The 455,676-nt window shown below is 58.8% G+C and carries 418 protein-coding genes, 3 tRNA genes and 1 riboswitch (2 of these 422 running past the window's edge); of the genes, 239 read left to right on the top strand and 182 right to left on the bottom strand.

All coding sequences use genetic code 11. The annotated features are described in order from the left end of the window. The 5 genes from pabB to BOSE62_RS09050 all read left to right on the top strand — a co-directional run. Nucleotides 1-39 carry the 3' portion of an aminodeoxychorismate synthase component I gene (gene pabB / locus BOSE62_RS09070; protein ID WP_201295648.1) on the top strand. It extends 1,782 nt beyond the left edge of the window, so 39 of the gene's 1,821 nt are visible here — the last part of the coding sequence; the start codon falls outside the window, past its left edge; it ends in the stop codon at nucleotides 37-39. Nucleotides 40-144: 105 nt separating this feature from the next. Next, a complete protein-coding gene (locus BOSE62_RS09065; RefSeq protein WP_159645119.1) occupies nucleotides 145-975 on the top strand; it encodes a DNA adenine methylase in 831 nt (276 codons plus the stop codon). Further along, nucleotides 976-3,327, top strand: a complete 2,352-nt coding sequence (locus BOSE62_RS09060) for a DGQHR domain-containing protein (RefSeq protein WP_159645107.1) — start codon at nucleotides 976-978, stop codon at nucleotides 3,325-3,327. 290 nt (nucleotides 3,328-3,617) lie between these two features. Next, nucleotides 3,618-4,571 carry a sulfite exporter TauE/SafE family protein gene (locus tag BOSE62_RS09055; protein ID WP_159645083.1) on the top strand — a complete coding sequence of 318 codons (954 nt, stop codon included), beginning with the start codon at nucleotides 3,618-3,620 and terminating at the stop codon, nucleotides 4,569-4,571. 71 nt (nucleotides 4,572-4,642) lie between these two features. Further along, nucleotides 4,643-5,650 (top strand): DNA topoisomerase IB, encoded by a 1,008-nt coding sequence (locus BOSE62_RS09050; protein WP_159645064.1) that lies wholly within the window; start codon nucleotides 4,643-4,645, stop codon nucleotides 5,648-5,650. Nucleotides 5,651-5,740: 90 nt separating this feature from the next. Here BOSE62_RS09050 and BOSE62_RS09045 read toward each other — a convergent pair whose 3' ends face one another. Together BOSE62_RS09045 and BOSE62_RS09040 are read right to left on the bottom strand one after the other, a co-directional pair. Continuing rightward, complete coding sequence (locus BOSE62_RS09045) at nucleotides 5,741-6,283, bottom strand: GNAT family N-acetyltransferase (protein ID WP_159645058.1); 543 nt, start codon at nucleotides 6,281-6,283, stop codon at nucleotides 5,741-5,743. A gap of 43 nt (nucleotides 6,284-6,326) precedes the next feature. Continuing rightward, entirely contained in the window at nucleotides 6,327-6,968 is a 642-nt protein-coding gene (locus BOSE62_RS09040) for a twin-arginine translocation pathway signal protein (protein WP_236553952.1), read from the bottom strand. A 312-nt stretch (nucleotides 6,969-7,280) separates the two neighbouring features. Between BOSE62_RS09040 and BOSE62_RS09035 the strand changes: the two genes are divergently transcribed. After that, a complete protein-coding gene (locus BOSE62_RS09035; protein ID WP_236553950.1) occupies nucleotides 7,281-7,649 on the top strand; it encodes a PRC-barrel domain-containing protein in 369 nt (122 codons plus the stop codon). Between the two features lie 94 nt (nucleotides 7,650-7,743). Here the strand turns inward: BOSE62_RS09035 and BOSE62_RS09030 are convergent, their stop codons facing one another. From BOSE62_RS09030 to BOSE62_RS09020, 3 genes are all read right to left on the bottom strand, one after another. Continuing rightward, on the bottom strand, nucleotides 7,744-7,935 hold the full coding sequence (locus tag BOSE62_RS09030) for a DUF3008 family protein (RefSeq protein WP_159645045.1): 192 nt from the start codon (nucleotides 7,933-7,935) through the stop codon (nucleotides 7,744-7,746). Between the two features lie 49 nt (nucleotides 7,936-7,984). Continuing rightward, nucleotides 7,985-8,470: an MgtC/SapB family protein gene (locus tag BOSE62_RS09025; protein WP_159645042.1), complete on the bottom strand. Its 486-nt coding sequence runs from the start codon at nucleotides 8,468-8,470 to the stop codon at nucleotides 7,985-7,987. Nucleotides 8,471-8,630: 160 nt separating this feature from the next. After that, complete coding sequence (locus BOSE62_RS09020) at nucleotides 8,631-9,125, bottom strand: pyridoxamine 5'-phosphate oxidase family protein (RefSeq protein ID WP_236553949.1); 495 nt, start codon at nucleotides 9,123-9,125, stop codon at nucleotides 8,631-8,633. 196 nt (nucleotides 9,126-9,321) lie between these two features. On the opposite strand from BOSE62_RS09020, the gene BOSE62_RS09015 reads away from it, so the two are divergent. From BOSE62_RS09015 to msrA, 5 genes are all read left to right on the top strand, one after another. Beyond that, nucleotides 9,322-10,611, top strand: coding sequence for an O-acetylhomoserine aminocarboxypropyltransferase (locus BOSE62_RS09015; RefSeq protein WP_159645039.1), 1,290 nt, complete (start codon nucleotides 9,322-9,324; stop codon nucleotides 10,609-10,611). Then, nucleotides 10,611-10,913, top strand: a complete 303-nt coding sequence (locus tag BOSE62_RS09010; protein WP_159645036.1) for an alkylphosphonate utilization protein — start codon at nucleotides 10,611-10,613, stop codon at nucleotides 10,911-10,913. The genes BOSE62_RS09015 and BOSE62_RS09010 overlap by 1 nt, the downstream gene beginning before the upstream one ends. A gap of 73 nt (nucleotides 10,914-10,986) precedes the next feature. Further along, a complete protein-coding gene (locus BOSE62_RS09005) occupies nucleotides 10,987-12,189 on the top strand; it encodes a pyridoxal phosphate-dependent aminotransferase (RefSeq protein ID WP_159645033.1) in 1,203 nt (400 codons plus the stop codon). 380 nt (nucleotides 12,190-12,569) lie between these two features. After that, nucleotides 12,570-12,728 (top strand): hypothetical protein, encoded by a 159-nt coding sequence (locus tag BOSE62_RS09000; protein ID WP_159645008.1) that lies wholly within the window; start codon nucleotides 12,570-12,572, stop codon nucleotides 12,726-12,728. 5 nt (nucleotides 12,729-12,733) lie between these two features. Further along, nucleotides 12,734-13,471, top strand: coding sequence for a peptide-methionine (S)-S-oxide reductase MsrA (gene msrA / locus BOSE62_RS08995; protein ID WP_159645003.1), 738 nt, complete (start codon nucleotides 12,734-12,736; stop codon nucleotides 13,469-13,471). Nucleotides 13,472-13,633: 162 nt separating this feature from the next. Here msrA and BOSE62_RS08990 read toward each other — a convergent pair whose 3' ends face one another. Then, the gene (locus BOSE62_RS08990) at nucleotides 13,634-15,604 is read right to left on the bottom strand and encodes a hypothetical protein (RefSeq protein WP_159644992.1); all 1,971 of its coding nucleotides are present in this window, start codon (nucleotides 15,602-15,604) and stop codon (nucleotides 13,634-13,636) included. Nucleotides 15,605-15,717: 113 nt separating this feature from the next. Beyond that, nucleotides 15,718-16,134, bottom strand: coding sequence for a helix-turn-helix transcriptional regulator (locus BOSE62_RS08985; protein WP_159644981.1), 417 nt, complete (start codon nucleotides 16,132-16,134; stop codon nucleotides 15,718-15,720). A 48-nt stretch (nucleotides 16,135-16,182) separates the two neighbouring features. Between BOSE62_RS08985 and BOSE62_RS08980 the strand changes: the two genes are divergently transcribed. Then, entirely contained in the window at nucleotides 16,183-17,271 is a 1,089-nt protein-coding gene (locus tag BOSE62_RS08980; protein ID WP_159644970.1) for an alpha/beta hydrolase fold domain-containing protein, read from the top strand. 16 nt (nucleotides 17,272-17,287) lie between these two features. Here the strand turns inward: BOSE62_RS08980 and infC are convergent, their stop codons facing one another. After that, entirely contained in the window at nucleotides 17,288-17,803 is a 516-nt protein-coding gene (gene infC / locus BOSE62_RS08975) for a translation initiation factor IF-3 (protein ID WP_159644947.1), read from the bottom strand. A 166-nt stretch (nucleotides 17,804-17,969) separates the two neighbouring features. After that, nucleotides 17,970-19,970 carry a threonine--tRNA ligase gene (gene thrS, locus BOSE62_RS08970; RefSeq protein WP_159644937.1) on the bottom strand — a complete coding sequence of 667 codons (2,001 nt, stop codon included), beginning with the start codon at nucleotides 19,968-19,970 and terminating at the stop codon, nucleotides 17,970-17,972. Between the two features lie 483 nt (nucleotides 19,971-20,453). Between thrS and BOSE62_RS08965 the strand changes: the two genes are divergently transcribed. From BOSE62_RS08965 to BOSE62_RS08945, 5 genes are all read left to right on the top strand, one after another. After that, entirely contained in the window at nucleotides 20,454-20,885 is a 432-nt protein-coding gene (locus BOSE62_RS08965) for a hypothetical protein (protein ID WP_159644911.1), read from the top strand. Continuing rightward, entirely contained in the window at nucleotides 20,882-21,073 is a 192-nt protein-coding gene (locus BOSE62_RS08960) for a helix-turn-helix transcriptional regulator (protein ID WP_159644902.1), read from the top strand. Before BOSE62_RS08965 ends, BOSE62_RS08960 begins: the two co-directional genes overlap by 4 nt. Before the next feature lie 53 nt (nucleotides 21,074-21,126). Then, nucleotides 21,127-21,474, top strand: coding sequence for a hypothetical protein (locus BOSE62_RS08955; RefSeq protein WP_159644872.1), 348 nt, complete (start codon nucleotides 21,127-21,129; stop codon nucleotides 21,472-21,474). Nucleotides 21,475-21,635: 161 nt separating this feature from the next. Continuing rightward, complete coding sequence (locus BOSE62_RS08950; protein ID WP_159644864.1) at nucleotides 21,636-22,382, top strand: alpha/beta hydrolase; 747 nt, start codon at nucleotides 21,636-21,638, stop codon at nucleotides 22,380-22,382. Between the two features lie 41 nt (nucleotides 22,383-22,423). Beyond that, complete coding sequence (locus BOSE62_RS08945; RefSeq protein WP_159644861.1) at nucleotides 22,424-23,254, top strand: tetratricopeptide repeat protein; 831 nt, start codon at nucleotides 22,424-22,426, stop codon at nucleotides 23,252-23,254. A 44-nt stretch (nucleotides 23,255-23,298) separates the two neighbouring features. Here the strand turns inward: BOSE62_RS08945 and BOSE62_RS08940 are convergent, their stop codons facing one another. Further along, the gene (locus BOSE62_RS08940; protein ID WP_159644858.1) at nucleotides 23,299-24,018 is read right to left on the bottom strand and encodes an SIMPL domain-containing protein; all 720 of its coding nucleotides are present in this window, start codon (nucleotides 24,016-24,018) and stop codon (nucleotides 23,299-23,301) included. A gap of 132 nt (nucleotides 24,019-24,150) precedes the next feature. On the opposite strand from BOSE62_RS08940, the gene BOSE62_RS08935 reads away from it, so the two are divergent. Further along, on the top strand, nucleotides 24,151-24,570 hold the full coding sequence (locus tag BOSE62_RS08935; protein WP_236554166.1) for a VOC family protein: 420 nt from the start codon (nucleotides 24,151-24,153) through the stop codon (nucleotides 24,568-24,570). 9 nt (nucleotides 24,571-24,579) lie between these two features. On the opposite strand, the gene BOSE62_RS08930 is transcribed toward BOSE62_RS08935, so the two are convergent. Next, nucleotides 24,580-26,304 carry a sensor domain-containing diguanylate cyclase gene (locus BOSE62_RS08930; protein WP_159644818.1) on the bottom strand — a complete coding sequence of 575 codons (1,725 nt, stop codon included), beginning with the start codon at nucleotides 26,302-26,304 and terminating at the stop codon, nucleotides 24,580-24,582. Between the two features lie 109 nt (nucleotides 26,305-26,413). On the opposite strand from BOSE62_RS08930, the gene gloB reads away from it, so the two are divergent. Together gloB and BOSE62_RS08920 are read left to right on the top strand one after the other, a co-directional pair. Then, entirely contained in the window at nucleotides 26,414-27,136 is a 723-nt protein-coding gene (gene gloB / locus BOSE62_RS08925; RefSeq protein WP_159644793.1) for a hydroxyacylglutathione hydrolase, read from the top strand. A gap of 81 nt (nucleotides 27,137-27,217) precedes the next feature. Further along, a complete protein-coding gene (locus tag BOSE62_RS08920) occupies nucleotides 27,218-27,640 on the top strand; it encodes a hypothetical protein (RefSeq protein WP_159644766.1) in 423 nt (140 codons plus the stop codon). Nucleotides 27,641-27,734: 94 nt separating this feature from the next. On the opposite strand, the gene BOSE62_RS08915 is transcribed toward BOSE62_RS08920, so the two are convergent. The 6 genes from BOSE62_RS08915 to BOSE62_RS08890 all read right to left on the bottom strand — a co-directional run bounded on the left by BOSE62_RS08915 (nucleotide 27,735) and on the right by BOSE62_RS08890 (nucleotide 33,481). Continuing rightward, a complete protein-coding gene (locus tag BOSE62_RS08915; protein WP_159644758.1) occupies nucleotides 27,735-28,355 on the bottom strand; it encodes a hypothetical protein in 621 nt (206 codons plus the stop codon). A 67-nt stretch (nucleotides 28,356-28,422) separates the two neighbouring features. Continuing rightward, nucleotides 28,423-28,773 (bottom strand): antibiotic biosynthesis monooxygenase family protein, encoded by a 351-nt coding sequence (locus BOSE62_RS08910; protein WP_159644755.1) that lies wholly within the window; start codon nucleotides 28,771-28,773, stop codon nucleotides 28,423-28,425. Nucleotides 28,774-28,802: 29 nt separating this feature from the next. After that, entirely contained in the window at nucleotides 28,803-29,669 is an 867-nt protein-coding gene (locus BOSE62_RS08905) for an extensin-like domain-containing protein (protein ID WP_236553947.1), read from the bottom strand. Nucleotides 29,670-29,843: 174 nt separating this feature from the next. After that, nucleotides 29,844-30,875: a sensor histidine kinase gene (locus BOSE62_RS08900; protein ID WP_159644747.1), complete on the bottom strand. Its 1,032-nt coding sequence runs from the start codon at nucleotides 30,873-30,875 to the stop codon at nucleotides 29,844-29,846. Between the two features lie 2 nt (nucleotides 30,876-30,877). After that, a complete protein-coding gene (locus tag BOSE62_RS08895) occupies nucleotides 30,878-31,570 on the bottom strand; it encodes a hypothetical protein (protein WP_159644744.1) in 693 nt (230 codons plus the stop codon). A 153-nt stretch (nucleotides 31,571-31,723) separates the two neighbouring features. Further along, nucleotides 31,724-33,481: an AMP-dependent synthetase/ligase gene (locus tag BOSE62_RS08890; RefSeq protein ID WP_159647982.1), complete on the bottom strand. Its 1,758-nt coding sequence runs from the start codon at nucleotides 33,479-33,481 to the stop codon at nucleotides 31,724-31,726. Nucleotides 33,482-33,726: 245 nt separating this feature from the next. Here BOSE62_RS08890 and ggt point away from each other — a divergent pair, with 245 nt between their 5' ends. Beyond that, the gene (ggt, locus tag BOSE62_RS08885) at nucleotides 33,727-35,463 is read left to right on the top strand and encodes a gamma-glutamyltransferase (protein ID WP_159647981.1); all 1,737 of its coding nucleotides are present in this window, start codon (nucleotides 33,727-33,729) and stop codon (nucleotides 35,461-35,463) included. Nucleotides 35,464-35,477: 14 nt separating this feature from the next. Here ggt and BOSE62_RS08880 read toward each other — a convergent pair whose 3' ends face one another. Further along, nucleotides 35,478-36,515 (bottom strand): quinone-dependent dihydroorotate dehydrogenase, encoded by a 1,038-nt coding sequence (locus tag BOSE62_RS08880; RefSeq protein ID WP_159644741.1) that lies wholly within the window; start codon nucleotides 36,513-36,515, stop codon nucleotides 35,478-35,480. Nucleotides 36,516-36,711: 196 nt separating this feature from the next. Here BOSE62_RS08880 and BOSE62_RS08875 point away from each other — a divergent pair, with 196 nt between their 5' ends. Beyond that, a complete protein-coding gene (locus tag BOSE62_RS08875) occupies nucleotides 36,712-37,875 on the top strand; it encodes an isovaleryl-CoA dehydrogenase (protein ID WP_159644736.1) in 1,164 nt (387 codons plus the stop codon). Here BOSE62_RS08875 and BOSE62_RS08870 read toward each other — a convergent pair. Continuing rightward, nucleotides 37,872-39,281, bottom strand: coding sequence for an alkaline phosphatase PhoX (locus BOSE62_RS08870; protein ID WP_159644726.1), 1,410 nt, complete (start codon nucleotides 39,279-39,281; stop codon nucleotides 37,872-37,874). The genes BOSE62_RS08875 and BOSE62_RS08870 overlap by 4 nt on opposite strands. A gap of 80 nt (nucleotides 39,282-39,361) precedes the next feature. Here BOSE62_RS08870 and BOSE62_RS08865 point away from each other — a divergent pair, with 80 nt between their 5' ends. The 4 genes from BOSE62_RS08865 (at nucleotide 39,362) to BOSE62_RS08850 (ending at nucleotide 43,800) form a co-directional block, all read left to right on the top strand. Continuing rightward, nucleotides 39,362-40,045: a glutathione S-transferase family protein gene (locus BOSE62_RS08865; protein WP_159644717.1), complete on the top strand. Its 684-nt coding sequence runs from the start codon at nucleotides 39,362-39,364 to the stop codon at nucleotides 40,043-40,045. 369 nt (nucleotides 40,046-40,414) lie between these two features. Continuing rightward, nucleotides 40,415-41,902 carry a SulP family inorganic anion transporter gene (locus BOSE62_RS08860; protein ID WP_159644704.1) on the top strand — a complete coding sequence of 496 codons (1,488 nt, stop codon included), beginning with the start codon at nucleotides 40,415-40,417 and terminating at the stop codon, nucleotides 41,900-41,902. Between the two features lie 395 nt (nucleotides 41,903-42,297). Beyond that, nucleotides 42,298-42,930 carry a glutathione S-transferase family protein gene (locus BOSE62_RS08855; RefSeq protein WP_159644686.1) on the top strand — a complete coding sequence of 211 codons (633 nt, stop codon included), beginning with the start codon at nucleotides 42,298-42,300 and terminating at the stop codon, nucleotides 42,928-42,930. 3 nt (nucleotides 42,931-42,933) lie between these two features. Further along, the gene (locus BOSE62_RS08850; protein WP_159644677.1) at nucleotides 42,934-43,800 is read left to right on the top strand and encodes a DMT family transporter; all 867 of its coding nucleotides are present in this window, start codon (nucleotides 42,934-42,936) and stop codon (nucleotides 43,798-43,800) included. Here BOSE62_RS08850 and BOSE62_RS08845 read toward each other — a convergent pair. Beyond that, entirely contained in the window at nucleotides 43,797-44,312 is a 516-nt protein-coding gene (locus BOSE62_RS08845) for a sterol desaturase family protein (RefSeq protein ID WP_159644666.1), read from the bottom strand. The genes BOSE62_RS08850 and BOSE62_RS08845 overlap by 4 nt on opposite strands. Nucleotides 44,313-44,414: 102 nt before the next feature. Between BOSE62_RS08845 and leuC the strand changes: the two genes are divergently transcribed. The 15 genes from leuC (at nucleotide 44,415) to BOSE62_RS08770 (ending at nucleotide 56,568) form a co-directional block, all read left to right on the top strand. Further along, nucleotides 44,415-45,845: a 3-isopropylmalate dehydratase large subunit gene (gene leuC, locus BOSE62_RS08840; RefSeq protein ID WP_159644654.1), complete on the top strand. Its 1,431-nt coding sequence runs from the start codon at nucleotides 44,415-44,417 to the stop codon at nucleotides 45,843-45,845. 9 nt (nucleotides 45,846-45,854) lie between these two features. Next, nucleotides 45,855-46,127 (top strand): hypothetical protein, encoded by a 273-nt coding sequence (locus tag BOSE62_RS08835; RefSeq protein WP_159644647.1) that lies wholly within the window; start codon nucleotides 45,855-45,857, stop codon nucleotides 46,125-46,127. Nucleotides 46,128-46,129: 2 nt separating this feature from the next. Then, complete coding sequence (gene leuD / locus BOSE62_RS08830) at nucleotides 46,130-46,723, top strand: 3-isopropylmalate dehydratase small subunit (RefSeq protein ID WP_159644644.1); 594 nt, start codon at nucleotides 46,130-46,132, stop codon at nucleotides 46,721-46,723. Nucleotides 46,724-46,755: 32 nt separating this feature from the next. Continuing rightward, the gene (locus BOSE62_RS08825) at nucleotides 46,756-47,757 is read left to right on the top strand and encodes an NADPH:quinone oxidoreductase family protein (RefSeq protein WP_201295647.1); all 1,002 of its coding nucleotides are present in this window, start codon (nucleotides 46,756-46,758) and stop codon (nucleotides 47,755-47,757) included. Between the two features lie 70 nt (nucleotides 47,758-47,827). Then, the gene (locus BOSE62_RS08820) at nucleotides 47,828-48,154 is read left to right on the top strand and encodes a DUF1476 domain-containing protein (RefSeq protein ID WP_159644639.1); all 327 of its coding nucleotides are present in this window, start codon (nucleotides 47,828-47,830) and stop codon (nucleotides 48,152-48,154) included. Nucleotides 48,155-48,159: 5 nt separating this feature from the next. After that, on the top strand, nucleotides 48,160-48,393 hold the full coding sequence (locus BOSE62_RS08815; RefSeq protein WP_159644610.1) for a BolA/IbaG family iron-sulfur metabolism protein: 234 nt from the start codon (nucleotides 48,160-48,162) through the stop codon (nucleotides 48,391-48,393). 10 nt (nucleotides 48,394-48,403) lie between these two features. After that, the gene (gene grxD / locus BOSE62_RS08810; protein ID WP_159644597.1) at nucleotides 48,404-48,736 is read left to right on the top strand and encodes a Grx4 family monothiol glutaredoxin; all 333 of its coding nucleotides are present in this window, start codon (nucleotides 48,404-48,406) and stop codon (nucleotides 48,734-48,736) included. 442 nt (nucleotides 48,737-49,178) lie between these two features. Continuing rightward, entirely contained in the window at nucleotides 49,179-49,547 is a 369-nt protein-coding gene (locus tag BOSE62_RS08805; RefSeq protein ID WP_159644584.1) for a BlaI/MecI/CopY family transcriptional regulator, read from the top strand. Continuing rightward, nucleotides 49,544-51,337, top strand: coding sequence for a M56 family metallopeptidase (locus tag BOSE62_RS08800; RefSeq protein ID WP_159644580.1), 1,794 nt, complete (start codon nucleotides 49,544-49,546; stop codon nucleotides 51,335-51,337). The genes BOSE62_RS08805 and BOSE62_RS08800 overlap by 4 nt, the downstream gene beginning before the upstream one ends. A gap of 98 nt (nucleotides 51,338-51,435) precedes the next feature. After that, entirely contained in the window at nucleotides 51,436-52,308 is an 873-nt protein-coding gene (locus tag BOSE62_RS08795; protein WP_159644576.1) for an MBL fold metallo-hydrolase, read from the top strand. Beyond that, nucleotides 52,305-53,021: a DUF4230 domain-containing protein gene (locus tag BOSE62_RS08790; RefSeq protein ID WP_159644561.1), complete on the top strand. Its 717-nt coding sequence runs from the start codon at nucleotides 52,305-52,307 to the stop codon at nucleotides 53,019-53,021. Before BOSE62_RS08795 ends, BOSE62_RS08790 begins: the two co-directional genes overlap by 4 nt. 44 nt (nucleotides 53,022-53,065) lie before the next feature. After that, nucleotides 53,066-54,097, top strand: a complete 1,032-nt coding sequence (locus BOSE62_RS08785; protein WP_159644559.1) for a Kelch repeat-containing protein — start codon at nucleotides 53,066-53,068, stop codon at nucleotides 54,095-54,097. 106 nt (nucleotides 54,098-54,203) lie between these two features. Beyond that, entirely contained in the window at nucleotides 54,204-54,950 is a 747-nt protein-coding gene (locus BOSE62_RS08780) for an adenylate cyclase (RefSeq protein WP_236553945.1), read from the top strand. Between the two features lie 132 nt (nucleotides 54,951-55,082). Beyond that, nucleotides 55,083-56,096, top strand: a complete 1,014-nt coding sequence (gene nadA, locus BOSE62_RS08775; protein ID WP_159644553.1) for a quinolinate synthase NadA — start codon at nucleotides 55,083-55,085, stop codon at nucleotides 56,094-56,096. Between the two features lies 1 nt (nucleotide 56,097). Next, nucleotides 56,098-56,568: a hypothetical protein gene (locus BOSE62_RS08770; protein ID WP_159644550.1), complete on the top strand. Its 471-nt coding sequence runs from the start codon at nucleotides 56,098-56,100 to the stop codon at nucleotides 56,566-56,568. A gap of 384 nt (nucleotides 56,569-56,952) precedes the next feature. On the opposite strand, the gene BOSE62_RS08765 is transcribed toward BOSE62_RS08770, so the two are convergent. Together BOSE62_RS08765 and BOSE62_RS08760 are read right to left on the bottom strand one after the other, a co-directional pair. Beyond that, nucleotides 56,953-57,243 carry a helix-turn-helix domain-containing protein gene (locus BOSE62_RS08765; RefSeq protein ID WP_159644548.1) on the bottom strand — a complete coding sequence of 97 codons (291 nt, stop codon included), beginning with the start codon at nucleotides 57,241-57,243 and terminating at the stop codon, nucleotides 56,953-56,955. Then, the gene (locus BOSE62_RS08760; RefSeq protein WP_159644546.1) at nucleotides 57,203-57,478 is read right to left on the bottom strand and encodes a BrnT family toxin; all 276 of its coding nucleotides are present in this window, start codon (nucleotides 57,476-57,478) and stop codon (nucleotides 57,203-57,205) included. The genes BOSE62_RS08765 and BOSE62_RS08760 overlap by 41 nt, the downstream gene beginning before the upstream one ends. A gap of 115 nt (nucleotides 57,479-57,593) precedes the next feature. Between BOSE62_RS08760 and nadC the strand changes: the two genes are divergently transcribed. Continuing rightward, the gene (gene nadC / locus BOSE62_RS08755; RefSeq protein WP_159644544.1) at nucleotides 57,594-58,454 is read left to right on the top strand and encodes a carboxylating nicotinate-nucleotide diphosphorylase; all 861 of its coding nucleotides are present in this window, start codon (nucleotides 57,594-57,596) and stop codon (nucleotides 58,452-58,454) included. Nucleotides 58,455-58,545: 91 nt separating this feature from the next. Further along, nucleotides 58,546-59,241, top strand: coding sequence for a ribonuclease T2 (locus BOSE62_RS08750; protein ID WP_236553944.1), 696 nt, complete (start codon nucleotides 58,546-58,548; stop codon nucleotides 59,239-59,241). An 89-nt stretch (nucleotides 59,242-59,330) separates the two neighbouring features. On the opposite strand, the gene BOSE62_RS08745 is transcribed toward BOSE62_RS08750, so the two are convergent. The 3 genes from BOSE62_RS08745 to BOSE62_RS08735 are packed head-to-tail and all read right to left on the bottom strand — an operon-like array spanning nucleotide 59,331 to nucleotide 62,810. Further along, nucleotides 59,331-59,753: a DUF4112 domain-containing protein gene (locus tag BOSE62_RS08745; protein ID WP_159644532.1), complete on the bottom strand. Its 423-nt coding sequence runs from the start codon at nucleotides 59,751-59,753 to the stop codon at nucleotides 59,331-59,333. Nucleotides 59,754-59,784: 31 nt separating this feature from the next. After that, complete coding sequence (locus BOSE62_RS08740; protein ID WP_159644527.1) at nucleotides 59,785-61,272, bottom strand: ABC transporter substrate-binding protein; 1,488 nt, start codon at nucleotides 61,270-61,272, stop codon at nucleotides 59,785-59,787. Continuing rightward, on the bottom strand, nucleotides 61,269-62,810 hold the full coding sequence (locus tag BOSE62_RS08735) for a peptide ABC transporter substrate-binding protein (protein ID WP_236553943.1): 1,542 nt from the start codon (nucleotides 62,808-62,810) through the stop codon (nucleotides 61,269-61,271). The genes BOSE62_RS08740 and BOSE62_RS08735 overlap by 4 nt, the downstream gene beginning before the upstream one ends. 79 nt (nucleotides 62,811-62,889) lie before the next feature. Here BOSE62_RS08735 and BOSE62_RS08730 point away from each other — a divergent pair, with 79 nt between their 5' ends. Beyond that, on the top strand, nucleotides 62,890-64,071 hold the full coding sequence (locus BOSE62_RS08730; RefSeq protein WP_159644517.1) for an acyl-CoA dehydrogenase family protein: 1,182 nt from the start codon (nucleotides 62,890-62,892) through the stop codon (nucleotides 64,069-64,071). Nucleotides 64,072-64,135: 64 nt separating this feature from the next. On the opposite strand, the gene BOSE62_RS08725 is transcribed toward BOSE62_RS08730, so the two are convergent. The 6 genes from BOSE62_RS08725 to aroA form a co-directional block, all read right to left on the bottom strand. Beyond that, nucleotides 64,136-64,222: transfer RNA gene (locus BOSE62_RS08725), tRNA-Leu, on the bottom strand. A gap of 97 nt (nucleotides 64,223-64,319) precedes the next feature. After that, a complete protein-coding gene (locus tag BOSE62_RS08720) occupies nucleotides 64,320-64,601 on the bottom strand; it encodes an integration host factor subunit beta (RefSeq protein WP_159644513.1) in 282 nt (93 codons plus the stop codon). 231 nt (nucleotides 64,602-64,832) lie between these two features. After that, entirely contained in the window at nucleotides 64,833-66,536 is a 1,704-nt protein-coding gene (rpsA, locus tag BOSE62_RS08715) for a 30S ribosomal protein S1 (RefSeq protein ID WP_159644511.1), read from the bottom strand. A gap of 207 nt (nucleotides 66,537-66,743) precedes the next feature. Next, nucleotides 66,744-67,388 (bottom strand): (d)CMP kinase, encoded by a 645-nt coding sequence (gene cmk, locus BOSE62_RS08710; RefSeq protein ID WP_159644507.1) that lies wholly within the window; start codon nucleotides 67,386-67,388, stop codon nucleotides 66,744-66,746. Next, nucleotides 67,385-67,645: a CBU_0592 family membrane protein gene (locus tag BOSE62_RS08705; protein WP_159644502.1), complete on the bottom strand. Its 261-nt coding sequence runs from the start codon at nucleotides 67,643-67,645 to the stop codon at nucleotides 67,385-67,387. Before BOSE62_RS08705 ends, cmk begins: the two co-directional genes overlap by 4 nt. Further along, nucleotides 67,645-68,991, bottom strand: coding sequence for a 3-phosphoshikimate 1-carboxyvinyltransferase (aroA, locus tag BOSE62_RS08700; protein WP_159644497.1), 1,347 nt, complete (start codon nucleotides 68,989-68,991; stop codon nucleotides 67,645-67,647). The genes BOSE62_RS08705 and aroA overlap by 1 nt, the downstream gene beginning before the upstream one ends. A 183-nt stretch (nucleotides 68,992-69,174) precedes the next feature. Here aroA and BOSE62_RS08695 point away from each other — a divergent pair, with 183 nt between their 5' ends. After that, nucleotides 69,175-69,498: a TIGR02300 family protein gene (locus tag BOSE62_RS08695; RefSeq protein WP_100094012.1), complete on the top strand. Its 324-nt coding sequence runs from the start codon at nucleotides 69,175-69,177 to the stop codon at nucleotides 69,496-69,498. A 50-nt stretch (nucleotides 69,499-69,548) separates the two neighbouring features. Further along, nucleotides 69,549-69,624, top strand: a tRNA-Ala gene (locus BOSE62_RS08690). Nucleotides 69,625-69,722: 98 nt separating this feature from the next. On the opposite strand, the gene BOSE62_RS08685 is transcribed toward BOSE62_RS08690, so the two are convergent. After that, nucleotides 69,723-70,778 carry an AI-2E family transporter gene (locus BOSE62_RS08685; RefSeq protein WP_159644494.1) on the bottom strand — a complete coding sequence of 352 codons (1,056 nt, stop codon included), beginning with the start codon at nucleotides 70,776-70,778 and terminating at the stop codon, nucleotides 69,723-69,725. A gap of 103 nt (nucleotides 70,779-70,881) precedes the next feature. Beyond that, nucleotides 70,882-71,121, bottom strand: a complete 240-nt coding sequence (locus tag BOSE62_RS08680; protein ID WP_159644482.1) for a hypothetical protein — start codon at nucleotides 71,119-71,121, stop codon at nucleotides 70,882-70,884. A 317-nt stretch (nucleotides 71,122-71,438) separates the two neighbouring features. Between BOSE62_RS08680 and BOSE62_RS08675 the strand changes: the two genes are divergently transcribed. The 3 genes from BOSE62_RS08675 to BOSE62_RS08665 all read left to right on the top strand — a co-directional run bounded on the left by BOSE62_RS08675 (nucleotide 71,439) and on the right by BOSE62_RS08665 (nucleotide 75,172). Continuing rightward, nucleotides 71,439-72,623, top strand: a complete 1,185-nt coding sequence (locus BOSE62_RS08675) for an NAD(P)/FAD-dependent oxidoreductase (protein WP_159644480.1) — start codon at nucleotides 71,439-71,441, stop codon at nucleotides 72,621-72,623. Nucleotides 72,624-72,722: 99 nt separating this feature from the next. Then, complete coding sequence (locus BOSE62_RS08670; RefSeq protein ID WP_159644468.1) at nucleotides 72,723-74,696, top strand: DEAD/DEAH box helicase; 1,974 nt, start codon at nucleotides 72,723-72,725, stop codon at nucleotides 74,694-74,696. Between the two features lie 20 nt (nucleotides 74,697-74,716). After that, nucleotides 74,717-75,172, top strand: a complete 456-nt coding sequence (locus tag BOSE62_RS08665; RefSeq protein ID WP_159647977.1) for a YaiI/YqxD family protein — start codon at nucleotides 74,717-74,719, stop codon at nucleotides 75,170-75,172. Here the strand turns inward: BOSE62_RS08665 and BOSE62_RS08660 are convergent. Together BOSE62_RS08660 and BOSE62_RS08655 are read right to left on the bottom strand one after the other, a co-directional pair. Beyond that, nucleotides 75,169-77,112: a proprotein convertase P-domain-containing protein gene (locus BOSE62_RS08660; RefSeq protein WP_159644457.1), complete on the bottom strand. Its 1,944-nt coding sequence runs from the start codon at nucleotides 77,110-77,112 to the stop codon at nucleotides 75,169-75,171. The genes BOSE62_RS08665 and BOSE62_RS08660 overlap by 4 nt on opposite strands. 114 nt (nucleotides 77,113-77,226) lie before the next feature. Next, on the bottom strand, nucleotides 77,227-77,991 hold the full coding sequence (locus tag BOSE62_RS08655) for a 16S rRNA (uracil(1498)-N(3))-methyltransferase (protein WP_159647976.1): 765 nt from the start codon (nucleotides 77,989-77,991) through the stop codon (nucleotides 77,227-77,229). A gap of 141 nt (nucleotides 77,992-78,132) precedes the next feature. Here BOSE62_RS08655 and ubiA point away from each other — a divergent pair, with 141 nt between their 5' ends. The 4 genes from ubiA to BOSE62_RS08635 all read left to right on the top strand — a co-directional run bounded on the left by ubiA (nucleotide 78,133) and on the right by BOSE62_RS08635 (nucleotide 82,285). Then, entirely contained in the window at nucleotides 78,133-79,050 is a 918-nt protein-coding gene (ubiA, locus tag BOSE62_RS08650; RefSeq protein ID WP_159644454.1) for a 4-hydroxybenzoate octaprenyltransferase, read from the top strand. Between the two features lie 95 nt (nucleotides 79,051-79,145). Continuing rightward, the gene (locus BOSE62_RS08645) at nucleotides 79,146-80,162 is read left to right on the top strand and encodes an aldo/keto reductase (protein WP_159644449.1); all 1,017 of its coding nucleotides are present in this window, start codon (nucleotides 79,146-79,148) and stop codon (nucleotides 80,160-80,162) included. Between the two features lie 29 nt (nucleotides 80,163-80,191). Then, nucleotides 80,192-81,127, top strand: a complete 936-nt coding sequence (locus BOSE62_RS08640) for an NAD(P)H-dependent flavin oxidoreductase (protein ID WP_159644443.1) — start codon at nucleotides 80,192-80,194, stop codon at nucleotides 81,125-81,127. 24 nt (nucleotides 81,128-81,151) lie between these two features. Further along, nucleotides 81,152-82,285 carry an NADH oxidase gene (locus tag BOSE62_RS08635; RefSeq protein ID WP_159644440.1) on the top strand — a complete coding sequence of 378 codons (1,134 nt, stop codon included), beginning with the start codon at nucleotides 81,152-81,154 and terminating at the stop codon, nucleotides 82,283-82,285. 120 nt (nucleotides 82,286-82,405) lie between these two features. Here the strand turns inward: BOSE62_RS08635 and BOSE62_RS08630 are convergent, their stop codons facing one another. After that, on the bottom strand, nucleotides 82,406-82,786 hold the full coding sequence (locus BOSE62_RS08630) for a VOC family protein (RefSeq protein WP_159644438.1): 381 nt from the start codon (nucleotides 82,784-82,786) through the stop codon (nucleotides 82,406-82,408). Further along, complete coding sequence (locus BOSE62_RS08625) at nucleotides 82,783-83,184, bottom strand: VOC family protein (RefSeq protein ID WP_159644436.1); 402 nt, start codon at nucleotides 83,182-83,184, stop codon at nucleotides 82,783-82,785. Before BOSE62_RS08625 ends, BOSE62_RS08630 begins: the two co-directional genes overlap by 4 nt. Before the next feature lie 309 nt (nucleotides 83,185-83,493). Here BOSE62_RS08625 and soxR point away from each other — a divergent pair, with 309 nt between their 5' ends. From soxR to BOSE62_RS08610, 3 genes are all read left to right on the top strand, one after another. Further along, nucleotides 83,494-83,937, top strand: a complete 444-nt coding sequence (soxR, locus tag BOSE62_RS08620; protein ID WP_159644433.1) for a redox-sensitive transcriptional activator SoxR — start codon at nucleotides 83,494-83,496, stop codon at nucleotides 83,935-83,937. Between the two features lie 70 nt (nucleotides 83,938-84,007). Next, nucleotides 84,008-84,712 (top strand): guanitoxin biosynthesis heme-dependent pre-guanitoxin N-hydroxylase GntA, encoded by a 705-nt coding sequence (gntA, locus tag BOSE62_RS08615; protein ID WP_159644430.1) that lies wholly within the window; start codon nucleotides 84,008-84,010, stop codon nucleotides 84,710-84,712. After that, nucleotides 84,709-85,320, top strand: coding sequence for a DUF1989 domain-containing protein (locus BOSE62_RS08610; protein WP_159644427.1), 612 nt, complete (start codon nucleotides 84,709-84,711; stop codon nucleotides 85,318-85,320). The genes gntA and BOSE62_RS08610 overlap by 4 nt, the downstream gene beginning before the upstream one ends. 181 nt (nucleotides 85,321-85,501) lie before the next feature. Here BOSE62_RS08610 and smc read toward each other — a convergent pair whose 3' ends face one another. The 4 genes from smc to BOSE62_RS08590 all read right to left on the bottom strand — a co-directional run bounded on the left by smc (nucleotide 85,502) and on the right by BOSE62_RS08590 (nucleotide 91,159). Further along, a complete protein-coding gene (smc, locus tag BOSE62_RS08605; RefSeq protein ID WP_159644425.1) occupies nucleotides 85,502-88,939 on the bottom strand; it encodes a chromosome segregation protein SMC in 3,438 nt (1,145 codons plus the stop codon). Between the two features lie 70 nt (nucleotides 88,940-89,009). Next, nucleotides 89,010-89,753, bottom strand: coding sequence for a thioredoxin domain-containing protein (locus tag BOSE62_RS08600; protein ID WP_159644411.1), 744 nt, complete (start codon nucleotides 89,751-89,753; stop codon nucleotides 89,010-89,012). Nucleotides 89,754-89,786: 33 nt separating this feature from the next. Then, a complete protein-coding gene (locus tag BOSE62_RS08595) occupies nucleotides 89,787-90,479 on the bottom strand; it encodes a DsbA family protein (protein WP_159644408.1) in 693 nt (230 codons plus the stop codon). Further along, nucleotides 90,476-91,159 carry a DUF721 domain-containing protein gene (locus tag BOSE62_RS08590; RefSeq protein WP_159644403.1) on the bottom strand — a complete coding sequence of 228 codons (684 nt, stop codon included), beginning with the start codon at nucleotides 91,157-91,159 and terminating at the stop codon, nucleotides 90,476-90,478. Before BOSE62_RS08590 ends, BOSE62_RS08595 begins: the two co-directional genes overlap by 4 nt. Before the next feature lie 27 nt (nucleotides 91,160-91,186). On the opposite strand from BOSE62_RS08590, the gene BOSE62_RS08585 reads away from it, so the two are divergent. The 3 genes from BOSE62_RS08585 to nudC all read left to right on the top strand — a co-directional run bounded on the left by BOSE62_RS08585 (nucleotide 91,187) and on the right by nudC (nucleotide 94,567). Continuing rightward, nucleotides 91,187-92,254, top strand: a complete 1,068-nt coding sequence (locus BOSE62_RS08585; RefSeq protein WP_159644390.1) for an A/G-specific adenine glycosylase — start codon at nucleotides 91,187-91,189, stop codon at nucleotides 92,252-92,254. Beyond that, nucleotides 92,251-93,594: a serine hydrolase domain-containing protein gene (locus tag BOSE62_RS08580; RefSeq protein WP_159644388.1), complete on the top strand. Its 1,344-nt coding sequence runs from the start codon at nucleotides 92,251-92,253 to the stop codon at nucleotides 93,592-93,594. The genes BOSE62_RS08585 and BOSE62_RS08580 overlap by 4 nt, the downstream gene beginning before the upstream one ends. Nucleotides 93,595-93,661: 67 nt before the next feature. Then, the gene (gene nudC / locus BOSE62_RS08575; RefSeq protein WP_159644383.1) at nucleotides 93,662-94,567 is read left to right on the top strand and encodes an NAD(+) diphosphatase; all 906 of its coding nucleotides are present in this window, start codon (nucleotides 93,662-93,664) and stop codon (nucleotides 94,565-94,567) included. A 7-nt stretch (nucleotides 94,568-94,574) separates the two neighbouring features. Here the strand turns inward: nudC and BOSE62_RS08570 are convergent, their stop codons facing one another. Beyond that, complete coding sequence (locus BOSE62_RS08570) at nucleotides 94,575-94,988, bottom strand: DUF1489 family protein (protein ID WP_159644378.1); 414 nt, start codon at nucleotides 94,986-94,988, stop codon at nucleotides 94,575-94,577. 157 nt (nucleotides 94,989-95,145) lie between these two features. On the opposite strand from BOSE62_RS08570, the gene BOSE62_RS08565 reads away from it, so the two are divergent. Then, nucleotides 95,146-95,562, top strand: a complete 417-nt coding sequence (locus BOSE62_RS08565; RefSeq protein WP_159644376.1) for a hypothetical protein — start codon at nucleotides 95,146-95,148, stop codon at nucleotides 95,560-95,562. Here the strand turns inward: BOSE62_RS08565 and mgtE are convergent. Continuing rightward, nucleotides 95,552-96,961: a magnesium transporter gene (mgtE, locus tag BOSE62_RS08560; RefSeq protein WP_159644374.1), complete on the bottom strand. Its 1,410-nt coding sequence runs from the start codon at nucleotides 96,959-96,961 to the stop codon at nucleotides 95,552-95,554. The two genes, BOSE62_RS08565 and mgtE, sit on opposite strands and share 11 nt — an antisense overlap. Nucleotides 96,962-97,123: 162 nt before the next feature. Here mgtE and BOSE62_RS08555 point away from each other — a divergent pair, with 162 nt between their 5' ends. After that, nucleotides 97,124-97,573 carry a peptidylprolyl isomerase gene (locus tag BOSE62_RS08555; protein WP_159644364.1) on the top strand — a complete coding sequence of 150 codons (450 nt, stop codon included), beginning with the start codon at nucleotides 97,124-97,126 and terminating at the stop codon, nucleotides 97,571-97,573. 10 nt (nucleotides 97,574-97,583) lie between these two features. Further along, nucleotides 97,584-98,147: a carboxymuconolactone decarboxylase family protein gene (locus BOSE62_RS08550; RefSeq protein ID WP_159644360.1), complete on the top strand. Its 564-nt coding sequence runs from the start codon at nucleotides 97,584-97,586 to the stop codon at nucleotides 98,145-98,147. A gap of 12 nt (nucleotides 98,148-98,159) precedes the next feature. On the opposite strand, the gene BOSE62_RS08545 is transcribed toward BOSE62_RS08550, so the two are convergent. Beyond that, nucleotides 98,160-99,038, bottom strand: coding sequence for a LysR substrate-binding domain-containing protein (locus BOSE62_RS08545; RefSeq protein ID WP_159644355.1), 879 nt, complete (start codon nucleotides 99,036-99,038; stop codon nucleotides 98,160-98,162). A 345-nt stretch (nucleotides 99,039-99,383) separates the two neighbouring features. On the opposite strand from BOSE62_RS08545, the gene BOSE62_RS08540 reads away from it, so the two are divergent. Next, nucleotides 99,384-101,711 carry a CDC48 family AAA ATPase gene (locus tag BOSE62_RS08540; protein WP_443028806.1) on the top strand — a complete coding sequence of 776 codons (2,328 nt, stop codon included), beginning with the start codon at nucleotides 99,384-99,386 and terminating at the stop codon, nucleotides 101,709-101,711. Between the two features lie 24 nt (nucleotides 101,712-101,735). Here the strand turns inward: BOSE62_RS08540 and BOSE62_RS08535 are convergent, their stop codons facing one another. Both BOSE62_RS08535 and BOSE62_RS08530 read right to left on the bottom strand, forming a co-directional pair. Beyond that, nucleotides 101,736-103,097, bottom strand: a complete 1,362-nt coding sequence (locus BOSE62_RS08535; RefSeq protein WP_236553942.1) for an MFS transporter — start codon at nucleotides 103,095-103,097, stop codon at nucleotides 101,736-101,738. Nucleotides 103,098-103,115: 18 nt separating this feature from the next. Continuing rightward, on the bottom strand, nucleotides 103,116-103,436 hold the full coding sequence (locus BOSE62_RS08530; protein WP_159644343.1) for an antibiotic biosynthesis monooxygenase family protein: 321 nt from the start codon (nucleotides 103,434-103,436) through the stop codon (nucleotides 103,116-103,118). A gap of 105 nt (nucleotides 103,437-103,541) precedes the next feature. Between BOSE62_RS08530 and BOSE62_RS08525 the strand changes: the two genes are divergently transcribed. The 3 genes from BOSE62_RS08525 to BOSE62_RS08515 all read left to right on the top strand — a co-directional run bounded on the left by BOSE62_RS08525 (nucleotide 103,542) and on the right by BOSE62_RS08515 (nucleotide 107,536). Continuing rightward, complete coding sequence (locus BOSE62_RS08525; protein ID WP_236553941.1) at nucleotides 103,542-104,168, top strand: class I SAM-dependent methyltransferase; 627 nt, start codon at nucleotides 103,542-103,544, stop codon at nucleotides 104,166-104,168. Nucleotides 104,169-104,278: 110 nt separating this feature from the next. Further along, nucleotides 104,279-107,191 (top strand): M16 family metallopeptidase, encoded by a 2,913-nt coding sequence (locus tag BOSE62_RS08520; RefSeq protein ID WP_201295646.1) that lies wholly within the window; start codon nucleotides 104,279-104,281, stop codon nucleotides 107,189-107,191. A gap of 48 nt (nucleotides 107,192-107,239) precedes the next feature. Further along, nucleotides 107,240-107,536, top strand: coding sequence for a hypothetical protein (locus BOSE62_RS08515; RefSeq protein WP_089134483.1), 297 nt, complete (start codon nucleotides 107,240-107,242; stop codon nucleotides 107,534-107,536). A gap of 75 nt (nucleotides 107,537-107,611) precedes the next feature. Here BOSE62_RS08515 and pal read toward each other — a convergent pair whose 3' ends face one another. The 9 genes from pal to BOSE62_RS08470 all read right to left on the bottom strand — a co-directional run bounded on the left by pal (nucleotide 107,612) and on the right by BOSE62_RS08470 (nucleotide 114,493). Further along, nucleotides 107,612-108,118, bottom strand: a complete 507-nt coding sequence (pal, locus tag BOSE62_RS08510; RefSeq protein WP_159647971.1) for a peptidoglycan-associated lipoprotein Pal — start codon at nucleotides 108,116-108,118, stop codon at nucleotides 107,612-107,614. A 75-nt stretch (nucleotides 108,119-108,193) separates the two neighbouring features. Continuing rightward, nucleotides 108,194-109,501, bottom strand: a complete 1,308-nt coding sequence (gene tolB, locus BOSE62_RS08505) for a Tol-Pal system beta propeller repeat protein TolB (protein WP_159647970.1) — start codon at nucleotides 109,499-109,501, stop codon at nucleotides 108,194-108,196. Between the two features lie 43 nt (nucleotides 109,502-109,544). Beyond that, complete coding sequence (locus BOSE62_RS08500; protein WP_159644339.1) at nucleotides 109,545-110,339, bottom strand: cell envelope biogenesis protein TolA; 795 nt, start codon at nucleotides 110,337-110,339, stop codon at nucleotides 109,545-109,547. Nucleotides 110,340-110,354: 15 nt separating this feature from the next. Next, nucleotides 110,355-110,807 (bottom strand): protein TolR, encoded by a 453-nt coding sequence (gene tolR, locus BOSE62_RS08495; RefSeq protein ID WP_159644334.1) that lies wholly within the window; start codon nucleotides 110,805-110,807, stop codon nucleotides 110,355-110,357. Nucleotides 110,808-110,809: 2 nt separating this feature from the next. Further along, nucleotides 110,810-111,457 carry a protein TolQ gene (tolQ, locus tag BOSE62_RS08490; protein ID WP_159647969.1) on the bottom strand — a complete coding sequence of 216 codons (648 nt, stop codon included), beginning with the start codon at nucleotides 111,455-111,457 and terminating at the stop codon, nucleotides 110,810-110,812. Between the two features lie 64 nt (nucleotides 111,458-111,521). Next, entirely contained in the window at nucleotides 111,522-111,986 is a 465-nt protein-coding gene (locus BOSE62_RS08485) for a YbgC/FadM family acyl-CoA thioesterase (RefSeq protein ID WP_159644330.1), read from the bottom strand. A gap of 134 nt (nucleotides 111,987-112,120) precedes the next feature. Next, a complete protein-coding gene (locus tag BOSE62_RS08480) occupies nucleotides 112,121-112,468 on the bottom strand; it encodes a TraR/DksA family transcriptional regulator (RefSeq protein WP_159644317.1) in 348 nt (115 codons plus the stop codon). Nucleotides 112,469-112,470: 2 nt separating this feature from the next. Next, nucleotides 112,471-113,814: an amidohydrolase gene (locus BOSE62_RS08475; RefSeq protein ID WP_159644313.1), complete on the bottom strand. Its 1,344-nt coding sequence runs from the start codon at nucleotides 113,812-113,814 to the stop codon at nucleotides 112,471-112,473. Nucleotides 113,815-113,950: 136 nt separating this feature from the next. Further along, complete coding sequence (locus BOSE62_RS08470) at nucleotides 113,951-114,493, bottom strand: DUF3617 domain-containing protein (RefSeq protein WP_159644308.1); 543 nt, start codon at nucleotides 114,491-114,493, stop codon at nucleotides 113,951-113,953. Nucleotides 114,494-114,631: 138 nt separating this feature from the next. On the opposite strand from BOSE62_RS08470, the gene uvrB reads away from it, so the two are divergent. Beyond that, a complete protein-coding gene (gene uvrB / locus BOSE62_RS08465; protein ID WP_159644303.1) occupies nucleotides 114,632-116,809 on the top strand; it encodes an excinuclease ABC subunit UvrB in 2,178 nt (725 codons plus the stop codon). Nucleotides 116,810-117,527: 718 nt separating this feature from the next. Here uvrB and BOSE62_RS08460 read toward each other — a convergent pair. After that, nucleotides 117,528-118,142, bottom strand: coding sequence for a redoxin domain-containing protein (locus BOSE62_RS08460; RefSeq protein ID WP_159644296.1), 615 nt, complete (start codon nucleotides 118,140-118,142; stop codon nucleotides 117,528-117,530). A 42-nt stretch (nucleotides 118,143-118,184) separates the two neighbouring features. Next, on the bottom strand, nucleotides 118,185-120,272 hold the full coding sequence (locus tag BOSE62_RS08455) for a protein-disulfide reductase DsbD family protein (RefSeq protein ID WP_236553939.1): 2,088 nt from the start codon (nucleotides 120,270-120,272) through the stop codon (nucleotides 118,185-118,187). An 84-nt stretch (nucleotides 120,273-120,356) separates the two neighbouring features. Here BOSE62_RS08455 and BOSE62_RS08450 point away from each other — a divergent pair, with 84 nt between their 5' ends. Beyond that, a complete protein-coding gene (locus tag BOSE62_RS08450) occupies nucleotides 120,357-122,030 on the top strand; it encodes an alkaline phosphatase family protein (protein ID WP_159644283.1) in 1,674 nt (557 codons plus the stop codon). 13 nt (nucleotides 122,031-122,043) lie between these two features. Here BOSE62_RS08450 and BOSE62_RS08445 read toward each other — a convergent pair whose 3' ends face one another. From BOSE62_RS08445 to BOSE62_RS08425, 5 genes are all read right to left on the bottom strand, one after another. Continuing rightward, on the bottom strand, nucleotides 122,044-122,988 hold the full coding sequence (locus tag BOSE62_RS08445; protein ID WP_159644281.1) for a right-handed parallel beta-helix repeat-containing protein: 945 nt from the start codon (nucleotides 122,986-122,988) through the stop codon (nucleotides 122,044-122,046). A gap of 132 nt (nucleotides 122,989-123,120) precedes the next feature. Next, nucleotides 123,121-125,736: a methionine synthase gene (gene metH, locus BOSE62_RS08440; protein ID WP_159644279.1), complete on the bottom strand. Its 2,616-nt coding sequence runs from the start codon at nucleotides 125,734-125,736 to the stop codon at nucleotides 123,121-123,123. 104 nt (nucleotides 125,737-125,840) lie between these two features. Next, on the bottom strand, nucleotides 125,841-126,890 hold the full coding sequence (locus BOSE62_RS08435) for a homocysteine S-methyltransferase family protein (protein ID WP_159644276.1): 1,050 nt from the start codon (nucleotides 126,888-126,890) through the stop codon (nucleotides 125,841-125,843). Beyond that, a complete protein-coding gene (metF, locus tag BOSE62_RS08430; protein ID WP_159644271.1) occupies nucleotides 126,887-127,843 on the bottom strand; it encodes a methylenetetrahydrofolate reductase in 957 nt (318 codons plus the stop codon). The genes BOSE62_RS08435 and metF overlap by 4 nt, the downstream gene beginning before the upstream one ends. After that, nucleotides 127,840-128,859 carry an ArsR/SmtB family transcription factor gene (locus BOSE62_RS08425; RefSeq protein WP_159644258.1) on the bottom strand — a complete coding sequence of 340 codons (1,020 nt, stop codon included), beginning with the start codon at nucleotides 128,857-128,859 and terminating at the stop codon, nucleotides 127,840-127,842. The genes metF and BOSE62_RS08425 overlap by 4 nt, the downstream gene beginning before the upstream one ends. Before the next feature lie 234 nt (nucleotides 128,860-129,093). On the opposite strand from BOSE62_RS08425, the gene BOSE62_RS08420 reads away from it, so the two are divergent. Then, the gene (locus tag BOSE62_RS08420) at nucleotides 129,094-129,429 is read left to right on the top strand and encodes a hypothetical protein (RefSeq protein WP_159644248.1); all 336 of its coding nucleotides are present in this window, start codon (nucleotides 129,094-129,096) and stop codon (nucleotides 129,427-129,429) included. 89 nt (nucleotides 129,430-129,518) lie between these two features. Then, nucleotides 129,519-129,713, top strand: coding sequence for a hypothetical protein (locus BOSE62_RS08415; protein WP_159644235.1), 195 nt, complete (start codon nucleotides 129,519-129,521; stop codon nucleotides 129,711-129,713). A gap of 3 nt (nucleotides 129,714-129,716) precedes the next feature. Here BOSE62_RS08415 and BOSE62_RS08410 read toward each other — a convergent pair whose 3' ends face one another. Further along, entirely contained in the window at nucleotides 129,717-130,808 is a 1,092-nt protein-coding gene (locus tag BOSE62_RS08410) for a serine hydrolase (protein ID WP_159644232.1), read from the bottom strand. Between the two features lie 158 nt (nucleotides 130,809-130,966). Beyond that, on the bottom strand, nucleotides 130,967-132,178 hold the full coding sequence (locus tag BOSE62_RS08405; RefSeq protein ID WP_159644226.1) for a phospholipase D-like domain-containing protein: 1,212 nt from the start codon (nucleotides 132,176-132,178) through the stop codon (nucleotides 130,967-130,969). Nucleotides 132,179-132,339: 161 nt separating this feature from the next. Here BOSE62_RS08405 and rpoZ point away from each other — a divergent pair, with 161 nt between their 5' ends. After that, nucleotides 132,340-132,687: a DNA-directed RNA polymerase subunit omega gene (gene rpoZ, locus BOSE62_RS08400; protein WP_159644220.1), complete on the top strand. Its 348-nt coding sequence runs from the start codon at nucleotides 132,340-132,342 to the stop codon at nucleotides 132,685-132,687. Nucleotides 132,688-132,789: 102 nt separating this feature from the next. Here rpoZ and ftsH read toward each other — a convergent pair whose 3' ends face one another. From ftsH to BOSE62_RS17565, 6 genes are all read right to left on the bottom strand, one after another. After that, a complete protein-coding gene (gene ftsH / locus BOSE62_RS08395) occupies nucleotides 132,790-134,742 on the bottom strand; it encodes an ATP-dependent zinc metalloprotease FtsH (RefSeq protein ID WP_159644214.1) in 1,953 nt (650 codons plus the stop codon). A 165-nt stretch (nucleotides 134,743-134,907) separates the two neighbouring features. Next, nucleotides 134,908-135,861 carry a tRNA lysidine(34) synthetase TilS gene (tilS, locus tag BOSE62_RS08390; protein ID WP_159644206.1) on the bottom strand — a complete coding sequence of 318 codons (954 nt, stop codon included), beginning with the start codon at nucleotides 135,859-135,861 and terminating at the stop codon, nucleotides 134,908-134,910. A 3-nt stretch (nucleotides 135,862-135,864) separates the two neighbouring features. After that, nucleotides 135,865-136,731: a tetratricopeptide repeat protein gene (locus tag BOSE62_RS08385; protein ID WP_159644199.1), complete on the bottom strand. Its 867-nt coding sequence runs from the start codon at nucleotides 136,729-136,731 to the stop codon at nucleotides 135,865-135,867. A 120-nt stretch (nucleotides 136,732-136,851) separates the two neighbouring features. Further along, the gene (locus BOSE62_RS08380; RefSeq protein ID WP_159644194.1) at nucleotides 136,852-137,688 is read right to left on the bottom strand and encodes a helix-turn-helix domain-containing protein; all 837 of its coding nucleotides are present in this window, start codon (nucleotides 137,686-137,688) and stop codon (nucleotides 136,852-136,854) included. A 168-nt stretch (nucleotides 137,689-137,856) separates the two neighbouring features. After that, complete coding sequence (gene ptsP / locus BOSE62_RS08375) at nucleotides 137,857-140,139, bottom strand: phosphoenolpyruvate--protein phosphotransferase (RefSeq protein ID WP_159644192.1); 2,283 nt, start codon at nucleotides 140,137-140,139, stop codon at nucleotides 137,857-137,859. Between the two features lie 110 nt (nucleotides 140,140-140,249). Then, nucleotides 140,250-140,531: a YdcH family protein gene (locus BOSE62_RS17565; protein WP_328799770.1), complete on the bottom strand. Its 282-nt coding sequence runs from the start codon at nucleotides 140,529-140,531 to the stop codon at nucleotides 140,250-140,252. A gap of 63 nt (nucleotides 140,532-140,594) precedes the next feature. Here BOSE62_RS17565 and BOSE62_RS08365 point away from each other — a divergent pair, with 63 nt between their 5' ends. Both BOSE62_RS08365 and BOSE62_RS08360 read left to right on the top strand, forming a co-directional pair. After that, nucleotides 140,595-140,792, top strand: a complete 198-nt coding sequence (locus BOSE62_RS08365) for a YdcH family protein (protein ID WP_159644184.1) — start codon at nucleotides 140,595-140,597, stop codon at nucleotides 140,790-140,792. A 159-nt stretch (nucleotides 140,793-140,951) separates the two neighbouring features. After that, nucleotides 140,952-141,407, top strand: coding sequence for a DUF1465 family protein (locus tag BOSE62_RS08360; RefSeq protein ID WP_236553937.1), 456 nt, complete (start codon nucleotides 140,952-140,954; stop codon nucleotides 141,405-141,407). A gap of 15 nt (nucleotides 141,408-141,422) precedes the next feature. Here the strand turns inward: BOSE62_RS08360 and BOSE62_RS08355 are convergent, their stop codons facing one another. Further along, the gene (locus tag BOSE62_RS08355; protein ID WP_159644181.1) at nucleotides 141,423-142,523 is read right to left on the bottom strand and encodes an alkene reductase; all 1,101 of its coding nucleotides are present in this window, start codon (nucleotides 142,521-142,523) and stop codon (nucleotides 141,423-141,425) included. Between the two features lie 130 nt (nucleotides 142,524-142,653). Between BOSE62_RS08355 and BOSE62_RS08350 the strand changes: the two genes are divergently transcribed. The 4 genes from BOSE62_RS08350 to ssb all read left to right on the top strand — a co-directional run bounded on the left by BOSE62_RS08350 (nucleotide 142,654) and on the right by ssb (nucleotide 146,146). Then, entirely contained in the window at nucleotides 142,654-143,319 is a 666-nt protein-coding gene (locus tag BOSE62_RS08350) for a COQ9 family protein (RefSeq protein WP_159644177.1), read from the top strand. Nucleotides 143,320-143,448: 129 nt separating this feature from the next. Further along, a complete protein-coding gene (locus BOSE62_RS08345; RefSeq protein ID WP_159644162.1) occupies nucleotides 143,449-143,718 on the top strand; it encodes a FeoA family protein in 270 nt (89 codons plus the stop codon). 3 nt (nucleotides 143,719-143,721) lie between these two features. Then, nucleotides 143,722-145,581, top strand: coding sequence for a ferrous iron transporter B (feoB, locus tag BOSE62_RS08340; RefSeq protein WP_159644157.1), 1,860 nt, complete (start codon nucleotides 143,722-143,724; stop codon nucleotides 145,579-145,581). Nucleotides 145,582-145,627: 46 nt separating this feature from the next. Continuing rightward, the gene (gene ssb / locus BOSE62_RS08335; protein ID WP_159644153.1) at nucleotides 145,628-146,146 is read left to right on the top strand and encodes a single-stranded DNA-binding protein; all 519 of its coding nucleotides are present in this window, start codon (nucleotides 145,628-145,630) and stop codon (nucleotides 146,144-146,146) included. 179 nt (nucleotides 146,147-146,325) lie between these two features. On the opposite strand, the gene BOSE62_RS08330 is transcribed toward ssb, so the two are convergent. Further along, a complete protein-coding gene (locus tag BOSE62_RS08330; RefSeq protein ID WP_159644150.1) occupies nucleotides 146,326-146,649 on the bottom strand; it encodes a hypothetical protein in 324 nt (107 codons plus the stop codon). A 269-nt stretch (nucleotides 146,650-146,918) separates the two neighbouring features. Beyond that, nucleotides 146,919-148,130 carry a multidrug effflux MFS transporter gene (locus tag BOSE62_RS08325; RefSeq protein ID WP_159644147.1) on the bottom strand — a complete coding sequence of 404 codons (1,212 nt, stop codon included), beginning with the start codon at nucleotides 148,128-148,130 and terminating at the stop codon, nucleotides 146,919-146,921. Between the two features lie 137 nt (nucleotides 148,131-148,267). Between BOSE62_RS08325 and BOSE62_RS08320 the strand changes: the two genes are divergently transcribed. Continuing rightward, on the top strand, nucleotides 148,268-148,870 hold the full coding sequence (locus BOSE62_RS08320) for a TetR/AcrR family transcriptional regulator (RefSeq protein WP_159644144.1): 603 nt from the start codon (nucleotides 148,268-148,270) through the stop codon (nucleotides 148,868-148,870). 34 nt (nucleotides 148,871-148,904) lie between these two features. On the opposite strand, the gene ribA is transcribed toward BOSE62_RS08320, so the two are convergent. The 4 genes from ribA to BOSE62_RS08300 form a co-directional block, all read right to left on the bottom strand. Then, nucleotides 148,905-149,984, bottom strand: coding sequence for a GTP cyclohydrolase II (ribA, locus tag BOSE62_RS08315; RefSeq protein WP_236553934.1), 1,080 nt, complete (start codon nucleotides 149,982-149,984; stop codon nucleotides 148,905-148,907). Continuing rightward, entirely contained in the window at nucleotides 149,981-150,775 is a 795-nt protein-coding gene (locus BOSE62_RS08310) for an exodeoxyribonuclease III (RefSeq protein ID WP_159644140.1), read from the bottom strand. Before BOSE62_RS08310 ends, ribA begins: the two co-directional genes overlap by 4 nt. A gap of 288 nt (nucleotides 150,776-151,063) precedes the next feature. After that, nucleotides 151,064-151,693, bottom strand: coding sequence for a LolA family protein (locus tag BOSE62_RS08305; RefSeq protein WP_159644134.1), 630 nt, complete (start codon nucleotides 151,691-151,693; stop codon nucleotides 151,064-151,066). A 94-nt stretch (nucleotides 151,694-151,787) separates the two neighbouring features. Continuing rightward, complete coding sequence (locus tag BOSE62_RS08300) at nucleotides 151,788-154,103, bottom strand: DNA translocase FtsK (protein ID WP_159647965.1); 2,316 nt, start codon at nucleotides 154,101-154,103, stop codon at nucleotides 151,788-151,790. A gap of 172 nt (nucleotides 154,104-154,275) precedes the next feature. Here BOSE62_RS08300 and BOSE62_RS08295 point away from each other — a divergent pair, with 172 nt between their 5' ends. After that, on the top strand, nucleotides 154,276-155,508 hold the full coding sequence (locus BOSE62_RS08295; RefSeq protein ID WP_159644129.1) for a UbiH/UbiF/VisC/COQ6 family ubiquinone biosynthesis hydroxylase: 1,233 nt from the start codon (nucleotides 154,276-154,278) through the stop codon (nucleotides 155,506-155,508). 9 nt (nucleotides 155,509-155,517) lie between these two features. Here the strand turns inward: BOSE62_RS08295 and BOSE62_RS08290 are convergent, their stop codons facing one another. Together BOSE62_RS08290 and BOSE62_RS08285 are read right to left on the bottom strand one after the other, a co-directional pair. Next, nucleotides 155,518-156,285: an SDR family NAD(P)-dependent oxidoreductase gene (locus BOSE62_RS08290; RefSeq protein ID WP_159644124.1), complete on the bottom strand. Its 768-nt coding sequence runs from the start codon at nucleotides 156,283-156,285 to the stop codon at nucleotides 155,518-155,520. A gap of 68 nt (nucleotides 156,286-156,353) precedes the next feature. Continuing rightward, the gene (locus BOSE62_RS08285; protein ID WP_159644122.1) at nucleotides 156,354-157,034 is read right to left on the bottom strand and encodes an OmpA family protein; all 681 of its coding nucleotides are present in this window, start codon (nucleotides 157,032-157,034) and stop codon (nucleotides 156,354-156,356) included. A gap of 155 nt (nucleotides 157,035-157,189) precedes the next feature. On the opposite strand from BOSE62_RS08285, the gene BOSE62_RS08280 reads away from it, so the two are divergent. Then, entirely contained in the window at nucleotides 157,190-158,506 is a 1,317-nt protein-coding gene (locus BOSE62_RS08280; protein ID WP_159644119.1) for a hemolysin family protein, read from the top strand. 17 nt (nucleotides 158,507-158,523) lie between these two features. Here the strand turns inward: BOSE62_RS08280 and BOSE62_RS08275 are convergent, their stop codons facing one another. The 3 genes from BOSE62_RS08275 to BOSE62_RS08265 all read right to left on the bottom strand — a co-directional run bounded on the left by BOSE62_RS08275 (nucleotide 158,524) and on the right by BOSE62_RS08265 (nucleotide 161,981). Further along, nucleotides 158,524-159,120 (bottom strand): hypothetical protein, encoded by a 597-nt coding sequence (locus BOSE62_RS08275; protein ID WP_159644117.1) that lies wholly within the window; start codon nucleotides 159,118-159,120, stop codon nucleotides 158,524-158,526. Nucleotides 159,121-159,268: 148 nt separating this feature from the next. Continuing rightward, nucleotides 159,269-160,030 (bottom strand): OmpA family protein, encoded by a 762-nt coding sequence (locus BOSE62_RS08270; RefSeq protein WP_159644113.1) that lies wholly within the window; start codon nucleotides 160,028-160,030, stop codon nucleotides 159,269-159,271. Between the two features lie 205 nt (nucleotides 160,031-160,235). Continuing rightward, entirely contained in the window at nucleotides 160,236-161,981 is a 1,746-nt protein-coding gene (locus tag BOSE62_RS08265) for a vWA domain-containing protein (protein ID WP_236553932.1), read from the bottom strand. A gap of 235 nt (nucleotides 161,982-162,216) precedes the next feature. Here BOSE62_RS08265 and BOSE62_RS08260 point away from each other — a divergent pair, with 235 nt between their 5' ends. Further along, on the top strand, nucleotides 162,217-163,617 hold the full coding sequence (locus BOSE62_RS08260) for a M20/M25/M40 family metallo-hydrolase (protein WP_159644107.1): 1,401 nt from the start codon (nucleotides 162,217-162,219) through the stop codon (nucleotides 163,615-163,617). Nucleotides 163,618-163,648: 31 nt separating this feature from the next. On the opposite strand, the gene BOSE62_RS08255 is transcribed toward BOSE62_RS08260, so the two are convergent. Continuing rightward, the gene (locus BOSE62_RS08255) at nucleotides 163,649-164,323 is read right to left on the bottom strand and encodes a class I SAM-dependent methyltransferase (RefSeq protein ID WP_159644101.1); all 675 of its coding nucleotides are present in this window, start codon (nucleotides 164,321-164,323) and stop codon (nucleotides 163,649-163,651) included. Between the two features lie 5 nt (nucleotides 164,324-164,328). Continuing rightward, entirely contained in the window at nucleotides 164,329-165,555 is a 1,227-nt protein-coding gene (locus tag BOSE62_RS08250) for a DUF3419 family protein (RefSeq protein WP_159644098.1), read from the bottom strand. Nucleotides 165,556-165,729: 174 nt separating this feature from the next. Between BOSE62_RS08250 and BOSE62_RS08245 the strand changes: the two genes are divergently transcribed. Beyond that, complete coding sequence (locus BOSE62_RS08245) at nucleotides 165,730-166,971, top strand: putative DNA modification/repair radical SAM protein (protein WP_159644094.1); 1,242 nt, start codon at nucleotides 165,730-165,732, stop codon at nucleotides 166,969-166,971. Between the two features lie 14 nt (nucleotides 166,972-166,985). Further along, complete coding sequence (locus BOSE62_RS08240) at nucleotides 166,986-168,440, top strand: UdgX family uracil-DNA binding protein (protein WP_236554164.1); 1,455 nt, start codon at nucleotides 166,986-166,988, stop codon at nucleotides 168,438-168,440. A 30-nt stretch (nucleotides 168,441-168,470) separates the two neighbouring features. Here BOSE62_RS08240 and BOSE62_RS08235 read toward each other — a convergent pair whose 3' ends face one another. Then, on the bottom strand, nucleotides 168,471-169,814 hold the full coding sequence (locus BOSE62_RS08235) for a mechanosensitive ion channel family protein (protein WP_236553930.1): 1,344 nt from the start codon (nucleotides 169,812-169,814) through the stop codon (nucleotides 168,471-168,473). A 74-nt stretch (nucleotides 169,815-169,888) separates the two neighbouring features. On the opposite strand from BOSE62_RS08235, the gene BOSE62_RS08230 reads away from it, so the two are divergent. Further along, nucleotides 169,889-171,073 carry a potassium/proton antiporter gene (locus BOSE62_RS08230; RefSeq protein ID WP_159644092.1) on the top strand — a complete coding sequence of 395 codons (1,185 nt, stop codon included), beginning with the start codon at nucleotides 169,889-169,891 and terminating at the stop codon, nucleotides 171,071-171,073. Between the two features lie 37 nt (nucleotides 171,074-171,110). Here BOSE62_RS08230 and BOSE62_RS08225 read toward each other — a convergent pair whose 3' ends face one another. Further along, the gene (locus BOSE62_RS08225; protein WP_236553927.1) at nucleotides 171,111-172,397 is read right to left on the bottom strand and encodes an OmpP1/FadL family transporter; all 1,287 of its coding nucleotides are present in this window, start codon (nucleotides 172,395-172,397) and stop codon (nucleotides 171,111-171,113) included. A gap of 455 nt (nucleotides 172,398-172,852) precedes the next feature. Continuing rightward, nucleotides 172,853-174,133 carry a phosphoribosylamine--glycine ligase gene (gene purD, locus BOSE62_RS08220; protein WP_159644088.1) on the bottom strand — a complete coding sequence of 427 codons (1,281 nt, stop codon included), beginning with the start codon at nucleotides 174,131-174,133 and terminating at the stop codon, nucleotides 172,853-172,855. Here purD and xseA point away from each other — a divergent pair. The 3 genes from xseA (at nucleotide 174,132) to BOSE62_RS08205 (ending at nucleotide 176,777) form a co-directional block, all read left to right on the top strand. After that, entirely contained in the window at nucleotides 174,132-175,598 is a 1,467-nt protein-coding gene (xseA, locus tag BOSE62_RS08215) for an exodeoxyribonuclease VII large subunit (protein WP_159644086.1), read from the top strand. The genes purD and xseA overlap by 2 nt on opposite strands. A gap of 82 nt (nucleotides 175,599-175,680) precedes the next feature. Further along, a complete protein-coding gene (locus BOSE62_RS08210) occupies nucleotides 175,681-175,890 on the top strand; it encodes a DUF2093 domain-containing protein (protein WP_159644081.1) in 210 nt (69 codons plus the stop codon). Next, on the top strand, nucleotides 175,887-176,777 hold the full coding sequence (locus BOSE62_RS08205) for a M23 family metallopeptidase (protein WP_236553926.1): 891 nt from the start codon (nucleotides 175,887-175,889) through the stop codon (nucleotides 176,775-176,777). The genes BOSE62_RS08210 and BOSE62_RS08205 overlap by 4 nt, the downstream gene beginning before the upstream one ends. Before the next feature lie 34 nt (nucleotides 176,778-176,811). Here BOSE62_RS08205 and BOSE62_RS08200 read toward each other — a convergent pair whose 3' ends face one another. Then, complete coding sequence (locus BOSE62_RS08200) at nucleotides 176,812-177,369, bottom strand: hypothetical protein (RefSeq protein WP_159644078.1); 558 nt, start codon at nucleotides 177,367-177,369, stop codon at nucleotides 176,812-176,814. 332 nt (nucleotides 177,370-177,701) lie between these two features. Here BOSE62_RS08200 and BOSE62_RS08195 point away from each other — a divergent pair, with 332 nt between their 5' ends. Then, nucleotides 177,702-180,665, top strand: a complete 2,964-nt coding sequence (locus BOSE62_RS08195; RefSeq protein WP_159644076.1) for a TonB-dependent receptor domain-containing protein — start codon at nucleotides 177,702-177,704, stop codon at nucleotides 180,663-180,665. A 91-nt stretch (nucleotides 180,666-180,756) separates the two neighbouring features. On the opposite strand, the gene BOSE62_RS08190 is transcribed toward BOSE62_RS08195, so the two are convergent. The 4 genes from BOSE62_RS08190 to clpB form a co-directional block, all read right to left on the bottom strand. Beyond that, nucleotides 180,757-181,497, bottom strand: a complete 741-nt coding sequence (locus tag BOSE62_RS08190) for a 2OG-Fe(II) oxygenase (RefSeq protein WP_159644074.1) — start codon at nucleotides 181,495-181,497, stop codon at nucleotides 180,757-180,759. Between the two features lie 15 nt (nucleotides 181,498-181,512). Further along, nucleotides 181,513-182,526 carry a hypothetical protein gene (locus tag BOSE62_RS08185; RefSeq protein ID WP_236553924.1) on the bottom strand — a complete coding sequence of 338 codons (1,014 nt, stop codon included), beginning with the start codon at nucleotides 182,524-182,526 and terminating at the stop codon, nucleotides 181,513-181,515. Nucleotides 182,527-182,612: 86 nt separating this feature from the next. Further along, a complete protein-coding gene (locus BOSE62_RS08180; protein WP_159644068.1) occupies nucleotides 182,613-183,668 on the bottom strand; it encodes a membrane dipeptidase in 1,056 nt (351 codons plus the stop codon). 109 nt (nucleotides 183,669-183,777) lie between these two features. Further along, complete coding sequence (gene clpB, locus BOSE62_RS08175) at nucleotides 183,778-186,357, bottom strand: ATP-dependent chaperone ClpB (protein WP_159644066.1); 2,580 nt, start codon at nucleotides 186,355-186,357, stop codon at nucleotides 183,778-183,780. Between the two features lie 159 nt (nucleotides 186,358-186,516). Here clpB and BOSE62_RS08170 point away from each other — a divergent pair, with 159 nt between their 5' ends. The 3 genes from BOSE62_RS08170 (at nucleotide 186,517) to BOSE62_RS08160 (ending at nucleotide 190,558) form a co-directional block, all read left to right on the top strand. Further along, on the top strand, nucleotides 186,517-188,721 hold the full coding sequence (locus tag BOSE62_RS08170) for a penicillin acylase family protein (protein WP_236553922.1): 2,205 nt from the start codon (nucleotides 186,517-186,519) through the stop codon (nucleotides 188,719-188,721). Between the two features lie 110 nt (nucleotides 188,722-188,831). After that, the gene (locus BOSE62_RS08165) at nucleotides 188,832-189,122 is read left to right on the top strand and encodes a GIY-YIG nuclease family protein (RefSeq protein WP_159644064.1); all 291 of its coding nucleotides are present in this window, start codon (nucleotides 188,832-188,834) and stop codon (nucleotides 189,120-189,122) included. Nucleotides 189,123-189,547: 425 nt separating this feature from the next. Further along, nucleotides 189,548-190,558, top strand: coding sequence for an NAD(P)-dependent alcohol dehydrogenase (locus tag BOSE62_RS08160; RefSeq protein WP_159644060.1), 1,011 nt, complete (start codon nucleotides 189,548-189,550; stop codon nucleotides 190,556-190,558). A 36-nt stretch (nucleotides 190,559-190,594) separates the two neighbouring features. On the opposite strand, the gene nadB is transcribed toward BOSE62_RS08160, so the two are convergent. Then, nucleotides 190,595-192,187 carry an L-aspartate oxidase gene (nadB, locus tag BOSE62_RS08155; RefSeq protein WP_159644057.1) on the bottom strand — a complete coding sequence of 531 codons (1,593 nt, stop codon included), beginning with the start codon at nucleotides 192,185-192,187 and terminating at the stop codon, nucleotides 190,595-190,597. Beyond that, nucleotides 192,184-193,122: an ABC transporter ATP-binding protein gene (locus BOSE62_RS08150; protein WP_159644055.1), complete on the bottom strand. Its 939-nt coding sequence runs from the start codon at nucleotides 193,120-193,122 to the stop codon at nucleotides 192,184-192,186. Before BOSE62_RS08150 ends, nadB begins: the two co-directional genes overlap by 4 nt. A gap of 408 nt (nucleotides 193,123-193,530) precedes the next feature. Here BOSE62_RS08150 and BOSE62_RS08145 point away from each other — a divergent pair, with 408 nt between their 5' ends. From BOSE62_RS08145 to BOSE62_RS08095, 11 genes are all read left to right on the top strand, one after another. Continuing rightward, the gene (locus BOSE62_RS08145; RefSeq protein WP_159644052.1) at nucleotides 193,531-194,073 is read left to right on the top strand and encodes a DUF4402 domain-containing protein; all 543 of its coding nucleotides are present in this window, start codon (nucleotides 193,531-193,533) and stop codon (nucleotides 194,071-194,073) included. Between the two features lie 68 nt (nucleotides 194,074-194,141). Then, nucleotides 194,142-194,351 (top strand): zinc-finger domain-containing protein, encoded by a 210-nt coding sequence (locus BOSE62_RS08140; protein WP_159644050.1) that lies wholly within the window; start codon nucleotides 194,142-194,144, stop codon nucleotides 194,349-194,351. A gap of 48 nt (nucleotides 194,352-194,399) precedes the next feature. Continuing rightward, nucleotides 194,400-195,827, top strand: a complete 1,428-nt coding sequence (gene tldD / locus BOSE62_RS08135; protein WP_159644046.1) for a metalloprotease TldD — start codon at nucleotides 194,400-194,402, stop codon at nucleotides 195,825-195,827. Between the two features lie 22 nt (nucleotides 195,828-195,849). Next, nucleotides 195,850-196,383 carry a DUF924 family protein gene (locus BOSE62_RS08130; RefSeq protein WP_159644044.1) on the top strand — a complete coding sequence of 178 codons (534 nt, stop codon included), beginning with the start codon at nucleotides 195,850-195,852 and terminating at the stop codon, nucleotides 196,381-196,383. Between the two features lie 5 nt (nucleotides 196,384-196,388). Next, entirely contained in the window at nucleotides 196,389-196,895 is a 507-nt protein-coding gene (locus tag BOSE62_RS08125) for a CPBP family glutamic-type intramembrane protease (RefSeq protein WP_159644042.1), read from the top strand. Between the two features lie 12 nt (nucleotides 196,896-196,907). Next, nucleotides 196,908-197,465, top strand: coding sequence for a pyridoxamine 5'-phosphate oxidase family protein (locus tag BOSE62_RS08120; protein WP_159644040.1), 558 nt, complete (start codon nucleotides 196,908-196,910; stop codon nucleotides 197,463-197,465). 4 nt (nucleotides 197,466-197,469) lie between these two features. After that, nucleotides 197,470-197,682 (top strand): putative signal transducing protein, encoded by a 213-nt coding sequence (locus tag BOSE62_RS08115; protein WP_159644038.1) that lies wholly within the window; start codon nucleotides 197,470-197,472, stop codon nucleotides 197,680-197,682. Further along, entirely contained in the window at nucleotides 197,679-198,509 is an 831-nt protein-coding gene (locus tag BOSE62_RS17560; protein WP_159644036.1) for a patatin-like phospholipase family protein, read from the top strand. Before BOSE62_RS08115 ends, BOSE62_RS17560 begins: the two co-directional genes overlap by 4 nt. 142 nt (nucleotides 198,510-198,651) lie before the next feature. Next, nucleotides 198,652-198,990: a P-II family nitrogen regulator gene (locus BOSE62_RS08105; RefSeq protein WP_089134556.1), complete on the top strand. Its 339-nt coding sequence runs from the start codon at nucleotides 198,652-198,654 to the stop codon at nucleotides 198,988-198,990. Nucleotides 198,991-199,006: 16 nt separating this feature from the next. Then, complete coding sequence (locus tag BOSE62_RS08100) at nucleotides 199,007-200,317, top strand: ammonium transporter (RefSeq protein ID WP_159644034.1); 1,311 nt, start codon at nucleotides 199,007-199,009, stop codon at nucleotides 200,315-200,317. Nucleotides 200,318-200,464: 147 nt separating this feature from the next. Further along, nucleotides 200,465-202,039, top strand: coding sequence for a sodium:solute symporter family transporter (locus BOSE62_RS08095; protein ID WP_159644032.1), 1,575 nt, complete (start codon nucleotides 200,465-200,467; stop codon nucleotides 202,037-202,039). Nucleotides 202,040-202,046: 7 nt separating this feature from the next. Here the strand turns inward: BOSE62_RS08095 and BOSE62_RS08090 are convergent, their stop codons facing one another. From BOSE62_RS08090 to BOSE62_RS08060, 7 genes are all read right to left on the bottom strand, one after another. After that, nucleotides 202,047-203,636 carry a GMC family oxidoreductase gene (locus BOSE62_RS08090; RefSeq protein WP_159644030.1) on the bottom strand — a complete coding sequence of 530 codons (1,590 nt, stop codon included), beginning with the start codon at nucleotides 203,634-203,636 and terminating at the stop codon, nucleotides 202,047-202,049. Beyond that, the gene (locus BOSE62_RS08085; RefSeq protein ID WP_159644028.1) at nucleotides 203,570-204,535 is read right to left on the bottom strand and encodes a sterol desaturase family protein; all 966 of its coding nucleotides are present in this window, start codon (nucleotides 204,533-204,535) and stop codon (nucleotides 203,570-203,572) included. The genes BOSE62_RS08090 and BOSE62_RS08085 overlap by 67 nt, the downstream gene beginning before the upstream one ends. A 46-nt stretch (nucleotides 204,536-204,581) precedes the next feature. Beyond that, nucleotides 204,582-205,121, bottom strand: coding sequence for a TIGR01244 family sulfur transferase (locus BOSE62_RS08080; RefSeq protein WP_328799769.1), 540 nt, complete (start codon nucleotides 205,119-205,121; stop codon nucleotides 204,582-204,584). Then, nucleotides 205,118-206,896 (bottom strand): DNA helicase RecQ, encoded by a 1,779-nt coding sequence (recQ, locus tag BOSE62_RS08075; protein WP_159644026.1) that lies wholly within the window; start codon nucleotides 206,894-206,896, stop codon nucleotides 205,118-205,120. Before recQ ends, BOSE62_RS08080 begins: the two co-directional genes overlap by 4 nt. A 79-nt stretch (nucleotides 206,897-206,975) precedes the next feature. Beyond that, nucleotides 206,976-208,784, bottom strand: coding sequence for an ABCB family ABC transporter ATP-binding protein/permease (locus BOSE62_RS08070; RefSeq protein WP_159644024.1), 1,809 nt, complete (start codon nucleotides 208,782-208,784; stop codon nucleotides 206,976-206,978). Nucleotides 208,785-208,848: 64 nt separating this feature from the next. After that, complete coding sequence (locus BOSE62_RS08065; protein WP_236554163.1) at nucleotides 208,849-210,960, bottom strand: TonB-dependent receptor plug domain-containing protein; 2,112 nt, start codon at nucleotides 210,958-210,960, stop codon at nucleotides 208,849-208,851. Between the two features lie 169 nt (nucleotides 210,961-211,129). Continuing rightward, the gene (locus BOSE62_RS08060; protein WP_159644020.1) at nucleotides 211,130-211,399 is read right to left on the bottom strand and encodes a hypothetical protein; all 270 of its coding nucleotides are present in this window, start codon (nucleotides 211,397-211,399) and stop codon (nucleotides 211,130-211,132) included. An 81-nt stretch (nucleotides 211,400-211,480) separates the two neighbouring features. Here BOSE62_RS08060 and BOSE62_RS08055 point away from each other — a divergent pair, with 81 nt between their 5' ends. Then, nucleotides 211,481-212,299 carry an SDR family NAD(P)-dependent oxidoreductase gene (locus tag BOSE62_RS08055; protein ID WP_159644018.1) on the top strand — a complete coding sequence of 273 codons (819 nt, stop codon included), beginning with the start codon at nucleotides 211,481-211,483 and terminating at the stop codon, nucleotides 212,297-212,299. A gap of 53 nt (nucleotides 212,300-212,352) precedes the next feature. On the opposite strand, the gene BOSE62_RS08050 is transcribed toward BOSE62_RS08055, so the two are convergent. Continuing rightward, nucleotides 212,353-213,876 carry a fumarate hydratase gene (locus tag BOSE62_RS08050; RefSeq protein WP_159644016.1) on the bottom strand — a complete coding sequence of 508 codons (1,524 nt, stop codon included), beginning with the start codon at nucleotides 213,874-213,876 and terminating at the stop codon, nucleotides 212,353-212,355. Nucleotides 213,877-214,133: 257 nt separating this feature from the next. On the opposite strand from BOSE62_RS08050, the gene BOSE62_RS08045 reads away from it, so the two are divergent. From BOSE62_RS08045 to BOSE62_RS08030, 4 genes are all read left to right on the top strand, one after another. Next, nucleotides 214,134-215,021: a DMT family transporter gene (locus BOSE62_RS08045; RefSeq protein ID WP_159644014.1), complete on the top strand. Its 888-nt coding sequence runs from the start codon at nucleotides 214,134-214,136 to the stop codon at nucleotides 215,019-215,021. A 724-nt stretch (nucleotides 215,022-215,745) separates the two neighbouring features. Beyond that, nucleotides 215,746-217,806 carry a ribonucleoside-diphosphate reductase subunit alpha gene (locus BOSE62_RS08040; protein ID WP_159644012.1) on the top strand — a complete coding sequence of 687 codons (2,061 nt, stop codon included), beginning with the start codon at nucleotides 215,746-215,748 and terminating at the stop codon, nucleotides 217,804-217,806. 133 nt (nucleotides 217,807-217,939) lie between these two features. Next, nucleotides 217,940-218,992 (top strand): ribonucleotide-diphosphate reductase subunit beta, encoded by a 1,053-nt coding sequence (locus BOSE62_RS08035; RefSeq protein WP_159644010.1) that lies wholly within the window; start codon nucleotides 217,940-217,942, stop codon nucleotides 218,990-218,992. Between the two features lie 15 nt (nucleotides 218,993-219,007). Beyond that, nucleotides 219,008-219,688: a hypothetical protein gene (locus BOSE62_RS08030; RefSeq protein ID WP_159644008.1), complete on the top strand. Its 681-nt coding sequence runs from the start codon at nucleotides 219,008-219,010 to the stop codon at nucleotides 219,686-219,688. Between the two features lie 354 nt (nucleotides 219,689-220,042). Here BOSE62_RS08030 and BOSE62_RS08025 read toward each other — a convergent pair whose 3' ends face one another. After that, nucleotides 220,043-220,348, bottom strand: a complete 306-nt coding sequence (locus BOSE62_RS08025) for a GIY-YIG nuclease family protein (protein ID WP_159644006.1) — start codon at nucleotides 220,346-220,348, stop codon at nucleotides 220,043-220,045. Between the two features lie 228 nt (nucleotides 220,349-220,576). Continuing rightward, complete coding sequence (locus tag BOSE62_RS08020; protein WP_159644004.1) at nucleotides 220,577-220,915, bottom strand: hypothetical protein; 339 nt, start codon at nucleotides 220,913-220,915, stop codon at nucleotides 220,577-220,579. Nucleotides 220,916-221,101: 186 nt separating this feature from the next. Between BOSE62_RS08020 and BOSE62_RS08015 the strand changes: the two genes are divergently transcribed. The 3 genes from BOSE62_RS08015 to BOSE62_RS08005 all read left to right on the top strand — a co-directional run bounded on the left by BOSE62_RS08015 (nucleotide 221,102) and on the right by BOSE62_RS08005 (nucleotide 222,733). Continuing rightward, nucleotides 221,102-221,461 (top strand): glycine zipper 2TM domain-containing protein, encoded by a 360-nt coding sequence (locus BOSE62_RS08015; protein WP_159644002.1) that lies wholly within the window; start codon nucleotides 221,102-221,104, stop codon nucleotides 221,459-221,461. A 107-nt stretch (nucleotides 221,462-221,568) separates the two neighbouring features. Further along, nucleotides 221,569-222,081 (top strand): hypothetical protein, encoded by a 513-nt coding sequence (locus BOSE62_RS08010; RefSeq protein ID WP_159644000.1) that lies wholly within the window; start codon nucleotides 221,569-221,571, stop codon nucleotides 222,079-222,081. Between the two features lie 169 nt (nucleotides 222,082-222,250). Further along, nucleotides 222,251-222,733, top strand: coding sequence for a DUF1294 domain-containing protein (locus BOSE62_RS08005; RefSeq protein WP_236553920.1), 483 nt, complete (start codon nucleotides 222,251-222,253; stop codon nucleotides 222,731-222,733). 147 nt (nucleotides 222,734-222,880) lie between these two features. Here the strand turns inward: BOSE62_RS08005 and BOSE62_RS08000 are convergent, their stop codons facing one another. Further along, nucleotides 222,881-223,243: a hypothetical protein gene (locus tag BOSE62_RS08000; protein ID WP_159643998.1), complete on the bottom strand. Its 363-nt coding sequence runs from the start codon at nucleotides 223,241-223,243 to the stop codon at nucleotides 222,881-222,883. A 223-nt stretch (nucleotides 223,244-223,466) separates the two neighbouring features. Between BOSE62_RS08000 and BOSE62_RS07995 the strand changes: the two genes are divergently transcribed. Continuing rightward, nucleotides 223,467-223,823 (top strand): hypothetical protein, encoded by a 357-nt coding sequence (locus tag BOSE62_RS07995; RefSeq protein ID WP_159643996.1) that lies wholly within the window; start codon nucleotides 223,467-223,469, stop codon nucleotides 223,821-223,823. On the opposite strand, the gene BOSE62_RS07990 is transcribed toward BOSE62_RS07995, so the two are convergent. From BOSE62_RS07990 to BOSE62_RS07985, 4 genes are all read right to left on the bottom strand, one after another. Further along, nucleotides 223,820-224,290 carry a thermonuclease family protein gene (locus BOSE62_RS07990; protein ID WP_328799767.1) on the bottom strand — a complete coding sequence of 157 codons (471 nt, stop codon included), beginning with the start codon at nucleotides 224,288-224,290 and terminating at the stop codon, nucleotides 223,820-223,822. The two genes, BOSE62_RS07995 and BOSE62_RS07990, sit on opposite strands and share 4 nt — an antisense overlap. A 95-nt stretch (nucleotides 224,291-224,385) precedes the next feature. Next, nucleotides 224,386-224,508, bottom strand: coding sequence for a hypothetical protein (locus BOSE62_RS17510; protein WP_268893899.1), 123 nt, complete (start codon nucleotides 224,506-224,508; stop codon nucleotides 224,386-224,388). A 38-nt stretch (nucleotides 224,509-224,546) separates the two neighbouring features. Next, nucleotides 224,547-224,669, bottom strand: a complete 123-nt coding sequence (locus tag BOSE62_RS17505; protein ID WP_268893898.1) for a hypothetical protein — start codon at nucleotides 224,667-224,669, stop codon at nucleotides 224,547-224,549. Between the two features lie 318 nt (nucleotides 224,670-224,987). Then, complete coding sequence (locus BOSE62_RS07985; RefSeq protein ID WP_159643994.1) at nucleotides 224,988-225,764, bottom strand: SDR family NAD(P)-dependent oxidoreductase; 777 nt, start codon at nucleotides 225,762-225,764, stop codon at nucleotides 224,988-224,990. Nucleotides 225,765-225,996: 232 nt separating this feature from the next. Between BOSE62_RS07985 and BOSE62_RS07980 the strand changes: the two genes are divergently transcribed. Continuing rightward, nucleotides 225,997-226,401: a glycine zipper 2TM domain-containing protein gene (locus BOSE62_RS07980; protein WP_159643992.1), complete on the top strand. Its 405-nt coding sequence runs from the start codon at nucleotides 225,997-225,999 to the stop codon at nucleotides 226,399-226,401. Between the two features lie 120 nt (nucleotides 226,402-226,521). Here BOSE62_RS07980 and BOSE62_RS07975 read toward each other — a convergent pair whose 3' ends face one another. The 18 genes from BOSE62_RS07975 to BOSE62_RS07890 all read right to left on the bottom strand — a co-directional run bounded on the left by BOSE62_RS07975 (nucleotide 226,522) and on the right by BOSE62_RS07890 (nucleotide 268,762). Further along, nucleotides 226,522-230,685, bottom strand: a complete 4,164-nt coding sequence (locus BOSE62_RS07975) for a hypothetical protein (RefSeq protein ID WP_201295644.1) — start codon at nucleotides 230,683-230,685, stop codon at nucleotides 226,522-226,524. Continuing rightward, nucleotides 230,685-232,616, bottom strand: a complete 1,932-nt coding sequence (locus BOSE62_RS07970) for a hypothetical protein (RefSeq protein ID WP_443028821.1) — start codon at nucleotides 232,614-232,616, stop codon at nucleotides 230,685-230,687. Before BOSE62_RS07970 ends, BOSE62_RS07975 begins: the two co-directional genes overlap by 1 nt. Nucleotides 232,617-232,794: 178 nt before the next feature. Beyond that, the gene (locus BOSE62_RS07965) at nucleotides 232,795-234,834 is read right to left on the bottom strand and encodes a heme-binding protein (protein WP_159643988.1); all 2,040 of its coding nucleotides are present in this window, start codon (nucleotides 234,832-234,834) and stop codon (nucleotides 232,795-232,797) included. Between the two features lie 11 nt (nucleotides 234,835-234,845). Further along, a complete protein-coding gene (locus tag BOSE62_RS07960; protein WP_159643986.1) occupies nucleotides 234,846-236,225 on the bottom strand; it encodes a multiheme c-type cytochrome in 1,380 nt (459 codons plus the stop codon). 237 nt (nucleotides 236,226-236,462) lie between these two features. After that, complete coding sequence (locus BOSE62_RS07955) at nucleotides 236,463-237,902, bottom strand: aldehyde dehydrogenase family protein (protein ID WP_201295643.1); 1,440 nt, start codon at nucleotides 237,900-237,902, stop codon at nucleotides 236,463-236,465. 11 nt (nucleotides 237,903-237,913) lie between these two features. Further along, the gene (locus BOSE62_RS07950) at nucleotides 237,914-239,560 is read right to left on the bottom strand and encodes an acetolactate synthase large subunit (RefSeq protein ID WP_159643984.1); all 1,647 of its coding nucleotides are present in this window, start codon (nucleotides 239,558-239,560) and stop codon (nucleotides 237,914-237,916) included. Nucleotides 239,561-239,704: 144 nt separating this feature from the next. Continuing rightward, on the bottom strand, nucleotides 239,705-240,655 hold the full coding sequence (locus tag BOSE62_RS07945; protein WP_236553916.1) for a D-2-hydroxyacid dehydrogenase: 951 nt from the start codon (nucleotides 240,653-240,655) through the stop codon (nucleotides 239,705-239,707). A gap of 104 nt (nucleotides 240,656-240,759) precedes the next feature. Continuing rightward, nucleotides 240,760-242,211 (bottom strand): cysteine--tRNA ligase, encoded by a 1,452-nt coding sequence (gene cysS / locus BOSE62_RS07940; protein ID WP_159643982.1) that lies wholly within the window; start codon nucleotides 242,209-242,211, stop codon nucleotides 240,760-240,762. Between the two features lie 58 nt (nucleotides 242,212-242,269). Further along, a complete protein-coding gene (locus BOSE62_RS07935; RefSeq protein ID WP_159643980.1) occupies nucleotides 242,270-253,999 on the bottom strand; it encodes a hypothetical protein in 11,730 nt (3,909 codons plus the stop codon). A gap of 49 nt (nucleotides 254,000-254,048) precedes the next feature. Next, a complete protein-coding gene (locus BOSE62_RS07930; protein WP_159643978.1) occupies nucleotides 254,049-255,842 on the bottom strand; it encodes a ShlB/FhaC/HecB family hemolysin secretion/activation protein in 1,794 nt (597 codons plus the stop codon). Between the two features lie 100 nt (nucleotides 255,843-255,942). Continuing rightward, the gene (locus BOSE62_RS07925; protein ID WP_159643976.1) at nucleotides 255,943-256,743 is read right to left on the bottom strand and encodes a hypothetical protein; all 801 of its coding nucleotides are present in this window, start codon (nucleotides 256,741-256,743) and stop codon (nucleotides 255,943-255,945) included. Further along, nucleotides 256,730-258,784 carry an adenylate/guanylate cyclase domain-containing protein gene (locus tag BOSE62_RS07920; protein ID WP_236553914.1) on the bottom strand — a complete coding sequence of 685 codons (2,055 nt, stop codon included), beginning with the start codon at nucleotides 258,782-258,784 and terminating at the stop codon, nucleotides 256,730-256,732. The genes BOSE62_RS07925 and BOSE62_RS07920 overlap by 14 nt, the downstream gene beginning before the upstream one ends. Next, nucleotides 258,784-261,813, bottom strand: coding sequence for a CHAT domain-containing protein (locus tag BOSE62_RS07915; RefSeq protein ID WP_236553912.1), 3,030 nt, complete (start codon nucleotides 261,811-261,813; stop codon nucleotides 258,784-258,786). Before BOSE62_RS07915 ends, BOSE62_RS07920 begins: the two co-directional genes overlap by 1 nt. A gap of 303 nt (nucleotides 261,814-262,116) precedes the next feature. Beyond that, nucleotides 262,117-262,788: a nitroreductase gene (locus BOSE62_RS07910; protein WP_159643974.1), complete on the bottom strand. Its 672-nt coding sequence runs from the start codon at nucleotides 262,786-262,788 to the stop codon at nucleotides 262,117-262,119. A 4-nt stretch (nucleotides 262,789-262,792) separates the two neighbouring features. After that, the gene (cobT, locus tag BOSE62_RS07905; RefSeq protein ID WP_159643972.1) at nucleotides 262,793-264,616 is read right to left on the bottom strand and encodes a cobaltochelatase subunit CobT; all 1,824 of its coding nucleotides are present in this window, start codon (nucleotides 264,614-264,616) and stop codon (nucleotides 262,793-262,795) included. Nucleotides 264,617-264,703: 87 nt separating this feature from the next. Continuing rightward, a complete protein-coding gene (locus BOSE62_RS07900; protein WP_159647950.1) occupies nucleotides 264,704-266,815 on the bottom strand; it encodes a transglycosylase domain-containing protein in 2,112 nt (703 codons plus the stop codon). A 294-nt stretch (nucleotides 266,816-267,109) separates the two neighbouring features. Then, entirely contained in the window at nucleotides 267,110-268,099 is a 990-nt protein-coding gene (cobS, locus tag BOSE62_RS07895; protein WP_159647949.1) for a cobaltochelatase subunit CobS, read from the bottom strand. 54 nt (nucleotides 268,100-268,153) lie between these two features. After that, nucleotides 268,154-268,762, bottom strand: coding sequence for a J domain-containing protein (locus BOSE62_RS07890; RefSeq protein WP_236553908.1), 609 nt, complete (start codon nucleotides 268,760-268,762; stop codon nucleotides 268,154-268,156). Nucleotides 268,763-268,877: 115 nt separating this feature from the next. Between BOSE62_RS07890 and BOSE62_RS07885 the strand changes: the two genes are divergently transcribed. Together BOSE62_RS07885 and BOSE62_RS07880 are read left to right on the top strand one after the other, a co-directional pair. After that, nucleotides 268,878-269,153: a BolA family protein gene (locus BOSE62_RS07885; protein ID WP_159643970.1), complete on the top strand. Its 276-nt coding sequence runs from the start codon at nucleotides 268,878-268,880 to the stop codon at nucleotides 269,151-269,153. Next, on the top strand, nucleotides 269,154-270,047 hold the full coding sequence (locus BOSE62_RS07880) for a pirin family protein (RefSeq protein WP_159643968.1): 894 nt from the start codon (nucleotides 269,154-269,156) through the stop codon (nucleotides 270,045-270,047). It begins immediately after the preceding gene. Nucleotides 270,048-270,133: 86 nt separating this feature from the next. Here BOSE62_RS07880 and BOSE62_RS07875 read toward each other — a convergent pair whose 3' ends face one another. Further along, nucleotides 270,134-271,189 (bottom strand): DUF2332 domain-containing protein, encoded by a 1,056-nt coding sequence (locus BOSE62_RS07875; RefSeq protein ID WP_236553906.1) that lies wholly within the window; start codon nucleotides 271,187-271,189, stop codon nucleotides 270,134-270,136. 45 nt (nucleotides 271,190-271,234) lie between these two features. Here BOSE62_RS07875 and hisG point away from each other — a divergent pair, with 45 nt between their 5' ends. The 11 genes from hisG to BOSE62_RS07820 all read left to right on the top strand — a co-directional run bounded on the left by hisG (nucleotide 271,235) and on the right by BOSE62_RS07820 (nucleotide 281,568). Then, nucleotides 271,235-271,885, top strand: a complete 651-nt coding sequence (hisG, locus tag BOSE62_RS07870) for an ATP phosphoribosyltransferase (protein WP_089131743.1) — start codon at nucleotides 271,235-271,237, stop codon at nucleotides 271,883-271,885. Continuing rightward, nucleotides 271,885-273,180, top strand: a complete 1,296-nt coding sequence (hisD, locus tag BOSE62_RS07865) for a histidinol dehydrogenase (protein ID WP_159643964.1) — start codon at nucleotides 271,885-271,887, stop codon at nucleotides 273,178-273,180. The genes hisG and hisD overlap by 1 nt, the downstream gene beginning before the upstream one ends. Nucleotides 273,181-273,203: 23 nt before the next feature. Continuing rightward, nucleotides 273,204-273,728: a DUF1993 domain-containing protein gene (locus BOSE62_RS07860; protein WP_159643962.1), complete on the top strand. Its 525-nt coding sequence runs from the start codon at nucleotides 273,204-273,206 to the stop codon at nucleotides 273,726-273,728. Continuing rightward, nucleotides 273,725-274,171, top strand: coding sequence for a transcription antitermination factor NusB (nusB, locus tag BOSE62_RS07855; RefSeq protein ID WP_100094172.1), 447 nt, complete (start codon nucleotides 273,725-273,727; stop codon nucleotides 274,169-274,171). The genes BOSE62_RS07860 and nusB overlap by 4 nt, the downstream gene beginning before the upstream one ends. A gap of 31 nt (nucleotides 274,172-274,202) precedes the next feature. After that, nucleotides 274,203-275,126, top strand: a complete 924-nt coding sequence (locus BOSE62_RS07850) for an alpha/beta hydrolase (protein WP_159643960.1) — start codon at nucleotides 274,203-274,205, stop codon at nucleotides 275,124-275,126. Further along, nucleotides 275,123-276,058, top strand: a complete 936-nt coding sequence (gene thiL, locus BOSE62_RS07845; protein WP_159643958.1) for a thiamine-phosphate kinase — start codon at nucleotides 275,123-275,125, stop codon at nucleotides 276,056-276,058. The genes BOSE62_RS07850 and thiL overlap by 4 nt, the downstream gene beginning before the upstream one ends. Nucleotides 276,059-276,214: 156 nt before the next feature. Next, nucleotides 276,215-278,341 carry a sodium-translocating pyrophosphatase gene (locus BOSE62_RS07840; RefSeq protein ID WP_159643956.1) on the top strand — a complete coding sequence of 709 codons (2,127 nt, stop codon included), beginning with the start codon at nucleotides 276,215-276,217 and terminating at the stop codon, nucleotides 278,339-278,341. Between the two features lie 166 nt (nucleotides 278,342-278,507). Next, on the top strand, nucleotides 278,508-279,719 hold the full coding sequence (locus BOSE62_RS07835; protein WP_159643954.1) for a GNAT family N-acetyltransferase: 1,212 nt from the start codon (nucleotides 278,508-278,510) through the stop codon (nucleotides 279,717-279,719). 2 nt (nucleotides 279,720-279,721) lie between these two features. Next, nucleotides 279,722-280,600: a transcriptional regulator gene (locus BOSE62_RS07830; RefSeq protein WP_159643952.1), complete on the top strand. Its 879-nt coding sequence runs from the start codon at nucleotides 279,722-279,724 to the stop codon at nucleotides 280,598-280,600. A gap of 156 nt (nucleotides 280,601-280,756) precedes the next feature. Then, nucleotides 280,757-281,260: a hypothetical protein gene (locus tag BOSE62_RS07825; protein WP_159643950.1), complete on the top strand. Its 504-nt coding sequence runs from the start codon at nucleotides 280,757-280,759 to the stop codon at nucleotides 281,258-281,260. Continuing rightward, nucleotides 281,257-281,568 carry a putative quinol monooxygenase gene (locus tag BOSE62_RS07820; protein WP_159643948.1) on the top strand — a complete coding sequence of 104 codons (312 nt, stop codon included), beginning with the start codon at nucleotides 281,257-281,259 and terminating at the stop codon, nucleotides 281,566-281,568. The genes BOSE62_RS07825 and BOSE62_RS07820 overlap by 4 nt, the downstream gene beginning before the upstream one ends. A 105-nt stretch (nucleotides 281,569-281,673) precedes the next feature. Here BOSE62_RS07820 and BOSE62_RS07815 read toward each other — a convergent pair whose 3' ends face one another. Next, nucleotides 281,674-284,181, bottom strand: a complete 2,508-nt coding sequence (locus tag BOSE62_RS07815; RefSeq protein WP_159643946.1) for a TonB-dependent receptor plug domain-containing protein — start codon at nucleotides 284,179-284,181, stop codon at nucleotides 281,674-281,676. Between the two features lie 231 nt (nucleotides 284,182-284,412). Here BOSE62_RS07815 and infA point away from each other — a divergent pair, with 231 nt between their 5' ends. From infA to BOSE62_RS07785, 6 genes are all read left to right on the top strand, one after another. Next, nucleotides 284,413-284,631, top strand: a complete 219-nt coding sequence (gene infA, locus BOSE62_RS07810) for a translation initiation factor IF-1 (protein WP_066742521.1) — start codon at nucleotides 284,413-284,415, stop codon at nucleotides 284,629-284,631. A 115-nt stretch (nucleotides 284,632-284,746) separates the two neighbouring features. Beyond that, nucleotides 284,747-285,316: a Maf family protein gene (locus BOSE62_RS07805; RefSeq protein WP_159643944.1), complete on the top strand. Its 570-nt coding sequence runs from the start codon at nucleotides 284,747-284,749 to the stop codon at nucleotides 285,314-285,316. Continuing rightward, a complete protein-coding gene (locus BOSE62_RS07800; RefSeq protein WP_159643942.1) occupies nucleotides 285,309-286,307 on the top strand; it encodes a ribonuclease E/G in 999 nt (332 codons plus the stop codon). The genes BOSE62_RS07805 and BOSE62_RS07800 overlap by 8 nt, the downstream gene beginning before the upstream one ends. Nucleotides 286,308-286,354: 47 nt before the next feature. After that, nucleotides 286,355-286,987 (top strand): maleylacetoacetate isomerase, encoded by a 633-nt coding sequence (gene maiA, locus BOSE62_RS07795; protein WP_159643940.1) that lies wholly within the window; start codon nucleotides 286,355-286,357, stop codon nucleotides 286,985-286,987. Next, complete coding sequence (locus tag BOSE62_RS07790; protein WP_159643938.1) at nucleotides 286,987-289,101, top strand: TonB-dependent receptor; 2,115 nt, start codon at nucleotides 286,987-286,989, stop codon at nucleotides 289,099-289,101. Before maiA ends, BOSE62_RS07790 begins: the two co-directional genes overlap by 1 nt. Before the next feature lie 9 nt (nucleotides 289,102-289,110). After that, entirely contained in the window at nucleotides 289,111-289,554 is a 444-nt protein-coding gene (locus BOSE62_RS07785) for a MarR family winged helix-turn-helix transcriptional regulator (RefSeq protein WP_159643936.1), read from the top strand. A 51-nt stretch (nucleotides 289,555-289,605) separates the two neighbouring features. Here the strand turns inward: BOSE62_RS07785 and BOSE62_RS07780 are convergent, their stop codons facing one another. The 7 genes from BOSE62_RS07780 to BOSE62_RS07750 form a co-directional block, all read right to left on the bottom strand. Further along, a complete protein-coding gene (locus tag BOSE62_RS07780) occupies nucleotides 289,606-290,595 on the bottom strand; it encodes a type II secretion system F family protein (RefSeq protein WP_159643934.1) in 990 nt (329 codons plus the stop codon). 18 nt (nucleotides 290,596-290,613) lie between these two features. Beyond that, nucleotides 290,614-291,585: a type II secretion system F family protein gene (locus BOSE62_RS07775; RefSeq protein ID WP_159643932.1), complete on the bottom strand. Its 972-nt coding sequence runs from the start codon at nucleotides 291,583-291,585 to the stop codon at nucleotides 290,614-290,616. A 41-nt stretch (nucleotides 291,586-291,626) separates the two neighbouring features. Further along, complete coding sequence (locus tag BOSE62_RS07770; protein ID WP_159643930.1) at nucleotides 291,627-292,913, bottom strand: AAA family ATPase; 1,287 nt, start codon at nucleotides 292,911-292,913, stop codon at nucleotides 291,627-291,629. Further along, a complete protein-coding gene (locus BOSE62_RS07765; protein ID WP_159643928.1) occupies nucleotides 292,913-293,512 on the bottom strand; it encodes a CpaD family pilus assembly protein in 600 nt (199 codons plus the stop codon). The genes BOSE62_RS07770 and BOSE62_RS07765 overlap by 1 nt, the downstream gene beginning before the upstream one ends. A gap of 21 nt (nucleotides 293,513-293,533) precedes the next feature. Next, the gene (locus BOSE62_RS07760; RefSeq protein WP_236553904.1) at nucleotides 293,534-295,159 is read right to left on the bottom strand and encodes a type II and III secretion system protein family protein; all 1,626 of its coding nucleotides are present in this window, start codon (nucleotides 295,157-295,159) and stop codon (nucleotides 293,534-293,536) included. Next, nucleotides 295,159-296,118 (bottom strand): Flp pilus assembly protein CpaB, encoded by a 960-nt coding sequence (gene cpaB, locus BOSE62_RS07755; RefSeq protein WP_159643926.1) that lies wholly within the window; start codon nucleotides 296,116-296,118, stop codon nucleotides 295,159-295,161. The genes BOSE62_RS07760 and cpaB overlap by 1 nt, the downstream gene beginning before the upstream one ends. A gap of 74 nt (nucleotides 296,119-296,192) precedes the next feature. After that, nucleotides 296,193-296,675 (bottom strand): A24 family peptidase, encoded by a 483-nt coding sequence (locus BOSE62_RS07750; RefSeq protein WP_159643924.1) that lies wholly within the window; start codon nucleotides 296,673-296,675, stop codon nucleotides 296,193-296,195. A gap of 93 nt (nucleotides 296,676-296,768) precedes the next feature. Here BOSE62_RS07750 and BOSE62_RS07745 point away from each other — a divergent pair, with 93 nt between their 5' ends. The 3 genes from BOSE62_RS07745 (at nucleotide 296,769) to BOSE62_RS07735 (ending at nucleotide 299,109) form a co-directional block, all read left to right on the top strand. Then, entirely contained in the window at nucleotides 296,769-297,737 is a 969-nt protein-coding gene (locus BOSE62_RS07745; protein WP_159643922.1) for an alpha/beta fold hydrolase, read from the top strand. After that, nucleotides 297,734-298,849: an NAD(P)/FAD-dependent oxidoreductase gene (locus BOSE62_RS07740; protein ID WP_159643920.1), complete on the top strand. Its 1,116-nt coding sequence runs from the start codon at nucleotides 297,734-297,736 to the stop codon at nucleotides 298,847-298,849. Before BOSE62_RS07745 ends, BOSE62_RS07740 begins: the two co-directional genes overlap by 4 nt. A gap of 83 nt (nucleotides 298,850-298,932) precedes the next feature. Further along, complete coding sequence (locus BOSE62_RS07735; protein ID WP_089134585.1) at nucleotides 298,933-299,109, top strand: YegP family protein; 177 nt, start codon at nucleotides 298,933-298,935, stop codon at nucleotides 299,107-299,109. Nucleotides 299,110-299,118: 9 nt separating this feature from the next. Here BOSE62_RS07735 and rnhA read toward each other — a convergent pair whose 3' ends face one another. From rnhA to ispH, 3 genes are read right to left on the bottom strand one after another with little or no spacing between them, the layout of a single operon-like run. Continuing rightward, on the bottom strand, nucleotides 299,119-299,580 hold the full coding sequence (rnhA, locus tag BOSE62_RS07730) for a ribonuclease HI (protein WP_159643918.1): 462 nt from the start codon (nucleotides 299,578-299,580) through the stop codon (nucleotides 299,119-299,121). Beyond that, nucleotides 299,577-300,536 carry a homoserine kinase gene (thrB, locus tag BOSE62_RS07725; protein ID WP_159643916.1) on the bottom strand — a complete coding sequence of 320 codons (960 nt, stop codon included), beginning with the start codon at nucleotides 300,534-300,536 and terminating at the stop codon, nucleotides 299,577-299,579. Before thrB ends, rnhA begins: the two co-directional genes overlap by 4 nt. Continuing rightward, nucleotides 300,536-301,495: a 4-hydroxy-3-methylbut-2-enyl diphosphate reductase gene (gene ispH / locus BOSE62_RS07720; RefSeq protein WP_159643914.1), complete on the bottom strand. Its 960-nt coding sequence runs from the start codon at nucleotides 301,493-301,495 to the stop codon at nucleotides 300,536-300,538. Before ispH ends, thrB begins: the two co-directional genes overlap by 1 nt. A 162-nt stretch (nucleotides 301,496-301,657) precedes the next feature. On the opposite strand from ispH, the gene BOSE62_RS07715 reads away from it, so the two are divergent. The 9 genes from BOSE62_RS07715 (at nucleotide 301,658) to tatC (ending at nucleotide 308,942) form a co-directional block, all read left to right on the top strand. Next, the gene (locus tag BOSE62_RS07715; RefSeq protein ID WP_159647946.1) at nucleotides 301,658-302,314 is read left to right on the top strand and encodes a hypothetical protein; all 657 of its coding nucleotides are present in this window, start codon (nucleotides 301,658-301,660) and stop codon (nucleotides 302,312-302,314) included. A 70-nt stretch (nucleotides 302,315-302,384) separates the two neighbouring features. Continuing rightward, nucleotides 302,385-304,109, top strand: coding sequence for an arginine--tRNA ligase (argS, locus tag BOSE62_RS07710; RefSeq protein WP_159647945.1), 1,725 nt, complete (start codon nucleotides 302,385-302,387; stop codon nucleotides 304,107-304,109). A gap of 27 nt (nucleotides 304,110-304,136) precedes the next feature. Further along, a complete protein-coding gene (locus BOSE62_RS07705; protein WP_159643912.1) occupies nucleotides 304,137-304,775 on the top strand; it encodes an SPOR domain-containing protein in 639 nt (212 codons plus the stop codon). Nucleotides 304,776-304,886: 111 nt separating this feature from the next. Further along, entirely contained in the window at nucleotides 304,887-305,906 is a 1,020-nt protein-coding gene (gene nagZ, locus BOSE62_RS07700; protein ID WP_159647944.1) for a beta-N-acetylhexosaminidase, read from the top strand. Then, nucleotides 305,903-306,688 (top strand): segregation and condensation protein A, encoded by a 786-nt coding sequence (locus BOSE62_RS07695; protein ID WP_159643910.1) that lies wholly within the window; start codon nucleotides 305,903-305,905, stop codon nucleotides 306,686-306,688. Before nagZ ends, BOSE62_RS07695 begins: the two co-directional genes overlap by 4 nt. Then, nucleotides 306,681-307,388, top strand: coding sequence for an SMC-Scp complex subunit ScpB (gene scpB, locus BOSE62_RS07690; protein ID WP_159643908.1), 708 nt, complete (start codon nucleotides 306,681-306,683; stop codon nucleotides 307,386-307,388). Before BOSE62_RS07695 ends, scpB begins: the two co-directional genes overlap by 8 nt. Before the next feature lie 25 nt (nucleotides 307,389-307,413). After that, entirely contained in the window at nucleotides 307,414-307,644 is a 231-nt protein-coding gene (locus BOSE62_RS07685) for a Sec-independent protein translocase subunit TatA (protein WP_159643906.1), read from the top strand. 34 nt (nucleotides 307,645-307,678) lie between these two features. Beyond that, nucleotides 307,679-308,056 carry a Sec-independent protein translocase protein TatB gene (gene tatB / locus BOSE62_RS07680; RefSeq protein WP_159643904.1) on the top strand — a complete coding sequence of 126 codons (378 nt, stop codon included), beginning with the start codon at nucleotides 307,679-307,681 and terminating at the stop codon, nucleotides 308,054-308,056. 109 nt (nucleotides 308,057-308,165) lie between these two features. Further along, nucleotides 308,166-308,942, top strand: coding sequence for a twin-arginine translocase subunit TatC (tatC, locus tag BOSE62_RS07675; RefSeq protein WP_159643902.1), 777 nt, complete (start codon nucleotides 308,166-308,168; stop codon nucleotides 308,940-308,942). A 98-nt stretch (nucleotides 308,943-309,040) separates the two neighbouring features. On the opposite strand, the gene BOSE62_RS07670 is transcribed toward tatC, so the two are convergent. Both BOSE62_RS07670 and BOSE62_RS07665 read right to left on the bottom strand, forming a co-directional pair. After that, nucleotides 309,041-309,130: an entericidin A/B family lipoprotein gene (locus tag BOSE62_RS07670; RefSeq protein ID WP_394700063.1), complete on the bottom strand. Its 90-nt coding sequence runs from the start codon at nucleotides 309,128-309,130 to the stop codon at nucleotides 309,041-309,043. Between the two features lie 47 nt (nucleotides 309,131-309,177). Continuing rightward, complete coding sequence (locus tag BOSE62_RS07665; protein ID WP_236553902.1) at nucleotides 309,178-311,349, bottom strand: TonB-dependent receptor; 2,172 nt, start codon at nucleotides 311,347-311,349, stop codon at nucleotides 309,178-309,180. A 500-nt stretch (nucleotides 311,350-311,849) separates the two neighbouring features. Here BOSE62_RS07665 and purT point away from each other — a divergent pair, with 500 nt between their 5' ends. Together purT and BOSE62_RS07650 are read left to right on the top strand one after the other, a co-directional pair. Next, nucleotides 311,850-313,040: a formate-dependent phosphoribosylglycinamide formyltransferase gene (gene purT, locus BOSE62_RS07655; protein WP_159643898.1), complete on the top strand. Its 1,191-nt coding sequence runs from the start codon at nucleotides 311,850-311,852 to the stop codon at nucleotides 313,038-313,040. Between the two features lie 119 nt (nucleotides 313,041-313,159). Then, nucleotides 313,160-313,858, top strand: a complete 699-nt coding sequence (locus BOSE62_RS07650; protein ID WP_159643896.1) for a glutathione S-transferase family protein — start codon at nucleotides 313,160-313,162, stop codon at nucleotides 313,856-313,858. A gap of 19 nt (nucleotides 313,859-313,877) precedes the next feature. On the opposite strand, the gene BOSE62_RS07645 is transcribed toward BOSE62_RS07650, so the two are convergent. Both BOSE62_RS07645 and BOSE62_RS07640 read right to left on the bottom strand, forming a co-directional pair. Next, on the bottom strand, nucleotides 313,878-314,795 hold the full coding sequence (locus tag BOSE62_RS07645; RefSeq protein ID WP_159643894.1) for an AEC family transporter: 918 nt from the start codon (nucleotides 314,793-314,795) through the stop codon (nucleotides 313,878-313,880). A 21-nt stretch (nucleotides 314,796-314,816) separates the two neighbouring features. Then, a complete protein-coding gene (locus BOSE62_RS07640; RefSeq protein WP_159643892.1) occupies nucleotides 314,817-315,668 on the bottom strand; it encodes a crotonase/enoyl-CoA hydratase family protein in 852 nt (283 codons plus the stop codon). Nucleotides 315,669-315,847: 179 nt separating this feature from the next. Here BOSE62_RS07640 and BOSE62_RS07635 point away from each other — a divergent pair, with 179 nt between their 5' ends. The 31 genes from BOSE62_RS07635 to BOSE62_RS07485 all read left to right on the top strand — a co-directional run bounded on the left by BOSE62_RS07635 (nucleotide 315,848) and on the right by BOSE62_RS07485 (nucleotide 350,812). Further along, complete coding sequence (locus tag BOSE62_RS07635) at nucleotides 315,848-316,843, top strand: cysteine synthase A (RefSeq protein ID WP_159643890.1); 996 nt, start codon at nucleotides 315,848-315,850, stop codon at nucleotides 316,841-316,843. Next, the gene (locus tag BOSE62_RS07630; RefSeq protein WP_236553900.1) at nucleotides 316,833-317,204 is read left to right on the top strand and encodes a hypothetical protein; all 372 of its coding nucleotides are present in this window, start codon (nucleotides 316,833-316,835) and stop codon (nucleotides 317,202-317,204) included. The genes BOSE62_RS07635 and BOSE62_RS07630 overlap by 11 nt, the downstream gene beginning before the upstream one ends. Continuing rightward, entirely contained in the window at nucleotides 317,205-317,999 is a 795-nt protein-coding gene (locus tag BOSE62_RS07625) for a Gldg family protein (protein ID WP_159643886.1), read from the top strand. 271 nt (nucleotides 318,000-318,270) lie between these two features. Beyond that, a complete protein-coding gene (locus BOSE62_RS07620) occupies nucleotides 318,271-318,774 on the top strand; it encodes a division/cell wall cluster transcriptional repressor MraZ (protein WP_159643884.1) in 504 nt (167 codons plus the stop codon). Continuing rightward, entirely contained in the window at nucleotides 318,771-319,718 is a 948-nt protein-coding gene (gene rsmH / locus BOSE62_RS07615; protein ID WP_159643882.1) for a 16S rRNA (cytosine(1402)-N(4))-methyltransferase RsmH, read from the top strand. The genes BOSE62_RS07620 and rsmH overlap by 4 nt, the downstream gene beginning before the upstream one ends. After that, a complete protein-coding gene (locus BOSE62_RS07610; protein WP_159643880.1) occupies nucleotides 319,715-320,317 on the top strand; it encodes a hypothetical protein in 603 nt (200 codons plus the stop codon). Before rsmH ends, BOSE62_RS07610 begins: the two co-directional genes overlap by 4 nt. Beyond that, nucleotides 320,314-322,032 (top strand): peptidoglycan D,D-transpeptidase FtsI family protein, encoded by a 1,719-nt coding sequence (locus BOSE62_RS07605; protein WP_159643878.1) that lies wholly within the window; start codon nucleotides 320,314-320,316, stop codon nucleotides 322,030-322,032. Before BOSE62_RS07610 ends, BOSE62_RS07605 begins: the two co-directional genes overlap by 4 nt. Next, entirely contained in the window at nucleotides 322,019-323,461 is a 1,443-nt protein-coding gene (locus BOSE62_RS07600; RefSeq protein ID WP_159647942.1) for a UDP-N-acetylmuramoyl-L-alanyl-D-glutamate--2,6-diaminopimelate ligase, read from the top strand. Before BOSE62_RS07605 ends, BOSE62_RS07600 begins: the two co-directional genes overlap by 14 nt. Next, the gene (locus BOSE62_RS07595; protein ID WP_159647941.1) at nucleotides 323,458-324,855 is read left to right on the top strand and encodes a UDP-N-acetylmuramoyl-tripeptide--D-alanyl-D-alanine ligase; all 1,398 of its coding nucleotides are present in this window, start codon (nucleotides 323,458-323,460) and stop codon (nucleotides 324,853-324,855) included. The genes BOSE62_RS07600 and BOSE62_RS07595 overlap by 4 nt, the downstream gene beginning before the upstream one ends. Further along, on the top strand, nucleotides 324,855-325,925 hold the full coding sequence (gene mraY, locus BOSE62_RS07590; protein ID WP_159643876.1) for a phospho-N-acetylmuramoyl-pentapeptide-transferase: 1,071 nt from the start codon (nucleotides 324,855-324,857) through the stop codon (nucleotides 325,923-325,925). The genes BOSE62_RS07595 and mraY overlap by 1 nt, the downstream gene beginning before the upstream one ends. Beyond that, on the top strand, nucleotides 325,922-327,256 hold the full coding sequence (gene murD / locus BOSE62_RS07585) for a UDP-N-acetylmuramoyl-L-alanine--D-glutamate ligase (RefSeq protein WP_159643874.1): 1,335 nt from the start codon (nucleotides 325,922-325,924) through the stop codon (nucleotides 327,254-327,256). The genes mraY and murD overlap by 4 nt, the downstream gene beginning before the upstream one ends. Further along, the gene (locus tag BOSE62_RS07580; RefSeq protein ID WP_159643872.1) at nucleotides 327,253-328,512 is read left to right on the top strand and encodes an FtsW/RodA/SpoVE family cell cycle protein; all 1,260 of its coding nucleotides are present in this window, start codon (nucleotides 327,253-327,255) and stop codon (nucleotides 328,510-328,512) included. Before murD ends, BOSE62_RS07580 begins: the two co-directional genes overlap by 4 nt. Further along, entirely contained in the window at nucleotides 328,509-329,771 is a 1,263-nt protein-coding gene (murG, locus tag BOSE62_RS07575) for an undecaprenyldiphospho-muramoylpentapeptide beta-N-acetylglucosaminyltransferase (protein ID WP_159643870.1), read from the top strand. Before BOSE62_RS07580 ends, murG begins: the two co-directional genes overlap by 4 nt. Next, on the top strand, nucleotides 329,768-331,174 hold the full coding sequence (murC, locus tag BOSE62_RS07570) for a UDP-N-acetylmuramate--L-alanine ligase (RefSeq protein ID WP_159643868.1): 1,407 nt from the start codon (nucleotides 329,768-329,770) through the stop codon (nucleotides 331,172-331,174). Before murG ends, murC begins: the two co-directional genes overlap by 4 nt. After that, the gene (murB, locus tag BOSE62_RS07565; RefSeq protein WP_201295642.1) at nucleotides 331,171-332,067 is read left to right on the top strand and encodes a UDP-N-acetylmuramate dehydrogenase; all 897 of its coding nucleotides are present in this window, start codon (nucleotides 331,171-331,173) and stop codon (nucleotides 332,065-332,067) included. Before murC ends, murB begins: the two co-directional genes overlap by 4 nt. Continuing rightward, nucleotides 332,064-332,996 carry a D-alanine--D-alanine ligase gene (locus BOSE62_RS07560; RefSeq protein WP_159643866.1) on the top strand — a complete coding sequence of 311 codons (933 nt, stop codon included), beginning with the start codon at nucleotides 332,064-332,066 and terminating at the stop codon, nucleotides 332,994-332,996. The genes murB and BOSE62_RS07560 overlap by 4 nt, the downstream gene beginning before the upstream one ends. Beyond that, nucleotides 332,993-333,874, top strand: a complete 882-nt coding sequence (locus tag BOSE62_RS07555) for a cell division protein FtsQ/DivIB (protein ID WP_159643864.1) — start codon at nucleotides 332,993-332,995, stop codon at nucleotides 333,872-333,874. The genes BOSE62_RS07560 and BOSE62_RS07555 overlap by 4 nt, the downstream gene beginning before the upstream one ends. Before the next feature lie 54 nt (nucleotides 333,875-333,928). Beyond that, nucleotides 333,929-335,188, top strand: coding sequence for a cell division protein FtsA (gene ftsA, locus BOSE62_RS07550; protein ID WP_159643862.1), 1,260 nt, complete (start codon nucleotides 333,929-333,931; stop codon nucleotides 335,186-335,188). A 105-nt stretch (nucleotides 335,189-335,293) separates the two neighbouring features. Continuing rightward, on the top strand, nucleotides 335,294-336,817 hold the full coding sequence (gene ftsZ / locus BOSE62_RS07545; RefSeq protein WP_159643860.1) for a cell division protein FtsZ: 1,524 nt from the start codon (nucleotides 335,294-335,296) through the stop codon (nucleotides 336,815-336,817). A 146-nt stretch (nucleotides 336,818-336,963) separates the two neighbouring features. Beyond that, the gene (locus tag BOSE62_RS07540; protein ID WP_159643858.1) at nucleotides 336,964-338,772 is read left to right on the top strand and encodes an SPOR domain-containing protein; all 1,809 of its coding nucleotides are present in this window, start codon (nucleotides 336,964-336,966) and stop codon (nucleotides 338,770-338,772) included. Further along, nucleotides 338,769-339,929 (top strand): deoxyguanosinetriphosphate triphosphohydrolase, encoded by a 1,161-nt coding sequence (locus BOSE62_RS07535; protein WP_159643856.1) that lies wholly within the window; start codon nucleotides 338,769-338,771, stop codon nucleotides 339,927-339,929. The genes BOSE62_RS07540 and BOSE62_RS07535 overlap by 4 nt, the downstream gene beginning before the upstream one ends. Nucleotides 339,930-340,050: 121 nt before the next feature. Then, entirely contained in the window at nucleotides 340,051-340,710 is a 660-nt protein-coding gene (locus BOSE62_RS07530; protein WP_159643854.1) for an NAD(P)H-binding protein, read from the top strand. Between the two features lie 104 nt (nucleotides 340,711-340,814). Then, nucleotides 340,815-340,916: riboswitch (glycine riboswitch) on the top strand. A 197-nt stretch (nucleotides 340,917-341,113) separates the two neighbouring features. Continuing rightward, the gene (gene gcvT, locus BOSE62_RS07525; protein ID WP_159643852.1) at nucleotides 341,114-342,256 is read left to right on the top strand and encodes a glycine cleavage system aminomethyltransferase GcvT; all 1,143 of its coding nucleotides are present in this window, start codon (nucleotides 341,114-341,116) and stop codon (nucleotides 342,254-342,256) included. Between the two features lie 23 nt (nucleotides 342,257-342,279). Further along, a complete protein-coding gene (gene gcvH / locus BOSE62_RS07520) occupies nucleotides 342,280-342,651 on the top strand; it encodes a glycine cleavage system protein GcvH (protein ID WP_159643850.1) in 372 nt (123 codons plus the stop codon). 137 nt (nucleotides 342,652-342,788) lie between these two features. Further along, entirely contained in the window at nucleotides 342,789-344,147 is a 1,359-nt protein-coding gene (gene gcvPA, locus BOSE62_RS07515) for an aminomethyl-transferring glycine dehydrogenase subunit GcvPA (RefSeq protein WP_159643848.1), read from the top strand. Next, the gene (gene gcvPB, locus BOSE62_RS07510; protein ID WP_159643846.1) at nucleotides 344,144-345,727 is read left to right on the top strand and encodes an aminomethyl-transferring glycine dehydrogenase subunit GcvPB; all 1,584 of its coding nucleotides are present in this window, start codon (nucleotides 344,144-344,146) and stop codon (nucleotides 345,725-345,727) included. The genes gcvPA and gcvPB overlap by 4 nt, the downstream gene beginning before the upstream one ends. A 151-nt stretch (nucleotides 345,728-345,878) precedes the next feature. Further along, the gene (locus tag BOSE62_RS07505) at nucleotides 345,879-346,862 is read left to right on the top strand and encodes a bile acid:sodium symporter family protein (RefSeq protein ID WP_159643844.1); all 984 of its coding nucleotides are present in this window, start codon (nucleotides 345,879-345,881) and stop codon (nucleotides 346,860-346,862) included. Then, nucleotides 346,859-347,500 (top strand): DUF938 domain-containing protein, encoded by a 642-nt coding sequence (locus BOSE62_RS07500; protein WP_159643842.1) that lies wholly within the window; start codon nucleotides 346,859-346,861, stop codon nucleotides 347,498-347,500. The genes BOSE62_RS07505 and BOSE62_RS07500 overlap by 4 nt, the downstream gene beginning before the upstream one ends. 579 nt (nucleotides 347,501-348,079) lie before the next feature. Further along, nucleotides 348,080-349,654, top strand: coding sequence for a long-chain-fatty-acid--CoA ligase (locus BOSE62_RS07495; RefSeq protein ID WP_159643840.1), 1,575 nt, complete (start codon nucleotides 348,080-348,082; stop codon nucleotides 349,652-349,654). 126 nt (nucleotides 349,655-349,780) lie between these two features. Next, a complete protein-coding gene (locus tag BOSE62_RS07490; protein WP_159643838.1) occupies nucleotides 349,781-350,206 on the top strand; it encodes a PaaI family thioesterase in 426 nt (141 codons plus the stop codon). 180 nt (nucleotides 350,207-350,386) lie between these two features. Then, a complete protein-coding gene (locus tag BOSE62_RS07485; RefSeq protein WP_159643836.1) occupies nucleotides 350,387-350,812 on the top strand; it encodes a BLUF domain-containing protein in 426 nt (141 codons plus the stop codon). 3 nt (nucleotides 350,813-350,815) lie between these two features. Here the strand turns inward: BOSE62_RS07485 and BOSE62_RS07480 are convergent, their stop codons facing one another. From BOSE62_RS07480 to BOSE62_RS07470, 3 genes are all read right to left on the bottom strand, one after another. Further along, nucleotides 350,816-352,174, bottom strand: a complete 1,359-nt coding sequence (locus tag BOSE62_RS07480; RefSeq protein ID WP_159643834.1) for an MBL fold metallo-hydrolase — start codon at nucleotides 352,172-352,174, stop codon at nucleotides 350,816-350,818. Between the two features lie 107 nt (nucleotides 352,175-352,281). Continuing rightward, entirely contained in the window at nucleotides 352,282-353,187 is a 906-nt protein-coding gene (locus BOSE62_RS07475; RefSeq protein WP_159643832.1) for a copper resistance protein B, read from the bottom strand. After that, nucleotides 353,187-355,004, bottom strand: a complete 1,818-nt coding sequence (locus BOSE62_RS07470; protein WP_159643830.1) for a copper resistance system multicopper oxidase — start codon at nucleotides 355,002-355,004, stop codon at nucleotides 353,187-353,189. Before BOSE62_RS07470 ends, BOSE62_RS07475 begins: the two co-directional genes overlap by 1 nt. Nucleotides 355,005-355,176: 172 nt before the next feature. Here BOSE62_RS07470 and BOSE62_RS07465 point away from each other — a divergent pair, with 172 nt between their 5' ends. The 3 genes from BOSE62_RS07465 to BOSE62_RS07455 are packed head-to-tail and all read left to right on the top strand — an operon-like array spanning nucleotide 355,177 to nucleotide 356,730. Then, nucleotides 355,177-355,689, top strand: coding sequence for a DUF305 domain-containing protein (locus tag BOSE62_RS07465; protein WP_159643828.1), 513 nt, complete (start codon nucleotides 355,177-355,179; stop codon nucleotides 355,687-355,689). Next, the gene (locus tag BOSE62_RS07460) at nucleotides 355,686-356,441 is read left to right on the top strand and encodes a MauE/DoxX family redox-associated membrane protein (protein WP_159643826.1); all 756 of its coding nucleotides are present in this window, start codon (nucleotides 355,686-355,688) and stop codon (nucleotides 356,439-356,441) included. The genes BOSE62_RS07465 and BOSE62_RS07460 overlap by 4 nt, the downstream gene beginning before the upstream one ends. A gap of 13 nt (nucleotides 356,442-356,454) precedes the next feature. Further along, complete coding sequence (locus tag BOSE62_RS07455) at nucleotides 356,455-356,730, top strand: metal-sensitive transcriptional regulator (RefSeq protein ID WP_159643824.1); 276 nt, start codon at nucleotides 356,455-356,457, stop codon at nucleotides 356,728-356,730. Nucleotides 356,731-356,765: 35 nt separating this feature from the next. Here BOSE62_RS07455 and BOSE62_RS07450 read toward each other — a convergent pair whose 3' ends face one another. From BOSE62_RS07450 to BOSE62_RS07440, 3 genes are all read right to left on the bottom strand, one after another. Next, nucleotides 356,766-357,128: an adenylate/guanylate cyclase domain-containing protein gene (locus BOSE62_RS07450; RefSeq protein ID WP_159643822.1), complete on the bottom strand. Its 363-nt coding sequence runs from the start codon at nucleotides 357,126-357,128 to the stop codon at nucleotides 356,766-356,768. A gap of 363 nt (nucleotides 357,129-357,491) precedes the next feature. After that, nucleotides 357,492-359,231 (bottom strand): amidohydrolase, encoded by a 1,740-nt coding sequence (locus BOSE62_RS07445; protein WP_159643820.1) that lies wholly within the window; start codon nucleotides 359,229-359,231, stop codon nucleotides 357,492-357,494. A 25-nt stretch (nucleotides 359,232-359,256) separates the two neighbouring features. Beyond that, nucleotides 359,257-360,180, bottom strand: a complete 924-nt coding sequence (locus tag BOSE62_RS07440) for a DMT family transporter (protein WP_159643818.1) — start codon at nucleotides 360,178-360,180, stop codon at nucleotides 359,257-359,259. A gap of 90 nt (nucleotides 360,181-360,270) precedes the next feature. Between BOSE62_RS07440 and BOSE62_RS07435 the strand changes: the two genes are divergently transcribed. The 8 genes from BOSE62_RS07435 (at nucleotide 360,271) to BOSE62_RS07400 (ending at nucleotide 367,366) form a co-directional block, all read left to right on the top strand. Beyond that, the gene (locus BOSE62_RS07435) at nucleotides 360,271-361,773 is read left to right on the top strand and encodes a CoA-acylating methylmalonate-semialdehyde dehydrogenase (protein ID WP_159643816.1); all 1,503 of its coding nucleotides are present in this window, start codon (nucleotides 360,271-360,273) and stop codon (nucleotides 361,771-361,773) included. A gap of 123 nt (nucleotides 361,774-361,896) precedes the next feature. Continuing rightward, nucleotides 361,897-362,877 (top strand): polysaccharide deacetylase family protein, encoded by a 981-nt coding sequence (locus tag BOSE62_RS07430; RefSeq protein ID WP_159643814.1) that lies wholly within the window; start codon nucleotides 361,897-361,899, stop codon nucleotides 362,875-362,877. Between the two features lie 183 nt (nucleotides 362,878-363,060). Then, complete coding sequence (locus BOSE62_RS07425) at nucleotides 363,061-364,203, top strand: acyl-CoA dehydrogenase family protein (protein ID WP_159643812.1); 1,143 nt, start codon at nucleotides 363,061-363,063, stop codon at nucleotides 364,201-364,203. 7 nt (nucleotides 364,204-364,210) lie between these two features. Further along, nucleotides 364,211-365,254: an enoyl-CoA hydratase/isomerase family protein gene (locus BOSE62_RS07420; protein WP_159643810.1), complete on the top strand. Its 1,044-nt coding sequence runs from the start codon at nucleotides 364,211-364,213 to the stop codon at nucleotides 365,252-365,254. Further along, a complete protein-coding gene (locus BOSE62_RS07415; RefSeq protein WP_159643808.1) occupies nucleotides 365,251-366,033 on the top strand; it encodes an enoyl-CoA hydratase-related protein in 783 nt (260 codons plus the stop codon). Before BOSE62_RS07420 ends, BOSE62_RS07415 begins: the two co-directional genes overlap by 4 nt. Continuing rightward, nucleotides 366,018-366,287, top strand: a complete 270-nt coding sequence (locus tag BOSE62_RS07410; protein ID WP_159643806.1) for a hypothetical protein — start codon at nucleotides 366,018-366,020, stop codon at nucleotides 366,285-366,287. The genes BOSE62_RS07415 and BOSE62_RS07410 overlap by 16 nt, the downstream gene beginning before the upstream one ends. After that, entirely contained in the window at nucleotides 366,284-367,165 is an 882-nt protein-coding gene (gene mmsB / locus BOSE62_RS07405) for a 3-hydroxyisobutyrate dehydrogenase (RefSeq protein ID WP_159643804.1), read from the top strand. The genes BOSE62_RS07410 and mmsB overlap by 4 nt, the downstream gene beginning before the upstream one ends. A 6-nt stretch (nucleotides 367,166-367,171) precedes the next feature. Next, a complete protein-coding gene (locus tag BOSE62_RS07400; RefSeq protein ID WP_159643802.1) occupies nucleotides 367,172-367,366 on the top strand; it encodes a hypothetical protein in 195 nt (64 codons plus the stop codon). 11 nt (nucleotides 367,367-367,377) lie between these two features. Here BOSE62_RS07400 and BOSE62_RS07395 read toward each other — a convergent pair whose 3' ends face one another. Further along, complete coding sequence (locus BOSE62_RS07395) at nucleotides 367,378-368,907, bottom strand: CpaF family protein (protein ID WP_159643800.1); 1,530 nt, start codon at nucleotides 368,905-368,907, stop codon at nucleotides 367,378-367,380. Nucleotides 368,908-369,079: 172 nt separating this feature from the next. On the opposite strand from BOSE62_RS07395, the gene BOSE62_RS07390 reads away from it, so the two are divergent. Beyond that, nucleotides 369,080-370,000 carry a DMT family transporter gene (locus BOSE62_RS07390; RefSeq protein WP_159643798.1) on the top strand — a complete coding sequence of 307 codons (921 nt, stop codon included), beginning with the start codon at nucleotides 369,080-369,082 and terminating at the stop codon, nucleotides 369,998-370,000. A gap of 121 nt (nucleotides 370,001-370,121) precedes the next feature. Here BOSE62_RS07390 and BOSE62_RS07385 read toward each other — a convergent pair whose 3' ends face one another. The 5 genes from BOSE62_RS07385 to BOSE62_RS07365 all read right to left on the bottom strand — a co-directional run bounded on the left by BOSE62_RS07385 (nucleotide 370,122) and on the right by BOSE62_RS07365 (nucleotide 374,943). Further along, entirely contained in the window at nucleotides 370,122-370,379 is a 258-nt protein-coding gene (locus BOSE62_RS07385; RefSeq protein ID WP_159643796.1) for an ATP synthase F1 subunit epsilon, read from the bottom strand. Between the two features lie 50 nt (nucleotides 370,380-370,429). Next, on the bottom strand, nucleotides 370,430-371,875 hold the full coding sequence (atpD, locus tag BOSE62_RS07380; protein WP_159643794.1) for a F0F1 ATP synthase subunit beta: 1,446 nt from the start codon (nucleotides 371,873-371,875) through the stop codon (nucleotides 370,430-370,432). Nucleotides 371,876-371,900: 25 nt separating this feature from the next. Further along, a complete protein-coding gene (locus tag BOSE62_RS07375) occupies nucleotides 371,901-372,776 on the bottom strand; it encodes a F0F1 ATP synthase subunit gamma (RefSeq protein WP_159643792.1) in 876 nt (291 codons plus the stop codon). 70 nt (nucleotides 372,777-372,846) lie between these two features. After that, entirely contained in the window at nucleotides 372,847-374,376 is a 1,530-nt protein-coding gene (gene atpA / locus BOSE62_RS07370) for a F0F1 ATP synthase subunit alpha (protein ID WP_159643790.1), read from the bottom strand. Nucleotides 374,377-374,388: 12 nt separating this feature from the next. Beyond that, nucleotides 374,389-374,943 carry a F0F1 ATP synthase subunit delta gene (locus BOSE62_RS07365; protein ID WP_159643788.1) on the bottom strand — a complete coding sequence of 185 codons (555 nt, stop codon included), beginning with the start codon at nucleotides 374,941-374,943 and terminating at the stop codon, nucleotides 374,389-374,391. A 587-nt stretch (nucleotides 374,944-375,530) separates the two neighbouring features. On the opposite strand from BOSE62_RS07365, the gene ada reads away from it, so the two are divergent. Then, nucleotides 375,531-376,556 (top strand): bifunctional DNA-binding transcriptional regulator/O6-methylguanine-DNA methyltransferase Ada, encoded by a 1,026-nt coding sequence (ada, locus tag BOSE62_RS07360; RefSeq protein WP_236553898.1) that lies wholly within the window; start codon nucleotides 375,531-375,533, stop codon nucleotides 376,554-376,556. 432 nt (nucleotides 376,557-376,988) lie between these two features. Further along, nucleotides 376,989-380,198 (top strand): PAS domain S-box protein, encoded by a 3,210-nt coding sequence (locus BOSE62_RS07355; protein WP_159643784.1) that lies wholly within the window; start codon nucleotides 376,989-376,991, stop codon nucleotides 380,196-380,198. 79 nt (nucleotides 380,199-380,277) lie between these two features. On the opposite strand, the gene BOSE62_RS07350 is transcribed toward BOSE62_RS07355, so the two are convergent. The 3 genes from BOSE62_RS07350 to BOSE62_RS07340 form a co-directional block, all read right to left on the bottom strand. After that, complete coding sequence (locus BOSE62_RS07350; protein WP_159643782.1) at nucleotides 380,278-381,021, bottom strand: flavodoxin family protein; 744 nt, start codon at nucleotides 381,019-381,021, stop codon at nucleotides 380,278-380,280. A gap of 17 nt (nucleotides 381,022-381,038) precedes the next feature. After that, a complete protein-coding gene (locus tag BOSE62_RS07345) occupies nucleotides 381,039-382,577 on the bottom strand; it encodes a trypsin-like peptidase domain-containing protein (protein ID WP_159643780.1) in 1,539 nt (512 codons plus the stop codon). Between the two features lie 103 nt (nucleotides 382,578-382,680). Continuing rightward, the gene (locus BOSE62_RS07340) at nucleotides 382,681-384,846 is read right to left on the bottom strand and encodes a primosomal protein N' (RefSeq protein ID WP_159643778.1); all 2,166 of its coding nucleotides are present in this window, start codon (nucleotides 384,844-384,846) and stop codon (nucleotides 382,681-382,683) included. A gap of 76 nt (nucleotides 384,847-384,922) precedes the next feature. Here BOSE62_RS07340 and BOSE62_RS07335 point away from each other — a divergent pair, with 76 nt between their 5' ends. The 3 genes from BOSE62_RS07335 (at nucleotide 384,923) to BOSE62_RS07325 (ending at nucleotide 387,367) form a co-directional block, all read left to right on the top strand. Continuing rightward, entirely contained in the window at nucleotides 384,923-385,603 is a 681-nt protein-coding gene (locus tag BOSE62_RS07335) for a DUF4197 domain-containing protein (protein WP_159643776.1), read from the top strand. Between the two features lie 139 nt (nucleotides 385,604-385,742). Beyond that, the gene (gene fsa, locus BOSE62_RS07330; RefSeq protein WP_159643774.1) at nucleotides 385,743-386,396 is read left to right on the top strand and encodes a fructose-6-phosphate aldolase; all 654 of its coding nucleotides are present in this window, start codon (nucleotides 385,743-385,745) and stop codon (nucleotides 386,394-386,396) included. 122 nt (nucleotides 386,397-386,518) lie between these two features. Beyond that, nucleotides 386,519-387,367 carry an energy transducer TonB gene (locus BOSE62_RS07325; protein WP_159643772.1) on the top strand — a complete coding sequence of 283 codons (849 nt, stop codon included), beginning with the start codon at nucleotides 386,519-386,521 and terminating at the stop codon, nucleotides 387,365-387,367. A 9-nt stretch (nucleotides 387,368-387,376) separates the two neighbouring features. Here BOSE62_RS07325 and BOSE62_RS07320 read toward each other — a convergent pair whose 3' ends face one another. Beyond that, nucleotides 387,377-388,570 carry a penicillin-binding protein activator gene (locus BOSE62_RS07320; RefSeq protein WP_236553897.1) on the bottom strand — a complete coding sequence of 398 codons (1,194 nt, stop codon included), beginning with the start codon at nucleotides 388,568-388,570 and terminating at the stop codon, nucleotides 387,377-387,379. On the opposite strand from BOSE62_RS07320, the gene rsmI reads away from it, so the two are divergent. The 5 genes from rsmI to BOSE62_RS07295 all read left to right on the top strand — a co-directional run bounded on the left by rsmI (nucleotide 388,571) and on the right by BOSE62_RS07295 (nucleotide 392,694). Continuing rightward, nucleotides 388,571-389,410 (top strand): 16S rRNA (cytidine(1402)-2'-O)-methyltransferase, encoded by an 840-nt coding sequence (gene rsmI, locus BOSE62_RS07315; RefSeq protein ID WP_159643770.1) that lies wholly within the window; start codon nucleotides 388,571-388,573, stop codon nucleotides 389,408-389,410. Between the two features lie 115 nt (nucleotides 389,411-389,525). Beyond that, nucleotides 389,526-389,879, top strand: coding sequence for a YraN family protein (locus BOSE62_RS07310; RefSeq protein WP_159643768.1), 354 nt, complete (start codon nucleotides 389,526-389,528; stop codon nucleotides 389,877-389,879). Between the two features lie 205 nt (nucleotides 389,880-390,084). Continuing rightward, complete coding sequence (gene gshB, locus BOSE62_RS07305) at nucleotides 390,085-391,041, top strand: glutathione synthase (protein WP_159643766.1); 957 nt, start codon at nucleotides 390,085-390,087, stop codon at nucleotides 391,039-391,041. Between the two features lie 21 nt (nucleotides 391,042-391,062). After that, the gene (locus BOSE62_RS07300; RefSeq protein ID WP_159643764.1) at nucleotides 391,063-391,665 is read left to right on the top strand and encodes a DedA family protein; all 603 of its coding nucleotides are present in this window, start codon (nucleotides 391,063-391,065) and stop codon (nucleotides 391,663-391,665) included. A gap of 45 nt (nucleotides 391,666-391,710) precedes the next feature. Then, nucleotides 391,711-392,694, top strand: coding sequence for a hypothetical protein (locus BOSE62_RS07295; protein ID WP_159643762.1), 984 nt, complete (start codon nucleotides 391,711-391,713; stop codon nucleotides 392,692-392,694). Between the two features lie 203 nt (nucleotides 392,695-392,897). On the opposite strand, the gene BOSE62_RS07290 is transcribed toward BOSE62_RS07295, so the two are convergent. Then, nucleotides 392,898-395,414, bottom strand: a complete 2,517-nt coding sequence (locus tag BOSE62_RS07290) for a TonB-dependent receptor (RefSeq protein WP_159643760.1) — start codon at nucleotides 395,412-395,414, stop codon at nucleotides 392,898-392,900. Between the two features lie 366 nt (nucleotides 395,415-395,780). Here BOSE62_RS07290 and BOSE62_RS07285 point away from each other — a divergent pair, with 366 nt between their 5' ends. Further along, nucleotides 395,781-396,155, top strand: coding sequence for a hypothetical protein (locus tag BOSE62_RS07285; protein WP_159643758.1), 375 nt, complete (start codon nucleotides 395,781-395,783; stop codon nucleotides 396,153-396,155). A gap of 154 nt (nucleotides 396,156-396,309) precedes the next feature. Further along, nucleotides 396,310-396,468, top strand: a complete 159-nt coding sequence (locus BOSE62_RS07280) for a hypothetical protein (protein WP_159643756.1) — start codon at nucleotides 396,310-396,312, stop codon at nucleotides 396,466-396,468. Nucleotides 396,469-396,516: 48 nt separating this feature from the next. Here BOSE62_RS07280 and BOSE62_RS07275 read toward each other — a convergent pair whose 3' ends face one another. The 3 genes from BOSE62_RS07275 to hemW form a co-directional block, all read right to left on the bottom strand. After that, nucleotides 396,517-397,449 (bottom strand): tyrosine recombinase XerC, encoded by a 933-nt coding sequence (locus BOSE62_RS07275; RefSeq protein ID WP_159643754.1) that lies wholly within the window; start codon nucleotides 397,447-397,449, stop codon nucleotides 396,517-396,519. A gap of 406 nt (nucleotides 397,450-397,855) precedes the next feature. Next, a complete protein-coding gene (locus BOSE62_RS07270; protein WP_159643752.1) occupies nucleotides 397,856-399,643 on the bottom strand; it encodes a long-chain-acyl-CoA synthetase in 1,788 nt (595 codons plus the stop codon). 86 nt (nucleotides 399,644-399,729) lie between these two features. Then, complete coding sequence (gene hemW / locus BOSE62_RS07265) at nucleotides 399,730-400,917, bottom strand: radical SAM family heme chaperone HemW (protein ID WP_159643750.1); 1,188 nt, start codon at nucleotides 400,915-400,917, stop codon at nucleotides 399,730-399,732. On the opposite strand from hemW, the gene BOSE62_RS07260 reads away from it, so the two are divergent. Beyond that, nucleotides 400,912-401,547, top strand: a complete 636-nt coding sequence (locus tag BOSE62_RS07260; RefSeq protein WP_236553896.1) for a CAP domain-containing protein — start codon at nucleotides 400,912-400,914, stop codon at nucleotides 401,545-401,547. The two genes, hemW and BOSE62_RS07260, sit on opposite strands and share 6 nt — an antisense overlap. Nucleotides 401,548-401,636: 89 nt before the next feature. Here the strand turns inward: BOSE62_RS07260 and rdgB are convergent, their stop codons facing one another. Together rdgB and rph are read right to left on the bottom strand one after the other, a co-directional pair. Further along, nucleotides 401,637-402,263, bottom strand: coding sequence for an RdgB/HAM1 family non-canonical purine NTP pyrophosphatase (gene rdgB, locus BOSE62_RS07255; protein ID WP_159643748.1), 627 nt, complete (start codon nucleotides 402,261-402,263; stop codon nucleotides 401,637-401,639). A gap of 111 nt (nucleotides 402,264-402,374) precedes the next feature. After that, nucleotides 402,375-403,088 carry a ribonuclease PH gene (rph, locus tag BOSE62_RS07250; RefSeq protein WP_159643746.1) on the bottom strand — a complete coding sequence of 238 codons (714 nt, stop codon included), beginning with the start codon at nucleotides 403,086-403,088 and terminating at the stop codon, nucleotides 402,375-402,377. A gap of 378 nt (nucleotides 403,089-403,466) precedes the next feature. Here rph and hrcA point away from each other — a divergent pair, with 378 nt between their 5' ends. Continuing rightward, nucleotides 403,467-404,516, top strand: coding sequence for a heat-inducible transcriptional repressor HrcA (hrcA, locus tag BOSE62_RS07245; protein ID WP_159643744.1), 1,050 nt, complete (start codon nucleotides 403,467-403,469; stop codon nucleotides 404,514-404,516). A gap of 23 nt (nucleotides 404,517-404,539) precedes the next feature. Then, nucleotides 404,540-405,130: a nucleotide exchange factor GrpE gene (gene grpE / locus BOSE62_RS07240; RefSeq protein ID WP_159643742.1), complete on the top strand. Its 591-nt coding sequence runs from the start codon at nucleotides 404,540-404,542 to the stop codon at nucleotides 405,128-405,130. 143 nt (nucleotides 405,131-405,273) lie between these two features. Here the strand turns inward: grpE and BOSE62_RS07235 are convergent, their stop codons facing one another. The 3 genes from BOSE62_RS07235 to BOSE62_RS07225 all read right to left on the bottom strand — a co-directional run bounded on the left by BOSE62_RS07235 (nucleotide 405,274) and on the right by BOSE62_RS07225 (nucleotide 407,998). Beyond that, the gene (locus BOSE62_RS07235; protein WP_159643740.1) at nucleotides 405,274-405,807 is read right to left on the bottom strand and encodes a hypothetical protein; all 534 of its coding nucleotides are present in this window, start codon (nucleotides 405,805-405,807) and stop codon (nucleotides 405,274-405,276) included. Nucleotides 405,808-405,990: 183 nt separating this feature from the next. Beyond that, a complete protein-coding gene (locus BOSE62_RS07230) occupies nucleotides 405,991-406,779 on the bottom strand; it encodes an SDR family oxidoreductase (protein ID WP_159643738.1) in 789 nt (262 codons plus the stop codon). Nucleotides 406,780-406,870: 91 nt separating this feature from the next. Beyond that, entirely contained in the window at nucleotides 406,871-407,998 is a 1,128-nt protein-coding gene (locus BOSE62_RS07225; RefSeq protein WP_201295641.1) for a serine hydrolase domain-containing protein, read from the bottom strand. A 227-nt stretch (nucleotides 407,999-408,225) separates the two neighbouring features. Between BOSE62_RS07225 and BOSE62_RS07220 the strand changes: the two genes are divergently transcribed. Continuing rightward, complete coding sequence (locus BOSE62_RS07220; protein WP_236553895.1) at nucleotides 408,226-408,819, top strand: PadR family transcriptional regulator; 594 nt, start codon at nucleotides 408,226-408,228, stop codon at nucleotides 408,817-408,819. 174 nt (nucleotides 408,820-408,993) lie between these two features. Here the strand turns inward: BOSE62_RS07220 and BOSE62_RS07215 are convergent, their stop codons facing one another. Both BOSE62_RS07215 and BOSE62_RS07210 read right to left on the bottom strand, forming a co-directional pair. After that, a complete protein-coding gene (locus BOSE62_RS07215) occupies nucleotides 408,994-410,349 on the bottom strand; it encodes a GntP family permease (protein WP_159643732.1) in 1,356 nt (451 codons plus the stop codon). 99 nt (nucleotides 410,350-410,448) lie between these two features. Further along, nucleotides 410,449-411,609 (bottom strand): indoleamine 2,3-dioxygenase, encoded by a 1,161-nt coding sequence (locus tag BOSE62_RS07210; protein ID WP_159643730.1) that lies wholly within the window; start codon nucleotides 411,607-411,609, stop codon nucleotides 410,449-410,451. Between the two features lie 216 nt (nucleotides 411,610-411,825). Between BOSE62_RS07210 and BOSE62_RS07205 the strand changes: the two genes are divergently transcribed. The 3 genes from BOSE62_RS07205 to BOSE62_RS07195 all read left to right on the top strand — a co-directional run bounded on the left by BOSE62_RS07205 (nucleotide 411,826) and on the right by BOSE62_RS07195 (nucleotide 414,398). Next, entirely contained in the window at nucleotides 411,826-412,116 is a 291-nt protein-coding gene (locus tag BOSE62_RS07205; RefSeq protein ID WP_201295640.1) for a glycine zipper domain-containing protein, read from the top strand. Nucleotides 412,117-412,185: 69 nt separating this feature from the next. Next, nucleotides 412,186-413,574 carry an MATE family efflux transporter gene (locus tag BOSE62_RS07200; RefSeq protein ID WP_159643726.1) on the top strand — a complete coding sequence of 463 codons (1,389 nt, stop codon included), beginning with the start codon at nucleotides 412,186-412,188 and terminating at the stop codon, nucleotides 413,572-413,574. A 143-nt stretch (nucleotides 413,575-413,717) separates the two neighbouring features. Next, on the top strand, nucleotides 413,718-414,398 hold the full coding sequence (locus BOSE62_RS07195) for an OmpW/AlkL family protein (RefSeq protein WP_159643724.1): 681 nt from the start codon (nucleotides 413,718-413,720) through the stop codon (nucleotides 414,396-414,398). Nucleotides 414,399-414,467: 69 nt separating this feature from the next. On the opposite strand, the gene BOSE62_RS07190 is transcribed toward BOSE62_RS07195, so the two are convergent. Both BOSE62_RS07190 and BOSE62_RS07185 read right to left on the bottom strand, forming a co-directional pair. Beyond that, nucleotides 414,468-414,923 carry a vgr related protein gene (locus BOSE62_RS07190; protein ID WP_159643722.1) on the bottom strand — a complete coding sequence of 152 codons (456 nt, stop codon included), beginning with the start codon at nucleotides 414,921-414,923 and terminating at the stop codon, nucleotides 414,468-414,470. 9 nt (nucleotides 414,924-414,932) lie between these two features. Further along, entirely contained in the window at nucleotides 414,933-415,385 is a 453-nt protein-coding gene (locus BOSE62_RS07185) for a copper chaperone PCu(A)C (protein ID WP_159643720.1), read from the bottom strand. A 193-nt stretch (nucleotides 415,386-415,578) separates the two neighbouring features. On the opposite strand from BOSE62_RS07185, the gene dnaK reads away from it, so the two are divergent. Further along, entirely contained in the window at nucleotides 415,579-417,522 is a 1,944-nt protein-coding gene (dnaK, locus tag BOSE62_RS07180; protein ID WP_159643718.1) for a molecular chaperone DnaK, read from the top strand. A 105-nt stretch (nucleotides 417,523-417,627) separates the two neighbouring features. Further along, entirely contained in the window at nucleotides 417,628-418,782 is a 1,155-nt protein-coding gene (gene dnaJ, locus BOSE62_RS07175; protein ID WP_159647937.1) for a molecular chaperone DnaJ, read from the top strand. Between the two features lie 74 nt (nucleotides 418,783-418,856). Here dnaJ and BOSE62_RS07170 read toward each other — a convergent pair whose 3' ends face one another. Then, nucleotides 418,857-419,261 carry a hypothetical protein gene (locus BOSE62_RS07170; RefSeq protein ID WP_159643716.1) on the bottom strand — a complete coding sequence of 135 codons (405 nt, stop codon included), beginning with the start codon at nucleotides 419,259-419,261 and terminating at the stop codon, nucleotides 418,857-418,859. Nucleotides 419,262-419,536: 275 nt separating this feature from the next. Between BOSE62_RS07170 and BOSE62_RS07165 the strand changes: the two genes are divergently transcribed. From BOSE62_RS07165 to BOSE62_RS07155, 3 genes are all read left to right on the top strand, one after another. Continuing rightward, on the top strand, nucleotides 419,537-420,253 hold the full coding sequence (locus BOSE62_RS07165; protein WP_268893897.1) for a helix-turn-helix transcriptional regulator: 717 nt from the start codon (nucleotides 419,537-419,539) through the stop codon (nucleotides 420,251-420,253). An 813-nt stretch (nucleotides 420,254-421,066) separates the two neighbouring features. Next, a complete protein-coding gene (locus tag BOSE62_RS07160) occupies nucleotides 421,067-421,672 on the top strand; it encodes a DUF6445 family protein (protein WP_159643712.1) in 606 nt (201 codons plus the stop codon). A 134-nt stretch (nucleotides 421,673-421,806) separates the two neighbouring features. Then, complete coding sequence (locus BOSE62_RS07155) at nucleotides 421,807-422,754, top strand: MBL fold metallo-hydrolase (protein WP_159643710.1); 948 nt, start codon at nucleotides 421,807-421,809, stop codon at nucleotides 422,752-422,754. Here the strand turns inward: BOSE62_RS07155 and BOSE62_RS07150 are convergent, their stop codons facing one another. Next, nucleotides 422,755-425,106 carry a patatin-like protein gene (locus tag BOSE62_RS07150; protein WP_159643708.1) on the bottom strand — a complete coding sequence of 784 codons (2,352 nt, stop codon included), beginning with the start codon at nucleotides 425,104-425,106 and terminating at the stop codon, nucleotides 422,755-422,757. A 319-nt stretch (nucleotides 425,107-425,425) separates the two neighbouring features. Here BOSE62_RS07150 and radA point away from each other — a divergent pair, with 319 nt between their 5' ends. Genes radA through BOSE62_RS07130 form a run of 4 tightly spaced genes read left to right on the top strand, consistent with a single transcriptional unit; the run spans nucleotide 425,426 to nucleotide 429,531 of the window. Beyond that, nucleotides 425,426-426,790, top strand: a complete 1,365-nt coding sequence (radA, locus tag BOSE62_RS07145; RefSeq protein WP_159643706.1) for a DNA repair protein RadA — start codon at nucleotides 425,426-425,428, stop codon at nucleotides 426,788-426,790. Nucleotides 426,791-426,799: 9 nt separating this feature from the next. Further along, nucleotides 426,800-427,324 (top strand): CvpA family protein, encoded by a 525-nt coding sequence (locus BOSE62_RS07140; protein WP_159643704.1) that lies wholly within the window; start codon nucleotides 426,800-426,802, stop codon nucleotides 427,322-427,324. Beyond that, on the top strand, nucleotides 427,321-427,761 hold the full coding sequence (locus BOSE62_RS07135; RefSeq protein ID WP_159643702.1) for an iron-sulfur cluster assembly scaffold protein: 441 nt from the start codon (nucleotides 427,321-427,323) through the stop codon (nucleotides 427,759-427,761). The genes BOSE62_RS07140 and BOSE62_RS07135 overlap by 4 nt, the downstream gene beginning before the upstream one ends. Nucleotides 427,762-427,782: 21 nt before the next feature. Next, complete coding sequence (locus BOSE62_RS07130) at nucleotides 427,783-429,531, top strand: monovalent cation:proton antiporter-2 (CPA2) family protein (RefSeq protein ID WP_236553892.1); 1,749 nt, start codon at nucleotides 427,783-427,785, stop codon at nucleotides 429,529-429,531. 21 nt (nucleotides 429,532-429,552) lie between these two features. On the opposite strand, the gene aroB is transcribed toward BOSE62_RS07130, so the two are convergent. After that, complete coding sequence (gene aroB / locus BOSE62_RS07125; RefSeq protein ID WP_159643698.1) at nucleotides 429,553-430,653, bottom strand: 3-dehydroquinate synthase; 1,101 nt, start codon at nucleotides 430,651-430,653, stop codon at nucleotides 429,553-429,555. Next, nucleotides 430,650-431,270 (bottom strand): shikimate kinase, encoded by a 621-nt coding sequence (locus BOSE62_RS07120; protein WP_236553891.1) that lies wholly within the window; start codon nucleotides 431,268-431,270, stop codon nucleotides 430,650-430,652. The genes aroB and BOSE62_RS07120 overlap by 4 nt, the downstream gene beginning before the upstream one ends. Before the next feature lie 49 nt (nucleotides 431,271-431,319). Here BOSE62_RS07120 and BOSE62_RS17500 point away from each other — a divergent pair, with 49 nt between their 5' ends. The 5 genes from BOSE62_RS17500 to BOSE62_RS07100 all read left to right on the top strand — a co-directional run bounded on the left by BOSE62_RS17500 (nucleotide 431,320) and on the right by BOSE62_RS07100 (nucleotide 436,841). After that, nucleotides 431,320-431,451 (top strand): hypothetical protein, encoded by a 132-nt coding sequence (locus BOSE62_RS17500; RefSeq protein WP_268893896.1) that lies wholly within the window; start codon nucleotides 431,320-431,322, stop codon nucleotides 431,449-431,451. Nucleotides 431,452-431,725: 274 nt separating this feature from the next. After that, the gene (locus tag BOSE62_RS07115; protein WP_159643696.1) at nucleotides 431,726-433,315 is read left to right on the top strand and encodes a hypothetical protein; all 1,590 of its coding nucleotides are present in this window, start codon (nucleotides 431,726-431,728) and stop codon (nucleotides 433,313-433,315) included. A gap of 39 nt (nucleotides 433,316-433,354) precedes the next feature. Next, a complete protein-coding gene (locus BOSE62_RS07110; RefSeq protein ID WP_159643694.1) occupies nucleotides 433,355-434,251 on the top strand; it encodes a tyrosine recombinase in 897 nt (298 codons plus the stop codon). Nucleotides 434,252-434,282: 31 nt separating this feature from the next. Further along, complete coding sequence (locus BOSE62_RS07105) at nucleotides 434,283-435,230, top strand: acetyl-CoA carboxylase carboxyltransferase subunit alpha (protein ID WP_159643692.1); 948 nt, start codon at nucleotides 434,283-434,285, stop codon at nucleotides 435,228-435,230. A 111-nt stretch (nucleotides 435,231-435,341) separates the two neighbouring features. After that, complete coding sequence (locus tag BOSE62_RS07100; protein WP_159643690.1) at nucleotides 435,342-436,841, top strand: M48 family metalloprotease; 1,500 nt, start codon at nucleotides 435,342-435,344, stop codon at nucleotides 436,839-436,841. A gap of 65 nt (nucleotides 436,842-436,906) precedes the next feature. On the opposite strand, the gene BOSE62_RS07095 is transcribed toward BOSE62_RS07100, so the two are convergent. Next, on the bottom strand, nucleotides 436,907-437,071 hold the full coding sequence (locus BOSE62_RS07095) for a Flp family type IVb pilin (protein ID WP_159643688.1): 165 nt from the start codon (nucleotides 437,069-437,071) through the stop codon (nucleotides 436,907-436,909). Between the two features lie 112 nt (nucleotides 437,072-437,183). Next, the gene (locus tag BOSE62_RS07090; RefSeq protein ID WP_159643686.1) at nucleotides 437,184-437,357 is read right to left on the bottom strand and encodes a Flp family type IVb pilin; all 174 of its coding nucleotides are present in this window, start codon (nucleotides 437,355-437,357) and stop codon (nucleotides 437,184-437,186) included. 92 nt (nucleotides 437,358-437,449) lie between these two features. Between BOSE62_RS07090 and mutT the strand changes: the two genes are divergently transcribed. Further along, entirely contained in the window at nucleotides 437,450-437,872 is a 423-nt protein-coding gene (gene mutT / locus BOSE62_RS07085) for an 8-oxo-dGTP diphosphatase MutT (RefSeq protein ID WP_159643684.1), read from the top strand. Here mutT and BOSE62_RS07080 read toward each other — a convergent pair. Beyond that, nucleotides 437,869-438,747: a methyltransferase domain-containing protein gene (locus BOSE62_RS07080; protein WP_159643682.1), complete on the bottom strand. Its 879-nt coding sequence runs from the start codon at nucleotides 438,745-438,747 to the stop codon at nucleotides 437,869-437,871. The genes mutT and BOSE62_RS07080 overlap by 4 nt on opposite strands. A 40-nt stretch (nucleotides 438,748-438,787) precedes the next feature. Here BOSE62_RS07080 and BOSE62_RS07075 point away from each other — a divergent pair, with 40 nt between their 5' ends. From BOSE62_RS07075 to BOSE62_RS07055, 5 genes are all read left to right on the top strand, one after another. Then, the gene (locus tag BOSE62_RS07075; RefSeq protein WP_159643680.1) at nucleotides 438,788-439,525 is read left to right on the top strand and encodes a ComF family protein; all 738 of its coding nucleotides are present in this window, start codon (nucleotides 438,788-438,790) and stop codon (nucleotides 439,523-439,525) included. A 78-nt stretch (nucleotides 439,526-439,603) separates the two neighbouring features. Continuing rightward, nucleotides 439,604-439,861: a glutaredoxin 3 gene (gene grxC, locus BOSE62_RS07070; RefSeq protein WP_159643678.1), complete on the top strand. Its 258-nt coding sequence runs from the start codon at nucleotides 439,604-439,606 to the stop codon at nucleotides 439,859-439,861. A 6-nt stretch (nucleotides 439,862-439,867) separates the two neighbouring features. Continuing rightward, nucleotides 439,868-440,701, top strand: a complete 834-nt coding sequence (locus BOSE62_RS07065; RefSeq protein WP_159643676.1) for a carbon-nitrogen hydrolase family protein — start codon at nucleotides 439,868-439,870, stop codon at nucleotides 440,699-440,701. Next, nucleotides 440,698-441,195 (top strand): DUF1178 family protein, encoded by a 498-nt coding sequence (locus tag BOSE62_RS07060; RefSeq protein WP_159643674.1) that lies wholly within the window; start codon nucleotides 440,698-440,700, stop codon nucleotides 441,193-441,195. Before BOSE62_RS07065 ends, BOSE62_RS07060 begins: the two co-directional genes overlap by 4 nt. 44 nt (nucleotides 441,196-441,239) lie before the next feature. Continuing rightward, nucleotides 441,240-441,316: transfer RNA gene (locus tag BOSE62_RS07055), tRNA-Arg, on the top strand. 37 nt (nucleotides 441,317-441,353) lie between these two features. Here BOSE62_RS07055 and BOSE62_RS07050 read toward each other — a convergent pair. After that, nucleotides 441,354-442,472 (bottom strand): helix-turn-helix transcriptional regulator, encoded by a 1,119-nt coding sequence (locus BOSE62_RS07050; RefSeq protein ID WP_159643672.1) that lies wholly within the window; start codon nucleotides 442,470-442,472, stop codon nucleotides 441,354-441,356. Between the two features lie 65 nt (nucleotides 442,473-442,537). Between BOSE62_RS07050 and cysD the strand changes: the two genes are divergently transcribed. The 3 genes from cysD to BOSE62_RS07035 are packed head-to-tail and all read left to right on the top strand — an operon-like array spanning nucleotide 442,538 to nucleotide 446,117. Then, nucleotides 442,538-443,452 (top strand): sulfate adenylyltransferase subunit CysD, encoded by a 915-nt coding sequence (cysD, locus tag BOSE62_RS07045; protein WP_159643670.1) that lies wholly within the window; start codon nucleotides 442,538-442,540, stop codon nucleotides 443,450-443,452. Continuing rightward, nucleotides 443,452-445,377 carry a sulfate adenylyltransferase subunit CysN gene (cysN, locus tag BOSE62_RS07040; RefSeq protein ID WP_159643668.1) on the top strand — a complete coding sequence of 642 codons (1,926 nt, stop codon included), beginning with the start codon at nucleotides 443,452-443,454 and terminating at the stop codon, nucleotides 445,375-445,377. The genes cysD and cysN overlap by 1 nt, the downstream gene beginning before the upstream one ends. A gap of 8 nt (nucleotides 445,378-445,385) precedes the next feature. Further along, nucleotides 445,386-446,117 carry a 3'(2'),5'-bisphosphate nucleotidase CysQ gene (locus BOSE62_RS07035; protein ID WP_328799765.1) on the top strand — a complete coding sequence of 244 codons (732 nt, stop codon included), beginning with the start codon at nucleotides 445,386-445,388 and terminating at the stop codon, nucleotides 446,115-446,117. Between the two features lie 103 nt (nucleotides 446,118-446,220). On the opposite strand, the gene BOSE62_RS07030 is transcribed toward BOSE62_RS07035, so the two are convergent. After that, a complete protein-coding gene (locus BOSE62_RS07030; protein WP_159643664.1) occupies nucleotides 446,221-446,967 on the bottom strand; it encodes a response regulator in 747 nt (248 codons plus the stop codon). A gap of 455 nt (nucleotides 446,968-447,422) precedes the next feature. Here BOSE62_RS07030 and BOSE62_RS07025 point away from each other — a divergent pair, with 455 nt between their 5' ends. The 7 genes from BOSE62_RS07025 (at nucleotide 447,423) to BOSE62_RS06990 (ending at nucleotide 452,849) form a co-directional block, all read left to right on the top strand. Next, nucleotides 447,423-447,812 (top strand): response regulator, encoded by a 390-nt coding sequence (locus tag BOSE62_RS07025; RefSeq protein ID WP_159643662.1) that lies wholly within the window; start codon nucleotides 447,423-447,425, stop codon nucleotides 447,810-447,812. A 62-nt stretch (nucleotides 447,813-447,874) separates the two neighbouring features. After that, nucleotides 447,875-450,094, top strand: coding sequence for a CHASE domain-containing protein (locus tag BOSE62_RS07020; protein ID WP_159643660.1), 2,220 nt, complete (start codon nucleotides 447,875-447,877; stop codon nucleotides 450,092-450,094). After that, nucleotides 450,094-450,381, top strand: coding sequence for a hypothetical protein (locus tag BOSE62_RS07015; RefSeq protein WP_159643658.1), 288 nt, complete (start codon nucleotides 450,094-450,096; stop codon nucleotides 450,379-450,381). Before BOSE62_RS07020 ends, BOSE62_RS07015 begins: the two co-directional genes overlap by 1 nt. Before the next feature lie 126 nt (nucleotides 450,382-450,507). Beyond that, entirely contained in the window at nucleotides 450,508-451,023 is a 516-nt protein-coding gene (locus BOSE62_RS07010) for a helix-turn-helix transcriptional regulator (RefSeq protein ID WP_159643656.1), read from the top strand. Nucleotides 451,024-451,086: 63 nt separating this feature from the next. Further along, nucleotides 451,087-451,425, top strand: a complete 339-nt coding sequence (locus BOSE62_RS07005; protein WP_159643654.1) for a hypothetical protein — start codon at nucleotides 451,087-451,089, stop codon at nucleotides 451,423-451,425. Between the two features lie 237 nt (nucleotides 451,426-451,662). Next, a complete protein-coding gene (locus BOSE62_RS17360; protein ID WP_236553890.1) occupies nucleotides 451,663-452,481 on the top strand; it encodes a JAB domain-containing protein in 819 nt (272 codons plus the stop codon). Beyond that, nucleotides 452,478-452,849, top strand: coding sequence for a hypothetical protein (locus tag BOSE62_RS06990; protein ID WP_159643648.1), 372 nt, complete (start codon nucleotides 452,478-452,480; stop codon nucleotides 452,847-452,849). The genes BOSE62_RS17360 and BOSE62_RS06990 overlap by 4 nt, the downstream gene beginning before the upstream one ends. A gap of 617 nt (nucleotides 452,850-453,466) precedes the next feature. Here the strand turns inward: BOSE62_RS06990 and BOSE62_RS06985 are convergent. Beyond that, nucleotides 453,467-453,682, bottom strand: coding sequence for a hypothetical protein (locus BOSE62_RS06985; protein WP_159643646.1), 216 nt, complete (start codon nucleotides 453,680-453,682; stop codon nucleotides 453,467-453,469). A gap of 800 nt (nucleotides 453,683-454,482) precedes the next feature. Here BOSE62_RS06985 and BOSE62_RS06980 point away from each other — a divergent pair. Together BOSE62_RS06980 and BOSE62_RS06975 are read left to right on the top strand one after the other, a co-directional pair. After that, a complete protein-coding gene (locus tag BOSE62_RS06980; protein WP_159643644.1) occupies nucleotides 454,483-454,755 on the top strand; it encodes a flagellar biosynthesis anti-sigma factor FlgM in 273 nt (90 codons plus the stop codon). Nucleotides 454,756-455,294: 539 nt separating this feature from the next. After that, a protein-coding gene (locus BOSE62_RS06975; RefSeq protein ID WP_159643642.1) for an FHIPEP family type III secretion protein crosses the window boundary here: on the top strand, nucleotides 455,295-455,676 show its 5' end (the start). The gene runs 932 nt beyond the window's last position; the window shows 382 of its 1,314 coding nt (coding positions 1-382); it begins with the start codon at nucleotides 455,295-455,297; its stop codon lies beyond the right edge, outside the window.

Raw genomic sequence — 455,676 nt, 5'->3', positions numbered from 1 at the left:
AGTGTGCGGGGGTTGGTTGCGGGTGTGGTTGCGGGTTAGACTTATTTTTATCGGTCTAAAGATTTGGTCTACCACGAATGCACGGCACGGGAAGCTGTATTCAGTGTTCTTCAGGTGATATGTAAGAAGAGAGTTAAGTATAAAATGCACGGGGAATTGGATTCACCAACAGGAAAAGCGTTTTTGCGCTGGGCGGGTGGGAAGACGTGGCTTGCACGAAAGTCAGATCAAATATTCAGGAACTTGGAGTTTGAGTGTTATCATGAACCTTTTGTCGGTGGGGGCGCTTTCTTCTTCTCACTTGGCCCACTTCAAAAAGCCTGTCTCTCCGATAAAAATGAAGCGCTAATTGAAGTATACCAATGCCTGAAAGAAAATCACGCTAAAGTCATTGAAGAAATGCGTTCTCTGGATAATACAGAAAGTGATTATTACCGTATAAGAGAGGCAAAGTCAGATTGTAGATTTGAACGGGCCGCCCATTTCGTTTTCCTGAATCAAACATCCTTTAACGGACTTTATAGAGTCAACCTCAAGGGCAAATACAACGTCCCTTACGGACATAGGTCTAAAAAATTTCTCGATGAATCTACTCTAGAAAGTGCTGCTGCAGCTTTACAGAACTGCACTTTGAAATCCTGCGACTTTATGGACACTATTGATGATATAGGGCCTGGTGATTTGGTTTTTTTAGATCCACCGTATACGGTATCTCATAACAATAACGGATTCATCAAATATAACCAATCTCTTTTTTCCCTAGAAGATCAATATAGACTTTCAAAATACATAAGAATAATCAAGGATTTGGGGGCTAGTTATATTCTTACAAATGCGGCTCATGATAAGGTGAGAGAGATATTTGAAATGGGGGATAATTGCATTGAGCTGGACAGGGCAAATTTGATTGGCGGGAAAAGAGCACAGCGAGGTTCAATAAAGGAACTACTTTTTACTAATTTAGGGGTGTTTTAAATGGCTGTTCTGGATGATGAAAATTTCTCAGAACTGATCGCTGATCGAGAAGATCAGAAAACAATCTTACGGCATCGATCGAAACCTTTTGTGGAACGCAAAGTTCGCAAGATAGAATTTGCCGAGCCTGAGGACGGTTGGTATGTGCTCAACGATAAACTCAAGCGAGACGTAAAGCTTGCTAAAAATAAGCCAAGTGATGAAGTTTTTGAAGATGAAGTTTGGGCGCTGTTGTCAAAGCTTGGTTTCCGTTATCTATCTGCAGATCGCTATTTGAAGATTAAGTACGACAAGAAAGACGGCGCCAGTCAGCAGATTGATGTACTAGCCGTCGATGACGAGTGTGCGTTGGTAATCGAATGTAAATGCGCGAGTGGACCCACTTCGAAAGTAGCCACATTTAAAACCGCAATAGAATCTTTAGGTGGTAAAAAGCCCGGACTTCATCGTGAGATTAGAAAACGATTTAATAAGCCAGATTTGAAGATTGCTTATCTTTTGGCTACGAAGAATTACACATTAAGAGACGCTGACATTGATCGGCTAGCTTCGTTCAACATACAGCATTTTTCTGAAGTAGATTTGGAGTATTATCAAGAGCTGGTTGGACACCTAGGCACCGCCGCACGATACCAGTTTGAGGCAGATATTTTCCAACGGCAAAATATTCCAGAATTGGACGGTCGGGTCTATGCCGTCCAAGGTTCTATGGGTGGACTTCCATATTATACCTTTTTGATTGAACCCGAGAGATTGTTGAAGCTAGGCTATGTTTTGCATAGGTCGAAATCGATTAGGGTTCTGCCTAGTTATCAAAGACTAATAAAAAGAAACCGGCTCTCTCAGATCCGAAAATTTATCAACAATGGTGGGTATTTCCCAAATTCTTTAGTTGTTAGCATTGAAAACGAAGGAAAGCAGATACGTTTTGAGCAGTCTGCGCCTTCATTGAATGAATCTCAAAGTAAAATGGGAGTGTTACACCTTCCGAATAAGTTGCGCTCTCTATATCTGATTGACGGCCAGCATCGCCTTTATGGTTATAGCGAAAGTCAATATTCGGAAAACAATACCATTCCGGTCGTGGCATTTGTGGATTTAGACCGCAACGAACAGCTTCGACTGTTTATGGAGATTAATGAAAATCAGAAAGCAGTTTCGAAAAACCTTAAGCATACGCTTGATGCAGACCTCAAATGGGATTCTACTAACTTAAAGGATCGAGGGGAAGGCATCAAGAAGCAGTTATGCCAAGAACTTGGCGAGGACATAGCCTCCCCCCTCTTTAATAGGGTTTTGGTTGGCGAAGACCAAAGAACAGAAACGAAAATAATCACATTAGATGCCATTTTAAGAGGGTTGAACCAGACTCCATTTGTCGGTCGATTCACTAAGGATGAGATTAAAGAGCAAGGTGTTTTTAATCTTGGAGATAGTGCTAAGACACTCAATTTAATAAAAAAGATTCTCATCGGGTATTTTGCATATGTTCAAGACAGCATGCCTAGTGAATGGGATCGCTTGCAAAAAGACGGCGGCATATTGACGATTAATGACGGCATCACTGCACAGATTCAGCTTCTTGGCGATATTGTGAAGCACATGATCCAGAAGGACGAGATTTCACCGCTCGCAGATCCGCCAGATCAAATCATTGACAAATTAAGTACATATGTGGACGGATTAAAGCCATATTTCCTCAATTTGACAGATGATGAGCGCAATGAACTGCGAAGTAAGTACGGGAGTGGTGCTCCCACCCGACTAAGGAGGATCTTTCAACGGGCTGTGCAAGAGTTTAGGAATGATTTCGAGCCAGAGGGACTGGAAGAATATTGGCGTGATCAGTCCAAGCAATACAATATTGAAACGTATTCAAGAATATTAGATATTGAAACAAAACTACGTGACGATGTTAAAGAGGTGCTTCAGAAAGAGCATGGAAGTATGTGGTTAAAAAAGGGGCTGTCAGAAAAGTTGTATACTGGACTGGTGACCGATGCTGCCAAAAAAAATAGAACTATAGAAAACGAAGAAGATGAGAAAACTCCATGGGATTGCTTAAACTTGATTCACCTACGCGAAATCATGATGCATCAGGCTCAATGGAGTACTTTGTTTCAAAAGCAGTATACAATCCCAGGCCAAGAAGGTTTGAAAAAAGAACAAAAAACTGGTTGGCTAACCGAACTAAACCGGATTCGAAACATTACTGATCACGAGTATAGTGTGGGTAAGGATGATGCGGACTATGTTGCTTCTGTTCATGATTGGCTAGTACTTGGATCAGATTCAAATCTGCAAAAAAGGTTGTCCGCTGAGCAAGTGGAAAAGGAGCGCGCTCCTTTGTAAGCCCTCTTCAAAGAATACTGCGCAGTTCATTGTTAGTCACCGCTTCCTAGCTAGTCCCTGGACAGAAGGATTAGGTCGTCTGGAATTTCTTTTCGCTCCTCATCTAGAAAATAGTTCAACATCTTCTAACTCCGAACTTCACGTATTGAGGTAGCAGTGCGATCCAAACCTGGATAAAGGCTGAATCCAACTAGCCCACCTTCACCGCAACTGCCCCCTCCCGAAACAAGCCACTCACCCCCACCCGATAACCCCTTGCATCGCACCCCGCCTTTCGCCAACGCCACCGCATGACCACTACCCACCCTAAATCCACAGTACCGGCGCCAGGCCGCCTCGTAATCTGGGGGGCTGCCGTGTTGCTCGCGCCCTATATCGCCATCCTGCTCTTCGCGACTTACGACCCCGCTCTGCTGGGTCAGCTCTGGTTTCTGCCCGGCATCGGGGCTCTGGCTGCGGTGATTGCCAATACGTCGGGGACCGGGGGCGGGGTGGTGTTTGTGCCGGTGTTCAACGGGCTGCGCGAGCACGGGGTCATGGCGCTCGATCCGCTGCGGGTCACCGCCGCGTCGATGGCGATCCAGTGTTTCGGCATGACCATGGGCGGGCTGCGCTGGGCCGATCGTTTGCTGCACCAGCCGGATGCGGGCGCGGCGGGCGCGGGCTATGTCCGGGTCCGGCCGCGCGATTTTGCCCTGGTGATCGGGGCGGTGCTCGCCTTTGCGCTGCCGGCACTGCTGGCGATGCAGCGGCTGACCGTGGTCGACGGGCAGATGATCCTGCTCGGCTACAAGATTTTCTCGATCTTTCTCGGCCTCGCGCTGATCATCACCACCTGGACGATCAACCACAAAAGGGCGGAGCGGGCGCGGCTGGAGACGATCGACCTGCTGATCCTGATGCTGATCGCGATCCCCGGCGGTGCGCTGACCGCGCTTTTCTCGGTCGGCGTGGGGGAGCTGGTCGCGCTTTATCTGTTCATCCGCCATTATCCGGTGCTGTTGTGCACCGGTACCGCCTGCGTCATTTCCTCGATCAGCGTGCTGGTCGGTATCGTCTGGCATATCGAGATGGACACGGTGGCGTGGGAGATCGTGCTGCTGGCCGGGCCGGGCGCGGTGGTCGGCGCCTTTCTTGCCCGACCGATCGCCCTGTGGCTGGGGGCGAAAAGGCTGAAGACGCTGGACGGGACGTGGATTGTCCTGTCGGCAGTCTATCTGATCGTGCTGAACTGGGTTTTCTGAGCGGGACGGCGGGGCGCTGAACATTCGTTCCTGGCGCGGGAACCGAATATCGCGGCCGGCGTTTTTCGCTCATGATCCACGATTCCTCCCTCCGCATCCCGAGCCTGGTCTACAGCAGCGACGAGGAGCCGGGCATATCGCGGGTGCGGCGGGGGCGGGGGTTTCAATATCTGTTGCCCGACAAGAGCCATCTGAAATGCCGGATCGAACTGGCGCGGATCCGGAAGCTGGGCATTCCGCCGGCCTACAAGGATGTGTGGATTTGCCCGAAGGCCAATGGCCATATCCAGGCGACCGGCTATGATGCCGCGACGCGCAAGCAATATCGCTATCATGACGACTGGCGGCTCTATCGCGACCGGCAGAAATTCGACCAGCTGGCGGAATTCGCGACGCGGCTGCCGCGGATCCGGCGCAAGGTGAACGCGTTGCTGCGGCCGGACGGCGCGGCCGATGTGCAGAGCAAGGAGGTGGCGATTGCCGCGCTGGTGCGGCTGATCGACCGGACCGCGATCCGGGTCGGCGGCAGCTCGCGGATGAGCAAGGGGGCGACCACGCTGGACGGCGGCAGTATCCGCTATGACGAGGACCGCTTGCGCCTGCGCTATCGCGCCAAGGGCGGGAAGCGGGTGAGCTGCAGCCTGCGCGACACGCGACTGCAGAGGATATTGGAGCAGATCGACGATCTGCCCGGCAAGCGGCTTTTCCAATATGTCGGCAGCGACGGCGCGGTCCATCCGCTCGACAGCGGTGACGTCAATGACTGGCTGAAAGAGGCGTCGGGCATGGAGAGCCTGAGCGCCAAGATGTTCCGCACCTGGCACGGCAGCGTCGCCGCGCTGGACGCGATCGCTTCCCATGAGAGTCCGACGATCAAGCAGGCCTGCGAAGCCGCCGCCGCGACCCTGCGCAACACACCGGCGATTTGCCGCAAGAGCTATGTCCATCCGGCGGTGTTCGATCTGGTCGAGATGGAGGCGGCGGAGCGGATGGCACTGATCGAGGGGCTTGGCGCGGATATCGCCGGCCTGCGGGTGGGCGAGAACCGCTTTGTCGGGTTGATTGGCGGGGGAGACTGACTGTTCCCAATCCCCAAATCATGTGCTGGTGCAGGCCTTGGCCGGGATGATGAATGCTGGAGAATCAGCCGGTGACGGCCTGGCATCCGATTACAGCAATTGATGCGCGCCGCTCCATTCGCGTCGCAGCAGGCCATAGACCAGCATGTCGCACAGGCCTTCATGCGTGCGCTCATGTTCGCGCAAGCAGGCTTCGCGGGTGAAGCCCAGACGCTCGGCCAGCGCGACCGAAGCCAGGTTCCGGCTGTCGATCTCAGCGAACACCCGGCGGTGGTTTTCCCGTTCGAACAAATGGCTGACCAGCGCGGCGGTGCAGGCGCGGGCGACGCCCCGGCCCTGGCGGTCGGCGACCGTGACATATCCCAGCTCGCTCACCTGCTCGTCTCCGGCCGGGACCGCGACAAAGCGGCCCACAAGGGCACCGTCGGATTTGTCGATTGCGACCCAGCTGCGGCCATTCCATTCCGGATCGGTGAGCCAGGCGCATAGCTCGGCTTCGCTCTCGAAACGCGGGCGCGCGAGAAAGCGGCAGGCCTCCTCGCTCGCAAATGTCTCGAACAGGGCCGCGCTGTCCCCGGGCTCCAGCTTGCGAAGCCGATATTGGCCGGTCTCGATCAGTGGCGTGTCCGGCATCGGGTCACCCCCTTGGTCCTGTCCGCATCGGGCAGCTTCACGATCACTGGCCGGCCTTGCCGGCCTTTGATGCCGCCACGAGGGCGTCCCAGCTCTCCCAGTCGATCGCGCGGCCCGGATAGGCGACCTTCTCGAACGGCCAGTCGCTTTCTACCCAGCCGCGCGCCCAGGCATAGAGTTCGGCATCGAAGCCCGCGTCATATTCGGCCTTGGTCACCCACAGGCGGACCTCGGCGTCATGGCCGTCGACGCGGCTCGGGCGGACATAGAGCGAGCCCCGCTCGCGGCTGCCGTCCGGCGTCAGTACGGCATAGGCGAAGGACTCGCGCTTCTGGAAGCGGGCCTGTTCGGTTTCCATATCCCGCATCGCATCGGCAGCGGAAATATCCTTGTGCGGCCAGCCGGTGCTGCGGGTGAAGGTCTGCTGCAAATGTTCGATCGAGGACATGTAGGCCGCAAAATCGATGTCGACGAGGTCGGGGCCGAGCGGGACAAGCTTGAAATTTTCGGTTTCCACCAGCGTCGGAGCATCGAAATCGGCCGGTATGAAAGCGGAGGGAGCTTCGGCGTCCGGCGCGGCATCCGGCTCTGCAATTGCGGCGGTGCTGGCCGTTGCATGGGCTGCCGCGGTGGCCGTGCCGCTCGTCATTACCAGCATTGCCGCCGTCAGGCCTGCGCCTGTCATCCTGAAATTCATCCTGCTTGCTCCCTGATCATGGCTGTGTCCGAGGATTGCATCCGCCGGCGCCCGGCGCAACCTTCAATTGTTCCGGGGCGGATCTAGCTGAATTTCCTCTGGGCGGGGAGGGTGATCGGTGACCGCTGGGGTGCGCTGGGTGGAGCCCTTCCCCGCCCTCAAAAAATTCCGGAAATATCCGGAACGATCTGCGCGCGCGTCCGTAGATTCCCTGTAGCCACATGGCACCGGCCTTCCCCCTTTCTTCGGCCCGCCATGGGGCTATCCCTGACAAAGGGCCCCGAAACCTAGAGGAGAGAAATGATGATGTTACAGGATGAGAAAAACCACAGTGTGATTGGCAGCGACCGCGTCGATGGCACCGCTGTCTACGGCTCGGACAAGGGCAAGATCGGATCGGTTGACAAGCTGCTGATCGACAAGCGCGGCGGCAATGTCACCGATGTGGTGATTTCCGCCGGCGGCTTCCTCGGCATTGGAGACGAGAAGCACAGCATCCCCTGGTCGAAACTCGATTATGATACCGAGCTCGATGGCTACCGCATCGACGTGACCAAGGAGCAGTTGATGGACGCGCCGCGCTTTGCCGGCAACGAACCGGACCGCGCCTATGACCGCGAATATCAGTCCAGCGTCTATAATTACTGGACGGTGACGCCTTACTGGTAAGCTGCGGCTGGCCAGACACAAGAAGCCGGGCGAAGCGATTTGCCCGGCTTTTTCATGCGCGGCGCTGACCGCGGGTATAGGGCGGATGGACCGGCTAGCCGTCGCCGTCGACCTTTTCAGGCAGGCCGTCGTGGTCGGTGCCGGCATAATCTTCCAGCTCCTCTTCAGTCATGCTGTCATACATGTCCTTGGACGCGCCCTTGAGGTCGCCGACCTTGGTTTCGCCGCGCTTGGCGGACAGGGCCGCTCCGGCGGCGCGTTGCTGGGCTTTGGATTGGGCTGGCATTATATGTCTCCTTCGCTTGCTTGAGGGGTAAATGGATGCACTGGGCGAGTCAGGACCCGCCGGTCCCGTCTTCTTCGCCCGGGTCCCAGTGCGAGGTGAAGGGCGCGCTGGTGATCAGCACGGTCAGGATGACGGCGGTGATGATCGCCGCCAGCCAGAATTCACCGAAACCGCAGATCAGGCCGATCGCACCAGCCGCCCAGATTGCGGCGGCAGAGCCCGCGCCCTGGACAAAGCTGCCCTCGCGGAACATCGCGCCGGCACCGAGAAAACCGATGCCGGTGATCACGCCTTCGAAGACGCGGCTGGGGTCGATGTCGCTTTGCGGATCGCTGGTGGATTCGAGCAGCTCCATCGCACCAATCGCCAGCGCGCAGGCGGCGATAGAGATGATCACGAAGGGGCGGAAGTCGATCGGCTTGCGGCGGATGAACCGCTCCAGTCCGATCAGAAAGGGCAACAGGGTCGCGGCGCCAAGCCGCCACAGGGCTTCCGTCCAGGAAATGGTGTCGGGTCCGGCAAACAGATTGGTCATGCTGAAGAAACGCGCGGAAGCCGGATTTGTTGCAGGCAGGGTGGCCGAAAAAAAATCGGGGCCGCAGAAGTCTGGAATGGAGCGGGCTCCCGGCCTGTACCTGCTACGTTCCTTCTTCCTGCAACCCCTGTGGATTGCGCCTGAATGGCGATGGTCGCGTCTAGATCGCAACCCGGGCATGATCGCCCATTTCCCCGCCGTCCATGGTCATGCCGGTCATCATCTTGAACATACCGACAATACCGGGATCGGCTTCCCAGATTTCCGCGTCGCGCAGGTCCAGCCGCAGCATCAGCAGGTTCGGATCCTGCCGGCCCTGCTCGTACCAGGCCTCGACCGGCTTGCTCCAGTGCTTGTCGATGATCGCGGAGTCGGTTTCCTCGGTCAGATTGCCGGAGACACAGGCAAAAAGATCATGGCCCTTGGAAACAAATTGCATCATCGCTGGGCCGCCCTTGGCCAGCCGGTTGTCGCGCGTGGTGAAGAACCAGATCGCGCTATTGGCATCCTTGTCCAGCTGCGCGCGCATCGGGATGCTGTGCTTGCGTTCATCGTCGAGCGCCATCATAACGAACGGGCTGTCGGCGATCGATTCCCAGAATTCCTCGCGGATTTCGTCGCGATCGGCTGTATTGGTCATATCATTGTTGCTCATGGTCTGTTTCCTTCTCTGCTTCATCCAATCAACGCGCAGGGCGGATAAAGTTTCAAAATACCGCGAGATATTTGCAGAGAGGGATCGGATATGCGGGATATCCGGTCTCGCCCGCGCGAACCTGGCAGAAGTCCGGTTGCGGTAACGGCGCATTGATATTAGGCACGCTGCTTATTTCTTTGCACAAGGACGCATCATGACCGATCATCTGGAAAATCCGCAGCTTGAAACCATGGCGGTCCACGCCGGCACCGAACCGGATCCGACGACCAACGCTCGGATCACGCCGATTTACCAGACGGCTTCCTATGTCTTTGACGATGTCGATCACGCGGCCGACCTGTTCAACCTGGATGCGTTCGGCAATATCTATACCCGGATCATGAACCCGACCAACGGCGCGCTCGAAGGCAAGATTGCTGCGATGGAAGGGGGCGTCGGGGCACTGGCGGTGGCTTCGGGCCATGCCGCGCAACTGCTCGTCTTCCATGTGCTGATGGATCCCGGCGCGCATATTGTCGCGGCGAAGAAACTTTATGGCGGTTCGCTCAACCAGCTCGCCCATTCTGTGAAGAAATTCGGCTGGAACGTTAGCTTTGTCGATGCGGACAATATGGACGAGGTCAAAGGCGCAATCACCGATGACACGCGCTGCGTCTTTATCGAAAGTCTCGCCAATCCCGGCGGCGTGGTACAGGATATTGCTGCCATCGCCGATATTGCCCATGCTGCGGGCATCCCGCTGATCGTCGACAATACCATGGCCTCGCCGATACTCTGTCGTCCGATCGAACATGGCGCGGATATTGTCGTCGAAAGCGGCACGAAATTTCTCGGCGGCCATGGCAACAGCATCGCCGGCCTGATCATCGACAGCGGCAAGTTCGACTGGACGAAGAGCGAGAAATTCGCCTTTCTCAACCAGCCCAACCCGTCCTATCACGGCAAGGTCTTTACCGATGCCTTTGGTCCGATGGCCTTCATTCTCGCGGCGCGCGCGCTGTCGCTGCGTGATCTGGGGCCGGCGCTGTCACCGCAGAATGCTTTCTACATATTGACCGGTATGGAAACTCTGGCGCTACGGATGGAGCGTCATTGCGACAACGCGCTGGCCCTGGCGCAGTGGCTGCAGGGGCGCGACGAGGTCAGCTGGGTGTCCTATGCCGGACTGGCTGACAGCGACTATCATCCGCTGGCACAGAAATATCTCGGCGGCAAGGGCGGGGCGGTGTTCACCTTTGGCCTGAAAGGCGGCTATGAAGCGGGCACGAAACTGGTGTCGGCAGTCAAGCTGTTCAGCCATCTCGCCAATATCGGTGACACGAGATCGCTGATCATCCACCCCGCCTCGACAACACACAGCCAGCTGTCGGGCGATGAACTGGTTGCTGCAGGGGCAGGGCCGGACGTGGTACGCCTGTCGGTCGGGATCGAACATATCGACGATATTATCGCCGACATGCAGCAGGCACTGGAGGCTTTGTGATGAGTGATGGTTCAGGCGATTATGTCTATGACGAGGAAACCGGCGAATGGCTGAGTCCGGAGGATGCCGCGGCAAAGGCGGCAGGGCCCGAAGTGCTTGACGCGGTCGGCAATGTGCTGGCCGATGGCGATGCCGTTACGCTGATCAAGGATCTCAAGGTCAAGGGCGCGGGCCAGACTCTGAAACGCGGGACGTTGATCAAGTCGATTCGGCTGACCGATGACGATCAGGAGATTGATTGCCGGCACGAAGGCATAAAAGGTCTCGTACTGCGAGCAGAGTTTGTGAAAAAACGCAGCTGACCTATTCTCCCTGTTGCAGTGCAGCAGCAATGATATTAGGCAGTCACGCTTATTCCCTGCGACAGGATCTCCCATGACCATAATCTCGAAAGCCCTCGGACGTATTCAACCTTCTGCCACGCTGGCAATGACCGCAAAGGTCACCGAACTGAAGGCCCAGGGTATTGATGTAATCGGCCTCTCGGCTGGCGAACCCGATTTCGACACACCCGACTTCGTCAAGGAAGCGGCGATCCAGGCGATCCGCGACGGCGATACCAATTATACGGTGGTGGACGGGACGGCAGCGCTGAAACAGGCGATCGCAGACAAGTTCGCCCGCGACAACGGCCTGACCTACACGCCCAAGCAGATTACCGCCAACAGCGGCGGCAAGCACACGCTGTTCAATGCGCTGGTGGCGACGCTGGACGAGGGCGACGAAGTAATCATTCCCGCGCCTTACTGGGTCAGCTATCCCGATATCGTGAATTTTGCCGGCGGCAGTCCGGTGATTGTCGAGGCCGGGGCCGATCAGGGGTACAAGATTACCCCCGAACAGCTGGAAGCGGCGATCACGCCAAAAACCAAATGGGTGCTGCTGAACTCGCCCTCCAACCCGAGCGGCGCAGCCTATAGCGCGGACGAGCTGAAAGCGCTCGGTGCGGTCATATTGCCGCACGAGCATGTCATGGTGATGACCGACGATATGTACGAGCATATCTGGTATGCCGATTTCCCGTTTGCGACGATCGCGCAAGTCTGTCCCGAGTTGTACGACCGCACATTGACGGTCAATGGCGTGTCCAAGGCCTATGCGATGACCGGCTGGCGGATCGGCTATGCTGGCGGGCCGGAATGGCTGATCAAGGCGATGGCGAAATTGCAGTCGCAATCGACCTCCAACCCCTGCTCGATTTCACAGGCAGCCGCAGTGGCCGCGCTCAACGGTCCGCAGGATTTCCTGGTCGAGCGCAATGCCGCGTTCGAGAAGCGCCGCGATCTGGTCGTTTCCATGATCAACGATACGCCGGGACTGACCTGTCCGATGCCGGAAGGTGCTTTTTACGTCTATCCGGATGCCAGCGGTCTGATCGGCAAGACCACGCCGAAAGGTGCGGTGATCGAAAATGACGAGGATCTGGTCACCTATTTGCTTGAAGAAGCGCAGGTTGCGGCGGTGCACGGATCGGCCTTCGGCCTCGGACCGGCATTCCGGATCAGCTACGCGACATCGGAAGATCTGCTGACCGAAGCCTGCACGCGAATCCAGCGGGCCTGCGCGGCGTTGATTTAAACGCTCACGCGCCGGGCGGGCGCATCCGCGCCCTTGGCTTTCCTCGCATAGGCTCGGGCGCGCGGTCGTGCTTGCATCCGCTTCGCGTCGGTTTGGCGCTCCCGCTATTGGCTGGCTTCTAACCGAGGCGCAGCCGAGGCAAGGACGCCAATAACAGATGGCGTCCGCCGCGCCTCATGGCGCGATAGCCAAGCGGGCGGATTCGCCCGCCCGGCGCATGAGGTTCGACAATAGCGCTATCCCGATAGAAAATCTTCCGGCGGACAAACTGAATATGATCTTGTGATCAGGTTCACAGCGGCGACAGGAATATTATATTAATTGCTGTAACCGACAGGCGGGACGACTCGAACCAGCGGATGACCCCCAAGGAACAGATGATGATGAAATTATTCAAATCCGATTTGACCTACAGCCTCGGCGGCGGCTTTATCGCCGGCGCGCTGATGCTGTTTTTCATGCAGCCCGCCGACCAGCCGTCGGATGCCGGCCAGACCCTGTCTTCCACGGTCAGCGCCGTTGCACAGATAGCGGGCTAGGCTCCGTGGGGCCCACCCTTTCCCGATCCATTGCCTTCGGCGCCAGCCTGGCCTGTGTCGCCGTGGTCTGGGCCGGAGCGCAGAGCGTGCTGTCCGGTGGTTATGATGGAGGGGCGGCTTTTGTCGCGGAGGCCCATGCGGCAGAGAAAGCCACGATCATCCCCGTGCCGCGTGTTGACGCAACCGAAAGCGGATCGCGCGCCGTCGCAATCTTCGCTGGCGGTTGCTTCTGGGGCGTCGAAGGGGTTTTTGAACATACCAGGGGCGTGATCAGCGCGTCTTCCGGCTATCATGGCGGCAGCAAGCGCAGCGCGTCCTACAAGCTGGTCAGCGCCGGACTGAGCAGCCATGCCGAAGCGGTGCGGGTTGTCTATGATCCCCGCCAGGTCAGCTATGGCAAGCTGATGCAGATATTCTTTTCGGTGATTGCCGATCCGACAATGCTCAATGCCCAGGGGCCGGACCGGGGCAAACATTATCGCAGCGCGCTGGTGCCGATTAACGGTGCGCAGGCCAAGGCAGCCCGCGCCTATATCACGCAGCTGGAAAAGGGCCGCTACTGGAAACGGCCGATCGTGACGAAGGTCGAAACCTACAAGACATTCTATCCGGCCGAGACCTATCATCAGGATTTCATGCAGAAAAACCCCCGTCAGGCTTATATTGTCCGCTGGGACAAGCCGAAGGTCGCCAATCTGAAGCGGCATTTCCCGGCGCAATTTCGCGCGAAGCCGGTCGGCTAGAAAAACGTCACGGATTTAATAAGCCGTTAGCTGTCGCCTGCTAGACAGATGCGCATGGTAAATCAGGAATTTGAAATAATACTCGCCTTTTCTGCCATTGCGGCAGGCATGGGCATGCTGTGGATGGCGCGCAGCCAGGCCGACTGATCGCGCCACCCGTCTCTAGCGCAAATCCAGTTTGAAACCCGCTTTTGCGCGCCAGCGCCATGCAGAGCCCGTTTCCAGTCGCGTCGTTTCGCCCTGCAAAACCTGGTCACCGGAACTGGGGTTGATGATTTTTCCGATGTCCGAGAGATAGCTGGCATCCGCTCCGATCGAGAATTTGAGATCCCGTGTGATATCGAACTCCAGCGCCGCCGACAGGCTGCCGGCAAAGGCCGTGCCGGAATCCGACTCATCGAAGTTGAGGGTGAAATCCTGGTCGGCCGGAGGGCACAGGGCACAGCTGTTCCATTCCATCGCATAGAGGTCGCTGTCGCGATAGTAGATACCACCGGCCGCAGAACCGGTCAGCGCGACACCGGGGCCGATTTCCTGCCTGATGCCGAGCCCGCCACCGATCCCCAGATAGGTGCTGGAAACGCCTTGGTCGCGGCTCTGTTCGAGAACCGAACCGAACACCGTCGACTCCGCCTGGCTATCAAAGTCCATGTTGAACAGCAGGACATTGGCGAAGGCCGATGCGAAGGCGCTGAACCCGTCCTTATTGGCGATCGGGGTGACCAGTCCGACTTTAAATTCATGCAGGCTGAAGTCGGACTGGTTGAAGCCGGCTATTCCGCGGTTGCCGATCGCAAGGCCGGTTGACCCGCTGGGTGACGTCTCGCCATAGACAAAGCCGACATCTACCGGCCCGCCGGCGGCTATGGAAAATTCGGTGCGCGCATCACCCTCGCTATAGCCGTAGCTTCCATACAGGCTGAACTTGTCGTCGAGCTTGTAGTTGATGCCCAGAGAAAAGCCGGCGCTGTCGAATTTCGTTGTTGCCGGGTCGGCGAAGGTTTCCGTTCCTGCGCCCGTGCGCTGGAAGCCAATGCCGCTATTCCGGTTGCCGAGATCGAGGCTACCCAAGCTGCCAGTGAAAGAGACAGAGACCTCATCCCCGTATAGTCGGGACTTGTCTTGCGGTTCCGCATAGGAGCCCGCTGGCTCCTCGAAGACGGGGCGGACACCGTTATCTGGCGATATATCGGGCTTGTAGGTGACTTCGCGCTGCTCGTCCGAGGGCAATCTCTCGGGATATGCCGACATTCCGGCCATTTGGACAAGATAGTCTGTGCCAACCGAGGGCGAATATTCCCGATAGATCACGGTCCGGTCCGATGTCGATTGCGCCAGTTCCTCTGGCGATGGCGGGCATTTGAGCTGGCTCGGGAATATCACGCCCTCTATGGCCGGGTCGAGCTTGCGCAGCTGGTTGATCGCATCCTCCTGGTTCAGGTCCGGATCATTGGTCACCAACCGCTCGCGCAGGTCGTCCCGGATCGCCCTCAATTCGCGCCATTGGCCGAACAGCCTCTTATAACGCTCGATCCTGGACGCATTGGTCTCCGGGTCGGCGCCGGTTCGGCACAACTCCACCAGCCCGTCCAGCTCGGCCCTGATATCCGCGGCGGTCGGGACGGGGCGACCGGACAGGACGTCCGATGGCAGGGGCTCGACTTCCAGAGACGCGTCGGCTGGCGGCGGGGATGATGGCAGGCCGCCGCCGGCAGCGAGAGTATTTATGTCGGGAAAAACGTCGCACTTCAGGTCCGGCGGCGTTTGCAAGATTTCAATCCTTTGCAATTCGGGAGGGAGCAGCGGCCAGCTTTTAGGAGCAGGCGGACGGGATCCCCGCACCCGGATTTCGTTCATCACCGCGCCATAGCGAGTGGCATATTCGGATTTGAAACCGCGGATATGCACTTCGGACATCCTGCCGGGCGTTGCGTTGGCCCCATAGGCCGGGTTTCCTCGGTTCCGACCGCACAAGGTGCCGATATCGACCAGCCTGTTCACATGGGTGTCGAGATCTTCCGCTCCGCTAACCGCTACGGGAGTCGCCGAGCCGAGGTCCAGCCTCTCCCGCGCCTGTGCGTGGGTGGCGGTTCCGGCCAACAATAACGCTGTCGCAATCTGTACTCGTGTCATGATTCACTCCCTGACTGGACAAAGCTGACCCTTGTCGACCGGGATATGGGCACGGCCCAAGCCGCGCATCATGCATTTATATTATATGCAAATGTGGGGACGCATCCGCGGCACTAGTGGCCGAAAACCTTGCGAAGGAGATCCGTCTGCCGCCGTGACCCGGTTTTTTCGAGCACCCGTTGCATGTGAACACGGGCGGTATTGACCGAAATTCCATGACATTCGGCATGTTCGGGTACGGAGAGACCGCCGACGATACTGTCGACCAGCTTGATCTCTGCCGGCGTCAGGCCATGGGCTTCGCCAAAGGCCGCGAAGTCGACGAACTGGTTTTCGCTCGATTGCCGGATACGGCTAACGATACCGTCCAGCGTTTCTTCGGGAAGATTGGCGATGATCTCCTCTACCCGTTCCGCCCAAACCGGTTCGGAACTGATTTTTACGCCGTCGCCGCGGAACTGATTCAGGAACGGGCGGATATAGTCGACCTGATCCTCTTTGTGCTTCGCTTGCTGTTTCCTATCCGTCATCCTGACCCCCTCTATCATTTTTTACGCTGGTGGAATAGAAGGATGGTCATGGAAGCCTCTGTCCCGGGATATCCTGCGATTGCAGATAGCGACATTGACCTCCGGCTGATCCAGCTGGAAGCGAATAAAATTGCCCACGCCGTCCAGTCGCAAATGGCGCCAGTGGTGAAGGGTCTCTCCGATTTTGCCGCCCGGCTCGAAAACCGGTTCATCAAGAATATGCTGGTTCGCTCTCTGAAACCGGCAATCGTCAAAGGTGTCGACCCGGTCGAACGGGACCGGTTGCTTTCCGCTTACCGGACCGCAACCGCGAGAGGGACCTATGCAATTTTCAACCCGGCCATGCAATCGCCACCCGATACGCAACTGCTCTTCGACCCGGCGTCTCCGCTTGCCGCTGATTATGCGGACGCCGACTGGCCCGATGAAGAATTCGAGGAACCGATTTTATTCTACGTACCAGGTGGCGGCTTCATATTGCCACCATCGCCGAAACAGGTGGGGCTGGCTTTTCGTCTGGCCGAACATTGTGGATGTGAAGCGGTAATAGGCAAGCACCGTCTGGCACCCGAATATCCGTTTCCCTTGCCGGCCAAAGATCTGGCCGATCAATATGAGGCAATTCTCAAAGCCGGAAAGGCGCCGAGCCAGATCATTTTGTCCGGCGACAGTGCAGGCGCCACTCTGGTGCTGGCGATGATGCTGGAGTTGCGGGAGCGCAGGGTGCCGATGCCGGGCGGGGCGATCCTGTTCTCGCCATGGGGGGATCTGGCGATGCGGGGCTGGTCCTATATCTCCAGAAGCCTGAGTGGTAGCAGTCCGTTCCGGATGGAAACGGCTGCGTTTAGCGCCAAACTCTATCTCGGAAACACATTGCCGACCGATCCGCGCGCTTCGCCAGTCTACGCTGATTTGCGCGAATTTCCACCGCTCGCGATCCATTGCAGCCGGCATGACATGCATTTTGACGATGCCGTCCAGCTGGCCGAAAAGGCGCAAGCTGCCCATGTGCCGGTCCGGATGAACTATTGGGACAGCCCACGCCATCATCTCGAGCGTTTTGGATCCAAGGATGCCCGGAAAAGCTTCGATCTGGTGGCGGAATTCATCGATGCACGCTACCGGCGCACCAGCTGAAGGATAGCAGCCCGCGCTATTTCGGGCTGAGCACCATCAACATCTGCCGGCCTTCCAGCTTGGGATAGGCCTCGACCTTCGCGGTTTCCTTCATGTCTTCCTGTACCCGGACGAGCAATTGCATGCCGAGCTGCTGGTGGGACATTTCGCGACCACGAAAGCGCAGGGTCACTTTGACCTTGTCGCCATTGTCGATGAACTTGTTCACGTTGCGCATTTTGACGTTATAATCATGATCGTCGATATTCGGACGCATCTTGATTTCCTTGACGTCCTGGACCTTCTGCGTCTTGCGCGCGGCATTGGCCTTTTTCTGGGCCTCATATTTGAATTTGCCGACGTCGAGATATTTGGCAACCGGTGGCTGCGCGTTCGGAGAGACCTCGACCAGGTCGAGGCCAACTTCTGCTGCTCGCTCGATCGCTTCCCTCGTGTTCATCACGCCAAGGTTCTCGCCCTTGTCGTCGATGACCCTTACGGTGTCGGATTTGATCAGATCGTTGAAGCGCGGTCCGCCTTTGACGGGCGGCATGGGGCGGCGAGGGGGTGCAGCTATGTTAATTACTCCTGAGTGTTAATCTATGGTGGCTCATTAGCGGCAAAGCTTGCCGGAATAAAGCCCTGTCGATGGCGAAAGCGTCATTGGCCATGACAGCCGTTGTTGGAATGCAACAGCGACCGGCCATATATCGTGACTTTTACGCCAATTTCAAGTCTGGCGGCAGCGCTTCGTCCTTCAGCATGGCCACGGCTTCGTCGAGCGTCAGGAATTGCTGTTCCTTCTGGCCCAGCCGGCGCAGGGCAACCTTGCCTTCTTCGGCCTCGCGCATGCCGACCACCAGGATATTGGGCACTTTTCCGACGCTATGTTCGCGCACCTTGTAATTGATCTTTTCGTTGCGCAGGTCGGCTTCGACCCGGATACCGGCGGCCTTCAGCTTTTCCACAACCTGTTTGGCATAAGGATTGGCGTCGGTCACGATGGTGGCAACGACCGCCTGGGTCGGTGCCAGCCAGAGCGGCATTCTCCCGGCAAAATGCTCGATCAATATGCCGATGAACCGTTCGTAGCTGCCGAAAATCGCGCGGTGAAGCATGACCGGACGATGGCGGTCGCCGTCTTCGCCGACATAGCTCGCATCGAGCCGTTCGGGGAGCACGCGGTCCGACTGGATCGTGCCGACCTGCCAGGTCCGGCCGATCGCGTCGGTCAGGTGCCATTCCAGTTTCGGCGCATAGAAAGCGCCTTCGCCGGGCAATTCTTCCCAGCCATATTCCTCTGTCGCCATACCGGCGTCGACCACCGCCTGGCGCAATTCCTCCTCGGCCTTGTCCCATTCCTCATCGGACCCGAAACGGTTATCCGGGCGCAGCGCCAGTTTGATGGAGAAGCTTTCAAAGCCCATTTCCTTGTAGACACGATTTGCCAGCGCGCAGAATGCCTGCACTTCCTCGACAATCTGGTCCTCGCGGCAGAAAATATGGGCGTCATCCTGGGTGAACTGGCGCACCCGCATCAATCCGTGCAGCGCGCCATGGGGCTCGTTGCGGTGACAGCAGCCATGTTCGAACAGCCGCAGCGGCAGGTCGCGATAGCTTTTGATCCCCTGGCGGAAGACCAGCACATGGGCCGGGCAGTTCATCGGCTTGATCGCCATCATGCCTTCGGTTCCGGTGACCACAGGGCCGTCGCTTTCGGCATCGGGCACCTCGTCGGGGACTGCGAACATATTTTCGCTATATTTGCCCCAGTGGCCGGACTGTTCCCATTGATGGACATCCATCAATTGCGGCGTCTTGATCTCGTCATAGCCGGCGCCGTCGATGGCGCGGCGCATATAGGCCTCCAGCTCGCGCCAGATGACAAAGCCCTTGGCATGCCAGAATATGCTGCCCTGCGCTTCGGACTGGATATGGAACAGGTCCATTTCCTGACCGAGTTTGCGATGGTCGCGCTTGGCCGCTTCCTCGAGCCGGACGAGATGGGCGTTGAGCTGTTTCTTGTTGAGCCAGCCGGTGCCGTAGATGCGCGACAGTTGCGGGTTTCGCTGGTCGCCGCGCCAATAGGCCCCGGACACGCGCATCAGCTTGAACGCCTTCGGATCAAGCTTGCCGGTCGAGGCGAGATGCGGGCCGCGGCACATGTCCATCCAGTCGTCACCTGACCAGTAGACGGTGATCTCGTCACCCTCGGGCAGCTCGGCGGCCCATTCGGCCTTGAACGTCTCGCCATCCTTCTGCCAGCGGGCGATCAGATCGTCGCGCTCCCAGACTTCCCGGCGCAGCGGCTTGTCGGCGGCGATGATCCGCTTCATTTCCTCTTCGATTTTCGGCAGATCCTCGTCGGTGAATGGATCACCGGCGGGGGCGAAATCATAATAGAAGCCGTCGTCGGTCGAGGGACCAAAGGTGATCTGCGTGCCAGGGAACAGGTTCTGCACCGCCTCTGCCAGGACATGGGCATAGTCATGCCGCGCCAGTTCCAGCGCGTCTTCCTCGTCGCGGGAGGTGACCAGCGCCAGTTCGGTATCTTCCTCCAGCGGCCGCATGATATCGCGCAACTCGCCGTCAATCTTTGCCGCCAGCGCAGCTTTCGCCAGACCCGGTCCGATGTCGGCGGCAATCTGTGCGGGGGTCGTGCCTTTGGCCACTTCACGCGCACTGCCGTCGGGAAGGGTGATTGTGATCTGGTCGGTCATCGCATTGTCTCAATATTCATCGTGATGCGCCATGGCATAGAAAACGGCGCGCCGAAAGATGGTGTCTGTTGTTTCTGCGCGATTTCGGGAAGAGACACCGCCCACCCGAAACCGGATGGCGGTGGATGCGATCAGGCCGCGACCAACCGTCCCCCGGAATGGGAGGTGATAGTGTAGGTGGTAGTGATCGTTATCCGAACCATGCGGCCGATCTAGTGGCGGCAGGCCGGAAAATCAACAATCTTCGGAAATGTCGCTCCGGACGTGCCAGCCCGGATATCAATCACCATGGATAATATGTCACGTACCCTTGACATCCTGATGTGAATCGGTCAATAAAGTCAAGGAAGCATGACATAATGTCTATGCAGCTTGATGGAGGTTGACGATGAGAATGAGAAAATGCCAGGGGCGCGCGATGACTCCGAACGAAAATATCGCGATGTGGGCGGCGCTGGTGATCCTGTTGCTGGGAGCGACGGGATGACCGGCAACGCCTCTCCCGGCATCTGGCAGCGATTCTGCCGCCTGCTGAAACCGGACTGGATGTTCGGCTTCATCCTGCTGGTCGGTCTCAGCCTGCTCGCGGTTTCGATATTCGACCCGAACGAGGTGCGCCAGGCCAATGTCACGCCGGCCGTCAAGATTATCGGCGCATCGCTGCTGGTTCTGCTGATATCCTATATCGCAACTTATGCAGCCGCGCTGGACCGCCGCAAACTGGAGGATTATTTTTTCCAGATGATGGCCAATGGCGCCATTGTCGCGATCATCACCGCCATTTTTGCCAATATGGTCTGGCTTGTTTTCGAAAAGCAGCTGGGCACGATGAGCGCGGACAATCTCGTGGCGATATTGATATCGTCCTGGGGCCTCGGCTATTTTTTCTATCGTATGCGCGGACTCAACGCATGAAGAACCGGCTCAAGGTTCTCCGCGCCGAGCGCGACTGGTCGCAGGCGGATCTCGCTGACCGGCTCAAGGTTTCGCGGCAATCGGTCAACGCGATCGAGACGGGGAAATATGATCCGTCCCTGCCGCTGGCGTTCCGCATTGCAGACCTTTTTGCCATGCCGATCGAAGAGATATTCCTGCGCGATTAAGGGGGGCAAAGATTTGTGATGCACCGGACGGCCTCTTGGCTTAAGCTTCGCCTATGTCTGCTGCTCCCCATGTTTGGCTTATCGATGGCGACAGCGCGCTCAAACGGCGGGTGCGGATCGAGGTGATAGGCAAGAGTTTCACGCTGTACGAGCAGCAATGGCGCAGCGATGTCTATTTTTTCGGAGATCTTGTCTATCGCGGCAAGCAGGGCGATTCTCATGTTTTCGGCCTGGAGGATGGGATCAGGGATCGGCCCAAATGGAAGCTCGGGTTCAAGGGTGAAGTGCCAGCCGAACTAGTCTCGGTCTTGCCCCGGGCCAAGACGCCGCTGCTGTCCAATATCGGCATGTTGGTCATCGCTTTTCTCTGTCTCGCAATTGTCTATTTTGCTGCTACTTAGTGCGCCGGCGCGTGCAGGTGCCCATCTCCCGAACCATATTCTGGCGACAGATTGGGTTGTGCTGTCGACCGCGCGTCAACGTGCCTTCTCATCTACCGTGTTTGAACTATAGGACAGGAGATGGATCCCCGCCTCCGCGGGACACACAGACGGATGAATGTATGGAAGACGAAATCTTGTATCTCCAGCGTCCCGGCGGCGCGTCTCTGGCTTATTGCTACACGCCGCCCATGGCGGGGGTGAAGGGCACCACGCTGGTGTTCCTGCCCGGCTATATGTCGGATATGGAAGGCGGCAAGGCGCTGGCTCTTGATGTCTGGGCCAAGCAGCAGGGCAGGGCCATGTTGCGGCTGGACTATGCCGGTTGCGGTGCCAGCGGCGGCGATTTCGAAGATCAGAGCCTGATCGACTGGCGCGAGGATGTGCTGTTCCTGATCGACAAGCTGACATCGGGATCGATCACTCTGGTCGGCTCGTCTATGGGCGGCTGGCTGATGCTCTTGGTCGCGCTGTCGCGGCCGATGCGGGTGAAAAATCTGGTCGGTATTGCCGCGGCTCCGGACTTTACCGACTGGGGCTTCACGCAGGATGAAAAGATGACGATTCTCCGCGACGGCAAGCTCGAGGAATCCAGCGAATATTCCGACGAGCCCTATGTCACGACACAGGTCTTCTGGCAGTCGGGCGAAGCCAATCGCCTGCTGCACCGGGAAATAGCCTTCGACGGGGCGGTGCGCCTGCTGCACGGACAGAAGGATAGCGACGTGCCGTGGGCATATAGTCTGGAACTGGCCAAGAAAATCCGTTCAGACGATGTGCAGGTCCATCTGGTAAAGGATGGCGATCACCGGCTGTCCCGGGATCAGGATATCGCCCTGCTGATCGACGTGGTTGCACGATTGGGATGATTTTTGGGCGCTGAAACAATGTTATAACAGGCATATCTCTGATGATATCTTCTCTAGTTCTGCCGCTTCTGCTGCAATCGGCAACCCCTTATGGTTCTCCGATTGACCCCCTGATGCGGCCATCGGAACCGCGGACCGAAGCCCCCGCCGGTCAGCTGCCGCTCGCGCCGAAAAGCCCGGCCGATATCCGTTTCAACCAATGTATCGACCAGGCTGCGGAGGATCCCGATAACGGATTGCTCGCTGCCAATGGATGGCAGATTGAGGGCGGCGGCTATCTCGCGCGCAATTGTCTCGGCTTCGCTTATGCAGAGCTGGAGCAATGGCCGAAGGCCGTTTCCGCCTTTGTGCTGGCGGCAGAAGGAGCGAAAACCGCGGGCGATGATCGCGCCGCGATTTTCTGGTCACAGGCCGGCAATGCGGCCTTCGTCGCCGGTGACAATGCGGCGGCTCTGAAATATCTCGGCTCGGCGCTGGAGCAGGATCAGCTGGACGCCCTGCTGAAGGGCGAAGTGCATCTCGACATGGCGCGTATATATGTCGCGATGAATCAATATGATGCGGCGAAGCAGCAATTTGTGCTGGTTCATGATCTCGTCCCCGAGGATCCGCTCGGCTGGCTGCTGTCGGCCACATTGGCGCGGCGGATGGGCGATCTTGCACTGGCAAAAGCGGATATTGCGGTGGCGGCAGGGTTGGCGGTCACCGATCCGGCAATCGCGCTTGAAGCGGGTAATATCGCCTATGAAGCGGGCGATGTTGTGAATGCCGAAAGCAATTGGGAACAGGCGGTAAAATTCGGACCCGACAGCCCCTCGGCCAAAACCGCGGTACGCTATCTCGAGCAATTGCGGGCCAGCGCCACGGAATAATTCTTCCCGCAAGGTGACCCGCAGGCCCGTTGCGCCCAGTGCCTTCAGTCGAGATAGAAATTGACGGTCGTGACCACGCGGACCTTTTTATACGGCGTATCGGTGACGCCGTAACCGCCGGCATCACCATCGCGGCTGTTGATGCTGAAATAGCCCTGGGTGGCAGATTTGATGCCACCGACATCGGTCCCGCTATCCTCGGCAAACTGCTCCGCTGACTTGCGCGCGTCTTTGGTGGCTTCGGCGACCATTTCCGGTTTGATCTCGTCGAGCTTGGTGAAGGTGTAGCTCATGCCCGATCCGTCCTCGAGCACAACGCCGCGCCGGACCAGATCGAACTGGCGCGCGACGGCGGCCTGCGCCTTGTCGATATCATTGGTGCGCAGGCTCAGCCGCTGGCGGATCGTATATTGCGGGATGCCATTGCTGCTATATTGATTCACATTGGCGCCGGTCGGCTTGAGCGCATCCGCCTCGAAACCGAGCTCCTTGAAAAAGGCCGTGATCGCGGTCGTGTCGCGGTCGATGTCGGTCTGGGCGCTCTGCAGATCGCTAGACTGGGCGCTATAGGCAATGGTCCAGGTCGCCAGATCAGCGGTCACCTCGCGCTCTGCCAGGCCGCGCACAGTGACGCTGCGGTCCGCCATCTTCGCGCGCAGCAGCCCGTCGCCGAGCAGATAGCCGCCCACCATCAGTCCGACCGTCAGCAATCCGGCGCTGGTCAGCCAGACCTTGTTCCTGCTTTCGATAAATTTCTCGCTCATCTCTCTTTCCCTCAGTCCGAAAGCCGCTTAGGCTGTTGCAAATGACCCGGTTCGGCTTTGCGATATCAGCGATGAACCGTTTCTGAATAGCGACGAATGGAGTTTATAGTGGCCATAAAATATCTGCACACCATGCTCAGAGTCAGTGACCCGGAGGCGACCATCGCCTTTTTCGGCTTGCTGGGTCTGGAGGAAGTGCGCCGTTACGACAGCGAACAGGGGCGCTTTACCCTGATCTTTCTCGCCGCCCCGGGCCAGGCCGATATCGCCGAAGTCGAACTGACCTATAACTGGCCTGCCGAGGATGGCAGCCCGGCCGAACAATATGACGGGGGCCGCAATTTCGGCCATCTCGCTTATGCAGTCGACGATATCTATGCCCTGTGCCAGACATTGATGGACGCCGGCGTGACGATCAACCGTCCGCCGCGTGACGGGCATATGGCCTTCGTACGCACGCCCGATAATATCTCGGTAGAGCTGTTGCAGAAGGGCGATAGAATGCCGGTCCAGGAACCCTGGGCGAGCATGGAAAATATCGGCGAGTGGTAAGCGTCTGATCTAGACCGAAGCGGTGCCGGCCGGTTTGACCGGTCCCGACGAGGAAATATCGATCCAGACAATCTGGTTGCGGCCATTTTTCTTGGCGTCATAGAGGCGCCGGTCAGCGGTCGCCATCGCACTACGCAGCGAATCGCGCCGGCCGAGCGATGCAACGCCAACCGAAAAGGTGACCGGTTCCCGGATTTCCGGGACTTCCTCATGCACCGCCATGATCAGTGTCTCGCAAATTTCGGTCAGGACATTGGCCGGATAGTTTCTGCGCTTGTCACGCCCCTTGTCCTTGATCAGCAAGGTGAATTCCTCGCCACCGATACGGGCTGCGAAATGGCCGGTGCCATCCAGCTGCCGGCCGACAACCCGCAGGACTTCATCCCCGACCTCGTGGCCGTAGCGGTCATTCACCCGTTTGAAGAAATCAATGTCGATGATTGCAAGATGGCTATAGCGGCGGTCGCGCTGATTGCGCCGATATTCGCGCTCAAAGGACCGGCGGTTGTTCATCATGGTCAAGCCGTCGGTATCGGCAAGCAGGGTCAGTTCAACCTGTTTTCGGAGGGTATTCTCATGCTTCTGGCGCAGGAGCCAGATGCGATTGGCGACGCCGAGCGCGAGAATGATGGTTTCCAGCACCAGTGCGAAATAGAGACCATAGTCCAGCGCCGGCCAGCCGATATACAGGTCCATGCCTCGCGCCACCCGATCCAGGCCGAAAAAGACAATGGGTGTCCACCCGGCAATCTGAAACCAGATGGCCTTGCTGCCGCGGCGCAGCGCGTGCCCCATCGCGTAGAGAACGATAAAAAAGGCCGGCAGAAAGGACGCGTGATAATAGTTGCGGGCATCCATGTCATAGCCCTCGTCGATCCTCAGGACGAAAGCGGTGACGAAGACCGGCAGAACCGACGAGAGGATGATCCCGTTTCGCAGCCATGGCGCGATCTTGCCCGGTTCGATGAAGCGGATCAGGAAAAAGCCGCTGGCTGCAACCGCAATGGCCAGCGCCCAGTAGTTGATCAGCATCTTCGCCAGCAGGCTGGTCTCGGGGAAGGCCAGAAACATCAGGCCGGAGGAGCTGAACGTGTAGGCGACCGTCGCGGCAATCATCGCGCTATGCCAGAGCATGAAACTGTAGCGCAGCGCGGCATAGAAGAAGATATGGTAGAATAGCGGCATGATCACCATGCCGCACAGGACGCCGAACATGATCGAAAGCGGCAGTTTGAGCCCGTCCCATTTGTCTTTTGATGCCAACTGGATCAGCGACATGCTGCTGACCACTTTCGGGTTGTCGATGGCGATATAGACATGCGTTATCCGGTTCCGCAGCTCCGGATTTTCCGAGCCCGGGACGGGAAGCCCGTAATGGCCCTTCGGGCGCCAGCTATCGATCACCTGCTGCTCGGAGAAACTGGACGAGATCAGGCTGCCATCGTCCAGTTGCGCATGGACCTGCATCGTTGTCAGGCCATTATTGTCGCCCTGGACCTCGACCGAGCCGGGCGGGAGCCGGTCGGCAAGAAACGGAATCTTGACCCAGACGCGTGGACCGTCGAGCGCATATTTACTATCGGAACAGTCGAAGGCATTGCCCGATTGCAGCAGGCTTTCCGCGGTCACGTCCGCGGCGCTGCTTTGCGTGCACAGCCGGTTGGCCATCGGGACTTCGGCCAGAGCCGGAGACCAGAGGCACAAATAGGCCAGAAACGCGACAAACAAGCGCAAATCACGCCCCTTCCCAAAATCACTGCTGCAGAGCCCGTTCGATTAGGTTAAAACTCTTATTTTGCGGTTAAATATCGACAGGATAAAATTTGCGGAGTAATTTGACGCCATGCTTGAGATTATCAGAATCCCCGTATTGTCCGACAATTATGTCTGGCTGGTCCACGAACCGGAATCGCGGGAGACAATGGTGGTCGACCCGGCGGTCGCAGAACCGGTGCTGGCCGAGGCGGAAAAGCACGGCTGGAAAATCACCCAGATCTGGAACACCCACTGGCATCCCGATCACACCGGCGGCAATGCCGCGATCAAGGAAGCGACCGGCTGCCGGATTACCGGCCCGCAAGCGGAGCAGGAACGAATCCCGACCCTCGACGTAAAGGTGAAGGAAGGCGACACGGTGCAACTGGGTGATGTGACCGCCGAGGTGATCGACGTGCCGGCCCATACTGCCGGTCATATTGCCTTTCATATCCCGTCAGAGAAGGTCGCCTTCGTCGGCGATACATTGTTCGCGATGGGCTGCGGGCGATTGTTCGAAGGCACGGCCGAACAGATGTATGACAATATGCGCAAGCTTGAGGCGCTCCCGGAAGCCACCAAAATCTATTGCGCGCATGAATATACCCAGGCCAATGGCGAATATGCGCTGGTTGCGGAACCCGACAATCTTGCGCTGAAAGAACGGATGGCCGAGGTGTTGACCCTGCGCGCGCGGGGCGAGGCGACGGTGCCGACGACGATCCGGCAGGAACGCGCCACCAACCCGTTCATGCGGGCGGCCTCGGCCGAGGAGCTGGGCGCGCGGCGGACGGCCAAGGATAATTTCTGAATCCCCGTCCGTTTCAGCCCCGGTTCAGCCGGAAGGTAGATATAATGTGCGTCGATGGGGATCGATAACGGGAGATGGATTATGAAAAAATTGCTTTTAGCCTTTCCTGCGGCGGTGCTGCTTGCCGCGCCCGCCAGTGGCGGCGAAACGATCGAACTTACGGAAAAGCAGCAGGCAAAGCTCGACAAGCAGCTTGAAGGGCGGAGCCCGCGCAAGGCACAATCCTGCATCGACCGGAATGACCAGCGCAAAATGACGGTGATCAGCGACGATATCCTGATCTTCGCGTCGCGCCGCAATGCCAAGACCATTTATATCAACAAGCCGCCCGGCGGATGTTCTGGTGCGGACCGCTATATAATGTCCTACCGGCGTACAACCGGCTCGCTCTGCTCGGGAGAGATCATCCAACTGATCGACAATATGAGCGGCGCGACCATGGGCAGCTGCACCTTCGGGGATTTCGTGCCCTATACCAAGGATCTCTCGGTCGGTTCAAAATAGCCAGCCGCGGATGCCATATCGGAAACGGGATGGCGCGAAGGCAGGGCCGTGGCTGGCGCGGCCTGCCGCTTCCGACCGGGGAGTGGCGGCCGGTTCATAGTCCGGGGTCCTTGTCCCGTCTCTCCGCCTTTTCGTCCGTTTTCAGCGCATCGCGATGTCTGGTCAGACGCTGGCGATAGTCCGCGCCGTCGCCATATTCCTCGAACAGGCGCTGCCGCTTGTGCTGGCCGCCGACCTTCAGCGCATGTTTGATCGGGCACCAATATTGCTCGGTGCGTCCGGCGACCTCCCGGACATAGGCGATGACGCCATTGGCATAGCTGCAATAGGTGCAGTTGATCTTCTCGATCGCGTTCAGATAGGATAATTTCCCGCGGTCATAGACGATATAATCGCGCCGCCGGACCCGTTCGATCCCGTAAGCGCGAAAACAGATCGCCTGATAGATGGAGACCGACAGGTCGAGAAAGGCAAAGGGCAGCAGCAGCGCATAGATGACCGGCGCTGTCAGGATCACGGACAGTTGCGCCTCGGATATATAGCGCAGCACACCGACACGCAGCGACCGGTGCATCGCCTCGAGATCGCGGTCGAGTTCCGCCCGGCCCTTGTCCAGCCGCTCGCCCATCTCGGCCCGTTCTTCGGCGATCCGCATTTCAAGCTCCGCTTCAAGCCCGCGGATGCGATCGACGATGGCGCTTGCCTTGCTGTTCACCGGTAGATCCTCCTGTTGACCCGCCGCGATATTTCACCGGTTTCGGCGGGAGGGCCAATCCGTATAGCTACCTAGTGGTGCCAGCAGCAGAATGAGCGGCCGGCGCGCTGTGATCGAGCAGATCGTCGGTAACATGCATCAGCAGCAACGGCTCGTCGGCGGTATCGGCGACCGCATCGACAAATGCCTGTCGCGTTTCCGGATCGTCATAGATCATTTTGGCGTCAAAGGCCTTTTGCCACGTGGCTTCGTCCGGCCATTCGGCTACGCCGATAAAGCGGCCGTTCTGGTCGCGGTGCAGGCGGGAGCCGAGGCTGCCATATTTCTCCCGGATCAGCCGGGTTCCGCGCCGCCAGGCTGCCCGGAACTGTTCCTCCTTGCCCGGATGGACCTTCCACCAATAAGCTGCAACAAACATCGGTCTTTCTCCTCTGTGACTGCCGTTCGCTAACGGCAATATTGATAGCCGCCGCGCCGGGCCTGGTCGAAATGCAGATGGTCGGCGTGGGCCTTGTTATAATCCGGCGACAGAGTCGTCCCGAAAATCTCGCAGGCGCCGTCGCGCACCTCTTTCAGGAAGCGCGACCGCTCGTCATCCGCGTCCCAGTGGCCGGCGACCGAGACCGTGCGCCCGTCGACGAGGCGGAAGGCGGCGATGTCGATCGCATTGGCCGTGGCATGCTCGCTGTAAGCGCCCGTCTGCCCGCCGCCGATCCGCCGGCAGCTGTAACTGCCATAGGTCGTGATCGCCTCGACCGTGCTGCCAAGATGTTGACGCGCGGCGGCGGCCACGACCTGCTTTTCCCACAGCACAAGGCTGACCGCCATCGGACAGCTGGTCTTGGCGGCGGGGCTATAGGCGATCGCCTGCGGCTGGTCCCGGGTGAGCGTGACGCCATTGTCATAGCCGCATTGCGGACTGGCGCTGACCGGCGGCAGGGGCGAATAGCCTATCGCTGCAGCTTCGAGCAGGCCGTGACACTGCGGCGTATCGTCGGCGAGCGCGTCAATCTTGCGGGTGGTAAACGGCCCGACCGGCGCGGCCAGCGACAGCGGCGTCCACGGCATCCGGTGATCGTGCCGGATCCATTCATAGCCACGTAGAGCGAGCGCCAGAAAGACCACCAGCAGGATCGTCCGGAACGAGATGGTCACCAATCCTTTTGCGCTGGCGCTGGTCGCTGGAGGCAACCGGGCTTGCGCCGCGCGAAAAACCCGATCGCGCTCGCCTTGCCGGCCCGCTTCTGGCGCGCCCGCGCGGGGAGCCGCGCAATATCGTGACTGTTTTTCCGTGCGTTTTGCATATCCAGTCAACCAGCGCGCCCCGAAAAAGTTCCCTTTGCTACTGGCCGACGACCGCGCGCCGTCGATCTCGCGAGAAGCCGCGAAATATATGCGTTGAACCCTCACCCAGCGCGGATTAAGTCTGCCCACACTATCGAAGAGAGGTGTCGGAGATTGTAGCTTCTATGGCTGCAATGAAAGCCCCTAGTCACGAGAAACTTTCGGAACAGAAATTGAAAACATCGTAGAATAGTAATCCGTCCCAAAATTCGGTAAGACTTCGTCTTCTTGGGTAGCGACAATTGTCCCACCGAAAAATTGTTCTAGCAAGGTTCTGGCAGCGTACAATCCAATCCCTGATCCGGTTTTCTGTGAATTTTCTGCCGCGACACCTCGGAAATCTTTATCGAAAATTCTCCCGATTTCATTGGGAAGTATCTTTGGACCGACTGATTGAAAGTGTATCCAAATGTGTTCTTCTCCCTCGCCTATTTCGATGTTGATTGCGCTATTTTTGGGAGCGTATTTTAGCGCATTTTCTACAATGACAAAGGGAATTAACTCAAATATAGGTGGGCCGTAAGTAGTATCGTGCGAATAACCGTTAAGGAAAATTTTTACTTCATCTTTTTCGGCACGAATTTTAAAGCACCTGTATACTTTGTCAGTTTTCTTATAAACAGGAATCCATTCACTAGGTTGGTTGGTCAAAACGCCGCTAGCATAATCGATGATATCCAAACGAAGGGACATCATCTGCTGTGCCGCAATCACGGTATTCAATAGTGTTTCAACGCCTCCTAACCTTTCGCTGGTCAAGTGAGTTTGTGCCCCATAAGCAGCATTATAAATTTCCGTGGAAATTGCGCGGAGATCATGAGTTAGCGTTGCAAATTCCCTGTCCCTCGCTTTTTGGATATCGTCAGCGATCTGCAGATGTGGCGAAAGAAATTTTTCAATTTGCTCTTTGCGAAATTTCAATGGATAGTCTGGAAATTTCCGACGCGGTGCTTTTTCGCCGAGCAAATAGATTCCAGGAACAACTATTTTTCGTCCCATTGAATCAAACTGAGAATATACACCATAGCCGAGTGGGCAAATGCACCATTTAGTCGGGCAGCTTTCGTAAAATTTCATCTGTGCAGTGGTGAAAAACTCCGCTGGACAATCAAAGAGAGTGCCTCTTTGAGTCTCGTTTCCATCTTCGGTGATAAAAATTAATGGGATTGCTGCCAAACTTATGATCCAACCATAATTTTAAAAAGACCTGAGGCTATCAGGGACGTCACAACTGCTCGGGCATCTCCCTTGATAGCACTCGAGTTAACAGCTGAATTGAAAGCAGATCCTGTACTGTGATCTTTTCTCAATACTGAGGTTACATAAGCGTCTTCTAGCTTTAGTATATCAAGGGTATCAGCATCCGTGTTTGCAAGTGCAATTCTTTGTCTTTTCCAAACTTCCACTGGGTCCAACAAACGCTGTATCATATCGTCCAGTTTGTCGCGCCATTCTTCAATGTTGGCATCTTTCCTCTGAAACGAATCCGCTCGATCCATTGCTTCTCTTGCAACCTGATGATCAAGAGTTCCGCCAGTATACGCTACAACAAATTTTTCAGGATAATTCTTTTTTATTTCGCCGATAATGAATGCCCCTTGCTTTTTGGTGTCCAGTTGCTGGCCAACCCCTTGGAGATCACACAATATAATATGGTGTGGAACGACTACATTCAGCCGTTGCGGATCGCTGAGAAATGTTATGTTATAACCCAAATTCTCAAGATTTTGTTTGGCTTCGAATGTCTTATCGTCAATGACGCCGATCGAAACTTTTTTTCGCCGAGCTTCATCCGAATCTTTGAATGAGTTAATCGCATTGCTGTTTCGAAGAGTCGCTAAAGTTCGATAGCTCTTAAACTTTTCAAGCATTTATTGCTTCAACTATTTGATAGCGAATCCCGCAATTTGATGGTGACTGATAGCTGGTCTAAACCGCGAGCGGTAGCCGTATTCCATCCGATGGGTACTATCGTGACAATTCGAAGTTTCTATAATCGAGTACGCAGCCGTTCTTCCCAACCACTACTTCTTATACAACCCGTCCATCCGCTCCTGATAGCGCTCCCTAATCACATGCCGCCGGATTTTCATGCTAGGGGTCAGCTCCTCATTTTCGATCGCGAACGGCTCGTCGGCGAATTCGAAGCGGCGGACTTTTTCGATGACGGAGAGGTCCTTGTTGACCCGGTCGACCGCTTCGCGCACCGCGGACTTGAACGCCGGGTTGGCCTGCAGCTTGATGAAATCATAGGCCATGCCTTGTTCGCGCGACCATTCGAGCGCCCATTCGGGGTCCGGGACGATCAGGCCGACCATATAGGGTTTCTTGTCGCCGCTGATCATCGCCTGCAGGATTTCCGGCTGGATGGTGAGCATGCCCTCGACCTTTTGCGGGGCGATATTGTCGCCCTTGTCGTTGACGATCAGGTCCTTCTTGCGGTCGGTGATCGCGACCCGTCCGGCCTCGTCGATATGGCCGATGTCGCCGGTGTGCAGCCAGCCGTCCTTGAGCACCTTGTCGGTTTCTTCCTGGTTGCGCCAATAGCCGTGCATGACCAGCTCGCCGCGGACCAGGATTTCGCCGTCTTCGGCGATCTTCACCTCGGTGTCGATCATCGGCGGGCCGACCGTGTCCATCTTCAGGCCGGTGCGCGGGCGGTTGCAGGCGATGATCGGGCCGGATTCGGTCTGGCCATAGCCCTGCAACATGGTCAGGCCGAGCGACTGGAAGAAGACGCCGATTTCCGGGTTGAGCGGGGCGCCGCCGGAGACCATGGCCTTGATCCGTCCGCCGAAGCGTTGCTGCACCTTGGGGCGCAGCGTCTTGTCGAGAAAAGCATCCATCAGCTTGTCGCGCTTGCGACGCTTGCCTTCGGCCTCGCGATGGCCGATGGCGAGCGCCTTGCCGAGCAGATAATTGGGCATCTTGCCCTGTTTCTCGACCGTCTTGATCAGCCGGGCGCGCAGCACTTCGAACAGGCGCGGGACGACGACCATGATCGTCGGGCGGACTTCCTCGATATTGGAGGCGAGCTTTTCGAGCCCCTCGGAATAGAAAATCTGCGCGCCGAGGCCGATCGGGAAAAACTGGCCGGCGCTATGTTCATAGGCGTGGCTGAGCGGCAGGAAGGACAGGAAGACCTCGTCGTCCCAGCCGAAATCGCTTTCGATCACCTCTGCGGGTCCCTTGGTATTGTGCAATATCGCGCCATGATGCTGCATCACGCCGCGCGGTTTGCCGCCGGTGCCGCTGGTGTAGATGATGCAGGCGGTCTCGTCGCGGGTGATGCTGGCGACCTGCTCGGTCACTTCGGCGACATCCGCGTCGCTGCCCTGGACCAGCTTGTCCCAGCTGTAGAGGTCGAAATCGCCGGACTGGCCGATGCGCAGGTCGGTGATGCCGATGATGATATTGGCGTCGGCAGAGCTGATCACCGACGGCAGCAGGTTTTTCGCCAGCTTGATGTCGGAGACGATCACCGCATGGGCGCCGCTGTTATCGAGAATATGCTGGTGATCGGCCGGGGTGTTGGTGGTGTAGGTCGGCACGGTGATGCAGCCGGCCGCCATGATGCCGAGATCGGCGATACACCATTCCGGTCGGTTCTCGGAGACCAGCATCACCCGGTCGCCCTTTTTCAGGCCGATCCGCTTCAGCGATTTCGCCAGCGCCGCAACCTGCCGTGCCGCTTCGTTCCAGCTGGTCGCCTGCCACGCGCCGTCTTTCTTGGCGTGCAGAAACGGCTTGTCACCGCCCTGACTGGCGCGGTCGAAGAACATCGATACCAGATTCTGATATTGGTCGATTCCCAGATAACGGTTTTTCGGCTTTTTCTGGCCCACGCAACAATTCCTCTCTCACGCTCCGGCTTGGTTCCGGGCTTGGATCATAGAACAAGGACTAGCGCGGTTGAAACCGCTGGGCAATTCTTTAGGTGAAATCTGTTGCCGAGATGCCGGCCGGTGCCAGCGCCGTCACTGCCAATGGACAGGGCCGTTGCACCTGGTCTATAGCTTCAGCCTATATGAAAATGTCCCGTCTTATCGCTGCTGCGGCAGCGCTTCTCACCGCTTCCTGTGCCCAGACCGGGCAAATTGAACCCGCCATTAATCCGGCGTCAGCCGCTTCCGCAACGCAGCAGGACGAGCCATTCGTTATTGCTGCCAATCCGCTGGCGGCCAAAGCGGGACAGGATGTTCTGAAACGTGGCGGCAGCGCCATAGATGCGGCGATCGCCGTGCAGGCGATGTTGTCGCTGGTCGAACCACAAAGCTCCGGGCTTGGTGGCGGCGCGTTCCTGACCTATCTGGACGGCGCGACGGGCAAGCTGACCATTTATGACGGCCGAGAAACCGCACCGGCACAGGCCAGCCCAACCATGTTCCTGGGGCCGGACGGCAAGCCGCTGGGTTATCGCGACGCAGTCACCAGCGGTCGCGCGACCGGCGTGCCGGGGGCCGTGGCGATGCTGGCGATGGTGCATGAGGACCATGGCGCGCTCGACTGGAGCAGCCTGTTTTCGGCGGCCGAGCGGACAGCGGAGGAGGGCTTCATCATCAGCCCGCGGCTGGGACGCTTTCTGGGAATGCCTTTTCCGCAACTGGGCACGCCCGACGCGACCGCCTATTTTGCCAAAGCCAATGGCGAGCGCAAGACCACCGGCGACCGGCTGAAAAATCCTCAATATGCAGACTTTGTCAGGCGCCTGGCAGCCAACGGGCCCGAAGCGCTGTATCGCGGGTCCACGGCGGCAAAGATTGTTGCCAAGACTCGCGCCGCGCCGCTCGAAGGCCGGATGACGATGGCCGATCTGGCCGGCTACAAGCCGGTCAGGCGCGAGGCGCTATGCAACCCCTATCGCGTCTATCTGGTCTGCGTGCCGCCACCGCCGTCGAGCGGAGTGGCCCTGTTGCAATTGCTGGCGATGCTGGAAAAAACCGATATCGCCACGCGCGGACCGGAAGACGCGCAGGCCTGGTTCCTGTTCGCCGAGGCGAGCCGGCTGATGTACGCGGACCGCGATCAATATGTCGGTGATCCGGCTTTTGCATCGGTCCCGGTCAAGGGCCTGCTGGAACCGGCCTATGTCGCCTCGCGCGCGGCGCTGATTGGCGAGAGTGCAGCGACTTTTCCTCCCCAGGCCGGGACGCCGCGCGGTGCGGTGCAGGCTGGTCCGGATAAGACATTGGAACCCGCCGGGACATCCCATTTCATCGTCCGCGATGCCCAGGGCAATGTGGTTTCAATCACGACGACGGTCGAATCGATCTTTGGCAGCGGCCGGATGGTCGACGGTTTCTTCCTCAACAACCAGCTTACCGATTTCTCATTCAGCCCCGTTGACGAGGATGGGCGTCCTGCTGCCAATGCAGTGGCGCCGGGCAAGCGGCCGCGCTCGTCGATGACCCCGACCATAATACTCGACCGTGATGGCAAGTTTGCGGGTGCGATCGGATCGGCCGGCGGCAACAGCATTCTTGCCTATGTGGCGAAATCGCTGGTTGGCGCGATCGACTGGAACCTGTCGATGCAGGAAGCGCTGGCGCTGCCCAATCTGGTGGCGCGGGGTCCCAGATTTGGAGGGGAACTGGACAAGTTCGCGCCGGGCGTTGCTGACGGGCTGGCCGCGCGCGGGATTGATCTGAAGCCGGGGCAGGGTGAGGACAGCGGCGTGCACGCCGTGATCATCCGCGATGGCAGGGTCGATGGCGGCTACGACCCGCGCCGGGAAGGTGTGGTGCTGGTGGGGACCGGCGAATAGCGTAACAACCGGCTTTATGCTGTGCCGACTGCTTCGCTGATATCGGCAAAGCCGTCCTGTTTGAGCAATTTCGCCAGCTGGCAGCTCATCGCCGCGGCGATGGTCGGGCCTTCGTAAATCATCGCGGTGTAGAGCTGGACCAGCGAGGCGCCGGCGCGGATGCGTTCATAGGCGTCTTCCGCCGTGGCAATGCCGCCGACCCCGATCAACGGGATTTTCCCGCCGCTGGCCTTGCGAAAATCCTTGAGGCGTTGCAGCGCGAGGCCCTTGAGGGGCGCGCCCGACAGGCCGCCGGTCCCGGACCGGTTGCTGGATTTCAGATCGGGCCGGGTGATGGTGGTGTTGGAAATGATCAGCGCGGCAATCTTTTGGCTCATGGCGACATCCACAATATCGTCAATATCGGCGGGTTCGAGATCGGGCGCGACCTTCAGGAAGACCGGTGTTTTTAACTCGCCCATCGCATCCATCACAGCGGCGAGCAATTCCGCCAGCGCGCCCTTGTCCTGCAATGCGCGCAGGCCCGGCGTGTTGGGCGAGCTGATATTGACCGTCAGATAATCGGCCAGCGGTGCCATATTCTTCGCGCCGATGACATAGTCGGCAATCCGGTCGGTGCTGTCCTTGTTTGCGCCGATATTGATGCCGAGCACGCCTTTGCCCATCCGCCCGCGCATCTTCTTGAGACGGGGCAGGGAGTCTTGCTGGCCCTTGTTGTTGAAGCCGAGCCGGTTGATGACGGCTTTGTCCTCGACCAGCCGGAAAATACGCGGCTTGGGATTACCGGCTTGCGGCAGCGGGGTCAGCGTGCCAACCTCGGCAAAGCCAAAGCCCATGCGGATCAGCGCGTCGGGTACTTCGCCATTTTTGTCAAAGCCGGGAGCCATGCCGATCGGGTTGACGAAGTCGAGCCCGGCGACACGGGTTGCCAGAACGGGATCGCATTTGGGCGCGGGGCCCATTGGGACCGTCTTGAGACCGGCAATGGTCAGGCCATGGGCGCGTTCGGCTTCGAGCGCGAAGATGAAGGGCTTTGCAAGGTTATAGAGCATGGCCGCGCTATGGCATTGGATGGAATATTGAGCAACGCAAAACCCCAGTGTTCCCGCGAAGGCGGGAATCCATCTCCCGACCTGCGCTCTTCACGCAATAGCAGGAGATGGCCCCCTGCCTTCGCAGGGGCACACTAAGCTGGAAACCCGAATATTATCTGCTAAACCGCTCGCAGAAAAACATTGAGGACTCAACATGATTGCGACGCCACAATTTGATTTCCAGCTCGGCGAAATGGCGGACCAGATCCGCGATACCACGCGCCGCTTTGCCGAAGAGAAGATCATGCCTCTGGCCCAGAAAATGGACCGCGAGGACTGGTTCCCGCGCGAGCTGTGGGAGCAGATGGGCGATCTCGGCCTGCACGGGATTACGGTTGACGAGGCAGACGGCGGGCTCGGGCTCGGCTATCTGGAACATGCGATCGCGGTCGAGGAAGTCAGTCGCGGCAGCGCCGCTCTCGGCCTCAGCTATGGCGCGCACAGCAATCTGTGCGTCAACCAGATCCGCCGCTGGGCTTCGCCTGAACAGAAAGCCAAATATCTGCCCAAGCTGATCTCGGGCGAACATGTCGGATCACTGGCGATGTCGGAAGCCGGAGCGGGCAGCGATGTGGTGTCGATGAAACTGAAAGCCGACGCGGTGCAGGGCGGTTATATTCTAAACGGTACGAAATTCTGGATCACCAACAGCACCTGTGCCGACACGCTTGTCGTCTATGCCAAGACCCGCCCCGATGCGGGCTCGGGCGGGATCACCGCTTTCCTGATCGAAAAGGGTATGAAGGGTTTCTCCATCGGCCAGAAGATCGAGAAAGTCGGGATGAAGGGCAGCCCGACGGCGGAACTGGTGTTCGATGATTGCGAAGTGCCGGAGGAAAATGTCATGGGGCCGCTCAACGGTGGTGTTGGCGTGCTGATGTCCGGTCTAGATTACGAACGCGCGGTGCTGGCCGCGATCCCGCTCGGTCTGATGCAGGCCTGCATCGACACGGTCATCCCCTATGTCCGCGAACGCAAGCAGTTCGGCAAGCCGATTGGCAGTTTCCAGCTGATGCAGGGCAAGATTGCCGACATGTATGTCCGCCTCAACAGCGCGCGCAGCTATGTCTATAATGTCAACAAAGCCTGCGATGCCGGACAGACCACGCGCTTTGATGCAGCGGGCGCGGTGATGCTGGCGAGCGAGAACAGCGTGCGGGTGGCCGAGGAATCAGTGCAGGCGCTAGGCGGTGCGGGTTACACCACCGACTGGCCGGTCGAGCGCTATTGGCGCGACAGCAAGCTGCTCGATATCGGCGCGGGTACGAATGAAATCCGCCGGATGCTGATCGGACGGGAATTGATAGGGGGCGGCTAAACTCGCAACGTCTCCCACGGGCCGGTGATTGCCACCGTATAACCGGGCTGCTGGATATTGACGAACAAAGTCGTGCCGTCGGGCGAGAAGCACGCGCCGCAGAATTCGCTGCGATCCTTGTGCGCGTTGCGGGCGATGTCGTAGATTTTGCCGTCGGGCGTGAGGCCGCGCAGATATTGGTCGCCGCGCCCGTCTTCGCACAGGATGATGTCGTTCCAGGGGGCGACCACCAGATTGTCGCACATGTCGAGGGAATCGGCGTTGGTGGATTCGTAGAATAGCTGTAGCGAACCGCCCGCTTCCGGTTCGCTGTCCGGGTTCTGGTCGGGCGTATAGCGCCAGATCTGGCCGACGCGTTGCGCGCCGCCTTCGGTGCAGGTGAAATAGAAGTCGCCCGTCGTGCCATCGGTGCGCAGCGCATAGTCCAGCCCTTCGCCGCGCATGAAACGGGCCGCGCCGGCGGCATGGCCGCGCTGCGCCAGATCGCCGTCCGGCGCCTCGACATCATCCAGATCGATCCACTCGACCACATAGTCCTGGCCGACGGCAAAGGGTTCTTTGGCGTTGCCGCCCCAGTCCTCGGGCCAGTTGGATGTGACGGCGGATTTCCGGTTGGTGAGCGCCAGCGCCTGCAGGCGCCCGCCTTCCTGCAACTCGCCACGTACATTGGGAATGAATCGGTAGAACAGCCCGTCGCGCGCGTCTTCGGTCATATAGATTATGCCGGTTTTGGGGTCGACCGAAGCGGCTTCATGCGCGAACCGGCCCATGGCCTTCAGCGGGATCGCGTCGATCAGGCCGGTGGCGCTGGAAGGGGTCTCGAAGACAAAGCCGTGATATTTGCCCGGTCCCTCTTCCGGCTTGAGCATTTCCTCTTCGCAACTGAGCCAGCTGCCCCACGGGGTCGGACCGCCGGCGCAATTGGCCGCGGTGCCGGTCAGCACCAGAAAATCCCGCTCCATCCTTTTGTGTTTCAGGTCATAGACGAGCTTGGTGACACCGCCGAAAAAAGGCGATCCGTCTTTCTTGCGGTCATAGAGCTGGCTGTCCGACACCCGGTCCAGCAGCTCATTGTTCTTGCCGAACGGGCTGCCGACGGGGACGCTGTTCCAATTCTCGTGGTTGCGCATCAATATGCATTTGTCGCTGTCATCGGGATGGGCAAAACAGGCCATGCCATCGGGGCGGCCGGGACGGTAAAAGCCGTCGGACATCATGCCGCCCGCCTCACTGATCAACGTATAGGAAAAGCCCTCCGGCAGATCGAGCCGTTTGGCCGGATCGGGCAGGAGAGGGAACGCGCGATTGGCGCTGTGCGCGCGGGCGCAACCGGCCAGCGAGACGGAGGCATAAAATAAGCCTACGGCCTGGGCGGAGCGGATAAAATCTCTTCTGGATAAAGTCATCGTTCAATCTTCCCGTTGTCGGTGCTAGCATGGCTTGGTGCGAATGAAGCTGGCCCTTACAGACCAAAGAAAACAGATTTATGACCTACACGCTGATCACCGCCAACCGCAACTATTCCAGCTGGTCGCTGCGGCCATGGGTCCTGATGAAGACGCTGGATATCCCGTTTGCGGACGAGATCATCCATTTCGAAGAAGATAATTATGACCGGTTTCGGGCCTTCGCGCCCAATGCGCAGGTGCCCTGTCTGAAAGACGATGGTCAAACCGTCTGGGATTCGCTGGCCATCATGGAATATCTGGCGGAGCGGCATCCTGGCTGCTGGCCGGAAGACCAAAAGGCGCGGACATGGGCGCGCTGCGCGACGGCAGAAATGCACGGCGGCTTTGCACCGCTACGCAATATCTGTCCGATGAATGTCGGCGTGCGGGCACGGTTGCACGCGGTCGAACCCGCACTGCAACGCAATCTCGACCGGATCGGGGAACTGTTCGCGCAGGGGCGGGAGGACTTTGGCGGGCCATGGCTGGCCGGTGACCGGTTCACGATCGTCGATGCCTTTTACGCCCCGGTGGCCTATCGCGTGCGCAGCTTCGATCTCGACATCGGCGAAAAGGGGCGGACGTGGGTTGACCATATCATCGCCCATCCGGCGATGCAGGACTGGGAGCGGCAGGCGCTGGCCGAGCCGCAGCGTGAAATTGCCCATGAAGAGGAGATCGCTGCGGTAGCTACGGTAACGGCGGATTATAGGCTGAGCTAGTGCCCCGGCGGAGGCCGGGGTCCATCTCGAAAAATTGCGGTGCACGGAATGGATGGTTTGCTCCCAGACCGGCCATTTCGCGGAATTCTCGCTTGCCCTTCAGACGGATATGCAGTGATGGACCCCCGCCTGCGCAGGGGAACAGGATGGGCGGGTGGTGTGGTTGTGCTTCGCATCAGTTCGGGAACCGTGCCTTCGCAACGCAAGCTTTTGCCTCCAAAGCTCCGCATCAAGTGCGCAGCACCTTTCACAAGCTTTGTATTCAGGGGTAGCGCATTCTGCTAAACTTGACTGAATCCTGCCCTTCCGGCAAAGGCACGTCTTTCCAATGATGCGGCGCAGCATTTTCTCAACCGATGGAGCCTGCCCATGGCAATTCACAGCGATTTTCAGCGCGACTGGCTGTCCAATCCCAAGACCGAATTTCTCGCCGGTCTTGTCGTCGCGCTGGCGCTGATCCCCGAAGCCATCGGCTTCGCGATTATTGCCGGGGTTGATCCGCGGGTGGGGCTTTATGCCAGTTTCTCGATCGCGGTGATCATTTCGCTGGTTGGCGGGCGGCCGGGTATGATCAGCGCAGCAACCGCCGCGGTGGCGGTGCTGGTGGTGCCGCTGGTCCGCGACCATGGCGTCGAATATCTCTTCGCCGCGACGATATTAATGGGGATTTTTCAGGCAATTGCCGCGCTGCTGCGGCTCGACCTGCTGATGCGGTTTGTCTCGCGCTCGGTGATTACCGGCTTTGTCAATGCGCTGGCGATCCTGATCTTCATGGCACAGATTCCGCAGATGACCGGCGAGGCCTTCACCTGGCAGACCTATGCGATGATCGCCGTCGGGCTGGCGATCATCTACGGCCTGCCGAAGATTACCACTTTGGTGCCATCACCGCTCGCGGCGATCATTGTGCTGGCCGCGGTCAGCATGTATTTCCGGGCCGATGTGTTCACCGTCGGCGATATGGGCGAACTGCCCGACAGCCTGCCGTGGCTACATATCCCGCAAGTGCCGATCACTTGGGAAACGCTGCAGATCATCGCGCCCTATTCGCTGGCGATGGCGGCGGTCGGCCTGCTTGAATCGTTGCTGACGGCGTCGATCGTCGACGACATGACCGAAACCCGCAGCGACAAGCGACGCGAAACCTATGGCCAGGGCATCGCCAATTTCGTCACCGGCTGGATCGGGGGCATGGGCGGTTGCGCGATGATCGGACAGTCGGTAATCAATATCAAGTCGGGCGGCCGGCGGAGGCTGTCGACCTTTGTCGCCGGTGTCATGCTGCTGATTCTTATCGTCGGGCTGGGCCAGTGGGTTGGCCAAATCCCGATGCCGGCGCTGGTTGCGGTGATGATCTTTGTCTCGATCAGCACCTTCCGCTGGAAAAGCTTTACCGAGATTACCCACCATCCCTGGCCTTCCAACGTCGTGATGATCGCAACGGTCGTCATGGTCGTGGCAACCCATGATCTGTCGATCGGCGTCCTGACCGGCGTGCTGCTGTCCGGCATTTTCTTCGCCTGGAAAGTCCGCCAACTGGTCACGATCCAGGATTTCGTCGAGGTTACGACTCATCGCTATGTCTTCGGCGGCCAGATTTTTTTCGGCTCGGTCGACATGCTGTACGAAGCGATGGAGTTTAACGAGGAAGGCATCGACAAGGTCATCATCGATGTTCACGACGCCCATTTCTGGGATATCAGCGCCACTGGCATGCTCGACAAGATTGTCGACCGGCTGAAAAACGAGGGCAAGACCGTCGAACTGATCGGCATGAACCAGGCCAGCGCGACGCTGGTCGAGAAATACAGCGAGAATGACAAGCCGTTCGAGAGTCTGGGTGTGGTCGGGCATTAGGTCTGTTGTGCCCCTGCGGAGGCAGGGGCCCATCTAGAGAAGGTGCGGCAAGCCCAGTGCCGGGTGTGCTACCAGACCTGAGTTTAGCGCATAAACGTTTCCTGCCCTTTCACCGCAACAGCAGAGATGGGCCCCTGCCTGCGCAGGGGCACGGTTCTCTGCGAACATTGATGGGCTCCGGCGTAGGCCGGAGCTCAGACGATTGCGCAGGAACATTCTGGACCCTGCCCTTCGGCAGGGAACAGGGACGGCCGGCTATGCGGTCTGTGCTCCGCACCTGATGCGGAGCACAAAACTTCATTTATGCTGAGCCCGTCGAAGCACGATGAGCACTAGCAAATTGTCCTTCGACAAGCCCAGGACGAACGGTATAGGTGCCGGCAAAGGAGAACTCCATGATCAAGCTGCACCATCTCGAAACCTCGCGCTCGTCGCGTATCATCTGGCTCTGCGAAGAGGGCGGGATCGAATATGAGATGGTCCGCTATGCCCGCGATCCCAAAACCCGGCGCTCGCCGGCAGCACTCGCTGATGTGCACCGCCTCGCCAAGGCGCCGACGGTGGAAGTCGATGGCCATGTGATGGTCGAATCCGGCGCGATCCTCGAATATCTGGTCGAGCGGCACAGCGATGGCGCGCTCGGCGTAGCAGTCGACCATCCCGAACGGGCGAAATATCTCGAATGGCTGCATTTTGCCGAGGGCACGATGGGCATGAGTTTCATCATCACCGGGATTGCGCCGATGCTCGGCGGCCTGCCTGATGTGATGGGCGGATTTCTGAACGCCGAAGTGAAAAATCTGCTCGATCATGTCGAGGCCGAGCTGGAGGGCAAGGATTTTCTCGTCGCCGACAAGTTCACCGGCGCGGATATCAATCTGCATTACATGCTCGAAGGCCGGGCCGCGATGGGACAGCTCGACAGCCGTCCCAATTGCAAACGCTATTTCGAAGCGCTGGTCGCGCGGCCCGGTTATCGGAAGACGGTGGAGCTGGGCGGTCCGGTACTGATGACCCGGCCCAGCTGAATCGTGAGAAAATTGGACGGGTCCCTGGCGACCTTCATCCTGTTGCTGGGCATATTGCTGGCATTCGCCGGCAATTCGCTGCTGGTCCGCATCGCGCTGGCTGGCGGGCAGATCGACTGGGCCGGCTACACCATTGTCCGGCTGGTTGCCGGCGCGCTGATGTTGTGCGTGCTGTTCACGGCGCAGAATCGCAAACCGGTCCTGCCGGGCCGGCGCGATGCGGCAGGGGCTTTGGCGCTGTTCGTCTATGCGGTGGCTTTCTCCTGGGCCTATGTCAGGCTTGATGCGGGAATCGGTGCACTGATCCTGTTTCCGGCGGGACAGATTACCATGCAGATCATCGGCTTGTTCCGCGGTATTGTGCCGACCAGGAGGCAATTGGCCGGGGTGTTGATCGCACTCGCCGGACTTATCTATCTGATGGCACCCGGTGTGACCGCGCCGCCGCTGGCGAGCGCTATCCTGATGGCCTGCGCCGGGATCGCCTGGGGCTTTTATACATGGTCCGGCAAGCTCGGCACCGATCCGACGCTGGCCACGGCCCGCTATTTCGTGGGAGCCAGTCTGCTGGCTCTTTTGCTGCTGCCGCAGGTGGATATGTCCATGCTCAGTTGGCGCGGCATCGGCATCGCTGCAATCTCGGGTGCCTTCACGTCTGCGCTCGGCTATGTGCTCTGGTACAAGATATTGACCCGGATATCGATTACCTCCGCAGCCGTTTCGCAACTTTCTGTCCCGGCAATTGCCGCCATCGGAGGCGTGATACTGCTGGACGAAATCATGACCAGCCGGTTGCTGGTCGGTGGCATGATCATCTTCATCGGTATCGGTCTGACGATCTGGGCGTCGATCAGGGGCGGCCGGACCTAGCCCACCGCATCGCGCACCACAGCGACCCCGGCCTCGCGCTGCGCCCGCAATTCCGCTTTCAGCTTCGCGGGATCGCGCGCAAAAACGAAGCCGAAGCTGACTCCGCCTTCCCTGCCGATGGTGGCGTGGTGGAGCTTGTGCGCCTGCACCAGCCTTTTGGCATAGCCGTGCTTCGGCACATATTTAAAATATCTCTGATGCACCAGGCCATCGTGGACCAGCGTGTAGATGATGCCGTAGAACAGGATACCAAGGCCGATCCATGTCCCCGGCTCCCACGCGGTCGCACCCATGATCAGCGGGCTGCCGACGGCGAACATCGAAATGCTCATCACCGCGCCGGCGATGCCATAGAGATCGTTTTTCTCCAGTGCCTTGTCATGCGGCTCGTGATGGTCGCGGTGCCAGCCCCAGCCGAAGCCGTGCATGATATATTTGTGACTCGCCCAAGCGACACATTCCATCGCGATGACGGACGCAATGATAGTGGCGAGGATCGCAAAACTGCTCATTGTGCGACGATAGGCTTATTTGATTGGCAATTGAAGCCACTTCTGACTTGCACGGGCAATTGATCTGACTAAACGAAACACCATATTGGAAGTCAGGAGCTTATGACCATAGCAAAAACTCTTTACGAGAAAATCTGGGATGCCCATGTTGTCGACCAGCGGGATGACGGCACGGCGCTGATCTATATCGACCGTCATCTGGTGCACGAGGTGACCAGCCCGCAGGCTTTTGAAAGCCTGCGCAAGGCGGGCCGCAAGGTGCGACGGCCGGATCTGACCCTGGCGGTGCCCGATCACAATTTGCCGACCACGGCGCGGCTCGATGCGCAAGGCAACAAGATCCCGATCGCCGATCCGCAGAGCGCGGCCCAGCTGGAAGCGCTGGAAGCCAATGCGCCAGCTTTCGGCATCAAATATATCGGTGCCAGCGACATCAACCAGGGTATTGTCCACGTGATCGGTCCGGAGCAGGGCTTTACCCTGCCGGGCACGACCATGGTCTGCGGCGACAGCCATACCGCTGCGCATGGCGCATTGGGCGCGCTGGCCTTCGGCATCGGAACCAGCGAGGTCGAGCATGTGCTGGCGACGCAGACGCTCCAGTTGACCCGCTCGAAATCAATGGAGATACGGGTCGAGGGGCTACTCGGTCCCGGTATCAGCCCGAAGGACTTGATCTTGCATATCATTGGCGTGATCGGCACGGCGGGCGGCACCGGCCATGTGATCGAATATCGCGGCGAAGTGTTCGAGCAGATGTCGATCGAAGGCCGTCTGACCGTCTCCAACATGTCGATTGAGGGCGGCGCGCGCGCTGGCCTGATTGCGCCGGATGAAAAGACGTTCGCCTATCTGAAGGGCCGTCCGATGGCGCCGAAGGGGGCCGACTGGGATGCGGCCGTGGCTTATTGGAAGACGCTGCCGACCGACGAAGGCGCGAAATTCGACAGAAGCGTCACCATCAATGCAGCCGATGTATCGCCGACCGTTACCTGGGGTACCAGTCCGGAAGATGTCGTGCCGGTCAACGGCGTGGTGCCGGCGCCGGAGAGCTTTGTCGACGCGTCCAAACAGGATGCGGCGCGCAAGTCACTGGACTATATGGGACTGGAAGCCGGCCAGGCCTTGCGCGATGTAGCGGTGGAGAATATTTTTATCGGCAGCTGCACCAACAGCCGGATCGAGGATTTGCGGGCTGCAGCCTCGATACTGGAAGGCCGCAAGAAAGCGGATAATGTCAAATGGGCGATCGTCGTGCCTGGTTCCGGTCTGGTCAAGGCACAGGCCGAAGCCGAAGGGCTCGACCGCGTGTTTACCGATGCCGGGTTTGAATGGCGCGAGCCGGGCTGTTCGGCCTGTCTCGGCATGAATCCGGACAAGGTGCCAGCGGGCGAACGCTGTGCATCCACCTCCAATCGCAATTTTGTTGGCCGGCAGGGGCCGGGTGCTAGAACGCATCTGATGTCACCAGCCATGGCTGCGGCTGCGGCGGTAACCGGCAAGCTCACCGATGTGCGCGAACTGACGAAATGAGAGGTTGATATGAGCGACGATAATGGAAAAGACGAGCCATCCGTGCAGGAGGGCGATTCCGCCGGCAAGGATGCCGGCAAATGGTCGACCGGAGTCAAGGTCGGCGCGGCGATCGGATCGGCTGCGATAGCCGCTGCGCTCATCTATGCCGGTCGGCACCAGATGAGAAAACATGATGATTTCAAGGCGGCCAAAGGCAAGCCGCTGCCAAAATATGAAAATGAACCGGATTATGATGAAGACGGTGACAGCGAAGCCGCCAACAAAAGCGAAGAAACATAAAGATGAAACCTGTCAAACGCGTTGAAGGCCGCGCCATTCCCTTCGGTCAGAAAAATGTCGACACTGATGTCATTATCTCGGCCAAATGGCTGAAGACGATCTCCCGGGAAGGACTCGGCGAGGGCGCGTTCGAGACGATCCGGGCGAAGGAAGGCAATGTCTTCGACGATCCGGAATATGCCGGCGCCTCGATCCTGATTGCCGGCGACAATTTCGGTTGCGGTTCGAGCCGCGAACATGCGGCCTGGGCGCTGGACGACATGGGTATCAAGGCCGTGATCGCACCGAGTTTTTCCGATATTTTCTCCGGCAATGCCTTCAAGAACGGCTTGCTGGCCATTGCCCTGCCGCAGCAAGCGATTGACCGGCTGATGGAAGTCGCAAAAACCGATCCCGTGACTATCGACATGGAGAGCATGAGCGTCACAACGCCCTATCAGGATCGCTTCCCGTTCGAGATGGATCCTTTTCGTCATCAGTGCCTGGTAGAGGGACTCGACGAAATTGACCTGACAATGGCGAAATCCGATGCCATAGAACGGCACGAGAAAAAGAACGATTCTACGCAGCCCTGGCTCAAACCGGTGGCCGCCTAGGATCTGAAAATGCTTCTAGGGAAGGGAATGATATGAAGGCTTTGATGTCAACCAAGGTGGGCGGACCCGATACGCTTGAAATGCTCGATGTGGACGATCCGGTCGCAGGCAAGGGGCAGGTCCTGATCGATGTCAAAGCCTGTTCAATCAACTATCCCGATGTATTGATCATTCAGGACATGTACCAGTTCAAGCCATCGCGGCCATTCGCGCCGGGTGGAGAAGTTTCCGGTATCATTGCGGCTGTCGGCGAGGGTGTTACCGATCTGAAGGTTGGTGACCGGGTTGCGTCGACCACTGGCCATGGCGGTTTGGTAGAAAAAGTTACGGTCGATCAGAACGCTGTATTCAAAATTCCTGACAGTGTCAGCTTTGAAGAGGCTTCGGCGTTGATCCTGACCTATGGCACGTCGATCCACGCGCTGGTTGATCGCGGTCATATTAAAGAGGGTGATACCCTGCTCGTGCTGGGCGCATCCGGCGGCGTTGGCATTGCCGCCGTCGAACTGGGCAAGGCCTTTGGTGCGCGCGTTGTCGCCGCGGTGTCTTCCGAAGAAAAAGCCGCCTTTGCCAAAGAAGCGGGCGCTGACGAAACCGTGATTTACGAACGGGCACCGTTCGACAAGGACCAGTCCAAGGCTCTGGCCGCACAGTTCAAGGCCGCTGTCGGTCCGAATGGCGCGGATGTCATTTATGATGCGGTCGGCGGCGATTATAGCGAGCCGGCTGTACGCTCGATTGCCTGGGAAGGCCGTTTTCTGGTGGTCGGTTTCCCGGCCGGGATCGCGAAGCTGCCGCTCAATCTGACCCTGCTCAAGTCCTGTGACGTTTGCGGCGTTTTCTGGGGTGCTTATGCAGCGCGCGATCCAGAAGGCAATCGCGCGCATATCGACCGGCTGTTCAAACTCTGGGAACAGGGCAAGATCCAGCCGCGCGTGTCCGAAGTCTTCGCTTTTGAAAATGCCGGTCAGGCCATCCAGAAAATGGCGGATCGTGGCGCTATCGGCAAATTGGTGGTAAAAGTCGCCGATTGATTGTCTCTCGGCACTTGCGGCAGGCTTCGCTGATGCCTATTTTCATACCAACTCAGTTCAAGGGAAGCTCATGACAGATTTTAAGGATCGCGAACACGCATTTGAAGCGAAGTTTGCGCGCGACGAGGAAATGCAGTTCCGGATTACCGCGCGGCGTAACCGTTTGGTAGGACAATGGGCAGCAGAGAAAATGGGCCTGACCGCTGAGGAAACCGACGCCTATGCGAAAGAAGTTGTGGCGGCCGATTTCGAGGAAGCGGGTGATGAAGATGTCATTCGCAAGCTTCTCGGTGATCTGACCTCCGCTGGCGTTGATATCGACGATGCGGCCATTCGCACCGCTCTGTCCGACAAGATGGTGGAAGCCCGCCGCCAGTTTATCGAAGAGGCCAGCTAAGCCCGATGCCGATGGCCAGCGCAGATATCGAGGCGATGATTTTGGAAGCCTTCCCGGATGCTTCGGTAGAAATTACCGATCTTGCCGGCGATGGCGATCATTATGCTGCGAAAGTCACTTCTGCTGCCTTCTCCGGAATGAACCGGGTGAAGCAGCATCAGGCGGTTTATGCTGCGCTGAAGGGAAAAATGGGCGGTGAACTGCACGCGTTGCAACTCACCACCTCCGTTCCCGAATAGGAGAAATTATATGAGCGATGTAAACGCGAAAATCGAATCCGTGGTCAAGAACAATGACGTCGTGCTTTTCATGAAGGGTACGCCGCTGTTCCCGCAATGCGGCTTTTCAAGCCGTGCGATTGCGATCCTCGAACATCTCGGTGTCGCATTTGAATCATTTGACGTTCTGCAGGACATGGAAGTCCGCCAGGGCATCAAGGAATATTCCGACTGGCCAACGATCCCGCAGCTTTATGTCAAAGGCGAATTTGTCGGCGGCAGCGATATCATGATGGAAATGTACGAGGCCGGAGAACTGGGCGAGCTGATGGCGGAGAAAAAGGTCGCCCCCGCGGAAGCCTGACCAATATCCCGGCAGGGATTATGACAGAATGAAAAACGGCTCGGTCTAGGAGGACCGAGCCGTTTTTATTTGGGGTATGTGTCGTCTAAATTCGTAATGAGAGGGGACAACGAAGACCAGTAGGTTGTCCCCCTCATTGGTACCTCCTGCAAGGAGGTTTTGGGTGTGAAGTATTAAAGACACAATATACTTTGCATTCCCTGTGCCAGTTTTACAAAAACGATATAAAACAACGCAGTATATGGTTTATCCGCTGTTAACCTTTGCCAGATTGTAAGATTTTTCGACAATGTGCCGTTGGGGCGGCGTACCTTCGCTTTTCGACAAACGGTCACCGGTCATCCACCAACAACATCAATCCCGGGATTGATATTGTTTACATCCGTAGTCGATGAAACTACAGTTGTAGTCACCGACGATTCTCAAGGGAGGGACCGATATCGTGAGCGAGCGCATTAGCGATGCTGAACATGCCGTGATGGAAGTCCTGTGGAAACGCGCGCCCATGACCGCCATGGAAGTAGCGGAACAGGTTGTTGCGGAAAAGGACTGGTCGCTTCAGACGGTCAAGACCCTGTTGTCCCGGCTGGCCGCGAAAGCAGTGGTCGGCACCGAACGCGACGGCCGTCGGTTTCTTTATTCTCCGCTGGTTGAGCGGGACGATTATCTTACCGGCGTATCCAGAAATTTTGTGGACCGGCTTTTCGGGGGAAAAGTCACACCATTGGTTGCGCATCTGGCCGAGGCCGATGAGTTGAGCGCCGATGACATCCGCGAAATCGAAGAGCTTTTGAGGGAGTTGAAAAAATGAGCGGTGAACTGAACCAGTGGATCTGGGATACCATGGTGTCGATGACCTTGCTGATGGGGCTGGTGTTGATGATCCGCAAACCGGTCAGCCATTTTTTCGGCGCGCGTATTGCTTATCTGTTATGGATATTGCCGCTCGCACGTCTGTTCATGCCGACGTTGACCCTCGAGGCACCCGCTGCCACCGTGCCCGCTGTCGCGCTGGCACCTATGGCGCTGGGTTCAGAGATGGTCGCGACCGTGCCGGTAGAGACGAGCGCTTTCGCTGCGCTGGCATCGCTCGACTGGATGATGATCGCGATCATCGTCTGGCTTGGCGGGGCGGGCCTGCTGTTCATCAGCAAACTGGCCGCCTATCTCCAGTTCCGCGAGGATATCGTCTCCGACGGGCGTTTGATCGGACGCCACGAGAATATCAAGATTCTGGAAACCGCAGCGATCAGTGGTCCGCTGGCTTTCGGTCTGCTTGAAAAATATATCGCCGTTCCCACCAATTTCTTTCGTGACTATGCGCCGCGCGAACGGGAACTGGCGCTGGAGCATGAAATTGCCCATCATGAATCGGGCGATCTGGCCGCCAATTTCATCGGACTGACAATCTTGTCGCTGCACTGGTTCAATCCGGTTGCCTGGTTTTCCTGGATCGCCTTCCGGCAGGATCAGGAAACCGCATGCGACGCGCGTATCCTGGCGCAAAGCGGCCGCGAAGTCCGCGCCGTATATGGCCGGACGATCGCCAAATCGGTTTCCGGTCATCGCCTCGGCCTCGCCAGTCCGCTAAATCAGAAGGACAAGATCAAAGGGCGTCTCAAGATGCTCGGTCGATCGGAAAAATCTTCGCTGCGGCGGAAGCTGGGCGCCGGGCTGGTCGCGATCGGTACCGTGGTGACATTGCCGCTGACCGCAACCATTACATATGCCGAGGCTGTCGATCCGCTGGATGTTTCCGAACCACTGGCGCCGGTCGCACCCGCTGTGCCACCAGCACCGCTCGCGCCGACAGCACCGCTTCCTCCGGCGGCTCCCGTTGCGCCGGCTGCGCCGGCCACCGATAGCGATTCGATTAACATCACGATGCTCAACGGTCGCAAAAATCCCGATATCTCGAAAGATTATGTGCACAAGGTCAAGCATAATGGCAGAACCGTCATTCTGCGCACGGACAAGAAGCTGAGCGAAAAGGAGATTCACAAGCTGGTAGCCGAAGCCGAAGCGTCGCGTCTGGCGGCGGACAAGGCTTTGCGCGACAGCGGCCTGGATCGGAAGGACAGGGATTCGACCATGCGCAAGGTGGAACGGGAACTGGCTGCAGCGGAAAAGGAAATGGAGCAGCAGTGGCAGGAAGCCCGGCTAGAGGTCCGCGAAGCGATGCGCGAAGCGGATCAAGCCAGACGCGAGGCTTTGGCGGGAGCCCGGGAAGCGCAGCGCGAGGCTTTGGAGGAAATGGCACCCGTTTCGCGCCTCTCGTCGATATTCTATACCAAGGGACGCTCAGCGCCTTCTGCCACCAGCGTCAAGATCAAAGGCCCCGATTGCGTTGCGATGAACAAGCAGATCGCGATAGGTGGTGAGAATGGACTGGCGAGCCAAGCCTGGGCGGTGGTGGCCGGATGCGGCGGGTTTGAAGTCAAGATCGACAAGGCCGCAATACTTGGCGCGGCCTTGAAAGGCCTGAAAAAAGAGCGGGCCGAAGTGGAAAAATGCCACGATAGCGATCCCGACCGTACCAGAAAGATCAAGGAAATCGACCATAGCATCGCAAAAGTCAAAGCCGAGATGGCAATGATATAGGCCGGGGAAGCCGTATATCACGGGTATAAGGGCGGTTTGTGTGGCAGGCCGCCCTTTTTCGTGGTTGTTTTATGGCCCGAATATGCCACATCAGGTCCATGAACTTTGAACCTTCAAAATATCCCACCGGTCTGTGCGAACAGATGGAACCTCTGGTGGCCCGCGTGCTGGCCGGCAATCCCAGCCCCTATACCTTTACCGGTACCCAGACCTATATCGTCGGCAATGGATCGGATCGGGCGGTTATCGACCCCGGACCCGCCATGGACGAGCATATCGATGCGATAATCGCAGCGGTTGGCGAGGCCAAAATCAGTGCGATCATGTGCACCCACACCCATCGCGATCATAGTCCCGCCGCCGCGCCGCTGGCAGCGCGCACCGGCGCGCCAATCATCGGCTGTGCGCCGCTGGTACTGGCCGACGACGGACCGCGGGCCGACGAGAGTTTTGACAAGGAATATAAGCCAGACCGGGTGCTTGCCGATAGCGAGACGGTCTCCGGCGACGGCTGGACCATCGAAGCGGTGGCGACGCCCGGCCATACGTCCAATCATCTCTGCCTCGCGGTGCAGGAATCCGGCGCGATGTTCACCGGCGACCATGTCATGGCCTGGTCGACCAGCGTCATTGTTCCGCCCGACGGTGATATGGCTGACTATATGGCGAGCCTGCAGAAGCTTTATGAGCGCGAGGACAAGGTCTATTATCCCGCTCACGGCAAGAAAGTGACCAACCCGCGCCAGCTGGTGCGCGGGATGATGGGCCATCGCAAACAGCGCGAACGGCAGATATTGAAGCTGCTCGGAGAAGGTCCGGCGGTTATTACGGACATGGTCCCGCGCATGTACAAGGGGCTTGATCCAAGGCTGAACGGCGCCGCCGGGCAATCGGTGCGCGCGCATCTGATCGACCTGCAGAAAAAGGGGCAGGTGACCCAGTCCGATGATGTCTGGGCGCTGAGCGGATGACGGTCGAAAAGTTACGGCGTCTCTGGGTTCCGGTTGCTGTTACCGGCGTGATATTCATCATTCTCGGTACCTTGGCCTGGCTGCTTCTAACCCGCGTCGAAAACAGCATGGCGCCCGATCCGGTGACGATTGCCAATGCCAGCCTGACTAATATGCAGGAACAGAACCGGTTGACGGTCTTCTCCGCCAGCTACAATGCTACCGTCACCACTACCGTGACCAAATTGGGGCTGTCCGCGCGCAAGACCCTGATCATGCCCGGGACGGTCCGCTACGAGCTCGATCTGGCCAAGCTCGGCGCCGATGATGTCCGCTGGGATGCTCGCGACAACACGCTGTATGTCGAGATCCCGGCGATCGAAATCGCCCGGCCCGAGGTGCATATCGAGCAGATCCAGACCTATGATGACGGCGGCATATTGATGGCGCTGACCGATGCAGAAAATGTCCTCGATCAGGCCAACCGCAAGAAAGGCATTGCGGAACTCGCCGAACAGGCGAAAAATCCGGTTCAGCTGCGTCTCGCCCGGGAAGCCGCGCGCCGTGCGGTGCGGCATAATTTCGCCGTACCGTTGCAGACCGCCGGCGTGGAAGCAAAGATTGACGCATTTTTTCCTTATGAGCGCAGCCGTTACAAGGAGCGGTGGGACTATTCGCGTCCGATCCAGGATGTCCTGGCGGAACAAAGGCAGAAAAGGGACACGGGAGAGTGAAAATGCGGGGCATGGCATGGACGGCGATTCTGTTGGACGGATTGATGTTGACTGGATGTGAGCGCAGCCCGCAACCGGAGCAGCAGTCAGAAATTGCCGAATTCGCGCTGCCCGAACCGATCAGCAATAATGCCGTGGCGGTGGCGGACGGGCCGGAAGGTCCGACCCTCTACAGTTTCAATGGCCTCAAAGCCGGCAAAAGCTGGAAAGACACCAGCAACGCTGCCTTTGCCTGTGTGCTCGCGACCGAAACCTGCAAGACGATCGCGTCCGTGCCGGTCAGGGAAGGGCGTCTGGCCAGTGCGGCGGTGACCGTAACGGGAAAAATCTATATTTTCGGCGGCTATACGGTTGCGCCCAATGGCGACGAGCTGTCCACGCCCGAGGTTTTTGCCTATGATCCGGCGACCGGCCGCTATGAACAAATGGCTGATATGCCAAACCCGGTCGATGACGCGCTTGCTGTGCCCTACCAGAACCGCTTCATTTATCTGGTCTCCGGTTGGCACGACGAGGGCAATGTCAGCGTGGTGCAGATGTTCGATACGCAAACCGGCGCCTGGACCGAGGCGTCTCCCTTTCCCGGAACGCCTGTCTTTGGCCATAGCGGCGGCATAGCAGGCAACAGCATCATCGTCACCGACGGGGTGGCCTCGGTTCTGGACGACGGCAAACGGAAATTTGTCGCAGCAAAGCTGACATGGCGCGGGGATATCGACCCGCAAAATCCCACGCAGATCAGCTGGCGCGGGGTGAATGCCCATTCCGGTCAGGCAAAATACCGGATGGCGGCGATTGGCGACGAGGCCGGGCAGCGGATCATTTTCGCCGGCGGCGGCGACAATCCCTATAATTATGACGGCATCGGCTATGACGGGGTGCCGGCGAAGCCATCCGGAGGCTTTTTTGCTTATGATCTGAAAAGCGACCGATGGTTGGAACTGGGGCGGCTGGCCGAGCCGAGCATGGATCATCGCGGCCTCGCGAAGGCAGGCAGCAATTATTATATTCTTGGCGGTATGGATGCAGAGCAGAAGGTGACCGACCGGATCGTCACGTTTCGCATCAGCCAGTGAAGCTGCACAACCCGCAATAGACATTCGCGGGTATCTTGCCCTATATTCCTTAACGGTCGGACAGGACCATGGTCGCTTCGGGAGAAATTTCGGGGGAGATAGTATCGTGGGGGCAGAACGGAATATTGGTGACCGGGGGATGAACCCGGGATCGGACTATGTGCTGGACCAGCGCTTCTTTGTCCGGTTTTCCATCATCATGGCAGTGGTCATCATTTTCGGTTTCGCGCAATTTGCCGCGCGCGGGATGGTGGATGTGCCGGCGGTGCCCAAATGGGTGCATCTGCACGCTATCCTGATGCTGGGGTGGCTGGGGTTACTGGTTACGCAGAATCTCCTGATCCAGCGCTCCAATATTGCCCGGCATCGGAAAATCGGCTGGCTGGGCGGTGGACTGGCTCTGATCATATGCGTGACCGGTCTCTACACCGGCTATATGGCGGTTCAGCTGCAGCGCTTTCCGCCGTTTTTCACCAATTCCTATTTTCTGGCGCTTGTACTCGTCGAAATGCTGGTTTTTGCCACCATGGTGGTCTGGGCAATCAGGCTCCGTCGGCAGACCCAGTGGCACCGGCGGATCATGTTCGGTGCCACCATCATCGCTCTGGAACCGGCATTCGGCCGGCTGTTGCCGATGCCGTTGCTGGGGGACTGGGGCGAGTGGCTCATTCTCGTCTGTCAGCTGGCCTTTGTCGCCGTGATGGCGCGGCATGATCGCAAAATTACCGGACATATCCATCCCGCGACACTGGCGTCGGGGGCCATCGTGACGGCTGTGCATGTGCTGATTACCGGCCTGTCGTTATTCCCTCCGTTTCAGCGGATAGCGGAATCGATTGCGGCCGCCGGCTAGAGCGGAGACATTCTCGTCCGGACTTGCTTGCGACCGTGAAGATCATTTTACGCAGGGACCGGCGTTCCGCACAAGACAAATGGCTTTTCGCTTCCTATATGGAGCGGGCACGCATGACAGAGGAATAGTATAATGGACGCACGTGGTGGAATTGGCGGCAGCTTGGCCGGGGTCGATATTGTTGAGGAAATCAACAAGCTGCGCAAGGAACGCAATGCGATCATCCTTGCCCATTATTACCAGAAACCGGAAATCCAGGATATCGCTGACTTTGTCGGCGACAGTCTGGAATTGTCCCGCAAGGCCGCAGAAACCGATGCCGATGTCATCGCCTTCTGCGGCGTGAAATTCATGGCCGAAACCGCGAAAATCCTGTCGCCGGAAAAAATCGTCGTGCTGCCGGATATGGATGCGGGTTGCAGCCTCGAAGACAGCTGTCCGCCGGACAAGTTCAAGGCGTTCCGCGACGAGCATCCCGATCATATCGCGCTGACCTATATCAATTGCTCGGCCGAGGTGAAGGCGCTCTCCGACATCATCGTCACCAGTTCATCGGCGGAACATATTCTCTCGCAGATCCCGCTCGACCAGAAGATCATCTTTGGCCCGGACAAGCATCTCGGCGGCTATATCGCCAAGAAAACCGGCCGTGACATGCTGCTCTGGCCCGGCGTCTGTATCGTCCACGAAGCGTTCAGCGAGACCGAATTGCTCAAGCTGCAGACCCAGCACCCCGGTGCACCGGTCGCCGCGCATCCCGAATGCCCCGCCTATATTCTCGATCACGCGGACATGGTCGGCTCGACCAGCGCGATCCTGAAATATGCCAAGGCATTTGAAGGCGACACGATAATCATCGCCACCGAACCGCATATCATCCACCAGATGGAAAAAGCGGTGCCGGAAAAGAATTTCATCGGCGCGCCCGGCGCGGACGGCAACTGCAACTGCAATATCTGTCCCTATATGGCGCTGAACACGATGGAGAAGCTGTACGTTGCTCTACGTGATCTGGAGCCCCGTATCGAGATGGACGAGGACCTGCGCCTGCAGGCGCGCAAGTCAATCGACAAGATGATGGAAATGGCCAGCGCAACGGTCGGGCAGGGGGACCTGGGGCCGACTGATCTGGCGCATGAGGGATAGTATGGAAAACATCAATGGAGTTTCCGTTTTCCGCTTCGTGATGGCTGCGTTGGCTGTAAAAATATTTTTTGCGGCAGGGTTCGCAGTTTACGCCTATCTAACCGAAAATGAACCACCAAGCATATCAACGAGCATTACGATTGTAGCTGTTGGGGTTGCGCTTTTTTGGTACTCGAAGGTCATCAATAGGCCAATGCAACGCAAAGAGATCATTCTGTTCGCGTCCGGCGTTGCTGTATCGGATGTTTTTTTCAGTTTCGCGTGGTTGATAGGTGTGATTTGGATTTCTGGTCAACCTTTGTCATTGAAAGGAGCCGATGCCGCCCTTTTCGAAGGTACAGGTTCCTTGTTGCAAAGCGACGTTCTAGCCGGGATGTTGTTTGTGATGGTTTTTGCTACCATCGTGACATTTGCACTTAGCGCTTTATTTGCGTGGTTGATGACTCGAAAGCTCCCGAAAAAAGACAAATAGTGAAGCTCAGGCAATAGCTTGTCATCCCCGCGAAGGCGGGGGGCCAGTTGGCCCTCTCTGCCGGCCCTATCATCCGTTAAGTGTGTCAAACAGATCATCCCAGTCCGAATTGCTTTCCTCGATCAGCCGCAATTTCCGTCCTCGGCTTCATTTCTTGAGCGCCTTTTCACGGGCGATGGCGTCTCGTACATCGGCGAACGGTTCGATATGGACCAGTCTAGTGACGCGGTATTTTTTCGTAAATTCTGTACCCTTCCCGTTCCGGTGGGCGCCGTTGGATGAGGGCGTTCGGAACTCTGGAGCGAAGTACACCCTCACCCAGCTATGACTAGGTAGCAATCTGCCAAGCCTGCGGAACCTTCTCCCTTGAGGGAGAAGGGAAAATCACCCCGCCATCACCCGCTTCACCACTTCCGGTTCGGCGCGGATCACCTTGAGATAGGCGCGGACCGCAGGGGGGGGCATGTGGCGGCCGATTTCATATTGGCGGATATTGGCGAGCGGGATGCCGTAGGTTTTGGCGAATTCCTCCTGCGTCATGCCGAGGTCATGACGGAGTACGCGGATGAAGCGGCCCATATGCGCGCGCTCCAGACCTGCGATGCTGACGTCGAAGTCTTCCGGATCATTCGGATCAGCGGGGATTGCGATCATAGTCTCTTTGTTCCCGGCCATTGCTCCTCCTTACTGCAATCAATCTAGCTGCCGTGCCGCGCTCTACATAAATTGCGGTAAAGAGCTTGCCGTCAACCAGACCAATCGCCTTGTACCTGTCTTCGCCGTCGATCGGTCTGAAGGAAGGCAGAATCTCGATAAAAGGATCATCAAAAATCCGCTGCCCAAAAGACAGTGGCAAATGATGCTTCGCCCGGTTGATCGCATCCTTGACTGGATCAAATTCAAAATCCATACCGAAGCATATGTGAAACACATAGTTAGCACAAGTGGTGCGCCACTGCAAGCCATGACAGTTTCGGCCAGCCATGTTTGTCTTGAGCGCGGCGTGCTATTGGCTACAAGAGCATATGACCTTCACCCTCGACCGTTTCGATCTCGACGCTTTCGTCGCAGCCACGCTCACCGAAGACCTCGGCGCCCCTTATGGGGCAGGGGGGCGCGATGTTACCTCTGAGGCGGTCATCCCCGCCGATGCCATATTTTCGGGTGTGATGGACAGCCGCCATGATGCGGTGATTGCCGGACTGCCGGTGGCCGAGGCTTTTTTCCGCTATCTTGATCCGGATGTCGAGATTGAAACTCTGGTTGCTGAAGGCGAGGCGGTACAGGCTGGCACCGATATCATGCGGCTGAAAGGCAAGGGCCGCGCAATGCTGACCGCCGAACGCAGCGCGCTCAACACGGTGCAGCATCTGACCGGTATCGCGACCATGACCAACGAATATGTCCGGAAGATCACAGGCACGAACTGCACTTTGCTCGACACGCGCAAGACAATCCCCGGTCTGCGGGTGCTGGAGAAATATGCGACGCGGATGGGCGGAGCGCAAAACCACCGCATGGGCCTGTGGGATGCGGCGATGATCAAGGACAATCATGTCGCGGTCGCTGGTTCGGTCGGCGAAGCGGTCCGACGCGCCAAGGAAGCGGGCGTCGAGAATATCATTTGTGAAGTCGACCGGGTCGACCAGATCGAACCGGCGCTGGCGGCAGGCGCGACGCATTTGCTGCTCGACAATATGGAACCGGCGACCCTGCGCGGCGCGGTGACTTTGATCGGTGGCCGCGTGGCGACCGAGGCGAGCGGCGGCGTGACGCTGGAGACGATCCGCGACAAGGCGGAAACGGGCGTTGATTTTATTTCGGTGGGGCGTTTGACACAATCGGCACCGGCGGCGGATATCGGGCTGGATTTTGAGCAGGTATAGCAATCGTCATCCCGGCGAAGGCCGGGGTCGAGGGCAATCGTCCGCGCTACGTGAAACGCGGGTCAGGCCCCAGCCTTCGCTGGGGCGACCAGTGGCTTTATTGCTGTTTTTGGCTATGGCCGCGACACCCGCCCATGCCCAATCCTACCAGTGCAGCCCGCCATCCGGCCTCAGCGCGCCCGCCGAGCGCAAGCCGGCCTCCGAACCGCGCCGGCTTACGCCCGTCACCAGCTATACGCTGGCGCTCAGCTGGTCGCCGGAATATTGCCGCACCCGCAAGGACAGCCGCCGCGACAAGACCCAGTGCAGCGGAGACGATGGCAGTTTTGGCTTCATTCTCCATGGCCTGTGGCCCGACACGCGCGGTCCGGCCTATCCGCAATATTGCGCGCCGACCCGGGCGCTGCCGCCTGCTGTGGTGAAGCGCAATTTCTGCATGATGCCGTCGACCAGGATGATGGCGCATGAATGGGCCAAGCACGGGACCTGCATGACCAGACGGCCCGAGACCTATTTCCGCGTGTCGCGGATCATGTTTGACGCGGTGCGTTTCCCCGATATGGATCGCTTGTCGCGCAAGCCGCTGACGGCAGGCCAGTTTCGCAACGCCTTCGCCGCGGCGAATGAGGGGCTGCAGCCCGATATGCTGCGGCTAAAAATTAACCAACGCGGCTGGTTGCAGGAAGTGAAACTCTGTCTCGGCAGGAGTTTCCGGCCGCAGCGCTGCCCGGCCTATATGCAGACGACGGGGGACGATATGCCGGTCAAGATCTGGCGCGGGGGGTGATTTACCGATCTCTGGGCAAAGACCTACAGCTCCGCCGGTAACAGGAGGGCGTGCGGCCTGGGCTCCGCATCAAGGGCGAAGCACGGCCATCAACCCTCCAGCGTCCGTGTGCCGGGGTGATGCTTGTCGAGATGCTTGCGGATGATCTTCAGATTCTTGCTGTTTGAACGCCAGAAAAAGTCGAACACATCGCCGGCGAAAGGAATGGCACCGAGCGCCGTATCGATGCCGACATTGGCCGCCATGCGGGTCAGTTGCAGCTTGGACATGCCCAGATTGCGCGCTTCCCAGACAATATAGGCACCCATGAGGGCGGTGACGATGTCACCGACCACAGGGACCAGTCCGACGATGGAATCGACGCCAATCGGGCGATTGATGCCAGGGATTACGAAGGCGCGCTCCAGCACCTTTTCCATAGCTTCGACGCGGGTGCGCACCGCTTGCGGATCGCGGCTGACATCGGGCAATTGCTCGGCGAGGCGTTTTAACTGTTCTTCGGAAATGGCCATGCGACCTCCCTGTCTTAGACTACTCACACAGTCAGGATATGGGTATGCCGACCAGATTATTCAATGGATGCCATCCGCGGGGGTTCACCGCAAAGCCGCGCTGCCCCGGCCGGGCGATGGACCAGCGGATCGGAACCGCAATCGGTATGAAATTATAATGATCCACCAGCATGATCTCGACCTCGGCATAAAGCCGTGCCTTGATCTGCAAATTGGTTGCAGCATCCGCTGCAGCGATTCTTGAATCTGCGTCATTCAGACAGACCGTCGTCTTGAAGCAGGTAAATTGCTTCAGGAACCATTGGGCGCTGTCATAGGGAGCGATTTCGTCCAGCAGCTGCACATGCGCTTTCTGGTCAAGTGCGACCTTTCGGGCATCCAGCCCCACTCTCCGGAGATCGGACTGGATACGCTTGAAGAATATATCGGCGCCGGCTGCATCGGGCAGCGCGATAGCCAGTGGCACGACCGGCCCTTCGGAGGCTTTCCAGCGACTGACATGGTTTCGGGCAAAGACGATCCGGTCCTGCATGGTCATGCCAGCCCAGTCGGGATAGGCGCTGATGCCGTCGACGTCGAGAGCTTCGGGGATGATCTTGAGCCGGCTTTGCCATGCGCTGACACCCGGAAAGGAGGTCAGCAAGGCCGGGCGGTTGATCGCCATCGCCAGTATTTCCCGATTGCCGGGTACCGCCCAGAAACCCTCGGCGCGGACGAAACGTAGCCCGAACAGGCCAGCGACCGGATCGAGACGCAGGTCTCCGCTGCTGATGTCGCCGGCATCGACCAGCGGCAGGTGATGATATTTGCCGTTCAGCACCACTTGCACGCCGCCGGCACGATATCGGGCGATCGCCGTGGCGGCGGGGTCGCTGCGCAAGGAAACCCAGCGGTCATCTTCTTCTTCTTCATCCTCTCCCTCCTGCGAGGGTTCGTCGAAGCGGGTCAGTTTGATTCCATTGTCTTCGCTCAAGAGGCGCATCGGGCCGGCGCCATGGCCAGCCCGAAACAGGCCGAGTTCGGGCTGGGCGAGCAGTTGCAGGAAATTGGGATGCGGCGCATCCAGCTTGATCTCGATCACCCGGCCGGTCATCGAAACGACCTCGTCGACCACGGACACGTCATATTGCAGCCGGCTTTTGCGCAATTCGGAGAAACGCTCGCGCAGCAGCCGCGCCACCCGCTCGGCCGTGATCTGGCGGCCATCATCCCATTTCGCGTCGTACAGGCGAAAAATATAGCTCAGACCATCGTCGGAAACGATCCATCGGGCGGCCAGTGCAGGGACGACCCGGCCTTCGGCATCGAGACCGACAAGCCCCTTGGCGATCGCCGCGCGCATGGTGGATGAGGAAAAGTTCAGCCTTGTACCGACCGGATTGATCCGCACCGGCGCGTCCTCGATCACCGTGACTCTTACCTGATCCTCGTCACCGGCGAAACCGCAGGCCGTCAGCAGCGGTATCGCGAGTAACGCGGAGAGAAGATTCTGCCAATATCCAGATCGAAAACCCATCATGGCCTTATACGCAGAGTGTAGCTGGGATGCACATTGGAAATATTATCTTCCCATCCGGCAATGCGTTTTGCAACCAGGCTGCGGGTGACGTAGAAATAGAGCGGCAGAACCGGCATGTCGGCAATCAGCATGGTTTCGGCCTGCTGCATCAGAGATTGTCGCTTTGCAGGATCCGGCTCGGCTATCGCCCGCGCCAGAACCCGGTCATAGTCCGGATTTGCATAGCCAGAGTAATTGCCCGCGCCATTGGCTTGCTGATGCACCAGCAGAAAATTTTCCGGCGTCGGCAGATCCGCAATCCAGCCGGAGCGGGCGAGCGAAAATTCGTGGCGGCGCAGTGCGGCAAAATGGAGGGCAGCCTCGCTGTTGAACAGGCTGGCCTCGACCGCGAGCGGCTGCCACATGGCGGCCAGGGCAACGGCAACCCGGCGATGTTCGGCGGAACTGTTGAACCGGATTTCGAACCGCAAGGGACTGGATGCATCATAGCCGGCATCCTCCAGCAAGGCCCGCGCGGCCTGCAAGCGTTTCTCCCGCGGCCAGTCAGCCCAAGCGGGTCTTGCCGGTTCCGCTCCGGCAAGACCGGGGGGGAGCAGGCCCCATGCCGGAATATTGCCGACACCGATCACCTTGCCGGCTATCCATTCGCGCTCGACCGCCATCGACAGCGCCAGCCGGACCTTTCGGTCATCAAAGGGCGGAATGCGGGTGTTGAACGCGAAATAATAGCTGCCGAGATAGGGCACGCTGTGGGTGAGGTCCGGATGTTTGTTCTCGAGCCACTGGTGCCGGCTCGCCGGATAGTCGGCTGCGATATCCGCGCCACCGGACAGAAACAGGCGCATGGCCGATAGGCTGTCATCCATCGGTTTCCAGATGATGGTCGGAGTTGGCGCGGCCTGATCGTGCCACCGTGGATTGCGCTCCAGCCGGGCATGGTCGTTCAGTTTCCATTCCGCCAGTCGATAGGGGCCGCTGACAATCATCGGTCGGTCGGAGGTCCATTGGTCGCCGGCCTCGCTGATCCGGTGGAGGGGGATTGCGGCCATGGCGGGATGGGCCAGCAGGGCGGGCAGGGCAGGATCAGGGGAGGCCAGGTTGACTAGCAGCCTGGACCCGTCGACCGCCTGGACCGCGATAATATTGCCGAACAGGGATTTTGCTGGCGCCGCCGTGCCGGGCGCGCGCAACCGCTGCCATAGCGCCGGAAAAAGGCTCGCATCAAAGGCTGTGCCATCGGAAAATTGGAGCTTTGGCCGCAAATTGAACGTCCAGTTCAGGCCGCTCTCGTCAGTTTCCCAGTTGCGGGCCAGTCCCGCTACTGCTTTTCCCGCGCCATTCAGTCGCGTCAGGCCCTCGAACTGGTCTGCGGCAACCCGGAGTGATGACAGATCTGAGATTTTCTGCGGGTCGAGACCCTTGATCTCCGAATCGGACAAGCGGACGATTTGCGCCGGGCCGGGCGCGCTGTCCACCGCCGGACCTCTTTCGCACGAGATCAGCAGCAGGCAGGTGCAGAGAAGAGCGATAAAGCGCATATGACCCATCTAGATGGTTTTGCCGCCTCGACAAAGCGTAACTCTTGTGCTTGTTCGTGGCACTTGGGAGAAATGCTGCATGTCCGGTTTAGATTATGATATTTCCAGTATCGGCGAGGTCGGCCACAAGATACTGGTTTTGCTCCCCGAAATTTCGGCGCGCGCCGAGGAAACCGAACAGGCACGGCGCTTGCCGGCCGATCTGGCCGCGAAACTGGCTGCTGCCGGAGCCTTCAATCTTTCCAAACCGGCGGCGATCGGCGGACTGGAACTGGATCCGCTCGACTTCATGAAAATCGTCGCAACGGTTGCCGGGGCAGATGCCAGTGCCGGATGGTGCGTGATGATTGCGGTGACTTCCACCCTTGGCGCCGCCTATATGCCGGAACCAGCAGCGCGCGAAATCTTCGGGGCCGACGATGTCATCACCGGCGGTGTGTTTGCGCCGATGGGAAAGGCCGAGGACAGGGGCGATCATTATCTGCTCAGCGGCCAGTGGCAGTGGGGGTCGGGTTCGGCCAATTGTTCGTGGCTGGGCGGCGGCGCGATGATCTTCAAGGATGGCGAACTGCAGAAATTCGACAATGGCGCGCCCTATCACCGGATGTTGTTCTTCCCGGCGACAGAGGCTTCCTTCATCGACAGTTGGCATGTCGCGGGATTGAAGGGCACCGGTTCGGGTGATTTCTCCGTCGAGGGGGTGAAAGTCCCCAAGCAGCGTAGCGTCTCCTTTGTCGGCGACCGGCCACGCGATCCGGGCGCTTTGTACAAATTCCCGCTTTTTGGCCTGCTGGCGCTCGGCGTTTCGTCGGTCGCGCTGGGAAATGCCCGGGCAGCCCTCGAAGAAATCCATATGATGGTGATGAGCAAGAAAACGCCCGGTGGTGGCCGGTCGATGGCGCAGCGGGCCACCGTACAGGCAGATCTGGCGCGGGCCACCGCATCGCTTTCCGGCGCATTCGGCTATCTGGAAAATGCGATTGCCGGTTGTTGGGCCGAAGCGCGGGGCAGCGCGGAAATATCCGTCAAGGGGCGAGCCAATTTGCGCCTGGCCTGCGCTCATGCAACCGAAATCTCTGCCGAAGTTTGCAAAACGGCCTATACGCTCGGCGGCGGCAGCGCTGTTTATTCGGACAACAGCCTGCAACGCCGGTTCCGCGATGCTCATGTCGCGACCCAGCATATCGCAACCGCTCCTGCAGTGTTTGAATTAGCGGGCCGGGTCTTGCTGGATCAACCCGCTGACTTGGCGATGCTGTAGATATTGGTCAAATGTCGGCAATCCTGGCCGACTTAGCCGGGCAGATTGCCGGATGGTCAAAAACTGGTGCGGACGGCGGGACTCGAACCCGCACACCCATTTCGGATAGCAGATTTTAAGTCTGCTGCGTCTACCATTTCGCCACGTCCGCACCGGTAGCTCCGGCCTGAAGCCGGAGCCTAGCGACAAGCATTATTGCGCGCGCGCGGTCAAGTGCGCAGACGCAAAATACCGGAATATTTCGAAAATCAGTCTTCGTTCAGCCGCTCACGGATTTCCTTGCCCGGCTTGAAATAGGGCACCCGCTTGGCCGGAACCTCCACCGATTCCCCGGTGCGCGGGTTGCGGCCGATGCGGGGATTGCGCTGGCGGGTCGAGAAAGCACCGAATCCGCGAAGTTCCACGCGCCCGCCTTCAGCCAGTTTCTGGCTGATCTGGTTGAAAAACAGGTCGACTATTTTCTCGATTTCATCCGGCTTCAATTCCGGATTTTCTTCAGCCAGTTTTTCCAGTAATTCAGAACGTATCATCGGTGCGCCTTTCCGATTTCCGGTCGATCCAGTGAACTTCCTTGCAGGAAACTTTCGGAATCGGGCGGTCAGTCAATTTCCAGACTCTAATTGATGCCAGAAATTATGTCTATTTTCAATGGCCTTGGCAACCTTGTCAGAAAATCGACCTGAAATGGGATATGCAAAAGAAAAAGCCCGCCCCGATGAGAGGGCGGGCTTTTCCGCTAAATCCAAGCTGTGATGGAAGAACTATTCTTCTTTCTTTTTCAGCGCGGCGCCGAGGATGTCGCCGAGGCTTGCGCCGGAATCGGTCGAACCGAACTGTTCCACAGCCTGCTTCTCTTCTGCAAGCTGATGCGCCTTGATCGAGAAGTTCGGTTTCTTCGAGCGGTCGAAGCCGGTGATCATCGCGTCGAGCTTCTGGCCAACCTGGAAACGGTCGGGACGCTGTTCGTCGCGGTCGCGGCCCAGATCGCTGCGCTTGATGAAGCCGGTTGCGCCATCGTCGCCCATCTGGACTTCGAGGCCACCATCGCGAACTTCGAGAACGGTAACGGTTGCGACCGAACCCTTCTTGAGGCCGCCGGTATCGGCACCGCCCATGGCAGGCGCACCTTTTTCAAGCTGTTTCATGCCAAGCGAAATGCGTTCTTTTTCAACATCGATGTCGAGAACGATTGCTTTTACCTGCTCGCCCTTATGGTGAAGGTTGAGCGCATCTTCGCCGGAAATACCCCATGCGATGTCGGACATGTGAACCATGCCGTCAACGTCGCCTTCCAGCCCGATGAACAGACCGAATTCGGTAGCATTTTTGACTTCGCCTTCAACGGTGGCGCCGATTGGGTGCGTATCAGCAAAATCGGTCCACGGGTTCGACTGGGCCTGTTTGAGGCCAAGCGAGATACGGCGTTTCTCGGTATCGACTTCGAGAACGATGACTTCCACTTCCTGCGAGGTGGAAACGATCTTGCCCGGGTGGACGTTCTTCTTGGTCCAGCTCATTTCCGAGACGTGGACAAGGCCTTCGATGCCTGGTTCCAGTTCGACAAATGCGCCATATTCGGTGATATTGGTGACCGAACCGGTAAGCTTGGTGCCAACCGCATATTTTTCGGTTGCGCTGTCCCATGGATCGCTCTCGAGCTGTTTCATGCCAAGCGAGATGCGTTGCGTGTCCTTGTTGATCTTGATGATCTGGACTTTCAGCGTGTCGCCGATGTTGATCATCTCGTTCGGGTGGTTGACCCGCTTGTAGCTGAGATCGGTAACATGGAGCAGACCGTCGATACCGCCGAGATCAACGAACGCACCATAATCGGTGATATTCTTGACCACGCCTTCGGTAACCTGACCTTCAGCCAGCGACTCGATAAGACCGCTGCGCTGTTCGGCGCGGGTTTCTTCGAGAATGGCGCGACGCGAAACAACGATATTGCCCCGCTTGCGATCCATCTTGAGGATCTGGAAAGGCTGGGCGATGTCCATCAGCGGGGTCACGTCGCGCACGGGGCGGACATCGACCTGGCTGCCGGGCAGGAAGGCGACGGCGCCGTCGAGGTCGACCGTGAAGCCGCCCTTGACGCGACCGAAGATAATGCCTTCGACGCGATTGCCTTCGTCATATTCTTTTTCCAGCTTGTCCCAGCTTGCTTCGCGGCGGGCGCGATCGCGGGACAGCATGGCTTCGCCGTTCACATTTTCGATGCGGTCGACATAGACTTCGACTTCGTCACCGATGGAAATGTCGGCTTTCTGACCGGGAGCGGCGAATTCGCGCAGCGCTACACGGCCTTCTGATTTCAATCCTACATCGATGACAGCCATGTCGTTTTCGATGCCGGTTACGGTGCCTTTGACGACGCGGCCTTCAAAGCCCTGGTCTTCGCCACCGAGTGATTCGTTTAACATTGCCGCGAAATCGTCGCGGGTTGGAAATGCCGTTGAGGCCATATGGTTTATTCCTTGATAGTCAATTTTTCTGGCCAGGCGGTTGGTTCCGCCGGTCTTGGACCAAAATTGCCGCGGCCACCTCATGCGACCGCTGCATCCACCAGAAAACTGCCGATACTGGCTTATGCGTGGGCAAGTGCAAATAGCAAAAGCTGCGCCAAAGTCAGGCCGCTAGTTACACCGCCCGTCTTGCGCATCATTTGTCTGCTATGCCGGATCTTTGTCGTGCCGGCCGCTTGTTCTCGCATTCACCAAGGCAATCGCCTGTTGAACGGCGGCGTCTATAGTCAAATTGGTGGTATCAAGCAAGTCTGCATCTTCCGCAGGCTTGAGCGGCGCTGCGCTGCGGTTCTGGTCGCGGTCATCGCGCTTGAGAATGTCGGCAAGAATATCATCGAAATTGGCCGGTTCGCCGCGCCGTTTCATTTCCTCGAACCGCCGTACGGCGCGTGCTTCGGATGAGGCCGTCACGAACAGTTTGACATCGGCATCGGGGGCGATGACCGTTCCGATATCGCGGCCGTCGAGAACCGCTCCGGCCGGTTGATAGGCAAAATCCCTCTGCCGCTTGTCCAGCGCGCGCCGGACATCCGGGTGAACGGACACCCGGCTGGCGAGCCCGCCAACCGTTTCGCTGCGCAATCCCGGATTGTCGAGCAAGGCACCGTCAAACGCGCATGCCGCCAACGCATCGGCAGGATCATCGGCATTGCCGCCCTGTTCCCTGAGCGTCCAGCCGACCGCCCGATAGAGCAGGCCAGTGTCGAGAAAGGGCAGGGCAAAATATTTCGCCAGTTGCTTGGAGATCGTGCCTTTGCCCGAAGCGGTGGGACCATCGACCGCGATGATCATGATCCCTGCCTCGCCTGCTTCCGATAGGCCTTCCACAGGCCGCCCAGCGCAATCGAGATCCACACCATTTCCAGCAGAAAGGATGCCAGATTGAAATGGACCAGCAGGGAAATGGTCAGCAACAGCGCGCCGAGCAAATTGGTGCCATTATAGACAAACGGGTTCACCGTATCGGCATAGACATTATAGGCATAGGCAGACACCACCAGAATACTGCCCATTATGCCGATCACATTGGCTGTCAGTCCGTCGACCATCAGGACGACAGCTCCGCCATGAGATTCTGAAAGCCCGGGAAACTCGTCTGCACCGGCGCGATGTCGTCGATCGTCAGCCCGGATTTCGTCATCAGGCCGGCGACAGCGAAGCTCATGGCAATGCGGTGATCCAGCGCGGTTTCGATCACCGGTCTGGTGCGTCCGCCCGCCAGCGGTTTGCCGCCACTGCCGTGAATGATAAGCCCGTCGTCCTTTTCGGTGAGCTCGACGCCGAGCGCTTCGAGGCCTTTGGCCATCTGCGACAGGCGGTCGGATTCCTTGACCCGCAATTCGTGCAGCCCGCGGGTAGTTGTGGTGCCTTCGGCCATCGCAGCGGCGATGAACAGGATGGGGAACTCATCAATCATGCTGGGCGCGATATCGGCCGCTATATCAATACCGCTGAGCGAGCTGTGTCTGACATGGATATCCGCGACCGGTTCGCCGCCCACGGTGCGCTTTTTCCGGAAGCGTATGTCGCCCCCCATGTCCTGCAGTACTTCGAACAGGCCGGCGCGGGTTGGATTGATGCCGACATTTTCCACGATGATATCCGATCCCGGGATGATCAGCGCCGCTACCACCATGAAGGCAGCCGAGGACGGATCTCCGGGCACCTTGATCTTCTGCGGCTTCAATTCTGCTTCGCCCGTCAGCGATATGATCCGGCAACCTTCTGCATCGGTTTCTACATTTATGTCCGCACCGAATCCCTTCAGCATGGTCTCGCTATGGTCGCGGGTAAGCACAGGCTCGATGATCCGGGTGATGCCGGGGGTGTTGAGGCCAGCCAGCAGAATAGCCGACTTGACCTGTGCAGAGGCAACCGGCAGGCGATATTCTATGGGAATGGCCGGACAAATGCCGCGCACCGTCAGCGGCAGACAGGACTTATAATCCGATGTCGCGCGCGCCTGGATGTCGGCGCCCATTTCCGAAAGCGGATCGATCACCCGGCCCATCGGCCGCTTTGACAGGCTGGCATCACCGACAAAGGTCGCGGAAATGCCGTGGGACGCAACCAGCCCCATGAGCAACCGCGTCGATGTGCCGCTATTGCCCATATCGAGTGCTACGGCCGGCTGGATCAGGCCTCCGACGCCGACGCCATGAACGGTCCAGACTTCGTCTTTCTTCTCGATTCTGGCTCCCATAGCCCGCATGGCGGCGGCTGTCGCGAGGACATCCTCGCCCTCCAGCAGCCCGGTGATCCGGCTTTTGCCGACGGCGAGCGCCGACAATATCAGCGCGCGATGGGAAATGGATTTGTCGCCGGGGACGGAAATCTTGCCGGTGAGCGGGCCAGACGGTTTGAACGTAACTGGCTGGGGAGTGTTGCTGGTCATGTCAGAGCTTTGTTAGCGGAACGCACGTATGATTCGTGCAGGAATATCAAACGGCTTTTGACAGCGCTGCAAAGCTATGGCAAGGCGCGCCGGATTTCGCGGCTGAATTAGGCAATACTTGACTCGCCGCATAGCAGACTTACCTTTCAACGAATTGATTTAGACAGGATTTGGACACCAGCCATGGTTAAACCGGAATGGGGCACGAAACGCACATGCCCGAAATGTGGAACTCGTTTTTACGATCTGGGCAAGGAAGACCCGGCAACCTGTGTTGAATGCGGGGAAAGCTTCGTGCCGGAAGCTGTTCTGAAATCCAAGCAGCCAATGCCTTTCGAAGCGCCGAAAAAGGCGGTGAAGAAGGAAGAAGACGCGGTTGACGATGATGATCTGGACATCAACATCGACGATGACGAGCCTTCCCCGGACAATGAAGTCGACCTTGGTGGCGACGACGATCTGGGTGTTAGCAAAGGCAAAGGTGACGACGAACCCGACGAAACCTAATTTTTGATTTGCATGTTGGAGAGTGTCTGGATTAAAGGCGCTCTTCAGATGGGGCCTTAGCTCAGCTGGGAGAGCGCTTCGCTGGCAGCGAAGAGGTCAGCGGTTCGATCCCGCTAGGCTCCACCATTTTCCTATATCTCCCAAAAATCCACCGATGCTGCCGGGTATAAGACGGCGGGACCCGCCGCCGGGCGGACGGCCATCCCGAACGGCTGCCTGCAGCCTTAACGGTCAGGTGATTCGCCAGACATGTCTTCCGGTGAAGCAAATAACGGCTCACCCAGAATGAAACCGACGATATTTGGACTGCCGGTCTGGGCGACCAGCGCCTTACCCACGATCAATAGAGGCACCGCGATCAGGGCGCCCGCCAATCCCCATATCCAGGTAAAATAGCTGATAGCGAGCAGAATGACGACCGGGTTCATGGAAAAGCGCTTGCCCAGGATCGAGGGTGTGACCAGATTGGCTTCAATCGCCTGCAAGCCGATATAGGCGGCAGTAGGGACCAAGCCGCCGCCAAGATCGCCGGTAGAGGCCGCGCCGAAACCAAATAGCAGCACCGCCATCAGCATCGGCCCGAGATAGGGGATGAAGTTCAATATCGCAGCGAGGCCACCCCACATCAGGGGCGATTCGATACCGAGCGCCCATGCGCCGAAAGCCACGATGATCCCGACCGTGATATTGATCGAGGTAACCGCGCCGATATAGTGGGACAGGTCCCCGGTGATACTTCTGCCGGCCCGGGCCGCTTTCAGGCTGGACGCCAGAGTCGACCGCTGGGACAGGATGATCCGTTTCAGCCGCAAGCGGGATTCGAGCATGAAATAGACCAGCAGCAGCACCAGCAGCAGCTCCAGGAGAATGGCGGGTGTGGCATAAGCGGCTTCTTCCATGACGGTGGGGCTCGCCAGGACCACCTCCCGGCCTCCGGATTCACCGATAGTGGAAGAGAATTCCGTACCCATCTGCGAAACCGACGCGGTAAACTGTCGGATGTCCACGAGCCGTTCCTGCACGATATTGGTAATATCGGGAAACCGTTCCGCCAGCTCCAGGGCGGGCTGCAGGATCAGCATGAATCCAAACGCGAGGAAAAGCAGAAAGGCGAGGACGGAAAAAAAGGCGGCAAGCGGGTTCGGCACGCCCCGTTTCGCAAGCGCACCGGTGAGCGGCATCAGCATCAGCATGATGACCATTGCGGCAAACAGGGGCCGGAAGAAAACCGCGCCCGCAGACAGCACGAACGGCACCGCGAGAAACAGACCGAGGGACAAAAGAAAAATCGCTGTTGAAAGCTGCCTTCTTGTCGGGCCTGTCCGGCTTATTTGCGGACAAGACTCGGGTGATGCGCTAGCCCTCCCGCCGATATGGTCTCCGTCATCCGCCAATATCTGAAACGCCTTTCTGAGCAAATTTCTCGGCCCCGGCCGTGCATTTTACGGCGACGACCGGATAATCCATTTCCAGTGCAATATCGGACCGAAGCGCGGTGTTTTCCCTTCGCTCGCATTCACCGAGGGTCTCGAACATGCGCTCGTCCCGCGCCATTTCACGGCACATGGACATGTCATCCGAACATCCCATCAGGACGATGGCATAGGCGAGGCTGCTGATCATTTCGGGCTCCATCGGCTTGCGGTTGCACTTGTTTTGAAAACGCGGATATCCCCAAAAGGTTGCGAGGGACCAATATGGTGGCAAGGTGTCCGGGAAGACGGGTGGCCCCTTGCAGCCGTTGCCATTGGCACGTATCGCTGTTAAATGCGGCCTCGCGCAGCCGCCGCTTCGCTTGTGCCATCGTCAACGGAACAAGCCGTTTTTCAAATCTGATCATGTTGCTGCAACGGGCGTGGGCCTTGCGAAGCAGAGAACCAATATTACCGCGCAAACGGCCATCGCAACATTGCCGGCTTTAGAAAGTTTCCGAACATTCGATGTCCAAAGTCCCGACCCATTATGATGCGATAATTCTTGGTGCCGGCGGCGCCGGGTTGATGTGCGCGGCCGTCGCCGGACAGCGCGGGCGCAAGATATTGCTGATCGACCATGCCGACGAACCGGGCAAGAAGATCCTGATCTCCGGTGGTGGGCGCTGCAATTTTACCAATATCGGCACTGCGCCGGACCGCTATCTTTCGCAGAATCGCCATTTCGCCAAATCGGCACTGAGCCGCTATTCTGCCGCTGATTTTATCGCTTTGGTCGACCGTTATGGCATCGACTGGCACGAAAAAACGCTGGGACAATTGTTCTGTGACGGCTCGGCGCGGCAGATAGTGGACATGTTGCTGGCGGAATGCCTGGCCGACAATGTCAGTCTGTCGCTGGGAAAGGCGATTAGCACCGTCAGCCGTAATGACGGCCGCTATCGCGTTGAGTATGGTGGTGAGACCGCCTTTGCGCCTGCGCTCGTCGTTGCGACCGGCGGACCATCCATCCCGAAAATGGGGGCAACGGGATTCGCTTATGATCTTGCCCGCCAGTTCGGCCTGAAAATAGTCGAACCACGGCCTGCGCTGGTGCCCTTGACCCTGGGCGGGGAAGAAACCCTGTTCCGCTCGCTCTCGGGCGTGTCTGCGCCGGTAATTGCCCGGAGCGGTAAAACAGCATTTCGCGAGGCGGCCCTGTTTACGCACAAGGGGCTGTCCGGACCCGCCATTTTGCAGATATCCTCTTATTGGCAGCATGGCGAATCGGTCGAGATCGATTTTCTTCCCGACCTGCCCGGCGACTGGCTGGTCCAGGCGAAGAAATCCTTGCCGCGGCTCTCGCTCAAAAAGGCGATCAACGCTCATCTGTCCGCGCGGTTGACCGACACGCTGGTCGAGCGGATTGCGCTGGAAGGCGAACTGGGCAATCTGACCGACAAGAAGCTGGAAGAGGCCGCGCGCCGTCTGTCGCACTGGCGGTTCATGCCCAACGGAACCGAAGGTTTTGCCAAGGCCGAAGTCACGGCCGGCGGCATCAGCACGGCTGAACTTTCGTCCAAAAATATGGAAGCTAGGCAAGTACCCGGTTTTTATGCTATTGGCGAAGCCGTTGATGTCACCGGCTGGCTCGGTGGCTATAATTTTCAGTGGGCCTGGGCGAGTGGCCATGCTGCCGGCAAGGCAATATGATCCCCAGCGCAGACCGTTTAACAACAAGATATTCTTCATAAACCGCAGGCGACTGGCAGTTCCGCGCGGCTTTCACATTTGCCACGGAATACAGATATTATGCCTTTCTCGAAAATCTCCCCGCTTCTTGCTGAAGCGCTCACGACGCGCGAATATGAAAAACCGACACCGGTCCAGGCCGCTGTGCTTGAGCCGGAAGCGGATGGCCGCGACCTGATCGTGTCCGCCCAGACCGGCTCCGGCAAGACCGTAGCCTTTGGACTGGCGATGGCACCGCAACTGCTCGACGATAACGGGCGTTTCCCGTTTCTGGTCGAGCCGCTGGCGCTGGTGATCGCTCCGACCCGCGAGCTTGCCCTGCAGGTGAGCCGGGAACTGACCTGGCTCTATCAGCCTGCCGGCGCGCAGATCGCGACCTGTGTCGGTGGTATGGATGCTTCCAAGGAACGCCGGACGCTGCGACGCGGCGCGCATGTCATCGTCGGCACACCGGGCCGTCTGCGCGACCATCTCGAACGCGGCGCCCTTGATCTGTCGAAACTGCGTGCTGTGGTGCTCGATGAAGCGGATGAAATGCTCGACATGGGCTTCCGCGAAGACCTCGAGGAAATTCTGGACGCGACTAGCGAAGAACGGAGAACCCTGCTGTTCTCGGCGACCATGCCGAAGTCGATCGTCTCTTTGGCCAAACGCTATCAGAATGACGCGCTGCGCATTTCCACGGTCGGCGAAGATCGTGGTCATGGGGATATTGCCTATCAGGCGATCACGGTCGCGCCGGCCGACACGGAAAATGCCGTGGTTAATCTGCTGCGTTTTCACGAAGCGGAATCGGCGATGCTGTTCTGCGGCACGCGCGAGGCGGTGCGCCGCCTGCACGCCAGCCTGGTCGATCGCGGCTTCAGCGCCGTGGCACTGTCCGGCGAACATACGCAGAGCGAACGCAACCAGGCGATGCAGGCCCTGCGCAGCAAGCGCGCCCGCGTCTGTGTCGCAACCGATGTCGCGGCGCGCGGACTGGATCTTCCCACCCTGAGCTTGGTGATTCACGTCGAAATTCCGCGCGATGCGGAGACCTTGCAGCACCGCTCCGGCCGGACCGGGCGTGCCGGCAAAAAGGGGACGGCGGTTATCATCGTGCCCTATCAGCGGCGCAAACGGGTTGAATCGATGCTGCGCGGTGCAAAGATCAATGCCGAATGGAAGGATGCGCCAACGCGTGCCGACATTCGCAAGAATGACGCCGATCGGCTGATCGAGACCCTGCTGCAGCCGGTCGAGATCGACGATGATGATATGGAACTGGCCAAGCGTCTCATGGCGGAAAAAACGCCGGAAGAAATCGCTGCAATGCTGGTGCAGTCGCACCGCGCCAAAATGCCGGCGCCGGAGCAGATGCTCGATCGGGGCGCCCAGTCACAACCCGCTCCCGGCGGCCCGCGTCCGGGATTTGAAGATACGGTCTGGTTCAAGATGAACGTCGGCCACAACCAGCGCGCGGACGCTCGCTGGCTGTTGCCGGTCCTGTGCCGTCGCGGCCATATCACCAAGAACGAAATTGGCGCGATCCGGATCAATGGCGATGACACATTGTTCGAAATTCCGCGCCGGGTGGTGGATAAATTCACCGCCGCCATCGCCGAGAAAAGAGAAACCGGCGGGGATGATACCGATGATATCGTGATCACCCAGTTCGAGGGAAAACCGCGCGACGAAGCCAAGCGCAACCGCAAGGGCGGGCGGGGCGACAACGCGGCAGGAAAACGTGATTATAGCAACGCAAGCAAGAAATTTGGCGGCAAGAAGTTCGGCAAGAACAAGTTCGGCGACAAGAAATATGGCAACAAGCCCAGTAGCGGCAAGCCATATCAGAAGCGGAAGCCAGAGGGTGAAGGCAGTTCTGAGGGTGGCGGACCAAAGCGCGAGTTTGGCGACGGGTTCAAGAAAAAGTCCGACTATAAGGGCGATCGCAAAGCCGGTGCCAAAGGCAAGTTCGGCGGTGGCGGCAAGAAACCGCATCGCGGCAAGCGCCCTTATGACGGCGCGAAATCCGGTGCACCCAAAGCCGACTGATTCGGTCGATGACCGGCGCTATTGAAATATTGGTTGATGCGGATGCCTGCCCGGTAAAGGATGAAATTTACCGGGTGGCGGATCGTCACGGCGTGGCGGTAGTGATTGTCAGCAACAGCCCGTTTCGTGTGCCCAATCATCCGCTGGTCAGCCGCGTGCTGGTCAGCGATGCCTTTGATGCGGCCGATGACTATATCGCAGAGCGCACCGGTGCTCGCACCATTGTGATCACGTCTGATATTTTGCTGGCGGATCGATGTGTGAAGGCGGGCGCTGCTGTGATCGGGTCGAACGGCAAGCCGTTCACAGCAAATTCCATTGGCGCGGCGGTGGCAACCCGCGCAATCATGGCTGACCTGCGGGCCGGCATGGGCAGCGAGAATATCGGCGGACCGCGCCCATTCAGCAAGGCGGACCGCTCGCGCTTTCTGTCGTCTCTCGATGAAATACTGGTTCGGTTGAAGCGGTCTGGCTAGTCTATGGTGACCTGAAAGGTCAGTGCGAAGCTGCTGGCGGCGGCCAGTGAAGTTGCCGTTGCCGTGATGGTGGAACCGGAAATATAGGCCCCATAGGGATCGCTTTCGTCGCTGCCGGTTGCATCGTCATCCTCGGCTGTTGCGGCGGATCCGCAATTGCTGCCGCTTCGCATCGACCCGGGATTATAGGTGAACGGTCCGGTAAGATTGTCGGTGGCGACAATGGAATCCGCGGTTGTCCCGCCGCTGTTGCTGATCAGAATGCAATATTGCACGATGGCATCCGGTATCCGTTTCGGATTGTCGGAACCATTGACGGGATCGCTGATAATCGAACTGATTTTGGTAACGCTGAGCGTAGTCGTTGGCCGGCAAAAGGTGATATCATGGATCGACATCGCCTGATTGCCCGAACTCGTCGGGGTGGTCGGCGGATAATTGTCATATACCACGGTTACCGAATCCACTGGCGAGGTGAAGGTGACGACCACATTGCCATAGGGATCGGTTGCACCGGAGGCGCCGTCGCCGATCACACTGTTGCCGCTGACATAATTTGCAGTGTTGTTCGACAGGGTCGGTAGCACCGAAGCGCCATTATAGGTGCCGGTGATGGTAACCCTGTCGGTGAACTGGTTGGCCGCATAATCGATATCGAAAATCCTGAACTGCAGGCCGGGAACAGCCGTCGGCAACGTGAATGTCGTGCTGGAACTGTGCGTTTCGTTACCGTTGTTCATGTAGAAGTAGAGAGCCCGGGTGCCGGATGCGCCGCCGCCTGAATTGCTGGTGGTTATTTCCGGCGTACTGTTGACGAAGCCATTTGGCGGCTGGGTGACGTTGAACAGGACATTGCCCAGACCCGAAACATTATAGGACTGGCTGAGCGAGCCGGACGGAGACCATGTGGTTGGCGAGGCCCAGCTGAACTGTAGCTGATTGGAGATTGAGCAAACCGACGTCAGCGGTGGTATATAGCCAGGCAGCCGACTGCCGGCGGTGAAGCTGACGCTGGCATAATCATCCTCGCTGGTCACTCCGTTATTCGGCGTTGAATCATGATCATAGGCGGAGGAAGATCGAATTTCCGCGACATTGGTGATGGTGCCGGACGAGGCCGTGATATTGACGTTCAACTCTATAGTGATTGTCTGCCCCGGCGCTATCGCAGTCCCCAGGGTCCAGATTCCGCCGCTATAGGTGCCGGTGCCCGAGGTGCCCGTGAGTGTGACTCCGGAAGGCAGATTGTCGCTGACCGTTACGCCCGTCGCCGTCAATTCTGATGTCGCGGCATTGGTGACCGACAATGTATATTTGCCGGTGTTGGTCGAGGTGGCGCCGAAGCTTTTGCTTATCGAAAGATCCGCAGAGGGAGCTTTTTCGGTGATATACAGATCGGCCCGGCGAAAGGATCCGGTATCGATGCGCTGCTGGTCGCAGATCTTCAGCGTCCAGGTGCCGAATGCATTTTCGCCATCAAAGGCAGACAGGCTGCCCTGGGGCGTTCTGCTGCTGGCATATACCGGCGTCAGCGAATCGTTGGATGTGTGGGAGGCGATGTCGCCATCATTGCCTTCATCGTCAAACTCGACATTCAGATTATTGGCACCGCCGCCGACATAGTCCATCAGCGTGACGACCGTGCCACTGGGTGAAGTCAGGCTGATTTCCAGATCGCGACGATAAGTATGGTCCAGCAGGACACCGATGTTGACATCCCCGATAATATAGCTGGTGCCGACGCTGAAGGAGCGGTCGACGGTCGCCGGACAGGCGTTGTCCGGGATTGAGACCGTGCTGCTGTTTGAATAGGTGTTGACGGTCTGAGCTTCGGCCTTGGCGGCCGGGAACAGCGCCGTCGCGCACAGGCACAGCAGCCCCCACAGCAAAGCGTGGACGGTCAATCGGCTCTGGCCCCCGAAAGATTTTCCCGAAAACATGAGCTTTCCCTATTCTGATAGGGCTAATTATTGGTTAACCACATGGTCGGGGCGGCAGGTTTTACAGGTATTTCAGGACGGTTACATCGGCGGGCGGGGTCAAGGCAGCTGCGGTCAGCGGGGATTCCAGTCCCCGCGACCGGCCATCCACAGGCTGGTTGCCGCCAGAGCGGCGGTATCGGCGCGCAATATGCGTGGGCCGAGCGAGACCGGCACCGACCGGGGCAGGGCGCGGATCATATCATTCTCCGCGTCGGAAAAACCGCCTTCCGGACCGATCAGGATCGCGGCCGGACCGTCATGCGCGACCAGCGCCTTGCGGAAACTGCCTTCGCCACTTTCATGGATACGCTCGTCGGCAAAGAAAAGATGGCGTTCGGCGGGCCATTGTTCGAGCAACTCGGGTAATTTCAGCTGTGGAGCAAGCACGGGCAGGGCGGTACGCTCGCATTGCTCTGCTGCCTCGATCATATGGGCGCGAAGCTTCTCGTGCTTGAAATTGGAGCTCTGGGTGCGCTCGGTCAGCACCGGGATCATTTTGGCGACGCCCAGTTCGGTCGCCTTCTCGGCGATCCAGTTGAACCGGTCTTTCTTGATCGGGGCGGAGCACAGCCAGAGGTCGGGGACGGCTTCCCGTTCGCGGGTCTTGCCATTGATGGTTAGGATCAGGTCGCGTTTGCCGAGGGCCGAAACATGGGCGAGATATTCGCCGGTGCGATCGTCGAACAGTTTCACCGGATCACCCTGTCTGATCCGCATGACCTTGAGTAGATAATGGGCATGGCTGCCGTCCAGCCGGATTTCGGCGCCGTCGGCAAGCTCGGCATCGACATAGAGGCGCGGAGCGCTGTGCGGGGGATAGGCGGGCGTGGCTGGCATGCGGCAGTGTTTAGCGCCCGCTTTCAGTCCCGTCATGCTGAATTTGTTTCAGCATCTCGGGCGGAGGACAGTTTTTGTCCGGAAGAGGTCTTGAAACAAGTTCAGGATGACGAACAGGGGAAATGACGATATGCGATCATCATGCCCAGCCAGTCAGATCATATTGTCCCTGATTCCGAACATAAGGGCATCATCGGCCTGCTGCCCGGGGCGGCGCAACCATTCGCTCTGCTCGCCCGTTTCGACCGGCCGATCGGCTGGTGGCTGCTGTTCTGGCCCTGTGCCTGGGGTGTCGCGCTGGCTGGCGGTGCGATTCAGCGCTGGGACCTGCTGCTCTGGCTATTGCTCGGATCGATCGCGATGCGCGGAGCCGGCTGTGTCTATAATGATATCGTCGACCGTGATCTCGACCGGCAAGTGGAGCGAACCCGCTCGCGGCCGCTGGCCAGTGGTGCCACATCGCTGAACGCAGCCTGGATATGGCTCGGGATCCTGTGCCTCATCGGCTTGGCTGTCTGGATCCAGCTCAACACCGCCGCCAAGCTGGTCGCGCTGGGCAGTCTCGCTTTGGTTGCCGCTTACCCGTTCATGAAACGCATCACCTGGTGGCCGCAGGCCTGGCTGGGGCTGGTGTTCAGCTGGGGTGCGCTAGTCGGATGGCTGGCGATCCTACCGCAGGTTCGCTGGGCCATGGTCTTGCTCTATTGCGGATCAATATTCTGGGTGATCGGCTATGACACGATTTACGCGCTGCAGGATCGGGAAGATGACGCGCTGGTCGGCATCCGGTCGAGCGCGTTGCGGCTGGGCGAAAATGTCCGTTTTGGCGTACTCGTCTTTTACCTTGTTGCGCTGACCAGTTGGGCAGCGGCCTTCTGGATGCTGCGGCCGCAATGGCTGGGTCTCGTGGCGCTGGTGCCGGTCGGGCTGCATCTTCTCTGGCAGGTCACGACCCTGAACAGCGGCGATGGCGATGATGCGCTCGCTAAGTTCCGGTCCAACCGCTTCGCCGGTTTCCTGTTGTTTCTCGCTTGTCTGGTTCTCGGTCAGGCAGGCTAGCCGCCAACGAAATTGCATTGCGTTTCGCAACCCAAGGCGTCTATGCTGCTTAACCGCATAGTTAATCTGACATCCTGTTTCCCGGAGATATCTGCATGAAAACACGTCGTCTGGGCCGAAGCCCGATCTATGTATCCGAAATCTGCATGGGAACGATGACTTTTGGCAGCGGCGCTGACGAAGCGATGTCACACCGAATCATGGACGAATCGGTCGAGGCGGGAATCAATTTCTTCGACACGGCAGAAAATTACCCGGTGCCGCCCAAACGAGAATGGGCAGGGGAAACGGAAAAGATTGTCGGCCGCTGGATGAAAGGTAAGGATCGCGACAGCCTGATCATCGCGACCAAGGTATCGGGCCCCAGTCACGGATGGATCGAATCTTCGCAACGGGCCGGCATGACCGCCCTTGACCGGCACAATATCGTCAAGGCGCTGGACGACAGTCTCAAACGGCTGCAGACCGATTATATCGACCTTTACCAGACCCATTGGCCCGATCACGGCACGGCTTATGACGAAACCATGGAAGTGCTCGACGAGCAAATCCGCAAGGGCAAGATCCGCGCGATCGGCTGTTCCAACGAAACCAGCTGGGGCCTGATGAAATCGCTGGAAGCGTCCGAACGGCTGGGCGTCACCCGCTATTGCACGATCCAGAATAATTTCAGCATGAACAACCGGCGGTTCGAGGATGAACTGGCGCAGGTCTGCCGGATGGAAGGGGTCAGCCTGATCCCTTATTCGCCGCTCGCCGGTGGGGCCCTGTCTGGTAAATATAATGACGGAGCTACGCCGGAAGGCGCGCGTTTTTCTGCCTATCTGAAAATGGGCGGCCGGCAGAAGAAAATGGCCGAGCGGTTCGTCAATCCCAAGTCCGAGGAATCGACGAAGCGCTATATGGCCATTGCCGAAGAACTGGGCGTAGCACCGGTGACGCTGGCGACGGCCTGGTCGAAACAGCATGATTTCGTCGCGTCCACCATCGTCGGCGCGACGCACACTGATCAACTGCCGGAAATATTCGCCGCCGCCGATCTGGAACTCAGCCCAGAGATGATGAAGCGGATCTACAAGATCAGCCGGGAAATCATGTATCCGATGGGCTGAGTCGCCAACGATAAAGAGAAAGACTTTTTATGAACCGTTTCCTTCAACATAGCGGCGCAAAATATCCGATCGTGCAGGCGCCGATGGGATGGATCGCCCGCTCGCAATTGGCTTCGGCCGTGTGCAATGCCGGCGGGCTCGGCATTATCGAGACCAGCTCGGGCGAGACCGAAAACTGCATGGCCGAGATCGAGAAGATGAAGGACCTCACCGACGCGCCCTTTGGCGTCAACCTTCCGATCATGTTTCTGAAAGACCCCGCGATCCTGACCCGTGTTTGCGAATCCGGTGTGAAATTCGTGACGACGTCTGCCGGCAGCCCGCGGAAATTTGTCGGTCCTCTGCAGGAGGCGGGTATCGTGGTCTATCATGCCGTCCCGACTGTTGCTGCCGCTATGGGCTGTGTCGAAGCTGGCGTGGACGGTCTGGTCGTCGAAGGTGCCGAGGGCGGCGGTTTCAAAAATCCCGAGGAAGTGTCGACCCTGGTCCTGTTGCAAGCGATCCGCCGGCAGACCGATATTCCTATGGTCGCCGCTGGCGGTATTGCGGATGGCAAAGGCATGGCGGCAGCCTTCGCGCTCGGCGCCGAAGCGATCCAGATGGGCACGCGCTTTGTGTCGAGCGCCGAAAGCCCTGTGCATATGAATTACAAGCAGGCGATACTCGATGCCGAGGAGACCGGCACCTATGTGCTGAACAAGAAAGCCTCGCCCTGCATTCGCGCGCTGAAGACCGAACGGACCGCAAAAATCCATGAGGACGGGGTGATGCCGCCCGACACGTTCAAGGGCATTATGGACGTCTATTTCGGCGGCGATATGGAGGCCTCCGTCGGGCTGGCCGGGCAATCTTCCGGTTTGATTGACGAGGTAAAAACTGCCAAACAGATTATCGACGAAACGGTGAGCGAATTTTTCGAAATCACCGGAAGACTGGGCGCGCTAGCGGCCAGCAGAAGTTTCTAGAAACATAGAAGAGAGGAATATTTCATGAGCCAATTTCCCGACGCAAAACAACTGTTCACCACCGTCACCGAAGACGGCAAATCGATCCTGTCGGTCGAACCCTATGACGTGCCCGAACCCAGGGAGCATGAAGTCGTGGTCCGGATGGAAGCGGTCCCGATCAATCCGTCCGATCTCGGCCTGCTGACCGCGGCCGCCAATATGGACACGGTGCGCAGCGAGACCGTTGATGGCCATCCGGCGCTGGTAGCCGATGTCGATCCCGCGATGCAGCCGTTTTTCAAAGGCCGTGCGGGCAAGAAGCTGGCGGCCGGCAACGAAGGCGCAGGCACGGTTGTGGCCGCCGGGTCTTCGGACGCGGCGCAGGCGCTGATGGGCAAGGTCGTGACCATTGTCGGTGGCGAGATGTATCGCACCCATCGCGTGATGCCCGCCATGATGTGCGTGCCGCTGCCCGAAGGCGCGCCGGCCAAGGAAGGCGCTTCGCTGTTCGTCAACCCGATGACCGTGCAGGGCTTTCTCAACACGATGCGGGCCGAAGGTCATACGGGACTGGTCCACACCGCGGCCGCGTCCAATCTCGGTCAGATGCTGGCCAAGCTTTGTCTCAAGGAAGGCGTGCCGCTCGTCGCCATCGTGCGATCCGACGCCCAGAAGAAGATCCTCACCGACATCGGCCTGACCTACGTCATTGACAGCAGCAAGGACGATTTCATGGATCAGCTGATCGCTGCGCTCGCCGAAACCGGCGCGACGCTCGGCTTCGACGCCATCGGCGGCGGCAAGATGGCGAGCTATATCCTGACCGCGATGGAAAAGGCTGCGGCGGTGCGCGGCGCGGAATTCAGTGTCTACGGCTCGACCGTTAACAAGCAGGTCTATATCTACGGTCGCCTCGACACCGGCGAAACCATTCTCGGCGGCGGTCTCGGTCTCTACTGGGGTGTCGGCGGCTGGTTGCTGACCCCGCATCTGGAAAAGGTCGGCGGCGAACGGATGATGGAAATGCGCATGTATACCGTCGAAGAGCGCAACGGCATCTTCCACAGCGACTATTCCAGCGAGATCAGCCTGATGGACATGATCGATCCGGACATCGCCAAGGGTTATGACAAGAAGGCAACCGGCGAGAAGGTCCTGGTTAATCCTAGTCTGTAAAGGTGCTCAATAGGGGTGTCGTCACCCCGGACATGATCGGAGGGCCAGAGCGGCAACGTGCCCGTGTGGCGGTTGCCGCTCTGGATCCTGAATCGGGTTCAGGATGAGCAATGGAGGCCTTCACTGATAGCTCACCACTTCCCACTCGATGCCGTTCCAGTCGAAGAAATAGAAGCGGCGGCCCGGATCATAGTCGGCATGGCTGAAAGGTTCGAGTCCGGCAGCGATGACCTTGGCTTCCACCGCGTCCAGATCATCGACGGTTATGCCGATATGATTGAGCGGCTCGCCCTTGTTGAACGTGGGGTCTGACGCCTGCACGTCCGGGTGGGTGTAGAGCGCGATATACTGATCCTGGGTGCCGACATGGATTGTATGGCCACCCGCCATCGCCGGTCCTTGCCAGCGGATGTGCCAGCCAAACAGATCGTGCAGCAGATCGGCGCTCCGTTGCGGATCGCTTACCGTGATATTGGCGTGTTCCAGTTTTCCGTTGGTCATTTTGCATTTCCTTTCTTCTTGTTTGAGGGGATGATCCGCCATGGCGGGAAGCGGCGATTGTCGCCGCCGCGAAACAGACAGAGCGGGTTGCCTGCGGGGTCGCGGAGCCGTGTCTCGCGCCAGCCCCAGCTCTGGTCGGTTGGTTGGGTGTCGAAGGTGATCCCGGTGGATTGCAGCTGCGCGACAATGTCATCGAGATCGTCGCATTCGAAATAGACCATGGTGGTCGGCGCTCCAATTCTGTCCATTTTGTGAATCGAGAAAGTCTCGCCGGCCGGCGTCTCGAAGCGCGCATAGCGAGGCGGAGAATCGACGATCTGGATGAGACCAAGCCTTTGATAAAAGGCAACCGACTCATCATAATCCAGGCATCCCACGGTGACCTGATTGAGTTTCATATCTGGTTTCCTCGCAATATTGACATCGCCATATTGGAAGAATTGGAAGCATGTTTGCCGTATCGCGACCGAGGCTCCGTGCCCGCCAATTTCTCCATGCTTGCGATTCGTACAACCTCAAGCTAAGTTGAGGTCAAGCTATTATTTTATCTCTTCATGCGCAGCATGGGGAAGGGGACGATCCGCAGGATGGTGGAGGGGGTAATTGCGGCAATAGGGCCCTCCGTCATCCGCCTTCTCCAAGGCTTCGGCGAAAGCCACCTTCCCATTGCTGCGTAACGGGGAGGAAAAGTGGAGGAGACAATGAACATGCCTCAGACGAAAGCCCTGACCATCGGCGCGCTCGCTGCCCGAACCGGCCTGTCAGTTTCGGCCATCCGATTCTATGAAGAAAAGGGGCTTGTTGAACCCTTCCGCTCTGCCGGCGGCCAGCGCCGCTTTCTGCGCTCGGATATCCGTCGGCTGAGTTTCGTCCTGATTGCCCAGCAACTGGGATTGAGTATCGGCGAAATCCAGCGGCAGCTGGCAAATCTGCCTCACGGCCGCACGCCGACCCAGGCCGACTGGACCCGGATCAGCAAGGCGATGCGCGGTGTGATCGACGAACGGATCGCGGAATTGGAACGCACTCGCGACCGGCTTGACGGCTGCATCGGTTGCGGCTGTCTGAGCCTGAAGAAATGCGCGCTCTATAATCCGGAAGACCGGGTCGGACGGAAGGGGCCAGGACCGCAGCTGATATTGGGTGACTGAATTGCCAGATTTTTGAAGCGGACCGGTTCATGCGCGGGAACGCTTTGTGATTCGGCGCGTAACTAACGCCATGAAACACTCAATATTGCTGGACCAGAATTGTCGAGCCAAACGCCAGGAGGAGTTGCAGGACGCCATCGCGTCGATGATCTCCCGGCCGGAATTTCCCTGTGTCGGAGCCAAATCGGCGCTGGCGCGTGATAGTCTCAAGGTGATTACCGGGCATAGTCTCGACAGCAGCTGGGACGATTTGCAGATCCATCGCGAATTGCTCGCCTGGGCGCGCGAATATCGCGATTCGTCTGAAGGCCTGCGGAGCCTTGCGGTCATATTCGAAGGACCGACAGATCTTTCGGAAGCCGAATTCGAAATGCTGTTGTGGGAGAGGATCCAGTCGATGGCGGACAAGGATGCCTGGCGCGGCCAGAGCTACGACGAACGGGTCAGCGCCAATCCCGATGACCCGCATTTTTCCCTCAGCTTTGGCGGCGAAGCCTTTTTCGTCATCGGTCTGCATCCCAATGCATCGCGCCCGGCCCGCCGCTTTTCCCACCCGGTGCTGGTGTTCAACCTGCACGACCAGTTCGAACGGCTCCGCGAACAGGGCAGCTATGACAAGATGCGCAAAACCATTTTGGCCCGCGATGAAAAGCTGGCCGGCGACATAAATCCGATGCTGGCCAAATATGGTGAGTCGAGCGAGGCTCGGCAATATAGCGGCCGCAAGGTTGGCGATGACTGGAAATGCCCCTTCCGTGATCGGCGCAGCCTATGAGCAGCTTTCGTATAGCGCCGCGCTCGGGCGTCGCGTTCCGGCTGAGGAAGGGCGAATATCTCGACGTGATTGATCCGGATGGCGGGCAGGTTTCGGATTTGCTCGCCTTCAATGCCGACGATGTCCGGGAAGTCATATCCAACGGCCGGACCTTCGATTACGAGGAAACAATCCAGCTGAGCGAGGGGAATTGCCTGTGGTCCAACCGGTCGCGGCGGATGCTGACGATCGTCGAGGATACGGTCGGGTCGCACGATTTTCTGCTGACACCGTGCAGCGAGGATACGTTCAAGCATTTCTATCCGGACAAGCCGGTGCATCGCGGCTGCTTCGGCAATCTCGCAGAAGCGCTGGCGCCCTTCGGCGTGGAGAAGGACTCCATCCCCTGTGCTTTCAACGTGTTCATGAATGTCCCTGTCGATCAGGCTGGCAAGCTGGAAGTGCTGCCACCAACCAGCAAGGCCGGCGACCGGCTGAGGCTGCGTGCGGAAATGGATCTGGTGATCGGACTGACGGCGTGCTCGGCCTATGCGTCGAATGGCGGGACGTTCAAGCCGATCGACTATCGGGTGTTGCCGAACGGAGCGCAGGCAGCGCCGGACGCCTAGCCGTTCAGGATCTTGCGCAATTCCTCGTTCTGTTCACACCAGGACCATTTTTCAACCGCTCATATATCGCATGTGTCAAAGCAATCGCAAAGGGACGCATGGCCGGTGTCGTAACCGGTCAGCCCGGATTATCCCGTTAACCCCGATCCGCTGAAGCGCCTTTGTGACTGGCGGATTCGGATCACTCCGCCGCCAGCAATTCTTCTGCCGCGTTCAGATCGACCGACACCAGCTGCGAAATTCCGCGCTCGATCATCGTTACCCCGAACAGGCGGTGCATGCGGCTCATGGTTACGGCATTGTGGGTGACGATCAGGTAGCGGGTGTTGGTTTCGGCGACCATTTTGTCGAGCAGGTCGCAGAAGCGTTCGATATTGGCGTCGTCGAGCGGCGCGTCCACCTCGTCCAGCACGCAAATGGGTGCAGGATTGGTCAAAAATAGGCCAAAGATGAGTGCCACGGCGGTCAGCGCCTGTTCGCCACCAGATAGCAGGGTGAGCGACGTCAGTTTCTTGCCCGGTGGCTGGGCCATGATTTCGAGGCCCGCTTCCAGCGGATCGTCGCTGTTGATCATTTCCAGATGGGCCTTGCCGCCGTTGAACAGGGTAGCAAAGAGCCGCTGGAAATGCTGGTCGACTTCCTCGAAGGCGGCAAGCAGCCGTTGCCGGCCCTCGCGATTCAGGCTGCCGATCGATCCGCGCAACTGGTGGATTGCCTCGTTCAGGTCCTGGCTCTCCTTGGTGGATATAGCCCACTCGCCTTCCAGTTCCGCCAGCTCGTCGGCGGCGACCAGATTGACCGGACCGATGCGTTCGCGGCTGAGTGTGAGCCGCTCGAGCTCTGCCGATTCTTGCGATGCGTCACCAACGCTATCGTCGTCAAATTCCAGTTTTTTCGGCAATACCACCGCCGGGCATTCGAACTTTTCGGCTGAAATGCGGCCCATTTCCATGCGGCGCAAATCCTGGTTCTCGGCGCGCGCCTTGGCGCCGGCGCGCAATTCGCGGGCCTGGCTGAGCATTTCACTGGCCTGATTGAGCCGGTCTTCATGGTCGCGCTGGGCGAGTTCGGCGGCCTGCAGCGCCGTGTCCTTTTCCACGACCTTGGCATCCAGCGCTCCCTGTTGTTCGGTCAACCGGGCCACCTCCACCTCGATCACCCGTGGGCGATCGGCAAGATTTTCCACCTCGGTCTCGATCAGCTTGGCTCGTTTGGCCATTTCGGCCATACGCGCTTCGGCTTCTCCCGAGCGATCCTGCCATGACCGGATTTGCGCGCTGGCAACGGCTTTTTGCTCCTTCACTTGCGCCAGCTTCTGGTCGATCCCGGAGAGGGCCGCCTGCGCTGTCATCACCTGCTGCCGCGCCGCATCACGCTGGTCCTGCAAGATCGAGCGGGCGTTTTCCTGGGCCGCGCCATCGGGCTGGCTGGCGCGTTCTTTTTGTGCGGCCTCCAGTTCGGCGAGCGCTGCCGCATTTTCCGTCTTTAGCGCAGCCTCCCGCTCGGCGAGACTGGTCGTACGCTTTTGCAGCCATGCCAGCGCTTCTTCCGCCTGATCGGCTTCGCGCAACGCCCGTCGCAAGCCTTCCTCCGCGTCGCGTCGCGCCGTGCGCGCGTCCCCCAGCTGCGTCTCGATTGCCGATATCGTCTCGCGCCGCTCGACAAGCGCTGCTTCCGCAACGGAAACCTTGTCGCCGGCCGGGACGAGCAGCTGCTGCAATTCCCGCAACCGGTTGGCGCGAACCAGCCGTTCGGCGCTGGCATTGCCATCGTCGCGAGCGACAAAGCCGTCCCACCGGCGCAAAGCGCCTGCTTTGGTGACAAGACGCTGGCCTACCGCCAGCATCTGGCCATTGTCGCTGTCTGCGACAAAAATCTGTGACAGACGATTGTGCAATTCCGCCGGTGCTTGGACTTGGTCCAACAGGCTTTCAGTACCGGCAGGTTTCTTGCCGGAAATGGTCATATCTCCCCCGCCCCAGAAGCGGTCTCCGTCCTCGCCGATCGATGCCAGCAAATCGTCGCCCAGCGCTGCGGCCAGCGCCCGTTCATAGCCCGGCGCCGGTTTGACCTGATCGATCGCCTTGTTGGTGCTTTCGGCCTTGGACAATTCGCGATCCAGCGCGTCATGTTCGGATTTCAGTCCAGCCAGTTCGGCCTTGAGCGTGGCCAGGCTGGATTGCGCCGCATCGCGAGCAGCTGTGGCTTCGATCCGCTGTTCCTCCAGCGAAGCGATTCTGACGATGCTGCTGTCGGCAGCTTTTTGCGCAGCCTCCCGCGCCGCGACCGCTTCGGCAAGGGATATCTGCAGCTCTCCCTCGTCGCCCATCTCCGCGCGTTCGGCGTTCAGCCGGCCGAGTTCCACTGACAGCCGGTCATGGCGCGTCTGCGCCGCATCGACGGCGGCATTGGCGACCTTGATTTCCGCCTGAATACGGGCTTCCTCGGCAACCGCGTTGGCCAGTTCGACTTCCGCTTCGCTGGCTGCGCGTTCGGCCCGTTCAGCGCCGCGCTCCAGCTCCGGGCGTTCCTTGGTCAGGTTGTTCAATTCGGTCGACAACCGCTTTTCGTCCTGCTCCAGCCGCGCCAGAGCCTCCATCGCATCGCGGGTCAGCTGGTCCTCGCGGGCATTATCCTCGTGGATGCGTTGCGCCTGTGCCTGGAGGTCGAGCAGCCGCGATTTCAGATTGTCGCGTTCGTTGGTCAGCGTCAGTAGCCGGTGGCTGGACTCGCTGGCTTGCTCGCGCGTCCGCTGGACCTCGGCGCGCAGGACGCCGAGCGCCTTGGCGCTTTCATTCTGGGCAGAGACAGCGGCCTGCTGTTCGTTTTGCGCGGCAGCGACTTTTGCTTCCGCCGCCTCGGCTTCGGCTTTGGCTGCATCGGAAGCAGCTGCCGCCTCTTTCCAGCGCGCGTAAATCAGCCGGCCTTCCGCGAGGGTGATTTCTCCGCTTAATTTTCTGTAGCGTTCCGCCTGCTTTGCCTGCCGTCGCAGATTGGCGGCGCGCTGCTCCATATCACCGAGAATATCGTCGAGACGCGCCAGATTTTTCTCCGCCGCGCGCAATTTCTGCTCGGCATCCTTGCGCCGGACGTGAAGGCCGGAAATGCCCGCCGCTTCCTCCAGCATCTCGCGGCGTGCTTCGGGCTTGGAGGAGATGATATTGGAGATTTTCCCCTGGCTGACCAGGGCAGGACTGTGCGCGCCGGTGGCAGCATCGGCAAAGATCAGGGCAATATCCTTGGCCCGGACATCGGTGCCATTGGCGCGATAGGCGGAGCCGGCGCCGCGCTCGATCCGGCGGACAATTTCCAGTTCGCTGTCATTGTCGCCGGCGTGAAGCGATGATACGTCATTGGTTTCGCGCTCGGCGGTCAGCGCGACTTCGGCAAATTGCCGTTCGGGCCGGTCCTGGGTGCCGGCGAAAATGACATCTTCCATGCCACCGCCGCGCATCGACTTGGCGCTATTTTCGCCCATCACCCAGCGAATGGCCTCGAGCAGGTTCGATTTGCCGCAGCCGTTGGGGCCGACCACCCCGGTCAGCCCTTTTTCAATGCGCAGCTCGGTGGGATCGACAAAGCTTTTGAAGCCCGAAAGTCTCAGCTTCTTTATCTGCACGGGATGCCCCCCGCGTCGACTGTGTCAGTCACCCTTTGCAATGCGCCCCCCGTGCGACTTGGCCCGGCGCCTATCTGGCGCCGGCCTCCTTCAGTTTTGTTTCGACCGCAGCCCAGTTGGTACCGTCAATTTTCTGGCCGTTGAGCAGGAAGGTCGGGGTTCCCTGGATGTCAAATTCCTCGACCGCTTTCTGCGTATTGTTCATTAGCGCTTCAGCCGCCGCGCTGTCCGCGAGACAGGCCTTGGCCTGATCTTCCGAAATGCCGCGCTGCTGGAAAAAGCTGATCAGGCCCAGCTGTTCGGCAAGGCGGACAAAACGCGTGTCCGGGCTGGCGCTCAATATGCTGCTATAGGTCGCCTCGCCCATGCCCTGCGCCTTTTCGAACATGGTTCCCTGGTAGCTCAGCGCCTGCTCGGTCAGGGGAAAAAACGGACCTTCGCCGCCACAGCGGGACAGGATGGCCGCCGAAAGATCGAGCGGATCACGCACGAAATTGCGGATTTCAAAGCTGACCTTGCCGGTTTCGACATAATTGTCGCGCAAGGGCGCAAAGGCCTGTTCGCCGAAATCCTTGCAGTGCGAGCAGGTGATCGACATATATTCGACCAGCTTGAGCGGTGCATCGGGATTGCCCATGACGATGCCGCCGGCTTCCGTCTTCGATACGGTTTCGGACCATTTCTGTCCCGCCGGGGCTTCGACCGCTTCGACCGAACCCGACGCGCTGGCACCGGATTCTCCCTCACTTGCTTCGCCGCATGCGGTTAGCGCCAGAGCGAGAGCCAGGGGAGCGATATAGTTGAAAGTGCGCATATTCTGTTCCTGTTTCCTGAAAATATCGAATGTCTATTGCGGAAGAACCGCCAGTTTCGGTTGCAATGCTGTCCAGCTGTGCACTTTGGCGAGCGGTTGATCGCCGATGGTGAAGCTCGGTGTGCCGGTCAGCTTGAGTGTCGATGTTGCATATTTCGTCATTGCCAAAATCTTGTCCTGTTCAGCCTGGTTGGCGAGACAGGCGTCGATCTGGGGCGCGGTAAAGCCACGGCCTTTCATCAGATTGTCGAGCCCGGCGGCGATGGCGATTTTCTTGAGCCGCTGGGGCACGGTGCCTTCATTGATCGTTTTCATCACTTCGGGAGAGGCGGACTGGAATTTCGTCAGCCATTTGGACTGCTGCATCAGCAGCGCGCGGTGATTGCCGAAAAACCGGGTCCGGCCACCGCAGCGTGCCAGCATGGCAGCCGTCAGGTCAATCGGGTTGAGAACCAGATTGCGCACCTCGAAGCTGATATGGCCCTTGTTCACATATTTGGCGGTTAGCGCGTTATGCGATTCCTTTTCAAAGGCCGCGCAATGGTTGCAGGTATAGCTCATATATTCGGTCAGCTTGTGTCGGGCGAGGGGATTGCCCATGACATGGCCGCCGATGGTGGACTGGGTCACGCGTTTGGTCCAGTCTGTTTCTTGCCCCGAAGCCGGGGCGACCATCACAACCGATGCTGCCAATGCCGAAGCAAGATACGCGCTTCCATACTTCATGTCCGGTCCTTCTTCTTGTCGCCGCCACCGATCTTGCCGATGATCCTGATGCTTTGTTGCGCCTCGTTCTTAGGGTCCGCTTCCGCCTTTGCAACTGCCGATGCCAGCGATTCGAGCACCCGGTTCAATTCGGGATCGCCAATATCGCGAAGATTCTCGCCCAGCTCGATCGGCGCGGGCTTTAGCGAAGCGGGCAGGGGGACCCTTTTTTCCCTGTCTTTCTTGGGCGTTACGGTGCCCTGTCTGAATCTAATCTGACTGACCGCGCCATAGCCGAAGAAGCGGTTGACCCGTTCGATGATGTCGGGTGCAATATGCTGCATCATCGTCGCATAGGCGCCACCGACCAGCAGATGCAGCGTCCCGCCCTCCTTCTCGCCGCGCGGAAAGCGGATCGATTCGGGCAGGGAAACGGCGGCGTAGCGTTCGCCGACAATTTCGGCCCAGCGGCTGACCACCGAGCTCTGGATAAAGCCATAGCGACGAAAGGCGGCGCGACCGATCTCCGGCATAAGATCGGAAATGCTTTTGGCCGGACCGCCGCGCGGACGCTGATATTTCTGATATGCCTTGGCAGCCGGTTTCCTGGCGGCTTTTTTGGGCGATTTTGCGGGCACAGCTTTACCGTTTTCGGCGCCCTTCGCCTTTTCATCTCCGATTTTGCCAATTTTCTTCGCCATTATGTCCTTTTATGGCATGGAGCGGCCATGGCCGTCGATAGCTTCTCCGCCAAAGCAGGTAAAATTTCTGCCAATATCGGTGCACATTATGTGGATAAGGCGCGTGAACTCCCCTGGCGTTCGCCGCCGGGCAGCAATTTGCCCGATCCCTATCATGTCTGGCTGTCCGAAGTCATGCTGCAGCAGACGACGGTGGGCGCGGTCAAAAGCTATTTCGAGAAATTCACCACGCGCTGGCCGACGGTTCAGGATCTGGCGCGGGCCGAGGAGGCGGACGTCATGGCCGCCTGGGCCGGCCTCGGCTATTATGCGCGGGCGCGAAATCTTCGTAAATGTGCGGTGTATGTCACGGAAAAGAAAGACGGAGTCTTTCCTCAGAAAGAGTCTGAACTGCTGAAATTGCCGGGTGTAGGCGTCTATACGGCGGCGGCAATCGCAGCGATTGCCTTTGGCGAGCGGGCGGTGGTGGTGGACGCGAATATAGAGCGGCTGGTGGCGCGGCTGTTCGCCATCGACACGCCGCTTCCCAAGGGGAAGGCCGAGATTCGCGCGGCGATGGATGCCATCACCCCGCGCCATGGTGCCGGCGATTTCGCGCAGGCCTGTATGGATATCGGCGCGACCATCTGCACATCCACAAATCCGAAATGTGACATCTGTCCGGTGCAGGATCGATGCGCCGCCTTTGCGCGTGGCAAGGTCGAGGCCTTTCCGGTCAAGCCGCCAAAGAAAGCCAGGCCGGTCCGCCGCGCGCGCTTTTTCTGGATAGAGCAGCAGGGCCGGATATTGCTCGCCACGCGTCCGTCGAAAGGGATGCTTGGCGGGATGCGAGCGCTGCCGGATGACGGCTGGGCGGCGGGCAGGGACGGCCATGCTACGCCGCCGATGGCGGGCGCTTGGCAGGTGCATGACAATATCGTTCAGCACAGCTTCAGCCATTTTTCGCTCGAAGTGGATTTGGCGGTTTATCAGGACGAGAAAATCGTTACTAACAAGGATGACAATATCTGGTGGTCACTGGATGATATAGCGGGGGCAGGGCTGCCGACATTATATGCCAAGGCCGTGCAATGGAAAATGAAGGAAGAAAAATGACTGCTGGAACAATTGCTGCATCTTTGTCTGGTCCATCATTTTCCCGGCGCTCCGCGCTCGGCGGCATCGGTGCCGGCGCCTTTCTGGCCGGCATGCCCTCCCTTGCCCTGGCCCGCGAAGCGGCGAACAAATTCCCCGGCCTGACCAAGATCATCAACCAATATGTTGCGGAAAAGAAAGTCGCCGGCATGATGGCCATGATCGGCTTTGGTCAGCAGGTGCCGGAAGTTATCACCGCCGGATCACAGAAACTGGGCGGCGACAGGCCAGTCGGGCCCGACACTTTGTGGCGGATGTATTCGCAGACCAAGCCGGTAACCGGCATGGCCACGATGATGCTGGTCGAAGACGGTCTGATCTCTCTCGATCAGCCGCTGTCGGATATTTTTCCCGAATTTGCCGATATGCAGGTGCTGGTCGATCCCGAAGGTTCGATCGACAATGTGGAACCGGCCAAGGCCCCGATTACCATCCGACAGCTGCAAACCCACACGGCCGGTCTCGGCTATACGATCATATCCAAGGGGCCGATCCAGAAGGCCTATCTGGCCGCTGGTCTGACCCCGGGGCGCGTGAGCCGCAATCCCATCCCCGGTGTCGATGCCGGCGCGCCGACGCCTGACATCATGACTTTCGTCAAGCGCCTCTCGGAACTGCCTCTGGTCTACCAGCCCGGCACGCAGTGGAGCTATTCGCTCAGCCATGATGTCCTGAGTGCGGTGATCGAAAAGGTCTCCGGCAAGCCGCTCGACCAGTTTCTGCAGGAACGGATGTTCGGGCCCTTGGGCATGGACAGCATATTCTATCAGGTCCCCGCCGACCGCGCGGCTGACCTGGCCGACAATTACGCACCGTTCGCCGGAGCGCTGATACCGATCGATCCGGGCGCGACCAGCATCTATCTCGACAAGCCGGCTTTTGCCTTTGGCAGCACCGGACTGGTCGGCACCGCCGGCGATTATGACAAGTTCCTGCAGATGATCCTCGGATTCGGCAGAGTGGGCGATGTGCAGGTGATGAAGCCGGAAACGGTGAAGCTGGGCATTTCCAATCTGCTGCCCGAAACGGCCAGCACGGCGGGGACCTGGGTGGCCAATCACGGCTTCGGCGCGGGCGGCCGTTCCGGTCTCGGCACCGCCGTCAGTCCGCCGGGCACATTTGGCTGGGGCGGCGCAGCCGGTACCTCGGCCTTTGTGGACACCGTTCGCGGGCTGCGGGCCGGCGGCTATACGCAATATATTCCTTCGAACAGCTACCCCTTCCAGTCGGATTTTCCGAAATATGTCTACGCCGATCTTATCGGTGCAGCGCAGGCGGGTGCGGGCAAGACCAGCCCCTGAGGGCAGAAAATTCTCTCCCTGTTCCGGGGAGCAAAGATATAAATATCGAGAATGTCCGGGAGACAAGATGCCAAAAACTGAACAGACCATCGTGCCGACCTTTGCCGGCGGAACGCTTGATCGTGCTGACCAGGTACGGGTCAGTCCCGACCGACTGCGCGCGGCGATGATGAATCCGCGGGCCAGGCTGCTCAAACTGGATGGCCTCAACCCGGTATTTGATGCCTATGGTGATCTGGCCTGGGGGGCCGCGTTTGAAGCCTCGCCGGACAATGATCTGCTGTTGCTCGGTATCGACGAGGATATACCCTATTTTGCCGAACTGAACGGGGCAGGGGATGCCGGGCCGGCGGCCAATCGGGCGCTGTGGCAGACTTTGGGTGCTTTGCCGGCCGAGCAGGCGGCGATCTATGCGACGGCGCGCAGTCTGGTCGACTGGCACGCGCGGCACAAATTTTGCGCGCAATGCGGCAAACCGACCGGGTCGCGCAAGGGCGGCTGGGCAAGGCTATGCGACCGCGAGCAGGACGGTTGCGGGGCCGAGCATTTCCCGCGCACCGATCCGGTGGCGATCATGCTGTCGGAATGCGAAGGTAAAGTCCTGCTTGGGCGTCAGCCCCGCTTTCCACCCAAAAGCTTTTCCGCGCTGGCCGGATTTCTGGAGCCCGGCGAGAGCATAGAAGGCTGCGTCAAGCGCGAGCTGTTCGAGGAAGCCGGGATCCATGTCCACGATGTTCGCTATGTCGCCAGCCAGCCATGGCCGTTCCCCTCATCGCTGATGATCGCGTGTACCAGTCATACCGACGATCCGACGCTGACCCTCGACGAAGAGGAAATCGAGGAAGCAGCGTGGTTCACGCTCGCCGAGGTCAAGGCGGCAATGGCCGGTGATCCGGATGCGCTGTTCGTCGCGCCGCCACCCTTCGCCATCGCCCATGATCTGCTGAAACACTGGGTCGACAGCAAAAGCTGATGCGCGGCTAGACCAACCCCAGGCTGGCCAGCTCGCCAAGCATCTCTGCCGGCATCTCTTCTGCGCCTTCCGCGCCATCGGCAAGATCGGGCGGCGCGTCTTTCGCTTCCAGATAGCGCCAGCCCTGATGGGCACGCTTGGGGACCGGCTGGACTGCAATCAGTTTCGGTTCGAGCCGGATCCACTGTTTTCCCTGACCGTTTTCCATGAAGCCGAGGATCGGCGAACGGCCGATAATTTTCTTGGCGTGAATCCAGTAGAGCGAGCCGCCGACCATTTCCGCATGCCGTTTCGGCAGATAACGGGTGGTCAGGCGCGCCTCCCCATCGGTGGTGCTGTTGTGCCTGTGTGATTCCAGCCATTGGCGCAGCGTTGCCGGGCTTTCGCTGCGATAGGCAATCTTGGTCATGTTGAGTGGCATGGGTGATATCTGTGGGGGGCGACCGCTTTAGTCAAGCAGCTTCCGGATCGTAGCGGGACCGACCGGCTCCTTTCCGAGGCGGAATCATGTAGTTTGTTATTGCAAATGATTATCAATATCATAATGTAGGGAGAATCGGACAGCAAGGAGAGACAGATTGACCGAGATACTGGAGAAGCTTCTACTACCGTTACCGGATATCCGGTCGCTGCCGGCAGTCGAGGCGAAATTGATCATTGCCTTTCGCCTTGCCGTTGTGGCGAGCCAGAACTCGCTGGACTGTCTGGACAATCTGTCCGACCGGCTGGGAGGGCGGCAGGCGGCAACCCGAATGTTGATATTGGCCGAGACCATCGGATCGGCCTGGCAGGAACCGTTTCAGATCGGACGCCCCTGTTCATCGCTGACAACGCCGGATGAAATATGGTTGGTGGCGGCGATCCGGCTGGCGGCCGGTGACAACCGTCCGGGTTTTGATGTGCTCAGTTGCGAGATGCTGGGCGATTGCGAGCGGGAGCGGATTTATCAGGATCTCGGCAATTTTGTTGCCGCCTATACGAGCACTAGAGGCTGACCATCCCGCTGCCGACGGCGAGCCCGAGAAACGCAAGAAAACCCATGGTGTCGGTGATCATGGTGACGAACACCGAAGAGGCCAGCGCCGGATCCTGATCGATCCGGTCGAGCATGACGGGTACAAAAATCCCGGCAAAACCGGCGATCACAATATTGATCATCATCGCCAGCGCGATCACGCCGCCGAGCATTGGATTGGCAAAGACCAGACCGGTGCCCAGGCCGACCAGCACGGCGATCGTCGCGCCGTTGAGCAGGGCTATGCGGAATTCCCGCCCGATGATCCGGCGGGTGTTGGACCGGGTCAGTTCGTTCATCGCCAGCGCGCGGACCGAGACCGCCATGGTCTGGGTGCCGGCATTGCCGCCGATCGACGCCACGATCGGCATCAATATGGCCAGCGCCACCATCTGTTCGATCGCCGCCCCGAAAATCGAAATGACAAAGCTGGCGACCAGCGCAGTTGCCAGATTGGTGATCAGCCAGCGAACCCGCGCCTTGTAGCTGTCGCGGATCGGCTCGTTGATGTCGCCATCGCCGGCACCGGAGAGCAGCAGCACGTCCTCGCTGGCCTCGTCTTCGACAATGTGCAGAATATCATCGACGGTGATCATCCCGATCAGGCGCCCGTCATCATTGACGACCGCGGCCGAAATAAGATTATATTTCTGGAAGCGCAGCGCCACTTCTTCCTGGTCCAGGTCGACCGGGATCAACGTCTGTTCCCGCTTCATCACGTCGGCGATGGCAATGTCGCGCGGAGTCCTGAGGATCCAGCTGAGCTGGCAAGTGCCGATCGGCCGGAAAGCCGGATCGACGACATAAATTTCCCAGAATTCGGTAGTCAGATCATCATTCTTGCGGAGATAGTCGATCAGGTCGCCGACCATCATATGTTCGGGCACCGCGACAAATTCGCGCTGCATGATCCGGCCGGCGGTTTCTTCCTCATAGGTAAGGGCGCTCTCGATCGCGGCTCGGTCTTCGGCATCCAGTTCGGCGAGAACCGCCTGCTGCTCGCCTTCATCCAGATCCTCGATAATCGCCACCGCGTCATCGGTGTCGAGCTGTTCGGTCAGGTCGGCAATCTGGCCGGCGTCGAGCACGTCGATCAGATCTTCGCGAACATGCTCGTTCATCTCGGCGAGGACGTCGGCGCTGACCAGATCACCCAGCACGCTCGCCAGCGGCGCCCGCTCGTCGGCATCGACCAGTTCGAACAGATCGGCAATATCGGCATTGTGGAGCGGGTTGACCAGCTCCTGCGCCAGAACGCTGTTATTCTCTTCGACCGCATCGGAAACCGAACGGACAAATTCATCGGTCAGCCGGTTGTCTTCGTCGAGAACCTCTTCGCGGTCGAGGACTGCGTCGGGGGCGTCGTTGATATCGGTCATCGCGATGCTCCCCTTTCTGCGCGAGCTCGGCTGTCTATTAGGCGTTGCACCGTTGCAATTGCAATCTTTTGTGACAATTATCCTAAGGCAGGGTGATTTTTCGCGAGGCCTTGCCTATATGCCCCGCAAGACCGATTCAATGAACGCAAAGGAAAAGACCCGATGTCCCATGAAAAAATGACTTTCCACCTCGATACAGGCGATGTTGAGATCAAGCTCCGTCCGGATCTCGCGCCCAATCATGTCGCGCGGATCACCGAGCTGGCTGCCGAAGGTTTCTACGACGGCGTGGTCTTCCACCGCGTGATCAACGGATTCATGGCGCAGGGCGGCGACCCGACCGGTACCGGCATGTCCGGCAGCGACAAGCCTGATCTCGCCCAGGAATTTTCCAAGGAGCCGCATGTCGAGGGCACTTGCTCGATGGCCCGCACGATGGACCCGAACAGCGCCAACAGCCAGTTTTTCATCTGCCTCGACGATGCCGGTTTCCTCGACGGCCAGTATACGGTCTGGGGTGAGGTGACGTCGGGCATGGAAGCGGTCCACGCGCTGCCCAAGGGCGAACCACCCGCACAGCCGGGCGCGATCAAGTCCGTAACCCTCGGCTAATCGATTAGAAATGCGTCTCGACAAACCCAGGATCGCCCCGCTCGCCGAGTCAGAACTCGGTCCCGAGCACCGGGCGATGCTGGGCGAGCGCTTCAAGACCGGCAAGATACTCAATATCTTCCGGACGCTGATAAAGGCGCCGAAAGCTTATAAAGCCTTCATGTGGTGGGGTGGTTATATCCTGTCCGATCATAATGCGTTGCCCGCCCGCGAGCGCGAGATTGTCATCCTGCGCACCGGCTTCAACTGGAAGTCCGGCTATGAATGGGCGCAACATGTCCGCATCGGCAAGGACTGTGGTCTGACCGATGCTGAAATCGAACGGATCAAGGCCGGGCCGGACGCGCCGGGCTGGACACCGGTTGAGAGCGCAATGCTCCGCGCCACTGATGAACTGACCAGCGATGGCCACGTGTCGGACGCTACTTGGGTTGCTCTTTCGGACCTCACCGAAAAGCAGCGCATGGATCTGGTGATGACCGTCGGCCAATATAGCCAGGTGTCGATGCTGCTGAACAGTTACGGCGTGCAGCTGGACGACGATTTGGAACTGGATCCCGATCTGAAGGCCTGACGGCCCAGGGGGCTAGAGGCCCGCTTTCACCACCCAGTCATGAAAAATCCGCACGGCGCGGTTCTTCATGTCGCGCTTGCGGCAGGCGAACCAGTAGCTGTAAGGGCTGTCGACCTGATGATCGAACAGCCGGATCAGCCGCGAATCATTGGCATCCGAAAAATGGCCACCATGCATGATCGCGATTCCGAGACCCTGTGCCGCGGCTTCCAGCATCAGCGGACCACTGTCGAGATGATCGATACCGGCCGGCTGCAAATCGGGAAGTCCCACGGCTTCTTTCCACTGGTCGAATGCCCGGGTCATATTGCTGTGGATCAGGATATTGTGATTCTGCAGATCCTCGGGCTTGCTGATGGCATTGGGGCCCTTGGTCAGCTCTACCGATGCAATCGCATAGACCTTGTTGCTGTCCAGCTTCACCGCATAGAGATTGGGATCGACATCATCGCTGATGATGATCGCCGCATCGACGGCATCGCCCAGCATATTTTCCGCATGGGAGGACGTATCGACATTGATATGCAGCTTGGGATAGAGTTTCTTGAGCTCCGGCAGGCGTGGTAGCAGGCGGGTGGCTCCGAACAGGGGCAATACGCCAAGCCGCAATCGCATATCGCCGCCGGTGACGGTCATCTGGTCGACCGCTTCGCCGATCACTTCCAGTGCCGGGGCAACCGCTTTCAGCAAGGCCTCGCCATCCCCGTTCAAGACCATCGACTGGTTGCGCCGTTCGAAAAGCGGCTTACCGATATGGTCTTCCAGCGACTTGATTCGGCGACTGAGCGCAGGTGCAGACAGCGCAAGTTCCGCCGCCGCAGCCTTGGATGAACCCAGACGGGCTACGCGAATGAAGGCCTCGAGGGCGCGAAGGGGGGGCAAACGGCGCATAGAAGTACCAATATTGAGGCTAAATGAGCTTTGTGCAACGCAAAATTAGAACCGAATCGAGAGGAATGGCGGAAAACTGTCACTACCAATATTGATAAGTTGCAAGTTATGCAACCTACAATGTTCTTTTCGCACTTGCACAATAATATGGTTTGCTGCATTCAGAATGGGCCTTTCAGGCATCCTCTCCTAAAAACTTTTCAGGCCAGTTCTTCGGAACTGGCCTTTTTTTTTGGCAGTTTCCGGTCGCCTGAACCTCCCACTGAAAATCTGATTCGCATATCGGCCTGACGATACCTATCTTGTTGGAAAGAACCGAAACGATTATCGAGGAGATCCACCCCAGTGTCCGATCCAGCGCCAATCAAAAGCAAATCCGATGATGATAATCTGCAGCTGAAGCTGCAGGTTGCCAATGCCCGCCCCGAAGACAGCGGTCGCGGCTTGGCCCGTCTTTCGCGCGATAATCTTGGGAAACTGGGATTGATCGAAGGCGATATCGTTGAAATTATCGGCAAACAGACAACCCCGGCCCGGGCGGTTCTGCCCTATCCGGAAGACGAGGGGCTGGATTTTGTCCGGCTGGACGGGTTGCAGCGGGCCAACGCCGGCATCGGCGCCGGCGATTTCGTCGAAATTCGCAAGGTCGAATCGAAACCGGCCAAGAAAGTGATATTTGGACCGGCGCAAAAGGATCTTCGCCTGCAGGGCAATGGCGGCGGTCTGAAGCGCAGCTTCATGGGGCGTCCGCTCAAGGCCGGAGATTTTGTTGCCACCCACGGCCAGCAACAGGTGGACCGCGGGGACATGCCGCCGCAATTGCGGCAGATGCTGGCTGCACCGGCTTTTTCCCTCACACAAATTCGCCTCAATGTCATCGCGACCACGCCCAAGGGCATCGTCCATATCGACGAGCATACCGAAGTAGAGCTGCGGCCGGAATATGAGGAATCGACGGAGCATCGCCGCGCCGACGTCACCTATGATGATATCGGCGGGCTGCACGAAACGATCGACCAGCTCCGCGAGATGGTCGAGCTACCGCTCCGCTATCCGCAATTGTTCACCCGGCTTGGTGTCGATCCGCCACGCGGCGTGTTGTTGCATGGCCCTCCCGGGACCGGCAAAACGCGGCTGGCCCGTGCCGTCGCCAATGAAAGCGATGCCGAATTTTTCCTGATCAATGGCCCCGAAATCATGGGCTCCGCTTTTGGTGAATCGGAAAAGAAGCTGCGCGAAATTTTCGAAGCGGCAACCAAGGCAGCGCCATCGATCCTGTTTATCGACGAAATCGATTCGATCGCGCCGAAGCGCGGGCAGGTCCAGGGCGAAACCGAAAAACGGCTGGTGGCGCAACTGCTCACATTGATGGACGGCCTCGAATCGCGGCTTAATCTGGTGGTCATCGCTGCAACCAATCGTCCCGAAGCGGTCGATGAAGCATTGCGCCGCCCTGGCCGTTTTGACCGGGAGATCATTGTCGGTGTGCCCGATGTGGCCGGCCGGCGGGAAATATTGGGTATCCACACGCGCGGCATGCCGCTGGAAAAGTCGGTCGACCTGAAGGAACTGGCCCGTACCACCTATGGCTTCGTTGGTGCCGATCTGGCAGCGCTGACGCGGGAGGCTGCTATCGAAGCCGTCCGCCGGATCATGCCCAAGCTGGATCTCGAGTCGGAAACCGTACCGCCGGAAGTGCTCGAGGAGCTGGTGGTGCAGCGGCATGATTTTGTCGAAGCCCTGAAACGGGTTCAGCCGTCAGCGATGCGCGAAGTCATGGTCCAGGCACCCGATGTCCGCTGGGAAGATATTGGTGGTCTCGACGAGGCGCAGATGCGGCTCAAGGAGGGTATCGAGCTGCCGATGAAAAACCCCGAAGCCTTCACCCGCCTCGGTATCCGTCCGGCGAAGGGTTTCCTGCTCTATGGGCCACCGGGCACCGGCAAGACCTTGCTGGCCAAGGCAGTCGCGCGCGAGGCCGAGGCCAATTTCATTGCCACCAAATCGAGCGACCTCCTGTCCAAATGGTATGGCGAGAGCGAGCAGCAGATTGCCCGGCTCTTTGCCCGGGCACGGCAAGTGGCACCGACGATCCTGTTTATCGACGAGATCGACAGTCTGGTGCCGGCGCGCGGTGGCGGCATGGGCGAGCCTCAGGTCACCGAGCGGGTTGTTAATACGATCCTCGCCGAGATGGACGGTTTGGAAGAGATGCAGTCGGTGATCCTGATCGGTGCGACCAACCGCCCGGGTCTGGTCGATCCGGCCTTGCTGCGACCCGGCCGTTTTGACGAACTGGTCTATGTTCCGGTTCCGGGCAAAGCCGGCCGTCGCCGGATATTGGCGATCCACACGGCCAAAATGCCGCTCGGCAAGGATGTCGACCTCGACGACATGGCGGACCGTACCGACCGCTATTCGGGTGCCGATCTGGAGGATCTGGTTCGCCGCGCCGGACTGTACGCCCTGCGGGAATTTGGCGGACTCGTGGAGACTGTCCAGATGAAGCATTTCGAACAGGCACTGGACGACAGCCGCGCTTCGGTCACCGAGGAGATGGAGGAAGAATATTCCAAAATGGAATCGCAGCTGAAGCAGAACGCGATGCGGGCCGAACCGATCGGCTTTGTATCGCCGGGTATGCTGACGCCGGTGAAGGACAGCAAGCACTAGTTGCCGCCACCGGGCCGCCGGCCGCTAGTTTTTGGTCATGACCTGATCGTCGAGCTTGAGAGTTTTGAAACCCCAGCCGAACAGGAATACACAGATGCCGGTCGCCAGCCAGAAGGGCAGGGGGCCGGCATAAGTGTAGAGCAGCACGCCGAATGCCGGCGAGGCGATGAAGGCCATGCCATTGACCGATGCGACGATACCGGCGACGCCGTTTTGTTCGGACCGTTTAACCGCGAGCGAGGCACCGGCGGTGAAGCCGGGGCGGAACAACCCGAAGCCCAGAGACGCCACTGCAAAGCCGATGATGATGCCGTAAAGATCGTGCGACAGGCCGATGATCAGGCAGCCGAATCCACCCAGGACCATGCCCCACAGAACCGAAGAGCGCGGTCCCATTTGCAGCAGTGGGATCAGGCCCCATTGCGAGAGAAGCGTTGCGGCGGCGCCGGACATCAGGACAAGGCCGGTCATCCGGATGCCCAGATCCGGGTCGCCGCGCAAACCGAGCCGGTCGAGCACGAGAAAACCGACGACGCCCAGGATCAGGGCGTGGGCGTTGCCGCCCAAAATGCCGGTAATCAGCCATGGCTTGACCCGGTCATCGCTCCAGCGCAACCGCGGCGGCACGCTGCTCTCCTCTTCGCTGCTGTCGTCCTCTTCTTTAAGACTGCCGGCCGAGGGCGCGGAGCTATAGGGTTCCGACGTCACCACACCACGCGCCTGATAGCCGGGATTGTCATTGGGCAGTTTCAGCGCCAGCGCGATCATTACCAATATGCCGATTGCGGCAAAGGCGAACATCGGACTGGACAGCCCGAGCACCGGTATCATCAGCAGCGGCGCAATCGCCGGGCCAACGATCGTGCCGAGCCCGAAGGAGGAGGAAATCAACGACAGCGCCTTGGTCCGGTCGGCCCGCGGGGTGCGGGCGGCGACATAGGCTTGCACCGCAGGTGGTGCGGCCGAACCGAGACCGCCATAGAGGCTGCGAAAACTGGCGAACAGGATGAACGTCCAGAGCGCGCTATACCAGCCGAGCAGGCCCAGAAAAAGCGCCAGGCCGGCCAGCGCGAACGAAGTGGTGAATCCGATCATGCCGAGCCGCATCAGCGCCTTCCGGCCGCGATGGTCGGACTGGCGGGCCCATTTCGGTGCGGTATAGACCCAGAGCAGGGCAGACCAGCTGAAGGCGGCACTGACCCAGAAATCGGGAATCTGCAATTGCGTGCCGATGGTCGGCAATATCGATTGCATCGCTGTATTGCCCGACGCGGTGACCAGCATCACCGAGAACAATACGGCCATGCGAGTGCTGTCTATCGGCTTGGCATCGGAACCTGACGCCAGTGCACGGTTCGGTGGTTCAAGATCGGGAGAATCGGCCATGGGCGCTCCTATGCCACGCTATTTCTGCCAGTCATAGGCACGTTCGACACGGGCAACATGCAGGCTATAGGCGCTATACCATTTGTCGCGGCCCTGTTCGCGGATCCGGGCATGTTCCGGATGATCGCGCCAGGCTTTGGCGCTGGCATCGTCGCGCCAATAGCTGACGGTAATCCCGAACCCATCCGCAGAACGGGCATGATCTTCGCCGAGATAGCCCGGTTGTTGCGCCGCGAGCGCGCCCATGGCTGCCGCAGCGGTCTGATAGTCTTGCTCGCCCGAACCGGTGCGCTGGGCGCAAAAAATCACCGCGATGGAGTCGTCTGGATGCAGCTGCATGATGGTCTTTTAGCCGGTCGGATGGAGCGGGCAACCGCTATTATATTTGTCACCGTTGCTGTAACGCTCTACTATGACAGTTTGATCTGTTGCCGGAGGAATGGTTTGTCAAATAGTGTTGCCAAGACGAAAATAACGGACCGTATCAAGTCGGGCCTGGAGCGCCGTCTCGGCCCCTGGGGCGTCTTTTTCAAGGGCTTTGTAAAGCATCCGGTGATGGTTGGCTCGATCATTCCCTCCTCGGATGTCACGGTCAGGAAGATGCTGGAACCGGTCAAATGGGACGAATGCGACCTGTTTGTCGAATATGGCCCGGGCGTGGGGACTTTCTGTCGTCCGGTGCTGGAACGGTTGAAGCCGGGAGCTGCGCTGGTGGTGATCGATCTGAATGAAGATTTCATAGAATATCTGAGCAAGACGATCCGCGACAGCCGCTTTTACCCGATCCACGGATCCGCCGCCGACGTCCAAAAGATCATCAGGGAGCTTGGCCACGAGAAAGCCGATTATGTGCTGTCCGGTCTGCCCTTCTCGACATTGCCCGACCAGCTGGGCCCGAAAATAGCGAGGGAAACCTATGATGTCATCCGGCCGGGTGGCGCCTTTCTGGTCTACCAGTTCGTCAAGAAAGCCCGCGATTTCATGGCGCCGCATTTCGACCGGATCGACAGCGGCTATTCGCTCTGGAATATATTGCCCTGTCATCTGTTCTGGGGCTGGAAGGCAAAATAGCCGTTAGTCGACGCCTGAGGGGCGTTGGTCGAAGCTGGCGGTAGACCCGAGCGGGTTTGACGCCATGTTCAACATTGAAATATCGCATATTGATAGAGAGGAATATCCCGATGTCCCGTTTGTCCCGTTCCCTGTTGCTGGCACTGACCACCACAGCGTTGACGGTCACCGCACCCGCGCTGGCAAAACATCATCAATCCGCCGATCCGGCGCCGGTTAGCGATCTGGTCGCGGAGGTCGATATCCCCTATGAGCAATTCACCCTCGACAATGGTCTGAAAGTTCTCGTCCACACCGATCGCAAGGCGCCGGTTGTCGCGGTCTCCATCTGGTATGGTGTCGGATCGGCCCATGAACCCGAAGGCAAGACCGGCTATGCGCATCTGTTCGAACATATCATGTTCAACGGATCGGAAAATGCCCCCGGCGACTATTTTGAGCCGCTGCGGCAGATTGGTGCCACCGACCTCAACGGCACGACCTGGCTCGACCGGACGAACTATTTCCAGACCGTCCCGACCTCCGCGCTGGACGTCGCCCTGTTCCTCGAGAGCGACCGGATGGGGCATCTGCTCGGTGCGGTGACGCAGGAGAAGCTCGACAACCAGATCGGCGTGGTCTCGAACGAAAAGCGCCAGGGGGACAATCAGCCTTATGGCCTGGTCAGCTATCGCCAGACGGAATTGCTGTTTCCCCCGGACCATCCCTATGGTCACAGTACGATCGGTTCGCTGGAAGATCTCGAAGCGGCGTCGCTCGACGATATGAAGCAATGGTTCACCGACCATTATGGACCGAATAATTCGATCCTTGTTCTGGCTGGCGATATCGATGTCGCGACCGCGCGGACCAAGGTCAATAAATGGTTCGGCGCAATTCCGAGCGGCAAGCCGATCCCCGAACTTGCTCCCGAGCTGCCGACGCTTGATGCCCCGATTTACGAGGTGATGAAGGACAAGGTTGCAACCACGCGCATCTACCGAAACTGGGTGGTGCCGGGCCTCAACGATCCCGACTATACGCCGCTCGATGTCGGTCTGACCGTGCTCGGCGGGCTGGCCAGCTCGCGGCTCGACAATATCATGGTGCGGGACGAGAAAAATGCGGTTTCCGTTTCCGCTTATGTCATCCCGTTCGTACACGGCAGTCTGGTGAATATCCAGGCCGACGTAAAGCCGGGCGAGGACGCGGATGCGGTTGCCGGGCGGCTGGATGAAATCATTGCCGATTTTATCGCCAACGGCCCGACGGAAGACGAAGTGCAGCGCGTGGCGACACGCAACGCCGCTGCCCGGATTGCCGGGCTGGAGCAGGTGGGCGGATTTAGCGGCAAGGCCGTCGCTCTGGCACAGGGCGAGCTATATTCCGACGATCCGGAATATTATAAAAAGGAACTCGGCCGGCTGGCATCGACCACACCGGAAGCGGTGAGGACGGCGATGCAGAAATGGCTGACCCGTCCGGTTCTCGGCATCACCGTGGTGCCGGGCGAGCGGGAGGAATATCAGGAAGTGGGAGCCGGTATCGGTGAACGGACCGGCGTTTTGACCGCGCCCGCTTTCTATATGCAGGACGACCAGGGCGGAACCGTGACCGCTCCCGACCGGTCGACCCTGCCGCCCGTGGGTGATATCCCCAATGTCGACTTTCCGGATGTGGAGACCGCGACCCTGTCCAACGGCATCAAGGTCTATTTCGCCCGTCGTGATGCGGTGCCGATGACCCGGGTGACCCTGTCGTTCGACGCCGGCACCAGCGCCGATTCTCCGGAAAAGCTGGGCTTGCAGAATTTCGTGACCGCGATCCTGGATGAGGGCACGACCAGTCTGAGCTCGGTCGAAATCGCCGAGCAGCAGGAGCGGCTCGGCGTCAATATCAGCATCGGGGGCGGCCGCGATCGCACCGATGTCGATCTGAGCGCGGTCAATCCCAATCTGGATGCGTCGCTGGATCTGATGGCGGATATTGTCAAAAATCCGGCATTCAAAACCGATGATATCGAGCGTATCCGGGTTCGGCAGCTGACCGCCATCGATCGCGAGGAAAGCGATCCGCTGAGCATCGCCAGCAACACGCTCCCGCCGCTGATTTTCGGTACAGACCATCCCTATGGCCGCGGCCTGTCGGGTAACGGCACCAAGGCAACGGTGTCGGCCATCACCCGCGACGACCTGGCTGCTTTCCATCAGCAATGGATGCATCCGGCCAAGGCAACGATCTTTGCCGCCGGACGGATCGACAAGCAGGAACTGGTCGACAAGCTGGAGTTGCGCTTCGGCAAGTGGAAGGGCGCGGCAAAAGCTGCCCCGGCGAAGAATTTCGACGCGGCCATTCCGGAAGGAGAAGGTCGGATCGTCGCCATTCACCGGCCCAATTCTCCGCAGTCGATGATCCTTGCGGGGCAGGTCCTGCCCTACAGGGGATCGGATGATTTGCTGACCCTCAACGCCGCCAACGAGGTGCTCGGCGGCAATTTCCTCTCGCGGATCAATATGGATCTGCGTGAGACCAAGGGCTGGAGCTACGGCACGCGCAACAGCCTGGTGCGCGGCGAAGACCGGGTCATGTACACCATGCGCGCGCCGGTCCAGACCAACCAGACCGGCCCCGCGGTGGCGGCCATTGATGCGCAGGTGCGCGATTTCCTTGGCGAGAACGGGGTGACGGCGGCAGAGCTGGAGCGTACGATCAACGGTAATGTGCGCCAGTTGCCCGGCCAGTTCGAGCGTACGTCCCGGATCCTGGGCCAGATGCAGGGTGATGTGATATTCGGCCGGCCCTCCGATTATGCGGAAACCGTTGCAGACCGCTACCGGGCGCTAACCGAAGATGATCTGAACAGTGCCATGGCCGAAGCCATTGACCCTGACAAATTTACCTGGGTGATTGTGGGCGACCTGACCAAGATCAGGACCCAGCTGGACGCGCTGGACATGCCGGTCGAATATCGCGGCTATGAAGTTAATGACACTGCTGTTAATAGTGATAGCAGTTCGAACGATTCGGCGGGTAGCGACGAATGATCGTCAGCCCCGACAGAGTCAGGGCTTTGACATGAAAAGGAGAATGGAATGTCTATTGATGGAACTTATACTTGCGTAACCAAATCGCCGATGGGAGACCAGACATCGGAATTTACCATTGTTACCGACGGTGACACGTTCACCGGCACCAACGCCGGCGCTATGGGGTCGATGGATGTCGAAAATGGCAAGGTTGACGGCAATCACATCACCTGGGAAATGAACATGACCGTTCCCATGCCGATGAAGCTGGAAGGCGATGCGACGATCACCGATGGCCAATTGGCCGGTTCGGTCAAAGCAGGCGCTTTTGGTGAAATGGCAATGACGGGCACCAAGAAATAAAGGCCGGTCAAACATTAAAAAGGGCCGCTACCTGCACAGGTAGCGGCCCTTTTTTTTGTCCAATGTTCGGCCGTTCTAGCGGATGACGACACTCACGGCGCGGCGGTTCTGGGCCCAGGCGCTTTCGTTCGACCCGAGCGCTTCGGGACGTTCCTTGCCATAGCTGACCGTGGTCATCCGGGCCGGGCTGACGCCCAGCGAGGCGAGATAGTTTTTCGCCGCATTGGCGCGGCGTTCACCGAGCGCAAGGTTATAGTCTCGGGTGCCGCGTTCATCGGCATGGCCTTCGATTGTGATCCGCGCATTGGGATGTTGGGCCAGCCAACGTGCCTGGCTCTGCAGAATGAGCTGGTCCTGCGAGTCGACATTGAAACGGTCGGTATCAAACAAAATCCGGTCGGACATCGTGTTGGCCAGGAAGTCGCCTTGGGAACCCGGTGCATAGCCCGGACCGGAGGGTGTTGGCGTTGGTGCAGGCGTGCTCGTATCGACTGGTGCCGGTGGCAGTTCTTCCGGTGCCTTTTTCGAACAGCCAGCCAGAACCAGACTGGTGGTAATCAGGAGGGGAGTCGCATATTTGATCATAATTCTGCTCCTATTCAATTGTGCCCTTGGGCGTTACATAATCTCTTTTCAGTGGCTTGTCTTGAACTGAATCTATGGCAGCAATGGACCCCAGGCCGGGTCCGATCCGTCTACAGGCGTCGGCAATTGCCGTTCGTTGCGGCCGGTCAGGTCGACCTGCCAGATGCCGGTCTTGCCGGTTCCGCGGGTGGTCCGGAAAAACTGGATCACCCGGCCATTGGGCGCCCATGTCGGAGCTTCGTCCTGCCAGCTGTCGGTGAGCAGCCTTTGCCCGCCGCCGCTGGGAGTCATCACGCCTATGCGGAAATTGCCAGCCATTCTGGTGAAGGCAATCAGATCGCCACGCGGGCTCCATTCCGGCGTCGCAAAGCGGCCGCCGCCAAAGCTGATGCGCCGTTCATTGCCGCCGTCCGCATCCATGACATAGAGCTGTTGGCTGCCCGAGCGGTCGCTTTCGAAGACGATCCGGCTACCGTCTGGCGAGAAACTGCCACCGATGTCGATGCCCGGTGAAAAGGTCAGTTGTTGCGGCTTGCCGCCACCGGCTGCCGAAACCTTGTAGATGTCGGTATTGCCGGCAATCGCCATGGAATAGAGAATCCACTTGCCATCCGGTGACCAGCGCGGCGCGAAGGTCGGATTGGTGCTCTGGGTGATCAGGCGCTGCCGTCCGGTGCCGATGTCATAGACATAGATGCGCGGATTGCCGTCGAGAAAGCTCAGATAGACGATGCTCTTGTAATCGGGCGAGAAACGCGGGGTGAGCGCCGTGGCTTGGCCATTGGTGATGAACCGGTGGTTGGCACCATCGCTGTCCATGATCGCCAGCCGCTTGACCCGGTTCCCCTTGGGGCCGGTCTCGGCGATATAGGCGATGCGGCTGTCGAAAAACGGTGATTCCCCGCTCAGGCGCGAATAGATGCTGTCGGCGCATTTATGTGCGGCCCGGCGCCAGTCGCGCGGCTCGACGACAAAACCCTGGCGGGTGAGTTCGGTTTCCAGCGCGACATCATAGAGATAGCAGCCCACGGTCAGCTTGCCGTCGGGATTGGCCCGCACGAAGCCCTGAATCAGGGCCGAGGCATTGGTTCCGTTCCAATAGGGAAATTGCGGTGCCGTGACTTCCGAATAGCTGATAGCGCGAACCTGGTTGCGGCCCATCGGCTTGAACAGTCCGCTTGATCGCAGGTCGGTGACGATCACGTCACTGATCCTGCCGCCCAGTTCGGCCGTGTTGCCGGCAGGCGTGTCGATGCTCTGCTGCGTGGGCAGTCCGGGCACGGCGATAACCAGTTCTTCCGAAGCGCTATTATCAACATCGACGGTCAACTGGGCATGGGCAGATGCGGTCAGCCCGAAACTGGCGAAGATGCCGAGCATCGCGCTACGGAAAAAGAGGGAGGGTGATTGCATGGCTGGTCTCCTAAACGCCGAGATAGAGGACAGGTTCAATAACCTTCCATTCGTCATAATATTTTTCCGGGAATGTCGTGAAAGGTGCCGCAAGTTGCACCGCAGCGATGGCCCGCTCCTGATGGATTTCAACCTGAGAGCGATTGCTTGGTGTGATGCCGGTCGTTCTGGCGGTCGGTCTGCCGATGATCTGTCCGCTGCTGTCGAGGCGCGCGGTTACCGTGGTGCGCAACAGTTCCGCGTCTGCGCCCGTCGGCGGACGCCATTTCTGCTTGATTAGCCGGTACAATTCACGCTCCAGCGAGGCGACGGCTGCCGGCGAAGCCCGTTCCGCCGCGATATTCTGGCTGCGGCTGACCGATGGGGCATCGGTTACCCCTTTCAGGAAATCATCGCCCAGACGCGAGCCGCGGGGGGTCGGCCTGGCGACCGGTTTCGGCTCTGCCTTTGGGGCGGCGCTGGCCGGTTTGTCTGGGCGCCGACGGGGTTCCCGGGAGACGGGAGCCGGTTTCGGTGCCGGGGTCGGATTGGCTTCGGTTTTCGGTGGCTCGGGCAGCGGTTCCGGCGCGGCAATGCTGCTGTCTTCCGGCGCGCCCAGTTCCGGGGCAACGCTGGTCGCGGGAGTGACCATCACAGGGTCGGGCGCGGCGCTTTCCAGACCCACCTCGTCGGCGATCATCACTTCGATCGGTTTGTTGCGAAACGCGTCATTGGTACTGCTCAATATGCTCAGCGAGAGCGCGCCAAACAGGACCACATGACCCGCAGCCGCTATTCCCAAGCCAATTTTTTCAGCTTTCTCCATATCAGCGGTCCACTCTTATGGCGTCTCTGATGAACCTGTAGTGACCAGCGAAACCCGGTTCAGTCCCGCTCGGTTCAGTTCGCCCATCACGCCCATGATCAGACCATAGTCGAGCGTCTTGTCGCCGCGCAGCATGATCTGGCGCGGGTCCTCGGGATTCTGCTCGGCGGCAATGTCGCGCAGCCTTGTCTCCAGCGCGCCGCGGCTCAGTTCCTCGTCATCGACGAAAATACGGCCTTCGTTGTCGATCGAGATCTGCACCGGTTCCTGTCCCTGTTCCAGGGCGTTGGCGCGGCTTTCCGGCAGGTCGACAGGCACGCCGGTGACCAGCAGCGGTGCGGTCACCATGAAAATGATCAGCAGCACCAGCATCACGTCGACAAAGGGGGTGACGTTGATCTCGGCCATCGGAGCACGGCCGCGGCCACTGCCGCGCCTGCCGATGCCGGATCCCATGTTCATGCCCATGCTCAGTCTCCCAGTTCCAGTTCGCGGCTGAGCGTTGCGTGGAAACCGTCGGCAAAGCGGCCCATCCGGGCCTCGAGCTTGTTCAGGCGGTGGGAAAAACGGTTATAGGCAATGACAGCGGGAATTGCGGCAAACAGGCCGATGGCCGTGGCGAAGAGGGCCTCGGCAATGCCCGGGGCGACCACCGCGAGCGAGCTGTTCTGTTCTGCAGCAATGGCCGAAAAGCTGCGCATGATGCCCCAGACCGTACCGAACAGGCCGACAAAGGGGGCGACGCTACCTACGGTCGCGAGGAAATTGAGCCGGTCGGCAATCCGGTCGACTTCGCGGGCAATGGTCGTGTTCATTGCGCTGGCAAGCCGCTGGCGCGTGCCTTCGCGGTCGATCGGAGCCTTGGACGTCGATCTGCGCCATTCCCTGACACCGGCGGCCAACACCTTGGCGCTGGGCAGGGAAGACTTGCCATATTCGTCAAAAAATTTGTCCAGATTTTCGGTTTTGTCAAAGGCGCGTTCGAATTTGTCCGATTTACGTGAGATTTGCCCGATTTTCATGCCGAAGCTGACAATGATCGTCCAGGTCCAGATACTCGCGAGCAACAGACCGATCATCACCGCCTTGACGACTATATCGGCTTCCATGAAAAGCATGAGGGGAGAGAAATTTCCGGCAGTCGCTCCCAGCGAAAGTTGGTCTAGCAAGATCTATTATCCTTCATTTCGTATCGGTCTGGTTCATGACGCTGGCAAATGCCTGTGTCCATGCCTTGGGTTGTCGTCGCGGACGTCCGGCAGGCGTAAGAAATGCTGCGTGAACGGAAGCTGACGTAATCTGGTCCGGGCCGCGCATGATTTTCTGGTCGATGATCACGCTGGCGGAGCGCAGCGTCTCGACCGTACTGACAACGACCAGATCGTCATTCAGTTTCGCCGGCAACAGATATTTCATCGTCAGATCGACCACCGCATAAACGCCTTCGCCGCTGTCATAGGCCGCGCCCTGATCCATATCGAGCAGGCGCAGCATGTCGGACCGGGCCCGCTCCATATAGCGCAGATAATTGGCGTGATAGACTATGCCGGAGAAATCCGTGTCCTCGAAATAGACGCGACAGGCGAAATAATGTTTGCCGTAAACAAAACGGCCATCAAATGGCTTGATATCGGCGGGGGCTTCCATGGTCCGCACATTAGGGAGATGTCCGCGCGCGGGGAAGGGTGAAAAGCGATACGGTGACATTTTGGGCGCAAATAAGACTCGATTGGCCCGGCGCAGCCTGCATCGGCCTGTTCCAGGCCGGAGGTGCGATGCAATCAGCGGGCGCAATCAATGCATAACGCCGCTGCCGGATCGATTTCCAGCCGGCGAAAGGCAACCGGATCGCCGCACTCGGTGCACCAGCCATATTCATTCAGTCCGATGCGCTTCAGCGCCATTTCGATTCTGGCCAGATCGCTGGTCCGCCGCCGTGCTTCGGCCTGGGCCATTTCCTGCTGTTGCATCGCGTCCATTCGGGACAGGCGGCCGACGCTCTGCTGGTCCAGTTCGACCGTATTGCGCCAGCTCGCTGCTTCTGCATCCAGCGCTTTCAACTCGGTCTGCCGGTCGAGCAGCCTCTTGTGCAGAATGTCTATTTGCGTTGCTGAGAGTTCAAGCGCCACAGTCAATCTTGCGGCGACAGATAATCCAGTGCCGCTGCTGTCATCGCTTCGGTTCCCAGCGTCACAGACTCGCGCGGAGCGACCTTGAAGAAGGGCGAGTGATGGGACGGGACCGGAGGGCCGCCCGCTGCGGCGCGGTCAAAATCAGCCTGCGGCGTGCCGCCGACGGCAAAATAGACACCGGGCACATCGGTATTGGGGGCGACGAAATAGGCGAAATCCTCTGCGCCCATGCCTTCGCGCGGCTTGTTGTCGAAGACATCGTCACCAAAGCGCGCGGCGAAAACGCCCTTCACCCGTTCGGTGAGTTCGGCGTCATTATAAGTGGCCGGAGTCGACTCACGCGAAACCAGAACGTCGGGCAGCCGGTCTTCCGGCAGGCCGTTCATCCGGCCGACATTGGTCGCAATGCGCTTGATCCCTTCGAGCAATTTGGCCCGCGTCTCGGCGTCGTCGGAACGGACGGTCAATTGCATCACCGCCTTGTCGGATATGATATTATGCTTGAAGCCGCTGTGGAAGGAGCCAACGGTTACCACAGCGGGTTTGAGCGGCGCGATTTCGCGGCTGACGATGGTCTGCAGCGCCATGATGATTTCGGCGCCCATCACGATCGGATCTTTGCCCCGATGCGGGGATGCGCCGTGCGCGCCAACCCCGTGGATGACGATATCAACGCTGTCTGACGAGGAATAGTTGATCCCTTTGCCCAGTGCCAGCTTGCCGGTCGGCGTGTCGGCCGAAACGTGGAAGGCCATGGCAAAATCCGGCTTTGGAAAACGGCTATAGAGCCCGTCCTCCATCATCATTCTGGCGCCGCCGATCCGCTCTTCGGCCGGCTGTGCGATCAGCACCAGCGTGCCCGACCACTGATCCTTGCGCGCCGCCATTTGCCGGGCGGTGCCGATCAGCGACGTGATATGCACATCATGGCCACAAGCGTGCATCACCGGCTTTTCCTCGCCATCGATGCTGACCTGTCTGGCCGTGGACATATAGTCCAGCCCGCTATCCTCGACGAGCGGGAGGCCGTCCATATCGGCGCGCAGCATCAGGGTCGGGCCCTCGCCATTTTCCATTACCGCAACCACGCCGGTGCCGCCGACTTTCTCGGTAACGGTAAATCCTGCTTCGCGCCATTTGCCGGCAATGATCCCGGCGGTGCGAACTTCCTTGTAGGACAGTTCCGGGTTTTTGTGGAAATCGATAAACAGGGCTTGCAGCACATTGTCATAATCCGCCGCGATGGCGGCCGCGAGATCGGGTGACGGCGAACTATTCTGTGCCGCCACCGGTGCAGACCAGATCAAAGCCGTTGTCGCGGCGAGTGCCAATAGATGCTTCATGATTTTCTCCCCGTATCTTGTTTCCTTATGTCTGATCAAATCGGATAGCGCAAAGCCGGATTTTGGAGCCGCCGATCAAAAAAGGGCAGAAACGACGCGCTCCTGCCCCGATCCTTCGGATATGGCTTTGCCGGGATCAACCGGTCGGACAGCTGCCGATGCGTTTGCCGTTGCTTCTGGCGGAAATGTTCATTTTCATGCCGCCTCCGCCACCGACCATGTTCATCGTCATGTCATAGCTGCTCGGTCCATATTGACCATCCATTTCCATGGTCATCTCGCCGGGTGTGCCGCCCATATTGCTGCAGGACATTTCGGATGATACGGCGCCGCCGCTCATGTCGAATTTCTTCACTTCGCAATTGGTCTTTTCCTGCGCGGCAAAGAACTGGGCTCCGGGATTTTCCGCTTCTTCCTTGGTAATGCAGGATTTCGTTGTTGTGGTCTGACCCTTCATGCGGTCCATGATGCCGGCCGGCACGCCTTCCGGCAGTCCCTCGATTTCGACATCTACGATTTCTACGGTATTTTCCCATTCGCCGGGCTCAAGCGTGACCTGATTCATTTCTTTGGCCACTTCTTCGGCGGTGATCTTGCCGTCGCCGTCATGGTCGGCACCCGTGTCCGAACAGCCGCCGACAAGGCCGAGTACAGCAACCGAAACCAGTAATTTTCTCACAAGAATTTCCCCTAAATATTATGCGTTGTCGATCACTTTAAGACGATGTGGAACAGATGTAAATTTTCTATCTCTCCGCAGGGCCAAAAACTCCACAACGGGGATGACATTGGTCCCTTTTTGTTCCATATCGGCTCTATGACAGAATTGGTTATCAGAAGAGGTCTCGCGGAACCCGAAACCGGGGATGATTTCGTTCCGCACAAGCCCAGTCGTCCGGAAAAATCGGAAGGCGGAAGACGCTTCAAGCTGGTCAGCGATTTTGAACCGGCGGGCGACCAGCCGACGGCTATCCGGGAACTGGTAGAGGGCATGCGCGATGAGGAGCGCGACCAGGTGCTGCTCGGGGTCACCGGGTCGGGCAAGACCTTCACCATGGCCAAGGTGATTGAAGAATTGCAGCGGCCGGCGCTGATTCTGGCGCCGAACAAGATTTTGGCGGCGCAGCTGTACGGCGAGTTCAAGAATTTCTTTCCGGAAAATGCCGTCGAATATTTTGTCTCTTATTATGACTATTACCAGCCCGAAGCCTATGTCGCGCGGTCGGATACCTATATCGAGAAGGAAAGCTCGGTAAACGAGGCGATTGACCGGATGCGGCACAGCGCCACCCGTTCTCTGCTCGAGCGCGATGACGTGATCATCGTCGCGTCGGTGTCCTGCCTCTATGGTATCGGCTCGGTTGAGACCTATTCGGCGATGGTCTTTGATCTCAAGAAGGAACAGTCGGTCGACCAGCGGGATATCATCCGCAAGCTGGTGGCGCTGCAGTACAAGCGCAACGATATGGCTTTTGCCCGTGGCAGCTTTCGGGTGCGGGGCGACAATCTCGAGATTTTCCCGTCGCATTATGAAGACATGGCTTGGCGAATCAGCTTTTTCGGCGACGAGATTGAAGAGATTGTCGAATTTGATCCGCTGACCGGCAAGAAGGGCGCGAGCCTGAACAAGGTGCGCGTCTATGCCAATTCGCACCATGTCACGCCGGGACCGACGATGAAACAGGCGATGGAAGCGATCAAGTTCGAGCTCGCCGAGCGGCTGAAGGAGCTGGAAGCGGAAGGCAAATTGATCGAGCATCAGCGGCTGGAGCAAAGAACCAATTTCGATCTCGAGATGATCGCGGCCACCGGCAGCTGCGCCGGTATCGAAAATTATTCGCGCTTCCTGACCGGGCGCCTGCCCGGCGAACCGCCACCGACCCTGTTCGAATATCTGCCGGACAATGCGCTTCTGTTCGTCGACGAGAGTCACCAGACGGTGCCGCAAATCGGCGCCATGTCGAAGGGCGATCACCGTCGCAAGATCAATCTCGCGGAATATGGCTTCCGCTTGCCCAGTTGTATTGACAACCGGCCGCTGCGCTTCAACGAGTGGGACGCGATGCGACCGCAGACGGTCAGCGTCTCGGCAACGCCGGGGTCGTGGGAAATGGAGCAGACCGGCGGCGTGTTCAGCGAACAGGTCATTCGTCCCACCGGGCTCATTGATCCGCCGGTCGAGATCCGGCCGGTCGAGGACCAGGTCGATGATGTGATCAACGAATGCCGCAAGGTCGCCGAACAGGGTTATCGGACTTTGATCACCACGCTGACCAAGCGGATGGCCGAAGATCTGACCGAATTCATGCACGAGGCGGGAATCAAGGTCCGCTATATGCACAGCGATGTCGAGACGCTGGAGCGGATCGAACTGATCCGCGATCTTCGGCTCGGCGTCTATGACGTGCTGATCGGCATCAATCTGCTGCGCGAAGGGCTGGATATTCCGGAATGCGGATTGGTCGCGATACTGGACGCCGACAAGGAGGGTTTCCTGCGCAGCGAGACATCGCTGATCCAGACCATCGGCCGTGCCGCGCGTAATGTCGATGGCCGGGTGATCCTCTATGCCGACCGGATGACCGGGTCGATGGAGCGCGCGATCAGCGAGACTGATCGCCGCCGCGAGAAACAGGTCGCCTATAATCTCGAACACGGTATCACCCCGCTGTCGATCAAGAAGAATATCGGCGATATTGTCGCCCATGCCACGGCCAAGGACATGGTCACCGGCGCGGTCGACGACGACAGCAAGCCTCTGGTCGGCCACAATCTGCGCGCCCATATTGAAAGCCTCGAGAAGCAGATGCGCGATGCAGCGGCGGATCTGGAATTCGAAGAAGCCGGCCGGTTGCGTGACGAGATCCGCAAGCTCGAGGCGGAAGAGCTGGGTCTACCCGCCGACCTGCAGGTGGCGCAACCCAAGGGCCGCTCCACCGAAGGCCGACCGGGCACGCGGAAAATGGGCTATGGCAAGACGCAGCGGAAGATGTAGGGCAGGGATGCTGTCGACAAAAAGACGACATTTTCGGCAAGCGGGTCCTCGCCGTCCTGCTGACATTCGTGGCAGGCGCATGTCGCGGTTACGATCCGGGCAGGAGATGCCCAATCTGTATATTTTTGCCGGAAATCAGGCGTCGAATCAGTATAAAATGTAACTATATGGAAAATAAGGTCTTTTTCAAACGTCACCCGAAATGGCCAATTTCGTCCTGAATATCTGATCTGGCGCTGTGCATAAATTACGCAAAAATGTAATATAATTTCAATGGTTTACCAGTTGTTACCATAGTTTACATGACCGTTCAGGTCAGGTTAGCTAGAGGACGGCCATTACAGATTGCAGAGACAAGAACTGACCCGGCAATCGCATTCCGACAAACAGGAATGGATCGCGGTCAGCATCGAAACAATAAGTTCTCCATATCCGCCGGCACGTGCTGGCTGGCGGAAGGGAAGAGTTTGACCGGCGGTGCCTTTAAGTAGGGTCGCACGCTGTCGGAGCAAAGGGGGAGGCAGATCCTTGTTGCGTACTGGGTCTGTCTCCCAACCCTCGGGAATGATGCAGGCAGAAAAAGCATTGCTATCGGGTCCGGGGACCTGTTGACGAACGGCCTCAGGGGGCTTGAGGCGGTCGTCCTATCCCCGGATCCTGGGGCGCAGGGCTGGTGCGCGCGTAAAGTTTGCGTGCCGGCCCTGCATTATCCGGTCTGTCAGGATGCATATTTGACCGAGCAGCCGTACGGCCGCGCCTGGGCGACACTGACCTTGTCGCCGGATTTGATTTCCTTCAGCGCCGCCAGCACATGATTGCGGGCCGTTTTGATATCGGCAACATTTGCCGTTGGCTTGTCATCGATCCCGCCCTGGTAGACCAGAATGCCCTTGTCATTGATAATATACATATGCGGGGTGGTTTTGGCGGCATATGCCTTGCCGACCACGCCCCGTGGGTCGAACAGATAATTGGTCGCCATGATTTTTTGCTCGGCGATCAGCGCCTTCGCCTCGGCACCGGTCATATGACCCTGTTTGCCTTTCGCACCGCTATTGATCGTCAGCCAGACCGCGCCCTGCTGTCTGGCGGCTTTCTGGGTCGCCTGCATATTGCCGCTATTATAATGTTTGGCTACAAAGGGGCAGCCGGGATTGTGCCATTCCAGAACCACGGTCTTGCCGCGGAACTGTGACAGTTGAACCGTCTGTCCGTTGACGTCGGTGAGTTTGAAATCCTGAGCGACGGCACCGTTTCTCTGGGCAGCGGCCAGCGGGCTGGCCAGCGCGATCGCTGCGACACTTGCGGCTGCTAGGGATGAAAAATTTCGCATTGTCAGACTCCATTCATTGGGGAAAGAAAAGGGGAGTTCGCCTTATACCGGTTCACCGACCAATTCCGTCAATGTCGATACCGTGAGAATCTGCGGCAGAATGACCGGTTCTTCACCAGGCGCATAATATAGATACAGGGGAACGCCCGCCCGCCCGTGTTTTTCCAGAAATCTGCTGATCACCGGATCGGGGCGGGTCCAGTCACCCATCAATACGGCAACTTCGGCGGCTTTGAACGCGTCCGCGGTCTCGCTGCGCTGGATGGCAGCGGCCTCGTTGGCCTTGCAGGTGATGCACCAGTCGGCGGTGAAATAGGCAAAGACCGGCTGGCCGGATTCGCGCAGTTCGGCCAGTCGTGTTTCGCTAAAGGGTTCACTGGGCAGGGTGGCGCCGGAAGCCGCGGTCAGTTTCCGGCTTTCCATCGCCTCTTCGCCGGGCAGGCTGATGATACCGCCGGCCAGAACGGCGATCATTGTCGCGCTAGCCAGCGCACCGCGCGAGATGCCTTTGACCTGTCCGCCGCCGAACCACCAGAGGATAAGACCGACAACCAGCAGGAAGACCAGCGACAGACCCAGCGCATCGGTTCCGATCTGGCGACCGAGCAGCCAGATCAGACCGATGCCGGTGAGAAACATCGGGATCGCCATGACTTTGCGAAAGCCGTCCAGCCAGGGCCCCGGTTTTGGCAGGCGGTTGCGGATTGCCGGCACGAAGGCGATAAGCAGGAAGGGCAAAGCGAGGCCGACGCCCAGTCCTGCAAAAATCACCAGCGCCGCGATCGGCGGCAAAATGATAGTCGCCCCGAGGGCCGCGGCCATGAACGGCCCGGTACAGGGTGTGGCGACAAAGGCGGCCAGTGCGCCGGTCCAGAACGATCCGGCGGCGCCGTCTTTCTGGGTCAGCTTGTTGCCGAAGTTGATATTGGGCAGCTCGAACAGCCCGGCCAGATTGAAGCCGATGGCGGTGACCAGGGCCAGCAGGATGAAGATGATCCGTGGGTCCTGCAGCTGAAATGCCCAGCCGACCGCCGCACCGCTGGCGCGCAAGCCGAGTAGGGCCGCGCCGAGCGCCGTGGCGACGAGAACAACACCGGCGGTATAGGCAAGCGCATCGCGCCGGACGACCGTTTCACTGCCGCCGGCCTTGGCCAGGCTGATTGCTTTCAGGCTGAGAATCGGGAAGACGCAGGGCATCAGGTTGAGCAAAAGCCCGCCCAGAATGGCGCCGCCCAGTGCCAAGAACAGCAGCGAGCCACCGCCCTCGTCCTTTGCGCTGTCGCCGGACAGGGGGAGGCCGGTCATTTCGACCTCGCCCTTGGTGGCAGTGATCAGAAAACCGTCATGATCGCCAATCTTCAATATGCCGCTGATTGTGTCATAGCCATCGCCGCGCGCGCCGGTTTCGAGGATCAGGCGGTCGCCGTCACGATTGAATGTCTGCGGCGCGGCATAGTCGATAATGCCATCTTCCAGAATGAAGAAATAGGGCTGGTCGATCGCGACGTTCGCGGGCAGCGGGATAGACAGGCGGAACAGGTCTGCGTCGACAGCAAAGCTGGCTTCACTGCCCAGAGGACGAGGCAGGGCCGCGCGGAACGCGTCAAACGCCGTGTTTCGCGAGATCGATGTATCCTCGCCGACAACCTGCAGGGTGATCGACAGTTCGTCCTGTTCTGGCACGCAAATCTCGTCGGTGCAGGACAGCCATTCGGATTTTACCGCAATCGGGAGGGGGCCCGGGCGGACTTCACCGGACAGGGTCAGATTGACCAGGACCGCATAATCGCCCTTGTAGATATAGTTCATGATACCGGCGATCAGCAGCCTGTCGGGTACCTGGAACTGGGCCTCTCCGGCCGTCACGCCCGGGGGCAAAGTCCAGTCAAAGCTCATGCCGATACCGGCATCGCCGGGATTTTCCCAATAGCCGTGCCAGGTCGGTTTCGGCTCCATGACAAAGGCGAGTGTCACGCTTTCCCCGGCCTTCACCTGCTCGGATTCCGCTAGCAGTGTGGCGGCTACATTCAGCTCCGTACTGCCCAGCCGGTTCTGTGCTTCGGCTACCGGCGCAAAAAACAGCGCGGCAAACGCCACCATGATCGAAAACAGACGCAAATCAGATGTCATAAAAACTCACTATTTCCTGTTTAATGGCATTTAGGCTATTGGACCGTTGCTTTCTATAGCGACAATTACCCGTGAGGACCATTCGTGCAAAAATCGATTCTAGTTACAGCTGTTGCCGCGCTTATCACATTTTCCGGAACCGCTCATGCGGAAGATTCCGGCCAAAGGGAATCTGCCCAGCCGGATCTTGTGGTCGCGATATCGGTGGACCAGTTTTCCGCCGATCTTTTTAGCGAGTATCGCAGCAGCTTTACCGGCGGTCTGGCCCGTCTGGCGCAGGGTGTGGTGTTCCCGTCCGGCTATCAGTCGCACGCTGCGACGGAGACCTGTCCGGGCCATGCAACGATTATGACCGGTGTCCATTCCGGGCGGGCGGGGATCATTGCCAACAACTGGATCGATCTGTCGATCGAGCGCGAGGACAAAACTGTCTATTGCGCCGAGGACGAGCGCATCGACGGGTCCAGCTTCGGTGACATTACCGCTGCCGCGCAGGGTGATTATATCGCTTCAGTCTGGCATCTTCTGGTGCCGACGCTGGGCGACCGGCTCAAGAAAGTCTCGCCGGATTCGCGCAATGTTGCGGTGTCGGGCAAGGACCGCGCGGCGCTGATGATGGGCGGACATGATGTCGACGAAATATACTGGTGGAAAGGAAAGGGCTTTTCCACGCTTCAGGGTCGCAAGACCCTGCCGGCTATTGCCGCCCTCAACAAGTCGATTGCTTCGACTATCGACAAGGCGCGGCCAGCTTTTGCGGTGCCGGCCCATTGCGCGGCGCGCAATGCCCGTATTGCACATGGCGAAGGCAAGTCGGTTGGCGATTATGCCTTTCAGCGCCCCGAAGGCGCCGCGAGCGTTTATCGCGGGTCTCCGGACTTCGACAAGTCGGTGCTCGACGCGGCAACGGTCCTGATCAAGGAACTCGAGCTGGGGCAGGGCGACGCCACCGATATCCTGTCTGTCGGACTGTCCGCTACCGATTATATCGGCCACGGCTTTGGCACCGAAGGGCTAGAGATGTGCATCCAGATGAGTGAACTGGATCGTTCTCTCGGGCAGTTTTTTGATCTGCTGGACGGAGCGGATATTGACTATGTCGTGATGTTGACCGCCGATCATGGCGGGCTCGACCTGCCGGAACGGATGAGCCTGCAGGGCGTAGCGACAGCGCAGCGGGTCGACCCTGATCTGAACGCCAAGACGATCGGCCGGAAGGTCGCAGAAGTTTTGGGCCTTCCGGCTGACCAGCCTGTGCTCTACGCCGATGGCCCATTCGGCGACTATTATGTCAGCACAGAGCTTTCCGCGGATATGCGGAAAAAGGTCAAGGATAGCGCGGTAGCGCTGATCGCCGCCCACACGCAGGTGGAGATGGTGCTGGAACATGACGAGATTGCGGCGATTGAGGTGCCGCGCAGCGCTCCCGAAGAATGGACCTTGCCGCAGCGTGCCCGCGCCTCTTTTCATCCCGACCGGTCCGGCGATTTTGTCGTTCTGCTCAAAAAGGCGGTGACGCCGATCGCCACTACCGCGCGGGGATATGTAGCAACCCATGGCAGCCCATGGGACTATGACCGTCGCGTTCCGATCCTGTTCTGGCGCGAGGGCATCCGGCATTTCGAACAGCCCTTGTCGGTGATGACGGTCGATATTGCACCGACGCTGGGCGCGCTCGTCGGCGTGGACATCCCGGCGGAGGAAAACGACGGACAATGTCTCGATATTGACGGCGGTCCGCTAAACAGCTGCGAGTGAGGCGAGGGGCTTTCTAGCGCCGCTGGTAGCGGGTCAGGCCGCGTCCGAGACTGTTATTGGCAATGCGAAGCTGGTCGCCGCTCCAGTCGGCAACAAACCAGGTGTTCCGGTTCACGCCCTTGGCGAGCGAAGCGCTGTTGGAATGGATGTTGAGACCTTCCGAACTATGGTCGCGGTCTTCCGCGGCGATGGAGATGAAAGCGCTCCAGTTTTCCTTGTTCTGGCCCTGTACGAAGACATTGCCGCTGATTACGCCGGTGGCGCCGGCCGGAAGATCGATCATATAGTTGGTGGTGCGACCCTGCGTGTCATCAAAGCTGTTGTTGGTGATCGTCGCCCGCGGGGCGCGGCTTTTGACATAATGGCCACCGCTGCCCTTTTCGAAGCGGCTGTTGGTCACCTTCAGCGATCCGAAATTACCGATATAGATGCTGTGCGCGCAGGACAGGCCCCGATCGCAGCGTCCGAGCCGCTGAAAGGTTGACCGGTCGATGACAATTTCCGCGCTCGGGTCATTGGCGCTCAATATGCCCTGTTCGGCATTGCGGAACAGGGCATTATAGACATAAAGGTCGCCGCGCTCGATCCGGATGCCCGCACCATTGCCGTCAGGCACCCGCTGGTTCTGGAAAATGATGCCGTCGATCGTCGCCGCCTTGCCCCGCAGGACGAGACTCGCTTTGCCTTCGCAGACGCCGCCATCCAATATGGTCTGGCCGGGAACCGATGCCTTGTAGGTGATGCGGCCGGCTGTCTGCACCGCACAATCGCCATAGGCACCGGGAGCGATGACAATAGTGGCATTATTTCCACCAATGGCAGCCACCGCATCGGCCAGACGCTGGTAGCTCTGGCCGGTTTCCATCACCTTGAACGCCCCGACACGCTGGCCCTGTGCAGCCGTACCGGCCAGTGAAGCCAATATAACGGTGGCGATCAAACGTGTCTTGAGCTTCATTTCGGCTGTCCTGAATAGAGGGAATTGGGCAGTTTCAATATCGCCTGCGGCAATATCAAACAACATCTATGCTTATATTGTCCCAGATGAATTCAGGCTGAGCGACAGAGGTTAACGGGATTGCCGGATGGACTATTCGTTCAAATTGGGCCGCAACCATTGCCGCGCCTGGTCGAGGCTGACGCCGCGCCGTGCCGCATAATCCTCTACCTGGTCCTCGCTGATTCGCGCCACACCGAAATAATCCGCCTGTGGATGGCCAAAATAGAATCCCGACACGGCAGCGGTCGGTGTCATCGCAAAGCCGCTGGTCAGTTCGATTCCCGTATGCGCGGTGGCATCAAGCATCTCGAACAGGATCGGTTTCAGACTGTGGTCCGGGCAGGCCGGATAGCCGGGGGCGGGGCGAATGCCCTGATATTTTTCCTGGATCAGCTGCTTGTTGTTCAAATGTTCGTCCGCCGCATAGCCCCAAAGGTCCTTGCGGACATGTTCGTGCATACGCTCGGCAAAGGCCTCGGCCAGCCGGTCGGCCAGCGCCTTTAGCAGGATGCTGTTATAGTCGTCCTTGTCCATCTCGAAACGCTGGACATGTTCTTCAATGCCGTGGCCGGCGGTGACGGCAAAGCCGCCGATCCAGTCATCCTCGGTATCGATGAAATCAGCGAGGCAATTGTTTGGCTTGCCGCCGCGCTTGATCACCTGCTGGCGCAGCATCGGCAAGCCATATTCCGCATTGTCCGGAGAGACGCGAATATCGTCACCGTCGCGCCGGGCGCGCCAGAGGCCGGCCACACCTTTGGCCGTCAGCCATTTCTCCGCGATAATCTGGTCGAGCATCGCCTGCGCATCGCGGAACAGGTCGCTGGCGCTCTCGCCGACGATTTCGTCGGTCAGAATGGCGGGATAGTTGCCGGCCAGTTCCCAGGCGCGGAAGAAGGGCGTCCAGTCGATATAGTCGCGCAGCTCGGCAAGATCCCAGTCCTCATAGACATGCAATCCCGGCTTCGCCGGTGCCACGGGCTTGAGATCCATATCGATCTGGGCGGCATTGGCACGGGCTTCCTCGAGCGTCGCCAGCTTCTTGCCGGTCTTGCCAGCCCGCGCGACACGGACCTGCTCATAATCTTCCCGTGTCCTGGCGATAAAGCCGTCTGCCTGCGTATCGCTGACCAGTTGCGACGCGACGCCGACCGCACGGCTGGCATCCAGAACATAGACCGTCGGTCCGCTATAGGCGGGCTCGATGCGCAGCGCAGTATGGGTTTTTGACGTGGTCGCGCCGCCGATCAGCAGCGGCATGGTCATTTTTGCCCGCTCCATTTCCTCGGCGACGGTCACCATCTCATCGAGCGATGGCGTGATCAGGCCCGACAGCCCGATAATATCGGCATCATTTTCATTCGCGGCCTTCAATATGTCGGTCCAGGCCACCATTACGCCGAGATCGATGACTTCAAAGCCGTTACATTGCAGCACGACGCCGACGATATTCTTGCCGATATCGTGCACATCGCCCTTGACCGTGGCCATGATGATCTTGCCCTTGCCCTTGGCATTCTCGTCCTTCTCGGCTTCGATATAAGGGAAGAGATGGGCAACGGCCTTCTTCATCACGCGCGCGGATTTCACCACCTGCGGCAGGAACATCTTGCCCGAGCCGAACAGGTCGCCGACGACATTCATGCCGTCCATCAGTGGGCCTTCGATCACCTCGATCGGCCGGCCTTCGCGCGCCTTGACGGCGAGCCGCATTTCCTCGGTATCCTCGATGATATGGGCGTCGATACCCTTGACCAGCGCATGTTCGAGCCGCTTGTGCACTTCATAGCCGCGCCATTCTGCCGCCGCTTTCTCCGCCACCTCGTCCGTGCCGCGGAATTTTTCGGCGAGCGTGATCAGCCGGTCGGTGGCATCCTCGCGGCGGTCGAATATGACATCTTCGCACAGCTCGCGCAGTTCCGGGTCGATGTCGTCGTAAATATCCAGCTGGCCGGCGTTGACGATCGCCATGTCCATGCCGGCAGGGATGGCGTGGTAGAGGAAGACGCTGTGCATGGCCTTGCGTACCGGTTCGTTGCCGCGGAAGCTGAACGAGAGGTTGGACAGGCCGCCGGAGATATGCACATGCGGGCAGCGTTTCTTGATCTCGCGGGTCGCCTCGATAAAATCGATGCCGTAGCGGCGATGCTCGTCAATCCCGGTCGCGATCGCGAATACATTGGGATCAAAGATAATATCTTCCGGCGGAAAGCCGATGCCGGTGAGCAGCTGGTAGGCGCGTTCGCAAATCTCGACCTTGCGATCCTTGGTATCGGCCTGACCCGTCTCATCAAAGGCCATGACCACGACGGCGGCACCATAGGCCATGCATTTGCGCGCGTGGCTGAGAAATTCTTCCTCGCCTTCCTTCATCGAGATGCTGTTGACGATCGGCTTGCCGGAGACACATTTCAGGCCTGCCTCGATCACCGACCATTTGCTGCTGTCGATCATCACCGGCACCCGCGCGATATCGGGTTCGGCGGAGATCAGCTTGAGAAAGGTGGTCATCGCGTGATGCGCGTCGAGCAGGCCCTCGTCCATATTGATATCGATCACCTGCGCACCATTCTCGACCTGCTGGCGGGCGACTTCGACCGCGGCTTCATAATCGTCATTGAGAATCAGCTTTTTGAAGCGCGCCGATCCGGTGACATTGGTGCGTTCGCCGACATTGACGAAATTGGTAGAAGAGGGCTGTGTCATGATATTGTGATGGTATCCGTTGGCCTCGCGCGCAGACGAAAGGCAGTTATGCTTCTGCGGTCCGTTCCGAATTTTTCTTCGAAACGAACCGCAATAGTGTTTCTTCAGGCGGCCATATTGAATGGCTCCAGGCCGGACAGACGCGTGTGCACTGGAATGGCCGGTATCTTGCGTGGCTCGTGACCGTCAACAACCTTTGCAATAGCGGCAATATGCTCCGGCGTCGTGCCACAGCAACCGCCGACAATATTGACCAGTCCGTCGTTGAACCAGTTCTCGATCAGCTCGGCGGTTTCGTCCGGCAATTCGTCATATTCGCCGAGTTCGTTGGGCAGGCCGGCATTGGGATAGGCCATGATAAGCGTATCCGCCTCCTTCGCCAGCATGGCGAGGTGCGGACGGAGCTGGTCGGCACCGAAGGAACAGTTGAGCCCGATGGTCAGCGGTTTGAGATGCCGGACCGCGTGCCAGAAAGCCTCGACGGTATGACCCGACAGATTACGGCCGGACAGGTCGGTCAGGGTCATCGAGATCATCAGCGGAATATCCCGTCCGCTCGCTTCGGCCGCTTCCATTGCCGCCATGCCGGCGCATTTGGCGTTGAGCGTGTCAAAGATCGTCTCGATCAGCAGAAAATCAACGCCGCCTTCGATCAGCGCGTCGCACTGCGCCCGGTAGACGCCTTTCAGATAGTCATAGTCGATTTCGCGGAAACCCGGATCGTTGACGTCGGGCGACAGGGAAAGCGTCTTGTTGGTCGGCCCGATGGATCCGGCCACAAAGCGCGGGCGGCCATCCTTGGCTTCGGCCTTGTCACAAGCCGCGCGCGCGATTTCGGCTGATTTGACGTTCAGGTCGCGGACCAGATGTTCGCAGCCATAATCGGCCTGGCTGATCTCGGTCGAGCTGAACGTATTGGTCTCGATGATGTCGGCGCCGGATTCGAGATAGGATGTATGAATGGCTTCAATGATGTCCGGCCGGGTCAGGCTGAGCAGATCATTATTGCCCTTCTGGTCATCGGCCAGTTCCAGCGTGCCGCGATAGTCGCGTTCGCCGAGGCCATAATTCTGGATCGCGGTGCCATAGCCACCGTCGAACACCAGAATTCGTTCGCCAGCCAGTTTCTGCAATCGTTCGCGCGCGCTGGTCATGCCGCTTTCTCCTGTTGTGCGCCAGCGGGGCGCTTGCCCAGCAAATGGCATATCGCGTAGCTGAGTTCGGCCCGGTTGAGCGTATAGAAATGGAACTGGCGAACGCCGCCGGCATAAAGTTTGCGGCACAATTCTGCCGCCACGGTGGCCGCGATCAGCTGTCTTGCCGCGGGATGGTCGTCGAGGCCTTCGAACAGATCGTTCATCCAGCCCGGAATTTCCGCGCCGCACATGCCGGCAAATTTGCGTGTCTGGGCGACGTTCGACACCGGCAAAATGCCCGGTACCAGCTCGGCATCGATCCCGGCCGCGGCCGCGGCATCGCGAAACCGGAAAAAGGCTTCGGCGGTGAAGAAGAATTGTGTGATTGCCCGGCTGGCGCCCGCGTCCAGCTTGCGCTTCAGATTATCAAGGTCGCTTTGCGGACAATCGGCCTCGGGATGGGTTTCCGGATAGGCCGCCACCGAGATTTCAAAGGGTGCAATATCCTTCAATCCCTTGACCAGATCTGCCGCGCTGGCATAGCCATGGGGATGCGGTTCAAAAGCCGTGCCTTCCGCCGGGGGATCGCCGCGCAGGGCGACAATATGCCGGACGCCTGCCTCCCAATAGGAGCGTGCAACATCCGCTATTTCGTCCTTGCTGGCACCCACACAGGTCAGATGCGCAGCAGCCGGAATATCGGTTTCCCTGGCGATGCGGGCTACCGTTGCATGGGTGCGTTCCCGGGTGGTGCCTCCTGCGCCGTAGGTGACGGAAACAAAGCGCGGGGTGAGTGGCTCGAGCGTCACCACGCTGTCCCACAAGGTTTTCTCCATCTTCTCTGATTTTGGCGGGAAAAATTCGAAGGAGACATCGGCGTCGCCGCTCAATCCGGCAAAAAGAGGAGCATCCAGCGCCCGCTTGGCTTCTTCCAGTTCGCTGAGGGCCAGTGGCCGTGCGGGGTTGCTCATGCTGATGCTCTTTTCAAATTTTTGTTCGGGAGGTGTGATCCCCGCGAATCGGGGTGGAGGCTGGGGACGGCGTTCTTTCTGGCGACCCAAATTTTGACTGTCAGCTCACCGCCATCCAGGGTCTTGCTCTGTACCAGCTGCAGCTGTGACGTTTTGAGCCAGTGCTTCATGCTGTCATCGCTGAAACCAAGTCTTGCGTGGGCATGTTCGGTGCGCAAATCTTCCCGGTCATGGGCGGCAAAGTCGGCGATCAGGACGAGACCATCGGGATTGAGCACCCGCGATACTTCGTCCAGAACCGCTTCGGGATGTTGCGCATAGTGCAGAACCTGGTGAAGGATGACGCTGTCAACCGCCGCATCTTCCAGCGGAAGATGGTTGAAATCGCCTTGCTTCAGTTCTGTCTTCTGTATCAGCTCTGCTCCGCCGCCGGCTTCGCTTTCGAGCAATTTGGCCCGTGCCAGCCGAAGCATTTCCGGACTGTTGTCGATTGCGATGACCGATTGCGCCGCAGCACCGAACAGTTCGACCATCCGGCCGGTCCCGGTTCCGATGTCGAGCATTTTGCCGAGTGGTGCATCGCGGAGCAGGGCGAGCATCGCCCGTTCGACTTCCTCCTCCGGCAGATGGAGCGAACGGATAGCGTCCCATTCGTCGGCGTGGGCAGCGAAATAGCGCTCGGCCATTTCTGCGCGTGCCTTGCGAACCAGTGACAGCTGGGCCTGGTCCTGCAATGCCTGTTCGGATTGCGCTACTGCTTGCGACCGGAAAATCCGGCCCAGGATTTCAAGCTCCGACGCCGTGCCCGGTTTGAGGAACACCCAGCTCCCTTCTTTCCGCCGTTCGGCCAGGCCAGCCTCATCCAATATCCTGATATGGCGCGAAATACGAGGCTGACTCTGGTTCAGAATCTGCGCCAGTTCGCCGACGGCCAGTTCCATCTTTTGCAGCAACAGCATGATTCGCAATCGCGTCGGGTCGGCCAGCGCCCTGAATATATTCAAGATATCGTCCATGTTGCAGCACTATATAAAGAAATCTTTATATCTGGTCAATCGGCTTGATCTTCTGCGGCTGGCTTTTTCTTTCCGGCGCTGGCTCTAGGAGATTTTACAAGTCAGAATGGGCCGAATCAGGTTGGTCATTGCGTTCATTCGGCCATATCGCTAAAGATAGGCCCGCAGGCCTGAGGAGCGAAAAAAACTCCCCGCCGGCTTGGTTTTTGAGGACTAAAATAGAGGGTTATCCCAATGAAAAAAGTTACAACATCAATCGTACTCGCCGCTGCACTTGGCCTGGCCGCTTGCTCCGGCGCAGACAATGCGGAAACCGGTGTGGAAGAAGCGGCAGAAGGCACGGAAGCAACGGCTGAAGAAGCTGCTGCTGATGCCATGGATGCTGCTGAAGGCACTGCCGACGCCATGGGCGAAGCGACTGCCGAAGCAACCGCTGAAGCTGCCGATGCCGCTGGCGAAGCTGCTGTAGCCGCTGGCGAAGCTGCCGAAGCCGCTGGTGAAGCTGCCAAGGACGCTGCGAAAAGCGCAGTCGACAAAGCTGCTGACGCTGCGAAAAAAGCAGTAGAATAAGCTTTTCAGAATTTATCGGAAAAGGGCTGTCTCCGGACGGCCCTTTTTTTTGTCTTTGGTCCGGCCGGGACAGGGCTTATGGAGATGTCATGAGAACCGTGGTCAACATCATAATATTAGCGGGACTGACGGCCTGCGGCCCGGCGCAGAATGATCCGGGACCAGGCGGGGTGACCGTTGGCGAGGCCGAAGCGCTGGATGAAGCGGCAAAAATGCTGGACGAGCGCAACTTGCCACCGGATTTGATGGACGATATGCCATCCGGGGACGTTCAAAGCGAATAGGCGTCAGCCCGGATGATAGCGGCCCACCGCCCGGGTCACCGCCTGCATCATGCGCATGCGTTCGGGAATAGAAGCGGTCGTGTCGCCCAGCATCACCACCACTGCATAGCGCGTGCCATCGGGTGCGGTCATGATGCCGATATCATTATAGCCGGTCGCCACCGCACCAAGAACCTGGCCGGTACCAGTCTTGTGCAGGAATTCCCAGCCCGCGGGTACGCCGGCCTTAAGCCGGTTCGGCCCGCTGCGGGTGCGCTTCAATATCGATTGCAGCAATTTGGTTGAATTGGCGGAGAGCAATTCGCCGCGGGCCAGCTTGTCGAGCGCGTGTACAATCGCCCGCGGACTGGCGCCGTCAACCGGATCGGCGAGATAGGCGTCCAGCGATTGCCGCCGGCGTTCAACCGGCACTTTCGCGCGGGCGGCATAGAATGACCGGCGATAGGACAGATCCTGCTTCCATTCCATTCCGGCAATGCCCGCCTGCAACAATCGCTCTCCGGGACCGAAGCGGATCTTTCCCAGATTGTTCTTGTCGATGAACTTGCGGACGGCTTCGGGGCCGCCGGCGTGACGCAACAGGGCATCGTTGGCGGTATTGTCGCTGCTGGCCAATGCTTTTTCCAGCAGCGTGTAGACGGATTTCACCACGGCGCCTTCCCGTTCCACCTCAACCGCCATCGGTTGATGAAACAGAGTCAGGTCTTCCTTGCCGATGCGGATCGGGTCGGACAGCGAAGCGCGGCCCTGATCGATCTTGTCGAGCATGGTCATGGCCACCCAGAGTTTGGACACGCTTTGCTGCGGAAAATATTCGTCGATCCGGTGGCCGAATTCCCACTCGCCATCGATCCGCTTGATGGCAATCCCGGTCTTTCCCGGAAAGGTTCGCCAGAGCTGTTCGATTTCCTGCACCAGCGCCGGGTTGGGACGTTTGCGTGCGGTATTGGAGACGGGCGGAGCCGAAGGTGCGGGGTTCTGGTAGGTGGGGGCGGGAGCCGTGGCGGGTCTGGTCGCGGACCGATTGGGGGCAGACACGCAGGCGGCCAGAGTGACGGTCAGCATCAAGGTCAATATTTGACGGAAAGGTCTCATGAGCGGTCGATCATCTGCTGCTGGAATGTTCATAGATCCTTCTAACTACGCGCTCCCGTCTGAACAGAGACAAAACTGCCGATTGCGGTGAACGATTCTTCTGCTGCGACGGATTGCTCCGGCTGGTACGTGAAATCACCGGATCTGGCAGGAAATGGCTATTTCAAGATACCGAAGTTGAAACGGCGAGTGACGCGATAGTCGAGCGTATTGACGAGGAAATAGCATATGGCCCAGCGCAGGCGATTGAGAAATGTCCGCCGGGATTTATGCAGGTCCGGTGTAATGGCTTCGCTATGCTCGTGCAGGATATCGATCAGGCTGCGCGCATGGTCGGCAAAGGCGCGATCCTCGATCCGCAGCATCATTTCCACATTGATGAACAGGCTGCGCAGATCAAAATTTGCCGAGCCGATATAGACGGCGTCATCGACGATGACCAGTTTCGTGTGGAGCCGCTTGGGCTGGAATTCGAACAGGCGCGCATGCCGTTTCAGCAAATATCCGTAAAGCAGCCGGCTGGCCCCCATGGTGGCGCCATTGTCGGTCTTGCCCGGCAAGATGATCCGGCTGTGGCCGCCGCGCTTCGACACGCCGCCAATCCGGCGCAACAGCCCTTGTCCGGGAGAAAAATAGGCGGTGACGAGATCCAGTCTGCTGCCTTGCTCCAGATCATTTTTTATCGCGCGGGCCCAGCGGCTCAAGCGATTGCTTGGTCCGCCGAGAAGCCACTGGAACTGTCCGTTGCCAGCTTCCCACAAACGCACCATTTTGCGCAGCGAACGCATATTGCCATTGTCCCGATAGACCCAGTCGGACAACAGCCTGAAATAGCTGGCGAGACTGGCAACCTCGGGGCCGTTGAATTCCAGACCCAGATCCTCCCAGCTTTCGTCTTCCCCGTCATCTCCTCCGGACGGTTCATGCACGGCAAAATATTCGTCGGCGATATTGAACCCGCCAATCAGGGCACAGCAATCATCCGCGATGATCATTTTCTGGTGATTGCGGACAAAATAGCTGGTCGAGAAACGCGGGCTGAATATTTTGAACCTGCCGCCCGCCTGGACGAAGGAATCAAAAAAATTGCGCGGCGCACCATTGGAGCCGAAACTGTCGACCATCATCTCGACTGCGACGCCCCGTTTACAGGCCGCGATCAGAATATCGAGAATCTTCCGGCCGGTCGAATCGTCTTCGAACATGTAGAAGAAAAGCTTTAGACTTTTATCGGCCTGTTCGAGCAGATTGACGAGTGCGGCAAGGCGCTTGTCCGGCGCGCGCACCAACCGTAACCGGTTGGCGCCGACGTCAAACCATTGCGCTCGCCCGGGCTGCCATGAAATTGTACTCGCGGGGGTGTTTTTCATGGTTTCGAGGCATAGATTATCACCGCCCTACCGACAAACCATTAGATTGTATTCCGGGCTATGCGGCGTAGGACGGGACCACCCGGATTTGTTGACAAATCCCGCCAATAGCCCTACATGCAGGCCTCTTTTCCTATAGTTTGCAGAATCAGGAGCGCCTTATGGCTCGCGTTACGGTTGAAGATTGCGTTGATAAAGTGACAAACCGGTTTGATCTGGTGTTGTTTGCAGCCCAGCGCGCACGTGAGATTTCCGGCGGCGCAGAGCTGACGGTCGATCGCGACCGCGATAAAAACCCGGTTGTCGCCCTGCGCGAGATCGCGGAAGAAACGATCAAGCCGAAGGATCTGGAAGAAAGCCTCGTGCAGTCGCTGCAGAAGGTTCTCATCGACGATGATGATACGCCGGATGAAATCGGTTCGATCAGCCAGTCGGCAGAAGCGCTTCGTCTTACGGCCGCCGCACCGCCACGCAGCGCCGGTGTCGCCGGGGACTATGGTCGCCGCTAAACGGTCTGCGGTTCGCCGCTGATATCCTCGAGACAAAAGAAAAGGCCGCCGGGAATATCCCGAGCGGCCTTTCTTCTGTTCCGGCTCCTTGCGGTTAGCCTGTCAGACGCCTTGTGGCTTGGGGTCGCCAAACGGCCCCTTTTTCTTCCGTCCCGCTTTTGGAATGGACGTGCCGACCGAAGGAGCGGCAGCCGGCTTGATCACTCCGCCATCAGGCCGCTCGAACTTGCCGGTCTTGACCAGCTCGTCGATTTCCTCGCCGGACAGGGTCTCATATTCGAGCAGCGCATTGGCCAGTGCGTGAAGCTGATCCTCATGATCGGTCAGCAACTGTTTCGCGCGGTCATAGCTGTCGTCGATCAGCTTGCGGATTTCCAGATCGATCTTCTTTGCGGTTTCGTCCGACATATGAACGCGCTGGGACTGTGAATAGCCGAGGAAGGTTTCGCCCTGTTCCTCTTCATATTGCAACGGCCCCATCAGGTCCGACATGCCCCATTGGGTCACCATGTCGCGGGCCAGCTTGGTGGCATATTGAATATCGCCGGATGCGCCGGAGGAAACCTTGTCATAGCCGAAGATGATTTCCTCGGCGACGCGGCCGCCCATCGATACCGCCAGATTGGCGTGCATCTTGTCGCGGTGATAGCTGTAATTGTCCCGTTCGGGCAGGCGCATCACCATGCCGAGCGCACGGCCACGGGGGATGATCGTCGCCTTGTGGATCGGATCGGAGGCCGGCTCGTGGACCGAGACAATGGCATGGCCAGCTTCGTGATAGGCGGTCATTTTTTTCTCGTCGTCGGTCATCACCATGGACTTGCGCTCGGTGCCCATCATGACCTTGTCCTTGGCGTCCTCGAACTCGCTCATCGCGACCATCCGCTTGCCACGGCGGGCCGCCATCAGTGCCGCTTCGTTGACGAGGTTTGCCAGATCGGCGCCGGAGAAGCCGGGCGTTCCGCGTGCAATGGTTCGCGCGTCGACGTCTGGCGCCAGCGGCACTTTCTTCATGTGGACAGCAAGAATCTTCTCGCGGCCTTCGATATCGGGACGCGGCACGACAACCTGCCGGTCGAAACGGCCGGGACGCAGCAAGGCCGGGTCAAGCACATCGGGACGGTTGGTCGCAGCGATAATGATGATGCCTTCATTGGCTTCGAAACCGTCCATTTCGACCAGCAGCTGGTTCAGCGTCTGCTCGCGTTCGTCATTGCCATTGCCGAGACCGGCACCACGATGACGACCAACGGCGTCGATTTCATCGATGAAGACGATGCACGGCGCGTTTTTCTTCGCCTGTTCGAACATGTCGCGAACCCGGCTGGCGCCAACGCCGACAAACATTTCGACGAAATCCGAACCGGAGATCGAGAAGAAGGGCACGCCCGCTTCGCCTGCGATAGCGCGGGCCAGCAGCGTTTTACCGGTACCCGGCGAACCGACGAGCAATGCGCCTTTCGGAATCTGGCCGCCCAGCTTGGCAAAGCGTCCGGGATTTTTCAGAAATTCAACAATCTCTTCCAGCTCTTCGCGTGCTTCGTCGATGCCGGCGACATCGGCAAAGGTCACCTTGCCCTGTTTCTCGGTCAGCAGCTTGGCCTTGGATTTGCCAAAGCCCATCGCTCCGGACCCGCTGCCCTTCTGCATCTGGCGCAGCACGAAGAAAGCGATGCCGAGAATCAGCAGGAAAGGAAGCGACTGGACGAGGATGATCTGCCAGATGCTGGCCTGCTCCTGCGGCTTGCCGCTATATTCCACGCCTTTCTCGTCCAGCAGCGTTACCAGCGACGGATCGCTGCCAACCGGTGTGGTGGTGAACAGGTCGCCATTGGTCAGCTCGCCGGTGATCTTGTCCGGCGCAATGGCCACGCTTTTCACACTGCCTTCCTCTACCTTGTCGCGGAAGGAGGAATAGCTGATACCGGTCGCCCCTTCGCCCGAGGCGCCCGCTCCGAACATCGATACGGTGAGCAGAAGCGCAATGATGACGCCGGCCCAGATGAACATGCTTTTCATCCAGGGATTTTCTTTGGGATCCTGTTCGTCATTCATTGCGTATTTTGTCCTGTAATCAATGTTGCAGCGGATGAACGGCATCACGCCGCAATTATCTATGGTTTCAAGATAGTCCTTTTGCTGCGGATGACAATAAGTAGGCCAATGTTTTTACCGATCAAAGTGATCGGCTCAGCCGCTATCCAGCGCCGTGTCGCTCCGTCAGCTGGTCCGGCGCCTTGGCGCCGGCTGGAAGCGCCAGACTGCGCCACCCCGGCATAATATATTCCCCAGGGTGACGGTTTCGCCTTTTTCCAGTGCTAGGATTGTCTGGTCGATCTGGTTACCGCGTGGAGACAGGGCAGGATCACAGATATGCAGGCAACGGAGCAACAGTCGCCGCTGGATCTCGTGCGGAAAGCGGGTGTTGGACAGGGTGCAGCCCGTGGCCGTGCTTTTGATATGGTCACCGGCGAGCTGATCCGTCATCCATTCTAAAGCCTCGCGGGCGTCGCCCACTGCGCTTGCGCTCTGGCTCGCAAGGCTGGTGTCGAAGCCTTCCAGATCCTGCAGCGCCTTGCGCACCCGCACCCGGTCAAAGCCCTGATCGCGATTGGAGGGATCGTCGACCGCTTCCAGGCCGTGGCCGGCGACATAGGCGACCAGTTCCGGTTTCTGGAAATCAAGCAGGGGGCGGATGATATGGGAGCGTTTCGCCCTGATCCCCGAAAGGCCGTCAATGCCGCTGCCGCGCAGGATGCGCATGATCATGGTCTCCAGCTGGTCATCGGCGTGATGCGCGGTTGCCAGCCAGTCGATACGCCGGTCCTTCATCCAGTCGTGGAGCAACCCGTAACGGGCGCGGCGTGCGGCGCTCTGGATACTGCCGCGGATCGGAACAACCGGGCGCAATATGTCGTGCGGAATGTTATGTTCGCGACAGACCGAGGCCGTAAATTCCGCCTCTTCGCGCCCGGCGGGGCGCAGGCCGTGGTCGACGGTGGCTGCGGCGATCCTGTCCGGACAGGCTTTGGATGCCAGCAACAGCAGGGCCAGACTGTCGGGGCCGCCGGACACCGCCAGACCGAGTGTCTGTTCCTTGGATGCAAAGGACGGCAGCAGCCGGTCAAGCGCCTCCGCGAAACGGATTTCCAGCGAGGCAGGGGCACCGGTCATGGCCTACTTGCAATTGGCAGCAGCCTTACCCGATGTCACGCGGCTGGCCAGCCGGCCACTGGCGACCTCGGGATAGACATCCTCCATCTCGGCCAATACCCGACAGGCATCGTCCTTTTTCCCCAGCTGTACCAGCGCGCTGCTGAGAAAATAGAGGCTGTCCGGAGCGCGCTCTCCGCGCGGCCTTTTCTGGTAGTTTTCATAGAGGGCAACCGAAGCCAGCGCCGGCTTGTTGTCATCGAGATAGGCGCGTCCGAGCAGATTTTGCGCAAAACTCGCGCGGCGATGGTTCGGATGATCCTCGACTGTTTTCTTCAACTGCGCTTGCGCTTCCGGATAGAATTTCGCATCCCACAGGCGGTAGCCGTAAATATAGGAATCCTCGCCGGCATCGCCGGTGTCCGGCATGACGATCGCGGCGACGCCCACCACTCGTTGCGGATCAGGCGCGGCCTCCTCGGCTGTGGTTGCAGCCGTCGCTGCCGCAGCGCTGCCGCTATTGGCCGTCGACACGCTCGCCGTCGGGGTGGCGGCCGCTGCCAGCTGGTCCTCGATCTTCTTCAGCCGAAAGCCGTTCTCCTCGACCTGCCCGGTGAGATTGGCCAGGCTGGACTCGAGCGCATCCACCCGGGCGATCAGGTCACTGACGGCGGAAGTCGTGACCGATGTCGCGGGGGTTGCCGGACCCGATTCCGCGGTGATTTCAGGTTCGAAATAGCGGGTTGAACCACCCGGGAAGACTTTGCGCTGGACCGCACGCATCTCCTGTTCGAGCCGGTCGACGCGCTTGTCCACATCGGCGCTCTGGGCCGATAAAGGCGTGCTGGCAAGCAGGCTGGTGAGCAGGATTGTGATACCGAATGTCTTCATCGAGGCCTCCGCAAATTGCGCGCATATTAACCATATACTACGCTGAAAAGTAAATAATATTATACCGGACAACGGGTTTGATCCGGAGGCGTGCCGCGATCCTGGCGGCCCCGGCGGCGGTTATTCGGACGGCAGATCGCCATCCGGGTTGTTGACCGTTTCCCGCGCCAGCAGCGCGGCCGCGCTGACGCCGACGTCCTTTATCGTCCGCTCGGCGCTGCCCAGCTGGGGGACAACCTGTCCGTCAATGGTGACCGTCAGCGCTGCAGGGCGTCCGGTCAGGATCTGCGGATCATCGGCATCTGCCGGCACGGTAAAGGTTTCGCCGGCGGCCATCTGGTCCTCGAACAGACGCTCGCCCTCCGCATCATAGATTTTCATCCAGACCGGTTCGGTTGCCGTAAGAACGACAGTGCCCTGACCAGATGGCATCGGGTTGCTGCCCGCGACAGTCTGGCCCGGGGTATCGGGCGATGCAGTTTCTGCCGGCATCGCGGGTTCGCTGTCTGCAGCCAGTTCAAGGTCACCGGGATTGAGGATCAATGTACGCCAGACGAGATAACCGATCAGAACCAGCGCGCCGATACCGGCCGCTGTCCATGCCAGATAGCGGGGCGGAATGCTGGACGGGTTTGCCGGTGCATAATCGCTTACTTCGGCCTGATAGGCGCCGTGTCCCTGTTCATCCATTTCGGCACGCAACTGGCTGCCGATCGTAGCGTCGACCAGGCCCACCGTTCTGGCGTAGGATTTGGCAAAACCGATTGCATAGGTTCGTCCGGGCAGCGCTTCGAAATCGCCGCTTTCTAGCGACTCCAGATGGCGCAGCGGGATTCGGGTTTTTTTGGCAACATCGTCCAGCGAGAGATTTTTCTGCTCCCGCGCACGGCGCAACAATTCGCCCGTGCTGTGCAGATTCAGCTCAACATTTGCGTCTTCATTGGTTTCTTCGGCCACAAAAACTCCCTTGGCCGGATCAATTTGCGACCCTTTTCGCACGTCCCGGATTTGCGACGAAAAAGCCAGTTTGGGCGGCAAAAGTCAATGACTATCATGCGTTAGTCGCTGGATTTTACTTTTTCTCTGGCTCGCAAGGTGAATCGTCGGCGGATCGCCTGGCACTGGTCAGCCCAGATCAACATCGCGCTGATTGGCCCATTGCTCGAGGCGCGCTCTCGGCTCGTTCGGCGCGTCCTGCAATATCGCTTCCATCTCCGATCGGGCTTCGCCGAGATTAAGAGACCGGACCATTGCCTTGATCGGACCGACCGAGGCGGGGGTGATCGACAGGTTCCGGATGCCAAGGCCAAGCAGCGCCAGAGCATCGAGCGGCCGGCCGCCCATCTCTCCGCAAATACCGAGCGGAATATCAAAACGCGCAGCATTGTCAGAGGCGCGGCGCAGGAATCGGAGAATGGCCGGGCTCATCCAGTCGAACCGTTCGGCCAGTTTCGGGTTGCTGCGGTCGGCGGCAAACAGAAACTGGGTCAGATCATTGGTGCCGATCGACAGAAAATCGAGCCGGTCGGCCATCAGGTCCAGACATTCTGCCAGCGCCGGAACTTCCAGCATGGCGCCGTAGCGGATCTGCGTCGGCAGCCGCTTCTTCTGGCTTTGCAGATAGAGACGCTGATTTTCGAATACCGCCCGTGCCTCGTCAAATTCCCACGGCTCTGCGATCATCGGGAACATGACATTCAGTTTCCGTCCCGCTGCAGCCTCGATCAGGGCGCGCGCCTGAACCTTCATCAAGGCGTCCCGTTCCAGACCGATGCGGATCGCCCGCCAGCCCATTGCCGGATTGTCTTCCTTGATCTCGCTGGCCTGGAAATAGGGCAGGGGCTTGTCGCCGCCGATATCGACGGTGCGGAAAATGACCGGCTTGTCTCCGGCGGCATCCAGCACATCGCGGTAAAAGCGCGTCTGCCCGGCCCTGCCCGGCATGGTCGCGGCGACCAGAAACTGGAATTCGGTGCGGAACAGACCGATGCCGTCCGCGCCGGTCAGATTGAGCAAAGCCAGATCGTCCCGCAGGCCGGCGTTGATATTGAGCGTGATCCGGACGCCGTCCCTGGTTACGGCTTCCTTGTCGCGCAGTTCGGAATAGGCGGCGCGTTTTTTCTGGCTGAGCTCCAGCTGCGCCTCGAACGCTTCCTCCATCGAGGGGCTGGGACGGACGAAGACGGTCTTTTCGTCGACATTGAGCAGAAGAGGATCGTCTTCCCGGACGAATTGCCGGATATTCTTGACCTGTCCGAGTATCGGTATGCCCATGGCGCGCGCGATGATCGTGACATGGGCGGTCAGCGAACCTTCCTCGAGGATGACGCCTTTCAGCTTGCGCCGGTCATATTCGAGCAGTTCGGCCGGTCCGAGGTTGCGGGCAATCAGGATCGAATCCTGCCGCAAGCCCATTTTTGCCGCGGTTCCCAATTGTCCCGAAACCGTCCGCAACAGCCGATTGGCGAGATCCTCCAGATCGTGCATGCGCTCGGCCAGCAACGGATCGTCAATCTGCCGCATGCGCATCCGCGTATGCTGCTGCACGCGTTCGATCGCTGCTTCGGCGGTCAGGCCGCTGTCGATCGCTTCGTTGATCCGCCGGCTCCAGCCCTCGTCATAGGCGAACATCTTGTAGGTCTCGAGCACCTCTTCATGCTCGCCGCCCACCCCGAATTCGGCCTGGCTGGTCATCTGGTCGATCTGGTCGCGCATCTTGTCGAAGGCGGAATAGACCCGGTGCCGTTCCGCTTCGATATCTTCCGCCACCGTATGCTCGATCTTGACACGCGGCTGATGGAACACCGCATGACCGCGCGCCTTGCCCTTGACCAGTTGCAATCCGCTCAGGCGGTTGGCACCAATGTCGAGGGTTGCCGTCTCCTGGGCGAAATTGTCATCGACCAGTTCCGCGCTGATGATCAGTTCGGACAGGACCATTGCCGCCGTCTGGAACGCTTCAATCTCGACTTCGGAATAGCGGCGGGGTTCGACATGCTGGGCACAGAGAACACCGATAGACTGCTGGTTGCGGATGATCGGCACACCGGCGAAGCTGTGGAATTTTTCTTCGCCGGTTTCCGGCCGGTACTGGAAGTCGGGGTGGCTCGCCGCCTCGTCGAGATTGAGCGTCTCGACATTTTTGGCAATATAGCCGGTCAGGCCTTCGCCCATCGCGAGTTTCGTTACATGCACTGCTTCCGCGTTCAGCCCGCGGGTTGCGTAAAGTTCCAGCAGGCCGTCGCGGCGCAAATAGATTGAACAAACCTCGCTGCTCACCGCCTCGGCTATGGTCTCAACCACCTGGTTGAGCTTCGCCTGTGCGTTGCCGCGGGACGCCATGATCGACCGGAGACCGGTCAGGATATTGCGGGCAGTCTTGGTGCTGGAGGGATCGGATGCGGGCATGGTGATTGCCTAGCAGAAACGCCGTATGAGTGCGAAGCAGAAAACAGCACTTCGGCCAGGGCAATGAATATTTTTTCCGGACCAGCCGGATCGCCGTCGCCGATTTTCCGCTAGTTAAGCAGTTCCTCTTTCAGCCGGAGCTTTTCTTTCTTCAGATTATGGATTCGAATCGTGTCCGGAAGCGGGCGGGTTTCTTCTTCATTAATCTTGCGTTCCAGCGCTTCATGTTTTTTGCGCAATGCTGACATGTGATCCTGAATCATAAAAATCTCCTCAGAAATATTGTTTTTTGAAAATGAAAGAGGGTGAAAGCTTCCTTTCCTGCTGAGCTGGCCAATTTGGCCTCGCCTCCTGCGACATGGGTTAAAGGTCTTGGTTTCGACCTGAACCATGAATAGAGTGAAGATTGCAAAATTGCGTAAGCGACGCAAGGGGGAGATTGAGCCGGAATGGGGATGAGCGATGAAGAGTTGCAAATGCGGCTTGAAATGCTGAAAGTCGAGCATCGCGATCTCGACGAGGCGATTGCCGCGCTGGTGGCAACGGGCAATCCGGATCAGTTGCGGACCGCGCGACTCAAGAAAAGAAAATTGCAGTTGCGCGACCGGATCATCATGATCGAAAACCAGCTGATTCCGGATATTATCGCCTGAGGCCACGCTCGTCTGCGGACCTGCCGCCCGTTAACCAGTGCCGTCCACCAGTTAACCCTGGAACCTTCCGCGTGTCAGTTTGAAACAGAGGCCCCGCAGGCCGTTCTGACGTGGAAAATTAGCTGTCAAAGAACTGCAAAAAATTGCTACGGAGCTTCTATGCCAGATCGTGAAGCCCTTTTGACGACCAGATTGATCGACGCACTTTATACCGAAGCCATGCTGCTCGCGGACGAGTCCCGTTCCTATTTTGAATCCGGGCGTTTCCAGGAAGAATCCGATCCGGACAATCTTCTGGCCGTTTCCTTTTCATGCGAATCCCTCAAAGTCACGACCAGACTGATGCATTGCATCGCCTGGCTGTTGAATCAGAAAGCCTTGCAAAGCGGGGAATTGTCCGAAGCCGAAGCATGGAACCGGGATCGCTCGCTTGGTCAGGCACCCGTTACCGATCAGGCGCTGGTCGAGAGTTTTCCGGTAGAAGCGCGCCAGATCATCATGGCCAGCGAAGAATTGTTCCAGCGCCTGCTGCGCCTCTCCGGGCGCATGAATCAGGACAAGGAAGCCGAATCGGCGGTCCAGAATATGTTCCGCCGACTCCAGAGCAACTTCTGATCGAACGCCGGCAATTCAGGCCGTCGCGGCTTTTTCCTCATCCATTGTCGGATAGTCGGTATATCCCTCCGGACCTTGGGTGTACCAGGTCGGGGTGAAATCGGTCGGGTTGAGTTCCGCGCCCGCCCGGAACCGCTCCGGCAGGTCCGGATTGGTCATGAATGTCCGGCCAAAGCTGATCGCGTCGGCCTTGTTTTCAGCCAGCGCTGCGGTCGCGTTATCGTAGAAATAGTCGCTGTTGAGCACCAGTGGCCGATGGAAGACCGGGCGGATATCGGGGCTGACCGGCGGCACGTCGGTATTTCCGTAGGTGCCGTGGGCAGGGGGCTCGCGCAGTTCGAGAAAGGCGATGCCGATCTGGTCGAGCAATTTGGCCGCAGCGGTAAAGGTTTCCACCGGTGTCGCGTCATCCGCGCCCTGGGAATCGCCATTAGGTGACAGGCGGACCGCAACCCGGTCGCTGCCCCAGACCTCAACCAGCCGCTGCGTTACTTCGCCGAGCAGGCGGATACGGTTCTCGACCGGTCCGCCATATTCATCGGTCCGCAAATTGGTGCCGGAACGAATGAACTGGTCGATAAGATAGCCATTGGCGGCGTGCAGCTGGACACCGTCGAAGCCGGCCTTTTTCGCATTTTCCGCCGCATTCTGGTAATCGTCGAGCAGGCCGGGAATTTCCGAGATTTCCAGCGGACGGGCTTCTTCATAATCTTTCTTGCCCTGATAGGTCCGGACGCTGCCGGGCGCGGTCGTGGCTGAAGCGGAGACCGGCTTTTCCCCATCGAGAAAATCGGGATGGACGATGCGACCCATATGCCAGAGCTGGCAGATGATCTTGCCGCCGGCCTGGTGCACCCGTTCGACAACCGGCTTCCACGCTTCGGTCTGCGCGTCGTTCCAGATGCCCGGAGCGAAGGGCGTGCCGAGACCCTGCTGGCTGATCCCGGTGGCCTCCGAAATGATCAGGCCGGCACCGGCGCGCTGGGCATAATATTCGCCCATGATCGGCGTGGGGACAAATTCCATGGTCGAACGGCAGCGGGTCAGCGGGGCCATGAACATGCGGTTGGAGGCTTCGATGGCGCCAACGGTGATCGGATCGAACAATGTGGTCAAGATGGAATTCCCTGAAACAAGAGGCGTGAAATGTTAATCAGACAGTTAAGAGGCCTCTGCTCTAAATGCAATGGTTTGAAACCAGGCAATTTCTGTCTATGTTGATAGGGCTGATTTCAAAGGAACCCCCATGTCTGCATCGCTTCCCGAAGAACCTACCCTGGACGAAGTGCGCTCTTTTCTCGCGCCATCGCTGGCTGCGCAGGCCGCTTTTGACGGCTGGAACGGAAAGGCTGTACTGGCGGCCGCACAACTTGCCGGCGTGGACCCAGATCTTGCCACACTCGCGTTCAATGACGGGCCGGTCGATATGATCGACGCATGGTTTCAGGCGGTGGACGAGAAAATGGCGGCAAAATATAGCGCCGAAGAACTCGCCGGAATGAAAATACGCGAACGGATAAAGGCGCTGGTCGAAGCGCGGCTGGAGGCGCTCGCGGCAGACCGCGAAGGCCTGCGGCGGGCGGTCGCCATATTGGCGGCGCCACCGCATTTACGCCGGGCCGCGAAAATGGGCTGGCGCGCTGCCGACAAGATGTGGCGGCTGGCTGGTGACACGGCAACCGACTATAATCATTATACCAAGAGGACGCTGCTATCCGGCGTCTACGGCAGTACGGTCAGTGTCTTTCTGGATGACGAAAGCGATGATTTTTCCGATACCAGAGCGTTTCTGGACCGGCGGATCGAAAATGTCATGCAGTTCGAAAAGGTAAAGGCCAGGGTCACCGGCGGTGGCGGTGACCGCTTCAGCATGGCCCGCTTTATCGGGCGGTTGCGCTATCGCGGAGCCTGAATGACAGTAGCGCCTGTGGGGCGGAGCGGCGAGGCGCTGGGCGTCTGGTGACAAATAGGCAGAAAAAGACTCGCCAAGCCGAATCTATATTGATAATCAGTCGCAATTAGAAAGGCCCTGTTGCGATATATGCAGACTCCCACAACCCTTGACCAGCTGTCCCTCAATCAAAATGCCGAAATTGTGGGCATAGACTGGGGAGCGATTTCCGATGCCGAGGGACGCCGTCTGCGCGCGCTCGGGATCGACGAAGGTGTTTCGCTGGAGAAGCTGCACCAGGGAATGTTTGGGCTGAAAGATCCGATTGCCCTGAAAGTCGGACGAATGATGATTGCCGTCCGCAAGGCCCATGCACAGGCTATATCGGTTCAGCCGGTTGCAGCATCGATAGCTGCCTGAACGATGACGGAAGCTGCGCCACTCATTGTCCTCGCGGGCAACCCCAATTCCGGCAAAAGTGCTCTGTTCAATGCACTGACCGGAGCCCGGCAGAAGATTGCCAATTATCCCGGTGTTACGGTCGAACGGAAGTCCGGCCATTTCGCCTTTGCCGATGGTCGTCCGGCCGAACTGGTCGACCTTCCGGGCAGTTACAGCCTCGATCCGACCAGCCCGGACGAAGAAGTGACGCGCGGCGTCATCATGGGGCTGCAAAAGGGCGAACGCCGGCCTGACATGATCGTGCTGGTGCTCGATGCTGCCAATCTCGACAATCATCTGCGTTTTGCGCTGGAAGTGATCGCACTCGGTCACCCGGTTGTCGTGGCGCTCAACATGATGGATCTGGCGGAGCGGGACGGACTGACTCTCGATCCGGCAAAGCTGGCGGAGGCACTCGGCGTTCCCGTGGTGCCGACCGTCGCCGTTCGCCGGCGCGGACTGGACGAACTTGCTGCGGCCGTGGATGGTCGTCTCAAGGCAAAGCCGGATGGCGTAAAGCCGATCGTCGCGCAGGAGCGCGATCACGGTTTGCGGCAGCAGGCCAAGCGGATTGCCAACCAGGCGATCGTTTCCGAAACCGCAGGACGACGCTGGTCGGAGCGGGCCGACCGCCTGTTTCTCCACCCCTTTGCCGGACCGTTGATTCTGCTCTCGGTGCTGTTCGTCATGTTTCAGGCAGTCTTTGCCTGGTCAGAGGCGCCGATCGGCTGGATCGAAGGGGCGAGCGAATGGGTTGCCGCGGCGGTCGAGTCGAATCTGCCGTCCGGTTTCCTGCGCGACTTCATCATCGAAGGCGCCATTGCCGGGGTCGGTTCAGTGGTGGTCTTCCTGCCGCAGATCCTGATCCTGTTCCTGTTCATCCTGCTGCTCGAAGCCAGTGGCTATATGACACGCGCCGCTTTCATCATGGACCGGCTGATGGCCAGTGTCGGCCTGTCCGGGCGCAGTTTCATTCCGCTGCTGTCCTCGTTCGCCTGCGCCATTCCCGGCATCATGGCAACGCGCAGCATCTCCGATCCGCGAGACCGGCTGACGACCATATTGGTTGCCCCTCTGATGACCTGCGCCGCGCGGCTGCCGGTTTACGCGATCATCATCGGCGCGTTCATCCCGCCAACCAGCGTCGGGCCGGGAATCGGCCTGCAAGGTCTGGTGCTGTTCGGCCTCTACGTCTTCGGCATTCTCGGGGCGATGATCGTGGCGCTGGTTCTGCGATCGACCGTAACCAAGGGGCCGAATAGCGGCTTCCTGATGGAAATGCCGAAATATCAGCTGCCCAGCCTGCGCGACATATTGATCGGCCTGTGGCAGCGGGCCTGGATATTCCTGCGCCGTGCCGGCACGATCATCTTTGCGGCGACCGTCATATTGTGGCTGCTGCTGACCTTCCCGAAGGTCCCCGAGGACAGCGCGATGAGCCAGGTCGACTATAGCGCGGCGGGCCGGATCACCAACGTCATTGCTCCGATCGTCAAGCCGATCGGCTTCGACCGGGATATTGCGCTCGCCCTGATCCCGGCGATGGCGGCGCGCGAAGTGGCTGTCGCGGCGCTCGCGACCACTTATGCGATTGATGCGCCGGACGAAGAAGCGGAGGCAAAATCCCTGACCGAACGGCTGCAAAGCCGCTGGTCGCTGCCGACCGCTTTGGCTTTTCTCGCCTGGTTTGTCTTTGCGCCGCAATGTATCTCGACCATCGCCGTGACCCGCAGGGAAACCAACGGCTGGAAATGGCCGACCTTCATGCTCGTCTATCTTTTTGCGCTCGCCTATGTGGCGGCCGGTATTACATATTGGAGTGCCGTCGCCCTCGGTCTATAGAGTTCCCAAGAATCGAAAATCACATATAATTTTTGGGGAATTTGAAATGGCCGGCGGCATCAACAAAGTCATCATCGTAGGCAATCTGGGCAAGGATCCGGAAGTGCGTACCTTTGCCAATGGTGGCAAAGTCTGCAATTTCAGTGTCGCCACATCGGAAAGCTGGAAAGACAAACAGACCGGCGAGCGCAAGGAAAAGACCGAGTGGCACAATATCTCGATCTATAACGAAGGCCTGGCCGGCGTTGCCGAACGCTATTTGCGCAAGGGCAGCAAGGTCTATCTCGAAGGCAAACTGGAAACCCGCAAATGGCAGGATCAGTCCGGCAATGACCGCTATTCGACCGATGTCGTGCTCAAGGGCTTTGACGCGAAAATGGAAATGCTCGACAGCCGCCAGGGCGGCGGTGGCCAGGGTGGCGGTTCCAATGACGGCTGGGGTGGTGGCCAGGGCGGCGGCGCGCCATCCGGTGGCGGTTCCGGTGGCGGCTGGGGCCAGACCGGTGGCGGTGGTCAGGGTGGCGGCGCCTTTGACAGCGATCTGGACGACGACGTTCCGTTCTAGAGCGCAACCCATGGCGAAAGCATTCTGAGTCTCTGTCGAGACGCGGCTTTGTTGCAGGATTGGATCCGCGCCTTGGCCGTTACCCATGGCAGCGAATGGGTGGCTAGCGGAATGAAAGGTTTCGGGGAAACATGCCAATGGTTCGGTTTCGCAGATCCATTGGCAGCTAGCCTCTGACCCTACGGCTTTGGCATCGGACCTTCAGGCCGATATTTATCCATCACGCTATCGAGCTTCTCATTGGTGATGGACGGATTTTCGGCCTGCAGGCACGGCAATAAAATGGCCTTGTTTGCATGTTGTTGTGTGACCGACGGGTCATGGTTGGCTTCAGGAGAAACGCCGGAGAAACAGTCGACAAAGACCTGTTCGGGAACGCCAAGATCGGCGGCGACCAGATCGGTCGGTCGTTCGTGAACAGGTGGTGGCGGAGCAGGCTTGGCCAGGCTGGCTGAAACTGGTGCCAGTGAAATCACCAGAATTGCTACGATCAAGCGACGCATGAACTTACTCCTCTATGAGAGCGGATATAATGCTGCGCATATTGGCGTGGCGTCAATTCGATAAGTGTATCAATATGTAGCCAGAGGCTGAGGGCGGCGGCCATGGTGTGTCAGCAACACGATTAAGGGCTGTTTTCACGTTCCCAATAATCCGTTCGAAGGGCCGAGAGTGAAGATATTTTCATGCACGCTGGCGCGCTGAGACTCCAGTCGCCTGTGAGAACACAAACTTTCTACTCTTCCGCTGCTCCCGGGTTCGTCTCCACCGCTCAAACGAAACCAGCTTTGTCCTGGTTGCGAAGTGGTGATCTCGTCGAAAGCAAGAGCGCGGCAACGGCGGGTAGAAAGAGGCCCAGAGCCATTGGCAGCGGCGTGTCGGTTCCTCCCATTGCGACCAGGGAAGAGACGGTGAAGGCAATACCAAATTGGATAGCTCCCAGTAAGGCAGACCCTATTCCGGCCGTATCTCGTGACGACGCCATCGCGATTGACATGGCGTTCGCAGAGAGTAGCCCCACTGTTCCAATTGACACCCATAGCGGCAGAGCAAAGAGCCACAGCGTTGTCGTGCCTGACAACAAAGTCAGCACAAGCGTGAACAGTACGTAATAAGGCAATCCGCTTTTCAGGATATGCGAAGGCGAGAAACGGTCGAGCAATTTTGTATTGATACGCCCGAACAAAAGCAATGCTGTCGCGATCCCCGCAAACATCAGGCCATAAGCGAGCGGGCTAAGGCCGAATACGCCTTGGAATACACCGGATGATCCCGTGATGAAGGCAAACATGCCGCCCTGGATAAGGCCCGCTATTACAGCCGGTAGCATAAATTCGGAACGGGTGACCAGTTTCACCGCTGCCTTACGTCCAGTGAGAAATGGCGCGGCAGCCCGGGCCTGGCGCGGCAAGGTCTCTGGCAAGATTATCAGGGATAATATTAGCGCGACGATGCCAACGACTATCATCGCGACGAATATCGACCGCCATCCGAACGATTCAAGCAGAAGGCTGCCAATGGTTGGGGATACGATGGGACCTATTGTCAGCAACATGACCAATACGGTCATGGCCTTGGCTGCACGGCGGCCGTCGTAAAGATCGTGGACGACCGCGCGGCTGACCACCATCCCGCCACAGGCACCCAGCGCTTGTAGAAAACGCAGCGCATTGAACAGCGCGATGTCTTTGACCAGGATCAGGGCGAAAGACGTTGCGATAAATAGGAACGTTGCGGCGAGCAAGGGCCCTTTGCGTCCGAAGCCGTCGATCAGCGGTCCCATGACAAGTTGTCCTGCACACAGGCCGAGAAAAAATATGGACAGCGACAATTCGGTGGCCGCAGCGCTCGATTCCATCGCTATTGCAATGTCGCCGAGACCGGCAAGATACATATCGGTGGCCAGCGGCGGAAAAATGGAAAGCAAGCCAAGCACGGCGGTTATGCAGGCGGCCCGGCGGGCAGTGAGGGATTCTTTTTGCATAGTCATGGGCCTCAAAATGCAGGTGGCGACTCCGGAACAGTCAGGTGCGGATTAATAGACGGTAGTCTAATAATATAATGGACTAGTGTCTAGTAATTAATTAGCTGCTGGGATATGGTCCCGGCCAGGAGGCTTGCATGAGCGAAGGAAAACGATCAGCCGGAAGGCCACGGGATGCAGAAGCAGCGGGTACGATAAAGGCCGCTACACTGAAACTGGTGCGCGAGCGCGGCTATGAGGCGGTTAGCATTGCCGCTATCGCGAGCGAAGCAGGGGTGGCACGACAGACATTATATAATCGCTGGAACACCAAGGCTGATCTGGTGCTGGATGCGGTTTTTGAAGAAACGGGCCGATATGCATCAGCGCCGCTCAATGATCCGACCCAAACATCCAGGATGCAACTGGAGCGCTTCCTGGTTCAGGTGTTTGAACATCTGGCCGAAAATGGAAGCACTATCCGAGCCTTGATTGCAGCAGCGCAGGAAAACAACGGCTTTCGTGAGATATTCAGAAAGCATTTTGTGAATCCACGTGAGGAAATAGTCACTGACCTGTTGAAACGAGCACAAGAACGCCGCGAGATTGGCCAGGACTGCAACATCAATATATTATCCAGTTTCGTCCACGGCGCGTTTTGGTACGCCCTGCTTAACGGCGACACCCTGGACAAGGATTTCGCACGAAATATCGCGGATGAGATCTTCCGGAGCGACCGCAAGTCATCCGGACAGGGTTGAATAATGCGCCAAGCAGGGATCAGACATCAGAACATCACAATTGATGCCCCGTCCGGTCCCTTTTCGTATCGAGGTAAAATTCATTGTGCGGATTGGCGGCTATCTTGACCGGCAGGCGCTCTTCGACGGTAACGCCGCATGTCTCCAATCCTTCCACTTTTTCCGGATTGTTGGTCAGCAATTTCACCTTGGGGATGTTGAGCAGTTCGAGCATCCGGGCGGCGATTGAGAAATCGCGGGCGTCGATGGCAAAGCCGAGACGCTGGTTTGCGTCGACCGTGTCAAAGCCCTGATCCTGCAACGCGTAAGCGCGCAGCTTGTTGATCAGCCCGATGCCGCGGCCTTCCTGCCTCAGGTACAGCAGCACACCCCAGTTGGCCTCGGTCATCTGGTCGAGCGCGGCATGCAATTGTGGTCCGCAATCGCATTTCAAGCTGCCGAGAACGTCTCCGGTGAGACATTCGCTGTGCAAACGCACGACTGGCGTGCTGCTGTCACGCTGGCCGACCACCAGCGCGACATGATCGGTGGCGTCAGCGTCGCTGCGGAAGCCGAAGATATGGGCGTTGCTATTGGCAGCGACCGGAAGCTTCGCATGCGCGCTGATCGTCAACGCGCTGGAGTCCGCATAGGCAGCGGCATCGTCAGCCTGTACGGGGTCTTCCGTCGCGTCCACCACCACAAAGGCCGGTAGCAGACCACCCTGACGGGCCAGTTCCATTGCGGCTTCGGCGGCTTCGGGATTGGCCAGCGGTTCGCTGCGGAACGGACCTTTCAGCGGATATTGCATATCGAGCACCGGATCGACAATGGCGATGATCTCCGCCGCGGTGACCGGAGCCGGAAGGCTGATCTGGATTGGCAGACTCGGGTCGCCCGCAGACAGTTGATTGTGCAGCTTGAGCGTCGCGGCGCGGCTGGCGGATATCAGCAGGGAAACGGTGCCGGTTTCCGGCAGGGCTTCTTGCAAATTTCCGGTTTCGACCGGGAGCAGATTCAACCGGTCGCCATCCGCCTCCACGCCAATCGACCAGCCCCGGCGAAGCGCATCGATCGCACGGGCCGCACGGCGGGCGGCAGCCTTTCTGGCCCCCTCGGGCGGCACTGCGTTCAAAATTCGAATTCCGTGATCAGGGGGGCATGATCGGATGGCTTGCCCCAGCTGCGCGCATCTTCGAGAACGACGTGGCTCTTCGCCTTGTCTCCCAGTTCCGGGCTGGTCCAGACATGGTCGAGCCGGCGACCCTTGTCCGAGGCCCGCCAGTCCTTGGCGCGATAGCTCCACCAGGTATAGAGGCGCTCGGGGTCGGGGATCAGCTTGCGACCGATGTCGACCCATCCATGGGCGTCGCGCATGGCGTAGAGATGGTCGATCTCGATCTGGGTGTGGCTGACGACCTTGAGCAGCGCCTTGTGGCTCCAGACGTCCGATTCGAGCGGTGCGACATTGAAGTCGCCCATCAGGATCGTCGGCTCCTTGAGATTGGCCGACCATTCGGTCATCCGGCCGAAGAAATCGAGCTTCTGGCCAAATTTCGGATTGAGTTCCCGGTCCGGAATCTCGCCGCCGGCGGGGATATAGACATTCTCGATCCGCACGCCGTTTTGCAGCACTGCACCGACATGGCGCGCCTCGCCATTATTCTGCCAGTCGTACCGCTCATCCTTGTGTAGCGGCACACGGCTGATGATCGCAACGCCATGGTGCATCGGCTGGCCATGCAATATCATGTGATTATAGCCCAGCCGGCGGAACATGCCTTCGGGAAATTGTTCGTTGCGCACCTTGGTTTCCTGCAGGCACAGGACATCGGGCGCTTCTTCGGTCAGGAAACGTTCGACGATGTCGAGACGGGCACGGATGCTGTTAATATTCCAGCTGACGATTTTCAGGCTATCACTCATGCCGAGTCTGATAGCCACGCTCGCGGAGAAACCCAAGCCCAAAGGCAATAGAGATTCGTGCAATTTTCCCGGGCCAAAAAAGGAAAACCCCCACCTCCGGGGGCATTAAGGAGGTGGGGGCAAACTCGCGTTCGTCACGCATGAATGAGTTGAGACTGATTTGGTCAGGTAACAGGGGGAAAACCTGACTGTCTCTCCTCATCCTGTTTCTGGTTATAGCCCCGTATTTCTGTCGGCAGCATGAACGAAAGATGGATCATTTTCTGCTGATCGGCAGCCCGTCTCGGCTCATCGCTTGCGGCGCGTTTTTCTCCGCGGATCGGTCCAGTTGAAGCTGCTGTTGGCCACGGGAACCCCGAATTTCTGATTGGACAGGCGGATCGAAGTGCGATTGTTTTTCGAATCGAGCGATACCCAGCCATCCAGGCTCAACCCGCCGGGCGCGCCGGGCTTTTTGGTAAAGACCATTGTAATCACGCCATATTCCGGCCTTTTCGGATCGCGGACCTCGACGCTGAGCACCGCTGGATTGCGTGTCGGAATGATCTTGCCATATTTCGACAGGTCGCGTTCGGGGTTGAGCAGCGCCGCCAGCGGGCTGTTGCCGATCGGCCAGCGCTGGACCTGATTCACATCATAGTCGATCAGGGTCAGCGCCTTTCCATCCCCGACGATCAGCAAATTGGCGTCGTCCTGATATTGAAAGCGAATCTTGCCGGGCTGCTTCAATATCAGCTTACCGGTCAGCATTTGGCCGCTGCGGTCGCTCTGGCTGAAATTGGCAGTCATCGTGGTCATGGCGCGCAAATGGGCCTGAACCTTCGACAGACTGTTGGCGGGGCTTTGCTGTGCGGTGGCGGGCAGGCTTGCTGTCAGGGCCAGCGGCGCAGCGATCAAGGCGAAACCATATTTCAACATTACGAAAACTCCAGATTATCAAGAGATACGCCTAGCGGGTGGCGATTGAACAATGGCTTAATCATTCCGTCAGGATGCAAGGCATCGCGCGGAGCTAGAGGGGTTCGCCATTCTGGTCGCGCAGCACTTCGCGCCGGCCGATATGATTGGGCGGACTGATGAATTCATCCTCTTCCATCCGGTCGATGATCCGGGCAGCGGTGTTATAGCCAATCCGCAACTGCCGCTGCAGCCAGCTGGTCGAAACCTTCTGGCTCTCGAACACGATTTGGCAGGCCTGCGCATATTGCCGGTCTTCTTTGCTATCGCTCAGGTCGGCACCATCAAGAGCAAAACTGCCGTCTTCGGGCTCTTCGGTTACCGCCTGGATATAGTCCGGTGCACCCTGCGAACGCCAGTGATCGGCGACCCGCCGAACTTCGTCATCGGAAACGAAGGGGCCATGGACACGGGTCAGCTGCTTGCCGCCGGGCATATAGAGCATATCGCCCTTGCCGAGCAGCTGCTCGGCGCCCTGTTCGCCCAGAATCGTCCGGGAATCGATTTTAGAGGTGACGTGGAAGCTGATCCGGGTCGGCAGGTTGGCCTTGATCACGCCGGTGATAACATCGACCGAGGGACGCTGGGTCGCCATGATCAGATGGATACCCGCTGCGCGCGCCTTTTGCGCCAGTCGCTGGATCAGGAATTCGACTTCCTTGCCGGCGGTCATCATCAGATCGGCGAGTTCGTCGACAATGATCACGATCTGCGGCAGCACTTCGTAGTCGAGCTGCTCTTCCTCGTAGATCGGGCGAGAGGTTTCCGGGTCATAGCCGGTCTGGACACGACGGCCGAGCGGCTGGCCCTTGGCCTTGGCGGCTTTCACCTTCTCGTTGTAATTGGCGAGATTGCGGACCGAGATCGATGACATCATCCGGTAGCGCTCTTCCATCTGCTCGACCGCCCATTTCAGCGCCCGAATGGCCTTGGCCGGTTCGGTGACCACCGGGGACAGCAGATGCGGAATATCGTCATAGGTGCTGAGTTCCAGCATCTTCGGGTCGATCATGATCATTTTGCAGTCTTCGGGAGTCAGCCGGTAGAGCAATGACAGGATCATGCAGTTCAGACCGACCGATTTACCCGAGCCGGTGGTACCCGCAACGAGCAGATGCGGCATCGGTGCCAGATCGGCAATGACCGGGTCGCCGGAGATATTCTTGCCGAGAATGATCGGCAATTTGCCAGTCTGTTCGGCGAAACTGTCGCTGCCGACCATTTCGTGCAGCACCACCATCTCGCGGTTGGTGTTGGGCAATTCAATGCCCATGACGGTCCGCCCGGGAATGGCGGCGACACGCGCCGAGAGCGCCGACATGTTGCGGGCGATATCCTCGGCCAGCTGGATCACCCGGCTGGCCTTGATGCCGGGCGCCGGTTCCAGCTCGTACATGGTGACGACCGGGCCCGGCCGCACGGCATTGATGTTGCCCTTGACGTGAAAGTCGTCGAGTACCGATTCCAAGAGGCGCGCGTTGCGTTCGAGGCCAGCCTTGTCGATAACATTATTGTCCTGCTCGGGCGCGGGGGTCAGCAAATCGAGCGACGGCAGCACATAAGGGCCGAAGAAATCCCCCTGTTTGCCCTTGCTGACGCCGGCCTTTTTCGGCGGCAAGGCGCGTTCGCTGATCTCTGGCGGCGGCCGGTTATCCGGTTTGACTTCCTTGCGCGGAGCGGGCTCTTTTTTTGCCTTGGGCTTGGCCGCGCCCGAACGATCCGGCTCGACCACCAGGCTATCCTCTTTCTCGGCGAACGGACTCTTTATCGCTGGCAGCTTGAACGCGGTGCCGGAGAATAATGGTTTGTCCAGCCGCAGGCTGAAATAGCCAAGGACGAGGCCGCCGGTCAGGGTCAGCGCGATCAACAGGCCGGAAATCAGGCCGCTCCAGCCGGCGGAAATTGCGTTGAGTCCGGCTCTGGTTCCGTTGGCGATCAGCATCCCGGCAAGGCCGCCCAGACCGGAAGGGAGTTCCATTTCCGGTTCCGGGAACCAGAGGGCGAGGGCGGTGCCGACCAGCAATATCGCCAGAAAGCACCAAAGCAGTTGCTGTTTCCAGCCGGGCTGCGGAATGTCGCGCCACAACCGGTTGGCCAGCACCAGAAGCAAAGGCAGCAAGAGCAGGGCGGGCAGGCCGACCAGCAACAGCAGCAAATCGGAAAGATAGGAGCCGAAAACGCCCATCCAGTTATGCTCGACGCTGCCGGCCGAAGTGTTGAAAGCAGGATCGCTGGGCGAATAGCTGACCAGCGCCAGAAACAGGAAGACGGTCGTCAGAAAAATCGCGATGGCCCCGATCAGGGCACCGCTGCGCAACAGGCTGAGGCGCATGATTTCACGCCAATTCGCTTCTTTGGCTTTTCCCGCCATCATATACTCCCGTACGTCGCCCCAGCCGAAGGCGCGCATTAACTATCTGCTCCTTTGCGCGAATCGGGGACTCGCCGTCAAGTTTCTTGGCTTTATTTTACCGGATTTGCCTTTCTTTCCCGACCATCGATGCCTAACTATATCTCATATTCGGGCTCGGAAAGGCGTCTCTATGGGAATTGACTCTCGGCAAAGCGATATCATCATATTGGGTGCGGGCATGATCGGTCTGACCCAGGCGCTGACGCTGGCAGCCCACGGCTTGCGCATCGCGATCATCGACCGCGCCGATCCGGCCGAACTGCTCAATCCGCAGGCCGATGCGCGCGTTTCGGCGATCAACAGCGCCAGCTGGAACATGTTCGACGCCATCGGCCTGGCCGACAAGCTGCGACCGCATGGCTGCGATATCGAGAAGATTCTGGTCAACGACGGGCTGAAGCCCGGCACGCTGGACTTTGTTCCGGGCGAAGGCGAAGGCCCGATGGGCATCATGGTCGAAAATGCCATGCTCCGGCGACTCCTGTTCGAGGCGGTTCAGGCCAGTGACAATATCACGCTGCATCTCTCGACCCAGGTTGCGTCCTGCGAACGTGGCGGCCACAGGGTCGATATCGCGCTGGAAAACGGCGAGCGGCTCTCTGCCCCGTTGCTGATCGCCGCCGACGGGCGCGGCAGCCGGATGCGCGAGGAAGCCGGCATCATCATGGCGCACTGGCAATATGACCATAATGCCATTGTCTGCAAAATCGCGCACGAGAAGCCGCATGGAAACACCGCCTATGAACTGTTCTTCCCTTCCGGTCCGTTCGCCATCCTGCCAATGCTCGACGATGCGGACGGACGGCACCGTTCGGCGGTGGTATGGACGGTTTCGCGAAAGGACGGTCCGGCCTATGCGAACATCAACAAGCGTGCCTTCGTCGCGGAGATGATGAAGAAGACCGGCGGATTTCTTGGCGAGATCGAGCTGCTCACCGATCGGCCGACCTATCCGCTGGGCTTCCACCACAGTTCCCATCTGACCGCTGACCGTCTGGTGCTGATCGGCGATGCCGGTCACGGCATCCACCCGATTGCGGGGCAGGGGCTTAACTTGGGCCTGCGCGACGTGGCGGCGCTGACCGAATGTCTGGTCGAAGGTGCACGCACCGGTCTTGATCTGGGTGATGCCCAGATTCTCGCGCGCTACGACCGCTGGCGCAGCCTCGACAATATGATGGTCTCGGCGGCCACCGATCTGCTCACCCGCCTGTTCGGCCTGCCGGGAGAAACCTCTTCCAAGATCCGCCGGATGGGCATCGGACTGGTTCAGCGCATCCCGCCGCTCAAAGCACAATTCATGGCCGAGGCCAAAGGCGAAACCGGCGATTTGCCCAAGCTGCTCACAGGCGAGCTGGTCTAGCTTCGGGTCCTAGCGTCCGCCCTGGCCGTCGTCGATCTTGATCACGGTGCCGGTCACCGCGTCGGAAGAGGGTGATACCAGATAGAGCAATGTGCTATCCATCTGCTCCGGCTGCGCCACGCGCTTGCGCGGGAAGTGAACCGAAAAATCGCCAGCGCGCTCAATCATGCCGTCGGCCATATCGGTGGCGAACAGACCCGGCGCGATGCCGTTCACATTGATGTGGAATTTTGACCATTCCACCGCCAGCGTCTCAGTGATGCGAACAACTCCCGCCTTGGTTGTGGAATAGAGAGCAGCTCCGCCGCCGCTATAGCTGGTCGCGGCAATGGATGCGATATTGACGATCCGCCCGGGCGCTTTCCGGGCGATCAAGGGGCGAGCGAATTCGTTCGACAGGATGAAGACGCTGCGCAAATTCGTGTCCAGAACATCGTCGATCAGATCGGTGGACATCCGCGTGGCATGTTCCGCGTCGACGATTCCGGCATTGTTGACGAGTATATCGGGCTGACCCAGAGATTCCGTCACGGCGGGAATGATCGCCTGAAGCTGCGCCGCATCGCGCACGTCAAGGGCGAAGGCCTTGGCGGTGCCGCCATCGGCCGTAATTTCTGCGACGAGATCGTCCAGCTTGTCCTTGCGCCGGGCGGTGCAGGCAACTTTCGCGCCGCAAGCGGCCAGCACCTTGGCAAAGCGGCGGCCCAGACCGGCCGATGCGCCGGTCACGAGTGCGGTTCGTCCGCTCAGGTCAATGGAAAAATTGGGTGTGGTCATGAAAAAGGCATCCTCTGCAAATTTTTGCAGGGGATGCCCGTGATCATGGGGTTGGCGCAAGCGCTAATTTAGTTGTTCAGGTCGTCCTGCTCGATCGGCACGATCTTTATTTCGACCCGGCGGTTGGCCGCGCGGCCCTCTTCGGTGCTGTTGCTGGCAACCGGCTGGCTTTCGCCATAGCCTCGGGTTGCGAGCCGTGCGCGCTGGACGCCGCTGTTGGCAAGGAAATTTGCAACCGCATCGGCACGCCGCTCGGATAAGGCCTGGTTATAGGCGTCGCTGCCGGTGCTGTCGGTGTGACCAAGCACGTCGACATAGCTTTTTTCATATTGCGCCAGCGTGTTGGCCACATTGCCCAGCGTTGTCTGGAATGCCGGGCTGATGGCGCTGCTGTCTACGGGGAAGGTAACGCTGGACGGCATGTTGAGGATCAGATTGTCGCCCTCGCGGGTAACATCCACGCCGGTTCCCGCGGTCTGCTGGCGCAGCTTCTTTTCCTGCTCGTCCATATAATAGCCGATGCCTGCGCCGGCGAGACCGCCAAGGCCGGCGCCGACGATCTTGGCCGTGCGGTCATTTCTGCCGCCCAATATATCGCCGAGCAGATAGCCGCCGACGACGCCGCCGATACCACCGATAGCTGTTTTGGAAATCGTCCGGTTTCCGGTTTCCGGATTGGTCACGCAGCCGCTGGTCAATGCCAGAGCACCGAGTGAAACTGCTGAAATTATTGATTTGTGCATCCGCATATTATCTTCCCTTGTGGCTCCTCTTGTCTCTCCGGCATAACGCCCCGCCGAAGAGATGGTTCCGTTTAGCGCGCGATAAATGAACGGTGACTGACAGCAAACTTGAGATTGTGTAAAACTTGCTGCTAAAGGGCTTATGGCATTTCGCCCTATCAATGGACAATATGACACCCTTTCCCTGGTTTGATGTAACGATCATAATATTGCTGGTACTGATCAATGGCATATTTGCCATGTCGGAACTGGCAATTGTCTCTGCCCGCAAGGCGCAATTGCATGGTCTTGCGGACCGCGGCAGCAAGCGCGCCAAGGCGGCTCTGCGTCTTGCCAGCGATCCGGGGAAGTTTCTCTCCACCGTGCAAATTGGGATCACGCTGATCGGCATTATTGCCGGCGCCTATTCCGGAGCCAGCCTTGGTGGCCCGGTAGCGGAGCGGCTGCAGCTGCTGGGCATGGGGCAGGAGCTGGCGGGCACCGTCGGCTTTGTTCTGGTGATCGGCCTGACCACCTACGCCTCGCTGGTGATCGGGGAGCTGGTACCGAAGCAGATTGCTTTGCGATCCGCAGAACGTATCGCCCTGATCATGGCCCAGCCGATGGAATTGCTGGCTCGCATTTCCGCGCCGCTGGTCTGGCTGCTCGATAACAGCAGCGCCATGATTTTCCGCCTGATGCGGATCAAGCGCGAGCAGGTCAATCACGTCACTGCGGAAGAATTGCAGATGGTCTTTGCCGATGCGACGCGGTCCGGCGTTATCGAGGAGCATGAACGCGCCGTGATGGCCGGGGTCGTGCGTCTCGCCGATCGCCCCATTCGCGAGGTAATGACCCCCCGTACCGAGATTGACTGGCTCGACATCGATGCGAAGCGCGGGGATATTCACAAGCTGCTGATGGAATCCCAGCACAGCCGTTTCCCCGTCGCCGAACATTCGGTCGATGAAATCCGCGGGGTGGTCCAGGCCCGCGATATCGTTGCCGCGCAACTCGGTGGCGAGAAGCTGGATTTGCGCAAGCTGATGCGCCCACTGGAAAAGGTGCCGGACCAGCTCGACGCGCTTGATGTGCTGGAAATATTGCGTGAGACGGAAGTTCCGATGATCCTGGTGCATGACGAATATGGCCATTTCGAAGGGATCGTCACGCCCAATGACCTGCTCAGCTCGATCGCCGGCGAATTTGTCTCCGACCAGGATGAGAAGACTCAGCGCAGCCTGATCGAGCGGGCCGACGGCAGCTATCTTGTCTCCGGCGCGATGGCGATTGACGCGCTGGCCGAACGGCTGGGAATCCGGCTCTCAGAGGACCGTGACTATGCCACGGTGGCCGGCCACGCGCTGGCGCAATTGCGCCATCTTCCCGAAGAGGGCGAAAGTTTTGAAGACCAGGACTGGGTGTTCGAGATTGTCGACATGGACGGCCGGAAAATCGACAAGCTGATCGTCCGGCCGAGCAATCCCGAGGTCGACTGACGGGAAACCGGTGTTGCTCAGAGCTTGCCGTATTTTTTCTCGAACCCGGCAATGTCATCCTTGGCGAGGAATTTCGCCTGGTCGATCCATGCGTCCCGGGTAATCCGTCCGCTGAATGCACCCAGATATTGATCCACTTCGCTGATTTCAGCTTCTTTCCAGGCGGCAATCTGGTCAAAACGGGTCACGCCGAGGCTGATCAGCAAGCTGTTCAGCTTGGGCCCAACGCCCTTGATCAGACGCAGATTGTCGGGTTCTCCGACCGCTGCCGGAATTTTCGGTGTACCTTCCACCGGTTCTGCGGCCACGGGCGCGGCTTTGGCCTCTGCCTTGGGTTTTGCGGCAGGGGCCGCGGGGGCGACGACCGGCTTGGGTGTTGGTGGCGGCGGTGGCGGGGCAACCGCTTTCGGTGCCGTGGCGGGAGCGGTGACCGGTTTGGGGTCGGTCGGCGGCACCGGTTCGCCGGCTTTCTCCAGCAGCCCGTCATCGGCGTTGAAGCTGTCGAGGGCGGATGCCTCGCGACCGGTCGCAGCCCAGATCCAGAATGCGGTGACCACACCGATTAGCAGTGCGATCAGATATAACAGCCAATTGGCGGTGATCAGCGTAATCATTTCTCAAAACCCCGTTTTGACCATTAACTCTAGCCGGTTTTGGCTAATATTCTTCTGTGCTCCGGCCCCAGACAAACCAGCCGATGGCGAGGCCAATTGCAAAAGTAATCAGCAGGAGCAACAGATTTTCAAGTAAAAGTGGCATCGTTCAGCTCTCCTGTTGCGATTTGGCATCATCTTTTTGCGGGCCGTTGGCGGCGCTGATCCGGAACTCGATCCGGCGGTTCTGTGCGTCGGCGGCCGCGTCCGAACCCGTCGCGCGAGGCCGGGTAGAACCGTAGCCTTTCGCGCTGATCAGACTTGCCTTCACGCCGCGCTCGATCAGTCCGGCCTTTATGCGGTCGGCCCGCTCCTGCGACATATTGCGATTGACGGCGCTATTGCCATTGTCGTCGGTATGGCCTTCGACCGCAATCGCCAGTCCGTCGCAATCCTGCAGGGCCGTTGCGATCTGGTCGAGGATTTTCTGCGTTTCCAGCGACACATAGGCGCTGCCGGAACGGAAGCTGATATTGTTGGCGGCGATAATCTTGTCGACCCTGCTTTGGCAATTGGCAGCCTGGGTCTGCACGGCAGCGGTGGGCGCGGCTTTTTCAGTGGCTTCACCCTCGGCAGCGACAATCACATGCTGGTCTTTCCAGCTGGCACTGGAGATGCCGGGGATTGTCATGACCACACCCATAGCTTCCTGTTTCGCCTCGTCCCCCACTTCGCCATCCAGTACAGCCGCGCGGGACAAGGGGTCGTGGCCGAGGCTGACATGCGCGCCATCCAGTCCGCGCGCCGCGAGTTCTGTTTGCGCCTGCTGTTCCAGACCGTTGATGAAATTCTCACCCGCTATTGCATGACCGACCAGACCCAAAACCACGGTCGCCGCTGCACCTGTCAATATCTTGCCCCGGATTTCCATAGATAATCTCAGTCCCTTTTCCGCCCCAAGTGTCACTTTCCTAAAATCATTGGACAAAATGGCGGATATTGTAGCGTGAGTCCAGTTGGCTTGCCCCGCCAACCGGCGGCCATTCCAGTGAAACTGTGCCCATTTGAGACAAAAGCTTATCAAATTGGGTTAATTTTCTTAAATATATTTGTCCGTCTGCCGTTGTGCGCCACCTTCAACTGCTGCTATTGCTATCCGCCAGATCGTTGAGCTTGCGGAATTCCTGACGCCAGTAATCTCCACCCTTGCCGCTGAGCAATCCGATATTCCGGAAATCATAGCTTCCGAGATATTTGTCACCGCGCAGCTTCTGGCCGAAGGCGGCGACAGCGACAGCGACCGCGAAGGCCATATCACCACGGGGCTCGCTAGCAGACCGCATATCTCCCGCCGCGATCGGCCGCGAGATCAGCCGGGACCTGTCCTCGTCGGGCAATTTATAGCGGAGTTTTACGTGCGCCATTTCGCCGCCAGGGCCGGACCGGCCGTCGGTCACGCGGTTGGCAGGATAACGCCGTTCAGGAAGCCATCCGGATGCGTCGGCCGGCATTATTTCATAAAGTGCCGTGACCTGATGACCGGCGCCGATATCACCGGCATCAATCTTGTCATTGGCAAAATCCTCTTCCGCGAGCAGCCGGTTTTCATAGCCGATCAGGCGATATTCTTTCACATGGGCCGGATTGAACTCAATCTGGATTTTCACATCCTTGGCGATGGTGAAGAGGGTTGAGCTGAGTTCGGAGCCCAGCACCTTGCGGGCCTCCATCGCGCTGTCGATATAGGCATAATTGCCATTGCCGACATTGGCTATGCCCTCCATCAGCTCGTCGCGGATATTGCCGCTACCATAGCCTAGCATCGTCAAAGTCACACCGCTTTCACGCTGTTTGGCGACATATTTTTTCAGCTCGTCCGTATCCGACGTGCCGACGTTGAAATCGCCGTCGGTGGCCATGATGATCCGGTTGATGCCACTATCGATGAAATTGTCCCGCGCTGTCGAATAAGCCAGTTTGAGCGCATCGCCGCCCGCGGTCGATCCGCGAGCCGAAAGGCAATCGACCGCTTCCTTGACATGGTCCTTGTTCGAAGTGGGGGCGAGCAGCAGACCGACCGTGCCGGAATAGACCACGATCGAAACCCGGTCATCGCTGCGCAATTCTCCGGCCAGCGCCGTAAGCGTCGACTTGACCAGCGGCAGCTTGTCGCGGCTGTTCATCGAACCGGATACATCGACCAGAAAGACGAGATTGGCGCGCGGCCGTTCGTCGCTGGCAACATCATAGCCGCGCAGGCCAATTCTCAGCAAGCGGCTGGCATCGTTCCAGGGAGTAGTCGAGATATCGGTCGACACGCTGAACGGTGTATCCCGGTTTTGCGGTCTGGGATAATCATAGCGAAAATAGTTGATCATTTCCTCGGTCCGCACCGCTGCTTCGGGCGGCATCCGCCCGTCGTTGAGAAAGCGCCGGACATTGGAATAGCTGCCGGTATCGACGTCGACGGCAAAGGTCGACACCGGTGCATCGGCGACCCGCTTGATGCTGGCAACATCCTTGCCGTCATAGCGTTCCCGATCCTGCGGTTGCTGATAGGGGCGCGGGAGCGGGTGGGGTGCGATGCTCCGTTCGGCCGCCGCCATGCCGCTGGCTGCGGATTTGCTGGCCGTCACGACCACTTGCGACGGGCGAGGCGGCGGCGGTGCTGGCACCATCGATGGCGAGGCAAGCGCAACACCGGAGCGGCGGCCGGTAATATGATCAGCGCGGGGGCGCGAGAAAATCGAACAGTTTACCGGATCGGGCGCGGCCGGACGCGCAATCGATCGCGCGTCGAGCGATGGCGCGGCGGACGTCAGCGCAAGGCCGGTAACCGCGAGCATCGACATGGTTTTTGCTGGTATATTGAAATGGCGCATAGCTTCCCTCCATCGCTCCGACCCGTTCGCAAAGCTGGCACACCGCGTCTGACTGGAAAATGAACATTTGATATACTGTCACAGCGATCATGATGTTGGGAAAACAGTATGTGCAGCCGGAAATTATCGGAATAGTTTACATTTCCGGGTCAGCAGATAAGTTGTGATTTTCTGAGGGGGACTGATTGTGACTGCAAATGGATTTGCGAGATGGGCGCGAAAATGGACGGGCCGGATGGCGCTTGCACTGGTAGCGGGGGCTTTGTCTGTCCCACCGGCGCTGGCGCAGGACGATGTGGTGCTGACGGCGCACGAGCAGATGGCGCGCGACATTTATCGCGATATTATCGCTTTCCGCACGGCGCGTGGTCAGCAACAGGTGCCGGCGATGGTGTCCTATCTCGTCGACCGCTTCAAAAAGGCCGGTTTCGACGACGGCGATATACGCGTCACCGATTATGACAGTGACGGCGAAAAAACCCAGGGGCTGATGGTTACCTATCGCGCAAGGCCGGGTAGCACCGCCAAGCCGATTGTCCTGCTCGGGCACATGGATGTTGTCGATGCACTCGCCAAGGATTGGGTGCGTCCGCCGTTCACGCTGACCGAAGAGGAGGGCTATTTTTTCGGTCGTGCCACGATGGACAATAAATATGGCATCACCAATCTGACATCGACTTTCCTGCGGCTCAAGGCAGAGGGCTGGCAGCCGTCGCGCGATCTGGTGCTGGTTTTTTCGGGGGACGAGGAATCGGGCATGGTCTCGACCGAGGACCAGGCGGAATATGTCGCCAAGAATATCGATCCGGCCTTCATCCTGAACAGCGATGCCGGGGGGATCGCGCTGGCCGAGAACGGCACACCGGTCGCCTTTCGCGTCCAGTCGGCAGAAAAGACCTTCGCTACCTTTCATCTGACTGCGACCAATGCGGGGGGGCATTCGTCCCGTCCCCGTGCGGACAATGCGATATATGAACTGGCGGAAGCCCTGACGAAGATTGCAGCCTATAAATTTCCGGTGCGGGCAACCGATTTGACCAGGCAATATTTCGCCACTGCCGGCAAACTCACGCCCGGCGAGACCGGGCGGGCGATGCTGCGTTTCGCGGCGGACCCGACGGATGCTGCGGCGATCGCGACCTTGCAAGCCAATCCGGAGACGGTCGGTACGCTGGGAACAACCTGCGTCGCCACCATGTTGGAAGCGGGCCATGCCGAAAATGCCCTGCCACAGTCGGCTACGGCCACGGTGAATTGCCGGATATTCCCAGGTGTCAGCGCTGCAGCAACCGAGGCCAGGCTGAAAAAGATCATCGGCAATGACAATATTATGTTCACGCTGATGACCGATGTCACCGAAAGCCCGGAATCAAAGCTGCGTGATGAGGTGAAGGCAGCCCTTCGCTACAGTGTCGACAAGCGATATCCGGGACTGACCATATTGCCCTATATGGAATCGGGTGGGACCGATGGCATGCATTACCGCAATCTTGGTTATGACACGGTGGCGGTTTCGGGTGCCGCCATGAAGGCATCCGACATATATGCCCATGGTCTGAACGAGCGGCTGCCGGTCGCGTCTTTCTACGACGGTCTCGATCACTGGTACTGGATATTGAAAAAGCTGGCCGAATAGGCGCGTCAGGCCTTGTCCGGGCAGATCATTTTCAAGCCCCGCGCCGGATCACGAACCGCCAGCTATAGCCGCGATATTGCGGGATGAATTCGCTTTTCGTGCCGTGTTCGTGATCGATTTCGTCGAGAAAACGGCGCAGATGGCGCCGGGGATCGACGTGAAACAGCGCCAGCCATTGCTGCAGGAGCGCGCGAAAAGGCGGCGGCAAGCCCTCGCTCTGACCGAAATCGACAATGTGCAGTTCGCCATTGGGTTCGAGCAAGGTCAGCGCTTGCCGGATCGCGCCCTGCCAGTCGGGGATCATCGACAGGCAGAAAGACAGGAATATCCGGTCAAAGCTGCGCACATCGGACGGCATAGCCAGCGCCGGATTTTCGGCGTCTCCCTGAAACAGGATTATCCGCCCGGCCATTCCGCTCTGCCTCAGATTCCTGCGCGCCACCTTCAGCATTTCCGAACTGATATCAAAGCCGTAAAACTCCGCGTCCGGCCAGACTTTCGTCGCCCGAACCAGATTGCGCGCGGTGCCGCAGCCGACCTCCAGCACCCGGCCCCCGGGGGGCGGATCAAGCTCCTCGATTAACTGGTCCCGGCCGAGCAGATAATATTTGCGGGTCAGATCGTAGATACCGCTTTGGCTGCGATAGACGCGATCCATCAGCTTCGCGTGGCGATCGCTGGCCCGCTTGCGCAAAATATCGTCCATCAGGCTCATTTCAGCCGGTACAGATGCATCGCACCATAAATGGCCGAGCGGTCCTTGCGGGTCAGCGCCTGCGACAGCTGTGCGTCATAATACCAGCCGGAAAGCAGTTCGTCGGCAACCCGACCGGGCAGCAAAGTCTCTTCCGCCGCGGTGCGAAACAGCACCCGGGCGCCGGGCTTTGCGGTCCGGTCGATTTCGCTCCACAGCCGGTTGAGCTGCTGGTCGGTCATCCAGTCCTGCGCATCGAGCAATATATAGCGATCCAGCGAACCGGCGTCCTGGCTGGCCAGAAATTCGATGAAATTTTGATGCCTGATCTCCAGCTTCCGGCTGCGTTCGCCAAGCCAGTCAAAACTCGCTTCTTCCAGATAGGGCGGTACCGATCCGGGAGCGGCGCTCTGATAGGCACGGCCAAAGGCCTGCTGCGCGAAATAATTGTCGGCCAGCGCAAAATCGCAGGCCAGTTTGCGGGTCCGCTCGCACAGCACATCGGCCATGTGCCGGTCACCGGCCAGCGCCCGGTATTGCGCAGGTGGAATGCCGAGCCCGAACAGCGCCATCGGGTTGGAGCAAAGGAAGCGCATCAGCTTCTTGTGAAACAAGGGGCCGATATGCTGTTCGAACAATTCGATCTGCTCCTCGCGCGTCCGTGCCGCCATCATCAGCGACGGTTTCGCACCGCCAAGCCGGCCCAGTATATGCACCAGCCCGATAAAATTGCCGAGCAGGCCCTTGCGATAGAAGCCTTTGGCAAAGCCGTTGATCCGCCGCCGCCCGAAATGGTCCCGGCCCTCCCAATATTTGCGGCTGGCTTCGTCGAGATGGGGGCGCAGCCGGTCGCGATAGACAGCAAGATTCTGCTTGTGATCGGCCTGACCGAAAAAGCGGAAGAAATCCTCGTGGCTGTCCAGCCGCTGCGCCGCCACCGATTTCAGCCGGTTGAGCGCAATATGGGCGGCGTTGAGATCGACGGCGGTGATCTTCGCGGGATTGGCGCGCAGATAGGACAAGGCGTTGCAGCCGCCGCTGGCAATGGTGACGATATGGTGATCCGGCCGGATGTCCAGCGCCTCCATGTCGGCAACCGGATCTTCCCAGATCTGCGGATAGACCAGCCCGCGAAAGGCGAGCGAAAAGGCGCGTTCGAGCAGCCCCGCCTTGCTCGCCCGGTTCTGCAATATCGCATCGTTCAATATGGTCGACTGTTTGACGGAACCCGCTTGTACGCTCATGGCGCTTCTCCGATGGTCTGTATCATGGGTGAGAATTAGGCTGGCGGGGTGACGCGGGCGTGACCGGCATGTGACAGGTTTGCGACGGTGGAGCGGACGTGGTGACGCCCAACTTTCGGTATAAATACTAATCCATGTTATTGAACAAAACGGGAACATGGATTAGGGCGGGCCATGTCAAAAATTTCCCGATCCGATAAACTGGCGATTCTTGCGGATGCTGCAAAATATGATGCATCCTGCGCCTCGAGCGGCTCGGTCAAGCGCAATTCGGCGAAATCCGGCGGCATCGGATCGACCGGCGGCATGGGCATCTGCCACAGCTATGCGCCGGACGGGCGCTGTATCTCGCTGCTGAAAATCCTGATGACCAACTATTGCATGTTCGACTGCCTCTATTGCATCAACCGCTCGTCGAGCAACGTGCGCCGCGCGGCCTTCACGGTGCAGGAAATCGTCGACCTGACGCTGGATTTCTACAAGCGCAATTATATCGAGGGCCTGTTCCTCTCTTCCGGGATCATCCGCAGTCCGGACTATACGATGGAGCAACTGGTTGAAGTCGCGCGGGGTCTGCGGATCGTGCATAAATTCGGCGGCTATATCCATTTGAAAACCATTCCGGAGGCTGATCCCGAACTTCTGAAACAGGCGGGGCAATATGCCGACCGGCTGTCGATCAATATCGAACTGCCCGACGATGAATCGATCGCGCGGCTGGCGCCGGAAAAGGACGGCAAGCTGATCCGCCGGTCGATGGACAATCTCGGCAAAAAGGTGCGCGAGGCGAAAGCTGAGCGAAAGGCTTCCCGCAAGGCGCCGCTATTCGCACCCGGCGGGCATAGTACCCAGATGATTATCGGTGCCGACGCGTCCGACGACGCCAAGATTTTGACGACGAGCAATGGGCTTTACGGCAACTATGGCCTGAAGCGGGTCTATTATTCCGCCTTCAGCCCGATCCCCGACGCCAGCAGCAATCTGCCGGCTCAGGCGCCGCCCTTGCTCCGCGAGCACCGCCTGTATCAGGCGGACTGGCTGTTGCGCTTCTATGGCTTCTCGGTACCGGAAATCATGCAGGGCGGCAGAGCGGGGCAGCTCGACCTGAGCATCGATCCGAAGCTCGCCTGGGCGCTGCAGAACCGCGCCCGCTTTCCGGTCAATATCAATCTGGCCGACAAGGAAGTTCTGCTGCGCATCCCAGGTCTGGGCGGCAAGGGCGTCGGCAAGATTTTGCAGGCCCGGCGGTTCACCGCCTTGCGTCTCGCCGATCTCGAACGCATCTGCCAGTCGGTGAAGAAGATATTGCCGTTCATCACCACGGTCGACTGGCATCCGGGCAAGCAACTGGATTCCCTGAACCTCTACGACCGGCTGAAACCGCCACCCGAACAGCTCAGCCTGTTTGGAGCCTGACGCTTGTGAACATAATGCCAGCCGATATTCGAAGCGTGTACCGGATCACGCTTGCCAGCGAAGTCGACCGCGATGGTTGGCGCGACCATGCGCGACGGCTGTTGCAGGCGGGTGTCGCGCCGGATCAGGTGACCTGGACAGTCGAAGGGCGGGGCAATAGCGGCGAACTGGATTTGTTGCCACCAGCCGCCTTGCCGGAGCAAAGCAGCGACCGGATCGCGTGCCCCGTCCGCATATCGAAGACTTTGCTCTCGCTGATCAACACAGCGCTGCTGCACAGCAACGAGGACCGTTTCGAACTCGCCTATCGCATCCTTTGGCGCGCGCAATCGGTTCCCGCTCTGCACCGCAATCCCGCCGACGCCGATGTGCTGAAGCTGAACCGCTACGCCAAAGCGATCCGGCGTGACATCCACAAGATGCATGCCTTCGTCCGCTTCCGCAAAATCGGCGCGTCAGAGGGTCGCGAGCAATTTGTCGCGTGGTTCGAGCCGGACCATCATATCACCGCAGCGGTCGCGCCCTTTTTCCGCAACCGTTTCACCGGCATGGACTGGCTGATCGTCACCCCCGGCGCCAGCATTGCCTGGGACGGGCGCAAGCTTTCGGTCGGTCCCGGCGGCTGCAAGGAGGATGTGCCGCAGGATGATGTGATCGAGGCCGAATGGCGGACCTACTACGCCAATATCTTCAACCCCGCCCGGGTCAAGATCAGCGCAATGAAGTCCGAAATGCCGATGAAATACTGGAAAAACCTGCCGGAAGCAGAGCTGATTCCTGCGTTGCTGGAGCAGGCGGGCACGCGGGTCAAGGCGATGGTGGCGGGCGCGCCCGACGATATGCTATTTGACCCGAGGATGGATGATCGCGCTGCAAATCTGCCAACCTCTCTGGAGCAGCTCTATGCGCTGCTGGAGCAGCAACCGGACGCGCCAAGAGAAAAATTCTCCGAACGATTGATCTGCGGCATTGGCCCGGATCATGCCGAGCTGTTGATCATCGGCGAGCAGCCCGGTGATCAGGAGGACCGGGAGGGAAGGCCGTTTGTCGGACCGGCAGGCCAGTTGCTCGACCGCGCGCTGGAGCAGGCCCGTATCGACAGGCAGCAGACATTCCTCACCAACGCCGTCAAACGCTTCAAATTTATCCGGCGCGGAAAACGGCGCATCCACGAAACGCCCAATGTTGGCGAGATCAATTATTACCGCTGGTGGGTCGAACAGGAGATACGGCTGGTCGATCCGAAGCTGGTCGTGGCGCTCGGGGCAACCGCCGCCCGCAGCCTGACTGGCAAGGCGGTTAAAATCGCCCGCCATCGTGGCGAAATCCTGACCGGTGCCGACGGCCGGCCCGTTCTGATCACCGTCCACCCCTCCTATCTGCTGCGCATCCCCGATGAGCAGGGGCGACAGGTCGAATATGCCAAGTTCGTCCGTGATCTGCAGGTGGCGAAAGAATTTGCGAACTGAATCAGGCCGGGCCTGTCGCGATACTCGCGGTTACGCCGCCAGACCGCGCTGCAGATCGAGGCCGCTGGGTTGCTGAAACGGACGCAGTCCGAATTCCGGCAGGATGGCCAGCAAATGATCGAAAATGTCCGACTGGATATCCTCATAGGCGTTCCAGTCGGTGGTGCTGGTGAAACAGTAAATCTCTATCGGAAGCCCCTGCGGTGACGGGTCGAGCTGGCGCACGAGCAATGTCATTCCGTCGGCAATTTGGCTGTTGGCGCGCAGATATTCGACGACATAGGCGCGGAACGTGCCGATATTGGTAACCCGGCGGGCGTTGACCTCGTCCCGTCCGGCTTTCTCGATCGGCGCATTCCATTTACTCAGCTCTGTCTGCTTGTGGCCAAGATAGTCGTCGAGCAGCTGGAAGCGGCGAAATCCGTCCTTTTCCCCGGGCGTAAGAAAGCGGATGCCGTTCTGGTCGATGAAGATCGACCGCTTGATCCGCCGTCCGCCAGCTTCGGACATGCCGCGCCAGTTCTTGAAACTCTCCGAAATCAGGCGATGGGTCGGGATGGTGGTGATCGTCTTGTCCCAGTTCTGCACCTTGACGGTATGCAGCGCGATATCGATGACATCGCCGTCGGCATTCAGCGCCGGCATCTCGATCCAGTCGCCGACGCGCAGCATATCGTTGGATGTGAGCTGCACCGATGCAACCAGCGACAGCAATGTGTCCTTGAACACCAGCAATATCACCGCCGCCATCGCGCCGAGGCCGGACAGCAGCAGCAGCGGTGACTGGTCCATCAGCGCTGCGATGATCAAAATCGCCGCGCCAACGTAGAGGATGATCTTGAGCAGCTGGATATAGCCCTTGATCGGCCGGGTCGCCGAACTCGGACGATGCTCGTATATGTCGTTGGCAAGGGTAAGCGCCTTGCTCAGTGCCATTGCGATGAACAGGATGATCGAGGCGGACACCACATTGCTGACCAGGGTGATAACCGGCGCCGGCAGATGGGGAACCGCACCGATACCATTGGAGATGATCAGCGCCGGTACGATATTGGCAAGCCGGGCCGCGACCGGTAGCGGCGTGAGGTCTTCATAGGGCATCCAGCGCGTGACGATGCGCAGCACGATATGCTTAATGATGAAATTGGCAATCCACGCAATCGCGAGCAATATTCCGACGCCGACAAGCGTTTCCGCCCATGGTGCAAGATTGGGCAGAAAGGGAATGCTGTTTATGACCGAAAGGCTGTGGCTCTGGAACTGCTGCATGGTGTCATGCCCGGGGGTGGCGGGCGCTGTCTCCGTCTTCAGGGGGGTATGGAAAGCGCGAATTATGGCCGCCGGCACCAGCGGTGTCAACGGAAGCAAATGCAAGCGTTTCTCCTTTCGACCTGCCTTGCGAAATGCTATTGTCGGATATCCATAACCCCCCGATGGTCAGGAGATTCATGACTTTCTTCGACACCGAACTGACCTTGCTTGTCCTCGGCGTGATATTGTTCACGACCGTGCTCGCGGGAACCTTGTCCAGCCGCTTCGGTTTTCCAGCGCTGATCGGTTTTCTCGGCCTCGGCATGCTGGCCGGTGTCGACGGTCCCGGCGGTTTCTATTTCGAGAATTTCGAACTGACCCAGGGCATCGGCATTGCCTGCCTGCTGTTCATCCTCTTTTCCGGTGGCATGGGCACCGCTTGGCGCGACGTCCGGCGTATGGCGGCCCCGGCCTTGCTGCTGGCCACCATCGGCGTCCTGATCAGCGCGGGGATCGTGGCGCTTTCGGCCATTTTCATATTGGGGTTCGGTCCGTTGCAGGGCGCCCTGCTCGGCGCGGTCATCGCCTCGACCGATGCGGCGGCGGTTTTTGCCGTGCTGCGCAGTTCCGGCCTCGATCTGCACGGCGATGTGCCGGCGCTGATCGAGACGGAATCCGGTTCCAACGATCCGATGGCGATCTTTCTGGTCGGCGCGGCGCTGTTCCTGATCGAAAGCCCATCCGCTTCGCCGCTCCAGCTAGCGCCTGATTTCGTCATCCAGATGGTGATGGGCGCGATTGTCGGCGTCGCCATCGGCTTCGGCATGCCCGAAGTGCTGAAGCGCGGCGGATATCAGCAAGGCGGCCTCGCCTTTGTCATTTCGATCGCCGCCGCCCTGATCGCTTTCGGTCTTGCCGAAGTGCTCGCCGGCAACGGCTTTCTCGCCAGCTATCTTGCCGGTATTGTCGCCGGCAACCGGACCTATGCCGCCAAGGCAACCGTCGCCGGCTTTCAGGACGGCATGGCCTGGCTGTCGCAGGTGGTGATGTTCTTCACCCTCGGCCTATTGGTCACGCCGTCCAATCTCGCGCCGGTCATCATACCGGGGCTTTCGATAACCTTCATCCTGATGTTTGTAGCGCGGCCGCTGAGCGTCTTCATCTGCCTCGCGCCCTTCCGCCAGTTCGACTGGCGGTCCAAGCTGTTCGTGTCCTGGGCAGGATTGCGCGGTGCGGTGCCGATTGTTCTTGCGACATTCCCTATGGTCGCCGGGGTGCCGGGGGCCTTCGCGATCTTCAACGTCGTCTTTTTCGTGGTGCTGTTGTCCAGCATCATCCAGGGGCCGACGATCAAATGGGCCGCCGACCGGCTCGGAGTCTGAAGCCGGTCATCGCTATCTTGGTAATGGTCGAACCAGTCTAGAAACCAAAGCCAAGCGAGAATCCGATTGCGGTCTCGGCCAGATGGATATTCGCCTCGCCGCCGCCAAAGGGGGCGGGGATCGATCCGGAGCCGCTCACCGTCTGGCGCGGCGCGCGCATCGCATAGCCGGTGATCTCGAATGTCTCCGAAATCTTGTACGTCGCTCCGACGGTGTAGTGATCGCGGACCACGCCCGGTGCCAATATATTGAGCAGGGTCTCCGACTGCGGGACCGGGTTGGCAGAGCGCCCGTAACCGGCGCGCAGGGTCAGCTTGTCGCTGGCCTGATAGACAGCGCCGAATTTCCAGACGTCGATATCGTCCCAGCCGAAGCCGGGGCCGTCGTCGGCACCGAAGGGGACGCCCTGAAGCAGGGAGGCGATCGGGTTTCCGACCGAATTGACGTCCGAATATTCGATATGCTTGAAATCCGCCCCCAGGGTCAGACGTGGCGTTGCGTCGACCGAAACGCCCACGCCCCAGGAGGCGGGCATGTCGAAACCGCCCTGTTCGGCGAACAGTCCGGCATAGCGGTCAAACTTGCTGGTCCAGACTTTCGACTGGTAGAAAGCGCCGACGCGGAAGTCGTCACCAAAGCTGCCGAGATAGCCGACGCGGAAACCCGCGCCAAAAGCCCAGTCCTCGCCACGGTTGGTGAAATTCGCCGGATCCTGCGAATTGGCCGCGAACGGCTGGATGCCCTCGACCTCAAAGCTCTGCACCACGAAATGCGGCGACAGGCCAAGGCTCTGTCCCTCGGCAATCTCCACCGCAATGGTCGGCGCAATCGAAATCTGGCGCAGGTTCACGCCCGCCGGACCGGTGGCTCCGAAACTGGCGAAGGGATTGGTCTCGTAAGCGGTGTTCATGCCGCCGTTGCCGTTGACCGCAATGCCGACCGAAACCGTGTCCGACAGCGGCCGGACATAGGCGAATTCGGGCAGGATGAAGGGATTGGCATCATTGCCAGAATAGACCCCGTCGAGCCCCGCCTGGTTGCCGATAATCTCGGAGCCGCGGTCGGGGATGAAGACTTCGAAACCGACATCCAGCCGGTGCTCGATGGCGGTCGCCGAAGCCGGGTTGGTGGCAATGGCGAACGCGTCTTGCGGCATCGCAATCGCCACGCCGCCAGCGCCTTTGGACTTGGCGCCGACACCGTTGAGAAAATAGCCGTCCGTCGCCTGGGCCGTACCCGGCATGCAAAGCGCCGCGCCAGCGAGCAGGAGGCTGGCCAACGAACGGATCGGGCGATTGGCGGCAGGGGTAAGGAAGCGGGACATGACGATACGACTTTCTGTTGGTGCGCCGGCGCAACGGGAGAGGGTGTTCGCCGGAGCGCGTCCCTAGCGATCCCCACTGGCGCCCAGCAAGGCAGGAAAGATTGCGGGCGGCGTAGCTGAGCTTGGCGTGGTGGGGGCTTGTTTCCAATGGGTCGGTGCGGGCAACCGTTTCAAAGGTCATACGCGACGGCCGGTTGGTTTCCTACAAAGGCTGCAATTCTGCGGCCAGGGGGGCAAAGGTCGCAGAAAAGAAAAGAGGGTGTCTGCGTAAAGTCCACGCCATGACGCAAAATTGCCGGGCTCGCACGAAGACACTAAGCCACAAAGCGCAATCTCTTGGCGCCCTTGTGCGTGCGTGCGAGTCCCATGACCATGCCCCCGGCAAACGGACACGCGAAAACCGTTTCTTGGCCCGAAGTTTGACGAACTTTGGTACGCAAGCTCGTCGAAAAAAACTAGTTTCCCGCCTCCCGCGCAACCTCGCGCCAGCCGATGTCGCGGCGGCAGAAGCCGCTCTCGAAATCGATCTGGTCAACCGCTGCATAAGCCTTGGCCTGCGCTTCGGTGGCGCTATCGCCTAGCGCGGTGACGTTGAGCACCCGCCCGCCATTGGCGACCAGAGTGCCGTCGACCTCCGCTGTGCCGGCATGGAATATCTTGGCGTCCTTACGCTCGGCTCTGGCGAGATTCTGGATCTTGCCACCTTTTTCCGGTGTCGCAGGATAGCCCTTGGCCGCCATCACCACGGTCAGCGCGGTTTCCGGCGCGAACACCGGCGCGCTGGTCTGGGCGAGGTCGCCCTTGGCCGTCGCCATCATCAGCTTGGCGAGATCGCTTTCCAGCCGCATCATCAGCACCTGGCATTCCGGATCGCCAAAGCGGGCGTTATATTCGATCAGCTGCGGGCCGGTCCCGGTCAGCATCAGCCCGGCGAACAGCACGCCACTATAGGGCGTGCCCTCGGCGGCCAATGTGTCGACGGTCGGCTGGATGATCTGTTCCATCACCTGCTGTTGCAGGGCGGGGGTGAAGACAGGGGCGGGGCTATAGGCGCCCATGCCGCCGGTGTTCGGGCCCGTATCGCCTTCGCCGACGCGCTTGTGGTCCTGCGCGCTGCCGAAGGGGACGACATTCTCGCCATCGGTGATCGCGAAGAAGCTGGTTTCCTCGCCGGTCAGAAATTCCTCGATCACCACTTCGGCGCCGGCGTCGCCAAAGCTGCCGTCGAACATGTCGGTGATCGCGGCCTCAGCCTGCTCGCGGGTCTCGGCAATGATCACGCCCTTGCCGGCGGCCAGCCCATCGGCCTTGATCACGACGGGGATGGAAAAGCCGTCGAGCGCCTTGAGCGCATCAGCCGCGCAGGTGGCGCGGACATAGCCGGCGGTGGGAATATTGGCGCGGGCGCACAGGTCCTTGGTAAAGCCTTTCGAGCCTTCCAGCTGGGCCGCTGCCTTGTCCGGACCGAAGACGAAAATATCGGCGGTGCGCAGGCTTTCGGCGAGGCCGTCGACCAGCGGCGCTTCCGGGCCGACGACGACCAGATCGATGTCATGCTCGCCGCAGAACAGGATGACTTCGCCATGGTCGCTGATGTCGAGCGCGACCAGATCGGCGTGCTGCGCGATGCCGGGATTCCCTGGTGTCGCGTAAAATTTCCCGAGCATGGGGGATTGCGCCAGCTTCCAGGCCAAGGCATGTTCGCGGCCACCCGAACCGATCAACAGGATATTCATGGACGATTCCCTCTCATTAGACGCGAAGCTCCTAGCCGAGAGCGGGCAGGGTGACAACGCCCCGCCTTTGTCGGTTTCGGAAATTTCCGGAGCGCTCAAGCGAGTGGTCGAGGATCGCTTCGGCTATGTCCGGATCCGCGGCGAAATCTCGGGCTTCAAACGCGCCGCGTCCGGCCATGTCTATCTCGCGCTGAAGGACGACAAGGCGGTGATCGACGGGGTGATGTGGAAGGGCAATGCCGGACGGCTGGCGTTCCGGCCGGAGGATGGCATCGAGGTCGTTGTCTCTGGCAAGCTGACCACCTATCCGGGCCGCTCCAAATATCAGGTCGTGATCGACAAGATGGAGCTGGCGGGCGAGGGCGCACTGATGGCCCTGTTCGAAAAGCTCAAGGCCAAGCTGCTCGCCGAGGGCCTGTTCGACCAGGACCGCAAGAAAGCGATACCGTTCCTGCCGAAGACCATCGGCGTGGTCACATCGCCGACCGGTTCTGTGATCCGTGACATCTTGCACCGGCTCGCCGACCGCTGCCCCAGCCATGTCATCGTCTGGCCGGTGCTGGTCCAGGGCGAGGGCGCGGCGAAACAGATATCTCACGCCATTCGCGGCTTTTCGGATATGGCGCCGGATGGTCCGGTCGCCCGGCCCGATCTGGTGATCGTCGCGCGCGGCGGCGGCTCGATCGAGGACCTGTGGAGCTTCAACGAGGAAATCGTGGTCCGGGCCGTCGCGGATTGTACGATTCCGATCATCTCCGCCGTGGGTCACGAGACCGACACGACGCTCTGCGATTTTGCCGCCGACCTGCGCGCGCCAACGCCGACGGCAGCGGCAGAAATGGCGGTGCCGGTTCGCGCGGAATGGCTGGCCACGCTTGCAGAGGGCAAGGCGCGGATGGCGCGCAGCGTGCAGCGCAGCCTGAGCACCGCCCAGGAACGGCTCGAGGCGCAGCGTCGCTTGATGCCGGCGCTGACCGATCTGCTCCGTCCGCACCAGCAGCGGGTCGACGAGACGTCCGAGCGGATGAAATATAGCATGAGCCAGAATATCGCTCATGCCCGCAGCCGCTTTGCCAGCAGTGCCGGGGCCTTGCGACCGTCTATATTGAAGCAGCGGCTGGCCCGTTCGCAGGAGCAGTATAAGCGGCTCGATCTGCCGGTCAGCCTCGTGCAACGCCCGCTCGATGACGCGAAGCAACGGCTGGACGCGCTCTGGCGGCTGGCCCAGCAGGTCTCGCCCGACGGTCCGCTAAAGCGGGGCTATGCCCGGGTGTCCGGCCCGGACGGCAGTCTGATCGCCAATCGCGCCGCCGCGATAAAGGCGGGCAACCTTGATCTGCATTTCCAGGATGGAGTCGTTGGCGCGATCGTCACCGACAAGGCGCCGGCAAAACCAAAGCCTGCCTCCTCTTCGCCGAGCCGAGTCAAAAAACCGGCGGATGACAGGCAGCAGGATTTATTCTAGAGGAATTTACGTTAGGATCGGCCCGTTGTGGCCATCAACACTGTAAATCGCAGGTAAAGGATAAAGGGAGTATAAGCGTCCTATGTTAATGTCCAATCGCAACAAGGTAGCCAAGCTGCATTACATGCCGAACGGCTTCCGGCCGCTGTCGTCAGGCGACCATGTCCTGTGCGCGGTGACCGGCGAAGCGATTCCGCTCGAGGAACTGCGCTACTGGAGTGTGGAAAAGCAGCAGCCTTATGCGACTGCCCAGATTTCGGCGCACGCCCATTTGCCGGACAGTGAAAAGTGACCGGACGGTTTAAAGCTACCCTGTGCCTTTTTACAACCGCGGCGGTAGCTGTGCCCGCGGCCATGGTTTATGCCGGGACCGCCGAAAGCGCGGAATCGACCGCCGGCGAACAGTCGGCTTTTCGCGATGCGATACAGTTCGGGTTCAGCGGCGAAGCGATTCAGGGCGGCGTCATGATCGGCGATGCACCCGCCGGGACCCGGAGCCTGTCGTTTGACGGCGAACCCGTTTCGTTTGACGAGGATGGCAAGTTCATCATCGCCTTCAACCGCGATGCCGGGCAGGCGGCCAACGTCATTGCGACTCTCGACAATGGCCAGACGGTCCGCAAATTCATCAACATTGCTCCGCGCAAATGGAAGATCGAGCATGTCAGCATCAACCGCCGCGCCACCACCCGGAGCGCCGCCTTCATGGCGCGTCGCGGACCTGAACTGGCGCAGATCAATGCGGCTCGTTCAGTCAAGAGCGACAGCAAGGGCTGGCGCCAGACCTTCATCTGGCCGGCAAAGGGCCGCATCTCTGGCCAGTTCGGATCGCAGCGCATCTATAACGGCGATCCAGGCAGCTATCATAGCGGCATCGATATAGCCGCCCCGACCGGCACCTATTATGTCGCGCCCGCCGATGGTGTGGTGACGCTAGCGGCATCCAGCCCGTTCACGTTGGAAGGCAATCTGCTGATGATCGATCATGGCATGGGGCTCAACAGCGCCTTTCTACACAGTTCCGAGATACTTGTGGAAGAAGGGCAGGAAGTGAAGCGCGGCGAACCGATCGGTCGGATCGGCTCCACTGGCAGCGCCACCGGCCCGCATCTGCACTGGTCGATGAAATGGAACAAGGCCCGGATCGACCCGATCCTGCTGACCGGACCGATGGACTGATTGTTGTCGGCTTATTGATGCAGCCGGCCGCAGATCATTCTACCCGCTTGACCCTGATCGAGCGCTGTCCGTTGATACTCGCGAGATAGCTGCCGATTGCACCGGTCTTGATCAATATCGAATCGCCGCTGCGGGGTTCGGAATTCAGCCGGATCGTATCGGTCTGTTGCCAGCGCCCGCCTTCTTCCAATGTCAGCATCCATTTGCCGTAGCCGAATTGCCGAGCGGACGTGATGGTCGTTTCGAGCTGTTCGATGCGCTCTTCCTTGTCCTTCTCATCCGATCCTCCGCCAAACAGCCGGATTTTGGGCAGTGAGAATCCGAAAAGGCCGCGGCGTACTTCCTTGATCTGCTCTCGATCGGCGACAACCACTTGCCGGCTTTCCTGTGCTGCTGCGAGTGTCGATACCTTCGCGTCATAGCATGCCAGGCGGGCCGTTGTATCGGTAACCTTCTGACAATCAATAACGTCCTGAAAAATTGCCGGCGGCGGAGTGTTCCCATCATCATCCTTCGCCATTGCCGATGCCGGCAGAGCCGTGAGCAGGACCGCATTAAAGGCCAATGCTGCTTTGACAGTGAAATCGTTCATGATGATCTTCGTCCTCTTCTGTTGAGCTGCAATATCAGCGATCTACGTCTTATATCGGTCATAAACTAAACTTCGGGCCGAAAATCCACAACCGAAATAATCGCTTGAAAGCGGGAATCCTGACGCGATTCAAACTGTGGCAAAATAGTTACATTGTCTACAAAATCCGCTCGGGGAGCTGAACAGAAGCTTTACAGCACCAGCATCGATGTTGCATCGCAACGCCAATTCGGCGGAATAATCATTGCGTTTGGGGCGCATAGATTGCCGCCGGTCAACAACCGGGGCAGGCCATGGTGGCTTGCTTCTCCAGAATAAGGGACTGGAATATAATGACAAAATTTACAAAGCTAAAGGCGACCGTAGCACCGATGGTGCTGGGAATCGCTATGGTATCTGTACCTGCCTTTGCGCAGGAAGAAGGTGCTGCTGATGAACAACCAGGCGAATTGATTGTTGTTACCGGTTCGCGCATCGCGTCGGCAACGGTCGAGTCTGCTGCTCCGCTGCAGGTCGTATCGGCTGAATCAATCGACGATGCTGGTGTTACCAACGTTCAGGAACTTCTCCTTGAAAATCCCGTTTTCGGTACACCTGGCCTCAGCCGTACCAACTCCGCATTCCTGACCTCAGGTACCGGTGTTGCAACGGTCGATCTTCGTGACCTCGGTTCCGACCGTACGCTGGTTCTGATCAACGGCCGTCGTGTTGTTGCATCGGTTGCTGGTTCGGCAACCGTCGATCTTAACGTCATCCCGACTCAGTTTGTTGAGCGTGTTGACATCCTGACCGGTGGCGCTTCCTCGCTTTATGGTTCGGACGCTGTCGCAGGTGTTGTCAACTTCGTGTACAAGTCGAACTTCGAAGGCATTGAAGCCAACGCTCAGTACGGCATCACCGAGCGGGGCGATGACGCACGTTACCAGATGAACGTAACCGCCGGCACGAACTTCGCCGATGGCGACGGCAACCTCATGGTCCATTTCGGCTATTCGAACGAAGAAGGCCTGTTGTCCAAGCAGCGTTCGAACACACAGATCGATGCTCTCGATTCGATCTACTTCGGTGGTGATTATGGCACCGATACCGAGCCGTTCTTCTCCAGCTTCCCGCCACAGGGTCGCTTCATTACTCCGAGCGCAACCTTCACCTACGCTCCAAACGGCCAGTTGCAGGATTGCTTCACCACCAATGGTGACACCTGTACCGCAACCGTCGGACCAGGCCTTGGCCCCAACGGGTTCAACCGCCAGCAGTTCCGTACGCTCGCCGTTCCTGTCCAGCGTTATCTCTTCGCTGCAGCCGGTGAATATGCGCTTAGCGATGATATCAACTTCTTCTTCGAAGGCACGTTCAACAAGACGTCTTCGTCGCGCATCATTGAACCGTTCCCGCTGGAATCCGGTGGTTCCAACGGCATTTTCCCAACCGATGGCGGATATAATGTCGAAAACTATCTGCCAGGCACCACGACCATCGTAGCCAACCCGTTCGTTCCAACCGAAATTCTGAATGCGGCGACGGATAGCAATGGCGACGGTCTGCGCGACATCGGCTTTGTTCGTCGTCTTGCAGAATTCGGTCCACGCTCGGGTCGCACAGAACGCGATTTCTATCGCTTCGTAGTCGGCTTCGACGGCGGCCTGTTTGATGACCGTTTCCGCTGGGACGTAAGCTACAACTACGGCCAGGTTAACGAAAACCAGACCTCTTCGGGTCAGGTCAATGTAGTTAACTTCCGTGACGCGCTTGCCGTCATGACGGATGTCAACGATCTGAATGGCAACGGTTTGACGACCGATGCGATTTGTATCGATGCGGAAGCTCGTGCAAACGGTTGTGTCGCTGCCAACATCTTTGGTGCGGGCTCCATTTCGCAGGGCGCGGTTGATTACATCCAGGCACAGGGCACGTATCAGACTGGCCTGAAACAGCAGGTTCTTCAGGGTAACCTTTCCGGTACGCTGCTTGACCTGCCAGCTGGTCCTCTTGGAATTGCTGTCGGCGTTGAATATCGGAAGGAATCTTCTTTCTCGGATAACGATGCTCTGACAAACCAAGGCCTGAATGCCGGTAACGTTTTGCCGGATACCAGCGGCTCGTTCGACGTCAAAGAAGCCTTTGCTGAAATCAAGGTTCCAATCTTGGCTGATACACCAGGCTTCCAGCTTCTCGAAGTTGGCGGTGCTATCCGTGTTTCCGACTACTCGACGGTTGGTTCTGTTGTGAGCTACAACGGTACGGCTACATGGCAGCCAATTGATGATCTCCGGATCCGTGGTACCTATGCTCGTGCTGTTCGCGCTCCGAACATTGGCGAATTGTTTGCGGGTCTTTCGCAGACGTTCCCATCGGGTCTGATCGATCCTTGCGAAGGCATTGGTGCAACTGGCGGCGGTGCAACCGGCGACAATTGCCGGGCTGATGCTGGCGTTGCAGCCAACATTGCCGCAAATGGTGTGTTCACACTCAACCAGGCCGATATTCAGGGTATCTCGGGCTTCAACGGCGGCAACCCCGACCTGTTCGAAGAAACTGCAGACTCCTGGACTGTTGGTGCGGTCATTGCACCTCGTTCGATCCCTGCACTGGGTAACCTGACGATCACTGCCGACTACTACAACATCGAAATCACCGACGTGATTTCGGGCTTCCCACGGCAGTTCTCGCTTCAGCAGTGCTATGATGAAGGTAACTCCACCTTCTGTGATCTGATCGTTCGTCGTCAGGCAGGCACGGCCGTTAACAGCGTGGGTTCGATCGATCTGATCAACGCCCTGCAGGTTAACGCTGCTGTTCTGAAAACCTCGGGTGTCGACGTTACCGCGTCCTGGAGCACGCCGCTTGGTTTGACAGCAGGCGATCGTCTCTCGCTTCGCGGTGCCTATACGCACGTGATCAAGAACGATTTCTTCTCGTTGCCAACTGCAGATGCCGATCCATCGGCTGGTGAAATCGGTACGGCCAAAGATCGCTTCACCGCGAACGCGACCTACTCGACCGATGACTTCAAAGTCGGATTTACCGGTACTTTCATCGGCAAGTCTTACGAAGATGACCAGTTCGACGGACCCAAGGCTTACTCGGTACCAGCATACTTCCTGCTGGACATGAACACCTCGTTCTATGTCACCGAGAAGTTCGAGTTCTACTTCGGTGTAGATAACCTGCTCGACAAATCTGCGCCTAACATCTTGACCGGTACGCCGTTCAACGTGACCGGTTCCGATACCGCTGCTGACGTTTATGACGTCTTCGGTCGGCGTTATTACACCGGTGTTCGTCTGCGCTTCTAATCGCAACCGATCCAATCGGATAAAAAGAAGGCGGGCTTTCGAGCCCGCCTTTTTTATTGTCTTGGCAAGATTTCCCGTTCCTTGACCCCGTTCAGGGATCCATCGCCCAGCCCGTGATCGCATAGCGGCCGACCGGAGCAAAAGGAGCGACATAGGAGACCGAGTGGCGCTGCGGCACCAGAAACAGATTCAGACTGTTGAATATTGGCCTGAACCCGGCGTCGACATTGCCGTTTCCGTCAAAAAAATTCAAATAACCGCCCCATTCCGACTTCCAGTCCGGGATAGTCAGGTTGAGGACATAGGCGACGCGCCGGGGATCTCTGCTGTGCAGGTCGTCATGTTCGGTCAGAAAATGACCCGGTCCGAAACAGGTGGCCTGGGCTTCCGCCTTGATCACGGATTGCACGCCGCTGACTTGCCGGATGAGATTGAGAAACGGCTGATCATTGAGATGCTCCAGCAAGCGGTTCAGCGGATGGGCCGGATCCCATTGCTCGAGATAGGCTGTAAGCATGGCGTATTGCTTGTAAACGAAGCCATATTCGCCACGACCGACGGCTTCGCCTGCCTTGTGGCTTATCGACTGTCTTTCAATGTCTGAGAGCGCTTGTGTTTCGGTGAACCGCAAGGCGCGTGGCCCCTCCGCACCGATTTGCCAAGCCAGCCCCCAGTTTGTCCGGCTCTCAAGGACCGAACGGAAAAACTCGGCGGTTCTGATGTCCAGCGCATCGCGGATCTGGATGCGGCCCTGTGTTTTGAACTGGTCAGCCAATGCCGACAGATCCAGAGCCGGGTTTAGCTGAAACGGTACATTCTGGTCAGGGTTCATAATCTGTTTCGGCCTCTATTCTTGTGAAGAAAGCAACGGTGCGGGCAGATCGAGCGAGAGATTCTGGCTGTCAGCAACAGCGGCAGCCCATTGCACGACCATATCGATTTCTTCTCCGTTCGAATCCTGAACGTTTGAATGCTGGTCCAGACGTGCCGTGGTATCGAATTTTGAGAAATCTTTGGAATGTTGAGTAAAAGCCGGCCCAGCTACAATCCTGTCTATCTGCTTCTCGCCAAGATTGAGCGTAAAAAAGGAGGAGATACGTGCGACAGTGGCCTGCTTGTTGCGCAAAAAAGTATCGCTATCGAGGCTTTTGATCCGGTCTCCCCCAAATTGATCGATCATTCTGGCAAATCGTGCATGTTCGGAGAGCCATGCCACGGCGGCGACCTGAATATCGGTCAGACGGAGCAAGTCGGCCGAGGTAAAGCCGCCAATAAGGTCACCGTCATCCATGATGCCGATCATATTTTCCCGCGCCCAGATTCTCCCCCACATATTTTTCGCCGCCAGCGACCGCAAAAAGGACTTCAGCGGAGCATGTAGAAACAGCGCTTTCGAATCCGGTCGCAATTTCAGGATCGACGGTGCCAGGCTATTGACGACATTGGATGGTTTGATGATGATTTTCTCGCCGCTGGAGAATGGGCGTGCCAGAAGATCAACCGATTGCTGCAGAATCTGAGTGAGTCTGGCCGGTGCCGCGCCGCGCCGTTTCATGCCCACCAGATCGTTGAGGACAATCGGTTCCTTCAGTCCCATGGAAACACCATCGATATCGAGGGCGCGTGCCATCATCGTCGAGCAGGCAAAAGCGGAATGAAAGACGAAGTCTACGGGCGCCAGAGTTTCCGGTTCAAGATTAATGTCTTTGGCTTCGATCATTATCCGGCGCGATTGCGCGGGAATATATTCGTCGGTCAGGAACGTGCAGCGCCGATGCTGATCGCGGTCTAATGCAACGAACTGAAAAGCATCGCTGGTCTCATCGTAACGGTGGGCGAGAAACTCGGCGTTTCTGGTCATTTCTGTGTTTGAAGTCATAATGGCCCATAATGGGGGGAACAGGGGGATCGCACAATAGGCAGGAGCATCCGGAAGCGGTTCACGGTCTATCCGAGGACGTCAACAAGCACTCTCTGCCAGTTCCCGCCCATGATCTTCGATATTTCCGGCGGGCTGAAGCCTTCGGCCAGCAAGGCATCACGGATCGTCATCATGCGAGACAGATTATTCAGTTCCGGGATCACAACATGTTCCGGATCGACTTCATAGCCGGGGATACCGAGCTTTCGCATGGCTTGCCACCAGCCGAGATATTCCTTGACCCCCTGCTGATTGTCATTGTTCAACTTGCGCAGGTTTTCCTGCCCAGCCATCGGGAAATCATTGGAAATGCCGACTGCGTCAATCCCTCCGACATTGATCGCATGCCGGATATGGGCGACCAGGTGTTCGATCCTCGGCTTGCTGTCGTTCGTCAGCCAGAAGCTCATCATGAAGATACCGATGACACCGCCCTTGTCGGCAATGGCACGTATTCCTTCATCGGTGATACAGCGAGGATGATCGACAATTGCCCGGCATGCACCGTGGGAATAGACGACAGGCGACCGGCTTGCCTCCGCGGCCTCCAATATCGTGGGAATCGATCCGTGGGAAACGTCGGGCAGCAGACCCACCCGGTTCATTTCGGCGATGCCGGCGCGCCCCAGTTCAGTCAGACCGCTTTGTTCCCTCTCGATCGCGCCACCGGCAAATTTATTGTCATTATGATGAGTCAGCTGGAGGACCCGCAGCCCCTTGTCGTGGAAATATGCGATCCGGCTGAGGTCTTCGCCAATAGTTTCGCAGGACTGGAATTGCAGAAAGGCTGCACATCCCGGTCTGGACCCGATATCGCTTCCCCGGTCGGCAACGAAGACCTGATCACTGGCTTCTATCCGGCCGATAGCGGCGTCCAGAGCTGCGTCGTTCACGCCAAAATTACGCTGGTACCGCGGTGTCCCGTCGCTATCGCGGACTTCTTCGACTTCCGAGACATCGCAGATCATCGCAGTCAGGCCAGCCTGGCGGATTTCATCCAGATTGTCGGGAAGAAAACTCAAGCCATCAATCACCGGTGCTTGCCGAACGACACCGGTCAGGCTTCTCGCTGCGGCAGTCACATTACTGCTGCCAGCCAAAGCGCAGAGTGTGGAGGCTTGGACAAAGGACCGCCGGGACATGGATCGCAGGTTTTTCATATCCGCAATATGGATGCCCGGCGGCTAATTGTCATGCAGTTTCCATCTTCAGCGCACCGTCGCCTTCGTCGATCTTGACCGTCGATCCATCCGGAACCTGACCGCGCAGGATCATATCGGCGAGCGGATCCTGAAGATATTTCTGGATCGCCCGTTTCAGCGGCCGTGCGCCGTAAACCGGATCATAGCCGACCCGTCCCAGCCAACGCCTTGCTGCATCGGTAAGGTCGAGTTCGATTTTCCGGTCCTTGAGCAGTTTTTGCACCCGTGAAACCTGGATATCGACGATCGGTGCCATATGTTCTTCGGACAGCCTGTGGAACAGGATGATCTCGTCCAGACGGTTGAGAAATTCCGGACGGAAATGCGCGCGGACGACCTCCATCACCTGTGGTTCGACATCCTTGACGGTCTCGCCATCCTTCATGTTCGCCATATATTGGCTGCCCAGATTGGAAGTCAGGATGATCAGCGTGTTGGAGAAATCCACCACGCGGCCCTGACCGTCGGTCAGACGCCCGTCGTCGAGAACCTGCAGCAGCACGTTGAACACGTCGCCATGGGCCTTTTCGACCTCGTCAAACAGGATCACCTGATAGGGACGCCGGCGCACCGCTTCGGTCAGCACGCCGCCTTCGTCATAGCCGACATAGCCCGGAGGGGCACCGATCAGCCGTGATACGCTGTGCTTCTCCATGAATTCGGACATGTCGATTCGGACCATTGCCTGGTCATCATCGAACAGGAAGCCGGCGAGCGCCTTGGTCAGTTCGGTCTTGCCGACCCCGGTCGGGCCGAGGAACAGGAAACTGCCCAGCGGACGGTTAGGGTCCTGCAGTCCGGCACGACTGCGGCGAACAGCTGCGGAGACAGCCTCAACCGCATCCTTTTGGCCGATCACGCGCTTGCCGATAATGTCTTCCATCGCCAGCAGCTTCTCGCGTTCGCCCTCGAGCATTTTGTCGACCGGAATACCGGTCCATTTGGAAACGACCGCGGCAATGTCCTCGGATGTCACTTCCTCGCGCAGCATCGCCCCTTCGGTATCTCCTGCCGCCTCCTCGAGCGCCTTTACCAGATTGGGTATCGTTCCGTAGCTCAGCTCGCCGGCCTTGGCGAGATCGCCAGCCCGTTCGGCCTGCTCCAGTTCGAGCCGGGCATGGTCAAGTTTCTCCTTGAGCTCGGCTTCGGCATTAATCTTGTCTTTCTCACCCTGCCAACGCGTGGTCAGCTCGGTGCTTTGCTGCTGAAGTTCCGCCAGTTCCTTCTCGAGCGTTTCCAGACGGCCCTTGGACGCATCGTCGCTTTCCTTGGACAGTGCCTCGCGCTCGATTTTGAGCTGGATGATCCGGCGGTCGAGCGTTTCGATCTCTTCCGGCTTGGATTCGACTTCCATGCGGATGCGCGACGCCGCCTCGTCCATCAGGTCGATCGCCTTGTCGGGCAGGAAACGGTCGGGAATATAGCGGTTGGAAAGCGCTGCTGCGCTGACGATCGCGCCGTCGGTGATCCGCACGCCATGGTGCAGCTCATATTTCTCCTTCAGCCCACGCAGGATCGAAACCGTGTCTTCCACGGTTGGTTCGCCGATGAACACCGGCTGGAAGCGACGCTGCAGCGCGGCGTCCTTTTCGACATATTTCTGATATTCGTTGAGGGTGGTTGCGCCAATACAATGCAATTCGCCGCGGGCCAGTGCCGGCTTGAGCAGGTTGGAAGCGTCCATTGACCCTTCCGACGCGCCAGCGCCCACCAGAGTGTGCATCTCGTCGATGAACAGGATGATTTCGCCTTCGGCGCCGCGCACTTCGTCGAGCACGCTTTTCAGCCGCTCTTCAAACTCACCGCGATATTTCGCGCCGGCGATCAGCGACCCCATGTCGAGCGCCATCAGACGCCGGTCCTTCAGGCTGTCCGGCACATCGCCATTGGCTATACGCAGTGCCATGCCCTCGGCGATAGCGGTCTTGCCGACGCCGGGCTCACCGATAAGGACTGGGTTGTTCTTGGTCCGGCGCGCCAATATCTGGATCGTGCGGCGGATTTCCTCGTCGCGACCGATGACCGGATCGAGCTTGCCGTCGCGCGCCGCCTGAGTCAGGTCGCGGGTGTATTTTTCCATCGCTTCATAGGCGTCCTCGGCGGAAGCCGTATCGGCCGAGCGGCCGCCGCGCAGTTCGTTGATAGCCGTGTTCAGCGCTTCGGCGGTCACACCGGACGCCTGCAGGGCCTTGCCCGCCGCCGTGTCTTTTGACAGGAGTAGCGCAAGCAGCAGCCGTTCCACCGTGATATAGCTGTCTCCCGCCTTCTCGGCGATCTGTTCTGCCTGATCGAGCACCCGGACGGCATCATTGTTGAGGCCCGGCGTCTGCTGCGCTCCGCTGCCCGAGACTGCAGGAATTTTAGCGAGGGCGGCATCAATTTCCTGATGGGCTTTCCTGGCATCGCCGCCCGCTTTGATAATCAGCCCTGCGGCCATGCCCTGATCGTCTTCGAGCAATGCCTTCGCCAGATGCGCGGCGGTGATCTGCTGGTGGCTCATCCGGATTGCGACGGTCTGGGCAGATTGCAAAAAGCCCTTGGCGCGGTCGGTGAATTTCTCAAGGTTCATCGGTTCATCCTGTTTCGTCTCGGTGTCTTGTGACAAATATGGTGTTGCAGTCGTGCAACACAACCATATTCAAAACTTTTTCCTTGAAACTTATATGGTAAGCGCTTTCGAGTGTAAAAGAGCACATAGTTTATGGTGCTGGCGGAGAGGATAAAATACGTGAAAACACTTAAGCGTCTGGGGATCGGGCTGCTCGCGATCATTGTGCTGGTGGCTATTGGCCTTGCTGTCTGGGAACCGATGGGTGTGGAGCAACCCGCGCCGCCGCCGGAAGGCACCTATGAAGCCCGTATTGTCCGCGATGAATTTGGTGTGCCGCATATTTTCGGCAAGACCGATGCCGATGTCGCCTATGGCGTGGCCTATGCCCATAGCGAAGATGATTTCTCGACGCTGCAGGAAGTAACGGCGATGACGCGGGGCCGGATGGCGACGCTCAACGGATCCGAAAGCGCGCCGATCGACTATATCGCGGCGCTCCTCGACGTGCGCGGGACGGTGAACCGCAAATATGATCAATTGCCGACCGATGTCCGCGCGGTGCTGGACGGCTACGCATCCGGACTAAACGCTTATGCCGCGGAGCACCCCGAAGAGGTGAAGCTGGCGAAACTATTCCCCGTCAACGGACAGGATATTGCCGCCGGTTTCGTGCTGCGGTCGCCCTTTTTCTTTGGCCTCAACAATCCGATTGAAGCGCTGGTCCAGAACAAGCCGCTGCCGCGCGAAGGCGGTCCGCGCCTCTCCGACGAGCCGGTCAAGACCTCGATCCATCCGCTCAGCCCCGACAAGCTGATCGAGGAGGACTCCGCAACACCGGTCGGCCCCGACCCGGATGAAAATGGCTCCAACGCTTATGCGCTTGCGCCGGAACTCTCGCCCGAAGGGAAGACCCGCCTGATTTCCAATTCGCACCAGCCCCTGCGCGGCAATGTCGCCTGGTACGAACTGGTCGTGCACAGCGAGGAAGGCTGGGACTTTGCCGGCGCAAATTTCCCCGGCTCGCCGTTTCCGTTTCTCGGGCACAACAAATATCTCGGCTGGACCAATACCGTCAACCGGCCCGATCTAGTCGATATTTACAAGCTCACTCTGAACGACAAGAAAGATGCCTATCGCTTTGATGGTGAATGGAAAGCGCTGGAGAAAAAGCGCGTCTGGCTGAAGATCAAGTTCGGGCCGTTCGTCATTCCGTATCCGCAGGTCGCCTATCGTTCGATCCACGGGCCGGTGATCATCAACGACAACGGCGCCTATGCGCTGCGCTATGCCGGTATCGACGAGCTCGACATGCTGACTCAATATTACCGGATCAACAAGGCGCGCAATTTCGACGAATGGCAGGCGGCGATGGCGGGGCAGGGCGTCCCGGCGACCAATTTCATCTATGCCGATGCCGAGGGCAATATCGGGATGTACTATAACGCAATGTTCCCTGACCGGCCCGAAGGCTATGACTGGCGTGGGATATTGCCGGGAGACAGTTCAAAGGCCCTGTGGCAAAAAACCCTGCCCTTCACCCGCGTACCCGCTTTGGTCAATCCGGCATCGGGCTACGTCATGAACGCCAACAATACGCCCTATATCGCGGCGGGGCCAGGGGACGAGCTCAAACCCGACAATTTCTCGCCGCTGCTCGGCGTCGAGAATGACCAGACCAACCGGTCGCGCCGGTCAATTGCCTTGCTGGAGCGCGCCAATGCCGACGGCAAGATCACCGATTCTGAATTGTGGGCGATCAAATATGACACCGGCTACGAGAAAGCGGGCTATGCGAAGGACTGGCTCGACCGGATTGCCGCGCTCGATCTGAAAGACAGTGCCAAGCTGCTCGAGGCGCAGCAATTGCTGGTCCAGTGGGACTGGAATCTCGATGGCAAGGGTCCGGCAGACGCGCTCGCGCTGATGGTGCTGCGCCCCGCCAACAAGTCGCATTATAACCGCGGCAAGATGCCCGATCCGCGCGAAATATTGCAGGAAACCGTCGGCCATCTGACAACCTATTTCGACAGGATCGATCCGCCGATGATGGATGTACTACGTATGCGCCAGGGCGATGTCGATCTGCCGGTTGATGGCGGCAATGACACGATCCGCGCGTCGACCCTCTGGGATGTCGAAGGGGACGGGCGCCTGTCCGTGCGCCATGGCGACAGCTTCATCATGTTCATGGAATGGACGAAGGACGGCAAGGTCCACTCCCGCTCGATCCAGCCCTTCGGCGCCGCAACCACACGCCCGGACTCGCCGCATTATACTGACCAGATGCAGATGTTTGTCGACAAGAAGCTCAAGCCAGTGCGGTTTGATCCCGCAGAGCTGGAGAAGCACAAGACGAGTGACAAGGTGGTGCGGGGGACCTGACAGACCGGCACGCCTAGCCCGCAGGGCTCCGCGTCAAGCGCGGAGCACATGGAAAGAACTGTGCTCCGCACTTGATGCGGAGCTCTGGAGGCAAGCGAAATGGCAATTTCATGACCAAAGCCGGCCACGTCTATCTCATGGCCAACAGGCGGCGCGGAAAAACCTATCTCGGCGTCACCAGCAATCTGGTGCAGCGCGCCTATCAGCATCGCAACAAGCTGATCGAGGGATATTCAAAGGAACATGATTGTTCCTTGCTGGTCTGGTTTGAAACGCATGATGATATTCAGGACGCAAGGGCGCGTGAATGGAAACTCAAGAAATGGCGCCGGGAATGGAAAATAGCGCTGATTGAGGAGGGTAACCCCGAATGGCGCGATCTCTACCACGATATCATCTAGCCCGCAGGGCTCCGCGTCAAGCGCGGAGCACATTATTGCAGGCGCTCGCTGGAACAGATGCTGTGCTCCGCACATGATGCGGAGCCTTGGAGGCAAGCACTTCCTCAGGATAACCGAGTCCTATTCCCTGCCTCGCGTGGCAGGTCTATGCGGTGCAAAGACCTCGCGGCGGAGACATTCAACCGACCCCGGCCAGTTGCATCGGCTTGCCAACAGGAGGTGAAACCTCTGTCGTTTGAACCAGAACATCCGGCGAAACAGGAGGCGAGCGTCAAGCGGGTGCGATCGACTGGCAAAGCGGCAGGACATTATCCCGTCGACGATGGTCATGACCTTCGGGCTCACCTGATATGACAGTGTCTTAAAGCGCCGGGATATGACAGGTTCGCTCAAAATCAGATCGCGAGCACAGGAGAATCGCCACCATGCGCACTGTAAAGGCATTTGCAGCCCCTCAGGCCGGAAACCAGCTGGAACCGTTCGAATATCAACTGGGGCCTTTGGGCTCCCACGATATCGATATCAGGGTCGAGCATTGCGGTCTCTGCCATACCGACCTCAGCTTGCGCAACAACGCCTGGGGCATCACCGAATTTCCCTTTGTCGGCGGGCATGAAGCCACCGGCACCGTGATCGAGACGGGCGCTGAAGTGACACATGTCAAGACAGGCGACCGCGTCGGGCTGGGCGGCCATTCGCATTATTGCATGACCTGTTCACAATGCCTGAACGGCGATCACAATCTCTGCGAGACCGTGCAGTCTACAGTGTCACCCGGCCGTCACGGGGCATTTGCGGACATCGTCCGGGCGTCGGGCGTCAGCGTGATAAAATTGCCGGACGGACTGGATTCCCGGGATGCAGGGCCATTGTTCTGCGCAGGCATCACCGTGTTTAATCCCTTTGTAAAATTTGACATCAAGCCAACCGACCGCATCGCTGTGCTGGGTATTGGCGGCCTGGGGCATCTGGCATTACAATTCGGCAAGGCTTGGGGCTGCCATGTCACGGCGCTGACGTCCAGTGCCTCCAAAAATGACGAAGCCATGGCTTTCGGTGCCCATGATGTAATCAATTCCCGCGACCCCGAAGCGATAGCCGCGGCAGCAGGCAGCTTCGACGTGATTTTGAGCACGGTCGATGTGGCACTGGACTGGAATGCCATTATTGCCATGCTGAAGCCAAAAGGCCGATTGCACTTTCTCGGCGTTCAGGCTGTGCCTGCCGAGTTGCAGCTGATGCCTCTGATGTTTTCCCAATTGTCGCTTTCTTCCTCCCTCGTCGGGAGCCCTCGGACACTTGCCGACATGCTTGAGTTTTGCGCGCGCCATAATATCAAAGCTGTTACCGAGCATTTCCCCTTCGAGAAGATCAACGAGGCGCTGGCGCATCTGGAGAGCGGGGAGGCGCGCTATCGTATCGTGCTGGACAATTGACGCGAGTGCCTGCGATCGGCCAGACTGGAATCCGGTTTAAGGCACCAGCACCGTATCCACCGCCTCGGGCAGCAGGTCCGGATAATCGGTGATATAGTGCAAGCCCCGGCTTTCCTTCCTCGCCAGGGCTGACTTCACGATCAGATCCGCAACTTCGATCAGGTTGCGCAGTTCGATCAGATCCTGGGTCACGCGGAAATTGCTGTAATATTCCTCAACTTCCTCGCGCAGCAGGTTAATGCGATTCTGGGCCCGCTCGAGCCTCTTGGTGGTGCGAACAATGCCGACATAATTCCACATGAAGCGGCGGATTTCGGTCCAGGTCTGCTTGATCACCACCTCCTCGTCGCTGTCGGTGACGCGGCTTTCGTCCCATGGCCGGATCGCCGGCGGAGCAGGGAGCTCGTCCCAGTGTTCGGCAATATCCCGCGCCGCCGCGTCACCGAAGACGAAACATTCGAGCAGGCTGTTGGAGGCCAGCCGGTTGGCACCGTGCAGGCCGCTTTCGCTGGCTTCACCCGCTGCATAAAGGCCGGGCAAGTCGGTGCGGCCGGCCAGATCGATCAATATCCCGCCGCAGGTATAATGTTGTGCGGGAACCACAGGGATCGGCCCGGTTGTCATATCGATGCCAAGGCCAATCAGCTTGTCATAGATATTCGGGAAATGCCCCTTCACAAATTCCGGATCGCGGTGCGAGATGTCGAGATGGACATAGTCGAGCCCGAGCCGCTTGATCTCGTGGTCGTTGGCGCGCGCGACAATATCGCGCGGGGCCAGTTCCATCCGTTCCGGATCGAAGCGCTGCATGAAGCGGTCACCGGCTTCGTCGCCGGCATCGGCCGGCAGTTTGAGATGCCCGCCTTCGCCGCGCACCGCTTCGGTGATCAGGAAATTCTTGACCTCGAGATTATAGAGGCAGGTCGGGTGAAACTGCATCATCTCCATATTGGAAACCCGTGCACCCGCGCGCCAAGCCATGGCGATGCCGTCGCCGGTCGCGCCGCGCGGGGCGGTCGAGAACAGATAGGTCCGTCCGGCTCCGCCGCTCGCCATGATCGTCGCGCGCGAAGTCAGCGTCTCGACATGGCCGGTTTCGTTGTTCAGCGCATAGACGCCCCAGACATTTTTCGCGCCGGTCGGCGCCTCCGCATGGCGGTCGACGATCAGGTCGATCGCTACCATATGCGGGCGTAGCGTGATGTTCGGGTGGGCCGCAGCGGTATTCTGCAAGGCTTCCTGCACCGCCCAGCCGGTAGCGTCGTCGACATGGACGATCCGCCGGTGGCTGTGGCCGCCCTCGCGGGTCAGGTGGAGGACTTCCGCTTCCTTGTTGAACGGCACCCCCATATCCTCCAGCCGCTCAATCGCGGCCGGCGCATTTTCGACGACAAATTCAACCGTTTTGCGGCGATTGAGACCGGCACCGGCGACCATCGTGTCGTTGATATGGTTCTCGAACGTGTCACCGGCGTCGAGTACGGCGGCAATCCCACCCTGCGCCCAGGCTGTGGAGCCGCCGGTCAGTTCACCCTTGGCCAGCACCAGCACCTTGTGGGTACGGGCGAGCGTGATCGCCGCGCTCAGTCCGGCTGCGCCGGACCCGACAATGATGACATCGTGATTCATGCCGCTTTGGCGCGGGTCAGGTTGAGAAACACATCCTCAAGATCCGCTTCCCGGGTGGTGACGTCGACGATCGCGAACCCGCGTTCTTGGATCGCTGCCATAACGCCACCGGCATTGGTCCGGTCCTTGTTATAGGTGACGGCAACCGTGCGGGGACCAATGATTTCGGCCTTTTCAAATAGGTCATTGGCAAAAGAAACCGCATCCTGTGCCTTGCTGATGTCGCGGTCCAGCGTCAGTTCGACCAGCTTTTCACGCGCCATATCGACCAGTTCGGGCGTCGGCTTGTTGGCGATCAGCTTGCCGTGATTGATAATCGCGATCCGCTCGCAGAGATTTTCCGCTTCCTCGAGATAATGCGTTGTCAGCACGATGGTAACGCCGGCCTTGTTGAGTTCCACCACATATTCCCAGAGCTGCTGGCGCAGATCGATGTCGACGCCCGCGGTCGGTTCGTCGAGCACCAGTATCGGCGGCGAATGGACCATGGCCTTGGCCACCAGCAGCCGCCGCTTCATCCCGCCCGACAGCGTCCGGGCGTAGGCGTCGGCCTTGTCTTCCAGATGGACGGCGCGCAGCAATTCCATGGTCCGGCGCTTCGCTTTCGGGACGCCGTAGAGGCCGGCCTGCACTTCCAATGCTTCTGAGGGCGTGAAAAACGGATCGAAGATGATTTCCTGCGGAACGATGCCGATCGACGCTTTCGCGTTGCGCGGGCTGTCATCGATATCGAAGCCCCAGATGCTGGCACTGCCACTCGTCTTGCGCACCATCCCGGAGAGGATGTTGATCAATGTCGACTTGCCGGCACCATTGGGGCCCAATAGTCCGAAAATCGAACCGCGCGGTACGTCAAAGCTGACATCGTCCAACGCCTGTTTGCCGCCGGCATATGTTTTGGAAAGATTCTGTATCGATATTGCTGCATCATTCATTCGGGCGGCATACCCAGTTTAATTCTCATAATCAAAGGCTTTGGCAGGAGCGTAACATGGAGGGGCAGGCAGCATCCTGAGCAGGCTGTGATGCCGGGGTGCTATCATGCTTGTCCAACCAATATGCGGGTTCGCATCAATTGGTAACCGCTCCGTTAACCATGTTTTCGGCCCATTTGCTTCATGTCTTCCGGCTAGCCCGTAAACAATATGGGAGAAAGAAAATGCGGCCGGTCAACAGGATATTGGGTGAACTTGTTGGCGGCAGAATGAATAATATTATCAAATAATATCAATATTATACGTCGTTATCTTAAAAGGTTACGATGAATTTAACCATGCGGATAAAGATAAAGTTACACCTATCGATATAAGAGAGTTAACAACCGATATAGGACAGATTTTGTGATGACCAGAGAACAAATCTTACCACGCCTGATTGGTGGCCTTTTCGTCGTGCTTGTCATTCTGACAGGTTCGCCGGCCGCCTTTGCCCAGGCTAGCAATACCGATGCCCGGGCGGTGACCATAGGTCCGCTATCCGTGGTGAAGACCCAGGATCTGCGATATGGCAATATCATATCCGGAACCGGAAATGGCACCGTCACCGTCGATACCCGCAACGGCAATGTATCGACTACGGGTGATGCGACGCTGGCCGGTGGCGTGACCGGTCCGGCCAATTTCATAATCTATGGCGGGCCGAACCAGATCGTCGAAATATCGATCCCCGGGTCCTTGATGGTAACCCATACGAACGGCACGGACCAGATGCGGGTGGACCAGCTTGCGATCGGCAACGGAAACCGGAATTTCAGCACGTTCGTTCGCGGTCTGCTGGGGACACTCGGCATTTATAATCTGACGGTCGGCGGGCGGTTGCGCGTGAATGGCAATCAGCAGACGGGGGCCTATCGCGGGTCCTTCATCATGACTGTCGATTATCAATGATATTGTATCATTGCAGACGGGCGTGAGAAAATATTGCGCGCCCGCAAATCTGTTGCTAATTCACCGCCATGATTGAAACTCCCGAAATCGTCAAAACCTCGAAAAAACGCGTATCCTGCGACGGAGCCACCGATATCCCGGGCGGCGCTGCCTTGGGCCACCCCCGCGTCTGGCTGGAAATTGACGAAAAGGGCTATGTCGAATGCGGCTATTGCGACCGGCGATTCGTTCTGATCGGCGGCCCCGCTGACATCTCCCCGGCACTCGCCAAAGATTAATCCGACATAGGGGGTGTAAGCTCCTCAATATATTTCTATATATACGGGATGACAGAAAAGCTCGATCCCCGCTCATTTCTTTATCGTCCCGACGGCCTTGACCCGGAGCGTGCCAAGACGCTCGTTGCCGAGAGTCTGTCTGCATGCGACGATGGTGAACTCTATCTGCAATATAGCGCTATGGAGAGCTTCGGTTTTGACGACGGCCGTCTGAAGACCGCGGACTACAGTACCGATAGCGGGTTCGGCCTGCGCGGGGTATCCGGCGAGATGACGGGTTTTTCCTACAGTAACGACACCAGCGAAGCGGCGATAAAACGCGCAGCCCAGACCCTGCAATTGCTCGATCCGGCCAAGGGGCAGAAAGCCCCGCCGCCGCGCGGCAGTAACCGGCATCTCTATGGCGAGGCGAATCCGCTGGAGGCGATACCCTTCGCCAAGAAAGTTGCGCTTTGCCAGCAGATTGATACCGCTGCCCGCGCGCGCGATCCCCGCGTCTCGCAGGTTTCCGTTGGCCTGTCCGGCAGCTGGAGTGTCGTCGAAATTGTTCGTCCTGATGGCTTTGTCGCCACCGATGTTCGGCCTCTGGTACGGCTCAATGTTTCGATCGTAGCGGAACAGAACGGCCGGCGCGAAAGCGGCAGCTTCGGCATGGGCGGACGCTATCTTTACGACGATTTGTTCGAGGAAGCGCGCTGGAACCGTGCAGTCGATGAGGCTCTGGCGCAGGCTCTGGTCAATCTCGAGAGCGTGGACGCGCCAGCGGGTGAACAGACCGTTTTGCTCGGCCCCGGCTGGCCCGGCATCATATTGCACGAAGCCATCGGCCATGGCCTTGAAGGCGACTTCAACCGCAAGGGCACCAGTGCCTTTTCCGGCAAGATTGGCGAGCGCGTGGCGGCACCGGGCGTCACCGTGGTCGATGACGGTTCGATCAAGGAGCGGCGCGGCTCGCTGAGCATTGATGACGAAGGCACGCCGACACAGGAAAATGTCCTGATCGAGGATGGCATATTGAAATGCTATATGCAGGACCGGCTGAACGCCCGCCTGATGGGCGTGCCGGCGACCGGGAACGGCCGCCGGGAAAGCTACGCCCATGCGCCGATGCCGCGGATGACCAATACGTTCATGCGGGGCGGCAAGGATGATCCCGACGAATTGATGAGCCGGGTCAAGAACGGCATTTATGCGAAAAGCTTCGGCGGCGGGCAGGTGGATATTGTCTCCGGCAAGTTCGTCTTCTCCTGTACCGAGGCGTACAAGATTGAAAACGGCAAGCTGGGCGCTCCTATCAAGGGCGCAACGCTGATTGGCGATGGGCCGACCGTGCTGACCAAGGTTTCCGGTATTGGCAATGACATGGCGCTCGACGAAGGCATCGGCATGTGTGGCAAGGGCGGCCAGTCCGTCCCCGCCGGTGTTGGCCAGCCGACCTTGCTGGTAGACGCCCTGACCGTCGGTGGCACGGCTTGACGAAAGGATCGATTGCGTTCCCATGAACTGGCCTGCTGACATATTATCCTTCTGGTTTGACGAGCTGGACCCAGAGGACTGGTGGACCAGGAGCGATGCCACGGACGAGCAGACCGAGGAGCGGTTTCTCGAACTCTGGGAAGAGCTGAAATCGAAGACAGCGGACGATTTCCTGTCCTCTCCGGAGAACGCTCTGGCTGCCGTCATCCTGTTTGACCAGTTCCCGCGCAACATGTTCCGCGATAGTGCCGACGCCTATGCAACCGACCATCTGGCGCAGCAGATCGCTGAACAAGCAGTGGATATGGAACTGGATCAGCAATTGCCGGAGGATCGGCGGCCGTTCCTGTATATGCCGTTCATGCATGCCGAGGATCTCCAGTTACAGAACCGGTCTGTGACCCTTTTCACCAAATTGGGCAAGCAGCAGAAATATGCCAACGAGCATCGGGACGTGATTGCGAAATTCGGACGCTTCCCGCATCGCAACAAAATTCTCGGACGCCAGTTCCGCGCCGGAGAACAAGCGGCGGTCGATGCTGGGGCGAGCTGGTAACGCCGATGCTGATTGCCGCGGTCAGGCAGACCTGGCGTGCTTTGACCGTCTGGCCCGATGCCGGTCGCTGGAAAGCCGCTTTCACGATTGCCGTTCCGACGGCAGCGATTATCGCACTGGCCGGGTTTCTCGGTGGCTGGCTTCGCCTAGCGCCGGCGCTCGACATGCCTTCGGGCCTGATGGCCGCTCTCATTCTGTTTATCATCCCCGCGCTGGTCGAAGAGCTGATCTTTCGCGGCGTGCTCTTGTCCTGGCTCGCAACCTTTTCGCAGCGCTGGGGTAGCTGGCTTGCGGCCTTTCTGTTCATGCTCTGGCATCCGTTTCAGGCTCTGACCTTCGGCCCCCCATGGTCGGCGATTTTCCTGCAACCTTCGTTTCTATTTGCTACGTTCATCCTCGGCATAGTATTGACCCATATCCGGATTGTATCGCAGTCCCTTTGGCCTGTGATCGTGATCCACTGGTTGCTGGTGTTGGTCTGGAAGCTGCTGTTCGGCGGCCCATTTTACTGAGAAGGGTGAGGCATGGCGGAATTTTTCGATGCACTGAATGAAGATCATGCGGCGTTCATCGCAAAGCAGCCGATGTTCTTCGTTGCCACTGCGGCGGCGGACGGCCGGATCAATCTTTCGCCCAAGGGCTATGATGCCTTTCGCGTGCTCGGCCCTGACCGCGTTGCCTATCTCGACCTTGGTGGGTCGGGCAACGAGACCCACGCCCATCTCGTCGCCGATGGCCGGATCACCATCATGTTCAACAATTTTGCCAATCCCGCGCTGATCATGCGGCTTTATGGCACGGGCAAGCCGGTGCTGCCGCAGGATGAAGGCTGGAACGGACTGGCCGCGCATTTCGATCTCCTGCCCGGCACTCGCCAGATATTCGACATCAAGGTGGACAATATCCAGACCAGTTGCGGCTGGGGCGTGCCGCGGATGGAGATGCAGGCCGAGCGCGAGACCTTGGTCAAATATCACCGCCAGGCCGATCCGGATGCCTGGGTGACCAAGACCGCAGGCCGGGTCAGAAGCATCGACGGCCTGCCAACGCGGGCTTCCGACCGCTATTTTGGCGAGCAGTAGATCAATGAGTCTGGTCGAACTGTCCCGTCATATGCACGGCATCGAAGCGGAGATCATCCGCGGGCGGCTGGAATCCGCCGGAATTGGCGCGGTCTGTTTCGACAGCAATGTCAATATTGCCGAAGGTGCAGGCATTGCCTTGCCGGCGCGGGTAATGGTGCTGGCCGAGGATCTGGCGGAAGCCAAGGCGATATTGGCGGAGGATGTTTCGCTATGAGCGGCGCCGGCAAATTGTCCCTTGCTCTGGGCGGCGGCGCGGGGCTGGGTTGGACCCATATCGGTGTATTGCGGGCGATCGATGATAGTCCGCTGGAAATTGCTGCGATTGCGGGCACGTCCATCGGAGCGATCACCGGAGCGAGCTATGCGGTCGGGAAGCTCGACTATCTCGAAGACATGGCGCGTAACGTCAACTTCCGGAACATGTTGCGCTTCATGGACCCGCATTTCAAGCGCGGAGCGGTCATGGGCGCGCGCAATATCGAGAAAGAACTGGAAACCGAATTCGGTCAGCTCTGCTTCGAAGATTTGCCCTTTCCGGTCGCGGCGGTTGCTGCAGACCTGCGTACCGGCGACACGATCGTGATGAAATCCGGCAAGCTGGTGCCGGCAATCCGTGCATCCATGTCCTTGCCCGGCATTTTCAAACCGGTGCAGCACGAAGGACGCCTGCTCGTTGACGGAGGGGCGGCTCTGCCGGTTCCGGTATCGCCGGTGCGGGCTCTGGCGCCGGAGGCGCTATGCCTTTCGGTCAATCTGCAGGATGATTTCCTCAACCGTTCGATTGCCGCGGGAATTGCAGAGCAGGGCAACAAGGAACCAAACAGCCTGGCGATCGTCAAGGCGTCGGTCGGGCTGTCCTTGCGCAACCTCAGCCGCTATTCGCTGGCGCTCGATCCCCCCGATTTCGCAATGTCGCCGCCTGTCGGTCATATCGACATCCAGAACTTTACCCGGGCCGAAGAACTGATCGATATTGGCCGCCGCGAGACCGAGAAAGTCATACCGCAAATAATCGCGAAAATGGCGGAGCGTGCTGCCTAAAATTTATGCACTCGTGCTGCATTGCACAAAATTTACTCTTTCTTAAGAGGCGCGATTTTGTGAAAATCCCCTGAATCCAAAGACTTCCGATTCTGGCACGAGCTTTGCGAGGTAACCCCCGGTAACAACAATAGGGGGCGTAATGAAATTTATCATAGCCATAATCAAACCGTTCAAGCTTGACGATGTTCGCGAAGCGCTGACCGGTGTCGGTGTGACCGGCATGACCGTAACCGAAGTCAAGGGCTTCGGTCGGCAAAAGGGCCAGACGGAAGTCTATCGCGGTGCGGAATATACCACCAACATGGTTCCGAAGCTGAAAATCGAGGTGGCGTGCAGCAGCGCTGTCGCAGCGCAGGCGGTTGAGGCCATTCAATCTGCCGCCGGTACGGAGTCGATCGGCGACGGCAAGATTTTCACAATCGGTCTGGAAGACGCGGTGCGTATTCGCACCGGCGAAACCGGCGACACAGCAATTTAATCGGGGAATTATGACAATGAGAAAATTTCTAACAATTTCCGCAGGGCTGGCGGTGATGGCTGCGGCCGCGCCCGCGCTGGCACAGGAGGCGGCTGAAGTGGCCGACCCCAGTGCCAACACAGCCTATATCTTCAATACCCTGTTGTTCCTTCTTGGCGGGTTCCTTGTCATGTGGATGGCCGCCGGGTTCGCGATGCTCGAAGCCGGCCTCGTGCGTTCCAAAAATGTTTCGATGCAATGTCTGAAAAATATCGGCCTTTATTCGATTGCCGGTATCATGTTCTGGTTCATCGGCTATTCGATTGCCTATCCGGGCTTCGAAGGCGGCTATTTCGGTATCGCCGATTTCCCTTACGCCATGCAGGGCGTGGGTGAAGCGGATGTCGACACCGGCTATTCGGTAGCGTCAGACTGGTTCTTCCAGATGGTTTTCTGCGCAACCACGGCGTCGATCGTTTCCGGTACCGTAGCGGAGCGCGTGAAAGTCATTCCGTTCTTCATCTTCGTTTTCGTGCTCACCGGTTTCATTTATCCGGTCATCGTGAGCTGGGAATGGGGCGCTGGCTGGCTCGACGCCATGGGCTTCAGTGACTTTGCCGGTTCCACGCTGGTCCACTCGACCGGTGGCTGGGCTGCTCTCGCCGGCGCCTTGATCATCGGCCCCCGTCTGGGTCGCTATGTCGATGGCAAGATCACGGTCATGCCTGGTTCAAGCATTCCGCTTGCTACCCTGGGTACGTTCATCCTGTGGCTTGGCTGGTTCGGCTTCAACGGCGCATCGCAGCTTGCCATGGGCACGATCGGTGATGTCAGCGACGTTTCCAAGATCTTCGTCAACACCAACATGGCCGCAGCTGGCGGTGTGGTAGTCGCGATCATCCTGACGCAGCTCATCTATAAGAAGATCGATGTCACGATGGCACTCAATGGTGCGCTGGCCGGGCTTGTCTCGATCACGGCAGAACCGCTGACACCGTCCGTTCCTGCAGCCTTGTTCATTGGCGGTATCGGCGGCGCGATCGTAGTGTTCGCTGTTCCGATGCTCGACAAGCTCAAGATCGACGATGTTGTCGGCGCCATTCCGGTTCACCTTCTGGCCGGTATCTGGGGCACGCTGATCGTTCCGCTTACCAACACCGAAGTGCCGTTTGTCGCGCAGCTGACCGGTGTGGTCGCAACCGGTGTCTTCGTGCTGATCACCAGCTCGATCATCTGGTTTGCTCTGAAATTCACCCTTGGTGTCCGTCCGACCGAAGAGCAGGAAATGCTCGGAATGGATATCGCCGAAGTGGGCGTCGAAGCCTACCCGGAATTTGCCAAGGGCTAACCTGTTTGGCGCCGGCCTTCTCCTCCCAATTCGGGTCGGCGCCTCACCTTGTTCCTCCTGCGAACAAACAACTTCAGGCCGGAGATGTGAGAGCATCCCGGCCTTTTTTTATCCGGATTTGATCTCCACAGGTTTTGAACTGAATATATGAACAGTTTCGATTATATCGTGGTCATCGGCTATCTCGCGGCGATGCTGATATTCGGGATGGTCCTCAGCAAACAGAATGACGAGGGCGATTATTTCCTCGGCAACAAGGGGATCGGCTGGTTTCCACTCGGTCTGTCGGCGATGGCCACCCAGTTGTCGGCGATCAGCTTCATTTCGGCACCGGCCTTTGTCGGGTTGCGGGAAGGCGGCGGGCTGAAATGGCTGACCTTCGAATTCGCGCTGCCGCTGGCAATGCTGCTGGTGATGTTCGTGATCATGCCGCCGCTCTACCGCTCGGGTGTGATCAGCATCTTCGACTTTCTGGAACAGCGGATCGGCCGTTCGACGCGTTTCCTGATCAGCGTTTCGTTCCAGATCGTGCGCGCCTTTGGTACCGGTATCATGGTCTATACGACCGGAATCATCATCGAGGCGGTGCTGGGCGTCCCATTCCTCCAGTCGATCCTGGCGATCAGTATCATAACCATCGTCTATTCCTTTCTCGGCGGCATCCGGGCGGTGGTCTATGCCGATGCGATCCAGATGGTGCTGATCGTTCTGGGCCTGCTGGTCTGTCTGGCCTATGCGATATCGATTATCGGCGGTTTTGATCTATTCTGGGCGAGCATCGATCCGGAACGGTTGCGGGTGGTCGACTGGACCTATGCGGGGCTGGTGACCGACGAATTTGCCCTATTGCCGATGCTTTTCGGCGGATTTGTGCTCTATGTGTCATATTATGCCTGCGACCAGACCCAGGCCCAGCGGTCGCTGTCGGCCAAAAGCCTCGGGGATATCCGCAAGTTACTCACGGCCAACGCCCTGCTGCGCTTTCCCGTCACGCTGCTCTATTGCATTACCGGCCTGGCGGTCGGTGTGATTGCCACGGGCGACAGCGCCTTTCTCTCGCTCATTCCGGATGATCGTCCGGACTATCTGATGCCCTTTTTCATCCTCGAATTTCTCCCTCATGGTGTCATCGGCCTGTTGCTGGTGGCAATCATGTCGGCGGCGATGTCGACGCTGAGTTCGGCGGTCAATTCGCTGTCGGCGGTGACCATCGAAGAACTGAAAGGCTACGGCCTGCGGATCGCTGATCCACGCCGGGAGGTCCGCTTCGCCCGCTTGCTGGCGCTGCTCTGGGGCGGGGTGATTCTTTGTTTCTCCATCTATTCGGGCGATATTTCCGCCACGGTTATCGAGGCGATCAACAAGGTTGGCTCGGCGCTTTACGGACCGGTTCTGGGCGTGTTCCTGATCGCGATCCTGTGGAAGCGCAGAACCGTTTTGAGCAGCAATATCGGGTTTCTGACCGGCCTGTCGCTGAATCTTTACTTCTGGCAGTGCCAGCCCGGCCTGTTCTGGATGTGGTGGAATCTGATCGGCCTTCTGGTGACTCTCTCGGTTGCCATCGCGCTGTCACTGGCGTCTCGGAAAATGCCGCTTGCCGGCGGTCCTTCCCGCCGGATCACCAGTGGTGTCTCGCGGGCTCATATCCTCCTCGCGACGGCAGGCCTCACCCTGTTCGTTTTTTCGATCATCCTGATCTCCCTGTTGATCGAGAGATTATAGGCAGCGACTAGCCGGCCAGATCCGCCTTGATGAAGTCCGCCGCCCGCTCACCGATCATGATGCTCGGAGCGTTGGTATTGCCACTGATAATTTCCGGCATGATCGAGGCATCGGCGATATAGAGGCCTTCGAGTCCGCGGAATTTCAGTCTGGCATCGACCACCGCCGCATCATCACCACCCATGCGGCAGGTGCCGACGGGATGATAGACAGTGTCGGCGCGGTCGCGGATCAGCTTGTCGAGCGCCGCATCATTGTTGATATCTATCGGGTGCCGGTCGGTGGGCGAAAAATCGGTCAGCGGCGGGGTCTCCAATATCCGCTTCATATGCCGCACGCCCTTGCGTAGCGTCGCGATATCGCGGTCATCATCGAGGAAGTTCGGGTCGATGGCCGGCGGAGAAACGGGGTTCTGGTCGTTCAGCCTGACCGTACCCTTGCTGTGCGGGCGCAGCACACAGGCATGGCAGCTGAAGCCGTGGCCCTTGACCGATTCTCGACCATGATCCTCGAGCATCGCGGGTACGAAGTGATACTGGATATCCGGGGCAGGGACGTCCGGACCGCTGCTCCAGAAACCGCCGGCTTCGGCATAAGGCGTGGTCATGATTCCGGTCCGCCTGACCCGGTGCTGCACAATTGCCTTGGCCATCCGCACGGTGCCGGCGAGTGAATCGCCGATCAGCTCTTTTGACTCGGTCTTGTAGCCGGAAACAAAGTCGATATGGTCCTTCAGATTCTCACCGACTTCCGGCTTGTCCAGCACGACATCCACACCCTTGTCCTTCAGATGCGCCGCCGGACCGATGCCGGACAGTTGTAATATATGGGGCGACCCGAAGGCGCCGGCAGACAGGACGACAGCTGCGCGTGCATTGATCGTTTCGCCGCCGGACCCGCGCTTGATCTGCACGCCGGTCACGCGCCCGTCCTTGACAACCAGCTTTTCTACCAGCGACTTGGTCCTGATCGTCAGGTTCGGGCGCGAACGGGCAGGCTCGACATAGGCGCGGGCTGCGGACCAGCGTTCGCCGGCTTTCTGGGTCACCTGGTAGATGCCCATACCTTCCTGCCGCTCGCCATTGAAATCATCGAGAATCGGCAGCTGTAGATTGCGCGCCGCTTCGACAAAGGCGAGGCTCCCCGGATTGGGCCATTTCTGGTCGGAGACGGACAGCGGCCCATCGCCGCCATGAAATTTATCACCGCCGCGTTCATTGCCTTCCGATCGCTTGAAATAGGGGAGAACATCATCATAGGCCCAGCCATCGCAGCCCATGGCGGCCCAATTGTCATAGTCCCATTTGTTGCCGCGAATATAGATCATCGCATTGATCGCGCTCGATCCGCCAAGGCCGCGTCCGCGTGGCTGGTATCCTGTACGGCCGTTGAGCCCTTTTTGCGGGACTGTATCGAATCTCCAGTTGGCGTTTTTCAACAGGAAGGGCATCATTCCCGGCGTCTTGACGAGGAAATTATTGTTGCGGCCCCCGGCTTCGATCAGGCAGACCGTATGTTTGCCGTCTTCGCTCAGTCGTCCTGCGACTGCACTCCCTGCCGAACCGCCCCCGATGACGATGAAGTCAAATTCTGCCATGTAACTCTCTCCTGTTCTGCCCAGCGTGCCTTTATGGTCTCGCTGCTTTCTCTGGAGCCGTCATGGCTCCATCCGGGCGGTTTTATCAAATAGTTGATCTTGTAGCGCCAGGGAGCGCTCCAAAAATCCTTTGCGATGCCAATCCATTCATGAAAGGCGGCCCACAGCAGATTGAAGCTGTCGAGGTTCTTGACGATGCCATATTGAATTTTTTCGGCATCGGTCTCCGGCTCAAAAGTTCCGAACATCTTGTCCCAGATGATGAACACCCCGGCATAATTGCGGTCGAGATAACGCGGGTTGGTCGCATGATGGACGCGATGGTGCGAGGGCGTGTTCATCACTGACTCGAACCAGCGGGGCATCCGGTCGATTGCCTCAGTGTGGATCCAATATTGATAAACCAAGTTCAGCCCCGAAAGGAAGAAGACCAGCGCCGGTGGAATACCGAGATAGAAGAGCGGCATCGAGAAGAGGAAGCTGAGCGAAAAAAAACCGGTCCAGGTCTGCCGGAGCGCAGTGGAAAGATTATAGTGCTGGCTGCTGTGATGTATGACATGCGAGGCCCAAAACCAGCGGACGCGATGAGCCGTGCGATGGAACCAGTAATAGGCGAAATCGTCGAGCACGAAGGCCAATGGTACGATCCAGAGTATGTTCGGCCAGCCCAGTTGAAGATCAAAAATCCGGTGCTCGTAAACCCATAGACTCAGAGCCAGAACCAGACCGCCGGTCAGCACGCCGGCGACCACACTGCCGCTTCCCAGTGCCAGAGAGGTAAGCGCATCTTTCGTCTCGTAGCGGATCGTTCTGCTTTTGCGGCTCCATAGCCATTCCAAGGCCACCGTGATGACGAAAAAGGGAATCGCCCAAAGGGTTGGAGATGGTAAATTTTCCATCCGCCAGCTACTGACACGAATGTTAGTGGCTGTCCAGATGCCTCGATCAGTTGCCGGATGAAAGCGCGTCGACCATTGCGCGTACCGGGGTGATATCATAGCCCGCATTGCCTGCGAGTCGAGCGATCTCGTCCGGTGCCACGCCCTGTTTTGCCTGCGCCAGCGCCCATAGCAGAGTCGAGCGGGTGCCCGAGCGGCAATAGGCGAGGGCCTTGTCCCCGTCGGCAAGCGCGGCAATCATCGCATCGACTTGCGGGCCGGAAAAGCCACTATGCGTGATCGGAATCGCGATATATTTCAGGCCGGCATCTCGCGCGGCCGCTTCGATATCGGTGCTTTGCGGGGCAGCCGGATCTTCGCCGTCGGGGCGGTTGTTGATGATCAGGCTGACGCCCTCGGCCTTGGCAGCGGCGACATCGTCCAGCGAGATTTGCGGCGATACGCTGAGATTGTCATTGATCTTGCGGAACATTTTCTGGGTCTCCTCTGTCGGAACATTGCTGTCGTTGGCGGTCGCCGTTGCCGCGCTACGGCCCGCCAGGACAATAGGTAATATAACGGAGGCCAGGTTGATATATCGTTTCATGCCGCTTCGGTCATTTCACGGATCACGGCCAGAAAGGCTTCACCATGTTTCTCCAGTTTGGCCGCACCGATGCCCGGCAGCTCGCCGAGTGCCGACAGGCTGCCCGGTTTCAGACCGGTCATATCACGCAGCACGCTGTCGTGGAAGATGACATAAGGCGGGACGCCCAGTTCCTTGGCCAGTTCCATGCGCTTTGCCCGCAGTGCTTCGAACAGAGGATCGCCAAAGGGGTTTGGCGAGGCCGTGCCCCCGCGTCGTTTGCGTGAGGCACGCTTGGGCGGCTCGACAATGGCAACTTCCTGTTCGCCCTTGAGTATCTTGCGCGCCTCGGGGCCGAACATCAGGCCGCCATGTTCGGTGTTGCGCAAAGCATCGCGGAGTAGCAGCGAGCGGGACACCGGCTTGATCAGCGCAGCTTCCTCTTCTCCGACAATATCGAAAACCGAAAGTTGGTCGTGGCCGCGCGAGAGGATTTTCTCATCCTGCCTGCCGGTGAGCACCGCTTCGAGATGGGTGACCCCGAAACTCTGGCCGGTGCGATAGACGGCGGACAAGAATTTGCGCGCCAGTTCGGTGACATTGCGGGTCTTCGGAGCGTTCAGGCAATTGTCGCAATTGCCACATTGCTCCGGAGGATTTTCGCCGAAATGGCGGAGCAGCACGGCGCGCCGGCAACCCGGCGTTTCGACCAGACCGCCGAGCGCCGCCAGCCTCGTCCGTTCGCTCTCCAGCCGGGTTTCGTCAATTTCGCCCAGCCGCTGCCGCGCTCTGGCAAAATCTTCCGCACCCCAGAACATATGGGCCTCGGCCGGATCGCCATCGCGACCGGCACGGCCGGTTTCCTGATAATAGGCCTCGATCGATTTCGGTAGGCCGGCATGCGCGACAAAGCGCACATCCGGCTTGTCGATACCCATGCCAAAGGCAATGGTGGCGACCATCACCATATCTTCCGAAGCGACAAAATCATGCTGGTTCTGCTGGCGGACTTCCGGCGGCAGACCGGCGTGATAGGCGCGCGCGCTGCGTCCGGTGCTGGCGATTTGGCTGGCCATTTTCTCAGTTGCGGCGCGGGTCTGCGCATAGATTATGCCCGGTCCCGGGATGCGATCGACCAGATCGCCGACTTGCCGTGCAAGGCCGCTGCGCGGGCTCATGCTGTAGCGGATATTGGGCCGGTCGAAACCGGCAAGGATCAGCCCGTCCTGCTCGATGCCCAGCTGCACCAATATATCGTCACGCGTATGGGCGTCGGCGGTCGCGGTGAGTGCCAGCCGCGGCACCGACCCGAAATGGTCGAGCAACGGACGGAGCAGCCGGTAGTCGGGACGAAAATCATGCCCCCATTCGGATACGCAATGCGCTTCGTCGATGGCGAAGAGTGAAATATTGGTTTGCTCCAGCAATTCGCGAAAATGGGGCTGGGACGCGCGTTCGGGCGCGGCGTAGAGCAGGTCCAGCTCGCCCGCCCTTAATCGGGCAATCGTCTCGGCGCGATTGTCATCGGCGGAGGTGAGGGTGGCCGCCCGGATCCCGACCGCCTCGGCGCTGCGCAACTGGTCGTGCATCAGCGCGATCAGCGGCGAGATTACGATGGTGGTGCCGCTGTTGGCGAGGGCTGGAAGTTGATAGCAAAGCGATTTTCCCGAGCCGGTCGGCATCACGGCAAGCGTGTTTCGCTTCGCCATCACCCGGTCCATCACTGGTTCCTGCATACCGCGAAAGCTGCTGTAGCCGAATGTCGATTTAAGCAGGGGAAGAAGCGCTTCGGTCATGGATCATTCCCTAGCCAGAGACGCCCCCATGCGAAACCGCAAAATCGCAAATGACCGAAAATGGTATTTTGGCTGGCGGTCAGGCGGGTTCTCGCTGGTCCTCCGCCTGCCGTTTCCACATGTCCGCGTAGAGCCCGCGCTTGACCAGCAACTGCCGGTGGCTGCCGCGTTCGGCGATCCGCCCTTCGTTGAGTACGATAATCTCGTCGGCATGGGTGATGGTCGATAGCCGGTGTGCGATGATCAAGGTGGTCCGCCGTTCCGATATCTTGGCAAGCGTCGCCTGGATTTCGTCCTCGGTGCGGCTGTCGAGCGCCGACGTGGCTTCGTCAAGGATCAGGATCGGCGGGTTTTTCAGCAAGGTCCGCGCAATCGCGACGCGCTGTTTCTCGCCGCCGGACAGTTTCAGCCCGCGCTCGCCGACCTGCGTGTCATAGCTGTCCGGCAGTTTGGCGATAAAGTCATCCAGAGCGGCGCCGCGCGCGGCATCCTCGATCTCGATCTGCGTTGCCCCTTCGCGGCCATAGCCGATATTATAGCCGATGCTGTCGTTGAACAGCACGCTATCCTGCGGAACAATGCCGATTGCGCCGCGCAGGCTCTGCTGGGTGACTTCGGCTATGTCCTGACCGTCGATCACTATCCGTCCGGCCTGCGGATCATAGAAGCGGAAGAGCAATCGCGCGATCGTCGATTTGCCGGCGCCGGACGGCCCGACAATCGCCAGCGTCCCGTCCGCCGGCACCTCGAAATCGAGGCCGTGCAAGATCTGGCGATCGTCATCATAATTGAACACGACATTTTCAAAGCGCACCGTGCCTTCGGAAATCTGCAGCGCCTTTGCGCCCGGCTTGTCGACCACTTCCTGCTTGGTATCGATCAGCTTGAACATCGCGTCCATGTCGACCAGGCCCTGACGGATGGTGCGATAGACCATGCCGAGCAGATCGAGCGGCCGGAACAATTGCATCAGCAGGGCGTTGACCAGCACCAGATCACCGACCGTCAGATCGCCCTGTTGCCAGCCGTAGACGCTGAACGCCATCGCGCCGATCATCGTCAGATTGGTGATGATCGACTGGCCGATATTGAGCAGGCCAAGCGAGTTTTCCGATTTGACCGCAGCCGCAGCCCAGTCTTTCATCGCCCTGTCATAGCGTTCGGCCTCGCGCTGTTCGGCGGTGAAATATTTGACCGTCTCGTAGTTCAGCAAGGCATCGACCGACCGGCCGATCACCCTTGTATCCATATCGTTCATCTTCGCCCGCAGCGCGTTGCGCCAGTCGGTGACCTTGCGGGTGAAGGTGATGTAAATAGCGACCATCGCCATGGTCGCGGCGACCAGCTCGAAGCCGAATTTGATCTGGAAAATGATCAGCACTGCGGTCAGCTCGACGACCGTCGGGGCGATGTTGAACAGCAGGAAATAGAGCATGATATCAATGCTCTTGGTCCCGCGTTCGATGATCTTGGTGACCTCACCGGTGCGGCGACCGAGATGGAAGCGCAGCGACAGGCTGTGAAGGTGCGTGAAGACATTGGTGGCAAGGCGGCGCGCGGCCTGCTGGCCGACCTTTTCGAACACGATATTGCGCAGATTGTCGAACATCACCTGGCCGAAGCGGGCGAAGCCATAAGCCGCGACCAGGGCGAGCAGCACGGTCAGCTCGGTGCCGAGATCCTCGTCCGACATGCCGTCGATAACCGCTTTATAAAGAAACGGCATCGTCAGAACGGCGGCCTTGGCGCACAGCACCAGCAGGCCGGCGATGATGATACGCAACCGCAGCCCCGGCTCGCCCTTGGGCCAGAGATAGGGCAGGAACCGCTTGAGCGTAGGGATCATCGGCGGGTCGATCTGACCCTCGGTGGCATAATCGGGTGGCATGGGCCGGATGTAGGACCGACGGCGCCGAAAGTCTATCCGGCTATAAATTCACCAGCGCGGTGCGTCAGAAGCTGCCGCTGACCGTCAACCGGTAGATCAGGCCGAATTCGCGGCTGCGATCTTCGACAAAGGCGACCGGTCCGTTGCGCCGGCCTCTCATGAATCCGCGGTCCAGACCCCCCGGCTGCCCCAGAAGATCGCCAAAGGCGGTGCGGGTGAAATTCTCGGACCGACCGAACAGATTGCCGAGATTGGCCTGTACGGTCAGTCCGAACACATTCTTATGCTCGACAAATATCCAGCTATAGGGCGCGCCCGTGCGAAAGCGGGTGATCTGGTCCAGCCGCAGAAAATCCGAATAGCGGAAATCCTCGACACCGGCGCCCCATGCCCAGTTGCTGCCGGGAATGTCGTGACGCAAACTGGCTTCATAGGTGAATATCTTGTCGTCACTGATCCGCCGGTGGATGCCTGTCAGGGGATCGCGCAGCGAACTTCTGCGAAGCTCGCCTTCAAAATCGAGCTTGGCGCCGTCCCAGCCTATGGGATCGAACAATATGCTGGTCACCATTTCCACGCCATAGCTGGTCGCGCTGTCGAGATTGCCGCGCGCCTCGGTGGTGGCCGTGATCGGGATGGAATCGACAATATCGCTGAATTTCTCGCCGTAAATATTGACGGTCAGCGATCCCCATGGGCCCAGTTTTTGTGTCGCCTCCAGCTCCGCGCGCCAGCTTTGCGGCGGGACCAGTTCGGGATTTCCGGCATTGCCGTTATTCTGTGAAACATCGACCGACTGGACGAAGTCGAAGAAATTGAGCTGGCCGACCGACCGGTCAATTTTCAGGCTGATGTCGAGAGCCGGCTGTGGTCGCCAGGCCAGCGATACGGACCCCTTCGGGCGAATGAACGACCGGCTCTGGCCCGCCGCGCCGCTCTGGCTGATCTTGCTATATTCGCCGCCCAATGTCGCCTGCAGCCTGAGCGTCTCCGTCAGCGGACGCCCATAGGAGCCAATGACTTCACCGCGATATTCGGTGACCTTGCTGTTGGCGTTGGTCAGCGCGACCGGCTGGAATATGCCCTGGTTGTCGAGCACCGCCAGGCTGCCTTGATTGTCGAGAAAATTATAGGCGCCTTCGACACTGACGCCCCAGTCGGTTCCGCCGGTCGTTTTCCAGCCATATTCGGCGCGCAAGATCGACTCGCCCTCGTCGGTCACCGTGTCAAAGCGGCTGCCGTTGGCGGGCGTGACGCCGTCGGTAAATGTCCGGCCAAAAAAATCGTTGACCGGGCTATGCTCGAACCGCTGCAAGCCGATCAGTTTCAGGCGGCCACTGCCAAGGTCGAACTCATAGTCGGCGCTCAATTCGGCATTCCACTCGTTCTCGCGGCTGGAATATAGTTCGGAAATGTTGGGTTGCCCGATCTGGCTGCGATCGGTGTCTACCGTCTCTCTGCGCCGAAACCATTGATAGGCGGCATTGGCATTGAATATCGATCCATTGTTGCCGGTCAGGCTATAGGAACCGTTTAGCTTCGGCTGGTCCTGACGATAGCGGGCGACCTCGTCGCGTTCGAACAGCAGATTGCCAAAGCGGTCGGTGACCTGCTCCGGTCCTTCGACGCCGTTGCGCGCCGCATCATTTTCGACCGACAGAGAGAATTCGCCCTTACCCAGCTTGCCGCTGATCGAGGCTTCGCCGGAAAACCAGTCGTTGCCCGAACGGCGCCACACCGGTTCCCATTTGAAATTACCGCGGAGCCGGCTGGATTCGCTGATATTGGTAACGAGATTGAGAACCTGGCCTGAAAGACCGGTAATGCTCAGCGTAGCGCCGTCAATAATCTCGATGCGCACGACATTGGCTGCCGAAATTCGGCCCAGATAGGTGAAGGCGTCGCTATTCTTGCCGGATATGCGCGCGCCATTGATCAGGACATTTTCGTCGGCCTGGCCAAGTCCGCGTTCGTCATCGTCACCGGTGTCGATGGTAAAGCCGGGCACCTGACGGACCATATCGAGCGCGGTCCGCGGATTGAAACGGGAAAACTGGCTTGCATCATAGATCTGTCGCCCGTTTTCCGCGCGGGGCTGAAGCGATGTCTGCGCTGGCGTCTGGGCTTGTGCGGCAACAGGGGCCAGCAATGACGAGATTGCCGTGGAGAGCGCCACAGCTGTCAAAAAAAATTGTCTGTCCTGCACCAGTTTCCCCCTCCGGGCCTCCGCTCTCGATGCAGCGCTGCTATGCCCGATTGGTTGCAGTCGATACCGGCTTTCGATAAACTACATTCGTAGTCGGATGAACAGCTTCTACTGTCCGGAGCAATAAACCATTTAAATTCTATGGTTTATGGAAGAACAGAACCCAGGCCGCCGCACAATTGGCGAGCGTGTAGACGAAATAGAAAATAACCGCGCTGAGCATTCCCATATTGGCGAAAATCATGGCTGCGGCGAGCATGAAAAATTCCAGAAAATAGCTGCCGTGGGGACCGAGAATTTTCCGGAAATTTCCACGCGCTTCGGCCATCAGCGGATGGCTGCTCTCGAGCATGGCCTTGTGCATCGCGAAATTGCCAACGCCGCACAGGAAGATGATAAAAATATACATGGCTTCAATATAGGTCGTTTTGCTGTCATTGTCATTGGATCAGATAAACAAGTCTCCGGTCGAGAGGCGAGGGAGGATCATATGGACTTTGCAGGCAAGACAGCGGTCATCACCGGCGGAGCAACGGGCATCGGACTGGCGCTGGCCGGGCAGATGGGCGGTGCAGGGGCCCGGATCATCCTGTTCGAGCCACGCGAGCATCGTTTGCAGGAAGCCGTCGCCGCGCTCGCTGCGGCGGGAATCGATGCGAAATATATGGTCGGAGATGTCACTAAACCGGAACAGGTTGAGGCGCTCGCGGATTTTGCCTGGGCGGAGAATGGACGCGGCGATATTATCGTCAACAATGCAGGAGTCAGCGGCGGGCGCAGCCGCGTGCTCGACATGGACATGGTCGAGGCGCGGGCGTTGTATGAGGTCAATTTCTGGGGCGCGTGGCATGGCATTGCCGCCTTTGGCAAACGCTACAAGGCGGATGGACTGCCGTCGGCAATCTATACCACCGGATCGGAGAACAGCCTGTTCAACGCTCTGCCGAAAACCGGTGGGGCCTATGTCTCGAGCAAACATGCTGTGCTCGGCCTGATGGACGTGTTGCGGCGCGAGGCTCCGGACAATATCGAACTGGGCCTGATCATTCCCGGCTGGGTGAAATCGGAACTGTCCGAGCTACAGGCCGGCGAGGCGATGGACGCGGACGAATTTGCCGCGATCATTTTCAAACAGATGCAGGCGGGCGAATATTATCTGGTCAGCCACCCCTATAATGTCGTGCGCATGGAAGAACGCTGGGCCGAGGTATACGGCGCCTTCGAAAAATATGCACCGCGCCATGAAGGCGATGACCGGATGGATGTCCAGCTGTGGGTGGAGCGGATGCAGGCGGCGCGTAAATACTGATTGCCGGCGGTCGCCCCAGCCTGGGCAGGGGGCGACTCCCTAATCCCGCGAAGTCAGACGCCTTCGAGCAAACCTTCTTTCCTGATCTTCTCCTGCCACACCAGCGGCGCCAGATGGTGCACGCTCTGGCCTTCGGCATCGACCGCGACCGTGACCGGCATGTCCTGCACTTCGAATTCGTAGATCGCCTCCATGCCGAGCTCTTCAAAGCCGACGACCTTCGAGCCTTTGATGGCGCGGGACACCAGATAGGCGCTGCCGCCGACGGCCATCAGATAGGCGCTCTTGTGCTTCTTGATCGAACCGACCGTGTCCAGCCCGCGTTCGGCCTTGCCGACCATCGCCAGCAGGCCCTGTTCCAGCATCATGTCGGTGAACTTGTCCATCCGCGTCGCGGTGGTCGGACCGGCCGGGCCCACCACTTCCTCGCCGACCGGATCGACGGGCCCGACATAATAGATGACGCGGCCTTTGAAATCGACTGGCAGCTCTTCGCCGGCTGCCAGCATATCCTTGATCTTCTTGTGTGCCGCATCGCGGCCGGTCAGCATCTTGCCATTGAGCAGCAGCCGGTCGCCATGTTTCCAGGTCGCGACTTCGGCGGCATCCAGCTGGTCGAGGTGCACGCGCTTCGCTTCTGAGGACGGCGTCCAGTTGACGTCCGGCCATTCGTCGAGCTTCGGCGCTTCGAGATAGGCCGGCCCACTGCCGTCGAGCGTGAAATGCGCGTGGCGGGTGGCGGCGCAATTGGGGATCATCGCAACCGGTTTGCCCGCCGCATGGCAAGGCCAGTCATTGATCTTGACGTCGAGGATGGTCGAGAGTCCGCCCAGTCCCTGCGCGCCGATGCCCAGCGCGTTGACCTTGTCGAAAATCTCGATCCGCATTTCCTCGATATCGTTGCGCGGACCGCGCTCCTTGAGCTGGCCCATGTCGATCGGGTCCATCAGGCTCTGCTTGGCCAGCAATACGGCGCGTTCCGCGGTTCCGCCAATGCCGATGCCGAGCATCCCGGGCGGGCACCAGCCGGCGCCCATCTGCGGGATCATTTCCAGCACCCAGTCAACGATATTGTCGCTCGGGTTCATCATCTTGAACTTGGATTTATTCTCCGATCCGCCGCCCTTGGCCGCGACATCGACGGAGACCTTGTCGCCGGGCACCATTTCGACATGCAGCACGCTTGGCGTGTTGTCCTTGGTGTTGCGCCGGGTGAAGGCGGGATCGGCCAGGATCGAGGCGCGCAGCTTGTTCTCCGGATGGAGATAGGCGCGACGCACGCCTTCATCGACAATTTCCTGCATCGATTGCGATGTGTCATCCAGCCGGCAATCCATGCCCCATTTGACGAAGACATTGACGATGCCGGTATCCTGACAGATCGGCCGGTGGCCTTCGGCGCACATTTTTGAATTGGTCAGGATCTGGGCAATCGCATCCTTGGCAGCTGGCGATTTTTCCGCTTCATAGGCTTTGCCGAGTGCCCGTATATAATCCATCGGGTGATAGTAAGAGATGAATTGCAGCGCGTCTGCGACGCTCTCGATCAAATCGGCGGTCTTGATGGTCGTGGTCATGAATGCTCCAGAATATCGACGGAATGCGGTTGGACTGCCTTTAGGCCGATATGACCGGACCGGGCAAGTTTTTGTCGCTATGCTTTGCTTTGTGAATATAGACCCCGGATATCATGGGCGAACGGTGCCAGGCGGCTATCAATATGATGCAATATATAATCGGTTGCCGTTACACGCTGTGATTGCGGACGAGCCGATGAAGCGATACGGATGATCGAGCGGGAAATTTCATCGGTACACCAAGGAACCCCAAAGCTATGCGCGCGCGTGATTTCCTGCTTCTCATATTGATATGCCTGATCTGGGCTTCGAACAATGTCTTGAGCAAGATCATCGTCGATGACTGGGCGGTTCCGCCTGTATTCTATGCGGCGCTGCGCTTTGCAGTGGTGGCGCTGGTGATGCTGCCCTGGCTGCTGCCGATGCCCCGACCGGCTTGGCGCATCATATTGATCGGCATGCTGATGGGGGGCGGCAATTTTGCGCTGCTGTTTATCGGCCTGCAGACGACCTCGCCGTCTTCGGCTGCCATCATCCTGCAGCTGGGGGTTCCGTTCACGCTGCTGCTGTCGGTTATCATGCTCGGCGAGCGAATTCACTGGCGGCGGGGAGCCGGCATTGCTCTGACTCTGCTAGGGGTGATGCTGGTTATATGGCGTCCGGAAGGATTGGCCCTGTCGACGGGCCTTTGGTTTGTGGCGGCCGCTGCCTTTGCCGGATCCGCCGGGGCGGTTCTGATGAAACGCGTAGACAATGTTACGCCATTCCGCTTTCAGGCCTGGGTCGGCCTGGTGTCGGTGATCATCCTGACCCTGAGCTCGGCGCTGTTCGAGCAGGGTCAATGGTCCGCCGCAATCGCTGTCGGCTGGCCTCTCGCTGCCGCCGTGCTGTTTACCGCCCTGATCGTTTCGGTCGGTGCGCACTCCGCTTATTATTCCCTGATCCGCCAATATGAAGCCAATCTTCTGGCGCCACTCACGCTGATAACGCCGCTGGCGACGATCGGATTGGGCGTCTGGATCACCAATGATGCGTTCGATCTGCGCATGGCGCTGGGCGCGGCGCTGGCGATTGGCGGGGTGCTGATCGTGGCCCTCAGACCCAAACCGGCCACCGCATTGCTCGTCGATCGCGAACAGCGTTGAGATTCGGGAAGGCATTGGCAACGGTCCGTGTCTAACGCCTGTTTCATCGCTGCCGGTCATCGATCCGGATCGTTCTTTTGATCGCGGTCGGTTGATGACAGAGCGATTCCTTTCCTCGGCAGACTTTCTTTCGCGCAAAATTTCCCATTGCCGCCAATATGGTTAATGGCGAGGCGTCAAAAATTCTGGCGCGGCGAAATGGAGATCGAACATATGACCCACCAGATATGGTGTCATAATTGTGTCACCACACCCTGTGGATGATTTGTGGGAAAGTTTTTTTGTAAATATTGGCTTCGGGTCTTGCGCATCGCGGCAGGCCTAGAAGGTCCACGCGTCGCGGCCTGTCGGGCAAAATCGGCCGACGACGAAGCGATTCATTTATACGACGAACAGAGTCGTTAAAATGTAATTTACCCCCTTGCATAAAATTCTGATTCAGCCACTATAGGTTGTGGTTCGGCCAAGGGGGCACACCAACTGATAGTATTGAACGTCGTTAACACCGACTCGGTGGACACCTCCCTTTGTGCCAAATGTACAGTGAGAAATACCGGATTCGGGCAAGAAAAATATGCCCGCCGGGGCTTGGAAAATGTTACAGTAGATGTTTCGGCAATGAGTCGAACAAGACAGGAACAGGCGCCCGGATTCAATCTCGGTGATCGAACGGCTGATACCCGTTGTGATCGGTGAATGCGTAGAGTGATTTGAGGGGGCTGTGATGGATTTTAGAGACAACCGCGACAATGAGAATGTGTCGGGAACAGATGTGAGTGAGAGTGAAATGGGCGCGGAAGTACTGGACAAGCCGGAAAGCAAAACCGAAAATACAAAGCCGGCTGCCGAGCCGGAGGTCAGCAAAAAGGCGGCTGCAGAAGCGGCCGCAACAAAGGCCAATGACGAAAAGGAGCTGAAGGCAGAGCGCGACAGTCACAGCGTCGAAAAGCGCCGTTTCAAGATTGTGACGGACGAATCCCGCGATGATCTGCTGACCGACTTCGGCAAGGAAACGCTCAACGACCGCTATTTGCTGCCCGGTGAATCCTATCAGGATCTGTTCGCCCGCGTTGCCGACGCCTATGCCGATGATCAGGATCATGCGCAGCGGCTCTATGACTATATTTCGCGGCTATGGTTCATGCCGGCAACACCCGTGCTGTCCAACGGCGGCACCGGCCGCGGCCTGCCGATCAGCTGCTATCTCAACAGCGTCGACGACAGCCTCGGCGGCATCGTCAACACCTGGAACGAAAATGTCTGGCTCGCCTCGCGCGGCGGTGGCATCGGCACCTATTGGGGCAGCGTTCGCGGGATTGGCGAGCCGGTCGGCCTCAACGGCAAAACATCGGGCATCATTCCGTTCGTCCGCGTGATGGACAGCCTGACCCTGGCCATTTCGCAGGGTTCGCTGCGCCGTGGTTCGGCGGCGTGCTATCTCGACGTCAATCATCCGGAAATCGAAGAATTTCTTGAAATCAGAAAGCCTTCCGGTGACTTTAATCGAAAAGCTCTGAACCTGCACCATGGCGTTCTTCTAACCGACGAGTTCATGGAAGCGGTGCGCGACGGTACGGAATTTGAGCTGAAATCGCCGAAAGACGGTTCGGTTCGCGGCACGGTCGACGCGCGCAGCCTGTTCCAGAAGCTGGTCGAGACGCGGCTGGCCACCGGCGAGCCCTATATCATTTTCAGCGACACGGTGAACCGGATGATGCCCAAGCATCACCGTGATCTGGGGCTGAAGGTTTCCACTTCCAATCTTTGTTCAGAGATCACACTGCCCACGGGTCGCGATCATCTTGGCGAGGACAGGACCGCAGTGTGTTGCCTGTCCTCGCTCAATCTCGAAACCTGGGACGAATGGTCGGTCGACAAGGGCTTTATCGAGGATGTCATGCGCTTCCTCGACAATGTGCTGCAGGACTATATCGACCGCGCACCCGATGAAATGGCGCGCGCCAGATATTCGGCCGAACGCGAACGCAGCGTCGGCCTCGGCGTGATGGGCTTCCACAGCTTCCTCCAGGCCCGCGGTCTCGGTTTTGAAAGCGCCATGGCAAAATCCTGGAATTTCAAGATATTCAAGCATATTTCGGCGAAAGCCTCCGAAGCCAGCATGATGCTGGCCAAGGAACGCGGCCCTTGTCCCGATGCCGCCGACCAGGGTGTGATGGAGCGCTTCTCCTGCAAGATGGCGATTGCACCCACCGCGTCGATCAGCATCATCTGCGGCGGCGCATCGGCCTGTATCGAGCCGATCCCGGCGAATATATATACCCACAAGACGCTCTCGGGCAGCTTCGTGGTCAAGAACCCGCATCTGCAAAAATTGCTGCAGGAGAAGAGCAAGGACAGCAACAATGTCTGGAACTCGATCCTCGAGAAGGGCGGCAGCGTCCAGCATCTCGACTTCCTCAGCCCGGAAGAAAAGGACGCGTACAAGACCAGCTTCGAGATCGACCAGCGCTGGCTGCTCGAACTGGCTGCCGACCGCACACCCTATATCGATCAGGCGCAGTCGCTGAACCTGTTCATCCCGGCCGATGTCGACAAATGGGATCTGCTGATGCTGCACTTCCGCGCCTGGGAGCTGGGCATCAAGTCGCTCTATTATCTGCGCTCGAAATCGATCCAGCGCGCCGGCTTTGCCGGTGGCGACGAGATCGCGTCGGAATCCTCTGGCGGCGGTGTCGAGGCGGACAATACGCTCGATCCGAAAAAGGTCGAACTGATGACCACCGCCGGCACGACCGACTATGACGAATGTCTGGCCTGTCAGTAAATTAGGCAGTTTTCCCACTGCCCCCTCCCTTTTGCTCCTTTCGGGAGGGGGCCGTTTTTTCGGCAGCGTAAAGGAGTATTTCATCTCTCTCCCGGGGAGGGGACGAAAAAAGTAAAGCGGAGAATGAGTAGCCATGTCACTTCTGGAAGCACGCAAAACCTACAAGCCCTTTGAATATCCATGGGCCTATGAATTCTGGAAGCGGCAGCAGCAGATCCACTGGATGCCGGAGGAAGTGCCGCTCGGCGAGGATTGCCGCGACTGGGCGCAGAAGCTGACCGATCACGAACGCAATCTGCTCACGCAAATCTTCCGCTTCTTCACCCAGGCCGATGTCGAGGTGCAGGATTGCTATCACGACAAATATGGCCGGGTGTTCAAACCGACCGAAATCAAGATGATGCTGACCGCCTTTTCTAACATGGAAACCGTCCATATCGCCGCCTACTCGCATCTGCTCGACACGATCGGCATGCCGGAAAGCGAATATTCGATGTTCCTCGAATATGAAGCGATGAAGGACAAGCACGACTATATGGGCACATTCGGCGTCGACAATGACGAGGATATCGCCAAGACGCTGGCGATGTTCGGCGGCTTCACCGAAGGGCTGCAGCTGTTCGCCAGCTTTGCCATGCTGATGAACTTCCCGCGCTTCAACAAGATGAAGGGCATGGGCCAGATCGTTTCCTGGTCGGTCCGCGACGAAAGCCTGCACTGCGAGGGCATCATCAAGATGTTCCACACGTTCGTGAAGGAACGCGACTGCCTGACCAAGTCGGTCAAGGAAGATATTATCGACTGCTGCCAGAAGACGGTGCGCCTGGAAGATGCGTTCATCGATCTCGCGTTCAGCGATGGCCCGGTCACCGGCATGACCGCCAAGGAAATCAAACGCTACATCCGCTATATCGCCGACTGGCGCCTCGGACAGCTTGGTTTCCAGCCGATCTACATGATCGAAGACCACCCGCTGCCCTGGCTCGCGCCCCTCCTGAACGGCGTCGAACACGCCAATTTCTTCGAAGCCCGCGCGACGGAATATTCCAAGGGCGCAACCAAGGGCGAATGGAACGACGTCTGGTCGAGCTTCGACAAGCGCAAGGGCAAGGTCGCGAACGAGGACGAAGTCGCTGCGGATGACGGGCCGGATATGTTTGCGGAAGCGGGGGTTGCTGCGGAGTAGGGGAGTGTTTAAGGCATGAAAATATATTCTGCTTGGCCATTTCCTTCTATACATCCTAAGGCGGCTAACTTTGATGGGCCATATGGTTCTAATTTGCGAGAAATGCCCGACGCACCATTGTTTTTGTACCTGAACGAAATTGAGTACGCAAAGACATGGATTGAAGGGGGCCAGATTCCATTGATGCGCGCCAGTTTTTATCGATCAGCGGAGAGAAACGGTACGAGTACGCCTGATGAAGTTCGCCAATTCCGATGGGATGGAGCTAGCCCGGAGACATTCGAAGGTATTGCAAATATAGGACAAAATGTTCAGAATATACAGTTTATAAACTTTAGGAGTAACGGAATTCCTATTCCGGACACTAGAATAGATGTCTATGAAGAAGATGCGTTTCTCCTTTGCTTATCCCACACGAAATCGAAAGCGCTTGCCGAAAGATTTGAGAACAAAAAATGCTGTGTGGAGATCACTGATATTTCGTTGCTAATCTCAGCGTTAGGAGCGTTTGAAAATGTGCGATACGGACGGGTTAAATACACTAAATTTGACGATCGATCGCATTTTATGAAATCGATCAAGGATGCTTGGCAAGATGAATATCGATTTGTGATCCCTGCAAACAAAGGCCTCCGGGAAATCAACATAAACTTGCCGCCAGGGGTCGCTGGGAATCTGATTACGTATTCGTGGTGAGGGAAAAATTACAGCGACAGTTATATCAATCATCACGCCCAATACCATCCCTCTCCATACGGCTTTATCCCCCGGACCGCAGACCGATTGATAGTTCCGGTCAAGGAGGCAAAGCGCGGGTGATCTGACCCGGCCTTTGTCCTAATCCCGATGGGAATTACGGTGACAGTTTACTAAACGTACCAATTTTCAGGCCCACCTCTTCTTCGTCATCCTGAACTTGTTTCAGGATCTCTCGCGGTTCGCGCTGTCGGACGGGATCCTGAAACAAGTTCAGGATGACGACCCATTCTCCAGAAAGACGATCCTTCCTTCCGAGCGATGGTTCTTCTTCTTTGTAACGCTGCCCAACGATTAGCGCACGGGCTCAAACCCGAAATCCTCTGCCAGATCGCGCCAATGCGGATTGCTCGCTTCGATCAGGTTCAGTTTCCATTGCCGGTGCCAGCGCTTGAGCTGTTTCTCGCGGGTGATCGCCAGTTCCATTGTTCCATATTGTTCGAACAGCACGAGCTTGTTCAGGGTATAGCGTTTGGTGAATCCGTCGGCGATTCCCGCGCGATGTTGGTAGATGCGCTTCATCAGGTCCGAGGTGACCCCGATATAGGGCAGACCGCGCGGCTTGTTGGTCATGATGTAGACACAGGGCTGAAAGGACATCGTGTGGGATTACCGCAGTGTCGGGGGCGGCAACAGGGGCAGGGGACGAGACTGTCAAACGGTGGCCTGTGCGGTCAAGGCGCGTTGGTGGTACGGAGAGTCGTCATCCTGAACTCGTTTAGCTTCGCTGGCGTTCGGCTCAGGATGCCTCAAGGTTCGCGCGCACGCGGAAAGGATCCTGAAATAAATTCAGGATGACGATTGGCTTGGTCTAGTTTCTCTCGTGCCTCACCCGCTATTCCCAAAATCCGCTCCGCCCTTTTCGCTCAGCGGGGCGTCGTCCTCGGCCTTGTCCAATATGCCGAGATCGCTTTCCTCGTCGTCATCATTGCGCTCGCCGGCAAAGGCGCCGCCTTCGATGCGGCCGCTTTCGGCCATTTGTTTCATATGGTCGACCGTGTCCTGCGTATCGTCGGGGATGATCTGCGCCGGGTCGGTGTGGCCGCCATGGGTGCTGTCGGCGATATCCTCGTGCTTGGCTTTGGTCTGCTGTTGCGATTTCTCGGCAAATTTCTGGGCTTGCGCGTCGTCGCGCTGGGACTGGTTGATGTTGCGTTCGTCGGTCATGATTTTCCTCTTTCTGTTGATCTTTCAACGCAGCAGAGGCGTCTTTGTTCCGAGTTCCGGACACCGGGGACAAGTCGTGGCTTTGGTGCGATAGCCCGCCGATGTGAGCGCTTCGTGTCACAGACCGTTCATCTTGCAACTTGTAAATCCCGGTCACGTTATAAGAAAAACAACGGGAGTTTTAAAATGCGCAATATCCTTATGTCGCTCGCCGCCGCTTCGCTGGTCGTGCCCGCTGCCGCTGTGCTGGACAGCGCCCCGGCCCATGCCAAGAGCAAGCACAAGAGCCGCTATGACGAGCATGGCCGCTATTATGAACCTCGCCGTCTGGGCCGCAATGACCGCATCTGGCGCGGCAAGGACGGGCGCTATCATTGCAAGCGCGACAATGGCACCACCGGCCTGATTATCGGCGGCGCCGTCGGCGCTCTGGTCGGTCGCGGAATCGACACCGATGGTGATCGCACCGTTGGCACGTTATTGGGCGCTGCTGGTGGCGCGCTGCTCGGTCGCGAAATCGATCGCGGCGAGTTGAAATGTCGGTGAGATGAGGGGCGGGGGCAATGATCCCCTTGGTTGTTATCCGCTTCGCCTTCATTGACGCCACTGCTGCCATGGCATAATCTTCCCCGCCAAGTGAGGGATGATTGCACATGATCAGATTTGTCTTTGCCTTTTCCGTTACGCTGTTGGCGGTGTCGCCTGTCCTGGCCCAACCGGTCAAAGATGTGCCGACAGCGAAGCATTCTGCGGACGATCCGGAGACAATTGTGCGCAGTCTCTATTCCGAAGCGGTTGATCGTGACGCACTGCCAATGACGCAGCGTCTGGAGAGCCTGTTCCTGATGGAGCGCGACTATCTCGAAGCCAAAGGCTACCCGTTCGACCGACTCGATTTCGACTGGATCGTAAACGGTCAGGATGCTTTGATCACGGAACTGGCCATCGAGACCATGGAGGTGCCGATACGCGATTATGGCGATGAGGCGGTCGACCAGTTTGATCGCAAAATCGTGACCGCCTCTTTCAAGAATTTCGACAGCCCGACAATGATCCGATATTATTGGGTCCGGGAGCGCAGCGGCTGGAAGCTGGATGATGTCATCGGCTATGGCGAGGACCGCGGAATCTGGACATTGTCGCTGTTGCTGGCTTACGGCGACTAGGACTTCGTCATCCCCTCCCATCGTCATCCTGAACTCGTTTCAGGACCCCTTGATGATTGCGCTCGACAGCGAAGCGAAACAATTTCGGGACGGCGAGCGTTGGTTCACGATTGATCACCGGCATTAAGCCCCGTTTCACCGGTTCTTAAGTCTGTTGCCGTACAGGTGCATGATGGCATTTATACTCTCCTTGATGCTCGCTCTCGTGGTATTGAACTTGTGGACGTTCGTGCTGTTTGCCTGGGACAAGATGCAGGCAGAACAGGGTGGCTGGCGGGTTAGCGAGGCCAGTCTGCTGAGTCTTGCGCTGATCGGCGGCATAGGCGGCGCATATGCGGGCCGGGCCGTTTTCCGGCACAAGACACGCAAGAAGAGTTTTAGCAATGCCCTGCAATATATCGGATTTTTCCAGCTGGTCGCGCTGACTTTCTGCGGGGTCTATTTTTACGAGCCGGGCGGTCTGTCCACGCCGGTGCAGGCGGAAGAGGTGCAGACCTTTGCGCAGCGGCCGCAATCACACGCTTATTATCCCAATTGCTCTACTGCTCGCAGCGCCGGTGTCGCGCCGCTCTATCGGGGCGATCCGGGCTACCGGTCGCCGCTCGACCGGGATAATGACGGCATTGCGTGCGAACCCTATCGCGGGCGGTGATCTCAAGTTTGTCATCCCATGCTTCATCACACCATCCCTCGTCATCCTGAATTTGTTTCAGGATCCCCTCAAGGTTCGCGCGCTGCCGATGGAGGTCCTGAAACGAGTTCAGGATGACTTAAGCTGTTGCGACATGACGAGTGCCCCTCAACGCGGCAACAACCGCTGCCAGTCCCCCCACAGAACCACCGCGAGCGAAGCCCCGATCACCGTCAGATCGACCATCGCCGCGACCGGCAGATAGTCGAGCCCCGCTACCGCCGCCAGCCCGGCAATCACCGCCCAGACGACAAACAGCTTGCGCCCGCCGTCCCAGCCTTTGAGCAGGCCGATACCGGCGGCAAAGAGCAGCATCGGCATCAGCATCATCAGCACCGGTCCGAGGCCGGGGACCAGCATCACCATTGATGCGGTGAGCATCGGTGGCAAGGCGGGCAGGGGCAGCGGGAGAAAGGTGATTGCGGCGACGGCGATCGCGCCCCAGCCGACGATATGACGATATTGTTCCATGACCGGTCCATATCATGGCGCGCGGGATTTGCCATAGCGGCGGCATCTTACGGCCGCGCCTCTGTCCTACAGGCCCGCCTTATGCTATAGACCGGAACATGAGAGACTATGCCGGAAAATCTGTTCAACATTCTGATAAAATGCGGAAATTCGTGATTTCGGGGACAGCAATTATTTTTTCTCTTAACACTGTAAAGTTTGTAAAGTTCGACCCGGAGTCGCCGTGAAATATATCCGAATCATATTTGCTCTCGCCGCCGCCTGGGGCTTTCTCGCGCTGGTCCCCGGACTGTTCGGCGAAGCCGGTCCGCGACCGGAATATTATTACGGCTTTATCGGCATCGCGCTGGTGTTCCAGCTGATCTTCATCCTGATCGCGACGGACCCGGCCCGCTATCGCGCGCTAATCCCGATTGCGATACTGGAAAAACTGTCCTTCTTCCTGCCGGTGACCATCCTCTCCGCGCAGGGGCGCGTGGCGGCGGGGCCGGTGTTTGCCGGCGCCATGGTCGACGGCCTGTTCATGCTGTTGTTCGCGATTGCGTGGTTGCTGTCACGCAAGGCGGGGCAGGTGGTCTAGCACCAGTTGCGGCGGTAACCCTGCCAGCGTTCGGCGAGGCCCTCGGCGACGAGTATCTCGCCCAGGCTTTTCCCGTCGCGGGTGATGATACGCAGGTCGCGGCCATATTGGTCCTGGTCGCGGTCGATCGATTGCAGCGAGAAAGCCCCCTGATTGAGCAAGGCCTGCAGCCGGATCTTGGCTTGCTGGCCCAGCCGCTCTTCGGCGGCGCAGCCGGGGCTGGAGATTTCCGGTGTGTTGATATCGGCGATGCGGATCTTGCGGCCCTCGAACCAGATCGTGTCGCCGTCGACGACGCAGGTCACGCGGTCGGGGCCAAAGCAGATGCCGAAGCTGGCGCGATACGGATCGATGCGGACGGCTGCGGTCGTGCTGGCCGGACCGCCGCTGAGGAAAATCGCCAGAAACAGTGCCGCGCACAGGGCGACGGTGAGAATGATGAAATGGGGCCAGCGGTATATGTTCACCGGCTGGACGATAGCGGGGAGTTGTTAAAAGGAGTTAAATCAGGGGGCGAAGTTAAGGGGCAGGCGGTTCCGTCCCGCCATGGCATCTTTGGTGATCAGATCACCAAAGATGCGCTGTTGTTGACGGCCGGGCCGATAGAGGCGCTCAGCAGCACGGCAGCCGAGACGAAAGAGGCAAAGGCTGCGGCGAGGCGGCTATGGAGTTTGGATGACAACATGTCTTGGGTTCCTTTGTAAACGGGGTGGGCGAAACGGCTCAGGCGACCAGAGCGGCGGCGTTGTTCATGGCGGGGGTAATCGACGCGCTGACAAAGATTGCGGCGGTGAAGATGGCGGCAACGGCAGCGGCGATCTGGTTCTGGATATTGCTATTGGTCATATTGGCTTCCTTTTTGGTTCAATCTGTTGCTTCGCAAACCATTTTGCGAAGATGCCAATAGCATTGCACAGGCCGTGCCAGTTTAGGAAAGTCAATATATATCAAAGGCATAGCGAAATATGGCCGCAAGCGTGAAATGAACAGAAGCTGAATAATAGCAGAATATGCTAATATTTGGCATCGCTGTTCACGCCGGTGTGCAGAGGATACAAAGCAGCGCCCTGCGACCGACCGCAAGGACGATTGTCAGGGAAATATGCCGGCTCTAGCGGTTCGCCAGATCTTTCGAGCTACGTCCGCGGGGCGGCGAAAAGTGGTTCAATATTGCGCGGTTCCGCCGTCGACGCTCAGCGTCCCGCCGGTGATGCCGCCGCCAGCCTCGGACGCCAGCAGGACCGCCATCGCAGCAACTTCCTCGACTTTGCCGGGGCGCTTGAGCGCGCTTTCCTGCGAGAACATGTCGATCATCTCGTCGAAGGACATGCCCATGCCCTCAGCCGTCGCCGGCCCGGTCTCCATGATCAGGTCGGTCAGGATCAGACCCGGGCAGATGGAATTGACGGTGACACCCGATGTGCCGACCTCCTGTGCCACGGCTTTGGTCATGCCGTTGATGCCATGCTTGGCGATCGTATAGGATGCGAAGGTCGGCTTGCCCATCTTGCCTTCGGTGGAGCTGATATTGATGACGCGGCCCCATTTCTGCGCGATCATCGGCTTGAGCGCCCGGCGGGTGGCCCAGAATGTGGAATAGATGTTCCACTTCATCGCCTGGTCAAAGGCTTCGTCCGTGAGGTCGACCAATGGCGCCAGATCGCCTGCGCCGCCCGCATTGTTGACGAGGATATCGATCGCACCGAAATGGGCGGCTGTCTGGTCGATAAAGCCCTCGACCTGATCCTGCTCCATCACGTCGCCGGGGATGAAGATTGCCCGATCGCCGACGTCCAGATCGGCAATGACCTTGGCGCCCTTGTCCGGATTGCGCGCCATCAGGGCGACATTAGCGCCCTCTGCCAGAAACGCCTCGGCAATCCCGCGACCAATGCCCGCCGTTCCACCCGTGATCGCCGCTGTCCTGCCCTGCAATTTCATCGCTCTTCCTCTTTGTTATGTTGCGAGTTTGCTATCGGAGAGGGTGCCGATCGACAATGGGTTAAAAAGCTAGTCCTGATGCTCTTGCCTATTTCGTTCAGATAAAGTGCTTTGAATATGAACCTTAGATAAAGTCAGCATTCAGCAACCGGTCAACGCCGTTCCCTTAGAAGCATATCTGTCAGGCAGTAATTGATTCGGGTTCCGGAAGAACCCTTTTGGAGTGAAGAACATGATCAACAAGATTATCGGCAGTCTCGCAATCTCAACCGCAGCCCTCGCCACCATGGCCATGGCATCGCCCGCCGAAGCGCGCGGCGGCTATTATGGCGGCGGCTATTACGAACAGGTCCGTGGTGACGGCTATCGTGAATATCGGCGTGGCGATACCTATCGTGGCAATCGTTATCGCGATCGTCGCGACTATCGGGACCAGCGCCGCTATCGGGACAACCGCTATTCCAGCAATCGGCGGTATCGCGGCTGCGACCGTGGAACCGGCGGAACGATTATTGGCGCGATAGCAGGCGGCTTGCTGGGTAATGAGCTCGCCGGCCGGGGTGACAAGACCGAGGGTACGATCATCGGCGGGGCCGTTGGCGCACTGGCCGGTCGTGCAATTGACGGCAACTGCTGATCAATTCGCCGATCTGGCAGATTAATCCAATTCCACGACACTTTGTGGAAACATCATTCCCCGAGTTGCGTAACGGGGGCAGGGGGCCGCGGCGTTGTTTCGTTCGGCCCCCGACGCTGTTCAGCGGTTCGCAAGCAGCTCCGGTACGGGCCCGATCCAGTCGGCAATATCCGGCTCGTCCCTGACGAAATAGGTCTCGCCTCTGCTGTTGAGGTAAAAACGCTGCATCTCGCTGCGGGTGAAGGGGCGGGAACCGAGTCGTCCGAATACCGCCATCTGTCCGCCGGTTTCATCGACCGCACGATCGCGATCCAGTCCCTTGGACAGGGCCAGAGCCGGTTTCGGCGTGCGGGCAAAGGCGATGAGTTCCGGCTTCGGCGCGGGCGAAAAACCATAATAGTTTTTCTGGCTGTCGGGCGTGGTCAACTGGATCACCTTCAGGCCGTTACGGCCGTCGGCGACATAGGCAAATAATGTGGCATTGGTCGAGCCGACTATGACATCCTCTGCATCGTTCATCGTCCCGCCGAAAGTCTCCTTCAGGTAGACGGTCGGCGTTTCGGGCCGCGTTATATTGGCAATCACCAGACCTTCGTCCTTGGCGGCGATATAGGCATAAGTCCGGGCGAGATAGATACGCCGGGCATCGCGCAAAGGGATCGTACCGGATGGCACGGCGACCGGGTTTTCCATGTCGGTCACATTGAACAGTTTCACGCCATCGCTATCGGTTACCCAGAGATAACGGAATTGCAAGGCCGAGGCTCTGGCATCGGTCATCGGAATAGTGATGACATGGCGCGGTTTAAGCGGTTCATTGAGATCGATCAGCGTCAGGCCGGCAGTGGTTGTGATATAGGCATAATGGCCGGCCAGCGTAATGTGCTGCGCGCCGTCGAGCACCCCGTCCTCGTTCCACGTCAGGCTGCGCTTGAAGAAATTATTGCGGAACTCGCCATCGGCCAGCGTATTGACGTCGACCAGAATGAGTCCTTCTTCGCTGTCGGTGATGACCGCATAATTATATATCGGATGAAACGCCTGTTCTTCGTTGATCTCCCGCAGTTCTTCAGTGTTGCGGGTTGGTGCAATCGGCTGGTTGGTGGCCAGCGCCATGCAGGTCGCGTTCTTGGTATCGACATGCGTGTCATGACCCAGGGAGGAAAATGGCGCTTTGACGATGCGCTCGGAGAATCCCTTGTTTCCGATCGAGGCTACGTCATAGGCACGGAAGCCGCCTTTTCCCTCGGCGACGAACATATATTCACCGCGCAACTGCAGACACCGGACGGCATCCTTGGTACCCTGGACGACATTCTTGAACTCTTCGAGCGCTTTGGTTTCTCCAGAAAGATTCTTGTCGAGCCTCTCGCCGCGGACCCAGTCGATCAGTTCGCGGTTGTTATTTTCGACATGCATCCGCCAGTAATCTGGATAGGCATATTTCTGCAGATAGGAGCCGATGACAGCCTGCGGCTCGTCCCATTCGGTAACCCGCACCGCTTCAAACCCTTTCTCAAGACCGACCCAGGCGTGGAGGCCGATGAAATTGACGAAATTTGTACCCTGCAGCAGCGTCTGGGCCATGATCGCATTATTGTCATTGGCTTCGCTGACGTGACAATCCGAACATTGCTTTGTCTCGGTCTTGCGCACCGTATGGGGGAAATGTGGAGCAAAAGCTTGCGAGGAGAAACCGATCCCGGAAATCGGGGGCTGCTGGACGTAGATGCGTTCGCGGTTGATATTGGTCGAGGACAGGATCAGGGCCGACGTGGAGCGGACCGGAGCGATGACATTGCCCTTGCTGGTCTGGTGACGGCCGAGCTGGAACATCTGGTCGCGGGCGACCTGGGGATTATAGGTCGCATAGTTTCTGGTCGTGCCACCCTCATATTTATGGCTGTCGGCCTGCCAGTTGGCCTCGATTGGCAGATGGCAGCCACCACAGCTTGTCGTCCAGCTGAGATGACAGGTGAAACAGACCATATTCTCGTTTTTGTGCGCCCGTTCTTCCTTCGGAACGCCGCTTCCGAATGCATATTTCCCCGTTTCTGCTCCGCTTTTCGACATCAGCTTCGCCCGCGCGGCCTTGAGATTGAAGTCGGGATGCGACCGGTCGACACTATCCTTGACCAGACTGACCTGCCAGCGAAGGTCGGGGTCGACGATGGACCGCTGGATCAGAACGCGCTTGCCTGCAGGGTTCTCGAACCATTCGAAGCGCCGCTCGCCATTGGCGTTGCGCAGAAGACCAAGATTGCTGCCTTTTGGCCGTGCCGCGAGATTGCTGGTCAATAGTGTCGGATAGGCATCGGCGGTGCCGTGGCAGTCCTTGCAGCTGATTTCCACCGCATTGGCAACCTCGCCGTATATCAGGCCATTGCCGTGACTGTCCTGACCAAAATGGCAATCGGCACACTGCATGCCGACTTCGGCATGGATGCTCATCATGTGGACCGATTTTCCCGGATTTATACCCGGTTCGACAAATTTCCCTTCGCCGTCCTTGCGGAATTTCTCCGGATCGTCATGGGCGACGATATTGTCGGTATCGGTGCTGTAGCTTGCCTGATTGCCCTCGGCATCGAGCAGATTGCCGTCGCGGTCCCGTTTCAGGATCGCCCGGAAATTCCAGCCATGGCCGTGATAGTCGGCAAATTGCGTGTCCTTGGCGTCGTCATTGACGTCGTAGACATTGCGCAGGAAATCAATGTCAGCCCAGAGACCTTTGGGCGCGGCACCTTCCGGATTGCGGTCGAGCACTTTGCGGACTTCCTCCGCATCCGGATATTTCTGCTGCTTGTAGGTCTTCTGATACTCCTCGTCGCTCATGCCTTCGGGCTTGGGCGTCTTGTTGTCCGGACCGGGCCACATATAGGGCGCGTCGGATTCATAGTCCCACATCGTGTAGCCGAGATAGCTGTTCAGGAATATATTCGGCTGGTGCATGTGGCAGTTCATGCACTGGGCGGTCGGGATGGCTCGGGTGAAGGCATGTTGTATCGGATGGCCTTTTTCGCGCTTGGCAGGATCCGTGTCGCCGCCATGATCGTCGCCATGGGCGGCGTCTTCGCCATGGTAGTCCTCGGCACCGTGAGCCGCATCATAGCTGCCGTAGCCGCCAATACGATGCTCGCCCTCTTTCAGATTGCGGATTGTCGGGTCAACCGTCTGGGTCTGTCCGTCGCGGCCATATTTGGCCCAGATCGAGCTGTGTCGCGGTTCGCGGTCATTGGCATAGACGACGTGGCAGCCGGCACAGCCGGACTGGCGATAGTCGCCGGGCTGGTCATTGGTGCCCATGAACCACATGAACGGGTCGTTGAGCCGGGTCTTGTGGATATTGAGAACCGGAATGGCCACGCGCAGGCCGGTTCCCGGGCCACGATTGGATTGCTTGAGGTCGGGCCGTCCCGGCTCTTCGAGGCGCTGGATGATGCCGCCGATATTGGGCAGTCCGATTTCCGGGAACTGTGTATTGATATTGCGGCCACCGCGCTCGAACACGCGGAAGATATCGCCTGGTGGAACCGTGTGCCAGGTCGGGAGCGGGTAGAGGATCGGCAGCGCGCCGCGTTTCTTTTCGGCTTCTGTCACGGTGCCGTGCGGGTTGCCGGGTGACTTGATCGTCGCCGGCTCGCCCTTGCGGGTATAGGCCTCGCCGAAGATGTAATTTTTGAATGGTACAATGCCGTTGTTATAAGCGGCTCCGCCCCACAGCATGGCACCGGTGGCCATCAGCGACCGCTCCGAGGCCTCGATGATTTCCATATGGCAGGCGCCACAGGATTCGCGGGCCACGCGATAGTCCGACGGATTGACGAACCGGACGAATTCGGGCGATTCCTTGTTGAGCAGACCATAGCTGCGCTTGGGATTGGCGGAGGAGGGCCAGTGCCAGCTTTCGGGATATTTGGGCAGGACGTGGGCCTTGGTCAGCGCGTCCATATAGGCGAGGCTGTTCTTGCCCCAATTGTTATCGCCCATGACCGACGCGTCACCGCCGTGACAATCGACACAGCCGAGAACCACTGCGGGCGTTTCATGCATGGTTTTCTGGTCACTGTCGGTGTGACAGCTCTGGCAGCCGCTGCTCTTGGCTTGCGCCTCGTCCCAGGTCTGGTTTTGCGGGGCGGGAGGCGTAAAGCTGTAATCGACCTTTTGTGGCTTTTCCTTGCCTGCGGCGAGCAGCAGCGAGGCAGGAGTGACGGTCAAGGCCAGCGCGCCCAGACCCGCGAGGAACAATTTGCTATTGCCGGTCAAACGGTTCCGCCAGCGCATCAGAAAGCCAATATCGCATTGAGCAGGATCGAATAGTGGAAGTCGCGTTTGTCGGTCTGGTCAAACAAATCCTTGAATCCTTTTCCGGGTATCAAAGCAGCGCCCGAGAGGCGGAATACCATATTCTGCGTGGCTTTCGGGCGGTAAATGGCAGCTAACGAGAGATCCCAGCCGATGTCCTTTGGAATAGAACCCTCGACGCGCAGGGCTTCGAGACTCTCGGTCTTGTGAAACCAGAGATGGTTGGCGTTGCCAGACAGCCGGAAATCGGGCGTCAGATCAGCGTCGACGCCGACGCCCGCCAGTATCGTGCCGGGATTGTTGAAATTGCTCTGGCCCTGTTCCTTGGACGAACGGAGCGAGTTTAGGATACCGTTGCGGCCGTTAATCGAGATCACCCTGCCGCCGCCGGCAAACGGGATGGTCTGGCGGATCCAGTAGCTGGTGTCGGCGCCGGCAAAAATCGGATTTTCGAAGATTGCATCAAAGCCGGCTTCGGTATTATTATAGGGATTGCCGTCACCGCTGGCGAACAGGCCGGAGGCGCGGAAGCGCAGGAAGTCGACGTCATAGCTCGCTTCCAGCGCGCCGAAATAGGCTTCGATTTTTGCCGGTTCGCTGGTGAAGAAGCTGTTCCGGTCCTCGCCAAAGGCGCCGTAAACCTGACCCGTCAGATTGATCCGCCCGATCCGCCCGTCAAAGGCATAGCCGGGATAGACGACGTCATAGGCGCGGCCCCGGAGATCGCCGAGCAGGGCAGGGCGGACCGGAAAACCGTTGTCGTCAATCTCGATATCGGACTTTTCGCGGTTCATATTATAGGTCACGCTGAACTGGCTCGTCAGACCGACGAAGGGCAGATCCTGGCGATAGAGATTGGCGAAGAAAATATAGCTTTCGCGCGGGGTCTGGGTGATATCGTTGAAACCGGAATTGGTATCTTTTTCCAGCTGGACAAAGGCGCCGAGATTGTACTGGATCCGGTTGTTGTCGCGGGTTCCAAACAAGCGGAAACCGAGCTGGTTGTCCTGGAACAGGAAACCGCGGAAATCGGCCTGCATCGGCTGGATACCGATGCGAAAACTGTCAAAGTCATAGCGCGCCGAAGTGTTGCGGATATGATAGTCGAAAAACGCCTCCTGCACGCCGACAAACCAGTCGGTGCGGTGCGAGGATTTGGATGGTTCTACGAACAGAACCCGGCGTTCCGGGACATTCACATGATTGACCTGGGTCGCCAAAGTCAGGCGATATTCCACATCAGGTGGCTTGTAGGCGGTGGAGCCCTTGATCAGGGCAAAGCCGGTGATGAACGTCTGGGCATAGACTTCCGAACCGGAGCGGCCGAACACGTCGATGCTATTTGGTCGTTCGGTGGTCTGGACGCCGACGGGGATCGGAAAACTGCGGGGTTCGATTACCGTATCGGAAATTGCATTGGCGACGAAGAACCAATCGTCACCCTTGAGAAAGCCGGGTTTTTTGTCGGCCGGGATCGGCTTGTCGCCTTTCAGCACATTCTGGTTATAGGGGTTGAGCGTGCTGTGGCAGTTGTTCCGCAGCGCCCCGAACAATGTGTAGATCGATTCATCGCCGCCTTTCGCTGGGCAAAGGCTCTGCAGAATACGCCAGCGGTCGGGGACCGGAAATTCGTCGGTTGGAAAGGCTTCCGGCGGCGGGGCGTTGACCGCGCCGGGGTTATTCTGGGTCACCCGGTCGGGCAGTCTTTTCTGCACGCCAGGCCGGCGGCGGCCGTCGATCAGGGCATCGTCAGCGGTCAGGCTTTCAATGTCTGTGTCGAGCGGATCGGGAGTGCCGGGTGGCGCCACAATGGAAGAATTGGAAGCATCTTTCGCGGTCGCGGGTTCGGCCGCAGATTTTTCGTTCTTTTCTGCCTCTTCTTCGGCCGGATCGGGGCCTCCCATGGCCATTTCTGTACCAATTCCGGTCGAATCCGTGCGCAACCAGGCGAAATCTTCTCCGGCAAGAAGGGCGGTCAGCGACGCTTCCATCTGCTCGACCGAGGCGCGCTCCTGTTCCATTTGTTCGGCCTGGCCAGACATCACCGCCAGGATCGGTACAAAGGAGGCTGAAAGTCCCGCCATTACCCTATAATCCCTCGCAGACATTTTGTTCGCTGGTGTCCAGGAACGGCGCGAAGGGACAGTTCACATAGCGCAGCCGGACGTTGGCATTGCCGAGATCGACAACGACATTGTCGGCACGGATCGCTTTCGGCGCGTTGCCAATCGTACCCAGTCGCACCCCCGCATTGTGAAGGCCGAGGAAACTCGCCATGTCATCCTGGTCGATGCCGTCACCGGAAACACCGATGCCGCCGATGAGCGTGTTACCGCGATAAATCGGGACGCTGCCCGGAAAAATCTGCATGCCGTTGGAAAGGCGGTTCTGGCCGCCGGTTCCCGCTATCGCCGGCAACTGGGTGCAGCGCTGGTCAGTGTCGGCGCTGACGCCTCCGGAGCGGACAAAGCCGACATGCTGAACAATATTGGGAAAGACCAGATCAAGCTGCAGGCCAACCGCGAACGGGCTGAAGCGCGAAGATTGTTCGATCGACAGCGGTCCGGGCGGGCGCCCGATTTCACCGTCCGGAAAATAGGGGCGGGCCAGATTGCCGCCCGAGCGGTCGGCAAAGGCGACCGTGCCGGTCAGGGCATTGGGATCGCCAAGAAAATCGCGTACCCGCTGAACATGGGCCGGCACATTGGCAAAGGGCGCAAATACCGGTGTGGCGAGCAATTCCTGGCCGGCGACTGCGCCGGAGAAAAAGGCCGCCGTTCGCGCCTTTTGCAGGGACACATCGGTGCCGAAAACAGGACCGTCCGGTGTGCGGACGATGCCCAATATCTGGCCGCGGGTATCAACCACGCTGACGGTCGCCTGCATGCGGCTGTCGAGCGGCTGGCGGATTTGCGCTCTCGCGCGGCTGATCACGAGAAAGGCTTCCTCAAGTATCGCCCGCACTTCGCTTGCGGTCAGCGGGGTGGTCACTGCCGCGGCATCGGTACCGCCACGGATCGGATAGCGGTTGGCGCCACTGCCATCGGTCAGGACAAAGGCATCGCTATTGCTGAACTCTGTGGTTTTCGACGCCCGGATGCCGGAGGCTTCCGTTCCGTAAGCGGTGCCGGCAATGATCGTACCATTGGTATAGCCCGTTACCGTGATCAGCTGGCCGACTGCGGCTGTATTGATAGCGGCAAAATTATTCTGCAGCGGTGACAGGTCGGAGACCACCATATCGCTGAACCGCAAGGATGTGCCGTCGACCGAAATCCGGTTGGCAGCGATCGAGGCGGGCGGCGCAAAACCTTGTATGCCGGCCAGCGCAATGGCTTCCTCGTCATCATTGTCGACATCGAGAATATTGGGATCGAAACCATAGTTGCCATCGCCCATGACACCGATCCCGCCGACAACAACGCCGTCCTTGTAAAGCGGCATCCCGCCAGGGTCGGCGGCGAGGCCGAGCGGCGACCGTTTCGGACCGATCAGCGCACCCGTGCCGCCCATTGCGTTGAAACGCTGGGAGAGGTCGGAGCAGGGCAGCTGGCTGAACTGGACACCGAAAAGCGGGCCGCTTTCCAGCCCGACAGTCGTCGGTGCAGGCGGGAAATGTTCCTGGGCGATCTGGCTGGCGGTCCGCGAGGAGAAGGCGTTGCCGCTGCTCGACAGATAGGCTCCGGTTACCGCCTTGGCGATCGCCGCAGCCGCAGCCGGGACCTGCTGGCCCTGCAGCCCGACCAGATCGGCCGGACCGGCAAGGCCGCCAATCTGCCGGTTGCTGATCGTGATCTCCGACGACCCGCCGTTCGACCCGTTCATGTCGAACACGGCCAGAACATTGCCGACGCGGTCGACCACGGCGATCACCGAGGGCAGGTTGCGGGCCTGCGCTTCGCCAACGGCCTGGGCGATGATTGTCTGCACATCGGCAACAGTCAGAGACCGCTGTGCCGGTGCCGCGAACAGGCCGCCGGTTCCGGTTGCCGGCGGAGTGGGCGCGGGCGTCGGCGACGGTGCGGGTGAAGGCGTGCCGCCAAAATCATTGCTGTCTCCGCCGCCACCACAGGACGTCAAAACCAACGCAGCGGCGGAAAGGGCAGAGGTGAAAAAGGGTTTGCGCATCACCGGGTCTCCTATCTCAGCGACCGGATCGTGCGGACCGCGCTACCCAAGGCGCGGCGGAATTTCAGCGGCTCGTAGCTATTGGGCTCGGCAACCGCTGCATAAGCGACATTAATCTGTCCGCGCAGACTGGTGGCGGCGGATTCACTGACCTGGCCTCCATTGACCAGACCATTGAGCAAGGTGTCGATTGCCATGACCGCCTGCACGCTGCCCTCATAATCGGTGAAGCGGGGCGAGATTGCCTGCCCGGCAATGGTCTCCATGATCCGGAAGGTCTGGTCGCGGCCAAAGCTGGCGCGGGAGAAGCGGTCGGCGAGCTGCGCCGCATATTGCCGCAAGCGGGCGGCTTCTGCGACCGCCGGACCACGGCCTTGGGCCATGGCGGCGTGAAAGGCTCTGGAGCGGCTGTCGAACTCATCCGCAATGTCCGGCGCAGCGACTTTGATTGCGGCGCTCAGCATGATCATATTCTCGTCGTTATAGGGCGGCATGCCTTCGGGGATCGGGCGTCCGGGATTGTCGACCGAGCTCGGACGCGCGGAGGCACTGTCATAGATACGGCGGTGACAGCTGTGGCAGTCGTAGAAATAGAATTCCGGGAAAATGCCTTCGGTGGCAATGGCCGGCTTGGTGAAAAGGTTGAGCGAACGCTCCAGCGCCATCGCCTGGCCGACCGCCCAGAACTGGACGCTGTTGGTCCGGCCCTTGCGGCGGATATAGTCGATATCCTCGTCATGATGCTGCTGCAGGGTGGAGAACAGGTCCATTTCGAACGAGATGCGGGGGTGTCCGGCGGCCATGATCCGGTGGTCGACGAACTGGCCTTGCTTGGCGCTGCCAAAATGGCAGTCCAGGCAGACGCTGGCGCGGGCCTTGGGATTGTCGAGCGGGATCAGGCCCTGCGATACATTGCGGGCGTGGCTAGCGCCGACCGCATAATGGCTGGAGAGCCAGCCGGAGGATGCTCCGTGACAGGATTCGCAACCGACTCCGTCGTTCAGCTGGAAGCGCGGGCCCTTGCTGGCCGCCGCAGTGCTGTGACAGCCGAGACATTCGGCCGAGGATGCCGCGTCCTTGATACCGAGTCGCTGGGCGATTGCGATGCTGCGCGGTTCGCGCAGGACGCGGAAAGCGCGGCTATGCGCGCCGCCGGGGGTGGATTCTTCCTGCCAGCGCATGATTTCGTCCTGCCGGACGATTTCGCCATCGGCTTCCTGTCGCCCGTGACAGGTCGACCCGCCGCAGGTCGCCACGCCGAGATGGGTGCCGCGGGCGAGATCGCTGGCGGCTTCCACTGGTTCGGGGCTGGCCATGGTCGAGACAAATAATGCCGTTGCGACCAGGGCCGAACAGAACAGACCAGCGGCCAGTACAGACCAGCCGGGCATCCTCGAAAATTTTTCCCCCATGTGCATCGTTGGCCAATCCGGTTTTCAAACCGGCCCCTCGTTCAGCGCGACGCGACCCTCGCCGTTTATCATAACGGACAGATTATCTATCCGCCATCCGCTCCCTAATGCAAAGAAAAACGACCGATTTCTTCTACTTTCTAAGGTCTTGACAAGAGAATCGCACCGCACCGGAAGCTTGGTGTGGCACATTGGCAACGCTTGTCCACCAGTCGTCTAGTCAGGTTTGCGCCGGATCACCAGATTGCGGATTTCTGTCATGTCCTCGATCGCGAATCTAATGCCCTCGCGGCCGAGACCGCTGTCCTTGACCCCGCCATAGGGCATATTGTCGACCCGGTAGGACGGCACGTCATTAATCACGACGCCACCGACATCAAGCCGATCCCAGGCATCCAGCGACTTGAAGATATCGCGGGTGAAGATGCCGGCCTGCAGTCCGAATTTGCTGTCGTTGACCTCGTCCATCGCGGTACCGAAATCGCTGAAACTGGAGAGCAGGGCGAGTGGACCGAAGGCTTCCTCGCGATAGGCATCGGCGCTGGTGTCGACATTTTCCAACAGTGTCGCCTCGAGCATATTGCCCTCGCGCTTGCCGCCGCACAGCAGCGTTGCGCCACCGGCCACGGCGCTCTCGATCCAGCCATGCAGGCGGCTGGCTTCGCCTTCGGAAATCATCGGGCCGATGAACGTATCGCGGTCCTTCGGATCCCCCGCGATCAGCGTTTTGGTCTTCGCAACCAGCATGTCCCTGAACCTGTTGTAGATGCTTTCGTGGATGATGATGCGCTGCACGCCGATGCAGCTCTGGCCCGACTGGTAAAAGGCGCCGAAGACAATTCGCTCGAGCGCATCTTCCAGATCGGCATCATGATCGACGACGACGGCGGCATTGCCGCCGAGCTCCAGTATGACCGGTTTCTTGCCGGCCTTGGCCTTCAGGTCCCAGCCGACGCCCGGCGATCCGGTGAAGGACAGCAGTTTCAGCCGTTCGTCGGTGGTGAAGAGGTCGGCGCCATCTCGACTAGCGGGCAGAATCGAGAAGGCGCCTTTCGGCAGATCGGTTTCTGCCAATATTTCGCCCATGATGATGGCGCCCAGCGGTGTCTTGCTGGCCGGCTTCATCACGAACGGACAGCCCGCGGCTATCGCCGGGGCAACTTTATGTGCGGCCAGATTGAGCGGGAAGTTGAACGGTGAAATGAAACTGCAGGGGCCGATCGGTACCCGTTTCCACATGCCCATATAGCCTTTGGCGCGCGGCGATATATCGAGCGGTTGCACTTCGCCATAATTGCGGACGGATTCCTCTGCAGCGATGCGGAAAGTATCAATCAGACGCCCCACTTCCCCTTCTGCATCCTTGATCGGCTTGCCCGCTTCTACGCACAGGGAATAGGCCAGCTCGTCATAGCGCTCCGTGAACCGGTCGACGCAATGCTGCAGCACGTTCTGCCGCTCGTAACTGGCCAATTTTGCCATCGGTTCGGTGGCGGCTACCGCCCCCGCGATTGCTTCGTCGATGACCTCGGGTGTTGCCAAGGCGGTCCGGAACGCCACTTCATTGGTATATTTGTCGGTGACTTCCAGGTCGCTATTGGGTTGCACCGCTTCATTGTTGAGATAGAGCGGATAGACATCTTTCAATTTGGTCATAGGTATATCGTTCAAACCTTCGCGCTGAGTTCCTTGATTTCGTGGTTCAGGATGCGATCATTGTCCGAATAATCAACCGGACAGTCGATCAGATGGACGCCGTCGGTGCCAAGGCAATGATCAATCGTTTCCTGCAGATTCTTGGCGCTGCTGATCCGGTAGCCATTGGCCCCGTAGCTTTCCGCATATTTTACGAAATCCGGATTGCCATAAGTCAGTCCCCAGTCATCAAAGCCCATATTGGCTTGTTTCCACCGGATCATGCCGTAGCTGCTATCGTTGAGAACCAGCACGGTGATGTTGAGCTTTAACCGGACAGCGGTTTCCATCTCCTGGCTGTTCATCATGAAGCCGCCATCGCCGCAGATCGCCATGACCTTGCGGTCGGGATAGACCATCGCCGATGCCATGGCAGAGGGCAGGCCGGCACCCATGGTCGCCAGCGCGTTGTCGAGCAGCACCGTATTGGCCTGACGCGCCTTGTAATTGCGGGCAAACCAGATTTTATAAACGCCGTTATCGAGGCAGATGATGCCATCGGCGGGCATCGCCTCGCGGACGACCTTGACCAGATGCGGTGGATAGATCGGGCAGCGCAGATCATCGTCCATCGAGTCCGTATGTTCTTCCTCGGCGCGACGTGCGTTGTACATGGCGTCGAAATTCCAGCTGCCGGACGGAACAATATCTTCCTTCATTTGCCAGATGGCGTTGCCGATATCGCCGATTACCTCGATCTGCGGGAAATAGACCGGATCAACCTCGGCGCTGTTCATCGACACGTGGATCACTTCGGTGCTGCCGGGGGCCATGAAGAAAGGTGGTTTTTCGATCACGTCATGGCCGACGTTGATGATCAGGTCGGCGGCCTCGATCGCGCGATGGACGAAGTCATTCGCCGATAGTGCCGCGCAACCCATGAATTCCTTGTTGGTTTCATCGACCACGCCCTTCCCGAGCTGGGTGGTGACGAACGGAATACCGGTCTTCTCGATAAATTGCGTCAGCATGCGGCCGGTGGTGGTCCGGTTGGCGCCGCCACCAACAACAATGATCGGTGATTTGGCATTTTCAATCTTCTTGGTCGCGGCCCGAACCGCCTTTGCCTCGGCCACCGGACGGCGGGTCAGGCTGGGCGCGATCGGGGTGGAATCGGTTTCCTCGTCGGCAATATCCTCGGGGAACTCGATATGGGTAGCGCCGGGCTTCTCCTCCTCGGCCAGCCGGATCGCTTCGCGGACGCGGCTCGGAATATTGTCGGCCGAAGCCAGCTGGTGGGTGAATTTGGTGATCGGCCCCATCATGTCGACGACGTCGAGAATCTGGAAGCGGCCCTGTTTGGATTTCTTGATCGGCTTCTGGCCGGTGACCATCAGGATCGGCATGCCACCGAGCTGGGCATAAGCCGCGGCGGTGACCAGATTGGTCGCGCCGGGGCCGAGCGTTGCCATGCAGACGCCGGTCTTGCCGGTGTGGCGGCCGTAGGTCGCTGCCATGAAGCCGGCGCCCTGTTCGTGCCGGGTAAGAATGAGCTTGATTTTCTTGGAGCGCGACAGGCTGTCGAGCATGTCGAGATTTTCTTCACCGGGAACGCCGAACAGATACTCAACGCCTTCATTCTCGAGACATTCTACGAACAGATCGGATGCTTTGGTCATGTGGGTCCTTCCCTGGTCGTGACGACCAGCTTGAGTGCGAGTAATGGCAACGACCCCAATGACCCCCAATCCCCCTCAGAAATGAGACTCACTCTACCCCTATCTAATTGGATGGTAAGTCAAAAACCCCGGGGAGTCACCCCCTCAATATCCCCGGTCGAAGTCGGCGACGGCGATCATCTCTTCGCCGCCGCGATAGCGTTTGAGATTTTCAACAAAGCGGGCGGCGGCGCGCTGGAACATCCGCGTTTGCGCGACCCCGGACAGATGCATGCTGATGAGACAGTTGGGCGCGTCCCACAAGGGATGGTCGGCGGGTAGCGGTTCCGGATCGGCGACATCGAGCGCGGCTCCGCCGATCGCCTTGTCGTTGAGGGCCTTGATCAGTGCCTCCTGATCGACCAGCGACCCGCGCGCGACATTGACCAGCCAGGCGGAAGATTTCATCGCGGCAAATTCGTCCGCGCCGAACATATGCCGGGTGTCGCTGGTCGCCGGGGCGGACACAAACACCCAGTCGAACTCGCCGAGCCGGTCGCGCCAGTCATCGAGCCCGATGACATGGGACTCGCCGGTCGCGGTGCGGCGGACGGCGGTCACGTCGACGTCAAAGCCGGAGAGCTTTTTCGCGATCTGCTGGCCGATCCCGCCATAGCCGATGATCAGCGCCTTGCTGTCGTCAATCTCCACCGTGCCCGGAGCGGTTTCGAGCCAGTTGTGCTGGCGCTGGTTGTCAAATATTACATCGCTGCGCTTGGCGGCAGAGAGCATCAGCATGATGGCGAATTCTGCGATCGGCGCGCTGTTCAGCCCGGCTCCGTTGGTCAGGATCGTGCCCTGGGACTTGAGCTGCTCGAGCGGGAAATGTTCAACCCCGGCATAGATGCTGTTGAGCCATTTGAGATTGGTCGCGGCGGAGATGATTGCGGCCATCTTGTCTTTGTCATACATATCAAACCAGCCGATTTCGGCATGCGGGGCAACTTCCATGGCTTCTTCGGTGCTGGTGAACCAGGTGACGTCGAGGTCGCCGCAATGCGGTTCGATCATCGGCCGAACAAGGGAAGCCATGGCGGCTTTGGGTTTGGCAGTCATAATATATCGCCTCCTAAAATCTGTTTGTGCAAGGGGGGAATCTGACGTTCCCTCCTGTCCCTGCGTGAATGGTCCCGATTGCGCGCAGGCATCCGGGGAAAAGTCTAAACCGTTAATGCCCAGTCCCAGCGCAATGGGTCGCCGTCCATAAGCTCCACGCCTTTTGCGGTCAGCTCGTCGCGGATTGTGTCTGCGGCGGCAAAATCTTTCGCCGCTTTCGCTTGCTGGCGCTGGTCGAGCTTTGCCTCGATATCGCGTTCGTCCAGTTCCGCCGCGGTCGGCCGCACCCGCAATTGATCGCGCGTCAGGCCGGTCAGTTCCAGCCCCAAGACCGATTCCATTTCGGTCAGCAGCGCGAGCCTTTGCCCGGCCGGCAGTTTCTTCAGCGAGAGCAGTTCTTCGAGCAGCGGCAGGCCTTTTGAACTGTTCAGATCCTCGCTCAGCGCAGCGTCAAATTTGTCGCGCAACTGCACCAGTGCGGGATGGTCTATCGCCGCCGTCTGTCCGTCTGCCTTGTCGCGCAGCCGTTCAACGCCCATGATGATACGCTTCAGCCGGGTCAGCGCCGCCGCCAGATTTTCCCAGCTGAACTCCAACTCGCTGCGATAATGAGCCTGCAGACACATCAGGCGATAGGCGAGGGGATGAAAGCCCTTGTCGACCAGCAGTTGCACCCGCAAGAATTCGCCCGACGACTTGGACATTTTTCCGGTCCGGTCGATCAGGAAATTATTGTGCATCCAGATTTTCGCGCCGCTGTGGTCGGAACAACTATGCGCCTGGTTCTGGGCAATCTCGTTGGGATGGTGAATCTCGCGATGATCGATGCCGCCAGTGTGAATATCGAACGGCAGGCCAAGCAGCGCTTCCGACATCACCGAACATTCCAGATGCCAGCCCGGCGCGCCCTTGCCCCAGGGACTGTCCCATTCCATCTGCCGTGTCTCTCCCGGCGGTGTCTTGCGCCAGATAGCGAAATCGGCGGCGTTGCGTTTGCCCTCTACCGTGTCGATCCGTCCTTCACCGTCTTCGGTCGATGCGCGGGCGAGCGTGCCATAATTTGCCACGGTCGACACATCGAAATAGAGGCCGCTTTCCAGTTCGTAGCAATGTTTGTCGGCGATGCCCTTGGCATATTCGATCATCGCCGGAACATAGTCGGTGGCGATCGACCAGTGGGCCGGCTGCCGGATATTGAGTGCCTTAATATCCTGCCAGTAAGCCTCGGTATAATGTTTCGCGATATCCCAGATCGACTGGGCTTTTTCCGCCGCCATCTTCTCCAGCTTGTCTTCGCCCTCATCCGCATCGTCGGTCAGATGGCCGACATCGGTGATATTGATGACATGGGTGAGCCTGTAGCCCTTCCAGCTCAAAGTGCGGCCAAGTAGATCGGCGAACACATAGGCGCGCATATTCCCGATATGGGGATAATTATAGACCGTTGGTCCGCAGGTGTAGACGCGCGCCTCGCCCGGGTGGACGGGCACGAACTCTTCCATCTGGCGAGTCAGGCTGTTGAACAGTTTCAGCGGTTGCGCGGCAGTGTCATTCATCAGCCATCGCCTAATGGCTTTCCGCGCAAAAGGTCAACCGATCAATTGCGTGGTGGCATCATTCCGCCGGTTCGCGCGCGTCCTCATCTTCCTCAACCAGGCATGTCCCGCTGGTATCGGCTTCGCACTCGGAGCCGCCAACCCAAAGATCTTCATTGCCTGCACCTGTGACCGGCTCGTCAATCAACGGATCTTCTGCCATATCGTCGTTTTTCTTGATCTCGATAAGATTGTTCGCAAACGGATCTGCTGCGTATTTCTCCGGAGTCACTTCTTCTTCAATGATATCCTGCACCGGTTCATTGGTTTGCGGCGTGTCCGGCGTCGGAGTAGGAGTGGGCGTTGGAGTTGGCGTTGGAGTAGGCGCGCAACTGGCAGGATTGGCGATCAGACAACCGTTGATCGTAGACAGTTGGTCGAAGCCACCGCCGGTAATCGTTGTGGCGGGAATGACCGCGACACCGATGGCGTCATCGATGGTGCCATTGATAACGATCGGGGTCGAACCACTTGGGCCGGTATTGATCGTGAAGCCACCAGACCCGACCGCGAAGCCCCGCCGAGCGTCAAAATCCGTGCCGCTTCCCGTATTCTGGACATAGAACTGACTGGCCAGCAAAGTGACGTCAATCAGATCGGCGAAGATGAAACCCTCATCCCTTACAATGCCGTCATTCTCGGCAAGGCGGGCATCGATTTCGGCGGTGCTCATGCCCTGAATATCGTCAAAGGCCTGGTCCGTCATCGCATATATGTTGCGGGCGGTGAAAGCGAGATTGCCGGACAAGCTGCCGTCATTTGCTATTCCGATAGAGCCCGTTTCGGCGTTGATGAAAATATCCTCGCCAGCAACCAAATTCAGGGTTGTCTGGAAATCGCCTTGCACCGATAGCCTGCCGTCCACCCTGATCGACTGGTCGGCGGAAATATTGAAATTTGCATCTCTGCCAAAATTGCCGTCGGAAAATGCCGATGGCTGCAGATTTTCGATTGTCAGGTCAAATCCGCCAATTCCGGTCTCGACGGCATAAATGCTGAGGTCTCCTCCGGAATGAATGCGAGAGAATTCGTCATTATCCAACGTGAATTTCCCACTCGAACCGGTACCATCACCGCCGAGTAACATCTGGCTGGAACCATCGGTGAATATCTGGATGTCAGCGGTCAGATCATTCTGTCCCAGGCTGCCTGCCGATCCGATATTCATATCGGCGCTAACCGTTAGAATGTTGGTGCCAACAGTGGCTGCCTGTATGTCGATCAGATTTCCGGCTGTTATCTGCAGGTCATTCGCCGCGCTCACTGAATTGATGATCGATACGGTGTCGACCGCGCTGATGACGACGTCACCGCCCGATGATGCAACCGATAGAGGGAAATCGGGATCCAGCGGCGAATTGTCAGAGACGTCAAACATGTCATCTATGCTGGCCGAGCCGCCGGCAGATATAATGATATCCCCTGTTGCTTGTGCGCTTTGCACCAGCAGATCGCCAGCAGATGACAGAGCGATATCGCCATTGGTGGCTTCAGCCTGAACGACCATGTCCTGTTGCGAAACGAGGGACACGGCTTCGCCGGACGCGACAATGATAGTGGTGAGATCGATATTGTTGGCTACGTTGACCAACCCGGCAGAGGCGGTCAGAAATGCCTCGTTGCCTGATATGTCAGCGATTTCAATGCCGTTGTCGGCTCTGATATTTACCGTTCCCTGACCAGTCTTGTCCGCGCTGACCGAACCGACGGTAAAGCTCCCTCCTTGCAGGGTCGCGTTGACATTGGTCGCGCTGGCGATGGCATTGGCAGTCAGATCGCTGTTGCTGTTCATGCTGATCGATACATTGGCACCGCCGTTGATCGTATCGAAGCTGGCGTCGCGATTGGCATCGATAATGACGGCCCCGCCGGCGTCTATCGTGCCGCCGGTCAGCAGTCCGAAATTGCTGTCAATTGTGACGGTGCCGGTACCATCAATCGAGCCGAAATCGATGGTTCCATTGCTGGTGATGTCGACATCCACCCCGCTTGCATTCATGAATGCAATGTCGGTGCCGTTCATTACGATATTGCCGCCTGTCGCACTGGTGAAGTCGATTGCGCCACCAGTCAGTTCGACCGATGAGGAACCGGCAATGGTATCCAGGGTGATCGCGCCCGAACCGGCGTTCAGAAGCACGGAACCGCCGTCGGTATCGGAGATGGCAATTTCGCTTCCAGATATGAACAGCGCTTCGCTGCTGGCAGCATTATCAAGACTGATCAGGCCAGCGGCATCCATTGTCAGCGATATCGCTGCCGTTGCGGAATTTCCGGTTATATCGCCGCCTGCAGTCAGGCTGATATTCTGGCCACTGGCATTGGTAAATCCGAAATCACCAGCAGCGTCGCCAGAAATATTGCCGGTCGAGGTCAGGGATCCGCCATTGATGTTGCCACCCGCGTCGAGTGCCATGTCATCACTGCTTGTCGCGTTGTCGAAGATGATATTGCCGCCGGCGTCGACGGTGAACGTGCCGCCCTGCGCTTCGAGATCGCCAAATCCGACATTGCCGGTGGCATCGAGATCGATGCCGCCAGCGACAGTGATGGTACCGGTTCCGTCGATATCGCCGGCAGTCGCATCGAGCGCCAGATCACCGCCAATGGTGCCGTTGTTCAGCGTCACGCTTGTACCGGTGATTCTGGTGTTGCCGCCGCTGATCGCATTGACCAGCGATGGCGTGCCACCTGCGACAATGGTGATGTCGTCGCTGGCGTTCAGGGCGCCGGTGGCGGTCATATCGCCGCCGCTGGTCAGCAATATATTCGAGCCGGTGGCGGATTCGGAAGCAAAGACAATGGATCCGGCCTGACCGGCATTGGCGGTGTCGAACGACAGCGCGAACAGGTCGATGCCCGCGCCGCTGGTCGTCGCACCGGCCAGCGTGATCGCGCCGTCTGCCAGAACGATAAAATCATCGCCGGCCGAAACATTGGCCAGAGCAACGTCACCCAGTGACCGGATCGATACATCCTCGCCGGCGCTGAGCGCACCTGTGACAATATTGCCGCCCGCCAGCAGACCGATGGAGGCCGCTGTCGGAGTGCCGGTTGCCGTTGCCGCCGAACCGATCGCAATGTCCTGTGCCGCCGATATCAGAATGTCGCCGCTATTGGTGGTCAGCGCGCCGACGTCGACATTGTCGGCGAACAGATTGATACTGGCTCCCGCACCCGTCACCGTTATATCGCCGCCGGTGCTGTTCACGCCGATCGTCCCGGTGGAAGCGGTCAAGGTGACGCCATTGGGCGAACTGATGCTGTCGAACAGGATATTCGCGGCGCTGTTGAAGCTGATATTGGCGGCACTTGCATTGCCGATCGCAATATTGCCGCCGTCCAGATTGAGCGCATTGACGGCGTTCAGATCACCGCCGTTGATGCTGCCGCCGGCGGTCATGCTGATGGCATCGCTGCTGGTTGCACCGGCGAAGTCGATGTCATTGCCGGCGTCGACGGTGAACGTGCCGCCCTGCGCTTCGAGATCGCCAAATCCGACATTGCCGGTGGCATCGAGATCGATGCCGCCAGCGACGGTGACCGTGCCGGTTCCGTCGATATCGCCGGCGGTCGCATCGAGCGTCAGATCTCCGCCGATGCTGCCGTTGTTCAGGGTGACCGACTGACCGGTGATGGTCGTGTTATTGCCGCTGATGACGCTGGCAATCGCGGGGGTGCCGCCTGAGGTCACGGTAATGTCTGTTGCTGCGTCAAGAATGCCGGCCACCAGATCGGTACCGGTCACAATGGCGATGGATCCCAGCGAAGTGACATTTCCGAGCGTGCCCGAACCATTGGTCGCGGTGAGACGCAGAGCGGTCGTATTGCCATTGGTTGCGGATGCAATGTCGAAGCTGTCGCTGGCGTTTACGACGATGCTCAGGCCGGCATCCAGCGCGCCGGTCGTCACATCCCCTGCGGTGGCATCGATGGTCAGATTATCGCCTGCGGTCACATCGCCCAAGGCAATATCCGTGCCGTCGATATCGACAAATGCCCCTGCGTCGATGGTGCCGCCGGAAATTGTCGTGCCGATGATATCCACCAGACGGTCCGCCGTCACCGAACCAAAGGTGGCGGTTCCGCCGGCGTTCATAGTGATGTCGCTCGCGCCGCCGCCGGTGGCGGTCAAATCGCCGGTCGAGATATTGCCGTCGACCGCGCGCACCAGAATGGATGTGCCGTCGATATTGCCGGTGGTGATGTTGCCGCCGGTTGCCTGTGTCTGAACCGACGTGCCGGACAGATTGGCGCTCGATATATTGCCGTTCGCGGCGGTCAGGAACATCTGGCCATCGGATGTCACGTCGCCAGTGGTGATATCATCTGCTTCGATGCGTACCAGCAGGGTTCCGGTAACCGATCCGAAGTCGGCCGTAATCGCATCGACATCAACGATCTCATTGGCGAACAATGTGCCGACGGATGCGGTTCCTCCGGCATCGAGATTGATGCTCTGGTTGGCGCCCGCGTTGATAGCGGAGAGCGATGTACCGCTGATATCTCCGCCCGCGGTCAGGCTGATGCCTTGCGCTGTTATATCGGTAAAGGCGATCGAACCGTTATCGGCCACAGCGGTAAAACCGTTGGTCGCGCTTGCCGTACCCAGGCTCACGTTGCCGGCTTGTGATTCCAGACTTATTGAACTGCCGCCGATGATCGCGCCGATATCCAGATCACCGCTCGTCGCTGTGACATTCCCGATCTGGGCCGCGTTGAGCGTGGTCACGTCTACCGCGCCAGCCGTGATGTCGACCAGAAAATTGCCATCCAGCAAGTCGGCGGTCAGATTGCCGCCGGCGGTCAGGTCGAGCGTGTCGGTTGCGGTGGCTGTGCCCAGAGTGATGTCGCCGCTGGCGGTCATCGCCAGCGTATTGGGTGCACCCCCGGTGACGCCGAGCGTCCGGATCGTATTGCCGGTGATATTTGCGGCGCTGATATTGGTTCGGAAGGCTTCTGCCGTATCGAAGTCAAAATCCGCTCCGGCGTTAACGGTGAGAACGGCACCGCCGCTCACCGCACCAACGGAGATCGCGCCGCTGGCGTCCAGACTGGTGCCGCCGCTGGCACCGCCGGTCAGATTGCCGATAATGATGTCGCCGCCCACCGCTTCGAGATCGGTGATGGAATTGGCAAGGGCATCGCCGCCGGTAATATTCCCGTTTGTTGCCAATATGGTGATGCCGCTGGTCACCGACACCGTCGCGTCGAGATCGATAAAGCTGACATTTTCTCCCTGCAGGACGATGCTGCTGGCACCGCTGGTGGTGCCGAGGAATATATCGCCCGGCCCGCTTTGCGCGGCAAACAGTTCGATGGCGCGATCGGGAACCGTAATCTGGCCAAAGCTGATGTCATTGCCGGCTTCCACGCGGAAGCGTTGCGCGGTGCCCTGGCTATAGCTATCGACCGTGATGCTGCCGGGGACGGTATAGAGATTTTCCGATCCGCCGCCGACCAGCGCAACGGTGGTCAACTGCCCGCCGGTCGCGATAGATGCAGCCGTAATGTCAGCCCCCACCGTGATGCCGATGTCATTGATGCTGTTCAGCGAAGCGGAGCCGAGAAGGCTGCCGTTTACTGCGCTGACCATGATGCTTGCGCTGCCGACCGAGGCGTCGCGCAGGTCGACGTCGCCTTCGGTGCTTTCCACGAGGAACTGGTTCGATGCATCAAGGACGGTGGCAATGCCGTCGGTACCCATGATGATGTCGCGGCGAGTGGTGACCAGAATGTCGGTGGCCGACACCGTGCCGGCCTCGATGATGCCCTGGACCACGTCATTGTTGCTGGCCTGTCCGATGTAGACCAGATTGTCGGCAGCCAACGTGCCGAGACAGACATTGCCTTCGACACAAAGGCTGCTGAGCAGGCCATTGTCGTCCGATTGTCCGATCGCGGTGATCAGGGCGTTGGAAGGTGCATTATTGATATCGGCGGAAATCGAACTGGCGGTAATCGAGCCGCCCAGACCGTCGATCGAGTTGGCCGACATGACCACAGCGAAATCATTGGCATCCAGATCACCGGCGGCGACAATGGATGCAATCGGTGTAAAGGTCGTGCTGATCAGGGGCGTTAGCGCTCCGGCCTGGAGGATCAGGTTGTTAGTGTCGGGGAACGGATTGGCGGTGTTTGGCGATGTGACGGCATTATTGCCCGCTACCAGACTTGCACCGGTCTGGATGATGATATCATCGCCGGTCTGCACGGTCAGGCCATTGTCCGAAACCGTATTGCTGCCGCTCTGGAACAATGCATTGCCGCCAGCGTTTACCGTGATGAAACCGGCAGATGTGACATCGCCGTCTATCGTGGCATTATAGCTTGGATCGAAGGTCGCGCTTGGCGTGCCTGCGGGATCATGCCCGGCCTGGATGAGCATCTGCGGCCCGAGGACGATGGTTCCTGCGCCAAGGGTCACGGTCGTCACGGTTCCGGTGACAGCCGCATTGGTGACATTGGCATTCCACATAGCCGATATATCGACCAGTCCGACGCCGGCAATATCGGCAACCGTAGCATTCTGACCCGTGCGAACCGAGGCGCTGCCTGCGGCATTGATCCGCGAGCCGGTGGTGCTGATGAAATCGCCCTGCGCCGTGGCCGCGAAATTGCCGGACACATCGATGCTGTTGACCGGCGTTCCGTTATTGCTGTGATCGACGAAGATATTCTGGCCACTGATCAGCGTGGCATTGCCGCCAACGGTCATCTGCGCATCGCCGTCCAGGCTATATTGGATATTGCCGGCCACGTTGACGTCCAGATCGCCGAGAATCGATACAGCTCCGCTATCGCCGGTCATGAAAAAGCCGCCCGACAGGGCCGAACCCGAGCCGGTCCCGGTTCCGATTGCGGTATCGAAAGCGGTGGCTGTCAGGCTACCGAAGCTGATCAGTCCCGCAGGATCGGTCGAACCGTCGGTGATCTCGATGCGGCCACCCGCGCCGAAGCGGCCAAGGATGCCGTCGCCACCCGTGCCGCTGGAATCTATGGTTACGTCGGCGAATGCCACTATTCCGGGACTGCCTTCCTGAATCTCGACAATCCCGGTACCACCGGTTCCGATGCCGCCATAACCAGGGGTCCCGTCGGTTCCGAATGCGCCATAAGAGCCGCCGTCTCCGGCGTCTCCCCCGATGCCGGCTGTTGTTATATTGAGATTATTCCCTGAAATCGTGCCGCCTTGTGCGAGCAGTCGACCGGTGCCGCCCGTTCCGTCGCCACCATCGCCGCCGTCGCCGGCGACACTGTCATAAGAGTTGCCTCCGTATCCGCCAGCTCCGCCGGTGCCGGTGCTGCTCATGGTAAAATCGGAAGAGGTCAAATTTATCGTTCCGCCCGTCCGCGCGATCAGTTCGACCGTGCCGCCCGTCGCGTCGCCGCCCGCTCCGCCATCGCCGCCGTCCATGCCGCCGCCGAACTGATAGAAGCCGTCTCTGCCGCTGCCGCCGGTTGCATTGGCTTCCAGGATGAGAAATCCGAGGTCGATATTTCCGCCGGCTCCGGTAACTTCCAGACGAGCCGTACCGCCGGTCGCGGCGCCGCCCGAGCCGCTGTTGCCCGTGATATTATTGGCCGCATCGAGCAGTCCGGCGCCGCCGTCCCCGCCTCTCGCATTGGCGATGATGGTGGGGTCATCCGGATCGGCGGTTGCATCATTGATATTGATCGCCGCGACCCCGCCAAAGGCAGCGCCGCCGTTCCCGCCATCCAGCCCGTCGCCGCCATCACCCCCGAAACCGCTGGCATCGACGATGTAGACCGGGCTGTTGAGGTCATCCTGATTGATATTGATGATCGCATTGCCACCAGTTCCGGTGCCGCCATCGCCGGCGATATTATCCGCTTCACCGGTTGAAAAGCCAAAGACGTCGCCGCCATTTCCGCCCGCCCCGACCGATGTGACCGAAAGCTGGCTAAAGCCGAGCGTCCCGGCATTATTGTTGAATGTGGCACTGCCACCAGTCGCATTGCCACCATTTCCGCCTGTCCCGGCCTGAATGGTACCGCTGCCCGCGCTGCTGCTGCCGCCACCATTTCCGCCATCAGCGCTGGTCGAAATAACAATATCGTTGGCGTTGATTGTCGCGCTGCCATCAAGGTTGAAGGTAGCGGTGCCTCCGATTCCGTCGCCGCCATTACCGCCATCTGTGCCAAAGCCAAAGCCACCCGCACCATTTGCGGCATAGGGGGCGAGGTTCTGGTTATTGCCATCCGCTGACACCGTGAGTGTGCTGGTGATGGTCAAGTTTCCCGACTGGCCATTGAAAACCGCGTTGCCGCCAATCCCGCGTCCGCCAGCTCCACCGGCGGTACCATTATAGGTATCGCCATAGGAACCATTGCCGCCGAATCCGTTGGCCGAGATCGTCAGGTTGGTGACGGTCGCGTCGCCACCGTTGAGATTGAAGGTGACGTCGCCGCCCTGACCGTCGCCGCCATCACCGGCAGAAATGCCACCTGCCATAGGCGCGTCAATCACGGTAAGGTCCGTAGGCATAGCCAGTGCAGAGGTTTCGGGTATCGATGAAATGCCCGGAGCTTGTTGCGGTGGTTCGGTTCCGCCTTGGCCGCCTGCGCCATCAGCGCTGACTTCGATGTCATTTGCGATAAATGTTCCGCCGAGAAGATCGAAGATTATTTCGCCGCCAAAACCGCTGCCTCCGCCGCCTTCAAAAATCGGCGTGATCTCCACGCCCCCGGCGATCGAACCATCAGCGTCGAGATACATGTCCGCGGCGCTGATGCGGCTGCTGGAAGGCGAGCTGCCCTCCAGCAATAATCTGATGGATCCACCTTGAGCGCTTGTCGTCTCTACAGTTGTAGAATCTTTGACTCCACCCCGTGCGCTGGCGGTTGCATCAAGGTCTCCAGTAAAAACGATGGCCCCGTCATTGGCATGAATCAGGATATCTCCGCCCTGTGCATTGATGCCATAGGTACTCTCGGTGTTGGCATAGGCATAAAGGTTCGCTGTGTCGCCGGAAATCACGCCGCCATTTTGTGCAACCAGATCTATATTACCGGCGTTCGCAAGCGCGCTCCTTTCGCCAATGGAAAAGAGGTCTATGCTGGCATCGATATATAAATCTCCGAAATCGAACTGGCCATTGTCAGCAAGTACCGATACCGATCCGGCGGTCAGGGTTTCCCCAGGTCCGCCGTTGGAGGCATAGGTATAAACGTCGACACCATTGGACACGACCAGCCCTGAATCCCCACCGGTATTTATAACACTGATGGTCACTGCGTCGGCGGCTGGATCGTTCAGGACATTTCCGTTTGTCGAAGTATCGATGACAATTCTGTCTGTAATCGACACTTCGGTACCACTGTTGCTGAGCGCGAGATTGACCGATGCGCGGGTGACATCTCCCACAAAGCTGTTGCCGCTTGCATCATATGAGCTTCCACCACTCGCATAGGCGGCAATATTCACACTTCCGAAATTATGGCTTCCGTCTGAAACAGCGAAATTGACCGAGCCTGCCACAGCGGCATTATTCTGGGCGGTCGCGTCGTCACTACCGCTGGTTCCCAAGGCATAAGTCGTGAATCCGAGATTGCCGTTCACGGTCAACTCGCCGCCGGTCAGGATCAGGTCGACATCCCCGGCGGTGCTGTTGCTGCCCAACAGGCCGACACCGCTACCACCGATCTTTCCGTCACCGGTGTTCCGAACATTGGCTTCGAAGGAGACATCGCTTCCGAACGCCGCGATGCCGCTGTCCATGTTGAAGACGATATTGCCAGCCTGGCCGAAGCCATTCTGAATTTCGCCTTTCCCGCCCTGGGCGCCGGTCTGGAATCTTGTGTTGCCGCCGACATCCAACACGCCGCCGTCGGTGATATTGATGGCGATGTCGCCGCCAATAGCGTCCTGTCCGATCCCGGTGCCGCCATTGTCCCTGACGATAAAGAAATCATCGGCGCCGGTTGCGCTGCTGTCGGCGGTCAGGTTGCCGCTCACCCGGAGACCGGTATCGATTTCAGTTCCGAAGCCGGTACGATTTATATTCAGATTTATGTTACCGCCGGTAGCGTCGGTTCTGGCGGTCAAATTCACATCGCCGTTGACCAATATCTGGCCACCGCCCGATATGTCGAGATTGATCTCGTTACCCGCGGTCAGATTCAGGTCTTGCGTTCCGACGGTATTGCTGATCAGCACCCGGTCGGCTGCTGACTGCGAAGAAATTGAGATGTCGTTTGATGCAAATGTTTCGAGCGTGGAGCCGAATGTGGTCGTAGACGTACCGCCGATCGCGATATTGGCAGCAGCGGTCGACGTTACATTTTCCTCGATCGCATTGACCGGTGCGTCCGGCGATCCGGATGCCGTAACATTTCCGCCCGCACTAAGGATGATTTTTCCGCCATCGATGGTTGCGGAGGAAGCCGCAAGATAACCGACGGCGCCTCCGACCAGCATGGTCAGCGCATCATTCTTCGGAACGGCGACCATATATATGGCCTGCGCATCGGCATCGATTACACCGCTCTGGCCGACTATCGGGCTTGATGCCGGACCGGTGGTCGTACCAGTATGAACCACGCCATTGGCATCGGACGTGCCCACGCCGATCGAGATATCAAACAGCCCGTTGTTGATCGTCAATTCGGCTTGTTCTGCCGCGACATAGGCAACCGAGCCGTCTGCCGTTACAGTCCCGCCCTGGACGATACGTGGCGCAACCATGGCGACATAGCTGCTGCCGTCATTCAGCGCGTTTATCTGCGCGCCAGCGTTGATCTGGATGCTCGACTGACTGTCGGCAACACCGGCAAAGCGCATTTCTCCGCTGGAACCGTAAAGGCCACCGGTCATGTCGATATCATTGGTCGTCAGCACCAGGCTGCCGACGTCGAACCGGCTCGTGGCACCGGCGATGATTCCGCCCGGGCTGTAGAACCAGATATTTCCGCCGGGCGCGGTTGCGGCAGTGTCGACAAAGCTTTCAACAATACCATTGAACTGCACCGGCCTGCCGTCTGCGGTCGCCACCGGCAATATGCGGTTCAGAACCGTATAGTCGAGGCCGTTGGAGACAAAGCGGAGGGTTCTGCCGGCGGGCAAGATGTCGATCGGGTTGTTGACCAGCCCATCGCTGCCGAAAGTAGGCGCGTCGGTGTCCAACGGCGTCCAGTTGATCACCGCTTCGCTCTGGGTGATCTGGAGCTGATCCAGATTGGTTTTACGGGCACCCAGAAATAGCACGCCGCCCGTAGGGAAACTGGCACTTGCCTGAAACGCCTGGCCGCTGACAGGCGTGAAGGCCTGCGCTTCGTCCAGTCCGGGAACCGGCGCGCTGATGCTGACAGGATCGAAATTGGCTGGGGCAGGGGCAGAAATTCGGATATCGGTGTCAGCCGGGGGCACGATCGGTGCCGAAATGCGGATATTGGTGTCGGGCAGGGGCGTGACCGGTGCACTGATCCGGATATTATTGACAGAAACGGGCGACAGCGGGGCCGAAATGCGGATATTCGCGTCAGGCAACGGTGTGATCGGAGCGCTGATTTTGACATCATTGACCGGCAGCGGCGACAGCGGGGCCGAAATTCTGACGTCACGGGGACTGAAATTCGGGGCCTGCAAGGCCGACTGGGCTTGCGCAGGTTGCGGAGCGGATGCCAGCAGAAACGCCGCCGCTGCCATCGAACTGCCCGACAGCCAGCGCATTTTGCCCACGGCGCGAACGTCGGTTCGGCTGCTGTTGCTCTGTGATCGCTTGCTCATGATCCTGTCCTCGTTTGCATTGCGGCTGGTCTAATGTTGAAAATCGGCGTCATCTGCGTTTCCAGGGGGCAAGCTGGACGGTCAGCGTCAGCAATGCCCGCGCGTCCTGTCGGCGGGTTGCGAACGGCGCCCGTTTCAGCGGCACGACACCGGTCAGATCCAGGCTGGCCTGCTGGCCGATCGTCATGCGCAGCCCGCCACCGGCGGAATAGAGTTTCTGGGGACCGCCCGGCACATTCCTGTTCCAGACGCTCATCAAGTCGAAAAACATATAAGGCTGGAGCGCGATGCTCTCCGGTGTCTCGGGGATCAGCGATCCGTAGCTGACTTCCGTCTGCAGGCCATAGCCGCTGTCGCCGATGATCGTTCCGGGATCATAGCCGCGACCGGTAGTGTAATTGCCGCCGGAGATCTCTTCATAGGAGAAGAGCGCGTCGGGCGAATATTGCAGGCGGGGCTTCAACGTCAGGGCCAGTAACGGCGTTGGCCGGAAGTCGATCTTGGCCTGTCCCCTGATGACAAATGCCGTCGGATCGCCATCCGCGCGGGTCGGCAACACGGTCTGGCCGATGCAATTGACAAAAGCCGGGCCGCAGCCCTCGCTGGCACCCAATATGTCCAGCCCCTGCCGGATTTCCAGCGAACCGCCGATGCCCCATCTGGGTTCGTAGGCGGAATAGCCGCCGTGGCCGGAAATACTGTCTGGATCGATCTGGTTGAAGTCGAGCCGGGCGAAGGCGACGCTCAGCCGGTCTTCGTTGGTGCGGACGCCCAGAAGGTCGGTGCGCTGGTCAATATAGTCGAGACCGATCGTGCCGAATATATTGCGTGATTGCTTGCGAACGAAGGGAAAGCTTGCATAGGCGCTGGCCACCAGAGTCTGCGATTCAACATCCAGACCACCAGCCAGCTCGGGCTTGGTCCAGGCATAAGTGAAATTGCCACCGAATTTCAGGCCTTCGCCCCCGACAGTGAATTCGTGCCCGAGTTGCAGAACCTGCTGCTCCTTGAAGTCCGCTGTCGAATAGCCGCTAATCACGGTTTCGTCGCCCAGACCGGTCAACCCGTTGAACCGCACCCGCGCCAGCCCGCCGAACCGGCCGACCGCCTTGGAGCCGAAGTTCTGGATATTGATATCGGCATAGACCGGTGTACGGATCACGTTGAACTCGCCGACAACCTCGCCTGGCTGCCCGCCGGATTCTGCCGAGACCGGCCGCAGCGACAGGCGCACGTCCAGTCCCGGTATGTCACGGGCGAGGAGCAGATAGCGGTCCGCTGTGTCGATGTTGAAGACTGGCTGGGCGGCCAGTTTCTCGATATATTTCTGGAGAAGGGCTTCGGACGGACCGGCATTGCCGCGCACCTGCACCGCGGTCATCCGGGCCATCAGCACATCGAAGCGGACACTGCCGTCATCAATTGTCTGGGGCGGGACCTGTACGGCCGCCAGATAGCCGTTGCTACGCAGAATGGTCGCAGCCCGGTCGCGGATGTCGCAGACCACCGAAACCGGTACATCCTGACCGATATAGCCGGCGTAGGACTCGCTTAGCGAAACGGGATCGACCGAGATCAGACCGGTGAAATCAACCGCTTTCAGCGTGAACCGGACGTCGGCAAATTCCGGTCCGGCCAGCGGGCAGGCGGATCGTTCCACTGCACCATCCAGACCCAGCGGCTGGGCCTGGCCCTTCAGCGCTTCGTCGACGGCTCCCCGCTGGATTTCCTCTCGTGTCGGTGCCGCGACAGAAGACTGCCCCCAGGCCGGCATGCCGGACATGAAAATGGAAAGCGCTGCCGTCAGGGCAGTTGTGTTAAGCGTAGTGCGCGAGCGCGTCATATATGTCCCCGTTTTTTGGCAATCCCGGTGTGGCCCCTGGAACCACCAGAGCGGCTCTGCCGTCCGGCGGTCGGCCGGATCGGCAGAATACACCCAGAGCCTAGCCCTGTTCAGCCGGTTCCTCGTTATTTGCATTGAGCGTCTCGACCAGCAGATCCAGCTGGCCGGTGCAGCCTTTCTCGATCAGCACAGCGGCCGTGTCGTCAAGATCAGCCGGCTCCGTCTCCAGAACCACGAAATCCACCTCGACCGATTGTGGTACGTTCGAACCGAGCAGACGATAGCTCGCACCGTTGGTCACCGGCAGAACATCCTTCGGCCAGGCCTTCAGCGGATTGCCTTTACGCCAGGCGATCTCGGTCACGTTGCCGGTCGTCGGTTCGACGATCGAGGCGGTTGCCGAGCCGGTATAGTCCGGCCGCCAGACCACCAGGCCGTTCGGATTGGTAACACAGAATTTCCCGCCCTTGGTCACGTCGAGAAACCAGAGATTGGGATTGTTCGGCGTGATCACCGCAGCGCTGCTGTCGCCGCGAACCGCTCCGGTTCTGGCCCGGCGGCTGCCGCGATTGTTGATGAAGCTGGACAGCCGGGTTGAGGCGCTTGATGTCGAGCCGCTTCCCTTGGCCAGCGAATAGGTGCCGGGACCGGACAGGACGCGCGTTCCCGACTGGGTCAAAATCGTGACCTTGTCCTGGGCCTTCAGCGTGATTTTCGCGTTATTGCCCATTTTCTTGCCCGCCGGATAGGCGCTGGCGGAAGGTCCGGTCGAGCGCACAATCATATTTTGGGCCAGTGCGACGCTACCGGCGCCGAACAGCAGAACCGTACCGAGAGCCGCTTTCGCAAAGCCGGGAAGAATTCGTCCGGTCGATGCCAGAACATTTTTATCCAAGTGCATAGCTTTCTCCATTCTTGGTCTTTTTCAGTCGTTTGAGCAGATTGGCGAGGCCGAGATCCTCACCATATCGCTTGATCATGGCACCCAGTGCCTGGATCGAGTCATTATCACCCTTCGCGTGGGCCGCTATGACAGCGGTCACTGTGGCGCGGTCTTTTTCTTCCCATTCCGGCACCGGCTCGAACACGTCTACCGGCGTCGAACGGCCGCGCAATGTGATCCGTCCCATCGGGCGGAACCAGTCGAGACCGGTCCGTTCCATCGCTTCCTGACTCACCAATATCTTGGTATCGAGCGCCTTGTTGGCTGCCTCCAGGCGGGCTGCCGTATTCATCGCATCGCCCAGCGCAGTATATTGAATGCGGCCCTCGCCGCCGAAATTCCCGACAATCGCATCGCCATAATGCATGCCGACCCGCGTCCGGCCGATCGGCGGTACGCCTTCGGGGACATTTTTGCGAAATTCCTCGCCGGCCTGGTAGAGCGCATAAGCCGCCTTGGCCGCTCGTTCGCCGTCGTCGGGATAGGAGATAGGAGCGCCCCAGAAGGTGACCAGCGCATCGCCGACGAACTTGTCGATCGTGCCGCCATATTCCAGCGCCACCTCGCTCAGCCGGTCGAGATAGTCGTTGAGCAGATAGGCGACCATTTCCGGTTCGATCGCGTGGGTCAATTTGGTAAAACCTTCGAGATCGGTGAAAACCGCGAATATCTTTCGCTTTTCGCCATGCAGGGCGAGCTTCTCCGGGTCCTTCAGGATTTCCGTGGCGATTGATTTTGGCAGATATTTGCCGAGCGCGCTCTGTGCAAAGGCGCGCTGCTTGGAATTGATGGTACGGGCGGCGGATCCAACCGATGCATAGCCCAGCAACCAGCCGAAACCCCAGCCAAAAGCCGGTAGCGTGAGCGTATCGACACCCATATTCTGCAGCAGGAAGGGGAAGGTCAGGAAGAACACGAACTGGCACATGAGAATGAAGGCCACTTTCAGGGCATCGCCCACGATGAGAGCGGACAGGCCGCCGCAAATGGCCACGATCAGCGCGCCCAGCCACAGCGACCACGCCGGAATGGGAGCGGGCAGATCATCGCTGATCAACTGTGCCAGCATATGGGCGTGGACTTCCAGCCCGATCATCTTGCCGTCATCGCCCTGCACATCGGCCAATCCGCCGACCGGGGTTTCAAAACGGTCGCGATCGATAAAGTCGCCACCGATCAGCACATGTTTGCCGGCTATGAACGATCCCAGCATCTCGGAGATGGCCGGATCGGCGAAGCTTTCGATCGGAAATTTGTCGAATACCGGCATGTCGGTCGATGTCGGCACATGATAGCGGATGGCCCCGTCATTAGCGGCGAATTTGGGGTTCGGCCCGGTCAGGGCAATGGCCATGAACGGCGGCGCGCCGGGCCGGTGCGGCGTCCACCGGCGCTGCACCCCGTCGCTGTCGGTTTCCAGCTTGATATCGGTAGGCTTCACATTCTCGGTGCGGACCTCGTCGAAAAACTGCTGCAGGAATTCATGCTCGGCGAAGGTGATTTCCGGATTTTCCTTCGGGTCGGCATAGGCAAGGAAAGTCGGCGTCTTCATCTCCTTGAATGTGGAGATCAGAAGGGCGTCATCATCCTGCGGCATTGTGAACAGAATATCGATGCCGATCGACTTCGGATTGGCCGCATCGATGGTCTCGAGCGCTTGCGCCAATATGGTCCGGTCGACCGGGGACCGCTGACCGGTCAATTTCAGCGTGTCTTCATTATACACGACCATGACGATATTCTCGTCCTTGTCGACCTCCGGCGCGAAAACCGATGCGCGCAAGTCATATAACGCCCGTTCGGCTTCCTGGATCAGCGGTGTTGTCCAGCTGTAACGGGCGACCAGCAGCGCCAGGATCATGAACAATATCGTCGAAGCCAGCCGGATCGGACCGAGCTGGTCGAAGAGCCGGCGCAGGGATTGCAGGACGCCCCTGGCGCCTTCCTTGACATCGCGATTATTGGCAACCGGGTCCGTTGGGGCGGTTTCGGTTGCCACTATTTGAGCGCCGTTCTCGCGGGGGCTGGTGATATTTCAAGGCTGACAGATGCATTGTTCTCCCCGGGCAGGAACAGCCGGGCGCCATCGCCGATCAGCGCAAAACCGGCCCAATAGAAAGGATGGGATGTGACGGGATCATCCATCAGTTCCGTCTGGGACAGTCGCAGGGCTTCGGTGATCGAGCGGCCGCGGCCATCGCTGAACAGGCCGTTTATCAGCCGTTCCGTTGCCCGGAAATCATCCGGGGCTGGCCAGTGGCTGGCGAGAACGGAACGGCCGCCGGCGCCGATGAAGGAGCGTACCAGACCGTCGAGAGCTGTACCGCCACCGCTGCTGATACCGGCTTCCCGGGTTGCCGCGATACTGGCTTTCCCGGCCGTGTCACAAGCCGAAAGAATGATCACATCGGCGTCCAGTTTCAGATCGAAAATTTCGTCAAACGCAAGCAGACCATCCGATTCCCCTTCACCAAAGGACGTAAGCAGCGCAGGTTTGGCCGGGCAGGACGGGCTGGGCGGGGTGACCAGGCCATGGGTGGCAAAATGCAGGATACGATAGTCGCTGATATTCTCGTTCGACAGGATGGCATTGTCGGTGAACGCCGCACCGGTCAGCAGCGCGGAGCTATCTGTGCCGATGAGGGTCCGGGCCATTTTCAGCTCGCGATCGGAAATCGGGCTGTTCCACTGGCCGAGGGGCCATTGGCACTGGGCACTGCCATTCGGCGCCGCGCCGCGGACGCTGGCTACCTTGGTATTGGCCAGCACCGGTTCGTTCCGGCCCATGCCGAGATATTGACGCCCGGCATCGGATTGCGGTGCCTTGCGCGCATCGGCAAAGGCCCGCGCGGATACGGCGGTGCTGATATCAAGTCCCTTGCCGAGCCATTTGACCCCGGCAAAATCAAAGGGGTCGCCATCAATCGTTTCGGTTCTGGCAAGATAGGTCTCAACCGACGCATCGTCGGCGACCAGCAAATTGATCGGCAGCCGAAGCATCGCGCCATCGGGTTCGAAAATCAGATGGGTCTTCCCGGCAAGCCGGTCTGCGACCGGTCCGAACAGATCGACAAACAGGCTCCGCGCTGTTTCAATGTCGAACGGATAGGTTACATATTGGCCATTTTCCAGCACCGAGATGGAATCGCGGATCGTGTCGACCTTTGCGCCAAGCGCGGCGTCGTCGAGCGCCACCGGGTAGATTTCTGCCGCCGACTGATCGGCGTAGAACATGAATATATCGCCACCGATTATCGACATGCGCATATAGGACTCGGACGGCTGCATGGTCGCGCGCAGATCATCGAGACTGAGAAAACGGTCGGATATCGCCCGATATTGCGGAAATTCCGAAAGCCGGACCTGTGTCAGTTGCTGGTTGCGTTCCAGTGCCTCGATTTCGTCCGCGAGCGTCGCGCGTTGTGCGCGGATCTGCGCTGTCTGTTCGACCCGGCCCAGCGCCGAGAAGCGAATGCGCAGTTTTTCGATGCTGCGGGTCAGATTGGTGGATTGGCGGAACAGCCGCGCCGCTTCATCGGTGCCGCCGCTGAGCTCGCGCGACAGGACCGCCTGGGTTTCGGCGACACCGGGGCGAACCAGTATCTGCGAGGCTTTGAAAAACTGATCGGTTGCTGCCCCGTCTTTGGCCAGGAGCGCGAAATAGGGGGCAAGCTGGTTCGACATGCCGGTAATCGCTCTCTGCTTGCCGAGCGAGCTGTCGACCACTTCCTCATATAAAGTGCGGGCTTCGGATTCACTGTCGTTGCGCAACAGGAAGGCCGCAAGACGCGCCTTGGCGGCATTGACTGCCCGCGTTTCGGGATATTGGACGCTGAGCAAATCGAGGCCGTCGCGCAAATAGTCCCGCGCCTGACCGATGTTACCGTCGGCTTCCGCAATCAGCGACAATTCTGCCAGTGTCTGGGCCCTCAGGCGGGTGATCGATGTCACTCGTCCGTCGCGCACGGCAATGGCGCGGTTATAAGCCGAGATGAAGGATGTCCGGGCGGCGTCGGATTCGCCGTTCAAACGCTGTGCCGTGCCTAGCAGCTGCAAGGCCTGAGCATCGATAATCTCGGCGCGCTCCTGCGGGCTCAGTCTGGTTTCGTCAACAAAACCGAGCAGGCTGCGGGTCTGCGCGCTGCCGTTGATGCGGGAGGAAACCGGAACGGTTATCTCGAGCCGTTCGGCCAATGCAGCTTGTTCCGCCCTGGTGGTTTCGAGCGGGGTATTGATTCGCGTGATCGCTGCGTCGAAGCGACCCTGGTTGAGCAGGTCAATGGTCTCGAAATTGCGTTGAAGACGCTCGGTTATCGGGTCGCTGTCGCCGATTGCGTCGGCTTGCTCGAACAGATTTTTTGCTTCGCCAAATTCCCCCAGATTGGATTTTTGCAACGCCCGGTTGATCAGATATTCGCGGGGATTGATATCTTCCCCTTCCATGCCGGAAGTGCGCTGCTGCAGCGTTTCGAAAAAGGCCGCGGCCTCCGCATAGTCGCCGCTGAGATTTCTGCGATAGCCTTCCGAGAGCGCCTGAAAGGGTTTGAGCGTTGCAGCCTGCACACGGGCAAAGGCAAAGGGGTCCTCGATCGATGTCGACGCGACGTCGATTTTGCCCTCGACGATGGAGTCGTTCAATATCGACTTGAGCGCGAGCAAGGTGGCACTGTCATAGGCCGCCAGTCCCTCCGCGACATAGGTCGTACCATCTTGTTCGCCGAGCATCAGCGAATAGGCGACCGGTTCTGCGGCCAGACGGCATTCCCTGTGGCGAAAACCGTCGACCACTGCCTGTGACTGGTTATCAAGGCAGGTCACCGGTTCGCTGCGATGGGGCGCGATCCGGGCCAGTAAATCCTGTTCGGTCGATCGGGACGAATAGACAAAGCCGACCGGTCTTGCCGAATCGCGACAGACCACAGCCCAGCTGCGGTCGAACATATCCGCTTTCGCTTTGCTTTCGATGCTGCGATCCTGCACTTGGCACAGAATGCCCTCGCTGCTTCCGATCGGAAAACTGTCGCGCATGGACACCGGAGTGCCTTGCGCAAGCGCGGGCGCTGGACTTGCGAGCAAGCCCATCGTCGATATTATTGTGCCGATCCTCGTCCGGTGCACGATATTCTCCCACAATTTTGTGTATTGCAAAGCCCCCTCAGACTTTGACAATATAAATCGCGACCCAGAATATTGTTATAACTACACTAGTTAGCTTCAAAATCCGAGTCTTGGATTGGAGAATATCGACATCGTGGCGAAATTAAGTGACCATCGTCACAAAGCAGGGTTATTTTACCCGTGGCAATCGCGGAAAACCGCCGTCGAGACTGGTTAAAAGCCGCGAAACTCTATGGCGTCGCCGATCGGGATCCGGGGCACATCGAACGTGTTGATCGGTGCATCGGGATCGCGATAGCCGATCGCCATGCCGCAAAAGAAGATGTGCTCGTCATCGATGCCGAGCAATTCGCGCATATAGGTACCGTACATCGCCCAGATTTCCTGCGGGCAACTGTCGAGTCCCTGCTCGCGCAGCAACAGCATGACGGTCTGCAGCCACATGCCCATGTCCGACCATTGCGGTGGGCCCATATATTTTCTGGTATAGGTGAACAATTGCACCGGTGCGCCGAAACTGTCCCAGTTTTTTGCCATCTGTGCGACCCGTCCGGCGGTGTCGCCCCGTTCCAGACCGACCGCATCGAACATCCCCTTGCCGACCGCGCGGCGCTGTTCTTCGTAGCGGCCGTCTAGATCCTTGGGGTAAATGTCATATTCCATGCCTTCGCCCATCGGCGCGGCCGCGGCCTTTGCCTTGATCTTGGCGGTAATGTCCTTGAGCGCATCGCCGCCAACGACAACCGCGCTCCACGGCTGGGTATTGCCGCCGGAAGGAGCGCGCTGGGCGGTTTCAAGAACGCGTTCGAGCGTCGACTGGTCAACCGGCTTGTCGAGAAACTGGCGGACGGACCGGCGGGAGGTGACGGCTTCGGTTACGTTCATTCAATCAATCCTCGTCAAAGAGACCGGCCAGCTGCTCGACCATGGTTCCGCCCAGTTGCTCGGCATCCATGATCGTCACGGCTTTCTTGTAATAGCGGGTCACGTCATGGCCGATGCCGATGGCGACCAGCTGCACCGGCGAGCGGCTTTCGATCCATTCGATCACCTTGCGGAGGTGATTTTCCAGATAGGCGCCATGGTTGACCGACAATGTGCTGTCGTCGACCGGCGCGCCATCGGAGATCACCATCAATATACGGCGTTCTTCGGGGCGAGCGATCAGCCGACTGTGCGCCCAGAGCAGGGCCTCGCCGTCGATATTTTCCTTGAGCAGCCCTTCGCGCATCATCAGCCCGAGATTTTTCTTGGCATGGCGCCAGGGTTCGTCGGCTTTCTTGTAGACGATATGGCGCAGGTCGTTGAGCCGTCCGGGGTTGGCCGGGCGATTCGCAGCCAGCCAGTCCTCGCGGGTCTGGCCGCCTTTCCAGGCGCGGGTGGTGAAGCCAAGGATTTCGGTCTTGACGCCGCAACGCTCCAGAGTGCGCGCCATGATATCGGCAGAGATGGCAGCAATAGAAATCGGCCGGCCGCGCATCGAACCGCTGTTGTCGATCAGCAGGGTCACCACCGTGTCGCGGAAATCGGTCTCGCGCTCGATCTTGTAGGACAGGCTGTGCGAGGGATTGCTGACCACGCGAGCGAGGCGGGCAGCGTCGAGCATGCCCTCTTCCTGATCAAAATCCCAGCTGCGGTTCTGTTGTGCCATCAGGCGGCGTTGCAGGCGGTTGGCGAGTTTCGTCACCGCGCCCTGCAAATTGGTCAGCTGCTGGTCGAGGAAGGCGCGCAGCCGAGTCAGTTCCTCTTCGTCGCAAAGCTCGGTGGCGCTGACCACTTCGTCATATTTTTCGGTCCACGGCGCATAGTTGAATCCAGGAGGCAGGTCGGACATCGCCCGGTTGGGACGGACCGGCATCATGCCATCGTCGCCGGCGTCTCCCATTTCCTCTTCGGCGCCTTCTTCCAGTTCCTCGGCATTCTGATCGCTTTCGCCATCCTGGCTGTCGTCGTCCGATGGTTCGGAGCGCATTTCGGACTCGCCCTGATCGCCGGTGGCTTCCTCGTCGGCACCGTCATCCTGGCTGTCGTCGCTGTCTTCGTCACTATCCTCGTCGTCGTTGTCGTCGGCTTCGGATTGCTCGTCGCTCTTGATCAGGTCGAGATGCTGTAGCAACTGTGTCGACAATTTTGCGAAACTGCTCTGGTCGTCGAGCGTCAGGTTGAGGCCGTCGAGATCGGCACCGGCGCTTTCCTCGATCCACTCGCGCAGCATGTCGAGGCCTTTGAGGGTGCCTTGCGGTGGCGCCTGTCCGGTCAGCTTCTCCCGCGCCAGCAGGGCGAGGGCCGTGGAAATCGGAACCTCGTCGCGATTCTGTGCCCGCGCGATCGGGTCGGAGCGCATGCGCATTTCCAGCGCCGCATTCAGATTGTCCTTGGCACCCGACATGTTGCGGGAGCCCAGCGCGTCGGTGCGGACCTGTTCGAGCGCGTCAAAACAGGCGCGCGCCAAGGCTTCCTGCGGCGCATTCCTGCGATGGGTCGCTTCGTCATGATGCCGTAATTTCAGCGAGAAACTGTCGGCAAAGCCCCGCGCTTCCGCGACTTGCGCCGGTGGCAGATCGCGCGCGGGCATTGGCACCTTGAGATGATGGCCGGCCTGCGAAGGCGCTTCGGCGGTATAGGCCAGCTCCAGATCGGGCTCGCGGGCGATTGCGCGCGCAGCACCGCCCAGCACGTCTTTGAGATCATCAAGTTTGGAACGGTCAGCCATAGAAGCGAACAGCTTTAGGCGGAAAGGCGAGGGGAATCAAAGGCCTAATTTCCTGCTTTTTTGTTAGGCGGGATCCCCCGCGCGGGTTTACTGTCCCGGCGGGGTTTCCGCCTGGCGCCGTTCGATCGCCACACCCTCGCCGTCAATCCGCAAATCCACCGGCACACCGCCTATTTCCGTGCCCACGCGGACGCCGCTGTCGCCGTTTATCCGGACCTCCGCATCGCCGATTTCTACAGGAATTTCCGGGATCTCCGGCAGGTCGAGCGGCGTGACCGGCCCTTCGGGATCCGGCTTGTCCTGCGGTTTGGTGCTGCCGGCGGGTTTTTTGGACTGCAGGGCCTGCTGCATGAAATCCTTCCAGATGCGCGCCGGCAGGCTACCGCCGCTGATCCCTTTCAGCGGTGAATTGTCATCATTGCCGATCCACACGCCCACCACCAGCCGGTCCTCGCCTTCGCCGGCATAGCCGACGAACAGTGCGTCGCGATTATTCTGGCTAGTGCCGGTCTTGCCATAATTGGGGATGGTCAGCATTGCCCGCCGTCCGGTGCCATTATTGACCGCCGCCCGCAGCAATTTTTCCATATCGGCATGGGTCCTGGCGTTATAGCGGCCGGGCCAGTCGAACAGCCACTCGGTCCAGCTCTGCTCTTCCTTCTTGAAGGCATAGGGAACGACCGGCCAGCGATTGCCGGCAACGCCGGCATAAGCCGCGGTCAACTCCATCAGATTCATCGTCGATGTGCCGAGCGCCAGGCTGGGATCATCCTCGGCCAGCGGGGACTTGACGCCGAGATTGCGGGCCTCCCGAATGACCGCCTTGTCGCCGATCTGGCCAAAAAGCCGTACGGCCGCGACATTGCTCGAACGGGCAAAGGCTTCCTGCAGACTTATTTCTCCGCGATATTTCTCGCCGGCATTTTTCGGCAGATAGCCACCCTTCGTAATCGGGCTGTCGTCGACCATAGCATCCGGACTCATGCCGGAGCGCAGGGCCGCCAGCCAGACGAACAGCTTGAAGGTGGAACCCGGTTGCCGCTGCGCCTGGGTAACGCGGTTGAAGGCGGATTTTGCATAATCCTTGCCGCCGATCATCGCCACGACTTCGCCGTCGGGCCGCATCGCGACCAGCGCGACCTGCGCCTGGCCGAGCGGCGCGCGAGCAATCGTCCGGCGGGCGATTTCCTGCATTCTGGCATCCAGCGTCGTGGTCAGGGCAAGGCGTTCATAGCTCAGATCGGTCAGAGCGCGGGCCTGCGGCATCGCCCAGTCGGCAAAATAGGTCCCCGTGGGCAGGATGTTTTTCGCCCGGACGTCCAGTCTCGCGATGCCCAGTCCATCGGCTTGCTGCTGGCTCAGATAGCCGGCGCTGACCATTGCGGACTTGACCAGATTGGCCCGCTTGGCGGCCAGATCGGGATTGCGCGTCGGGGCGAGGCGCGACGGGGCCTGCACCAGACCGGCAAGCATGATCGCCTGCTCCAGCTTGAGATTTTCCGGCTGGCGATAATAATAATGCAGCGAAGCGGCGCGCAAGCCGTAGACATTGTCACCGAAATAGACATTGGACAGGTAACGCTCGAGTATCTCGTCCTTGGTCAGCCAGGCCTCCAGCCAGAAGGCGATCAGCATTTCCCGCGCCTTGCGGGTGAGGCTGCGTTCCGGTGTCAGGAAGGTCGTCTTGGCGAGCTGCTGGGTGATCGTGCTGCCGCCCTGGGTCATGCCGCTGCCCGAGATATTGCTCCACAGCGCCCGTGCCAGGCCGCGCGGATCGACGCCCCAGTGCGAATAGAAACGCCGGTCCTCGATCGCCATGAAGGCTTCGCGCACATGGTCGGGCAGTTTCGCCACCTCGACCGGATCATCGACCACCGCGCCGTTGCGAGCGAACGGCTGCCCGTCCGATGTCAGCAGCGTGATTTGCGGCGGGGCAATCGGTTGCAGCGATTTGGACAGGGGCGCGGTGATGGCGAGATAGGCAATGAGCAGGATGAACAGCAAAAGCCCGGCCGCTACCGCGCGGCTGAACCACCACCATTTGCCGCGCGGCTTCTTGAGCGGCGCAACCGGTTCCTCAATGCGTGGCGGGATGGCATCGCCATAGGGCTCGTAGTAAGTGGATTCAGCGGTCTTTCGCCGGACAAACGGCCAGTACCAGCGCTTGCGTCCGGGATCAGAAGAGGTAAGATCGTGCATCAATTTACTGTATTGCAAAAATAATACGCCATATGCGAGCGGAAATAGTCGAACGGCGATTGCCCGCCGATGAACATCATTCTTTTGACTTTTGCTGTTTCAGTTCGGTTTCGACCCGATCGGGGTATTTTCCGGTCTTGTCAAATTCCGCCAAGGCCGCTAGAATCCTGCGGTCCTCTCGCATGGCCTTACGAACTACTCCCATTTGATATTCGAATTTTCAGCTCGGTTCATGGGCTTCCTCGCCCGTGAATATAGCTCGTTTATCGAACCCGTAAAGCCGGCGTCGACAGCCTAACCGCCCATCACGCTTTCCGGCAGATCCTCACCAAATACCCGCTGATAATATTCCGCTACCAGCATCCGCTCCGCTTCGTCGCATTTGTTGAGGAAGGAGAGGCGGAAGGCGAAGCCGACATTTTTGAAAATCGCGGCATTTTGTGCCCAGCTGATCACCGTTCGCGGGCTCATCACGGTGGAAATATCGCCGTTGATGAATCCCTGACGGGTCAGATCCGCAACCTTGATCATATTTTCCACCGTCTCGTCACCGGCTTCGGGCACTTTCGACAGGATCACTTTGGATTCGGTTTCGGCCGGCAGATAGTTCAGCGTCACCACGATATTCCAGCGGTCCATCTGGCCCTGGTTGATCTGCTGCGTGCCATGATACAGCCCGCTGGTGTCGCCGAGGCCGACCGTGTTGGCGGTGGCGAACAGGCGGAAATAGGGGTCGGGCCGGATCACCCTGTTCTGGTCGAGCAGGGTCAGCTTGCCTTCCGCTTCCAGAATGCGCTGGATTACGAACATCACATCCGGGCGACCGGCGTCATATTCGTCAAACACCAGGGCGGTCGGCGTCTGCAACGCCCAGGGCAAAAGACCTTCGCGGAATTCGGTAACCTGCTGGCCGTCCTTCAGGACAATCGCGTCGCGACCGACCAGATCGATACGGCTGATATGCGCGTCGAGGTTGATCCGGATGCAGGGCCAGTTGAGCCGTGCGGCGACCTGTTCGATATGGGTCGATTTTCCGGTGCCGTGATAGCCCTGCACCATCACCCGGCGATTGAAGGCGAAGCCGGCAAGGATCGCGATCGTGGTTTCCGGATCAAACACATAGGACGGATCGAGATCGGGAACCCGTTCGTCCTTCAGACTGAACGCCGGAACCTGCATATCCACGTCCACACCGAACACTTCGCGGGCATCGACGGTGATGTCGGGCGCGGCCAATATGGTTTCGTCGCTGGCGTCTGGGGTGATATCGGGTATGTCGGTCATCATAGTCCTTCGAAAAATCTTTGCCGCCCTAGGAAATGGGAAAAGGGCGAGCCACTATCTAAAATCCGGTGATTCCTTAAGCTGCGTATAGGCCTCGATCACTTTTGCCAACTGTTTCTCGTGGCTGCGGTCGCCACCGTTGCGATCGGGATGATATTTGCGCACCAGCGCGGAATAGGCGCTGCGGATATCACTGCGGACAATGGATTTTGCGTCACTGTCGCCAAGCCCTAGCGTCCTGAGCGCATTCTGGTCTGCTTTCGATATCGAACGTCCATGTCTATTAGCGGCTGTCTTGAGGCTGGCAAAGCGCGCGCCGATCGCATCCAGCGGATCGGTGAAATCGGCCCAGGCCGGTTGCGCGCCGGCGCCGCCGTCATAGATTCGGCGCGATGAATCCCATCCTCTGACCGGATGCTGGGCTTCGAAAATCTCCTCGGAATCCATGCCGGCGAAATAGTCATAGCCCTGATTGAACTCGCGGACATGGTCGAGGCAGAGCCAGCGATATTCGCCGGGGCCATCGTGACTGCGGCCACGGCCATAGATGGGCGGCGCGCGAAATTCGCCGGATTCCGCGCAGCCGTCAATCGCGCAGGGCTGGCCTTCGGTTTCCACGCGTCCGTGGAAGCGGTTGGCTTTTCTCTTGGGGGAAACAGTCAATATTGCTCCGTTGGTCCCGCGCGGTTCGCCGGACGGTCTGAAAGCCGCAAACGCGCTTCGACAAGGGCGGTGCAAACGGCTAATATGGTGAGTGAAAAAGCAATATGGAGATTCGATGCCCAAAGGTCCAGTCCACAGCGAGATAGAAAAAAGGCTCACCGCCGAACTCGCGCCGATATCGCTCGTCGTGACCAACGACAGCGCCAGCCATCATGGCCATGCCGGCGACGATGGCAGCGGGGAATCGCATTTTACCGTCGAAATCCAATGCGCGGCGTTTGAAGGCCAGTCCCGGCTTAATCGCCAGCGGATGGTGAACAAGGCGCTGGGCGACCTGATGCGCGACAAGGTTCACGCGATGGTGATCAAGGCGAGGGCACCGGGGGAGTAAATGTTCGGCATCCTGCAGACCATCACCCCCACCACGCATGATCTCGGCGAGTTTCAGGTCCGCCGGGTTCTGCCATCTCGGCATCGGCGGATGGTGGGGCCGTTTATCTTTGTCGATGAATTTGGTCCGGCGGTATTGCCGGAAGGGCCGGGCATGGGCGTCCGTCCGCATCCGCATATCAATCTGGCAACGGTAACCTATTTGTTCGAAGGCGCAATCGATCATCGCGACAGTCTGGGCACGCACCAGACAATCCGGCCGGGCGAAGTCAATCTGATGACCGCGGGCAGGGGGATTGTCCATTCGGAACGCTCGCCGGTGGAAACGCAGGACGAGAAGAAACCGATGTTCGGGATGCAAACCTGGTTGGCACTCCCCGATGGCAAGGAAGAGATCGATCCGGCGTTCGAGAATGTCGGAGTGAATGATTTGCCGCTGGTCGATGATAGTGGCGCAAAAGCCCGGATCATCATGGGGAGCCTCTGGGGGCAGACGGCGCCGACCACCTGTCATGCCGAGACAATGTATGCCGATATCCTGCTCTGCGCCGGAGGCGCGATCCCGATTGATGCGGAGGCCGACGAACGGGCGGTGATGCTGGTCGACGGTGATGGTGCGCTGGATGGCGTGCCGCTGGAAAAATATATGCTCTATGTAATCGCGCCGAGGGCGAAGGTCTCGCTTTCATCTCTGTCGGGCGGCCGTGCGATGTTGCTCGGTGGCGAGGCTTTTGCCACCGAACGCCATGTCTGGTGGAATTTTGTTTCGTCGAGCAAGGAGCGGATCGAGCAGGCCAAGGCCGACTGGATTGAAGGCCGATTTCCCGAGGTTCCGGGCGATCCCGATGAATATATTCCGCTGCCGGATGGCAAGCCAAAGACGATTACGGATTAGGGCTGTGCTCCGCACTTGATGCGGAGCCCCGGGAGGCATGCGCTGACGACGCCAGAGCTCCGCATCAAGTGCGGAGCACATAGTCTCTATTCCTCAAACCATTCCACCCACGCGCCATGGGCGTGAGCCCGCCCTAGCAGTGCCGGTTGTTCGCCGCCCGGCCAATGGCGGATGATCAGCTCGTGGCTGAAGGTCTTGCGGTTGGTTTCCAGCGACATCCAGGCAATGGGCCTGTCCGGGGTCGCCGCTTTGCCGGCCATCTCCATCGCCGCTGTAATCCGGTCCTTGGACGCCTGCGGCAGATATTGCCAAACAATCGAATGCATCAGCACCCGCGTGACGCCGGCTTCTTGGGGCAGGGTTAGCTGTTCTTCGACCCAGTCGGCGCCATCGGCTTTGGCGATATCGGGTGGATCCTGCTTGGCCAGCGCGATCGAGGCTTCCATCCGTTCGAAGCGGGCGGGCATTTCGGGCCAGATATAGCCCTTGAGCCGGGCGGCGGTTTCGTCGTCGGTGAGATCGATCGGATTCTGGTCGCAGCCGCGGGCGCTGTCAATCTCGACCGGGGCCTGCGGGGGAGGCGGTCCCCGCCACTCGGGCCTGATCCGCATCGGCGAATCCTCCGGCCCCGCCTGAACGCCGTTCAGATCATAATGATAGCGGCCCATCATCGTATTCACCCCGGCGCTGGCGCCCAGTTCGAGCAGTTCGAATCGCGGACCGATACGCCCGGACAGCCAGAGCAGGCCCGCCATGAAACTCGCTGACCGTCCGGATTCGTTGGTCTGCGGCGGGCTGTCGAACCAGGGCAGGAGATCGGCATCATGGTCGGCGACAACCTGTCCCACCAGATGATCAATCGTATCCTGATTGGTGATCCTTCCCTCGTAAATATCCGCCAGCCGGGGTTCCTTGCCGCTGAGATAGAGATGATGCAGGCCGCCGGTGAGGCGCAGCGGCATCGCGTCTTCCAGCGGTTTTCCCGGCCACTGCGCGATCTTTTGCCCGCAGGCTGTCGGGCCGTTGATCAGAGCCAACTGGGCGATGATGATCGAGGCTGTTACCGGGGCATCGTTGCGCCGGCAATGTTCCGCCTGGCCGCGCATTCCCTGCGCGATATCTTCGACGTCCAAAATATCCATAACTCGTTGCCCTTTCATCTGCGAAGCCGTAAAGCCGCGGCCATCATGGCCAAACCACTAATCTTTGCGATTCCGAAAGGGAGGATTCTCGACGATGCCTTGCCGCTCCTGGAGCAGGCGGGGATCGTGCCAGAAGACGCCTTTTTTGACAAGTCCAACCGCAGTCTGCAATTCGCGACGAATCTGCCGCATATGTCGATCATCCGGGTACGGGCGTTTGATGTGGCGACCTTTGTCGCCCATGGCGCGGCGCAGATCGGCATCGTCGGGTCCGACGTGATCGAGGAATTCGGCTATAGCGAATTATACGCGCCGGTCGATCTCGGAATCGGTCGCTGTCGTCTGTCGGTGGCGCAACCAAAGGACGATGCCGAGGAGGTCGGGAATATCTCGCATTTGCGGGTCGCGACCAAATATCCCAATCTCACCAGCCGCTATTTCGAGAGCAAGGGCATTCAGGCCGAATGCGTGAAACTTAATGGCGCAATGGAACTGGCACCCTCGCTCGGCCTGTCGCGGCATATCGTCGATCTGGTCGAATCCGGCAGCACGCTGAAAGCCAATGCTCTGGTCGAGACCGACCGGATATTGGACATCTCCGGACGGCTGGTGGTCAATCGTGCGGCTTACAAGATGCGCAGCGCCGAGCTGACCCCGCTGGTACAGAAATTCCGCGAGCTGGCGGGGCAGGTCTGATGGTTCTTCGACTCTCCATTTCTGATCCGGATTTCGATGCCGCCTTTGACGCGCTGGTCAATGCCCGGCGCGAAGCGGATGCGGATGTTTCGGCGGATGTTCGGGCGATCATTCAGGATGTTCGAGATCACGGCGATGAAGCTGTTGCGCGGCTGACCGGCAAGTTTGACCAGCATGATCTGGAGCAGACCGGCTGGCGCGTCGACAAGGCGGAATCCGAAGCGGCACTGGAAGGATTGGAAGCATCCTTGCGGGTTGCGCTGGAGCTGGCGGCCTTGAGAATTCGTGATTATCATGACGGGCAACTCCCTGATAACAGGGACTATATGGACGATGCTGGCGTGCGCATCGGTGCGCGCTGGGGCGCGGTCGAGCGGGCGGGCATCTATATTCCCGGTGGCCGCGCGGCCTATCCGTCTTCGGTGCTGATGAACGCGATTCCGGCCAAGGTCGCCGGTGTCGAGCATATCATCATGGTGACCCCGGCGCCCGGCGGCTATATCAATCCGCTGGTGCTGGCTGCGGCCGAACTGGCAGGGGTGGACGAGATCTGGCGGATCGGCGGCGCACAGGCGGTGGCCGCGCTCGCTTATGGCACGGAAAAGATCAAACCGGTCGACGTCATTACCGGTCCCGGCAATGCCTGGGTGGCCGAAGCCAAGCGGCAGGTGTTCGGTGTTGTCGGTATCGATATGGTTGCCGGCCCTTCGGAAATCGTTGTGGTGGCCGATGGCAAGAATGATCCGGACTGGATCGCCGCCGATCTGCTCAGCCAGGCGGAACATGATCCGACCAGCCAGTCCATCCTGTTCACAGATGATGCTAAATTTGCTGAACAAGTTTCTGTTAAAGTGGGTGAACAGCTCGGTGTCCTCGCAACGTCCGAAACCGCCACTACCAGCTGGAACGACAATGGCGCGATCATAATCGTCGACCGGCTGGATCAGGCGGTGCCGCTGGTCGACCGGCTGGCAGCCGAACATCTGGAACTGGCGGTCGATGATCCCGATGCGCTATTCCGCAAGATCCGCCACGCCGGATCGGTGTTCCTCGGCCGGCATACGCCCGAAGCCGTCGGTGATTATGTCGCCGGCCCCAATCATGTATTGCCGACCGGGCGACGGGCGCGTTTCTCGTCCGGTCTGTCGGTGACGGATTTCATGAAGCGTACCAGCTTCATCCACTGCGACGAGCAGGCCCTGCACAATATCGGCCCGGCCGCGGTCGCGCTGGCTGAAACGGAGGGCCTGCCAGCCCATGCTGCCAGCGTGCAAAAACGGCTCGACCGGATCTGACATCCAAAGAGAGAGAAAAGTCCATGACCATTTCCCTATATGACGCCATAATCCCGACCCAGCTGCAGATCATCGCGGCGGTTCGCAAGCTTGTCGACAAGGCCAAGGCCCATTGCGAAGACAATGGCACCGCACCGGAAGAGATTATCGGCGCGCGACTGATCGAGGATATGCTGCCCTTTTCCTATCAGGTAAAATGCTGCCGCGAACATTCGCTCGGCGCCATTGAAGGCGTCAGGGAGGGCGTGTTTATACCCAGTCTGGCCCCGCCGCCCGAAGATTGGGCCGGCCTCTATGAAAAGCTTGATGAAGCAAAGGCCGGGCTCGAAGCGATTAGCGAAGCCGAGATGGAAGGCTTTGCTGGCCAGCATATGGAGTTCCGCTTCAAGGATCGAGTCATGCCCTTCACCGCTGAAAATTTCCTGCTGAGCTTTGCTCAGCCGAATTTCTATTTTCACGCGACAACCGCTTATGACCTGCTCCGCCAGCGCGGATTCCCGATCGGCAAGGGCGATTTTCTCGGCGTTCCGCGGATGAAAAGGACATGACCGCAAAATCCACCTCCCGATCCGCTGCCCGGCTGGCTGCGGTCCAGGCGCTGTTCCAGCATCAGATGGAAAAGACGCCGGTACCCAAGCTGCTCAAGGAATTTCACGACCACCGGCTCGGCAAGGAAATCGAGGATGACCAATATCATCCGGCCGAACGCGACTTCTTTGACGATCTGGTCATCGGCGTGACCTCGCGGATGGAAGAAATCGACCAGCTGGTTGCTTCGAAACTGGCCGCCGGCTGGACGCTGGGACGGCTCGACAAGACGATGGTCCAGATCCTGCGCTGTGGCACATTTGAACTGGTCGCACAGGAAGACGTACCGATCGCAACGGTAATTGACGAATATCTGGACGTCGCCCATGCCTTCTTCAACAAGAAGGACGCCGGTTTCGTCAACGGGCTTCTGGATAGCATCGCCAAGCAGGTGCGGGGCTGAACAATCTTCCCCGCCAACACGGGGGAGAATAATGTCCGACTTTCTAGACCGCCTGGATCCGGCTTTTCGAGACGTCATTGCGGCCGACGGACCCTATCTGTTCGATATATTGAAGAGCGATGTGACCGCGGCGCGTGCCGCGCTGGATGCGATGTTCGCCCAAATGAGCGCGGACCTGCCGGAATATGACGGTCAGAAAGACGAATATCATATGCCGGGACTCGATGGCGACCCCGATGTTGCGGTGATCGAATATCGCGCCCGGGATGTGCTCTACTCGGATTGTACCATCATCTGGCTGCACGGCGGTGGTTACGTGATGGGCAGCGCCGACGATTTGTCGGCCCGGGGCTTTTCATCGCTCGCGCCGGTAGTCTCGGTCGATTACCGGATGGCGCCGGAGCATCGCGCGCCCGCTGCCGCCCGCGATGTATGCGCGGTGATCGAGCGGGTTGCGAAAAACCGCAATCCGCGCAAAATCGTGCTTGGTGGACCGAGTGCCGGGGGCGGGCTGGCGGCGAGCGCGGCGCTGATGAACCGCGACCGGGGCGGTCCCGATATCGCTTTCCAGCTGCTGATCTACCCGATGCTCGATGATCAGCACGACACGCCCTCCGGTCATATGGACATCCCGCCGAACAGCTGGACGCGGGAAACCTCGCTACATGCCTGGTCGCTCTATGCCGAGGAAGGCGGTGCCAGCCCATATGCCGCGGCAGCGCGGGCTACCGATCTCGTCGGACTGCCGCCCGCCTATATCATGTGCGGCGATCTCGATCTGTTTCTCGACGAAGATATTGCCTATGCCAATCGTCTTCGTTCATCCGGCGTTCCGGTTGAGCTTGCTATCTACCCAGGCGCGCCGCACGGATTCAATGGATTTGCCCCACAGGCAGCGGTCAGCAAGCGCGCCAACGCTTCCATCAGAATGGCACTGGAGCACGCACTCTCTTGAACGAACTGGAATTTATCGACCGGCTCAAGGCGATCACCACGCATCCAGCAGCCCGCGGGCTGGCCGACGATGTCGCCATGATGCCGTTCGGCCGACACAAGCTGGTGATGACCCACGACATGATGGTCGAAGGCATGCATTTTCTGCGCGATGCCGATCCCGCGGATGTCGCCTGGAAGCTGGTTGCGGTGAATCTTTCCGATCTGGCAGCCAAGGGGGCAAAGCCGCTCGGCTTGCTGCTCGGCTATGGCCGGACCGCCGGTGACGCCTGGGACGCCGCCTTCGTCGAAGGGCTGAAGCAGGCGATCGACCGCTTTTCTGTTCCGCTGCTGGGTGGCGATACCGTGGCGATGGGCGACAATGCGCCGCGGACATTCGGCCTGACAGCCATTGGCGAAGCGAAGGGGCATATAGTGCCCTCCCGCAGCAACGCCCGGCCTGGTCATGCTGTATATGTTACCGGAACCATCGGCGATGCCTGGGCGGGGCTGCAAATTGCATCCGGTGCGTTGCAGGCCGATGATATAGACATTAGCGCAACACTGTTGAAGGCGCACACCCGGCCGACACCCCGGCTGGAAGAGGGACGGATATTGTCCAATCTGGTCAGCAGCATGATGGATGTCTCCGACGGGCTGCTGCTCGATGCGTCGCGTATTGCGGCAGCCAGCGACGTGAAGATCGAAATCGATCTGGCGGAACTGCCGTTGTCGAAACCGTTCCAGACTTTGGTGGGCACTGACCGGGATGCGCGGATGAAGGCAGCGACCGGAGGCGACGATTACCAGCTGTTGCTCACCGCCAGCCCGGAAACCGTATTGTCAGTGCCGCTGACGTGCGTGGGCATCTGTCGACCCGGGTCCGGTATCGCATTGCACAGCCACGGCGAACGACTGGAATTGCCCGACGCTATGGGGTTTGTGCACGCCTGATCCAGGCAAATTCTATCAAATTGAATAGGCTCAAAAGCGTTCCCGCCGGCGCGGTAAATCAGGGCTTGCACCCTTCGCATTTCCCGCACTATACCTGTCGCGAAAGCGCCCTGATCAATGGGGTGCTCGTAAAAAAATAGGGGGGGATGCTCAGTAATGACTGTAGTCACCATTTCAATTTTATGTGGCCTGATAGCCATATTATACGGCTTTATCACCAGCCGTCAGGTGCTCAATGCACCGGCCGGCAACGAGAAAATGCAATCCATTGCCGGCGCGATCCAGGAAGGCGCACAAGCCTATCTGAACCGCCAATATCGCGCAATCGGCCTCGTCGGCATTGTCGTCGCGGTTCTGGTCTTCCTCTTCCTCGGCCCCATTTCTACAGTCGGCTTTCTGCTTGGTGCCATTCTTTCCGGCGTCGCGGGCTATATCGGCATGAACATTTCGGTTCGCGCCAATGTCCGCACGGCGCAGGGTGCCAGCGAAAGCCTGCAAACCGGCCTCACCGTCGCATTTCGTGCCGGTGCCGTGACCGGTATGCTGGTGGCGGGCCTCGCTTTGCTGGCCATCTCGATCTTCTTCTACGTGCTGACCACCCAGATGGGCATGGCGGCCAATGACCGCACGGTCATCGACGCGCTGGTCGCGCTGGCCTTTGGCGCTTCGCTGATTTCGATCTTCGCGCGTCTGGGCGGCGGTATCTTTACCAAGGCTGCCGACGTCGGCGCCGATCTGGTCGGCAAGGTCGAAGCGGGCATCCCCGAGGATGATCCGCGCAATCCGGCTACCATCGCGGACAATGTCGGCGACAATGTCGGCGACTGCGCCGGTATGGCGGCTGACCTGTTCGAAACCTATGTCGTGACCGTTGGTGCGACCATGGTTCTGCTGGCCCTGCTGTTCGGCGATCTTGTCGGCAGCGCCATGCTCTATGACCTGATGTCCCTGCCGCTGATCGTCGGTGGTGTCTGCATCCTGACGTCGATCATCGGCACCTATATGGTGCGCCTCGGCAGTGGCACGAACATCATGGGCGCGTTGTACAAGGGCTTCCTGACCACGGCGATCCTTTCGATCCCGGCCATCTATTATGTCACCATGCGCACGCTCGGCGACATGGACACGCCGATCGGCACCGCGCTCGATGGCAGTGGCGGATTCACCGGCATGGCGCTGTTCTGGTCGATGATGGTGGGACTGGCCGTCACCGGTCTGATCATCTGGATCACCGAATATTATACCGGAACGGAATATCGTCCGGTGCGGTCGATCGCCAAATCGTCGGAAACCGGCCACGGCACGAACGTGATCCAGGGCCTTGCCATTTCAATGGAAGCAACGGCTCTGCCGACTCTGGTCATCGTCGTTGGTATCGTCGTCGCTTACCAGCTCGCCGGCCTGATCGGCATCGCCTTTGCGGCAACGTCGATGCTGGCGCTTGCCGGTATGGTCGTGGCGCTGGATGCTTATGGTCCGGTCACCGATAACGCGGGCGGCATTGCCGAAATGTCGGGTCTCGATGACAGCGTCCGGGAGAAAACCGACGCGCTGGATGCGGTTGGCAACACCACCAAGGCTGTCACCAAGGGCTATGCCATCGGCTCGGCCGGTCTGGCAGCGCTGGTGCTGTTCTCCGCCTATACCGCTGACCTGAAAGAGTTCTTTCCGAACCTCGAAGTCAGCTTCAGTCTGGAAAATCCCTATGTCATTGTCGGTCTGCTGCTCGGCGCGCTCTTGCCCTATCTCTTCGGAGCCATGGGCATGACCGCTGTAGGGCGCGCTGCGGGTGACGTGGTGAAGGACGTGCGCGCACAATTCGCCGCTGACAAGGGCATCATGGATGGCACGTCACGCCCCAACTATGCCCGGACCGTGGATCTGGTGACCAAGGCGGCGATCAAGGAAATGATCCTGCCGTCGCTGCTGCCGGTGCTCGCGCCGATCGTGGTCTATTTCGTGATCACCGCGGTTGCCGGTCAGGCCAATGGCTTTGCTGCTCTTGGTGCGTTGCTGCTCGGCGTGATTGTCTCCGGCCTGTTTGTTGCCCTGTCGATGACAGCGGGTGGCGGTGCCTGGGACAATGCCAAGAAATATATCGAGGATGGCAATCACGGCGGCAAGGGCTCGGAAGCCCACAAGGCTGCGGTGACCGGCGATACTGTCGGGGACCCCTATAAGGATACCGCAGGACCCGCCGTCAACCCGATGATCAAGATCACCAATATCGTCGCATTGCTGCTGCTCGCAGCGCTTTATGCGGCGCAGGGCGGCGTGCACTAGCACCCGCATAAACCGGTCCAATCAGAACCCCGCCGGAAGCGATTCCGGCGGGTTTTTTGTTCGTGCCGGCGCGCCGATCGCGCTGCCGTCAGCGTTAATAAGATTTTACCCCTTTTGCGCTAGTCCGGCCGGCGAAGGTGGCAATGATGCGGGTGGAACGATTTCGATGGATTTGAGCGGGTTTCAGACGATGCAGGGCAGGGATGTCGGAGCTGATGGTCTCGCCGGAGACCGGTCCGCACGGCAGTTCGCGGCACATTTCCATCCCCCGTCCAGGATCGATGCCAGGCTCGTCGAGGCCTGGAGCGATCTCGCCGGACAGGCCAGCGAGCCGAATATATTTTACGAGCACTGGTTCCTGGTTCCGGCGCTGGCGCAATTTCGCCACCATGATGACCTGCAACTGTTTTTGCTCTGGGCGGGCGAACCGCACCGTTCCCCGTTGCTCGGCCTGATGCCGGTCGGTCCGGAACAGCAATTCGGGCGCTGGCCGGTGCCCCACGTCCAGAACTGGATGCATCACAATTGCTTTCTCGGCACACCGCTGGTCCGCAAGGGCTTTGAACCGATGTTCTGGGAAAAGCTGCTCGCCGCACTGGACGAACGCGATTGGCCGGGATTCCTGCATATCAACGCTATGACCATATCCGGTCCGCTCGATCAGGCTTTGCGCGCGGTGTGTGCAGACCGGAAGCGCCGCTGCGATCTGGTGCATAGCGAGGCCCGGGCGCTGCTGGAAGCGCATTGCACGGCAGACGAATATTACCGGACCAATATCCGCAAGAAGAAGCGCAAGGAACTGCTGCGGATCAAACGCCGGCTGGGAGAGCTCGGAGAGCTGCAATTTTCCTGCCTCCAGGACCGGACCAATCTGGACAGCTGGATTGACGAATTTCTGGCGCTTGAACGCAAGGGATGGAAAGGCAAAAGCGGCTCGGCGCTGGACTGCGCCGACGCCACCCGCGAATTTTTCCGTGCGACCGTGCGCGGCGCGGCGCAAAGCGGACAGCTGGAGCGGCGGGACATGCGTCTTGACGGACAGCCGGTCGCGATGCTGGTCAATTTCCGCTCGGGTCGCGGCGGTTTTGAATTCAAGACCGCCTTTGATGAGGATTATGCAAGCTATTCACCCGGCGTGCAGCTGCAGATTGAAAATCTCGATTGTCTCGACAAGAATGCAGTGGACTGGGTCGACAGTTGCGCGGTTGAAGGTCACCCGATGATCGACCATCTCTGGTCCGGCCGTCGCCATATAGGCCGCTTCTCGATCGAACCGCAGCGTCTCGCCGACCGCGCTGTCTTTCGAGGCGTCCGGCTGGGCGAGCGGGGGATGGGCAAGCTCAGAAAGCGGAAAATTTTCGATCCGGCAGAGGTGTAGTCATGAACCAGATTTCTCATAGGGACAGTTTCCGGCAGCCGGTTTTCGGCGCGGACATGCGGCGGCAGTTTGACGCCTGTTATCCCGAACAGGCACAGCTTTTCGACCATGACTTGCGTTCGCACGCATTGCTGACGCTGGAGGCGCTGGCGCAGCTCGGCGAGGCGCTGCCACAAGCGAGCGTCGAGTATAATCCGGGCGATCTGCCGGTCGGAATCAGGCCGGAGGATGTGCCGGATAATGGTATGGCGATTGGCGACACGATCCGGATGATCGACCAGTCGGCAAGCTGGGCGGTGCTCAAGAATATCGAGCAGGTGCCGGAATATGAAGCGTTGCTGCTTTCACTGCTCGCCGAAATCAGGCCGATACTGGAGGATAAGACCGGCCAGATGCTGAAGCCGCAGGGATTCGTCTTCGTGTCCTCGCCTGGCGCGGTGACGCCCTATCATTTCGACCCGGAGCATAATATCCTGCTGCAGCTGCGCGGCGAGAAGTGGATGACCACCTTCCCCGCCGGCGACGCCCGCTTTGCCGCCGACGAAATCCACGAGGGCTATCACACCGGCGGCCACCGCAATCTGGTCTGGCAGGATGATTTCGCAGCCGAAGGCACGCGGCACCATCTGACACCGGGCAAGGCGATTTTCGTTCCGGTCATGGCACCGCATCATGTGCAGAACGGACCGGAACCGAGTATATCGCTGTCGATCACTTGGCGCTCCGACTGGAGTTTTGAAGAAGCGGACGCGCGGGCGTTTAACGGCTGGCTGCGCAAGCGGGGCGTGACGCCCAAGGCACCGGGTCGCTTTCCGGCGCGGAGCAGGGCGAAGGCGTTGGCCTGGCGGGTGCTCAGGAAGATATCGGGTCAGCGCCAATAAGGGCTGCTTTCGCCTTCTGGTCATCAGAGGAGAGGGCAAGGTGGTTCGGTGCTGCTTGTCACTATCGCGAATGGTGATCACACCGTATCGCGAACCTCCCCCCTTGACATTCCCCCTGTCACCGTCACTCTCCTCCCAAAAACAGGGAGAGAGAATATGGCCACCAATGTCGCCGCAGCCGCACCGATTAGCATGGACGCCTTTATCGAGAAGCAGGCGCGTACCGATGCGGTGGTGAATATTTTACTGGCCGGCGGGATCAATTACTGGCTGACCCGCGATCTGGCCTTTGTTCCGGCGACGTTGGCCCTTGGCGATTCAGCGCCCAATCTGGGTGGAACGCTGGTGGCCATTGCCGTGCTGATGAGCCTGATGCTGACGTTGATCGTCTACGCGATCACCGTGTCGCAGCGCAAATCGGGCAAAGTCGCGCCCGGGCTGGCAGCTGACTCCCGGGCCGGTTTTGCGCCCTTTGTTCTGGCATTAAAACATCTGGCGATGACGCTGATCCCGGCGTTTCTGATCGTGATGGTCTTGCAGGGTGCGGGGCCGGAACTGCGGTTCACGCCGATGGCTTTTACCGCAGTCGTGACGATTGTCGCAGCAGTGCTGGCCTATCTCATGTCGAAAAGCACGACGCGTGCGGCGCTGAAGCTATGATCATCATCATCGCCAGCATCTCCACCGCCTCTGCTGCCAGTCCGGACGAGATCATCGCGATATGCACCGAGCACAGTGTCCGTTCCCGCGCAGAGCCGGGCTGCATATCGCACGGGATCCACGTCGATTGCGAAGACCCCTCGCGGCTGTTCTTCTACGAGGAATGGCAGGATGACGCTGCTGTTGCCGTGCATTTCGCTGTTGCCGAATCAAGGGAATTCGTCAAGCGCCTGACCGCACTGGTGGGCGAACGGCCCAAGATACGGATATATCGGGCCGACCCGGCTTCAATGGCGGGCCTGAGCTAAAAAGATCTGTCAGCGCCGAGCTTGTCGAAGCACGCCCGATGACGACCGGCGTGGTTCGACAAGCATACCAGCAGCGGCAGGTCGCGATATGCCTTCCCGCGACCTCTAGAACCGCTTGCGGAAATCAATCTCGACATAGCGTCCGACCGGATCGAGATAGCCTTGCTGATAGCTTAGCGGGATCAGGCCGCTGTCATCACGGACAGTCTGGATATCATCGAAAATATTGTCGACCTTGAAGGCGATACGACTGCCCTTCAGAAACGGGATTTTCTCCGTCAGATTGCCGCGGTCGTCAAGGTTGATGAACATCCGCAGATTGAGTGTGGTCAGGTCAGAGAAGCGCAGATTTGATCCGGTCAGACCGCCGTCGACGCGGGTCGCAGTCTGGTGCTCGCCGCTGAGGCGGAAGCCTATGCCGTTGTTGAACCAGCCGCCGTTGATCTCGAACTTGTGCCGCGGGCTGCCGCCGGTTGACCCGGTAGCGGAACCGTTCAGCAAGTCGAGTTCCTCGACCCCGTCGCGGATCTTGATCCTGTCTTCCAGTCGAATGGTGTGAAAGGCCGAAAGCTGCCAGCGTCCGCCGCTCGGACGGCCGCCTGCGCCGGGGCCGGCGGGCGGCGCTGCCGGCCGTGCTTCGGCATTGCCTTCGGGCGTTCCGCCCTCGGTCGGCCGGTCACCCGGAGGCCCCCCGTCGGGTGCCCCGCCGCCTGCCGGACGGGCTGCCCGGTCCGGTCGGCCCTGTCCGCCGCCGCGCCGCTCGCCGAAGCGTTTGGAAAAATCGATGCCATAGCGGATATGCTCGCTGTAGACATTGGCATAGGTCACCGGCCGCTGGTCGATCGCGATCAGGCGACCGCTGGCATCTCGGGTCACGCGGTCGGGAAAGGCCGCTTCGATTTCCGGTGTCAGCAGCGGGAAGCTGGAGGCGACATTATCGCTGTTGTTGCGGAAATATTCGCCGAGGAAGGTGAACCCGTCCAGCCATTCCGGACGATAGTTGACGGCGAGCTTGATATCCCGCTGCTTTTCCGCCGGCAGCGCCAGATTGCCGCCGGTGGTGATCGAAGCCAGCACGGTTTCATTGTTGGTGAAGTCGTATACGCTGACATTCGGGGTGATGATCAGCGGATTGCCGAGCTGGGCAATGGTCGGTGCCGCGTCCTCGCCAATGGCCGAGGCGGAAAAGACCAGCCCGTCCAGCGGTTCCCAGTTCAGGCCGAAGCCGAATTCCACGAGACCCCCGAAATCGGACAGTTCGGAATAGCCAATATTGCCGTTGACCGACCATTTGCCGATTGCTTCCACGACATCGATATTTTCGTCCGCCAGCGGGATGTCGATATTGATCCCTGCGGTGAATTCGTCGCGGCTGAGATCGGTGGTGGTCAGAACCCCGCTGCTTGTTTCCCGGCTGTCCAGGTCTTCGCGGTTATAGCCGGCACGCAACGTGGTGGTGACAGCACCGGACGGGAGGACCAGCAAGGTGCCCGACAGGGTGGCGAGATTGTCGATCGTCTGGTCGACAACCCTGGCCCGGTCGGTAACCGGGGCACCGAGCAGGCTGCCGAAGCTGACCGCCAGCGGATCAACCGTCCCGGCATCGATCGCCGCCTGCAGCGCGCTGGTGTCGCCGGACCGGTCAGTGTCGGTGTTGACTTGTGTGCGGGTGTAATCGCTCGTCAGCGACCAGCGCCAGTCACCGAGCAGGCCGTTCAGCGTCAGGCCGGCCTGCGCGGTATTGGTCTCCTGCACCTTTTGCAGCGGACCATATTCGGTGAAATAGCGGAACATCGAGTCACCGTCGACATCCAGCGTTCCGCCGGGCAGACCCTGCAGGCCGCGCGATTTTTCGTATACATAGCCGGCATTCAGTGACAGCGACATGCCATTGCCGAAATTCCGGCTGTAATTGGCGTTGAGTTCGACATTGTCCGAAGGCGCGACCAATGTGCGATAGTCACCGAGATTGACCAGTTCACCGGCCGTGTCCTGAATGATATTCCGTTCGCTCTCGGTTATTGCCGTGTTGTTCTGCCATTCCAGATTGACATTGATCCGGCTGTTCTCGCCGATCTTGGTGATCGTGGTTTCGATTTCTGACTGGCCCTGCGCACCCCGGGTCGGGACGCCATATTCCACCGAGGCGCTGACGCCGGTATAATTGTCCTTGAGCACGAAGTTGATCACCCGCTGGTCGGGGCGGTAGCCATATTGCAAGGCCAGTTCTTCGGGGAAGACCTGCACCGTGCGGATGGCCTCGGGCGGCAGATCGCGGATTTCGCGGAAGCTGGACGTACGCTGGCCGTTGATCAGCATGATCGGGCGGCCGGTGCTGCGGCCGCGGCTGGAGGTGGTCTGCGAGGAAATCGCGTCGAGCAGTTCTTCTACCGATGCGGCGCCATAGCTCGCGATATCCTCTTCGCTCAGTTCGACGACCGGCGGGATCTCGGTTACGACGGCGCCGCGCGGGCGCTCGGCGGTGACGACAATCTCGTCGTCGGCATATTCCGAATCTGTGTCGGAGATTTGCGCACTGGCGGGGTTGGGCAGCAACAGGCTGGCCAGAACAAGCGGCGATGCGGTGAGAAAGGATTTGGGGGAGGGGATCATTTTGTGGCTCTCGGCTCTTGCAGAAGGTGGAAAGAATATGTGCGAATTGCCATGAGGCTGCGGCTAATGGTATAATTTCTTTGTATTAAATTGTCGCAGTCGACGCATCACGATGCGACAATCAATATCCGGTTGCCCGATGCAGCTAATCCTTCCCTTTTTCTACTTTTGCCGTTATGGCGCACTGCAACACGCGGCTCTACCGCAACATCAGGGAATATAAAGCGCCATATGGCAAAAGAAGAACTGCTAGAAATGAAGGGAATGGTTCGCGAACTGCTCCCCAACGCCATGTTCCGGGTCGAACTGGAAAACGGCCACGAAATTTTGGGCCACACCGCCGGCAAGATGCGCAAGAATCGTATTCGTGTGCTGGTTGGCGACGAAGTGCTGGTCGAGCTCACTCCTTATGATCTGACCAAGGGGCGTATCACCTATCGTTTCAAATGATGAGCCACGGCTCGTCATCCCGGATCTGCTCCGGGATCCCGGCTTGTCTTGAAACTGCGCTTGCGATTTGACGCTCTGGATGCTGAACCGGGTTCGGCATGACGAAAGTGAACCTATGAAACTGGTCCTCGCCTCCTCCAGCCCCCGCCGTCTGGAATTGCTGGGTCGTCTGGGCGCCACGCCGGACCGGATCATCTCTCCCGATATTGACGAGACGCCGTGCAAGGGCGAGCTACCACGCGATTATGTCATGCGGATGGCGCAGGAAAAGGCTGCTGCCGTTGAACGGAGCGGGGATGAAATTCTGCTCGCCGGTGATACCACAGTCGCGGTGGGCCGCCGGATATTGGGCCAGGCCGCTCATGCGGCGGAACAGCGCAAATTTCTGGAACTGGTCAGCGGGCGACGGCATCATGTGATGTCGGCGGTCTGCGTGATCGCGGCCGACGGCACCGCGCGGACCAAATTGTCCGACAGCATTGTCAAGTTCAAGCGCTTCGAGGCGAGCGAGATCGAAGCCTATATCGCCAGTGGCGAAGGGCAGGGCAAGGCGGGCGGCTATGCGATACAGGGTACGGCGGAAGCCTTCGTCACCTGGATGTCGGGCAGCTATAGCGGCATCATGGGCCTGCCTTTGTACGAAACCCGCAATCTGCTGATCAGCGCGGGCTATCCTCTTGGCTGATTTCGCCCACGGCTGGCTTTACGAAGCCGGGATCGGTGAAAACCGGGCGTTGCGGCTCGACAATGGTGATCTGGCACAGATACGGGTCGAACGGGCAGGCACAAGCGCCAAGGCCGGCGCGGTGGTCGACGCAAAATTCTCACAGCAATGGGTTGCCGGAAAATCCGGGATTGTGACCTTGGCAGACGGGCAGGAAGCCTTGCTGCAGCCTCTGCCCAAAGGCCTGACCGAAGGGGCGACGGTTCGTGTCGAGATTATCCGGGCAGCGATGACAGAGCGCGGCGGGCAGACGAAGCGGGCCAAGGCGCGCCCGGCGGAACCGGACAGCCCTCTGGGTGATGGACCGGATCTGCTGGCCGAGATCAAAGCAACCGGAATTCCCGTCAAACAGGTTCATGCCCATGAAGAAGATGTCCTGGCCAGGCACGGCTGGCACGAAGCCATTGAGCAGGCCGAAAGCGGACGGATAGATTTCGAGGGCGGGAGCCTGCTGATCTCCCTGACCCCCGCCATGACCTTGATTGATGTCGACGGACCGCTGGCGCCATTGGAACTGGCAAAACGGGCGGCCAAGGAAATTGCACTCGCGCTGATACGCTGCGACATTGCCGGCAATATCGGGGTGGATTTCCCGACCCTGGAGGCAAAGGCTGATCGTGTTGCGGTCATGGCTGTTTTTGATGCTCATATGACCATGAAATGCGAGCGCACCGCGATAAACGGCTTCGGTTTTATGCAGGTCGTCAGCCGCAAGGTGCGACCGTCGGTGCCGGAGATCATGCAGGAAAACCGCGTGGTTAATGCGACGCTGAAATTGCTGCGCCAGGCCGAGCGTGATCGCGGAACCGGGGGGCTTCGACTGGCGGCGCATCCCGCCGTGGCGAACAAGCTGACGGCACCGCTGCTGGAAGAACTGGCGAAGCGGACAGGGCGTATGGTGTCGCTTGATCCACGCGGCGAAATTGCGATCGAGGGCGGTTCGATCGGCTGATTGCCGCCGAGCTTGCAATTGTCCGGTCCGTTCTGCAAAGCCGACCCATGACGGATATCATTCTCTACGACTATTGGCGCAGTTCGGCGAGCTACCGGGTGCGCATCGTGCTCAACCTGAAAGGCGTCGCCTATACCGCGACCAGCACCAGCCTGCTCGATGGTGAGCAGAAAGCGCCGGCCTATGTTGCACGCAATCCGCAGGGGCTGGTGCCGATGCTGAGCATCGACGGGCATGACCTGACCCAGTCGCTTGCGATCATCGACTATCTTGATGCGAAATATGACGACCCGCCGATGGTCTCCAGCGATCCCGCCGAACGGGCGACAACGCTGGCGCAGGCTCTGGTCATCGCCGCCGATATCCATCCGGTGAACAATCTCCGGATACTGAAATATCTCAAGAAGGAACTGGGGCAGGATCAGGAAGTGATCGACAACTGGTATCGCCACTGGATTGCCGAAGGTTTTGTCGCGCTGGAAACCATGGCGCCGGAAACCGGTCTGTTCGGTGGCGACAAACCCAATCTCGCCGACGTCTGCCTGGTACCGCAAATGTACAATGCCCGGCGGTTCGATCTGGACCTGCAGGATTTCCCCAAACTGGAGCGGATAGAGTCGGCGTGCAACCAGCTCGAGGCTTTTCGGAAAGCCGCTCCCGAAGCAGTGAAGCCAGCATAATGAAAAAATATATATCTGCGTTGCCGCTGCTGGCACCATTATGCTTGGCGAGTGTTCCTGCCTGGGGGCAGGAGGCAGATGGCGATGACGAAAACCAGGTCGTCATCGCCGATATGCGCCGGACCGAAATTGTCGTCACCGGTTTGCCGGTAACCCTCGGCGAGGGAGTCTACAGCACCATCGAAACTGACATTGATCCGTCCCGTACGGTAGAAAACAGTCTGCGCGATATACCCGGGCTGCAACAATTTCGCCGCTCCGACGCGCGTTCGGCCAATCCGACCAGCCAGGGTGTTACGCTGCGCGGGCTGGGCGGCAATGCTTCGTCCCGCGCCTTGCTGATCCTCGACGGCGTTCCACAGGCGGATCCCTTCGGCGGCTGGGTGGCCTGGCCCGGCTATGATGCTCTCGCGCTTGGCAGCGCCCGGATTACCCGCGGTGGCGGCAGCGTGACCGACGGACAGGGCGCGATTTCCGGCACGATAGAATTGTTCAGCGACACGGTCGGGGACCGGATCGAACTGGGCGCGGCCTACGGCAGCCGCAACAGCGTCGATGCGGATCTGCTGTTCGGGCGCGAACTGGGGCAGGGGCAGTTGACGATCTCTGCCAATTATGCGCGTGGCGACGGTTTCATCCCGATCATCGAAAGCCAGCGCGGTTCGGTGGATCGCCCGGCGGAATATGAGCAGGCCGGTCTTGCTGTCCGCTTTGTCGCGTCTCTGTCCGACAATGTCGAACTGCAGACCAATGTCCGCGCCTTCACCGACGACCGGGAACGCGGTTTTGCCTTCAGCGAAAATCATAATGACGGCGCCGACGCCAGCATCCGGCTGATCGACCGCAATTCCGACTGGCAATGGTCGGCGCTTGCCTATGTCCAGATCCGCAATTTCGATGTCAGCTTTGGCGGCGTTGCGGATGATCGCAATTCGGTCAGTCGCGTATTTGAACAGTTCAGTGTGCCCTCGACCGGACTGGGTGCGCGCTTCGAAGTGCGGTCGCCCGTGGGTGACAATGTCGAGCTGCGCATCGGTGGCGACTGGCGGCGGACCGAGGGAACCACCAAAGAGAATTTCTTCTTCGCCAACAATGATACACCGCGCCGCAGCCGCACGGCCGGGGGTAGCACAGCCACCTATGGCGCTTTCGTCGAAGCCAGCCTGCAGGCTGGCGAAGCACTGCTTCTGACCGGTGGCGGCCGGGTCGACTTCTGGTCGATCGATGACGGTTTCCGCAAAGAGATTGAGCTGATTGATCCCTTTCCTGGCGCGGTGCGGACGGACGAGCAGTTCGCCAATCGCAGCGACACCGAGTTCACCGGTCGTGGCGGCTTTGCCTATGACATAAATGACCAGCTCACGTTCCGCGGTGCTGCCTATCTCGGCTGGCGGCTACCGACCCTGAACGAACTGTTCCGCCCGTTCCGCGTCGGGTCCGATGCGACCGCCGCCAACGAGCTGCTCGAACCGGAGCGGATGAAGGGTGCCGAGATCGGAATGGACTGGACGAGCGGTATTGCCAAACTGGGGATTACGGCTTTCTACAACCAGCTGGACAATGCCGTTGCCAATATCACGCTGGCCAATGGACCGGGTGTTTTTCCCGGTGTCGGCTTCGTGGCGGCAGACGGAACGTACAGCCAGCGCCAGAATCTGGATGCGATCACATCAAGGGGCGTGGAGATTGATGTCGCGTTTGATCTTGGCGATCTGGTTGAGGGCCTGGCCGTCCGCGCTGCCTATTCCTTTGTCGACGCAGAGGTGGACGGTTCCGGCGATGCGGCTGCGGTCGACGGTTTCCGCCCGGCCCAGGTGCCCCGGCACAATGTCACAGGCTCCATAGTCTGGGAAAATGAAGCCGGCACCGGTATCAGTCTTTCGGCCCGCTATGTCGGCCAGCAATTTGAGGATGATGTCAATATTCTCAGTCTTGCTGATGCCTTGACCATCGACGGACGGATGGCGCTGGCCGTGACTGATCGCCTGCTGGTCGAAACCAGGATTGAAAATCTTCTCGATGCCCGGGTAGAGGCTGCTGTCAGTAGCAATGGAATAATCGAACGCGCGTTCCCTCGGACATTTTGGGTTGGACTTCGCGCCAGAATTGAATAAATATTATTTATGACCTTCAAGCTTGATGACTATTTGCCCTACCAGCTCTCGACGACGTCCAACGCCGTCAGTGACGTCATCGCTGGCGAGTATAAGAGCCTTTTTGGCCTCAAGATTCCGGAATGGCGGGTGATGTCGGTCTTGGGGACACGCGGTGCCTCGACCCAGCGGCATCTGGTCGAAGCGACCTTGATGGACAAGGTGACCGTCAACCGTGCGGTAAAGAATCTGGTCGACCGGGCCTTGCTCGATCGCAGCCCGAACACGGCGGATGGCCGTTCGCATCATCTGCTGCTGAGCAGCACCGGCCGCGATCTATATGGCAAGATTCTGCCGGCCGCCCAGGCAATGGACCGGAAAATCATGTCTGTTCTGAGCGTCGAGGAAAAAGCCGAGCTGTCGGCGATGCTGGCCAGGATCAAGAAATCGGCGGACACGATCGCGGCGGAATGAAAAGAGCGGCAGTTGCCCGCCGCTCTTCTGGTTTTCAGCTGGTTTTCAGCGCTACAGCATCGCATCGGAGATCGAGCAGGCCGCGGGGCCGAGGATCACGATGAACAATGTCGGCAGAATGAACATGATCAGCGGTATCGTCATGATGGCTGGCAGACGGGCCGCCTTTTCTTCGGCGCGCATCATCCGGTCGTTACGGAATTCCGCTGACAGGACCCGCAGCGATGACGCGAGCGGTGTACCATATTTTTCGGTCTGGATCATGGTTGTTACCACGCCCTTGATATGGTCCAGATTGACGCGATAGGCGAGATTTTCAAAAGCCTGCCGCCGCTCGGTCAGAAAGCCCAGCTCGATCGAGGTCAGCGAAAATTCGTCGGCGAGCTCCGGATAGGCGCTGCCGAGTTCCTTTGAAACCCGGGCAAAGGCGGAGTCGACGGTGAGACCGGCTTCCGCACAGATGACGAGCAGATCAATAGCGTCCGGCAGGCCCTTGCGGATCAGATCGGTGCGCTTGGCGATCAGGTTGTTTACGTAAATATCAGCCCCTTTATAACCGGCGATCGCTGCACCGGCGAAGACGCCGAAACGCTTGAGATCGGACCAGTCGGACAAATAGTTAAACCCGTAAATGGCCAGCGCCGCGCCACCGCCCAATATGATCGGCAGCACGAGACGGCTGAAAATGATGACAAAAGCCATGTCCTTGGAGCGGATGCCGGCCTGTGCCAGCTTCTGCTGCGCTTCCTTGACCTGGGTGTCCTGCAAGACCTGCATCGACGCGAGCATGTTGCGCATGCGATCGGTGGTGTCATTTTGCTGGACCAGCTTTGCCCGCTTCTTGGTGGTTGAGGCGGTGATGCCTGCTTTCAGCTGTTCGCGGCGCTCATTGAGGGCCTTGACCCTTTTCGCCATGGGGTCGCGGACCGTCACGGCGGCGTAGATTGCGAAAAATACAGCCGCTGTGGCAACGGCTGCCAGAATGGTCGCCACCCAGAGCACGTCTATGCCGAATAATGTTGGTCCGCCGCCGCTTGTCATTTGCCTTGCACCTTCATCCTAAATTTCGAAATTGACCATCTTGGCCATGATGAACACGCCAATGCCCATCCAGCAGAGGCCACCCAGGCCTGCGATGATCAGACGTTCTTCATAGAAAAAGCCGGCCAGATATGTCGGGTTCACGGTGTAAACCAGCCCGAAGACAATGAACGGCAGCGATCCGACGATATAGGCGGAAGCCTTGGATTCCGACGACATTGCCTTGATCTTCAGTTTCATCTGTCCGCGTTTGCGCAGAACATCGGCAAGATTGAACAATGTTTCCGCCAGGTTGCCGCCGGTTTCCCTCTGGATCGCCAGCGTGATGCAGAAGAACTGGAATTCCGGTGTTTCCATACGCTTCGCGCTTTCCTGCAGCGCATCCTCCATCGTCTGGCCGATCTTGATCCGATCAACCACTTTCTGGAATTCCTCGCCGACAGGGCCGTCGATTTCCTTGGCGACCACGCCAATGGTTTCCGTCACCGGAAGGCCCGAGCGAAGGCCACGAACGAGCAGTTCGATTGCATCGGGGAACGAGGCGGTAAATCTGGATACCCGCCGGTTGATCAGGAAGCCGACGACAAAATGCGGGATCCCGGCGCCGACCAGAAGGCCGACGAACAGGCATAGCAGAAGCGGTGCGCCCTTGAGCAGAAGCAGGCCGGATACGACCACGAACAGACCGCCAGCGGCGTAGAAAAAATAGGACAGCGGCCATTGTTTGCCGGTTTTTTCCAGCCGGATGGCCAGCCTTTCCAGCTTGGTCATATTCTCGCCCCGGGGACGCATGGTCTTGCGCCGCGCCGAGAGCGCTTTTTTCATTTGCGCTTCCACCCGGACATTGTCGCTATCCGAATGGCGATATTTGACTTTATCAAGTCGTCGCGCCGAGGCCTTGGATTGTGATGGGCCGGCATAGGCAAAGATGAGCAGCAGCAGAACCGCCATAACACCGGTACCCAATATCGCAATTTGCATTATACCCATTGTCTAATCCCTATAAAGCCGAAGAAAATCTGCCGCCTGGTTCAGGCTTCAGGAGTTTCTTCCTTGGCTTTTTTTGACGGCAGAAGTGATTTGAAATCGCCAAATTTATTCATGAACGATTTTTTGCTGCCTGCCTCTTCCGGGTCTTCACCACCGCTTACGGAGCCGAGAACCAGACTGGTCAGTTCGACGATTTTTGCCGAGGCCTTGCTCGCTTTGCCGGCCTCGACCATGGCCTGGCCCAGTTTGGCCGCCTGCGCAGCGGTCTTGGCATCATGCGGTATCATGATATCGATCTTGCGCTCGATGGAGCTTTCGAAGTCCTGCCGGCTGATTTCGAGATTGGCCGTCTGTACCTTGTTGGCCACGACATAGACCTTGCTCTGCGCGGCGTGGGACTTCAGCCAGGACAGCAAGCGAATGCAGTCGCGCGCCGAAGCGAGCGTCAGTTCCGTGACGATCACGGTAGCATTTACATCACCGAGAAGATGAGGATAGTTGATCAGCATGTCGCGCGGCAGGTCAATCACCGTGCAGTCGAACGCGGCGCGGAATTCTTCCTGTAGCTGGAAGAAGGCGGTGCCGTCGGTCAGGATCGGTGAATTGATCGGTGCCTCTGCGGATAGCAGCGACAGTTTCTCATTGGCCTTGATCATCGCCCGTTCGATGAACAGGCCATCGATCCGGCTCGGATTGTCGATCGCATCGGTCAGGCCGCGGCCGGGCTCCAGGTCCAGCGACAGCGCGCCGGTGCCGAAATGAACATCCAGATCGAGCAATGCGGTCAGCCGCTCCCGGTCATGGCTGAGCAGCCAGGCCAGCGACGTGGCGATGGTCGACGCGCCGACGCCGCCACGGGTACCGATGACGGCGGTTGAAATATGCGGCTTTTCTGCCTGCTGATCGTCAACCTTCGGCGCGTTGAGGACCGCTTGGGCCTGGGCCAATACGTCACGCAGCTGATCCGGGCTGAACGGTTTCAAAAGATAGTCCTGCAGACCGCTGACGATCAGGTCGCGATAGAGACGCACGTCGTTGACCTGGCCCATGGCTACCACCACGGTGCCGGGTTCGCAGACCTCGGCCAGCGAATTGATATCGTTCAGCGGATCGCCGGATTCCGACAGATCCACCAGCAGGATATTGGGGCTGGCGGAAACAGAGAGTGTCTGGATCGCATTGCGCAGACCACCCTTGCTGCATTTGTCGATCGGCCAGCCCATTTCTTCGGCCACCGGCCGGAGTATTTCGAGCGTGTCATCATCGCAGACAAAAGCGGCAAATGGTTCACGGCCGTTGACCGAGCCAGGTTTCCAGGGAGCGTTCATTATTGTCCTCCAACATTCTTGTCACGATAGGCCCGGATGGCCTTCGAAGCCCGCGACTGATCCTCGCCATCGGCCGTCTGGCCGCGGACCAGATCTTCCGGATTGGCAATCATCGCAGAAAGCGTGCTGTTTGTTCCGCAACCGTAATTTTCGCTGGTCCGCACCTGAAAATCGGTGTGGCTGCGATAGCTGAAATCGGGGCATCCCGGCACTGAGGCCTTGGTGCGCGTCACAACGACCCGCATCAGGCCGGCAGGAACATGGCCTTCGGTAACCGGTGCGTTCTCGCTGATGAGCAAGCCGTAGCCCGCGACGATATTCTCGACCGCCGCCTTGGCGACCGGGCTGGCCGCATAGCCCGGGTCGTCGATCGACACCCGGTCACCATAGCCCAGTTCGAGCGCGTCGAACCAGCCGGACAGACGGTTTTGCTCCGCCGAAGACAGGCCGCCACTCCCGGCATTCAGGTCCAGTACGAAATTCGCTTTGGAAACCACCGGCTGGCGTTCGCTGTAGACGCTCCGGTTCGCGGTGGTGCTGCCGCAAGCGGTAACCGAGAGCCCGAGAGCGGTGATGAGTGCCATTGAAACGATGCGCATGATCTGTTCTCCTGATCGGGCTTATTTATCGAAACTGAAACCGGGAGCGCTGCTGCCCGAATTCCCGGATTTTTTGGCTGACTGGACCGGAGCCGGAGTCTGCAGACTGCCAAAGCTCTGGCTGTCCGGCGTGGCTGGAGCCACAGTCGGCTTTGGACGCTCGCCGCCGGTGCCGGAATGGTTGCGGTTCATCAGGAACCGTTCCGCATCATTGGCAGCCTTGAAGCCGTCGGTCGGCAAAACGATCTCGTTGTCACTCACCGGCTTGACCAGATAAGGGGTGACCACAATCATCAGCTCTGTTTCGTTGCGGCTATAGCCATCCGACTTGAACAACGCGCCGAGAATGGGAACATCGGCCAGACCAGGGGTTTTTGCGATTGCCGAGTTGTAGCTGTTCTGCATAAGGCCGGCGATCATGAAGCTTTCGCCCGATCCCAGTTCGACCGTGGTTTCTGCCCGCCGGGTCGAAACCGCCGGAATGCTGAAACCATTGATGATCACGGCACCATTGGTGGTGATTTCCGATACTTCCGGTGCCACGCGGATCGAGATCCGGCCGTTGGAAAGCACGGTCGGCGTATAGGACAGGCTGACACCGTAATTCTTATACTGGACGGAAACCTCGCCCAGACCGGTTGAAATCGGGATGGGAAACTCGCCGCCCGCCAGGAATGTCGCCGTCTCGCCCGATATGGCGGTCAGATTCGGCGACGCCAGAGTGCTGACCAGGCCAACACGTTCGGACACGTCCAGAGCGGTCGCGATGTCAATGCCGAACAGGCGGCCTGCGGCCTGTATGGTGTTGAGCTCTGAACCGGTATTATAGTTGAAAGCGGTTCCACCGGCCGTCACGAACTGGCCGGTCGCCGTGTTGAACGGCAGCGAGACAGAACCCGCGGGCAAGCCAAACAGGCTGGATGCGTCCAGGCTCGGGAAGGATGAGGTGTCGAAATCCGTGATTGAACCGAAGTCGCGCCCACGGGATACACCGAACTGGAAGCCGCCAGTGGTGTCACGGGTCAGCAGATTGCCGTTGATTTCCTTGGCCAGCGAACGACTGACTTCGGCAAAGCGGACTTTCAGGTTGACCTGCATCGGTGTCGCTGTTTTCAGGCGGCTGACCACCCGGGTGGTATCGCCGACAAAGGCCTGAACCAGATTCTCTGCTTCTTCCGCATCATCCGGATCGGCGATAGTGCCGGTGAGCAGCACGAAATTGTTGGTCGTGCTGACCGCGATATTGGCATCCGGCATGGCCAGATTCAGCATCTGGTCGATTGAGGATATTTCCGCGCCGACGGACACTTCAGCCGAATAGATAACCTTTCCGGACGCGCTGGTTGCGTAAAAGCTCGTCTGGCCGCCTTTTTTGCCGAAAATATAGATCTGGCGCGGCGAGCGAACCTGAACGTCGGCAATCGCATTTTCCGCAATGAAAATATCTTCGATCGAAGCGGGCAGGGTGATCAGCTTGCCACGGCCGACCGATAAGGTGATCCGGGAACTCGGCTGGGATACATTGACCGACTGGGCGTTAAGTGCAGTGGTGCTGTTGGCAACCAGGGCCATGGCGAGGGCGGCAACAACGGTCATGCCGATTGCCTTTTTCGCCGGGCGTCCAGGCTGTGCAGATACTACGGCCATTATTTGTCTCCAAATTCGATATCATTGACCGTGTTGCCGCGTGCTACGCGGACTACCGGACCTTTGGGTTTTTCCTTCTCGGCCAGTGGTGGTGGCGAGCGCGTTTCAAAGCGCGACACGTCTCCGCCGGTCGAGAAGCTGGATTTCGTGCTGGTTGGACGCGCAGCCAGCGAGCGGATCATGTCGGCCTCGGCAACCGGATCATCGGTTTTGGGCAGCTTGATCGCACCGGAAGCAATGGCTTCCTCGAGTTCGGCGGCGCTGTCGGCAAGCGAACGCAGCGACAGGCTCAACGTTCCGAGAGTCTGGGCGACCGAAATCTGCTCGGCAATTTTCGGCGTGGCCTCGAGCGTGACGAGCTTGGCCTTTTTGGCGACCTGCTGTCCGGCTTCATTCGTGGTTGCGGTTACGCGGTTGTCGGTGGCCAATACGCGCAGATTGCGGATCACGGTTTCGGAAACCTTCAGCTCGGGGCCTTCTCCCTGGACCGACTGGGTCAGCATCAGGTCGACCCGGTCGCCCGGAAATACAAAGCCTGCAACGCCGGTCAGTCCCGATACCGGAATAGTGACGGCGCGCATGCCGGGGCCGAGGGCTGCAGCAAGGAAGCCGCGATCACCCGGTGCCACCAGTGCGCCTTTGGTAAGCGGCTGGCCGGCGGTAACCGGATTGCGGACAACCGTGCCGGCGAGCGTCTCTACGTCCGTGCCTTCCTTCATGAAATAGGCTTCCTCGACCAGATCCTTCGGCCATGGCTGGAAACGGAAACTGTCGGGCGTGATGATTGTGCCAACCGGCAGGGCGCGGGTTGCGACGAGAATTTCCTCGCCAAGAACTTCGGCCTTCTTCGCAGCCACTTGCGGCGCGGAGGCACCATCAAACATATTCTTCGCGAGCAATGCCGTGACCGCAGCTACGATCAGTGCGCCAACCAGCAAAATGATTTTCTTCTTGTCCATGACGTCTAACGCCTCCTGAATGCCCCCGCCCGATTGGTTCCATTGGCGGTCATTGCCTCTTTCGAGTAAAATGGTTAAAATATCGTTTGTGAACTATGTCCCGTGATGCCCCAGATCATCCAGAGCCCGGAAAATGCGATCGCGACCCCGTAGGGAACCTTTATTGGGCCTTCGGTCTTTCGGATTGTCTTGCTGATCATCATTAACAAAGTCAGCAGGCCGCCTGCGATCGACATGATCACTAGCAGTTCCAGAAATGTCAGCCAGTGCATCCACAGGGACAGGGCGGTCAGCAGTTTGACGTCGCCTCCACCCATCGCGCCGACCGCGAACATGGCGGCAAATATGGTGAATATGACAGCAGCCAGGCCTATTTGCCCGATCATCTCCGGCCAGATGGTCATACCGCTGGCTATCCAGAATATCGGTGCGCCGAGGGCTATGCCCAGGTTCAGCCAGTTGGAGATATGGCGGCTTTTGAGATCCGTAACGGCCGCTGCAATCAGTGCAATTGCCAATCCGCCCCAGAGCAAGTAGATGAAAGTTTCGCTATCCATGGGCAGACCGTCTAGTGAATTTGCCTTACCAAATAGTAACCATGATTTTTCGAACGGTTTCTTTCCGACCCTGTGACAACGATAAAGCGTGATATGACAGACTTGAAAGAGCAGCGCTTTGATCGCCGGTCGGTCCCGGCCGATGCAACAGAAGGGACATGGAACGGTCCGGACGGTTGGCAGTTCCGCAAGCTCGACTGGTTGCAGGATGTGCGGCAGCAAGAGGCGAGAGGATCGGTCCTGTTCATGACCGGGCGGGCCGATTTTTACGAAAAATATCTTGAAACCTTCCATGATTTTCACGCGCGCGGCTGGAATGTTACTTCGGTCGACTGGCGCGGGCAGGGCGGATCGGGGCGATGCGGGCCGCACCCGCATGTCGGGCATATCGACGATTTCGCGACATGGGTCGGGGATCTGGAGGCGCTGTTCGGTGCATGGCGCGCCAGCCACCCCGGGCCGCATATCGTCGTCGGTCACAGCATGGGCGGACATATTGTCTTGCGGGCGATGACCGAACAGCGGATCCGGCCCGATGCGGCGATTTTAAGCGCACCAATGCTCGCGCCGGCTGGCGGCGGTATGCCGGAATGGGCCGCGCAGCTGGCGGCAAAAATCATGTGCATGATAGGCCGCGGCGCGCGGCGGGCCTGGAAGCCGATCGAAAATCCGCTGGAACCCTATGTCCCGCGGCAGGCTCTGCTGACCCATGATGCGGACCGCTATGCGGACGAATTTTTCTGGTTCCGCGAGCGTCCCTACGTGCGGCTCGGGCCGGCGAGCTGGCGCTGGGTCGAACGTGCCTATTCCTCGACCCGTCAGTTGCGCCATCGCAATCGGCTGATGCAGATGGACTTGCCGGTTCTGGTGCTGGCAACATCGACCGATGAACTGGTCGATCATCCAACCATAGAGCGGGCGGTGCATCTGATACCGCGGGCCGAACTGAAACTTTATGGCGCGGAAGCCGCGCATGAAATTTTCCGTGAAGTTGATCAGGTGCGCAACGACGCGCTCGCCAGCTGTTTTTCCTTTCTCGACCGGGTAACCCCAAAAACATGAAGCAATATGACGTTATTATAATCGGAGCCGGCATTGCCGGTGCCAGCATAGCCGCCGAAATCGGAGCGGATCGTTCGGTTCTGCTGCTCGAGGCGGAGGACCATCCCGGCTATCATTCGACCGGTCGCTCGGCCGCTTTCTGGACCGAAAGCTATGGCGGGCCGCTGGTTCAGCCGCTGACATCCGCTTCGCGCGCCTTTCTGGAAACGCCGCCGGAGGATTTTTCGGAAACGCCCTTTCTCGGCCCGCGCGGTGCGGTGAATATCGGTCGCGATGACGAGCAGCATCTGGCCGAACAGTTTCTGGCTGATTTTGCCGACAGCGGCGTCCGAATGGAGCGCTGGTCACGGGAGCAGACAGCTGCTCTGGTTCCCGATCTGAAGCCGGCCTGGCAACATGCTGTCTATGAACCGGATTGCCGCGATATCGATGTAGCGGCGCTGCATGCGGCCTATCTCAGAAGTGCCAGCCGCAAGGGCGTCAAGCTGATCTGCCGGGCGCCGGTCAGCGCGATCACGAAAAAGGACGGCCTATGGGAGTTGACCGCCGGCGACCATAGTTGCCGCGCAGTCCTGTTGGTCAACGCCGCCGGTGCCTGGGCTGATACTATCGCGCGGATGGCCGGCGTGACCCCGGTCGGCATCCAGCCGCTGATCCGCAATATGGTGCAGATCGAAACCGATCCGCCTTCCTCACAGGCGATGCCTCTGGTCGTCGGGCTGGATGGCAGCTTTTACTTCAAACCGGAGGCCGGCGGGGCCTATTGGCTCAGCCCGCATGACGAAATACCGTCGCTGCCCGGTGATGTGGCGCCGGACGAACTGAGTGTTGCAACCGCCATCGACCGTTTTGAAAAGGTAATGGATGTGGACATTAAGCGCGTCAGCCGGAAATGGGCGGGCTTGCGGAGCTTTGCTCCGGACCGGCTGCCGGTCATCGGTTTCGATTCGACTGCCGAAGATTTTTTCTGGTTCGCGGGGCAGGGCGGCTTCGGAATCCAGACGGCCCCCGCTGCAGCCAAACTGGCCGGCTCACTGCTGCTGGACCAGACCGCCGATGAAAGTCTGCGCGCTGTTGATGCCAGCCGGTATGCGGCATCCCGTTTTCCCTAGGAAACATCGTTTTACATCGGCCCGGTTGCGCGGGCCGGCGGATTGCGCAATAGTTCAGCCTTCAACCGAAGGAGATGACAGCAATGGCGCACAAGTTTGAAATCTGGAAAGACAAGAAGGGCGAGTTTCGCGTTCGGTTCAAATATAATAGCGAAGTCATCTTCTCGACCGAGGGCTATTCCAGCAAGGCCAGCGCAAAAAACGCGATCAGCTCGATTCTGAAAAACGGACCGAATGCCGAGATTGAAGACAATAGCTAGACTCTTGGCTTAAAATCCGCGGCGATTGGCACCGACGTTCATGGCAGCGTCGCTCGCCAACTGGTCGGCGCGCTCGTTATCGGCGTCACCGGCATGGCCCTTGACCCAGTGCCATTCGATCTGGTGCGGCTCGACCGCCTTTAGCAGATCCTGCCAGAGATCGGCATTCTTGACCGGCTTGCGAGCCGCGGTCCGCCAGCCGTTTTTCTGCCAGCCGAAAATCCATTTGGTAATGCCGTCTTTGACATAGGTGCTGTCGATCGAGAGCTTGACCTTGCACGGCCGCTTCAGCGCGTTGAGCGCCTCGATCGCGGCGCGCAATTCCATCCGGTTGTTGGTCGTATCCGGCTCGCCGCCGGAAATTTCCTTTTCCTTGTCACCGTGCCGGATCAGCGCACCCCAGCCACCCGGGCCGGGATTGCCCTTGCAAGCGCCATCGGTGGCGATCTCGACAATTTTCGGTTCGGTCATGCGGTAAAAATATCCTCGTGATTCTGGTAATGTTGCAGACGGTTGAGAAAGGCCTGCGGTTCCTTGCGTGCCACCATCGCGTCGGCCGGGGTGTTGATCCAGTCATAGGCCCGGGTCAGCAGAAAGCGCAGGGCCGCACCGCGGGCCAGCAGCGGCAGCGCCCGGCGTTCGGCTTCGCTTAGCGGGAAGGCCGAACCATAGCCCTCCAGCAGGGCGCGGGATATCGGCGCGTGAAATTCGGTACCGTCATCGGAAAAGCACCAGGCGGCATGGGTTACGGCGAGATCATAGGCGCGGATATCGGTGCAGGAGAAATAGAAGTCGATCAGTCCAGTCACCCGGTCTTCCAGCATCAACACATTGTCGGGGAACAGGTCGGCATGAATGGCCGAGCGCGGTAGATCATCCGGCCAATATTGGTCGAGATGGTCTAGTTCCTGCGCGATCGCCTCGGCCAGACCGGGTGCGATATCGTCGAGTTGCGCAGGACCACATTGGTCGGCCAGCGCCCGCCAGCCTTCGTGATCCATGCTGTTGCGGCGCTCCGGCACGAAATTTTCCAGTGCGCGGTGCATGTCTCCCAGCGCCCGGCCGGTTGCCCTGGCCTGGTCCGGGGTCGGGTGGCTGACCGATACGCCGGGGAGGAAGGTGATGAGACAGGCGCTGCGCCCGCACAACTGCTGGATCTTGGTGCCCTCGCGATCCGCGATCATCGGCGGCACCAGACAGCCGGCTCGGGCAAGATGGTCGAGCAGGGCAATGAAAAAGGGCAGGTCGGCAGGATCGACGCGCTTTTCATAGAGCGTCAGGATGAATTTGCCCTGCGTTGTTTCCAGCAGATAATTGCTGTTCTCGACGCCCTCGGCAATCCCCTTGGCGGAAACCAGCGTGCCAACGTCGAAACGGGAGAGAAACCGGTCGATTTCTTCTGCGCTAACCTTCGTATAGACTGCCATCAGGCCGCTTCTAGACCGCGTGGCAGCTTGAAGACCATATTCTCGTCAGTGGTGCGGACTTTCTCTTCATTGATCTCAAAATGGTCTTCGAGCAAGGTGACGACTTCCCGAACCAGTATTTCCGGTGCCGAGGCTCCGGCGGTCAGGCCCAGGGTGGTGACACCATCCAGCCACGCGAGGTCGATTTCATCGGCTCGCTGGATCAGTTTGGCGGTAGCGCCGCCGCGTTCGGCAACTTCGACCAGACGCAGGCTGTTCGAGCTGTTGGGTGCGCCAATCACGAGAACCAGCTCGCAGGTTTCGGAAATCTTTTTCACCGCATCCTGACGATTGGAGGTGGCATAGCAGATATCTTCGCCTTTCGGACCGACAATATTGGGAAAGCGGCGTTGCAACGCCTCGACGATCGCGTGGGTATCATCGACCGACAAGGTGGTCTGGGTCAGGAAGGCCAGCGCTTCGGGATCCTCGGGGTTCAAGGCTTCGACATCGGCCAGCGTTTCGACCAGCGTCATCCGGCCTGCATCAACCTGGCCGAAGGTGCCGATGACCTCGGGGTGATTGGCATGACCGACAAAAATGATATGGCGTCCCGCCTCGGTCTGCCGTTCTGCCTGCCGATGGACTTTGGAGACCAGCGGACAAGTCGCATCGAGATATTCCAGCCCGCGTTCCTCGGCCTTGTGCGGGACCGCCTTGGGCACGCCATGGGCAGAAAAGACCACCGGAACGCCGTCCGGAACCTCGTCCAGTTCCTCGACAAATATCGCGCCCAGTTTCTTTAATTCGTCGACAACATAGCGGTTATGCACGATTTCGTGCCGGACATAGACCGGCGCGCCATATTTTTTTATCGCCAGTTCGACGATTTTTATCGCCCTGTCGACACCTGCGCAAAAGCCGCGTGGTGCGGCCACAAGCAAGTCAATCTGCCGTTTCTGCTTATCGGAATCAATCATGGTCTCAGCTCTTAGGGAATAAGTTCACCGGCGAAAAGCCCGTCTGTTCATCTTCTGGACGGTTGCACCGCATTAAAGGCCCAGATAAGGGTTGCGAAATTTTTATCGGCGCGCATGGAACCTATGTGTGATGCCCGTGATCAAAGGCAAGGATTGAAAATGATGGCGAATGGCCGGTTGAAAAAAATGGTTTTGGCAGGGGTCGCGGTTCTGGCGGTTACCGGATGTGCGCGGGAAGGCGCAATCGACCTTAGCTCGGGCGTCGGTATTTCGGTAATCCGCAGCGGTTGTCCGGCGGTTGCGGTGCCTGATCACACCGGCGACATCACCATCTTCAACCCGGCCAGCAGCACCGATGCCAGCGCCATCGACGTGGTCGCCTATATCACCAATGTCCGCTCCACCTGCAACAGTGAAAGCGCCCGGATTTACAGCGAAGCGGCCTTTGATGTCCACGCGTCGCGGACCAATCCGGCCGGCGCCCGTACGGTTACCATTCCCTATTTCTCGACGGTCGTCCAGGGCGGCACCGCTGTGGTTGCCAAGCGGGTCGGCAACGTGACCCTGCAATTTGCCGATGGCGCCTATCGGGCGACGGCTTCCGCCAATGCGGGTGCTTATGTCGACGCTTCTGCCGCGCGCCTGCCGGACGAGGTGATCGAACGCCTGACCCGCCGCCGTAAGGCCGGTGATCCCGACGCGGCGCTCGATCCGCTCGCCGATCCGACAATCAAGGCTGCAGTCGCGCGATCCTCGTTCGAACTGCTGGTCGGTTTTCAACTGAGCCAGGCGCAGCTACAGTATAACGCAACCCGATAAGGGTCGCCTGAATTGCCAACCAACCGTGCCTGATCCTGTCGGGCCCCTTTTCCTGTGACGAACTGAACCAATCATGCTGTTCCATATTTTTCAGAAGCATATTGATGCGATATTGGATGAACTGACCGACGCGGAGATACTTCCCTCCGGCGTTGATCGCGGGAATGTCACGCTGGAGCCGCCGCGCGATCCGTCGCACGGTGACCTGTCGACCAACGCGGCGATGGTCCTGTCCAAGGCGGCGGGCATGAAGCCGCGCGACCTGGCCGGAAAAATTGCGGAGAAGCTGGACGCGCTGGATGATGTGCAGTCGGTCGATATTGCTGGTCCCGGCTTCATCAACATGCGGGTTGCAGCGCCGGTCTTGCTCGGTGAACTGCTGGAAATCGAGCAGTTGGGACCGGAATATGGCCGCTCCGACAAGGGCCGGGGTGTCACGGTCAATATCGAATATGTTTCGGCCAATCCGACCGGACCGATGCACATGGGCCATTGCCGCGGCGCGGTGGTCGGCGACGCGCTGGCCGATCTGCTCGAGGCTGTCGGGCACAAGGTGATCCGCGAATATTATGTCAATGACGCCGGGTCGCAGGTCGACACGCTCGCCCGTTCGGCGCATCTGCGTTATCTCGAGGCGCTGGGCGAGGATATCGGCACGATACCCGAAGGCCTTTACCCGGGCGACTATCTCAAGCCGGTGGGCGAGGCTCTGGCCGCCGAGTTTGGCGAAAAATACAAGGATGCGGCGGAAGCCGACTGGCTGCTGACCTTCCGCAAGGCGGCGGTCGCCAAGATGATGGACATGATCCGTTCCGATCTGGCCATGCTGGGTATCCGCCACGATGTTTTCTCCTCCGAGGCAGAATTGCACGAAGCGGGCAAGGCGGACGCCGCCGAAGCCGAGCTACGCTCCCGCGATCTCGTCTATGACGGGGTGCTGGAGCAGCCCAAGGGCAAGGTGATTGATGACTGGGAAGCAGTCGAACTGCCGCTGTTCCGGTCGACGCAATTTGGCGACGACCAGGATCGCCCGATCAAGAAATCCGACGGCCGCTGGACCTATTTTGGCGGCGATCTCGCTTATCATTTCCAGAAAGCGCAAAGCGCCGATGAACTGATCGACATCTGGGGCGCTGATCACAGCGGCACCGTCAAGCGGATCAAGGCCGCGGTCGCGGCCCTGACCGGCGGCGAGACCAAATTCGATGTCAAGCTGGTGCAGATGGTCCGCTTGCTGCGCAATGGCGAGCCTGAGAAAATGTCGAAACGGTCCGGCAATTTTGTCACTATCGCCGACATGGTCGATGAAGTTGGCAAGGATGCCGTGCGGTTCACCATGCTGACCCGCAAGGCGGACGCGCAGATGGACTTTGATTTTGCCAAGGTGATGGAAGCCTCGCGCGACAATCCGGTCTTTTACGTGCAATATGCTCATGCCCGGATCCAGTCGATGCTGCGCAAGGCGGCTGAAGACGGCGTGGTGGCGTCCGCTGCGCATCTGGACCGTCTCGGCGAGGAGGAATTGGAACTCGTCAAGCTGGCGGCGCAATTCCCGCGGATCATCGAATCGGCAGCGGCATCGCGCGAGCCGCACCGAGTCGCATTCTATCTCAATGATCTGGCAGCCGCTTTTCACGGCTATTATAATCTGGGCAATGACCGGCCTGACAAGCGGATCATAATGGTTAACGACCCGGAAACGACGTCGGCGAGGCTTTTCTTAGCCAAGAATATAGGGCAGACTGTGAAGAACGGTCTTGCATTGATGGGCGTAGAGGCCGCAGAATCGATGTGATCTGCCCTATGGCTAATGGAGCATAAAATGTCAGATATCACCCGCGACAATCTCGATCTTGACGACGACGATCGTTTGCCCTGGCTGGAATCGGCCGAAGATTATGATGACGACGGCGAATATTCTCCGGTCCGGGTGGCGATATTTGTCGGCGTGGGCCTGTTGTTTCTGGCGGCTATTGTCGGCGGCATCTACTGGCTGCAGAACCGCGATGGTGGCGGGCTGGACGGCAGCGGCGAACTGATCGCGGCGCAGGAAGGCGATTTCAAGGTTCGCCCCGACGATCCGCAGGCGAAACAGTTTGAAGGCGAGGGCGATGCCAGTTTCGCCGCCAGCGAGGGACAGGAAACGCCGGCGCAACTGGGCAATCCCGCGACTACCGAAGCGCCAATCCGTAAGGCCGATACCGGGCCGGCAGCCGAGGCCGCGGGAAGCGCGCTGATCCAGCTCGGTGCATTCAGTTCCGCCGGCCTCGCCGACAACAGTTGGGCTGGCTATGCCCGCCGCTTTGAAGCCATCGGTTCGCTGCCGAAAAAGATCATTCCCGGCAAGCTGGATGGCGGTACGATTTACCGCCTGAACGCGGTTGCGCCCAGCCGTGAAGCGGCGCAGGAAATCTGCAACAATCTCAAAGCTGCCGGGGAAAGCTGTCTCGTCGTTCGCTGATTTTTGGCAATTGATGGTTGAAGCGCTGTGGATAACGGCGCTTTCACCTTTACCCGGCTGCGAAACGGCGCGAGTATAAGACATGTTGCATGAGAAAATATCATCATGGCTATGACGCCGGCGGTATTCGGGATTGCGGGGCTGAGCCTGACCGCCGATGAAAAGGCATTTTTCCGCGACAGCAATCCTGCGGGCTATATCATTTTCGGCCGCAACATCGACAGCAAGGCGCAGCTCAGGGCGCTGACCGACGAGTTGCGCGCGCTCCATGGCCGTGATGATCTGGCGATTCTGATCGATCAGGAAGGTGGCCGCGTGGCGCGAATGCAGCCCCCGCTCTGGCCCCAATTCCCGGCTGGAGAGATTTTCGACAAGCTCTATGACATCGCCCCCGCTACCGCGATCGAGGCGGCGCGGCTCAATGCGCAGGCGATTGCCGTCACGCTGAACGAGGTCGGCATCAGCGTCGATTGCCATCCCTTGCTCGATGTCCGCCAGCCGGACGCTGACAATGTCATTGGCGATCGCGCGCTGGGCAGCGAACCCCTGCGCGTGGCCGCTCTCGGTCGGGCTATTCTGGACGGCTTGCAGCGCGGTGGCGTGGTCGGGGTGGTCAAGCATTTGCCAGGGCACGGCCGGACCAGCGTCGATACGCACAAGGCCCTGCCAACGGTGACCGCCAGTGACGAAGAACTGGCGCTTGATCTTGCCCCGTTCCAGATGCTGAAAAATGCGCCGATGGGCATGACCGGCCATTTGCTTTTCACCGCCTGGGACGCGGAGACGCCATCGACATTGTCGAAAACGGTAGTGCAGGATATCATTCGTGACCGCATCGGCTTTGACGGCCTGCTGTTCACCGATGATCTGGATATGGAAGCCCTGTCCGGCACGGTTCCGGAGCGGGCCGAGCGGGCGCAGGTTGCCGGTTGCGATATTGCGCTCAATTGCTGGGCAAAAATGGCCGACATGACCGGTATTGCCGAACGCCTGTCACCGATGTCGGACAAAACGCGGCAGCGGCTAGACGATGCCATGTCGACAATCGCAGATGTGTCCGTTGCCGGAGCCGGGGAAGAGCTGGCAAGCCTGCTCGCCAGGCGGGACGGGCTGATGGCGGCAGTTGCATGAGCGAAGAGCCAGAGAATGAAGGCTTTTTCTTCCCTGCCGATCCGGTGGCTTCAGACGACAGCGCGCTGACTCTCAATATCGATGGCTGGGAAGGGCCGCTCGATCTGTTGCTCGCACTCGCCCGCAACCAGAAGGTTGACTTGCGCGAGATCTCGATTCTCGAACTGGTGCAGGAATATCTCAAATATATTGCCAGCGCCCAGACATTGCGGCTGGAACTGGCCGCAGACTATCTGGTGATGGCAGCCTGGCTGACCTATTTGAAATCGGGTCTGCTGCTTCCCAAGGATCCGGAGATCGATCCATCACCCGAGGAACTGGCTTTGCGGCTGCAAATGCGGCTGGAGCGGCTGAATGCTATGCGGGAAGCCGGTGCCCGGCTGCTGGCGCGCGACAGGATTGGCCGCGATGTGTTCATGCGCGGCGCACCCGAAGGATTGCGGGTGTTCAAAGAGCGGCAGTGGCAGGCGGAATATTATGACCTGATCGCGGCCTATTCCCGTGTGAAAGTGCGCGGTGCGCCGGCGATCCATGTGGTCAAGCAGCGCATGGTGATGACGCTGGAAGATGCGCTCGCGCGGGTCTCGATGATGCTGGGAGAAGCGATCGACTGGATGGACATACGGCATTTTCTGCCGCCTGGCGCGCCACCCGAATTGCGCAAATCGGCGCTCGCATCGAGCTTTCTCGCGACACTGGAACTCGCGCGGCAAGGGAAGCTGCAATTGCAACAGAAAGAGAGCTTCTCACCGCTCAGGATAAAGGCGACGACAAATGGGTGAATTTGACAGCGAAGATACCAGCCTGATCGAAGCGAAGCCGGATGCACCGGATATCGGCAAACGCGCGATCGAGGCGACGCTTTTTGCCTCGGACAAGCCGATGACGATTGCCGAGATCAGGACCTATGTCGGAGAAGAGCTGGACGTCCGGCAAATTCTCGCCGACTTGCAGGATGATTTCCGGGAGCGGGGGATCATCCTCGTCAAGACCGGCGATCGCTGGCATTTCCAGACCGCGCCCGATCTGTCCCATCTGCTCCGTCGCGAGCGTGCCGAACTGCGCAAGCTCAGCCGGGCCGGGATGGAGACGCTGGCCATCATTGCGTATCACGAGCCGGTCAGCCGGGCAGAAATCGAATCCATCCGGGGCGTGCAGGTCGCCAAGGGCACGCTCGATGTGCTGATGGAGGCCGGCTGGGTCCGTCCGGCGGGCCGCCGCGAGGTGCCGGGCCGGCCGCTGATCTATGCGACGACGGCAGAATTTCTGACCCATTTTGGTCTGCAAAGCCGCCGCGATCTACCCGGACTGGATGATCTGAAAGCCGCGGGTTTGCTGGATCCGGTCGATATGGCCCTGGAACAGATGGAGCTGGAAGCGGAAGTCGAGGCGGAGGCGGTCAATGCCGAAGAACAATCCGCTGTGCGAGATATTGCGGATCAGGATGGTGTTTTGCTGGAAAACCAAACCGAAACTGCCTAAATAGGGTGGATAAGGAGAAAATCGCATGCAACCGAGTGTTTGGCAGATTTTAATTGTAGCAGCGCTGGTTCTGATTCTATTTGGTCGTGGCCGGATTTCCGAGATGATGGGCGATGTCGGCAAGGGCATTCGCTCTTTCAAGAAGGGCATTACCGAGGAAGAGGAAAATGCCGCGAAACCGACCCCCAAGATCGATAACAAGAGCGGTGATCTTTCAGCCGATACCAGCAAGACCGCTGACAAGACGGCTGGTTGATTTGCCGGCCTCTGGATCGCGGGCCGCATAATATATGTTTGACCTTTCCATATCAGAGATCGCGATTATCGCGATCATTGCCGTTGTTGTCATCGGCCCCAAGGAATTGCCGCGCGCGTTGTCAACCGCAGGCAAATGGATGGCCAAGGGCCGCGGTATCATGGCCAATTTCCGGACCGGCCTTGATGCCATGGTGCGCGAAGCCGAACTGCAGGAAATGGAAAAGAAATGGGCGTCCGAGAATGAGCGGATCATGCACTTTCATCCGGCGCTGCCGGATGAAAGTGCGGTAGACGAGCCGGTTATGGAACCGCTGGACGGCCCGTCTGCGGAGGCCGAGGCTGAGGCCGACACCGGCTCCGACACCGGTGCGGCGGCTCCTGTCAACAAGACCGAGGGCAATCAGGGATGACGGACCTTTCTGATCGGTTGTTCCTGCCAACCGGCTCCTCCCCGTCCGCTTGGTGCTTTGGCAAATGGGTCACGGACAATCGAGATTGCCTGATTTCCGGTGGTCTGGCATGAACGACCAGAGCCAACCCGATCTCGACGAGAGCAAGGCGCCGCTGATCGAGCATCTGATCGAGTTGCGTCAGCGACTGCTCTGGTCGGTGGCGGCGCTGGGCGCGGCTTTTCTGGTCAGCATATTTTTCGCCGACGAAATTTTCGGGATATTGGTGCAGCCGCTGACCGATGCGTTCCCGGCGGGCGAAGGGAAAATCATCTACACCAAGCTCTACGAAGCCTTTTTCGTCGAGATCAAGGTGGCGATTTTTGCGGCCTTTTTCCTGGCCTTTCCGATCATCTCCAACCAGCTATGGGCCTTCGTGGCACCCGGCCTCTATGCCAATGAGAAAAAGGCGTTCCTGCCCTTTCTCGTCGCGACGCCCTTGTTGTTCATGGCGGGCGCGTCCCTGGCCTATTTCATCGTCATGCCGACGGCTTTCCGCTTCTTCCTGGGGTTCGAGGGGGCGGTTGGCGGTCTCCAGCAGGAAGCGCTGCCGGCAATGGGCGACTATCTGTCGCTGGTGATGCAGTTCATTCTCGCCTTCGGCGTCTGTTTCCAGCTGCCGGTGCTGCTCCTGCTGCTCAACCGTGCGGGGATTGTCAGCCGGCAGCAGCTGAAGGGTGTGAGACGTTATATGATTGTCGGCGCCTTTGCGTTGGCCGCGATCCTGACACCGCCGGATGTGGTGTCGCAGTTGATGCTCGGAATTCCACTGATCCTGCTCTACGAGGTCTCGTTGCTCATCATGTGGGCCACCGAGCGGAAGAAGCGGGAAATAGTCTCGTCCTAGAGCATTGTCGTGCTCCGCAAATGATGCGGGTCCCAGGATGATAATCACTTGTCATCACCAAGGTCCCGCTTCAAGTGCGGAGAACGGTAATAGCTTTCTTAATCAATCGCATCCTGGCCGGCTTCGCCAACCGACTCGATATCCCTGCCGACACCCTTGACGGTGGCACAGGCACTGAGCAACACCATTGTAGAGATCAAGATTGCTGCGGTAATTTTCTGCATGTTAGAACATCCTAAAAACTGAACTTTGCACTGACGCGAATATCACGACCGGACAGAGGTACATAGTCTTTAGTGAACGAGGCATGACGACGGGCCTGGACGTCGAAAATATTATTGGCCGATGCCAGCAATGTCACGCCGCCTTCCTTGCCGAATGGCCGCCATGCAACAGAGGCGTTGACCATCGTAAAGCTGTCGGTCGGCGTTTCAAAAGCCGCGACGCGATCTTGGCCATCGGCCCATTCGACTTCCGCACGCAGGTCAAAGGAGCCGCTTTGTGCTTCGATTCCGCCGAGCAGGCGAAGCGGCGGGATCCGCGGTACCGGACCGCCGCCATTGTTGATTCTGGCGTGCACATAATCGGCTACGCCATCAACGATGAAGTCAAAGCCGGCAGCCCGACCGACCACCGCCGAGGCAGACGCCTCGACGCCATAATAGGTCGCGTCCTGCTGATAAAATTGGAAGACCGGCAGGCCGTCTTCCTCGGCAGCGGTTTCTGCTTCGAAAATATAATCATCGAAGAAATTGGCATAGACGGTCGCGCTCAGCTGGACATCGTCGCTATCCCAGCGGGCATAGAGTTCGCCGCCCCAGCTTTTCTCGGTGGTAAAATCGGGGTTGCCGATTTCATAGGCCTGGGTGGCGATATGCGGGCCATCGGAAAGCAGTTCTTCTGCCGAGGGCGCACGCTCCGACCGCGAGAGATTGACACCGACCTTGAAGGCACTGTCATCCGGTGCATAGGCAAGCCCCAGCGCGCCCGAGAAAGTGTTGAAGCTGCGCTCAAAATTGATGCTGTTGGCGCTGATATCGGTCTGGTCGAAACGCATTGCGCCTTCCACTTCCCAATTGCCGAGATCAACTTCCTGAACCGTGAACAAGGCCCAGCTTTCCAGACTGTTTTTCGGTACAAAGGCTTCCGCTCCGATGGCGTTGAAATCGCGGACCAGAACTTGGGTCCCGATCACGCCGCGCCAGCCGTCATGGTCTGCCTGGACCAGCTCGGCCCGCGCCTCGATACCCGATACCGAGAAAACGGTTCCGATTTCATCGCCTTCAAACTCGGTATGCTCATAGTCCGAATAGCCGGCACGGAAATTCAGCGATTCAAAAAAGCCGCCGAGATTGACGCCGCCGCGCAGGTCGACCCGAATCTGTTCCAGCCCGATTGTTACGGGCGCTTCTTCGTCGTGATGCTCGTCTTCATCATGATCGTCGTCGTCATGATCGTGATCATCCTCTTCTTCCTCGCCGTGCGCATGTTCGGTGCCGGGTCGGCTCGGTACGCCATAGTCCGAGTCATAATAGCTTAGCGAGACGCCGAGATGGCCGCCGTCGTCAATAAAGGCCAAGCCAACACCGGCGGTGTAGGTCTGGCTGGCGCTATTCTCGATCCGCCCCCGCTGATTGGCGGCTTCGGTCAATTCTTCCGCTTCCTCTAGGTGACCTTCCTCGGTCTCTTCGGCCGCGTCGGCCAGCAGGTCTGCGCGCAGTTCGGGCGACAGGACATATCCGGGAACCCGAACATCACCGCTGTCACGGAAACTGCCGTCCGCATGGATCACGAGCTTGGACGTCAGCGGGACGTCTACCGATCCGGCGAGGCTCCAGTCATCGGCGGCGCTGCCGTATCCGCCGATTGCATCCACGTGGATTGCATCTTCCGGCACGTCGCGGGGAATGCGCTTGTCAATGACATTGACCGCGCCGCCAATCGCATCGCCGCCGAAGAGCAGGACCGCAGGGCCGCGCAGAACCTCGACCCGCTGGGCAGTGAGCGGATCAATGGTCACCGCATGGTCCACCGAAGTGTTGGATGCGTCGAGCGAACCGATGCCGTCGGTCAGCACCTTTACGCGTGGCCCCTGAAACCCGCGCAACACAGGCCGCGAGGCACCGGGCGCGAAACTGGTCGACGATACGCCGGGCAGGGAGGTCAGGCTGTCCCCGATCTGGCCGCGCAAATCTTTCGCAAGATCATCGCCGGAGAGCGCCGAGGTACCGGCCAATATGTCGAGCTGGTCGACATAAGGTGCGGTAACGATGATCATATCGTCATCGTGAAAATCATCGGCGAGGCCGGTGGAGCGCTGTTCGGCGGTCTTTTCCTGCTGGGCAAAGGCAGGAGTTGCGGGCAGCGCCAGAATGGCAGCGGAAATCAGGAATTTTCTGTGTGACACATTTATCTCTTATATCTTGGGGACAGGAATCGTCCGCTAGATAGGGGATATGATATAATATATCAAACAGGAAATATCCGAATCTGGCAGGGTGAGGCAATTCTGCAACAAATGCCGGCGCCCGGAAGGGGAAAATACCGAGGCAGCGATCTTGCTCCAACCGGAAGCTTTCGGTGCAAGCGAGCATATGCACCTGTCGCAGTCGTCCGTCCGGTGGAAGACCGGTCTTGCGGCGACCGTTCCGGGCGGCTGACAGACCCGTTCGGTCACAGGTGGTCTTAGTCGCGCCATATTAGTGCCCATGTAGAGGATGTGTCGGAAAAGGTAATGGAGCGCCGGATGGAAGCGATGATGGCGAGCGGGGGCGGCCAGATCACTTTCGTCATGCTGTACTTGTTGCGGACCCTTCTCACTCTTGCCAGCAGATTCTGGATCAGGCGGCGGAGGTCCTGAAACAAGTTCAGGATGACGACACCACTGGCTTTGGCTATGGCCACCCCATGACCTTTACCAAAAAAATCCTTCTCCTCGGCTCCGGCGAACTGGGCCGGGAATTTGTTATCTCGGCCAAGCGGCTTGGTGCGTATGTCATTGCCTGCGATGCCTATGACAATGCGCCAGCCATGCAGGTTGCCGACGCTCGGGAGATCTTCTCGATGCTCGACGGTGCAGAATTGCGCGCGGCCGTCGAGAAGCACCGGCCCGATCTGATTGTTCCGGAGGTCGAGGCGATACGGACGGAAGTTTTGGCCGAAGTCGAAGCGGACGGCTATCATGTCGTACCCTCGGCCAGGGCCACCCGGCTGACGATGAACCGCGATGCAATCCGCGATGTTGCGGCCGGGGAACTGGGGCTGACCACCTCGCGCTACCGTTATGCCGAAAGTTTTGCCGAAGTCGCCGGCGCAGCGGATGACATCGGCCTGCCGCTGGTGATCAAGCCGGTGATGTCCTCGTCCGGAAAGGGGCAGAGCAAGGTCGACAGCGCCGATAATCTGGAAGCGGCCTGGGACTATGCCGTTGCCAATATGCGGGGCGACCGGGCGCGGGTGATTGTCGAGCAGTTCATCGACTTTGACTATGAGATTACGCTGCTGACCGTGCGCACCCGGGATGACGTGCACTTCTGCCCGCCGATCGGCCATCGGCAGGAGCGGGGCGATTATCAGGAAAGCTGGCAACCGGCCTCGATGACCGATGCGGCGCTGGCCAGCGCGCAGGATATGGCGCGCAAGGTCGTCGAAAATCTTGGCGGCGACGGCAGGGGCTGGGGCCTGTTCGGGGTCGAGTTTTTCGTTACCCGACAGGGCGAAGTCATTTTCTCCGAGCTCAGTCCGCGACCGCATGATACCGGCATGGTCACCTCGATCGGCCAGAATCTCAGCGAATTCGACCTGCACGCCCGCGCCATCATGGGGCTTCCGGTACCGCATATCGCGCTAACCGCACCGGCCAGCGCCAGCGCGGTGATTCTCGCCGACCGGGACAGCGAGCAGTTCGAATTTACCGGCGTCGCCGATGCCCTGGGACTGGGCGACGAGGGCGCGGAAACGGATGTGCGGATATTTGGCAAGCCGGTGACGCGGCCTTACCGGCGGATGGCGGTGGCGCTGGCGACAGGCGCGGATACGGATGCGGCGCGGAAGCTGGCTAAGCAGGCGGCTGATGCAGTGGGGATTGAATATTCCTGAAACAATTATGGAGCGGACCGCCAATCGCCTTGTCCCGTAAAGGAGAAGGAGCGGGACGGGGCTTTTCAATCTCCAAACAATCCGCCATTGAAGTTGCAAAGATCAGGAGAAAATACCCCATGACCGCATCGCTCGTCCTCTACGGCTCTTCTTTGTCCCCCTTCCAGCGCAAGGTCGAGGCGGTGCTCGCGCTCAAGGGGCTTGATTATGACTGCGAGGAGGTCAGCATCATGGTCTTGCCGGACTGGTACAAGCCGATCAGCCCGCTTGGCCGCATTCCCTCGCTGCGCGACCGGGATATCGCCGAAGAAGGCCCTGCCGGGACAATTACCGACAGCTCGGCGATTTGCGGCTATCTGGAAAAGAAACAGCCCGACCCTGCCGTCTATCCCGCCGACGCATTCGACCATGGCCAGGCGCTCTGGCTGGAGGAATATGCCGACACCGGACTGGCGATGGCCGGTGGCCTGGGGCTTTTCCGGCCGATCATCTTCAATCTGTTCCAGCGCAAGGAACCGGATGTTGAAACGGCGCGCAAGACCTGGAACGAGAAGCTGCCGCCGTTGTGGGACTATCTCGAGCAATATCTGGACGGGCGCTCCTTTTTCATCGGCGAGAATGTGACCATCGCCGATATATCGGTCGCGTCCCAGATCGCCCAGACCGAGATGCTGGCCGGTCTGCCGGACAAATCCCGTTGGCCATCGCTGGTCGCCCATTTCGAGGCGATGAAGGCGCACGACTGTTTCCAGCGCAACAACGCCGTCTGTGACAAGATCATGGCGAAATTCGTGCCCGAGAAATATGATCTGAGCTAGGCGGGGCCCGGCAGAATTCTCATGCCCGAACCAGCAGATAGAGCGCATAGATCGCGGGCATGGACAGAACCGAAAACACGGTCTGCACCGCAATCAGATTGGCCGACAGGGTAGCGTCGCCGCCTAGCTGACGCGCCAATATATAGCCGCTGCTCGCGGTCGGCGTGGATGCGGCGATCACGACAATTGCCAGACTGTCCGGCGCGAGGTTGAGCAACAGCCCGGCAGCCAGAGCCGCAACCGGGAAGCCGAGCAGACGGACCGCGGACCAGATCAAAGTAGTTGGACCCGCCCGGTTGAAGGCTTTTAGATCAACCGCAGCGCCAACCACCAGCAGGCCGAGCGCCAGCGTGGCTTCACCCAGTATGTCGAGCGTCTTTTCGGCCATTCCGGTCGGCGCGATGTCCAGCAGATTCAGCGCGATGCCGACAATACAGCCGATGATCAGCGGATTACGGATCATGTCCATCATCACATGCGGTTTCGGGCTACCGCTATCCTCCGCAAAATATGTCAGGGCGAGCACCGAAACCACGTTGGCGACGGGTGTTAGAACCGCGACCGCAATGGCCATCAGCGCAAGTCCGGGCTCGCCGAACAACGCGCTGGCAATCGACAGGCCGACAAAGGTGTTCCAGCGGACATTGGACTGGATGATAGACCCTTTCCGGGGTCCATCATCGGCCCGCTTGGCAACAAGCCCCAGTATGGCAAGCGCCATTTGCGAGCCGATCAGCGCCAGCACCATCGTCCAGGGCACGATTTCAAACGAGGCGCTGGCCAGCACATTGATGATCAGCGCCGGAAAGAAAATGAAATAGACCAGTCGCTCAATCGCGCGCCATCCCTCGGCGGGCAGGAAGTTCCGTTGCGCGAGCAACCAGCCCAGCCCGGTGATCAGGATCACCGGGATCAGGGCATATATGAAATTTATCATCGAGTGATTGCGGCGGCGAAATTACAGCGCTGTGGTTCGGAGCGGCAACAGGTCGGGAAAGTCCGGTTCGCGCTTCTCACCCATCGCGGCCACTGCTTCCTGAATATGCGAAGGCGGGAACATGCCAGCGTTCCAGACACCGATATAGTCCAGCGTGTCCGCTGTACTGTGATCGCGGCCATAGTTGATCAGCACTTTACAGCCGGTGATCGCCAGGGGCGATTTCGACGCGATTTCTTTCGCCGTTTCCATGACATAGGCCAGGCATTCTTCCTGCGTGTCGAACACATCGTTGACCAGACCGATTTCCTTGGCCTTGGCGGCATCGATCCGGCGACCGGTATAGGCCATTTCCTTGACCCAGCCTTCGGGGATATAGCGCTGCAGGCGCGGGAAGGTGCCGACATCGGCGGTCATGCCGATGTTGGTTTCCTGGATGCAAAATATCGCGTCCTTGCTGCACCAGCGGATATCACCCGCGCTGATCATGTCGATCGCGCCGCCGATGACGCCGCCGTGCAGCGCAAACAGAACGGGAATGCGGGCTTCTTCCAGCGCGTTGAAACTATGCTGGATCCGTTTGACATTGGAGCGGAACATTTCGGCGAGCACATGCTTGTCCGCGCCGTCGATCTTGTTGTCTGGTTGCGGCGCAAAAACAGAGAGATCCATGCCGGCGGAGAAATGCTTGCCGGTCGAGCTGATCACGATGACCCGCGCGCGGGCGTTGATATCAATATCCTCGACGATTTCCGGCAGATCATTCCAGAACGCGCGATTCATGCTGTTGAGCTTTTCCGGACGGTTCATCCGGATATGGGCGATGCCGTCGCCAATCTCGACATCGAAACATTCATATTTTTTCTCGACCATGATCCTCTTTTTCCTATCTCTTGTCAGATGCTGCCAGCGGCCTAGCATGATGTTCTGTAACTGCGCACGAACAATTTTTCTGCAGACTGGCCCTTGCCGGCGGTAGACTAAAGCCATGCTATTACCCCTGCAAAAGCTTCAAGCTTGCGGCGCGAAAACCCGCGCACTATGTATTGCCCATGAGCATCATTCCAAACACTCTCGAACTGATCGGCAATACGCCGCTCGTCCGCCTCTCCGGACCCAGTGAAGCTGCCGGTTGCGACATTTACGGCAAGTGCGAATTTGCCAATCCCGGCGCATCGGTGAAAGATCGCGCCGCGCTGTTCATCATTCAGGATGCGGAAGAACGCGGCCTGCTGAAGCCGGGAGGACGGATTGTCGAGGGAACCGCCGGCAATACCGGCATCGGCATAGCATTGGTGGCCAATGCCAAGGGCTATAAGTCGACCATCGTCATGCCGGAGACCCAGAGCCGGGAGAAGATGGATACGCTGCGCGCGCTCGGCGCCGAGCTGATCACCGTGCCGGCTGCGCCTTATTCAAACCCCGGTCATTTCGTCCATACCTCACGCCGCCTGGCAGAAGAAACCGAAGGCGCGATCTGGGCCAACCAGTTCGACAATGTCGCCAACCGACGCGCGCATATCGAAACCACTGCCGAGGAAATCTGGGACCAGATGGACGGCAAGATTGACGGCTTTACCTGTGCCGTCGGAACCGGCGGGACGCTGGCAGGCGTCGGCATGGGGCTGAAGGCGAAGAATGAAAAGATAACCATCGCATTATCGGACCCGCACGGTGCAGCGCTTTACGAATATTACGCCCATGGCGAGTTGAAGTCCGAAGGCAGTAGCGTCGCCGAGGGCATCGGGCAGGGCCGGATCACCGGCAATCTCGAAGACGCGCCGGTGGATTTGCAATATCGCATTTCCGACGAGGAGGCTCTGGTCTGGGTCGAACGGCTGCTGATGGAAGAGGGCCTTTGTCTTGGCATGTCGTCGGGTATCAACGTCGCCGGTGCGATTGCGCTGGGCAAGGAACTGGGGCCTGGCAGCCGGATTGCAACGATCCTCTGCGATACCGGGTTCCGCTATCTCTCCTCGCTATATAACGCCGCCTGGCTGAAGGAAAAGGGACTGCCCGTGTTCCCGTGGCTCGATAATGATGGGTAGGAAGCCGCCAAATTCCGGTCGTCAGGACACGATGCAGCGCATTCAGGTCGGTGTCGTCGGACTGGCCGCGGTGCTGTTGCTGGTCAGCGTCGCCAATTTCATCATCCAGCGCGCCAGCGACGAACAGACGGTTATCGAGGAAATGCAGGCAGAAGCAACCGGTACCGTCCCGCCGGTTGCCACTGTCCCGGAAGGCAAGCCGGCCGAACCGCTGGCCGAACTGGGCATTACGCCGGCACCGGCATCGGGAGGGGGCAAGGCAGAAGCCCAAAATCCTGCGGCAAATCTGCCTGGACAGACCGTCCCGGACCTGAGGCCCGATCCCAATCTGGGTGCACCAATGGATCGGGAGCAGCGCTAGTTGGCGCATTTTTGGCAGAAGGTTCCGTCGGCCCTTCTCGCGCTCCTGTTTCTCGCGCAATGCAGCGCCGCGGAATCGCCGCCCGATTCCCAGCAACCCCGCTTCCGTATCCAGCTGATGACAAGCCTGCCTTTGATATGGGGTGATGGCGCTTCTGTGGAATCGATTCTCTCCGGTGGATCGGAGCCGGCACCGGTCTACCGCTATTGGCAGCAACATTATGATATGACCGCGGTCGACAGTCTGGAAAATCTGGCGGAGGAAAACCCGGACATTCTCCTGCTCGTCCAGCCGCGGGCGATGGATCCGGCCGATCTGAACGATCTTGATGCCTGGGTCAGGGCAGGGGGAGCCGCCATCATTCTCACCGACCCCGATCTGGTCTGGCCATCCCGGCTGCCGCTTGGCGATCCGCAGCGGCCTTTGGCCACCGGCCTGCTTTCGCCACTGCTCGGTCACTGGGGGCTGGAGCTTGTTGGCGGTCATGACCACGGCGCGGCGGTCGAACTTCTTCGCGTTGGTGATCATCATTTCGCCAGTCGTGGCGTGGGAAAGATCGAGCGTTCAGCCGATGGTCAGGAGGTATCCGGCGTTGACTGCGACTGGGGCGAGGCCGCTTTTCTCGTGCAATGTACGGTAGGGCAGGGGCAGGCGACCATCGTTGCCGATGCCGATTTTCTCGATGCGGGGCTCTGGCCCGCGCCAGCGCTTGAATCGCCGCGGAAAAGCGGCGCGGTGCGCTTCATTGATGCACTGGTGCAGCAATATGGCGATGCCGATGTTCGCCGGAAATGACGATATGCAGGGCATTTTTGAAAAGCGGGCGCAACGGCCCGGAAGGGTGGCCGGATTGCCTGATTTTTAAATGTAGGAAAAACAATGACTTAATAAGTCATTCCCATAAAATCCCGTAAAAAGCCCTTTTATCCCGCGCTCACCCCTGTTAGCTAATATTTGTTATCGGGGTATTCTTCCTGTCCGGATTCTGGTTTTCGGAAAGGCGCTGGAAAACGCACTTCTGGAGGGGGGAGAGCTTTGGCCCCGGTTCGGATGAGGGATTTCCACGGTGTCAGTTGCATATGCATATTCAGGCTCTGCAATATCGGCGATAGACGACAAGGGTCGTCTTTCGGTCCCGGCATTTCTGCGCAAAAATCTGGTGGAAAGCAGCGATGGCCGGACACTCTGCCTCGGCACCCACGAGAAATGGGATTGCCTGGTCGGCTTTGGCCTCAGCCGCAAGGCCGACATGCTCGCCGAAATCGACAAGCAGTGGGAAGCGGCGATCGCGCGCGGCGAAAGCTTCGACAAGGATGCCGCCGGTGCCCGCAAGTTCTCATCGCTGCAGGACCTGAGCTTTGACGCCAGCGGCCGCTTCATCTTGCCGCCGCAACTGCGCGATATCGGCAATCTGCAGAATAACGTCCTGTTCCACGGTATCGGTACGACCTTCTGTCTGTGGGATCCGCAGACGCTGCTCGACACCACCGACGATGTGCCGGTTGACCGCCGTCTGGTCGAATATCATCTGAAAGAAGCCGGCGAAAAGGGCGGAGGGAAGCAGAAATGACCCCTGTTGCAGATGCCCGCCATATACCCGTGCTGATCAATGAAGTCGTTGATGCGCTCGCCATTGCTCCCGGAGAGACGCATGTTGACGGAACATTTGGTGCCGGCGGCTACAGTTCGGCGATGCTGGAAGCCGGCGCGCAGGTTCACGCTTTTGACCAGGACCCCGATGCGATTGCTGCCGGTCAGCAGATGGTTGACGAGGCTCAGGGCCGGTTGACCCTCCACCACGCCCGCTATTCCGAAATGGCCGAGATACTGGTCGATAACGAGATCGACGGTGTCACGCTCGATATCGGCGTTTCCTCTATGCAGCTGGATCAGGCCGAGCGAGGCTTTTCCTTTCAGAAAGATGGTCCGCTCGACATGCGCATGGCGCGGGACGGCGAAAGCGCGGCAGATTTTCTCAACGAAGCGGATGAAGAGATGATCGCCGATGTCATCTATCGCTACGGCGAGGAGCGCCGGTCACGGCGGATCGCCAAGGCGATTGTCGAGGCGCGGCCGCTTAGCCGTACATCCGAGCTGGCGAAAGTGGTCCGCAAGGCGCTGGGCTATCGCGCCGGCGACAAGAAGGATCCGGCCACCCGCACGTTCCAGGCGATCCGCATCCACATCAATCGCGAACTGGGCGAGCTCGAAGACGGTCTGGCCGCAGCCGAAAAGCTGCTGCAGCCCGGCGGCCGGCTGGCGGTTGTCACATTTCACAGCCTCGAAGATCGCATCGTCAAGAATTTTCTGCGGGACCGTAGCGGACAGAAATCCGCCGGCTCCCGGCACTTACCTCAGGTTAACGAGACACGGCCGGCACCCACCTTTCATAAACCAGCCAAAGCGGTGCGTCCGGCCGGGGCGGAGCAGGCTCTTAATCCCCGGGCCCGCTCCGCCACCCTCAGATCGGCGGTGCGCACAGACGCACCGGTTGCCAATGGTGGCGGATCATGAAGCTGGCGATCAAACGCCTCGAAGGCATGGGATGGCTTGCTCTGGTCTTTCTGGTGGCGATCTTGCTGTACCCGCTCTCGCTCAGCGTGGCGACTTTGCGCAGCGATCTCGCGCGCACGGACCGCAAGATTGTCGAGATCAAAAAGGATATCCGCTATCTGGAAACGGAATTCAGCGCGCGCGCCAACCTGCGCCAGCTGGAGGACTGGAACAAGCTCGAATTCGGCTATGCCTCGCCGCAAGCCTCGCAATATCTGGACGGCGAAAGAGCGCTGGCCAACCTCGGCGGCAAGGATCTGCGCAAGCCGGTGCAGGTTGCCGTGATCAGTTCAATGGAAGGCGTCAGGCCGGCCGGGATTATCGGTTCGGTGTTCGGCACCGCCAGGGCGCAAGACCGTAATGCCGACGGCAGCGCGATCGGCAGTCGGCCGGGTATTGCGCAGGCCGTGACGAACAGCGGTCCGGCCAAGACTGTGGGAGCGGCGCAGGCCCGCACCACTAGGGTGGCGCATATCGAAGACAAGCTGCTCGACGACGGATTGGTCCGTGATCTTGGCCGCAAGGCGATTGCCGAGAAAATCGAAAGCCTGACCGAATGACGATGCTTCTGGCCAGCAGCAAGAAGGTGCAGTTTTCGGGAAAAGCGAAGGAAATTACCGCGAATGCGCATTTCCGGCTGATGATCCTGCTGCTGGTGTTTCTGGCCGCATTCACGATCATTGTCGGGCGGCTGATCAGTCTGACGATATTGGAAGATGCGACGCCCCATCGTCCGTCCAGCAGTGCCTTCGTGCCACCGCGTGGCGATATTGTCGACCGCAACGGCGTGCCGCTGGCCCGGACAATCCTGGGCTATGCGGTTCGGGTGGTGCCGGCACGGGTGCTGGGCGACAAGGATGTTCTGGCGCGACAGCTGTCGGCTATTTTCCCGGATACGAGCGCAGACTATTTCTTGGACAAGCTGAACGGTTCCCATCCAACCTATCTTCGCCGCCGGGCGCTTCCCGAAGAGGTCAAGCAGATCCATGCGCTCGGCGAAATCGGTATCGAATTTCCCCGCGAGGACGAGCGGCTCTATCCGCAGCGCGCCTTGGCGGCGCATGTGCTTGGCTATGTCGACGCCGACGGGAAAGGCGTTATGGGAATGGAGCGGGCGCTGAACGACCGTCTTCTTGACGAGAAGCTGCGCGGCACTCCGTCGACATTGTCGATCGACAGCCGGGCCCAGGCGGCGCTGGAAAGCGAGCTTCAGGATGCGATGATCATGACCGAGGCGCGCGGCGCTGCAGGGATTATTCTCGATGTCCAGACCGGTGAAGTCATGGCGCTGGCTTCGCTGCCATTGTTTGATCCGAACAAGATCCGCCGGGCGTCGATGAAGCACCAGAATAACGAAGTGACCCAGAGCGTTTTCGAACTCGGTTCAACCTTCAAGCCGCTGACGATCGCCGCCGCGCTCGACGCCGGCACGGTGACGGACCTGGCGGTGCGCTATAATGCGATGGAGCCGATCAAGGTCGGCGGCTTCACGATCAAGGACGACCACAGCCAGAACCGCTATCTCAACGTGCCGGAAACGCTGGTGCACAGTTCGAATATCGTTACCGCCCGGATTGCCGACAATCTGGGGAGGGAATCAATGGAGAATATGTTCCGCCGGCTCGGTTTTGACGAACGGCCCCATATCGAACTGTTTGAACGGGGACACCCGCTGTGGCCCCGCAACTGGGGTCGGGTGACCAATATGACGGTGGCCTACGGGCATGGCATTGCCGTGACTCCGCTGCATCTTGCCAGCGCTTATGCAGCCATGGTCAACGGCGGCATCTGGCGTCCGGCGACCTTGCTGAAGGTCGAGCCGGGCGAGGAAGCCAAGGGCCGCCGCGTGTTCAAGGCTGCGACCAGCGCCCGTATGCGGCAATTGCTGCGGATGATTGTTTCGGATGGAACCGGCCGCAAGGCCGATGCGCCAGGCTACCGGATCGGCGGAAAGACCGGTTCGGCGGAAAAGCCTTCCGAGGGGGGTTACAACAAGACGTCGCTGGTTTCGACCTTTGCTGCCGCTTTCCCGATGGACAATCCGCGCTATGTCGTTATCGCCATGCTCGACGAACCCAAGGGAACCGCCGAAACATCCTTCCAGCGGACAGCCGGCTGGACGGCTGCCCCGATTGTCAAAAAGGTCGTGTCCCGCGTCGGGCCGATGCTGGGCGTGGTTCCCGATGATCATCGCGATGTTGACGTATCCGAATTGACGCCGCTCCTCTGGAAGCCCAAAAGCACAGCCAAAGAACCGAATGATGCGACTGAATAATCTGGTACCCGGAGTGGAAGGCGAGGCCGGCGAGCAGGCGGTTACCGGCTTTGCCATCGATCATCGCAAGATCGCACCCGGCAATATATTCGGTGCCTTCCGTGGTGCCCGGTTCAACGGCGAAGAATTTATCGAGGCTGCGGTTGCCGCCGGAGCCATTGCCGTGGTCGCGCTACCTGGCACCATTGTCGAGGGTGCACTCCCTGTTCATGATGAAGAGCCGCGGCGCCTGTTCGCCCGGATGGCGGCGCGTTATTACACGCCGACACCGGCCCATGTGGCGGCGGTGACCGGGACCAATGGCAAGACCTCGACGGCGGAACTGACCCGGCAGCTGTGGCGAATGGACGGCTGCAACAGTGCCTCGATCGGTACGCTGGGCGTCACGACAGCGGATGATCAGGTCAAGACGGGCCTGACCACACCGGATATCGTGACCTTCCTTTCCAACATGTCCGGCCTGGCCAGAGAAGGCGTCAGTCATGCAATATTCGAAGCGTCGAGCCACGGACTGTCGCAATATCGCACCGAAGGTCTGCCGGTTGATGTCGCCGCATTCACCAATCTGAGCCGTGATCATCTCGACTATCATGGTGATATGGAAAGCTATTTTGAAGCCAAGATGCGGCTGTTCGACGAGGTCGTCGAAAGCGACGGTACCGCTGTCATCTGGGCCGACGACGAGCCATGGTCGGGCAAGGCGATCGAGCGGGCGAAGGATCGCGGGCTGCAACTGCTGACCGTCGGCGAACAGGGAGAGACGTTGAGACTGGTGTCGCAGACGCCCACTCATCTGGGCCAGGTTCTGATGGTCAAGGCCGAGGGCAATACCCACCGGATTTCGCTGCCGCTGATCGGTGCCTATCAGGCCGCCAATATCCTTTGCGCAGCGGCCATCGTGCTGGCCACCGGCGGCAAGCTTGACAATATATTTGACCATATGCAGCGCGTGCAGCCGGTGCGCGGCCGGATGGAGCGGGCGGTCATCACCCGGGCAGGGGCACCGCTCTATGTGGATTATGCCCATACGCCGGATGCCCTGCGCGCTGCGATCGCAGCGCTGCGGCCGCATGTGTCCGGCAGGCTGATCACGGTTTTCGGGGCAGGTGGTGACCGCGACAAGGGCAAACGTCCGGAAATGGGCGCCATAGCCGTCGAAACATCTGATCTTGTCATCGTTACCGACGACAATCCGCGCAGCGAGGATCCCTCCACCATCCGCGCCGAAATCATGGCCGGAGCCAGCGGCGCCGAGGAAGTGGCGGATCGCCGCACCGCGATTGCGAGAGCAATCGCACTGGCCGGTCCGCAGGACATCATCCTGCTCGCTGGCAAAGGTCATGAGCAGGGGCAGATCATTGGCGATCGCGTCATTCCTTTCGACGATGTCGAAGTGGCGAGAGAATGCGCCGGAGCGCAGCCGTTGTGACGGAACTGTGGACATCCGCCGCGATCGCGGACGCAGTGGCCGGCAAGGCCAGTGGTGATTTTGCCGTAGCCGGAGTCGCCTTTGACTCGCGTGAAATCGGACCGGGGGATCTGTTTGTCGCGCTCAAGGGCGAGCATAGCGACGGTCATCTGCACGTCGAGCAGGCCTTCGCCTCCGGCGCTGCTGGCGCAATTGTCAGCCAGCCGGTGGACGGACCCCATATCCTGGTATCCGACACCGTAAAGGCGCTTGATTCGCTGGCCATTGCGTCGCGGAGCCGGACAGACACGAAAATCATCGGGGTGACCGGATCGGTCGGCAAAACCGGCACCAAGGAGGCTCTATTTGCCGCGCTCGACCGCTGTTCCTTCGGCAAGGCCCATCGTTCGGTCAAAAGCTATAATAATCACGTCGGTGTCCCGCTCAGCCTGTCGCGGATGCCGGAAGATACCCAATATGGCATTTTCGAAATGGGTATGAATCATGCCCATGAACTCTCGGCGCTGACTCGTCTGGTGCGCCCGCATGCCGCGCTCATCACCGCGATTGCGCCGGCCCATATCGGCAATTTTGCCAATGGCGAGCTTGGTATCGTCGATGCCAAGGCCGAGATATTCGAAGGCCTCATGCCCGGCGGCACCGCGATCATCCCGCATGACAGCCCGCATTGTGCGCGGCTGCGGAAAAAGGCCGAGCGCCATGCAGAGCATGTGATATCCTTTGGTTTTGATGCCGGAGCCGATGTCCGCGCGATAGATGTGGTGGCGGCCCCCCGAGGCGGGTCGCTGGTCACGGCGAAACTGGGCGACCGGAGCCTCTGCTTCACGATAGCCGAGGCGGGGCGTCACTGGGTATCCAATTCGCTGGCGATATTGGCTGCCGTGCGCGCGGTCGATGGCGATCTCGCCACGGCCGGGCTGGCGCTCGCCGAAATGAGCGGCATCGACGGGCGTGGCCGGCGGCATCTCGTCTCGCTGAAGTCCGGTGGCACAGCGACGGTTATCGACGAGAGCTACAATGCCAATCCGGCATCGATGAAAGCGACCTTGCAACATTTTACCAGCGAGCCCTGCACCGGCCAGAAGATCCTCCTGTTGGGCGCGATGGGCGAGCTGGGCGAGCAATCGGCGCACTATCACTCGGCTCTGGCCGATGATATTCTGCTGACCGGCGCCAAAGCCATCATCTTGGTCGGCGAGGATATGGCACATACTGCCGCGAAACTTGAACAGGGCCTTGATCGGGGCGTGAAAATGTCACATGCGGCAAGTGCTTCGGACGCGCTGGCCGAGGTCGCAAAATCGCTCGGCGACGGGGATATCCTTCTGGTCAAGGGTTCAAATTATCTGGGACTTTCCTCCGCGGTTTCCGCGCTGGTAAGCGGGGAGTATTGATGTTTTATTTGCTGGCCCAATGGCTTGAGTTCGAAGGTATTTTCAACGTCTTCCGCTATCTGAGCTTTCGCTCGGGTGCGGCCATATCGACATCGCTGTTCATCGGGCTGCTGATCGGCCCCAAGTTCATCAACATGCTGCGCATGCGGCAGGGCAAGGGCCAGCCGATCCGCGAAGACGGGCCGATCACCCATCTCAAGAAGGCGGGAACGCCGACCATGGGCGGCCTGATGATCCTGATTTCTGTGGTGACCTCGCTGCTGCTCTGGATGGACCTAAGCAACATGTTTGTCTGGGCCTGTATTTTCGTGACGCTCGGTTTTGGCGCGATTGGCTTCATGGACGATTATGACAAGGTCCGCAAAGCCAGTCACAAGGGCGTTCCCGGCCGGGTCCGGCTGCTGCTGGAATTTGCGGTTGCCGGTTTTGCCACCTGGCTGATCGTCGAGCAGATCGGCACCAGCCTCTATGTGCCCTTTTTCAACGATGTGCAGATTGACCTTGGCTATTTCTATATCCCCTTCGCGATGTTCGTGATTGTCGGCGCCGGTAACGCGGTCAATCTGACCGACGGTCTCGACGGTCTTGCCACCATGCCGGTGGTCATCGCCAGCGCCACGTTCCTGGTGCTCGTCTATCTGTCCGGCAATGCGGTTTTCTCCGAATATCTTGGCATTCCCTTCGTCCGCGGAGCCGGCGAGCTGGCGATTTTCTGTGCCTGCGTGATTGGCGCCTGCCTTGCGTTTCTGTGGTTCAACGCGCCGCCGGCCGCTGTTTTCATGGGCGATACCGGCAGTCTCGCGCTCGGCGGGGCGCTCGGCGCGATTGCTGTTTCCATCCACCATGAAATCGTGCTGGCGCTGGTCGGCGGTCTGTTCGTGCTCGAAGCCGTGTCGGTGATCGTCCAGGTCTTCTTCTTCAAACGGACCGGTCGCCGGGTGTTCCGCATGGCGCCGATCCATCACCATTTCGAACAGCTTGGCTGGTCCGAATCCACCATCGTGATCCGCTTCTGGATCATCAGTCTGGTGCTCGCGCTGGCCGGATTGGCGACGTTGAAACTCAGATGATTGTCTCTCCCGTCTTTGCCGGAAAGCGCTATGCCATTCTCGGACTGGCCCGGTCCGGCATGGCGGTACTGGAAAGCCTGCACGCGAGTGGCGCGGAACTGCTCGCGTGGGACAATCGGGAGGAATTGCGCAACAGCGTTTCCGACAAGGCGCTGATCGCCGATCCGCTGGAAAGCGACCTGACCGGCTATGACGCTATCGTCGTGTCGCCGGGCGTCCCGCTCAACAACCACCCGATTGCGCAAAAGGCGAAAGCGGACGGCGTTCCGATTATCGGCGATATCGAACTGTTCGCGCAGGCCCGGTCTGCGCTGCCGGCGCACCGTGTGGTCGGGATCACCGGCACCAACGGCAAATCAACCACAACCGCTCTGGTTCACCATATATTGCAGCATGCCGGCCTGCCTTCCGTCATGGGCGGCAATATTGGCGTGCCGATTCTGTCGCAGGAACCGCTGCCCGAAGGCGGTGTCTATGTGCTGGAGCTTTCCAGTTACCAAATCGACCTTACCAATAGCCTCGACTGCGACGTTGCGCTGTTGCTCAATATCAGCCCGGATCATCTTGACCGTTATGACAGTTTTGATGCCTATGCGGCCTCCAAGGCCCGACTGTTCGACATGCTGGGGTCCGATCATGCCGCGATCTTTGCCAGTGGTGACGAGAAGACCCAATTGGCGCTGCACGGATTGCGCGATCTTGGGCGGGTGAAGAATATTTTCGACACCAGCAATGTCGAGGTTGCGGGGCAGCCGGACTGGCCCTCGCTGCAGGGACCGCACAATTTCCAGAACGCGATCGCTGCGATCGCCACGGTCGAGGCGCTGGGCATTGGCGAAGAGCAATGGCGTCCGGCGCTGGCCGCCTTTGCCGGTCTGCCACACCGGATGGAGCGCATTGCCGAAGCCAATGGTGTGCTGTTCGTCAACGACAGCAAGGCAACCAATCCGGCGTCGACCGGTCCGGCCCTCGGGGCTTATCCGAAAATCCACTGGATCCTTGGCGGTCTGCCGAAAAGCGACAGGCTGACCGAATGCGAACCGTTCTACCGAAATGTCGTCCGGGCCTATACGATAGGCGAAGCCGGCCCCCTGTTTGAAAAATTGCTGACCGGACATGTGCCGGTTGAATCCTGTGAAATGATCCTCACCGCCGTGCAACGGGCCGCTGCCAATGCGCAGCCCGGGGAAGTGGTGCTGCTCTCGCCGGCCTGCGCTTCCTTTGACCAGTTCCGCGATTTTGAAGCGCGTGGCAATTGTTTCCGCAGCGCTGTCAATTCGGTGATCGAGAAAAATCTGATCGGAACCGCGACCGGGGAGGCAATTGGATGAGCATATCTGAGCAGCAGACAGGGCCGGCACAGCCGCTTCCGGAAATTTCCGGCGCGCTGAAGAAAAAGCGTTTCCAGCTGCAGTCGCGGTTCGGACGGAGCGATCGTTCGCCGCTTGCCATCTGGTTCTGGGAACTCGACCGGGTACTGCTCGGGCTGATTCTCACCCTGATCGCCATCGGCCTGATCGCGGTCGCCGCCGCCTCTCCGGTTACCGCGCTGAAGCAGAGCACCGCTTCGGTTACCGTCGAACCGCTCTATTATTTCTACCGGCAGCTAGGCTGGGTCGTGATCGGCATTCCGGTGATGCTGGTGATTTCGATGCTGCCGAAGGAGCAGGCCCGCCGGTTTGCCATTCTCGCGGCGCTGGCCGTTTTCATATTGTTGTTTCTGGTCCCGGTGTTCGGGAAATCGGTCAATGGTGCCCAGCGCTGGATCGGCTACAGCTTTGCCACTATCCAGCCTGGTGAATTTCTCAAACCGCTCTATGCGGTTTCGCTGGCCTGGCTTTTGTCACTCCGGATCAAGGACCCGGCCCTGCCGGTGATCTCGCTGTCGGTGGTCCTGACGGGAATCATCGCCATCCTGATGATGATGCAACCTAATCTGGGCGAGACCATCCTGATCTGTGGCATCTGGTTCGCGGTGATGACCGTCTCCGGCCTGTCTGCCCGCCTGATCGCCGGCATTGCCGTCGTCGGTGCCGGCGGCCTGGTCGGCGCTTATTTCCTCTATCCTGTCGCAACCCAGCGGATCAACGCCTGGCTGTTCGGCGGCGGCGAATTTGACCAGGTGATGTTTGCCCACAAGGCGCTCACCGGCGGTGGTCTGCTCGGCACCGGACCCGGTCTGGGCAGCGCCAAATTCAAGCTGCCGGAAGCGCATACCGACTATATCTTCTCGGTTATCGGCGAAGAATTCGGCCTGCTCGCCTGCATGGCGATCGCGCTTGTCTATCTGGCGATCATCGTGCGGGTGTTCCTGCGGCTGCTGGACGAAGAGGATAATTTCATCATTCTCGCTGTCACCGGCCTGACCGCTCAGTTCGGCGGACAGGCGCTGATCAACATGGCGGTCAATCTGCAACTCTTTCCGTCCAAGGGCATGACGCTGCCGTTCATCAGCTACGGCGGCTCGTCCATAATCGCCTTGTGTATCGGGGTTGGACTTTTGCTCGCATTTACCCGCCGAAACCCGTATCTTGACCGCTCACAATATGTCTCGGCATGGCCTGAGCAAGGACGGATAGCGGTATGAGTTTTTCGAAACATTATGTTCTGGCAGCTGGCGGCACCGGTGGGCATATGATCCCTGCCTATGCGCTGGCCAAGGAACTGGTTCTGCGCGGTCACCGGGTCGCGATGATTACCGATGAACGCGGCGCGAAAATACCCGGCATGATCGAAGAGGCGCAGGTGCATGTCCTGCCCGCCGGCCGGATTACCAAGGACCCGCGCAGCTGGGTTGGCGGAACGCGCGCTATCCTGAAAGGGCGCCGGATGGCGATGCAGCTATATGATACATTCCAGCCGTCGGCGGTTGTCGGCTTCGGCGGCTATCCGGCCTATCCCGCGCTGCTCGCTGCGAACAGCAAGGACATACCGACGATCGTGCACGAACAGAATGCGGTCCTCGGCCGGGTCAACCGGCTCGCATCCCGTTCGGTCAACGCCATAGCCACGGCCTATCCCGACGTGCTGCGGATCAAGCCGAAATATCAGGAAAAGGTCCATCTGGTCGGCAATCCGGTGCGCGAGGAAGTCGTGGCGCTGCGCGACGAACGTTATCCGGTTCTGGCCGAAGACGGAATTTTCCGCGTATTGGTGACCGGCGGCAGCCAGGGTGCCTCCATTCTTTCCGATGTCGTGCCGGATGCCATGGCGATGTTGCCGGTGCATTTGCGCCGCCGTCTGCAGATTACCCAGCAATGCCGGGAAGACGATATCGAGCGGGTGCGGGCGAAATATGCCGAACATGATATTCCGGCAGAGCTGGCCACCTATCTGCCCGATCTGCCGGACCGGCTGGGCTGGGCGCATCTGGTTATCGGCCGGGCAGGGGCTTCGACCATTGCCGAGCTGACCACGGCCGGCCGGCCGGCGATCCTGATCCCGCTTCCCAGCGCGATGGATGATCATCAGACTTACAATGTCAAGGAAATGGTGGCGGCGGGCGGCGCCCGGGTTATCCGGCAGCCCGCTATCACGACACGGAATTTCGACAGCGGCAGCGACGACAAGACCAACAAGCTGCGCCTGCAGCAATCCGCCGCGCTGGACAAGATGCGCGGGGCGATGGTCAAACAGATCCAGAAAATCGCCTTGAGCACCGGCGCGCTGGAAAATGCCGCCCGCTGCGCAAGATCCTGCGGACGCCCTGAAGCGGTGAGCGATCTGGCTGACCTGGTCGAGAGCATCGGGACTTCTCCGCTGGGCAAGACAATGAAAGCCGGGAATGCGGCGCCGCAAAGGCTGACGGCTCGCAAGGAAGCACTGGCAAAGGATGGCGTGCAGTGAAGGGTGTTGGCACCGATATCGGGACAATCCATTTCGTCGGTATCGGCGGCATCGGCATGTCCGGCATTGCCGAGGTCATGCACAATCTCGGCTATCAGGTGCAGGGCAGCGATATTGCCGAGAGCTATGTTGTAGAAGGCCTGCGCGCCAGGGGTATTGACGTGAAAATTGGCCATAGCGCCGAAAATGTCGAGGGCACGGCGGTGGTCGTGACCTCGACCGCGGTCAAGCGCGGCAATCCGGAAGTGGAAGCGGCGCTGGCCAGCCGGATACCGTTGGTGCGCCGGGCGGAAATGCTCGCCGAGCTGATGCGGCTGAAATCGACCATTGCGATAGCCGGTACCCATGGCAAGACGACCACCACCTCGATGGTCGCGGCCATGCTGGATACGGGTGGCATTGATCCGACCGTGATCAACGGCGGGATCATCAACCAATATGGCTCCAACGCCCGGCTCGGCGCCGGCGAGTGGATGGTGATCGAGGCCGACGAAAGCGACGGCAGTTTCCTGCGGCTCGACGGCACGATCGCGGTTGTCACCAATATCGATGCCGAACATCTCGACCATTATGGCAGCTTCGACAAGATCAAGGACAGTTTCCTCGAATTTGTCGAAAATGTGCCCTTTTACGGCGCTGCGATCCTGTGCATTGACCATCCCGAGGTCCAGGCCCTGCTGCCGCGCATCCGCGACCGGCGGATCATCACTTATGGTTTCTCCGCCCAGGCGGACGTCAAGGGGATCAATGTCACGCCGGTTCCGGGCGGCAACCGTTTCGACGTCGATGTCCGCGACCGCGATGGCGAGACCCGGCGGATCACCGGTATCGAACTGCCGATGCCGGGCCGTCACAATGTCCAGAACGCGATTGCTGCCGTGGCGGTCGGGCTGGAAATGGGAATCAGCGACGAACAGATCGCCAAGGGCTTCGATCAATTCGGCGGCGTCAAGCGGCGCTTCACCAAGGTTGGCGAAGTCGATGGCGTGACGATCATAGACGATTATGGTCATCATCCGGTCGAGATACAGGCCGTGCTGTCGGCCGCGCGCGAAGGTGCGCAAGGCCGCGTGATCGCCGTGGTCCAGCCGCACCGTTTCACCCGCCTTCGCGACCATATGGAAGAATTCCAGGGCGCCTTCAACGATGCCGACATGGTGTTTGTGACCCCGGTCTATGTCGCCGGCGAAGATCCGATCGAAGGCATTGACAGCGAGGCACTGGTCACCGGCCTGAAAACACGAGGCCATCGTCTCGCCGAGACCGTTGCGGACCAGAAGGCTCTCGCCGAGCGACTGGCGCAGGAAGCGCAGCCTGAAGACATGATCATCTGCCTCGGGGCAGGGGACATCACCAAATGGGCCGCTGCGCTCGCAGATAATATTGCCGAGGCCCGAAAATGAGCGCGATTGCCACCATGCCCCAAACCCGCGGCAAGCTGACTGAAAACGCGCCACTGGCCCAGCTCGTCTGGTTCAAGAGCGGCGGCTCTGCGCAATGGCTGTTTGAACCGAAGGATATTGATGATCTGCAGCAATTTCTGCGCGATCTCGATCCGGCGATTGCGGTCTGGCCGCTTGGCCTGGGGTCCAATCTGATTATCCGCGACGGGGGCATCCGGGGCGTGGTGGTCAGATTGGGCAAGGCCTTTGCATCGATCGAAGCAGATGGGCTGACACTACGCTGCGGCGCCGGTGCGCCGGGCATTTCGGCGGCTAGCAGCGCCCGCGATCACGGCATTGCCGGAATGGAATTTCTGCGCGGCATTCCCGGCACGATCGGCGGCGCCGTCCGCATGAACGCCGGCGCCTATGGCCGCGAAGTCTGCGACATATTGCAGAGCGCCGAGGTGATCCTGCGCAACGGTGATCGGATGACGATCCCGCTGGCCGACATGGGCTACAGCTATCGCCATTCGGCGCTACCCGACGGCGCGATTGTGGTCAGCGCGACCATGGTCGGTGAACCCGGCGATCCGGCGATTATCGGCGCCGAAATGAAGCGTATTGGCGATGAACGCGAAGCCTCACAGCCGCTGCGCTCCAAGACCGGCGGCTCCACCTTCAAAAATCCCGAAGGCAAAAAGGCTTGGCAGCTGGTCGATGAAGCCGGTTGCCGTGGTCTGCAAATCGGGCAGGCACAAGTGTCTGAAAAACACTGTAATTTCCTGCTGAACCTCGGCGGCGCGACATCTGCCGACATCGAAGCGCTCGGCGACGAAGTGCGCAGGCGGGTCAAGGCTCATTCGGGCATCGAACTGCATTGGGAAATTCAGCGGGTGGGGGACGAAGCATGACTGCTAGGAATGAAAAAAAACTCCACGTCGCTGTGTTGATGGGCGGCTGGTCCGCCGAACGCGAAGTATCGCTGAGCAGCGGCAATGGCGTCGCCGATGCGCTCGAGAAAAACGGCCATCAGGTGAGCCGTGTCGACATGGACCGCAATGTCGCGCAGGTGCTCGCCGCTCTTCGGCCTGATGTGGTGTTCAACGCGCTGCACGGCGTGCCGGGTGAAGACGGCAGCGTACAGGGCATGCTCGACCTGATGCAGATCCCCTATACCCATAGCGGTCTCGCCACCTCGGTGATCGCGATCGACAAGGAACTGACCAAGCAGCAGCTGGTGCCCGCGGGCATACCGATGCCCAAGGGCCGGATTGTTTCCAGTGCCAGCCTGTATGAGGCCGATCCCTTGCCGCGACCCTATGTCCTGAAGCCGGTCAACGAGGGATCTTCTGTCGGTGTGGCGATCGTCACCGACGACAGCGATTACGGCAATCCGATCAGCCGCGATGCACAGGGGCCGTGGCAGGAATTTGACCAGCTTCTGGCCGAACCCTTCGTCAAGGGTCGCGAGCTGACAACCGCTGTGCTGGGCGACAAGGCGCTGTGCGTGACCGAGTTGCGGACCGCGCAGGGATTTTACGATTATGCCGCCAAATATACGGAGGGCCTGACGCAACATGTCTGCCCTGCGGAAATTCCTGCCGAGATCGAGAAGCTATGCCTCGACTATGCTCTTCGGGCCCACAAGATTCTGGGATGCAAGGGGACGTCCCGCACAGATTTCCGCTGGGATGACGAGCAGGGCGCAGCAGGTCTGTTCGTGTTGGAAACGAACACGCAACCCGGCATGACGCCGCTCAGTTTGGTACCCGAGCAGGCGAAGCAGATGGGAATCAGCTATGAAGAGCTGGTCGAGATAATCGTGAGAGAAGCGCTATGACAGCAACCCGGAAACGCAATAACCGGCCGGCCAGGGGCAAGCCGCGGAAACAGGCAGGACGCAAGGTCAAGCAGGTTTCCGTATTCGACAGGATATTGCGCGCCATGCCCGTCACCGAAGAACAGGTTCAGAAGGGCCTGACCTGGGGGCTGGTGGCAGTGTTCATTCTCGGCGCCTATAGCGTTGCGCATTATTCCGGCATCAATGACCGGATCAGGACCGAGCTTGCCGAAGCGGTCGGCAATGCCGGTTTCGAAGTGAAAAGGGTCGAGGTGACCGGTGTCAACCGCATCGACGAGCTGAAAGTCTATGAAATTACGCTGGCGCAGAAAGACCGTTCGATGCTGCTGGTCGATATTGACGAGGTGCGCGAGGACCTGCTGTCCAATGGCTGGATCAAGGACGCGCGGATTTCGCGGCGGCTGCCCGATACGCTGATCGTCGATATCGTCGAACGCGAGCCCGTTGCCGTCTGGCAAAATCAGGGTACGCTCTCGCTGATCGACAGGACGGGATATCCGCTCGAGGAAATTGCCCGCGAAGAAATGCCCGACCTGCCGGTGATCGTCGGCAAGAAGGCCAATCTGAAATTTTCCCAGCTGGACTCGCTTCTCGACGTCGCGCCGGCGCTGCGTCCGATGGTGACCGGGGCGAGCTGGATCGGTAACCGGCGCTGGGATCTGGAATTCGACAGCGGCGAAACGCTGGCCCTGCCCGAAGGGGAGGAGACGGCGTCGGCAGCACTGCTGAATTTTGCCCGCATGGATGGTATCAACCGGCTGCTCGGCCGCGGCGTCGTGCATTTCGACCTGCGCGATGCGGAACGGGCCTATCTGCGGATGCCGCCGAAGGACGAACCGGCTGATCCGGACAGTTGATCGACGGGAAGGCGCGGGGCATGATGACAATGATCGAGGTGAAGGAATAGGCTGATGGCGGCACGGGTAGAAAAAATCTTCACATCTCTGGATATCGGCTCGTCGAAAATTTCGGCGATGATAGCCGGGCGGACGGACAATGGCGAACTGACCGTATTGGGCACCGGTCATCACGCCAGCAAAGGCGTGAAACGCGGTTATATCGCCGATACCGAGACCACCGAAACCGACGTCAGGGCGGCGGTGGAACAGGCCGAGCGCATTGCCGGCACCAATATTGACGATGTCTGGGTCAGCTTCTCGGCCGGCGGGCTGCAGAGCATGCTGACCTCGGTCGAGACCGAACTGGGCGGTCACCGGATCGAGCAGGATGATATCGATCTGCTGCTTGATGCCGGTCGCAACAGCATCGATCCCAAGGGCAAGATGGTGCTGCACGCACAGCCTGCGCTCTATACGCTCGACGGGCTGAACGGCGTCAAGAAACCGAAAGGTCTGCACGCTGATCGCCTTGGCGTGGATATCCATGTCATCCTCGCCGAAGCCTCGCCGGTTCGCAATATCGAGATGAGCGTGCGTGGCGCGCATCTCAATGTCAGATCGATTGTTGCCTCGCCGATTGCGGTTGGCAACGCCTGTCTTTCGACCGAGGAACGCGAACTGGGGGTGGCGCTGGTCGAAATGGGGGCGGAGGTGACCAATGTCTCGCTGTTCGCCGGCGGCATGCTGGTCGGCCTGACGACATTGCCTTATGGTGCGGCCGATATAACCGATGATATTGCCTCGTCTTTCGGCCTGCGGCGCGCGCAGGCGGAGCGGATCAAATGTTTCTACGGCTCGGCCACCACCAGCCCGCGCGACAATCATGACGTGATCAATCAGGGACTCGACGACAATGGTGAGGCGGGTGACGAAGACGGCCGGATCACCCGGGCCCAGCTGATCGCGGTGATCCGCCAGCGGCTCGATCATCTGATCGGTGAAATCGGTCGCTCCCTCAAGGAACTGGGATTCACCGGCCCGGTTGGTCGTCAGGTCGTGCTGACCGGCGGTGGTGCCGAACTCAAGGGTATTGCCGACTATGCCCAGTCGGCGCTGGGCCGCACGGTGCGCATCGGTCGCCCGTCGGGGCTGAGCGCGCTGCCTGAAGCGCATAGCGGTCCCGCATTTGCCGGTCTGGCCGGGCTTGCGCTCTATGCGTCGCAGGAGCCGGTTGACTTGCGTTACATGGCGAGAAGCCACCAGAATGTTCATAAATATGGCGGATCAGCAGTAATCGGACGGCTGATGTCGGCTATTCGCGGAAATTTTTAGTAATTTGACAAAAAAAATTTACTTTTCGGGTGATTCCTGCGGGAAATTTGTGCAAAGCGTTAAACAAATATTACAGCACGATAAAATGTCTCGGGAGACAGTGAGATGAGTATCAATATTGGCCCACCAGAAGTCGAAGAACTGAAGCCGAAAATTGCGGTTATCGGTGTCGGCGGTGCCGGGGGCAATGCGATTGCCAACATGATTGCTGCACAGGTCGAAGGCGTTGATTTCATCGTCAGCAACACCGATGCACAATCGCTGAACAGTTCTACCGCCGAACGGCGGATCCAGCTTGGTCCTGATATTACCCAGGGCCTGGGTGCCGGATCGCGTCCCGAGGTCGGTCGCGCAGCCGCCGAAGAAACGATCGATCTGGTCGAGCAGGCGCTGGAAGGCACGCATATGTGTTTCATCGCTGCCGGCATGGGCGGCGGCACCGGTACCGGCGCCGCTCCGGTGATTGCCAAGGCGGCCCGTGACCGCGGCATCCTGACCGTCGGCGTGGTGACCAAGCCCTTCACTTTCGAGGGCACGCGCCGGATGAAGGCTGCCGAAGCGGGTATCGAAGAGTTGCAGAAGAATGTCGACACGCTGATCGTCATTCCGAACCAGAATCTGTTCCTTGTTGCCAATCCGAATACCACTTTCAAGGAAGCCTTTCTGCTCGCTGACGAAGTGCTGCAGCAGGGCGTTCGCGGCATTACCGACCTGATGGTCATGCCGGGCCTGATCAACCTCGACTTTGCCGATGTGCGCAGCGTGATGCACGAAATGGGGCAGGCGATGATGGGCACCGGCGAAGCGGAAGGCGACGGACGTGCGCTGGAAGCCGCGGAGAAAGCCATTGCCAATCCCTTGCTCGACGGCGTGTCGATGCAGGGCGCCAAGGGCGTTATCGTTTCGATCACCGGCGGCGAGGACATGCGCCTGATGGAGGTCGACGAAGCTGCCAATCATATTCGCGAACTGGTCGACCCGGACGCCAATATCATCTGGGGTAGCGCGTTTAACCCGAATCTCGACGGGCGTATCCGCGTATCCGTCGTTGCCACCGGCATCGACAATGACGGCGTTCGCTCCTCTTCGTCGCCATCGACATCTTTTGCCATGGGCAGCCCGGCTGCGAAGACGGAAGATACGTCTGCGCCGTCCAGCTTTGCTTCGTCCATAGCCAGCGACGATGACGTCGAAGAAGCCGCGCAGGAAGCGGAAATCGCCTCGGCACCGGTTCCCGATCAGGAGCCGGAACCGGAAGTCGAAACGGCAGCGGAACCGGAGGCTTCGCCCGCGCCGGTCGCAACCTACGGTGACGACGATGATCTCAGCGTCACGCCATCCTTTGCTTCGTTGACGCCTGGGATTGCCTCGAAAAGCGCAGCGCCGGAAGAGGATGAACTGATTCTGGGCGATGATGCCATCCAGCCGGCCGACGAAGACGCCGCACCGGCAGCACGCCAGGCACCACCTGCGCCGCGCGTGGCGACCAGTGGCGGGACGCTGTTCGAGCGGATGTCCAATCTGACCCGTGGCGGATCAAAAGGCGATGACGCCGATGATGGCGAGGATGACAAGTCCCGTGATCCGCTCGACATCCCGCGCTTTCTGAACCGGCAGAACAACCAGTAGATTCCGGTTCTCGCCAGACTGTCTGATCGAATGATGGGGCATCGCGAGGGAGTTTGTCTTTCGCGTGCCACCATTGGCCTTGCCGGAAGGCAGGAACGATTGATTTCATGCGCAATCGTTCCTTTATATATCTTGTGAATCAGAAATTGAAAATTTTACTGGCCGTATCGGCCGCTCTGGCAAGCGCGGCCGTGCCGCAGCTGCCCGTTTTTGCCCAATCCAGCGCCCAGTCGAACAGCGACAACCTGCAGGATGCGCTGCGCCGGATTGCGATCAATTCCAATGATTCCTCGGCGCTGGCCGATGCCGGGCTGGCCGCTCTCGAACTCGGCGATATGCGCGCGGCGATCGGCTTCCTGGCCAAGGCAGACCAAATATACTCAACCAGCGGCCGCGTCAAAGTGGGCCTTGGCCGGGCGTTGCTGGCGGAGGAAAATCCGTTTGGTGCAATCCGCTATTTTGATCAGGCGGTCGCCAATGGCATCCCGCCGCGGGAAATCGCCGCCGATCGCGGTCTTGCCTATGACCTGATCGGCCGTAATCGCGAAGCCCAGCAAGATTATGAACTGGCCATGCGCTACGGCAGCAGTGATGAACTGGTTGGCCGCTATGCGGTGTCGCTGGGGATTAGCGGTGATGTCGACCGGGCCGATGCGCAGCTCAATCCGTTGCTGCAGAAAAGCGACCGCGATGCCTGGCGCAACCGGGCCTTCATCTACGCAATGAACGGCAAGAAAAAAGAAGCAGAAGATATCGTCGAACAGACTATGGAACGGCGCATGGCAAAGGCCATCAAACCCTTTTTTGATCGCATGTCCAAACTGACGGCAGCGCAAAAGGCGGCCGCGGTCCATTTCGGCCATTTCCCGGCGAGCGAGAATATCGGAGTCGATGTCGCGGCGGTGCAGCTGGCGTCCAGTCAGCTTGCCGAAAATGCCGGCGCTGCCGATGCAGGCCTGATCCCGGTTGGCGAGGCACTCGGCACCGATGTCAAGCGCCCGCGCGTGCTGGCCATGCCCGACAAGTCGCCCCGCCGTCGCCCCGGTGCAGCGGAGCGCAGAGCTTCGGAGCGTGAAACGAAACGCGCCGCGAAGAAAAAAGAATCCCGGTCAGCGACCCTGATAGCGGCGGCGACACCGGCCCCTGCCAGTGCAGCCCGTTCGCAGACTTTTGCGAGCAGCGATCCGGCCCCTGAGCCCTTGCCTGTAAAGCCGGATCCGGTCGAGACCGTGAAACCCGAACCGGTGCAGGCCGCTGAAATCAAGACGGAAACTCAGTCTTCTACTCCCGGCTTTGCTACCACGCTTGGCGTCAGCCAGCCGCCGGTGCTGGTGTCACAAACCGTCGAACGCAAGGTTGAAATCGCTGGTCGACAACCGGCCCCTGCCACCATTCAGCCGCCAGAAGACAGTCCTCCCGCCGGACAAAATCAGGCTGGCGGACCGATTAATCTGGTCAATTTCGATCTGGCACAACAGCGGTCCACACCGGTTGAAACAGCATCGGCCGCCCCGGCATCGCGACCCCTTGCAGACATAATCAGCGGCATCGACATACCCGATCGCGAGACCAGAACCTCGGTTGTTCCCGTCGATCTCGATGAAATCGAGCCCGCCAAGCCGCAGCCTAAGATTGTCGCCAAGCCGGTAGAGAAAACACCGGCCAAACCGAAAGAACCGGAGCATCCGAAACGCTATTGGGTGCAGATTGCTACGGGGTCAAATCTCGATGCGCTGAAATTCGACTTCCGGCGGATGACGAAAAAACAGCCCGAACTGTTCAAGGACAGGAAGGCCTGGACGTCGCCCTGGGGTCGCACCCGCCGGCTGGTGGTCGGACCCTTTGCCGATTTCAAGGCGGCCAAGGCCTTTGAAGCGGATTACCGCAAGGATGGCGGCGACGGCTTTGCCTGGGCGAGTGCCGATGGCGTCGAGGTTAACGAGCTGACCAAATGATCCAGTGGAAACGCTATGCCAGCGACCCCGCGTACAGCCGGGGCCGTTTGCACGATGAAAAACGCGAAGTGACACGCGGTCCGCGCGATGATTTCCAGCGCGATCGCGACCGGATCATTCACAGTATTTCCTTCCGCCGCCTGCGCCACAAGACCCAGGTCTTTGTCGCGCCGGACGGCGACCATTATCGTGTCCGTCTAACCCATAGTCTGGAAGTCGCGCAGATCGGCCGGACCATGGCGCGGGCGCTGGGGTTGAACGAGGATCTTACCGAAGCGCTCTGCCTAGCCCATGACATCGGCCACCCTCCTTTCGGCCATGCCGGCGAAGATGCGCTGGAGGAAGCTTTAGCGGATTTTGGCGGTTTCGACCATAATGCGCAAACCATCCGGACATTGATCAGGCTGGAAACACCTTATCCCCGCTGGGACGGTCTCAATCTGACATGGGAAATGCTCGAGGGCCTCGCCAAACATAATGGCCCGGTCGCCGAACCGACCTGGGCGCTGGCCGAGGCCAATGCTGCAATGGATCTCGATCTCGACAGCTGGCCGTCGCTGGAGGCGCAGATTGCCGCGATTGCCGACGATATCGCTTATGACAATCATGATATTGATGACGGGATGCGAGCCGGCCTGCTGACGCTCGACCAGCTGCTGGAACTGCCCTTTATTGCGGAGCGCTGGCAGGCCCTTTGCAACCGTTTTCCCGACGTTTCTCAGGAACGGTTATTGCCGGAACTGATCCGCGACCAGATCGGCTTGATGGCCAATGATGTGCTGGAAACAACGCAGGCGCGGATCGACCGGCTCGGTATCAAGACGCCCGAGGATGTCCGGCAGGCGGGGCAGATGATCGGCGGTTTTTCCGACGCGATGGCGGACAAGGAACGCCGGCTGAAACGCTTCATGTATGAAAATCTCTATCATCACCCGAAGCAGATGGCGGCGGCGGAAGAAGGAAAGATGATGGTCGGCGATCTGGTCCAAGCCTATCGTGAACAACCGAAACTGATGCCGCAAAGCTGGGCCGCGGCGCTGCCGGAGGTAGAACCGGACCGAATCCGCCATATCGCCGATTTTCTCGCCGGCATGACCGATCGCTATGCCCGCAACCGGCACGCCGAGATTTTCGGCGAGCGGCCCGGTACGGGTTGATTTGTCCGCCTGACGAAGGCCGGGGCCAAGCCAATCGGTTGAGCCGCCCAAAAATGGGTTTGGATAGCTGCCTTGGCTGCTATGACACCATATCAACGGACAATATGCGGAGACCCTGTCCATGGCTGAAAAAATCCTCATTGTCGGTGCTACCGGCCTGATCGGCGGACTGCTGACTCGCAAGCTGGTCGGGCAGGGGAGGGACAAGAGTCTCCATCTGCTGCTCCGGCGGCCCTATCGCGAGGATGTGGGCAAAGCGAAAATCCATGTCCAGCTGCAGGAAAACTGGCCAGCGACGATCGCAACGATCAAAGCCGATATTGTGATATCCTGCCTCGGTTCAACAATGAAAAAGGCCGGGTCGAAGGAAGAATTTGCCGCAGTCGATCGCGAACTGGTTGGCGCTGTGGCAGCAGCGGCCAAGGCGGCCGGGGCACGTCAATTCATTGCCATATCCTCTACCATGGCGGACAGCAGCGCTTCCAGTTTCTATCTGAAAACCAAAGGAGAAGCCGAAGACCTGATGCGCGCGCAGAAATTCGAACGGCTCGACATCATCCGCCCCGGCCTGCTGCGCGGAGAACGTAAGAATGACAACCGCCTGGGCGAAAGCCTCGCTATCGCCGCCAGTCCGGTGATGGATATGCTGCTCCACGGCAAACTCCGCCGCTACCGCTCGATTCTGGCGAGCGATGTCGCCGACGCGATCATCGTGCTGATGGCGGAAAATGGGCCGGGGCTGTTCGTGCACGAAAATGACGCGATCTGGAAAATGGTTTAGCCAGGGCTGAAAATACTGCAGCGCACAACAGAATCATTGACTCCCTGCGGCTGGTCATCCACTCTTCAATCTGCTTTTTGATCGAAACCTCCGGGCGACGGTCATGAGATATTGCGGGAGAGCGTTTTGCTGTCTCACTGGACAGAAAAGCCGCCGAAGGAGCAACCGCCCCGGAAACTCTCAGGCCCCTGGACCGCGATAATCTCTCGGGCACTCTGGAAAGAGGGCGGATGGTCCCAACGACCGGCGCTCCACCGAAGGGGTAAATCCTTTTCGCGATCGCGATGGCGGACCTGTCCGTCGAAGCCTTGGCGAAGGAGGATGAAACTCTCAGGTTCCGTGACAGAGGGGGCAGTTTTGCAGGGCTTTGCTGCGGGCTGTCTTTTGTTTGAGCGGAAATATCATGAGTGAAAATACCCAAAATCTGAAGCAATTGCCACTTGACGACTGGCATCGTGGCCATGGTGCGCGGATGGTGCCCTTCGCCGGCTATGAAATGCCGGTGCAATATGAAGGCGTCATGGCCGAACATATCTGGACCCGGACCGAAGCGGGGCTGTTCGACGTGTCGCACATGGGCCAGCTACAGCTGACGGGCGAGGGCGCTGCCGACGCGCTGGAGCGGATCACGCCGGGCAATCTCTCGGCGCTGGCGCCGGGCAAGATCCGTTACACATTGCTGCTCGCGCCGGGTGGCGGGATATTGGACGATCTGATGGTCACCAACACCGGCCATAATCTCTATCTGGTGGTCAATGGCGCGACCAAACATGGTGATATTGCCTATTTGCGCGAACAATTGCCGGACAGTCTGACACTCAGCCATCTCGAAGACGCTGCCTTATTGGCGTTGCAGGGGCCCAAGGCCGAAGATGCGCTGGCGAAACTGGGTATCGATCCGTTCGAGCCAGACTGGCCGCTGCCAACCGATCTCTATTTCATGGAAGCCGGGCCATTTCTCTGGAACGGCATCCCGCTGGGGATCAGCCGATCGGGCTATACCGGCGAAGACGGCTTTGAAATCAGCGTGCCGGCAGAACATGCGGTGACGCTGGCCACGGCCCTGACCGAGCTGGAGGAGGTCCGCCCGATCGGGCTGGGTGCGCGCGACAGTCTTCGTCTCGAAGCTGGACTGCCGCTTTACGGTCATGACATGAATGCCGATATATTGCCGGTCGAGGCCAGTCTGAACTTCGCTTTGTCAAAGGCGCGGCGGGAAGAGGGGGATTTTGCCGGTGCCGAACGCGTGCTCGCGCAATATCCGGACAAGGCGGCGATGAAACGCATTGGTCTGTTCGTTGATGGCCGCCAGCCGGTCCGCGAAGGCGCCACGGTCGTAAACGACGCGGGAGAGACCATCGGTAAGGTTACCAGTGGCGGATTCTCCCCGACGCTGCAGCGTCCGATTGCCATGGCCTATGTGCCGATGGAGCTGTCCGCGACCGGTACCGCCATTACCGTCGAACAGCGGGGCAAGAAAATCGCCTGCACCGTCGCCGACATGCCCTTTGTACCGCATAATTATCACCGCAAAACCAAGCCATAATATTATCAGAAAAGGACAAGACGATGAGCCGATATTTTACCGATGAACATGAATGGGTCGACGTCGAAGGCGACACGGCGACCGTCGGTATCACCGACTATGCACAGGAACAGCTGGGCGACATCGTGTTTGTCGAAGTACCGGAAGTCGGCAGCGAACTGGCACAGGGCGATGATGCCGCCGTGGTTGAATCGGTAAAAGCCGCATCCGACGTCTATGCGGCGGTTTCCGGCGAAGTGGTCGAAGTCAACGAAGCGCTGGAAGACGAGCCCGGCCTGGTCAATTCGTCAGCCGAAGAAGACGGCTGGTTTTTCCGGCTGACACTGTCGGACAAGGACGAGCTCAGCGACCTGATGGACGAAAAGGCCTATAAGGCGTTCGTCGATAATCTGTAGTGATTTCCCCCTCCTCTTCGAGGAGGGGATCGAGGGGTGGTGGCGATGATTCAGCATCGCTCCCGATGCCGATTGGCGGCACGAAACCACTCCAACCCCTCCTTTGAAAAGGAGGAGCCAAAGTGAAGGAAGACCCTATGCGTTATCTCCCGCTGACTCCCGACGACCGGCAGTCGATGCTGTCCAAGATCGGCGCGCAATCGATCGATGATCTGTTTGTCGACGTGCCGGAAGAGGCCCGGCTGGATGGTCCGATCGAGGGCCTGCCGATGCACGCCGGCGAGATGGCGGTGGAAGCGCATATGAAGGCGCTGGCCCGCAAGAACCATGCGGCTGGTGACATGCCCTTCTTCCTCGGGGCGGGAGCCTATCGCCACCATGTCCCGGCCAGCGTCGACCATATCATCCAGCGCGGGGAGTTTCTGACCGCCTACACGCCCTATCAGCCGGAGATCGCGCAGGGCACGCTGCAGACCCTGTTCGAATTCCAGACCCAGGTCGCGCGCCTGTTCGGCGTCGACGTCGCCAATGCCTCGATGTACGACGGCTCGACCGCTTGCTGGGAAGCGATTGTGATGGCCCGCCGGATTACCAAGCGTGGCAAGGCAATCCTGTCGTCTGGCCTGCATCCGCATTATGTTTCAGTGGCCAAAACCATGGCCCGTTTTACCAAGGACGATCTGTCCTACCAGGCGCCGACGCTTGACGCAGCCACGGATGGTCAATCCATGCTTGACCAGATCGATGACCAGACCAGCTGCGTTGTCGTGCAATATCCCGATATATTGGGCCGCATCGGCGATCTCTCCGCCATCGCGGAAAAAGCGCACAAACACAAAGCGCTGCTGATCGCCGTGGTCACCGAACCGGTGGCTCTCGGCGCGATCAAGTCACCCGGCGAAATGGATGCCGATATTGTGGTCGGCGAAGGCCAGTCTCTCGGCGTCGGCCTGCAATTCGGCGGTCCTTATGTCGGCCTGTTCGGCTGCAAGCAGAAATATGTCCGGCAGATGCCCGGCCGGCTGTGCGGCGAGACCGTCGATGCCGAAGGCAAACGCGGCTTCGTGCTGACGCTCTCCACCCGCGAGCAGCATATCCGTCGCGAGAAAGCGACGTCCAATATCTGCACCAACAGCGGCCTGTGCGCCTTGGCTTTCTCGGCGCACATGACCTTGCTCGGCGAGAAAGGGCTGCGCGAACTGGCCATGCTCAACCATAAAAAGGCGGTGCAGGCAGCGGACCGGCTGTCGCAGATCGATGGCGTGAAGCTGTTGAATGACAGTTTTTTCAACGAATTCACGCTGGTTCTTGATGCCGATTCTCGGCCGTTGGTGCGTAAGCTTGCCGACCAGAGAATATTGGCCGGCGTGTCTCTCGGACGCCTTTATCCGGAGGTCACGCCACTCGCGCACGGATTGCTTGTCGCGGTGACCGAAACATCGACCGAGGAAGAGCTCGAGCAATTCGCGACCGCTCTGGAAGGAGCGCTGTCATGAGCATGCTATCCGAAGGCCGTCCGACCAGACAGGAAGACAATCTGCAGATGACCGACACTGGCTCCATCACCACCCACACCGGCAACCGCGCGCTGATGGTCGACGAACCGCTGATTTTCGAAATCGGTTCGCCGGATCGCAGCGGCGTTGACTTGCCCGAGGCGCCGCCAGTCGAAAGCCGCCTCGGCGGTCTCGAACGCGAGGCCCCGATGGCCATTCCCGGCCTGTCGGAAGGCGAAACAATCCGCCACTATACAAGACTCAGCCGCCAGAATTACGCGATCGACGTCGGTCTGTTCCCGCTCGGCAGCTGCACCATGAAGCATAATCCGCGGCTCAACGAAAAAATGGCGCGGCTCAAGGGCTTTGCCGATATCCATCCGCTGCAGCCGGTGGACAGCGTGCAGGGGGCATTGGGCGTGATCAACGAATTGGCCGTCTGGCTGATCAAGCTCACCGGCATGTACGGGGTGGCGATGACGCCGAAAGCGGGCGCGCATGGCGAGCTTTGCGGCATACTCTGCATCCGGGCGGGGCTGGAAGCGCGCGGTGATGCCCGCGAAGTGATCCTGGTGCCGGAAAGCGCCCATGGCACCAATCCGGCGACCGCCGCTTTTGCCGGCTACAAGGTCGAGGATATTCCGGCCAACGCTGCGGGCCGGGTCGATCTGGAGGCGCTCAAGGCGCGTCTGGGTCCCGACGTGGCGGGCGTGATGATCACCAACCCCAATACCTGCGGCCTGTTCGAACCGGATATGAAGGCGATTTCCGACGCGGTTCATGAAGCCGGCGGCTATGTCTATTGCGACGGCGCGAATTTCAACGCGATCGTCGGCAAGGTCCGTCCGGGGGATCTCGGCATCGACGCGATGCACATCAATCTGCACAAGACCTTCTCCACCCCGCATGGCGGTGGCGGTCCCGGTTCCGGTCCGGTAGTATTGTCCGAAGCGCTGGCGCCATATGGCCCGCTGCCCTTTACCGAGCGCCATGCGGACGGCCATATCACCCTGGTCGAGGAAGAGACGGTCGAGGACCGGCATCCGCACACGTTCGGCCGCATGAGTGCCTTCCACGGCCAGATGGGCATGTTCACCCGCGCGCTGGCCTATATCCTCAGCCATGGCGCTGACGGTCTCAAACAGGTGGCGGAAGATGCGGTGCTCAATGCCAATTATATCCTGCGCAGCCTCGAGGACGTGCTCGAGGCACCCTTTGCGCATAGCGGCCCCTGCATGCACGAGGCTTTGTTCTCGGACAAGGGCTTCACCAACGAGCTGACGACGCTCGATCTGGCCAAGGGCATGATCGACGAGGGCTATCATCCGATGACCATGTATTTCCCGCTGGTCGTGCACGGCGCCATGCTGGTCGAGCCGACCGAAACCGAGAGCAAGGCGGCGATCGACCAGTTTATAGGCGCTTTCCGCTCGGTGGCCGAGCGGGCCAAGGCGGGCGACGAGAGGCTGAAAAGCGCGCCGCATTTTGCTCCGCGCCGTCGGCTGGACGAAACGCAAGCTGCGCGCAAACCGATATTGGTGTGGACGGAAGACGAGGATTTTGCTCAAGCTGCGGAGTGAGGGGGCGCAAGTCTGACATATTCGCATAACATCATCCTCCCTGCGGCGCAGCCGTGGGGAGGGGGACCATCCGCAGGATGGTGGAGGTGCCCCTCCGTCAGCCGTACCGGCTGCCACCTCCCCATCGCTTCGCGACAGGGAGGAAAATAGCATGATCCACCGTCTGACCAATCTCTTCGCCCTGTGGACAGTTTTGGGGACAGCCTGGGCATGGTTTGTGCCGGAGCATTTCCTCTGGGTCGTGGATGGCCGCTTTCGCCCGCTTGGCCAGCCGTTGGTCAGCGTGATGCTGGGGTTGGTCATGCTCGGCATGGGTCTGACCCTGTCCTTCGATGATTTCAGGCGGATTGCCAAAATCCCGCGCTGTGTGACCACCGGCGTGGTCCTGCAATTTACCGTGATGCCGCTGGCCGGGATTTTCACCGCCGCAATATTCGGCCTCGAGACCGGTCTTGCCGTGGGCCTGATTCTGGTCGCCTGCTGTCCGGGCGGCACGGCGTCCAATGTCGTCGCCTATCTTGCCAATGCCAATCTCGCTCTGTCGGTGAGCATGACCATGGCGTCGACCCTGATCGCGGTGATCGCGACACCCGTGCTGACCGGATGGCTAGCCGGCAAATATGTTGAAATCGACCAGTGGAGCCTGTTCATCAACATGGTTTCGATCGTATTGCTGCCGGTGATCGCGGGCGTGCTGTTCAACCGCTATCTACCCAAGGCGACGGAGAAGATCGCCGTGGTCTCGCCGCTAGCCTCGGTCATCGTCGTCGTGCTGATCGTCGGCGGGATAATCGCCAACAACAAGACGCTGATAGAGGGGCATTTCGGGGTGCTGATGCTGGCGATCCTGCTGCTCCACGTCTTTGGCTTCGGGCTGGGCTATCTGATCACCAGGGCGATTGGGCTCGGCGTGGCGGAGCGCCGGACGATCAGCATCGAGGTCGGCATGCAGAACAGCGGTCTTGGCTCCAGCCTTGCCTCGACGCCCAGCTTCGCCGCGCAATTTTCCAGCCCGATGCAGGCGGCCCTGGCGCCGGTCCCGGCCGCGATATCCGCGGTCTATCACGTGGTCATCGGCAGTTTCCTCGCCGCGATCTGGCGGCGCCAATCAATAGAAGCGGAGGACAGATCATGACTGATTCAAAACCCTGGATAGTCGCGGAGTCGACTCCGGACGAACAGAAGCACGCACCTGCAACGCTGCGCAACCGCGATGCGATCGTTGCGGTCCTGCGCGATATTCTGCCCGAGCGGGGCCTTATACTGGAGATTGCCAGCGGCACTGGCGAACATGCGGTCTATTTCGGTCGGGCGTTTCCCGGGCTGACATTCCAGCCGAGCGATCCTGATCCGGCCTGTTGCCAATCCATCACCGCCTGGACGGAGCGGGAAGGGAGCAGCAATATCTTGCCGCCGCTGCAACTCGATGCCCAGGCTCCGCAGTGGGACGTGCAGAATGTGGCAGCCATCCTGTGCATCAATATGGTTCATATCAGCCCGTGGGAATCGAGCATCGGCCTGTTTGACAAAGCTGGCAAGCTGCTCGCGCCGGGTGCGCCGTTCTATCTCTACGGCCCCTATTTGCGCGATGATATCGAAACCGCACCGGGCAATCTGGCCTTCGAACGCAGCCTCAAGAGCCGCAATTTGCGCTGGGGCCTGCGCGATGTCGCCGATATGGACGCGCTGGCGGCGCGCAACGGCTTCACCCGCGAAAGTCTGGTCGAGATGCCAGCTAATAATATATCTTTGGTGTACAGGAAGCAGGGTTAAGCCCCTCCTTTTCACAGGAGGGGTTGGGGGCTCTCCTTCAGAAAACAAGTTCTCCTTTCTCAATCACAACAGGCTCCGTCGCAATTCGGTTGCGCGAACGATGCTGTTACATCGCCACCACCCCAACCCGTTCCCTGAAAAGGAGGGGCTTGTCGCCGTTCTCCTTGCCATGGCTTAATCGCACGATTAACAAAGATGCAAAGCAACAAGGAGCGGGTGTTAGGGGACTAGAGGTTCTGGAGTGCCGGGATAACGCGACATAAGATGGGATATCGTGGGACGGATCGCAGTTTTCAGGGGCACTCGCGTTACCTCAATCCAAAATTGGCGTTCAACTCTGTTGNTCGTTCTCTCGATAAATGCAGTGCCTGAGATCCGCGAACTGTTCGCCGATTTTGATATTGAGGAGGTGTCGCTAAACTACCGTGTGAGCGGGAAGGTAACACCGGCGAAGGAGTTGATCATATCGAACTAGAACCGCGCAACTTTTTGCGCTACGAGTATCAAAATGACGATTTCCAGTGCTCTAGAACCTCTTGTCCCTAACTCTAAAAGCTTTTGTCCCGCTACAGCGGGTAAATGACTGAGACACGACGCTGCATGGGCTCTTCCATCGCCCATTGGGCCGCGCAGACACCAGATAATATCGCGATTGACGATCCGGACGGCCAGGTCAGCTATGCCGAACTCGACAAGCGGGTCACCGAATATGCGCAGGCATTTATCGGTGCGGGCCTTTCCAAGGGGGACCGCATCTGCTGGCTGGGCAAGAATAGCGGTCTCTATTTCACCCTGTTCGCCGCCGCCTGTCGCGCCGGCATGGTGATTGCGCCGATCGGCTGGCGTCTCGCGGCACCGGAAGTTGCCTATGTATTGAAGGACACGGGTGCGCCGCTGCTGATCTGCGAACCGGAATTTGCCGCAACCGCCAAAACGGCCGCGCAAGAAGCACCCGGCATCAAGGCCATCCTATGCACCAAACCCGGCACCGACCTGCCGAATCTTGCCGATTTTGTCGCCAGTACAGCGCCCGGTGATTTGCCCCGGTGCGATCCGGCGGAAGGTGTGCTCCAGCTTTACACTTCCGGTACGACCGGCAATCCCAAGGGTGCGGTCCTGACCAGTGACAATCTGTTCAAGCTGCGGCCGCTGGTCGAGGATCATCCCGACCATGCATGGATTGATCTGAAGCCGGGCGACAGCACGCTCGCGGTTATGCCCTGCGCGCATATCGCCGGTTCGGGTATCGGACCGATCGCCTTTTACAATGGCGCGACAATGATGGTCATACCCGAATTCCATCCGGACCATGTGCTCGACTGTATTGACAAGGGGCTGAACCAGTTTTTCCTCGTGCCGACCGCTTTGCAGATGCTGGTCAACTGGCCGCGCGCGAAAGATACGGATTTCTCTTCCGTCCGCAGCATCACCTATGGCGCCGCGCCGATCCCGCTGGAACTGCTGCGCCAATGTATCCAGACCATGCCGCAGGCTTTGTTCTGCCAGCAATATGGCATGACCGAAACCACCGGCACGATTTGCATTTTGCCGCCGGCGGATCACGATCCCAATGGCAATGAAAGGATGCGCGGTATCGGCATCCCCCTGCCGAGCGTCGAAATGAAGATTGTCGACGAAAATCGCCAAGAAGTTCCGCCGGGCACGATCGGCGAAATCGCCACCCGATCGGGTCTCAACATGCTGCATTATTTCAACAATCCCGAGAAAACGGCGGAGACGATCGACGAAGATGGCTGGCTCTACACCGGCGATGCGGCGATGATGGACGAGGATGGTTATTTCTGCATCAAGGACCGGGTCAAGGACATGATCATCTCCGGCGGCGAGAATGTCTATCCGGCAGAAGTCGAGAATGCGATCTTCGGCCATCCGCAGGTCAATGAAGTCGCGGTGATCGGCATTCCCGACGCCAAATGGGGCGAAGCGGTAAAAGCCGTGGTTTCGCCAAAACCCGATGCCGGCGAGGTCGACACCGACAGCATCATCGCCTGGGCGCGGGAACGGATTGCCGGGTTCAAGGTGCCGAAAACGGTCGACGTGATCCCGGAACTGCCGAGAAATGCTTCGGGCAAAATCCTGCGCCGTGAATTGCGCGCGCCTTACTGGGAAGGCAAGGATCGCGGGGTAAATTAGGGGGTGCCTGAAAACCGGGCTACCCTCTGTTATTAACCGGCGTGCGGTCGCGGTTGATCGACGCCATGGCTTAAATCTACTGGAGACACTCGAGCGCCGTCTGCAATGACCGGCGTGAAGTACATTATGACAGACAAAGAAAAAATCATTGAAAAGATCAATCGGGGAGCTCCCGGTTTTATCCGTCTGCTGGGCGGAAAAATGGTGGATTTCGACACAGAGAAGCGCGCCTGTACGTTCGAATTCGATATCGGAAAAGACTATTGCCATTCGGTCGACATCGTCCAGGGCGGCTTCGTCACTGCCATGCTGGATGCTGCCATGAGCCACGCGATGTTTTTGCACGAGCCCGAGGTTGTTGGCCTTTCTTCGCTGGAAATAAAAACCACATATCTGGAACCGACCCGGGCGGGCAAGCTGCGGGTGGAAGGCTGGTCGATCAAGGAGGGCTATAAAATTGTCTTCATGGAAGGCCATGTCTATAATGCGGATAATATCCTGACGGCGACCGCCAGCACGGTGAGCAAATTGTCGCGGGCACCTGCCGCATAGCCCGTCGACCGCCTGGACAGCGGCTGCCCGGCAATCCGGTTGCTGGTGGACAGGCCGCAACCTTTCACAGGTTCTGGAGTCCGCTGCTTGCTCCCATTTTGCGCCTAGCCACCGGCGTGAAATGCCGATAGCGTGAATTTTCAGGATAGAGGTTAGTGAGACGGGGATGCGAGTGACGCCATGCCGAATGAATTGATGACATCGCTTTCTTACATCAGTACCGCGCGTGCGGGGCTCACCGAGGAGGACTTTCGGGATATCCTGAGCGAGGCCAATGATCGGAATGACAGGCTCGGGCTTACTGGCCTGTTGGCCTTCAACGGCTTGAATTTCATGCAGGTGCTGGAAGGTCCCCGACGCAATGTCCACCAGTGTATCGGGATGATTGAAGCAGACCGCCGCCACGACGGGATGGTCATATATGATCGCCGCGAGATCCGGCGGCGTGAATTTCCGGATTGGCAGATGGTCGGTGTCATGGTCGACCAGACAGGGCAGAACAGCAAAGCGGATCTCGATGCAATACTTGCGGGCGAAGCGGTGCTCCCGCAAACCCGAAAGCATTTCGAGAGTTTCCACTCCTTCGGTAAGCCGGCGGCGAATTAGATCCTAGCTCTTTGCCTGAGCCGCTTTCCAAGCGCCCATCGAGCCAAGATAGATATCGAGCTTTTGAAATCCCCGACTGGCCAGCCAGCCCGCGGCCACGGTTGCGCGCATGCCGCTGGCGCACATCAACGTATAAGCGCGAGCCTTGTCCAGTTCCTGCCATCTTTCATTGAGTTCACCGGCATAGATATGCTGCGAGCCGTCAATTGACGCTTCACTCCGTTCATCCGCATCGCGCACGTCGAGCAGGGTCCAGTCGGCGCGTCTCTCGTCCAGCCGCTTCCTGACTTCCTCCGTCGCGATCATCGGGATTTGCTCCATGCTCTGGCCTGCCGCCGCCGCAGGAACGACGCCGCTATAGCCGCCAAGGATATTATCGAGCGCGATCCGCACGAGATGTTCTGTCGCGCTGGCCAGCTGGCCCTCGTCGGAACCGATCAGCAATATGCTGTCCTTCTCGCCGACGAACCAGCCGGCGAAAGCCGGTATCATGCCGACCGGCAGGTTCATCGACCCGGGGAAATGACCCGAGGCATAAGCCATCGGATCGCGCACATCGATCCAGTGGGTCGCGGAGCAGTCGTCGAGTTCGGACAGGCTCAGGTTTCTGGGCTTCAGCACTCGTGGTGCCGGCTCTCCGCCTTCCAGATTGAGCCGTTCCATCAGCCGGAAATAGGGTGGCTGATAGTGGTTTTCGCTGATCTTGACCTCGATAAACGCGTCGCGGTCTGCGATTTGTAGCCGGGGATTGTTCTTGCGTTCATGGCCGACCGTGGAAAATTCCCGTTCCGCCATGCCCGATCCGCAGACCGATCCGGCGCCATGGGCCGGATAGATGATCGCTTGATCACCGAGCGCCAGAATTTTTTCCAGGGAATCGAACAGCAGCCCGGCAACTTCCCGTTTGCGGTCCGGATAGAAATCGGTGCGGCCGACATCCCCCACGAACAGCGCGTCTCCGGTGAACACCCCGACCGCGCCGTCGCGATATTCGCTGTCATAAAGCGCAAAGGCGAGATGATCGTCGGTATGGCCCGGTGTTTCGATAACCTCGATCACCAGTTGCCCGATCTCGAACCGATCGCCTTCACGGGCGGTCTTCGCATAAACAACGTTACCCGCCGCATTGGGGCCGTGGAAGACCCTGGCCCCGGTCATACTCGCCAGTATCGGCGCGCCGGAGACCAGATCCTCGTTGCGATGGGTCTCGAAGATATGGGTGATTTCAAGGCCTTCGGCCCGCGCGGTCTCGAGATAGATATCGCAGTCCCGTCGCGGATCGATCACGGCGGCCTTGCCGCCGGAGCCGACCAGATAGGAAAGATGGGAGAGACCTGGTGTCTTGATTTTCCTGAGCAGCATATTTCCTCCTCATGTTGACCAGATTACGCACGAACCCGGCTCGGGTTCCGCTCGATTACGGTCGATAGCCATGGCTTCGCTACGGGATTGCCGGTTCCGCTCTTCGATCAGAACCAGAACCGCAGCCCGACCACATAGCTGGTGACCTCCGGATCCTCACCGGCCAGTCGGGCAAAGTCTCGACTGCCACCCAGTTTCCATTCCTGCTCGACCCCGACATAGGGCGCGAATTCCGGCACAATCTCGTAACGGAGCCGGAGACCAAGCTCGATATTGTCGATACCGGAACCGATTCCCAGTAGGGGAATCTCCTGAGCCGAGAGATTTATTTCTGCGCGCGGTTGCAGGATCAGGCGCTGGCTGATCCGCTGGTCATATTCCGCCTCGATCCGCGCGGTAAGGTCGCCCTTGTCGGAGAGGAAGGCGGCGGCATCGACCTCGAACATATAGGGCATCAGGCCCTGGACGCCGATCACCGCGTGGCTGCGGTCGGGCCCTGTCAGGTCCTGCCGGACACCGGCCTGCAGATCGAAAAAGGGCGCGATGGCGCGGCTGTATAAAGCCTGCACTTCGGCGCTTTCCAGCGGTTCGCCAAAACTGCCTTCGCCTTCGCTCTTGAACCAGAATTTGTCGAGGTCGCCGCCATAATAGCCCTGGATATCCCAGAGATACCCGTCGTCACCTGCGCGTGCGCGATATTCCAGCCGGTCGCCCTGGAACCAGAATATCTGCATGTCGCCATGCTCTTCGTAGAGCGCCTCGCGGGACGGATGCATCGCATCGGCGCCCCAGATAGCATCCGCCGCATTGGGCGGGCCGGTCAGGCTGTTAGGCGGGGAGGCCGGCTTGCCATGCCCCATCGCGCCATGGTCTATCATTGAATGATCCACTTCGGGTCCGGTTTCCGGGGCAGCGGGCATCTGGTGGCCCCCATGATCCATCTGGCTGTGATCCTGCGCCAGCGCCGGCGTGGCCGCTATGAGGGCCGCCAGGCTTGCTGCAAACAACCGCATCACGAGGCTCCTTCCGGAAAGGCGACACTGACCGTCTGCATCATCCCGGCGTGCATATGGTAGAGCAGATGGCAGTGGAAGGCCCAGTCGCCCGGTTCGTCGGTGGTTACGTCGAACGTCGCGCTGCTGCCCGGCTGGACAATCACCGTATGCTTTTTCGGCTGGTGATGGCCCTGGCCGTTGACCAGTTCGAAAAACATCCCGTGCAGGTGGATCGGATGCGCCATCATCGTGTCGTTGACCAGCTTCACCCGAACCCGCTCGTCAAAGCCGAAGCGGATCGGATCATCGCCGACCGCGCTGAACTTCCTGCCGTCGAAGCTCCACATATAGCGTTCCATATTGCCGGTGAGATGCAATTCCATCTCGCGGTCCGGCGCGCGCTTGTGATGATCCATCGCGAGCGACTTTAGCAGGCGATAGTTGAGCACGCGGTGCGGCACAGCGTCGAGGCCGAGGCCGGGATAGCCGGTGCGGTCCTGCGGGTTCATTGCTACCATGTCGATGCCGGGGCCGGTCTTGACCGTATCGGGCAGCAGCGCCGTGTCCCGCATATCCATGCCGCCGCTCATATCCATGGCTGCCATGTCATGGCCACTATGCGCGTCGGCAGGCGCGGCATCCGGCATTGCATGACCCATGGCCGCATGATCCATCTTGCTGTGATCCATTGGTGCATCGTCGCTGCCACCATCATGAGCCATTCCTCCATGACCCATATCGACCATCGACAGCAAAGGCGGATCGCGCAGGGCAGGGAAGGCGGCCTTGCATCCTGGCTGGGAGGTCAGCACCGCCTGCGCCATGCCGCTCCGGTCCATGCTCTCGGCGGCAATCGCAAAAGCACCGGCTGCGCTCGGCGTGACAATCACATCATAAGTCTCGGCCACACCAATCTGCAGCTCGTCGACTTCGACCGGCTGTACATTCTGGCCATCCGCCTGCACGATGGTCATCGGCAGCCCCGGCAGACGCATGTTGAAGAAGGTCATCGCGCTGCCATTGATGATCCGCAGCCGCACCCGTTCGCCGGGACTATAGGCAAGCTCCAGCCCGTCGTCCGGCCCGTGACCGTTGATCAGATAGCTATAAGTCGGCGCAGAAACATCGGCGATATCGGTCGGCATCATCCGCATCCGCCCCCACATCCGCCGCTCTTCCGCGCTCAGCGGATAGTCGTCTGTGGCGCTGGTCTTCTGCATGCTGAAATAGCCCTCGCCGACCTTCAGCTTCTTCATGATGGCATGCGGGTGCATCGGCGTGAATTCGCTCAGCAGGATGATATGCTCGCGGTCATATTGCATCGGATCGGGGCCGGCGGGATCGATGATGATCGGGCCATAATGACCGACCTGTTCCTGCAGCCCGCTATGGCTGTGCCACCAGTAGGTGCCCGACTGGCGCGGGGTCAGCGGCACATCAAAGCGCGCACCGGGCCTGATCCCCGGAAAGCTGATCCCCGGCACGCCGTCAAACTGGAATGGCAGCAGCAGGCCATGCCAGTGCACCGAACTGTCGACATCGAGCATATTGTGCACCGACAGGATCGTCTGCTCGCCCTCCTTCAGCCGGATCAGCGGCCCCGGCACCGTGCCGTTGACTGCAATCGCATGGCCGGACCGGCTGCCGGTGGCAAAGCGGCCATCGGCAATATGCAGATCGATCTTCGCACCGGAAAGCTCATGAATACCCTTGCGCACCGGGCCGCCCATCTGGCCCATGGACCAGGCGGGCATGGGCAGGGCTACGGCACTACTCAAGGCGGCCAGAGAGCCGATCATCCGGCGGCGGGAAAGGAGAAGATTGCTTTTTGTCATGCTCGAAACTATATACCCCCCATAGGTATATTACAAGCGTCGATGCCGCGGCTTGATGCCGGGCAGGGTCGGCCCGCGCGACGAGCAAGGTGACAGGTTGCCCGGAACGCCCCTTCGGCTCGTGCGTCATTGTAACAACCGCTTATGCAGGAAGGAAAGGAACGCGCCGACGATGTCAAAATATGCAAGATTTATCGTGATGATCGCCACCTCGACGCTGGTGATGTTCGGCCTGATGTATCTCAACACCTACGCGCTCGACCATGTCCAGTTCAGTGAAACGCGGACCTGGATGGCGCTCTATATGGGCGGGGCCATGGCCATCGTCATGCTGCTGTTCATGCTCGGCATGTATGACGACAGACGGAAGAACGCACTGATCCTCGGCGGGGCTGCCCTGCTGTTCGCCGGCTCGCTCTATCTGGTCCGTTCGCAGGACACGATCTCCGACCTGGCCTGGCAGAAAGCCATGATCCCGCATCACAGCATCGCCATATTGACCAGCGAGCGCGCCCATATCGAGGACAGGCGCGTGCGCGATCTGGCCGATACTATCATCAGGGCCCAGCGGCGCGAGATCAGGGAGATGCAGTGGTTGATCGAGGATATCCGGACCAACGGCAAGGCCATGACCGAAACCGAGGCCGCCGCGCGGCCGGTGCCGGATTTTGAGGGTGAACTATGAGCAAGGCCGGAACCGCAAAACTCTACCGCATGGTGATGGACCAGCATCTCTGTCCCTATGGGCTGAAATCGAAATATCTGCTGGAGCGCGAAGGCTTCGCGGTCGAGGACTATCCTCTGACCACCCGTGCGGAGACCGATGCGTTCAAGGCCGAACATGATGTTGAGACAACACCGCAGACCTTCATCAATGGCGAGCGGGTTGGCGGCTATGACGAATTGCGGGTGTATCTCGGCAAGGACAAGCCGAAGGACGAGCGCAGCGACACCAGCTACCAGCCGGTCATCGCCCTGTTCACGATGACCGTCCTGATGGCGCTCGGCGCCGCCTTTGTCGCCACCGGTGCCTGGTTCTCGATATTGACCGCGGAATGGTTCGTCGCGTTTTCGATGTGCGGTCTCGCCTATCTGAAGCTACGCGATATCGAGAGTTTCTCGACCATGTTCCTGAACTATGACCTGCTCGCCAAGCGCTGGGTCCGCTATTCCTATCTCTACCCGTTCGGCGAGGGGCTGGCCGGTGTGCTGATGATTGCCGGCGTCGCGCTATGGCTGGCGATCCCGGTCGCCTTGTTCATCGGTACAATTGGCGCGATGTCGGCCTTCTACGCCGTCTATATCCAGAAGCGCGAGCTGAAATGCGCCTGCGTCGGCGGCGACAGCAATGTGCCGCTCGGCTTCATCTCGCTGACCGAAAATATTTTCATGATCGGCATGGCGCTATGGATGAGTTACAAGCTGTTCGCTGCGTGATAAGGACGGAAGCATGACCAAGGACAATATCACCGCGAAACTGAACCGGCTGAAGCGCATCGAGGGGCAGGTTCGCGGTATCGCGAAAATGGTCGAGGAAGACCGCTATTGCATGGACATATTGCACCAGATGCAGGCGGTAAAATCGGCGCTCGCCAAGGTCGAGAGCCAGATCCTCAAGGACCACGCCGCCTGCTGCGTCAGCGAGGCGATCGCCACCGGCGACCCCGAAGAACAGCGCGAGAAATTTGACGAGCTGGTCGACCTGTTCGAGAAGATGAAGCGTTAGCAGCGAGACACGACGCGCCACGCAGGTTTGCCGGATCAATGCGCTAGAGCGGGCTTGGTCCGGTAGATTACGCTATCCCCGACGCCTTTCAGCGCGATGGTCTCGGGCGGATCACAGACATGCGCGCCGGTACATTGCTGATAAGTGGCGGCGGACACGGCAATGCCGTCTGGTTCCGCGGCGCCCTCGATCCGGCTGGCGATATTCATTGTGTCGCCCCAATAATCATAGGCCAGCCGGCTGGTGCCGACGCCACCGCCGACCACAGGGCCGCTATGGATGCCGACCGGCAGCCGGATATCGACCCCGCTCGCTCTGGCTCTGCTTTGCCGCGAAAATTGCAGCTTCGGTGCAAAGGTCGCGGAACACAAATGGGTGTGTTTGTGTAAAGTTTTCATTGTGAGCGCGGTTGAGGCCAGTTCGTAGTGATACGGTCCATCGACAAGCTCAGAACGAATGGGACTTCTTTGATGGGCTCGCCCGAAGACACAAAGCCACAAAGGGTGTTAGGAAGGCATGATAAGCCTTTGTGGCTTTGTGTGAGAAAAATGGCTCGCGATGCCGGTCGCGAAAAACCGTCCTAGGCCCGAACTTTGACGAACTTTGGGGCTGGTGCCCCTGCGCAGGCAGGGGCCCATCTCGAGAACGATGGGCCGGACACATTGGCCCGGTTCTACCGGCGCAGGCAGGCCTGAACACTGACCATCGCAGCCAGACGCAGTATCAGGAGATGGGCTCCTGCCTGCGCAGGAGTACAAATCCTATTCCGCCGGGAACCAGCGCCCCTCGAATATCACGCCCTTGATCCCGACCTCGCGCAGCTTCGCCGCACCGCCGACATAGGGATCGCGGTCGAGCACGGTGAAATCGGCCTTCTTGCCGGTGGCGATACTGCCGACCATCGCATCCAGACCGATCACCTGCGCCGCCTCGACGGTGATCGCGCGCAGGGCCTTGTCGAGCGAGAGCCGCTCCTTCGGCGCCTTGACATTGCCGTCGAGGGTGATCCGGTTGCTCGCCACCCAGGCGAGATAGAGCGGGTCGATCGGCGCCATGTTGAAGTCGCTGTGCAGGCCGAGCGGCACATCCTTGCGCTCGAGCGAGCCGAGCCGGCTCATCTGCGCGGCCCGGTCGGGGCCCATGCCGGTCTTCGCATAGGCATCGCCGAGGATGCGGATATAATTGGGCTGGGCGGAAACATAGAGGCCCATCTCGCCGATCCGCCGGTTCTGCGCCTCGGTCGAGTAGCCGAGATGCTCCATGACGATATTCTGGCCGTTGCGGAGGGCGAGCTTTTCGCTGATGTCGAGCACCACATCGAGGCCGCGATCGCCGTTGACATGGGTGTGCAGGTTCCAGCCGGCGTCCCAGAAACGCTCGGTCTGCTGGAGCAATTCCTCCGGTTCGGTCAGCCATTTGCCCTTGTGGCCGTCGCTGTAGCCGGGCGGGTTCATCTGCATATATTGGGCGAAAAAGGCACCGTCGGCGAACAGCTTCACCCGGTTGGAGAAGAAGAATTTGCTGCTGTCATATCTGGCTTTCATGTCCTCGAGCCAGACATTGGGATCGCCGGTGACCAAAGGCGCAACAGGGATCGCGAGGATGCGCGACGGCGTGGTAGGCTGGTCGTAGAGGCTTTTGAACAGAGCCGACTCCATCTCCGGTCCGCCAAAGCCGCCAAAGGCCAGATCGGCGCTGGTGGTGACGCCATTCTCCAGCATCATCTGGCGCATGTCGGTCAGGCCCTGCTGCACCTTGGCCGGCGAGAAGAGATAGGGGCGGAGCATTTCGATACCGTTGAACAGGGCGGTTTCGTGGATGACGCCGCTGGCGAAGTCGGCATGGCCGGGGGCGATGGCAGGCTTGCTGAACGCGGCGGTGAACGCCACTTCGTCGCCGATGCCGAGCAGGGTGAGCGCCTTGCTGTTGGCGATGATCTCGTGGAAGCTGCGCTGCCAGATCACCACCGGCCGGTCGGGCGCGATGCGGTCGAGTTCGGCGCGGTCCATGTCGCCGTGGAACAGCTTGTGATGGCCCCAGGTGATGAACAGGGCGTCGTCGCTGTTGGCCAATTCCGCGCGCAGCCGCTCTTCATATTGCGCCTTGCCGCGGGCCGCCGGATAGGTCTTGCCGGGGAGCTTCCACTCCTCGGGGCTGATGAACGGCATCGGCAGCATCATGATCGTCTGCATTGGATGGACGTGCGGCTCGATGAAGCCGGGCATCAGGACCTGCCGGGCAAACTGCCGGTCGACGGTGACCTCGCGGTCCCTCGTCCATGCTTCCAGATCTTCCAGTGACTGGCCGAGACCGAGGATGATGCCGTCGGCGGTCGCGACATAGCGGGCCTCGGGATAGCCAGGCTCCATGGTGATGATTTTCGCGGCTTCGAAGATGGTGACTTCGGGATAGGGGAGGGCAACGGGTGCCTCTTCGGCCTGCGCGCCACTGGCCAACAGCAGCGCCAGCGCCGCCCTGATGGACGATATGAATTTCAGCATGTCTCTCTCCCTCTTGCGGGAGTGATTATGCGCTCGGTTCCGCCTTGGCAACTGTCAGCTTGCTTGCCTTGACATGTTCGCGCCAGGCGATGAACAGGCCCGAGCCGATGATGATCGGAGCCCCCAGCCAGATCGACAGGCCGGGATATTGGTCGAAGATAACGATGCCTAAGAAGCTCGCCCAGATGAGGGCGCTATAGTCCATCGGCACGATCGTCGACACCGGCGCATAGCGCAGCGACTGGGTGATGGACAGCTGTCCGAGCGCACCGAAAATGCCGATGCCGAGCAAATAGCCCCAGGTTTTCGCATCATGGCCGCCGCCATAGATGAAGGCGCAGACGGTCAGCGCAGGCAGGGTGTAGACCGAGAACCAGAAGATCGTGACGACGCTGGTCTCGGTACGGCCGAGCATGCGGATGACCATGGTGACCGCTGCCGTGACCAGCGCGCCGCCAAGGGCCACGGCGGCGCCGAAGGCAGGGATCATCGATCCTCCCGGCTGGATCACGACCAGAACGCCGACAAAACCGATGAGGATCGCCGACCAGCGCCTGATGCCGACCTTCTCCCGCAGGAACAGCGCAGCGAAAAGGGTTGCAAAAATGGGCACGGTGAAGCTGATCGTAGTCGCATCGGCCAGCGGCAGCAGGGTCATCGCCCAGAAGTTGAGGCCCATGGCAAAAATGCCGAGTGCCGAACGCAGGATATGGAGTTTGTGCTTGTTCGAGACGATCGAGGGCCAGCCCTCCCGGCTGCGCATGATCAGGAAGCAGATCAGCGGCATGGCGATCAGCTGGCGGTAGAACAGGCTTTCGGTGACATGCACGCCCTGTTCTCCGGCCAGTTTGACGAAGGCGAACATGACCGCAAGCGAGAGCATCGCGGCCAGACGCGTGAGGATACCTGCCATCGGCCGGTTTTGTCCGGCGGCGTTGTCATTGCTCATGCAATATTGCCACAAAAGATAGGGAAAGAGCGGTTGTGCATTGGCCCGGTAAATAGCATATAGCCCGCAAAAGCAATCAGGAGTCTTTCAATGCGCACTGTTACCCATGTCTTGGCTTCCGGAGGAACCGCAGCAGCGGCCCGCCAGAGCGATATTTTCGATCCCAATAATGGCGGTATCCAGGGCAAGGTCGACCTCGGCGATGCGGCGGTGCTCGACAAGGCGGTAGAGGCGGCACTCGCAGCGCAACCGGCCTGGGCGGCCACCAACCCGCAGCGGCGCGCGCGGGTGATGTTCAAGTTCAAGGAACTGGTCGAGGCCAATATGGACGAGCTCGCCCATATGCTCTCGATCGAACATGGCAAGGTGATCGCGGATTCCAAGGGCGATATCCAGCGCGGTCTCGAAGTGATCGAATTCTGCTGCGGCATCCCGCATGTCCTGAAAGGCGAATATACCCAGGGTGCAGGCCCCGGCATTGACGTCTACTCGATGCGCCAGCCAATCGGCATTGGCGCCGGCATTACTCCGTTCAATTTCCCGGCGATGATTCCGATGTGGATGTTCGGCCCGGCGATCGCGACCGGCAACGCCTTCATCCTGAAGCCTTCGGAGCGTGATCCTTCGGTGCCGGTGCGGTTGACCGAATTGATGCTTGAGGCCGGTCTGCCGGAAGGCATTTTGCAATGCCTCCATGGCGACAAGGAAATGGTCGATGCTATTCTCGATCACCCGGCGATTGGCGGCATCAGCTTCGTCGGTTCCTCCGACATCGCCCATTATGTCTATCAGCGCGGTGTCGCGGCCGGCAAGCGGGTCCAGGCCATGGGTGGCGCAAAGAATCACGGTATCGTGCTGCCGGATGCGGACCTCGATCAGGTCGTCAACGATCTGTCGGGCGCGGCTTTCGGATCGGCCGGCGAGCGCTGCATGGCGCTGCCGGTGGTCGTACCGGTGGGCGAAGACACTGCCGATCGTCTGCGCGAGAAAATGATCCCGGCGATGGAAACGCTTCGGGTCGGCATTTCGACCGATGATGAAGCCCATTATGGTCCGGTCGTCAATCCGGCGCACAAGCAGCGGGTCGAGAACTGGATCCAGACCGGGGTCGACGAAGGTGCGGAACTGGTCGTCGACGGCCGCGGCTTCTCGCTGCAGGGCCATGAAGACGGCTGCTTCATCGGGCCATCCCTGTTCGATCATGTCAAACCGGAGATGGAAAGCTACAAGGAAGAGATCTTCGGCCCCGTCCTGCAGATCGTCCGCGCCAAGAATTTCGAGGAAGCGCTCGCGCTGCCGAGCCAGCATCAATATGGCAATGGCGTCGCGATCTTCACCCGCAACGGCCACGCGGCCCGCGAATTTGCCAGCCGCGTCAATGTTGGCATGGTCGGCATCAACGTGCCGATTCCGGTACCGGTCGCCTATCACAGCTTTGGCGGCTGGAAACGTAGCGCCTTCGGCGATACCAACCAGCACGGCATGGAAGGCGTGAAATTCTGGACCAAGGTCAAGACCATCACCCAGCGCTGGCCCGATGGCACCGCCGACGGCGGCAACAAGGATGCCTTTGTCATCCCGACCATGGGGTAAACGCTCGGTAAGGCTTGCAAGCCGCAGAGTTCCAAATCAGGACAAGTCGTCCGAAATGCTGGAAATTCCAGCAATTCGGGCGGAAATGCTCTGCATGACTGTCCACTTGATCCCGGTGCCAAATTGCTAGCGCTGGCGCCCAGACTGTTCCTGCCGTCGCTATTGCTGGCGATCGTTCTGTTCGGTTTCTGGCGTCCTAATCATGGCGCGGAGCAGGCCACGGCGCTGGCCGCTCCGGTTGCCATCTCGGACAAACGTATAGCCTTCAGCTTCGATGATGCCCCGCGGGGAGCCGGAGCGTTTCTGGAGCCGGACGAGCGCCCGAAGCTTTTGATCGAGGCTCTGAAAACGGCGGGCATCGACCAAGCCGCCTTCTTCATCAACACCGGCCGGATTACCCCCCATGACGATGACGCCGCCGATATCGCGGCCTATGCGGCGGCCGGCCATGTTCTCGCGAACCACACGGCCAATCACAGCAAACTGTCGTCGGTTTCGGTCGAGACATTTCTCGCTGATATTGATGCGGCGGAAGTCTGGCTGAAAGGCAAGCCCAATTACCGCCCCTGGTTCCGCTTCCCGTTTCTCGACGAGGGCAGAACGAACAGGGCCAAGCGCGATGCCGTACGCACCGGCCTGAAAAAGCGCGGGTTGATGAACGGCTATGTGACGGTCGACGCGTCGGACTGGTATCTTGAGGATATGGCGATTGCGGCGGCCGAAGCCGGCAAGCTGATGGACTGGAACGCAATGCGCGACCTGTTTGTCGAATCCTATATGCAATCGGCTGAATTCTCGGATGATCTCGCGCGGCGGACACTGGATCGGGCCCCCGTGCAGATGATATTGCTGCACGAAACCGATATTGCCGCTATGTTCGTTGATGATCTTGCTGCAGCGCTGAAAAAAGGCGGCTGGACGATTGTCACCGCCGACGAGGCCTATCGCGATCCGATCGCCTATATGGAGCCGGATGTCGATTTTGCCGACGGCACCCGCACCCAGATGCTCGCCGCCGAGCGCAATATCGGCAACCGCTGGTATGAGCGCAATGAACAAAAAGTAGCAAAAAAGCTATTTGCCGAGCGGGTCTTGCGCGACTAGACCCCCGTGCATGAAAACAACCCGTTTCCTGCATGATTTTGTCGGGTCTGCCGTCATGTCGACAAGGGCATCATTTGTGTCACGACGTATCGACCTTGCAAATGTCGCGTCCGGCAACATATTGCTGCTATAGCGGGATACAGAATCAACAGCCGCCGCCATGGCAAGAAACAAGAAACAGATATGACCCAATTTTCCCTGACCGAAGACCAGCTTGCCATTCAGGAAATGGCGCAGAAATTCACCGCCGACGCGATAACGCCGCACGCAGCTGAGTGGGACGAAAAGCATGTCTTCCCGCGCGACACGATCAAGCAGGCGGCCGAACTGGGCTTTGGCGGGATCTATGTCTCCGAGGAATCCGGCGGCATTGGTCTCGGGCGGCTGGAATCGGCGATCATCATGGAAGCCATGGCCTATGGCTGCCCCTCGACCAGCGCTTTCATCTCGATCCACAATATGGCAGCCTGGATGATCGATACATTCGGTGCTCAGCCGGTGAAGGACAAATATCTGCCCGATCTGGTGCCGATGGAAAAAATCGCCAGCTACTGCCTGACCGAAGCAGGGGCGGGATCCGACGCGGCCTCGCTGAAGACCAAGGCGGTGCGCGATGGCGATGATTATATCGTCAACGGCTCGAAACAGTTTATCTCCGGCGGCGGCGAGAACGAGATCTATGTCACAATGACGCGCACCTCCGATGACGGCGCAAAAGGCGTGACTTGCCTCGTCATCGAAAAGGACATGGAGGGCGTCAGCTTTGGCGCGCAGGAGAAGAAGCTTGGCTGGCACTCGCAACCCACCGCCCAGGTCAATTTTGACAATGTCCGGGTTCCCGTCGAAAACCGCGTCGGTGATGAGGGCGAGGGCTTTCGCATCGCGATGGCGGGCCTGGATGGCGGACGGCTGAACATTGGCGCCTGTTCGCTCGGTGGCGCCCAGCGCTGTCTTGATGAAGCTGTCGCCTATACCAAGGAGCGCAAGCAATTCGGCAAGGCGATCAGCGATTTCCAGAACACCCAGTTCACCCTCGCCGATATGGCAACCGATCTGGAAGCGTCGCGGGCGCTGCTTTATCTCGCTGCGGCGAAGGTGACTGAAGGCGCGCCGGACAAGACGAAATTTGCGGCCATGGCCAAACGGCTGGCGACGGACAATGGCAGCAAGATTGTTAATGATGCGCTGCAGCTCTTTGGCGGCTATGGCTATTTGCAGGACTATCCGATCGAACGCTTCTGGCGCGATCTGCGGGTCCACAGTATTTTGGAAGGTACCAACCAGGTTATGCGGATGATCGTTTCGCGTGAACTGCTGCGGCAATAGGAATAATATGACAGAAGATCTGATTATCAAGAAAACCGGGCGGGTTGGCCATATCAGCCTGAACCGGCCGAAAGTGATCCACTCGCTCAATCTCGACATGTGTCTCGGGATGATCGACGCGCTGCAGGCATGGCGCGACGATGACGAAGTCGAAGCGGTGATTATCGACCATAGCGAGGGCCGGGGCTTCTGTGCCGGCGGTGACATTGCCATGCTGCGCGCATCCGGCATGAAGGACGGCAAGGAAGGGCGGGAGTTTTTCTACAAGGAATATCAGCTCAATCATCTGATATTCGAATATCCCAAGCCGATCGTCGCTTTCATGAACGGCATCACCATGGGAGGCGGCGTCGGCATCTCGCAACCCGCCAAATATCGCGTCGCGACCGAATATACGCGCTTTGCCATGCCGGAAACGGGTATCGGACTGTTCCCCGATGTTGGTGGCGGCTGGTATCTGTCGCGGCTCGTCGGACGGCTGGGCCAGTTCCTCGCGCTCACCGGCGCGCGGCTTGACGGTGCCGAGTGCAAGGAAATCGGTCTCGCGACCCATTATCTGGAATCGGACGTGCTGGAAGAGGCCAAGCAGCGGATCTCCGAAAAGCCGGACCGGATCGAGGGCATATTGGGGCAGCTGTCGGGCAATATTCCCGAAGCCCGCATCGCCAAAAATCTCGACAAGATCGACAAGTTTTTCGCCTCCGACCGGTTTGAGGACATTTTGGCGGCGCTCGAAGCCGATGACAGCGAATGGGCCGCCAAGGAGCGCGATACGCTCGGCACCAAAAGCCCGCAGACCTGCAAGGTGGCCCTGCGCCAACTCAAGGAAGGCGCGGCGATGGACAGCTTTGCCGACGAAATGCGCAACGAATATCGCATCGGCTATCATGTGCTGGTGATGCATGATTTCCTTGAAGGCGTGCGAGCCCTGATTGTCGACAAGGACAATGATCCGAAATGGAATCCGGCGACGCCAGAGGAAGTGACCGACGAGTGGATTGATGCGATTTTCGCGCCCCTGCCTGCCAATGAAGAATGGAAGCCCCTATGACTTACGAAACAATTCTTACCGAGAAAAAGAGTGCCGTCACCCTGATCACGCTCAATCGTCCCAAGTCGCTGAATGCGCTGAACAGCCAGGTGCTGGACGAACTGATCGACGCTTTTGCCGCGTTTCAAGCCGACGAAACGCAAAATTGCGCCGTCCTGACCGGTTCGGGCGACAAGGCTTTTGCCGCCGGTGCCGACATCAAGGAAATGTACGACAAGTCTGCGGCCGATTTCTATCTCGAGGATTTCTTCGCCAAATGGACCAGCCATATCGTCAAGGCCACCCGCAAGCCGTGGATCGCCGCGGTGAATGGCTTCGCTCTCGGCGGTGGCTGTGAACTGGCGATGATGGCGGATATCCTGATTGCCAGCGACAAGGCGAAATTCGGCCAGCCGGAAATCAAGCTCGGCGTAGCCCCCGGAATGGGTGGCTCCCAGCGTCTGACCCGCGCGGTCGGCAAAGCCAAATCGATGGACATGTGCCTGACCGGCCGGATGATGGACGCCGAGGAAGCCGAGCGCTCCGGTCTGGTGGCGCGCGTTGTGCCGCATGACGAATTGCTCGACGAGGCGCTCAAATCCGCTGCGATCATTGCATCGATGCCGCCAATGGCGATTCAGGTGAACAAGGAAATGGTCAATGCGGCATTCGAAAATAATCTCGAACAGGGCCTGGTCCACGAGCGCCGCCTCTTCCAGATCCTGACCGCCACCGAAGACAAGAAAGAGGGCATGGCTGCCTTTATCGAAAAGCGCGAAGGCCAGTGGAAGGGGCGGTAGTCTTTGGCTTTGGATTATTTGCGTTGGGCCTCTTTTTCGGCTGGTTAGCGTTGCGGTTATGGCGCTATCGCGATGAAGGCTCAATTAGCATCCTTGAAGCGGCGTTACTGAAAACGACTGGCGAGGAGCCGCAGCCCCGGACGAAACTGGACCATTGGCTTCACTATTTTCAAATGGTGTTGGCTTTTATTTTCGCGACGCTTTTGGTGAGCGTCAGTATTTACGGACTTTTGGAAGAAGCAGGTGTTTTATGAAAATCGGATTTATCGGCCTTGGCAATATGGGTGGCGGCATGGCTGCCAATCTCGCAAAAGCGGGGCATGAGGTCCATGCCTTTGATCTGTCCGGCGAAGCGCTTGCAAGGGCCGGCGAGGCTGGCTGCCATCCGGTGAGCGACGCCGCACTAGCAGTCCAGAATATGGAAGCCGTTGTGACCATGCTTCCGGCTGGCACCCATGTCCGCAAGGTCTATGAATATGAAATCATCATCAACGCCAATCCCGGCACATTGGTAATCGATTGCTCCACAATCGACGTCGACAGCGCGCGTGATGTTGCCACGATGGCGGAAGCCAAAGGCCTTGTGCCTGTGGATGCGCCGGTGTCCGGCGGTATCGCAGCGGCCAATGGGGGTACGCTCACTTTCATGGTTGGCGGCAGCGACGAAGGTTTCAGACGCGCCGAGCCGATCCTGTCCGATATGGGCAAGGCGGTCATCCACGCTGGCGGCAATGGTGCGGGGCAGGCAGCGAAAATCTGCAACAATATGCTGCTCGGCGCATCGATGATCGCAACCTGCGAAACATTCAAGATGGCGGAAAAACTGGGTCTCGATCTGCAGAATTTCTATGATATTTCTTCCAAGGCTTCAGGTCAAAACTGGTCGATGACCAGCTATTGCCCGGTACCTGGCGTTGGACCGCAGAGCCCGGCCGACAATGGCTATGAAGGTGGCTTCGCGGCTGCGCTGATGCTCAAAGATTTGCGTCTGGCGATGGAAGCGGCACAAAGCGCCGGCGCGGATGTGCCAATGGGCGCAGAAGCCGCGAAACTCTACGAGAAATATGCCGAGGAACAGGGGCAGGGCGGTTCGGATTTCTCCGGCATCATCAACATGCTGGACAAGGGCTAGGCCCCCATGCCGCCGCTATGGATGGTGATTGGCGGTCTGGCTGGCGTCATTGCCGCGCTATCGGAAATAGGCAACCGGCGCCGCAACAACCGTCGTGACCTTGAAGATGTAGGATTCATGCCGTGGCCGACAATCACCGCGCTGGCATTGCTGACCTTCGGTATTTCCCTTGCCTTCGGCCTGGGGATATTGTCGACCTGACCTGTCTCTGCCTAGAGGCAGGCTTCCAGGAACGGCTGGTCAAAGCCATATTGCCGGGCCTTGTCGAGCGTATAGGGGCGAAGGCCCGATGACTGGTATTCGCCGATGATCTTGCCGTCGGCATCCTCGTCAATATACTGATATTTGAACAGTTCCTGAGTGACGATAACATCGCCCTCCATGCCGATGACTTCGGTGATATTGGTCGTCCGGCGCGAACCGTCGCGGAGACGCTTCACCTGCACGATCAGATCGACTGATTCGGCAATCTGGCGGGAAATCGCCTCTTTCGGAATCTTGATGTCGCCCATCAGGATCATATTCTCCATACGGCCGAGACATTCACGCGGGCTGTTGGCGTGAAGCGTACACATGGAGCCGTCATGGCCGGTGTTCATGGCGGCGAGCAGATCGAAACATTCCGCACCACGAATCTCACCAAGAATGATCCGGTCGGGACGCATACGCAGGGCGTTCTTCACCAGATCGCCAATCGTGATAGCGCCTTCGCCCTCGAGGTTTGGCGGACGGGTTTCGAGCGGGAGCCAGTGTGGTTGCTGGAGACGAAGCTCGGCGGCATCCTCGATCGTCAGCACGCGTTCGCCGGGATCGATCATCTTGGACATCGCATTGAGCATGGTCGTCTTACCCGAACCGGTACCGCCCGAGATAACGACGTTGAAGCGGCAGGCGCCGGCGATTTTGAGCGCGGTACACATGTCGTCGGACATGGAGCCGAAGCCCTTCATCATGTCGAGGGTGATCGGTTTTTCGGAGAATTTACGAATCGAGATCGCGGTGCCCTTGAGGCTGAGCGGCGGTACGATCACGTTCACACGCGAACCGTCTTTCAGACGGGCGTCGGCAAGCGGTGTGGTCTGGTCGACGCGGCGGCCGACCTGGTTGACGATCCGCTGCGCGATCTGGAACAGATGTTCCTCGTCACGAAACTGGATCGGTGCAATTTCGAGCTTGCCCTTGATTTCGATATAGGTCTGTTCCGGACCATTGACCATGATATCGGAAATATCCGGATTGCTCAGCAGCTCTTCCAGCGGGCCAAAGCCGAGCAGCTCGTCGACCAGAACCTTTTCCAGCGCAAATTGTTCGCGCCGGTTCAGCGTCAGCTTCAGCTCTGTCAGCACTTCCATGATGATCGGGCGGAATTCTTCGGTCAGCTCTTCCTTGTTCAGGGTCGCTGCAGCTTCCGGGTCGACGCGCTCGAGCAGGCGCGGTAGCACCTGTTCCTTGATCTTGTGGACCGATGCTCCGAAGCCTTCGTCCTTGTCGCCTTCTTCCGCCAGCGGTTGCGAGCGTTCGGAAAGCCGGGCCATCGCCTCGCTTTGCGAGGAAGCCGGTGCGGATGGCACTTCTTCGCTGGGAAGCGGTACGGATTCGAGCGGTGGAAACTGGCTGCCACCCAGATTGTGGTCGCGATTTTCAGAATCAGCGGCTTTCTTGCCGCCACCGGTCATTGGCTTTGCAACGCCAAAGGACGGTTTGCCGCCACCCAGTCCATTTTTCTTGCCAAATGCGCTCATGCTATCCTGTCCGATATGTCTAATGTCACACGATCAATGCCCTCTTTCCTCGAAATTGGTTAATAAACTGGTAAATCCGATCGATTGCAGCAGGATCTTTGCTGATGCAATTTTTGAACTTGTCCCGCTCTGGGCGGCGGTTAAGCCATAACTATGCACAAGGAACTTATTTTTGGCCGCTGATCATTCCCGTGCGCGGACGGCAGCGGCCGGAGGCATCACGCTGGCGCTGATGGCCTTTGCCGGTTTTCCAGTCGGTGATGCCTTGATCAAGTCGATGGCCGGCGATTGGCCCGCACCGGCTGTAGCGGCGCTCCGTTTTGCTTTCGGTGCGCTGGCACTGGCGATCATCCTGTTTTTGCGGGAAGGCCGTTGCGGTTTCCAGGTCAGTCGGCCCTGGCTTCATGTCGCCCGCGGATTTGCGCTGTCTGTCGTGACGATCTGCTTTTTCTCCGCCATATATATCATGCCGCTCGCTGATGCGGTGGCGATAACTTTCGTCAATCCGATCCTCACCGCCTTGTTTTCCGGCTGGTTCCTGAAAGAAAAAATGCCGCCCCGGACGTGGGTTGCGACCATCATTGCCTTCGCCGGGGTGCTGATCATGCTGCGTCCCAATGTTGCTGCCTTTGGCTGGGTGGCTATATTGCCGCTGATAGCCGCCTTCGCGATGTCGACGATGCTGATTCTCAACCGCATGGTATCGACCCAGCGGTCGATCTTCGCGGCGCAATTCTATATCGCTTTCTGGGCCGCGATTTTTCTGACCCTTGCGGCGCTGGTCGGCCACTGGCTGGTGCCGGTCATGGCGATAGCCGACGCACCGGACTGGGATGTTGTCCTGCGCTGCCTGCTGGTGGCTTTGACCGGAACGGGTTGCCATTTTCTGCTGTTCATGGCGACAATGCGGACAACCGCTGCGGCGATTGCCCCGATTGTCTATATCCAGCTGCTGGTTGCGACGGCAATCAGCGTGTTCATCTTCGGCGACCCGATTGACCGAACGGCGATGATGGGCGGTCTGCTGATCATATTCAGCGGCTTGTTGCTCTGGCGGGGTGCACGAAAGGCGACGACGGTCGTCGAAGCCTGAGCGCGCGCCGGCAATAGGCCGGTCGAGACCGATGGCGCAGCGACATCGGGCCTCCCGTTTGATCTGAGATAGTCGATAATTTTCCGCTATGCCATTTGATAGCAGGGGATACGCAATCTGATCAGCTGATCGCTTCGGCCAGAACCGTCAGGCCCTTTTCGTCAACCTGGGCAAAGCCGCCCTGCACGGAAATCGTCTCGGGCGTCGCGCCTTCGCTGGTATAGACGAGCAGATCGGCATCCCGGATCGTCGACATCACAGGAGCATGATCGGCGAGCACGCCCATATCACCCTCGGTACCGGGTACCACCACCATATAGACATCTTCCGACCGGACGAGCTTCTCTGGGGTTACGAGTTCGAAATGCAGGTTTGCCATAACTTTTCAATTCCTAGACCCTCTCCCTTGCGGGAGAGGGGTTTAATGCATCAGGCCGCTTCAGCAGCCATTTTCTTGCCTTTTTCGATCGCTTCTTCGATGCCGCCGACCATGTAGAAGGCGTTTTCCGGAAGGTGATCATATTCGCCGTCGACAACGGCCTTGAACGATTTGATCGTGTCTTCGAGATCAACGAACTTGCCCGGGATGCCGGTGAAGACTTCCGCAACGTGGAACGGCTGCGACAGGAACTTCTGGATCTTGCGGGCGCGTTGAACGACCAGCTTATCTTCTTCGGAAAGCTCGTCCATGCCGAGAATGGCGATGATGTCCTGCAGGGACTTATATTTCTGCAGGGTTTCCTGAATAGCGCGGGCCGTATCATAATGTTCCTGGCCAACAACGCGGGGTTCAAGAACACGCGAGGTGGAATCGAGCGGGTCAACAGCCGGGTAGATGCCCAGCTCCGAAATTGCACGGTTCAAAACGGTGGTTGCGTCGAGGTGGGCAAAGGAAGTTGCCGGTGCCGGGTCGGTCAAGTCATCGGCAGGAACATAAATGGCCTGAACCGATGTAATCGAACCCTTGTTGGTCGAGGTAATGCGTTCCTGCAGCGCGCCCATGTCGGTCGACAGGGTAGGCTGATAGCCCACAGCCGAAGGAATGCGGCCGAGCAGGGCGGACACTTCCGAACCGGCCTGGGTGAAGCGGAAGATATTGTCGATGAAGAAGAGAACGTCCTGGCCTTCGACGTCGCGGAAATATTCTGCCTGGGTCAGACCGGACAGGGCCACACGGGCACGCGCCCCTGGAGGCTCGTTCATCTGGCCGAACACCAGCGCCACTTTGGAACCTTCGGACTGCGGATTGCCGTCGGCATCCTTGGCGATAACATTGGCGTCGAGGAATTCGTGGTAGAGATCGTTACCTTCGCGGGTACGTTCACCAACACCGGCAAAAACGGACGTACCGCCGTGGCCTTTCGCGATGTTGTTGATCAGTTCCTGGATAAGCACGGTCTTGCCCACGCCGGCGCCGCCGAACAGGCCGATCTTGCCGCCTTTTGCATAAGGTGCGAGCAGGTCGACAACCTTGATACCGGTGACGAGAATTTCATTCTCGGTCGACTGGTCGACAAAAGCAGGGGCTTCCGCGTGAATAGGAGCGGTGGTCTTGTGACCGATCGGGCCGCGTTCGTCGATCGGCTCGCCCACCACGTTCATGATCCGGCCGAGCGTTTCGGGACCAACAGGCATCTGGATCTGCGCACCGGTGTCCGTGACTTCCTGACCGCGAGTCAGGCCTTCGGTAGCGTCCATAGCAATGGTACGGACCGTGTTCTCGCCGAGATGCTGTGCAACCTCGAGCACCAGACGGTTGCCGTTGTTGTCGGTTTCCAGAGCCGAGAGAATTGCCGGGATCTCGCCGTCAAAGGTTACGTCGACGACAGCGCCGATAACCTGTGAAATGCGGCCTGTATTTTTGGATTTTGCCATTTTTCCGTTTCCTTGCGTACGTGCTTTAAAGCGCTTCAGCGCCAGCGATGATTTCAATCAATTCGGTGGTAATCGCGGCCTGACGGCTGCGGTTGTAAACAATGGTGAGGTTGTCGATCAGATCGCCGGCATTGCGGGTCGCATTGTCCATGGCGGTCATCGACGCACCCTGTTCCGATGCCATGTTTTCCAGCAGTGCGCCAAAAATCTGGGTAGTCAGATTGCGCGGCAGCAATTCGGCGAGAATTTCTTCCTCGTCCGGTTCATATTCGACCGCTCCGCCCGCTTCGGTAACCGCGCCATTGGCGACGGCAATCGGAATAATCTGCTGAACCGTCGGTTCCTGTACCAGTGCGGACCTGAACTTGCCGTAGAAAAGATGGGCAACGTCAAACTGGCCTGCTTCGACCATCGTGGTCAGGTCTTCTGCAATTGCCTTGGCTTCTTCAAAACCGGGCGCTTTGACATTGGACGTGTCAAAATGCTTCAGGATCTGGTCGGGATAGAAACGCTTGATGATCGGAATGCCCTTGCGGCCGACCATGTAGAACAGCACCTTATGGCCTTCGGCAATCAGACGCTCCGCCGTTACGCGCGCTTCCTTGACGATATTGGCGTTGAAAGCGCCGCACAGGCCACGGTCCGATGTCGCCACGACCAGCAAATGGGTGTCCCGTTTGCCGGTGCCCGCCAGCAGTTTCGACGAATTTTCGTCAATCGAAACCTTCGAGGCGAGGCTCGTCATCACCTTTTCCATCTGCTCGGCATAGGGACGCGCGGCTTCCGCTGCCATTTGCGCGCGACGCAATTTGGCGGCAGCCACCATCTTCTTGGCCTTGGTGATCTTCTGCGTCGATTTGACCGACGCGATCCGATCTTTCAGTTCTTTCAAACTAGCCATATTGGCTCCTTAATTCGTCCTGCCGGACAGATCCGGCAACCCTTCACTCCTGTTTCAGCAACAGGTGCGATCAGGCAAATGTTTTGCCGAAATCGACCAGCGCTGCCTCGAGAGCCGCCTTGGTATCATCCGCCAGATCACCGCTTTCACGGATCGTTTTCAGGATGTCGGCATGTTCGCTGCGCAGATGAGCCAGCATGGCTTCTTCGTAGCGGACCACATCGTCAACCGCGACTGGATCAAGATGCCCGTTGGTACCGGCATAGATCGAAGCGGTCTGCTCTTCGAACGGCAGCGGCGAGAATTGCGCCTGTTTCAGAAGCTGCGTCAGACGCTCGCCACGTGCGAGCAATTTCTGCGTCGAAGCGTCGAGGTCGGAACCGAACTGCGCGAATGCCGCCATTTCACGATATTGCGCCAGATCGAGCTTGATCGAACCCGAAACCTTCTTCATCGCTTTCGTCTGTGCAGCAGAACCCACACGGGAAACCGACAGACCCACGTTAATGGCGGGGCGGATACCCTGGTTGAACAGGTCGGTTTCGAGGAAGATCTGTCCGTCGGTGATCGAAATCACGTTGGTCGGAATATAGGCCGAAACGTCACCAGCCTGGGTTTCAATGATCGGCAATGCGGTCAGGGAACCCGAACCATTGGCCTCGTTCATTTTCGCGGCACGCTCAAGCAAGCGGCTGTGCAGATAGAAAACGTCACCAGGATAGGCTTCACGTCCTGGAGGACGACGCAGCAACAGGGACATCTGGCGATAGGCCACAGCCTGTTTCGAGAGATCGTCATAAACGATACAGGCGTGCATGCCGTTATCGCGGAAATATTCGCCCATCGTCACACCGGTATAAGGTGCGAGATACTGCAGCGGCGCAGGCTCGGAAGCGGTTGCGGCAACCACGATCGAATATTCCATCGCGCCATTTTCTTCGAGGCTCTTGACGATCTGTGCAACGGTCGAGCGCTTCTGGCCGACAGCCACGTAGATGCAGTAAAGCTTCTTGCCTTCGTCATCGCCGGCATTGACTGTCTTCTGGTTGATGAACGTGTCAATGGCGACAGCGGTCTTGCCGGTCTGACGGTCACCGATGATCAATTCGCGCTGGCCGCGGCCAACAGGAACCAGAGCGTCGAGCGCTTTCAGGCCGGTCTGTACGGGTTCGTGAACCGATTTCCGCGGGATGATGCCCGGCGCCTTGACTTCCACACGGCTCCGTTTCTTGGTTTTGATCGGGCCCTTGCCGTCAATCGGATTGCCGAGACCGTCCACGACGCGACCAAGCAATTCCTTGCCGATCGGAACGTCCACAATGGTACCGGTCCGCTTGACCACGTCGCCTTCCTTGATTTCAGCGTCAGAGCCGAAGATCACGACGCCGACATTGTCCGCTTCGAGGTTCAGCGCCATGCCCTGAATACCGTTGGAGAATTCAACCATCTCACCGGCCTGGACCTGATCGAGACCGTGGATACGGGCAATGCCGTCACCGACGGCAAGCACGGTTCCGACTTCGGAAACCTGGGCTTCATTGCCAAAATTGGCGATCTGGTCCTTGATGACCTTTGAAATTTCTGCGGCGCGAATATCCATGTTTATCTTCCTTTAGCCCTTCATGGCCTGCGATAGGGTGTTCAAACGGGTTTTAATCGAGCTGTCGATCATCTGGCTGCCGATCTTCACGACCAGCCCGCCCAAAATGGACGGATCGACTGCGGTGGAAACGCTAACATCGCTTCCCACACGTTTCTTGAGCTGCGCCTTGAGCGCTTCAATCTGCTTGTCATCCAGCGGATGGGCCGAGGTCACTTCGGCGGTAATTTCACCACGATAGCTGGAAGCCAGCGTCGAGAAGGCACGAATGACGGCGGGGATCTGGTCGAGCCGGCGGTTGGCAGCCAGCACACCGAGGATATTGGTGGTCAGCTTTTCAAGACCCAGCTTCGCTGCGATTGCGGCAATGGCCTTGCCAGCGTCGTCGCGCGTCAGAACTGGACTGTTGGTCAGTTCCTTCAGGTCTTCCGATTCGGCGAGGGCGGCGCTCAACGTGGTGAGACTGTCCTGCACCGCGTCGATGCTGTTATTTTCTTGTGCGAGGGCGAACAGCGCAGTGGCGTAACGCCCCGCTAAACTCGCTCTGATGCCGCTGGATTGATCCACGCGTTTGCTACTCCCTGACCGTTAAATGGTCTGAAAACCGTTCATGAAATGGTCCGCTTTATGGCCGAAAATCCTGCGATTCCGCCCACGGATGCGCGGCGTCTAGCAACCATTTTGCTGCGAGGCAAGACGGCTTTGGGAATCATTTTTGCGGAAAGCCGAACCGGCCGTTTTCCGCCGCTTTCATTGTCCCTCACAATAATTTTTTGGCTTTGAACGCAAGATACGGGAAGCCGCGCCGCGCAAGGGGGTTAAAAGTGCTGACAGCAGTTAAAGTGTTGGAGACATTTTGTGATCTTTCAAATCAACCTGACAGGCCCGTTTCTCGCGAAGGCGTTGGATGGTGCATGCCGGAGAATGCGTTTCACAGCGAACGGGAAGCGAATATCGGCGGAGAGCGATACCGGCCTTTCGCATGCTGCGCTGCAAAACACCGGAGGCGCAAGAAAGAAAGGCAACGGTCCGGATTGGCCTGGCAGTGCAATCCAGGCGGTTCTTCAGCTGTTCCTACCGGAAGCCAATGTCGGTATAGATGGCATAGACGCGGCCCCGGCATGGTCCTCGGCGCGGACAGAGAGGTTTTAGCTGTGAGCGGGAATATCGTAGATGAAGCGCGAGCATGGACGGCGGTGCAGAAGCGCGACCGCAGTTTCGACGGACAATTTGTCACCGGAGTGTTGAGCACGGGCATCTATTGCCGCCCTTCCTGCGCCGCCCGCCATCCCAAACGGGAAAATGTACGGTTTTTTGCCAGAGCCGAGCAGGCAGAAGCGGCAGGGCTCAGGGCTTGTCTGAGATGCCGTCCCAATGATGTCGCTAGGGATGAAGCGGCGGTAAAGCGCGTGATCGACGCCATTCGCTCTGCAGAAACCGCGCCCAGGCTCGACGAACTGGCGGCGCTGGCGGGCTATTCGTCGAGCCATCTCCAGAGGATTTTCAAGCGAGCAACCGGATTGTCGCCAGCGGCCTATGGACGGGCCTTGCGGTCCGAACGGGTCAAGGAAGCACTGGATGGCGGCGCAACGGTGACCGGTGCCATATATGATGCCGGCTATGGCTCGGCTTCGCGATTTTACGAGGAAGGCAAAATGGGCATGAAACCGGGCGTCTGGAAAAATGGCGGGGCAGGGGTGACCGTGCACTGGTCGATCATCGACACGTCGCTGGGCGCGATGATGGTCGCTGCGACAGACAAGGGCATTTGCTGCCTGTCTTTCAACGAAGATGAGGCTGCGTTGCGCAAACGCTTTCCGAAAGCGGATCTGCAGCGCGGCGAGGCGGCTTTCAGCGAATTGTTCGCGCAGGTGGTGAAGCAGGTGGAGAGGCCCGGTCGCCCGCATAATATTCCGCTTGATGTCCAGGGTACCGCCTTTCAGGAAGCGGTCTGGCAGGAATTGCGCAAAATTCCCGAAGGCGAAACCCGTAGCTATGCCGATATCGCCGCCGCCATCGGCAAGCCGAAAGCGGTGCGGGCCGTGGGCAGTGCCAATGGCGCCAATAATGTCGCTGTTCTGATCCCTTGTCACCGGGTGGTGCGCAGCGACGGAAAAATGGGCGGCTATGCCTATGGAACGGAAATCAAGCAGAAGCTGCTGGAGAAAGAGCGCGGCTGACCTGCTTCCGTCAGCCGGTCGCGACAAGATATTCACATCGTGTTTCGAGATCCGTCTTGAATTTCCGATTGGGAAAGTCCTGCCGTTGGTCTGTCTGCGTAAAGCTTCGAGAACGACTGAGGGAGCGAGGAGATCAAACCCGGATCCGATCCGGGCCAGGGGTAAAACAACCCATCTGGATTAATCGGTTTTAGTCAACCGGCCTTAACTATCCTTCAGTCTGCCGTAACCATGCGGAGAGGACCTGCTATCAACTGACAAGCGGGTTGGGCCAATCAGCCAGAGAATGACTATGAAATGGCAAGCTTAATGGACTTATGCGGACTGCAAATCATCGGATCGATTGTCTCGTCATCATCGTTCCGGGAATTGGGAGTAGGACGGGCTGCGCTGTGCGAAGCCTGTTTCTATCAAGAGTAGAACGGTGACCAGATGATTATGCAAGATATTGAGCCAGCTTCGATTGGCAAGCGAACCGTTATCTTCTCGGGGATCACGGCGACATACGGTCTCTTGTCCGTTGCCGCTATCCTGTTGACCCGCGGGGAGTCGGATTTTTCTGCTTTGTGGATTTCCAACGGTTTTCTGGTCGCTGCCCTGTTGCGCTATAAAGGTGCCATTTCCGTTCCGCATATTCTTGCATGCGTAGCCATAGGATTTCTCGTCGCGTTCGGGACCGTCGACAGCTGGTCCAAAGCCCTGTCGATGGCGATCGTGAATGGCGTCGAGGTCGCGATCGCGATTTCCCTGATCCGCCGCAAGTGCGGTGCGAACCCCAATTTCGTCAATTTCACCTGTCTGACATGGTTTGCTATTCTGGGCGGATTGGTGGCGCCGTTGATTGCCGGTGGCCTTGTCCTGGGCCTGCTTTCGCTATCCGGCGAAAGCCCGTCGCTGCTGGGCTGGCTGGACTGGATGACAGCGCATAGCCTCGGCATGCTGATCTTTGCTCCGATTTTCTCGATCATTCTGGGGAATGACAATGGCATCCATCGCTGGAACAGGACGATGGATCTCGAATATCTCGTCATTTTCGGCGGTGGCAGCCTGCTGACCATCCTGGTCTTCAGCCAATCTTCCTATCCGTTCCTGTTCATGACCACATTATTTGTACTGGTCGCGGCCGTCCGCAAGGGCATTGTCGGGGCCTCGCTGTCTGTCGCGGTCATTGCCATCATCGCGATTGCAGGCACATTCAACGGGTCCGGACCGGTCCAGCTCACCGATGGCAGCTTGCAGGGCAATATAATTGTTATGCAGATATTCCTGCTATTCACCCTGGCGAGCTCGCTGCCGGTCGCCAGTATATTGGAAGCACATACCATGTTGCAGCGCGAGCTGCGGCTCAGCCGTGACCAGACCCAGTCCATTTTCGACAATATGCAGGATATCGTCTTCCGAACCGATAGCCAGGGCCACTGGCTGCTGCTGAATCCGGCCTGGGAGACGATCACCGGCTATCCGGTCGAGCAGGCGCTGGGATGGCATGTCGCCAGATTATTGACCGATGAGTCGCGGAAAGAGGCGGATGTCGACTATCTCCGACTGGCCAGCGGGGAGCGGGATACATTGAAACTGAACCAGACGTTCGTTCGCGCCGATGGCAAGGAGCGCCAGGTCGAAGTGTTTCTCGAAGCCGTTCGTGACGAGAACGGGCATTTTGACGGTGCAACCGGTAATATCCGGGACGTAACGGAGGCACGCTCGGCGTCACACGCGCTGAAAAAGAGCGAGGAACGGTTCCGCAGACTTGCTGAATCCGCTCCGGTCGGTTTTTTCCAGGCCGATGCACAGGGCAAAATCTATTATGTGAGCAAGGCCTGGCGGGAACGGGTCGGTCTCACCGAGGATGATGTCAAGGATGGCGGATGGATCCGGGCGCTGAAAGACCACACGCCACGCGAAATGGCGGCAGCATTTACCGGCTTTCACAAACCTGGTGACAAACGGGAACGGGAAGCCTGTCATACCACCAGAGACGGTGAAGAAATCTGGGTCCGGACCGTAAACCAGGCCGAGTTTGACTTTGATAACAATATCATCGGCTATATCGGCGTGGTCGTGGATATCACCGAACAGCGCAAGGCGATTGAAGACCTGCGCCAGCGGCAGCAGGAATTGCGCGAATCGCGCGATGTTGCAGAGGCGGCAACCGAAGCAAAAGCATCGTTTCTGGCGAACATGAGCCATGAAATCCGCACACCGATGAACGGCGTTCTTGGCTTTGCCGAAATGCTCAGCCAGTCGGAACTGGATGAGCAGCAGGCCGGATATGTTGCATTGATCGAGGAGTCCGGCAAGATCATGATGGCCTTGCTCAACGACATTCTGGACATTTCCAAGATTGACGCGGGCCTGTTGATCCTGTCGCCGGAACCGTTCGAACTGGCGCATTTGCTCAACAGCACCTGCAATATGATGCTGACGGCAGCCGGCAACCACCGGCTCGCGCTCAAGCTGGACTATGCCGATGATCTGCCCCGGTATATAGAGCACGACAAATTGCGGCTCCGCCAGATTCTGACCAATTTGATCGGCAATGCGATCAAATTCACCGAAGCCGGATCTATTACCGTCAAGGCAGAAATGTCCGGTGATGACAGTCAGAAGTTCAGGATAAGCGTCACCGATACCGGCATTGGCATTGCCGAAGAGCGTCAGCGCTCGATTTTCGAGGAATTCGTGCAGGCAGAAGATGATACCGACCGTTCCTATGGCGGGACCGGCCTGGGGCTCGCCATTTCCCGGAAGCTGGTAGAGATGATGGGCGGCAATATCAGCGTCCAGAGCACGCTCGGTTCGGGATCGACCTTCTGTATCGAAATTCCCCTGAACGAATGCGTCGATCCCCGTGCCGAGGCCAGCAGACGCGACAGCGACGATGCCCGGCTCACGGTATCGCCGGCCGTCAATCGGACCATTTTGCTGGTCGAGGATCATGAAATAAACCGTCTGCTGGCGACAGCGATGCTCGAACGCATGGGCTGTACGGTGATATCCGCCGAAAACGGTTATCAGGCACTGGATATTCTGACGACCGACCGAGAGCGGGCTCTGGATTTCGGCCTTGTCCTGATGGATATGCAGATGCCGATCATGGACGGGATAGAATGCACGCGGAGAATCCGCCAGTCCGGTATTACCGCCGAACAGCTGCCGATCGTGGCCTTGACCGCCAATGCATTTTCCGAAGACCGGGAGGCTTGCGCGGCGGCCGGGATGCAGGACCATGTGTCCAAACCGATCCAGTTCAACGATCTCTACACGGCCGTCTGTAACTGGTATTTCGACAAGCGGCCGCAAAAAGCGGCTCCCGTGACCGATGTGGTGGATGAAGACCCCACCATCGCTATGCTGCGACCCAAATATGAAGAATTCAGAGCCAAGACTCTCGCCAGCCTGATGGCCGGCAGGGACACGATCGCCAACTGGCCGGCAGACCAGAGCAGCGAGATGGCCGGCATGTTGCACAAGCTTGCCGGATCCGCTGGATCGTTCGGCGAAGACAAAATGGCATCCGTGGCGAAGCAGCTGGAAGACGCAATCAAACAGGACGAGCCGAGCGGGGCTCTCGTTTCCCTATCGGCAGAGTTACTGACTTACTGGCGCGAATATGACGAACTGCGAGTCAGGCGGGCCTGACCGGGGCATTCCGGTACGATTGGTCAACGGTAGGCGCTGCAGAGCGGTATTCGGGACCGTCCCTGCGCCCATAAATCGCCTACCGATATTCGGGGTTGGGGTGATTGTAGCGGCTGCCGTCATCCCAGGCTTCGCGCGAATTGCCATAGCCTGGAATGCCACCGGCTTGATTGAGCATATGAGCGCTGTGCATCAGATTCCAGGCCAGAAAGGTAGCGTTGCGCTGGGTGAAATCGCTGTCAAAGCCGACGCGGGAACCATCGTCTTTCTTATCGCCATAGGACGGCCCGGGGCCGATCGGACCGATCCAGCCGGCATCAGCCTGCGGCGGTATCGTATAGCCCATATGGCCGAGGGAATAGAGCGTGCTCATGGCGCAATGTTTGACGCCATCCTCGTTGCCGGTGACCACCACACCGCCGGCTTTCCCGTAAAAAATATATTGGCCCTTGTCGTTGGTTTCGCCGGAATGGGCGTAGAGCCGTTCGATTACCTTGCGGCATTCCGATGAGACATCGCCCAGCCAGATCGGGGTGCCGATGACCAGTATCTCGGCTTCCATCACTTTTTCCGAAATCGCCGGCCAGTCATCCGTGGCAAAGCCATGTTCGGTCATGTCGGGATAGACACCCGGAGCTATCGCATGATCGACGCTGCGCAGATATTCAGTCGTTACGCCGGCATCCTGCATGATGGCGATGACGATATCCATCAGGCATCCGGTGTGGCTGAACGCGGGCGAGGGCGTCAAAGTACAGTTGATAAAGACGGCTTTGAGACCGGAATAATCGGGTTTGCGGATGCCGTCTGCGTCGATCGCCATGGATCGCTCCTCTCGGTTCAATCGGTTTTGCGGCACTCGTAAACCAGCCGCTCGTTCGCCTGTGATGGCAATACCGTACGAATTGCTTTTACCATATCCTCGATGTCGGCCAAAGCCTTGATGTCGGTCGTGCAAGCCCGGTTGCCATATTCGGCACGGATTGCGCGCGCCCTGGTCATCGCTTCCAGACCCATCAGATAGCGTTCCTCGGTAAATTCGCTCTGATCCGGCAGGAAGCTGCTGATGGTCACCGTTTGCTCTTCATTGGGAACAAAGATACGCGACCATTTGGCACCGTCACGGCCATATTGCGTGCGGCCGTTTACGCAGCCGCCTTCTGCCCATTCGAGCGGTAGTTCGTTCTGCTGCGATACCGTGATGCGGCTGCGTTGCGGATTGATCGTGCACTGATATGTGCCCGAGGTGGCAAGGCTGGGCTGCTGCGGCTCGTCTTGGTCCGCCTGTTCCTGCATCGCAGCGGCAACCCGGTCATCGATTTCGCTGAAGTCCGGCCGTGCCAGGAATATGATGATCGCGCCGAGCAGAAGCACCGCCGCACCGCCCGCAGCGGCAATCCCCGGGTTGCGCTTGCCTTGCAGCAGCAGGACTCCGGCACCGCCGGCTGCCAGAAGCGAAAGAGCCAGCATCAGCGCCGCTATGGCCATCCGGTTCTCGCGTTCGGTAATGATGTCCTGGGTGATGCTGCTGCGCAATTCGCTTTCCTGCCGTTCGCGCTTTTCTGCAGCGGCCGCCTTGGCGGCTGCCACCTGCGCCCGGGCCGCCGCTTCGCGCTGGCGTTCCTGCTCGCTGATTTCGGCTGCGGAACGGCACGGCGTTGCGGTCGAGCCCGCCTTGATGTCCGTCCTGCGCAGGAAGCTCAGGATTTCGCGCGCCGAAACGGCAAAGCCGAATTCCGCATCATTGCCGTCGCTGATCGAGCCGAAGCTGTTGACGCCGAGCACCCGGCCACAATTATCGATCAGCGGTCCGCCGCTATTGCCCGACGCAATCGGTGCGGTGTGAAGGATCGTGTCGAACTGCTTGGTTGTCCGCCCGCCGGAGACGGTGCCGGTGGTCTTGACGGGAGACATCGGGTTGATCAGATCATCGAGATCAAGCCCCTGTGCGCGGTCGACCGAACCGGGATAGCCAACCGCCACCACATCCGCACCGTCGCTCACCGGACCACCAAAGATCGTCATCGGCGGCAGGCGCCCACCGTCCAGAACCTGGATGAGGGCGAGATCATTGCCGGGTGAATAAGCGATGATCTTGCCGCCATAGCTGGTCCCGCCCTGCGACGGGATGATACCGATCACCACCGAAGGTTCCTGCCGCGCGATTTCGACGACATGGGCGTTGGTGACGATCTTGTCCGGTGCCACCGCAAAACCGCTTCCATGGCCGACGAAGGCGACCTTGCTGCCGTCTTTTGCGGCCAGCACCACCCGAACCACGGAGCGGCTCGCGGCGCTGATATCGGCCGGATCGGCCTGGGCAGGCCCGGTGAGCAAAATAGCCGAAAGAAGGAAGGTCAGGGCAAATATGCGGTTCATCGGGCGGCTTTCATTATCTGTGCTCCGCACCTGATGCGGAGCCCTGTGCGGCACCAGCGCTAGCCAAAGCAGTGCTCCGCATCAAGTGCGGAGCACATTGCGTTCAAACAAAACTATAGGGATCGATATCCACGCCGACCCGCACCGCCCGCGGCCATTCCAGCTGTTCCAGCCATTCGCGCATGATATTCTGCAGGTCGACCGATCGCAAAGCATGAACCAGCAGCCGGTGCCGGTGCCGGCCGCGCAGCATCGCCAGCGGAGCGGGAGCGGGGCCAAAGACAGAAAATCCGTCGAGCTTCGGCGCGGTCTGGCCAATCAGCCGCGCGGTTTCCATCGCCTCGCTATTATCCTCGGACGAGACGATGATCGCCGCCCAGCGGGCAAAGGGCGGGGCCAGCGCCTGTCGCCGCGCTTCAATCTCGGCGGCATAAAAGCCCTCCCGGTCATTCTCGATCAGCGCCTGGATTACTGGTGCGTTCGGCATGCGCGTCTGAACATAGACACGGCCGGGCTTTTCCGCCCGTCCGGCCCGACCCGCGACCTGGGCGATCTGCTGGAAACTGCGCTCGGCGGCACGCAGGTCACCGCCCTCCAGCCCGATATCCGCGTCGACCACGCCGACCAGGGTCAGATTGGGAAAATGATAGCCCTTGGTCACCAGCTGGGTCCCGACGACGATATCGATCGCGCCCGCTTCCATCTGCTGGACGAAATCGGCGGCCTTCTGCGGCGACCAGATCGTGTCCGAGGTGACAATCGCCGTCCGTGCCTGCGGAAACAACATTTTGACCTCGTCGCAAATCCGTTCGACGCCGGGCCCGCAGGCGACCAGACTGTCCTCGTCGCCGCATTCCGGGCATTTCTCCGGGATCGGCATAATATGGCCGCAATGGTGGCAGGCGAGGCGGCGGGTCAGGCGATGCTCGACCATCCACGCGGTGCAATTCGGACAGGCGATCCGGTGGCCACAGGTGCGGCACAGGGTCAGCGGCGCAAAACCGCGACGATTGAGAAAGAGCAGCGATTGCTCGCCTCGCCCAAGATTTTCCTCCAGCGCGTGGACCAGCGTCGGCGCCAGCCAGTTGCCGCGCGGCGGCACGTCTTCGGTCAGGTCCAGCGCCTCGATATCCGGCATCGTCGCGCCGCCGAACCGCGCCGGCAGTTCGAGCAGTTCATAATTGCCCTGCTCGACCTGATGGCGGGTCTCGATCGCCGGTGTGGCGGAAGCCAATATGACCGGGATCTGCTCGTACAGCCCGCGCATCACCGCGACGTCGCGCGCGTGATAGCGGACGCCGTCTTCCTGTTTGAAGCTGGTCTCGTGGGCTTCGTCGACAATGATCAGGCCGAGGTTGGCGTAGGGCAAGAACAGGGCGGAACGCGCGCCGACGATCACTTTGGCATTGCCTTCCGCCAGCGCCCGCCAGTTCCGCTTGCGCTCCGACTGTTTCATGCCGCTGTGCCAGGCCAGCGGCTCGGCCCCGAAACGCGCTTCGAAACGGTTGAGAAACGGCTCGGTCAGCGCGATTTCGGGCAGCAGCACCAGCACTTGCCGGTCCTGCCGCAAGGCTTCGGCGACCGCCTCGAAATAGACTTCGGTCTTGCCTGATCCCGTCACGCCGTCGAGCAAGAAGGGTTTGAACTGTGAGGCGCGCACAGCCTCGATCAATATGTTGCTGACGTCCCGCTGGTCCTCGCTGAGATCGACCGTATCGAAATCGGGCAAAGGCTTGGCGCTGCTGGCGAAGGGCGATACTTCCTCCCGGTCGAAAACACCCAGCTTTTCCAGTCCCCGGATCACCGCGATGGATACACCGGCCTTGTTCGCCAGCTCGCTGATCGTGCCCTGCACGCCTTCCAGCTTTTCCAGCGCCTGCTGCCGTTGCGGCGTTATCCGGTCGGGCACATTGCCGTTCAAGCGATATTCGCTGATCGGACGATTGTCGGCAAAGGCGGCACCGCTCGACAGGACCATGCGCAGTACCGATGCCGGCGAGGCAAAATAGTAAGAGGCGGTCCACTCGATCAGCCGCCGCAGCGGCGCGCGCAGCGGCGGCACATCGCGGACCTCGAGCAAAGGACGCAATTTTTTCGGATCGATTTCCTCCACCGGAAAGCTGTCCGCTTCCCATACCACGCCGGGCAATTTGCGCGGGCCCAGCGGCGCCATCACGATCGAACCCGGCTCTACCCGCATGCCGTCGGGCACGCGATAATCGAGCGGGCCGAGAGCAGCATTAAGCAGGAGTACACGAACGCGATTCATATTCATGCTATAGGCAGCTTATCATCATCCGTCATTCCTGCTTTGACGAATGTTGGGACGAATATAGGAGAGTATCATGCACTATCATCGCAGATCGGTTCTGGGCTTTGGCGCTGCCGCCGGATTGCTGGCGCTTCCCGGCTGTTCCAGCCTGCCGGGGCTGAGTCTGACCGAAGCCGTCAAGCGGTTGCTGACTCTGTCGTCGCAGAATGCCTTTGCCGAACTGATGCAGCCGAACGGTTTTTTCGACAACCAGGTGGCGCGGATTGCGGTGCCCGATTCCCTGGGTGGTTCGCGGGCAACGAGCATCGCCACGGCCCTGCTGCGGTCCAAGCCGGTTCAGGACCGCTTGCTGATGCAGGTCAATCGCGCGGCCGAAAAGGGGGCCGAACTGGCCGCTCCGATCGTCGCGGAAACCATCCGCAATATGAGTATCGCCGACGCGGCCGCGATCATCAACGGGGGACCACGCGCGGCCACCAGCCTGCTGCAAGGGGAATTGGGCAACACGCTCGTCGAGCGGATGCTGCCCGGCATTGCGGGCGGGCTGAGACTGTTCGACAACGAGATTATCAATCTGGTGCTCTCGCAAGCCACCAATGTCGATTTTTCCAGCATCAGCCGGGATGTGACCGACAAGGTCGGCGACGCCATCTATCGCTCAATCGGCGAGCAGGAGGCGGCCATACGCGCCAATCCGCGGGCCACGAACGATCCGCTGCTGATGGCGGTATTGGGAGCGGGGAAAGCCTTTTAGCTTGATTTTATCCCGTATTATTCCCCCAAATTATCCACAGCTTTCTGCCGGAGAGAAGAGGGCAACAGTTCCCCGCCTCGGGGAAAGCGGATAAGCAAAGGCCAGCAATGCTTTTTTCCTGTATTCTGGAGCCCGACCGATGAAATTCTTCGTAGATACCGCCGATACCGCGGAAATCGCCGACCTCGCAGCGACCGGCATGGTCGACGGCGTCACCACCAATCCTTCGCTGATCAAGAAATCGGGTCGCGATATCATGGAAGTGACCAAGGAAATCTGCGGCCTGACCGATGGCCCGGTGTCCGCCGAAGTGGTCGCGCTCGACCATGACGCGATGATGAAAGAAGCCGAAGTGCTGCGCAAGATCGCCGACAATGTCTGCATCAAGGTGCCGTTGACGGTGGACGGACTGAAAACCTGCAAGGCGCTGACCAGCGAAGGTACGATGGTCAATGTGACTCTCTGCTTCTCGGCCAATCAGGCGCTGCTCGCGGCCAAGGCCGGTGCCAGCTTCATCTCGCCCTTCGTCGGACGCCATGACGACAATGGCCTCGACGGCATGACGCTGATCGAGGACATTCGGCTGATTTACGACAATTACGCGTTCGACACCGAAATTCTCGTCGCCTCGATCCGCCATCCGATCCATGTGCTCGAATCCGCCCGCATCGGCGCCGATGTCGGCACCATGCCGCCCAATGTCATCCGTGGCCTGTTCAAACATGTGCTGACCGACAAGGGGCTCGAAGGCTTTCTGAAGGACTGGGAGGCGACCGGCCAGAATATTGGCTGAATCTGATGGGGCCGGGCGTGTTTGGATTTTTCGGACGTAAGTCGCTGAAAGCGCCGGTATGCGGAAATTGCGGTGAACCTCGCCCGCTCGTCCACACCGGAGAGGCCGGTGCGGACGATCTCTTGAAAAATTCAAAACTGTCGCGCGGTGACTATAGCGTGATTTGTCAGAAATGTGCGTCCTCTATCGGCGCGCGCTATGATTATCGCCCGGACTATTCGAGAGTCAGCGGGTCGCCCGGACGCGACAGTCTCTCAACCGGCGAACGGGACGATCGAGCCGAAACGTTGCCCGAAGCAATCCCGGCGGAAAACCTTGAACCCGGCACCGGCTATCATGCGGATGCGGAAGATGATTTTTATCTGGACGACGCGTCGCAGAGCGACGATCCCGATGCGTCCTATGAACCGGGCAATGGATATCACACGGACGACGAGATCAGGGAAGATGAGCAACGGCCCGGAAAACTGTCGGCCTTTCTGTCTGGTCCTTCCAGGGACCTTCCTCGTCCGTTTCGAAAGCCGCTTGTCGATTTAGCCGTATTTATCGGCATTTGTCTGGCCGCCTGGTTCTGGGTGGATCAACCATCCGAACAGGACCCCACAGCGCAATATGATGCGCCTGCAACTTCACCCCTTCGGTCTCCGGAGGGCGGCGATTCTGCACTTCGCAGCGAGGCGATCATTCCCCCGGTGCCTGCCGGAAATCCGGGAGAATGGATCTCGTCCGGCGATTATCCGGTTGCCGCTTTGCGAGAGGAGCGAAGCGGTGCTGTCGAATTTCAACTCCGGATCAGCGAGACCGGCGACGTTACCGCCTGCGATATATTGGCATCAAGCGGCCATGCGGATCTCGATACGGCATCCTGCAGCGCATTAATGCGCCGCGCCCGGTTCAGCCCTGCAAAAAATGCCAGCGGTCAAGCGGTCCGCTCGTCCTACACCAACACGGTGCGCTGGCAGCTACCGTAATGACAGCGATCAGAACCCTCTGGGTGCCGGATCGACGACGGTGAAGCTGCCGTTGCGGATTTCCTGTACTTCCAGCGCACGCTCTGAAACGCCGTTGCTCTTGAACCGGAAGACGCCGTCCAGTCCGATAAAACCGCCCTTGTCGGTAAGCTGGCTGATCGGGAATGGCTCGCCGACTTTCCAGTTGCGCGCAACCTTCACGGTCAGCAGCACCGAATCATAGCCGAGGCTCGACAGGCGGAACGGCGCCTTGCCATAGCGGGCGCGATATTTGTCGGCATATTGCTTGTACAATCCGTCCGAAACGCTTGCGAACCAGGCGCCGCGCATCGACGGCGCGCCGGCCAGATTGCTGCTGGTGTTCCAGAGGTCGGTGCCGAGGATTTTCGCTGTGCCGCTGGCATTCTTGCGAATATAGGGCGCGGCCTTGATCGCCATGTCGCCATTGTCGGCAAGCAAAACCGCTTCGAAATCACCATTTTCGGCAAGTCTCTTGGTCGCCGCTTCGATTGATTTGGAATCGCGGTTGAACGTCTGGATCGACACTACTGTGCCGCCGGCATCTTTCACGCTGCGCAACAGGGTAGAGGAGGCGCGTTGTCCGTAAACACCATTGGGTACCAGCGCGGCAAAGCGGTTCATGCCTTTCGATTTTGCATAGGTCACGACCCGGTTGATCGATTGCGACGGGATATGCCCCAATATGAAGACATTATCGCCGGCGGCGCCGCTGTCATTGGAGAAGCTCAGGATGGGTACGCCGGCTGGCCGTGCGATATTGGCCGTCGCTACAACATTGTCGCTGAGCAGCGGACCGATGATCAGCTTGTTGCCATCGCGAATGGCACTTTGCGCTGCCAGGGCAGCGCCCTTGGCCGTGTCATAGCTGGTCATGCGGATATTGTCGGCCTGGGTATCGAGCAGCGCCATGGTGGTCGCATTGGCGAGCGACTGGCCGACGCCGGCATTTTTCCCGGTCAGCGGCACAAGCAGTGCAATGCGATGATGTTTCTGGTCGTCGGGCAGCCCTGCAGTAACCGGAGGAGGCGCCGGCGCGTCGGTCCGCACCGGTTCGGCGCCGCGTGGTACAACCGTCGAACAGCCGGCCAGCATCGCGATGGCGGAGAGACCCGCCCACTTCAAAATACTGCGCCGTCTGCTTTGATCTTGTCCTAGATGCATCTTGTCTGCCATGACCGCCATATGTCTGCTCCTGCCCAATCCGGTCTCTATATCGTCGCCACGCCTATCGGCAACCTCGGAGATTTGTCGCGCCGCGCCGAAGAAACGCTTGCGGCCGCTGATATCATCTTGGTCGAAGACACAAGAGTGACGGGCAAACTTTTGAATCACATAGGTAAAAAGTCAAGAATGATGGTCTATAATGACCATAAGTCTGCAGCCGATCGCGCAAGTATTTTGGATGCGGTGCGATGTAAAATTGTCGCACTTGTCAGCGATGCGGGTACCCCGCTGATATCGGATCCCGGCTACAAGCTGGTTCGCGATGCGCAGGCGGCGGGCCTCTATGTCACGACGATTCCCGGCCCGAGCGCCGCGATCGCCGCCCTGACCCTGTCGGGGCTGCCCAGCGATCGTTTTCTTTTTGAAGGATTTCTGCCGAGCAAAACCAAGGCGCGACGCGAATCTTTGGCGGTGCTGCATTCTCTCAATGCCAGCCTGATCTTTTATGAAAACGGCTCGCGGCTGGGAGCGATGCTGGCTGACTCGCTGGCGGTGCTGGGGGACCGCAAGGCTGCGGTGGTCCGCGAAATCACCAAGCGTTTCGAGGAAGCCGTGACCGGCCCGCTGCGCGAACTGGCCGACCGCTACGGTTCGGAAAAGCCGAAAGGCGAAATTGTCGTGATCATCGGCCCACCGGGCGCGCCGGAAGCAGCCAGCGTAGCAGAAATCGAGGCGGCGCTGCGCGAGGCGCTGGTAAGGCTGCCGGCCTCAAAGGCAGCAGGCGAGGTGGCGAAGGCCTTCAATACCGACCGCAAGGCGCTCTACGATCTGGCCAACCGCTGGAAGTCGGAAAAATGAAACGCCGATACCCACAAGCCGATCGCTCTGGGTCTGTCGAAGGGCGTTTCTCGGGCATGCGTCGCTTTGACGGGCAAAATATATCGACAAGCGCAACACGAACGCTGGTTTCGCCGTGAAACGCGAAGCTGCCGAGAAGCGCGGTCGCCAGGCGGAAAAGACTGCTGCCCGCTTCCTGCGCCTGAAAGGCTGGCGGATATTGGACCAACGGGTGCGTACGCCGCGCGGCGAGGTCGATCTGGTGGCCAAACGAGGGGGCCTCGTCGCCTTTGTCGAAGTGAAGGCGCGCACCAGACTGGAAGATCTGGAGCTGGCGATCGATCTGAAACGGCTGCAGCGCGTCGCCAATGCAGTGGAAATCCTCTATCCGCGCTATTGCACGAAGGGGGAAGACGCCCGGATCGACGTGATCCTGATCGCGCCAAGGCGGCTGCCTGTCCATCTGACGAACGTCTGGCACGGGTTCTGATGTGTGACCGGTGAAGGGCGGATCGCACTTTCTCTTTGCCCCGCTAAACAAAAAGGCCCTTCGACAAGTTCGGGGCTAGCGGTTAGAAACCCAACTCCCCCGCTCGTCTCGAGCGAAGTCGAGAGACGCTTGCAGCAATGCCAATGTGTCTCGACTAGGCTCGACACGAACGGTAAGCGGGTTTGAAAATGTCTAAGGAATAGAAATGACCCTGAAAATTGCCGTCCAGATGGACCCCATGGAGACCGTGAATATCGCCGGAGACAGCAGCTTCGCACTGATGCTATCCGCCCAGAAGCGCGGGTACGAACTGTTCCATTACGACGTGAAGCGCCTGACCCTGCAGGCCAATGGCCGTCTGACCACGCCCGCCCATCCGGTGACCGTGCAGCCGGTGAAGGGCGACCATTTCACCTTCGGCGAGTCCGTAAAACTCGACCTCGGCAGCGATGTCGACGTCGTTTTGATGCGCCAGGACCCGCCTTTCCACGTTGGTTATATCACCGCGACGCACCTGCTCGAACGGATCGAGGGCGAGACACTGGTCGTCAACAACCCCGTCTCCGTCCGCAATGCGCCGGAGAAAGTCTATGTGCTTGATTATGCCCAGTTCATGCCGCCAACCCTGATCACCCGCGACCTTGACGAAGTCCGCGCGTTTCAGGCGGAACATGGCGGCGTGGTGGTCAAACCACTGCACGGCAATGGCGGCAAGGCGATCTTCTTGGTGCCGGAAGACGGCAGCAATCTCAGCGCTCTATTCGAGGTGTTCAACCAGACCTGGCCGGAACCGCATATGGTCCAGCCCTTCCTACCCGAGGTGCATCAGGGCGACAAGCGCATCGTCCTGGTTGACGGCGAAGTCGCCGGCGCGATCAACCGCAAGCCGGGCGAAGGCGAATTCCGCAGCAATCTGGCGCAGGGCGGCTATGCCGAAGCGGCCGATCTGACCGACCGGGAAAAGGAAATCTGCGCGGCGATGGGGCCCGACCTGAAGCGTCTTGGCCTGATCTTTGTCGGCATCGATGTGATCGGCGGCAAATGGCTGACCGAAATCAACGTGACCTCGCCAACCGGGATTGTCGCGATCGATAATTTCAACGGCACGGACACGTCAGGCATGATCTGGGATGCGATCGAGCGGCGGCTGGCGGCGCAATAAGCAGGCGGGGATCCGCACGCGATGAACAGCTGGGTCACAGACCTGATCGAGCAGGGCGGCTATTGGGCCATTGCGTTGTTGATGGCGCTGGAAAATATCTTTCCGCCAATCCCGTCCGAGCTGATCATGGGGCTGGGCGGCGTCGGCGTGGGGCAGGGGACATTCCACCCGGCCTGGCTGGTGCTGGTCGGCACCATCGGTTCGCTGGCGGGCAATTATGTCTGGTTCATGGTCGGGCGCCACTGGAACGAGGATGATCTGCGCGCTTTCGTCCGCAAACATGGCCGCTGGCTGACACTTGATGTCGAGACGGTTAACCGGATAGACCGGATTTTCGACAATCACGGCCAGTGGGTGGTCTTTGTCGCCCGCTTCATCCCCAATATAAGGACGATGATTTCCGTGCCCGCCGGTCTGTTCGGCATGTCGCACACACGCTTCATCCTCGCCACCAGCGCCGGCGCTGCAGTCTGGAACAGCGCGCTGGTTTTTGCCGGCTATATGCTGCAGCAGAATATCGATGATATCGGGCGCTATCTGGGCCCCGTATCGCTCGGCGTTATCGGGTTGCTGGTCGTGGTCTACATCTGGCGGATTATCTTCTGGCGGCCGAAGGGAGGATGAGGCAGGCTGTCCACATTCGGATGATGCGGAAGGGTGGTGATAGCGATGTCCGAAACCGGTAGAAAATTTGGTCGAGCGGATCATGTTTTGACGGCGACCTTGCTCACCATCCTGTTCGGGACGGCGTTGCTGTTATTCTATAGCGACCTGTGGGGGCTCAGCGACGCGGGTTTGGTTGCCTTGCTTGTGATCCCTGCTGCGCTTGGCGGCTTGACCGTCCAATTCGCCGACCCCAATGGCAGTAAGTCCATGCTCGGCTGCATCGGCTTCGTAACCCTGGGCCTGGGAATCATTTTCCTGCTCACGTATCTCGCCAATATTGAGGGTCTGATCTGCATCGCGATGCTTTTTCCACTGTGGATTCCGGCGGCTGCTGTCGGAGCACTCGTCAACCGGTGGAATGCCGGAGAAGCAAGGAAACAAGGAAGGACCCGTCTGATGTCTGCAGGCTGGGTCATCGTTCCCTTAGCACTGCTGGCCGCCGAACAGAGGATACCGCCAGAATGGAATAGTTGGGAAGTGTCTCGTGAAATCGAAATCGAAGCGCCAGCAAAAACCGTGTGGCCTCTGCTGATCAACATTCCCGCAATTTCGTCCGATGAAGGGACATTCAACCTGACCCAGGATATTTTAATGGTCCCCCGTCCGAGCGAAGCAAAAATTCAGCGCGAAAGCGACGGGCTGATCCGGAAAGCGCAATGGGGCGAAAATATTCGATTTGAAGAGGTTGTTACCGGTTTCGAAAAAGGGACCATGCTGAGTTGGAATTTCCGCTTTCCCGACGACAGTGTACAACAATATACTGACCGGCATATTTCACCGGATGGTGACAAGCTGAAGATCATCTCGGGTCGCTACGAGATCAAGAAAATGGGCAATAACCGGTCAAAGCTGGCTTTGACCACCCGCTATAAAATGCGTAGCCATATGGATTTATATCTGGGTCTGTGGGGTGATCTGCTGCTCGGCGATGTTCAGGCCAATATTTTGCACATCATCAAAATGCGGGCCGAGAATTCTTCGGGATAGCATCGCGTCGCCGGTGATCGAATATAGTCCCTCTACACCTCGACAGATCTCTTATTGGCACTTGGCACTCCGTAACCGCGCAAAAGGCTGCCAGCTCACTTTTCTCAACAGGAATGGGAGCACTTGTCTCTTGTCCGGCGTAAAAAATCAGGCCGGACAGCAGTTGCTGGTCCGGCCTGACGCGATCAACGGGAGAGTGTCGATCAGAACTTGAAAGCGGCTTCCACGAACAATTGCCGCCCACGATTCTGGGTGACAACGCGGTCGTCGCCGCCAGCCGGCAGGAACGGCCGGTCGCCGACCGTATTGGCCCAGATCTCGTTGGTCAGATTGACGCCGATCAGGGACAGTTTCCATTGGCCGTCCGGATGGCCGATCGAGACGGCGCCGTCGAGCGTGACATAGCTGTCCTGGACATAATCGTTGAAATTATTGTTGCCGGCAAAATAGGACGAGCTGTAGGCGGCGTTGCCATTCACTCCGAATTCGAGCGTATCGCTCATCGGCAAGGTCCAGTCGAAGGCGATATTGCCAGACCATTTCGGTGCGCGGGCCGCTCTCCGCCCGTCGAGATCGACGTCATCGGCATTGCCCGGGATGCCGTCGGGATCCTGCGATATGAACGTGTCGGTGAACTTGGCATCGGTATAGCCGAGTGCGCCGGAGAAGCTCAGGCCGTCGACCGGAGTGCGCCAGGACCAGTCGACGTCAAAGCCCTTGGTTGTCAATTCACCCGCATTGATCGTCAGAAAGCGCACCGCTGCGCCGTCGAAATTCTGCACCTGCAGATCATCGAAGACGAAGTAGAAAGCCGCCGTATTGATGCGGAATGCGCCATTGCCGAAGATTGCCTTGACCCCGACTTCGCCGCCCTTGGCGGTTTCGGAATCATAAATCAGCGAGCTGAGCGCCGCGGCCCGCGCCGCTTCGGGATCGGGATAAAGGGCCGGATATTGTTCGGCAAATCCGGGCACCACCAGCTGGATCGACGCGGTCGGCAGGCTGCTGTTGTCGACACCGCCCGACTTGAAGCCGGTCTTGTAAGACGCGTAGAAGTTGAGATCCGGCGTTGCCTGGTATTTCAGTGTCACTTCCGGCGAGATGTTGCTGTCGGAAAATTTGATTGGACCGGTCTGGAAACCCTCGGGAACCACCAGCCCGATACCGCCGACAATACCATTGAGGAAGGTCAGTGCATTGTGGACGAACGGAAAGGATGTCCGGTGGGTTTTTTGCTCGTCAGTCCAGCGCACACCGCCGGACAGTTCGAGCTCGTCGGTAATGTCCAGGCTCATACTGCCGAAGAAGGACAGGGCCTCGCTCTTGGTCGTACGGTCGGCCACCCAGTCATAGGTGATACCGCGGGAATCCGGGAAGAGAAACGAGCCCAGAAAGGCGTTTTGCGATGTCTGCAACGGCTGGCTACGGCTTTCCCAGAAGCCGCCGACCATGAAATTGAACATGCCGTCGAAGTCGCTGGTCAGGCGGATTTCCTGCGTATGCTGCGTGAGCGCGTCGGTAAAGGGCGCAGGCAGGCCGCCGGGATCGCCATTGGGCAATATGCCGACATAGCTGAAATGGTCGATATGCTCGTTGTCGAGGTCGAGAAAACCGCTGACGGTCGACAGGGTCAGCGTGTCGCTGAGTTCCAGATCCATCGCCAGCCGGACGAAGACGGTATTGGTCTCGTTATAGGACTGGCCCTGATAGCGGTCCGCGCCGATGGTACCCGGCGCTATCACTTGCAGCGCAGGATGACCGTCGGGATGGGGATAGAGCCCGTCCTGTATGTCGCAGGTCGAGTTGGACGGGATCGAAACGCCGGGTACCGAAAGGAACACATCGTCGGGGAGCCCGTTGGCGCCGCAATCTATATCGGAATGGCCGAGCAGGCTGTCGCCGAAATTATGATTATAGTTGAGTTTCAGATTGGCGGAGAAATTGTCGGTCGGATCCCATTGCAGGGTCACTCGGCCGACGAAATTTTTCAGCGCCTTGCCACTGTCGGCGAAAACCGAAGGCGTGCCGGCTTCCAGTTCGACATATTTGTCGATATTCTGATATTGCGCTGCGACGCGAATGCCGAGCGTGTCGCTCACCGGACCGGAAATATAGCCGCCGACCGTATAGCCTTCTTCCTCAAATTCGTAAGAGGCCTTGCCGCCGACTTCCCAGTCCGCGGTCGGATTGGCGGAGCGAACCGAGAATACCCCGGCCGATGCGCTTTTGCCGAAGAACAGCGATTGCGGGCCCTTCAGGATATCGATCTGCTCGACATCGAAAAAGGAAGCCTGGACCAGTCGCATGGTGCTCATCGAGACGCCGTCGAAATCAAATGCCACGGCTGAGTCAAAGGCGGCGGAAATATTGGTTGTGCCTACGCCGCGCAGGCTGATCTGGCCGCCCGCCCCCGAACCGCCGACCTGGACATTCAGCGCCGGAATGCGGCTCACCACATCGGCGACTTCATTGACCTGGAATTTGTCGAGCGTGTCGCCACCGATCGAGGTGACCGTGACCGGCGTTTCCTGAAGCGTTTCATTCTGCTTGCGCGCCGTGACGATGATGATGTTGCTGCCGGCGTTATCCTCGACGGAATCCTGCGCCAGTACCGGCGTGCCAATGCCGGCTGTGCCGATGGCAATTGCCGAGCCCATCAGCGCGGCTTTGATTGATTTTCGTGTATAGATGGATTCGTTGTAACGTACTTTCCTGTTCATTTCAGACTCCTCACCTGGTGCAGAAAAAAACAATGATTGTTTCAGCGCTCATATTCATTTTTTTATAGAATTATGGGTGCTAATCTGCCCGTCGATCATGCGTGACGATACGGAAATCGCTACTGGCTAAAGAATTAGGCGCTATCGGAAAAGCGGCGGCTCGCCGTGAATTATAGCTATTCATTATGATAGGGTTTCTGATAATCCGCAGCGCCGGATCGGACCACTCAAGGCGGCGCAGCGATCTACCCTGTCCCTAGGTACATATTGTTGTCCATGCCGGCCATATATATCGCCACAGTCTAGCGGGATGTTTGGCTGGCGCGAACGCCACCAATCACTCCATCACAGAAACGGGGTAGGCATATGCGCTTTACCGATATTGCGAACGATCTTCTGGCCATGGCGGCAAAACGGCACCAGTTATTTGGCGACGAAATCTCCGACCTCGGAGAGGACACCTGGCTGGTGATGCTGACCCTGTATGCGGCAGGGGATAAGGCTCCCGTGGTGCGGGAATCGGCGCTGTCCGAAGCGATGCGCTTCCCGACCAATCTCGACCGGATTCTCTCCGTACTGGCGGGGCACGATCTGGTGACCGGCAATATCTCCGAAACCGGAGCAGACCGGAGCTTCAGAATAACCGACAAGGCGGTTTCGACGATCGAGATGGTGCTGGATGTCGCGGATAAACCGGCCCCGGCGGCAGCTGAAAATGAAGCTGGTACCGAAAGAGCCTGACCAGACTATCGGAATTTTCTTCGTGGTTTTACAATATATAACATGTAAATTTTGACATTTTGCTTATGAAGTCTCACTATGTATCAGGGTAGTGATTTGTGAGTTTCAGGCTTCATAACCATTGATATTCGTATCAATAGCAAAAGTGTTCGGGATGAAAAACGAAGATCAACTGTCCGGCTTCATTCAGGTACTCAACGATGTGCTCGTCCAGCTGGATGAAATGCAGTTGAGCGTTCCTGCAGTGAAGGTTGCCGAGGCGATTGATGTGCTGACGCAGGTTAGCCAGACCAGCGCTCGCGATGACGGCTGACAGCGGTTCAGTGACGTTACGCTGACAGCGTTGACCGCATCCTGACAATCACTCCGCCCTGGGATGGGCATTCTGGTAGACATCCAGCAAATGCGCCGCATCGACGGCGGTATAGACCTGCGTTGAACTGAGACTGGCGTGACCCAGCAATTCCTGCAGGCTGCGCAAATCCGCGCCACCAGCCAGCAGATGGGTCGCGAAACTGTGGCGCAGCGCATGCGGTGTGGTGGTGTCGGCAATGCCGAGCCTGGTCCTTGCCTGCTGCACCACGCGCCGGATCATATTGGGCGACAACGGCCCGCCACGCTTGCCACGGAACAGGGGCGATCCGCTGATATCATCATGCTTGCAGCGGGCAAAATCGGCAGCAATCGGATAGGGACACAGATCGATATAATGTTCGATCGCCTCGCGCACTTGCGGGAGCAGGGGCACGATTCTGGTCTTGCCGCGCTTGCCGGTGACTCGCAGGGTATCGGACAGGGGCAGGGCGTCTCCGGTGAGACCCAGGGCTTCGCTGATCCGCAGGCCGGAGCCATAAAGCAGCAGCAGCACCGCCCAGTCACGGGCGCCGACCCAGTCGCTGCTGGCGCCGTCCTGCACGTCTGCGGCAATCGCCAATATATCATCGGGCGACGCGGGCCGCGGTACGCCGCGCTTGACCTTGGGGCCCTTTATCTTCGGTATCTGTGCTTCGTCGCCGCCGACATGTTTCAGAAAGGCCCGCAAGGCCGACAATTCCCGCGCGGCGCTATTATTGGTCAGGCCGTCGCCTCTGCGGTGGGCGAGATAGGCGCGTATATCCGCCTGCGTCACCGCCTTGACCTCGTCTGCGGCCACACCGCCGCCGATATGGTCCATCAGAAAGGCGGTGAAACGCTCGGCCGTCGTCACATAGGCCCGCACCGTATGCTGCGACCGCCGCCGGTCATCGCGAAGATGGGCGGAGAAGGCATCGATAAGAGCGGCGGCGCTGTCCATGCGGGGAATCTAGCAGACCCGGAATCAATCTCCAAACATCCTCTGCCATAGGGAGAGGATTACCGTGCGCATTCAGGTCCCGTCATTGCGAGCGTAGCGAAGCAATCCAGAGCGGTGCGCGCCGCTCTGGATTGCTTCGTCGCATCCGCTCCTCGCAATGACGGCGAGGTCGGAGGCAGACATTTTCAAATGATTGTCCTGATTCGTAACCCTGCGCAGGCAGGGATCCATCTCCCGGATGATGATCTTGGCGCGAGTTGGAGATGGACCCCTGCCTGCGCAGGGGCACCAGACATCCTCTCCCTATGGGAGAGAATGAACGCAATGTGCTCCGCACTCGATGCGGAGCTCTGGCGGCAAGACCTGCACCGCCGAAAAACTCCGCATCAAGTGCGGAGCACACGCTTTATAACCGATATTCACCCGACAATATCTTCGCATGGTCCGCCTGGGTCAGCTTGGCATAGCCCTCTTCATCCGGTTTGCAGAACCAGATCGGGTCGGTGATGGCGTTGACATCAAAGCCTTCCTTGACCAGCTCGACCTTGCGATATTTGAACGTGCCGGTGGTCTGCGCTTCCGGTTCGATCCGGATGAACAGGGGCACCGCATAAGGCGGCATTTCCCGGGCCAGAAAGGCGCGCAGGCCGGATATGTCGAAATCATCCGCCACGGTCAGCGAGGCCATGCCGGCGCGGCCATCGGTGCCGGGGACCTCGACGCCATAGACATTGGCGGTCTTGATCCCGGAATATTGCGACAGCACTTCGGACACTTCATTGGTCGCGACATTCTCGCCCTTCCAGCGGAACGTGTCGCCGATCCGGTCCTTGAAATAGATATAGCCGGACCGATCGCGGCTCATCAGGTCGCCGGAGCGGAACCAGGCATCGCCTTTCTCGAACACGTCGCGGAGGATTTTCTTTTCGGTCGCTTCCTTGTCCTGATAGCCGGAAAAATCGGACGGGCTGTCCTTGAAAATGCGCCCGATCAGCTCGCCCGGCTCGTCCCAGTCCGCTTGGATGCAAAAGCCGTCGTCGCCGCGCACCGGCTGTTCCTCGGCTATGTCGAATTTGACGATCCTGGTATCGCCGAACTGCTTCTCCAGATATTTCGGGATCCGGCCGACCGCGCCAATCTTGCCGTCAAAGTTCATCAGGAAGATATTGCCCTCGGTCGAACCATAGATTTCGAGCAGCTTGGGGACCTGGAACCGGTCGACAAATTGCTGCCAGATGTCGGCGCGCAGACCATTACCGATGCCGACGCGGACCTTGTGCGCGCTCTGTTTGGGATGGTCCGGCTGGTTGAGCAGATAGCGGCACAGCTCACCGATATAGACGACCACCGTCGCGCCATAGTCGGCGGCGTCATCCCAATATTGCGAAGCGGAGAATTTGCGCCGCAATATCGCCGATGCGCCGCTGAGCAAGGCGCCGCCCATGCCGATGAAACCGCCGGTCACATGGTAGAGTGGCAGGGTGATATAGATGCGGTCTTCCGGTGTCAGCGGGCAGGTCGAGATGGCAATGCGGAAGCTGCGCCGGGCGCGGGCGTGGGAAATGCGTGCTGCCTTGGGCAGTCCGGTGGTGCCCGATGTATAGACATAGAGGAAAAGATCCTTGCCGGTCATATGCGCGCGATGGCGTTTGTCCGGCCGATCGGCGGGCAGGGCGGCCAAGGCGCTGTTGAGGTCCTCACCAACCTCGCCGTCCCAGTCCCACAGTACCGGCGATCCTTCCAGCTGGGCAGCAATATGCGACACCCGCGACGCCAGATCCGCGGTGGTGATCACCGCCCTGGTCTCTACGATATTCAGGCAATGGGCCAAGCCGGCGCCTTCCAGATTGCTGTTGATCAGCGCGGTGACGATCCCGACCTTGGACAGGCCGAACCAGGTGGCGACAAAATCGGGTGCATTTTCCATGAACAGGGCGACTGTGTCACCCGCCCGATAACCCTGCGCCAGCGCCCAGTGCGCGATCCGGTTGGCGCGCTCCTCGAACGCCGCATAGGTCACGGTGTTGCCTTCGAAATGAAAGGCAATATTACCCGGAAACCGGTCGATTGTGGCTTCGATATCGTCGGTGATCAGGATCGGCGCGTCAGCATCGATATCCTTGACCAGAGCCATCACATTTTTCAGCGACCGCGTGAATTGGATCTCGCGCTTGATGACGCTGAATATTCCCATGGCATCTCTCTCCACATTTTTGTGGAGTGTGACAGCTATGCAGACAATATTCAACGCTCATGGGCGATAGAAAATCACATGTGATTTCAGAAGTCTGCGATAATCTTTGGCAGGAGTGCATCAAGCAGCGGCATGCCCCTGGGCGATATCGTCAACCGCTCTTCTGCGGCGTCGAGCAAGCCCAGACCGGCGAGCTGGTGAATGGCTGCATCATCGACCAACTGCGCCACCGTCAGTCCGGTCTTGTCTGCCAGCGCGGCCAGATCGACTCCCTCGGCGAGGCGCAGCCCCATCATCAGCGCTTCCACCGCCCGCGTCTCCGGCGACAGCGGCTGTTCGACCTTCAGGCCGTTGCCGTTGCGCTCCACGGCCGACAGAAAATTCTCCGGCTTCTTGTGCCGCTCGGTTGCGCTGTCCAGCCGCCGCCCGTGCGCGCCGGGACCGATGCCGATATAATCCTCATAGCGCCAGTAGGTCAGATTGTGACGGCTTTCCTGACCGGGTTTTGCATGATTGCTGATCTCGTAGGCGGGCAGGCCGGCTGCGGTCATGATGCTGCGGTTGAGTTCGAACAGATCGGCGCAATGGTCATCGTCGGCCGGGACCAGCTTGCCGGTGCGCACCAAAGTCTCGAACCGCGTTCCCGGCTCGATGGTCAGCTGATAGAGCGAGAGATGCCCGGTGCCGAGGGACAGCGCGCGCTCGAGCTCTTTCTGCCAGTCGTCCAGTGACTGTCCGGGACGGGCGTAGATCAGATCAAAACTGACCCGGTCGAACGCCTGTTGCGCGGTATCCAGCGCGGCCAGCCCTTCGCTGACATCATGGGCACGACCCAGAAACGCGAGCGTCTGGTCATCCAGCGATTGCAGGCCCAGCGACACCCGATTGACGCCCGCCCCGGCAAGGTCATGGAAGTTCGCCGCCTCGACCGAAGACGGATTGGCTTCCAGCGTGATTTCGATATCGTCGGCAAAGCCCCAATGGCGTTCCGCCGCGGCGATCAGCGTCTCGACCAGCGCGGGCGGCATCAGCGAGGGCGTGCCGCCACCAAAGAAGATGCTCGACAGCATGCGTCCGGGCGTCAGCGCCGCTTCATGCGCCATATCGGCGAGCAGCGCGGCTTGCCAGACGGCTATATCCACCCGCTCGCGGACATGGCTGTTGAAGTCGCAATAGGGGCATTTGGAGACGCAGAACGGCCAGTGGATGTAGAGCGCCAGCGGTCCCGTAACGGACTTGTTAACGTCTGGCTCTTTATGGTGCGGATCATGCATAAGTTTCGCGCCCTTAGCCCTATCTTCGCGATCGCGCCACTATTTGCGGCCTGTTCCGCCATTCCGCCGCAAATTCCCTATCAGGAAATAGCGGTGGAAACGCCTGTGCAGGCCCCGCCGAAGCCGCGCGCGATGGAATATCGGCCACCGCGCGCCATGCCGGCCCCGGCAAGACGGGCCGCCGGTCCACTGCAGAATGTGATGATGCGCGCGCATAACCAGACGCGGGCGAGGGTCGGTGCGCCTCATTTGCAGTGGAGCGACGAACTGGCGCAGGATGCTGCCGTCTACGCACGCTCAATGGCCCGGACCAACAGATTCGGCCATGACAGCCAGACTGGCAGGCGCGAACGGCAGGGCGAAAATCTCTGGATGGGGACGCGGAACGCCTATGGCCATGTCGACATGGTCGGCTCATGGGTCGAGGAGGATCGCTATTTCAAACCGGGGCGCTTCCCCGACAACAGCACCACCGGCAACTGGAGCGATATCGGCCATTATACCCAGATCATCTGGCCGACCACGCGACGGGTCGGATGCGCCATGGCGAGCAGCGCGCATTGGGATTATCTGGTCTGTCGCTATAGCCCCGCCGGCAATGTGATGGGCCGGGACCCGTTGCGGGGGTAGAACCATGTTCTCCGCACGTGATGCGGAGCCCTATCGGCGGCCCGTTTCAAGCCTCCTGAGCTCCGCATCACGTGCGGAGCACAGTCCAATCAGAAACAGCTCTCGACCAGTTTCCGGAACGCGTCGGCCCGGTGGCTCATTGCCTGCTTCTGCGCCGGATCAAGCTCGGCAAACGTCTGTTCAAAACCAACCGGCTGAAACACCGGATCATAGCCAAAGCCCAGTTTTCCGCGTGGCGGCCAGACGAGATTGCCCTGAACGCGGCCTTCAAACACTTCCGAATGCCCGTCGGGCCAGGCCAGCGCCAGGGTACAGGCAAAATAGGCGCTGCGGTCGACGTCGGGGCCTTGTTCGGCCAGTTTTCCCTCGACCTTGCCCATCGCCATATACCAGTCGCGGCCGGGCTCGCCTTCAAACCATTGCCGCTCGGCCCAGTCGGCGGTGTAGACCCCCGGCTTGCCGCCGAGCGCCGCGACGCACAGCCCGCTGTCGTCGGCCAGCGCCACGCAATCCGCCCCCTCCGCGCTCGCGCGTGCCTTGAGCAGCGCATTTTCGGCGAAGGTCGTCCCGGTCTCTTCCGGCTCGGGCAGATCGAGATCGCCCGCTGACACGGGTTCGATGCCATAAGGCTCCAGCAACGCCCGGATTTCGCGGACTTTGCCCTGATTGTGGCTGGCGATGACGAGGCGTCCGGGGGTGAGTTTGCGGTGGGTCATGGGTTTCTCACATTTTCGTCATCCTGAACTCGTTTCAGGACCTCCAACGTCTGTGCGCGCTCTCAAGGGGTCCTGAAACAAGTTCAGGATGACGACTAATTCCTCTAGATTCTATCCGACCGCCTTGTCCTGCGCTTCGAAAATCCGGTCGCAGCCGATTTTGGCCAGCCGCATCAGCCGCATCAGGCCTTCGTCGTCAAAAGTCTGACCCTCGGCAGTCGCCTGCGCCTCGGCGATATTGCCGTCGCCGGTCAGCACGAAATTGGCGTCGGCGCCGGCGTTGCTGTCCTCGTCATAGTCAAGGTCGAGCACCGGCGTGCCGTCAAAAATGCCGCAGCTGATCGCGGCGATTTTCTGTTCGATCGGATCTTCGCTGATCAGCTTCATATCGAGCAGACCGTTAACCGCGAGGCGCAGCGCCACCCAGGCGCCGCTGATCGAAGCTGTGCGGGTACCGCCATCCGCCTGTATGACGTCGCAATCGACGGTGATCTGGCGTTCGCCCAGCTTCTTCATGTCGACGACTGCGCGGAGAGAGCGCCCGATCAGCCGCTGGATTTCCTGCGTCCGGCCGCTCTGCTTGCCGCGCGCCGCTTCGCGCGAATTTCGGGTATTGGTCGCCCGCGGCAGCATCGAATATTCGCCGGTGACCCAGCCTTCGCCCTTGCCGCGCAGCCATGGCGGAATGCGCTCTTCGATACTGGCGGTGCAGATCACCTTGGTATCGCCAAAGCTGATCAGGCAGCTTCCTTCGGCATGTTTGGTAAATCCGGTTTCGATGGAAATGGCGCGCATTTCGTCCGGCGCACGGCCCGATGGTCGCATGTGATGTTCCTTATTTTGAGTTGGCGCGTCCTTAACCGCTCGCGCAGGGAGAGGCAACAACGCTCATCCTCTCCCCTTGAGGGAAAAGATAGCAAAGCCTTGTCTGCTCGCTGCCCAAGGCGACGGTGGTGAGGGGGTACGCCCTTTCGATAGCATAAAATCCCTCACCGACCTGCGCTAGTTATCAAAAAGGCCAAGCTCCGGTTGCCTCTCCCGGTGGGAGCGGGTGAGTATCACGTGTTTCTGTGCTCCGCACTTGATGCGGAGCTTGTGCGGCGGATAGCAGTCTCCACCTCCAGAGCTCCGCATCAAGTGCGGAGCACAGCAGCTCTCAATTGCGCGCTGGAAACCTCCCGACAATTCACCTATCTATAACCCATGACCACCACCCCGATCACCGAAATGACCACGCGGGCGCAGGATATTTTCCGCGTCGTGGTGGAATCCTATCTCGACACCGGCGCGCCGGTCGGGTCGCGGACCATATCGAAGGCGCCGGGGCTGGAGCTTTCCCCCGCCTCGATCCGCAATGTCATGCAGGATCTTGAGGAGCTGGGCCTGCTAGCCGCGCCGCACACCAGCGCCGGACGGATGCCGACCGAACTTGGCCTGCGGCTGTTTGTCGACGGCATGATGCAGGCGGCGGCCCCCTCGCAGCAGGAGCGCGACGCGATCGAGCGGCAGATCACCGAACAGGGGCCGGTCGAGGACGCCCTGCGCGCCACGACCTCGATCTTGTCCGGCCTGTCCTCCTGCGCCGGTCTGGTGCTGGTGCCAAAGCGCGAGCCGTTGCTCAAACAATTCAGTTTCGTCAAACTGTCCGAGGGGCAGGGGCTGGCGATCCTCGTGTCACAGGACGGCGCGGTCGAAAACCGTGTGCTTGACCTGCCGCCCGGCGTTTCGGAATCGGCGCTGGTCGAGGCGGGCAATTATCTCACCGCCCGCTACGGCGGGCAATCCCTGTCGCAGGCGCTGGTCCAGCTCGACCGGGAAATCAGTGCCGGCGAGCTGGCGATCGACAAGGCGTCGGAAGAGCTGGTCAAGGCCGGCATGGTGACCTGGAGCCGCGATCCGGCCGACCGGCCGGTGCTGATCGTGCGTGGACAGGCGAATCTCCTGCAGGACAATAGCGCGCTCGAGGACCTCGACCGGGTGCGCCGCCTGCTCGACGAGCTGGAGGGCAAGCAGGAAATCGCCCGTCTGCTCGACAATGCCCGCGATGCCGAGGCGGCCAAAATATTTATCGGCGCGGAGAATAAATTATTCTCGCTTTCCGGCTCATCTGTGATAGCGGCGCCCTACAAGGACAGCGACGGACAGGTGGTCGGCGTGGTCGGTGTAATCGGCCCGACAAGGTTGAATTACGCGCGCGTCGTACCCATGGTAGACTTTACCGCGCAGAGCCTGTCGCGTTTGTTGACCAAATGATAGAAATTAGAGTGATTTAGAACATGAGCGATACCAAGCAGAATCCCGGACAAAATGATGCCGATGCCGCCGCCGAACTGGAAGGCGTGCCGGAGTCGATGAAAGAGGGCGGGGAAGCGGAAGCCTCCCAGCCGGAAAATGCCGACAACCGTATCGAAGCTCTGGAGAATGAACTGGCCGAAGCCCAGCAGGCGGTGCTCTATGCTCAGGCGGAAACCCAGAATGTCCGACGCCGTCTCGAAAAGGACGCGCAGGACGCCCGCGCCTATGCCGCGACGGGCTTTGCCCGCGACATGCTCTCGGTCATGGACAATATGAACCGCGCCCTCGAAGCCATTCCCGCCGAGGTCAAGGACGAGGAAAAGTGGAAGGGCCTGATCAACGGCATCGAGGCCACCGGCCGCGAGCTGCAATCCGTGTTCGAGAAAAACGGCATCAAGCGGGTCGCCTCGGTCGGCCTGCCGCTTGATCCCAACCAGCATCAGGCGATGGTCGAAATTCCGACCGACGATGAAGAACCCGGCACGATCGTGCAGGAAATGCAGGCCGGTTACATGATCAAGGACCGGCTGCTGCGGCCGGCGTTTGTGGGCGTGGCGAAGAAGCCGGAGTAGTCCGCCGGCTGCACGCGTCTCTTTAGCCTGGTTGCCTGACTTTCGCGCACGAGGGCCAAACCGCCAATATTTTCCTATCAGGAACCGTCATGCCAGCGGAGGCTGGCATCCGGCCCGCCTGTATGTCTCTTGCTACCTTGAGATTAGATCCCCGCCTTCGCTGGGGTGACGGAGGTCTTCGCCGGCTGAGATGTGCAAGATGGTTTGAGGCCGATGTCCAGCATCGTCAGTTCGTTCTCCGCTTTTGCGATACCGATCCGAACATTTCTCAAGTCATCCATCGACATAGCTGTTATTTTGCGGACTAGAGGCTGGCAGATTTGGGCAGCATTTTCGAATAAGATAATGATTTCAGATCCCCGCGTTGCCCAACTCATCTCGGAGTGCGCAATTTCGGATCTAAACTGAGCGAACGGTCTGAATGCGGTCAAGCGCACCTTCATCTTTTTAGCGAGCTTCGATGGATTTTCGTCTTGATCGAGCAGTTTTTCCATTTGATCGATTTTTTGAGAAAGCATCATTGCCGGTTTTTGGAACAGTGAAATCTGATTGAACAGCCATCGCTCCACAGATGCGCATTCAGCGATAATCTTGCTATGCAGAATATGTGCCTCATCCATATTGAATGTGGTTGAAATGCTGCTGATTTCCCGAGCCGCTTCGATGTCTATGGACATTTCATTCATCGTCCATCTCTAGCGCAAATCATTGAAAAAATTCTAAACAACAGCGATGAAATACACATCCGTCATGTCAGTGCCAGCCGGTAACCGGCCCGCCCGCGACAATGTCGTCCAGCCGCAGCCCACACCGGGAAATACATCGTCTCGACGCGCGCGAATTAACCGCGCGGACCGCAGCTAGAAAATCGAATTGCCCATGCCGCCATCGACCACCAGACTCTGTCCGGTCGCATAGCCCGCCATCTCGCTGCAGAACATTGCGACAAACATGCCCATATCTTCCGCGTCGCCAAAGCGCCCGACCGGGATCCGGACCTGTTTGACAAATTTCGCGACCTCCTCGTCATAGCTGGTGCCATTGGCTTCGGCCTGGCTGTCGAACATGCCTCTGATCCCGTCCGTGTGATGCATGCCGGGCAGGATATTGTTGATCGTCACCCCATGTTTCGCGACCTGCTTCGCCACCGCAACCGTATAGTTGACCAGAGCGGCGCGTGGTGGTCCGGACAATACGCGCATCGCGGCCGGATATTTGGCCGCGCCGGTGGCGATATTGACGATCCGGCCCCATTTGCGCTCAACCATGCCGTCGATCACCGATTTGATAAACTCCACCGGGCTGAGCAGGGTCAGCGACAGCGCTTCTTCCCATTCCGCGCGGCCGACGGTGCGGAAATCGCCGGAGAAAGGGGGTGGGGAGCAGGTGGCGACCAATATATCCGGACTGGGACAGATGGAGAGGATAGTCTCGCGGCCTTCATCGCTGCTGTGATCGGCGACAATCGGCGTGATATTGGCGCCGGTTTCGCGGGCCAGCTCTTCGCAGGTCTGAAGCAGTCGCTCTTCGCCGCGGGCGGTGACGAATAATTCGGTCTTTTCTCTGGCCAGTGCCAGAGCCGCCCCGCGACCCAATCCGGCGCTCCCGCCATTGACCAGCGCAATTTTGCCCGCAATTCCCAGATCCATATCGGCCTCTATCGTGAAAACTTGAACGGCTGGTCTAGCGGGATCGTCGCGCCGTGCCGACTAGCCATTATGGGCAACGCCCAGCCTCTGGCTAAGCCATCGACATATACATGGCCGCCGCCAGCCCGAAGCCTCTCGGATCGCCAAGCAGGCCGGATTCCATCTTGTTCATGACATAGGAGAAGCACAGGCCTGCGTCCTGATCGATGATCACCGACGATCCGCCATAACCGCCCCAGAAAGCGGTGTTGGCATTGGGGCTGATCGGCGTGGCCGGGTTGTTCAGCCCATAGCCCATGCCAAAGGTCAGCGGCAGGCCAAGCACCAGATCGGTGCCTTCGGTCTGCTTGTCGAAGATCCGCTTGGTTCCGGCTTCCGACAGGATCGTCTTGCCGAAGGCCTGGCCGCCATTGGCCATGGCTGTCTGGGCGCGGACGATGCTGCGGGCATTGCCCTGACCATTGGCGGCGGGGATTTCCGCCGCGCGCCAGGCGCGCCTTCTCGGCTCGGTCGCGTCGACGCCGGGATTGGCAAAGGTGCGGCCGGCAATCGAATCCGGGCTGGGGGCAGGGCCGCTCTTCGGCGGCACCAGATTGGTGATGCGCGCGTCGAGCGATTCATCCGCGCCGATATGGAAATCCGCGCCGGTTGGCTCGGCGATTTCCTGACGGAAGAAATTACCGATCGTCTGGCCGGTGACCCGGCGGACGATTTCGCCGATCAGATGGCCCTGGGTGAGGGCGTGATAGCCCGATTGCGTGCCCGGTTGCCACCATGGTTCCTGATTCGCCAATGAGGAGGTCATCCAGTCCCAATCATAAAGCGCGTCGCCCTCGACCTTGTCGTCCATGCCGGACAGGCCGGCACTATGGGAGAGAAAATGCCGGACTTCGACGTCTTCCTTGCCATTCTGGGCAAATTCCGGCCAATATGTGCCGGCTTTTGCACATAGATCGACCTCGCCGCGATCGGCGAGCAGCAGCAGCGACATGGCCGCCATCGTCTTGGTGCTCGACCAGACATTGACCAGCGTGTCTTCCCGCCATTCTTCGGTGCGCGCCTCGTCAAGATGGCCACCCCAGAGATCGACGACAAATTCGCCGTTCAGCGTGATCGCCACCGAGGCGCCGAGATCGTCATGTTCGCTGAAATTCTTTTCAAAGGCCGCTTTGACCGGCGCAAAGCGCGGGTCGCAGGTGCCGTATATCGGGGCTGTCATTCTTCTCTCCATCCAGACTTTAACTGTTTGATTAACAGCTTGGGAGTGCGAGTCCAGTATCTTTGGGCCGGACAGGGTAGGCCGCGGGACGAAAGATTCCGCGAGATTTTCCGGCATATTCTCAAACAGTTGGAAATTTTTCGTCGTAACGCGCTTGTAAAGAGCTTATTAAGATATATCTTTAAAATATCTTAGAAAGGATGAAAGACCAGAATATGAGACATGGAATGAAATTTGGACCCGGCGGTGGCCGCGGTCGGGGCCGGGGACATGGTCGCGGGCCCGGTGGAGCGGCCGGCGAGAAATTCGCACGGGCCTTTGCGCAGGCTGCCTTTGAAGGGGCAAGGGGCAAAAGACGCGCCCGGATGTTCCGGCGCGGCGAGCTGAAGCTGCTGGCGCTGCATCTGATCGCCGAGGAACCGCGGCACGGTTATGATCTGATCCGTCAGATCGAGGATCTGACCGGCGGCCTTTATGCGCCCAGCCCGGGGATCGTCTATCCGACGCTGACCCTGATGGCGGAAATGGACCTGATTGACGAAAAGGTCGATGGCGACGGCAAGAAGATCTACTCGATCACCGAAGCGGGTTCCGCCCGTCTGGACGAGGAAGCGGCCCATATCGAGGAAATTCTGGCCCGGCTGGAAGGCGTATCGAAAATGGGCGAGGCCAGCGATGGCGCGTCCGTGCGCCGCGCGATGCACAATCTGAAAAGCGCGATCCGCATCCGGCTGGCCGAAGAGGAAAAGGGATCGGACAAGATCCTGGACGTCACCGCGATCATCGACGAGGCCGCGAGCAAAATCGAGCGGTTGAAATAGAAATTCTCTCCGATTAATAGGCTTAATAAATTAAATAAAACAAACAATTATGAGAGATAGTTAAGGTAAAATATTAACTATCCTTCTCGTTTGCCCGCAAGGCGCGACATGCTTCCAATTCTTCCAGTCGTCGACGGATTTTGGGCTACGCGGCGGTAAAGGGCCGCCTGAGCGCTAGAAGATCCCGAACAGGATGACCGCCATGATCGTCCCGATTACCGGTATCACCACGGTCAGCGCGCCCACCGCGCCATAGGCATCCTTATGGGTTTCCCCGCAAACCGCGCGGATCGTGGTCACGACATAGCCATTATGCGGCAGGCTATCGAGCGCGCCGGAGGAGATGGCGACGACGCGGTGCAGCTCGTCGGGCTGCGCGCCGACATCGATATAATGGGGCGCGATCAGGGGCAGGGCGATCGACTGGCCACCCGATGCCGAACCGGTGAGTCCGGCGATCACGGTAACGGCAATGGCCGCGCCGATCAGCGGGCTGCCCGGAATATTCTGAACCAGAATGAGCGCTTCCTGAAAGGCTGGTGATAGCTTGGCAACGGAGCCAAATCCTACCACGGCGCAAGTATTGGTGATCGCCACCACCGCGCTGGTCGCGCCGCGCGAAAAGGCTTCCGGCATCGATCCGAGCTTCTGGTAGCCAACGGTCAGCGCGACCACCGCGCCGGATCCCAAAGCCGCCACCAGCGCCCATTTGTCCAGCGATTGTTGCGGCAGGATCGCCGAGAGCGGCCCCATATCCTGCGGATATTGGAAGATCAGAAAGATCGCCAGCACCGCGACCAGCGGCAGGATGCAGAGCAGGGGCGCAGGCAGATTGCTATAGTCGCTGTTCTGGTCATCCGTTTCGCGGCCGACAAAATGCTCGCCCTTGGCGACGGCGCGCTTGACCATATGGTTGAGCCAATATTGCCCGGTAACCGCCATGAACAGCGCGATCACCAGGCTGACCTGCCAGCCGGCATAAGCGGTGGTACCGAGATATTCCATCGGGATCAGATTCTGGATTTCCGGGCTGCCAGCGCTGGTCATGGTAAAGGTCACCGATCCAAAGGCCAGCGCCGCCGGGATGAAGCGCCGCGGCAGATCCGCCTCGCGAAACAGATGCACCGCCAGCGAATAGACGCTGAACGAGACGATGAACACGCTGACCCCGCCATAGGTAAGGATCGCGCAGGCCGCGACCACGGCAAGCACCGCATGTTTGATCCCGATCTTCTCGATCACCCAGTGGGCGACGCTGGCGGCCGCGCCGCTGGCCCCCATGATCTCGCCGAATATCGCGCCGAGCAGGAACATGAAGAACCAGCTTTTAAAGAAGCCGACGAAGCCGTCCATATAGGCCGTCGCGAAATCAGGAGCGCCCGCTGCGGCCAGCGGTGGCAGCCAGGCGATGCCGCTGGTGAGCGCGACAAGTGCGGCGGCAACCGGCCCGGCGATGAGGATATTCACTCCCCGCACCGTCATCCAGATGAGCAGCGCCAGTCCGCCGATTAGACCGATTGTCGATAGCATGAACATCCCCCCGAAACTTGAGCGCTGCCTAATGGCAGAGGCCAGGCCCGGCGCGCAACTGCTAAAACCACCATCTTTAGTGGACGGGCGCCGCCCTTATCAGATCAATTGCGCCCGGTTCTCGTCGCGGTGTTTCTTCAGATATTTCATAAACGGCGTGCCACCGGTGCCGACCTCGGGATCATTGCCTTTGCCGTTTGACGCCTGCTTGTTGATATAGCTTGCGGCATATTCCAGATGCCGCGTGCGGAACCGCGCAACCTGCTCGACGCTGGCGTTGAAAGCCTTTCTGAGCGCCGCATCGCCGCTGGCAGTAGCAAATTCCCGCAACCGGCTCTGTACGCGCAGATCCTCGATAAAGCGCCGGTGCTGGACCGGCCGATAGGCGTGCAGTTCGTCGAGAAAACTGCGCAGCGGGTCATTGCCGTGTTGCACCTGGAACAAGGCGTCCATGCTCGGGACGATCGAGCTTTGTGACCCGGTCTGGCCGCGAAACGACTGGCCCTTGCCCTGATATTTATCGACGCCTTCGTAGATCAGGCCGTCGGGCAGCGCGGGATTATTGGCCCAGCCGTGGATATAGGGCCGCACCCGCTGATAATAGATATAGGGATCGCAGCGGTCCGGCATCCGGTCGAAGATCGCGTTTACTGCGTCCCAGTGGCTGTCCATTCCCTCAAGAAATGCCGTCGTTCTGGCAGTGTCCTTCGCACGGGCGGCTTCGACCAGATCGCAGGCAAGGCCGAGAAGCGGGCCGGCCGCTGCCTCGATTGCTACATGGATCAGGACGAACCAGTTCTCATCCGCTCCGCCGAAGAAATTCTGCACCATATAGACATTGTCGAGTGCAATCGGACCGTTGCGGTCCAGCCGCGCCCAATTGTCGAGCACATAGCCGCTATAGGGCAGTAACGGCGCCTGATCGAGCCGGTCGGCCAGCGCCACCATCGGTCGGGCGAGATTGGCGGGCAGGGCGGTCGGCGGCTCGCTCTCGCCCCACACGTAGGCCTGCACGAGGAAAGAATAACGGACCATCGCCACCCGGACCTGTTCTTCGGGGGCATTTGCGGCCCAGTCGGAAAGATCGAGCGCTGGCAATTGCTTCAGCCAGTGTCGCACCCGGCCGGTGGTCATCAGGCCCGGGAGATTTTCCGCCGCCGTCGCGATCGGGGCAAATATATCGGGAAGGTCGATATCGACAATTTCGAAATGCGAGAGAAATCCGCGGGAAGCGGACATATCATAATCGGACAATTTCATAAGGTCACCATTGGCGCAAGCGCGGGTTGGGCCGCTTGCTCAACGGGCATATGGTATCAAATGAAATCAACAGGGGCAAATGTATTCAAGCGGGCCGGTCTGAAGCAGTCGGTCGCGCCCTGAATGCGTTCTGCCTTGCAAAGTTCGCCTGTTCAGGAACCATAGCGGGTTCCGGGTGTTGAATGGCTACCCGAACAAATCGCGAGGAGAATGAAGATGATCATCTGGGCTAGACAATTGGCGATCGCCACGACGGCGGCATTCGGCCTGACGGCCTGCGCGCAAAATTATGCGGCAGAAGGCGCCGGAGCGGGCGCGGCGGCAGGCGCTGCCATCGGCGCGCTTACCGGCGGCGATGTGCTGGAAGGTGCCGCTATCGGTGCAGCAGCGGGCGCAGCGGGTGGCTATTTTATCGACAAGAACGACGGCTGCGACGGCTATGACCGCAACGGACGGCTCGATGACGACTGTTACGGAACCCGCGGCTATCCCCGCGATCCGCGATAATATCGCGACTATATAGACCGAGGCGCGGTTTCACTGGCTTGATACCGCGCCTTGGTCTAACGCGCGCCTATGAGCGGCGTGTCTCCCGATCTGCGAGAGCAATATCCCTGGCGGCATGAACTGCGCGCCACGCTGGCGCTTGCCTGGCCACTGATTCTTTCCAATCTGACAATGGCTCTGATCGGGGCGACCGACGTGCTGATGCTCGGCTGGCTGGGGGCACCCCAACTTGCCGGAGCCACGCTCGGTTACAATCTGGCGATGACAGCGGCGATATTCTGCATGGGGTTGATCACGGCCTCTGCGCCGATGATGGCGACGCAAATCGGCCGGATGCAGCACAGCGTCCGCGATGTCCGGCGCACGTTCCGTCAGGCCATGTGGATGGCGGTGGCGGTTCTCGTGCCGTTCTGGATCCTGCTCTGGAACACCGAGTCCATATTGCTGCTGTTCGGCCAGCAGCCCGATCTGGCGGTCATAGCCGGCACCTATATCAGCGCCTATATGTGGTCGATCCTGCCCTTTCTTTTCTTCCTCATATTGCGCAATTTTATTTCGGCGCTGGAACAGCCGGTCTGGGCGCTGGTCATCAGCGTCATCGGCGTGCTGTCCAATGCATTGTTCAATTATGCACTGATTTTCGGCAAATTCGGTGTGCCGGCCTTCGGTGTTATTGGTGCGGGCATCGGCAGTGTTATCACCAATGTCCTGATGTTCGGCGGCATGGTGCTGGTGGTATTGTTGCACAAACGCTTCCGCCGCTACCATCTGTTCGGCCGGTTCTGGCGCAGCGACTGGCCACGCTTCCGGGCGATGTGGAAACTGGGGCTGCCGATCGCCATCACTATGGGGCTGGAAGGCTCGGTCTTTGGCGTCGCGGCCCTGCTGATGGGACTGATCAGCGCAGAATCGGTGGCGGCCCACGCCATTGCGCTGCAACTCGCCTCGCTGACCTTCATGGTACCGATGGGGCTGGCACAAGCCGCAACGGTCCGCGTCGGCATTCAATATGGCCGGAACAATCGTGAAGGGATCAAGCGTGCTGGCTGGGTCAGCTTCACCCTCGGCACGGCCTTCATGGCAGCGATGGCGCTGGTCTTCGTTCTGGCTCCCGACCTGCTGATCTCTATGTTCATTGACGCGAGCGCGCCGGGCAACGCCGAAGTCGCCGCGCTCGCGGTCAGCTTCCTTGCGATTGCCGCGATTTTCCAGATCGTCGACGGCGCGCAAGTCGTCGGCGCGGGTATGTTGCGCGGCCTGCATGATACCACTGTACCGATGCTGTTCGCGCTGATGGGGTATTGGTTCATCGGCATGGGCCTGGGTGCCGGCCTGGCCTTCTGGCAGGGCTGGGAGGGCGTTGGCATCTGGACCGGGCTGGCCGGCGGGCTGGGCGTGGTTTCGGTGCTGATGCTGGCACGCTGGATGATGCGCGAAAGACTCGGTCTTCTGCCATAGGCGAGGGTGCCTGAACGGCTCCGAACTTGGCCAAGTCGCAATGGCTGGCCTGTCTCTTCTGCATATCAGGACTATTGCGTATGTCCCTCATTTTTCCGTCCCTTTAATGGCCTCGGTCAGAAACCATACAGGGATTGAAAGACATGAAAAACAGACTGAATCTGGTCGCAACAGCCGCAGCTCTGGCCGTAGGCATCAGTGGACCGGCCGTGGCCGGTTCGACCGACGGAAAAATCCAGGTCAAGGCTATGGCCACGCTGGTTGCGCCCGATGGCAAGATCACCTCGGTTGAACTGGACAATATCGGATTGCCCGCCGGCACCCAGACCGAGGCTGATGACAATTTCGTTCCGACGATCGCTGCCGAATATTTCTTCACTCCCAATTTCTCGCTCGAAACCATCTGCTGCGTCACCCAGCATGATGTGACCGGCACCGGGCCGCTGGACGGCGCGGGGCTGGTGTCGAACGCCAATATAATCCCGGCAACCCTGACCGCGAAATATCATTTCGGCGACGGTAGCGGGTTCAAGCCCTATGTCGGTGCCGGCCCGACCTATTTCATCTTCATCGACGAAAAGGCGGGAAGCACGGCCCAGGCGCTGGGCGCGACACGGCAGAAGATGAACGACAAGGTCGGTTTTGCTCTGCAGGCCGGTTTTGACCTGCCGCTGAACGACAAGGGGCTGGGGCTGAGCGTCGATGCGAAACGCTATTTCGTCAATACGACGGCCCGCTGGTATGCTGGCGATACGGAAGTGTTGCGGACCCGCCACCGGATTGATCCCTGGGTGGTCAGCGCCGGGTTCGCCTACCGTTTCTGAAGCGGGGGCAGGCTGATTGCCACAGAATGGCCGGGAAGGGTGCTTTCCGGCCATTTTTATGTTTTCCAATCATCCGAAAAAGGGCAATAGCTCCTGAAAATCGGCGGTATGATAGTCATTTTTCAGTATCGCTCCATTTTGCAGCAGAAAATGGTGGCTGACGATTTCCGCTTGCTGTTCGATGCCATAGTCGGCGAAAGGCTTGCCCGGCTCCAGTGCATATTCATAGCGGCAGAAGGGATGGCGCGCGAGCGGCAGGAATATACCCTGCTGGTGCTGCCAGACATGCACCATCTCGTGGATGAACAGGGCCTGGATATTTCGCGACGATCCGCAGAAATCATCGCAGAACAGGTCGCTTTCCGGATGAAACCAGAGATTCCCGTCCGGTGCCATGGTGACACTGCGAGGCTGGAACAACCACCATTTGCGATTGAATATCCGCACCCTGTCATAGTCAATGACCTGCCCGAACACGGACCGGCACAGCTGGACTTCGGATGGGGTCAGCGGACGGCCTGCCACCCGGACGTTCTATTCGTCGGCAACCGGCGCGGGTTCGCCGACTTTCCGGACCACGGCATCAATCTCGATCCGTTCGTCATTCGAATAGATCAGGGTCATGGTCAGCAATCCGCGTTTCTTCGAACCTTCGCCAACGCCCCAGATCATCAGATGCTTCCCGCCGGGTTCCAGCTTGACCGTTTCGCCGGCCGGGACCGGAATAGATTTGAGCTTGGCCATGCTCATCATGCCGTCTTCCTCGGTCGTTTCGTGCATCTCCATGCGCAATACATCGTCGGAGGTTACGCCGACCAGTTCGACATCGACACGGCCGCCATGCAAATCCATGTAGCCGGAGGAGGGATTGTCTTCCACGGGGGACAGGTTAACCACGGCATTGTCTGCGTGAAGAAAGTCTCCCTGGCCGCATGAAGCGAGCAGCAAGGAGGCGGATGCGGTGAGCATGATAGAGAGCTTGTTCATAGTGACACCTCGTTAAACCACTGTATTTCTGTCCCGATAGGGGTGTTTTGCGTTGATTTTTTAAATGTAGAATGTCTCACGTCTTGTGCCAAGGAAAATGCCACCTATATCGCTTCACGAAGCCGTACGCGGTGCCACTTGAACAGGGCCGGGCGGCAATTTTGCTAATGTTAGAAAATTGATCGAGGGATTTATGGGTAAAGTTATCGGAATTGATCTGGGCACCACCAACAGCTGTGTTGCCGTTATGGACGGCGGCAAGCCGAAGGTTATCGAAAATTCGGAAGGCGCGCGGACCACACCGTCCGTCGTTGCATTCACCAAGGATGGCGAGCGCCTGATTGGCCAGCCGGCAAAGCGTCAGGCTGTCACCAATCCGGAAAGCACGATCTTTGCGGTGAAGCGCCTGATCGGTCGCCGGTTCGATGATCCGATGACGAAAAAAGACATGGAGCTGGTCCCTTATGAAATCGTCAAGGGGTCCAACGGCGATGCGTGGGTCAAGGCTGGCGGTGACGATTACAGCCCGTCCCAGATTTCTGCCTATACGCTGCAGAAGATGAAAGAGACCGCCGAAGGCTATCTCGGTGAAACGGTGACCCAGGCGGTTATTACCGTTCCGGCCTATTTCAACGACGCCCAGCGTCAGGCGACCAAGGATGCCGGCAAGATCGCTGGCCTTGAAGTGCTGCGTATCATCAACGAGCCGACTGCGGCGGCGCTGGCTTACGGCCTCGACAAGAATGACGGCAAGACCATTGCGGTTTATGACTTGGGCGGCGGTACGTTCGATATTTCGATCCTCGAAATCGGCGACGGCGTGTTCGAAGTGAAATCGACCAACGGTGACACGTTCCTCGGCGGTGAAGATTTTGACGCCAAGCTGGTCGAGTTTCTCGCCGCTGACTTCAAGAAAGCCGAAAGCATCGACCTCACGAAGGACAAGCTCGCGCTGCAGCGCCTCAAGGAAGCGGCCGAAAAAGCGAAGATCGAGCTTTCCAGCGCGCAGACGACCGAAGTCAACCTGCCGTTCATCACCGCGGACCAGAACGGACCGAAGCATCTCGTCAAGTCGATCAGCCGCTCCGATCTCGAAAAGCTGGTTGGCGATCTGGTCAAACGCACGCTCGACCCTTGTAAGAAGGCTCTGAAAGATGCCGGCGTCGAAGCCAGCGAGATCGACGATGTCGTCATGGTCGGCGGGATGACCCGCATGCCGCTGGTGCGCGAAACCGTGCAGAAATTCTTCGGCAAGGAACCGCATGTCGGGGTGAACCCGGATGAGGTTGTCGCCATGGGCGCTGCCATTCAGGCCGGTGTTCTGCAGGGGGACGTCAAAGACGTCCTGCTGCTCGACGTGACGCCTCTGTCGCTGGGTATCGAAACCCTCGGCGGTGTATTTACCCGCATGATCGACCGCAACACGACGATCCCGACGAAAAAGTCGCAGGTTTACTCGACCGCTGATGCCAATCAGCAGGCCGTGACGATCCGCGTGTTCCAGGGCGAGCGTGAAATGGCGGCGGACAACAAGATGCTCGGCCAGTTTGACCTGGTCGGCATTCCGCCAGCACCGCGCGGTGTGCCGCAGATCGACGTGACTTTCGACATCGATGCCAACGGCATCGTCAACGTGTCTGCGAAAGACAAGGGCACGGGCAAGGAACAGCAGATCAAGATCCAGGCTTCCGGTGGTCTGAGCGATAGCGATATCGACCAGATGGTTCAGGATGCCGAGAAATTTGCGGAAGAAGACAAGAAACGGCGGGCCGAGGCGGAAGCCAAGAATAATGCCGAAAGCCTGGTCCACACCACCGAGAAGCAGCTCGAAGAGCATGGCGACAAGATCGACGCTGATCTGAAGGGCCAGATCGAGGCGGCGCTCGAGGAAACCAAGGAAGCCATTGAATCTGGCGATCCCGACGCGATGACGGCCAAGTCCGAAGCGCTGGCGCAGGTTTCCATGCAAATGGGTCAGAAAATCTATGAAGCCGAGCAGGCTGCCGGCGGCGACGCCGGTGATGCTGCCGCCGCCGATGCGGCGGCCAAGGCCGACGATGATGTGGTCGATGCCGAATTCTCGGAAGTCGACGACTCTGACGACGACAAGAAAGATGACGCCAAGGCGGCTGAGTAAAGACCGGGACGTCGTTCCCGTGCAAGATGGAACCGCCGGATCCAGGTCCGGCGGTTTCGGCTTGCCGGGGGGCGACAGTCCTTCCGCTTTGGGGGAAGCATGAGTATGGCATCCGAAATCGATTATTATCAGCAACTGAACGTTTCGCGCGACTGTGACGGTGCGACGCTCAAATCATCCTATCGCAAACTGGCGATGCAATGGCATCCCGACAAGAATCCCGGCGACGCGGAAGCGGAAGCCAAGTTCAAGTCGATCAGCGAAGCTTATGATGTACTGAAAGACCCGCAAAAACGGGCGGCCTATGACCGCTACGGGCATGAGGCCTTTACCAACGGCGGCGGCAATAATGCCGGCGGCGGTGGCGGTTTCGGCGGCGCAGCCTTCAACGATATCGGTGACATTTTCGAAACGATTTTCGGCGGTGGTGCCGGTGGCGGTTTTGGCGGCCAGCAACAGCAGCGGGGCCCGGCGCGTGGTGCTGATCTCCGCTATGATATGGAAATCACCCTCGAAGACGCTTTTCACGGCAAACATACCGAAATAGAAATTGATGTCTCGGTCGGTTGCGACGCCTGCGACGGTTCCGGAGCGGAACCGGGTACCGGTGTCCGGCAATGCCCGACCTGTCACGGCCACGGCAAGGTTCGCGCCCAACAAGGCTTTTTCGTCGTTGAACGGACCTGCGCCAGTTGCCAGGGCCGCGGCGAGGTGATCGAGAGCCCGTGCCATGTCTGTCACGGCGAGGGCAGGGTGGACAAGCCGCAGACGCTCGAAGTGGATATTCCCGCCGGCGTTGATACCGGCACACGGATCCGGTTGTCCGGCAAGGGGGAAGCCGGAGCACGGGGTGCGCCTCCCGGTGATCTCTATATTTTCATTCATCTGATCCGGCACGATATCTTCGAACGGGAAGGCACAACCCTGTTCACCCGCGCGCCGATCAGTTTCACTCTGGCCGCGCTGGGCGGAGAGATAACCATTCCGGGTCTTGATGGTGAAAAGCATGAGATCCGGATTCCCGCCGGGATCCAGAGCGGCAAACAGCTGCGTCAGCGCGGTGCCGGCATGCCGGTTCTGCAAGGGCGCGGCAGCGGCGATATGGTGGTCCAGATTGACGTTGAAACGCCGACCCGACTGTCCAAGCAACAACGGCAGATATTGCGCGATTTCCAGGCAACCGAAACCGGGGATGAAACGCCGAATTCAACCGGATTTTTCGGGAAATTGAAAGATGCCTGGGAAGATCTGACCGAATAATTGTCTTTTATCCTGTCTAACCGGCCGGTTGGGCTTCTGGTTGCCGTATCGGGGCAATTGGTGGTGCCGCCGGCCTAGACGTTCGGCATCGAAGTCAGGATTTTGCGGACCTGCTGCACGATGATGCCTGCATTTTCGAATCCGCTCCGGGTAAGCGACAATTTGTCGCGCGCCAGATCGAAACAATCGTCTTCCGCCAGATCATAGGCGCAGACAATATCGTCATTCTCGAGCGCGGTCAGATAACGCAAGACCGAAGATTGATCGATTTCGAGATGATTGGCGATCTCGGCAGAGTCGATCGGCAGTTCGTTGATCTCGTGGCTGTACAGGAGCAATATGATATCCCAGAACTTGTTGGTAAAATATTGTTCGTTGAACAGCTCGCTGCGCTTCTTTCTTGCCGCTGCCATCGCGGCAATATCCACTTTGACATTGCTACAATTTGTCGGAAAAATCCGTTCGATTTCAGAAAGCATGGTTTCGATTCTTTTTCGCTTAATATTCCAGTTAAGCAGGTTCCTACAGGCTGATTGCTCGTGGCGCACGTCACGTTCCCGCGTGACAGGCGCTATAGGCACCGGAATTCAGGCGTTTCGCACCTCCGGCGAGATCTCTCGCCAAATGGCTTTTTTGTCCTATGAAAACCTGGATGCTCAATTATAGCATGTCATGTTGCGATGTTTTTACGGGGGCTGCTGATCGGATCCACGATGCGTGAAAACTCTCGCTGCCAGAAACGTGTGGTTCGCCTATGGTTTATAATTACAGCCCTCTCCAAGAAGGCTTTTCGGTTTCGTCGCAACTGAACGAATTATCGCATCAGTTGATGGCCAAAGGCGTGAAATCCTTGTCCTACCACATCACCCCGCCATTTTATTCACAGGTGTCAAAACGGACTTCGGTCTATCATTTCGGATATCCGGAGGAAATTGTCAGGACCTATCTGGATCCGGCGTTCATGGAAACGGATCCTGTCCCCGACCATGTCATGGCAATCGGTCATGCCATGACCTGGCAACAGGTCGTCGCGGACCAGAAGCTCAATGAAAAGCAGTTGGGATTTCTCAAAAGAGCCAAGGAACTGGGCTTCAAGGATGGTATTGCTGCACCGCTGTTCGGGCCGAATAGCAGAAATTCCTATTTCTCGATGAATTTCGAAAGGGATATGACAGCAGATGACGAAGCCATTATCGCTCCCCTAGTCGGGATCGCGCAATCCTGCCACAGAAGGATTTGCGCGATTATCAACCGCAGCAGCGAGGAAGAGCCGCCGCTCTCCGAACGGGAAAGCCAGGTTCTATACTGGATATCACGCGGCAAATCGAATGCGGACATGGCGATCATTCTGGATATTTCACAGGCGACGGTGGATTCCTACATCCGGCGGCTGTTCAAGAAACTGCAGGTCAATGATCGCATATCGGCAGTGATTGTCGGGCTGAGCAACTCCCTCATTAAATTGATGTAACGGCCGGTTGCGACCGACACCGCCGCAGGCGGTCTTTTTGCCTGTGGTAAAGTCCGGATTTCGCGGGGGTAATAAGCGGGTCAGGAAGGGACCAGCCATCCTGACCCGCTGAATTGACGTGCACGAGCCGGCATCTTTACCGCTCGGGATTGACCTGGGTGGGAAATGGGCCAATCGATCGGGAGACAGTCTGCTCAATCATCAATCTGGACTAGAAACGGCAGGAGCCGCGGACGATTAACCCGTCATGCCAAATTAATTGGCCGGAACGGCCGGCCGGGGCCGGGGAGCAGGATTCAGGCGGACCTTTCCCGTCCAGCAAAAGCCTTGGCCGCTTCGACCCTGTTCAGGAAATCGCGGAACATCAGCCATTTGTCGTTCGCGCTGGTGAAACCGAGGCTGGCGCGGAGCAGGCCATAGCTGTCCTGCCATGCCGAATCGATATTGAAGACGGTGAAGTAGATCGTGCTCTGCCAGTGATATTCGGCCCCAAACCCTGATAGCAGAGCGTTCGGCCCGCAGGCCCAGGAAAATGACTATCGCGTTGAGCCATATTTTGATGTCCTACAGCTCGCCATTCATGATAGGGTCCTACCATGTTCGATATAGTATCTGTGCTGTTTTTGTCGCGCCTTGCCAGTCGCTTGGCGGGCATATTTGATTGTTATGACGAAATCGGGTTTCTTTTCTTTAACACTGTAAAGTTCGTAAAGTTCACCGGGCGGCCGAATCATAATATGATTGGTGCCCGCGGATATTTTCCGGTGAGACTTCCGCAATGATTATTTGGTCGCGCCGCCGGAGCCTCTATTGATGTTGCCATCGCTGCTCATAATCGACGATTTTATCGCGGATCCTCTGGCGGCGCGTAAAGCGGCGCTGGGATTGAATTATGACCCACAGAACAAGCACGGCAATTATCCGGGGCATATTTCGACCAGACCACTCGACATTCAGGGACTGGACGAACGGATATCCGGGATCATCAACGCGCCGGTCAAGGCCGCTCCCGATACCAGCCATCTGCACTGCCGGGTGACGCTGAAGGGCGACAAGGGCCGCAGCGGTGTGCATATCGACCCGGCTTTCTACTCCGGCATTCTCTATTTGTCGCTGCCCGAACATTGCAAGGGCGGCACCGAGTTTTTCCGCCACAAGCGAACCGGCCTCGAACGGGTGCCGACGGATATGCCGGGCATTGCCAAAGCGGGCTATTCCGACATCAATGCGCTGATTGAGGATGTGGTGAATAAGGACACCAACCATCCGGCCAAATGGACGAAAGTGATGACCGTTCCGATGCGCTTCAACCGGCTGATCCTCTTCAGCCCGTGGATGTTTCACAATAGCGGCATGGCCTTTGGCAAGACACCGGAAGATGGTCGGCTGGTCAATCTGATGTTCTTTGCCAAGGGATAGTGCTGGCTGCCAATCGATGTTAGAACGACAGGAATGACGTTCACCCCTGACAAAGGCCGGGATTCAGCGGACGGAGCCATTATGTGGCTGCCGTCGGAAAATACCGGTCTGCGCAGCTTAAGGAGAAAATTCACATGCCCAGGACGAAATCCGGAAGCTTGGCAGCCTTGTTGCTCGCCACATCTTCCCTGACGCTGTCCGCCTGCAACCAGAGCAACGCACAGGAAACGGATCGTTTCGCTACTGTCGAGATCAAGGCGGAACCTTTGGCCGAGGGCGTTGCGGTGCTGTACGGGGCGGGTGGCAATATCGGTATCTCTTACGGCCCGGACGGAACCGTCTTGATCGATGACCAATTTGCGCCGCTGACGCCGAAGATCCAGGCCGCCATTGCCGAACTGGGCGCGGAGCCGGTGACCTATCTGATCAACACCCACTGGCATGGCGACCATAGCGGAGGGAACGAGAATTTCGGCAAGGCCGGCGCGCTGATCATGGCGCACGACCATGTTCGCGAGCGGATGCTGGGTATCCAGAAGTCGGGACGCGGCAATGATCCGGCGTCCCCGGTCGAGGCCTTGCCCACGGTCACCTATCACGACGGTCTGAAGCTGCATCTTAACGGCGACGAGGTGCGGGTCATGCATATGAAACACGGCCATACCGACGGCGACAGTGTCATCTTCTGGAAGAAGGCCAATGTGCTGCACATGGGTGATCTGTTCTTCAACAAGATGAGTCTGCCTTTCATCGACCTCAACAGCGGCGGCAATGTGCGCGGCGTGCTGGCGGCGGCAGAGAAGGTGCTGGGCATGGTGGATGACGATAGCAAGATCATTCCGGGCCACGGACCGATGGCGACCAAGGCGGATCTGGTCGAATATCGCGACATGCTCAAAACGGTGATCGGCGCGGTGGAAAAGGCGCAGGCCGAGGGCAAATCACTGAATGCGGTGCAGGCGATGAAGCCGGCGGCGCGGTGGGATATCAACCCTGATGCCTTCATCAAGGGCGATGCCTTTGTCGAAGCGGTCTACAAAAGTCTGGAACAGCCGCCTCACCAGGAGGACCATCCGCACTAGTCAGAGAGTCGCGGCCTCGATTTCTTCGCGCAGCGCCGCGATCAGCGGCTTGACCCTGGTCAGCCGCGGCTCTTCCTCGTCGACGATCTTGCGGAAGATGGTCTTCTTGAAGCCCAGGATCGTGTCGCCCGCAGGGCGCTTGGAAGCGGGCAGGGTGGAGAAAATGATGTCGATCATCCGCTCGGCCCCGTGCAGGCGGCCCCAGAGATAGTCATTCTCGCGGTAGCTGCGGCTGAAAAAGGCACCGAAATTGTTGAATTCTATGCCCTTCAGCGTCGCCGCCACGCCACCTTTGCGGATCGTCTTGGCGTCTTCCGGCGAGATGCGGTCGACCTTGATGGGATCGAATTCGTCCAGCCCTTCGCCTTGCAGCAGCGGCAGGGTGGCGATGTCGTAGAAGGGGAAGCCGAGGAAGGCGAGCAGCATGGAGCGCTTCTCCGCCTTCGGGACCACCGCCAGCGCTTCGGCCAGCCTCGCGTCGACAATCGCATCGGCCGAGGTCAGGTCGCGGGCCTTGGCCAGCGCGTCGAGCATGGTTCCGGGATGCTCCTCCGCTTCCTCGGCGAGACTGACGAAATCGTCGCCAAGAAAGTCGATCGTCTCGCGTTCGATATAGAGTGAAAGGCAGTCATAGATGACATCGTGCATCCCCTCCATCACCTCCGCAGTGGCGGGATCGGCGCGATCGAGATCCTCGGCGAGCTGCCGCGCCATGAAGCGCAGCCGCCGCACCCGGAAACCGAGGTCATGCTGCCGGAAAAACTCGGCCGCCGGCTTGGTCGGGCCGCCGCTCTTCTGGCCGACATTGTCGAGGCCGAGGCGGCGTATCTCGGACCATAAAGCACTGCGAAGGCCGGGGTGGTTGTGCCCGTTGGGATCGGGTTTCGCGCGCCGGATGGTATGGGCGATATCCTCGATTACGGTGGCAAGCTTCAAATGCCCATAGGCGCTGTAGGAAAAGCCGGAAAGCTTGGCTGCCTTGTCCCGCGACTTGCGCCGCCAAGCAGCGACTCGTGCCGGCGTCGGCCGGTCGAGGAAGAAAGTGCGTCCGAACAGGCTCTCGACATGCTGCTCGACCTCGCCGCGCAGATTCTCGGTGATCAGCCGCATCTGGATGATCCGGTTCGACCGTCCGGCAATGGCATTGAGATTGTCGCGGATCGGCTGTTCGCGGGGGATGTTGGAAATCGCTCCGAAGATCGTCGAGAAGAAGCCGGGAAGCGCTTCGTCCTCCGCCTCCTGCGCCGCCTGCAGGCGCTGTGTCGCCCTGTCGCTCTTCGCCACATCAAGATCGGGGCGGGGGTCGATATAGACGAAACGCCGGTCGACCTCGCGTTTCGCCGGACGATTTTTCAGCGCCTCTATCGCCTGGGCAAAGGGCGCGTTGGCGAGGACCGAACCGTCGATCAGCACCGTATCCTCCGCCGTGCCGGCGCGAAACTGGTTGGGCAAAATCCGCTTGAGAAAGGCGGAACGTCCCTCCCAGACATAATCATGCTCTTCGAGCAGCCCGTCCAGCTCCCGCACCGTGAACGGCGGAAATGCGCCGGGGAAGCTGGCGGTGGCGCGGCCGGCAAAGGTCAGGGCCGCCGGATCGGCAATCGCATCATCTCTTTTGCCCCGGGTCGAAAAGCCGATGGTGATGCGATGTTCCATCTCGAGCGCTTCGGGCGGGCTGTGCAGCTGCAGCTTTTCCGGATGGCCGACAAAATCGGTGACCGTGACGAACAGGTCGAGCGGCTGGCCCGGCGGCAGCAGGCGCGGCCCGCGCTCGGTCGCCCGCACGGCGGCCAGCGCGTCCCAGATCAGACCGCTGAACACCTTGCCGCCAAAGGGCGGAGCGAACCAGCGCGCGCGGACAAAGCGTGACAGCTTCATCTTCACCTCTTCCTGCGCCTCTTTCGAGACGGTCTGTTCGACCGCACCGCCCTTGCGGCCCAGCGCCATCCAGGCGATCGGTTCGGCCCAGAATTTGGAGAAGCGAGAGAGCGGGCGGGCATCTGGGTCGAGCAGCTTGTCGACATCGGCGGTGTCGAGCCACAAGTCGGTCAAGGGATCGAGCGACTGGCCAGACAGGATAGCCTGAGACAGGAATATCCCGTTGATCCCGCCGGCGCTGGCACCGGAAATTATATCCGGCAGAATGCGCAGCCGCGTGCCCGTCTCCTGCTCCAGCCATTCGAGGATGTCATAATAGATTCCGCGGCTGCACTGGTCGATCCGCGCGCCGTCATGGAAATCCCGGCTGGCCTGCGCCAGCTTCCAGATTTCCTTGGTGATGCCGTGCATATAAATGGCGAGGCTCACGCCGCCATAGCAGATCAAGGCCAGTCTGAGTTCTTTCTGCCGCATGGCCTTTACCTACAGAATGGCGGTGCGGGCGCAACCCGTAATGCACCGCATCGCCTCCGTGGCAAGACGCCGTCGGGGGTGGACCCCGCTTCCACCAGACAGGGAGGGCTTTCCTACAGCCCAACCTCTTTGCTATGGTCGAACCATGAACCGGAAACCGGATAGTCAGGCGGGCGAGAGCAATCTGGCCCGTGGCGTTTCGCACGTCTCCACAAGCTGAAATCAATTTCCCGCTTAGGGGGTGTGACCCGTGTGACCCTGTTTTAATTTTTGAGGCAAAAGCACTGGCGTTCCTTATTTGTTCTGCTAGATAAATCCCATGGCCAAACCGAAGAAAAAATATGTCTGTCAGAATTGCGGTTCGATCGCGCATCGCTGGGAAGGGCAGTGCGGCGATTGCGGCGAGTGGAATACGCTGGTCGAGGAAGCGGGTGAAACTGTCTTTGCCTCGAAGCATAATCTGCAGAGTGGCGGGCGCGAGGTGCGGCTGGTCGGGCTCGACAGCGAAATCGCGCTGCCGGATCGGAAAAAGACCGGTATCGCCGAATTTGATCGCGCCGTTGGTGGCGGTCTGGTGGCGGGCTCTGCCACACTGATGGGGGGGGATCCGGGGATCGGCAAATCGACTCTCCTGCTGCAGGTTTCGGCGCGGTTGGCCGATGCGGGACTTTCGGTGGCCTATATTTCGGGCGAGGAAGCGGCGGATCAGGTGCGGTTGCGGGCGCGACGTCTGGGGCTGGGCAAGGCACCGGTGAAGCTTGCCTCGGCGACGTCTGTCCGTGACATATTGACGACCCTGGGCCGCGATGCGCCGGATTTCGTCGTAATCGATTCGATCCAGACCATGCACAGCGATCTGATCGAAGGCGCGCCGGGGACTGTCAGCCAGGTACGCGCGTCGGCACAGGAAATTATCAAGTTCGCCAAGGAACATGGCACGATGGTGATGCTCGTCGGCCATGTCACCAAGGACGGCAATATCGCCGGTCCGCGTGTGCTCGAACATATGGTCGATACGGTGATGAGCTTTGAGGGCGAGCGCAGTCACCAATATCGTATCCTTCGCTCGATCAAGAACCGCTTCGGCGGCACCGATGAAATCGGTGTGTTCGCGATGGAAGAAAAAGGCCTCACCGAAGTGGCCAATCCCTCCGCCCTGTTCCTCACCGACCGCAGCGAGGAAGTGACCGGCGCTACCGTGTTCCCGGCAATGGAAGGCACAAGGCCGGTGCTGGTGGAAATACAGGCGCTGACGGTCCGGCTGGCGAGTGGCGCAACCCCGCGGCGCTCGGTGGTCGGGTGGGACAGTTCGCGGCTGGCGATGATCCTGGCGGTGCTGGAAGCGCGCTGCGGGCTGAGCTTCTCCGGCGCGGAAGTCTATCTCAATGTTGCGGGGGGCTATCGGCTCACCGATCCCGCTGCCGATCTGGCGGTGGCGGCGGCGCTGATCTCGGCCCATGCCGAGCGTCCGATGCCCAGCGATGCCGTGATCTTCGGAGAAATCGCGCTGTCCGGCGAGATACGCCCGGTCTCGCGCACGCCGTTGCGGTTGAAGGAAGCATCCAAGCTCGGTTTCGACCGCGCCCTGATCCCGGCATCCGGCGAAAAAAGCAGCGACAGCATGAAGAAGCTGCAATTCGCCAAACTCGCCAATCTCGTTGACCATATGCTCGACCGTGACTAGCTAGAGCCCATGACGGGTCTTGATATATTTGTACTGGTTCTGATGGGCGGTGCCGCGGTTCTCGGATTCCTCAGAGGATTCGTGCAGGAGGCGCTTTCGCTGATCGTCTGGTTATTGGTCGTGATCGGAGTGCGGATGCTGCATATGCCGATCTACGAGCGGCTGATCAGCCCGGTGGGCAGCGAGAGCGGTGCCTCGGTGCTGGCGTTCGCCTCGATCGTGATTGTCATCTATGCGCTGGGCCGCTGGCTGGCCCGCTCGATTGGCGCGCGCTCTCGGAAATCCGTACTAGGTCCCATCGATCGCGTGCTCGGTTTCGGTTTCGGCATGATCAAGGGCCTGATAGGCGCCACGCTGATCTATCTGTTGGTGATACTTGTTTATCACACAATCTATAGTGCGGATGAGCCTCGACCCGAATGGCTCGAGGCATCCCGCACCTACCCATTGCTCCATGCGAGCGGAAAGGCGATGATAGACTTTGTCGAGGAACAGCGGAAAGCGGACGACGAGCAAGCGGTAACGGATCAATGAGCGGCGTGCTTTACACCCGCGAGATTCTGCGTCTGGCCGTGTCGATTCCGAATCAGCAAAGACTGGATAAACCCGATGGCACGGCCGAACTTCGATCGCGGACCTGCGGCAGCAAAGTCACGGCGGACGTGATGCTCGGCGATGACGGCGAGCTGCAGGATATCGGTCTCGAAATAAGCGCCTGCGCGGTGGGTCAGGCCTCTGCCGCCATATTGGGGGCGCAAGCCATCGGCAGGACGGCCGCGGACATCAGCGCTGTGCGCGACGGGCTGGCAGCTTTCCTCACGGGATCGGCCGACACACCCGGACCGTGGCCGGATATGGACAAATTGGCGGCAGCTAGGGAGCACAAAGGCCGTCATTCCGCGATTTTGCTTCCCTATGATGCGATGATCGCAGCATTGGCGGATGCGGTCGCCAAGCAAGAGGTGGTCTGACCAATGGAATCCGAAGCCCATATGGCCGATTTGTTGCTGGGCGGCTTCGTCATGCTCGGCGCGGCCCTCGTGATGGTGCTAATCTTCCGGCGGTTCGGAATTGGTGCGGTTCTTGGCTATCTGATTGCAGGGGTCCTGATTGGCCCGCATGGATTCCAGCTGATCAGCAACGCTCGCACGATCCTGGAATTTTCCGAAATCGGCATCATACTCCTGCTCTTCATTGTCGGACTGGAACTGGCACCGGCGCGGCTCATGCGCCTGCGGCAGGCAATCTTTGGCCTGGGCATGAGCCAGGTGGTATTATGCGGTATCGCGCTGTTCCTGCTGATCATGGCGACGACCAATTTCACGCTGGCGGCATCGATTGCCATCGGTCTGCCGCTGGCGCTCTCCTCCACCGCGCAGGTGCTGCCGATGCTGCAGTCTTCGGGCAGGCTGAACACGCCGACCGGGGAAAAAGCCTTCTCGATCCTGCTGTTTCAGGATCTCTCGATCATTCCGCTTCTGACCATCATCGCGGCACTCTCGCGCGCGCCTCAGGACGAAGGCGGCCCGTCCGGATGGATGACCGCATTCTACGCGATACTGGCTATCGGCGGACTGATTCTGGCCGGCAAATATCTGTTGCAGCCGCTGCTCAAGGTGATTGGCCGCATTGCCGAACGGGAACTGTTCATCGTCGCCGGTCTGGTGGCCGTCCTCGGTGGCGCAACGCTGATGGAATTCATCGGTCTTTCGCCGGCCCTCGGCGCGTTTATCGCCGGGGTGATGCTCGCCAATTCGCCTTATCGGCATGAGCTGGAAGCCGATATCGATCCGTTCCGGTCTTTGTTGCTCGGCTTCTTCTTCCTCGCTGTCGGCATGATGCTGGACGTCAATGTCGTACTCGAAAACCCCGGCTTCGTGCTTGGCGCGGCGATTGTACTGGTCGCCGTCAAGATCGCGATCATATTCGGGCTGGGCAAGCTGTTCGGCATGGAAACCAATCCGGCGCTGGCTATGGGCATGTTGCTCAGCCAGGGCGGTGAATTCGGCTTTGTATTGTTCTCCGAAGCCGAAAAGGCGCTGCTGATCGAACCCGAGGCCAGCAGCCTGTTCGGTGCGATCATCACGATTTCCATGGCAACGACACCCTTCCTGATGCTGCTCGCGCGCCGGTTCAGCAATGGCGGTACCAAGTCGTCCACCAATCTCGAAGATCCGGCCAATGCCGACCGGGCGCCGGTGATCGTGGTCGGACAGGGACGGTTCGGGCAGACAGTCTCACAAATGTTGATGGCCGCGAAAATTCCGCTGACGCTGATCGACATCAAACCGGAGCAGATTGATCTTCACGAACGGTTCGGTGCCAAGGTCTTTTATGGAGACGGGACCCGTATTGACCTCTTGCGACGGGCCGGTGCCGATGATGCGGACGCCATCGTCTTCTGTATGGATGACCAGAGTTTCGGCCCGGAACAGGCGCGGGCCATTGTGCAGTCTTTCCCGGAAACCAAGATGTTCGTGCGAGTCTATGACCGCCGCCAGCTGATCGCGCTTAAGGGGCTTGGCATCGTCGGGATGAAGAGGGAGATGTTTGAATCGGCGATTCATCTCGCACGCCAGGCCATGTTCGCAATCGATCTGGACAGCAGCCTGATCGAAGAGGTCGAGGAGGAATTCCGTCAGCGCGACTGCGACCGGCTGGAAGCGCAACTGAAGTCGGGCGGTGACATGCTCGCCGGTGCGGAGCTCAGGTTCGAAAATAATCCGGGACTAAAATCCTGACGATCGGCCTGGCGGCGCTACTCAGGTCGATTCGTCCAGGAAGGCAGCAACGTCACCCAGATCGACGTCCTTGGCGAGGAAGGACTGACCGATACCGTTGGCGAGCAGGAAGGGCAGGGTGCCGCCGCTCATTTTCTTGTCGTGCATCATATGGTCGACCAGCCGCTGGCCGGGAGCCTTGGCCGACGCGGTGGACAGATCGTGAGGCAGGTTGACCGCCTGTAAATGGGCTTTGACGCGCTCCGCATCAGAGGGATCGCAATGGCCGCGCCTCACCGAATATGCGAAGGCTAGTGCCATTCCGGCCGCAACGGCTTCGCCATGGACCAGCTTGTCGGAAAAGCCGGTCTCGGCTTCCAGTGCATGACCGAAAGTATGGCCCAGATTGAGCAGCGCCCGGCGCCCGCTGAGTTCCTTCTCGTCTTCGCCGACGATCAGGGCCTTTGCCCGCACGCTGTGGATGATTGCCGTGCTTAGCGCATCGGGGTCGCGGGTGAGAAGCTTATCGCCATTGGCTTCGCACCAGGCAAAGAAATCAGCGTCGCTGATCAGCCCATATTTGACCACTTCGGCATAGCCAGCGCGCAGTTCCCGGTCCGGCAGGCTGTTCAGCACGAGCGGGTCAATCAGCACGAAGCGCGGCTGGTTGAAACTTCCGATCAAATTCTTGCCGACTGCACTGTTGATCGCGGTCTTGCCGCCAACGCTGCTGTCGACCTGCGCGAGCAGGCTGGTGGGGATCTGGACGAAGCCGCAGCCGCGCTTGACGATCGCCGCGGCAAAGCCGGTGAGATCACCGATAACGCCGCCGCCGAGAGCGACCAGCGTATCGGACCGTTCGATGCCTTCGTCCAGCAGCCAGTCTGTTATCCGTTCCAGTTGACGCCAGCTCTTGCTTGATTCTCCCGCTGGCAGACTTTTTACAAAAAGCTCGATGCCGGTGCCGCCAAAGGCTTGCCGCAATTGCGGAAGAAAGTGGGATTCTACATTCCTGTCGGTCAGGATGAAAAGCCGGCGATTGCTGGCGAAATGCTGTAAATGTCCGGCGGCCTGTTGCAGAGCACCTGGTTCAACCAAAATTGGGTAGCTATGTTCGCCGAGTTCGACTGTGATCTGGGTCAACGCTGTAATGCCTCGATTATCTTTTCAACGGTTATCTCATGGGGTGAATCATTGCCCATGACATGAATATGGGCGGTGGCGTAAACAGGATTTCGAACCGCTGCCAGATCGGCCAGTATTTTCGCCGGATCACCCGATTTCAGCAGAGGTCTGGTGTTACGCCTGGCGACACGTTTCACTAACGTATCGAGATCCGCGTCCAGCCAGATCGAGAGAGCATTCTCCAGAATCAGCGCGCGCGTTTCCGGATTCATAAACGCGCCGCCGCCGGTCGCGATAACCTGGCGCTCACCTTCCATTAGCCGCGCGATCACGCGCCGTTCCCCATCGCGAAAATAATCTTCGCCAAAGCGACTGAAAATTTCCTCAACTGTAAGGCCCGCCGCTTGCTCGATTTCCTCATCAGCATCGACAAAGTCCAGCCCCAGCCGTTTTGCAAGCCGCCGGCCCACGGTGGTTTTGCCTACTCCCATCAATCCGACCAGCACGATTGGTCGATCGGGAACGTAATCCGGTGTTTCACCGGAATTTCCGTCTGATATGTCGAAAGAGGCTTTTATGTTTTTGTCCATTGGGGCAAAGGCTATACAAGGGTTGGCTAAGGGTGCAAATTCCAATGCTGGCTAAGCTAGTTTTTTTAACCGTTTAGAAGATTGAGTTATATCGATGCCGCGTCAGTTGGTTTTTCTTATATTGTTCGTCGCTATCGTGATCGGTGCGGCACTGGCATTGGCTTCGATCGATGTCGAGCAGCCACTGCAACCGGTGGAAAAACCCGTCATCGGTGACGATCTGTAATAAGATGCATATGCGGATCAAGCATATCACTCTGGCCGCTGTCAGTCTCGGCGCACTTTTTGCGGCAATTCCGGTATTGGGGCAGAACTCTCCAGAATCGCTGTTGCCACCCGGGTTTGGAGAGTCTCCACCCGCTCCGGCACCCGCCCCACGGCCGGCGCCTGCCAATACTCCTACACCTGCCCCCGGTCCGGTGCCGGCGCGGCCGGTCGGGCCGCCGGCCAGTAATCCATCTGGCGATATTGCCACAGAACAAAATTCCGCGGCTACCGAGTTGGACAGATCGCTGTTAGCCCTTGATGAAAACGGGGAACTGGACCTGAATGCGCTCGATGATGCGCTCCAGCCCCAATATAGCCTGTCTGCGGGTGAGCGGCGATCGATGGCTGAAATCGGCGTTTTGACGCCGATATTTGACGGTTTGCCCACAGACGCTTTCGGCAAGGAGGGCGGGCAATATCTGACCAACCTGATCAGAAACCTGGACGGCCCGATCATTTCGCGCTGGGGTTCTATCCTGCTCCGTCGCGCCTTGCTGAGCAAGGTGGCCAGCCCGGAAAATGTCAACCCGGCTGATTGGGTCGCCGAACGGGCTTGGCGCCTTTTGCTCATGGGCGAAGCGGACGCTGCCCGTTCGCTGGTTTTGAAGGTGGATGGTGGCAACTATACGCCGCGGCTTTATGAAGTCGCGATGCAGGCGCATCTGGCAACGGCGGATCCTGCGGGCATTTGCCCTCTGGTCGAGGCCGGTGCCCGCGTTAGTGATGCTCCCACATGGACCATGTTCCGGCCGATATGCGCTTCGCTTACCGGAGAGCAGAGTCGGGCGACCAGTTTGTTGCAGCAGGCTCGGCGCGATAAGGTTGCCACCGGTATTGACTATCTGCTGGCTGAAAAAACGATCGGAGCCGGGTTCGAAGGCCGGCGCGCGGTCACCATCCGTTGGGATGATATAGAATATTTTAACAACTGGCGCTTCGGGCTGGGTGCTGCAACCGGCGTGGAACCGCCGGATCGTCTTTATGCCAAGGCTGGTCGCCACGTTCAGGGATGGCGCGTTCGCGCGCCGATGCTATCGATTGATTCCCGCATGAAAGCTGCTGATTATGCAGCCGCGATCGGCGTGCTTTCCAGTCAGGCAATGGTTGATCTTTATGCTGCGGCCTACGATGACCCAGAGACCGGTGACGACCGGAAGGCGCTGGCTTCCACCTTGCGCCAGGCCTATACGGATGACACTGCGCAATCGCGGCTGGCGGCAATGCGCGATCTGTGGGGGCGTTCCAATGGTGCGCTAACCCGCTATTCAGCTAAAATATTGACGGCCCGTGCTGCGGCAAAAATTCCGCCGTCGGCCGAACTGGCCGAAGAGAGTTTCGAATTGCTTGCATCCATGCTGTCGGCCGGCCTTGATCGCAGCGCGGTACGATGGGCTGATATTGTCAATGAGGGGAGCGACGCATGGGCGTTGTTGGCTGTGGCTTCTCCGACCGGTAATGCCGTTTCCTATGACGCGCTGGACGATTTTGGTGGCAATGACGACAGCGATGAACAGCTTCGTAGCAAATTCTTGCTAGCTGCGGTTGCAGGCCTGGGAAAAGCAGACCAGCAGACGATTGATGAATTTTCAGCCGACCTCGATCTGAGTCTGAAACGGAACACCAAATGGACGAGAGCTATCCAGTCCGCCGCGCGGCGCGGGCAGTCGGGAACCGTGGCATTGCTTGTCGCAGTTGGTATGCAGGGACGAGACTGGCGGGCGATGTCGCCGTTGCACCTCTATCATATCACACAAAGCCTGAAACGGGTCGGACTTGAACCCGAAGCGCGGATGATTGCAGCCGAAGCACTGACCCGGACATAAGCTTTGCTTTGATCGCCATCAGGTCTATTCGAGCATGATATGAGCGATGATGCCAATCTGATAGAACGCTTTCTCGAAATGCTTGTGGCTGAAGCCGGTGCTTCTCAGCACACCTTGGCGGCTTATCGGACAGATTTGGAACAAGCGTCGGCTATAACCGGCGGAAGACTATCCTGCGCGGATCGTGAACTGGTGAGTAAATTGCCGTCGCACTGGCGCAAGCTGCAGAATAGCACAGTCGCGCGCAAATCCTCCAGTTTGAGACGCTATTTCAGGTTTCTCGTAGAGGAGGGGTTTCGCGCCGATGATCCTTCTGACGCTCTCCCGAGGCCCGGATCGGCGCGATCTTTGCCCAAGACCCTTTCCCATGGCGAAATCGAAAGTCTGTTCCGGCATGTCGCGGAGGGGCTGGAGCGGGAGCCTGGAAAAGCTGCGATATCGAGACTTTCGGCGATAATGGAACTCCTTTACGGCTCCGGGCTTAGGGCTAGCGAACTCGTGACATTGTCGCGATCGTCGATCGCCGGCGACGAGCCCTTTTTGATCATCAAGGGAAAGGGAAACAAGGAACGGCTGGTGCCGATTTCCCAACAGGCCCGCAGCGCTGTCAGACGGTGGATGGAATTTGTCGACCCGATGGAAAAATGGCTCTTTCCCTCCCGAACCGGGCATATCAGCCGGATCAGATTGTTTCAGATCATCAAGGAACATGCCGCCAGGGCCGGGATCAATCCGGCAAAAATCAGTCCACATGTTCTGCGCCACGCTTTCGCAACACATTTGTTGGAAGGCGGCGCAGATTTGAGAGCCTTGCAGACGCTGCTCGGGCATAGCGACATCAGTACCACACAAATCTATACCCATATCGATAGTGCCCGACTGGTCGAACTGGTGAATAACCGTCATCCTTTGAGTCAACTGGATCTCGCGCGTTGACGTTTCGCTTGTCCGGTTCTAACTCCTTTTTATGACATCATATCTCGATTTTGAAAAACCGATCGCCGCCCTGGAAGCCCGTATTCTGGAACTCAGAGATACGGCGGATGAAGGCTCTCTCGATATCGAAACAGAAATCGAGAAATTGCAGGTAAAATCTGCCAAAATGCTGAGCGACACTTATGGCAAATTGTCGCCTTGGCAGAAAACGCAGGTCGCTCGACATCCGGAACGTCCGCATTTCAAGGATTTTACCGCTGGTCTGTTCGACGAGTTCATTCCGTTGGGCGGAGATCGAAATTTCGGTAATGATCAGGCCATTATCGGTGGTTTTGCACGGTTGGGAGACCGCCGGATGGTTGTCATCGGTCATGAAAAGGGTGACGATACTGAAAGCCGCTTGCGACACAATTTCGGGATGGGCAAACCCGAAGGATATCGTAAAGCGATCCGCCTTATGGACATGGCCGACCGGTTTTCGCTTCCGGTTTTGACGCTCGTCGACACGTCCGGTGCATTCCCAGGGGTCTCGGCAGAAGAGCGGGGCCAGGCCGAAGCCATCGCCCGTTCCACCGAAAAATGTCTTTCGCTCGGAGTTCCGATGGTGGCAATAATCGTCGGGGAAGGCGGATCGGGCGGTGCTGTCGCCCTGGCGGCGGCAGAACGGGTCCTGATGTTTGAGCATGCAGTATATTCGGTCATTTCCCCTGAAGGCTGCGCATCAATTCTGTGGCGCACAGGAGATAAGGCTGATGTTGCCGCTGATGCAATGCAGATCACGGCCCAGAATCTTGCAAAGCTTGGGGTAGTCGACCGCATTGTCGATGAGCCCGTGGGTGGCGCACATCGTGACCGAGACTTGGCGATTGCATCATTGGGCAGGGCTATCGAAGAAGAATTTGAACAACTCGGCAAGCTTGATCGGGAAGAGCTAAGACGGATGCGTCGCAAAAAATTCTTGGAAATCGGTTCGCTTTAAACCACGGACTCAGCATCCTGCGTATCCCTGCGCTTCCGAAACGTCATTTTACAGGTGGAACTCTTTACCGATTGATCAGTTCTTATACATTGCGACCCGGAGGAGCATTATATGAGACAAATTACGACAAAGCTGATGAGTGCCGCGGGAGTGATAGCTCTGGTGGCCTGCACCGGCAGCGGAGCAGACGCCGGTGCTGTCAATTCGGCAGGAAGTCAGGCTGGGGAAGCCCGATCAATATCGGAAGCGGAAAAGCAGAAAGGTGCCGAAGCTCATCCCCAATTGCTGGAAGAATTTGGGGGCGCTTATTCCGGTCCGCAGGTAGGCTATGTTGTTGGAGTGGGACAGAATATTGCTGTCCAGTCAGGCCTGGGTAACGCGCGCAGCGACTTTACCGTGACCCTGCTCAATAGTCCCGTGAACAACGCGTTCGCCATTCCGGGAGGCTATGTCTATCTTACCCGGCAGTTGATGGCATTGATGAACGATGAGGCCGAGATGGCTGGTGTTCTTGGACACGAAGTCGGCCATGTCGCGGCAAGGCATAGTGAAAAACGGCAAAAAGCGGCCACGCGCAACAGCATTTTGGGGATTTTGGGACAGATCGGCTCGCAGGTCCTGCTCGGTGATTCTTCGCTTGGCAGAATTGGTCAGGAAATATTCGGCACGGGTAGCCAGCTACTGACCCTCAAATATTCCCGCAAACAGGAATATGAAGCCGACGATCTGGGTATTCGCTATCTGGCTTCAGCGGGATATGATCCTCAGGCGCTTTCAACCATGCTTTACTCGCTGGCGGCACAGTCCGCGATCGACGCAAGGGTGGCTGGACGAGATGCCCGCAGTACACCCGAATGGGCCAGCACCCATCCGGATCCCGCACGCAGAGTGTCGCGTGCGGCAAGCAATGCGAACAAGCTGGCGCAGTCGGGTGGTGTTCGCAATCGGGACCGGTTTCTGCAAAATCTGGATGGAATATTATATGGCGATGATCCCAAACAAGGGGTGATCGAAGGAAGCAGTTTCCTGCATCGTGATCTTAAACTGAAATTCACGGTTCCAAACGGTTTTTCGATGCAAAATGGTGCACGCGCGGTTTCAATCTCGGGATCCGGTGGCCAGGGACAGTTTACTACCGGCGTCTATAGCGGCAATATGGCAACATATATCGATGCAGCGTTCAAGGGACTAGCTGGCGAGGGCCAGAGCATATCCTATGGTGATATTCAGAGGACAACGGTAAACGGATTGCCTGCAGCTTATGCGATGGCAAGGGTGGACAGCAGTAACGGTAAAGTCGATGTCACTGTATTTGCCTATGAATTTTCAAAAAGTAGTGCGTTTCACTTCGCCACAATCGCGCCAGCCGGAAGCGCTTCTGTTTTCTCTCCCATGTATCAGAGTATCAACAGGCTTTCCGCCTCGGAAGCGGCCGCGATCAGATCTCGTAAAGTTGATATTGTGACGGTTCAAAGCGGAGATACGATTTCAAACCTCTCTACCCGCATGGCATATGATAATTATCAACTGGACCGGTTTCTGGTTTTGAACCGGATGGATGCGAATGACGGGCTACGCGTGGGGCAGAAGGTGAAGATCATCACTTACTAATATTGCAGGCAAAAAAAAGACGGCAGCCGTTAGGCTGCCGTCCTCTTTGCTTGCTTATCCGAAGATTAGCCAGCCATCGAGTTATCGACTTCTTTGAAGGTGTTGCTGAGGGTGTTACCCAGCTGACCCATTGCAACGATAGCTGCAACAGCGATCAGAGCAGCGATCAGGCCATATTCGATAGCCGTTGCGCCTTCTTCATTCTTGAACATTTTACGTACGAGTTTCATGTCTGGTCTCCTAGATTTGACAAACTTCACTTACCCAATTGGATCCAATTCACATCCAATGTTCAATAACTTAACCGAAAAACCTTACCAAGATTTTAAGCCCGCAATATAATTATGAAACGTCTGTAACCTCATTGGCAACGTCATCCCACATGCCGACTGTCCTGTTGGCGACGCCGGCAATCGAAACAAGCACGGTCAGTGCTATAAGAGCCAGTATCAATCCATATTCCACAGCCGTTGCGCCCTTGTCAGAAAGATATATTCTTTTCAAAAAATCAAACATGTCTCTCTCAACGCGGATAAAGTTCTGCTAAGTCGTGAACATTCCCCGTTTCACAGAAAGGGATTAACAAAATCCTTACACCGCCTAAAATAATGGAAAAAATCCCGACATACCTGTTTGTCGTCGCCGCTGCACTGGTCGACCAGAATGGCAGAATTCTGGTGCAGAAGCGCCCCGAAGGCAAGCCGATGGCGGGACTTTGGGAGTTCCCCGGCGGGAAGGTTGAACAGGGCGAGACTCCGGAGACGGCGCTGGTGCGTGAACTGAATGAGGAGCTGGATATTGATGTAAAGGAAGCGGATCTGGAATCGGTTGCGTTCGCCAGCGAGGCACTGGGAGACCGGCATTTGGTTCTGCTTTTATATATAAGCCAAAAATGGTCTGGGAATGTCCGAAATGCGGAATCGCAGGACGTGCAGTGGCTGGAGATTGATGCCATAAAGCAATTGCCAATGCCCCCGGCTGACGGGCCATTGGTTCAAAAATTATCGAACAGTCTTGCAGCTCTGACTTAGCTGTCCGGATTGGTGTCCGCATTTCCCGAAAGCGTGGTGGTGAGCGATACCTGGCCGCTCCCCCGGCGCGCGGGTTTGGGCTGATCTGGGTGAGGCGCCCATGCACAGAGATATAACAGTGCGACGCGCTCAGTGAATTTCCCGTCAGAGGCTGCCTGTTTCTGGAACAGGGCTTTGATCTTCCGGTAGACATTCGGGCCTATCGCCGACGTGCCACCGGACAGAATATTACTTCCACCGGCATCTCTTATATCCGAGATCAACCGCTCGAGACTGGAATATTTCATCTGCAAGGAGTCGCTATCGGCCACAGGCATTGTCAATCCCGCGCGTGCCATCAGATCGCCGGCTGTCCGGACGTCGATCTGGGGATGGATATGAGCCGAAACCCGGTCGCCGTCGGCCACCATCATTATCGCTTTGAGCGCTTGAAAGCTTTCGGCACAGATAAAGGTTGCCAGCATGAGGCCGTCCGGGATCAATATCCTGCGGGCCAGAACGAATGCGCCTGGCAAGTCATTGATCGTATCGAGCGAGCCGATATTGATGATCAGATCGAAACTGTGATCAGAAAAAGGTAAGCGATCATCATCGCAGATCACACCACCGCACGCCTGTGCCAAGCGAGCGCTGGAATCCGCAACAACAACCGCGATACCGCGGTCTTGCAGCGCTTTGCCAAGTTTTGGCGCCGAAAGGCCAACCAGCAACGCGCGCCGAAAATCGCGTTTCACAACATCAAGGCGTTCCAAAATCTCATCAACCATGATCTGGGAGAAAAAATCATTGCCTTGCGCCCGCGCATAGGCGCGATCGCGGACGATGCGTCGTCTCCCGCGATCAAAAACTTCCGGATAATTGACTGTATCGGTCATAGGGCCTTGCGGCTTTAGGAGTGCAAGGCGAAAAGATCAAATGCCGTTGCGACCCCTGTTCAGACCGCTAGTCGATTTCGCTCTGCCGCCGAGATGTCCGATATGCGGCGTCACTGTCTCAACAGACAATCACTTCTGCCTGTCATGCTGGCAGGAACTGGATTTTCTGGCAAAACCTTGGTGCTCAGCTTGCGGAATGCCGTTGGTTTTCGACCATCCCGGCGAAAGTCTCTGTGTGAAATGTCTGGCGACCCGGCCTGTCCATGATGGGGTACGAGCAGCAGTGCGCTATGATGATCTGAGCGCGTTGATTGCGATGCGGCTGAAATATGGTACGCGGCTGGGACTTGCGAGACTGATCGCTGAGCATCTGCAGAAATATATCGCGGATTGCCCGGATGATGCCGTGATCGTTCCGGTTCCCCTCCATCGTTCGCGGTTGTGGAGCCGGGGGTTCAACCAATCGGTTCTGATCGGTCGGGAACTTGCCCGCAATTCGGGGATGCAAATGGACCAAGATGTCCTCGTCCGCACGAAAGTTACGCCGCCGCTGAGAGGCATGAGCGGCAAACAGCGACGTAAGACTGTCAACAATGCGTTTGCGCTAAGGCCCGATGCGCAAAAAAGACTTGCCGGCAGACCAGTTGTGCTGGTGGATGATGTTTATACCAGCGGCTCGACCAGTAATGCTTGCGCGCGTCTGCTGAAAAAAGCGGGAGCCAACCAAGTGCTCGTATTCTGCTGGGCGCGGGTTATAAGCGATTCGGAAAATCTATGAATTGACGAAGCGGCAGCGATAGCTTGAATTTTCGGTCTGGACAGCCCATTTGCAGACTCAAGCGAGAAAGAGCGAAATATGGCTAAAGTTGAAATATATACCAAGTTTACTTGCGGCTTCTGCTTCCGTGCCAAAGCGCTGCTGGAAGGAAAGAATGTCAGTTTTGAAGAAACAGATATCAGCATGGACGGCGCAAAGCGTGAGGAAATGATCCAGCGCTCCGGCGGAAGAATGACAGTGCCTCAAATTTTTATCGACAATCGTCATGTCGGCGGATCAGACGATCTTGCTGCCCTGGACCGGTCGGGTGAGCTCGACGCGCTTCTTGCAGGCTGATCCAGTTTGAAAATCGCGCTGGCCCAAATGAATAGTGGCATTGTTCCCGAAGAAAATGCCCGTCAACTCTGCGAACTTATAGCGGATTCCGCCGCCGCTGGTGCCGTAATGATTTTTACGCCCGAGATGAGCGGACTGCTGGACCGGGATAGATCCAGGGCGAAGGCAGCGATCCGCGGTGAATCGGATGATGCCGTTCTTGCGGCGGTCCGGTCGGAAGCGCAAAAAGCCGGGATTTGGGTGCAGCTCGGTTCCTTGGCGATCAGCGATCCGGGCAATCCCGACGCCAAATGGTCGAACCGGTCTTATCTGATCAACCCTCGGGGCGAAATTACCGCCCGCTATGACAAGATCCACCTATTTGACGTGGATCTTGGGGGGGAGGAATCCCAGCGCGAATCCTCTGCCTATGCGGGAGGTCGCGACGCAGTGGTCGCCTCGATCCCTGAAGCGACTCTGGGCATGTCGATTTGCTATGATCTTCGGTTTCCGGGGCTCTACGAGGCGCTCACCAATGCTGGCGCCGATATTTTGTCGGTTCCCGCTGCCTTCACTGTTCCGACCGGTAAGGCGCATTGGGAAATATTACTGCGGGCCCGCGCGATCGAGGCTGGGGCTTTTGTCGTAGCGGCCGCGCAATATGGCCGGCACGAAGACGGTAGATCAACTTACGGCCATTCGATGGTCGTCGATCCCTGGGGTAAAATCCTGCTCGATATGGGAGAGGGGACTGGACTTGGATTTTGTGATCTGGACTGTTCGCAGGTTGGAGCGGTGCGCTCGCGGATACCGGCTGTTGCCAATCGTCAAAATTTCGCGTTACCCGCGATGGTTCAATGATTGTATTTGACCTTGTTTGTGCCGATGGAGAACATCGCTTCGAGGGTTGGTTTGGCTCTTCGGAAGACTATGCAGATCAACAGGCCCGCGGTTTGCTGGACTGTCCGATATGCGGCAGCACCAACATAGCCAAGGCCGTGATGGCACCAAGTCTGGGCCGTAAAGGGAATCAGGAACCAGTGGCCGCGAACCCGGTGGAGCAGGGCACCGAAGCGCCGGGCGCCAGCAAGCCGGTTTCCAATGAAGTTGCTGTGCCGGCCGAATATAAGGAAATGCTCGGGAAATTGGTCAAGGCGCAAGCGGAGATGTTAGCCAAATCCGAATGGGTTGGCGACAAATTTGCCGACCGCGCGCGTGACATTCATTATGGAGATGCGGAGGAAAAGCCCATCCATGGCACAGCTTCTCAGGAAGAAGTGTCCGATCTGGCCGAAGAAGGCATTGCTGCGCTTCCTTTGCCTCTTCCGGTTATACCACCAGAATCCAAAAATTGACTGTAGCATGCGTACGCTGATGTGGCTAAACCCTCCGGTATCAAGCGCCCGTAGCTCAGTCGGATAGAGCACCAGATTCCTAATCTGGGGGCCACAGGTTCGAATCCTGTCGGGCGCACCATTTCCTTTTTCTTCAATGGGGACTCAGTTTTCCGCGTTCAGGTGAGCGCCACGATGCTCGCCAGAATAAGGCGGACAAGATCGGCCTGACCGCGCGTCCCCGTTTTTGCGTAAATCCGTTTCGAATAGAGGCGCGTGGTCTCGTGGGTAAGGCCCAGCAGAGTTGCCGCTTCCCGGATTGTCACGCCATGACTGATATGCAGTGCCAGACGGGCTTCCTGCAGGGTAAGGCCGAAAAGATTGGCGAGATGCCGGCTGCGCTCGGCGCTGCTGGTTCGCTCGCCATGAACGAAGGCAATGGCAACCGGCTGGAGAGCACCGGGCAGATCGGCCGGCGGGTTGGTGAGCAACATGTCCAGCCATGGCTCGTCCGACAGATGGACCGAACGGACAACGCTTTCACCGGCCTGTCGCAATTTCAGAAATTTGCGCAGGATGCCCTGCGCATCGGCTTGTTCGGGGATGAGGCGTCCGTCCGGTGACTTACGCAAGGATTGCGCTTCCTGTACGAGCGCTTCGGCTTGTTCGCTCATGTCAATAATCCGACCGGACCCGTCAAGCATGAACCATCCGAAATTCAATCGCATGATCGCGTCGGCGGAAATTCCTGCTTTCAGCCGCTGCCTCTCCAGTTCGGCATGGGTGCCGGCGGCAATCGCCAGATGATTGGCAAGTGATCCCAGCAGCGCGCCGTCACTCGCCGAAAAATCGCTCTTCTTGCGCCCGAGCGAAATCCAGATCTGTCCGCCATTGGGTTCAGTCACACGCATGTTGCGGGCAAAACGGATGTCGGGATCCTGCATGAATAGCGTCTTGAAGCGGCTTTGCAGGGGGTCGCTCGAGTCGATGAATTCATCCAGCGAATAGACCCGGTTTGGCCGCATGGCCTTGTGCGGGAGCGCTTGCGAATTGCCGAATTCCTGCCGGTAGATTTCGTTGATATCTGCTAGGTCGTCGTCGACAGCGGGAATCCGGACCGATTGTAACCAGTCATGGTCGCCCTGAAACAGCAGCCTTGCATAATCGGCGGCGGTCCTGCGACGCAACTGCTCCAGAAATTCCTCCCACGGGGGCGCCCCGAGGGTGCCGCGATGCAGCGCAGCGACCAAGTCATGTTCTTCGCTGTAGATTACGGCCATTTCCCGAGTGTATCCCATTTGGGAACTACATGCCAGTCGAAAGCGGCTATTGTGTCCGGGAACGATCAAGGATGAAATGACAATTGACCCGTATCTTAACCCATTTGGAGCGGCTTGAGGCTGAAGCCATTCACATCATGCGAGAAGTGATGGCCGATGCGCAGAAGCCGGTGATGATGTACAGCGTCGGCAAGGACAGCGCGGTGCTGTTGCATCTGGCCAAAAAGGCTTTTTATCCATCGCCTCCGCCGTTTCCCCTTCTGCACGTCGATACAACCTGGAAATTCAAGGACATGTACGCTCTGCGTGAAAAGGCGGCGCAGGACGCCGGGATGGAGTTGATCGTGCATCACAATGCGGAGGCTCAGGAACGGGGAATCAATCCGTTCGACCATGGCCCGTTGCACACCGACATGTGGAAGACGGAAGGGTTGAAGCAGGCGCTTGACCTGCACGGATTTGACGTGGCTTTCGGTGGTGCACGGCGCGACGAGGAAAAAAGTCGTGCGAAAGAGAGAATTTTCTCATTCCGGACTGCGAGCCATGGCTGGGACCCCAAAAACCAGCGGCCGGAATTGTGGAATCTCTACAACGCCAGGAAGGCCAAAGGGGAAAGCATTCGTGTATTTCCGATCAGCAACTGGACCGAACTCGACATCTGGCAATATATCATGGCCGAAAATATCGAAATCGTACCGCTTTATTTTGCCGCGCCGCGGCCAACCTATATCCACGAGGGTGGACTGTTCATGGCTGACGATCTCGATCGGCTCGAGAAGGTCATGGGCAAGAAACCGGAAATCACCACCCGCTCTGTTCGTTTTCGCACCTTGGGCTGTTTCCCTTTAACCGGAGCGGTCGAGAGTTCGGCGTCGACCCTTTCCGAAGTCATTCAGGAAATGCTGCTGACCACCACCAGCGAACGCCAGGGGCGGATCATTGACAAGGATGAAGGCGGCGCCGGCATGGAGAAGAAGAAGCAGGAGGGCTATTTCTGATGACCAAGCAGACCGGAAATGATCCGATTTACAAAACCGATGCGCTGATCGCCGAGGATATCGACGCCTATCTCGCGCAGCACCAGAACAAGGAACTGCTGCGTTTCATCACCTGCGGCAGCGTCGACGACGGCAAGAGCACGCTGATCGGCCGTTTGCTGTACGACAGCAAGATGATCTTTGAAGACCAGCTGACTGCGCTGGAAGCCGACAGCAAGAAGTCCGGCACCCAGGGGCAGGAGATTGATTTTGCCCTGCTGGTCGACGGTCTCGCCGCCGAGCGCGAACAGGGTATCACCATCGATGTTGCCTATCGTTTCTTCTCGACCGAAAAGCGCAAGTTCATTGTCGCCGATACGCCGGGCCACGAACAATATACGCGAAACATGGTGACGGGTGCATCGACTGCGGATGCCGCCGTCATACTGGTGGATGCCCGCAAGGGGGTATTGGTGCAGACGCGGCGCCATTCCTATCTGGCCCATCTGCTCGGAATCAAGAATCTGATTCTGGCGGTGAACAAGATGGACCTTGTCGACTTCAGTCAGGACATATTCGATTCAATCGTCGAGGATTATCGCGAATTTGCTGCCGAAATCGGCATCGAAAGCTTCACGGCGATCCCGATTTCCGGCTTCAAGGGCGACAATATCACCGAGGCCCCGTCGGCCAATACGCCTTGGTACGAGGGGCCCGCGCTTATCGCTCATCTTGAAAATATCGAGATCACGGCCACGGTTGCGCAGGATAAGCCGTTCCGGATGCCGGTCCAGTGGGTCAACCGTCCCAATCTCGACTTCCGCGGTTTCTCGGGGCTTGTTTCCGGGGGCACGGTGAAGCCGGGTGATCCTGTGCGCGTGGTGCCGTCGGGCAAGAACAGCCGGGTGAAGAGCGTCGTGACGCTGGATGGCGAACTCGATGAGGCGGTCGCTGGCCAGTCGGTTACGATCACGCTGGAAGACGAAGTGGACTGTTCGCGTGGCGATGTAATCGCGGCAGCGGGCGATCCTCCCGAAGTTTCGGACCAGTTTGAATCCACGATCGTGTGGATGAGCGACGAAGCGCTGAAGCCCGGTCGCGGCTACTGGCTCAAGCTGGCGACGCAGACGGTCAGCGCGTCGGTGCAGGAACCCAAATATGAGATCAACATCAACACGATGGAGCATCTCGCGGCCAAGACCTTGGAACTGAACGGCATCGGTGTCACCGAAATACACACCGACAAGCCGATCGTGTTCGAGGCTTATGCCGACAGCCGGCAACTTGGCGGTTTCATACTGGTCGACAAGATTACCAATGCGACAGTAGCGGCGGGCATGCTGCATTTCAGCCTGCGCAGGGCCGACAATGTCCACTGGCAGCCCACGACGATCACCCGGGAAGAACATGCGTCTCTGAAAAACCAGACGCCGCGTGTATTGTGGTTTACCGGCCTTTCCGGTTCGGGAAAATCCACAATTGCAAACGAGGTCGAGAAGCAGCTCAATCTGATGAACCGGCATACTTTCCTGCTAGACGGGGACAATGTGCGGCACGGATTGAACAAGGATCTCGGCTTTACCGAAGCGGACCGGATCGAGAATATCCGTCGCGTGGGTGAGGTCGCGAAATTGATGACCGATGCCGGATTGATCGTGCTGACAGCCTTTATCAGTCCGTTCCGCGCGGAACGGCAAATGGTGCGTGAAATGCTGTCCGATGGAGAGTTTATCGAGATATTTGTCGACACACCACTCGAGGTTGCCGAACAGCGCGACGTCAAGGGGCTCTACAAGAAAGCACGCAGCGGTAAATTGAAGAATTTTACCGGTATCGATAGCCCCTATGAATCACCGGAAAACGCCGAAATTCGCGTGAACACCGTTGAAATGACACCCGCAGAAGCTGCCGAATATATCGTTCGCCAGATCATGCCTCTAAAATGAGTAAAACTATGACCGACGCTGACCTCGCAGCCCATCTTGCGCATATTGCCGGACGGATATTGCTTGAAGTTCGCGAAAGCGGAATGTTCGAAGGCAAGTCCCTCGGCAAAGCCGGGGACCAGACCGCCAACGAATTTCTGGTCCATGCCCTGCGTCAGCAGCGGCCCGAAGACGGCCTTCTTTCAGAAGAAAGCAAGGATACCGATGAACGGCTCGACAAATCGCGCGTCTGGATTATCGATCCGGTTGACGGAACCCGAGAATATGGAGAAGCGCGCTCGGACTGGGCTGTGCACGTTGCGCTTGCCGTGGATGGCATTGCCTCGACCGGTGCTGTTGCCTTGCCGGGGCAGGACGGGGGCGTCGTTCTGCGGAGTGATAAAGTGGTCGGGCTCAGCAGTTATGAAGGCCCTCCGCGCCTCGTGGTCAGCCGTACCCGGCCGGCTGCAGAAGCGGTCTCTGTGGCCGATCGTTTGGGTGGCGAGTTGCTGCCGATGGGGTCGGCTGGCGCCAAGGCCATGGCCGTGGTGCAGGGGGAGGCGGAAATTTATCTCCATTCGGGCGGGCAATATGAGTGGGATAGTTGCGCGCCGGTAGCGGTCGCATCGGCTTACGGCCTGCATTGTTCCCGGATCGACGGCTCACCGCTTATCTATAATCAGAAGGATACCTATATGCCGGACCTTCTGATCTGCCGGAAAGAGTGGACGGATGCTGTTTTTGGCGCTCTGAACGACTGAACAGCAATCATCTTTCCATCGTAGATGGCCAAGCCGTCGGGCGCATCAGTCTCGACCAGCACCCTCGGCGTCGCCTGAACCAGCGCGACGGGCGGCACTCATGTTACGCTGCTTCTAGCAACTGTTGCAGTGCGCTGCGCATTTTTTGGGGCCGTTCGGATATTTCCCACTGCTGCAGTCCGTCTTCGATCAGTCTTGCATGATTGCCCAGCTTCCGATCGCCGAACATTGCGGCGGTGCCGGCAAGCTTGTGCAGTTTTTCCCTGATTTGAAGCGATTCGCCGTCGGAAAAAGTGCCTTTCTGTACGAAGCTGACGATACTGCTGATCGCGTCTCGCCTACGTGTCTGATATCGTTCGAACAGGGCATCATCAAAATCCTTTCTTGATGCTGGCGCGGGTCGTTCTGTTCGGTGCGGCTTTCGAGGCTTGGTCCACTGTTGAAGAACGGTTTGAAGATTGGAGATATCAACCGGTTTTGAAATATGGGACTGCATTCCCGCCTCCAGGCAGCTCCGGATATCATCGCCGAATGCGTTTGCGGTAACCGCAATTATAGGCAGATTCTCGGCCGATATTCCGCTCGCCCTGATTATTCGGGTGGCTTCATATCCGTCCATGAACGGCATCTGGATATCCATCAGCACGAGATCATAGGGGATATCTTCGGATTTCGACCGCGTGACTTTCGCGACGGCTTCGGTTCCATCCGCAGCCAATTCTGTCTCATAACCCAATTTTCTGGTCATGGCCTGAATAAGGATCTGGTTCACATCATGATCTTCAACCAACAGCAGGCGGGCGTTGACAGATGATGATCTGCCTGTCGCGGCTTTGCTGTGGAGTGGCATGTCTGCGCCTGTCCTGATTTGATCCTGATCATGCTTCATGAGTTCGTCTTTCTTCCTAGGCGATTTGCCGATCCATCTCTGATGCTGATCGGGATTATGCTTGGGCCAAAATGAAAGACGGCGATTTTGATCGGCGGTTAAGGACCAACGCGCGGGATGTTTGACAATAGACCTGTCGGTTAGCTGACGGCTTGTCAGGATTGCCTGATATCACCGCTCTGGCTGCAAAAGCCGTTCCTGCCAGAAGAAATTACCGGAGTTCCAAGGCTGATAATGCCAGCTATCCTGCGGGCTATTGCTGGTCTCGATGCATTTGTTGAGCGCAGAATGGTTAATTCTGAAACGTTTGCTCCGTAACTACATCGAGACATGACCGGGACGGATTTGATCTGAATCCGTCTGTTTTGATTTTCCGCGCTGGGTTGTGTGGGGAATTTGATCCAAAGGAATTGAAATTGGCAACTATCCTGTTTGCAGATGATGATGCGCTTCTGGGCGACTTGGTATATCACAAGCTCGAGTCTTGCGGTCACAAGGTTGTGGTCGTCGACAACGGATATAGCGTCCTGTCTGCGGCGCTTCGTGCTCGTCCTGACCTGATTATTCTGGACAATCGGATGCCCGGATTGAGGGGGCCGGAGGTGCTGCCTGTTTTGAAGCGCCAGGCTAGAACGGCGGCAATCCCGGTGCTGGTTTTGACCAGCCAGACCGGTACAAACGCGATGGTCGAGGCTTTTCGCGGGGGCGCAGCCGATTACATGGCGAAACCATTTCTGCCGCAAGATCTGGCCGATCGGATATCGTCGCTGCTGGGATCGCGGGCATCCCTGCAACAGGTTGGATAAGCTTGATGGAACTGGCGTTAAAGCGAATAGCCCGCAGGCTAGGGGAAAACGAGATATTCCCGATGAACATCACGACTGGTGCAACGTTGTTATTCGGCACGGTCATATTGCTGGCCGTGACAATTTTCGCCTGGAACCTGACCAAGACAACTACATACGAGCGTAATCTGGCGGCTTTTGAAACCCTGTCCAAGGATAGCGAGCTGGCACTTACGCACAGGATAGAGTCTTACCGGCAGGCGTTGGACAGCGGTGCGGCTCTGTTTGCCGCTTCGGAGCGGGTTGAGATAGGCGACTGGAAAACGTTCGTTGATATCCTGAAAATCGAGGAAACTCTGCCTGGCATCAACGGAATCGGATATATCGAGCAAATATTGCGCTCCAAGGAAGACGTATTTCTTGCTGATCTCGCTGCGCGGGGCGTCACCGATATTGAAGTCTATCCGCAGACACAATGGTCCGAAATATTGCCGATTACATATATCGAACCGATATCTATCAACAAGGAAGCGGTAGGTCTGGACATCGGCTTCGAAACCAATCGTCGTTCCGCTGCCTATCAGGCAAGAGATACGGGCAAGGCTACGATTACGAAACGCATTTTTCTGGTACAGGACAAGGAAAAAAGCGCGGGTTTTCTTCTGCTCCGGCCTATTTATGAATCCGGTCGGCCATTAAATTCGGTGTCGCAACGCCGTGCTGCCTTCCGGGGTTGGGTCTACGCTCCGTTCATCGCATCACGTTTTATGAAAGGGCTGACTGCAAGTCAGGGCACAAATTTCAAAATCACGGTCTATGATGGAACATCGACAAATGACTCCGAGCTGATTTTCGAGAATAGATCCGGCGTTGAAAAATCTCATCAACCGCGCTTTTCTGTCACCAAAGTACTGCCGATGATGGGGCAGCAATGGACCGTTTCATGGGATAGCACACCAGAATTCGAGGCCAATGTCGGTACGCAGGAGCCCAAATTTGTCCTGATCGGCGGATTGGCATTGGTGTTGGCCTTCGCCACGCTGGTGATGTTCTATGCCCGGCGGGAAGCCTATGTTCGGCAAGAGGTCAGAAACAAAACCCAGATACTGGTCGACAAGGAAAGAGAAATTGTCAGCGCTTTGGAAACTGCCAAGGCTGCAACCGGCGCAAAATCGAAATTTCTAGCGAATATGAGTCACGAAATCCGCACCCCGATGAATGGTGTTATCGGTTTCACTCAGTTGCTCGATGATGGCACGCTGAATGAAACACAAAAGAAATATGTCGGCCTGATAGCCGATTCCGGTTCGGCGATGATGACGTTGCTCAATGATATTCTGGATATTTCGAAAGTCGATTCCGGGTCGATGACAATTTCGCCCGAGCCATTCGATATCCGCCATTTGCTGACCAGTTGCGTCAAGATTTTTTCCCCAAATGCAGAAGAGAAAAACCTGACGATCTTGATCGAGGTAGACAAGGACCTTCCCCAGTGGATTGAGGTGGATGGTTTTCGACTGCGGCAAATAGTGATGAATCTGCTGGCAAATGCCATCAAGTTTACCGAGACCGGCTACATTACGATATCCGCATCGTTCAGGGAATCCGATGGACCGGAACTCTCCATAGCTGTGGCCGACACCGGGGTAGGGATCGCATTCGACCGGCAGGAGGCAATCTTTGAGCCGTTCATTCAGGAAGATGATTCAACCGCCAGAAAACATGGCGGCAGCGGATTGGGGCTGACGATCAGCAAGCAGCTGGTCGAACTTATGGGGGGGGAAATCCTCCTGGAAAGCTATGTCGCTCGCGGTTCCAAATTCACGGTGCAAATACCCGTGGACCGGCTTGAACAGGGCGCGCCCAGAAATCTTGTCAAATTCCCTGCCCAGCCGGGAGTGTCATGCGACAACAGTCCGGATGCGCTGCGAATTCTGGTGGCCGAAGATCATGACGTTAACCAGGTGTTGATCGGAGAAATGCTGACCCGGCTTGGTTATGAATATGAACTGGCTGTCGACGGAGCGGAAGCGGTGGCCATGATCAGAAAAGCAGAATATTCGGAAAATCAGTATGACCTTGCCCTGATGGATTTGCAGATGCCCTATGTTGACGGCATCAAGGCCACTCGAATGGTTCGCGAACAGGGTATCGGCGCTGAAACGCTCCCCATTGTTGCGCTGACGGCGAATGCATTCGAGCAGGATATCGAACGCTGTCTGGAAGCTGGAATGCAGGCGCATCTTGCCAAACCGCTGGCGATAGACTCGCTGCGTAAAGCGGTGCTTGACTGGGCGGCCTGATGATATTTCCCATTTTTGAGCTCGTCGCCATGCAAGGACCGTATGCTCACTGGGGCAGCAACCGTTCGTTTGCCGTGGCCGGGAAGCTTGGCGTTTCTTTTCCGGCGCTGTTCACTGTGCTCTCGGTTCTTTTCCCGGGTTGGGGCGTTGGTATTGCTGCACTGATGCGCCCTCATCCTTCCTTTGCAGCCATGGTCTCGAGTACTGCGTTGCTCTTTGCGCGGTCTTCGGCCAGCCTGATCCTATGGTCGATCCACCCGGGACAGCATTTTGCTAAGCTGCAGTAGCGACTGATTGCCTCGATATTGATCATGGATCCCCGGGCCAGTTATCGGTGATTTCCATACCCTTGGAGCCAGTTGCGTTACATTGAGCTGTTCAGTATGAAGAAACCGAATTAACGGGATTTAACCTTGGACGAGATCGAGCCAGAAACAGCGCGCGTAGCCAATTTGACGGCTAAGCAGCGAGAATGTTTGCACCTTGTCGTTCTGCGTAAATCTTCCAAGGAAATTGCCCGTATACTCGAAATCTCCAAGCCCGCGGTGGATCAACGGCTGGTGAGCGCGCGACGGGTGCTGGGTGCAGCGACCCGCGACGAGGCCGCTTTGATATATGCCAGAGCCTCCGGCACCTATGACCGGATACTATATGATCCGGCAGGTGTTCCCTTCGATGGCGTTTCCGGTCCAGAAGGATCTCAAGACGAGCGGCCAGGTTCATTCATGCTCGAAGAAGTGTCGATCCCTTACGAGATAGATACTGAAAACGATCCGAATGTCTGGCCGCAAATCTTGAAAGAGCCGGAAGGGAATTGGGGAACCGCGCAGAGAATAGCCATCATGGTCATTCTGACTATAGGAATTTTGGCGATTGTTCTGATCGCCTTGTCCGTTTCGCAGTCCCTTTCCAGCCTGTTGACAGCCTAGCAGCCGGCCGGGCTCTCACTTTTTGAAACAGCAAAAAACCGTAATTTACGGAAAGGAACAACTATGTCTTATCCAATCAGAATCGCGTCTGATCGCATCAAGCAAGATATGCCGCACACCGAGGCCTCTATAGATCAGGCACTGATTTCGGTGTCCAGTCTGATGGTGACGCTGGTACAGGCCCGTGTCGACACCGGTGTTCCTGCGGCAACGGGACAGGTTGCCGTGCGAAGGTTGGCCAAGGCACAGATGGCGCTCGTCGAAGCCAGCAGTGATGTGCTGCGGGTGCATGGTGAATTGCAGAAAGTTGGACAGGAATATGCCGGTATGGATGTGCACGAGAACTGCCCGGCCGTCCAAGCCTCCGGAACCCCCGGCAATTTGCATTCCGTCGCCGCGTGAGCGAACAGTGGTTGACTGTCATGCGTGAGAATGGTCCATCTGGAACATGCGAACTCTCGTCTTTCTCTTGTTCCTCGGCGCAGTCTGCATGTATGCACTGTATCGGGGAGGCGGGCCCGAGCGCTGTGTTGCCGGCATCGTTATTGCGATGGTGCTACTGGATCCTGCCGTGCATATCGTCACCCCGCTTGAATATTCCGCTCTGGACCCGGGGCATCTGGTCATTGATTTGGCCGGATGGCTCGCGCTGGTCGCAGTTGCATTGCGCGCAAACCGGTTCTGGCCGCTATGTGTAGCGTCGCTTCAGACAATCGCACTGGTGGCTCACGTCACCAGGATGCTCGATGTGACGATTCATCCAAAAGCCTATATGATCATGCAAATAGCTTCTTCCTATCCTTTGTTGGTGCTGCTGATGGTGGGTACGATTTGTCATCAGAAGCGACTGAAAGCCATCGGGATCGACAGGTCCTGGCGAACCTGATCAGGATTGTCGAGCCGGACGAGGCTGCCAGGCTTTCCGGGGCATTGCTCGTCGAATTTGGTTCAATTGGTCGGATGCTGGGGGAATCCGAAGCGGCATTGCACCGTGTTCTCGGTAAAAAGCGCACTGTGGTGAAGCTGCTCAAGGCAAGCGAAGAATTCATGCTCGCCAGATTGCGCGAGGATCTGCCGAGAAAACTCATTTCGGCCACCGATCGGAATCTGGTGAAATATCTTCAAGCCCGGATGGGCGCCCGGAGCACAGAACGGATGCGCATATTGTTTCTGGATAGTTCGCACCATCTGCTGTGCGAGCAGGAATTCGGCGAAGGGTCTCCGCACCGGGTCTATATCCAGCCCCGGACGATCTTGAAACGAGCCCTGGAACTAGATGCCAGCGGACTCATCCTCGTTCACAATCATCCGGGCGGAAACCTTTCCCCCAGCACTTCGGATATTGAATTCACCGTTTCTATCCATAGCTTATGCTTGGAACTGGATATAAGTCTGCTTGATCATATCATCATTGCGAACAATCGCTGGACCAGTTTTCGAAAGCTGAAGATAATATGAGTGGTCAAAGAGGAACCGATTATGTCACTCTTGCCACAACCGAGCTTCGGGCAGACCAGCAGCGAAATCTATATTTCGCGCATTCTAGAATCTTCGGTGATCCGGCCTGGGAACTCATGCTGGAAGCCTATGTCGCAACCGCTGCGAACCGTTGCGTGGACCTCTCTGACCTGAAGGGCAGCATATGCCGGCCAGCTTCGGTCATAGCCAGATTGGCTGCAATACTGGAAGCCGAAGGCTATCTGGAGCGATGTCCTTCCCGTGAAATGCAGAAAGTTGATTGCGTCAAATTGACCAAAGAGGCGATGTCCTGGTGCGAGCAATGTCTGGATTTCAAGCGCGCAAGGTACCGGCAATCACCTGACTAGCGTGGAAAATCTTTTGGCTATGAACACACGGTTGGCTGTGCGGGCAGGAGCATACAACGATGGACGAACGCGCAATTTACAGGATTGGACCGCCGTCTAATTGCGCAAGCGATCCTCACAGCGCCTGTGTTCCGGCCCCGTAATTTTCAACGTCTGCAATAGCGGGTTAAGGCCGCGCCATTTTTACCGTTATCAATCTCAAGGTCTGACATTTCGTCAGGTGCTGAAGAGGTGATCCCTATCGCGAGATATTCGGTTACGCAGACAATCTCCCCGGTGCTCCGGTTGATCTTGGCAATCGGCTGCTCGATGGTTGTGGGCGTTTATGGGCAGAACGGCAGGGGGCAGGCCGATGACAGGGCACGCGTGGCATCTGCAACGATGGCTGAGGCACAAGTCGTAATCCATCGTCGCATCGAACTCCGGGCGAATGGATCGATTGAGTCCGATATGCTGAAACAGTCCGAGCTCTTTCAGGTTAGTGAACGCCAATGCGATGCTGCACTCGGGCGAAACTTGTCCCGATGCGTTTTTCTGGTTTACGAGATCCAGTAATATCAGCCGCGATCTTGCCTGATCCCTCAGTCAATGATCGAAGTACCGAGGCGTTCTGATGGTCAGTCTGATGTTGTGGGCTTTTGGTTCTCCAATGCAATATCTTCCAATGCATCGATCGCCTCTTCGACTTTTATGGCAGCGATGGACAGATCGTTCTCGTCGAGAAAATTCAGTACTTCCTGAAGTTTTTCAACAAGGCTGAGCACATCACCATTCCTTTTATAAATTTCCGAGCCTTGTTTTTGGATGAGGGGCTTGATAGCTGCCGAATTCAAACGTTCTGCCGGATATCAGTCCGCGAAACCCACCCCGGACCTTCGGGCAGAGATTGTCCCCTGATCAAACTTCCCGATCCACAATTTTGCGTCCCGGCATAATGGCGGCGATTATGACCCTGGCAGGCTGAAATAGGGTTCAATCAACAGAACAAGCCAGAAGGCGACAGCGGCATGTTTAAGGGTCGATTGGGTAGGATGATTACTCATCCTACCCAAACAGAGAACGCATTCCAGGTGTTCTACGTTCACCAAAGTTGGGGCCTGCGGGGGCTGATCAACCTCGGAAGAAAGTATTCAATCTTTCCTGTCGTTATCTATCCTGATCCGGTTGCCAAAGATCAATCTGTATCGCTCTCGATTTGGTGAGACAGTTTGAAATTAGATCCAAAGTGGGGAGAGTATAGTTTCATTCTAAATCAACTATAATGGTCATTCAAAGATGGAGCGGGTCATTCACGGAATAGAATCGACCGGGTGGCATTGAAGCAACCAAGCTGTGTTCCGGCTCGGCCGCGCTGCGGAAAAGGTTTTGTGGCTTGATGATCACGGGCGGTCCTGACTCAATCGCGCAATAGGACGCAGCTATCCAATCGGATGACCGCCCCCTATATTGTCTGCCCGGATGAGGGGCGACCGGATGGTCAAGCCGGCAGTCAATATTGTTCGATAAAATTCTGTCGCGAGACCTTAATTTTATCCTAACGCACCGTAAATGTCTGTGAAACAAGTCAGGCACGCCGATCGTCGCAATATCGCACGGCGCAACTGCTAGTTCGGCACAGCAACGTTGGAATGATATGGAATCAGATGATAGCTATTCGGTCATGATCAGACGACTGGAGCGTGCCGGCTTGAACCGGCGCTTGCCCTCTGCAGGCGCGGATAGAAAGGTCTCGCAGATAGCGGCGGACGATCGAACAAAGCCTGCGGGTGACGAAGGCTTGTCGAGCGAACAGCAGGCGCTGAGCGCCCGAACAGTGGCCCGGATAAAACTGCAGATCGCGTTCGATGTCTATCATATTGATCCCGACAGGCTCGCGGACAAATTGCTGCGTGCGGGCATATTCTAACCATTTTTGCGTTGATGCCCGTGGCAGTCAGTTGCCTTCCAATGAGAAAAGCAGCTGGATATGAAAGCCGCTGCATTGAAGGGGCTGCGGGCCTGTAAAGACGGCATTGGTTGGGAAGCAGGGCGCTCTGAATGCAGCCCCAACACATATTTGTTCGAGTTTGTTCCGGTGACTGATCCGGAGATTGACCGGCAAGTCCAGTCCAATCGACTGCCCGATCATGGCCAATAGCAAAGATGCTCGAACGAACCGGGAAACATTCTCCACATAATATTCACCTTCGGCCGAGTGTCTTGCGCTCTAATTTTTGAAAATTCGATGCGCCAATAACTGGCACGATCATTGCATTGCTCCTTTGCAGGAGATTTTGAGCAAAGATGTTTTATTTATCGACCACAACAAATAGCGGATGGCGCGTTCCCGTGCGCCACACCATCTCCTCGAGCAGGGGCAAAAGCCAGAGTCGGCGGAACAAGGCGGTTGCGGCGGATCGATCGGCTGAACCCGCCACCGCGCTGCCCATCGGGCGGGAGCGGTAAATGGCCTCTTTTGCAAATATTTCGGTTCTGACCGGGAAGCTGGCCTGTGCAAGGGCAGCTTTTCTGCCGGCGGCGACGATTTCGCTGTTGATCGTAATCTTGGCGCCGACGCAGCTTCATGTGGCGATTGTGTCGGCGATCGCCTTTGCCCTCGGCTTCACTGGTCACCAGTTTCGTGCGGTCAGCACAGCAGAATCCCGGTTTGAGCAGCGGGAGGCGAAGCATGCGGCGCCAATCCGCGAGGGCGCTGATCTTGAGAAACCGGGGCTTGCGGTCAAGATCGGATATGGCCTGTTTCCGCTGGTTGAAGATCGCAAAGGCGCGCCGCTGATGAGCCGGTTGGCCGAAACCCGGAACCAGATTTGTCGAGAATTCGGTTTTG

It is taken from the genome of Sphingorhabdus sp. 109, from assembly GCF_902506555.1.
Taxonomy (GTDB): Bacteria; Pseudomonadota; Alphaproteobacteria; order Sphingomonadales; family Sphingomonadaceae; genus Parasphingorhabdus.
Note: the sequence above shows the minus strand (reverse complement) of the source record. Positions and strands in the feature narration are given on the sequence as shown.

What these genes read in the sequence shown, in the direction of transcription:
- BOSE62_RS09065 (WP_159645119.1), top strand. Translation starts at nt 145, where the DNA reads ATGCACGGGGAATTGGATTCACCAACAGGAAAAGCGTTTTTGCGCTGG.
- BOSE62_RS09060 (WP_159645107.1), top strand. Translation starts at nt 976, where the DNA reads ATGGCTGTTCTGGATGATGAAAATTTCTCAGAACTGATCGCTGATCGA.
- BOSE62_RS09055 (WP_159645083.1), top strand. Translation starts at nt 3,618, where the DNA reads ATGACCACTACCCACCCTAAATCCACAGTACCGGCGCCAGGCCGCCTC.
- BOSE62_RS09050 (WP_159645064.1), top strand. Translation starts at nt 4,643, where the DNA reads ATGATCCACGATTCCTCCCTCCGCATCCCGAGCCTGGTCTACAGCAGC.
- BOSE62_RS09045 (WP_159645058.1), bottom strand. Translation starts at nt 6,283, where the DNA reads ATGCCGGACACGCCACTGATCGAGACCGGCCAATATCGGCTTCGCAAG.
- BOSE62_RS09040 (WP_236553952.1), bottom strand. Translation starts at nt 6,968, where the DNA reads ATGACAGGCGCAGGCCTGACGGCGGCAATGCTGGTAATGACGAGCGGC.
- BOSE62_RS09035 (WP_236553950.1), top strand. Translation starts at nt 7,281, where the DNA reads ATGATGATGTTACAGGATGAGAAAAACCACAGTGTGATTGGCAGCGAC.
- BOSE62_RS09030 (WP_159645045.1), bottom strand. Translation starts at nt 7,935, where the DNA reads ATGCCAGCCCAATCCAAAGCCCAGCAACGCGCCGCCGGAGCGGCCCTG.
- BOSE62_RS09025 (WP_159645042.1), bottom strand. Translation starts at nt 8,470, where the DNA reads ATGACCAATCTGTTTGCCGGACCCGACACCATTTCCTGGACGGAAGCC.
- BOSE62_RS09020 (WP_236553949.1), bottom strand. Translation starts at nt 9,125, where the DNA reads ATGAGCAACAATGATATGACCAATACAGCCGATCGCGACGAAATCCGC.
- BOSE62_RS09015 (WP_159645039.1), top strand. Translation starts at nt 9,322, where the DNA reads ATGACCGATCATCTGGAAAATCCGCAGCTTGAAACCATGGCGGTCCAC.
- BOSE62_RS09010 (WP_159645036.1), top strand. Translation starts at nt 10,611, where the DNA reads ATGAGTGATGGTTCAGGCGATTATGTCTATGACGAGGAAACCGGCGAA.
- BOSE62_RS09005 (WP_159645033.1), top strand. Translation starts at nt 10,987, where the DNA reads ATGACCATAATCTCGAAAGCCCTCGGACGTATTCAACCTTCTGCCACG.
- BOSE62_RS09000 (WP_159645008.1), top strand. Translation starts at nt 12,570, where the DNA reads ATGATGAAATTATTCAAATCCGATTTGACCTACAGCCTCGGCGGCGGC.
- BOSE62_RS08990 (WP_159644992.1), bottom strand. Translation starts at nt 15,604, where the DNA reads ATGACACGAGTACAGATTGCGACAGCGTTATTGTTGGCCGGAACCGCC.
- BOSE62_RS08985 (WP_159644981.1), bottom strand. Translation starts at nt 16,134, where the DNA reads ATGACGGATAGGAAACAGCAAGCGAAGCACAAAGAGGATCAGGTCGAC.
- BOSE62_RS08980 (WP_159644970.1), top strand. Translation starts at nt 16,183, where the DNA reads ATGGAAGCCTCTGTCCCGGGATATCCTGCGATTGCAGATAGCGACATT.
- infC (WP_159644947.1), bottom strand. Translation starts at nt 17,803, where the DNA reads ATGCCGCCCGTCAAAGGCGGACCGCGCTTCAACGATCTGATCAAATCC.
- thrS (WP_159644937.1), bottom strand. Translation starts at nt 19,970, where the DNA reads ATGACCGACCAGATCACAATCACCCTTCCCGACGGCAGTGCGCGTGAA.
- BOSE62_RS08965 (WP_159644911.1), top strand. Translation starts at nt 20,454, where the DNA reads ATGACCGGCAACGCCTCTCCCGGCATCTGGCAGCGATTCTGCCGCCTG.
- BOSE62_RS08960 (WP_159644902.1), top strand. Translation starts at nt 20,882, where the DNA reads ATGAAGAACCGGCTCAAGGTTCTCCGCGCCGAGCGCGACTGGTCGCAG.
- BOSE62_RS08955 (WP_159644872.1), top strand. Translation starts at nt 21,127, where the DNA reads ATGTCTGCTGCTCCCCATGTTTGGCTTATCGATGGCGACAGCGCGCTC.
- BOSE62_RS08950 (WP_159644864.1), top strand. Translation starts at nt 21,636, where the DNA reads ATGGAAGACGAAATCTTGTATCTCCAGCGTCCCGGCGGCGCGTCTCTG.
- BOSE62_RS08945 (WP_159644861.1), top strand. Translation starts at nt 22,424, where the DNA reads ATGATATCTTCTCTAGTTCTGCCGCTTCTGCTGCAATCGGCAACCCCT.
- BOSE62_RS08940 (WP_159644858.1), bottom strand. Translation starts at nt 24,018, where the DNA reads ATGAGCGAGAAATTTATCGAAAGCAGGAACAAGGTCTGGCTGACCAGC.
- BOSE62_RS08935 (WP_236554166.1), top strand. Translation starts at nt 24,151, where the DNA reads ATGCTCAGAGTCAGTGACCCGGAGGCGACCATCGCCTTTTTCGGCTTG.
- gloB (WP_159644793.1), top strand. Translation starts at nt 26,414, where the DNA reads ATGCTTGAGATTATCAGAATCCCCGTATTGTCCGACAATTATGTCTGG.
- BOSE62_RS08920 (WP_159644766.1), top strand. Translation starts at nt 27,218, where the DNA reads ATGAAAAAATTGCTTTTAGCCTTTCCTGCGGCGGTGCTGCTTGCCGCG.
- BOSE62_RS08910 (WP_159644755.1), bottom strand. Translation starts at nt 28,773, where the DNA reads ATGTTTGTTGCAGCTTATTGGTGGAAGGTCCATCCGGGCAAGGAGGAA.
- BOSE62_RS08895 (WP_159644744.1), bottom strand. Translation starts at nt 31,570, where the DNA reads ATGCTTGAAAAGTTTAAGAGCTATCGAACTTTAGCGACTCTTCGAAAC.
- BOSE62_RS08890 (WP_159647982.1), bottom strand. Translation starts at nt 33,481, where the DNA reads ATGTTCTTCGACCGCGCCAGTCAGGGCGGTGACAAGCCGTTTCTGCAC.
- ggt (WP_159647981.1), top strand. Translation starts at nt 33,727, where the DNA reads ATGAAAATGTCCCGTCTTATCGCTGCTGCGGCAGCGCTTCTCACCGCT.
- BOSE62_RS08880 (WP_159644741.1), bottom strand. Translation starts at nt 36,515, where the DNA reads ATGCTCTATAACCTTGCAAAGCCCTTCATCTTCGCGCTCGAAGCCGAA.
- BOSE62_RS08875 (WP_159644736.1), top strand. Translation starts at nt 36,712, where the DNA reads ATGATTGCGACGCCACAATTTGATTTCCAGCTCGGCGAAATGGCGGAC.
- BOSE62_RS08870 (WP_159644726.1), bottom strand. Translation starts at nt 39,281, where the DNA reads ATGACTTTATCCAGAAGAGATTTTATCCGCTCCGCCCAGGCCGTAGGC.
- BOSE62_RS08865 (WP_159644717.1), top strand. Translation starts at nt 39,362, where the DNA reads ATGACCTACACGCTGATCACCGCCAACCGCAACTATTCCAGCTGGTCG.
- BOSE62_RS08860 (WP_159644704.1), top strand. Translation starts at nt 40,415, where the DNA reads ATGGCAATTCACAGCGATTTTCAGCGCGACTGGCTGTCCAATCCCAAG.
- BOSE62_RS08855 (WP_159644686.1), top strand. Translation starts at nt 42,298, where the DNA reads ATGATCAAGCTGCACCATCTCGAAACCTCGCGCTCGTCGCGTATCATC.
- BOSE62_RS08845 (WP_159644666.1), bottom strand. Translation starts at nt 44,312, where the DNA reads ATGAGCAGTTTTGCGATCCTCGCCACTATCATTGCGTCCGTCATCGCG.
- leuC (WP_159644654.1), top strand. Translation starts at nt 44,415, where the DNA reads ATGACCATAGCAAAAACTCTTTACGAGAAAATCTGGGATGCCCATGTT.
- BOSE62_RS08835 (WP_159644647.1), top strand. Translation starts at nt 45,855, where the DNA reads ATGAGCGACGATAATGGAAAAGACGAGCCATCCGTGCAGGAGGGCGAT.
- leuD (WP_159644644.1), top strand. Translation starts at nt 46,130, where the DNA reads ATGAAACCTGTCAAACGCGTTGAAGGCCGCGCCATTCCCTTCGGTCAG.
- BOSE62_RS08825 (WP_201295647.1), top strand. Translation starts at nt 46,756, where the DNA reads ATGAAGGCTTTGATGTCAACCAAGGTGGGCGGACCCGATACGCTTGAA.
- BOSE62_RS08820 (WP_159644639.1), top strand. Translation starts at nt 47,828, where the DNA reads ATGACAGATTTTAAGGATCGCGAACACGCATTTGAAGCGAAGTTTGCG.
- BOSE62_RS08815 (WP_159644610.1), top strand. Translation starts at nt 48,160, where the DNA reads ATGCCGATGGCCAGCGCAGATATCGAGGCGATGATTTTGGAAGCCTTC.
- grxD (WP_159644597.1), top strand. Translation starts at nt 48,404, where the DNA reads ATGAGCGATGTAAACGCGAAAATCGAATCCGTGGTCAAGAACAATGAC.
- BOSE62_RS08800 (WP_159644580.1), top strand. Translation starts at nt 49,544, where the DNA reads ATGAGCGGTGAACTGAACCAGTGGATCTGGGATACCATGGTGTCGATG.
- BOSE62_RS08795 (WP_159644576.1), top strand. Translation starts at nt 51,436, where the DNA reads ATGAACTTTGAACCTTCAAAATATCCCACCGGTCTGTGCGAACAGATG.
- BOSE62_RS08790 (WP_159644561.1), top strand. Translation starts at nt 52,305, where the DNA reads ATGACGGTCGAAAAGTTACGGCGTCTCTGGGTTCCGGTTGCTGTTACC.
- BOSE62_RS08785 (WP_159644559.1), top strand. Translation starts at nt 53,066, where the DNA reads ATGTTGACTGGATGTGAGCGCAGCCCGCAACCGGAGCAGCAGTCAGAA.
- nadA (WP_159644553.1), top strand. Translation starts at nt 55,083, where the DNA reads ATGGACGCACGTGGTGGAATTGGCGGCAGCTTGGCCGGGGTCGATATT.
- BOSE62_RS08770 (WP_159644550.1), top strand. Translation starts at nt 56,098, where the DNA reads ATGGAAAACATCAATGGAGTTTCCGTTTTCCGCTTCGTGATGGCTGCG.
- BOSE62_RS08765 (WP_159644548.1), bottom strand. Translation starts at nt 57,243, where the DNA reads ATGGCCGGGAACAAAGAGACTATGATCGCAATCCCCGCTGATCCGAAT.
- BOSE62_RS08760 (WP_159644546.1), bottom strand. Translation starts at nt 57,478, where the DNA reads ATGGATTTTGAATTTGATCCAGTCAAGGATGCGATCAACCGGGCGAAG.
- nadC (WP_159644544.1), top strand. Translation starts at nt 57,594, where the DNA reads ATGACCTTCACCCTCGACCGTTTCGATCTCGACGCTTTCGTCGCAGCC.
- BOSE62_RS08745 (WP_159644532.1), bottom strand. Translation starts at nt 59,753, where the DNA reads ATGGCCATTTCCGAAGAACAGTTAAAACGCCTCGCCGAGCAATTGCCC.
- BOSE62_RS08740 (WP_159644527.1), bottom strand. Translation starts at nt 61,272, where the DNA reads ATGATGGGTTTTCGATCTGGATATTGGCAGAATCTTCTCTCCGCGTTA.
- BOSE62_RS08735 (WP_236553943.1), bottom strand. Translation starts at nt 62,810, where the DNA reads ATGCGCTTTATCGCTCTTCTCTGCACCTGCCTGCTGCTGATCTCGTGC.
- BOSE62_RS08730 (WP_159644517.1), top strand. Translation starts at nt 62,890, where the DNA reads ATGTCCGGTTTAGATTATGATATTTCCAGTATCGGCGAGGTCGGCCAC.
- BOSE62_RS08720 (WP_159644513.1), bottom strand. Translation starts at nt 64,601, where the DNA reads ATGATACGTTCTGAATTACTGGAAAAACTGGCTGAAGAAAATCCGGAA.
- rpsA (WP_159644511.1), bottom strand. Translation starts at nt 66,536, where the DNA reads ATGGCCTCAACGGCATTTCCAACCCGCGACGATTTCGCGGCAATGTTA.
- cmk (WP_159644507.1), bottom strand. Translation starts at nt 67,388, where the DNA reads ATGATCATCGCGGTCGATGGTCCCACCGCTTCGGGCAAAGGCACGATC.
- BOSE62_RS08705 (WP_159644502.1), bottom strand. Translation starts at nt 67,645, where the DNA reads ATGGTCGACGGACTGACAGCCAATGTGATCGGCATAATGGGCAGTATT.
- aroA (WP_159644497.1), bottom strand. Translation starts at nt 68,991, where the DNA reads ATGACCAGCAACACTCCCCAGCCAGTTACGTTCAAACCGTCTGGCCCG.
- BOSE62_RS08695 (WP_100094012.1), top strand. Translation starts at nt 69,175, where the DNA reads ATGGTTAAACCGGAATGGGGCACGAAACGCACATGCCCGAAATGTGGA.
- BOSE62_RS08680 (WP_159644482.1), bottom strand. Translation starts at nt 71,121, where the DNA reads ATGATCAGCAGCCTCGCCTATGCCATCGTCCTGATGGGATGTTCGGAT.
- BOSE62_RS08675 (WP_159644480.1), top strand. Translation starts at nt 71,439, where the DNA reads ATGTCCAAAGTCCCGACCCATTATGATGCGATAATTCTTGGTGCCGGC.
- BOSE62_RS08670 (WP_159644468.1), top strand. Translation starts at nt 72,723, where the DNA reads ATGCCTTTCTCGAAAATCTCCCCGCTTCTTGCTGAAGCGCTCACGACG.
- BOSE62_RS08660 (WP_159644457.1), bottom strand. Translation starts at nt 77,112, where the DNA reads ATGTTTTCGGGAAAATCTTTCGGGGGCCAGAGCCGATTGACCGTCCAC.
- BOSE62_RS08655 (WP_159647976.1), bottom strand. Translation starts at nt 77,991, where the DNA reads ATGCCAGCCACGCCCGCCTATCCCCCGCACAGCGCTCCGCGCCTCTAT.
- ubiA (WP_159644454.1), top strand. Translation starts at nt 78,133, where the DNA reads ATGCCCAGCCAGTCAGATCATATTGTCCCTGATTCCGAACATAAGGGC.
- BOSE62_RS08645 (WP_159644449.1), top strand. Translation starts at nt 79,146, where the DNA reads ATGAAAACACGTCGTCTGGGCCGAAGCCCGATCTATGTATCCGAAATC.
- BOSE62_RS08640 (WP_159644443.1), top strand. Translation starts at nt 80,192, where the DNA reads ATGAACCGTTTCCTTCAACATAGCGGCGCAAAATATCCGATCGTGCAG.
- BOSE62_RS08635 (WP_159644440.1), top strand. Translation starts at nt 81,152, where the DNA reads ATGAGCCAATTTCCCGACGCAAAACAACTGTTCACCACCGTCACCGAA.
- BOSE62_RS08630 (WP_159644438.1), bottom strand. Translation starts at nt 82,786, where the DNA reads ATGACCAACGGAAAACTGGAACACGCCAATATCACGGTAAGCGATCCG.
- BOSE62_RS08625 (WP_159644436.1), bottom strand. Translation starts at nt 83,184, where the DNA reads ATGAAACTCAATCAGGTCACCGTGGGATGCCTGGATTATGATGAGTCG.
- soxR (WP_159644433.1), top strand. Translation starts at nt 83,494, where the DNA reads ATGCCTCAGACGAAAGCCCTGACCATCGGCGCGCTCGCTGCCCGAACC.
- gntA (WP_159644430.1), top strand. Translation starts at nt 84,008, where the DNA reads ATGAAACACTCAATATTGCTGGACCAGAATTGTCGAGCCAAACGCCAG.
- BOSE62_RS08610 (WP_159644427.1), top strand. Translation starts at nt 84,709, where the DNA reads ATGAGCAGCTTTCGTATAGCGCCGCGCTCGGGCGTCGCGTTCCGGCTG.
- BOSE62_RS08600 (WP_159644411.1), bottom strand. Translation starts at nt 89,753, where the DNA reads ATGCGCACTTTCAACTATATCGCTCCCCTGGCTCTCGCTCTGGCGCTA.
- BOSE62_RS08595 (WP_159644408.1), bottom strand. Translation starts at nt 90,479, where the DNA reads ATGAAGTATGGAAGCGCGTATCTTGCTTCGGCATTGGCAGCATCGGTT.
- BOSE62_RS08590 (WP_159644403.1), bottom strand. Translation starts at nt 91,159, where the DNA reads ATGGCGAAGAAAATTGGCAAAATCGGAGATGAAAAGGCGAAGGGCGCC.
- BOSE62_RS08585 (WP_159644390.1), top strand. Translation starts at nt 91,187, where the DNA reads ATGGCCGTCGATAGCTTCTCCGCCAAAGCAGGTAAAATTTCTGCCAAT.
- BOSE62_RS08580 (WP_159644388.1), top strand. Translation starts at nt 92,251, where the DNA reads ATGACTGCTGGAACAATTGCTGCATCTTTGTCTGGTCCATCATTTTCC.
- nudC (WP_159644383.1), top strand. Translation starts at nt 93,662, where the DNA reads ATGCCAAAAACTGAACAGACCATCGTGCCGACCTTTGCCGGCGGAACG.
- BOSE62_RS08570 (WP_159644378.1), bottom strand. Translation starts at nt 94,988, where the DNA reads ATGCCACTCAACATGACCAAGATTGCCTATCGCAGCGAAAGCCCGGCA.
- mgtE (WP_159644374.1), bottom strand. Translation starts at nt 96,961, where the DNA reads ATGACCGATATCAACGACGCCCCCGACGCAGTCCTCGACCGCGAAGAG.
- BOSE62_RS08555 (WP_159644364.1), top strand. Translation starts at nt 97,124, where the DNA reads ATGTCCCATGAAAAAATGACTTTCCACCTCGATACAGGCGATGTTGAG.
- BOSE62_RS08550 (WP_159644360.1), top strand. Translation starts at nt 97,584, where the DNA reads ATGCGTCTCGACAAACCCAGGATCGCCCCGCTCGCCGAGTCAGAACTC.
- BOSE62_RS08545 (WP_159644355.1), bottom strand. Translation starts at nt 99,038, where the DNA reads ATGCGCCGTTTGCCCCCCCTTCGCGCCCTCGAGGCCTTCATTCGCGTA.
- BOSE62_RS08535 (WP_236553942.1), bottom strand. Translation starts at nt 103,097, where the DNA reads ATGGCCGATTCTCCCGATCTTGAACCACCGAACCGTGCACTGGCGTCA.
- BOSE62_RS08530 (WP_159644343.1), bottom strand. Translation starts at nt 103,436, where the DNA reads ATGCAGCTGCATCCAGACGACTCCATCGCGGTGATTTTTTGCGCCCAG.
- BOSE62_RS08520 (WP_201295646.1), top strand. Translation starts at nt 104,279, where the DNA reads ATGTCCCGTTTGTCCCGTTCCCTGTTGCTGGCACTGACCACCACAGCG.
- BOSE62_RS08515 (WP_089134483.1), top strand. Translation starts at nt 107,240, where the DNA reads ATGTCTATTGATGGAACTTATACTTGCGTAACCAAATCGCCGATGGGA.
- tolB (WP_159647970.1), bottom strand. Translation starts at nt 109,501, where the DNA reads ATGCTCGGCATCTTCGCCAGTTTCGGGCTGACCGCATCTGCCCATGCC.
- BOSE62_RS08500 (WP_159644339.1), bottom strand. Translation starts at nt 110,339, where the DNA reads ATGGAGAAAGCTGAAAAAATTGGCTTGGGAATAGCGGCTGCGGGTCAT.
- tolR (WP_159644334.1), bottom strand. Translation starts at nt 110,807, where the DNA reads ATGGGCATGAACATGGGATCCGGCATCGGCAGGCGCGGCAGTGGCCGC.
- tolQ (WP_159647969.1), bottom strand. Translation starts at nt 111,457, where the DNA reads ATGCTTTTCATGGAAGCCGATATAGTCGTCAAGGCGGTGATGATCGGT.
- BOSE62_RS08485 (WP_159644330.1), bottom strand. Translation starts at nt 111,986, where the DNA reads ATGGAAGCCCCCGCCGATATCAAGCCATTTGATGGCCGTTTTGTTTAC.
- BOSE62_RS08475 (WP_159644313.1), bottom strand. Translation starts at nt 113,814, where the DNA reads ATGAAGCATCTATTGGCACTCGCCGCGACAACGGCTTTGATCTGGTCT.
- uvrB (WP_159644303.1), top strand. Translation starts at nt 114,632, where the DNA reads ATGACAGAATTGGTTATCAGAAGAGGTCTCGCGGAACCCGAAACCGGG.
- BOSE62_RS08460 (WP_159644296.1), bottom strand. Translation starts at nt 118,142, where the DNA reads ATGCGAAATTTTTCATCCCTAGCAGCCGCAAGTGTCGCAGCGATCGCG.
- BOSE62_RS08455 (WP_236553939.1), bottom strand. Translation starts at nt 120,272, where the DNA reads ATGACATCTGATTTGCGTCTGTTTTCGATCATGGTGGCGTTTGCCGCG.
- BOSE62_RS08445 (WP_159644281.1), bottom strand. Translation starts at nt 122,988, where the DNA reads ATGAAGCTCAAGACACGTTTGATCGCCACCGTTATATTGGCTTCACTG.
- metH (WP_159644279.1), bottom strand. Translation starts at nt 125,736, where the DNA reads ATGACACAGCCCTCTTCTACCAATTTCGTCAATGTCGGCGAACGCACC.
- BOSE62_RS08435 (WP_159644276.1), bottom strand. Translation starts at nt 126,890, where the DNA reads ATGACCAGCGCGCGCGAACGATTGCAGAAACTGGCTGGCGAACGAATT.
- metF (WP_159644271.1), bottom strand. Translation starts at nt 127,843, where the DNA reads ATGAGCAACCCCGCACGGCCACTGGCCCTCAGCGAACTGGAAGAAGCC.
- BOSE62_RS08425 (WP_159644258.1), bottom strand. Translation starts at nt 128,859, where the DNA reads ATGGACGATATCTTGAATATATTCAGGGCGCTGGCCGACCCGACGCGA.
- BOSE62_RS08420 (WP_159644248.1), top strand. Translation starts at nt 129,094, where the DNA reads ATGAAAAAAGTTACAACATCAATCGTACTCGCCGCTGCACTTGGCCTG.
- BOSE62_RS08415 (WP_159644235.1), top strand. Translation starts at nt 129,519, where the DNA reads ATGAGAACCGTGGTCAACATCATAATATTAGCGGGACTGACGGCCTGC.
- BOSE62_RS08410 (WP_159644232.1), bottom strand. Translation starts at nt 130,808, where the DNA reads ATGAGACCTTTCCGTCAAATATTGACCTTGATGCTGACCGTCACTCTG.
- BOSE62_RS08405 (WP_159644226.1), bottom strand. Translation starts at nt 132,178, where the DNA reads ATGAAAAACACCCCCGCGAGTACAATTTCATGGCAGCCCGGGCGAGCG.
- rpoZ (WP_159644220.1), top strand. Translation starts at nt 132,340, where the DNA reads ATGGCTCGCGTTACGGTTGAAGATTGCGTTGATAAAGTGACAAACCGG.
- ftsH (WP_159644214.1), bottom strand. Translation starts at nt 134,742, where the DNA reads ATGAATGACGAACAGGATCCCAAAGAAAATCCCTGGATGAAAAGCATG.
- tilS (WP_159644206.1), bottom strand. Translation starts at nt 135,861, where the DNA reads ATGACCGGTGCCCCTGCCTCGCTGGAAATCCGTTTCGCGGAGGCGCTT.
- BOSE62_RS08385 (WP_159644199.1), bottom strand. Translation starts at nt 136,731, where the DNA reads ATGAAGACATTCGGTATCACAATCCTGCTCACCAGCCTGCTTGCCAGC.
- ptsP (WP_159644192.1), bottom strand. Translation starts at nt 140,139, where the DNA reads ATGCCCGCATCCGATCCCTCCAGCACCAAGACTGCCCGCAATATCCTG.
- BOSE62_RS17565 (WP_328799770.1), bottom strand. Translation starts at nt 140,531, where the DNA reads ATGGTTCAGGTCGAAACCAAGACCTTTAACCCATGTCGCAGGAGGCGA.
- BOSE62_RS08365 (WP_159644184.1), top strand. Translation starts at nt 140,595, where the DNA reads ATGAGCGATGAAGAGTTGCAAATGCGGCTTGAAATGCTGAAAGTCGAG.
- BOSE62_RS08360 (WP_236553937.1), top strand. Translation starts at nt 140,952, where the DNA reads ATGCCAGATCGTGAAGCCCTTTTGACGACCAGATTGATCGACGCACTT.
- BOSE62_RS08350 (WP_159644177.1), top strand. Translation starts at nt 142,654, where the DNA reads ATGTCTGCATCGCTTCCCGAAGAACCTACCCTGGACGAAGTGCGCTCT.
- BOSE62_RS08345 (WP_159644162.1), top strand. Translation starts at nt 143,449, where the DNA reads ATGCAGACTCCCACAACCCTTGACCAGCTGTCCCTCAATCAAAATGCC.
- feoB (WP_159644157.1), top strand. Translation starts at nt 143,722, where the DNA reads ATGACGGAAGCTGCGCCACTCATTGTCCTCGCGGGCAACCCCAATTCC.
- ssb (WP_159644153.1), top strand. Translation starts at nt 145,628, where the DNA reads ATGGCCGGCGGCATCAACAAAGTCATCATCGTAGGCAATCTGGGCAAG.
- BOSE62_RS08330 (WP_159644150.1), bottom strand. Translation starts at nt 146,649, where the DNA reads ATGCGTCGCTTGATCGTAGCAATTCTGGTGATTTCACTGGCACCAGTT.
- BOSE62_RS08325 (WP_159644147.1), bottom strand. Translation starts at nt 148,130, where the DNA reads ATGCAAAAAGAATCCCTCACTGCCCGCCGGGCCGCCTGCATAACCGCC.
- BOSE62_RS08320 (WP_159644144.1), top strand. Translation starts at nt 148,268, where the DNA reads ATGAGCGAAGGAAAACGATCAGCCGGAAGGCCACGGGATGCAGAAGCA.
- BOSE62_RS08310 (WP_159644140.1), bottom strand. Translation starts at nt 150,775, where the DNA reads ATGAGTGATAGCCTGAAAATCGTCAGCTGGAATATTAACAGCATCCGT.
- BOSE62_RS08305 (WP_159644134.1), bottom strand. Translation starts at nt 151,693, where the DNA reads ATGTTGAAATATGGTTTCGCCTTGATCGCTGCGCCGCTGGCCCTGACA.
- BOSE62_RS08300 (WP_159647965.1), bottom strand. Translation starts at nt 154,103, where the DNA reads ATGGCGGGAAAAGCCAAAGAAGCGAATTGGCGTGAAATCATGCGCCTC.
- BOSE62_RS08295 (WP_159644129.1), top strand. Translation starts at nt 154,276, where the DNA reads ATGGGAATTGACTCTCGGCAAAGCGATATCATCATATTGGGTGCGGGC.
- BOSE62_RS08290 (WP_159644124.1), bottom strand. Translation starts at nt 156,285, where the DNA reads ATGACCACACCCAATTTTTCCATTGACCTGAGCGGACGAACCGCACTC.
- BOSE62_RS08285 (WP_159644122.1), bottom strand. Translation starts at nt 157,034, where the DNA reads ATGCGGATGCACAAATCAATAATTTCAGCAGTTTCACTCGGTGCTCTG.
- BOSE62_RS08280 (WP_159644119.1), top strand. Translation starts at nt 157,190, where the DNA reads ATGGACAATATGACACCCTTTCCCTGGTTTGATGTAACGATCATAATA.
- BOSE62_RS08275 (WP_159644117.1), bottom strand. Translation starts at nt 159,120, where the DNA reads ATGATTACGCTGATCACCGCCAATTGGCTGTTATATCTGATCGCACTG.
- BOSE62_RS08270 (WP_159644113.1), bottom strand. Translation starts at nt 160,030, where the DNA reads ATGGAAATCCGGGGCAAGATATTGACAGGTGCAGCGGCGACCGTGGTT.
- BOSE62_RS08265 (WP_236553932.1), bottom strand. Translation starts at nt 161,981, where the DNA reads ATGCGCCATTTCAATATACCAGCAAAAACCATGTCGATGCTCGCGGTT.
- BOSE62_RS08260 (WP_159644107.1), top strand. Translation starts at nt 162,217, where the DNA reads ATGGCGCTTGCACTGGTAGCGGGGGCTTTGTCTGTCCCACCGGCGCTG.
- BOSE62_RS08255 (WP_159644101.1), bottom strand. Translation starts at nt 164,323, where the DNA reads ATGGACGATATTTTGCGCAAGCGGGCCAGCGATCGCCACGCGAAGCTG.
- BOSE62_RS08250 (WP_159644098.1), bottom strand. Translation starts at nt 165,555, where the DNA reads ATGAGCGTACAAGCGGGTTCCGTCAAACAGTCGACCATATTGAACGAT.
- BOSE62_RS08245 (WP_159644094.1), top strand. Translation starts at nt 165,730, where the DNA reads ATGTCAAAAATTTCCCGATCCGATAAACTGGCGATTCTTGCGGATGCT.
- BOSE62_RS08240 (WP_236554164.1), top strand. Translation starts at nt 166,986, where the DNA reads ATGCCAGCCGATATTCGAAGCGTGTACCGGATCACGCTTGCCAGCGAA.
- BOSE62_RS08230 (WP_159644092.1), top strand. Translation starts at nt 169,889, where the DNA reads ATGACTTTCTTCGACACCGAACTGACCTTGCTTGTCCTCGGCGTGATA.
- BOSE62_RS08225 (WP_236553927.1), bottom strand. Translation starts at nt 172,397, where the DNA reads ATGTCCCGCTTCCTTACCCCTGCCGCCAATCGCCCGATCCGTTCGTTG.
- xseA (WP_159644086.1), top strand. Translation starts at nt 174,132, where the DNA reads ATGGACGATTCCCTCTCATTAGACGCGAAGCTCCTAGCCGAGAGCGGG.
- purD (WP_159644088.1), bottom strand. Translation starts at nt 174,133, where the DNA reads ATGAATATCCTGTTGATCGGTTCGGGTGGCCGCGAACATGCCTTGGCC.
- BOSE62_RS08210 (WP_159644081.1), top strand. Translation starts at nt 175,681, where the DNA reads ATGTTAATGTCCAATCGCAACAAGGTAGCCAAGCTGCATTACATGCCG.
- BOSE62_RS08200 (WP_159644078.1), bottom strand. Translation starts at nt 177,369, where the DNA reads ATGAACGATTTCACTGTCAAAGCAGCATTGGCCTTTAATGCGGTCCTG.
- BOSE62_RS08195 (WP_159644076.1), top strand. Translation starts at nt 177,702, where the DNA reads ATGACAAAATTTACAAAGCTAAAGGCGACCGTAGCACCGATGGTGCTG.
- BOSE62_RS08190 (WP_159644074.1), bottom strand. Translation starts at nt 181,497, where the DNA reads ATGAACCCTGACCAGAATGTACCGTTTCAGCTAAACCCGGCTCTGGAT.
- BOSE62_RS08185 (WP_236553924.1), bottom strand. Translation starts at nt 182,526, where the DNA reads ATGACCAGAAACGCCGAGTTTCTCGCCCACCGTTACGATGAGACCAGC.
- clpB (WP_159644066.1), bottom strand. Translation starts at nt 186,357, where the DNA reads ATGAACCTTGAGAAATTCACCGACCGCGCCAAGGGCTTTTTGCAATCT.
- BOSE62_RS08165 (WP_159644064.1), top strand. Translation starts at nt 188,832, where the DNA reads ATGACCAAAGCCGGCCACGTCTATCTCATGGCCAACAGGCGGCGCGGA.
- BOSE62_RS08160 (WP_159644060.1), top strand. Translation starts at nt 189,548, where the DNA reads ATGCGCACTGTAAAGGCATTTGCAGCCCCTCAGGCCGGAAACCAGCTG.
- nadB (WP_159644057.1), bottom strand. Translation starts at nt 192,187, where the DNA reads ATGAATCACGATGTCATCATTGTCGGGTCCGGCGCAGCCGGACTGAGC.
- BOSE62_RS08150 (WP_159644055.1), bottom strand. Translation starts at nt 193,122, where the DNA reads ATGAATGATGCAGCAATATCGATACAGAATCTTTCCAAAACATATGCC.
- BOSE62_RS08145 (WP_159644052.1), top strand. Translation starts at nt 193,531, where the DNA reads ATGACCAGAGAACAAATCTTACCACGCCTGATTGGTGGCCTTTTCGTC.
- BOSE62_RS08140 (WP_159644050.1), top strand. Translation starts at nt 194,142, where the DNA reads ATGATTGAAACTCCCGAAATCGTCAAAACCTCGAAAAAACGCGTATCC.
- tldD (WP_159644046.1), top strand. Translation starts at nt 194,400, where the DNA reads ATGACAGAAAAGCTCGATCCCCGCTCATTTCTTTATCGTCCCGACGGC.
- BOSE62_RS08130 (WP_159644044.1), top strand. Translation starts at nt 195,850, where the DNA reads ATGAACTGGCCTGCTGACATATTATCCTTCTGGTTTGACGAGCTGGAC.
- BOSE62_RS08125 (WP_159644042.1), top strand. Translation starts at nt 196,389, where the DNA reads ATGCTGATTGCCGCGGTCAGGCAGACCTGGCGTGCTTTGACCGTCTGG.
- BOSE62_RS08120 (WP_159644040.1), top strand. Translation starts at nt 196,908, where the DNA reads ATGGCGGAATTTTTCGATGCACTGAATGAAGATCATGCGGCGTTCATC.
- BOSE62_RS08115 (WP_159644038.1), top strand. Translation starts at nt 197,470, where the DNA reads ATGAGTCTGGTCGAACTGTCCCGTCATATGCACGGCATCGAAGCGGAG.
- BOSE62_RS17560 (WP_159644036.1), top strand. Translation starts at nt 197,679, where the DNA reads ATGAGCGGCGCCGGCAAATTGTCCCTTGCTCTGGGCGGCGGCGCGGGG.
- BOSE62_RS08105 (WP_089134556.1), top strand. Translation starts at nt 198,652, where the DNA reads ATGAAATTTATCATAGCCATAATCAAACCGTTCAAGCTTGACGATGTT.
- BOSE62_RS08100 (WP_159644034.1), top strand. Translation starts at nt 199,007, where the DNA reads ATGAGAAAATTTCTAACAATTTCCGCAGGGCTGGCGGTGATGGCTGCG.
- BOSE62_RS08095 (WP_159644032.1), top strand. Translation starts at nt 200,465, where the DNA reads ATGAACAGTTTCGATTATATCGTGGTCATCGGCTATCTCGCGGCGATG.
- BOSE62_RS08090 (WP_159644030.1), bottom strand. Translation starts at nt 203,636, where the DNA reads ATGGCAGAATTTGACTTCATCGTCATCGGGGGCGGTTCGGCAGGGAGT.
- BOSE62_RS08085 (WP_159644028.1), bottom strand. Translation starts at nt 204,535, where the DNA reads ATGGAAAATTTACCATCTCCAACCCTTTGGGCGATTCCCTTTTTCGTC.
- BOSE62_RS08080 (WP_328799769.1), bottom strand. Translation starts at nt 205,121, where the DNA reads ATGAAACGATATATCAACCTGGCCTCCGTTATATTACCTATTGTCCTG.
- recQ (WP_159644026.1), bottom strand. Translation starts at nt 206,896, where the DNA reads ATGACCGAAGCGCTTCTTCCCCTGCTTAAATCGACATTCGGCTACAGC.
- BOSE62_RS08070 (WP_159644024.1), bottom strand. Translation starts at nt 208,784, where the DNA reads ATGCCACCCGATTATGCCACCGAGGGTCAGATCGACCCGCCGATGATC.
- BOSE62_RS08060 (WP_159644020.1), bottom strand. Translation starts at nt 211,399, where the DNA reads ATGTATATTTTTATCATCTTCCTGTGCGGCGTTGGCAATTTCGCGATG.
- BOSE62_RS08055 (WP_159644018.1), top strand. Translation starts at nt 211,481, where the DNA reads ATGGACTTTGCAGGCAAGACAGCGGTCATCACCGGCGGAGCAACGGGC.
- BOSE62_RS08050 (WP_159644016.1), bottom strand. Translation starts at nt 213,876, where the DNA reads ATGACCACGACCATCAAGACCGCCGATTTGATCGAGAGCGTCGCAGAC.
- BOSE62_RS08045 (WP_159644014.1), top strand. Translation starts at nt 214,134, where the DNA reads ATGCGCGCGCGTGATTTCCTGCTTCTCATATTGATATGCCTGATCTGG.
- BOSE62_RS08040 (WP_159644012.1), top strand. Translation starts at nt 215,746, where the DNA reads ATGGATTTTAGAGACAACCGCGACAATGAGAATGTGTCGGGAACAGAT.
- BOSE62_RS08035 (WP_159644010.1), top strand. Translation starts at nt 217,940, where the DNA reads ATGTCACTTCTGGAAGCACGCAAAACCTACAAGCCCTTTGAATATCCA.
- BOSE62_RS08030 (WP_159644008.1), top strand. Translation starts at nt 219,008, where the DNA reads ATGAAAATATATTCTGCTTGGCCATTTCCTTCTATACATCCTAAGGCG.
- BOSE62_RS08025 (WP_159644006.1), bottom strand. Translation starts at nt 220,348, where the DNA reads ATGTCCTTTCAGCCCTGTGTCTACATCATGACCAACAAGCCGCGCGGT.
- BOSE62_RS08020 (WP_159644004.1), bottom strand. Translation starts at nt 220,915, where the DNA reads ATGACCGACGAACGCAACATCAACCAGTCCCAGCGCGACGACGCGCAA.
- BOSE62_RS08015 (WP_159644002.1), top strand. Translation starts at nt 221,102, where the DNA reads ATGCGCAATATCCTTATGTCGCTCGCCGCCGCTTCGCTGGTCGTGCCC.
- BOSE62_RS08010 (WP_159644000.1), top strand. Translation starts at nt 221,569, where the DNA reads ATGATCAGATTTGTCTTTGCCTTTTCCGTTACGCTGTTGGCGGTGTCG.
- BOSE62_RS08005 (WP_236553920.1), top strand. Translation starts at nt 222,251, where the DNA reads ATGATGGCATTTATACTCTCCTTGATGCTCGCTCTCGTGGTATTGAAC.
- BOSE62_RS08000 (WP_159643998.1), bottom strand. Translation starts at nt 223,243, where the DNA reads ATGGAACAATATCGTCATATCGTCGGCTGGGGCGCGATCGCCGTCGCC.
- BOSE62_RS17510 (WP_268893899.1), bottom strand. Translation starts at nt 224,508, where the DNA reads ATGTTGTCATCCAAACTCCATAGCCGCCTCGCCGCAGCCTTTGCCTCT.
- BOSE62_RS17505 (WP_268893898.1), bottom strand. Translation starts at nt 224,669, where the DNA reads ATGACCAATAGCAATATCCAGAACCAGATCGCCGCTGCCGTTGCCGCC.
- BOSE62_RS07985 (WP_159643994.1), bottom strand. Translation starts at nt 225,764, where the DNA reads ATGAAATTGCAGGGCAGGACAGCGGCGATCACGGGTGGAACGGCGGGC.
- BOSE62_RS07980 (WP_159643992.1), top strand. Translation starts at nt 225,997, where the DNA reads ATGATCAACAAGATTATCGGCAGTCTCGCAATCTCAACCGCAGCCCTC.
- BOSE62_RS07975 (WP_201295644.1), bottom strand. Translation starts at nt 230,685, where the DNA reads ATGCGCTGGCGGAACCGTTTGACCGGCAATAGCAAATTGTTCCTCGCG.
- BOSE62_RS07970 (WP_443028821.1), bottom strand. Translation starts at nt 232,616, where the DNA reads ATGGCCATGGGAGGCCCCGATCCGGCCGAAGAAGAGGCAGAAAAGAAC.
- BOSE62_RS07965 (WP_159643988.1), bottom strand. Translation starts at nt 234,834, where the DNA reads ATGCGCAAACCCTTTTTCACCTCTGCCCTTTCCGCCGCTGCGTTGGTT.
- BOSE62_RS07960 (WP_159643986.1), bottom strand. Translation starts at nt 236,225, where the DNA reads ATGCCCGGCTGGTCTGTACTGGCCGCTGGTCTGTTCTGTTCGGCCCTG.
- BOSE62_RS07955 (WP_201295643.1), bottom strand. Translation starts at nt 237,902, where the DNA reads ATGACCAAATTGAAAGATGTCTATCCGCTCTATCTCAACAATGAAGCG.
- BOSE62_RS07950 (WP_159643984.1), bottom strand. Translation starts at nt 239,560, where the DNA reads ATGACCAAAGCATCCGATCTGTTCGTAGAATGTCTCGAGAATGAAGGC.
- BOSE62_RS07945 (WP_236553916.1), bottom strand. Translation starts at nt 240,655, where the DNA reads ATGACTGCCAAACCCAAAGCCGCCATGGCTTCCCTTGTTCGGCCGATG.
- cysS (WP_159643982.1), bottom strand. Translation starts at nt 242,211, where the DNA reads ATGAATGACACTGCCGCGCAACCGCTGAAACTGTTCAACAGCCTGACT.
- BOSE62_RS07935 (WP_159643980.1), bottom strand. Translation starts at nt 253,999, where the DNA reads ATGAGCAAGCGATCACAGAGCAACAGCAGCCGAACCGACGTTCGCGCC.
- BOSE62_RS07930 (WP_159643978.1), bottom strand. Translation starts at nt 255,842, where the DNA reads ATGACGCGCTCGCGCACTACGCTTAACACAACTGCCCTGACGGCAGCG.
- BOSE62_RS07925 (WP_159643976.1), bottom strand. Translation starts at nt 256,743, where the DNA reads ATGCACTTGGATAAAAATGTTCTGGCATCGACCGGACGAATTCTTCCC.
- BOSE62_RS07915 (WP_236553912.1), bottom strand. Translation starts at nt 261,813, where the DNA reads ATGCGCGACAGTTTTCCGATCGGAAGCAGCGAGGGCATTCTGTGCCAA.
- BOSE62_RS07910 (WP_159643974.1), bottom strand. Translation starts at nt 262,788, where the DNA reads ATGAACGTAACCGAAGCCGTCACCTCCCGCCGGTCCGTCCGCCAGTTT.
- cobT (WP_159643972.1), bottom strand. Translation starts at nt 264,616, where the DNA reads ATGGCTGACCGTTCCAAACTTGATGATCTCAAAGACGTGCTGGGCGGT.
- BOSE62_RS07900 (WP_159647950.1), bottom strand. Translation starts at nt 266,815, where the DNA reads ATGCACGATCTTACCTCTTCTGATCCCGGACGCAAGCGCTGGTACTGG.
- cobS (WP_159647949.1), bottom strand. Translation starts at nt 268,099, where the DNA reads ATGACCGACATACCCGATATCACCCCAGACGCCAGCGACGAAACCATA.
- BOSE62_RS07885 (WP_159643970.1), top strand. Translation starts at nt 268,878, where the DNA reads ATGCCCAAAGGTCCAGTCCACAGCGAGATAGAAAAAAGGCTCACCGCC.
- BOSE62_RS07880 (WP_159643968.1), top strand. Translation starts at nt 269,154, where the DNA reads ATGTTCGGCATCCTGCAGACCATCACCCCCACCACGCATGATCTCGGC.
- BOSE62_RS07875 (WP_236553906.1), bottom strand. Translation starts at nt 271,189, where the DNA reads ATGGATATTTTGGACGTCGAAGATATCGCGCAGGGAATGCGCGGCCAG.
- hisG (WP_089131743.1), top strand. Translation starts at nt 271,235, where the DNA reads ATGGCCAAACCACTAATCTTTGCGATTCCGAAAGGGAGGATTCTCGAC.
- hisD (WP_159643964.1), top strand. Translation starts at nt 271,885, where the DNA reads ATGGTTCTTCGACTCTCCATTTCTGATCCGGATTTCGATGCCGCCTTT.
- BOSE62_RS07860 (WP_159643962.1), top strand. Translation starts at nt 273,204, where the DNA reads ATGACCATTTCCCTATATGACGCCATAATCCCGACCCAGCTGCAGATC.
- nusB (WP_100094172.1), top strand. Translation starts at nt 273,725, where the DNA reads ATGACCGCAAAATCCACCTCCCGATCCGCTGCCCGGCTGGCTGCGGTC.
- BOSE62_RS07850 (WP_159643960.1), top strand. Translation starts at nt 274,203, where the DNA reads ATGTCCGACTTTCTAGACCGCCTGGATCCGGCTTTTCGAGACGTCATT.
- BOSE62_RS07840 (WP_159643956.1), top strand. Translation starts at nt 276,215, where the DNA reads ATGACTGTAGTCACCATTTCAATTTTATGTGGCCTGATAGCCATATTA.
- BOSE62_RS07835 (WP_159643954.1), top strand. Translation starts at nt 278,508, where the DNA reads ATGGATTTGAGCGGGTTTCAGACGATGCAGGGCAGGGATGTCGGAGCT.
- BOSE62_RS07830 (WP_159643952.1), top strand. Translation starts at nt 279,722, where the DNA reads ATGAACCAGATTTCTCATAGGGACAGTTTCCGGCAGCCGGTTTTCGGC.
- BOSE62_RS07825 (WP_159643950.1), top strand. Translation starts at nt 280,757, where the DNA reads ATGGCCACCAATGTCGCCGCAGCCGCACCGATTAGCATGGACGCCTTT.
- BOSE62_RS07820 (WP_159643948.1), top strand. Translation starts at nt 281,257, where the DNA reads ATGATCATCATCATCGCCAGCATCTCCACCGCCTCTGCTGCCAGTCCG.
- BOSE62_RS07815 (WP_159643946.1), bottom strand. Translation starts at nt 284,181, where the DNA reads ATGATCCCCTCCCCCAAATCCTTTCTCACCGCATCGCCGCTTGTTCTG.
- infA (WP_066742521.1), top strand. Translation starts at nt 284,413, where the DNA reads ATGGCAAAAGAAGAACTGCTAGAAATGAAGGGAATGGTTCGCGAACTG.
- BOSE62_RS07805 (WP_159643944.1), top strand. Translation starts at nt 284,747, where the DNA reads ATGAAACTGGTCCTCGCCTCCTCCAGCCCCCGCCGTCTGGAATTGCTG.
- maiA (WP_159643940.1), top strand. Translation starts at nt 286,355, where the DNA reads ATGACGGATATCATTCTCTACGACTATTGGCGCAGTTCGGCGAGCTAC.
- BOSE62_RS07790 (WP_159643938.1), top strand. Translation starts at nt 286,987, where the DNA reads ATGAAAAAATATATATCTGCGTTGCCGCTGCTGGCACCATTATGCTTG.
- BOSE62_RS07785 (WP_159643936.1), top strand. Translation starts at nt 289,111, where the DNA reads ATGACCTTCAAGCTTGATGACTATTTGCCCTACCAGCTCTCGACGACG.
- BOSE62_RS07780 (WP_159643934.1), bottom strand. Translation starts at nt 290,595, where the DNA reads ATGACAAGCGGCGGCGGACCAACATTATTCGGCATAGACGTGCTCTGG.
- BOSE62_RS07775 (WP_159643932.1), bottom strand. Translation starts at nt 291,585, where the DNA reads ATGGGTATAATGCAAATTGCGATATTGGGTACCGGTGTTATGGCGGTT.
- BOSE62_RS07770 (WP_159643930.1), bottom strand. Translation starts at nt 292,913, where the DNA reads ATGAACGCTCCCTGGAAACCTGGCTCGGTCAACGGCCGTGAACCATTT.
- BOSE62_RS07765 (WP_159643928.1), bottom strand. Translation starts at nt 293,512, where the DNA reads ATGCGCATCGTTTCAATGGCACTCATCACCGCTCTCGGGCTCTCGGTT.
- BOSE62_RS07760 (WP_236553904.1), bottom strand. Translation starts at nt 295,159, where the DNA reads ATGGCCGTAGTATCTGCACAGCCTGGACGCCCGGCGAAAAAGGCAATC.
- cpaB (WP_159643926.1), bottom strand. Translation starts at nt 296,118, where the DNA reads ATGGACAAGAAGAAAATCATTTTGCTGGTTGGCGCACTGATCGTAGCT.
- BOSE62_RS07750 (WP_159643924.1), bottom strand. Translation starts at nt 296,675, where the DNA reads ATGGATAGCGAAACTTTCATCTACTTGCTCTGGGGCGGATTGGCAATT.
- BOSE62_RS07745 (WP_159643922.1), top strand. Translation starts at nt 296,769, where the DNA reads ATGACAGACTTGAAAGAGCAGCGCTTTGATCGCCGGTCGGTCCCGGCC.
- BOSE62_RS07740 (WP_159643920.1), top strand. Translation starts at nt 297,734, where the DNA reads ATGAAGCAATATGACGTTATTATAATCGGAGCCGGCATTGCCGGTGCC.
- BOSE62_RS07735 (WP_089134585.1), top strand. Translation starts at nt 298,933, where the DNA reads ATGGCGCACAAGTTTGAAATCTGGAAAGACAAGAAGGGCGAGTTTCGC.
- rnhA (WP_159643918.1), bottom strand. Translation starts at nt 299,580, where the DNA reads ATGACCGAACCGAAAATTGTCGAGATCGCCACCGATGGCGCTTGCAAG.
- thrB (WP_159643916.1), bottom strand. Translation starts at nt 300,536, where the DNA reads ATGGCAGTCTATACGAAGGTTAGCGCAGAAGAAATCGACCGGTTTCTC.
- ispH (WP_159643914.1), bottom strand. Translation starts at nt 301,495, where the DNA reads ATGATTGATTCCGATAAGCAGAAACGGCAGATTGACTTGCTTGTGGCC.
- BOSE62_RS07715 (WP_159647946.1), top strand. Translation starts at nt 301,658, where the DNA reads ATGGCGAATGGCCGGTTGAAAAAAATGGTTTTGGCAGGGGTCGCGGTT.
- BOSE62_RS07705 (WP_159643912.1), top strand. Translation starts at nt 304,137, where the DNA reads ATGTCAGATATCACCCGCGACAATCTCGATCTTGACGACGACGATCGT.
- nagZ (WP_159647944.1), top strand. Translation starts at nt 304,887, where the DNA reads ATGACGCCGGCGGTATTCGGGATTGCGGGGCTGAGCCTGACCGCCGAT.
- BOSE62_RS07695 (WP_159643910.1), top strand. Translation starts at nt 305,903, where the DNA reads ATGAGCGAAGAGCCAGAGAATGAAGGCTTTTTCTTCCCTGCCGATCCG.
- scpB (WP_159643908.1), top strand. Translation starts at nt 306,681, where the DNA reads ATGGGTGAATTTGACAGCGAAGATACCAGCCTGATCGAAGCGAAGCCG.
- BOSE62_RS07685 (WP_159643906.1), top strand. Translation starts at nt 307,414, where the DNA reads ATGCAACCGAGTGTTTGGCAGATTTTAATTGTAGCAGCGCTGGTTCTG.
- tatB (WP_159643904.1), top strand. Translation starts at nt 307,679, where the DNA reads ATGTTTGACCTTTCCATATCAGAGATCGCGATTATCGCGATCATTGCC.
- tatC (WP_159643902.1), top strand. Translation starts at nt 308,166, where the DNA reads ATGAACGACCAGAGCCAACCCGATCTCGACGAGAGCAAGGCGCCGCTG.
- BOSE62_RS07670 (WP_394700063.1), bottom strand. Translation starts at nt 309,130, where the DNA reads ATGGTGTTGCTCAGTGCCTGTGCCACCGTCAAGGGTGTCGGCAGGGAT.
- purT (WP_159643898.1), top strand. Translation starts at nt 311,850, where the DNA reads ATGACCTTTACCAAAAAAATCCTTCTCCTCGGCTCCGGCGAACTGGGC.
- BOSE62_RS07650 (WP_159643896.1), top strand. Translation starts at nt 313,160, where the DNA reads ATGACCGCATCGCTCGTCCTCTACGGCTCTTCTTTGTCCCCCTTCCAG.
- BOSE62_RS07645 (WP_159643894.1), bottom strand. Translation starts at nt 314,795, where the DNA reads ATGATAAATTTCATATATGCCCTGATCCCGGTGATCCTGATCACCGGG.
- BOSE62_RS07640 (WP_159643892.1), bottom strand. Translation starts at nt 315,668, where the DNA reads ATGGTCGAGAAAAAATATGAATGTTTCGATGTCGAGATTGGCGACGGC.
- BOSE62_RS07635 (WP_159643890.1), top strand. Translation starts at nt 315,848, where the DNA reads ATGAGCATCATTCCAAACACTCTCGAACTGATCGGCAATACGCCGCTC.
- BOSE62_RS07630 (WP_236553900.1), top strand. Translation starts at nt 316,833, where the DNA reads ATGATGGGTAGGAAGCCGCCAAATTCCGGTCGTCAGGACACGATGCAG.
- rsmH (WP_159643882.1), top strand. Translation starts at nt 318,771, where the DNA reads ATGACCCCTGTTGCAGATGCCCGCCATATACCCGTGCTGATCAATGAA.
- BOSE62_RS07610 (WP_159643880.1), top strand. Translation starts at nt 319,715, where the DNA reads ATGAAGCTGGCGATCAAACGCCTCGAAGGCATGGGATGGCTTGCTCTG.
- BOSE62_RS07605 (WP_159643878.1), top strand. Translation starts at nt 320,314, where the DNA reads ATGACGATGCTTCTGGCCAGCAGCAAGAAGGTGCAGTTTTCGGGAAAA.
- BOSE62_RS07600 (WP_159647942.1), top strand. Translation starts at nt 322,019, where the DNA reads ATGCGACTGAATAATCTGGTACCCGGAGTGGAAGGCGAGGCCGGCGAG.
- mraY (WP_159643876.1), top strand. Translation starts at nt 324,855, where the DNA reads ATGTTTTATTTGCTGGCCCAATGGCTTGAGTTCGAAGGTATTTTCAAC.
- murD (WP_159643874.1), top strand. Translation starts at nt 325,922, where the DNA reads ATGATTGTCTCTCCCGTCTTTGCCGGAAAGCGCTATGCCATTCTCGGA.
- BOSE62_RS07580 (WP_159643872.1), top strand. Translation starts at nt 327,253, where the DNA reads ATGAGCATATCTGAGCAGCAGACAGGGCCGGCACAGCCGCTTCCGGAA.
- murG (WP_159643870.1), top strand. Translation starts at nt 328,509, where the DNA reads ATGAGTTTTTCGAAACATTATGTTCTGGCAGCTGGCGGCACCGGTGGG.
- murB (WP_201295642.1), top strand. Translation starts at nt 331,171, where the DNA reads ATGAGCGCGATTGCCACCATGCCCCAAACCCGCGGCAAGCTGACTGAA.
- BOSE62_RS07560 (WP_159643866.1), top strand. Translation starts at nt 332,064, where the DNA reads ATGACTGCTAGGAATGAAAAAAAACTCCACGTCGCTGTGTTGATGGGC.
- BOSE62_RS07555 (WP_159643864.1), top strand. Translation starts at nt 332,993, where the DNA reads ATGACAGCAACCCGGAAACGCAATAACCGGCCGGCCAGGGGCAAGCCG.
- ftsA (WP_159643862.1), top strand. Translation starts at nt 333,929, where the DNA reads ATGGCGGCACGGGTAGAAAAAATCTTCACATCTCTGGATATCGGCTCG.
- ftsZ (WP_159643860.1), top strand. Translation starts at nt 335,294, where the DNA reads ATGAGTATCAATATTGGCCCACCAGAAGTCGAAGAACTGAAGCCGAAA.
- BOSE62_RS07535 (WP_159643856.1), top strand. Translation starts at nt 338,769, where the DNA reads ATGATCCAGTGGAAACGCTATGCCAGCGACCCCGCGTACAGCCGGGGC.
- BOSE62_RS07530 (WP_159643854.1), top strand. Translation starts at nt 340,051, where the DNA reads ATGGCTGAAAAAATCCTCATTGTCGGTGCTACCGGCCTGATCGGCGGA.
- gcvT (WP_159643852.1), top strand. Translation starts at nt 341,114, where the DNA reads ATGAGTGAAAATACCCAAAATCTGAAGCAATTGCCACTTGACGACTGG.
- gcvH (WP_159643850.1), top strand. Translation starts at nt 342,280, where the DNA reads ATGAGCCGATATTTTACCGATGAACATGAATGGGTCGACGTCGAAGGC.
- gcvPA (WP_159643848.1), top strand. Translation starts at nt 342,789, where the DNA reads ATGCGTTATCTCCCGCTGACTCCCGACGACCGGCAGTCGATGCTGTCC.
- gcvPB (WP_159643846.1), top strand. Translation starts at nt 344,144, where the DNA reads ATGAGCATGCTATCCGAAGGCCGTCCGACCAGACAGGAAGACAATCTG.
- BOSE62_RS07505 (WP_159643844.1), top strand. Translation starts at nt 345,879, where the DNA reads ATGATCCACCGTCTGACCAATCTCTTCGCCCTGTGGACAGTTTTGGGG.
- BOSE62_RS07500 (WP_159643842.1), top strand. Translation starts at nt 346,859, where the DNA reads ATGACTGATTCAAAACCCTGGATAGTCGCGGAGTCGACTCCGGACGAA.
- BOSE62_RS07495 (WP_159643840.1), top strand. Translation starts at nt 348,080, where the DNA reads ATGACTGAGACACGACGCTGCATGGGCTCTTCCATCGCCCATTGGGCC.
- BOSE62_RS07490 (WP_159643838.1), top strand. Translation starts at nt 349,781, where the DNA reads ATGACAGACAAAGAAAAAATCATTGAAAAGATCAATCGGGGAGCTCCC.
- BOSE62_RS07485 (WP_159643836.1), top strand. Translation starts at nt 350,387, where the DNA reads ATGCCGAATGAATTGATGACATCGCTTTCTTACATCAGTACCGCGCGT.
- BOSE62_RS07480 (WP_159643834.1), bottom strand. Translation starts at nt 352,174, where the DNA reads ATGCTGCTCAGGAAAATCAAGACACCAGGTCTCTCCCATCTTTCCTAT.
- BOSE62_RS07475 (WP_159643832.1), bottom strand. Translation starts at nt 353,187, where the DNA reads ATGCGGTTGTTTGCAGCAAGCCTGGCGGCCCTCATAGCGGCCACGCCG.
- BOSE62_RS07470 (WP_159643830.1), bottom strand. Translation starts at nt 355,004, where the DNA reads ATGACAAAAAGCAATCTTCTCCTTTCCCGCCGCCGGATGATCGGCTCT.
- BOSE62_RS07465 (WP_159643828.1), top strand. Translation starts at nt 355,177, where the DNA reads ATGTCAAAATATGCAAGATTTATCGTGATGATCGCCACCTCGACGCTG.
- BOSE62_RS07460 (WP_159643826.1), top strand. Translation starts at nt 355,686, where the DNA reads ATGAGCAAGGCCGGAACCGCAAAACTCTACCGCATGGTGATGGACCAG.
- BOSE62_RS07455 (WP_159643824.1), top strand. Translation starts at nt 356,455, where the DNA reads ATGACCAAGGACAATATCACCGCGAAACTGAACCGGCTGAAGCGCATC.
- BOSE62_RS07450 (WP_159643822.1), bottom strand. Translation starts at nt 357,128, where the DNA reads ATGAAAACTTTACACAAACACACCCATTTGTGTTCCGCGACCTTTGCA.
- BOSE62_RS07445 (WP_159643820.1), bottom strand. Translation starts at nt 359,231, where the DNA reads ATGCTGAAATTCATATCGTCCATCAGGGCGGCGCTGGCGCTGCTGTTG.
- BOSE62_RS07440 (WP_159643818.1), bottom strand. Translation starts at nt 360,180, where the DNA reads ATGAGCAATGACAACGCCGCCGGACAAAACCGGCCGATGGCAGGTATC.
- BOSE62_RS07435 (WP_159643816.1), top strand. Translation starts at nt 360,271, where the DNA reads ATGCGCACTGTTACCCATGTCTTGGCTTCCGGAGGAACCGCAGCAGCG.
- BOSE62_RS07425 (WP_159643812.1), top strand. Translation starts at nt 363,061, where the DNA reads ATGACCCAATTTTCCCTGACCGAAGACCAGCTTGCCATTCAGGAAATG.
- BOSE62_RS07420 (WP_159643810.1), top strand. Translation starts at nt 364,211, where the DNA reads ATGACAGAAGATCTGATTATCAAGAAAACCGGGCGGGTTGGCCATATC.
- BOSE62_RS07415 (WP_159643808.1), top strand. Translation starts at nt 365,251, where the DNA reads ATGACTTACGAAACAATTCTTACCGAGAAAAAGAGTGCCGTCACCCTG.
- mmsB (WP_159643804.1), top strand. Translation starts at nt 366,284, where the DNA reads ATGAAAATCGGATTTATCGGCCTTGGCAATATGGGTGGCGGCATGGCT.
- BOSE62_RS07400 (WP_159643802.1), top strand. Translation starts at nt 367,172, where the DNA reads ATGCCGCCGCTATGGATGGTGATTGGCGGTCTGGCTGGCGTCATTGCC.
- BOSE62_RS07395 (WP_159643800.1), bottom strand. Translation starts at nt 368,907, where the DNA reads ATGAGCGCATTTGGCAAGAAAAATGGACTGGGTGGCGGCAAACCGTCC.
- BOSE62_RS07385 (WP_159643796.1), bottom strand. Translation starts at nt 370,379, where the DNA reads ATGGCAAACCTGCATTTCGAACTCGTAACCCCAGAGAAGCTCGTCCGG.
- atpD (WP_159643794.1), bottom strand. Translation starts at nt 371,875, where the DNA reads ATGGCAAAATCCAAAAATACAGGCCGCATTTCACAGGTTATCGGCGCT.
- BOSE62_RS07375 (WP_159643792.1), bottom strand. Translation starts at nt 372,776, where the DNA reads ATGGCTAGTTTGAAAGAACTGAAAGATCGGATCGCGTCGGTCAAATCG.
- atpA (WP_159643790.1), bottom strand. Translation starts at nt 374,376, where the DNA reads ATGGATATTCGCGCCGCAGAAATTTCAAAGGTCATCAAGGACCAGATC.
- BOSE62_RS07355 (WP_159643784.1), top strand. Translation starts at nt 376,989, where the DNA reads ATGATTATGCAAGATATTGAGCCAGCTTCGATTGGCAAGCGAACCGTT.
- BOSE62_RS07350 (WP_159643782.1), bottom strand. Translation starts at nt 381,021, where the DNA reads ATGGCGATCGACGCAGACGGCATCCGCAAACCCGATTATTCCGGTCTC.
- BOSE62_RS07345 (WP_159643780.1), bottom strand. Translation starts at nt 382,577, where the DNA reads ATGAACCGCATATTTGCCCTGACCTTCCTTCTTTCGGCTATTTTGCTC.
- BOSE62_RS07340 (WP_159643778.1), bottom strand. Translation starts at nt 384,846, where the DNA reads ATGAATCGCGTTCGTGTACTCCTGCTTAATGCTGCTCTCGGCCCGCTC.
- BOSE62_RS07335 (WP_159643776.1), top strand. Translation starts at nt 384,923, where the DNA reads ATGCACTATCATCGCAGATCGGTTCTGGGCTTTGGCGCTGCCGCCGGA.
- fsa (WP_159643774.1), top strand. Translation starts at nt 385,743, where the DNA reads ATGAAATTCTTCGTAGATACCGCCGATACCGCGGAAATCGCCGACCTC.
- BOSE62_RS07320 (WP_236553897.1), bottom strand. Translation starts at nt 388,570, where the DNA reads ATGGCGGTCATGGCAGACAAGATGCATCTAGGACAAGATCAAAGCAGA.
- rsmI (WP_159643770.1), top strand. Translation starts at nt 388,571, where the DNA reads ATGTCTGCTCCTGCCCAATCCGGTCTCTATATCGTCGCCACGCCTATC.
- gshB (WP_159643766.1), top strand. Translation starts at nt 390,085, where the DNA reads ATGACCCTGAAAATTGCCGTCCAGATGGACCCCATGGAGACCGTGAAT.
- BOSE62_RS07300 (WP_159643764.1), top strand. Translation starts at nt 391,063, where the DNA reads ATGAACAGCTGGGTCACAGACCTGATCGAGCAGGGCGGCTATTGGGCC.
- BOSE62_RS07295 (WP_159643762.1), top strand. Translation starts at nt 391,711, where the DNA reads ATGTCCGAAACCGGTAGAAAATTTGGTCGAGCGGATCATGTTTTGACG.
- BOSE62_RS07290 (WP_159643760.1), bottom strand. Translation starts at nt 395,414, where the DNA reads ATGAACAGGAAAGTACGTTACAACGAATCCATCTATACACGAAAATCA.
- BOSE62_RS07285 (WP_159643758.1), top strand. Translation starts at nt 395,781, where the DNA reads ATGCGCTTTACCGATATTGCGAACGATCTTCTGGCCATGGCGGCAAAA.
- BOSE62_RS07280 (WP_159643756.1), top strand. Translation starts at nt 396,310, where the DNA reads ATGAAAAACGAAGATCAACTGTCCGGCTTCATTCAGGTACTCAACGAT.
- BOSE62_RS07275 (WP_159643754.1), bottom strand. Translation starts at nt 397,449, where the DNA reads ATGGACAGCGCCGCCGCTCTTATCGATGCCTTCTCCGCCCATCTTCGC.
- BOSE62_RS07270 (WP_159643752.1), bottom strand. Translation starts at nt 399,643, where the DNA reads ATGGGAATATTCAGCGTCATCAAGCGCGAGATCCAATTCACGCGGTCG.
- BOSE62_RS07260 (WP_236553896.1), top strand. Translation starts at nt 400,912, where the DNA reads ATGCATAAGTTTCGCGCCCTTAGCCCTATCTTCGCGATCGCGCCACTA.
- hemW (WP_159643750.1), bottom strand. Translation starts at nt 400,917, where the DNA reads ATGCATGATCCGCACCATAAAGAGCCAGACGTTAACAAGTCCGTTACG.
- rdgB (WP_159643748.1), bottom strand. Translation starts at nt 402,263, where the DNA reads ATGACCCACCGCAAACTCACCCCCGGACGCCTCGTCATCGCCAGCCAC.
- rph (WP_159643746.1), bottom strand. Translation starts at nt 403,088, where the DNA reads ATGCGACCATCGGGCCGTGCGCCGGACGAAATGCGCGCCATTTCCATC.
- hrcA (WP_159643744.1), top strand. Translation starts at nt 403,467, where the DNA reads ATGACCACCACCCCGATCACCGAAATGACCACGCGGGCGCAGGATATT.
- grpE (WP_159643742.1), top strand. Translation starts at nt 404,540, where the DNA reads ATGAGCGATACCAAGCAGAATCCCGGACAAAATGATGCCGATGCCGCC.
- BOSE62_RS07235 (WP_159643740.1), bottom strand. Translation starts at nt 405,807, where the DNA reads ATGTCCATAGACATCGAAGCGGCTCGGGAAATCAGCAGCATTTCAACC.
- BOSE62_RS07230 (WP_159643738.1), bottom strand. Translation starts at nt 406,779, where the DNA reads ATGGATCTGGGAATTGCGGGCAAAATTGCGCTGGTCAATGGCGGGAGC.
- BOSE62_RS07225 (WP_201295641.1), bottom strand. Translation starts at nt 407,998, where the DNA reads ATGACAGCCCCGATATACGGCACCTGCGACCCGCGCTTTGCGCCGGTC.
- BOSE62_RS07220 (WP_236553895.1), top strand. Translation starts at nt 408,226, where the DNA reads ATGAAATTTGGACCCGGCGGTGGCCGCGGTCGGGGCCGGGGACATGGT.
- BOSE62_RS07215 (WP_159643732.1), bottom strand. Translation starts at nt 410,349, where the DNA reads ATGCTATCGACAATCGGTCTAATCGGCGGACTGGCGCTGCTCATCTGG.
- BOSE62_RS07210 (WP_159643730.1), bottom strand. Translation starts at nt 411,609, where the DNA reads ATGAAATTGTCCGATTATGATATGTCCGCTTCCCGCGGATTTCTCTCG.
- BOSE62_RS07205 (WP_201295640.1), top strand. Translation starts at nt 411,826, where the DNA reads ATGATCATCTGGGCTAGACAATTGGCGATCGCCACGACGGCGGCATTC.
- BOSE62_RS07200 (WP_159643726.1), top strand. Translation starts at nt 412,186, where the DNA reads ATGAGCGGCGTGTCTCCCGATCTGCGAGAGCAATATCCCTGGCGGCAT.
- BOSE62_RS07195 (WP_159643724.1), top strand. Translation starts at nt 413,718, where the DNA reads ATGAAAAACAGACTGAATCTGGTCGCAACAGCCGCAGCTCTGGCCGTA.
- BOSE62_RS07185 (WP_159643720.1), bottom strand. Translation starts at nt 415,385, where the DNA reads ATGAACAAGCTCTCTATCATGCTCACCGCATCCGCCTCCTTGCTGCTC.
- dnaK (WP_159643718.1), top strand. Translation starts at nt 415,579, where the DNA reads ATGGGTAAAGTTATCGGAATTGATCTGGGCACCACCAACAGCTGTGTT.
- dnaJ (WP_159647937.1), top strand. Translation starts at nt 417,628, where the DNA reads ATGGCATCCGAAATCGATTATTATCAGCAACTGAACGTTTCGCGCGAC.
- BOSE62_RS07170 (WP_159643716.1), bottom strand. Translation starts at nt 419,261, where the DNA reads ATGCTTTCTGAAATCGAACGGATTTTTCCGACAAATTGTAGCAATGTC.
- BOSE62_RS07165 (WP_268893897.1), top strand. Translation starts at nt 419,537, where the DNA reads ATGGTTTATAATTACAGCCCTCTCCAAGAAGGCTTTTCGGTTTCGTCG.
- BOSE62_RS07160 (WP_159643712.1), top strand. Translation starts at nt 421,067, where the DNA reads ATGTTGCCATCGCTGCTCATAATCGACGATTTTATCGCGGATCCTCTG.
- BOSE62_RS07155 (WP_159643710.1), top strand. Translation starts at nt 421,807, where the DNA reads ATGCCCAGGACGAAATCCGGAAGCTTGGCAGCCTTGTTGCTCGCCACA.
- BOSE62_RS07150 (WP_159643708.1), bottom strand. Translation starts at nt 425,106, where the DNA reads ATGCGGCAGAAAGAACTCAGACTGGCCTTGATCTGCTATGGCGGCGTG.
- radA (WP_159643706.1), top strand. Translation starts at nt 425,426, where the DNA reads ATGGCCAAACCGAAGAAAAAATATGTCTGTCAGAATTGCGGTTCGATC.
- BOSE62_RS07140 (WP_159643704.1), top strand. Translation starts at nt 426,800, where the DNA reads ATGACGGGTCTTGATATATTTGTACTGGTTCTGATGGGCGGTGCCGCG.
- BOSE62_RS07135 (WP_159643702.1), top strand. Translation starts at nt 427,321, where the DNA reads ATGAGCGGCGTGCTTTACACCCGCGAGATTCTGCGTCTGGCCGTGTCG.
- BOSE62_RS07130 (WP_236553892.1), top strand. Translation starts at nt 427,783, where the DNA reads ATGGCCGATTTGTTGCTGGGCGGCTTCGTCATGCTCGGCGCGGCCCTC.
- BOSE62_RS17500 (WP_268893896.1), top strand. Translation starts at nt 431,320, where the DNA reads ATGCCGCGTCAGTTGGTTTTTCTTATATTGTTCGTCGCTATCGTGATC.
- BOSE62_RS07110 (WP_159643694.1), top strand. Translation starts at nt 433,355, where the DNA reads ATGAGCGATGATGCCAATCTGATAGAACGCTTTCTCGAAATGCTTGTG.
- BOSE62_RS07105 (WP_159643692.1), top strand. Translation starts at nt 434,283, where the DNA reads ATGACATCATATCTCGATTTTGAAAAACCGATCGCCGCCCTGGAAGCC.
- BOSE62_RS07100 (WP_159643690.1), top strand. Translation starts at nt 435,342, where the DNA reads ATGAGACAAATTACGACAAAGCTGATGAGTGCCGCGGGAGTGATAGCT.
- BOSE62_RS07095 (WP_159643688.1), bottom strand. Translation starts at nt 437,071, where the DNA reads ATGAAACTCGTACGTAAAATGTTCAAGAATGAAGAAGGCGCAACGGCT.
- BOSE62_RS07090 (WP_159643686.1), bottom strand. Translation starts at nt 437,357, where the DNA reads ATGTTTGATTTTTTGAAAAGAATATATCTTTCTGACAAGGGCGCAACG.
- mutT (WP_159643684.1), top strand. Translation starts at nt 437,450, where the DNA reads ATGGAAAAAATCCCGACATACCTGTTTGTCGTCGCCGCTGCACTGGTC.
- BOSE62_RS07080 (WP_159643682.1), bottom strand. Translation starts at nt 438,747, where the DNA reads ATGACCGATACAGTCAATTATCCGGAAGTTTTTGATCGCGGGAGACGA.
- BOSE62_RS07075 (WP_159643680.1), top strand. Translation starts at nt 438,788, where the DNA reads ATGCCGTTGCGACCCCTGTTCAGACCGCTAGTCGATTTCGCTCTGCCG.
- grxC (WP_159643678.1), top strand. Translation starts at nt 439,604, where the DNA reads ATGGCTAAAGTTGAAATATATACCAAGTTTACTTGCGGCTTCTGCTTC.
- BOSE62_RS07060 (WP_159643674.1), top strand. Translation starts at nt 440,698, where the DNA reads ATGATTGTATTTGACCTTGTTTGTGCCGATGGAGAACATCGCTTCGAG.
- BOSE62_RS07050 (WP_159643672.1), bottom strand. Translation starts at nt 442,472, where the DNA reads ATGGGATACACTCGGGAAATGGCCGTAATCTACAGCGAAGAACATGAC.
- cysN (WP_159643668.1), top strand. Translation starts at nt 443,452, where the DNA reads ATGACCAAGCAGACCGGAAATGATCCGATTTACAAAACCGATGCGCTG.
- BOSE62_RS07035 (WP_328799765.1), top strand. Translation starts at nt 445,386, where the DNA reads ATGACCGACGCTGACCTCGCAGCCCATCTTGCGCATATTGCCGGACGG.
- BOSE62_RS07030 (WP_159643664.1), bottom strand. Translation starts at nt 446,967, where the DNA reads ATGCCACTCCACAGCAAAGCCGCGACAGGCAGATCATCATCTGTCAAC.
- BOSE62_RS07020 (WP_159643660.1), top strand. Translation starts at nt 447,875, where the DNA reads ATGAACATCACGACTGGTGCAACGTTGTTATTCGGCACGGTCATATTG.
- BOSE62_RS07015 (WP_159643658.1), top strand. Translation starts at nt 450,094, where the DNA reads ATGATATTTCCCATTTTTGAGCTCGTCGCCATGCAAGGACCGTATGCT.
- BOSE62_RS07005 (WP_159643654.1), top strand. Translation starts at nt 451,087, where the DNA reads ATGTCTTATCCAATCAGAATCGCGTCTGATCGCATCAAGCAAGATATG.
- BOSE62_RS17360 (WP_236553890.1), top strand. Translation starts at nt 451,663, where the DNA reads ATGGCTCGCGCTGGTCGCAGTTGCATTGCGCGCAAACCGGTTCTGGCC.
- BOSE62_RS06990 (WP_159643648.1), top strand. Translation starts at nt 452,478, where the DNA reads ATGAGTGGTCAAAGAGGAACCGATTATGTCACTCTTGCCACAACCGAG.
- BOSE62_RS06980 (WP_159643644.1), top strand. Translation starts at nt 454,483, where the DNA reads ATGGAATCAGATGATAGCTATTCGGTCATGATCAGACGACTGGAGCGT.